General features: G+C 61.9%; 415 protein-coding genes, 12 tRNA genes, 3 rRNA genes, 4 pseudogenes and 2 riboswitches (2 of these 436 cut by a window edge). Of the genes and pseudogenes, 188 read left to right on the top strand and 246 right to left on the bottom strand.

Features of this window, described 5'->3' with window-relative positions:
• The 4 genes from J3A71_RS24440 to J3A71_RS24455 all read left to right on the top strand — a co-directional run.
• A protein-coding gene (locus J3A71_RS24440) for a nuclear transport factor 2 family protein (protein WP_024717618.1) crosses the window boundary here: on the top strand, positions 1 to 134 show its final stretch. 667 nt of this gene lie to the left of the window's left edge; only the last 134 of its 801 coding nucleotides appear in the window; its start codon lies off the left edge, out of view; its stop codon occupies positions 132 to 134.
• Between the two features lie 64 nt (positions 135 to 198).
• Positions 199 to 1,605, top strand: a complete 1,407-nt coding sequence (locus J3A71_RS24445; RefSeq protein ID WP_209953406.1) for an FAD-binding oxidoreductase — start codon at positions 199 to 201, stop codon at positions 1,603 to 1,605.
• Between the two features lie 33 nt (positions 1,606 to 1,638).
• The gene (locus J3A71_RS24450; RefSeq protein ID WP_016484999.1) at positions 1,639 to 1,980 is read left to right on the top strand and encodes a cupin domain-containing protein; all 342 of its coding nucleotides are present in this window, start codon (positions 1,639 to 1,641) and stop codon (positions 1,978 to 1,980) included.
• Between the two features lie 52 nt (positions 1,981 to 2,032).
• Positions 2,033 to 3,112 carry a polyamine ABC transporter substrate-binding protein gene (locus J3A71_RS24455; RefSeq protein WP_031311967.1) on the top strand — a complete coding sequence of 360 codons (1,080 nt, stop codon included), beginning with the start codon at positions 2,033 to 2,035 and terminating at the stop codon, positions 3,110 to 3,112.
• A gap of 116 nt (positions 3,113 to 3,228) precedes the next feature.
• Here J3A71_RS24455 and J3A71_RS24460 read toward each other — a convergent pair whose 3' ends face one another.
• A complete protein-coding gene (locus tag J3A71_RS24460) occupies positions 3,229 to 4,812 on the bottom strand; it encodes a peptide chain release factor 3 (RefSeq protein WP_016484997.1) in 1,584 nt (527 codons plus the stop codon).
• A gap of 557 nt (positions 4,813 to 5,369) precedes the next feature.
• Here J3A71_RS24460 and J3A71_RS24465 point away from each other — a divergent pair.
• From J3A71_RS24465 to J3A71_RS24480, 4 genes are read left to right on the top strand one after another with little or no spacing between them, the layout of a single operon-like run.
• Positions 5,370 to 6,089 carry an ABC transporter permease gene (locus tag J3A71_RS24465; protein WP_016484996.1) on the top strand — a complete coding sequence of 240 codons (720 nt, stop codon included), beginning with the start codon at positions 5,370 to 5,372 and terminating at the stop codon, positions 6,087 to 6,089.
• A gap of 7 nt (positions 6,090 to 6,096) precedes the next feature.
• Entirely contained in the window at positions 6,097 to 7,011 is a 915-nt protein-coding gene (locus J3A71_RS24470; RefSeq protein ID WP_209953408.1) for a glycine betaine ABC transporter substrate-binding protein, read from the top strand.
• Entirely contained in the window at positions 7,008 to 7,661 is a 654-nt protein-coding gene (locus tag J3A71_RS24475) for an ABC transporter permease (protein ID WP_016484994.1), read from the top strand. The genes J3A71_RS24470 and J3A71_RS24475 overlap by 4 nt, the downstream gene beginning before the upstream one ends.
• Positions 7,658 to 8,815 carry an ABC transporter ATP-binding protein gene (locus J3A71_RS24480; protein ID WP_016484993.1) on the top strand — a complete coding sequence of 386 codons (1,158 nt, stop codon included), beginning with the start codon at positions 7,658 to 7,660 and terminating at the stop codon, positions 8,813 to 8,815. The genes J3A71_RS24475 and J3A71_RS24480 overlap by 4 nt, the downstream gene beginning before the upstream one ends.
• Before the next feature lie 37 nt (positions 8,816 to 8,852).
• On the opposite strand, the gene J3A71_RS24485 is transcribed toward J3A71_RS24480, so the two are convergent.
• The 3 genes from J3A71_RS24485 to J3A71_RS24495 all read right to left on the bottom strand — a co-directional run bounded on the left by J3A71_RS24485 (position 8,853) and on the right by J3A71_RS24495 (position 12,870).
• On the bottom strand, positions 8,853 to 11,282 hold the full coding sequence (locus J3A71_RS24485; RefSeq protein ID WP_209953410.1) for a TonB-dependent receptor: 2,430 nt from the start codon (positions 11,280 to 11,282) through the stop codon (positions 8,853 to 8,855).
• A gap of 107 nt (positions 11,283 to 11,389) precedes the next feature.
• Positions 11,390 to 12,352: a FecR family protein gene (locus J3A71_RS24490; protein WP_209953412.1), complete on the bottom strand. Its 963-nt coding sequence runs from the start codon at positions 12,350 to 12,352 to the stop codon at positions 11,390 to 11,392.
• Between the two features lie 20 nt (positions 12,353 to 12,372).
• Entirely contained in the window at positions 12,373 to 12,870 is a 498-nt protein-coding gene (locus tag J3A71_RS24495) for a sigma-70 family RNA polymerase sigma factor (protein WP_016484990.1), read from the bottom strand.
• Between the two features lie 494 nt (positions 12,871 to 13,364).
• On the opposite strand from J3A71_RS24495, the gene J3A71_RS24500 reads away from it, so the two are divergent.
• Positions 13,365 to 14,528, top strand: coding sequence for a type III PLP-dependent enzyme (locus tag J3A71_RS24500; protein WP_012270610.1), 1,164 nt, complete (start codon positions 13,365 to 13,367; stop codon positions 14,526 to 14,528).
• A 51-nt stretch (positions 14,529 to 14,579) separates the two neighbouring features.
• Here the strand turns inward: J3A71_RS24500 and J3A71_RS24505 are convergent, their stop codons facing one another.
• The 3 genes from J3A71_RS24505 to J3A71_RS24515 form a co-directional block, all read right to left on the bottom strand.
• Positions 14,580 to 14,996 (bottom strand): hypothetical protein, encoded by a 417-nt coding sequence (locus J3A71_RS24505; protein WP_054833427.1) that lies wholly within the window; start codon positions 14,994 to 14,996, stop codon positions 14,580 to 14,582.
• 169 nt (positions 14,997 to 15,165) lie between these two features.
• On the bottom strand, positions 15,166 to 15,933 hold the full coding sequence (locus J3A71_RS24510) for a tetratricopeptide repeat protein (RefSeq protein ID WP_016484988.1): 768 nt from the start codon (positions 15,931 to 15,933) through the stop codon (positions 15,166 to 15,168).
• Between the two features lie 3 nt (positions 15,934 to 15,936).
• Positions 15,937 to 16,617, bottom strand: a complete 681-nt coding sequence (locus tag J3A71_RS24515) for a Fe2+-dependent dioxygenase (protein ID WP_019472663.1) — start codon at positions 16,615 to 16,617, stop codon at positions 15,937 to 15,939.
• 221 nt (positions 16,618 to 16,838) lie between these two features.
• Between J3A71_RS24515 and J3A71_RS24520 the strand changes: the two genes are divergently transcribed.
• Together J3A71_RS24520 and J3A71_RS24525 are read left to right on the top strand one after the other, a co-directional pair.
• On the top strand, positions 16,839 to 19,130 hold the full coding sequence (locus J3A71_RS24520) for a TonB-dependent siderophore receptor (protein ID WP_016484986.1): 2,292 nt from the start codon (positions 16,839 to 16,841) through the stop codon (positions 19,128 to 19,130).
• A gap of 97 nt (positions 19,131 to 19,227) precedes the next feature.
• Positions 19,228 to 21,783 carry a sulfite reductase flavoprotein subunit alpha gene (locus tag J3A71_RS24525; RefSeq protein ID WP_209953414.1) on the top strand — a complete coding sequence of 852 codons (2,556 nt, stop codon included), beginning with the start codon at positions 19,228 to 19,230 and terminating at the stop codon, positions 21,781 to 21,783.
• 128 nt (positions 21,784 to 21,911) lie between these two features.
• On the opposite strand, the gene J3A71_RS24530 is transcribed toward J3A71_RS24525, so the two are convergent.
• From J3A71_RS24530 to trmJ, 21 genes are all read right to left on the bottom strand, one after another.
• Positions 21,912 to 22,703, bottom strand: coding sequence for an amidohydrolase (locus tag J3A71_RS24530; protein ID WP_016484984.1), 792 nt, complete (start codon positions 22,701 to 22,703; stop codon positions 21,912 to 21,914).
• Positions 22,691 to 23,839: a pyridoxal phosphate-dependent aminotransferase gene (locus J3A71_RS24535; protein WP_095115815.1), complete on the bottom strand. Its 1,149-nt coding sequence runs from the start codon at positions 23,837 to 23,839 to the stop codon at positions 22,691 to 22,693. Before J3A71_RS24535 ends, J3A71_RS24530 begins: the two co-directional genes overlap by 13 nt.
• 210 nt (positions 23,840 to 24,049) lie before the next feature.
• Positions 24,050 to 25,513, bottom strand: a complete 1,464-nt coding sequence (gene der, locus J3A71_RS24540) for a ribosome biogenesis GTPase Der (protein WP_016484982.1) — start codon at positions 25,511 to 25,513, stop codon at positions 24,050 to 24,052.
• A gap of 116 nt (positions 25,514 to 25,629) precedes the next feature.
• On the bottom strand, positions 25,630 to 26,772 hold the full coding sequence (gene bamB, locus J3A71_RS24545) for an outer membrane protein assembly factor BamB (protein ID WP_003248513.1): 1,143 nt from the start codon (positions 26,770 to 26,772) through the stop codon (positions 25,630 to 25,632).
• Positions 26,773 to 27,414, bottom strand: coding sequence for a tetratricopeptide repeat protein (locus J3A71_RS24550; protein ID WP_016484981.1), 642 nt, complete (start codon positions 27,412 to 27,414; stop codon positions 26,773 to 26,775).
• A 39-nt stretch (positions 27,415 to 27,453) separates the two neighbouring features.
• Positions 27,454 to 28,743: a histidine--tRNA ligase gene (gene hisS / locus J3A71_RS24555; RefSeq protein WP_209953416.1), complete on the bottom strand. Its 1,290-nt coding sequence runs from the start codon at positions 28,741 to 28,743 to the stop codon at positions 27,454 to 27,456.
• 25 nt (positions 28,744 to 28,768) lie between these two features.
• Positions 28,769 to 29,878 (bottom strand): flavodoxin-dependent (E)-4-hydroxy-3-methylbut-2-enyl-diphosphate synthase, encoded by a 1,110-nt coding sequence (ispG, locus tag J3A71_RS24560; protein WP_016484979.1) that lies wholly within the window; start codon positions 29,876 to 29,878, stop codon positions 28,769 to 28,771.
• A gap of 3 nt (positions 29,879 to 29,881) precedes the next feature.
• Positions 29,882 to 30,898 carry a RodZ domain-containing protein gene (locus tag J3A71_RS24565; protein WP_016484978.1) on the bottom strand — a complete coding sequence of 339 codons (1,017 nt, stop codon included), beginning with the start codon at positions 30,896 to 30,898 and terminating at the stop codon, positions 29,882 to 29,884.
• Positions 30,895 to 31,656, bottom strand: coding sequence for a type IV pilus biogenesis/stability protein PilW (gene pilW, locus J3A71_RS24570; RefSeq protein ID WP_102689335.1), 762 nt, complete (start codon positions 31,654 to 31,656; stop codon positions 30,895 to 30,897). Before pilW ends, J3A71_RS24565 begins: the two co-directional genes overlap by 4 nt.
• A 14-nt stretch (positions 31,657 to 31,670) precedes the next feature.
• Positions 31,671 to 32,816 carry a 23S rRNA (adenine(2503)-C(2))-methyltransferase RlmN gene (gene rlmN / locus J3A71_RS24575; RefSeq protein ID WP_016484976.1) on the bottom strand — a complete coding sequence of 382 codons (1,146 nt, stop codon included), beginning with the start codon at positions 32,814 to 32,816 and terminating at the stop codon, positions 31,671 to 31,673.
• A gap of 28 nt (positions 32,817 to 32,844) precedes the next feature.
• The gene (gene ndk / locus J3A71_RS24580; RefSeq protein WP_209953418.1) at positions 32,845 to 33,270 is read right to left on the bottom strand and encodes a nucleoside-diphosphate kinase; all 426 of its coding nucleotides are present in this window, start codon (positions 33,268 to 33,270) and stop codon (positions 32,845 to 32,847) included.
• A gap of 88 nt (positions 33,271 to 33,358) precedes the next feature.
• Positions 33,359 to 33,559: a Fe-S cluster assembly protein IscX gene (iscX, locus tag J3A71_RS24585; RefSeq protein ID WP_016484975.1), complete on the bottom strand. Its 201-nt coding sequence runs from the start codon at positions 33,557 to 33,559 to the stop codon at positions 33,359 to 33,361.
• A 10-nt stretch (positions 33,560 to 33,569) separates the two neighbouring features.
• Entirely contained in the window at positions 33,570 to 33,911 is a 342-nt protein-coding gene (gene fdx / locus J3A71_RS24590; protein WP_016484974.1) for an ISC system 2Fe-2S type ferredoxin, read from the bottom strand.
• Between the two features lie 3 nt (positions 33,912 to 33,914).
• Entirely contained in the window at positions 33,915 to 35,777 is a 1,863-nt protein-coding gene (gene hscA / locus J3A71_RS24595) for a Fe-S protein assembly chaperone HscA (protein ID WP_016484973.1), read from the bottom strand.
• A gap of 42 nt (positions 35,778 to 35,819) precedes the next feature.
• On the bottom strand, positions 35,820 to 36,341 hold the full coding sequence (gene hscB, locus J3A71_RS24600; protein ID WP_016484972.1) for a co-chaperone HscB: 522 nt from the start codon (positions 36,339 to 36,341) through the stop codon (positions 35,820 to 35,822).
• Positions 36,342 to 36,349: 8 nt separating this feature from the next.
• Positions 36,350 to 36,673, bottom strand: a complete 324-nt coding sequence (iscA, locus tag J3A71_RS24605; RefSeq protein ID WP_003248536.1) for an iron-sulfur cluster assembly protein IscA — start codon at positions 36,671 to 36,673, stop codon at positions 36,350 to 36,352.
• 28 nt (positions 36,674 to 36,701) lie between these two features.
• The gene (gene iscU / locus J3A71_RS24610) at positions 36,702 to 37,088 is read right to left on the bottom strand and encodes a Fe-S cluster assembly scaffold IscU (RefSeq protein ID WP_003248539.1); all 387 of its coding nucleotides are present in this window, start codon (positions 37,086 to 37,088) and stop codon (positions 36,702 to 36,704) included.
• A gap of 46 nt (positions 37,089 to 37,134) precedes the next feature.
• Positions 37,135 to 38,349: an IscS subfamily cysteine desulfurase gene (locus J3A71_RS24615; protein WP_016484971.1), complete on the bottom strand. Its 1,215-nt coding sequence runs from the start codon at positions 38,347 to 38,349 to the stop codon at positions 37,135 to 37,137.
• A 46-nt stretch (positions 38,350 to 38,395) separates the two neighbouring features.
• Positions 38,396 to 38,887: a Fe-S cluster assembly transcriptional regulator IscR gene (gene iscR / locus J3A71_RS24620; RefSeq protein WP_008092572.1), complete on the bottom strand. Its 492-nt coding sequence runs from the start codon at positions 38,885 to 38,887 to the stop codon at positions 38,396 to 38,398.
• 178 nt (positions 38,888 to 39,065) lie between these two features.
• The gene (cysE, locus tag J3A71_RS24625; RefSeq protein ID WP_016484970.1) at positions 39,066 to 39,851 is read right to left on the bottom strand and encodes a serine O-acetyltransferase; all 786 of its coding nucleotides are present in this window, start codon (positions 39,849 to 39,851) and stop codon (positions 39,066 to 39,068) included.
• A gap of 3 nt (positions 39,852 to 39,854) precedes the next feature.
• The gene (gene trmJ, locus J3A71_RS24630; RefSeq protein WP_023049495.1) at positions 39,855 to 40,610 is read right to left on the bottom strand and encodes a tRNA (cytosine(32)/uridine(32)-2'-O)-methyltransferase TrmJ; all 756 of its coding nucleotides are present in this window, start codon (positions 40,608 to 40,610) and stop codon (positions 39,855 to 39,857) included.
• A 151-nt stretch (positions 40,611 to 40,761) separates the two neighbouring features.
• Here trmJ and suhB point away from each other — a divergent pair, with 151 nt between their 5' ends.
• Positions 40,762 to 41,580, top strand: a complete 819-nt coding sequence (gene suhB / locus J3A71_RS24635) for an inositol-phosphate phosphatase (RefSeq protein ID WP_019472646.1) — start codon at positions 40,762 to 40,764, stop codon at positions 41,578 to 41,580.
• Between the two features lie 168 nt (positions 41,581 to 41,748).
• Here the strand turns inward: suhB and J3A71_RS24640 are convergent, their stop codons facing one another.
• From J3A71_RS24640 to queA, 6 genes are all read right to left on the bottom strand, one after another.
• The gene (locus tag J3A71_RS24640; protein ID WP_016501403.1) at positions 41,749 to 42,291 is read right to left on the bottom strand and encodes a glycine zipper 2TM domain-containing protein; all 543 of its coding nucleotides are present in this window, start codon (positions 42,289 to 42,291) and stop codon (positions 41,749 to 41,751) included.
• A 120-nt stretch (positions 42,292 to 42,411) separates the two neighbouring features.
• Entirely contained in the window at positions 42,412 to 43,320 is a 909-nt protein-coding gene (gene secF / locus J3A71_RS24645) for a protein translocase subunit SecF (RefSeq protein ID WP_016484966.1), read from the bottom strand.
• A gap of 10 nt (positions 43,321 to 43,330) precedes the next feature.
• Entirely contained in the window at positions 43,331 to 45,193 is a 1,863-nt protein-coding gene (gene secD, locus J3A71_RS24650; RefSeq protein ID WP_016484965.1) for a protein translocase subunit SecD, read from the bottom strand.
• Between the two features lie 63 nt (positions 45,194 to 45,256).
• Positions 45,257 to 45,592 carry a preprotein translocase subunit YajC gene (yajC, locus tag J3A71_RS24655; protein WP_016484964.1) on the bottom strand — a complete coding sequence of 112 codons (336 nt, stop codon included), beginning with the start codon at positions 45,590 to 45,592 and terminating at the stop codon, positions 45,257 to 45,259.
• A 42-nt stretch (positions 45,593 to 45,634) separates the two neighbouring features.
• Positions 45,635 to 46,750: a tRNA guanosine(34) transglycosylase Tgt gene (tgt, locus tag J3A71_RS24660; RefSeq protein ID WP_016501406.1), complete on the bottom strand. Its 1,116-nt coding sequence runs from the start codon at positions 46,748 to 46,750 to the stop codon at positions 45,635 to 45,637.
• Between the two features lie 14 nt (positions 46,751 to 46,764).
• Entirely contained in the window at positions 46,765 to 47,814 is a 1,050-nt protein-coding gene (queA, locus tag J3A71_RS24665) for a tRNA preQ1(34) S-adenosylmethionine ribosyltransferase-isomerase QueA (RefSeq protein ID WP_209953420.1), read from the bottom strand.
• A gap of 107 nt (positions 47,815 to 47,921) precedes the next feature.
• Between queA and J3A71_RS24670 the strand changes: the two genes are divergently transcribed.
• The 4 genes from J3A71_RS24670 to J3A71_RS24685 all read left to right on the top strand — a co-directional run bounded on the left by J3A71_RS24670 (position 47,922) and on the right by J3A71_RS24685 (position 50,746).
• Positions 47,922 to 48,006, top strand: a tRNA-Leu gene (locus tag J3A71_RS24670).
• Between the two features lie 308 nt (positions 48,007 to 48,314).
• Entirely contained in the window at positions 48,315 to 48,962 is a 648-nt protein-coding gene (locus J3A71_RS24675; RefSeq protein ID WP_031312492.1) for a trypsin-like peptidase domain-containing protein, read from the top strand.
• Positions 48,963 to 49,077: 115 nt separating this feature from the next.
• Positions 49,078 to 49,557, top strand: coding sequence for a GNAT family N-acetyltransferase (locus tag J3A71_RS24680; RefSeq protein WP_209953423.1), 480 nt, complete (start codon positions 49,078 to 49,080; stop codon positions 49,555 to 49,557).
• A 295-nt stretch (positions 49,558 to 49,852) separates the two neighbouring features.
• Positions 49,853 to 50,746, top strand: a complete 894-nt coding sequence (locus J3A71_RS24685) for a bestrophin family ion channel (RefSeq protein ID WP_016484959.1) — start codon at positions 49,853 to 49,855, stop codon at positions 50,744 to 50,746.
• 16 nt (positions 50,747 to 50,762) lie between these two features.
• Here the strand turns inward: J3A71_RS24685 and phnE are convergent, their stop codons facing one another.
• The 4 genes from phnE to J3A71_RS24705 are packed head-to-tail and all read right to left on the bottom strand — an operon-like array spanning position 50,763 to position 54,008.
• Complete coding sequence (gene phnE / locus J3A71_RS24690) at positions 50,763 to 51,530, bottom strand: phosphonate ABC transporter, permease protein PhnE (protein WP_060517648.1); 768 nt, start codon at positions 51,528 to 51,530, stop codon at positions 50,763 to 50,765.
• Positions 51,527 to 52,354: an ABC transporter permease gene (locus J3A71_RS24695; protein WP_209953425.1), complete on the bottom strand. Its 828-nt coding sequence runs from the start codon at positions 52,352 to 52,354 to the stop codon at positions 51,527 to 51,529. The genes phnE and J3A71_RS24695 overlap by 4 nt, the downstream gene beginning before the upstream one ends.
• Positions 52,348 to 53,157, bottom strand: coding sequence for an ATP-binding cassette domain-containing protein (locus J3A71_RS24700; RefSeq protein WP_060517652.1), 810 nt, complete (start codon positions 53,155 to 53,157; stop codon positions 52,348 to 52,350). The genes J3A71_RS24695 and J3A71_RS24700 overlap by 7 nt, the downstream gene beginning before the upstream one ends.
• Positions 53,154 to 54,008: a putative selenate ABC transporter substrate-binding protein gene (locus J3A71_RS24705; RefSeq protein ID WP_209953428.1), complete on the bottom strand. Its 855-nt coding sequence runs from the start codon at positions 54,006 to 54,008 to the stop codon at positions 53,154 to 53,156. The genes J3A71_RS24700 and J3A71_RS24705 overlap by 4 nt, the downstream gene beginning before the upstream one ends.
• A gap of 126 nt (positions 54,009 to 54,134) precedes the next feature.
• On the opposite strand from J3A71_RS24705, the gene selD reads away from it, so the two are divergent.
• A complete protein-coding gene (gene selD / locus J3A71_RS24710; protein ID WP_016484954.1) occupies positions 54,135 to 55,169 on the top strand; it encodes a selenide, water dikinase SelD in 1,035 nt (344 codons plus the stop codon).
• Entirely contained in the window at positions 55,169 to 56,281 is a 1,113-nt protein-coding gene (gene mnmH, locus J3A71_RS24715; RefSeq protein ID WP_102667971.1) for a tRNA 2-selenouridine(34) synthase MnmH, read from the top strand. Before selD ends, mnmH begins: the two co-directional genes overlap by 1 nt.
• Before the next feature lie 41 nt (positions 56,282 to 56,322).
• On the opposite strand, the gene J3A71_RS24720 is transcribed toward mnmH, so the two are convergent.
• From J3A71_RS24720 to hmpA, 15 genes are all read right to left on the bottom strand, one after another.
• Positions 56,323 to 56,709: a lysozyme inhibitor LprI family protein gene (locus tag J3A71_RS24720; protein WP_016484952.1), complete on the bottom strand. Its 387-nt coding sequence runs from the start codon at positions 56,707 to 56,709 to the stop codon at positions 56,323 to 56,325.
• A 20-nt stretch (positions 56,710 to 56,729) separates the two neighbouring features.
• Positions 56,730 to 57,269 carry a hypothetical protein gene (locus tag J3A71_RS24725; RefSeq protein ID WP_095115825.1) on the bottom strand — a complete coding sequence of 180 codons (540 nt, stop codon included), beginning with the start codon at positions 57,267 to 57,269 and terminating at the stop codon, positions 56,730 to 56,732.
• A gap of 105 nt (positions 57,270 to 57,374) precedes the next feature.
• A complete protein-coding gene (locus J3A71_RS24730; protein WP_016484950.1) occupies positions 57,375 to 57,938 on the bottom strand; it encodes a GNAT family N-acetyltransferase in 564 nt (187 codons plus the stop codon).
• Positions 57,939 to 58,160: 222 nt separating this feature from the next.
• Entirely contained in the window at positions 58,161 to 58,412 is a 252-nt protein-coding gene (locus J3A71_RS24735; RefSeq protein WP_016484949.1) for a DUF3077 domain-containing protein, read from the bottom strand.
• Positions 58,409 to 58,630, bottom strand: coding sequence for a hypothetical protein (locus tag J3A71_RS24740; RefSeq protein WP_172455932.1), 222 nt, complete (start codon positions 58,628 to 58,630; stop codon positions 58,409 to 58,411). Before J3A71_RS24740 ends, J3A71_RS24735 begins: the two co-directional genes overlap by 4 nt.
• A gap of 480 nt (positions 58,631 to 59,110) precedes the next feature.
• The gene (locus tag J3A71_RS24745) at positions 59,111 to 59,494 is read right to left on the bottom strand and encodes a YkgJ family cysteine cluster protein (protein WP_016501425.1); all 384 of its coding nucleotides are present in this window, start codon (positions 59,492 to 59,494) and stop codon (positions 59,111 to 59,113) included.
• A gap of 126 nt (positions 59,495 to 59,620) precedes the next feature.
• Positions 59,621 to 60,748, bottom strand: coding sequence for a hypothetical protein (locus tag J3A71_RS24750; protein WP_060517657.1), 1,128 nt, complete (start codon positions 60,746 to 60,748; stop codon positions 59,621 to 59,623).
• A gap of 115 nt (positions 60,749 to 60,863) precedes the next feature.
• A complete protein-coding gene (gene alaC, locus J3A71_RS24755) occupies positions 60,864 to 62,072 on the bottom strand; it encodes an alanine transaminase (RefSeq protein ID WP_019473730.1) in 1,209 nt (402 codons plus the stop codon).
• 334 nt (positions 62,073 to 62,406) lie between these two features.
• Positions 62,407 to 63,294 carry a heme o synthase gene (gene cyoE, locus J3A71_RS24760; RefSeq protein WP_016484944.1) on the bottom strand — a complete coding sequence of 296 codons (888 nt, stop codon included), beginning with the start codon at positions 63,292 to 63,294 and terminating at the stop codon, positions 62,407 to 62,409.
• 11 nt (positions 63,295 to 63,305) lie between these two features.
• The gene (gene cyoD, locus J3A71_RS24765; protein ID WP_016484943.1) at positions 63,306 to 63,638 is read right to left on the bottom strand and encodes a cytochrome o ubiquinol oxidase subunit IV; all 333 of its coding nucleotides are present in this window, start codon (positions 63,636 to 63,638) and stop codon (positions 63,306 to 63,308) included.
• On the bottom strand, positions 63,638 to 64,264 hold the full coding sequence (gene cyoC, locus J3A71_RS24770; protein WP_016484942.1) for a cytochrome o ubiquinol oxidase subunit III: 627 nt from the start codon (positions 64,262 to 64,264) through the stop codon (positions 63,638 to 63,640). The genes cyoD and cyoC overlap by 1 nt, the downstream gene beginning before the upstream one ends.
• Before the next feature lie 3 nt (positions 64,265 to 64,267).
• On the bottom strand, positions 64,268 to 66,286 hold the full coding sequence (gene cyoB, locus J3A71_RS24775; RefSeq protein ID WP_016484941.1) for a cytochrome o ubiquinol oxidase subunit I: 2,019 nt from the start codon (positions 66,284 to 66,286) through the stop codon (positions 64,268 to 64,270).
• Positions 66,287 to 66,289: 3 nt separating this feature from the next.
• The gene (gene cyoA, locus J3A71_RS24780) at positions 66,290 to 67,231 is read right to left on the bottom strand and encodes a ubiquinol oxidase subunit II (protein WP_016484940.1); all 942 of its coding nucleotides are present in this window, start codon (positions 67,229 to 67,231) and stop codon (positions 66,290 to 66,292) included.
• A gap of 560 nt (positions 67,232 to 67,791) precedes the next feature.
• Positions 67,792 to 68,298: a disulfide bond formation protein B gene (locus J3A71_RS24785; protein ID WP_016484939.1), complete on the bottom strand. Its 507-nt coding sequence runs from the start codon at positions 68,296 to 68,298 to the stop codon at positions 67,792 to 67,794.
• Between the two features lie 389 nt (positions 68,299 to 68,687).
• A complete protein-coding gene (gene hmpA, locus J3A71_RS24790; RefSeq protein WP_023047741.1) occupies positions 68,688 to 69,866 on the bottom strand; it encodes an NO-inducible flavohemoprotein in 1,179 nt (392 codons plus the stop codon).
• Positions 69,867 to 70,020: 154 nt separating this feature from the next.
• Between hmpA and norR the strand changes: the two are divergent.
• The 15 genes and pseudogenes from norR to J3A71_RS24865 all read left to right on the top strand — a co-directional run bounded on the left by norR (position 70,021) and on the right by J3A71_RS24865 (position 110,947).
• Positions 70,021 to 71,578, top strand: a pseudogene (gene norR / locus J3A71_RS24795) (nitric oxide reductase transcriptional regulator NorR).
• A 189-nt stretch (positions 71,579 to 71,767) separates the two neighbouring features.
• Positions 71,768 to 93,529, top strand: a complete 21,762-nt coding sequence (locus tag J3A71_RS24800; protein WP_209953435.1) for a BapA/Bap/LapF family large adhesin — start codon at positions 71,768 to 71,770, stop codon at positions 93,527 to 93,529.
• A gap of 63 nt (positions 93,530 to 93,592) precedes the next feature.
• Positions 93,593 to 95,029 (top strand): TolC family outer membrane protein, encoded by a 1,437-nt coding sequence (locus J3A71_RS24805; RefSeq protein ID WP_095115837.1) that lies wholly within the window; start codon positions 93,593 to 93,595, stop codon positions 95,027 to 95,029.
• A complete protein-coding gene (locus J3A71_RS24810; protein ID WP_016484934.1) occupies positions 95,026 to 97,194 on the top strand; it encodes a type I secretion system permease/ATPase in 2,169 nt (722 codons plus the stop codon). The genes J3A71_RS24805 and J3A71_RS24810 overlap by 4 nt, the downstream gene beginning before the upstream one ends.
• Positions 97,191 to 98,375, top strand: coding sequence for an HlyD family type I secretion periplasmic adaptor subunit (locus J3A71_RS24815; RefSeq protein ID WP_023048372.1), 1,185 nt, complete (start codon positions 97,191 to 97,193; stop codon positions 98,373 to 98,375). Before J3A71_RS24810 ends, J3A71_RS24815 begins: the two co-directional genes overlap by 4 nt.
• Positions 98,376 to 98,579: 204 nt before the next feature.
• Entirely contained in the window at positions 98,580 to 99,479 is a 900-nt protein-coding gene (locus J3A71_RS24820) for a chemotaxis protein (RefSeq protein ID WP_016484932.1), read from the top strand.
• An 88-nt stretch (positions 99,480 to 99,567) separates the two neighbouring features.
• Positions 99,568 to 99,879, top strand: coding sequence for a hypothetical protein (locus tag J3A71_RS24825; RefSeq protein WP_016484931.1), 312 nt, complete (start codon positions 99,568 to 99,570; stop codon positions 99,877 to 99,879).
• A complete protein-coding gene (locus J3A71_RS24830) occupies positions 99,876 to 100,610 on the top strand; it encodes a YkgJ family cysteine cluster protein (protein WP_209953438.1) in 735 nt (244 codons plus the stop codon). The genes J3A71_RS24825 and J3A71_RS24830 overlap by 4 nt, the downstream gene beginning before the upstream one ends.
• Positions 100,611 to 100,865: 255 nt before the next feature.
• Complete coding sequence (locus J3A71_RS24835) at positions 100,866 to 102,029, top strand: efflux RND transporter periplasmic adaptor subunit (protein ID WP_102667993.1); 1,164 nt, start codon at positions 100,866 to 100,868, stop codon at positions 102,027 to 102,029.
• Positions 102,026 to 105,118, top strand: a complete 3,093-nt coding sequence (locus tag J3A71_RS24840; RefSeq protein WP_209953440.1) for a multidrug efflux RND transporter permease subunit — start codon at positions 102,026 to 102,028, stop codon at positions 105,116 to 105,118. Before J3A71_RS24835 ends, J3A71_RS24840 begins: the two co-directional genes overlap by 4 nt.
• Before the next feature lie 9 nt (positions 105,119 to 105,127).
• Positions 105,128 to 105,802: a heavy metal response regulator transcription factor gene (locus J3A71_RS24845; RefSeq protein WP_023047985.1), complete on the top strand. Its 675-nt coding sequence runs from the start codon at positions 105,128 to 105,130 to the stop codon at positions 105,800 to 105,802.
• The gene (locus tag J3A71_RS24850) at positions 105,777 to 107,180 is read left to right on the top strand and encodes a heavy metal sensor histidine kinase (RefSeq protein WP_016484927.1); all 1,404 of its coding nucleotides are present in this window, start codon (positions 105,777 to 105,779) and stop codon (positions 107,178 to 107,180) included. The genes J3A71_RS24845 and J3A71_RS24850 overlap by 26 nt, the downstream gene beginning before the upstream one ends.
• A gap of 287 nt (positions 107,181 to 107,467) precedes the next feature.
• On the top strand, positions 107,468 to 107,692 hold the full coding sequence (locus tag J3A71_RS24855; protein ID WP_016484926.1) for a hypothetical protein: 225 nt from the start codon (positions 107,468 to 107,470) through the stop codon (positions 107,690 to 107,692).
• Between the two features lie 206 nt (positions 107,693 to 107,898).
• Positions 107,899 to 109,233: an OprD family porin gene (locus J3A71_RS24860; RefSeq protein WP_102667826.1), complete on the top strand. Its 1,335-nt coding sequence runs from the start codon at positions 107,899 to 107,901 to the stop codon at positions 109,231 to 109,233.
• Between the two features lie 223 nt (positions 109,234 to 109,456).
• Positions 109,457 to 110,947, top strand: coding sequence for a sensor domain-containing diguanylate cyclase (locus tag J3A71_RS24865; RefSeq protein WP_016484924.1), 1,491 nt, complete (start codon positions 109,457 to 109,459; stop codon positions 110,945 to 110,947).
• Here the strand turns inward: J3A71_RS24865 and J3A71_RS24870 are convergent.
• Positions 110,944 to 111,420: a PA2169 family four-helix-bundle protein gene (locus tag J3A71_RS24870; RefSeq protein ID WP_016484923.1), complete on the bottom strand. Its 477-nt coding sequence runs from the start codon at positions 111,418 to 111,420 to the stop codon at positions 110,944 to 110,946. The two genes, J3A71_RS24865 and J3A71_RS24870, sit on opposite strands and share 4 nt — an antisense overlap.
• A 201-nt stretch (positions 111,421 to 111,621) precedes the next feature.
• On the opposite strand from J3A71_RS24870, the gene J3A71_RS24875 reads away from it, so the two are divergent.
• Positions 111,622 to 111,843, top strand: coding sequence for a DUF3820 family protein (locus J3A71_RS24875; protein WP_016484922.1), 222 nt, complete (start codon positions 111,622 to 111,624; stop codon positions 111,841 to 111,843).
• A 119-nt stretch (positions 111,844 to 111,962) separates the two neighbouring features.
• Here the strand turns inward: J3A71_RS24875 and J3A71_RS24880 are convergent, their stop codons facing one another.
• Genes J3A71_RS24880 through ptsP form a run of 3 tightly spaced genes read right to left on the bottom strand, consistent with a single transcriptional unit; the run spans position 111,963 to position 117,502 of the window.
• Positions 111,963 to 113,705 carry a PTS fructose-like transporter subunit IIB gene (locus tag J3A71_RS24880; protein WP_102667827.1) on the bottom strand — a complete coding sequence of 581 codons (1,743 nt, stop codon included), beginning with the start codon at positions 113,703 to 113,705 and terminating at the stop codon, positions 111,963 to 111,965.
• Complete coding sequence (pfkB, locus tag J3A71_RS24885; RefSeq protein ID WP_102667828.1) at positions 113,702 to 114,649, bottom strand: 1-phosphofructokinase; 948 nt, start codon at positions 114,647 to 114,649, stop codon at positions 113,702 to 113,704. Before pfkB ends, J3A71_RS24880 begins: the two co-directional genes overlap by 4 nt.
• Entirely contained in the window at positions 114,650 to 117,502 is a 2,853-nt protein-coding gene (gene ptsP, locus J3A71_RS24890; RefSeq protein WP_102667829.1) for a phosphoenolpyruvate--protein phosphotransferase, read from the bottom strand.
• 283 nt (positions 117,503 to 117,785) lie between these two features.
• Between ptsP and cra the strand changes: the two genes are divergently transcribed.
• Both cra and J3A71_RS24900 read left to right on the top strand, forming a co-directional pair.
• The gene (gene cra / locus J3A71_RS24895; RefSeq protein WP_024717667.1) at positions 117,786 to 118,781 is read left to right on the top strand and encodes a catabolite repressor/activator; all 996 of its coding nucleotides are present in this window, start codon (positions 117,786 to 117,788) and stop codon (positions 118,779 to 118,781) included.
• Between the two features lie 2 nt (positions 118,782 to 118,783).
• On the top strand, positions 118,784 to 119,572 hold the full coding sequence (locus J3A71_RS24900) for a TatD family hydrolase (protein WP_060517671.1): 789 nt from the start codon (positions 118,784 to 118,786) through the stop codon (positions 119,570 to 119,572).
• A gap of 79 nt (positions 119,573 to 119,651) precedes the next feature.
• Here the strand turns inward: J3A71_RS24900 and ampE are convergent, their stop codons facing one another.
• The 3 genes from ampE to J3A71_RS24915 all read right to left on the bottom strand — a co-directional run bounded on the left by ampE (position 119,652) and on the right by J3A71_RS24915 (position 123,296).
• A complete protein-coding gene (gene ampE, locus J3A71_RS24905; protein ID WP_024717666.1) occupies positions 119,652 to 120,482 on the bottom strand; it encodes a regulatory signaling modulator protein AmpE in 831 nt (276 codons plus the stop codon).
• Complete coding sequence (ampD, locus tag J3A71_RS24910; RefSeq protein ID WP_102667830.1) at positions 120,479 to 121,051, bottom strand: 1,6-anhydro-N-acetylmuramyl-L-alanine amidase AmpD; 573 nt, start codon at positions 121,049 to 121,051, stop codon at positions 120,479 to 120,481. Before ampD ends, ampE begins: the two co-directional genes overlap by 4 nt.
• An 88-nt stretch (positions 121,052 to 121,139) precedes the next feature.
• Positions 121,140 to 123,296: a DUF1631 domain-containing protein gene (locus tag J3A71_RS24915; RefSeq protein ID WP_102667831.1), complete on the bottom strand. Its 2,157-nt coding sequence runs from the start codon at positions 123,294 to 123,296 to the stop codon at positions 121,140 to 121,142.
• Between the two features lie 240 nt (positions 123,297 to 123,536).
• Between J3A71_RS24915 and nadC the strand changes: the two genes are divergently transcribed.
• Positions 123,537 to 124,385 (top strand): carboxylating nicotinate-nucleotide diphosphorylase, encoded by an 849-nt coding sequence (gene nadC / locus J3A71_RS24920; protein ID WP_016484912.1) that lies wholly within the window; start codon positions 123,537 to 123,539, stop codon positions 124,383 to 124,385.
• Between the two features lie 59 nt (positions 124,386 to 124,444).
• Here the strand turns inward: nadC and trxB are convergent, their stop codons facing one another.
• On the bottom strand, positions 124,445 to 125,407 hold the full coding sequence (gene trxB, locus J3A71_RS24925; RefSeq protein ID WP_016484911.1) for a thioredoxin-disulfide reductase: 963 nt from the start codon (positions 125,405 to 125,407) through the stop codon (positions 124,445 to 124,447).
• Between the two features lie 331 nt (positions 125,408 to 125,738).
• Between trxB and cysZ the strand changes: the two genes are divergently transcribed.
• From cysZ to J3A71_RS24950, 6 genes and pseudogenes are all read left to right on the top strand, one after another.
• The gene (gene cysZ, locus J3A71_RS24930; RefSeq protein WP_209953442.1) at positions 125,739 to 126,503 is read left to right on the top strand and encodes a sulfate transporter CysZ; all 765 of its coding nucleotides are present in this window, start codon (positions 125,739 to 125,741) and stop codon (positions 126,501 to 126,503) included.
• A 54-nt stretch (positions 126,504 to 126,557) separates the two neighbouring features.
• A complete protein-coding gene (locus J3A71_RS24935; protein ID WP_209953444.1) occupies positions 126,558 to 127,847 on the top strand; it encodes a site-specific integrase in 1,290 nt (429 codons plus the stop codon).
• Between the two features lie 16 nt (positions 127,848 to 127,863).
• Positions 127,864 to 128,085, top strand: a pseudogene (locus J3A71_RS31540) (integrase); the annotation flags it as partial.
• A gap of 682 nt (positions 128,086 to 128,767) precedes the next feature.
• Positions 128,768 to 129,409, top strand: coding sequence for an ATP-dependent Clp protease proteolytic subunit (locus J3A71_RS24940; RefSeq protein ID WP_209953446.1), 642 nt, complete (start codon positions 128,768 to 128,770; stop codon positions 129,407 to 129,409).
• A 253-nt stretch (positions 129,410 to 129,662) separates the two neighbouring features.
• Positions 129,663 to 130,448 carry a phage regulatory protein/antirepressor Ant gene (locus J3A71_RS24945; RefSeq protein ID WP_209953448.1) on the top strand — a complete coding sequence of 262 codons (786 nt, stop codon included), beginning with the start codon at positions 129,663 to 129,665 and terminating at the stop codon, positions 130,446 to 130,448.
• 314 nt (positions 130,449 to 130,762) lie between these two features.
• Positions 130,763 to 131,560, top strand: a complete 798-nt coding sequence (locus J3A71_RS24950) for a hypothetical protein (RefSeq protein ID WP_209953450.1) — start codon at positions 130,763 to 130,765, stop codon at positions 131,558 to 131,560.
• A 1,324-nt stretch (positions 131,561 to 132,884) separates the two neighbouring features.
• Here the strand turns inward: J3A71_RS24950 and J3A71_RS24955 are convergent.
• A complete protein-coding gene (locus tag J3A71_RS24955; protein ID WP_209953452.1) occupies positions 132,885 to 133,268 on the bottom strand; it encodes a hypothetical protein in 384 nt (127 codons plus the stop codon).
• A 416-nt stretch (positions 133,269 to 133,684) separates the two neighbouring features.
• On the opposite strand from J3A71_RS24955, the gene J3A71_RS24960 reads away from it, so the two are divergent.
• Positions 133,685 to 133,912, top strand: a complete 228-nt coding sequence (locus J3A71_RS24960; protein ID WP_245353441.1) for a helix-turn-helix transcriptional regulator — start codon at positions 133,685 to 133,687, stop codon at positions 133,910 to 133,912.
• A 728-nt stretch (positions 133,913 to 134,640) separates the two neighbouring features.
• Here the strand turns inward: J3A71_RS24960 and J3A71_RS24965 are convergent.
• A complete protein-coding gene (locus J3A71_RS24965) occupies positions 134,641 to 137,139 on the bottom strand; it encodes a toll/interleukin-1 receptor domain-containing protein (protein WP_209953456.1) in 2,499 nt (832 codons plus the stop codon).
• A 281-nt stretch (positions 137,140 to 137,420) separates the two neighbouring features.
• Between J3A71_RS24965 and J3A71_RS24970 the strand changes: the two genes are divergently transcribed.
• On the top strand, positions 137,421 to 138,131 hold the full coding sequence (locus J3A71_RS24970; protein WP_209953458.1) for a recombinase family protein: 711 nt from the start codon (positions 137,421 to 137,423) through the stop codon (positions 138,129 to 138,131).
• An 82-nt stretch (positions 138,132 to 138,213) separates the two neighbouring features.
• Positions 138,214 to 138,420, top strand: coding sequence for a hypothetical protein (locus tag J3A71_RS24975; RefSeq protein ID WP_209953460.1), 207 nt, complete (start codon positions 138,214 to 138,216; stop codon positions 138,418 to 138,420).
• Between the two features lie 183 nt (positions 138,421 to 138,603).
• Here J3A71_RS24975 and J3A71_RS31720 read toward each other — a convergent pair whose 3' ends face one another.
• From J3A71_RS31720 to J3A71_RS24985, 3 genes are all read right to left on the bottom strand, one after another.
• Positions 138,604 to 138,729 carry a hypothetical protein gene (locus J3A71_RS31720; RefSeq protein WP_279923174.1) on the bottom strand — a complete coding sequence of 42 codons (126 nt, stop codon included), beginning with the start codon at positions 138,727 to 138,729 and terminating at the stop codon, positions 138,604 to 138,606.
• Positions 138,730 to 139,097: 368 nt separating this feature from the next.
• A complete protein-coding gene (locus tag J3A71_RS24980; RefSeq protein WP_209953462.1) occupies positions 139,098 to 139,646 on the bottom strand; it encodes an ImmA/IrrE family metallo-endopeptidase in 549 nt (182 codons plus the stop codon).
• 11 nt (positions 139,647 to 139,657) lie between these two features.
• Positions 139,658 to 140,023 (bottom strand): helix-turn-helix domain-containing protein, encoded by a 366-nt coding sequence (locus J3A71_RS24985; RefSeq protein ID WP_209953464.1) that lies wholly within the window; start codon positions 140,021 to 140,023, stop codon positions 139,658 to 139,660.
• 1,054 nt (positions 140,024 to 141,077) lie between these two features.
• On the opposite strand from J3A71_RS24985, the pseudogene J3A71_RS24990 reads away from it, so the two are divergent.
• Positions 141,078 to 141,272, top strand: a pseudogene (locus J3A71_RS24990) (EI24 domain-containing protein); the annotation flags it as partial.
• A 177-nt stretch (positions 141,273 to 141,449) separates the two neighbouring features.
• On the opposite strand, the gene J3A71_RS24995 reads toward J3A71_RS24990, so the two are convergent.
• Entirely contained in the window at positions 141,450 to 142,766 is a 1,317-nt protein-coding gene (locus J3A71_RS24995) for a PAS domain-containing methyl-accepting chemotaxis protein (protein ID WP_016484909.1), read from the bottom strand.
• 178 nt (positions 142,767 to 142,944) lie between these two features.
• Here J3A71_RS24995 and J3A71_RS25000 point away from each other — a divergent pair, with 178 nt between their 5' ends.
• Entirely contained in the window at positions 142,945 to 144,135 is a 1,191-nt protein-coding gene (locus J3A71_RS25000) for a glycosyltransferase family 1 protein (protein ID WP_016484908.1), read from the top strand.
• 64 nt (positions 144,136 to 144,199) lie between these two features.
• Here J3A71_RS25000 and J3A71_RS25005 read toward each other — a convergent pair whose 3' ends face one another.
• Together J3A71_RS25005 and J3A71_RS25010 are read right to left on the bottom strand one after the other, a co-directional pair.
• The gene (locus tag J3A71_RS25005; protein ID WP_016484907.1) at positions 144,200 to 144,682 is read right to left on the bottom strand and encodes a glutathione peroxidase; all 483 of its coding nucleotides are present in this window, start codon (positions 144,680 to 144,682) and stop codon (positions 144,200 to 144,202) included.
• Between the two features lie 144 nt (positions 144,683 to 144,826).
• On the bottom strand, positions 144,827 to 145,312 hold the full coding sequence (locus J3A71_RS25010; protein ID WP_016484906.1) for a peptidylprolyl isomerase: 486 nt from the start codon (positions 145,310 to 145,312) through the stop codon (positions 144,827 to 144,829).
• Here J3A71_RS25010 and J3A71_RS25015 point away from each other — a divergent pair.
• Complete coding sequence (locus J3A71_RS25015; protein WP_102667832.1) at positions 145,311 to 145,613, top strand: DUF3565 domain-containing protein; 303 nt, start codon at positions 145,311 to 145,313, stop codon at positions 145,611 to 145,613. The genes J3A71_RS25010 and J3A71_RS25015 overlap by 2 nt on opposite strands.
• A gap of 31 nt (positions 145,614 to 145,644) precedes the next feature.
• Positions 145,645 to 147,732 carry a phosphate acetyltransferase gene (pta, locus tag J3A71_RS25020; RefSeq protein WP_016484905.1) on the top strand — a complete coding sequence of 696 codons (2,088 nt, stop codon included), beginning with the start codon at positions 145,645 to 145,647 and terminating at the stop codon, positions 147,730 to 147,732.
• Positions 147,733 to 147,849: 117 nt separating this feature from the next.
• Here the strand turns inward: pta and J3A71_RS25025 are convergent, their stop codons facing one another.
• The 8 genes from J3A71_RS25025 to J3A71_RS25060 all read right to left on the bottom strand — a co-directional run bounded on the left by J3A71_RS25025 (position 147,850) and on the right by J3A71_RS25060 (position 160,357).
• Entirely contained in the window at positions 147,850 to 148,572 is a 723-nt protein-coding gene (locus J3A71_RS25025) for an OmpA family protein (protein WP_016501466.1), read from the bottom strand.
• 109 nt (positions 148,573 to 148,681) lie between these two features.
• Entirely contained in the window at positions 148,682 to 149,326 is a 645-nt protein-coding gene (locus J3A71_RS25030; protein ID WP_024717664.1) for an MBL fold metallo-hydrolase, read from the bottom strand.
• 144 nt (positions 149,327 to 149,470) lie between these two features.
• Positions 149,471 to 150,163: a HAMP domain-containing sensor histidine kinase gene (locus J3A71_RS25035; protein WP_016484902.1), complete on the bottom strand. Its 693-nt coding sequence runs from the start codon at positions 150,161 to 150,163 to the stop codon at positions 149,471 to 149,473.
• On the bottom strand, positions 150,160 to 151,767 hold the full coding sequence (locus J3A71_RS25040; RefSeq protein WP_016484901.1) for a tetratricopeptide repeat-containing response regulator: 1,608 nt from the start codon (positions 151,765 to 151,767) through the stop codon (positions 150,160 to 150,162). The genes J3A71_RS25035 and J3A71_RS25040 overlap by 4 nt, the downstream gene beginning before the upstream one ends.
• A 159-nt stretch (positions 151,768 to 151,926) precedes the next feature.
• Positions 151,927 to 154,644 (bottom strand): LuxR C-terminal-related transcriptional regulator, encoded by a 2,718-nt coding sequence (locus J3A71_RS25045; protein ID WP_016484900.1) that lies wholly within the window; start codon positions 154,642 to 154,644, stop codon positions 151,927 to 151,929.
• 421 nt (positions 154,645 to 155,065) lie between these two features.
• Positions 155,066 to 156,430 carry a DUF1329 domain-containing protein gene (locus J3A71_RS25050; RefSeq protein WP_016484899.1) on the bottom strand — a complete coding sequence of 455 codons (1,365 nt, stop codon included), beginning with the start codon at positions 156,428 to 156,430 and terminating at the stop codon, positions 155,066 to 155,068.
• A gap of 25 nt (positions 156,431 to 156,455) precedes the next feature.
• Positions 156,456 to 158,342, bottom strand: coding sequence for a DUF1302 domain-containing protein (locus tag J3A71_RS25055; RefSeq protein ID WP_016484898.1), 1,887 nt, complete (start codon positions 158,340 to 158,342; stop codon positions 156,456 to 156,458).
• 332 nt (positions 158,343 to 158,674) lie between these two features.
• Positions 158,675 to 160,357, bottom strand: coding sequence for a fatty acid--CoA ligase (locus tag J3A71_RS25060; protein ID WP_102668032.1), 1,683 nt, complete (start codon positions 160,355 to 160,357; stop codon positions 158,675 to 158,677).
• Between the two features lie 161 nt (positions 160,358 to 160,518).
• Here J3A71_RS25060 and J3A71_RS25065 point away from each other — a divergent pair, with 161 nt between their 5' ends.
• The 3 genes from J3A71_RS25065 (at position 160,519) to J3A71_RS25075 (ending at position 163,387) form a co-directional block, all read left to right on the top strand.
• Entirely contained in the window at positions 160,519 to 161,484 is a 966-nt protein-coding gene (locus J3A71_RS25065) for a 2-hydroxyacid dehydrogenase (protein ID WP_102668031.1), read from the top strand.
• Positions 161,485 to 161,536: 52 nt separating this feature from the next.
• On the top strand, positions 161,537 to 162,535 hold the full coding sequence (locus tag J3A71_RS25070; RefSeq protein WP_102668030.1) for a class I SAM-dependent methyltransferase: 999 nt from the start codon (positions 161,537 to 161,539) through the stop codon (positions 162,533 to 162,535).
• A gap of 39 nt (positions 162,536 to 162,574) precedes the next feature.
• A riboswitch (yybP-ykoY riboswitch) is annotated at positions 162,575 to 162,714 on the top strand.
• 88 nt (positions 162,715 to 162,802) lie between these two features.
• Complete coding sequence (locus tag J3A71_RS25075; RefSeq protein ID WP_016484894.1) at positions 162,803 to 163,387, top strand: TMEM165/GDT1 family protein; 585 nt, start codon at positions 162,803 to 162,805, stop codon at positions 163,385 to 163,387.
• 36 nt (positions 163,388 to 163,423) lie between these two features.
• On the opposite strand, the gene J3A71_RS25080 is transcribed toward J3A71_RS25075, so the two are convergent.
• The 5 genes from J3A71_RS25080 to J3A71_RS25100 all read right to left on the bottom strand — a co-directional run bounded on the left by J3A71_RS25080 (position 163,424) and on the right by J3A71_RS25100 (position 167,215).
• Complete coding sequence (locus tag J3A71_RS25080; protein ID WP_016484893.1) at positions 163,424 to 164,239, bottom strand: M48 family metallopeptidase; 816 nt, start codon at positions 164,237 to 164,239, stop codon at positions 163,424 to 163,426.
• Positions 164,240 to 164,441: 202 nt separating this feature from the next.
• Positions 164,442 to 166,031, bottom strand: coding sequence for a M60 family metallopeptidase (locus J3A71_RS25085; protein ID WP_102668029.1), 1,590 nt, complete (start codon positions 166,029 to 166,031; stop codon positions 164,442 to 164,444).
• 105 nt (positions 166,032 to 166,136) lie between these two features.
• Positions 166,137 to 166,757, bottom strand: a complete 621-nt coding sequence (locus J3A71_RS25090) for an SOS response-associated peptidase (RefSeq protein WP_016484891.1) — start codon at positions 166,755 to 166,757, stop codon at positions 166,137 to 166,139.
• Between the two features lie 15 nt (positions 166,758 to 166,772).
• On the bottom strand, positions 166,773 to 167,033 hold the full coding sequence (locus J3A71_RS25095; RefSeq protein WP_016484890.1) for a DUF2007 domain-containing protein: 261 nt from the start codon (positions 167,031 to 167,033) through the stop codon (positions 166,773 to 166,775).
• On the bottom strand, positions 167,033 to 167,215 hold the full coding sequence (locus tag J3A71_RS25100) for a CPXCG motif-containing cysteine-rich protein (protein ID WP_023047680.1): 183 nt from the start codon (positions 167,213 to 167,215) through the stop codon (positions 167,033 to 167,035). Before J3A71_RS25100 ends, J3A71_RS25095 begins: the two co-directional genes overlap by 1 nt.
• A 121-nt stretch (positions 167,216 to 167,336) precedes the next feature.
• On the opposite strand from J3A71_RS25100, the gene J3A71_RS25105 reads away from it, so the two are divergent.
• Entirely contained in the window at positions 167,337 to 168,506 is a 1,170-nt protein-coding gene (locus tag J3A71_RS25105) for a 1-acyl-sn-glycerol-3-phosphate acyltransferase (protein WP_080640993.1), read from the top strand.
• Positions 168,507 to 168,627: 121 nt separating this feature from the next.
• Here J3A71_RS25105 and J3A71_RS25110 read toward each other — a convergent pair whose 3' ends face one another.
• Complete coding sequence (locus J3A71_RS25110; protein ID WP_016484887.1) at positions 168,628 to 168,888, bottom strand: hypothetical protein; 261 nt, start codon at positions 168,886 to 168,888, stop codon at positions 168,628 to 168,630.
• Between the two features lie 159 nt (positions 168,889 to 169,047).
• Here J3A71_RS25110 and J3A71_RS25115 point away from each other — a divergent pair, with 159 nt between their 5' ends.
• Entirely contained in the window at positions 169,048 to 169,254 is a 207-nt protein-coding gene (locus J3A71_RS25115) for a hypothetical protein (protein ID WP_016501484.1), read from the top strand.
• A 105-nt stretch (positions 169,255 to 169,359) separates the two neighbouring features.
• Here J3A71_RS25115 and J3A71_RS25120 read toward each other — a convergent pair whose 3' ends face one another.
• Complete coding sequence (locus J3A71_RS25120; RefSeq protein ID WP_016484885.1) at positions 169,360 to 169,944, bottom strand: YajG family lipoprotein; 585 nt, start codon at positions 169,942 to 169,944, stop codon at positions 169,360 to 169,362.
• 145 nt (positions 169,945 to 170,089) lie between these two features.
• Here J3A71_RS25120 and J3A71_RS25125 point away from each other — a divergent pair, with 145 nt between their 5' ends.
• On the top strand, positions 170,090 to 170,323 hold the full coding sequence (locus J3A71_RS25125; protein ID WP_060517690.1) for a hypothetical protein: 234 nt from the start codon (positions 170,090 to 170,092) through the stop codon (positions 170,321 to 170,323).
• A gap of 600 nt (positions 170,324 to 170,923) precedes the next feature.
• Positions 170,924 to 172,432 carry a malate dehydrogenase (quinone) gene (gene mqo / locus J3A71_RS25130; RefSeq protein ID WP_016484883.1) on the top strand — a complete coding sequence of 503 codons (1,509 nt, stop codon included), beginning with the start codon at positions 170,924 to 170,926 and terminating at the stop codon, positions 172,430 to 172,432.
• 56 nt (positions 172,433 to 172,488) lie between these two features.
• Here mqo and J3A71_RS25135 read toward each other — a convergent pair whose 3' ends face one another.
• The 3 genes from J3A71_RS25135 to J3A71_RS25145 form a co-directional block, all read right to left on the bottom strand.
• Complete coding sequence (locus tag J3A71_RS25135; protein WP_060517691.1) at positions 172,489 to 172,779, bottom strand: PA4642 family protein; 291 nt, start codon at positions 172,777 to 172,779, stop codon at positions 172,489 to 172,491.
• Positions 172,780 to 172,847: 68 nt separating this feature from the next.
• Complete coding sequence (locus tag J3A71_RS25140) at positions 172,848 to 173,318, bottom strand: hypothetical protein (protein WP_016484881.1); 471 nt, start codon at positions 173,316 to 173,318, stop codon at positions 172,848 to 172,850.
• A 50-nt stretch (positions 173,319 to 173,368) separates the two neighbouring features.
• On the bottom strand, positions 173,369 to 173,926 hold the full coding sequence (locus J3A71_RS25145; protein ID WP_012270498.1) for a hypoxanthine-guanine phosphoribosyltransferase: 558 nt from the start codon (positions 173,924 to 173,926) through the stop codon (positions 173,369 to 173,371).
• A 160-nt stretch (positions 173,927 to 174,086) separates the two neighbouring features.
• Here J3A71_RS25145 and upp point away from each other — a divergent pair, with 160 nt between their 5' ends.
• Both upp and J3A71_RS25155 read left to right on the top strand, forming a co-directional pair.
• Positions 174,087 to 174,725, top strand: a complete 639-nt coding sequence (gene upp / locus J3A71_RS25150; RefSeq protein WP_016484880.1) for a uracil phosphoribosyltransferase — start codon at positions 174,087 to 174,089, stop codon at positions 174,723 to 174,725.
• A gap of 2 nt (positions 174,726 to 174,727) precedes the next feature.
• Positions 174,728 to 176,002, top strand: a complete 1,275-nt coding sequence (locus J3A71_RS25155; protein WP_016484879.1) for a uracil-xanthine permease family protein — start codon at positions 174,728 to 174,730, stop codon at positions 176,000 to 176,002.
• Between the two features lie 132 nt (positions 176,003 to 176,134).
• Here the strand turns inward: J3A71_RS25155 and hemH are convergent, their stop codons facing one another.
• On the bottom strand, positions 176,135 to 177,151 hold the full coding sequence (gene hemH, locus J3A71_RS25160; RefSeq protein ID WP_102668037.1) for a ferrochelatase: 1,017 nt from the start codon (positions 177,149 to 177,151) through the stop codon (positions 176,135 to 176,137).
• A gap of 13 nt (positions 177,152 to 177,164) precedes the next feature.
• The gene (locus tag J3A71_RS25165; protein ID WP_016484877.1) at positions 177,165 to 178,070 is read right to left on the bottom strand and encodes a TIGR01777 family oxidoreductase; all 906 of its coding nucleotides are present in this window, start codon (positions 178,068 to 178,070) and stop codon (positions 177,165 to 177,167) included.
• 187 nt (positions 178,071 to 178,257) lie between these two features.
• On the opposite strand from J3A71_RS25165, the gene J3A71_RS25170 reads away from it, so the two are divergent.
• The 5 genes from J3A71_RS25170 (at position 178,258) to J3A71_RS25190 (ending at position 183,330) form a co-directional block, all read left to right on the top strand.
• Positions 178,258 to 179,244 (top strand): NAD(P)/FAD-dependent oxidoreductase, encoded by a 987-nt coding sequence (locus J3A71_RS25170; protein ID WP_016484876.1) that lies wholly within the window; start codon positions 178,258 to 178,260, stop codon positions 179,242 to 179,244.
• Between the two features lie 100 nt (positions 179,245 to 179,344).
• Complete coding sequence (locus tag J3A71_RS25175; protein WP_102668019.1) at positions 179,345 to 180,313, top strand: DUF523 and DUF1722 domain-containing protein; 969 nt, start codon at positions 179,345 to 179,347, stop codon at positions 180,311 to 180,313.
• Positions 180,303 to 181,202 (top strand): MerR family transcriptional regulator, encoded by a 900-nt coding sequence (locus J3A71_RS25180; RefSeq protein WP_102668018.1) that lies wholly within the window; start codon positions 180,303 to 180,305, stop codon positions 181,200 to 181,202. The genes J3A71_RS25175 and J3A71_RS25180 overlap by 11 nt, the downstream gene beginning before the upstream one ends.
• Complete coding sequence (gene phrB, locus J3A71_RS25185) at positions 181,193 to 182,620, top strand: deoxyribodipyrimidine photo-lyase (protein ID WP_060517697.1); 1,428 nt, start codon at positions 181,193 to 181,195, stop codon at positions 182,618 to 182,620. Before J3A71_RS25180 ends, phrB begins: the two co-directional genes overlap by 10 nt.
• An 11-nt stretch (positions 182,621 to 182,631) precedes the next feature.
• Entirely contained in the window at positions 182,632 to 183,330 is a 699-nt protein-coding gene (locus J3A71_RS25190) for an SDR family NAD(P)-dependent oxidoreductase (RefSeq protein ID WP_023047683.1), read from the top strand.
• Positions 183,331 to 183,438: 108 nt separating this feature from the next.
• Here the strand turns inward: J3A71_RS25190 and J3A71_RS25195 are convergent, their stop codons facing one another.
• From J3A71_RS25195 to hemA, 6 genes are all read right to left on the bottom strand, one after another.
• Entirely contained in the window at positions 183,439 to 183,957 is a 519-nt protein-coding gene (locus tag J3A71_RS25195; RefSeq protein WP_024717663.1) for an acyloxyacyl hydrolase, read from the bottom strand.
• 104 nt (positions 183,958 to 184,061) lie between these two features.
• Positions 184,062 to 184,859: a glutamate racemase gene (murI, locus tag J3A71_RS25200; protein WP_016484870.1), complete on the bottom strand. Its 798-nt coding sequence runs from the start codon at positions 184,857 to 184,859 to the stop codon at positions 184,062 to 184,064.
• Positions 184,852 to 185,607 (bottom strand): molybdopterin-synthase adenylyltransferase MoeB, encoded by a 756-nt coding sequence (locus J3A71_RS25205; RefSeq protein WP_016484869.1) that lies wholly within the window; start codon positions 185,605 to 185,607, stop codon positions 184,852 to 184,854. The genes murI and J3A71_RS25205 overlap by 8 nt, the downstream gene beginning before the upstream one ends.
• The gene (gene prmC / locus J3A71_RS25210) at positions 185,601 to 186,431 is read right to left on the bottom strand and encodes a peptide chain release factor N(5)-glutamine methyltransferase (protein ID WP_016484868.1); all 831 of its coding nucleotides are present in this window, start codon (positions 186,429 to 186,431) and stop codon (positions 185,601 to 185,603) included. The genes J3A71_RS25205 and prmC overlap by 7 nt, the downstream gene beginning before the upstream one ends.
• Positions 186,431 to 187,513: a peptide chain release factor 1 gene (gene prfA, locus J3A71_RS25215; RefSeq protein WP_016484867.1), complete on the bottom strand. Its 1,083-nt coding sequence runs from the start codon at positions 187,511 to 187,513 to the stop codon at positions 186,431 to 186,433. The genes prmC and prfA overlap by 1 nt, the downstream gene beginning before the upstream one ends.
• A complete protein-coding gene (gene hemA, locus J3A71_RS25220) occupies positions 187,510 to 188,787 on the bottom strand; it encodes a glutamyl-tRNA reductase (RefSeq protein WP_209953466.1) in 1,278 nt (425 codons plus the stop codon). Before hemA ends, prfA begins: the two co-directional genes overlap by 4 nt.
• A gap of 1,002 nt (positions 188,788 to 189,789) precedes the next feature.
• Between hemA and J3A71_RS25225 the strand changes: the two genes are divergently transcribed.
• The 9 genes from J3A71_RS25225 (at position 189,790) to J3A71_RS25265 (ending at position 197,761) form a co-directional block, all read left to right on the top strand.
• Complete coding sequence (locus J3A71_RS25225; RefSeq protein ID WP_016484864.1) at positions 189,790 to 191,511, top strand: tetratricopeptide repeat protein; 1,722 nt, start codon at positions 189,790 to 189,792, stop codon at positions 191,509 to 191,511.
• Between the two features lie 4 nt (positions 191,512 to 191,515).
• A complete protein-coding gene (gene lolB / locus J3A71_RS25230) occupies positions 191,516 to 192,133 on the top strand; it encodes a lipoprotein insertase outer membrane protein LolB (RefSeq protein ID WP_209953467.1) in 618 nt (205 codons plus the stop codon).
• A 4-nt stretch (positions 192,134 to 192,137) separates the two neighbouring features.
• Positions 192,138 to 192,998 (top strand): 4-(cytidine 5'-diphospho)-2-C-methyl-D-erythritol kinase, encoded by an 861-nt coding sequence (gene ispE / locus J3A71_RS25235; RefSeq protein WP_016484862.1) that lies wholly within the window; start codon positions 192,138 to 192,140, stop codon positions 192,996 to 192,998.
• Positions 192,999 to 193,018: 20 nt separating this feature from the next.
• Positions 193,019 to 193,093: transfer RNA gene (locus J3A71_RS25240), tRNA-Gln, on the top strand.
• A 48-nt stretch (positions 193,094 to 193,141) separates the two neighbouring features.
• Complete coding sequence (locus J3A71_RS25245) at positions 193,142 to 194,083, top strand: ribose-phosphate pyrophosphokinase (RefSeq protein ID WP_003247410.1); 942 nt, start codon at positions 193,142 to 193,144, stop codon at positions 194,081 to 194,083.
• Positions 194,084 to 194,201: 118 nt separating this feature from the next.
• Positions 194,202 to 194,795 carry a 50S ribosomal protein L25/general stress protein Ctc gene (locus J3A71_RS25250; RefSeq protein ID WP_016484861.1) on the top strand — a complete coding sequence of 198 codons (594 nt, stop codon included), beginning with the start codon at positions 194,202 to 194,204 and terminating at the stop codon, positions 194,793 to 194,795.
• Positions 194,796 to 194,874: 79 nt separating this feature from the next.
• Complete coding sequence (gene pth / locus J3A71_RS25255; RefSeq protein WP_009686183.1) at positions 194,875 to 195,459, top strand: aminoacyl-tRNA hydrolase; 585 nt, start codon at positions 194,875 to 194,877, stop codon at positions 195,457 to 195,459.
• A gap of 23 nt (positions 195,460 to 195,482) precedes the next feature.
• Entirely contained in the window at positions 195,483 to 196,583 is a 1,101-nt protein-coding gene (ychF, locus tag J3A71_RS25260) for a redox-regulated ATPase YchF (RefSeq protein ID WP_016484859.1), read from the top strand.
• A gap of 173 nt (positions 196,584 to 196,756) precedes the next feature.
• On the top strand, positions 196,757 to 197,761 hold the full coding sequence (locus J3A71_RS25265; RefSeq protein WP_102667907.1) for a SulP family inorganic anion transporter: 1,005 nt from the start codon (positions 196,757 to 196,759) through the stop codon (positions 197,759 to 197,761).
• Between the two features lie 144 nt (positions 197,762 to 197,905).
• On the opposite strand, the gene ppk2 is transcribed toward J3A71_RS25265, so the two are convergent.
• Complete coding sequence (ppk2, locus tag J3A71_RS25270) at positions 197,906 to 198,724, bottom strand: polyphosphate kinase 2 (RefSeq protein ID WP_102667906.1); 819 nt, start codon at positions 198,722 to 198,724, stop codon at positions 197,906 to 197,908.
• A gap of 105 nt (positions 198,725 to 198,829) precedes the next feature.
• Positions 198,830 to 199,450 (bottom strand): isochorismate family cysteine hydrolase YcaC, encoded by a 621-nt coding sequence (gene ycaC / locus J3A71_RS25275; protein ID WP_016484856.1) that lies wholly within the window; start codon positions 199,448 to 199,450, stop codon positions 198,830 to 198,832.
• A gap of 268 nt (positions 199,451 to 199,718) precedes the next feature.
• Between ycaC and J3A71_RS25280 the strand changes: the two genes are divergently transcribed.
• The 4 genes from J3A71_RS25280 to J3A71_RS25295 all read left to right on the top strand — a co-directional run bounded on the left by J3A71_RS25280 (position 199,719) and on the right by J3A71_RS25295 (position 204,580).
• Positions 199,719 to 200,108 carry a nuclear transport factor 2 family protein gene (locus J3A71_RS25280; RefSeq protein ID WP_016484855.1) on the top strand — a complete coding sequence of 130 codons (390 nt, stop codon included), beginning with the start codon at positions 199,719 to 199,721 and terminating at the stop codon, positions 200,106 to 200,108.
• A gap of 93 nt (positions 200,109 to 200,201) precedes the next feature.
• Entirely contained in the window at positions 200,202 to 201,701 is a 1,500-nt protein-coding gene (locus J3A71_RS25285; protein ID WP_016484854.1) for a cytosine permease, read from the top strand.
• 13 nt (positions 201,702 to 201,714) lie between these two features.
• Positions 201,715 to 203,145, top strand: a complete 1,431-nt coding sequence (locus J3A71_RS25290; RefSeq protein WP_070087060.1) for an aldehyde dehydrogenase family protein — start codon at positions 201,715 to 201,717, stop codon at positions 203,143 to 203,145.
• A gap of 217 nt (positions 203,146 to 203,362) precedes the next feature.
• Positions 203,363 to 204,580, top strand: a complete 1,218-nt coding sequence (locus J3A71_RS25295; protein WP_209953469.1) for a DUF3422 domain-containing protein — start codon at positions 203,363 to 203,365, stop codon at positions 204,578 to 204,580.
• 132 nt (positions 204,581 to 204,712) lie between these two features.
• Here the strand turns inward: J3A71_RS25295 and J3A71_RS25300 are convergent, their stop codons facing one another.
• The 3 genes from J3A71_RS25300 to J3A71_RS25310 all read right to left on the bottom strand — a co-directional run bounded on the left by J3A71_RS25300 (position 204,713) and on the right by J3A71_RS25310 (position 208,995).
• Positions 204,713 to 207,124 (bottom strand): DUF3772 domain-containing protein, encoded by a 2,412-nt coding sequence (locus tag J3A71_RS25300; protein ID WP_016484851.1) that lies wholly within the window; start codon positions 207,122 to 207,124, stop codon positions 204,713 to 204,715.
• Between the two features lie 56 nt (positions 207,125 to 207,180).
• Positions 207,181 to 208,233 (bottom strand): bifunctional DNA-binding transcriptional regulator/O6-methylguanine-DNA methyltransferase Ada, encoded by a 1,053-nt coding sequence (gene ada, locus J3A71_RS25305; protein WP_207291375.1) that lies wholly within the window; start codon positions 208,231 to 208,233, stop codon positions 207,181 to 207,183.
• 135 nt (positions 208,234 to 208,368) lie between these two features.
• Complete coding sequence (locus J3A71_RS25310; RefSeq protein WP_102667904.1) at positions 208,369 to 208,995, bottom strand: DNA-3-methyladenine glycosylase; 627 nt, start codon at positions 208,993 to 208,995, stop codon at positions 208,369 to 208,371.
• Positions 208,996 to 209,166: 171 nt separating this feature from the next.
• Between J3A71_RS25310 and J3A71_RS25315 the strand changes: the two genes are divergently transcribed.
• Entirely contained in the window at positions 209,167 to 209,682 is a 516-nt protein-coding gene (locus J3A71_RS25315) for a sigma-70 family RNA polymerase sigma factor (RefSeq protein ID WP_016484848.1), read from the top strand.
• Positions 209,675 to 210,625, top strand: coding sequence for a FecR domain-containing protein (locus J3A71_RS25320; RefSeq protein ID WP_102667903.1), 951 nt, complete (start codon positions 209,675 to 209,677; stop codon positions 210,623 to 210,625). Before J3A71_RS25315 ends, J3A71_RS25320 begins: the two co-directional genes overlap by 8 nt.
• A gap of 29 nt (positions 210,626 to 210,654) precedes the next feature.
• Here the strand turns inward: J3A71_RS25320 and J3A71_RS25325 are convergent, their stop codons facing one another.
• The 3 genes from J3A71_RS25325 to J3A71_RS25335 form a co-directional block, all read right to left on the bottom strand.
• Positions 210,655 to 211,815, bottom strand: a complete 1,161-nt coding sequence (locus tag J3A71_RS25325) for an MFS transporter (RefSeq protein WP_016484846.1) — start codon at positions 211,813 to 211,815, stop codon at positions 210,655 to 210,657.
• Between the two features lie 83 nt (positions 211,816 to 211,898).
• The gene (locus J3A71_RS25330) at positions 211,899 to 212,036 is read right to left on the bottom strand and encodes a hypothetical protein (RefSeq protein WP_016484845.1); all 138 of its coding nucleotides are present in this window, start codon (positions 212,034 to 212,036) and stop codon (positions 211,899 to 211,901) included.
• 190 nt (positions 212,037 to 212,226) lie between these two features.
• Entirely contained in the window at positions 212,227 to 213,441 is a 1,215-nt protein-coding gene (locus J3A71_RS25335) for an MFS transporter (RefSeq protein ID WP_016484844.1), read from the bottom strand.
• A 191-nt stretch (positions 213,442 to 213,632) separates the two neighbouring features.
• Between J3A71_RS25335 and J3A71_RS25340 the strand changes: the two genes are divergently transcribed.
• Positions 213,633 to 214,556 carry a FecR domain-containing protein gene (locus J3A71_RS25340; RefSeq protein ID WP_016484843.1) on the top strand — a complete coding sequence of 308 codons (924 nt, stop codon included), beginning with the start codon at positions 213,633 to 213,635 and terminating at the stop codon, positions 214,554 to 214,556.
• 95 nt (positions 214,557 to 214,651) lie between these two features.
• Positions 214,652 to 214,728: transfer RNA gene (locus J3A71_RS25345), tRNA-Met, on the top strand.
• Between the two features lie 107 nt (positions 214,729 to 214,835).
• On the opposite strand, the gene J3A71_RS25350 is transcribed toward J3A71_RS25345, so the two are convergent.
• On the bottom strand, positions 214,836 to 215,450 hold the full coding sequence (locus tag J3A71_RS25350; protein ID WP_060517715.1) for a LysE family transporter: 615 nt from the start codon (positions 215,448 to 215,450) through the stop codon (positions 214,836 to 214,838).
• Positions 215,451 to 215,696: 246 nt separating this feature from the next.
• On the opposite strand from J3A71_RS25350, the gene J3A71_RS25355 reads away from it, so the two are divergent.
• On the top strand, positions 215,697 to 216,614 hold the full coding sequence (locus J3A71_RS25355; RefSeq protein ID WP_016484841.1) for a LysR substrate-binding domain-containing protein: 918 nt from the start codon (positions 215,697 to 215,699) through the stop codon (positions 216,612 to 216,614).
• On the opposite strand, the gene J3A71_RS25360 is transcribed toward J3A71_RS25355, so the two are convergent.
• From J3A71_RS25360 to J3A71_RS25370, 3 genes are all read right to left on the bottom strand, one after another.
• A complete protein-coding gene (locus J3A71_RS25360) occupies positions 216,554 to 217,129 on the bottom strand; it encodes a D-Ala-D-Ala carboxypeptidase family metallohydrolase (RefSeq protein WP_102668033.1) in 576 nt (191 codons plus the stop codon). The two genes, J3A71_RS25355 and J3A71_RS25360, sit on opposite strands and share 61 nt — an antisense overlap.
• Positions 217,130 to 217,194: 65 nt before the next feature.
• Positions 217,195 to 217,650 (bottom strand): ribosomal protein S18-alanine N-acetyltransferase, encoded by a 456-nt coding sequence (rimI, locus tag J3A71_RS25365; protein WP_016484839.1) that lies wholly within the window; start codon positions 217,648 to 217,650, stop codon positions 217,195 to 217,197.
• Positions 217,647 to 218,432 carry a hypothetical protein gene (locus tag J3A71_RS25370; RefSeq protein ID WP_060517717.1) on the bottom strand — a complete coding sequence of 262 codons (786 nt, stop codon included), beginning with the start codon at positions 218,430 to 218,432 and terminating at the stop codon, positions 217,647 to 217,649. The genes rimI and J3A71_RS25370 overlap by 4 nt, the downstream gene beginning before the upstream one ends.
• Positions 218,433 to 218,670: 238 nt before the next feature.
• Between J3A71_RS25370 and mksB the strand changes: the two genes are divergently transcribed.
• The 5 genes from mksB to J3A71_RS25395 all read left to right on the top strand — a co-directional run bounded on the left by mksB (position 218,671) and on the right by J3A71_RS25395 (position 224,082).
• Entirely contained in the window at positions 218,671 to 219,960 is a 1,290-nt protein-coding gene (gene mksB / locus J3A71_RS25375) for an Mks condensin complex protein MksB (RefSeq protein WP_016484837.1), read from the top strand.
• Complete coding sequence (gene mksE / locus J3A71_RS25380; protein ID WP_016484836.1) at positions 219,950 to 220,657, top strand: Mks condensin complex protein MksE; 708 nt, start codon at positions 219,950 to 219,952, stop codon at positions 220,655 to 220,657. The genes mksB and mksE overlap by 11 nt, the downstream gene beginning before the upstream one ends.
• Positions 220,654 to 223,485, top strand: coding sequence for an Mks condensin complex protein MksF (gene mksF, locus J3A71_RS25385; protein WP_095115877.1), 2,832 nt, complete (start codon positions 220,654 to 220,656; stop codon positions 223,483 to 223,485). The genes mksE and mksF overlap by 4 nt, the downstream gene beginning before the upstream one ends.
• A 71-nt stretch (positions 223,486 to 223,556) precedes the next feature.
• Positions 223,557 to 223,784: a hypothetical protein gene (locus J3A71_RS25390; RefSeq protein ID WP_209953471.1), complete on the top strand. Its 228-nt coding sequence runs from the start codon at positions 223,557 to 223,559 to the stop codon at positions 223,782 to 223,784.
• A gap of 103 nt (positions 223,785 to 223,887) precedes the next feature.
• The gene (locus tag J3A71_RS25395) at positions 223,888 to 224,082 is read left to right on the top strand and encodes a hypothetical protein (protein ID WP_209953473.1); all 195 of its coding nucleotides are present in this window, start codon (positions 223,888 to 223,890) and stop codon (positions 224,080 to 224,082) included.
• 151 nt (positions 224,083 to 224,233) lie between these two features.
• On the opposite strand, the gene J3A71_RS25400 is transcribed toward J3A71_RS25395, so the two are convergent.
• The 5 genes from J3A71_RS25400 to rplU form a co-directional block, all read right to left on the bottom strand.
• Positions 224,234 to 224,695 carry a CreA family protein gene (locus J3A71_RS25400; protein ID WP_016484834.1) on the bottom strand — a complete coding sequence of 154 codons (462 nt, stop codon included), beginning with the start codon at positions 224,693 to 224,695 and terminating at the stop codon, positions 224,234 to 224,236.
• Positions 224,692 to 225,810, bottom strand: a complete 1,119-nt coding sequence (gene proB, locus J3A71_RS25405; RefSeq protein WP_016484833.1) for a glutamate 5-kinase — start codon at positions 225,808 to 225,810, stop codon at positions 224,692 to 224,694. Before proB ends, J3A71_RS25400 begins: the two co-directional genes overlap by 4 nt.
• Positions 225,811 to 225,895: 85 nt before the next feature.
• The gene (gene cgtA, locus J3A71_RS25410) at positions 225,896 to 227,122 is read right to left on the bottom strand and encodes an Obg family GTPase CgtA (protein WP_016484832.1); all 1,227 of its coding nucleotides are present in this window, start codon (positions 227,120 to 227,122) and stop codon (positions 225,896 to 225,898) included.
• Between the two features lie 188 nt (positions 227,123 to 227,310).
• Positions 227,311 to 227,568: a 50S ribosomal protein L27 gene (gene rpmA, locus J3A71_RS25415; protein WP_003247464.1), complete on the bottom strand. Its 258-nt coding sequence runs from the start codon at positions 227,566 to 227,568 to the stop codon at positions 227,311 to 227,313.
• A gap of 38 nt (positions 227,569 to 227,606) precedes the next feature.
• Positions 227,607 to 227,921 (bottom strand): 50S ribosomal protein L21, encoded by a 315-nt coding sequence (rplU, locus tag J3A71_RS25420; RefSeq protein WP_003247466.1) that lies wholly within the window; start codon positions 227,919 to 227,921, stop codon positions 227,607 to 227,609.
• A gap of 244 nt (positions 227,922 to 228,165) precedes the next feature.
• Here rplU and J3A71_RS25425 point away from each other — a divergent pair, with 244 nt between their 5' ends.
• From J3A71_RS25425 to J3A71_RS25435, 3 genes are all read left to right on the top strand, one after another.
• Positions 228,166 to 229,134, top strand: a complete 969-nt coding sequence (locus J3A71_RS25425) for a polyprenyl synthetase family protein (RefSeq protein ID WP_023048269.1) — start codon at positions 228,166 to 228,168, stop codon at positions 229,132 to 229,134.
• A 162-nt stretch (positions 229,135 to 229,296) separates the two neighbouring features.
• Entirely contained in the window at positions 229,297 to 229,638 is a 342-nt protein-coding gene (locus J3A71_RS25430; protein ID WP_043198767.1) for a zinc ribbon domain-containing protein YjdM, read from the top strand.
• A gap of 84 nt (positions 229,639 to 229,722) precedes the next feature.
• Entirely contained in the window at positions 229,723 to 229,968 is a 246-nt protein-coding gene (locus J3A71_RS25435; protein ID WP_016484829.1) for a hypothetical protein, read from the top strand.
• 136 nt (positions 229,969 to 230,104) lie between these two features.
• On the opposite strand, the gene J3A71_RS25440 is transcribed toward J3A71_RS25435, so the two are convergent.
• The 5 genes from J3A71_RS25440 to J3A71_RS25460 all read right to left on the bottom strand — a co-directional run bounded on the left by J3A71_RS25440 (position 230,105) and on the right by J3A71_RS25460 (position 234,866).
• A complete protein-coding gene (locus J3A71_RS25440) occupies positions 230,105 to 230,722 on the bottom strand; it encodes an FKBP-type peptidyl-prolyl cis-trans isomerase (RefSeq protein WP_016484828.1) in 618 nt (205 codons plus the stop codon).
• A gap of 85 nt (positions 230,723 to 230,807) precedes the next feature.
• A complete protein-coding gene (locus J3A71_RS25445) occupies positions 230,808 to 231,113 on the bottom strand; it encodes a DUF6482 family protein (RefSeq protein WP_016484827.1) in 306 nt (101 codons plus the stop codon).
• 128 nt (positions 231,114 to 231,241) lie between these two features.
• Complete coding sequence (locus tag J3A71_RS25450; protein ID WP_003247486.1) at positions 231,242 to 231,730, bottom strand: TIGR00645 family protein; 489 nt, start codon at positions 231,728 to 231,730, stop codon at positions 231,242 to 231,244.
• A gap of 197 nt (positions 231,731 to 231,927) precedes the next feature.
• Positions 231,928 to 232,266 carry a hypothetical protein gene (locus tag J3A71_RS25455; protein ID WP_016484826.1) on the bottom strand — a complete coding sequence of 113 codons (339 nt, stop codon included), beginning with the start codon at positions 232,264 to 232,266 and terminating at the stop codon, positions 231,928 to 231,930.
• Positions 232,267 to 232,427: 161 nt separating this feature from the next.
• The gene (locus J3A71_RS25460) at positions 232,428 to 234,866 is read right to left on the bottom strand and encodes an ATP-binding protein (RefSeq protein WP_016484825.1); all 2,439 of its coding nucleotides are present in this window, start codon (positions 234,864 to 234,866) and stop codon (positions 232,428 to 232,430) included.
• A gap of 250 nt (positions 234,867 to 235,116) precedes the next feature.
• On the opposite strand from J3A71_RS25460, the gene J3A71_RS25465 reads away from it, so the two are divergent.
• From J3A71_RS25465 to J3A71_RS25480, 4 genes are all read left to right on the top strand, one after another.
• Complete coding sequence (locus J3A71_RS25465; protein ID WP_016484824.1) at positions 235,117 to 235,605, top strand: DUF3015 domain-containing protein; 489 nt, start codon at positions 235,117 to 235,119, stop codon at positions 235,603 to 235,605.
• Positions 235,606 to 235,675: 70 nt separating this feature from the next.
• The gene (locus J3A71_RS25470; protein ID WP_016484823.1) at positions 235,676 to 237,529 is read left to right on the top strand and encodes a DUF4105 domain-containing protein; all 1,854 of its coding nucleotides are present in this window, start codon (positions 235,676 to 235,678) and stop codon (positions 237,527 to 237,529) included.
• Positions 237,530 to 237,620: 91 nt separating this feature from the next.
• A complete protein-coding gene (locus J3A71_RS25475) occupies positions 237,621 to 237,977 on the top strand; it encodes a hypothetical protein (protein WP_016484822.1) in 357 nt (118 codons plus the stop codon).
• A 68-nt stretch (positions 237,978 to 238,045) separates the two neighbouring features.
• On the top strand, positions 238,046 to 238,543 hold the full coding sequence (locus tag J3A71_RS25480) for a GreA/GreB family elongation factor (RefSeq protein ID WP_016484821.1): 498 nt from the start codon (positions 238,046 to 238,048) through the stop codon (positions 238,541 to 238,543).
• 33 nt (positions 238,544 to 238,576) lie between these two features.
• Here J3A71_RS25480 and gdhA read toward each other — a convergent pair whose 3' ends face one another.
• The 3 genes from gdhA to J3A71_RS25495 form a co-directional block, all read right to left on the bottom strand.
• Positions 238,577 to 239,917, bottom strand: coding sequence for an NADP-specific glutamate dehydrogenase (gdhA, locus tag J3A71_RS25485; RefSeq protein ID WP_016484820.1), 1,341 nt, complete (start codon positions 239,915 to 239,917; stop codon positions 238,577 to 238,579).
• 221 nt (positions 239,918 to 240,138) lie between these two features.
• Positions 240,139 to 241,806, bottom strand: coding sequence for an energy-dependent translational throttle protein EttA (ettA, locus tag J3A71_RS25490; RefSeq protein WP_016484819.1), 1,668 nt, complete (start codon positions 241,804 to 241,806; stop codon positions 240,139 to 240,141).
• Between the two features lie 302 nt (positions 241,807 to 242,108).
• On the bottom strand, positions 242,109 to 242,513 hold the full coding sequence (locus J3A71_RS25495) for a hypothetical protein (protein WP_102667946.1): 405 nt from the start codon (positions 242,511 to 242,513) through the stop codon (positions 242,109 to 242,111).
• A gap of 216 nt (positions 242,514 to 242,729) precedes the next feature.
• On the opposite strand from J3A71_RS25495, the gene J3A71_RS25500 reads away from it, so the two are divergent.
• The 5 genes from J3A71_RS25500 to J3A71_RS25520 all read left to right on the top strand — a co-directional run bounded on the left by J3A71_RS25500 (position 242,730) and on the right by J3A71_RS25520 (position 250,575).
• Positions 242,730 to 246,560: a bifunctional diguanylate cyclase/phosphodiesterase gene (locus J3A71_RS25500; RefSeq protein WP_102667945.1), complete on the top strand. Its 3,831-nt coding sequence runs from the start codon at positions 242,730 to 242,732 to the stop codon at positions 246,558 to 246,560.
• 284 nt (positions 246,561 to 246,844) lie between these two features.
• Positions 246,845 to 248,098 carry a serine hydroxymethyltransferase gene (glyA, locus tag J3A71_RS25505; protein ID WP_012270418.1) on the top strand — a complete coding sequence of 418 codons (1,254 nt, stop codon included), beginning with the start codon at positions 246,845 to 246,847 and terminating at the stop codon, positions 248,096 to 248,098.
• A 136-nt stretch (positions 248,099 to 248,234) separates the two neighbouring features.
• The gene (locus tag J3A71_RS25510; protein WP_016484816.1) at positions 248,235 to 248,828 is read left to right on the top strand and encodes a hypothetical protein; all 594 of its coding nucleotides are present in this window, start codon (positions 248,235 to 248,237) and stop codon (positions 248,826 to 248,828) included.
• A 120-nt stretch (positions 248,829 to 248,948) separates the two neighbouring features.
• Positions 248,949 to 249,515, top strand: a complete 567-nt coding sequence (locus tag J3A71_RS25515; RefSeq protein ID WP_023047460.1) for a hypothetical protein — start codon at positions 248,949 to 248,951, stop codon at positions 249,513 to 249,515.
• Between the two features lie 103 nt (positions 249,516 to 249,618).
• Positions 249,619 to 250,575, top strand: coding sequence for a bile acid:sodium symporter (locus J3A71_RS25520; protein WP_102667943.1), 957 nt, complete (start codon positions 249,619 to 249,621; stop codon positions 250,573 to 250,575).
• Positions 250,576 to 250,580: 5 nt separating this feature from the next.
• Here the strand turns inward: J3A71_RS25520 and betT are convergent, their stop codons facing one another.
• Both betT and J3A71_RS25530 read right to left on the bottom strand, forming a co-directional pair.
• Positions 250,581 to 252,554: a choline BCCT transporter BetT gene (gene betT, locus J3A71_RS25525; RefSeq protein ID WP_060519445.1), complete on the bottom strand. Its 1,974-nt coding sequence runs from the start codon at positions 252,552 to 252,554 to the stop codon at positions 250,581 to 250,583.
• Between the two features lie 164 nt (positions 252,555 to 252,718).
• On the bottom strand, positions 252,719 to 253,603 hold the full coding sequence (locus J3A71_RS25530; protein ID WP_016484812.1) for a homocysteine S-methyltransferase family protein: 885 nt from the start codon (positions 253,601 to 253,603) through the stop codon (positions 252,719 to 252,721).
• Positions 253,604 to 253,721: 118 nt separating this feature from the next.
• Here J3A71_RS25530 and J3A71_RS25535 point away from each other — a divergent pair, with 118 nt between their 5' ends.
• Positions 253,722 to 254,543 carry an ABC transporter substrate-binding protein gene (locus J3A71_RS25535; RefSeq protein WP_023047457.1) on the top strand — a complete coding sequence of 274 codons (822 nt, stop codon included), beginning with the start codon at positions 253,722 to 253,724 and terminating at the stop codon, positions 254,541 to 254,543.
• On the top strand, positions 254,540 to 255,346 hold the full coding sequence (locus J3A71_RS25540) for an amino acid ABC transporter permease (RefSeq protein WP_209953475.1): 807 nt from the start codon (positions 254,540 to 254,542) through the stop codon (positions 255,344 to 255,346). The genes J3A71_RS25535 and J3A71_RS25540 overlap by 4 nt, the downstream gene beginning before the upstream one ends.
• A gap of 66 nt (positions 255,347 to 255,412) precedes the next feature.
• On the opposite strand, the gene J3A71_RS25545 is transcribed toward J3A71_RS25540, so the two are convergent.
• Positions 255,413 to 256,342, bottom strand: coding sequence for a malate dehydrogenase (locus tag J3A71_RS25545; RefSeq protein ID WP_102667940.1), 930 nt, complete (start codon positions 256,340 to 256,342; stop codon positions 255,413 to 255,415).
• 235 nt (positions 256,343 to 256,577) lie between these two features.
• Here J3A71_RS25545 and J3A71_RS25550 point away from each other — a divergent pair, with 235 nt between their 5' ends.
• Positions 256,578 to 257,171 carry a hypothetical protein gene (locus J3A71_RS25550; RefSeq protein ID WP_102667939.1) on the top strand — a complete coding sequence of 198 codons (594 nt, stop codon included), beginning with the start codon at positions 256,578 to 256,580 and terminating at the stop codon, positions 257,169 to 257,171.
• A gap of 542 nt (positions 257,172 to 257,713) precedes the next feature.
• On the opposite strand, the gene J3A71_RS25555 is transcribed toward J3A71_RS25550, so the two are convergent.
• From J3A71_RS25555 to J3A71_RS25570, 4 genes are all read right to left on the bottom strand, one after another.
• Positions 257,714 to 257,941 (bottom strand): hypothetical protein, encoded by a 228-nt coding sequence (locus J3A71_RS25555; protein WP_024717660.1) that lies wholly within the window; start codon positions 257,939 to 257,941, stop codon positions 257,714 to 257,716.
• Between the two features lie 527 nt (positions 257,942 to 258,468).
• A complete protein-coding gene (locus tag J3A71_RS25560) occupies positions 258,469 to 258,939 on the bottom strand; it encodes a helix-turn-helix transcriptional regulator (protein ID WP_102667938.1) in 471 nt (156 codons plus the stop codon).
• A gap of 427 nt (positions 258,940 to 259,366) precedes the next feature.
• Positions 259,367 to 259,612, bottom strand: coding sequence for a hypothetical protein (locus J3A71_RS25565; protein WP_146018924.1), 246 nt, complete (start codon positions 259,610 to 259,612; stop codon positions 259,367 to 259,369).
• A gap of 147 nt (positions 259,613 to 259,759) precedes the next feature.
• Positions 259,760 to 260,518, bottom strand: coding sequence for an AbiV family abortive infection protein (locus J3A71_RS25570; RefSeq protein WP_245353440.1), 759 nt, complete (start codon positions 260,516 to 260,518; stop codon positions 259,760 to 259,762).
• A gap of 978 nt (positions 260,519 to 261,496) precedes the next feature.
• Here J3A71_RS25570 and J3A71_RS25575 point away from each other — a divergent pair.
• The 9 genes from J3A71_RS25575 (at position 261,497) to J3A71_RS25615 (ending at position 266,312) form a co-directional block, all read left to right on the top strand.
• Positions 261,497 to 262,285, top strand: a complete 789-nt coding sequence (locus tag J3A71_RS25575; protein ID WP_102667863.1) for a hypothetical protein — start codon at positions 261,497 to 261,499, stop codon at positions 262,283 to 262,285.
• Positions 262,286 to 262,653: 368 nt separating this feature from the next.
• Entirely contained in the window at positions 262,654 to 262,887 is a 234-nt protein-coding gene (locus tag J3A71_RS25580; protein WP_102667862.1) for a hypothetical protein, read from the top strand.
• A gap of 17 nt (positions 262,888 to 262,904) precedes the next feature.
• Positions 262,905 to 263,144, top strand: a complete 240-nt coding sequence (locus tag J3A71_RS25585) for a hypothetical protein (RefSeq protein ID WP_102667861.1) — start codon at positions 262,905 to 262,907, stop codon at positions 263,142 to 263,144.
• A gap of 13 nt (positions 263,145 to 263,157) precedes the next feature.
• Positions 263,158 to 263,448 carry a hypothetical protein gene (locus J3A71_RS25590; protein WP_102667860.1) on the top strand — a complete coding sequence of 97 codons (291 nt, stop codon included), beginning with the start codon at positions 263,158 to 263,160 and terminating at the stop codon, positions 263,446 to 263,448.
• A gap of 79 nt (positions 263,449 to 263,527) precedes the next feature.
• A complete protein-coding gene (locus J3A71_RS25595) occupies positions 263,528 to 264,232 on the top strand; it encodes a hypothetical protein (RefSeq protein WP_102667859.1) in 705 nt (234 codons plus the stop codon).
• A 90-nt stretch (positions 264,233 to 264,322) separates the two neighbouring features.
• Positions 264,323 to 264,724, top strand: coding sequence for a hypothetical protein (locus J3A71_RS25600; protein WP_102667858.1), 402 nt, complete (start codon positions 264,323 to 264,325; stop codon positions 264,722 to 264,724).
• Positions 264,725 to 264,733: 9 nt separating this feature from the next.
• On the top strand, positions 264,734 to 265,453 hold the full coding sequence (locus tag J3A71_RS25605; protein WP_209953478.1) for an HNH endonuclease signature motif containing protein: 720 nt from the start codon (positions 264,734 to 264,736) through the stop codon (positions 265,451 to 265,453).
• A 118-nt stretch (positions 265,454 to 265,571) separates the two neighbouring features.
• Positions 265,572 to 266,060 (top strand): GNAT family N-acetyltransferase, encoded by a 489-nt coding sequence (locus tag J3A71_RS25610; RefSeq protein WP_209953480.1) that lies wholly within the window; start codon positions 265,572 to 265,574, stop codon positions 266,058 to 266,060.
• Positions 266,061 to 266,081: 21 nt separating this feature from the next.
• On the top strand, positions 266,082 to 266,312 hold the full coding sequence (locus J3A71_RS25615; protein WP_209953482.1) for a hypothetical protein: 231 nt from the start codon (positions 266,082 to 266,084) through the stop codon (positions 266,310 to 266,312).
• A 408-nt stretch (positions 266,313 to 266,720) separates the two neighbouring features.
• Here the strand turns inward: J3A71_RS25615 and J3A71_RS25620 are convergent.
• Positions 266,721 to 266,796: transfer RNA gene (locus tag J3A71_RS25620), tRNA-Thr, on the bottom strand.
• Positions 266,797 to 266,867: 71 nt separating this feature from the next.
• Complete coding sequence (locus J3A71_RS25625) at positions 266,868 to 267,278, bottom strand: pilin (RefSeq protein WP_102667855.1); 411 nt, start codon at positions 267,276 to 267,278, stop codon at positions 266,868 to 266,870.
• Between the two features lie 216 nt (positions 267,279 to 267,494).
• On the opposite strand from J3A71_RS25625, the gene J3A71_RS25630 reads away from it, so the two are divergent.
• The 4 genes from J3A71_RS25630 to yacG are packed head-to-tail and all read left to right on the top strand — an operon-like array spanning position 267,495 to position 270,392.
• On the top strand, positions 267,495 to 268,703 hold the full coding sequence (locus J3A71_RS25630) for a type II secretion system F family protein (protein ID WP_102667854.1): 1,209 nt from the start codon (positions 267,495 to 267,497) through the stop codon (positions 268,701 to 268,703).
• A 2-nt stretch (positions 268,704 to 268,705) separates the two neighbouring features.
• Positions 268,706 to 269,572, top strand: coding sequence for an A24 family peptidase (locus J3A71_RS25635; protein ID WP_102667853.1), 867 nt, complete (start codon positions 268,706 to 268,708; stop codon positions 269,570 to 269,572).
• Complete coding sequence (coaE, locus tag J3A71_RS25640) at positions 269,572 to 270,195, top strand: dephospho-CoA kinase (RefSeq protein WP_016484798.1); 624 nt, start codon at positions 269,572 to 269,574, stop codon at positions 270,193 to 270,195. The genes J3A71_RS25635 and coaE overlap by 1 nt, the downstream gene beginning before the upstream one ends.
• Complete coding sequence (yacG, locus tag J3A71_RS25645) at positions 270,192 to 270,392, top strand: DNA gyrase inhibitor YacG (protein ID WP_016484797.1); 201 nt, start codon at positions 270,192 to 270,194, stop codon at positions 270,390 to 270,392. The genes coaE and yacG overlap by 4 nt, the downstream gene beginning before the upstream one ends.
• A gap of 211 nt (positions 270,393 to 270,603) precedes the next feature.
• Here the strand turns inward: yacG and J3A71_RS25650 are convergent, their stop codons facing one another.
• A complete protein-coding gene (locus tag J3A71_RS25650) occupies positions 270,604 to 271,311 on the bottom strand; it encodes an energy-coupling factor ABC transporter permease (RefSeq protein ID WP_102667852.1) in 708 nt (235 codons plus the stop codon).
• Between the two features lie 86 nt (positions 271,312 to 271,397).
• Between J3A71_RS25650 and J3A71_RS25655 the strand changes: the two genes are divergently transcribed.
• The 4 genes from J3A71_RS25655 (at position 271,398) to J3A71_RS25670 (ending at position 274,200) form a co-directional block, all read left to right on the top strand.
• Entirely contained in the window at positions 271,398 to 271,829 is a 432-nt protein-coding gene (locus J3A71_RS25655) for a hypothetical protein (RefSeq protein ID WP_016484795.1), read from the top strand.
• A 55-nt stretch (positions 271,830 to 271,884) separates the two neighbouring features.
• Complete coding sequence (locus tag J3A71_RS25660) at positions 271,885 to 272,514, top strand: DUF1780 domain-containing protein (protein WP_013970766.1); 630 nt, start codon at positions 271,885 to 271,887, stop codon at positions 272,512 to 272,514.
• Positions 272,515 to 272,646: 132 nt separating this feature from the next.
• A complete protein-coding gene (locus J3A71_RS25665; RefSeq protein WP_013970765.1) occupies positions 272,647 to 272,820 on the top strand; it encodes a DUF3094 family protein in 174 nt (57 codons plus the stop codon).
• Positions 272,821 to 272,904: 84 nt separating this feature from the next.
• A complete protein-coding gene (locus tag J3A71_RS25670; protein ID WP_016484794.1) occupies positions 272,905 to 274,200 on the top strand; it encodes an NAD(P)/FAD-dependent oxidoreductase in 1,296 nt (431 codons plus the stop codon).
• Between the two features lie 206 nt (positions 274,201 to 274,406).
• Here J3A71_RS25670 and J3A71_RS25675 read toward each other — a convergent pair.
• From J3A71_RS25675 to rluD, 9 genes are all read right to left on the bottom strand, one after another.
• Positions 274,407 to 274,482 (bottom strand) — tRNA-Lys (locus J3A71_RS25675).
• A gap of 5 nt (positions 274,483 to 274,487) precedes the next feature.
• Positions 274,488 to 274,564, bottom strand: a tRNA-Pro gene (locus J3A71_RS25680).
• Between the two features lie 46 nt (positions 274,565 to 274,610).
• A tRNA-Lys gene (locus J3A71_RS25685) sits at positions 274,611 to 274,686 on the bottom strand.
• Between the two features lie 6 nt (positions 274,687 to 274,692).
• A tRNA-Pro gene (locus J3A71_RS25690) sits at positions 274,693 to 274,769 on the bottom strand.
• Positions 274,770 to 274,773: 4 nt separating this feature from the next.
• A tRNA-Asn gene (locus tag J3A71_RS25695) sits at positions 274,774 to 274,849 on the bottom strand.
• A 448-nt stretch (positions 274,850 to 275,297) separates the two neighbouring features.
• Positions 275,298 to 276,557, bottom strand: coding sequence for a group II intron reverse transcriptase/maturase (ltrA, locus tag J3A71_RS25700; RefSeq protein ID WP_020190400.1), 1,260 nt, complete (start codon positions 276,555 to 276,557; stop codon positions 275,298 to 275,300).
• A gap of 588 nt (positions 276,558 to 277,145) precedes the next feature.
• Complete coding sequence (clpB, locus tag J3A71_RS25705; protein ID WP_016484793.1) at positions 277,146 to 279,710, bottom strand: ATP-dependent chaperone ClpB; 2,565 nt, start codon at positions 279,708 to 279,710, stop codon at positions 277,146 to 277,148.
• 248 nt (positions 279,711 to 279,958) lie between these two features.
• Positions 279,959 to 280,699, bottom strand: a complete 741-nt coding sequence (pgeF, locus tag J3A71_RS25710) for a peptidoglycan editing factor PgeF (RefSeq protein ID WP_016484792.1) — start codon at positions 280,697 to 280,699, stop codon at positions 279,959 to 279,961.
• Positions 280,696 to 281,658 carry a 23S rRNA pseudouridine(1911/1915/1917) synthase RluD gene (gene rluD, locus J3A71_RS25715; RefSeq protein ID WP_024718082.1) on the bottom strand — a complete coding sequence of 321 codons (963 nt, stop codon included), beginning with the start codon at positions 281,656 to 281,658 and terminating at the stop codon, positions 280,696 to 280,698. Before rluD ends, pgeF begins: the two co-directional genes overlap by 4 nt.
• Positions 281,659 to 281,805: 147 nt before the next feature.
• Here rluD and J3A71_RS25720 point away from each other — a divergent pair, with 147 nt between their 5' ends.
• Entirely contained in the window at positions 281,806 to 282,825 is a 1,020-nt protein-coding gene (locus J3A71_RS25720) for an outer membrane protein assembly factor BamD (protein WP_016484790.1), read from the top strand.
• 94 nt (positions 282,826 to 282,919) lie between these two features.
• A complete protein-coding gene (locus J3A71_RS25725; protein ID WP_016484789.1) occupies positions 282,920 to 283,150 on the top strand; it encodes a PP0621 family protein in 231 nt (76 codons plus the stop codon).
• 197 nt (positions 283,151 to 283,347) lie between these two features.
• Here J3A71_RS25725 and thiO read toward each other — a convergent pair whose 3' ends face one another.
• From thiO to J3A71_RS25750, 5 genes are read right to left on the bottom strand one after another with little or no spacing between them, the layout of a single operon-like run.
• Positions 283,348 to 284,445, bottom strand: a complete 1,098-nt coding sequence (gene thiO / locus J3A71_RS25730) for a glycine oxidase ThiO (RefSeq protein WP_102667850.1) — start codon at positions 284,443 to 284,445, stop codon at positions 283,348 to 283,350.
• A 54-nt stretch (positions 284,446 to 284,499) separates the two neighbouring features.
• On the bottom strand, positions 284,500 to 284,889 hold the full coding sequence (locus J3A71_RS25735; protein ID WP_102667849.1) for a type IV pilin protein: 390 nt from the start codon (positions 284,887 to 284,889) through the stop codon (positions 284,500 to 284,502).
• A 1-nt stretch (position 284,890) separates the two neighbouring features.
• Complete coding sequence (locus J3A71_RS25740) at positions 284,891 to 285,355, bottom strand: hypothetical protein (protein ID WP_070086706.1); 465 nt, start codon at positions 285,353 to 285,355, stop codon at positions 284,891 to 284,893.
• Complete coding sequence (locus J3A71_RS25745) at positions 285,352 to 285,990, bottom strand: prepilin-type N-terminal cleavage/methylation domain-containing protein (RefSeq protein ID WP_102667848.1); 639 nt, start codon at positions 285,988 to 285,990, stop codon at positions 285,352 to 285,354. The genes J3A71_RS25740 and J3A71_RS25745 overlap by 4 nt, the downstream gene beginning before the upstream one ends.
• Positions 285,987 to 286,169: a prepilin-type N-terminal cleavage/methylation domain-containing protein gene (locus tag J3A71_RS25750; protein ID WP_016484784.1), complete on the bottom strand. Its 183-nt coding sequence runs from the start codon at positions 286,167 to 286,169 to the stop codon at positions 285,987 to 285,989. Before J3A71_RS25750 ends, J3A71_RS25745 begins: the two co-directional genes overlap by 4 nt.
• Before the next feature lie 108 nt (positions 286,170 to 286,277).
• Between J3A71_RS25750 and J3A71_RS25755 the strand changes: the two genes are divergently transcribed.
• Complete coding sequence (locus J3A71_RS25755) at positions 286,278 to 286,769, top strand: GspH/FimT family pseudopilin (protein WP_016484783.1); 492 nt, start codon at positions 286,278 to 286,280, stop codon at positions 286,767 to 286,769.
• Positions 286,770 to 286,894: 125 nt separating this feature from the next.
• Here J3A71_RS25755 and ispH read toward each other — a convergent pair whose 3' ends face one another.
• From ispH to murJ, 6 genes are all read right to left on the bottom strand, one after another.
• Entirely contained in the window at positions 286,895 to 287,842 is a 948-nt protein-coding gene (gene ispH / locus J3A71_RS25760) for a 4-hydroxy-3-methylbut-2-enyl diphosphate reductase (RefSeq protein WP_016484782.1), read from the bottom strand.
• A 14-nt stretch (positions 287,843 to 287,856) separates the two neighbouring features.
• A complete protein-coding gene (gene fkpB / locus J3A71_RS25765) occupies positions 287,857 to 288,294 on the bottom strand; it encodes an FKBP-type peptidyl-prolyl cis-trans isomerase (protein WP_016484781.1) in 438 nt (145 codons plus the stop codon).
• Complete coding sequence (gene lspA / locus J3A71_RS25770) at positions 288,287 to 288,802, bottom strand: signal peptidase II (RefSeq protein WP_016484780.1); 516 nt, start codon at positions 288,800 to 288,802, stop codon at positions 288,287 to 288,289. The genes fkpB and lspA overlap by 8 nt, the downstream gene beginning before the upstream one ends.
• On the bottom strand, positions 288,795 to 291,626 hold the full coding sequence (gene ileS, locus J3A71_RS25775; RefSeq protein ID WP_102667847.1) for an isoleucine--tRNA ligase: 2,832 nt from the start codon (positions 291,624 to 291,626) through the stop codon (positions 288,795 to 288,797). Before ileS ends, lspA begins: the two co-directional genes overlap by 8 nt.
• Entirely contained in the window at positions 291,623 to 292,573 is a 951-nt protein-coding gene (gene ribF, locus J3A71_RS25780; protein ID WP_102667846.1) for a bifunctional riboflavin kinase/FAD synthetase, read from the bottom strand. Before ribF ends, ileS begins: the two co-directional genes overlap by 4 nt.
• Before the next feature lie 118 nt (positions 292,574 to 292,691).
• The gene (gene murJ, locus J3A71_RS25785; RefSeq protein ID WP_016484777.1) at positions 292,692 to 294,230 is read right to left on the bottom strand and encodes a murein biosynthesis integral membrane protein MurJ; all 1,539 of its coding nucleotides are present in this window, start codon (positions 294,228 to 294,230) and stop codon (positions 292,692 to 292,694) included.
• Positions 294,231 to 294,480: 250 nt separating this feature from the next.
• Between murJ and rpsT the strand changes: the two genes are divergently transcribed.
• Positions 294,481 to 294,759: a 30S ribosomal protein S20 gene (gene rpsT, locus J3A71_RS25790; RefSeq protein ID WP_016484776.1), complete on the top strand. Its 279-nt coding sequence runs from the start codon at positions 294,481 to 294,483 to the stop codon at positions 294,757 to 294,759.
• Between the two features lie 247 nt (positions 294,760 to 295,006).
• On the opposite strand, the gene J3A71_RS25795 is transcribed toward rpsT, so the two are convergent.
• From J3A71_RS25795 to J3A71_RS25840, 10 genes are all read right to left on the bottom strand, one after another.
• Positions 295,007 to 297,307: an MlaD family protein gene (locus J3A71_RS25795; RefSeq protein WP_024718079.1), complete on the bottom strand. Its 2,301-nt coding sequence runs from the start codon at positions 297,305 to 297,307 to the stop codon at positions 295,007 to 295,009.
• Positions 297,300 to 297,923, bottom strand: coding sequence for a paraquat-inducible protein A (locus tag J3A71_RS25800; protein ID WP_016484774.1), 624 nt, complete (start codon positions 297,921 to 297,923; stop codon positions 297,300 to 297,302). Before J3A71_RS25800 ends, J3A71_RS25795 begins: the two co-directional genes overlap by 8 nt.
• Positions 297,910 to 298,569: a paraquat-inducible protein A gene (locus tag J3A71_RS25805; RefSeq protein WP_023048220.1), complete on the bottom strand. Its 660-nt coding sequence runs from the start codon at positions 298,567 to 298,569 to the stop codon at positions 297,910 to 297,912. The genes J3A71_RS25800 and J3A71_RS25805 overlap by 14 nt, the downstream gene beginning before the upstream one ends.
• 253 nt (positions 298,570 to 298,822) lie before the next feature.
• Positions 298,823 to 298,938: ribosomal RNA gene (rrf, locus tag J3A71_RS25810) — 5S ribosomal RNA — on the bottom strand.
• Between the two features lie 134 nt (positions 298,939 to 299,072).
• Positions 299,073 to 301,965 (bottom strand): 23S ribosomal RNA (locus J3A71_RS25815).
• Between the two features lie 235 nt (positions 301,966 to 302,200).
• A tRNA-Ala gene (locus tag J3A71_RS25820) sits at positions 302,201 to 302,276 on the bottom strand.
• 6 nt (positions 302,277 to 302,282) lie between these two features.
• A tRNA-Ile gene (locus J3A71_RS25825) sits at positions 302,283 to 302,359 on the bottom strand.
• 77 nt (positions 302,360 to 302,436) lie between these two features.
• Positions 302,437 to 303,973: ribosomal RNA gene (locus tag J3A71_RS25830) — 16S ribosomal RNA — on the bottom strand.
• Together the 16S, 23S and 5S rRNA genes with 2 tRNA genes alongside form the textbook arrangement of a ribosomal RNA operon.
• Positions 303,974 to 304,533: 560 nt before the next feature.
• Positions 304,534 to 306,027, bottom strand: coding sequence for a CoA-acylating methylmalonate-semialdehyde dehydrogenase (locus J3A71_RS25835; protein WP_016484772.1), 1,494 nt, complete (start codon positions 306,025 to 306,027; stop codon positions 304,534 to 304,536).
• A 73-nt stretch (positions 306,028 to 306,100) separates the two neighbouring features.
• The gene (locus J3A71_RS25840; protein ID WP_016484771.1) at positions 306,101 to 307,447 is read right to left on the bottom strand and encodes an aspartate aminotransferase family protein; all 1,347 of its coding nucleotides are present in this window, start codon (positions 307,445 to 307,447) and stop codon (positions 306,101 to 306,103) included.
• A 115-nt stretch (positions 307,448 to 307,562) separates the two neighbouring features.
• On the opposite strand from J3A71_RS25840, the gene J3A71_RS25845 reads away from it, so the two are divergent.
• From J3A71_RS25845 to J3A71_RS25865, 5 genes are all read left to right on the top strand, one after another.
• A complete protein-coding gene (locus J3A71_RS25845; protein WP_024717596.1) occupies positions 307,563 to 308,483 on the top strand; it encodes a LysR family transcriptional regulator in 921 nt (306 codons plus the stop codon).
• 90 nt (positions 308,484 to 308,573) lie between these two features.
• Entirely contained in the window at positions 308,574 to 309,236 is a 663-nt protein-coding gene (locus J3A71_RS25850; protein WP_016484769.1) for a TetR/AcrR family transcriptional regulator, read from the top strand.
• Positions 309,237 to 309,245: 9 nt separating this feature from the next.
• Complete coding sequence (locus J3A71_RS25855) at positions 309,246 to 309,830, top strand: YigZ family protein (protein ID WP_102667920.1); 585 nt, start codon at positions 309,246 to 309,248, stop codon at positions 309,828 to 309,830.
• A 370-nt stretch (positions 309,831 to 310,200) separates the two neighbouring features.
• Positions 310,201 to 310,887 (top strand): SDR family oxidoreductase, encoded by a 687-nt coding sequence (locus tag J3A71_RS25860; RefSeq protein ID WP_095117015.1) that lies wholly within the window; start codon positions 310,201 to 310,203, stop codon positions 310,885 to 310,887.
• Positions 310,888 to 310,973: 86 nt separating this feature from the next.
• Entirely contained in the window at positions 310,974 to 311,921 is a 948-nt protein-coding gene (locus tag J3A71_RS25865; protein ID WP_016484766.1) for an adenosine deaminase, read from the top strand.
• Between the two features lie 19 nt (positions 311,922 to 311,940).
• Here J3A71_RS25865 and J3A71_RS25870 read toward each other — a convergent pair whose 3' ends face one another.
• A complete protein-coding gene (locus J3A71_RS25870) occupies positions 311,941 to 312,654 on the bottom strand; it encodes a helix-turn-helix transcriptional regulator (protein WP_016484765.1) in 714 nt (237 codons plus the stop codon).
• Positions 312,655 to 313,143: 489 nt separating this feature from the next.
• On the opposite strand from J3A71_RS25870, the gene J3A71_RS31545 reads away from it, so the two are divergent.
• Positions 313,144 to 313,341 (top strand): hypothetical protein, encoded by a 198-nt coding sequence (locus J3A71_RS31545; protein WP_080640992.1) that lies wholly within the window; start codon positions 313,144 to 313,146, stop codon positions 313,339 to 313,341.
• Here J3A71_RS31545 and J3A71_RS25875 read toward each other — a convergent pair.
• Positions 313,292 to 314,473, bottom strand: a complete 1,182-nt coding sequence (locus J3A71_RS25875) for a multidrug effflux MFS transporter (RefSeq protein WP_095117013.1) — start codon at positions 314,471 to 314,473, stop codon at positions 313,292 to 313,294. The genes J3A71_RS31545 and J3A71_RS25875 overlap by 50 nt on opposite strands.
• A gap of 244 nt (positions 314,474 to 314,717) precedes the next feature.
• Positions 314,718 to 314,915: a cation transporter gene (locus J3A71_RS25880; RefSeq protein ID WP_016484763.1), complete on the bottom strand. Its 198-nt coding sequence runs from the start codon at positions 314,913 to 314,915 to the stop codon at positions 314,718 to 314,720.
• 145 nt (positions 314,916 to 315,060) lie between these two features.
• Between J3A71_RS25880 and J3A71_RS25885 the strand changes: the two genes are divergently transcribed.
• The 4 genes from J3A71_RS25885 (at position 315,061) to J3A71_RS25900 (ending at position 320,416) form a co-directional block, all read left to right on the top strand.
• Entirely contained in the window at positions 315,061 to 315,447 is a 387-nt protein-coding gene (locus J3A71_RS25885; protein ID WP_016484762.1) for a hypothetical protein, read from the top strand.
• Between the two features lie 52 nt (positions 315,448 to 315,499).
• Positions 315,500 to 317,899 carry a heavy metal translocating P-type ATPase gene (locus J3A71_RS25890; RefSeq protein WP_102667919.1) on the top strand — a complete coding sequence of 800 codons (2,400 nt, stop codon included), beginning with the start codon at positions 315,500 to 315,502 and terminating at the stop codon, positions 317,897 to 317,899.
• Complete coding sequence (gene cueR, locus J3A71_RS25895; RefSeq protein WP_016484760.1) at positions 317,896 to 318,306, top strand: Cu(I)-responsive transcriptional regulator; 411 nt, start codon at positions 317,896 to 317,898, stop codon at positions 318,304 to 318,306. The genes J3A71_RS25890 and cueR overlap by 4 nt, the downstream gene beginning before the upstream one ends.
• A 166-nt stretch (positions 318,307 to 318,472) precedes the next feature.
• A complete protein-coding gene (locus J3A71_RS25900) occupies positions 318,473 to 320,416 on the top strand; it encodes a methyl-accepting chemotaxis protein (RefSeq protein WP_209952689.1) in 1,944 nt (647 codons plus the stop codon).
• Positions 320,417 to 320,546: 130 nt separating this feature from the next.
• Here J3A71_RS25900 and J3A71_RS25905 read toward each other — a convergent pair whose 3' ends face one another.
• Both J3A71_RS25905 and J3A71_RS25910 read right to left on the bottom strand, forming a co-directional pair.
• Entirely contained in the window at positions 320,547 to 321,326 is a 780-nt protein-coding gene (locus J3A71_RS25905; RefSeq protein WP_016484758.1) for a helix-turn-helix transcriptional regulator, read from the bottom strand.
• Positions 321,327 to 321,444: 118 nt separating this feature from the next.
• A complete protein-coding gene (locus tag J3A71_RS25910) occupies positions 321,445 to 322,722 on the bottom strand; it encodes an acetyl-CoA C-acetyltransferase (RefSeq protein WP_060519246.1) in 1,278 nt (425 codons plus the stop codon).
• 118 nt (positions 322,723 to 322,840) lie between these two features.
• On the opposite strand from J3A71_RS25910, the gene J3A71_RS25915 reads away from it, so the two are divergent.
• The 8 genes from J3A71_RS25915 to J3A71_RS25950 all read left to right on the top strand — a co-directional run bounded on the left by J3A71_RS25915 (position 322,841) and on the right by J3A71_RS25950 (position 329,092).
• Positions 322,841 to 324,193 (top strand): 3-oxoacyl-ACP reductase, encoded by a 1,353-nt coding sequence (locus J3A71_RS25915; protein WP_102667917.1) that lies wholly within the window; start codon positions 322,841 to 322,843, stop codon positions 324,191 to 324,193.
• Positions 324,194 to 324,195: 2 nt separating this feature from the next.
• Entirely contained in the window at positions 324,196 to 325,047 is an 852-nt protein-coding gene (locus J3A71_RS25920) for a MaoC/PaaZ C-terminal domain-containing protein (protein WP_095117007.1), read from the top strand.
• Between the two features lie 64 nt (positions 325,048 to 325,111).
• Positions 325,112 to 325,417 carry a MazG-like family protein gene (locus tag J3A71_RS25925; protein ID WP_016484754.1) on the top strand — a complete coding sequence of 102 codons (306 nt, stop codon included), beginning with the start codon at positions 325,112 to 325,114 and terminating at the stop codon, positions 325,415 to 325,417.
• Positions 325,414 to 326,163, top strand: coding sequence for a methyltransferase (locus J3A71_RS25930; RefSeq protein ID WP_016484753.1), 750 nt, complete (start codon positions 325,414 to 325,416; stop codon positions 326,161 to 326,163). Before J3A71_RS25925 ends, J3A71_RS25930 begins: the two co-directional genes overlap by 4 nt.
• Positions 326,164 to 326,183: 20 nt before the next feature.
• Complete coding sequence (locus tag J3A71_RS25935) at positions 326,184 to 326,819, top strand: DUF4136 domain-containing protein (protein WP_070086865.1); 636 nt, start codon at positions 326,184 to 326,186, stop codon at positions 326,817 to 326,819.
• Between the two features lie 19 nt (positions 326,820 to 326,838).
• On the top strand, positions 326,839 to 327,408 hold the full coding sequence (locus J3A71_RS25940) for a DUF4136 domain-containing protein (protein WP_023048318.1): 570 nt from the start codon (positions 326,839 to 326,841) through the stop codon (positions 327,406 to 327,408).
• Positions 327,409 to 327,725: 317 nt separating this feature from the next.
• Positions 327,726 to 328,196 (top strand): A24 family peptidase, encoded by a 471-nt coding sequence (locus tag J3A71_RS25945; protein WP_016484750.1) that lies wholly within the window; start codon positions 327,726 to 327,728, stop codon positions 328,194 to 328,196.
• A gap of 119 nt (positions 328,197 to 328,315) precedes the next feature.
• Positions 328,316 to 329,092: a response regulator transcription factor gene (locus tag J3A71_RS25950; protein ID WP_031312056.1), complete on the top strand. Its 777-nt coding sequence runs from the start codon at positions 328,316 to 328,318 to the stop codon at positions 329,090 to 329,092.
• Positions 329,093 to 329,233: 141 nt separating this feature from the next.
• On the opposite strand, the gene J3A71_RS25955 is transcribed toward J3A71_RS25950, so the two are convergent.
• Both J3A71_RS25955 and pbpC read right to left on the bottom strand, forming a co-directional pair.
• Entirely contained in the window at positions 329,234 to 330,898 is a 1,665-nt protein-coding gene (locus J3A71_RS25955) for a POTRA domain-containing protein (protein WP_102667987.1), read from the bottom strand.
• A gap of 92 nt (positions 330,899 to 330,990) precedes the next feature.
• A complete protein-coding gene (gene pbpC / locus J3A71_RS25960; protein ID WP_209952687.1) occupies positions 330,991 to 333,333 on the bottom strand; it encodes a peptidoglycan glycosyltransferase PbpC in 2,343 nt (780 codons plus the stop codon).
• A 77-nt stretch (positions 333,334 to 333,410) separates the two neighbouring features.
• Here pbpC and J3A71_RS25965 point away from each other — a divergent pair, with 77 nt between their 5' ends.
• Entirely contained in the window at positions 333,411 to 333,704 is a 294-nt protein-coding gene (locus J3A71_RS25965; RefSeq protein ID WP_016484746.1) for a hypothetical protein, read from the top strand.
• Positions 333,705 to 333,868: 164 nt separating this feature from the next.
• Here J3A71_RS25965 and J3A71_RS25970 read toward each other — a convergent pair whose 3' ends face one another.
• Positions 333,869 to 338,770, bottom strand: coding sequence for an alpha-2-macroglobulin (locus J3A71_RS25970; protein ID WP_209952684.1), 4,902 nt, complete (start codon positions 338,768 to 338,770; stop codon positions 333,869 to 333,871).
• Positions 338,771 to 339,048: 278 nt separating this feature from the next.
• On the opposite strand from J3A71_RS25970, the gene J3A71_RS25975 reads away from it, so the two are divergent.
• Complete coding sequence (locus J3A71_RS25975; protein WP_102667984.1) at positions 339,049 to 340,386, top strand: MATE family efflux transporter; 1,338 nt, start codon at positions 339,049 to 339,051, stop codon at positions 340,384 to 340,386.
• Positions 340,387 to 340,508: 122 nt separating this feature from the next.
• Here J3A71_RS25975 and J3A71_RS25980 read toward each other — a convergent pair whose 3' ends face one another.
• The 3 genes from J3A71_RS25980 to J3A71_RS25990 form a co-directional block, all read right to left on the bottom strand.
• Positions 340,509 to 340,964, bottom strand: coding sequence for a transposase (locus J3A71_RS25980; RefSeq protein WP_102667921.1), 456 nt, complete (start codon positions 340,962 to 340,964; stop codon positions 340,509 to 340,511).
• Positions 340,965 to 341,130: 166 nt separating this feature from the next.
• Complete coding sequence (gene speA / locus J3A71_RS25985; RefSeq protein WP_016484742.1) at positions 341,131 to 343,044, bottom strand: arginine decarboxylase; 1,914 nt, start codon at positions 343,042 to 343,044, stop codon at positions 341,131 to 341,133.
• A gap of 151 nt (positions 343,045 to 343,195) precedes the next feature.
• Complete coding sequence (locus J3A71_RS25990) at positions 343,196 to 343,567, bottom strand: translation initiation factor Sui1 (protein ID WP_012270332.1); 372 nt, start codon at positions 343,565 to 343,567, stop codon at positions 343,196 to 343,198.
• A 252-nt stretch (positions 343,568 to 343,819) separates the two neighbouring features.
• On the opposite strand from J3A71_RS25990, the gene J3A71_RS25995 reads away from it, so the two are divergent.
• Entirely contained in the window at positions 343,820 to 344,431 is a 612-nt protein-coding gene (locus tag J3A71_RS25995; RefSeq protein WP_102667922.1) for a transferase, read from the top strand.
• Here J3A71_RS25995 and J3A71_RS26000 read toward each other — a convergent pair.
• Both J3A71_RS26000 and J3A71_RS26005 read right to left on the bottom strand, forming a co-directional pair.
• A complete protein-coding gene (locus tag J3A71_RS26000; protein WP_016484740.1) occupies positions 344,422 to 344,958 on the bottom strand; it encodes an NUDIX hydrolase in 537 nt (178 codons plus the stop codon). The genes J3A71_RS25995 and J3A71_RS26000 overlap by 10 nt on opposite strands.
• 2 nt (positions 344,959 to 344,960) lie before the next feature.
• Positions 344,961 to 346,028: a DUF2333 family protein gene (locus tag J3A71_RS26005; protein ID WP_016484739.1), complete on the bottom strand. Its 1,068-nt coding sequence runs from the start codon at positions 346,026 to 346,028 to the stop codon at positions 344,961 to 344,963.
• A 248-nt stretch (positions 346,029 to 346,276) separates the two neighbouring features.
• Between J3A71_RS26005 and J3A71_RS26010 the strand changes: the two genes are divergently transcribed.
• The 6 genes from J3A71_RS26010 (at position 346,277) to accC (ending at position 354,433) form a co-directional block, all read left to right on the top strand.
• Positions 346,277 to 347,635, top strand: coding sequence for a diguanylate cyclase (locus tag J3A71_RS26010; protein ID WP_016484738.1), 1,359 nt, complete (start codon positions 346,277 to 346,279; stop codon positions 347,633 to 347,635).
• 154 nt (positions 347,636 to 347,789) lie between these two features.
• Positions 347,790 to 349,751: a methyl-accepting chemotaxis protein gene (locus J3A71_RS26015; protein ID WP_102667923.1), complete on the top strand. Its 1,962-nt coding sequence runs from the start codon at positions 347,790 to 347,792 to the stop codon at positions 349,749 to 349,751.
• A 341-nt stretch (positions 349,752 to 350,092) separates the two neighbouring features.
• Positions 350,093 to 351,865 carry a protein-disulfide reductase DsbD gene (locus J3A71_RS26020; RefSeq protein ID WP_102667924.1) on the top strand — a complete coding sequence of 591 codons (1,773 nt, stop codon included), beginning with the start codon at positions 350,093 to 350,095 and terminating at the stop codon, positions 351,863 to 351,865.
• Between the two features lie 179 nt (positions 351,866 to 352,044).
• Entirely contained in the window at positions 352,045 to 352,500 is a 456-nt protein-coding gene (gene aroQ, locus J3A71_RS26025; RefSeq protein WP_003255330.1) for a type II 3-dehydroquinate dehydratase, read from the top strand.
• A gap of 98 nt (positions 352,501 to 352,598) precedes the next feature.
• Positions 352,599 to 353,060: an acetyl-CoA carboxylase biotin carboxyl carrier protein gene (gene accB / locus J3A71_RS26030; RefSeq protein WP_016484735.1), complete on the top strand. Its 462-nt coding sequence runs from the start codon at positions 352,599 to 352,601 to the stop codon at positions 353,058 to 353,060.
• 17 nt (positions 353,061 to 353,077) lie between these two features.
• Positions 353,078 to 354,433, top strand: a complete 1,356-nt coding sequence (accC, locus tag J3A71_RS26035; RefSeq protein WP_016484734.1) for an acetyl-CoA carboxylase biotin carboxylase subunit — start codon at positions 353,078 to 353,080, stop codon at positions 354,431 to 354,433.
• A gap of 64 nt (positions 354,434 to 354,497) precedes the next feature.
• Here the strand turns inward: accC and J3A71_RS26040 are convergent, their stop codons facing one another.
• Positions 354,498 to 356,351, bottom strand: a complete 1,854-nt coding sequence (locus J3A71_RS26040) for a sigma-54-dependent Fis family transcriptional regulator (protein ID WP_016484733.1) — start codon at positions 356,349 to 356,351, stop codon at positions 354,498 to 354,500.
• A 284-nt stretch (positions 356,352 to 356,635) separates the two neighbouring features.
• On the opposite strand from J3A71_RS26040, the gene J3A71_RS26045 reads away from it, so the two are divergent.
• The 6 genes from J3A71_RS26045 to J3A71_RS26070 all read left to right on the top strand — a co-directional run bounded on the left by J3A71_RS26045 (position 356,636) and on the right by J3A71_RS26070 (position 363,716).
• Positions 356,636 to 357,691 carry an NAD(+)/NADH kinase gene (locus J3A71_RS26045; protein WP_016484732.1) on the top strand — a complete coding sequence of 352 codons (1,056 nt, stop codon included), beginning with the start codon at positions 356,636 to 356,638 and terminating at the stop codon, positions 357,689 to 357,691.
• Positions 357,692 to 357,713: 22 nt separating this feature from the next.
• Positions 357,714 to 358,691, top strand: a complete 978-nt coding sequence (locus tag J3A71_RS26050; protein WP_024717601.1) for a thiamine pyrophosphate-dependent dehydrogenase E1 component subunit alpha — start codon at positions 357,714 to 357,716, stop codon at positions 358,689 to 358,691.
• 33 nt (positions 358,692 to 358,724) lie between these two features.
• Positions 358,725 to 359,747 carry an alpha-ketoacid dehydrogenase subunit beta gene (locus J3A71_RS26055; protein WP_013970705.1) on the top strand — a complete coding sequence of 341 codons (1,023 nt, stop codon included), beginning with the start codon at positions 358,725 to 358,727 and terminating at the stop codon, positions 359,745 to 359,747.
• On the top strand, positions 359,744 to 360,850 hold the full coding sequence (locus J3A71_RS26060; RefSeq protein ID WP_102667925.1) for an acetoin dehydrogenase dihydrolipoyllysine-residue acetyltransferase subunit: 1,107 nt from the start codon (positions 359,744 to 359,746) through the stop codon (positions 360,848 to 360,850). The genes J3A71_RS26055 and J3A71_RS26060 overlap by 4 nt, the downstream gene beginning before the upstream one ends.
• A gap of 457 nt (positions 360,851 to 361,307) precedes the next feature.
• Positions 361,308 to 363,041: a C13 family peptidase gene (locus J3A71_RS26065; RefSeq protein ID WP_016484728.1), complete on the top strand. Its 1,734-nt coding sequence runs from the start codon at positions 361,308 to 361,310 to the stop codon at positions 363,039 to 363,041.
• Positions 363,042 to 363,068: 27 nt separating this feature from the next.
• Positions 363,069 to 363,716: an oxidoreductase gene (locus tag J3A71_RS26070; RefSeq protein ID WP_016484727.1), complete on the top strand. Its 648-nt coding sequence runs from the start codon at positions 363,069 to 363,071 to the stop codon at positions 363,714 to 363,716.
• An 82-nt stretch (positions 363,717 to 363,798) separates the two neighbouring features.
• Here the strand turns inward: J3A71_RS26070 and J3A71_RS26075 are convergent, their stop codons facing one another.
• From J3A71_RS26075 to J3A71_RS26090, 4 genes are all read right to left on the bottom strand, one after another.
• Positions 363,799 to 364,086 (bottom strand): YceK/YidQ family lipoprotein, encoded by a 288-nt coding sequence (locus J3A71_RS26075; protein WP_016484726.1) that lies wholly within the window; start codon positions 364,084 to 364,086, stop codon positions 363,799 to 363,801.
• A complete protein-coding gene (gene ubiX / locus J3A71_RS26080; RefSeq protein ID WP_102667948.1) occupies positions 364,083 to 364,712 on the bottom strand; it encodes a flavin prenyltransferase UbiX in 630 nt (209 codons plus the stop codon). The genes J3A71_RS26075 and ubiX overlap by 4 nt, the downstream gene beginning before the upstream one ends.
• Entirely contained in the window at positions 364,709 to 366,058 is a 1,350-nt protein-coding gene (gene mpl, locus J3A71_RS26085; protein ID WP_023047369.1) for a UDP-N-acetylmuramate:L-alanyl-gamma-D-glutamyl-meso-diaminopimelate ligase, read from the bottom strand. Before mpl ends, ubiX begins: the two co-directional genes overlap by 4 nt.
• 66 nt (positions 366,059 to 366,124) lie before the next feature.
• Positions 366,125 to 368,155, bottom strand: a complete 2,031-nt coding sequence (locus tag J3A71_RS26090; RefSeq protein WP_016484723.1) for a sigma-54-dependent Fis family transcriptional regulator — start codon at positions 368,153 to 368,155, stop codon at positions 366,125 to 366,127.
• A 255-nt stretch (positions 368,156 to 368,410) separates the two neighbouring features.
• On the opposite strand from J3A71_RS26090, the gene J3A71_RS26095 reads away from it, so the two are divergent.
• The 9 genes from J3A71_RS26095 to J3A71_RS26135 all read left to right on the top strand — a co-directional run bounded on the left by J3A71_RS26095 (position 368,411) and on the right by J3A71_RS26135 (position 377,697).
• Positions 368,411 to 369,931 (top strand): aldehyde dehydrogenase family protein, encoded by a 1,521-nt coding sequence (locus J3A71_RS26095; RefSeq protein WP_016484722.1) that lies wholly within the window; start codon positions 368,411 to 368,413, stop codon positions 369,929 to 369,931.
• Positions 369,932 to 370,157: 226 nt separating this feature from the next.
• Positions 370,158 to 371,606: an ethanolamine permease gene (gene eat / locus J3A71_RS26100; protein WP_102667951.1), complete on the top strand. Its 1,449-nt coding sequence runs from the start codon at positions 370,158 to 370,160 to the stop codon at positions 371,604 to 371,606.
• Positions 371,607 to 371,651: 45 nt separating this feature from the next.
• Positions 371,652 to 373,046: an ethanolamine ammonia-lyase subunit EutB gene (locus tag J3A71_RS26105; protein WP_102667952.1), complete on the top strand. Its 1,395-nt coding sequence runs from the start codon at positions 371,652 to 371,654 to the stop codon at positions 373,044 to 373,046.
• Between the two features lie 8 nt (positions 373,047 to 373,054).
• A complete protein-coding gene (gene eutC, locus J3A71_RS26110) occupies positions 373,055 to 373,873 on the top strand; it encodes an ethanolamine ammonia-lyase subunit EutC (RefSeq protein ID WP_060519250.1) in 819 nt (272 codons plus the stop codon).
• Positions 373,874 to 373,981: 108 nt separating this feature from the next.
• The gene (locus J3A71_RS26115) at positions 373,982 to 374,440 is read left to right on the top strand and encodes a GNAT family N-acetyltransferase (protein WP_016484718.1); all 459 of its coding nucleotides are present in this window, start codon (positions 373,982 to 373,984) and stop codon (positions 374,438 to 374,440) included.
• A 269-nt stretch (positions 374,441 to 374,709) separates the two neighbouring features.
• Entirely contained in the window at positions 374,710 to 375,357 is a 648-nt protein-coding gene (locus J3A71_RS26120; RefSeq protein ID WP_016484717.1) for a DedA family protein, read from the top strand.
• A 20-nt stretch (positions 375,358 to 375,377) separates the two neighbouring features.
• Positions 375,378 to 376,193 (top strand): M90 family metallopeptidase, encoded by an 816-nt coding sequence (locus tag J3A71_RS26125; protein ID WP_023048657.1) that lies wholly within the window; start codon positions 375,378 to 375,380, stop codon positions 376,191 to 376,193.
• A 93-nt stretch (positions 376,194 to 376,286) separates the two neighbouring features.
• Positions 376,287 to 376,814: an inorganic diphosphatase gene (gene ppa / locus J3A71_RS26130; protein WP_016484715.1), complete on the top strand. Its 528-nt coding sequence runs from the start codon at positions 376,287 to 376,289 to the stop codon at positions 376,812 to 376,814.
• A 181-nt stretch (positions 376,815 to 376,995) separates the two neighbouring features.
• The gene (locus tag J3A71_RS26135) at positions 376,996 to 377,697 is read left to right on the top strand and encodes an XRE family transcriptional regulator (protein ID WP_016484714.1); all 702 of its coding nucleotides are present in this window, start codon (positions 376,996 to 376,998) and stop codon (positions 377,695 to 377,697) included.
• A gap of 260 nt (positions 377,698 to 377,957) precedes the next feature.
• Here J3A71_RS26135 and J3A71_RS26140 read toward each other — a convergent pair whose 3' ends face one another.
• Positions 377,958 to 379,169: a glycosyltransferase family 4 protein gene (locus J3A71_RS26140; protein ID WP_016484713.1), complete on the bottom strand. Its 1,212-nt coding sequence runs from the start codon at positions 379,167 to 379,169 to the stop codon at positions 377,958 to 377,960.
• Between the two features lie 263 nt (positions 379,170 to 379,432).
• The gene (locus J3A71_RS26145) at positions 379,433 to 381,610 is read right to left on the bottom strand and encodes a TonB-dependent siderophore receptor (protein WP_102667883.1); all 2,178 of its coding nucleotides are present in this window, start codon (positions 381,608 to 381,610) and stop codon (positions 379,433 to 379,435) included.
• A gap of 181 nt (positions 381,611 to 381,791) precedes the next feature.
• Between J3A71_RS26145 and J3A71_RS26150 the strand changes: the two genes are divergently transcribed.
• From J3A71_RS26150 to J3A71_RS26160, 3 genes are all read left to right on the top strand, one after another.
• Entirely contained in the window at positions 381,792 to 382,484 is a 693-nt protein-coding gene (locus tag J3A71_RS26150) for a response regulator transcription factor (protein WP_102667882.1), read from the top strand.
• Positions 382,484 to 383,830, top strand: a complete 1,347-nt coding sequence (locus J3A71_RS26155; protein ID WP_095116987.1) for a sensor histidine kinase — start codon at positions 382,484 to 382,486, stop codon at positions 383,828 to 383,830. The genes J3A71_RS26150 and J3A71_RS26155 overlap by 1 nt, the downstream gene beginning before the upstream one ends.
• 82 nt (positions 383,831 to 383,912) lie before the next feature.
• Positions 383,913 to 384,803 (top strand): alpha/beta hydrolase, encoded by an 891-nt coding sequence (locus J3A71_RS26160; RefSeq protein ID WP_102667881.1) that lies wholly within the window; start codon positions 383,913 to 383,915, stop codon positions 384,801 to 384,803.
• Positions 384,804 to 384,810: 7 nt separating this feature from the next.
• Here the strand turns inward: J3A71_RS26160 and J3A71_RS26165 are convergent, their stop codons facing one another.
• On the bottom strand, positions 384,811 to 385,797 hold the full coding sequence (locus J3A71_RS26165; RefSeq protein WP_102667880.1) for a zeta toxin family protein: 987 nt from the start codon (positions 385,795 to 385,797) through the stop codon (positions 384,811 to 384,813).
• 139 nt (positions 385,798 to 385,936) lie between these two features.
• Positions 385,937 to 386,078, top strand: a riboswitch (FMN riboswitch).
• Between the two features lie 80 nt (positions 386,079 to 386,158).
• Here J3A71_RS26165 and ribB point away from each other — a divergent pair.
• The 5 genes and pseudogenes from ribB to J3A71_RS26190 all read left to right on the top strand — a co-directional run bounded on the left by ribB (position 386,159) and on the right by J3A71_RS26190 (position 392,224).
• A complete protein-coding gene (gene ribB / locus J3A71_RS26170) occupies positions 386,159 to 386,809 on the top strand; it encodes a 3,4-dihydroxy-2-butanone-4-phosphate synthase (protein ID WP_016484707.1) in 651 nt (216 codons plus the stop codon).
• 193 nt (positions 386,810 to 387,002) lie between these two features.
• Entirely contained in the window at positions 387,003 to 387,245 is a 243-nt protein-coding gene (locus tag J3A71_RS26175; protein ID WP_003255380.1) for an exodeoxyribonuclease VII small subunit, read from the top strand.
• On the top strand, positions 387,242 to 388,129 hold the full coding sequence (ispA, locus tag J3A71_RS26180) for a (2E,6E)-farnesyl diphosphate synthase (RefSeq protein WP_016484706.1): 888 nt from the start codon (positions 387,242 to 387,244) through the stop codon (positions 388,127 to 388,129). Before J3A71_RS26175 ends, ispA begins: the two co-directional genes overlap by 4 nt.
• A gap of 205 nt (positions 388,130 to 388,334) precedes the next feature.
• Complete coding sequence (gene dxs, locus J3A71_RS26185; RefSeq protein WP_016484705.1) at positions 388,335 to 390,230, top strand: 1-deoxy-D-xylulose-5-phosphate synthase; 1,896 nt, start codon at positions 388,335 to 388,337, stop codon at positions 390,228 to 390,230.
• A gap of 124 nt (positions 390,231 to 390,354) precedes the next feature.
• Positions 390,355 to 392,224, top strand: a pseudogene (locus tag J3A71_RS26190) (TonB-dependent receptor).
• Here the strand turns inward: J3A71_RS26190 and J3A71_RS26195 are convergent.
• From J3A71_RS26195 to nrdR, 12 genes are all read right to left on the bottom strand, one after another.
• A complete protein-coding gene (locus tag J3A71_RS26195; RefSeq protein WP_060519265.1) occupies positions 392,202 to 393,014 on the bottom strand; it encodes a cobalamin-binding protein in 813 nt (270 codons plus the stop codon). The pseudogene J3A71_RS26190 and the gene J3A71_RS26195 overlap by 23 nt on opposite strands.
• Positions 393,014 to 393,433, bottom strand: coding sequence for a hypothetical protein (locus tag J3A71_RS26200; RefSeq protein ID WP_016484702.1), 420 nt, complete (start codon positions 393,431 to 393,433; stop codon positions 393,014 to 393,016). Before J3A71_RS26200 ends, J3A71_RS26195 begins: the two co-directional genes overlap by 1 nt.
• Positions 393,430 to 394,047 carry a GTP cyclohydrolase II gene (ribA, locus tag J3A71_RS26205; RefSeq protein WP_016484701.1) on the bottom strand — a complete coding sequence of 206 codons (618 nt, stop codon included), beginning with the start codon at positions 394,045 to 394,047 and terminating at the stop codon, positions 393,430 to 393,432. The genes J3A71_RS26200 and ribA overlap by 4 nt, the downstream gene beginning before the upstream one ends.
• A 233-nt stretch (positions 394,048 to 394,280) precedes the next feature.
• Positions 394,281 to 395,024, bottom strand: coding sequence for a transporter substrate-binding domain-containing protein (locus tag J3A71_RS26210; RefSeq protein ID WP_209952681.1), 744 nt, complete (start codon positions 395,022 to 395,024; stop codon positions 394,281 to 394,283).
• Positions 395,025 to 395,039: 15 nt separating this feature from the next.
• The gene (locus J3A71_RS26215; RefSeq protein ID WP_003255391.1) at positions 395,040 to 395,543 is read right to left on the bottom strand and encodes a phosphatidylglycerophosphatase A; all 504 of its coding nucleotides are present in this window, start codon (positions 395,541 to 395,543) and stop codon (positions 395,040 to 395,042) included.
• On the bottom strand, positions 395,540 to 396,508 hold the full coding sequence (gene thiL / locus J3A71_RS26220) for a thiamine-phosphate kinase (RefSeq protein ID WP_096425521.1): 969 nt from the start codon (positions 396,506 to 396,508) through the stop codon (positions 395,540 to 395,542). The genes J3A71_RS26215 and thiL overlap by 4 nt, the downstream gene beginning before the upstream one ends.
• Positions 396,509 to 396,526: 18 nt before the next feature.
• Complete coding sequence (gene nusB, locus J3A71_RS26225; RefSeq protein ID WP_016484698.1) at positions 396,527 to 397,027, bottom strand: transcription antitermination factor NusB; 501 nt, start codon at positions 397,025 to 397,027, stop codon at positions 396,527 to 396,529.
• On the bottom strand, positions 397,024 to 397,500 hold the full coding sequence (gene ribE / locus J3A71_RS26230) for a 6,7-dimethyl-8-ribityllumazine synthase (protein ID WP_003255395.1): 477 nt from the start codon (positions 397,498 to 397,500) through the stop codon (positions 397,024 to 397,026). The genes nusB and ribE overlap by 4 nt, the downstream gene beginning before the upstream one ends.
• Positions 397,501 to 397,591: 91 nt before the next feature.
• The gene (gene ribBA / locus J3A71_RS26235; protein ID WP_016484697.1) at positions 397,592 to 398,683 is read right to left on the bottom strand and encodes a bifunctional 3,4-dihydroxy-2-butanone-4-phosphate synthase/GTP cyclohydrolase II; all 1,092 of its coding nucleotides are present in this window, start codon (positions 398,681 to 398,683) and stop codon (positions 397,592 to 397,594) included.
• Positions 398,684 to 398,701: 18 nt separating this feature from the next.
• Positions 398,702 to 399,367, bottom strand: coding sequence for a riboflavin synthase (locus tag J3A71_RS26240; RefSeq protein WP_016484696.1), 666 nt, complete (start codon positions 399,365 to 399,367; stop codon positions 398,702 to 398,704).
• A gap of 42 nt (positions 399,368 to 399,409) precedes the next feature.
• On the bottom strand, positions 399,410 to 400,540 hold the full coding sequence (gene ribD / locus J3A71_RS26245) for a bifunctional diaminohydroxyphosphoribosylaminopyrimidine deaminase/5-amino-6-(5-phosphoribosylamino)uracil reductase RibD (RefSeq protein WP_096425520.1): 1,131 nt from the start codon (positions 400,538 to 400,540) through the stop codon (positions 399,410 to 399,412).
• 2 nt (positions 400,541 to 400,542) lie between these two features.
• Complete coding sequence (nrdR, locus tag J3A71_RS26250) at positions 400,543 to 401,007, bottom strand: transcriptional regulator NrdR (protein ID WP_003255402.1); 465 nt, start codon at positions 401,005 to 401,007, stop codon at positions 400,543 to 400,545.
• 106 nt (positions 401,008 to 401,113) lie between these two features.
• On the opposite strand from nrdR, the gene J3A71_RS26255 reads away from it, so the two are divergent.
• From J3A71_RS26255 to trxA, 3 genes are read left to right on the top strand one after another with little or no spacing between them, the layout of a single operon-like run.
• A complete protein-coding gene (locus J3A71_RS26255) occupies positions 401,114 to 401,566 on the top strand; it encodes a YbaY family lipoprotein (RefSeq protein WP_016484694.1) in 453 nt (150 codons plus the stop codon).
• The gene (locus tag J3A71_RS26260; protein WP_096425518.1) at positions 401,567 to 402,226 is read left to right on the top strand and encodes a 50S ribosomal protein L11 methyltransferase; all 660 of its coding nucleotides are present in this window, start codon (positions 401,567 to 401,569) and stop codon (positions 402,224 to 402,226) included.
• Between the two features lie 31 nt (positions 402,227 to 402,257).
• A complete protein-coding gene (gene trxA, locus J3A71_RS26265) occupies positions 402,258 to 403,130 on the top strand; it encodes a thioredoxin (protein WP_209952679.1) in 873 nt (290 codons plus the stop codon).
• A gap of 136 nt (positions 403,131 to 403,266) precedes the next feature.
• Here trxA and J3A71_RS26270 read toward each other — a convergent pair whose 3' ends face one another.
• Positions 403,267 to 403,611 carry a hypothetical protein gene (locus tag J3A71_RS26270; protein ID WP_016484691.1) on the bottom strand — a complete coding sequence of 115 codons (345 nt, stop codon included), beginning with the start codon at positions 403,609 to 403,611 and terminating at the stop codon, positions 403,267 to 403,269.
• 130 nt (positions 403,612 to 403,741) lie between these two features.
• On the opposite strand from J3A71_RS26270, the gene J3A71_RS26275 reads away from it, so the two are divergent.
• The 5 genes from J3A71_RS26275 (at position 403,742) to J3A71_RS26295 (ending at position 407,725) form a co-directional block, all read left to right on the top strand.
• Entirely contained in the window at positions 403,742 to 404,317 is a 576-nt protein-coding gene (locus J3A71_RS26275) for a DUF2796 domain-containing protein (protein ID WP_209952676.1), read from the top strand.
• Positions 404,318 to 405,028 carry an ABC transporter ATP-binding protein gene (locus tag J3A71_RS26280; protein ID WP_016484689.1) on the top strand — a complete coding sequence of 237 codons (711 nt, stop codon included), beginning with the start codon at positions 404,318 to 404,320 and terminating at the stop codon, positions 405,026 to 405,028.
• Positions 405,028 to 406,293 carry an ABC transporter permease gene (locus J3A71_RS26285; RefSeq protein ID WP_209952673.1) on the top strand — a complete coding sequence of 422 codons (1,266 nt, stop codon included), beginning with the start codon at positions 405,028 to 405,030 and terminating at the stop codon, positions 406,291 to 406,293. Before J3A71_RS26280 ends, J3A71_RS26285 begins: the two co-directional genes overlap by 1 nt.
• Positions 406,294 to 406,419: 126 nt before the next feature.
• Positions 406,420 to 406,932, top strand: a complete 513-nt coding sequence (locus J3A71_RS26290) for a DUF3299 domain-containing protein (protein ID WP_095116981.1) — start codon at positions 406,420 to 406,422, stop codon at positions 406,930 to 406,932.
• A 109-nt stretch (positions 406,933 to 407,041) separates the two neighbouring features.
• Positions 407,042 to 407,725, top strand: a complete 684-nt coding sequence (locus J3A71_RS26295; protein WP_014589498.1) for an OmpW family outer membrane protein — start codon at positions 407,042 to 407,044, stop codon at positions 407,723 to 407,725.
• Here J3A71_RS26295 and J3A71_RS26300 read toward each other — a convergent pair.
• The gene (locus J3A71_RS26300; protein WP_102668041.1) at positions 407,713 to 408,918 is read right to left on the bottom strand and encodes an MFS transporter; all 1,206 of its coding nucleotides are present in this window, start codon (positions 408,916 to 408,918) and stop codon (positions 407,713 to 407,715) included. The two genes, J3A71_RS26295 and J3A71_RS26300, sit on opposite strands and share 13 nt — an antisense overlap.
• 102 nt (positions 408,919 to 409,020) lie before the next feature.
• Here J3A71_RS26300 and J3A71_RS26305 point away from each other — a divergent pair, with 102 nt between their 5' ends.
• Positions 409,021 to 409,464, top strand: a complete 444-nt coding sequence (locus tag J3A71_RS26305; RefSeq protein ID WP_070086749.1) for a helix-turn-helix domain-containing protein — start codon at positions 409,021 to 409,023, stop codon at positions 409,462 to 409,464.
• 131 nt (positions 409,465 to 409,595) lie between these two features.
• Here J3A71_RS26305 and J3A71_RS26310 read toward each other — a convergent pair whose 3' ends face one another.
• Positions 409,596 to 410,528, bottom strand: a complete 933-nt coding sequence (locus tag J3A71_RS26310) for an NAD-dependent epimerase/dehydratase family protein (RefSeq protein ID WP_102668040.1) — start codon at positions 410,526 to 410,528, stop codon at positions 409,596 to 409,598.
• A complete protein-coding gene (locus tag J3A71_RS26315) occupies positions 410,521 to 411,405 on the bottom strand; it encodes a sugar nucleotide-binding protein (protein ID WP_024717608.1) in 885 nt (294 codons plus the stop codon). Before J3A71_RS26315 ends, J3A71_RS26310 begins: the two co-directional genes overlap by 8 nt.
• A 238-nt stretch (positions 411,406 to 411,643) precedes the next feature.
• Here J3A71_RS26315 and J3A71_RS26320 point away from each other — a divergent pair, with 238 nt between their 5' ends.
• Together J3A71_RS26320 and J3A71_RS26325 are read left to right on the top strand one after the other, a co-directional pair.
• The gene (locus tag J3A71_RS26320) at positions 411,644 to 412,705 is read left to right on the top strand and encodes a hypothetical protein (protein WP_095116979.1); all 1,062 of its coding nucleotides are present in this window, start codon (positions 411,644 to 411,646) and stop codon (positions 412,703 to 412,705) included.
• Positions 412,706 to 412,721: 16 nt separating this feature from the next.
• Entirely contained in the window at positions 412,722 to 413,516 is a 795-nt protein-coding gene (locus tag J3A71_RS26325) for a TSUP family transporter (RefSeq protein ID WP_024717609.1), read from the top strand.
• A gap of 75 nt (positions 413,517 to 413,591) precedes the next feature.
• On the opposite strand, the gene J3A71_RS26330 is transcribed toward J3A71_RS26325, so the two are convergent.
• Complete coding sequence (locus J3A71_RS26330) at positions 413,592 to 414,401, bottom strand: helix-turn-helix transcriptional regulator (RefSeq protein ID WP_209952671.1); 810 nt, start codon at positions 414,399 to 414,401, stop codon at positions 413,592 to 413,594.
• A gap of 178 nt (positions 414,402 to 414,579) precedes the next feature.
• Between J3A71_RS26330 and J3A71_RS26335 the strand changes: the two genes are divergently transcribed.
• Both J3A71_RS26335 and J3A71_RS26340 read left to right on the top strand, forming a co-directional pair.
• On the top strand, positions 414,580 to 416,022 hold the full coding sequence (locus J3A71_RS26335; RefSeq protein ID WP_060519285.1) for an alanine/glycine:cation symporter family protein: 1,443 nt from the start codon (positions 414,580 to 414,582) through the stop codon (positions 416,020 to 416,022).
• A 63-nt stretch (positions 416,023 to 416,085) separates the two neighbouring features.
• On the top strand, positions 416,086 to 417,084 hold the full coding sequence (locus J3A71_RS26340; RefSeq protein WP_016484678.1) for an asparaginase: 999 nt from the start codon (positions 416,086 to 416,088) through the stop codon (positions 417,082 to 417,084).
• Positions 417,085 to 417,190: 106 nt separating this feature from the next.
• Here the strand turns inward: J3A71_RS26340 and J3A71_RS26345 are convergent.
• The 10 genes from J3A71_RS26345 to J3A71_RS26390 all read right to left on the bottom strand — a co-directional run bounded on the left by J3A71_RS26345 (position 417,191) and on the right by J3A71_RS26390 (position 429,153).
• Positions 417,191 to 417,286 (bottom strand) — tRNA-Sec (locus J3A71_RS26345).
• 6 nt (positions 417,287 to 417,292) lie between these two features.
• Positions 417,293 to 419,215, bottom strand: coding sequence for a selenocysteine-specific translation elongation factor (gene selB, locus J3A71_RS26350; protein ID WP_102667668.1), 1,923 nt, complete (start codon positions 419,213 to 419,215; stop codon positions 417,293 to 417,295).
• A complete protein-coding gene (selA, locus tag J3A71_RS26355) occupies positions 419,212 to 420,639 on the bottom strand; it encodes an L-seryl-tRNA(Sec) selenium transferase (RefSeq protein WP_060519289.1) in 1,428 nt (475 codons plus the stop codon). Before selA ends, selB begins: the two co-directional genes overlap by 4 nt.
• 154 nt (positions 420,640 to 420,793) lie before the next feature.
• The gene (fdhE, locus tag J3A71_RS26360; RefSeq protein ID WP_023048323.1) at positions 420,794 to 421,720 is read right to left on the bottom strand and encodes a formate dehydrogenase accessory protein FdhE; all 927 of its coding nucleotides are present in this window, start codon (positions 421,718 to 421,720) and stop codon (positions 420,794 to 420,796) included.
• Positions 421,721 to 421,724: 4 nt separating this feature from the next.
• Complete coding sequence (locus J3A71_RS26365) at positions 421,725 to 422,381, bottom strand: formate dehydrogenase subunit gamma (protein ID WP_096425507.1); 657 nt, start codon at positions 422,379 to 422,381, stop codon at positions 421,725 to 421,727.
• On the bottom strand, positions 422,378 to 423,328 hold the full coding sequence (fdxH, locus tag J3A71_RS26370; RefSeq protein WP_096425506.1) for a formate dehydrogenase subunit beta: 951 nt from the start codon (positions 423,326 to 423,328) through the stop codon (positions 422,378 to 422,380). The genes J3A71_RS26365 and fdxH overlap by 4 nt, the downstream gene beginning before the upstream one ends.
• Positions 423,328 to 426,396, bottom strand: coding sequence for a formate dehydrogenase-N subunit alpha (fdnG, locus tag J3A71_RS26375; RefSeq protein ID WP_139138803.1), 3,069 nt, complete (start codon positions 426,394 to 426,396; stop codon positions 423,328 to 423,330). The genes fdxH and fdnG overlap by 1 nt, the downstream gene beginning before the upstream one ends.
• A gap of 128 nt (positions 426,397 to 426,524) precedes the next feature.
• Complete coding sequence (locus J3A71_RS26380; protein WP_016484670.1) at positions 426,525 to 427,286, bottom strand: SDR family NAD(P)-dependent oxidoreductase; 762 nt, start codon at positions 427,284 to 427,286, stop codon at positions 426,525 to 426,527.
• Between the two features lie 24 nt (positions 427,287 to 427,310).
• Positions 427,311 to 428,096: a TSUP family transporter gene (locus J3A71_RS26385; RefSeq protein WP_016484669.1), complete on the bottom strand. Its 786-nt coding sequence runs from the start codon at positions 428,094 to 428,096 to the stop codon at positions 427,311 to 427,313.
• Positions 428,097 to 428,127: 31 nt separating this feature from the next.
• Positions 428,128 to 429,153, bottom strand: coding sequence for a TauD/TfdA family dioxygenase (locus tag J3A71_RS26390; protein WP_060519291.1), 1,026 nt, complete (start codon positions 429,151 to 429,153; stop codon positions 428,128 to 428,130).
• 410 nt (positions 429,154 to 429,563) lie between these two features.
• On the opposite strand from J3A71_RS26390, the gene J3A71_RS26395 reads away from it, so the two are divergent.
• Positions 429,564 to 430,958 carry a PLP-dependent aminotransferase family protein gene (locus J3A71_RS26395; protein ID WP_023048325.1) on the top strand — a complete coding sequence of 465 codons (1,395 nt, stop codon included), beginning with the start codon at positions 429,564 to 429,566 and terminating at the stop codon, positions 430,956 to 430,958.
• A gap of 201 nt (positions 430,959 to 431,159) precedes the next feature.
• Here the strand turns inward: J3A71_RS26395 and J3A71_RS26400 are convergent, their stop codons facing one another.
• Together J3A71_RS26400 and J3A71_RS26405 are read right to left on the bottom strand one after the other, a co-directional pair.
• Positions 431,160 to 431,708 carry a single-stranded DNA-binding protein gene (locus J3A71_RS26400; protein WP_016484656.1) on the bottom strand — a complete coding sequence of 183 codons (549 nt, stop codon included), beginning with the start codon at positions 431,706 to 431,708 and terminating at the stop codon, positions 431,160 to 431,162.
• A gap of 9 nt (positions 431,709 to 431,717) precedes the next feature.
• The gene (locus J3A71_RS26405) at positions 431,718 to 433,112 is read right to left on the bottom strand and encodes an MFS transporter (RefSeq protein ID WP_016484655.1); all 1,395 of its coding nucleotides are present in this window, start codon (positions 433,110 to 433,112) and stop codon (positions 431,718 to 431,720) included.
• 129 nt (positions 433,113 to 433,241) lie between these two features.
• On the opposite strand from J3A71_RS26405, the gene uvrA reads away from it, so the two are divergent.
• Positions 433,242 to 436,076 carry an excinuclease ABC subunit UvrA gene (gene uvrA, locus J3A71_RS26410; protein ID WP_172901722.1) on the top strand — a complete coding sequence of 945 codons (2,835 nt, stop codon included), beginning with the start codon at positions 433,242 to 433,244 and terminating at the stop codon, positions 436,074 to 436,076.
• 73 nt (positions 436,077 to 436,149) lie between these two features.
• Here uvrA and bfr read toward each other — a convergent pair whose 3' ends face one another.
• The 36 genes from bfr to rpoB form a co-directional block, all read right to left on the bottom strand.
• On the bottom strand, positions 436,150 to 436,614 hold the full coding sequence (gene bfr / locus J3A71_RS26415) for a bacterioferritin (protein ID WP_003255449.1): 465 nt from the start codon (positions 436,612 to 436,614) through the stop codon (positions 436,150 to 436,152).
• 163 nt (positions 436,615 to 436,777) lie between these two features.
• The gene (locus J3A71_RS26420; protein WP_096425505.1) at positions 436,778 to 438,217 is read right to left on the bottom strand and encodes a catalase; all 1,440 of its coding nucleotides are present in this window, start codon (positions 438,215 to 438,217) and stop codon (positions 436,778 to 436,780) included.
• 171 nt (positions 438,218 to 438,388) lie between these two features.
• Positions 438,389 to 438,775: a 50S ribosomal protein L17 gene (rplQ, locus tag J3A71_RS26425; protein WP_003255451.1), complete on the bottom strand. Its 387-nt coding sequence runs from the start codon at positions 438,773 to 438,775 to the stop codon at positions 438,389 to 438,391.
• Positions 438,776 to 438,817: 42 nt separating this feature from the next.
• The gene (rpoA, locus tag J3A71_RS26430) at positions 438,818 to 439,819 is read right to left on the bottom strand and encodes a DNA-directed RNA polymerase subunit alpha (protein ID WP_003255452.1); all 1,002 of its coding nucleotides are present in this window, start codon (positions 439,817 to 439,819) and stop codon (positions 438,818 to 438,820) included.
• A 22-nt stretch (positions 439,820 to 439,841) separates the two neighbouring features.
• Complete coding sequence (gene rpsD / locus J3A71_RS26435) at positions 439,842 to 440,462, bottom strand: 30S ribosomal protein S4 (RefSeq protein ID WP_012270238.1); 621 nt, start codon at positions 440,460 to 440,462, stop codon at positions 439,842 to 439,844.
• Between the two features lie 15 nt (positions 440,463 to 440,477).
• Positions 440,478 to 440,867: a 30S ribosomal protein S11 gene (gene rpsK, locus J3A71_RS26440; RefSeq protein ID WP_003255454.1), complete on the bottom strand. Its 390-nt coding sequence runs from the start codon at positions 440,865 to 440,867 to the stop codon at positions 440,478 to 440,480.
• Positions 440,868 to 440,885: 18 nt separating this feature from the next.
• Positions 440,886 to 441,242 carry a 30S ribosomal protein S13 gene (gene rpsM / locus J3A71_RS26445; protein WP_003255457.1) on the bottom strand — a complete coding sequence of 119 codons (357 nt, stop codon included), beginning with the start codon at positions 441,240 to 441,242 and terminating at the stop codon, positions 440,886 to 440,888.
• A 131-nt stretch (positions 441,243 to 441,373) separates the two neighbouring features.
• Positions 441,374 to 441,490, bottom strand: a complete 117-nt coding sequence (gene rpmJ, locus J3A71_RS26450) for a 50S ribosomal protein L36 (RefSeq protein WP_002555468.1) — start codon at positions 441,488 to 441,490, stop codon at positions 441,374 to 441,376.
• 28 nt (positions 441,491 to 441,518) lie between these two features.
• The gene (gene secY / locus J3A71_RS26455) at positions 441,519 to 442,850 is read right to left on the bottom strand and encodes a preprotein translocase subunit SecY (RefSeq protein ID WP_003257108.1); all 1,332 of its coding nucleotides are present in this window, start codon (positions 442,848 to 442,850) and stop codon (positions 441,519 to 441,521) included.
• The gene (rplO, locus tag J3A71_RS26460; protein WP_003255461.1) at positions 442,851 to 443,285 is read right to left on the bottom strand and encodes a 50S ribosomal protein L15; all 435 of its coding nucleotides are present in this window, start codon (positions 443,283 to 443,285) and stop codon (positions 442,851 to 442,853) included.
• Between the two features lie 3 nt (positions 443,286 to 443,288).
• The gene (gene rpmD / locus J3A71_RS26465; RefSeq protein ID WP_016393393.1) at positions 443,289 to 443,465 is read right to left on the bottom strand and encodes a 50S ribosomal protein L30; all 177 of its coding nucleotides are present in this window, start codon (positions 443,463 to 443,465) and stop codon (positions 443,289 to 443,291) included.
• A gap of 2 nt (positions 443,466 to 443,467) precedes the next feature.
• Positions 443,468 to 443,968, bottom strand: a complete 501-nt coding sequence (gene rpsE, locus J3A71_RS26470) for a 30S ribosomal protein S5 (RefSeq protein WP_003255465.1) — start codon at positions 443,966 to 443,968, stop codon at positions 443,468 to 443,470.
• A 3-nt stretch (positions 443,969 to 443,971) separates the two neighbouring features.
• A complete protein-coding gene (gene rplR / locus J3A71_RS26475; RefSeq protein ID WP_003255467.1) occupies positions 443,972 to 444,322 on the bottom strand; it encodes a 50S ribosomal protein L18 in 351 nt (116 codons plus the stop codon).
• A 10-nt stretch (positions 444,323 to 444,332) separates the two neighbouring features.
• Positions 444,333 to 444,866, bottom strand: a complete 534-nt coding sequence (gene rplF, locus J3A71_RS26480) for a 50S ribosomal protein L6 (RefSeq protein WP_003255469.1) — start codon at positions 444,864 to 444,866, stop codon at positions 444,333 to 444,335.
• A gap of 12 nt (positions 444,867 to 444,878) precedes the next feature.
• Positions 444,879 to 445,271, bottom strand: a complete 393-nt coding sequence (rpsH, locus tag J3A71_RS26485; protein WP_003255471.1) for a 30S ribosomal protein S8 — start codon at positions 445,269 to 445,271, stop codon at positions 444,879 to 444,881.
• Between the two features lie 209 nt (positions 445,272 to 445,480).
• Positions 445,481 to 445,786: a 30S ribosomal protein S14 gene (rpsN, locus tag J3A71_RS26490; protein ID WP_009681970.1), complete on the bottom strand. Its 306-nt coding sequence runs from the start codon at positions 445,784 to 445,786 to the stop codon at positions 445,481 to 445,483.
• A gap of 13 nt (positions 445,787 to 445,799) precedes the next feature.
• Positions 445,800 to 446,339, bottom strand: a complete 540-nt coding sequence (gene rplE, locus J3A71_RS26495) for a 50S ribosomal protein L5 (protein ID WP_003255474.1) — start codon at positions 446,337 to 446,339, stop codon at positions 445,800 to 445,802.
• Positions 446,340 to 446,359: 20 nt separating this feature from the next.
• Positions 446,360 to 446,674: a 50S ribosomal protein L24 gene (rplX, locus tag J3A71_RS26500; protein WP_003255476.1), complete on the bottom strand. Its 315-nt coding sequence runs from the start codon at positions 446,672 to 446,674 to the stop codon at positions 446,360 to 446,362.
• Between the two features lie 11 nt (positions 446,675 to 446,685).
• On the bottom strand, positions 446,686 to 447,054 hold the full coding sequence (rplN, locus tag J3A71_RS26505) for a 50S ribosomal protein L14 (RefSeq protein WP_002555479.1): 369 nt from the start codon (positions 447,052 to 447,054) through the stop codon (positions 446,686 to 446,688).
• A gap of 23 nt (positions 447,055 to 447,077) precedes the next feature.
• The gene (gene rpsQ / locus J3A71_RS26510) at positions 447,078 to 447,344 is read right to left on the bottom strand and encodes a 30S ribosomal protein S17 (protein WP_023534981.1); all 267 of its coding nucleotides are present in this window, start codon (positions 447,342 to 447,344) and stop codon (positions 447,078 to 447,080) included.
• A 2-nt stretch (positions 447,345 to 447,346) separates the two neighbouring features.
• Positions 447,347 to 447,538 (bottom strand): 50S ribosomal protein L29, encoded by a 192-nt coding sequence (gene rpmC / locus J3A71_RS26515; RefSeq protein ID WP_002555481.1) that lies wholly within the window; start codon positions 447,536 to 447,538, stop codon positions 447,347 to 447,349.
• Complete coding sequence (rplP, locus tag J3A71_RS26520; RefSeq protein WP_003255479.1) at positions 447,538 to 447,951, bottom strand: 50S ribosomal protein L16; 414 nt, start codon at positions 447,949 to 447,951, stop codon at positions 447,538 to 447,540. Before rplP ends, rpmC begins: the two co-directional genes overlap by 1 nt.
• Positions 447,952 to 447,963: 12 nt before the next feature.
• The gene (rpsC, locus tag J3A71_RS26525; protein ID WP_003255481.1) at positions 447,964 to 448,650 is read right to left on the bottom strand and encodes a 30S ribosomal protein S3; all 687 of its coding nucleotides are present in this window, start codon (positions 448,648 to 448,650) and stop codon (positions 447,964 to 447,966) included.
• 13 nt (positions 448,651 to 448,663) lie between these two features.
• Positions 448,664 to 448,996 (bottom strand): 50S ribosomal protein L22, encoded by a 333-nt coding sequence (rplV, locus tag J3A71_RS26530; RefSeq protein ID WP_003103908.1) that lies wholly within the window; start codon positions 448,994 to 448,996, stop codon positions 448,664 to 448,666.
• A gap of 11 nt (positions 448,997 to 449,007) precedes the next feature.
• Positions 449,008 to 449,283 (bottom strand): 30S ribosomal protein S19, encoded by a 276-nt coding sequence (gene rpsS, locus J3A71_RS26535; protein WP_003255482.1) that lies wholly within the window; start codon positions 449,281 to 449,283, stop codon positions 449,008 to 449,010.
• 16 nt (positions 449,284 to 449,299) lie between these two features.
• On the bottom strand, positions 449,300 to 450,124 hold the full coding sequence (gene rplB, locus J3A71_RS26540) for a 50S ribosomal protein L2 (RefSeq protein WP_008089816.1): 825 nt from the start codon (positions 450,122 to 450,124) through the stop codon (positions 449,300 to 449,302).
• A 14-nt stretch (positions 450,125 to 450,138) separates the two neighbouring features.
• Positions 450,139 to 450,438, bottom strand: coding sequence for a 50S ribosomal protein L23 (gene rplW / locus J3A71_RS26545; protein ID WP_003255484.1), 300 nt, complete (start codon positions 450,436 to 450,438; stop codon positions 450,139 to 450,141).
• A complete protein-coding gene (gene rplD / locus J3A71_RS26550; RefSeq protein ID WP_003255485.1) occupies positions 450,435 to 451,037 on the bottom strand; it encodes a 50S ribosomal protein L4 in 603 nt (200 codons plus the stop codon). Before rplD ends, rplW begins: the two co-directional genes overlap by 4 nt.
• A gap of 12 nt (positions 451,038 to 451,049) precedes the next feature.
• Positions 451,050 to 451,685, bottom strand: a complete 636-nt coding sequence (gene rplC, locus J3A71_RS26555; RefSeq protein WP_003257089.1) for a 50S ribosomal protein L3 — start codon at positions 451,683 to 451,685, stop codon at positions 451,050 to 451,052.
• A gap of 80 nt (positions 451,686 to 451,765) precedes the next feature.
• The gene (gene rpsJ / locus J3A71_RS26560; RefSeq protein WP_003186070.1) at positions 451,766 to 452,077 is read right to left on the bottom strand and encodes a 30S ribosomal protein S10; all 312 of its coding nucleotides are present in this window, start codon (positions 452,075 to 452,077) and stop codon (positions 451,766 to 451,768) included.
• A gap of 142 nt (positions 452,078 to 452,219) precedes the next feature.
• Positions 452,220 to 453,413, bottom strand: a complete 1,194-nt coding sequence (gene tuf, locus J3A71_RS26565) for an elongation factor Tu (protein ID WP_016484647.1) — start codon at positions 453,411 to 453,413, stop codon at positions 452,220 to 452,222.
• A gap of 27 nt (positions 453,414 to 453,440) precedes the next feature.
• Complete coding sequence (fusA, locus tag J3A71_RS26570) at positions 453,441 to 455,585, bottom strand: elongation factor G (RefSeq protein WP_016484652.1); 2,145 nt, start codon at positions 455,583 to 455,585, stop codon at positions 453,441 to 453,443.
• Between the two features lie 30 nt (positions 455,586 to 455,615).
• Positions 455,616 to 456,086, bottom strand: coding sequence for a 30S ribosomal protein S7 (rpsG, locus tag J3A71_RS26575; protein WP_003246741.1), 471 nt, complete (start codon positions 456,084 to 456,086; stop codon positions 455,616 to 455,618).
• Positions 456,087 to 456,192: 106 nt separating this feature from the next.
• Positions 456,193 to 456,564 (bottom strand): 30S ribosomal protein S12, encoded by a 372-nt coding sequence (gene rpsL, locus J3A71_RS26580; RefSeq protein WP_003255492.1) that lies wholly within the window; start codon positions 456,562 to 456,564, stop codon positions 456,193 to 456,195.
• 211 nt (positions 456,565 to 456,775) lie between these two features.
• Entirely contained in the window at positions 456,776 to 460,975 is a 4,200-nt protein-coding gene (rpoC, locus tag J3A71_RS26585) for a DNA-directed RNA polymerase subunit beta' (RefSeq protein ID WP_016484651.1), read from the bottom strand.
• A gap of 64 nt (positions 460,976 to 461,039) precedes the next feature.
• A protein-coding gene (gene rpoB, locus J3A71_RS26590; RefSeq protein WP_016484650.1) for a DNA-directed RNA polymerase subunit beta crosses the window boundary here: on the bottom strand, positions 461,040 to 461,373 show its final stretch. 3,740 nt of this gene lie beyond the right edge of the window; 334 of the gene's 4,074 nt are visible here — the last part of the coding sequence; its start codon lies off the right edge, out of view; the stop codon is at positions 461,040 to 461,042.

Consider the following 461,373-nt stretch of genomic DNA (forward strand, 5'->3'; position numbering starts at 1 on the left):
AAGCGACGATCGATGAGCTGGCCTTCAGCGCCGGCTTCAACTCGCTGTCGGCGTTCTACAAGTGCTTCCGTGAACACACCGGGTTCACACCCAAGGCTTACCTGAAGCAATTTTCCCTGCGTGCACGCACGTAAGACAGCGGCCGGCCCACATCACTAGGATCACCCACAGACCTTGACGGATGTGGAGTCGAACCCGATGCAACCCCTGCGCACGATAAGCCTGTGGATGGACCAGCTCGACGAGCCACTGTGCGCCCGCCCGGCCCTGCGCGAAGACCTGCACGCGGATGTGTGCATTATCGGCGCCGGCTACACAGGCCTGTGGACCGCCTACTACCTCAAGCGCCAGGCGCCACAGCTGAACATCGTGGTCATCGACGCCAACATTGCCGGTTTCGGCGCCTCTGGGCGCAATGGCGGCTGGCTGATGGGCAACCTGTTGGGCGAAGACCGCCTGCTGGCCACCCTGTCGCCCCAACAGCGCCGCGCCAGCATCGACCTGCTGCACGGCATACCCGATGAAGTACACGCAGTGCTGCAGCGCGAAGGCATCGACTGCGACTACCGCAAAGGGGGTGTGCTGTACTGCGCGGCACGCTACCCGGAGCAGGAGCGCAGCCTGCGCGCCTACCTCGACGACCTGTATCGCCAAGGCATGACCGAGGATGACTACCGCTGGCTACGCCCCGAGCAGTTGGGCAGCCAGCTGCGGGTCAGCAATGCGTTTGGCGCCATCTACAGCCCGCACACCGCAACCATCCAGCCGGCCAAGCTGGTGCGCGGCCTGGCGCGCGCGGTCGAAGCGCTGGGTGTGCCGATCTACGAAAACACCCCTGCAATCGATTGGCAGCCCGGCGAAGTGCGCACCCCGCTGGCGCGCATTCGCTGCCAGTGGATGGTGCCCGCTGTTGAAGGCTATGCGGCCAGCCTGCCGCCGCTGGGCAAGCACCAGTTGCCTGTGCAGAGCTTGCTGGTGGCCACCGAACCGCTGCCGGAGGCCACCTGGGAGCAGATCGGCCTGAGCCAGGGCCAAGCCTTCAGCGAGAGCAGCAGGCAGGTCACCTACGGCCAGCGTACTGCCGATAACCGCCTGGTATTCGGCGCACGCGGTGGTTACCGTTTCGGTGGCCGCCTGCGCGAAAACTTCAACCTCCAAGCGCACGAAATCGAACTGCGCCGCTACCTGTTCAGCGAGCTGTTCCCCCAGCTCAAGCATGTGCGCATCACTCACTCCTGGGGCGGCAACCTGGGCATGGCGCGGCGCTTCCGCCCGCACATGCTCTGCGACCGCCAGCGCGGCATTGCCCTGGCCGGTGGCTACGGTGGCGAAGGCGTCGGTGCCACCAACCTGGGCGGGCGCACCCTGGCCGCGCTGATCCTTAACCAGCACAACGAACTGACGGCACAACCTTGGGTACTGGACAACCGCCCGGTTTCGAGCCTGGCCAGCTGGCCGCCCGAGCCCTGCCGCTGGCTGGGCTACAACGCGATCATCCAAAGCTTCGTCCACGAGGACCGCACCCTCGCCAATCCCGCCAGCGCGCCGTGGAGGCGGCGCCTGGCCAGCTCGCTTGCGGACTTCATGGAAGGCTTCATGCACTGACTTCCCTTATCAACTGCACAGGATCCACCGGTCATGAGCATCACCCAGTTCAAGAACACCGACAGCGCTGTGCTCGACAGCTCCAACCCGGTCGCGGTGCCACTTGGCGACCCCGTGGCTGTAACGTCTGTCACCTGCGTGGAACGCAGTGATGGCGTCGAGACCGGCATCTGGGAGTGCACCCCCGGGCGCTGGCGGCGGCAGATCGTGCAACAGGAGTTCTGCCATTTCATCAAGGGCCGCTGCACCTTCACCCCTGACGGTGGCGAACCCCTGGTCATAGAAGCCGGAGACGCATTGATGCTACCGGCCAACAGCACAGGCACCTGGGACATCCAGGAGACCGTGCGCAAGACCTACGTACTTATCTTCTGATCCGCTGATCGCCTGCCTTCGATAACAACAGACAAAGCAAGGTAAACCCGACATGCGCACGCTCCTTCTCGCTCCTCTGATGCTGGCCGCCAGTGTGGCCAACGCCGCCGAAACGGTGAAAATCTACAACTGGTCCAGCTACGTCGCCCCCGACACGCTGAAGAACTTCCAGCAAGCCAGTGGCATCGTGCCCACCTACGATGTGTACGACAGCAACGAAACCCTCGACGGCAAGCTGATGACCGGCAACTCCGGCTACGATGTGGTGTTCCCCTCCAACCACTTCATGGCACGGCAGATCCAGGGCAAGGCCCTGAAGAAGCTGGACAAGTCGCAGCTGCCCAACTGGCAAAACCTCAACCCGGTGCTGCTCAAGGCACTGGAGGTAAACGACCCCGGCAACCAGTACGGCTTCCCGTACCTGTGGGGCAGTACCGGCATTGGCTACAACATCGACAAGGTCAAGGCGGTGCTCGGCGACAACGCGCCGGTGGATTCGTGGGACCTGATCTTCAAGCCCGAGTACATGAGCAAGCTGAAAAGCTGTGGCGTCGCCGTGCTGGACAACGGCCCCGAACTGCTGCCGATTGCCCTGCACTACCTGGGCCTGCCGCACCACAGCCAGAACCCGGCGGACTACGAAAAGGCCAAGGCCCTGCTGATGCAGGTGCGGCCGTACATCAGCTACTTCCATTCGTCCAAGTACACCGGCGACCTGGCCAATGGCGATATCTGTGTGGTGGTGGGTTTCTCAGGGGATGTGCTGCAAGCGAAAAACCGTGCCGAAGAAGCGAACAACGGGGTGAAGGTGGGCTACTCGATACCCAAGGAAGGCGCGCCCATGTGGTTTGACATGGTGGCCATGCCGGCCGATGCGCCGGACGAAAAAGCCGGGTATGCCTACATGAACTATCTGCTGCAACCAGAGGTGATGGCCAACATCAGCAACCATGTGCAGTACGCCAACGGTAACCTGAAGGCGGACGGGCTGGTGGAGCCGGCAATGAAGGGCAATACGATGATTTACCCGAGCGAAGACATGATGGGTAAATTGTATGCGCTGGAAGCGATGCCAGCGAAGATCGACCGCATTCGCACCCGGATCTGGACCAGTATCAAAGCCGGAAACTGAGCGCGGCCGTAGTGCGGTCCCTGTGGGAGCGGGTTCACCCGCGAATGCGTCGGTAAATTCAACATCGCATTCGCGGGTGAACCCGCTCCCACAGGGTCAGCAGCCAGCTCTGGAAATCAGTGGTGTTCGCGAGTAGCGCGGAATTTCACATCCGGCCAGCGCTCTTCCATCAGCGCCAGGTTGACCCGGGTTGGCGCCAGGTAGGTCAGGTGCCCGCCACCGTCGATAGCCAGGTTTTCCATGGCCTTGGTCTGGAATTCCTCGAGCTTCTTCTTGTCGTCACAGCTGATCCAGCGCGCCGACCACACGGTGATCGGCTCGTAGGCGCATTCGACTTTGTACTCTTCCTTCAGGCGGCTGGCGACCACATCGAACTGCAGCACACCCACCGCACCGAGGATGATGTCGTTGCTGCGCTCGGGGAAGAACACCTGGGTCGCGCCTTCTTCGGCCAGCTGCTGCAGGCCCTGGCGAAGCTGCTTGGACTTGAGCGGGTCCTTCAGGCGCACGCGGCGGAACAGTTCCGGGGCAAAGTGCGGAATCCCCGTGAAGCCCAGCGCCTCACCTTCGGTGAAGGTGTCGCCAATCTGGATGGTACCGTGGTTGTGCAGGCCGATGATGTCGCCGGCAAAGGCCTCATCCAGCTGCTCGCGCTCTGAGGAGAAGAAGGTCAGCGCATCACCGATGCGCAGGTCCTTGCCGGTACGCACGTGGCGCATCTTCATGCCCTTTTCGTACTTGCCCGAACAGATGCGCATGAAGGCGATACGGTCACGGTGTTTCGGGTCCATGTTCGCCTGGATCTTGAACACGAAACCTGTGAACTTTTCTTCCACCGGCTCCACGGTACGCTCGTGGGCGACCCGGGCCAGCGGGCGTGGCGCCCAGTCGACTACGGCATCGAGCACATGGTCGACACCGAAGTTGCCCAGCGCCGTACCAAAGAACACGGGCGTCAATTGGCCGTTGATGAATTCGTCCTGGTCGAACTCATGGCATGCACCCTGTACCAGCTCAAGCTGCTCGAGGAAGCGATCATATTCGTCACCCAGGTGCGCGCGGGCTTCATCGGAGTCGAGCTTCTCGATGATCTTCACCTCGGTACGCTCATGGCCGTGGCCCGGGGTGTAGACAATGATGTAGTCACCGCGCAGGTGGTACACGCCCTTGAAGTCGCGGTAGCAACCAATCGGCCAGGTGATCGGCGCAGCCTTGATCTTCAGAACGGCTTCGATCTCGTCGAGCAGTTCGATCGGGTCGCGGATGTCACGGTCGAGTTTGTTGATAAAGCTGACAATGGGCGTATCACGCAGGCGGCAGACGTCCATCAGGGCGATGGTACGCGGCTCTACACCTTTACCGCCGTCGAGCACCATCAGCGCCGAGTCCACCGCGGTCAGGGTGCGGTAGGTGTCTTCCGAGAAGTCTTCGTGGCCGGGGGTGTCGAGCAGGTTGATCATGTGCTCGCGGTACGGGAACTGCATCACCGAGGTGGTAATCGAGATGCCGCGCTGCTTCTCCATTTCCATCCAGTCGGAAGTGGCGTGGCGGTCGGACTTGCGCGACTTCACGGTACCGGCGACGGCAATGGCCTTACCCATCAGCAGCAGCTTCTCGGTGATGGTGGTCTTACCGGCGTCGGGGTGGGAAATGATTGCGAAAGTGCGGCGCTTCGCGACTTCGGCGGCCTGGTTGGTCATGGGAAATCGCCTGACTGGGGGATTCAAAAAGGGGCGATATCATACCTGAAGTTGGGCTGGGACCAAAATCTGCTGAATCAGCGGCAGTTGCGCCGGCGTCTCGCGGGTGAACCCGCTCCCACAATGACCTGCGCTGTTTTCAAGCCTTGCGCAGACCTGTGGGAGCGGGCTTGCCGGCGACAGGGCCAGCCCAATGGCAAAAAAAACATCTGGCAATCGCTTTATCGCGACAAATGGCCAAAGCGCAGTTATTTCAACGCCTGCAGCGCATTAAGCTGCTGTTTTTTCTCGCCAAAATTCCTGACACCCAGTGATTAACGCTGGCCAAATGCCGCCTCAAATGGGAACCTTTACGCCCACGGAGACGTCCATTCCCCTGCAACCCGCTTCGGTTGGGGACTGGTTTCATCAGCATTTTCGGGCCCGACGGGGTTCGGCTCATGGCCTGATCGCAGCCTTCGGCGTGCGTCACGCTGCTACTCGCGAACACACCAACCGCCGCCAGGACTGGCCGGCAAAAAAGAAGTGTGCTCGCCGACAACACAAGGAGTCCGCCTGTGGCTAAACGCTACGGTAAAGGGCTGTTGGGATGCGCCACCGTGCTCGTCATCCTGGCCCTGCTGGTCCACTGGATCGGCATCGACACGATCGCGCGTTACCGCGACGATCTTGGGTTCTACCTGCAAGCGCACCTGGTTCTGGTGCTGGCTTCGATGGCGGCGGCGCTGGCCGTGGGCATCCCGGCTGGCATTGCCCTCAGTCGACCGCACCGGGTCGACAAAGCCGAACGCTTCATGCAGTTTTTCAACGTTGGCAACACCATCCCTCCCCTGGCCGTTCTGGCCATCGCGCTCAGTATCCTGGGCATAGGCGCCGGGCCTGCGATCTTCGCGCTGTTCCTCGCCTCCCTCCTGCCCATCGTGCGCAACACCTACGAGGGCCTGAAAAACGTCCCCGCCTCGCTCAAGGAAGCCGCCACCGGCATCGGCATGACCCCGCGCCAGCAACTCTGGCAGGTGGAGCTACCGAATGCCGTGCCGATCATCGTCGGGGGTGTACGTGTGGCCCTGGCATTGAACGTGGGCACCGCGCCACTGGCATTCCTGATCGGCGCCAACAGCCTGGGCAGCCTGATCTTCCCCGGCATCGCCCTGAACAACCAGCCACAGCTGCTGCTGGGTGCCGCCTGCACCGCACTGCTGGCGCTGGTACTGGACGCGGCGGTGAGTTTCTCCAGCAAGCGCTGGCTGGAACGTGGCCTGGCCCAACAAGGATAGGGAACCTATGAACAAGAGAATGGCCTTGCTGCTGGGCGCGGCCCTGCTGTTCGCAGGATTTGCCCAGGCAGCGGAAAAACCGCTGGTGCGCATCGGCGCGCGGGTGTTCACCGAGCAGACTGTGCTCGCCGAAATCACTGCGCAATACCTGCGCGCCAATGGCTTTGACGTGCGCGTCACCACCGGCCTTGGCAGTAACATCGCGCGCCAGGCCCAGGAAACCGGTCAGCTTGATCTGATGTGGGAATACACCGGTGTTTCGCTGGTGTCTTACAACCACATCGACGAGCGCATGCCCAGTGCCGAAGCCACCTTCGCCAGGGTCAAAGAGCTGGATGCAAAGAAGGACCTGATCTGGCTGACCCCGTCGAAGTTCAGCAACACCTACGCACTGGGCCTGCCCAAGCAAGTGGCCGACGCCTACCCGCAGGTCAACACCATCAGCGACCTCAACCAGGTACTGCGTGACGAAAGCCCGCGCAACCACCTGGTGGCGCTGGACACCGAGTTCGCCAACCGTCCCGACGGCCTGGTTGGCCTGCGCGAGATGTACGGCTTGCCGCTGGACCGGCGCAACATCCGCCAGATGGACGGTGGCCTGGTGTACACCGCCATGCGCAACAACCAGGTGTTCGCCGGTTTGGTGTACACCACCGATGGCCGCCTGAGTGCGTTCAACCTCAAGCTGCTGGAAGACGACAAGCACTACTTCCCCGACTACACCGCCGCGCCTGTGGTGCGCAAAGCCGTGCTCGACGCCAACCCGCAACTGGCCGCCCTGCTCAAGCCACTGGCCGAGCAACTGGACGACGAAACCATGCGCCAGCTCAACGCCAAGGTTGACGTCCAGCACCAGAACCCGAGCACCGTGGCCGCCACCTTCCTGCGCGAGCACCCACTGAACAGCGAGGGCCAGCCATGAACCTGATCGATACCTTCAGCCACTTGGACTGGGCCCAGGTGCTGCAACTGACCTGGCAGCACATCATGCTGGTGGGCGTTGCAGTGAGCCTGGCCATCCTCGTCGGCGTACCGTTGGGCATCTTGATGACCCGCTTCCCGGCTGTTGCCGGGCCGCTGCAAGCCAGCGCCACGGTGCTGCTTACCATCCCGTCGATTGCCCTGTTCGGCCTGCTGCTGCCGTTCTACTCCAAGTTCGGCCAAGGCCTGGGTCCACTACCCGCGATCACTGCAGTGTTCCTGTACTCGCTGCTGCCGATCATGCGAAATACCTACCTGGCCCTGACCAATGTCGAGCCCGGTATCCGGGAAGCCGCACGCGGCATTGGCATGACCTTCGGCCAACGCCTGCGCATGGTCGAGCTGCCTATCGCGGTACCGGTAATCCTCGCCGGTGTACGCACTGCCGTAGTCATGAACATCGGCGTCATGACCATTGCCGCCACCATCGGCGCCGGCGGCCTGGGCGTACTCATTCTTACCTCCATCAGCCGCAGCGACATGTCGATGCTGCTGGTCGGCGCCGTACTGGTCAGCCTGCTGGCGATCATCGCCGACCTGCTGCTGCAAACCCTGCAACGTGCCCTGACTCCAGAAGGACTGCGCTCATGATCGAACTGAAGAACCTCAGCAAAACCTTCAACGTCAACGGCAAGGACGTCAAAGCCGTCGACTCGGTGAACCTCACCGTCAATGAAGGCGAAATCTGCGTGTTCCTCGGCCCCTCGGGCTGCGGCAAGAGCACCACGCTGAAAATGATCAACCGCCTGATCACCCCTACCTCCGGCCAGGTGTTCATCAACGGCGAAGACACTACCGGGCTGGACGAGGTCACCCTGCGCCGCCGCATTGGTTACGTGATCCAGCAGATTGGCCTGTTCCCCAACATGACCATCGAGGAGAACATCACCGTGGTCCCGCGCCTGCTCGGCTGGGACAAGCAAAAGTGCCACGAGCGGGCGCGTGAGCTGATGCACATGATCAAGCTCGAACCCAAGCAGTACCTGCAGCGCTACCCGCGCGAGCTGTCCGGCGGCCAGCAGCAGCGGATCGGCGTGATCCGTGCCTTGGCGGCCGAAGCACCGGTATTGCTGATGGACGAGCCGTTCGGCGCGGTCGACCCGATCAACCGCGAAATGATCCAGAACGAGTTCTTCGAGATGCAGCGGGCGCTGAACAAGACCGTGATCATGGTCAGCCACGACATTGACGAGGCCATCAAGCTGGGCGACAAGATTGCCATCTTCCGCGCCGGCAAACTGTTGCAGCTGGACCACCCCGACACCCTGCTGGCGCACCCGGCGGACGACTTCGTGAGCAACTTCGTTGGCCAGGACAGCACCCTCAAACGCCTGCTGCTGGTACGCGCCGAGGATGCAGCGGACAACGCGCCGTCGGTGAGCCCGGAAACCCCCGTGAGCGATGCGCTCGAGCTGCTGGATGAGCACGACCGCCGCTATGTCGTGGTGACCGATGCACAGAACAAGGCACTGGGCTATGTGCGCCGACGTGACATGCACCGCCAGCAAGGGACGTGTGGCGACTTCCTGCGTTCGTTCAATGCCACGGCGTCGCACGATGAACATTTGCGCATCCTGCTGTCGCGCATGTACGAGTTCAACCGGGCGTGGTTGCCGGTGCTGGATGCCGAGCAGGTGTTTTTGGGCGAGGTGACGCAGGAGTCGATTGCGGCGTACCTGAGTTCGGGCAGATCGCGCGGGGCCAAGACCAGCATCGTCTCGCCAGCCGAAGCGGTGGTTTCGTAGAAAGCCGGGGGGCGCTTCGCGCCCCAGCAATCTCCAGTCAGAACCCTACGCTGGCCTGCACATAAAAGGTCCGCGGCTCACCTACATAGAGGCCGGCGTTGTTGTCGCTGGAGCGGGTGAAATACTGCTTGTCGAACAGGTTCTTCACCCCCGCCGCCAGCTTCAGGTTGGACATCTCTGGCCCGAACTCATACCCGCCACGGGCATGCCAGGTCACGTAACCCGGGATATCACCATACTGCCCATCCGCACTCGGCTCGGTGATGTAGTCGCCGTTGAAGCTGCCATCGGCATTGATCCCGGTCCCCGGTGCGCGCTGCCTGGATTGGGCATAGGCGTCCAGGTTCCAGGTCCAGCGGTTAACCGCGTAACGCACGCCGGCGGTGGCCACCTGACGTGAATAGAACGGTAGGTCACGGCCCTTGAAGCCCGGGATTTCACCTTCATACGTGGCCCGGGTAAAGGTGTAACCACCATTCACCGAAAGCCCTTCCAGGCGCGGGTCCAGCCCAGCCAGGTCATAACGCACCGAAGCCTCGATACCCTGGTGCTTGGTCGCCCCGAGGTTGGTCCAGCCTACGTCGTTGCTGATGTACTGCAGTTCGTCATCAAAGTCGATGTAGAACGCGGTCAGTTCACCCGCGAAACCGCCATTGTCATAACGCGTGCCGATTTCGTAGGTCTTGGCCTTTTCCGGCTCCAGGCCATTGGCCGTGCTGTTGCCAGTACCGCCTTGGCCCAGCTGGAAGTACTGCAAACTCCCGAACGAGGTTTCGTAGTTGGCGAACACTTTCCACGCGTCGGAGATGTGGTACATCACGCTCAGGGCCGGCAGTGGCTCGTTACTGGTGATGCTGCGCTTCTTCTCCGCCACCGGGCGGTTGTTGGCATCCAGCACCGGGCGGTCGCGCCAGTCGGTATTGATGTGCTCGAAGCGGATGCCCGGCGTGATGGTCCAGTTGCCCACATCGATCTTGTCGTCGATGTAGTACGCGCTGGCCTCCGTGCCGCCGCTGCGGTCCTGGAACACATGGCCGTCAGAGGTCGGGGTCACGGTCGGCACGTTGTCGATCAGCGCCAGGCGGGTCGACTGTTCGCGCATCGCTTCCTTCAGGTAGCGATAGCCCACGCTGACTTCCTGAGTGGTGGGGCCGGCAAAGAAGATGCGCGACACCCGTGGCTCGATGGCGAAGGTGTGGTAGTTGCGCGGGTAAGAGGACAGGGTCTTCATGTCACGCGAGGCGATGGCGCTGCCGCGGAAGCTGTCGGTGTAATACGTCAGTACTTCGAACTGGGTGGCATCGTCGAGCTGGCGTTGCCACTTGAACGACACATCCTTGCGCCTGCCGGCGAAGTAGTCGTAGTCGCGCAGCGACTGATAAGGGTTGCTGTCGTACTGCGCCTGGGTCAGGCCGCCGGGCATGTCGGCACGGCCATCGTAATAATGGAAGTTGAGCCAGAACTCATCGACATCGGTGGGCGCCCAGTGGGTCTTGAGGATGACGTCGTCGATGTCGTTGCCATTATTGCTTTCACGGTAACCGTTGCCGTTCACCCCGGTGTACAGCAGCGCCACGCCCATGCCGTTGTCCGCCGTGCCGCCGACGAAGGCCGACTCGGTGTGCTTCCAGCCGCCGTGCTGGGAGGTTTCAAGGGTGGTGGACAGTTCCGCCGAGGCCTTTTCCGGAATCGCCCGGGTGACGAAATTGATCACCCCACCCACGTTCTGCGGGCCATAGCGCACCGAACCGGCACCACGCACCACATCGATGCTGTCCAGGTTGCCTGAGGAAATCGGCGCCATCGACAGCTGTGGCTGGCCATACGGCGCGAAGGCGGCCGGGATGCCGTCGTTCAATACGGTGGAGCGTGGCGACAGGCGCGAGGTGAGGCCGCGTACGCCCACGTTCAGCGACAGGTCGCTGCCGCCGGTACCGTTGGAGTCCTGCACCTGTACACCCGGGATGCCACGCAGTACGTCGCGCACGCTCATCGCGCCCTGCTCAACCATTGCCTCGCGGCGCACCACGGTGCGGGCGCCGGGGTGGTTCTGCACCACGCTTTGCTGGGCATCGCCCAACCAGTCACCGACCACCTTGATGTCGGTGGGCGCCAGCTCCAGGCTGCCGCTGCCCAGGTCGAGGGCCGTCGGCAGCGGCTTTACCACCACGGTGTCCTGGGACATCTCGAAGGTCAGCCCGCTGCCTTGCAGCAACTGTTGCAACGCCTGCACCGGCGCCAGGTTGCCGGACACCGCCGGGGCCTGTTTGCCCGCCACCAGCTCGGGGCTGAAGAACAGCTGCAGGTTGGTTTGCTGGCCGAGCTGGTTCAGTGCCGAACCCAGCGGTTGGGCCTGGATCTGGAGGGTTTTGCCCGCCTCTGCGGCCTGGCTGTTGACAGTCACGGCGCTGACCGCCAAGGCCAGCGACAGGGCGCGCAAGCGTACTAAAGGCTTGTTGTTGTTCACGTCGTCGAAACTTCCTGAATGCGGAATAAACGCCAACTGCATGCAAATGGAAATGCTTGGCAGTTGCAGCTGGCGAGGAAGACGAACGAGCGAAAAAAAACCTGAATCTATTTCGCGATTATTTCGCGGGAGCCATCTTCATGGGCCTTGATGGCCACCGGCAGGATGCTCGGCAAGGCCCGCAACAGTGCGTCGGTGTCGTCGGTGCTGAAGGTACTCGAAAGGCGCATCTGGGCGACTTTACCGGGGGCAACGCGCAACGGCTGGCTACGGTAGCGCGATGCTTCGGCCACCACTTCGGCGAGGGTGGCGTTGTCGAACACCAGCTTGCCCTGGCGCCACGCTGTGACGGCAGCCGTATTGACTGCGTAGGGGGCGGTCACCGCGCCTTGTGCATCTATGTGCGAACCCTGGCCAGCCGCAAGCTGCGCCAGGGCGGCGCCCTTGCCCTGCACACGCACCGAACCCTGCTCTACCGCGACACGGGTACTGGCCGGGTCCAGACGCACATCAAAGCGGGTACCGGTCACGGTCACACGGCCTTGAGCTGTGTCCACCACAAACGGCCTGGCACTGTCGTGGGCGACGCTGAACATCACCTCGCCGGCATTCAGGCGGATATGCCGCTGGCCAGCGCTGAACTCGACCTGCAACTGTGTACTGCCATTGAGCTCCAGTTGCGAGCCATCCGGCAATTCGACCTGGCGGCGCTCATTGAAGGCAGTCTGCACGCTGGCTTGGTGATTCAGTTGTTGATAGTGCCAGCCGCCCCAGCCCAGCCCCAGTGCCAACACCGCCACACTGGCGGCCAGGGCCTGACGCATGAAACGCCGACGTGGCAACTGCTGCACCGGGCCCGGTTGGCACAACGCTTCAAGGCGTTGGCGTGGAATGAAGTTGGCGGCCTGCCACACACGGCTGAGGTGCTGGTACTCCTGACGGTGGCGCTCGTCGCTGGCCAACCAGGCGCGCAACTGTTTTTGCAGCCCGGCATCCCGAGGCGCATCCTGCACGCGGGCAAACCATGCGGCCGCCTGCTCGCGGACGGTATCAGTACCGTGCTGTTTCATCGAAAAGGTCTCCTGACGCTTCATGCCGACACATCCAGGTGCTCACGCAAATGCCGGAGCGTGCGGATCATATACTTTTCGACCATGTTCTTGCTCAACCCCATGCGCTCGGCGATCTCGGCCTGGGTCAGGCCCTCGAGCTTCTGCCAGATGAACACCTGGCGGCAGTTCAGCGGTAACTCGGCCAGCGCCCGCTCGACGCTGTCGGCCAGTTCCAGCGCATGCACATAGGCCTCCGGGTCATCGCTGCCGGTGGTGCCATTGTCGATGGCTTCCAGCGCCAGCGCCTGGCGGCGGTCTTCGCGGCGCAAGCCATCTACGGCCAGGTTGCGTGCGGTCTGGTGCAGGTAGGCGCGCGGCTGCTCGACCTGCTCGCGCGGGTTTTCCAATACCCGGACAAAGGCATCGTGGGCGAGGTCCTCGGCCTGCTGACGACTGCGCAGTTTGCGCGTCCAGGTGCCGATCAGCTCATGATAATGATCGAGGAAGCCTTTGTGTCCGGACACGGTCTGGGTCATCAGGGAGGCGGATAAGGGTGCGAATAGTAATGTTTCGCATCAAAACCAGCAAATCCGCCAGTCGGTAACAAAAAATTTATGGAGGATTTCCTGTACGTGGGTACCAGGAAAATGTGGCCATAAATATGAACACCTGAGGCCCATTGGCAGGTGAACCCGCGCCTGCAGGCATTCCACAATCCCTATGGAAGCGGCTTCACCCGCCAAAGCGCCAATACGGTGTATTCCACAATATTTAACGCTTGAAACATCGCAGGGAACATCAGCCGGTCACACGAGTCGGTTATTCACATGGCTGGTCGTCGAGCCAGGTCGATCACGCCCGGATTGCCTGTTGATTCTGCATTCTTCACGCCCTAAAGTGCGCGCCGAACGTCCATGCTGGAAACGATCCATCCGGCTCAAGTACTGAGTAGGCGAACCAAAGTGGGGATACGGAGGACGTTCAGTTTGCAGCCACTTAAATTTTCAGTTTGCCCATGGAGTCCCTGAGCATGTCGATCCAGGTCGAAGATTATTTCGCGCGTGACACGTTCCAGAAAATGAAGGCGTTCGCCGACAAGCAGGAAACCCCGTTCGTACTCATCGATACCCAGATGATCAGCCAGGCCTATGACGACCTGCGTGCGGGCTTCGAGTTCGCCAAGGTCTACTACGCCGTCAAGGCCAACCCTGCCGTCGAAATCATCGACCTGCTCAAAGAGAAAGGTTCGAGCTTCGACATCGCCTCGATCTACGAGCTGGACAAGGTGATGGACCGCGGCGTCAGCGCTGACCGCATCAGCTACGGCAACACCATCAAGAAGTCCAAGGACATCCGCTACTTCTACGAGAAGGGCGTGCGCCTGTACGCCACCGACTCGGAAGCCGACCTGCGCAATATTGCCAAGGCCGCACCGGGTTCGAAAGTGTACGTGCGTATCCTGACTGAAGGCTCCACCACTGCCGACTGGCCACTGTCCCGTAAATTCGGCTGCCAGACCGACATGGCCATGGACCTGCTGATCCTCGCGCGTGACCTGGGCCTGGTGCCTTACGGCATCTCCTTCCACGTGGGCTCGCAGCAGCGCGACATCAGCGTGTGGGACGCCGCCATCGCCAAGGTCAAAGTGATCTTCGAGCGCCTGAAGGAAGAAGACGGCATCGAGCTGAAGCTGATCAACATGGGTGGCGGCTTCCCGGCCAACTACATCACCCGTACCAACAGCCTGGAAACCTACGCCGAAGAAATCATCCGCTTCCTCAAGGAAGACTTTGGTGACGAGCTGCCGGAAATCATCCTGGAGCCAGGCCGTTCGCTGATTGCCAACGCCGGTATCCTGGTCAGCGAAGTGGTGCTGGTGGCGCGCAAATCGCGCACTGCCGTCGAGCGCTGGATCTACACCGACGTGGGCAAGTTTTCTGGCCTGATCGAAACCATGGACGAAGCCATCAAGTTCCCGATCTGGACCGAAAAGAAAGGCGAAGCCGAAGAAGTCGTCATCGCCGGCCCGACCTGCGACAGTGCCGACATCATGTACGAAAACTACAAATACGGCCTGCCGCTGAACCTGGCCATCGGTGACCGCCTGTACTGGCTGTCGACCGGTGCCTACACCACCAGCTACAGCGCGGTGGAATTCAACGGCTTCCCGCCGCTGAAGGCTTACTACCTGTAATGCACAACGGGGCCGCAAGGCCCCGTTCTATCTGCAGCGATACCCCGTACATCACAGAGGCTTGTAATCGGCCAACGTAAAGTGCACCTCATCGCTCGTGACACTATGAGTGCTCAGATAGGCAATGAGGCTGAGCCCCGGGCCGTGGGTTTTGATCTTCACGGTATACCCCAGGCGATCTCGCAAAATGAATGCGGGACGAGCGTTCTCCCCTTCCCCATGCACACCAATCTCCTCGATCTTCCAGAACACATCGTCGGACACTGATCGGTAGAAACCAAGAAATCGATTGAGACTGGAATCCATTTGCCGCCCGAAGTAGTGCGAGCCCTCTGTAACGCAGGTAACCCGATAATGCCGACGGTTATCCCGTCGCTCGATGAAATCGAAGCGCAGCGTCACCGGCGTCGTATTTACTGTATCGAAGGATTCAGGCAGGCACAGCCAGCCAGAATCGGCCATGTCCATGAACGCACTCTCGATGATCATTACGGGCTTGATCGACGTGCCCCAATTAAGACAGTCCAGCTGGGCTGTAAAAGAAGTGTCCAAGTTTATTGCTGTCATACCATTCATCCCCCCGCCCGCACTACGTTTTGATTGAGGGCGAGGAGATTATCGAAGCGCAGGCATGTCTCTAAGCTGTGGACGTTTCCTCGGCAACTCGTTGCTGCAGTTCTTCGGCATAGGCTTGCACATAGGCTGCCATCGGTGCCCCGCCAGTCTGCAGTGTGGCCAGTGCGCTCTTGAGGAAGTTCACATTGCCCTCCTTTCGTGCACGCGCCAGCCAAGGCTCGGCCTCAGCAGCCTGCCCTCGCTCGAGCAGCACCGTCGCGAGGCTGAACATCCCACGAAAGTCTCCCGCCTGCGCCGAGCGCCGATACCAGCGCACGGCCCGCGCGGGGCCCGCCGCCGTGGCAATGCCGAGCTCAAGATAGCGCCCGTACAGGTTCATCGACTTGGCATGGCCCATCTGCGCGGCCTTCTCGTAACAGAGCAGGGCCTGGGCCTGGTTGGCCGGCACCCCACGCCCCGTGGCCAACAGGTTGCCTAAGTTGTAAAGGCCCCAGTCCAGACCGACATCGGCCGCGCGTGCATAGTGAATGGCTGCCTGGGCCACATCCTGATCGCCACCCCAACCATGTTCCAGGCACCGGCCAAGCATGTTGTGCGCCATGGCACTGCCGCCCTGGGCGGCGATACCGAACCAGCGCCGCGCCACGGCCTCATCCGCCTCGATGCCACGCCCGTCGAGCAGGATCTGCCCGAGCAGCAACTGCGCCTCGACCACGCCCTGCCCGGCGGCCGCCAGGATCGCCTGGGCGGCTTGGCCGGGGCTGTGTTCGAGCATGGCCTTGAGGCCGGCGACATCCACCGCTTCTTCACGCCGCAATTGGTAAGACACGGCTCAGACCTCGGCCCAGCGGCGTAGCAGGTTGTGATAGGTGCCGGTCAGTTGTAGCAACGAAGGGTGCTCCGGTACATCGGCAGTCAGTTGCTGTATGGCATTGTCCATCTCGAACAACAGCGCCCGCTGGCTGTCCTCGCGCACCAGGCTTTGAGTCCAGAAGAACGCAGCATAACGCTGGCCCCGGGTCACCGGGTTGACCTTGTGCAGGCTGGTGCCGGGGTACAGCACCAGGTCACCGGCAGCCAGTTTGACCTGCTGCACGCCATAGGTGTCCTGGATCACCAGCTCACCACCGTCGTAGCTGTCCGGGTCGCTGAGGAACAGCGTGGAAGACAGGTCGGTGCGTACCCGCTCCGGGCTGCCCTTGGGCTGACGCAGGGCGTTATCGATATGAAAGCCGAAATTGCCACCCTCGCGGTAGCAGTTGATCAACGGCGGAAACACCTTGTGCGGCAGGGCCGCCGACATGAAGCGCGGGGTTTTCCACAGGCGGTCGATCAGCGCAGTGCCGATTTCCTTGGCCAACGGGTGCCCTTCCGGCAACTGCAGGTTGTGTTTGGCCTTGGCCGACTGGTAACCGGCAGTCACCTTGCCATCGGCCCAGTCGGCCTGCTCCAGCGCCTCGCGGATACGGGCCAGTTCGTCAGCGTCAAACAGGCCTGGGATGTGAAGCAGCATGGCGGCAGCACCGTTAGGAAATGTAAAGGCGCCAATGATATTGATTCCCTTTTGCGCTACACAAGCCCTTTCGCCGCTTAAGACGTTTCAGCTTGATGAAACCGTAAAGGCTAATTGTAAAGATTGTAAATTCCTCACGAATGGTAACGAATCTCAATTGTGAGTCACAATTGCTTACATTAAGATCCGCCGCCTCAACACCTTGGGGAAGGTCCTTAGCAATGCGCCAGTACGTACCATCTGCAGTGAGTTCGCCACGCCTGATCGTATCCGCCATCGGCGTCGCGCTTAGCGCCTCGTCGGTGTATGCCGCCGACCCGGCCGCCAGCAGTGCCATCACCCTCGATGCCACCAGCGTCAACGGCAAGGCTGAACAAGCCAGCACCGATTACAAGGTCGAAAAAGCCGCTTCGCAGAAGTACACCGCGCCGCTGGTGGACACCCCGCGCTCGGTTACCGTGATCCCGCAGCAAGTGATCAAGGACACCAATGCCCTGACCCTGCAGGACGCCCTGCGTACCGTGCCAGGCATCACGTTTGGCGCCGGTGAAGGTGGCAACCCGCAAGGCGATCGCCCGTTCATCCGTGGCTTCGACGCTCAGGGCGATACGTACCTGGACGGCGTGCGTGACACTGGCGCGCAAACCCGCGAAATCTTCGCCATCGAGTCGGTGGAAGTGGCCAAGGGCCCGAACTCGGCCATCGGTGGCCGTGGCGCCGCCGGCGGTACCATCAACCTGGTCAGCAAGCGCGCGCACCTGGGCAACTCGCTGGACGGTGCCTGGACCTGGGGCAGCGACCAGACCCAGCGCTACACCTTCGATGGCAACTACCAGTTCAGCGATACCGTTGCCGGCCGCCTGAACCTGATGACCCACGAAAGCAACGTTGCCGGCCGCGACAAGGTCAATTACGACCGCTGGGGTATCGCCCCGTCGCTGGCCTTCGGCCTGGGCACGCCGACCCGCGTCAACCTCGACTACTACCACCTGGAAAGCGATGACCTGCCGGATTCGGGCATTCCGTACACCATCCCGACCAACGGCAGCGCCGGGCGCACCTCGGCCCACCCGAGCAAGCCGAATGACGGCGGCGACAGCGACAATTTCTACGGCCTGACCGGTCGCGACTTCCGCAAGAGCCGTGTAGACATCGCCACCTTCGCGGTCGAGCATGACCTGACCGACTCGCTGACCATCAAGAACACCCTGCGTCACGGCAACAGCATGCAGGACTACATCCTGACCCAGCCTGACGACAGCAAGGGCAACGTCAACAACGGCAGCGTCTGGCGCCGTGCCAATACCCGCGTGGGCAACACCGCCACGACCACCAACCAGACCGACCTGTTCGGCGAGTTCTACGTCGGTGGCATGAAAAACAGCTTCTCGACCGGTATCGAACTGAGCCGCGAAGAGAGCGACCGTTCGTCCTACACCGTCGACACCGACACGGTCCCTGGCGGCGCTGCCAATACCAACTGCACCCCCGGCATGATCGGTGCCACCAGCGGCTACAACTGCACCTCGCTGAGCAACCCGAACCCGGATGACCCGTGGAACGGTGCCATTTCGCGCAACTACGCCGGCACCACCACCAACAGCAAGACCCGTGCACTGTACGTATTCGACACCCTGGAGCTGACCCCCGAGTGGCTGGTCAACATGGGCCTGCGCTACGACCACTTCGACACCGACTACAAGACCTACAACGCTGCTGGCACCACCACCGCCAAAGGCAAGGATGTCAGCGAGTTCGTGACCGGCCAACTGGGCCTGGTGTGGAAACCGGCGGAAAACGGCAGTATCTACGTTTCCTACGCCACTTCTGCAACGCCACCAGGCTCGATGCTCGGCGAAGGTACAGAAGGCAACCCGCTGGGTGGCACCCCTGACCGTACCGGCAACCTGTTGGCCAGTGACATGGAGCCAGAGGAAACCACCAACTACGAAATCGGTACCAAATGGGACCTGCTCGACCAGCGCCTGTCGCTGACCGCCGCGCTGTTCCGCACCGAGAAGGAAAACGCCCGCGTCCAGGTGGACACCACCACCTACGAAAACGTCGGCGAAACCCGCGTACAAGGCATCGAACTGTCGGCCAGCGGCAAGATCACCGACAAGTGGCAGGTATTCGCCGGCTACACCTACATGCAGGCTCGCCAGATCGACGGCGGCCCACTGGGCAAGGCCAACGATGGCAACCAGTTGCCGAACACCCCGAACAACAGCGCCAGCCTGTGGACGACCTACTCGATCACGCCAAAGCTGACCGTGGGTGGCGGTGCGTTCTACGTGGATGACGTGTACGGCAGCGTGGCCAACACCACCATGGTTGACAGCTACGTACGCTACGACGCCATGGCCGCCTACAAGCTGACCAAGAACGTCGACTTGCAGTTGAACGTGCAGAACCTGACCAACGAGGTGTACTACGACAAGGCCTTCTCTACCCACTTCGCCAACCAGGCGGCCGGGCGGACTGCACTGCTGACCACCAGCGTGCACTTCTAAAGCAACAACCAAGGGCCCCGTTCATTGAGCGGGGCTTTTGCGTATCAAGGCATAATGCACGCCGCGCAGTCTGCGGTAGCAACACAAGGTGATCGATGTGGTGAAGAAGACGCTGTTCCAATTGCACTGGTTCTTTGGCATCACCGCTGGCCTGGTGCTGGCCCTGATGGGCATCACCGGAGCCCTGTACTCGTTCCAGGAAGAACTGCTGCGTGCGTTCAATGCCGATGTACTCAAAGTAGAAGTGCGCCCCGAAGGCGTGCTGCCTCCGGCCGAGCTGGTGCAACGGGTCGAAGCCCAGCAGCATGACAAGGTGTCGATGCTGTGGGTGGATGTGCGTGAAGGCAACGCCGCACGTATCTTCTTCACGCCAGCACCGGGCGAGCGCCGAGGCGAGCTGCGCTATGCCGACCCGTATACGGGCGAACTCAAAGGTGAAGTGGCCGGGCAAGGCTTCTTCAACCTCATGCTCAACCTGCACCGCTTCCTGGCCATGGGCGACACCGGCCGGCAGATCACCGGTGCCTGTACCCTGATGCTGGTGTTCTTCTGCCTGTCCGGCCTTTACCTGCGCTGGCCGCGCAAGGCGCTGGACTGGCGCACCTGGCTGACCTTCGACTGGGCCAAGAAAGGCCGTGCCTTCAACTGGGACCTGCACGCCGTGGCAGGCACCTGGTGCCTGCTGTTCTATCTTCTGTTCGCCCTTACCGGCCTGTTCTGGTCCTATGAGTGGTACCGCGAAGGCCTGAACAAGCTGCTGGCCGACGCCCCGGCAGCCGGCCAGCAACAAAAACGCGGTGAAGGCCGTGGCCGCCACGGCCCGCAGAAAGTCGACAAGAACGCCCCGCCGCTGGTGGTCGACTATGACGCCATCTGGGCCAACCTCAAGGACGCCGCAGGCCCAGGCCTTGCCACGTACAACCTGCGCCTGCCACCGGTTGGCGGCCAGCCGGCCAACCTGTTCTACCTGCTGGACAGCGCCGACCACCCACGCGCCTTCAACACCCTGATGCTGGACCCGGCCACCGGCCAGGTAAAAAAACACGACCGCTACGCCGACAAATCCTTCAAGGCTCAACTGCTGCAGAGCGTCTACGCCCTGCACGTCGGCGAATACTTCGGCCTGCCAGGGCGCATCATCGTCACCCTCGCCAGCCTGACCATGCCGCTGTTCTTCGTCACGGGCTGGCTGCTGTACCTCGACCGCCGCCGCAAGAAGCGCCAGGTACGCGCAGCCCGTGGCAACGTTGCCAGCAGCAATGGCAGCGACGACAGCTGGTTGATCGGCTTCGCCAGCCAAAGCGGCTTTGCCGAGCAACTGGCCTGGCAAAGTGCCGGCCAGTTGCAGGCAGCTGGCTTGCCAGTGCAGGTACGTGCACTGGCCGAACTGCGTGAAGACGACTTGCGCCAGGCCCGCCGCGCGCTGTTCGTGGTCAGTACTTTTGGCGACGGCGAAGCACCCGACAGCGCCCGCGCGTTCGAGCGCAAGGTGCTCGGCCAGCCTTGGGCGCTGAACAACCTCAACTACGCCCTGCTCGCCCTCGGCGACCGTCAGTACCCGCACTTCTGCGGCTTCGCCCGCCGCCTGCAGGCCTGGCTGGGAGAGCGCGGAGCCAGCAGTGCATTCAGCCCAGTGGAGGTGGACAACGCCGACCAGGCCGCCCTGCAGCAATGGCAGCAGGAACTGGCACAACTGACGGGCGCCCAGCCGGTGGCCGCCTGGCAGCCGCCAAGCTTTGGCAACTGGTCACTGGTGCGTCGCGAACTGCTCAACCCGGGCAGCCAAGGCCAGCCGGTGTACTTGCTCGGCCTGCTGGCTGAAGAGCCTGCAAGTTGGGACGCTGGCGACCTGGTGGAGATACTGCCACTCAATGGGCAACCAAGGATCGACGCGTTCCTCAAAGGCATGGCGCTGGACGCCAGTGCACGGGTACACGTGAACGGTCTGGACGAAACCCTTGCCCAAGCCCTCGCTGGCCGCCAGTTGCCGGCGCGCCGTGATCACCTGATCGGCTTGCAGCCGCAAGCGCTGGTCGACGCTCTGGTGCCAATCGGCAGCCGCGAATACTCCATCGCCTCCATCGCCAGTGATGGCGTGCTGGAGCTGATCGTACGCCAGGAGCGCCATAGCGATGGCAACCTGGGCCTGGGCTCTGGCTGGCTCACCGAATACCTGCCACTAAACGGTACGCTGAGCCTGCGCCTGCGGCGCAACAGCGGCTTCCACCTGCCGGAGGCAGCTGCACCGATGATCCTGATCGGTAACGGCACGGGCCTGGCCGGCCTGCGCAGCCTGATCCGGGCCCGGGTGAACGCTGGCGAACAGCGCAACTGGCTGCTGTTTGGCGAGCGTAATCAGGCGCATGACCTGCTGTGTGGTGACGAGCTGCAAGGGTGGCTGCAAAGCGGCGACCTGGCACGCCTGGACCTTGCGTTTTCGCGGGATCAGGCCGAGAAAGTGTATGTGCAGGATGTGTTGCTGCAGCAGGCCGAGGAATTCAAGCGCTGGGTGGCGGATGGCGCCTGTGTGTATGTCTGCGGCAGCCTGCAAGGGATGGCTGCGGGGGTAGATGCGGCGCTCAACGGCATGCTTGGGGAGGCCGCTGTGCAGCAGTTGATCGAGGATGGGCGGTATCGGCGAGATGTTTACTGATCATTCATTGATGTAGCCGGTACTGGCCTATCGCCGGCTAGCCAGCTCCCACAGGTACAGCACCGGGCCCGAGGGCAGTGGGTTACCTGTGGGAGCTGGCTTGCCGGCGATAGGGCCGGTACAGGCTGTCAGTGTAAATCGAAGGTATCGGCATCCAGGTTGGCCGGGAATTTGGCCCGGTACGCCGCCAGTTCCGCAGCGCTCAACACGGCGGTAAATACCCCGTCTGCCTCACCGGCACTGAGCAGGCTCTCGCCCTGGAAGTCCAGCACCTGGCTGTCGCCCGAATAAGCAAAGCCCTTGCCGTCCGTGCCCACCCGGTTCACGGCCGCCACATAGCACAGGTTCTCGATGCCCCGCGCCGGCAGCAGACGATTCCAGTGCTGGCGGCGCGCCGCCGGCCAGTTGGCGGTATACAGCAGCAGGTCCGTGTCCTGAGCGTCACGGCTCCACACCGGGAAGCGCAGGTCGTAGCAAATCAGCGGGCGGATCCGCCAGCCCTTGAGCTCGAACTGCACCTGGCGTTCACCGGGGGTGTAGTGCTTGTGCTCACCGGCCATGCGGAACAGGTGGCGCTTGTCGTAGTGCAGAATTTCGCCGTCCGGCCGGGCCCACAGCAGGCGATTGCGGTGGCTGCCATCGGCGGCCTGGATGATCACGCTGCCGGTAATCACCGCGTTGTACTTCTTCGCCTGGGCCTTCAGCCACTTATAGGTCGGCCCATTTTCCGGCTCGGCCAGGCTTTCGGACTGCATCGAGAAACCCGTGGTGAACATCTCCGGCAAGATCACCAGATCCACCTCCCCGACCTGTTCCAGCAGCACCTCGAAGTGCGCATAGTTGGCCTCGCGGTCGTGCCAGGCCAGGGTCGTTTGCACCAGGGCGACTTTCAGGTTGGGCAGTGTGCTCAGATCGCGCATAGTCGTTCCGCTGCCTGACGCAGCGTCTCCTCACGTTTGGCAAAGCACAGGCGTACCAGGCGTTGCTCGGGGATGGGTTGCTGGTAGAACACCGATACCGGGATGGTCGCCACACCGTGCTCGCGGGTGAGCCACAGCGACATGTCGACATCGTTCAGGTCCGGGCGGATCTGCGAGTAATCCACCAGCTGGAAATAAGTGCCCGCCGTGCGGGTAAAGTTGAAGCGTGAGCCCTCCAGCAAGCCGCAGAACAGATCGCGCTTGGCCTGATAGAAAGCCGGCAGTTCATCGATATGCTCAGGGTGCTCGGCCATGAAGTCGGCCAGGGCGCACTGCAGCGGCGTCACGCCACAGAAGTTGACGTACTGGTGCACCTTGCGCAGCTCTGCACTCAACGCCGGGGGCGCAATCACATAGCCGGTCTTCCAGCCGGTCACGTGATAGGTCTTACCGAACGAGCTGACCACAAAGGCACGTTGATACAACTGCTCGTGGGCCAGTACGCTGGCGTGGTGGACGCCGTCGTACACCAGATGCTCGTAGACCTCATCGCTGACCAGGTAGATATCGCGGTCGGCAATCAGCATTGCCAACTGTTCAAGGTCTTCGCGGGTGATCAGGGCGCCACTGGGGTTGTGCGGCGAATTGAGGATGACCATGCGGGTGCGCGGGCTCAGGGCCTCGCTGAACTTCTGCCAGTCGATACGGAAGTCGCCGTCGCTCAGTTGCACATGCACGCAGCGACCACCGGCCAGTTCCACCGAAGGTTCGTAGCTGTCGTAGCACGGGTCGAAGACAATGACCTCGTCACCGGCATGGACCACCGCCTGGATGGCACAGAATATCGCCTCGGTGGCACCAGGGGTGATGGTCACTTCCTGGTCGGCATCCACCTGTGCGCCATACAGCCGCGCCACCTTGGCCGCCACCTGCTGGCGCAAGGCCGGCAGGCCGGTCATTGGCGAATACTGGTTGTGCCCGGCAGCCACATGCCGGCCCACTGCATCGAGCAGGGCCTGCGGGCCGTTGAAATCAGGGAAACCCTGGGACAGGTTGAGCGCGCCAGTCTGCACGGCGAGCTGGGACATGGTGGTGAAGATGGTCGTGCCGACATTCGGCAGTTTGCTGCGGATCATGGAGCCCTCTTTCCTGGGGTGTATCCGGCACGGGGTGGAGTCCGAGCATAGCGGATCAAGCAGTCAGGAAAAAGGTTGAAACAATAGGGGGATTGCTCTGGATCAAAGGGCCTCTTCGGGGTGAACCCGCTCCCACAGGTGCTGCACAATATTCAAAATCTGTGGAGGACCTGTGGGAGCGGGCAAGCCTGCGAAGAAGCTGACGCGGAATCAGCGCTTGTCGCGGCGCTTCTTCTCGGCCTTCTTGTGATGCGACATCAAGCGGCGCTTCTTGTTGACCTGGCGGTCGGTGAGGGTGTTCTTCTTGCCCTCGAACGGGTTCTCACCGCCCTTGTACTCGATGCGGATCGGTGTGCCGACCAGTTTCAGCACGCGGCGGTAAGTGTTTTCCAGGTAACGGGAGTAGGACTTGGGGATGCTCTCGGTCTGGTTACCGTGGATCACGATCAGCGGCGGGTTGGCACCACCCAGGTGGGCATAGCGAAGCTTGATGCGGCGGCCGTTGACCAGCGGCGGCTGGTGCTCGCTGACCGCGTCTTCAAGGATCTGTGTCAGGCGGCTGGTTGGCCAGCGGGTCACAGCCGAGGTGAACGCGGCCTGCACCGACTTGTACAGGTTGCCCACGCCGGTGCCGTGCAAGGCGGAGATGAAGTGGATGTCGGCGAAGTCGACGAAGAACAGCCGGCGCTCCAGCTCGGTCTTCACGTAGGCACGCTCACCCGGCTCCATGCCATCCCACTTGTTCAGCGCAATGACGATGGCGCGGCCGGCTTCGAGGGCGAAGCCCAGCAGGTTCAGGTCATGATCAACCACCCCTTCACGGGCGTCCATGACGAAGATGACGACGTTGGCGTCCTTGATCGCCTGCAGCGTCTTGACCACCGAGAACTTCTCGACTTCCTCGTGGATCTTGCCGCGCTTGCGCACCCCGGCGGTGTCGATGAAGGTGTACTTGTCACCATCACGCTCGAACGGGATGTAGATACTGTCTCGGGTAGTACCCGGCTCATCGTAGACCACCACACGTTCTTCGCCGAGCATGCGGTTGACCAGGGTCGACTTGCCGACGTTCGGGCGGCCGATGATGGCGATCTTGATGCCATCCTTCTCGCTTGGGCCAGGAATGCGCACGGCCTCCTCGCCTTCTGCGACGTCCTGGTCGAGGGCTTCTTCCTCGGCATCACGCGGCAGGTGGCCGAGCACAGCTTCCATCAGGGCGCTGATACCACGACCTTGGGAGCCCGCCACCGGAATGGCGTTGCCCATACCCATCGGCGAGAACTCGGCGCGAGCCACGTCGGGGTCGATGTTGTCGATCTTGTTGGCGACCAGAATCGCCGACTTGTTGCGCTTGCGCAGGTGCTCGGCAATCATCTGGTCGGCGGCGGTCATACCGGCGCGGGCATCGACCAGGAACAGCACGTAGTCGGCTTCTTCAATGGCCATGAGCGACTGCTCGGCCATTTTTTCATCCATGCCCACTTCGTCACCGGTAATACCGCCGGTGTCGATCAGGATGAAGGAACGACCCTGCCAGCTGGCATCACCATACTGGCGGTCACGGGTCAGGCCTGACAGGTCACCCACGATTGCATCGCGGGTTTTGGTCAGGCGGTTGAACATGGTGGATTTGCCGACGTTCGGGCGGCCCACCAGGGCAATTACGGGAACCATCGGCTCTCCACTCTCGAATTCTTGAAAATGCAAAGGCCGCTGCAAGGCAGCGGCCGGAGTTTGGGCGGCGTGTCCTACGCCGCAGCTTGAAACCCGCCAAGGTTTCAAGCATAGCTTCAGCGGATGGTCAGTGCCTCGAGCTTGCCGCTGTTGCCGAAGACATAGATGGTGTCGCCGACCACAAGTGGGCGGGCGCGCAGGCCATCGCTGTCGATACGCTCACGACCAACGAAGCGGCCATCCACCTGGCTCAGCAGGTGCAGATAACCTTCAAAGTCACCCACAGCCACGTAGCTGCTGAACACTTCAGGAGCGGTCAACTGGCGGCGAGCCATGCTGTCGTTGCTCCACAGGGCGCTGGAAGAGCGCTCATCCACGCCTTCCACGGTACCCGAGGCTTCGCTGACGTAGACGTTACCGAAGCCCTGTGCGACACCTACATAGCTGGAAGCATCGCGCTGCCACAGCTCGCGGCCGCTTTCCAGGTCCAGGCCAGCTACACGGCCCTGGTAGGTGCTGACGTACAGGGTACCACCAGACAGCAGCAAGCCGCCGTCGATATCAACCACACGGTCCAGCTCGGAACGGCCCTTGGGGATGGCCACGCGGCTTTCCCACACCGGCACGCCGTTGTTGATGTCCACCGCGACCACCTTGCCGGTGGACAGGCCGGCGACGGCCAGGCGATTGGTGGCAATCGGTGCACCGGTGCCACGCAGGGTCAGCACGGCCGGGGAGTTCTCATAGATCCAGCGGCGGTCACCCGTGGCGGCATCCAGGCCGATCAGGCGGTCGTCCTGGGTCTGCACCACGACCACGTCACCGTTGTTGGCAGGCGGGGCCAGCACTTCGCTGGTCACGCGCGAGCGCCAACGCTCTTCACCGGTGCTGGAGTCCAGGGCGATGACTTCACCCTTGAGGGTGCCGAGCATGACCAGGCCATAGCCCACGCCAACCGCGCCGGAAACCTGCAGCTCCAAGTCCTTCTTCCACACCACATCACCGGTGATGCGGTCGAGGGCGAAGACTTCGCCGTTGACGTCGGAAGCATAGATACGGTCGTTCTCGATGGCCGGTACCAGGGTGTTGTAGGTCTCACCCTGGCCGTCACCGATCGAACGGCTCCACTGCTTCTTCAGCACCACTTCCTCGGTGAACTTGGTCAGCTCGGCCGGGGGCAGTTCCTTCTTGCTGTTGCTGCTGCAACCGGCGGCCAGTACGGCCAGGGTCAGCACTGCTGCATGTTTCCAACCGATCACTTACGCGTCCCCTTTAGCCAGGTCATCCAGCTTCAATTGCAGGCCACCGACCGCCGCCTCATCCGACAGCGCAGCCTTGGCTTTCTCGTAAGCGCTGTGCGCGTCGTCGGCGCGACCCAGCTGCACCAGCAGGTCACCCTTCAATTCTTCACGGCTGGCCAGGAAAGCCTTGTCGGCGTCGCCGTCCAGCAGCTTGAGGGCATCCTCGGCTTTGTTCTGGGCTGCCAGCACGCGAGCCAGGCGCTGGCGCGAAATCTCGCCCAGGGTCACATCGGCCGGCTTGTCCAGCACGCCTTTGAGCTCGGCAGCGGCGTCGTCGAGCTTGCCGCTCTCGACCGCGACCTTGGCTACGAACAGGCTACCGTACTGGGCGTAAGCGGTGCCGCCAAACTCGCTCTTGAGCTTGCTGGCCAGTTCCGCGACCTTGGTGGCGTCTGGCTGGCCAGTCGGCGTCAGGCTGGTTTCAATCAACGCCTGATACAGCTGCGAGGCACCTTGGGACTGGTTGTTCTGGTACTTGTGCCAGGTATTCCAGCCCAACACCACCACGCCTGCCAGCAACGCGCCAGTCAGCAGCGGCTTGCCGTTGCGGTTCCACCAGTCCTTGACCCCTGCCAGGTCATCATCATCGGTACTCGACACCCCAATACTCCTTTTCGCCTATTCGCTTGTTGAACCGCGTTACGCTTGCGCGATCGCGGTTTCCAGGTGCTCTGCCAGAGCATCCCAGGCAATGTTCTGTTGTTCACCCTGGCCACGCAGGGGCTTGAAGCCGATTTCTTGCCTGGCCAGTTCCTCGTCACCGAGGATCAGGGCGAACAGCGCCCCGCTCTTGTCGGCTTTCTTGAACTGGCTCTTGAAGCTGCCACCGCCTGCGTTCACCGCCAGGCGCAGGCCCGGCAAGCGGTCGCGCAGGGTTTCGGACAGGCGCAGGCCTGCCAGCTCGGCCTGCTCACCGAAGGCGCACAGGTAGACGTCGATCTGGCGGCTGATGGATTCCGGGACCTTGCCCAGGGTTTCCAGCAGCAGGATCAGGCGCTCGATACCCATGGCGAAACCGACGCCGGTGGTCGGCTTGCCGCCCATCTGCTCGACCAGGCCGTCATAGCGGCCGCCGGCACACACGGTACCCTGGGCGCCCAGCTTGTCGGTGACCCACTCGAATACGGTCTTGCTGTAGTAGTCCAGGCCGCGCACCAGCTTGGTATTGATCACGAACGGAATGCCGGCGGCGTCCAGGCGGGCCTTGAGGCCTTCAAAGTGCACGCGCGACGCTTCGTCCAGGTAATCTTCCAGCTTCGGCGCACCCACCAGCACCGCCTGGGTGTTCTGGTCCTTGCTGTCGAGGATACGCAGCGGGTTGCTCTTCAGGCGGCGCTGGCTGCCTTCATCCAGTTGCTCCAGGCGCGCCGAGAGGAACTCGACCAGCGCGTCACGGTAGCGCGCGCGGGCTTCGCTGGTACCCAGGCTGTTAAGCTCCAGCTTGACCGCGTCCTGGATGCCCAGCAGGCCCCAAAGGCGCCAGGTCAGCATGATCAGCTCGGCGTCGATGTCCGGACCGTCCAGGTTGAACACTTCCACGCCAATCTGGTGGAACTGGCGGTAGCGGCCCTTCTGCGGGCGCTCATGGCGGAACATCTGGCCGATGTACCACAGTTTCTGCACCTGGCCGTTGCCGGTGATGCCATGTTCCAGCACGGCACGGACGCAAGCGGCGGTGCCTTCGGGACGCAGGGTCAGCGAATCGCCGTTACGGTCTTCGAAGGTGTACATCTCTTTTTCGACGATGTCGGTCACTTCACCGATCGAGCGCTTGAACAGCTCGGTGAACTCGACGATCGGCGTGCGGATCTGGCTGTACCCGTAGGTGTCCAGCAGACCGGCCACGGTGCCTTCGAAGTAGCGCCACAGTGGCGACTGTTCTGGCAGGATGTCGTTCATGCCACGGATGGCTTGCAGCGATTTGCTCACGAAAAGTCCTTACGAATTCTGTGTGTCAGCCACGGGCGATCAGCGCCGCGTCGGCTTCGACCTTTTCGGCCGCTTTCTGACGGATGAGCCTTTCCAGCTCATCGACCAGGTTGTCATTGGTCAGTTTCTGCGCCGGCTTGCCGTCGATGTAGATCAGGTTCGGCGTGCCGCCGGTCAACCCTACATGGGCTTCCTTGGCTTCACCGGGGCCGTTGACCACACAACCGATCACCGCCACGTCCAGCGGCACCAGCAGGTCTTCCAGGCGCCCTTCCAGCTCGTTCATGGTCTTGACCACATCGAAGTTCTGCCGCGAGCAGCTCGGGCAGGCGATGAAGTTGATGCCACGCGAACGTAGGTGCAGCGACTTGAGGATGTCGTAGCCGACTTTCACTTCTTCGACCGGGTCGGCCGCCAGCGAGATACGGATGGTATCGCCGATGCCCTCGGCCAGCAGCATACCGAGGCCGACGGCGGATTTCACCGTCCCCGAACGCAGGCCACCGGCTTCGGTGATGCCCAGGTGCAGTGGCTGCACGATCTGCTTGGCCAACAGGCGGTAGGCTTCGACGGCCATGAACACGTCGGAGGCCTTGACGCTGACCTTGAAGTCCTGGAAGTTCAGGCGGTCCAGATGTTCGACATGGCGCAGGGCCGACTCGACCAGCGCCGCCGGGGTGGGTTCGCCGTACTTCTTCTGCAGGTCCTTTTCCAGAGAACCGGCGTTGACACCGATACGGATGGGGATACCACGGTCGCGGGCAGCGTCGACCACGGCGCGTACACGGTCTTCGCGGCCGATATTGCCCGGGTTGATCCGCAGGCAATCGACGCCCAGTTCGGCCACGCGCAGGGCGATCTTGTAGTCGAAGTGGATGTCGGCAACCAGCGGTACGCTGACCTGTTGCTTGATCTTGCCAAACGCCTCGGCCGCGTCCATGTCCGGCACCGAAACCCGCACGATATCCACGCCGGCATCGACCAGGCGCTGGATTTGCGCCACGGTGGCGGCGACATCGTTGGTATCGGTGTTGGTCATGCTCTGCACCGCGATAGGTGCATCACCACCCACCGGCACATTGCCGACCCAGATTTTGCGGGATTCGCGACGTTTGATCGGAGATTCGCCGTGCATGACTTACTGTCCCAACTTCAGGCGAGCAGTCTCGCCACTGGTGAACGGGGCAACATCGACGGCCTGGCCGTTGTAGCTGACCTGGGCGCCCCGGGCAAAGCCCAGGCGTACCGCGAACGGCGGTTTGCCGGTCAGCTCGAGGTTGTCCCCCTTGCGCTTGACGGCGCTGAACAGCACCTTGCCGTTGCCATCGGACACCTGGGTCCAGCAATCGGCGGTGAACTGGATGGCGACCTTGGCGCTGCCTGCCGGTACTGCGGCGGGCTCGGCAGCGGCCACGGCAGCTGCAGGTGCTACAGGCGCAGCGGCGGCCGGTGCAGCTGGTGCTACCGGCGCAGGCGCTACGTTGGCTGCAGATTGCGCAGGCGCCTGCCGGGCGGGTGCGGCAGCAGCCAATTGCGCCGGGCTTGCCGGCGCCTGCTCGGCGGCAGCAGCAGGCTGCTCGGCAGTGCCCTGCTCCAGTGCCAGCGGCGCGCTCTCGGGCTGCTGGCCTGCGGTAACCGCCTGATCTTCAGGTTCGTCGAGCGGGTGAATCTGGGTGGTGCCGTCGGCACTTTCGACTTCGACGTGCTCCAGGGCGATCTTGGCCAGGTCCTTGCCACGCAGGCTGCCCTGGTCCTGCCACCAGACGAAGCCACCGCCGACCACGACCACCAACAACAGCAGGCTGACGCCGCGCAGAATATTGTGCGACAGGCGTACTGGCTCTTCGATACGCCCCAGCGAGTGCACATCGCTGCCTTTGGCGTGGGTACCGGTGTAGCGGTCGAAGGCCTCTACCAGGGTGGCCTGGTCAAGGTCCATCAATTTGGCATAGGCGCGGATATAACCACGGGCGAATGTATGACCGGGCAGCTTGTCGAAGGCGCCGGTTTCCACATGGTTCAACGAACTGACAGTGAGGTTGAGCTTGCGGGCCACCTCGGCTTGAGACCAGTCCCGTTTCTCACGGGCCAGGCGCAAAAGCTCACCGGGGTTCTGGCCAGGCGCTACTGCTACTTCGGGATGCGCGGCGTTCATCGTTGCTCCGACAGGTATTGCTGATATTCCGGCGTACCGGGATAAAGTCGTTGTAATTGCTGGCCCAGCTCGGCCAGTGTGCCCTGCTCGTCGAACACCCTGGCAAGGCGGCTACCCAGCAGCAGGCTACGGGCATCGTGGTCGCTCAACTGGCTGAAACGATCGTAGTAGTCCCGGGCCGGCACATAATGCCTGTTTTCGTAGGACAACTCAGCCATTTCCAGCAACGCTTTTGGTTGCCGCTGGTTGAGTTGCAACGCTTTGAGCAGATACGCGTGCGCCTGGTCGCGGCGTTCGAGCTTCAGGGCAGTCAGGCCCAGGTTCTCGTACACGCGTGAGCGCTCAGGATACAGGGTATCGCTACTGGCGAGGCGAAACATCTGCTGGGCCTCGGCAAATCGCCCCTGAGCATAAAGGAAACTGCCGTAATTGTTGCGAATTCGCGTATCGCCAGTGCGGGCCAGCAAGGCCTTGTGAAAGTGCGCTTCGGCCAACACCGGCTCGCCTTCGGCCTGGAACACCATCGCCAGGGCGGCGTGCGCGTCGGCATCACGGCTGTCGAGGGCCAGGGCCTTGCCCAGCGGCGCCTTGGCCTGCCCGGTCAAACCCTGTTGCAAATAACCCAGACCTAGCTGCACATAAGCCCGCCCCGCTTCCACCCTGCCCTGGCGGCTGGCCAAGGGGTCGCCCGCGCCGCCCGACACGCAGCCGGCCAGCAGCGAAAGCGCAAGGATCGACAGCGCAGCGCGCAGGCTCATGGGCAAGGTCCCGGTCAGTGGCTGGCGGCGCTGTCTTGCAGCTCGACGTCCGCGGAAAGCTGGCGTACGGCGATGTAGCGCTCACTGCGACGGGTACGGTCGTTGACCTGGCCGACCAGCTGGCCACAGGCGGCATCGATGTCCTCACCACGGGTGGTGCGGGTGGTGACGTTGAAACCACCGTGGTGCAGCAGGTCCTGGAAGCGACGAATGGCGTTGTTGCTCGGCCGCTCGTAGCCCGAATGCGGGAACGGGTTGAACGGGATCAGGTTGATCTTGCACGGCACATCGCGCAGCAACTCGATCATTTGCGCGGCATGCTCAGGCTGGTCGTTGACGTCCTTGAGCAGGGTGTACTCGACGGTGAGCACGCGCTTGCCACCCAAGGTGGACATGTAGCCCATGCACGATTCCAGCAGCACTTTCAGCGGGTACTTCTTGTTGATCGGTACCAGCTTGTTGCGCAGCTCGTCATTCGGCGCGTGCAGCGACAGGGCCAGCGACACGTCGATGTGCTTGGCCAGTTCGTCGATCATCGGCACCACGCCCGAGGTGGACAGGGTGACGCGACGCTTGGAAATGCCATAGCCCAGGTCATCCATCATGATTTTCATGGCGGCAATGACGTTGTCGAAGTTCAGCAAGGGCTCGCCCATGCCCATCATGACCACGTTGGTGATCGCGCGGTCGACTTTGGCAGGGACGGTCCCGAAGGATTTGTTGGCAAGCCACACCTGGCCGATGACTTCAGCGGCAGTGAGGTTGCTGTTGAAGCCCTGTTTGCCGGTGGAGCAGAAGCTGCAGTCCAGGGCACAGCCGGCTTGCGACGATACGCACAGGGTGCCGCGATCGTCGGTAGGAATATAGACGGTCTCGACGCAGCTGCCGGAGGCAACGCGGATCACCCATTTGCGGGTGCCGTCGGCGGAAATGTCTTCACTGACCACTTCCGGTGGGCGAATCTCGGCAACGGCCTCGAGCTTTTCGCGCAAGGCCTTGCCTACGTTGGTCATGGCCGCAAAGTCGGACACGCCAAAATGGTGAATCCATTTCATCACCTGGCCGGCACGGAAGCGCTTTTCCCCGATCGAGTCGAAGAATTGTTCCATTTCCGGCTGGGTCAGACCCAACAGGTTGATTTTGCCAGTAGATGTCGTCATGGATTCACCCTCACCCGTAAGCTTTCGCTTAGCGAATGGTTACCTCGGTAGCAGCGAAGAAGTAAGCGATTTCGCGAGCAGCAGCAGCTTCGGAGTCCGAACCGTGAACGGCGTTGGCGTCGATCGACTCGGCGAAGTCAGCACGGATGGTGCCGGCAGCAGCTTCTTTAGGGTTGGTAGCGCCCATCAGCTCACGGTTCAGAGCGATGGCGTTTTCGCCTTCCAGAACCTGTACAACGACCGGGCCGGAAGTCATGAAGGCAACCAGGTCACCGAAGAAGCCGCGCTCGCTGTGCTCAGCGTAGAAGCCTTCGGCTTCGGCTTTGGACAGCTGTTTGATTTTCGAGGCAACGATTTTCAGGCCGGCTTCTTCGAAGCGAGTGGTGATCTTGCCGATGACGTTCTTGGCAACTGCGTCAGGCTTGATGATCGAGAAAGTACGTTGAACAGCCATGGAAAACTCCAGAATATGAGTGTTACGAAAAATTAAACCCGCGAATTATACGCGGGTTTCAGGGGATTGCCTAACCTGCAAGTGACGCTTAGTCAGCTTCGTCGATCCAGGCGCCCTGGATTGCCTCGAGCACTTTCTCACCGCCGCGTGACGGATCGTCGCTGAAGTCTGGCAATGCCAGCACCCAACGGTGCAGGTCCACGAAATTCACATAACGAGGATCGACCTCAGGCTTGCTTTCTGCAAGCTGGATTGCGATCTCAAGTACATCAACCCATTTCAGACTCATGTACAGGCCCTCAGTGCGGTGCTTCGGCAGCGTGGTTGAGCGAATACTTGGGTATCTCGATGGTCAGGTCTGCATCACCTACGACCACCTGGCAACCCAGGCGCGACTGCGCTTCCAGGCCCCATGCCTTGTCCAGCATGTCCTCTTCAAGCTCGTCGGCCTCTTTGAGGGAATCGAAGCCCTTGCGCACGATGCAGTGGCAAGTGGTGCAGGCCTTGACGCCGCCGCAGGCGCTTTCCATCTCGATGTGATGGTCGTGGGCCAGTTCCAGGATATTGGTCCCCGGCTCGACCTCCACGGTCAGCCCTTCAGGGCAGAACTTCTCATGCGGCAGGAATGTCACCAGCGGCATCGGTTACTCCTCGATCTCATTCAGATTGCGCCCGGCCAGTGCGGCTTTGACCGTCGAATCAAGGCGACGGGCGGCAAATGCGTCGGTCACCTGCGACAGACGCTTGGTCTGTTGCTCGATGGCTGCGCCATCGGTGCCGCTCAGCAAATCACGTAGTTCTTGCATCTGGAATGCAATGGCATCGCGCTCGTCACTGCTGAGCAAGCGGTCACCGTCGGCGTCCAGGGCGCCCTGTACTGCTTCGAGCAGGCGCTCGGCGTCCACCTGGTGCTCGCGCAACTGACGGGCCTGCTTATCGGTACCTGCGTGTTCGAAGGAGTCCTTGAGCATGCGGGCGATTTCGCCGTCGGTCAGGCCGTAAGACGGCTTGACCTGGATGCTTGCTTCCACGCCCGAACCCAGTTCGCGGGCCGCAACGCTGAGCAGACCATCGGCATCCACCTGGAAGGTCACGCGAATTTTGGCAGCGCCGGCAACCATCGCCGGGATACCGCGCAGCTCGAACCGTGCCAGCGAGCGGCAGTCGCTGATCAGCTCGCGCTCACCTTGCAGGACGTGGATCATCATGGCCGACTGGCCATCTTTATACGTCGTGAACTCCTGTGCACGGGCCACCGGAATGGTGGTGTTGCGCGGGATCACCTTTTCCATCAGTCCACCCATGGTCTCAAGACCGAGCGACAGCGGAATGACATCAAGCAGCAACAGTTCGCCACCTTCGCGGCGGTTGCCGGCCAGGGTATCGGCCTGGATGGCGGCACCAATGGCCACAACCTGATCAGGGTCGATCGAAGTCATCGGGGCGCGACCAAACAGCGCGCCCACGGCTTCACGCACCCGCGGCACACGGGTCGAACCACCGACCATGACCACGGCACTGACTTCTTCGAGCTCGACGCCACTGTCGCGCACAGCGCGACGGCAAGCCTTGAGGCTGCGGGCAACCAATGGCTCTATCATGGCTTCGAAGGCCGTGCGGCTCAGTTCGCCCTGCCAGCTGCCATGGCTGACGCTGACCACGTCGGCGTCGGTCAGGGCTTCCTTGGCAGCGCAGGCGGTTTGCAGCAACTCACGCTGAGTGGCTGGGTCCAGGTCGGACGACAGGCCAGCCTGCTCGATGATCCAGCCGGCAATGGCGTGGTCGAAATCGTCACCGCCCAGGGCGGTATCGCCACCGGTAGCCAGCACTTCGAATACGCCAGCGGTCAGGCGCAGGATGGAAATATCGAAGGTACCACCACCCAGGTCATAGATGGCCACCACGCCTTCGGCGTTCTGGTCCAGACCATAGGCCACGGCGGCTGCGGTTGGTTCGTTGAGCAGGCGCAGCACGTTCAGGCCAGCCAGGCGCGCAGCGTCCTTGGTGGCCTGGCGCTGGGCATCGTCGAAATAGGCCGGCACGGTAATCACCGCACCAACCAGCTCGCCACCCAGGGTCGCTTCGGCGCGCTCGCGCAGCACTTTAAGGATATCAGCGGACACTTCCACCGGGCTTTTCGGCCCCTGCACGGTGTCGATGAACGGCATGTGCGACTCGCCGCCGACAAAGCGGTATGGCAGCTGCTCGCCCAATTGCTTGACGTCGGCCAGACCGCGCCCCATCAGGCGCTTGACCGACAGCACGGTGTTCAGCGGGTCACTGGAAGCGGCATCACGCGCGGCCTGCCCCACTTCGTTGCGCCCTTCGAGGTAGCGCACCGCGGACGGCAGAATCACGTTACCCTGCGCGTCGGGCAGGGGCTCGCTACGGCCGCTGCGTAACGCGGCGACCAGAGAGTTGGTGGTACCCAGGTCGATCCCCACCGCCAGGCGGCGCTGGTGCGGCTGAGGGCTTTGACCGGGTTCGGCAATCTGCAGTAGGGCCATGCTTATCTGAATACCTTAGGTGCCATCACGGGCAGCACCGGGTTAATCGTCGAGGCGCTCTTCCAGCTGGCGCACTTCTTGGGCGAGCTTGTCGAGGAACTGCATGCGGCGCATCAGGCGCTCGGCCTTGTCGCGCTCGCCTGGGGCATCCCAGCAGGCGGCAAAGTCCTCGTTCAGCGTGTCCTGGGCGGCCTTCAGGCGCTTCTTGAACACGCCGACACCGTCAAGGTCGGCTTCGTCCTGCAACTCTTCGAGCTCTTCACGCCACTGCATTTGCTGCAACAGGAATTCTGGGTCATGGACCGTGACTTCCTGAGGCACTTCGTGGCCGCTGATGGCCAGCAAATAGCGGGCCCGACGCGGCGCACTGCGCAGGGTCTGGTAGGCGTCGTTGAGGGCTGCGGACTTTTCCAGCGCTACGCGCTGCTCACGCTCGGAGGCGTCGGCAAAGCGATCAGGATGGACTTCGCGGGCCAGCTCGCGATAGCGAGTGGCCAGCTTGTCCAGATCCAGGCGGAAGCTTGGCTGGAGGTCAAACAATGCGTAATGACAAGGAGTACCCACAGCCAGCCTCAAACGTTGAAGCTTTCGCCGCAGCCACACTCACCGCGCACGTTGGGGTTGTTGAACTTGAAGCCTTCGTTCAACCCTTCCTTGACGAAATCCAGCTCGGTGCCATCGAGGTAGACCAGGCTCTTGGGATCGATGATCACCTTTACGCCGTGGTTCTCGAACACCTGGTCTTCATCCGCCAGTTCGTCGACGAACTCCAGCACGTAGGCCAGACCCGAGCAACCGGTGGTGCGCACGCCCAGGCGAATGCCCTCACCTTTGCCGCGCCCGTCAAGGGAACGGCGAATGTGGTTGGCGGCGGCTTCTGTCATGCTGATAGCCATCAGGACTCCTTACCTCGCAACAGGCGACTTAGATCAAGCCTTTCTTCTGCTTGTAATCGCGTACAGCTGCCTTGATGGCATCTTCGGCGAGTACCGAGCAGTGGATCTTGACCGGCGGCAACGCCAGTTCTTCAGCCAGCTGGGTGTTCTTGATGGTTTCGGCTTCGTCCAGGGTCTTGCCCTTCATCCACTCGGTGGCGAGGGAGCTGGAAGCGATGGCCGAACCGCAGCCGTAGGTCTTGAACTTGGCGTCTTCAATAACGCCCTGCTCGTTGACCTTGATCTGCAGGCGCATAACGTCGCCGCAAGCCGGGGCGCCGACCATGCCGGTGCCAACGTCCGGGTCTTCGGCATTCATCTTGCCGACGTTGCGCGGGTTTTCGTAGTGGTCGATGACCTTTTCACTGTATGCCATGGTGCAATTCCTTCCTCATCAGGGAGCCGCTCTTGCCGGCGACTGCTTAGTGGGCGGCCCACTCGATCTTGGAGATGTCAACGCCGTCTTTGTACATGTCCCACAGCGGCGACAGCTCACGCAGTTTGTTGACGGCCTCGCAGACTTTCTGCGCGGCATAGTCGACTTCTTCTTCGGTGGTGAAACGGCCGAAGGAGAAGCGGATCGAGCTGTGCGCCAGCTCGTCGTTGCGGCCCAGAGCGCGCAGTACGTAGGACGGTTCGAGCGATGCGGAGGTGCAGGCCGAACCGGACGATACGGCGATGTCCTTCAGCGACATCAGCAGCGATTCGCCTTCGACGTAGTTGAAGCTCAGGTTCAGGTTGTGCGGCACGCGGGCGGTCTTGCTGCCATTGACGTACAGCTCTTCAAGGTCCGAAACCTGCTTGAAGAAGCGGTCGCTCAGGGCCTTGATGCGCACGTTTTCGGCGGCCATTTCCTGCTTGGCGATGGCGAAAGCTTCGCCCATGCCGACAATCTGGTGGGTTGGCAGGGTGCCCGAACGCATGCCGCGCTCATGGCCACCGCCGTGAATGATGGCTTCAAGGCGTACACGCGGCTTGCGGCTGACATACAGCGCGCCGATGCCTTTCGGGCCGTAGGCCTTGTGCGCCGAGAACGACATCAGGTCGACTTTCAGCTTTTGCAGGTCGATTTCGACCTTGCCGGCCGACTGGGCAGCGTCGACGTGGAACAGGACGCCGCGTGCGCGGGTCAGTTCACCGATGGCGGCGATGTCGTTGATCGAGCCGACTTCGTTGTTCACGTGCATCAGCGAGACCAGGATGGTGTCGTCGCGCAGCACCGCTTCTACCATGGCCGGGGTGACGATGCCGTCTTCGCCCGGTTCCAGGTAGGTCACTTCGAAACCTTCACGCTCCAGCTGGCGAGCAGTATCCAGGACCGCCTTGTGCTCGATCTTGGAGGTGATGATGTGCTTGCCCTTGGTCTGATAGAAGTGCGCGACACCCTTGAGTGCGAGGTTGTCGGACTCGGTGGCACCGCTGGTCCAGACGATTTCGCGCGGATCGGCGTTGATCAGTTCGGCAACCTGACGACGGCCGTTCTCGACCGCTTCCTCGGCTTTCCAGCCGAAGACGTGGGAGCGCGAAGCCGGGTTACCGAAGTTCCCGTCGACCAGCAGGCAGTCGGCCATTTTCTGGGCCACACGTGGGTCGACCGGGGTGGTCGCAGAGTAATCGAGGTAGATCGGCAACTTCATTTGTCTCTCCTATCAGGCGGTGGCGTCGCTCGTCGTCCCAGGGGGATCAATCGACGGCTGACGTCTCAATCTTGTCCAGCTGGGCGGTTCGGCCTGCGACACGACGCAGGTCCTGGCGCTGGGCAACTTCCTGCACCTCACGGCGCATGACGAGGTCGGCCAGGCTGATGCCGCTGAGGAATTCATGGATCTGCTGGCTGAGGTCGCACCACAGGTGGTGAGTCAGGCAGGTATCACCGGCATGGCAGTCCCCAAGGCCCTGGCACCGGGTAGCATCGACCGATTCATTGACCGCATCGATGACCTGGGCCACCTGGATGGTTTCCATGCCCCGCGACAGCTGGTAGCCACCGCCTGGACCGCGCACACTGGAAACCAGGCTGCTACGGCGCAGCTTGGCGAACAGCTGTTCCAGATAAGAGAGGGATATGCCCTGGCGCTCGGAAATGTCGGCCAAAGACACCGGCCCATGCTGCGCGTGCAACGCCAGGTCAAGCATGGCAGTCACGGCGTATCGGCCTTTGGTAGTCAGTCGCATGGCTATTGGGTACCACGGGAGTTTCGGGATGTGTCGAGTATGCGATTCCCGAGCATTTAAGTCAACTATTAGACCTACTGCTTTAGTCGGGTTTGCATCAGGGAGGCGGGCGCGATTGTAGCAGACGAGGGGCGTGAGCACACGCCCCGTATGTCACCATGGGTTCAGTGCGGCGTAATCAATGCGACTGAGTGTCGCGCTGGACCACCTGGGCAACCTCGGTGAAATCATCTTCCGGCAGCGCGGGCAGCTCCTTGGCGCAGTAATCGCTACCCATCTTGGTCAGGGCGCCACACATGCCCTCCAGCCGCTCGTCGACCGCCTGTAGATGATCGAGCATCTGGCCGATGGCACGCGCCACCGGGTCGGGCATGTCACCACTGACACCGTAGGCATCGAAGCCTATCTTCTCGGCCATGGCCTTGCGCTTGGCCTCGACTTCGGTGTCCTCGCTCTTGACGATGATGCGCCCCGGGATACCCACCGCCGTAGCGCCGGGCGGTACCGCCTTGGTCACCACCGCGTTGGAGCCGATCTTGGCCCCGGCGCCGACGGTGAACGGGCCCAGCACCTTGGCCCCCGCCCCCACCACCACGCCGTTCTCCAGGGTAGGATGGCGCTTGCCTTTATTCCAGCTGGTACCGCCCAGGGTCACGCCCTGGTAAAGGGTGACGTCATCGCCGATCTCGGCGGTTTCGCCGATGACGATACCCATGCCGTGGTCAATGAAGAAACGCCGGCCGATTGTGGCACCGGGGTGGATCTCGATACCGGTCAGCCAGCGCCCGAAGTTGGACACCAGCCGGGCCAGCCACTTGAAATCACGCTTCCACAGGGCATTGCCCAGGCGGTGCAGCCAGATGGCATGCATACCCGGGTAGCAGGTGAGCACCTCGAAGGCATTGCGCGCAGCCGGGTCACGGTGGAATACGCTTTGAATATCTTCACGCAGGCGTTCGAACATCTGTCAGTCCTTCCGTTTATGCGGCTCGCCCCGGACCACTTTCTGGGTCTCGGTGAGGATGCCGCGCAAAATGCTCATTTCCGAACGCTCGACCGCCACCCGCCCATAAAGCCGGCGCAAGCGCGGCATCAGGTGCTTGGGCTTTTCGGGGTCGAGGAAGCCGATGCCCACCAGGGTTTTCTCCAGGTGGTCGTAGAACAGCTCCATTTCGTCCATCGTCGCCAGCTCGCTGGCGTCAACCTTCTCGACTTTGCCCGGCGCTTCGCCGGCGGCCAGCCAGGCCATGCGCACCTCGTAAGAGAGCACCTGGACAGCGGCCGCAAGGTTCAGCGAGCTGAAGTCGGGGTTGGAGGGAATGTGCACGTGGAAGTGACATCGCTGCAGTTCTTCGTTGGTCAGGCCGGCGTGTTCACGCCCGAACACCAGGGCGATCTCTTCACCACCCTTGGCATGCTCCACCGCCTTGGCCCCGCACTCGCGCGGGCCAATCAACGGCCACGGGATGCTGCGCTCACGGGCGCTGGTCCCCATCACCAGGTTACAGCCGACCAGCGCCTGTTCAAGGCTGTCGACCACCTGGGCGTTATCCAGCACGTCGTCGGCACCCGAGGCGCGGGCACTGGCATCCAGGGCGGGGAATTCTTTCGGCTGTACCAGCACCAGGCGCGACAAGCCCATGTTTTTCATGGCACGCGCAGCGCCGCCGATGTTGCCGGGGTGGCTGGTATTGACCAGAACAACACGAATATTTTGCAGCAAGGTGTTGTGCTCACAGATGCAGGAATCAGGGCATCCGATCTTACAGAACCGACAGACGTAACGCCATGAAAGCAAATGTGACACTTCTGCCGACAAAGTTTTCTGCTAGAATGATCGGCTTTCTTCTTTAACATCTCCAGGTGACCCGCCCATGCAGCCTATGCTGAATATCGCCCTGCGCGCCGCTCGCAGCGCCAGTGAACTGATTTTCCGCTCCATCGAACGCCTGGATAGCATCAAGGTGGACGAGAAAGAGGCTAAGGACTACGTTTCCGAGGTTGATCGTGCCGCCGAGCAGAAGATCGTCGACGCGCTGCGCAAGGCCTACCCGAACCACTCCATCCAGGGTGAAGAGACGGGCATGCACGCGGGCACCGGCGAAGAAGGTAAAGACTACCTGTGGATCATCGACCCACTGGACGGCACCACCAACTTCCTTCGCGGCATTCCCCACTTTGCCGTCAGCATCGCCTGCAAATACCGTGGCCGCCTTGAGCACGCCGTGGTGCTCGACCCCGTACGCCAGGAAGAATTCACCGCCAGCCGCGGCCGTGGCGCCCAGCTCAATGGCCGCCGCCTGCGTGTAAGCTCGCGCACCAGCCTGGAAGGCGCCCTGCTGGGTACGGGCTTCCCGTTCCGTGATGGCCAGATGGCCGACATGGACAACTACCTGGGCATGTTCCGCGCCCTGACTGGCCAGACCGCCGGCATCCGCCGCGCCGGCTCCGCCAGCCTGGACCTGGCCTATGTGGCCGCTGGCCGTTTCGACGCCTTCTGGGAGTCGGGCCTGGCCGAGTGGGACATGGCAGCCGGCGTGCTGCTGATCCAGGAAGCCGGTGGCCTGGTGAGCGACTTCAACGGTGGCCACGACTTCCTCGACAAAGGCCACATCGTTGCAGGCAACATCAAGTGCTTCAAGGCCGTACTGACCGCTATCCAGCCACACCTGCCGGAAAGCATGAAGCGCTAAGCGCGGATTGCCAGAAAGCCAAAAGCACCCCTCGGGTGCTTTTTTTATACCTGACAGCTTCGCATTGCCTGAGCCGGCCTCTTCGCGGGTAAACCCGCTCCCACAGGGATCGCATTACCTGTGTGGGAGCGGGTTTACCCGCGAAGAGGCCGGCTCAGGCGACATCGATCACTGGGCAGCTTCGCTCAGGATCAACTTGCCATTCTTGTCCAGAGGAATGGTCGCCCCTGGCTCGCGGTCCATCTTCACCTTGCCTACCTGATCACCGATGGAGTAGGTCACGTTGTAACCCACCACCTTCTCGCTGATGTCGTTGACCGTGTTGCAGCGTGTTTGTGTGGTGGTATAGGTGTCACGCTGCTGCATGCCTTCTTGAACCTTGTTACCGGCATAACCACCACCGACCGCACCGGCCACGGTAGCGATCTTCTTGCCGGTACCACCGCCAATCTGGTTACCCAGCAAGCCACCTGCCAGCGCACCGACCACGGTACCGGCAATCTGGTGCTGGTCCTTGACCGGCGCCTGACGCGTCACGGCCACGTCCTTGCACACTTCACGCGGGGTTTTCACCTGCTGCTTGATCGGCTGCACGTCCGTCACCTGGGCGACTTCGGGGCCTTTGTTCACCAAGCTGTAGGTCGCCACAGCACCTCCGGCAGTTACACCGACAGCACCCAGCACCGCACCCACCAGCATTGATTTGTTCACGTGAACCTCCTGATCGTACCAGCGGGTCTCAACCCGCGCTTCTCCCAGCCTTGGAGCAAAAAAAAAGGCGCGAGTTCAACACTCGCGCCTTTTGGTCGCCGTACGGCGCAGGGAAAGGCCTTACGGACGCTCGTCCACACCTTCAGCCTTGACTGGAGGGATCAGGTCTTCGCTGTTCAGGTTCAGCCAGATCAGTACCACGTTGGCGATGTAGATCGACGAGTAGGTACCGGCCATGACACCGATGAACAGGGCCAGCGAGAAGCCGAACAGGTTGTCGCCACCGAAGAACAGCAGCGCGGCAATGGCCAGCAAGGTCGAAACCGAAGTGGCGATGGTGCGCAGCAGTGTCTGGGTGGTCGAAACGTTGATGTTCTCGATCAGCGAGGCCTTGCGCATGACGCGGAAGTTCTCACGCACCCGGTCGAACACGACGATGGTATCGTTCAGCGAGTAGCCGATGATCGCCAGCACCGCCGCCAGCACCGTCAGGTCGAAGGTAATCTGGAAGAACGACAGGATACCCAGGGTAACCACCACGTCGTGGATCAGCGAAACGATCGCACCCACGGCGAACTTCCACTGGAAGCGGAAGGCCAGGTAGATAAGGATGCCGCCCAAGGCCATGAGCATGCCCATGCCGCCCTGGTCGCGCAGCTCTTCACCCACCTGCGGGCCTACGAACTCGACACGCTTGAGGGTAGCCGGGTTGTCGCCGCCGGCCTTCTGCAAGGCAGCGGCCACCTTGTTACCCAGCTGCGGGTCGTCGCCCGGCATACGCACCAGCAGGTCGGTGGTAGCGCCAAAGCTCTGCACCACGGCCTCGTGGAAGCCGGAATCGACCAGCTCGGCACGCACCGCCTTGAGGTCGGCCGGGCGCTCGTAAGTCAGCTCGATCAGCGTACCACCGGTGAAGTCCAGGCCAAAGTTGAGACCCTTCTGCCACCAGCTGAACAGCGCCAGTACGGTGAGGAGCACGGTAATGGCGAACGCAACATTGCGCACGCCCATGAAGTTGATGGTTTTCATCGCAGCTCCCTCAAACCCACAGCTTCTTGATGTCACGCCCGCCGCAGGTCAGGTTGACCATTGCACGGGTCACCATGACGGCGGTGAACATCGAGGTGAAAATCCCGAGGGACATGGTAACCGCAAAGCCTTTGACCGGGCCGGTACCCATGGCGAACAGGATGCCGCCGACCAGCAGGCTGGTCAGGTTGGCGTCGATGATCGCGGTGTAGGCGCGGTTGAAGCCTTCGTGGATGGCGCGCTGTACCGACATGCCGGCTTTCAGCTCTTCGCGGATACGCGAGAAGATCAGCACGTTGGCGTCCACCGCCATACCCATGGTCAACACGATACCGGCAATACCCGGCAGCGTCAGGGTAGCGCCCAGCAGCGACATCAGCGCCAGCAGCAATACCATGTTGCCCGCCAGGGCGATGGTGGCAATGACGCCAAAGCCGCGGTAGATGGCGATGATGAACAGCGAGACGAACAGCATGCCCCACAGCGAAGCATCGATACCCTTGGTGATGTTGTCGGCACCCAGGCTTGGGCCAATGGTACGTTCTTCGGCGAAGTACATCGGCGCGGCCAGACCACCGGCACGCAGCAGCAGGGCCAGCTCGGACGATTCGCCCTGGCCATTCAGGCCAGTAATGCGGAACTGGCTGCCCAGCGGCGACTGGATGGTCGCCAGGCTGATGATCTTCTTCTCTTCCACGAAGCTTTGTACGGCAACGTCTTTCTCGACGCCGTCGACGGTCTGCTTCACATAGCGGGTCACCGGCTTCTGCTCGATGAAGATCACCGCCATGCTGCGGCCAACGTTGCTACGGGTAGCACGGCTCATCAGCTCGCCACCGTGGCCATCCAGGCGGATGTTCACTTGTGGGCGGCCGTGCTCGTCAAAGCTGGCCTGGGCGTCGGTTACCTGGTCACCGGTGATGATCAGGCCGCGCTCGACCGGGGCAGAACGACCGCCTTCACGGAATTCGAACACTTCGGTCGTGGCCTTGGACGCACCCGGTTCGGCACCAAAGCGGAACTCCAGGTTGGCAGTTTTACCGAGAATACGCTTGGCTTCGGCAGTGTCCTGCACGCCTGGCAGCTCGACCACGATACGGTTGGCGCCCTGGCGCTGTACCAGGGGTTCAGCCACGCCCAGCTCGTTGACACGGTTGCGGACGGTGGTGAGGTTCTGCTTGATCGAGTATTCGCGGATCTCGGCAACTTTTGCCTGAGTCAGCGCCAGACGCAGCACGGCGAGGTCGTTGCGCTCGGTGGTGGTCAGGTCGAAATCATTGAAATTCTTGCGGATCAGGGCACGTGCCTGTTCGCGGGTTGCATCGTCAGCAAAGCCCAGCATGATGCCGCCATCCTGCTGGGGCAGGCTGCGGTAGCGGACGCGCTCTTTACGCAGCAAGGTCTTGACCTCGCCTTCGTAGACTTTCATGCGGGCCGTCATGGCCTTGTCCATGTCCACTTCCAGCAGGAAGTGCACACCACCGGACAGGTCCAGGCCCAGTTTCATCGGGCTCGCACCCAGGTTGCGCAGCCATTGCGGGGTAGTCTGGGCCAGGTTCAGGGCCACGACATAATCATCGCCCAGTGCCTTGCGCACGACATCCTTGGCTGGCAGCTGGTCTTCCTGGTTGGTCAGGCGAATCAGCCCGCTGCCCTTCTCACCCAGGCTCGCGCCCTTGACGGCGATCTTGGCATCGAGCAGCGCCTTGCTGACGCGATCGAGGTCGGCCTGGTTTACCTGCAGCGCCGAACTGGCACCGCTGATCTGCACCGCCGGGTCATCCGGGTAGAGGTTAGGAGCGGAATAAATGAAACCGACCACCAGTACCAGCACGATCAGTGCATATTTCCACAGAGGGTATTTGTTCAGCATCACGCCGCCCGTTCAAGACGCGGGGCGCGTTGCGCGCCCCGACTGGAAAATAAAACCGGTAACTCAGATAGCCTTGAGCGTACCTTTTGGCAGGGTGGCCGCGATGGCGCCCTTCTGGAACTTCAGCTCGACAGTGTCGGAGACTTCCAGCACCACGAAATCATCGGAAACCTTGACGATCTTGCCGGCGATGCCGCCGTTGGTGACAACTTCGTCACCTTTCTGCAAGTTGCCGAGCAGGTTCTTCTGCTCTTTGGCGCGCTTGGCCTGAGGGCGCCAGATCATCAGGTAGAAGATGACCAGGAAACCGACCAGGAAAATCCACTCGAAGCCGGTACCGGCTGGGCCAGCGGCAGGTGCTGCAGCGTCCGCGTATGCGGCGGGGATGAAGAAGCTCATTGGGCACTCCTAATGTAATTTTCTAATAATGGATGCAGACAGTCAGTCCAAAGGCGGTACAGGAAGCCCGCGCTTGGCGTAGAAGGCGTCGACAAAGGCGGCCAATTTACCCTGTTGAATAGCCTCGCGTAAACCGGCCATCAAGCGCTGGTAATGGCGCAAGTTGTGGATGGTATTCAGCATGCTGCTCAGCATTTCGCCGCACTTGTCCAGGTGATGGAGATAGGCACGGGAGAAGTTGGTGCAGGTATAGCAGTCACAGGTCGGATCCAGCGGCGATTCATCATGGCGATGGAACGCATTGCGGATCTTGATCACCCCTGTATCGACAAACAGATGGCCGTTACGTGCGTTACGCGTAGGCATCACGCAGTCGAACATGTCGACGCCGCGGCGCACACCCTCAACGAGATCTTCCGGTTTGCCTACCCCCATAAGGTAACGAGGTTTGTCAGCAGGCATCATGCCTGGCAGGTAATCCAGCACCTTGATCATTTCGTGCTTGGGTTCGCCCACCGACAGGCCGCCGATGGCCAGGCCGTCGAAGCCGATGTTTTCCAGGCCTTCCAGCGAGCGCATGCGCAAGTCCTGGTACATGCCACCCTGGACGATGCCAAACAGCGCCGCCGTGTTGTCGGCGTGGGCGTTCTTCGAACGCTGGGCCCAGCGCAGCGACAGTTCCATGGAAGTGCGGGCCACGTCGTGCTCGGCCGGGTACGGGGTGCACTCGTCGAAGATCATCACCACGTCCGAGCCCAGGTCACGTTGCACCTGCATCGACTCTTCAGGGCCCATGAACACCTTCGAGCCATCGACCGGCGAGGCAAAGGTCACGCCCTCTTCCTTGATCTTGCGCATGGCGCCCAGGCTGAACACCTGGAAGCCACCGGAGTCGGTGAGGATCGGGCCTTTCCACTGCATGAAGTCGTGCAGGCCGTTGTGCTTCTTGATCACCTCGGTGCCTGGGCGCAGCCACAGGTGGAAGGTGTTGCCCAGGATCATCTCGGCGCCAATGGCCTCGATATCGCGTGGCAGCATGCCCTTGACCGTGCCATAGGTGCCCACCGGCATGAACGCCGGGGTTTCCACCGTGCCACGTGGGAAGGTGATGCGACCACGACGGGCCTTGCCGTCGGTAGCCAGCAGTTCGAAGGACATTCGACAGGTGCGACTCATGCTTGATCCTCGGGGCCGCGTGGCGCCGGATTGCGGGTGATGAACATGGCATCACCGTAACTGAAGAAGCGGTACCCGTGCTCGACCGCCGCCGCATAGGCGGCCATGGTCTCGGGGTAGCCGGCGAAGGCCGAGACCAGCATCAGCAGCGTGGACTCCGGCAGGTGGAAGTTGGTGACCAGGGCATCGACCACATGGAACGGTCGGCCCGGGTAGATGAAGATGTCGGTGTCGCCGCTGAAGGCCTTGAGCACGCCATCGCGCGCCGCGCTCTCCAGCGAACGCACGCTGGTGGTGCCGACCGCGACCACCCGGCCGCCACGTGCGCGGCAGGCCTCGATGGCATCGACCACATCCTGGCCCACTTCGAGCCATTCTTTGTGCATGTGGTGGTCTTCGATCTTGTCGACCCGCACCGGCTGGAACGTGCCCGCGCCCACGTGCAGGGTAACGAAAGCCCGCTCCACACCTTTGGCAGCAATCTTTTCCAACAGCGCTTCGTCAAAGTGCAGGCCCGCAGTGGGCGCGGCAACCGCACCGGCGCGCTGGGCGTACACGGTCTGGTAGCGCTCACGGTCGGCACCCTCGTCGGGGCGGTCGATATAGGGCGGCAGCGGCATGTGGCCGACGCGGTCGAGCAGTGGCAGCACCTCTTCGGTGAAGCGCAGCTCGAACAGCGTGTCATGGCGCGCGACCATTTCGGCCTCGCCACCGCCATCAATGAGGATGACTGCGCCTTCTTTCGGCGCCTTGCTGGCACGCACATGGGCCAGCACCCGGTGGCTGTCGAGCACGCGCTCGACCAGCACTTCCAGCTTGCCGCCAGAGGCTTTCTGGCCAAACAGGCGCGCCGGGATCACCCGGGTGTTGTTGAACACCATCAGGTCGCCGGGGCGCAGGTATTCGAGCAGGTCGGGGAAATGCCGGTGCGCCAGCGCGCCGGTTGGCCCATCGAGTACCAGCAGACGGCTGCCATGGCGCTCGGCCAACGGGTGGCGGGCGATCAGGGAATCAGGGAGTTCGAAGGAAAAATCGGCGACGCGCATGATGATGTTCGGTTCGGCAGGGCCGGGAAGTTTAGCCCAATGTGTGAAAATTGACCATGAAAGCCGATTGACCGACTAGCGGCAGCTCTCTATACTGCGCGCCACACGCCCTGATGGCGGAATTGGTAGACGCGGCGGATTCAAAATCCGTTTTCGAAAGGAGTGGGAGTTCGAGTCTCCCTCGGGGCACCAAGATCCGGAAAAAACCGACCTTACTGGTCGGTTTTTTTATGCCCGAATTTTGATCTGATGCAGAGCGTGCGGCTTGCACGGTCACGTCAGGAGCGGCACGAAATAATTGACGGCACCCTAATGACTCCGGGGCCTGTAGCCATGTCTGCATTCTATTGGCCGCAGTCGGGATTAATACTTAAGCTGTCATTCGTCGGATATATGCCGAAAGCATTGCTGGCGTAATGGCACTTAGCCATAGTTGCGCTCCCATTTCTCCACGCCCTGTGTGACCCATGAAAACAATCGCGCCCTGCATGGCGGCAATGATGCTGCTCAGTGGGTGCAATGGAGTGCCAACGTCGTACGTTTCAGACCCCGTCTACAGCCAGGCTTTCGTGGTCACCTCGGGTGCGCCGCTGCCGATGTTGCTGATGGCCAGTGCCATCCAGTGGAACGAGGATTACGCAGTAACCGCCAAACACACCCCCTTCCTGCGCAACGTGGTCCACGAGGGCCTCGGCGATGTGGTGTTCTTCAAGCACAAGGCCAGCAGCGTGCCGCGCTGGCGCCAGTACGTGCCTGGGGAAGCGGTGACGGCGGTAGGTTTCAACAGCTTTATGATGCCGATGCAGGGTAAGGGCCATGCCTTGCCGTCATTGGTACGCCTTGAAGGCACGCCTGGCAGTGTCTTCTACTCGGTGCATGACGGCCCGATCACCAAGGGCATGTCGGGCGGGCCCGTGTTTGCGGATGACGGCACGGTAGTGGGCATCAACGTCGCCATCATACCCACCCGTGAGATCGACGCCGGCAAGCGTCCCGACCTGGCCGGCAAGGACCGTATCAGCGTGTTCATGTCGTTCAGCGAAATCGACAAGGAATGGCGGCGCTATCAGTACCTGCTGGCGCACAAGGCCAAGCCCCAGGCACCGGCTTCGGTCAAAGGCTACGTGGCGGTGGCCGCCAAGCCTTGAGTTGACTGGCGGCCCGCATCTGCGCCTGCAAAGGGGCTTATGATGCAAGGCTGATGGCCTTTTCGCGGGTTCACCCGCGAAAAGGCCCGATCCGCCAGCGCAAGAGGGACCTGCCATGCACCTGACCCACCGCCCCATCCACCCTGACGACATCCCCGTCATCTGCAACTTCCCGCAGGGCCCGGACGAACTGTTCTACATGTTCCCCAAAGCCACCTTTCCCTTCACCCCTGCCCAGCTGAGCGACGCCATAGCCCAACGCAGCGGCTCCACGGTGGTGGAAGGCAACGGTACTGTCCTGGCCTTTGCCAACTTCTACAAAGCCGAACACGGCGGCGCGTGTGCCCTTGGCAATGTGGTCGTGGCCCCTGCCGCCCGCGGCCATGGCGTAGCGCGTTACCTGGTAACCACCATGATCGACTTCGCCCGCCAGCACTACGCTGCTCGGGAGGTGTGGGTGTCATGCTTCAATCACAACACCGCGGGCCTGCTGCTTTATCCACAGCTGGGCTTCACACCGTTCGGCATCGAGGAGCGGCAGGCGTGGGACGGCACGCGGGTAGCGTTGGTGCAGATGAAGCAAATACTGACTTAACCGAGCTGGATCAGCGGGCCATTGCATGTGGCTGAACGAGAAGGTCCACCCCCAAGGCACGAATGCCCCTCAAGACAGTGTCAAAACGACGTATCCTTATGGATACACCCATTCAAGGATTGAAGCGACCTACCCTGTCGTTTTTCCGCTGAATCAGGAATTCAGGCAAATCCTCTAATTTGGTCAGACTTTTCTCTTCACGTCAGCTTCTAAATCCCTTGCAACATTCGGCACGCGAACCTTCGACCCCCCTCGACGTCCCATCCTCCATCACCCACGCCTTGAGGTTACCCGCGTGAAAGACATCATCACCCGCAAGTACCGCCTGGTCGTGAAGACCATCGGCTACATCGGCTGGTCGCTGTTCTGGCTGCTGATCTGGGATGTGCTGGTCACCATCGACTTCATGCTGTTTCTCAACAGCAAGTTCACTCTACCGCTTATCCCGCTGACCCTACTGGGCTCGGCGCTGGTGGTGCTGGTGAGTTTTCGCAACAGCAGCGCCTACAACCGCTGGTGGGAGGCACGCACGTTGTGGGGGGCGCTGGTGAACGGTTCGCGCAGCTTCGCCCGGCAGACGCTGACCCTGATCGACGACCCGGATGATGGCCTGAACCCGGTCAAGGCTACCCTGCTGCGCCGCCATATCGCCTACGTGAACTGCCTGGCGGCGCACTTGAAGGGGGAACGCTGCCCCGAGGAGCTGATGGCATTCATCCCGCCCGCAGAGTTCGAACGCCGCAACCGTTCAAACAACTTCGCCAATGACATTCTCGGCGGCTCGGCGGCCTTGCTGGCGCGAGAATACAAAGCCGGGCGGCTGGACAGCATTCGCCTGGCCCGGCTGGAGTCGACCCTGGTGGACCTGTCCAACGCCCAGGGTGGCATGGAGCGCATTGCCAACACACCGTTGCCCTACCCTTACGTGTATTTCCCGCGGCTGTTCATTACTTTGTTCTGCCTGATCGTGCCGGTGGGGCTGGTGGAGTCGCTGGGCTGGTTCACACCGCTGGCATCGACGGTGGTGGGGTTCATGCTGCTGGCTATCGAGCGGATCGGCACGGATTTGCAGAGCCCGTTCCGTTTCAGTGAGCACCAGATCCAGATGGATACCATTTGCGAGACGATCGAACGTAATCTGGAGTCGATGCAGCGGGAAGCGCAGTGTGCCGAGGCAGTGGATGCGTGAGGGATTTTGCTAGGTGTCAGGCCCGTACATAACGCTGGCGCACCACGTCGCTCAACACATCCACCAGCAACACCAGCACCAGCATCCCGATGATCACCGTGCTGGCCTGGGCCTCCTGGAACAGGCTCAAGGTGGTGTACAGCATCTGCCCCAAGCCACCCGCCCCGACAAACCCCAGCACACTGGCCATACGGATGTTGTTTTCCCAGCGATACAAGCTGTAGGCCAGCAACTGCGGCCACAGGTTAGGCAAGGTGCCAAAACAGAACGCCGCCACCTGGCTGCCGCCCTGCAGGCGGATAGCCGCTGCCGGCTCCGGTGGTGCGTTCTCCAGCGCCTCGGCAAACAAGCGCCCCAGGACGCCAGCGGTATGCAGCGCCAGGGCCAGGGTGCCCGCATTGGGACCGAGGCCTGCCGCCAGCACTGTCAACGCCGCCCACACCAGTTCCGGGATGGCCCGCAGGGCGTTCAGCAACAGCCGCGCCGCGCCTTGTAACGGCCAGCCGAAACGCCCCGCCGCCGGCAGCGCCAGCAGCATCCCAAGCACCATTGCCAACAAAGTCCCCAGGCCTGACATGGCCAGTGTCTCCAGTGCCCCACGCCAGACCGCCTCAAGGTGCCCGGCAGACACATCTGGCTGCAGGAAACGCCCGGCATATTCGCCCATCTGTCCCAACCCGCCGTTGCCGACCAAGGCGCGCAAGTCCAGTTCCAGGAAGGCGAACGAGGCCACTACCGCCACCGCGATGGCGCCAAGCAGCAGCAGGTTGATGGCGCGGTTCATGCCAGCCTCCAGCGCAGCAAGCGGCTGAGCAGGTCGGCCAGCATCACCAGCAGCAAGAACGTCAGCAGCATGCTCGCCACTTGCGCACCATCGAACATACGCATCGACAGGTCGATCTGTTGGCCCAGCCCGCCCGCCCCGACAAAGCCCATCACCACCGACGCCCGTACCGCACACTCCCAGCGGTACACGGTGTAAGACACCACTTCCGATGCAGCATTGGGCAGGATGCCGTAGAGAAACGCCGCCAGCCGGCCACTGCCCGCCTGCAACAAGGCATGCGCAGGGCGCTGGTCGACCGACTCGAAGATTTCGGCGTAGACCTTGCCAAGCATGCCGCTGTAGGTAATGGCGATCGCCAGTACGCCCGCCGTCGGCCCCAGCCCCACGGCGCGCACAAACAGCAGCGCCCAGACGATCTCTGGCACGCTACGCAGGAAAATCAGAAGCCCGCGCACCGGCAGGCGCAGCAGCCGCGACCAGAAGCCGGCCCGCCCGCCGCGTGAAGCGGCACGCAAAGACAACGCACGGCTGGCCAGCAAACCCGCCGGAATAGCCAACACCAACGCCAGCGCCATACCGGCAGTCGCCACGGCCAGGGTCTGCAAAGTGGCCTCATACAGTAGCGCAAGAAAATCGGTATCATGTGCCGGAGGCCAGAAGGCGCCAGTGAAACTGGCTATCTGCTGCCGGTTCTCGGCCTGCAGCAGTACCCACGGGTTCAACTCGCTCAAGCGGATGCCAGGCCACAGCACGGCCACTGCCAGCAAGGCCAGCAGCAACCGCGGCAGCAGGGCCGGGTCGCGGGTATCGGCCTTCAGCACCGCGGTATCTGCACGGTCAGGGTCGGCCCCTGGGTTGGCGGCGAAACGAGTTGTTCGTTGGCGTATAGCGCTTCCAGCAATTGCTCGGTAACGGCCTGTGCCGGGCAGTCGAACACCACCTGCCCTTCGCGGATACCGATTACCCGCGGAAAATGTGCCAGCGCCAGCTCAACGGCATGCAGGCTCGCCACCAGCGTCACGCCGTTGGCCTGGGCATGGCGGTTGAGCAAGGCCAGGCTGTGGTCGGCCAGTACCGGGTCCATGGCCGATACCGGTTCATCGGTCAGCAGCACCTGCGGTCGCTGGTACAGCGCCCGGGCAATGCCCACGCGCTGCAACTGGCCACCGGACAATTGCCCACACTGCACGAAGAGTTTGTCGGCTAGCCCCAGCTCCGCCAAAACCTGGCGCACGCCCGGCACATCGCCGGGGTATAGCAGGTTGAGCAAACCGCGCATCACCCCCCACTGCCCCAGGCGGCCGGCCAGTACCGCTGTCACCACCCGCTGGCGTGGTGGCAAGGGCGGCGCCTGATGCACCAGGCCAACCCGCGCCCGCAGGCGCTGGCGTGCCCGGGCCGACAACGCCCAAGGCTGCTCGCCGAGCAGTTCCAGGCGCCCGCCGCTGGGCTGGATGGCCGTGGCCATCAGGTGCAGCAAGCTGGACTTGCCCGCCCCCGACGGCCCGATGATGGCAACCCGCTCGCCCTGCTCAATGCGCAGGCTCACCGCGTCAAGCGCGCGGACCTGGCCATGGCGCAGGCTGGCACCGTGCAGATGGATGGCTACATTCGAAGCGGTCACTTGAGCAGGCCGGCCTCACGTGCAGCTTGCTCGGTGCCCAGGTAGTTCTCAGGCTTGGTTTCGATGAAGCGGCTGGCGGCCTGCAGGTCCAGAATCGCCTTGTGCTCCGGGTTGGCCGGGTCGAGTTCAAGGAAGGTTTTCTTGATCTTGTCCTTCAACGCAGGGTCCATGTTGCCGCGCACGGTCCAGTTGTAGTCGAAGTAAGTCGGGGTGGTGGCGAACACCTTCACCTTGCTGGTATCCACCTTGCCGGCATCCACCAGCTTTTGCCACACACTGGCGTTGAGCACGCCACCATCTACCTTGCCAGCCTGTACCCAAGCCACGGTGGCGTCATGGGCCCCCGAGTAGGCCACGCGGCTGAAGTACGCTTCAGGCTTGATGTTGTCCTGCTTGAGCATGAAGTAGCGTGGCATCAGGCTGCCCGACGTGGACGAAATGGAACCGAAGGCAAACGACTTGCCCTTGAGGTCGGCCAGGCTCTTCACGTCGGGGTTGGCAGTAATGAACTTGGAGGTGAACTGCGCGTCCTGCTCACGCTGCACCAGCGGCGTGGCGGACGGGTCCTTCAGGTGAACCTGCACAAAGGTGAAGCCACCCAGCCAGGCCAGGTCCAGGCGGTCGGCGGCCAGCGACTCGACCACCGCCGGGTAATCGGCCACCGGTACGAACTTCACTTCCATGCCCAGCTGCTTGGCCAGGTATTCACCCAATGGCTTGAACTTGCGCTGCAGTTCGGTAGGCGCTTCGTCGGGAATGGCGCTGACCCGCAGGGTTTCAGCGGCCTGAGCGGCAACGGCACAGCAAGACAGCACGAGACCGGCGGCGAGCGCCAGGGGGCGTTTGAGCATGGGTATTCTCCGGTTCAATAGCGGGGAAATGCCGACAAATCCGCCGACAACGTGAATTATAAGAGGCAAGGACCCAAAGGCCAGCTTTGCTACAATCGCGCGACAATTTGACCTGCTGAGGTACACATGAGCGAGCCGATTCGCCTGACCCAGTACAGCCATGGTGCCGGCTGTGGCTGCAAGATCTCCCCCAAGGTGCTGGACGTGATTCTCGCCGAAAGCGGCACCCAGGCCCTGGACCCGAAACTGTGGGTCGGCAACGCGTCGCGCGACGATGCCGCAGTGTACGCGCTCGACGATGAGCGCGGCGTGGTCTCGACAACCGACTTTTTCATGCCCATCGTCGATGACCCCTACGACTTCGGCCGCATCGCCGCCACCAACGCCATCAGCGACATCTACGCCATGGGCGGCGACCCGCTGATGGCCATCGCCATCCTCGGCTGGCCAGTCAACGTACTGCCACCGGAAGTGGCACGGGAAGTGATACGTGGCGGCCGTGCCGTGTGCGCCGAAGCCGGCATCCCGCTGGCTGGCGGCCACTCCATCGACGCGCCTGAGCCAATCTTCGGCCTGGCCGTCACCGGTGTGGTCAGCAAGCGCCACCTCAAGCGCAATGACACCGCCACTGCAGGCTGCCAGCTGTACCTGACCAAGCCACTGGGCATCGGCATCCTCACCACTGCCGAGAAAAAGGCCAAGCTGCGCGAACAAGACCAGGGCCTGGCCCGCGACTGGATGTGCACCCTCAACACCCCCGGCAGCCGCTTCGGCAAGCTCGACGGGGTCATGGCCATGACCGACGTGACCGGCTTCGGCCTGCTCGGCCACCTGGTCGAGCTGGCCGAAGGCAGCGGCCTTACCGCGCACCTGGACTACGCCGCTGTACCACGCCTGCCCAGTGTCGACCACTACCTGGCGGAGGGCTGCATCCCCGGTGGAACCCTGCGCAACTACGACAGCTACGGGCACAAGATCGGCACCCTCACTGATGACCAGAAGCACCTGCTGTGCGACCCGCAGACCAGCGGTGGCCTCCTGGTGGCCGTTACCCCGGAGGGTGAAGCCGGGTTCCTCACCGTGGCGGCCGAACTGGGCCTGCAACTGTCGCCAATCGGCAAGCTGGTCGAGCGACAGAGCCACGCGGTCGAGGTGATCTGATGCGCCCCGACTGCACCGACTTCCGTCAGCTGTTCCTCGACGATGTGCCGATGATGGACATGCGCGCCCCCGTGGAATTCGCCAAAGGCGCCTTCCCGGGCGTGGTCAACCTGCCATTGATGAACGACCAGGAGCGGCAGAAGGTCGGCACCTGCTTCAAACAGCAGGGCCAGGCCGCCGCCATCGCCCTTGGCCACCAGTTGGTCAGCGGCACCACCAAACAGGCACGGATGGACGCTTGGGTGGCGTTCACCCAGGCCAACCCGCAAGGTTACCTGTACTGCTTCCGGGGCGGCCTGCGTTCGCAGATCGTGCAAGGCTGGCTACGCGATGAGGCGGGTATCCAGTACCCGCGTGTCAAAGGGGGCTACAAGGCCATGCGCACCTTCCTGCTGGAAACCACTCAGCAGGCTGTAGCGCAATGCGATTTCGTGCTGGTAGGTGGCCTGACCGGTACCGGCAAGACCGATGTGCTGCACCAGCTGGACAACGTGCTCGACCTGGAAGGCCATGCCAACCATCGCGGTTCCAGCTTCGGCAAACGCGCCACTGCACAACCGGCACAGATCGATTTCGAAAACCAGCTGGCCATCGATGTGCTTAAAAAGCGCGCCCGCGGCTGCGAGCAGTTCGTGCTGGAAGATGAAGGCCGCATTGTCGGCAGCTGCACGGTGCCACTGGAGTTGTACCAGGGTATGCAGCAGTACCCGCTGGTATGGCTGGAAGACAGCTTCGCCAACCGCGTGGAGCGCATCTTGCGCGACTATGTGGTCAACCTGAGTGCCGAGTTTATCGCCGTGCATGGCGAAGAGGATGGCCGTCGGTTGTTTGCCGAGCGCATGCTGCAAAGCATGGCCAACATCTACAAGCGCTTGGGTGGGGAGCGCTATCAGCGGCTTTCGGAGATCCTGCGCCTCGCCCTTGAAGAGCAACAGCGCAGCGGCGCAGTGGACCTGCACCGGGGCTGGATCGAAGGCTTGCTGAACGAGTATTACGACCCGATGTATGCCTACCAGCGTGCGGCCAAGGCAGAGCGTATCGAGTTTGCCGGGGATGCGGTGGAAGTGCGCGAATACCTCAAAGCTCGGGTGCTGCGCGAACCGCACAAGTAAAAGCGGGGCCGCTTCGCGCCCCATCGCCGGCACAGGCATCGTCATTGCCCCGGGCTGAGCACCCGTTCCAGCTCTGCCGCCCGGTCGCGGGTCATGTCCATCATGCATGACCCTCCCTCCAGCTGCGCCATGGTCCCGCCACTGGCCTGCACATGGAACTGGCAATTGCCATCGCGGTAGGCCAGCCATTTACGCTGCACATCCCGCAGGCTTTTCTGCTGCCCGGCATCCAGCTTGCCCATCAACTGCTTGTACACCCGGTTCAGGCGCTGGTCCTGCACGTGCGTCTCGGCCTGGATGCACTGGCTCATGGCCACGGTGCTGGAGGCCTTGTCCATGCACTGGCCGTAGGCCGGCGTGTAATCGTCCGCCACGGCCAGCGGCAAAATGCCGGCCAGTGCCAGGCCTGTCAGGCAATGCTTGATCATGCAAACCCTCCTTGCGGGTATCAAAACGACTGCGGCTGTTCCGGCGGCATCAGTACCTTGCCTGGCTGGAAGCGCAACGATGGCATCTGCGTTGCCGAATAGAGCGCCACGCCCAGCGCCGCAATCAACGCCACATCCAGCCAGTTCCAGCCCGGCATGTCGTCGGCGCTACGTGCCTTCCAGCAATGCCAGGCCTGCCCCAGGCAAAACACCCCAATGGCCGCCAGCCATAGATAAAAGCCAGCACCGAAACCGGTCAGGTCGTGGAACTCATAGCTCTGGTTGTCCGGAAGGCGGGTGATGCCGAAACTGCTGGCCGCCAGGTACGCCGCCACCAACCCGGCCAGCAATGCCAGGCGGCGGAACCGTCGATGGGCAAGAATGGCCAGGGCCAGCAGCGGGTTGGCAAACCATTGGTACAAGCCGAACGGCATACCCCATGGCCCGTACAGCAACATTTGCAGGGCCGGCATGTGGCGATCGCCACTCATCAGCGCGCCATCGAAAAACAGGGCGAGCAGATACAGCAGCAGGCTGATGCTAAGGTAGAAAACGGGCAAGGGGCACACCTGGAGGAAACGGGACAGCCTACGACCTTAACCCAGGCCCTGCCCCGCTTCCAGACCCTGGATGGTTGCCGCACGGAGACACCATGCGGCGCAAGACTATGCAACGGGTGGCTCAAGCAACAAGCCATAGATACCCGAGTCAGACAATTCGCCGGCCACACACCAGCGTGCCCGCAGGGTGCCCTCCAGCACGAAGCCCTGGCGCTCGAGTGTGCGCGCCGAGCCTTGGTTGCGGGGGTCGATTTCGCCTTCCAGGCGGCGCAGGTGCAGGGTGTGAGCGAGGTAATCGATGAAGCAGGTCAATGCTTCGTCCATGTAGCCCCTGCCCTGCACGGCACTGGCCAGGCAGTAGCCGATTTCGCCGCGGCGGGACACATCGTCGATGTTGAACAGCTGCACCATGCCGATGAGTTCGCCATTGTCACGGCGGTACATGCCAAGCTTCAGCTGGTCGCCATTGGCGTAGGCTTCGCGGTCGGCGGCCAGGGCGCTTTCGGCTTCGGCCAGGTCTTGCCAGGGGGCATGGTGCCAATAACGCATGACCTCGGGGTCAGCCATGATCGCTAGCCACTGCGCGGCATCGGCATGGCGCATGGGGCGCAATTGCAGACGCGGGCTGTCGAGGCAGAGGTCACTGGGGAAACTGCGGGGTGGGGTCACGCCGGATCTCCTGTCCATTGCTGGGGAGATGACAGTTTAACGTCAAGTGGCGTGACTGGGGCAGGTCTATGGAGTGTGTTTGAGGAGGCTTGGCTTGGGATTTTTAGTGGCGCGCCAATCGAGCGCCGCCCGCGCGGCGCTCGGTCTCAAAGGCGACGGACAACTCAAGGGATACACTTGCCAGCCGCAACTGGCCCGCCGGACAGGCACACCAAGCCTTACTCAATTTCCCCTGTTCAAGCCCATTTCCATGTCATTGATCAGCGCCTTGGCCATGGCACTGAGAATCCGCGCCGCGCTGCCGGCGACCTTGTCGCCCTCCATCTCGGCCTCCTCGTTCAGGTGCTTGATGCAGCCGATCAGCACCGACAATTCATCGAATGCCAGATCAAGCGGTACACCTGGCTCTACCCGGTACAGCTCAAGGAATTTTTCCACGCCTGCGGTGCTGCGGGATGTGAGGTGGTTGGTCATGCCTTTGCCTCCAGCGCTTTCATATGGGCTAGCAGGGCATGCAGCTGGCTGGTCTGGGCCGACATGGCTTCGAGCAATGAAGCACGCAAAACCGGAGCTTCGGCGTCGAGATACTGGATGATGATGCTGGAAAGGGTGTCCATGACCTGTGTGGCCTGGGACTTGGCGGCTTGGTAGGTCAGGTCTGTAACGGGTGGATCAGGGACAAGTTTTTTCATGATTGACTCCAATAGGTTCAAAGGAGCAACCACCTGAAATCCTTCTCACAGATTTGGGCGGCAGCCGTGCGCGAGGTGAGAAGCCCGTGTTGGAGTCACCACGGTCAGACCGAAGCCTGCACGCGCACAGCTGCCATGAACTGACAGGAAGACTACCAACGACGAGTTCTCACACTCGCTCGCCTTTTGGGCGAGCAATGAAGTTACCGCTGGAGCATTTCCCCGTATGTCAGACGGCATCCGACTGAGGTCGTAGGATAAATCCCAATCCTTGGCAACCTGAAGCATTTGGTTTCAGGTTCAGAATTTTCTTACAGCTGATGGCTAGCGCGATCCCTGTGGGAGCGGCCTTGTGCCGCGAAAGGGCCGCACAGCGGCCCCTAGGTATCAGCGGCGCTGCGGGAATTGCCGGGGCTGCTGTGCAGCCCTTTCGCGGCACAAGGCCGCTCCCACATTGACCGCGTCAGGCTGATCAATACTTCAGGCCACCTCAGCCCCATCATCCGGCCAATGCGGCTCGTTGGCGCCTGGCGGCGTCAGTGGTGGCAGCCCATACGCCGCCCGCGCATCGTCGCAGCTGGGGTTGTGCACCCCACCCTCCCACGATGCTTCGAACTCGCGGCAAGGGCTGGAGCGGTTGGCGTAAATGGTACAAGCAACTTCCTTACCGATCTCGCCTTCAAGGCTGACGCAACGGCAGGGCTTGGCATCGGTGCCGATCATGGCAACGCGGGTGGGGTTGATCTGTACCACCAGATCGTCCGGCACAACGCCCCCGGCAGACTGGCATTCGCCCCAGAAGAAGGACACACGGAAGTACCCGCAGCAGGCGCCGCAGTCAAGGCAAGGGTTATATTCAGACATGATGCCACGGAGGGAAGGTTGTTGTTATCGGGGCTGGCCCGCCGCGCCATTTTCAATCGAACCGGGGGCGGCTGGATAGAGGGCACATGCAAAAAATTTTGCCACTGATCCGGCCGCCTGCTTCATTCAGCGCAATGCCTTGTAGGTGGAGGCATCCCAACGCTGCAGCGCCAGGCCTTCGGTCGGGTCATAGGCATCACCACACACCTTGCTGAAGTGCGTGCGGGCTTCGCCGCAATGCACCAACCGGTCGTGCTTCTCCCCCTCGGTCAGCACCGTATACGATTTGCTGCGCATGGCTTGGTACTGCGTTTCGGCTGCGGCCATGGCCTGGTGATATTCCATCACCTGGCGGTCATCCAGGGCCAGTCGCTTGCCCAGTTGAACACCCCAGCGGGTCAGGCAGACTTCGGCGAAATGGCGAACGATAAGCCCGGGTTCCTTGAGCACCTTGCCATCGCCGGCACCATCTACCGATGCATTACCCACCAGCGTGGCATGACGCCCCGGCATTGGATAAATGCAGATTTGCGTGCCACTGGCGACGGTAGGAATTACGCAGGCAAACCCTTTGGACCGCTCATCCCGCGAATAGAAGCCGACGTATTCACGCACGTTCTGCGCTAGCGCGATGCGCTCGGCCTGCACATTACCAACACCCGGCACCGGGTCGATGGCGAAGATATTCACCGGCACCTCCCGCAGTACCGGGTCATTTGCCATGGCGTTGGCCAGCATGTGGCAGCTGATACCACCCCGGCTCCAGCCCACCAGGTTCACCTGGGTTGGAATGCGCGGCTTGCGGAACATGCTGATGATGCGCTCTTGCAACGCCTGCGGGGTTGGCTGGCGATCACCGTAGTCGTAGGTGCGCCAGAACCACGAGGCCGTGGAGGAAACGTCCGGTACAGGTACACCAGCGTCCTTCAGCCGCTGGTATTCTTCCTCGCTCAGCTTGGTGCGCTGCCAACTGCTTTCGCCTTTGATCACCTGCAGCACATGGTTGACGTTTTCTTCCCAGCCGCGGCCGAACAATTGGCCGGTCCAGTTGAAGTAGCCACCGGGTTCTACGAACAGGTTGTCATCCTGAAGGTTGCCGCTGCCTGGGCCGTCTACGGCGATCCAGTGGGCAAATTCGCGGCCCTCGTCATTTGCGGCCAGGGTCGAGACCAGCTCGCCGTTCCAGAAGTTGGGGTTTGCGTCGTCGAAACGGTGAGAACCGGTACCGCAGAAATAGGCGGTGAACACACTCATTGGGGAGTCTCTGTGGTGAGAAATGAGTGCTGAAGATAGGTAGGCAGATCGGGGAAATGCAGGCGGAAAGCTCGCCCTGGGGTAGATATGGGGCTGCCAGGCAGCCCCAACTGGCTTATTTGCGAGCCAGCCCATCAGCCCGGAACATCTGCCGGATCCCGCGGATGGCCTGGCGTATGCGGTCCTGGTTCTCGATCAGGGCAAAGCGCACATGGTCATCACCATATTCGCCAAAACCGATGCCCGGCGACACGCACACCTTGGCCTCGGCCAGGAGTTTTTTGGCAAACTCCAGCGACCCCATATGTGCATATTGCTCAGGGATCTTCGCCCACACGTACATCGACGCCTTGGGGTTCTCAACCATCCAGCCCAGTTCGTGCAGCCCTTTCACCAGCAGGTTGCGGCGCTGGCGATACTGTTCGGCAATGTCGCGCACGCACTGCTGATCGCCTTCCAGCGCGGCAATGGCAGCCACCTGCAACGGGGTGAAGGTGCCGTAGTCGTGGTAGCTCTTGATGCGCGCCAGGGCGCTGACCAGTTCGGGGTTGCCGACCATGAAACCGATCCGCCAGCCCGCCATGTTGTAGCTCTTGGACAGGGTAAAGAACTCTACGGCAATGTCCTTGGCACCAGGCACCTGCATGATCGACGGGGCCTTCCAGCCGTCGTAGACGATGTCGGCGTAGGCCAGGTCATGCACCACCAGCACGTCGTACTGCTTGGCCAGGGCCACCACGCGCTCGAAGAAGTCCAGTTCCACGCACTGAGCAGTGGGGTTGGACGGGAAGCCGAGGATCATCATCTTCGGCTTGGGGATCGACTCACGGATCGCCCGCTCGAGTTCGTTGAAGAAGTCCACACCCGGTACCAGCGGCACTGAACGCACCTGGGCACCGGCGATGACCGCACCGTAGATGTGGATGGGGTAGCTGGGGTTGGGCACCAGCACCGTGTCGCCCTGGTCGAGCGTGGCCAGCATCAGGTGGGCCAGGCCTTCTTTGGAGCCGATGGTGACGATGGCTTCGCTTTCCGGGTCGATGTCGACCTCGTAGCGTTCCTTGTACCAGTTGGAAATGGCCCGGCGCAGACGCGGGATACCGCGAGAGGTGGAATAGCCGTGGGTGTCTTCCCGCTGGGCAACCTGCACCAGCTTCTCGACGATGTGCGGCGGTGTAGCGCCGTCGGGGTTGCCCATGCTCAGGTCGATGATGTCTTCGCCACGGCGGCGGGCAGCCATCTTGAGCTCGGCAGTGATGTTGAAAACGTAAGGGGGGAGACGATCAATGCGCGCAAAGCGGCGCGGCGAACCTGGGTTAGCCATGGCTTCCTCTGAGGACGTAAGCGCCCGGAACCGTCCGAGCGACGTTGGCCGATGTGGCGGCCTGACTCAGAAGATAATGCCGAAACATAAAATATGTAAAGGACATTTTCCTGTTTTGTCATATATTTTCAGACGTATTATTTGAAAAGCCAGATTTCATGTTTCCTGTGCTGGCCTCTTCGCGGGCTCGCCCGCTCCCACAGGGTTACTCACAGCCCTGGGACCTGCGCCCGACCTGTGGGAGCGGGCAAGCCCGCGAAAGGGCCGGCACAGGAAGACAGGCATAAAAAAACCCCGGCACATGGCCGGGGTTTTCGTGAAACAGGCAGCAGTTTCAGCGTGCGTAGGTCATCAGCACGTCCGCAGCGGTTTGGCTGTCCACGCCCATCATCACGCTCAGGGCAGTGACGGTGAGGATCGAGAAGCCGAACACCTTGCGGGCCCACTTGCTGTCGTCCTCTGCCTTGTAGCCACCCCAGGCCATGTACAGCCAGTACAGGCCCATGGCAGCTGCCACGGCCAGGTAGCCGAGGCCGGCGTAACCGCCGAGGGTAAGCATCAAGGTGGCGAGCACGAAGGCCAGCACGTACAGCACGATCTGCTTCTTCGCCGCGAGGATGCCACGTGCCACCGGCAGGACCGGGATGTTGGCAGCGCTGTAATCCTTGAAGCGGAAGATGGCGATGGCAAAGCTGTGCGGCATCTGCCACAGGCTGAACATCACCAGCAGGGTTACCGCAGCCAGGTCGAAGCTGTTGCTTACGGCGCAGTAGCCGATCACCGGAGGCATGGCACCCGACAGGCTGCCGACCAAGGTGCCGTGCACCGATTTACGCTTCAGCCACAGGCTGTAGAAACCGACGTAGACGATGAAGCCTACAGCTGCGCAGAACGCCGACAGCGGGTTGGCCTGGACATACAGCAGGCTGAAACCCGCCACCCCGAGCAGGGTGGCGTAGATCAGCGCGAGGGGCAGCGACATGCCGCCCTGCACCATGACGCGGTTCTTGGTGCGCTCCATCTTGTGGTCGATGTCACGGTCGATGCAGTTGTTGAACACGCATCCGGACGCAACCACCAGCGAAGTACCGATCACCACCGCCAGGAACAAGGCGAAGTCCACATGGCCCTTCGAGGCAAGGAAGAAACCGCCTGCCACGGAAAGCACGTTACCGAAAATGATCCCCGGTTTGGTGATTTGGATAAAGTGCTTAACGGACATGCAGTCTTACCTCACTTGGCCATCATTTCGATGTGGATGTTGAACATGATCCACAGCGACAGGCCGACCAGCAGTGCAATTACCAGTACGGTGAACAGGAACGTCGACACGTTGTTGCGTTGCTCTTTCGAGCGGTCCATGTGCAGGAAGTACACCAGGTGTACAACTACCTGGATCACGGCCATGGCAACAATGATCAGAACGGTCAGGTTCTTCGGCAGGCTGGCGGTCATGGCCAGTGCGAACGGGATCGCAGTCAGGATGATCGACAGGACAAAGCCGATCATGTACGACTTGACGCTGCCGTGGTTACCTTCGTGATGAGTGTCGTGTGCGCTAGCCATTACAGAACCCCCAGCAGGTAGACGACGGTGAACACGCAGATCCAGACCACGTCCAGGAAGTGCCAGAACAGGCTCAGGCAGCTCATGCGGGTCTTGGCGGTCGGCGTGATGCCATGCTTGTTGATCTGGTACATCATGATTGCCATCCAGATCAGGCCGGCAGTCACGTGCAGACCGTGGGTACCTACCAGGGCGAAGAACGCCGACAGGAAGCCACTGCGCTGCGGGCCGAAGCCCTCGCTGATCAGGTGATGGAACTCATAGATTTCCATCGCGATGAAGCCTGCACCGAACAGGAAGGTCACAGCCAACCAGCCCAGTACACCGGCTTTCTTGCCATCGAACATCTTCAGCATGGCGAAGCCGAAGGTGATCGAGGACAGCAGCAGGAACAGCGTTTCAACAGCTACGAAATCGAGCTGGAAGATGTCATGACCCGACGGGCCGCCGGCAAAACTGCCGGACAGCACCGCGTAGGTGGCGAAGAGCGACGCAAACAGGATGCAGTCGGTCATCAGGTACAGCCAGAAACCCAGTACGGTCATCTGGCCCGAGTCGTGGTGGTGGTCGTCATGCCCATGGTCGTGACCATGAGCAGCGCCGCCGTGCATTACTTGACTGGACATTGATTACACCCGCTCAAACGATTCGACACGTGCGCCGGCAGGCAGAGCACCTGCTTTGGCCAGCGCTTTCATACGCTCGCCTTCGATGCGCGCCACTTCTTCGGCCGGAACCATGTAGCCCTGGTCGTCACGTGCAGCGTGGCGAACGAAGACTGCGATGGTTGCCAACAGGCTCGCGCCCACCAGCCACCAGATGTGCCAGATGAAGGCGAAGCCGAACACGGTCAGGAACATACCCATGAACAGACCGGTGGAGGTGTTGCTCGGCATGTGGATCGCTTCGTACTTGGCCGGGACCTTGTACGCAACACCGGCTTCCTTGGCTTCGTGCCAGGCGTCCAGACCAACTTTCTCAGGCATGTGAGCGAAGTTGTAGAACGGCGGTGGCGACGAAGTGGACCACTCGATGGTACGGCCGCCCCATGGGTCGCCAGTGACGTCCATGTTGTCTTTGCGGTCGCGAACCGACACGAAGATCTGGATCAGCTGGCAAGCGATACCGAACAGGATCAGCACGGCGCCGACAACGGCTACGTACAGGTAGGGTTCCCACAGTGGGTTGTCGGAGTGGTTCAGACGACGGGTCATGCCCATGAAGCCCAGGGCGTACAGCGGCATGAACGCAACGTAGAAGCCCGACAGCCAGAACCAGAAGGCAGCTTTGCCCCACTTCTCGTTCAGGGTGAAACCGAAGGCTTTCGGGAACCAGAAGGCGAAACCGGCGATGTAGCCGAATACCGCGCCACCGATGATCACGTTGTGGAAGTGCGCAATTACGAACAGGCTGTTGTGCAGAACGAAGTCAGCACCCGGAACGGCCAGCAGTACGCCGGTCATGCCACCGATGGAGAAGGTGACCATGAAGCCCAGGGTCCAGAGCATCGGTGCGGTGAAGCGCACACGGCCTTGGTACATGGTGAACAGCCAGTTGAACAGCTTCACACCGGTCGGGATGGAGATCAGCATCGTCGCCAGGCCGAAGAAGGTGTTGACGCTGGCGCCGGCACCCATGGTGAAGAAGTGGTGCAGCCATACCGCAAAGCCAAGGATGGCGATCGCGCCCGATGCGTAAATCATCGAGTGATGGCCGAACAGGCGTTTGCCAGAGAACGTCGAGGTAACTTCCGAGAACACGCCGAAGGCCGGCAGGATCAGGATGTAAACCTCAGGGTGACCCCACGCCCAGAACAGGTTGACGTACATCATCGGGTTCCCACCAAGCTCGTTGGTGAAAATGTGGAAGTCCAGATAACGGTCAACAGTCAGCAGAGCGAGTGCAGCAGTCAGAATCGGGAACGAAGCAACGATCAGTACGTTGGCCCAGGTGCAGGTCCAGGTGAAGATCGGCATGTCCATCAGCTTCATGCCAGGTGCGCGCATCTTCATCACGGTGACGAGGAAGTTCACGCCGGTAAGCGTCGTACCCAGTCCGGATAGCTGTAGCGCCCAGATGTAGTAGTCGACACCCACCCCAGGGCTGTATTGAATGCCTGCGAGCGGCGGATAGGCAACCCAGCCGGTCTTGGCGAATTCACCAACGCCCAGCGAGATGTTGACCAGCAGCACGCCTGCCAGCAGCAGGTAGAAGCTCAGGGAGTTCAGGAACGGGAAGGCAACGTCACGTGCACCGATCTGCAGAGGAACCGCCAGGTTCATCAGGCCGGTGAAGAACGGCATCGCCATGAAGATGATCATGATCACACCGTGAGCGGTGAAGATCTGGTCATAGTGTTCAGGCGGCAGGTAGCCTTCGGAGCCACCGGTAGCGGCAGCCAGCTGGGTACGCATCATGATGGCGTCGGCAAAGCCGCGCAGCAGCATGACCATCGCGACGATGATGTACATCACGCCGATCTTTTTGTGGTCGACAGTAGTCAGCCACTCGCTCCACAAGTAGGTCCACTTGCGGAAATAGGTGATAAGACCGACGACAGCGATACCGCCGAGCGCGATCATGGCAAGCGTCACCATGACTATCGGCTCGTGATAGGGTATCGCCTCCAGGCTTAATTTACCGAACATCTCTTACTCCTCTGCACCGGCAGCTGGTTGCATACTCGATTCCACACCCTTGGTTGTGGCCAGATCTTTGCTGCCTGCTTCTTCGTGGCTACGACCGCGGTTCATGCCTTCGTACTTGTCGACGATCAGCTGGAACTGCTCTGGCGAAGCCTCGCTATACAGCGCGACCGGGTTGTTTTCGCTTGGTTTGGCCAAGGCGTCGTATTCAGCCTTGTCCAGCTTCTTCGGCGACTGCTTGACTTCAGCGACCCACTTGTCGAAGTCTTCCTGAGAGGTGGCAGTAGCCTTGAATTTCATGCCGGTGAAGCCAGCACCGCTGTAGTTGGCGCTGATACCGTCAAACACACCGTTTTCGTTGGCGATCAGGTGCAGCTTGGTGGTCATGCCGGCCATGGCGTAGATCTGGCCGCCCAGGCCCGGGATGAAGAACGAGTTCATCACGGCGTCGGAAGTGACGCGGAAGTTGACCGGGGTGTTAGCCGGGAAGACGATCTTGTTGACCGTGGCAATGCCCTGTTCCGGGTAGATGAACAGCCACTTCCAGTCCAGTGCGACAACGTCGATCTGGATCGGCTTCACGTCCGAGTCCAGCGGACGGTACGGGTCCAGCTTGTGGGTGGAGTGGTAAGTGACGTAACCCAGGGCGATGATGATCAGGATCGGGATGATCCACACCGCGGCCTCGATCTTGGTCGAGTGCGACCAGTCAGGGGTGTAGGTGGCTGCCTTGTTGGAAGCACGGTACTTCCAGGCGAACGCCAAGGTCATGATGATGACAGGGATAACCACCAGCAGCATCAGGCCGGTAGCGATCAGGATCAGGTTCTTTTGCTCAATGCCGACCTGTCCCTTCGGGTCGAGCAGGGTCCAGTTGCACCCACTGAGTAAAAGCATGCCTAAAAAGGGCAATATGCCAAACAGTCTGGGGTAACGCTTTTTACTCATCTCACGACCTCTAGATCAGCTTGCTTCAATGCAATTTGTGTTTTGGTAGCCAACACTTCGTCCTGCCAAGTGAGGCATTTTGCGCCCGTACTCGCTCCTGCCTGGGGTCCGACTGCAGGACCTTGGCTTCAAGCGTTGTTAGCGGTGCTTATGGTTTCGTAGGCAACAGGCCTGTACTTCAGACCAAGTCCATTTGGTGCGGGAAAACGCGGAGGGGGGTCCGCCCGGTATCGCCGTTGGGCGAAACTTGACGAAGTCAGCAAAAAGGAGCGCTGGGGCTTCCTTCAATCCTGCGACTCGCAAGCAGTGCCGAACGGAAATTGGGGGCGATTGTAGTGAGGTCGCCAACCCTTGACTATGACTTATTGAGCAACAGTCTTTTACAGAATGTGCAACAATGCTGCTCGATAATTCAACTTCGCGACAGTTTGTCGCACCCCGCTTGCCAGGCCTCAAAGCCGCATTCTACAAGGCTTTGTGATTGATCTGGATCAAGCGGTGAGCGACTTTTCCCTCTTCACATGCGCTGTAAAAGACCCTATGCGATTCGGGACTTTTGTCTAAGCCTGGCGTCGGTTGCGGTAGATCCCGAGCGGCACCAGGATGGCGGTGAGCACGAACGCCACAAGCGCCCATTGCGCCAGCGACAAACCGAGGAGTGGCGGGTACGGGGTGCTGCAGAAGCCGTCGACCTGGAATGCCAGCGGCCACAGCTTGGCCAGCGGCAGGTCATCCACGATCGGCTGGAGGGTGTCGATGCCGCAACTGACCATGGGGTTGGCGAGTATATACACATGGTTGCCGGCCGCAATGATTCCGCCAATCGCGCTGAGCACAACCAGTGCTTCGAAGAAGGTCAGGCTGCGGCGCCCGGGCATCGCTGCGGCGATGAAGGCAAACACGGCAATGAACAGCAGCGCGTAACGCTGCAGGATACACAACGGGCACGGTGCCTCGCCCAGTACCACTTGCATGTAGAGGGCGCCGCCAATCAGCGAAAGGCAGATCAGGCCCAACAGCACCAGAAAGCGCCGTTCCCGATTCAGGCGCGATGTTTGTTCGTTCATTGCCGGTTCCTTCGATGGATAGTGGCAGCGTGGTCCGCCTGCCTGGGCGCAAGTCTACACGCTGGGCAGGGCCTTTGAGCGTGCCGAGGAAGCGGCGTGACAGCACTGCGCAGGGCTATCCGGTGTGGCTGAGACCGGCCGCAACAACGTCGGTTCAACGCCGGGCGGCAAAAAAACGGCTGCACGGGTACCGCGCAGGGGCAAGCCCCTCGACACCCGGGAGTGAAGGATACCGTGATTAAAGGAGGATTAAAGATGAAAGCTGAGCAGGCGCTTTTCATCTCTCCTTATATATAGGCAGGAAGGAGTACTGTGGCTGGGATACATATTTGTGCCTGTACCGGCCCCTTCGCGGGCAAGCCCGCGAAGGGGCCGGTACAGGCGTTGCATCAATCCAGGGCAGCCGCCGGCCCGAAGAACTCGTAGCGGCTCTGCTGCTCCGGCACACCCAGGCCCTTCAACTGGCGCTTCACCGCCGCCATGAACGCCTTTGGCCCAAGGAAGTAGGCATCCACATCCCGCTCCTGCGGCAGCCACTCGGCCAGCAGGTCCTCACTCAGCAGGCCGACGGCATCGGCCTCGGCGCCCTCCGCAGGCTCCGCATAGCAGTAGAAGCGCTTAAGCTGCGGATAACGCGCCGCCAGGCCATCGACCCAGTCACGGAAGGCATGCACCGCACCGTTACGCGCACAGTGGATGAAGTGCACCTCACGCCGGGTTTGCAGCGCGGCCTGCAACATCGCCAGGGTCGGTGTAATGCCTACGCCGCCACTGATCAGCACCAGCGGCTTGTCGCTGGCTGCCAGGGTAAAGTCACCCGCAGGCGGGAACAGTTGCAGGGTCTCGCCCACCACCAGCTGATCGTGCAGGTAATTGGAAACCTTGCCGCCCGCCTCGCGCTTGACGCTGATGCGGTACTCCTTGCCATCGCACAGCGCCGACAGGGAGTAGTTGCGGCGCTGTTCGGCTCCGTCAATGTCCAGTTTCAGGCCGATGTACTGGCCTGGCTCGGCCTTGAGCACGGGCTTGCCATCCACCGGTACAAAGTAGAACGAGACGATCTCGCTGCTTTCCTGCTCGCGGCGTACCAGGCGGAATGCGCGGGTACCGCGCCAGCCGCCCTCGGCCTCTTCCTTCTGTTTATAAAGGTTTTCCTCTGCACCCATCAGGATGTCGGCCAGCTGACCATAGGCCGCGGCCCAGGCATCGATCACTGCCGGGGTGGCAATTTCCTTGCCCAACACTTCTTCGATGGCGCGCAGCAGGCAACTGCCGACGATCGGGTAGTGCTCCGGCAGAATCTGCAGGGCAACATGCTTGTTGATGATCTGCCCAACCAGGCCGCCCAACTGCTCCAGCTGGTCGATGTGGCGGGCATACATCAGCACGCCGTTGGCCAAGGCGCGTGGTTGGTCACCACTGGCCTGGTGGGCCTGGTTGAACAGTGGGCGTACCTCTGGGTACTCGTTGAGCATCATCTTGTAGAAGTGGGTGGTCAGTGCTTCGCCGCCGCTTTCCAGCAGGGGGACAGTGGCCTTGATGATTGCACGTTGTTCGGCATTGAGCATTGCAGCAACTCCTGAGCCTGTGGCTTCAAATGACTGCCCTTGCCGTTTCAGCATTCGTGCCAACTTTCACAGCCAGCAAAATCAAGGGTTTGATGCAGACCATGTCAAAATGACTCGGCTCGATGTATAGTCATATCGACCTACAGGAGTCAATATGACTACAAAGCCGTTGCTAACCGCCCTGCTGCCCCTCGTCAGTGATCTGTCCCGCGATTTGCCCGATCAGGAGCGCTACCGCCGCCTGCTGCAGGCCATGCGCAGCCTGCTGCCGTGCGACGCCGCTGCGCTGCTGCGCCTGGACGGTGAATGGCTGGTACCCCTGGCTGTGGACGGCCTGAGCCCCGACACCCTGGGCCGCCGATTCCGGGTCAGTGAGCATCCGCGGTTCCAGATTTTGCTCAGCCGACCGGAACCCACCCGGTTTGCCAGCGACTCCGAACTGCCCGACCCCTACGATGGCCTGGTCAACGCCGCAGATGCCGACCTTGAAGTGCACGACTGCATGGGCTGCCCATTGATGGTCGATGAACGCCCGTGGGGCCTGGTCACCCTCGACGCCCTCACCCCCGGGCAATTCCAGAGCCTGGAGCTGGATGCCCTGCAGGCCTTCGCCAGTTTGGCGGCCGCCACCGTTACCGTGGCCGAGCGCATCGAGCACCTGGCCCTGCGTGCTGAAGACGAACACCTGCGCGCCGAGATCTACCGCCAGGCCAGCGGCCAGGACAAAGAGCTGATTGGCCAGAGCGCCGCACACAAGCGCCTGGTAGAAGAAATCCGCCTGGTCGGCGGCAGCGACCTCACCGTGCTGATCACCGGCGAAACCGGGGTTGGCAAGGAACTGGTGGCCCAGGCCCTGCACCAGGCCAGCAGCCGCGCCGACAAGCCGCTGGTCAGCCTCAACTGTGCCGCCCTGCCCGACACCCTGGTCGAGAGCGAACTGTTCGGCCATGTACGCGGTGCCTTCACCGGTGCGCACGGCGAACGCCGTGGCAAGTTCGAACTGGCCAACGGTGGCACGCTGTTCCTCGACGAAGTGGGCGAACTGCCACTCACCGTGCAGGCCAAGCTGCTGCGGGTGCTGCAAAGCGGCCAGCTGCAACGCCTGGGCTCGGACCGCGAGCACCGGGTGGACGTGCGCCTGATCGCCGCTACCAACCGCGACCTGGCTGCCGAAGTGCGCAATGGCAACTTCCGCGCCGACTTCTACCACCGCCTCAGCGTATACCCGCTACACGTGCCGCCCTTGCGCGAACGTGGTCGAGATGTACTGCTGTTGGCTGGCTATTTCCTTGAACAGAACCGATCGCGACTTGGCCTGAACAGCTTGCGCCTGAGCCACGACGCCCAAACCGCGCTGGTCGCCTACGACTGGCCAGGCAATGTGCGCGAACTGGAACACCTGATTGGCCGTTCGGCACTCAAGGCGCTCGGCCAGCACCCTGACCGGCCACGTATCCTCACCCTCGAAGCCATCGACCTGGACCTGCGCGTTACCCCCCCCGACAACGGGCCCACAACCCTCCTCTGCAGCCCCGCTGCAGGTGGCAGCATTGCCTGAAGGCGGCTTGCGCGAAGCGGTCGATATCTACCAGCGCCAGGCGATAGAAGCCTGCCTGCAACGGCATCATGACAACTGGGCGGCGGCCGCCCGTGAGCTGGGCCTGGACCGCGCAAACCTGAGCCGATTGGCCCGCCGGCTGGGGCTTCGCTGAGGTTCACCTACAAAAGGATTAACCCAGAAAGCCATCTGGTTGCTTCCTGCCCGGCTGCTATATCTCCCTAACCACCCGTTTTTCGACTGCCTGGTCGAGACTGCGCCTAACAACCCTGAAAGGGTGTGTTACGCCGGTTGTGGCCCGAACAGTCGGGCCGGGGGATCCGGATACCAGCAGGGAGCATCCATGGACAACATCGTCGTCGCCGATAAGCAATCCGAAGTCGCCACGCAGAGCGCCTGGGGCAATATCAATCTCAAAGGGCCAGGCGTCGTGCAGATGCCGGTATCTCCCGACAAGGTGGCTACCGTTACCCAGCGCGGGCAGGACCTGATCGTCACCCTCAAGTCGGGTGAAAAGGTCACCATCGGCAACTTCTTCGCCGTGGACCAGGCCGGGGTCGGCAGCGACATGGTCTTCGTCGGCGAAGACGGCACCCTGTGGCATGCCCAGTACGATGCGGCAGCGTTCACCGGCTTTACCTTCGAAGACGTGGCCTCGCTGGACGAACTGGTAGCGGGTATCGGCACCGCCGGCAGTGCCATGCCGACCTGGGCGATTGCCGGGCTCAGCCTGCTCGGCGTGGGCGGCGCAGCGGCAGCGGCAAACAACGGCGGCGGTGGCAGCAGCGGCGGTTCCGACCCCGACACCGCCGCACCGGTCACGCCTATCGACCTGCTGGTGTCGCCGGATGGCCTGCGCCTGAGCGGCCGCGGTGAAGCGGGCACCACGGTTAACATCCGCGATGCCGCTGGCAACCTGATCGGCAGCGGCACCGTGGGTGCCGACGGCAGCTTCAACGTGACGTTGAACCCGCCGCAGGTCAACAGCGAGAACCTTGAAGTCACCCTGACCGATGGCGCCGGAAATGTCTCGGCGCCAGGCACCGTCACCGCCCCGGACGCAACCGCGCCACTGGCACCGACCGACCTCGCGATCAATGAACAGGGCGCCAACCTTACCGGTCGCGGCGAACCCGGCGCCACCGTGCAGGTGCGCGATGCCGCCGGCAACCTCATCGGCAGCGGCCTGGTGAACGCCGACGGTACCTTCAGCCTCACCCTTTCGCCCGCCCAGGCCAATGGCGAGGTACTGGACATCCGCCAGGTCGATGCCGCTGGCAACAGTTCGATACCACTGGAATTCACAGCCCCGGACATCACCGCCCCAGGTGCCCCGACCGAGCTGGCCGTCAGCGCGGATGGCACCGTCCTGACCGGCCGTGCCGAACCGGGCAGCACTGTCCGGATCGTGGCTGCCGATGGCACCGAACTGGGCACTGCTGTAGTCGGCCCAACCGGCGTGTTCAGCATCAACCTCAACCCACCGCAGGTTGACGGCGAAGTCCTGCAAGCCACCGCGACCGATGCCGCTGGCAATACATCCGTAGCCAGCGCGGTCACTGCGCCGGATATCGACGGGGGCGACACCACGCCGCCTGAGGCCCCGACCAACTTGGTCATCGGCCTGGCCGGCAGCCAGCTGAGCGGCCGTGGCGAAGCCGGCACCACCGTGCAGGTGCGTGATGCCGCAGGCAACATCATCGCGACGGGTACCGTTGGTGCGGATGGCACCTTCGTCATCGCCCTGGCCCCTGCCGTGAACGACGGCAGTGCCCTGCAAGTGACCCTGACCGACGCTGCTGGCAACGTGTCCCAGCCGGGCTCGGTCACCTCAGCCGACCTGCTGCCGCCGGCTCAACCAACTGACCTGGCCTTGGCCGACGGCGTGACCTTCACCGGTCGCGGCGAACCGGGCGCTACCGTGCAGGTGCGTGATGCCGGTGGCAACCTCATCGGCACGGGTGTAGTCGGTGCCGATGGTCTGTTCAGCATTACCCTTGCGCCCGCCCAAGCCAACGGCGAAGCACTGGATGTCCGTTTGGTGGACGCGGCTGGCAACACCTCTGCACCGCTTCAGTTCGATGCCCCGGATATCACGCCACCTGGCGCAGTAAGCAATATCGTGGTCGGCCCTGATGGCCTGGCCCTGAGTGGCCGTGGCGAGCCGGGCGCCACTGTCGAAGTGCGCGATGCCAACGGCAGCGTGATCGGTACCGGTGTGGTCGGTGCCAACGGCACCTTCCTGATCAACCTCGACCCGGCTGTGCAGCCAGGTGAGCAACTGAGCCTGGTGCAGACCGACCCAAGCGGCAACGCTTCCGTGGCAGTTGAGTACGACGTACCGCTGACCACCGCGCCGGACAGCCCGAGCAATCTGGCCGTCGATGCCGACGGCACCACCCTCACTGGTTCCGCCCCTGCGGGGACGCGCGTGGAGGTGCGTGACGCCAACGGCACCCTGATCGGCAGCGCCATCGCCAATGCCGACGGCACCTTCAGCATCGAGCTGAGCCCGGCCCAAGCCAACGGCGAACTGCTGGATGTGGTCGCCATTGATGACAGTGGCGTTTCCTCGTTGCCCGCACAGATCACCGCGCCGGACATCACCGCGCCGGCCGCACCGACCGAATTGGCCGTCAGCGCTGACGGCAGCGTCATCACCGGCCGTGCCGAACCGGGCAGCACTGTGCGTATCGTTGCCGCCGATGGCACCGAACTGGGCACTGCTGTAGTCGGCCCAACCGGCGTGTTCAGCATCAACCTCAACCCCCCACAGGTTGACGGCGAAGTCCTGCAAGCCACCGCGACCGATGCCGCTGGCAATACATCCGTAGCCAGCGCGGTCACTGCGCCGGATATCGACGGGGGCGACACCACGCCGCCTGAGGCCCCGACCAATCTGGTCATCGGCCTGGCCGGCAGCCAGCTGAGCGGCCGTGGCGAAGCCGGCACCACCGTGCAAGTGCGTGATGCCGCAGGCAACATCATCGCGACGGGTACCGTTGGTGCGGATGGCACCTTCGTCATCGCCCTGGCCCCTGCCGTGAACGACGGCAGTGCCCTGCAAGTGACCCTGACCGACGCTGCTGGCAACGTGTCCCAGCCGGGCTCGGTCACCTCAGCCGACCTGCTGCCGCCGGCTCAACCAACTGACTTGGCCCTGGCCGACGGCGTGACCTTCACCGGTCGCGGCGAACCGGGCGCTACCGTGCAGGTGCGTGATGCCGGTGGCAACCTCATCGGCACGGGTGTAGTCGGCGCCGATGGCCTGTTCAGCTTGACCCTGAACCCTGCTCAGGCCAATGGCGAAGCCTTGGATGTGCGCCTGGTGGATGCCGCCGGCAACACCTCGGCGCCGCTGCAGTTCGATGCCCCGGACATTACCCCACCCGCTGCCGTGAGCAATATCGTGGTCGGCCCTGATGGCCTGGCCCTGAGCGGCCGCGGCGAACCGGGCGCCACCGTCGAGGTGCGCGATGCCAACGGCACCGTGATCGGTACCGGTGTGGTCGGTGCCAACGGCACCTTCCTGATCAACCTCGACCCGGCTGTGCAGCCAGGTGAGCAACTGAGCCTGGTGCAGACCGACCCAAGCGGCAACGCTTCCGTGGCAGTTGAGTACGACGTACCGCTGACCACCGCGCCGGACAGCCCGAGCAATCTGGCCGTCGATGCCGACGGCACCACCCTCACTGGTTCCGCCCCGGCGGGGACGCGCGTGGAGGTGCGTGACGCCAACGGCACCCTGATCGGCAGCGCCATCGCCAATGCCGATGGCACCTTCAGCATCGAGCTGAGCCCGGCCCAGGCCAACGGCGAACTGCTGGATGTGGTCGCCATCGATGACAGTGGCGTTTCCTCGTTGCCCGCACAGATCACCGCGCCGGACATCACCGCGCCGGCCGCACCGACCGAACTGGCCGTAAGCGCGGATGGTAGCGTCATCACCGGCCGCGCTGAACCGGGCAGCACTGTGCGTATCGTTGCTGCCGATGGCACCGAACTGGGCACGGCTGTAGTCGGCCCAACCGGCGTGTTCAGCATCAACCTCAACCCCCCACAGGTTGACGGCGAAGTCCTGCAAGCCACCGCGACCGATGCCGCTGGCAATACATCCGTAGCCAGCGCGGTCACTGCGCCGGATATCGACGGGGGCGACACCACGCCGCCTGAGGCCCCGACCAACTTGGTCATCGGCCTGGCCGGCAGCCAGCTGAGCGGCCGTGGCGAAGCCGGCACCACCGTGCAGGTGCGTGATGCCGCAGGCAACATCATCGCGACGGGTACCGTTGGTGCGGATGGCACCTTCGTCATCGCCCTGGCCCCTGCCGTGAACGACGGCAGTGCCCTGCAAGTGACCCTGACCGACGCTGCTGGCAACGTGTCCCAGCCGGGCTCGGTCACTTCAGCCGACCTGCTGCCGCCGGCTCAACCAACTGACCTGGCCCTGGCCGACGGCGTGACCTTCAGCGGTCGCGGCGAACCGGGCGCTACCGTGCAGGTGCGTGATGCCGGTGGCAACCTCATCGGCACGGGTGTAGTCGGTGCCGATGGTCTGTTCAGCATTACCCTTGCGCCCGCCCAAGCCAACGGCGAAGCACTGGATGTCCGTTTGGTGGACGCGGCTGGCAACACCTCTGCACCGCTTCAGTTCGATGCCCCGGATATCACGCCACCTGGCGCAGTAAGCAATATCGTGGTCGGCCCTGATGGCCTGGCCCTGAGCGGCCGCGGCGAACCGGGCGCCACCGTCGAGGTGCGCGATGCCAACGGCACCGTGATCGGTACCGCTGTGGTCGGTGCCAACGGCACCTTCCTGATCAACCTCGACCCGGCTGTGCAGCCAGGTGAGCAACTGAGCCTGGTGCAGACCGACCCAAGCGGCAACGCTTCCGCTGCCCTCGAATACGACGTACCGCTGACCACGGCCCCGACTAGCCCAAGCAACCTGGCCGTCGATGCCGACGGCACCACCCTCACCGGTTCCGCCCCGGCGGGGACGCGCGTGGAGGTGCGTGACGCCAACGGCACCCTGATCGGCAGCGCCATCGCCAATGCCGATGGCACCTTCAGCATCGAGCTGAGCCCGGCCCAGGCCAACGGCGAACTGCTGGATGTGGTCGCCATCGATGACAGTGGCATTTCCTCGTTGCCCGCACAGATCACCGCGCCGGACATCACCGCGCCGGCCGCACCGACCGAACTGGCCGTCAGCGCTGACGGCAGCGTCATCACCGGCCGTGCCGAACCCGGCAGCACTGTGCGTATCGTTGCTGCCGATGGCACCGAACTGGGCACGGCTGTAGTCGGCCCAACCGGCGTGCTCAGCATCAACCTCAACCCCCCACAGGTTGACGGCGAAGTCCTGCAAGCCACCGCGACCGATGCCGCTGGCAATACATCCGTAGCCAGCGCGGTCACTGCGCCGGATATCGACGGGGGCGACACCACGCCGCCTGAAGCCCCGACCAACTTGGTCATCGGCCTGGCCGGCAGCCAGCTGAGCGGCCGTGGCGAAGCCGGCACCACCGTGCAGGTGCGTGACGCAGCGGGTAATCTGCTGGCTACAGGAACCGTCGGCCCGGATGGCACCTTTGTGATGTCCTTGAGCCCTGCCGTGAAAGACGGCAGCGCTCTGCAAGTGACCCTGACCGATGCCGCTGGCAATGTCTCGCCACCCGCTTCGGTCACCTCGCCAGACCTGCAGGCCCCTGCCCAGCCTACCGAGCTGGCCCTGGCTGACGGCGTGACCCTCACCGGTCGCGGCGAACCGGGCGCTACCGTGCAGGTGCGTGATGCCGCAGGCACTCTCATCGGCACTGGCACTGTGGGCGCCGATGGCCTGTTCAGCTTGACCCTGAACCCTGCACAGGCCAACGGCGAAGCCTTGGATGTGCGCCTGGCGGATGCCGCCGGCAACACCTCTGCACCGCTTCAGTTCGATGCCCCGGATATCACGCCACCTGGCGCAGTAAGCAATATCGTGGTCGGCCCTGATGGCCTGGCCCTGAGCGGCCGCGGCGAACCGGGCGCCACCGTCGAGGTGCGCGATGCCAACGGCACCGTGATCGGTACCGCTGTGGTCGGTGCCAACGGCACCTTCCTGATCAACCTCGACCCGGCTGTGCAGCCAGGTGAGCAACTGAGCCTGGTGCAGACCGACCCAAGCGGCAACGCTTCCGCTGCCCTCGAATACGACGTACCGCTGACCACGGCGCCGACTAGCCCAAGCAACCTGGTCATTGATGCCGACGGCACCACCCTCACCGGCTCCGCCCCTGCGGGGACTCGCGTGGAGGTGCATGACGCCAACGGCACGCTGATCGGTAGCGCCATCGCCAATGCCGATGGCACCTTCAGCATCGAGCTGAGCCCGGCCCAGGCCAACGGCGAACTGCTGGATGTGGTCGCCATCGATGACAGTGGCGTTTCCTCGTTGCCCGCACAGATCACCGCGCCGGACATCACCGCGCCGGCCGCACCGACCGAATTGGCCGTCAGCGCTGACGGCAGCGTCATCACCGGCCGTGCCGAACCCGGCAGCACTGTGCGTATCGTTGCCGCCGATGGCACCGAACTGGGTACGGCCGTGGTCGGCCCGACCGGCGTGTTCAGCATCAACCTTGCTCCGCCACAGGTAGACGGTGAAGTCCTGCAAACCACTGCGACTGATGCTGCTGGCAACACGTCCGTGGCCAGCTCCGTCACTGCACCGGATATCGACGGTGTGGATACCACACCGCCTGAAGCCCCGACCAATCTGGTAATCGGCCTGGCCGGCAGCCAACTGAGCGGCCGTGGCGAAGCGGGCACCACGGTGCAAGTGCGTGATGCCGCAGGCAACATCATCGGCACGGGTGTAGTCGGCACCGATGGCCTGTTCAGCCTGACCCTGAACCCTGCGCAAGCCAACGGCGAAACACTGGACGTACGCCTGGTGGACGCGGCCGGCAACAGTTCGATACCACTGGAATTCACAGCCCCGGACATCACCCCGCCCAATGCCGTAACCGACATCCTGGTCGGTGCGGGTGGCGCGGCCCTGAGCGGTCGTGGCGAACCGGGCGCCACGGTCGAAGTGCGCGATGCCAACGGCAGCGTGATCGGCACTGGCGTAGTCGCTGCCAACGGTACCTTCCTGATCGACCTCAGCCCAGCTGCGCAGCCTGGCGAACAGCTGAACCTGGTGCAGACTGACACAAGCGGTAACGCTTCCGTGGCAGTGGAGTACGACGTACCGCTGACCACCGCGCCGGACAGCCCGAGCAATCTGGCCGTCGATGCCGACGGCACCACCCTCACCGGCTCGGCCCCTGCAGGGACGCGCGTGGAGGTTCATGACGCCAATGGCACCCTGATCGGCAGCGCCATCGCCAATGCCGACGGCACCTTCAGCATCGAGCTGAGCCCGGCCCAGGCCAACGGCGAACTGCTGGATGTGGTCGCCATTGATGACAGTGGCGTTTCCTCACTACCTGCGCAGATCACCGCGCCGGACATCACCGCGCCGGCCGCACCGACCGAACTGGCCGTCAGCGCTGACGGCAGCGTCATCACCGGCCGTGCCGAACCGGGCAGCACTGTGCGTATCGTTGCCGCCGACGGCACCGAACTGGGTACGGCCGTGGTCGGCCCGACCGGCGTGTTCAGCATCAACCTCGCGCCGCCACAAGTCGATGGTGAAGTGCTGCAAGCCACCGCAACAGATGCCGCCGGCAACACATCGCCCACCAGCGTGGTGACCGCGCCGGACATCGACGGTGTCGATACCACGCCACCGGTAGCCCCGACCGACCTGGTAATCGGCCTGGCCGGTAGCCAGCTGAGCGGGCGCGGCGAGCCTGGTACCACTGTGCAGGTACGCGATGCGGCAGGTACTGTGCTGGCCACCGGCACTGTCGGCGCCGATGGCAGCTTTGCAGTTACCCTGACCCCTGCCGTGAACGACGGCAGCGCCCTGCAAGTGACCCTGACCGATGCCGCTGGCAATGTCTCGCCACCCGCTTCGGTCACCTCGCCAGACCTGCAGGCCCCTGCCCAGCCTACCGAGCTGGCCTTGGCTGACGGCGTGACCTTCACCGGTCGCGGTGAACCAGGCGCTACCGTGCAGGTGCGTGATGCCGGTGGCAACCTCATCGGCACGGGTGTAGTCGGCGCCGATGGTCTGTTCAGCTTGACCCTGAACCCCGCACAGGCCAACGGCGAAGCACTGGACGTACGTCTGGTGGATACCGCCGGCAACAGCTCTGCACCGCTGCAGTTCGATGCACCGGACATCACTCCGCCGACGGAGGTCAGCAACATCGTGGTCGGCAACGGCGGCCTGGCCCTGAGTGGTCGTGGCGAAGCCGGCGCCACTGTCGAAGTGCGTGATGCCAACGGCACCGTAATCGGCACCAGTGTGGTAGCCGCCAACGGCACCTTCCTGATCAACCTCGACCCGGCTGTGCAGCCAGGTGAGCAACTGAGCCTGGTGCAGACCGACCCAAGCGGCAACGCCTCCGAAGCGCTGCAGTTCGAAGTGCCGGTCACCACTGCCCCGGCAAGCCCCAGCGACCTGGTGTTCGCCGAAGACGGCAGCAGCATCAGCGGTACGGCACCTGCCGGCACCCGTGTGGAAGTGCATGATGCCAACGGCACGCTGATTGGCAGTGTCGTGGCGAGCCCCGATGGCAGCTTCACCGTGGTCCTCGACCCGGCCCAGGCCAATGGGGAACTGCTGGACGTGGTGGCCATCGACGATGCTGGCGTAGCGTCCCTGCCAACGCAGGTCACCGCACCGGACATCACCGCACCTGCCGCCCCGAGCGACCTGGCCGTCAACGCTGACGGCACAGTAGTCACCGGCCGTGCCGAACCGGGCAGCACCGTGCGTGTGCTGGCCGCCGATGGCACCACCGTGCTGGGTAGCGCGGTGGTGGGCGCCACCGGCAGCTTCAGCATCACCCTGGACCCGGCACAGGTCGACGGCGAAGTGCTGCAAGTCACCGCCACCGATGCGGCAGGCAACACCTCGACCGCTGGCTCGGTCACCGCGCCAGACATCGACGGGGGCGATACCACGCCACCTGACGCACCGACCAACCTGGTGATCGGCCTCGCCGGCAGCCAGTTGAGCGGGCGTGGCGAGGCCGGCACCACCGTACAGGTACGCGATGCGGCAGGCACTGTGCTGGCAACCGGCACTGTCGGCCCGGATGGCACCTTCGCGGTAACCTTGTCCCCTGCCGTGAACGACGGCAGCACGTTGCAAGTCACCCTCACCGATGCCGCTGGCAACGTCTCGCAACCGGGCTCGGTCGCCTCTCCAGACCTGCAAGCCCCGACACAACCGACCGAACTGGCCCTGGCCGATGGCGTCACCTTCACCGGCCGCGGCGAACCTGGCGCCACGGTGCAGGTGCGCAATAGCGCCGGCAACGTGATTGGTACCGGCCTGGTCAACGCAGACGGCACCTTCAGCGTCACCTTGTTCCCGGCCCAGGCCAATGGCGAGGCGCTGGACGTGCGCTTGGTGGATACCGCTGGCAACAGCTCTGCACCGCTGCAGTTCGATGCACCGGACATCACCCCGCCTGCGGCGGTCAGCAATGTCGTGGTCGGTACCGGTGGCCTGGTGCTCAGCGGTCGCGGCGAGGCCGGTGCCACTGTTGAAGTGCGTGATGCCGGCGGTACCGTCATCGGCACTGCCACGGTCGGCGCCAACGGCACCTTTGTCGTCAATCTCGACCCGGCAGCCCAACCGGGCGCCGCACTGAGCCTGGTACAGACCGACCCGAGCGGCAACGCGTCCGAAGCCTTGCAGTTCGAGGTGCCCGTTACCCCTGCCCCCGCCAGCCCAAGCGACCTGGTAGTGGCCGCGAATGGCACCAGCATCACGGGTGCTGCACCGGCCGGCAGCCGCGTGGAAGTCCACGATGCCAACGGCACGCTGGTGGGCAGTGTGGTAGTGGGCGCTGAAGGCACCTTCACCGTCATCCTCAACCCGGCCCAGGCCAACGGCGAGCTGCTGGATGTGGTCGCCATCGATGGCACGGGTGCATCGTCCCTGCCGGTGCAGATCAGTGCGCCGGATATCACCGCCCCGGCCGCCCCGAGCGAACTTGCGATCAACGCCAACGGTACCGTCGTCACTGGCCGCGCGGAAGCGGGCAGCACCGTGCGCGTGCTGGCCGCCGATGGCACTACCGTGCTGGGTACGGCGGTGGTAGGCGCCACCGGCAGCTTCAGCATCACCCTCAGCCCGGCACAAGTGGACGGTGAAGTGCTGCAAGTCACCGCCACCGACACCGCCGGCAATGCGTCCAGTGCCGGTAGCGTCACGGCCCCAGACATCGACGGTGTCGATACCACGCCACCCCAGGCGCCGACCAACCTGGTCGTCGGCCTGGCCGGTGGCCAACTGAGCGGCCGTGGCGAAGCGGGCGCCAGCGTGCAAGTACGCGATGCCCAAGGTAACGTGCTGGCCAGCGGTACGGTCAACCCGGATGGCACCTTCCAGGTCAGCCTGGCCCCGCCGGTGAACGATGGCAGTACCCTCCAAGTGGTGCTGACCGATGCCGCCGGCAATGCCTCCACTCCGGGCACGGTGGCCACCCCAGACCTCCAGGCCCCCGCCCAGCCGACCGGTCTGGAGCTTGCCGGCGGCGTTACCTTGACCGGTAGCGGTGAGCCTGGCGCTACCGTGCAGGTGCGCGACGCCTCGGGCAACGTGATCGGCAGCGGCGTGGTCAACCCGAACGGCAGCTTCAGCGTTACCCTGTCCCCTGCCCAAGCCAATGGCGAGGTCCTCGACATCCGAGTGGTGGACGCCGCGGGTAATGTCTCCACCCCATTGCAGTTCGATGCGCCGGACACCACGCCCCCTGCCGTAGTCGGCAACATCGTGGTCGGTACCGGCGGCCTGACCTTGAGCGGTCGCGGCGAAGCCGGTGCTACCGTTGAAGTACGCGATGTCAATGGCACCGTGATCGGCACTGGCACGGTGACCGCCAACGGCACCTTCCTGCTCGACCTGGACCCGGCCGCGCTGCCGGGCGAGCGCCTGAGCCTGGTGCAGACCGACGCCAGCGGCAACGCGTCCGGGGCCTTGACCTTCGATGTACCGCTGGTGCCCACGCCGGCCAGCCCGAGCGACCTGGTAGTCGCTGCGGATGGCACCAGCGTCAGCGGCTCCGCGCCGGTCGGCAGCCGCGTGGAAGTGCAGGATGCCAATGGCGCGGTGGTGGGCAGCATCGTGGTCGGCGCCGAGGGCACCTTCACCGTTGTGCTCAACCCGGCCCAGGCCAACGGCCAATTGCTGGACGTGGTCGCCATCGACAACAACGGGGCTTCGTCACTGCCGGTACAAGTGACCGCGCCGGACATCACCGCACCTGCCGCCCCCAGCGAACTCGCTGTCAGCGCCAATGGCAGCGTGGTGACCGGGCGCGCCGAAGCTGGCAGCACCGTGCGCGTGCTGGCAGCCGACGGCACTACCGTGCTAGGCAGCGTCGTGGTGGGGGCCGGCGGTACGTTCAGCATCGGCCTTACCCCGCCTCAAGTGGCCGGCGAGCAATTGCAGGTAACCGCCACCGATACCGCAGGCAATGCCTCCGCAGCCGGCACCGTCACTGCACCGATCGTTGATAACGGTGGTGATACCACACCGCCAGCGCCTGCCACCCAACTGGTCATCAGCGTCGATGGCCGCACGGTCTCCGGCCGGGGTGAAGCAGGCACCACTGTGGAGGTGCGCAACGACCAGGGCCAGGTGCTGGTGAGCGGCACCGTGCAACCGGATGGCAGCTTCAACGTGCAACTGCCAACCCCGGTGGTGGATGGCTCGTCCCTGCAAGTGACCCTGACCGATGCCGCCGGCAACGTCTCGACACCTAACCCGCTGACAGCGCCGGACCAGGTGGCACCGCTGCAACCAACCGACCTGGTGCTGAGCAATGGTGACAGCCTGGTCGGCACTGCAGAAGGGGGCGCCCGGGTGGAGGTGAAAGATGCCTTGGGCAACCTGATCGGCAGCGCCATTGCCGGGCCCGATGGCAGCTTCAGCCTGACCCTCGACCCGCCTCAGGCCAATGGCGAAACCCTGTCCATCACTGTGACCGATGCGGCCGGCAACACCTCGGTGCCGCTGAGCTACACGGCGCCAGACATCACCGCACCGGCGATCGTCACCGACGTGGTGGCAGGCGATGGCAGCCTGGCCGTGTCTGGCCGTGGTGAGCCCGGTGCCACGGTGCAAGTGCGTGACACCCAAGGTGTCGTGCTCGGTTCCGGCATCGTGGCGCCCAATGGCACCTTCGTGGTTGACCTGGAGGCACCGCTGGCCGCAGGTGAGAACATCGTCCTGGTGCAGACCGATGCCGCCGGCAATACCTCGGCAGGGGTCAGTGTGACCGTTGCCGATACCCCGCTGCCCGAGAGCCCGAGCGGCGTGCTGGTGGCCGGCGACGGCTCCAGCGTTTCCGGTACCGCACCGGCCGGTACGCAGGTGCAGGTGCGTGACGCACAGGGCAATGTCCTGGGCAGCGTCCAGGCTGGCCAGGATGGCAGCTTCACCATCGGCCTGAGCCCGGCCCAGGCCAATGGCGAGACCCTGGATGTGGTGGCGGTTGATGGCGCTGGCAACAGCTCGCTGCCGACCCAGATCACCGCCCCTGACATCACCCCGCCCAATGAAGCCAGCGAACTGCAACTGAGTGCCGATGGCGGCCTGCTCACCGGCCGCGGCGAACCGGGCACCACCGTGCAGGTCATCAGTGCCGACGGCACTGTGCTGGGCAACGCCCAGGTCGGTAACGATGGTGTGATCAGCGTGGTCCTGAACCCACCGCAGACAGACGGCCAGGAACTGGACGTGGTACTGCGCGACCCCGCTGGCAATACCTCGACCGCCACCATCGTGGCGCCCGATACCGATGGCCCGCTGCAACCCTCGGGGCTGGCCATCGATACCGCTGGCATTCACCTCACCGGCCAAGGCCAGAACGGTTCCATCGTCACCGTGCGTGACGCCGATGGCAACGTGCTGGGCACCGCCACCGTAGGCGCCGACGGCCGCTTCGATGTCACCCTCAATGCACCGCAGCGCAATGGTGAAAGCCTCACAGTCGAAGCCACTGACAACCTGGGCAACAGCGCAGGGCCCGTAGACTTCACTGCACCCGACTCCACCCCTCCGCAAGTGGTCACCACCCCGGCCATCGATGGCACCGGCACCACGGTCACCGGCAACGGCGAACCCGGTGCCACCGTCACCGTGCGCGGGCCGGACGGCAGCGTGCTGGGCAGCACCGTGGTCGGCACTGGCGGCGCATTCGAAATCACGCTCGACACGCCTCAGACCAACGGCCAGGCACTGACCGTGGAGCAACGCGACCCGGCTGGCAACCTGTCAGCGGCGGTCGACTTGCCAGCACCGGATACCCAGGCACCCGATATACCCACCGGCCTGATTCTGGCTGGCGACGGCAGCAGCCTGAGCGGCAGCGGCGAGCCTGGTGCGCAGGTGACCGTGACCGGCGCGGGTGGCGCAGTACTGGGTACCGCAACGGTCCAGCCCGATGGCACCTTCCAGGTGACAATCGACCCGCCACAGCTCAACGGCCAGACCCTGTCCGTCACCCAGACGGACAACGCCGGCAACGACTCACCAGCCGGCACCGTCACCGCACCTGACTTCGAGGCACCGCTGCCGGCGCAAGGCCTGGGCCTCGACCCTACGGGCACGCTGCTCAGCGGCCAGGGCGAAGCCGGGAGCACCGTCGAGGTTCGCAACGCCGCCGGTGACCTGCTGGGCACCATACCGGTGGCGGCAGACGGCACCTTCGAAGTTCTACTCACCCCCGCCCAGACCAATGGCGAGGTGCTGTCGGTGGTGCTGATCGATGGGGGCGGCAATGCCTCGCCGTCGGCTACTTTTACCGCCGACGACAGCACTGCACCGGCCGCACCGAACGGCCTCACCATCACCCCGGGCGGCAACGCCATCCAGGGTACGGGTGAAGCTGGCTCTACGGTGGAAGTGCGGCTGGCAGACGGCACCGTGGTCGGTACCGTAGTCGTGCCGGCAGGCGGCAACTTCACGGTACCGCTGTCGCCTGCGCAACTGGACGGCCAGGCCCTGAACGTGACCTTGACCGACGCGGCGGGTAATGAGTCCCTGCCCGGCCAGATCACTGCGCCGGACATCACGCCACCGGCTGCGCCCACAGGTGTGCTTGTCAGCGACGACGGCACCACGGTCACCGGTAACGCACCTGGCGCGGACTCGGTCACCGTAAGCGATGGGGCTGGCAATGTGATCACTGTCCCGGTCAACCCGGACGGCAGTTTCAGCGTGCCACTGGATACAGCGCAGAACAACGGCCAGACCGTGACCGTGGTAGTGACCGACGCTGCCGGTAACGACTCGGCACCGGTCTCTGTCACCGCTCCGGACACCACTGATCCACTGCCGGCCACCGGCATTAGCGTGAGCCCGGACGGCGGCACGGTCGGCGGCACCGCCGAACCCGGCAGCACGGTAGAAATCCGCAACCCGGATGACACCGTGCGCGGCACAATCACCGTAGGGCCGGACGGTACCTTCGTGGTGCCGGTCGACCCGCCACTGACAACCGGCGAAACTGTCGCTGTGGTGGTGATCGACCCTGCCGGCAATGAGTCACCCCAGGTGCCAGTAGCAGGCCCGACTGGCACGGAAGTGGCCACACCGTCGGCCCTTGCCATCAGCGCCGACGGCTTCCTGCTGACCGGCCAAGGTACAGTCGGCTCGCTGATTACCGTGACCTCCGGGAGCACTACCCTGGGCACCGCCACGGTCGGCAGCGACGGCACCTTCCGGGTGTTCTTCCAGAACGCCCAGCTCAATGCCCAGACCTTGCAAGTCAGTGCCAAGGCTACTGTCGACGGCCAGCCTTCGGTGCCGGCCATCGTGGTGGCCAATGACACCACGGCACCGAACGCGCCGGCCCAGGTAACCCTCAACGCCACCGGCAGCACACTGACCGGCCAGGGCGAAGTGGGCGCAACCGTGCGCGTGACAGACGCTCAAGGCACGCTGCTGGGGACTGCCACCGTCGGCAGCAATGGCCTGTTCAGCGTCAGTTTCTCGCCGGCCGTGGCCAATGGGCAGAACCTGATCGTGACCCAGGCCGATGCTGCGGGTAACGTTTCGCTCGCGGCCACGCTGCAAGCACCTGACCTGCAAGCACCGCTGGCGGCCAGCAACCTCAGCCTCAACAGCGCGGCCACCGTGCTCAGCGGCCAGGGTGAAGCCGGCGCCAGCGTCACCGTCCGCGACGCCAGTGGCGCCATCCTGGCCACCGGCACCGTCAACCAGAGCGGCCAGTTCCAGATCACCCTGCCCAGCGCGCAAACCACCGGCAGCCCGCTGCAAGTCACCCTCAGCGATGCTGCCGGCAACGTCTCCGGCCCGGCCAGCCTGGCCACGCCCGACCGCACGCCACCCGCCGCCATCACCAATCCGCTATTGAGCCAGGACGGCCGCCAGCTGTCCGGCAGCGGTGAAGTGGGCGCTATCGTGCAGGTGCGCAACGCCGCCGGCACCGTGCTGGGCACCGCCACAGTGGGCGCCGACGGCCGCTTCACGGTGACCTTCGACACCCCGCAAGCCAATGGCCAGGCCATCGGCGTCACGCAGGTGGATGCCGCCGGCAACACGTCGCCAGCCATCAACGTGTCGACCCCGGACCTGACCCCACCCGCGCCGCTGACCAATGTGGTGCTGAACAACAACGGCCTGACCCTGACCGGCCTGGGCGAAGCCGGCGCAACAGTCACCGTGCGCGGCCCGGACGGCACCATCATCGGCAGCGGCCTGGTGGCGGCCAATGGCAGCTTTACCCTGACCCTGAACAGCGCCCAGCTCAACGCCCAGCACCTGAACGTTACGCAGACCGATGCGGGCAACAACACCTCAACCGCCGTGGCGGTCACTGCGCCGGACTTCACCCCGCCTGCGGCACCGACCACACTCGCCCTGTCCGGTACCGGGCTGCAACTGACCGGGAACGCCGAAGCCGGCAGCACCGTGACCGTACGCGATGCCAGCGGCAACGTGTTGGGCACGGCGGTGGCCGGCAGCAACGGCACCTTCCAGGTCACCCTGAACAGCGCCCAGACCAATGGCCAGACGCTGCAGGTGACCGCCACCGACGCCGCCGGCAACGTGTCGCCGGCCGCGCCTTACAGCGCAGCCGACACCACGCCGCCAGCGGCCGTGACCAATCTGGCGGTCTCCGCCAATGGCGCGACCCTGACAGGCAATGGCGAAGCAGGCGCAACAGTCACTGTGCGGGCACCCGACAATACCGTGCTGGGCACCGCCACGGTCGGGGCCGACGGCCACTTCAGCGTGGCCCTGTCGCCGGCCGCGATCACCGGTGAAAGCCTGAGCGTGATTCAGGCGGATGCCGCACAGAACGTCTCCCCTGCGCAAAACGTCACCGCGCCGGGTGTTCTGGCACCGGCAACCCCGGACAACCTGGTCCTGGCCGCTGACGGCCTGTCGGTGACCGGCACCGCAGCGACGGGCAGCACAGTCAAGGTGTATGGCCCCAATGGCGTATTGCTGGGCAGCAGCCCGGTCGCCAACGACGGTACCTTCACTGTCAACCTGGGCAGTGCACAGGCCAATGGTGAAGTGCTGCAGGTCAGCGCAACGGGCACCGATGGCAGCGTATCGCTGCCTGCCACCTTGCAGGCACCGGACACCACGGCACCGCAACCACTGACCAACCTGGTGCTGTCCAACGACGGCCTTGTCCTCAGTGGCCGCGGCGAGGCAGGTGCCACCGTTACCGTGCTAGGCGAAGGCGGTATCGAGCTGGGTACTGCCGTGGTCGATGCCAGTGGCAACTTCAGCGTCAACCTGAGCGCGCCGCAGATCAATGGCGAACAGCTCAACGCGAGCCAGTCCGATGTGGCCGGCAACGAGTCCAACAGCGTCAGCTTGATCGCCCCTGACCGCGTCGCCCCGGATGCTGCCGGCAACCTGGCCTTCGCAGGGGGCGGCAGCTTGCTGAACGGTACCGGCGAAGCAGGTGCCGGCGTGCGCGTGCTCGCCGCCGACGGTTCGGTGCTGGGCAGTGCAACGGTGCGCGCGGACGGCACCTTCCAGGTCAACCTTGCATCGCCTAAGGCAAACGGCCAGCAAGTGCAAGTGGTACTGACCGATGCGGCTGGCAACCAGTCCGCCGCCAGCGCCATTACCGCACCCGATACCACGCCGCCAACGGCACCAGCCGAACTGGCCGTTTCCGGGGATGGCGTCACCCTCACCGGCCGCGGCGAAGTTGGCGCGCTGGTGACCGTGACCAACCCGGCCGGCGACGAAATCGGCAGCGCCACCGTCGATGCCAGCGGCCACTTCACCATCACCCTGAACCCGGCACTGGGCAACGCCGAGCTGCTTAGCTTTACCCAGGCCGACGCAGCCGGCAACGTGTCGGCAGTGGCAACCCTGCAAACCCCGGACTTCACCCCACCCGCCCCGCTCACCCAAGTGGTGATCAACGCAGACGGCAGCGTTGTCAGCGGCCTGGGCGAAGCCGGCGCGACCGTCATCGTAAGCAATGCCGCCGGCACGGTGCTGGGTACTGGCACGGTGCTCGCCGATGGCAGCTTCCGTGTCGAACTTACGCCTGCGCAAATCAACAACCAGTTGCTGTCGGTACTGCAGGCCGACCCACCCGGCAACGTCAGCCTGCCGGTCAGCGTACTGGCGCCGGACCACACGCCGCCTGCTGCGGCAACCGAGCTACGGCTCAATGCGGCGGGTGACGAACTGGGCGGTGTCGGCGAAGCAGGCGCCACGGTGCGGGTCTACGTTGGCACCACGCAGGTCGGTACCGGTACGGTGGGAGCCAGCGGCACCTTCGTGGTCGAGCTGGATACCGCAAAACTCAATGGCCAAGTGCTGCAAGTGACCCTGACCGATGGTGCCGGTAACATCTCGCCAATCAGTTCGGTCACGGCGGTGGACACCACGCCACCGGCCACCGTGATCGCCACCATCAACGACAGCGGCACCCAGGTGATCGGTACCGCCGAAGCCGGCACCCGCGTCACCGTGGTCAACAACAACGGCGACCTGCTGGGCCAGGTGACGGTCGATCCGGACGGCACCTTTGTCCTCAACCTGAACAACCCGCAGATCAACGGTGAAGTCCTCACCGTCATCGCCCAGGACGCCACGGGCAACCCGTCGGCGCCCCTGCAGGTGAACGCGCCAGACCTTACGCCGCCAGTGCAACCCGATAACCTGTTGCTCAACCCGGCAGGTACGTCGATGACCGGTACGGCAGAAGCCGGCACCACCATCACGGTGCGTGACCCGAACAACAACGTCGTAGGCACCGTGGAAGTGGGTGCAAACGGCCAGTTCACCGTGCCGATCAACCCGCCGCAGAACAACGGCCAGTTGCTCACAGTGGTGTCCACGGACGATGCCGGCAACGCCTCGGTGGTTGTGCCCTATCAGACCAACGACACCTCACCGCCTGGGGTGGTCACCGACATGGCCATCAACAACACGTTCAACGTGCTGACCGGCAAGGGCGAGCCGAATGCCACCGTCACCATCAGCCGCGGCGGATTGGTTATCGGCACGGGTACGGTAGATGCCGCGGGTAACTTCCAGATAACCCTGGTGCCGGCGGCGGGCTCGCTCGCCACCTTGGCAGTGACGCAATCCGACGGCATCAATACCTCTGCGGTCGCCACGTACATCACACCACTGATCGCGCCACCAGTGCCCCCCACCAACGTGACGCTGGGCAGCGACGGGCTGACCTTGGCCGGTAATGCGCCAAGTGGCGTGGGCATTCGGGTCTACGATGCCGCAGGCAACCTGATCGGCACAGGCGGCGCTACCCTGAACGGCACCTTTACCCTGACGCTGAACACAGCGCAGCTCAACGGCCAGCATATTTCGGTGACAGCTGTAGCACTGGTAGGCGGTGAATCGCAGCCAACCTTCCTGCAAGCCGCCGACATCACACCACCGGCCAACCCGCTGGTGACCGGGCTGTCTCTGAACGGCCTGGTGCTGACCGGTACCGGTGAAGCCGGCGCCACGGTGACCGTGCGCGACGCCAGCAACAACGTGCTCGGCACGGCGGTGGTGAATGGCGGTGGCGTGTTCACCGTCAACCTGAACGCCGCACAGCTCAACGGCCAGGTACTGGGCGTGAGCCAGGCCGACGCTGCGGGTAATGTGTCCGGCAGTACCAGCTACACCGCCACGGACGTGCAACCACCTGCAACACCGACCAACGTCACCATCAACGGCGCGGGTACCGTGCTCACCGGTAACGGTGAAGCGGGCGCCACCGTGACGGTGCAAGGCCCGAACGGCCAGGTCGGTACCGGTGTGGTGCAAGCCGACGGCACCTTCACCATCACCCTGACCTCGCCACAGAACGACGGGCAACTGCTGGTGGTGCGCCAGGCCGATGCTGCCGGCAACCTGTCCGGTAGCACCAGCCTGACCGCGCCCGACACCACCCCGCCAGCCGCCCCGCTGGCCACCATCAACGCCAACGGCACCTCGGTCAGCGGTTCTGGCCAGATCGGCAGCACGGTCACCGTGCGCAACAGCGCCGGCACCGTGCTGGGGACAGCAACGGTGGGCAGCAACGGCCTGTTCGTGGTCAGCCTGACTGCGGCGCAGATCGACAACCAGGCGCTCAGCGTCACCCTCACCGACAGCGCCGGCAACGTCTCCACCGGCACTACGCTGACCGCACCAGACCTGACCCCACCTGCGGCTGCCGGCAACCTGCTGATCAGTGCCGACGGCGGTACCCTGACCGGTACTGGCGAAGTGGGCGCCACCGTGACCGTGCGCAGCGCCAACGGTACCGTGCTGCAAACCGCGACGGTGCAGCCGGGCGGCACCTTTACCGTGACCCTGAGCCCGCCTCAGGACAACGGCCAGATCCTCTCGGTGACCCTCAGCGACCCGCGCGGCAACGTGTCGGGCAACGTCAACGTCACCGCGCCGGATGTGGATGCCAACGCGCCGGTCATCGCCAGCGACAACCTGGCCACGGCCACGGTCAACCTGGCAGCGGTCAGTGCCACCAAGACCTACACCGACAGCTTCACCACGCTGCTGTCGGGCTTCTCCAAGACCTACACCTGGACGGTGGCGGCAGGCACCACGGCCGACCCGACCCTGACACTGACCACCAACAGCGTGCTGGCACTGCTCAACAACACCAGCTTCACCCTGCAGGTAAAAGACGCCAGCGGCGCCTGGGTGACCCTCGCCACCGGCAACACGCAGGGCCTGCTCGACCTGATCGTGCTGCCGATTGGCTTGCAGGTGGACATCGGCGTGCTGCAAGCCGGTGACTACCGGTTGACCGTGGGCAGTGGCGGCATCGGCCTGGTCACCAACGTGAGCACCGCGCTGGACATCACCTCCACCAGCCTGACCCAGTTCACCGGCACCGGCACTGCCACCACCGGCAACGTCATCACCGACGTGGGCACCGATGGCGCGGTGGATGCCCGCGGCCCGGACAGTGCCGCCGTGCTGCAAGTGCTGAAAAACGGCAGTTATGTCTCGGCCGGTACATCGACCACGGTTCAGGGCCAGTACGGCACCCTGGTGATCAGTGCGGATGGCAGCTACACCTACACCCCGAACGGCAGCCCGAACAGTGTCGGCAAGGTGGATGTGTTCAGCTACCAGCTGGTGCACCCGAACGGCCTGTCCGACACCGCCAACCTGTACGTACGTATCGACAGCCCGCAAGCCACGGAGGTCTGGAGCAACACCAACTACGCTGCACCGGCCACGGTGGTCGACGCGGTCAACGATGTCGGTACCAGCCATGTCACCCTGGCCAACCGTGTTGACACCAGCAGCAGTGCGCTGGGCTCGCTGAGCCTGCCGGTGATCGGTACCCGCCAGGCCACCTACACCACCACGGTTGCCGCCGATACCACGGCCAACCTGCAGGTGGTGGTCAACTCCGCCAACCTGTTGAGCCTGCTCAACGGCACCACCATCGAACTGCTCAAGCTCAACCCGGCCACCGGCCAGTACGTACTGGTGCAGTCGGTACCGGGGGGGTCGCTGATCAGCCTGCTCGGTGGCGGCGCGGGCTATACCTTCCAGAACCAGGGGGCCGGCACCTACCACGTACGTGTCACCGCCGGCGGCATCGGCCTGCTCAGCTCCATCACCACCAGCCTCAACGCCACCACCACGCACCTGACCGAGTTCGTGGTCAGCGGCGCGACGGCAGCCACCGGCAACCTGCTGAGTGACGACAACGTCGGTTCGGCACTGACCGTGCTGAGCGTGCTGACAGCGGCCAACACCTACACCATCCCGGGCTACAACGGGGTGAGTGTGGCCGGCACCTACGGCACGCTGCTGGTGCATGCCGACGGCAGCTACACCTACACCCTCAACCCAGGGCTTACCTCGGCGGTGGTCGGCCAGCACGACACCTTCACCTACGAGCTGACCCACCCGAACGGCACCACCGACACCGCCACGCTGACCGTCAACCTGGACAATGCTGCCGGCCTCACCACCTTCACTTCGCTGCAGGCCGACACCGGTGACGAGGCGGTAGCGCTGGCCAGCCTGGCAGCCGCCACCGATGTCATCGCCGGCACCGACGGCAACGACCACCTCGATGGCAGCCAGGGTGGCCACATCACCCTGCAGGGTGGTGCGGGTAACGACACGCTGGTGGTGGTCGACCAGAACTTCGCCAGCGTCGAGGGCGGCACAGGTACCGACACCCTGCTGTGGGGCGGCGGCGATGCCAGCATCGACCTGGGCAACCTGGCCGGGCGCGTGCACGACATCGAAGTCATCGACCTCAACGACACCAGTTCGGTGGCGCTGACGCTCAACCTGGCGGACGTGGTGGCAATCACCGAAACCGGCACCGACACACTCATCATCAAAGGGGACAACAAAGACTCGGTTCACATGACGGACAACTGGACGCTGGTCGGGAACCAAACTGCCGACGGTATCGACTATAACCAATACACGGCCCAGGAGGATCCAAGCCATCACCTGTGGGTACAGAACGGTATCCATGTGGTCTGAGGCCGCTGCAAACCCGCCGGGCAAATGCCCGGCGGCAAGGACGACCAGCAGTAAGGGAACTATGTGAAGCGAAGCAGTCCGCTGTCACCGCTGTTGCTGGGAGCCTTCGGGCTCCTGGCCCTGAACTTCCACCCGGTTGCCCTGGCAGCCGATGACATAGACCCCCAACTGCGCCAGATCGGGCCATCGCTGCTACGCGATGCGCCCGAAGCAGTGCCCGCACGCCCCGCCACCGGCATGGCCCCGGTCGCCAGTGGCGAGCGGCTGGGGCTGACCGACGCGGTGCTGCAGGCCGCTCAATGGCACCCCAGCATCGCCGAGGCCATCGGCAACCTCTATAAGCAGGGCGAAGGCATCAACGTCGCCCGCGCCGGGTATTACCCGCAGATTTCCGGCGGTATCCGCACCGGTTATGACACCGGTTATGGCGGCGACCGCAACAGCCAGGCGCTGAACCTGTCGCTCAAGCAGATGCTCTACGACTTCGGCAAGGTCGACAGCGCCGTCAGCGCGGCACAAGCTGCTGCCGCCCGCGCCCAGGCCAATATCCTGCTGGTGGTCGACGACCTGGCCCGCGACACGGCTTATGCCTGGATCGAAACCCGCCGCTACGAGCAACTGATGACCATCGCCCGCGACCAGATTCGCGGGGTCGGTGACATTGCCGGCATGGCCCGCCAACGCAGCGACATGGGCGCCAGCACCCGTTCCGACGTGGTGCAGGCCGAGTCCCGTGTGGAAAGCGCCCGCGCCACGCTGGAGGAATACCAGTCGCAGTACGAGCGCTGGCGCTCGACCCTGGCGGCACTGATGGGGCGCATCACTCCACCGGCGCTGGCCGAGGATTCGCCAGCAGCGCTGAACCAGGCCTGCAAGCGGCCCTCGCAAGGCGATGACCGCCTGCCTGCCGTGCTCATGGCCCTGGCCCAGCGCGCCCAGGGCCAGGCCGAGCTGGCCCAGGCCAAGGCCGAGGCCTACCCGACACTGTCGTTGCAACCACAGGTCAACCACTACCTGGACAACGACTACAACCGCGACAACTCACGGATGGACCGCACCCAGGCAGGCATCTACCTGAACGTCGAGGTACCTATCTATCAAGGGGGTGCCATCAGCGCCCGCAGCCGCGCTGCCGGCCACGCCCTGACCGCCGCCGACTCCGCCGAAGACGCGGCCCGCCTGCAAGCCCGTCGTGGCCTGGCCGAGGCCATGGCACAAACCTCCGGGCTAGACCGCCGGCTGACTTCGCTGGAAGCCCGCCAGGTCAGCATTCAGGAAGCACGCATGCTTTACGGGCGCCAGTACCTGGACCTGGGCACGCGGCCCCTGCTCGACCTGCTCAACGCCGAGCAGGAGATCTACCAGTCACGCTTCGAACTCGCCGGCACCCGCTCCGACCTGCTGCGCCTGGATGTCGACTGCCTGTACAACACCGGCGCCCTGCGCACGGCCTTTGGCCTTGAGGGGCGCAACCTGCAAGGGGTGGAGATCCAGCCATGACCGATTCGATCAATGTGACCCTGCCTGAACAGCCCACTGCCCCCGCGGCCGAAGCGCCTCATCGACCGGACCTTGGACCGTGGCTGGAAGTAATGCTGCAGGTGGCGCACCACTACCGCCTGGACGTGTCGCCCCAGCGTATTCGCCTGGCCGCCGTCGAGGACGCCCGCCCGCTGGATGAAATCCTTCGCCACATGGCGCGCCAGGCCGGCCTGGCCCTGCGCTTCGTGCGCTTCGACGCCAAGGGCTTGCGACAGTGGCGTACACCGCTGGTACTGGAACTGGATGATGGCCAGTTGGCGGTGGTCGAGTCGGTCACCGAAGAGGACGACCTGGCGGTGGTGTTTGCCGGTGACCAGGGCCTGACCTCTCGCCTGCCCCGCGACAGCCTCAAGGGCCGCATCAACCGCGTTGCGCTGCTGCGCCCGGCACGGCCGCTGCGCGATGTGCGCACCGATGACTACACCGCACCCTACGACCGCCACTGGTTTGCCCGCATCGTGCTGCGCGACCTGCGCCCGTATGGGCAGGTGATGGTCGCCTCGCTGGTAGCCAACGTCTTGGCCCTCGCGGGGGTTTTGTTCTCGATGCAGGTGTACGACCGGGTGATCCCGGCCGAGTCGCTGCCCACCCTGTACGTGCTGTTCGGGGGGGTAGTGCTGGCGCTGGTGTTCGACTTCAGCATGCGCCTGCTGCGGCTGAAGGTGACCGACCTGCTGGGCAAACGCGCCGACCTGCGGGTGAGCGACCTGGTCTACGGGCATGCCTTGCGCCTGCGCAACTCGGTGCGCCCTAAGTCCACCGGGTCGTTCATCTCGCAACTGCGCGAGCTGGAATCGATCCGCGACCTGATCACTTCCAGCACCGCCACGGCGCTGGCCGACCTGCCGTTCTTCCTGTTGTTCCTGTTCGTGTTCTGGCTGATCGGCGGCGTGCTGGTGTTCATCCCGCTGGTCGCATTGCTGGCCATGGTGGTGCCTGGGGTACTGGCCCAACGGCGCCTGGCGCGGCTGGCCAATGCCTCCATGCGCGAGTCGGCGCTGCGCAACGCCATGCTGGTAGAAAGCATCCAGGGCCTGGACGAAATCAAGGCACTGCAGGCCGAAGCACGCTTCGAACGGCAGTGGAACCAGTACAACGCCGCCTGCGCCCATACCAACCTGCGCCTGCGCACCCTCACCAACGGCCTGGTGACCTGGACCCAGAACGTGCAGGGCGCGGTGTTTGCTGTGGTCATCGTGGTCGGCGCACCGATGGTCATCGCCGGCGACCTTACGACCGGTAGCCTGGTGGCGGCGTCGATGCTGTCGTCACGGATGATGGCGCCGCTGGCGCAACTGACCCATGTGCTGACCCGCTGGCAGCAGGCCAAGGTGGCCCTGCAAGGGCTGGACAAGCTGATGCAGTCACCGGTCGACCACCCCGAAGGCGAAGCCCGCGTACACCTGCCGGCGATTCGTGGCGAGTACCGCCTGCGCCAGGCCAACTTCCGCTACAGCGAGGAGTCCCCGCCAGTGCTGAACATCGGCCAGCTGGATATCCAGCCGGGCGAGCGCATTGCCGTGCTCGGGCGCAACGGCGCCGGCAAGTCGACCCTGCTGCAAGCGCTGGGAGGGGCCATGGACCTGGTGCAAGGCGAGGTCAGCCTGGACGGCATCGCCATGGGCCACCTCGACCCTGCCGACCTGCGCCGTGACGTGGGCCTGCTGCCACAGTACGCGCGCTTGTTCCACGGCACCCTGCGGGAAAACCTCACCCTCGGTGCCGGCCAGGCCAGCGACCAGGAACTGGTGGCCGCACTGGCTGCCACGGGCGCGCTGGACTTCGTCCGCCGCCTGCCCAAGGGCATGGACCACCTGATCCTGGAAGGCGGCCTGGGCTTGTCGGGCGGCCAGCGCCAGGCCCTGGTGCTGTCGCGCCTGCTGGTGCGCCAGCCGCAAGTGTTGCTGCTGGACGAGCCGACTGCGTCGCTGGACGACATGACCGAGCGCAAGCTGCTGGATAACCTCGAACGCTTCTGCCAGGGCCGCACCCTGGTGATCGCCACCCACCGCCTGAGCGTGCTGCAACGGGTCGACCGCATCCTGGTGCTGGACGGCGGGCGCATCGTCATCGATGACACCCGCGATGCTGCGCTGGCCAAACTGCAAGGAGCCCAGGCATGAGCAACCATGAACTCCCGGCCTCCTACCTGGATGGGCAGGACGACCAGGCGGTGTTCCGCGCCGGCCGCATCATCACCATCTGTGCCTTGATGCTGGCCGCATTTCTGGCCTGGGCCGCCTGGTTCGAGGTGACCGAAGTGTCCACCGGCACCGGCAAGGTGATCCCCAGTTCGCGGGAGCAGGTGATCCAGTCGTTCGAGGGCGGCATCGTCGCGCAGATGAGCGTGGCCGAAGGCGACCTGGTCGAGCGCGGACAGGTGCTGGCCCAGCTCGACCCGACCAAGACCGCCTCCAGTGTCGGCGAGAGCGAAGCCAAGTACCGCGCTGCCAAGGCCAGCCAGGCCCGCTTGCAGGCAGAGGTCACTGGCAGGCCGCTGACTTTCCCGGACAGCCTGCGCGACTCGCCCGACCTGATCGACGCGGAAACCGCGCTGTACCAGACCCGCCGCCGCGGCCTGGAGCAGACCCTGGCGGGTATCCAGGACTCGCTGCAACTGGTGCGCAGCGAGCTGAAGATCACCGAGAACCTGGCAAAGATGGGCGCCTCCAGCCGGGTCGAAGTGATCCGCCTGAACCGCCAGCGTTCAGAGCTGGAGCTCAAGGCCAACGAAGCCCGCTCCGACTACCTGGTGCGTGCCCGGGAAGAACTGGCCAAAGCCAGCGCCGAGGCCGACAGCCTGTCAGAAGTGGTCCGCGGGCGCAGCGACTCGCTTACCCGCCTGACCTTGCGCTCACCGGTGCGTGGCATCGTCAAGGACATTGAGGTCAACACCCTGGGCGGCGTGGTGCAGCCCGGTGGCCAGGTCATGAAGATCGTGCCGATGGACGAACGCCTGCTGATCGAAACCCGCATCGCCCCGCGCGATATCGCGTTCATCCACCCCGACCAGGCGGCCAAGGTCAAGATCAGTGCCTATGACTATTCGGTGTATGGCGGACTGGATGGCAAGGTGGTGGGGATTTCGCCGGATACCCTGCAGGATGAGGTGAAACCGGAAATCTACTACTACAGGGTGTTCATCCGCACCGAGCAGGACAGCCTGCAGAACAAGGCCGGCAAGCACTTCGCGATCGTGCCGGGGATGATTGCCACGGTGGATATCCGCACCGGCGAGAAGACCATCCTCGATTACCTGATCAAGCCGCTGAACCGGGCCAAGGAGGCACTGCGCGAACGCTGATCCAGGCGTTTACACACATCACCTGTGGGAGCGGGCATGCCCGCGAACACCGGCGGAGCCGGTGCCATGTACCGCGTCGCACGCTTCGCGGGCATGCCCGCTCCCACAGGGTCCCAAGCATCCCCAGGTTCTGTGCAAAATGCCTAAAGCCCGACCAACACGGGCCGATAACCGGTTATCCCCTGTTCCCCACCGAAGGTCACCATGGCCACGCAAAATGCCCGCGCGGACTCGTTGTCCCTGCTGCTGTTCACCCTGCGCAGCGGCAAGTTGATGGCAATCAACCTGCTCAAGGTCAGCGAAATCATCCCCTGCCCGCCGCTGACCAAGCTGCCGGAGTCGCACCCCAACGTGAAGGGTGTGGCGACCCTGCGTGGCCATTCGCTGTCGGTCATCGACCTGTCACGCGCCATCGGCGAGCGGCCCCTGGAAGACCCGCAAGGCGGCTGCCTGATCGTCACTGAAATCAGCCGCTCGCGCCAAGGCCTGCATGTGCAGGCGGTCAGCCGCATCGTGCATTGCCTGAGCACCGACATCAAACCGCCACCCTTTGCTTCGGGCAACCGCTCGTTCATCACCGGCGTGACCCGGGTCGACAACACCCTGGTGCAGGTGCTGGACATCGAAAAAGTCATCCACTCCATCGCCCCACCGCCGGCCGAACCCGCACACGGCACCTTGAGCGAAGAAGACGCCAGCCTGCTGGCCGCCGCCAACATCCTGGTGGTGGACGACAGCCTGGTGGCCCTGCAGCAGTCGGTGCACACCCTGCGCAACCTGGGCATCGAATGCCACACCGCGCGCAGCGCCAAAGATGCCATCAACGTGTTGCTGGAGCTGCAAGGCACCGCGCAGGAGATCAACATCATCGTCTCCGACATCGAAATGAGCGAGATGGATGGCTACGCCTTCACCCGCACCCTGCGCGAAACCCCTGATTTCCAGCACCTGTACGTGCTGCTGCACACCTCGCTGGACAGTGCCATGAGCAGCGAGAAGGCAACCCAGGCCGGGGCCAACGCCATCCTCACCAAGTTCTCCTCGCCAGAGCTGACCGATTGTCTGGTGGTGGCCGCGCGTACCGTGGTGTTTGCCGAGCACTGATATATTAAGCGACAAACTCCCCGGCTTGCCGCCGGGGGTGAGTCGGGCATAATTCGCGCCCCTCGCAAGCAAATTGCCGGAATCGCGTATGAAGTTTTTCAGCTCTATCCTGATCACCTGCGCCCTCCTCAGCGGTATCGCCCAGGCCTCCAGCAGCCAGGCCTGGAACGAGCAGCGCCAACAGATGCTCAAGGCCTGCCTGGCCGCCAGCCAGTTCAAGGATGCCCACGCCCGCGGCAAGCCCGCCGAGTTCGATGACCAGGTCGGCATGAGCGCCCTGCTGGTCGAAGGCGTCTACCCGCAGAAGCACATGCAGCAACGCACCGGCACCGAGCTGTGCCTGTACGACCGCCAGCACCAGCGTGCCTTCATCAGCGAGTGGAGCCCGGAAGCCAAGTGACCGACAACTTGCGATTCGGTTGTACCGGCTGCGGCAAGTGCTGCACCGGGCACCACGTGCCCCTGACGCTGGCTGAGGCACGCCGCTGGGCAGATGATGCCGGCCAGGTGATAGTGCTGATCGAAGCCTTCGTGGCCGATGGCCCCGGCATGCCGCCTGAGCAGCGCGAACATGTGCTGCGCCGCTCGTATCCGGTGGCCTGCGGCGACGGTGAGGCACGCGTGTCGGTGACCTTTGCCGCGTTCAACCCCGGGCGCTGCCGCAACCTGGACGACGACGACCTGTGCACCATCTATGAACAGCGCCCGCTGGTCTGTCGCATCTACCCGGTGGAAATCAACCCGCACATTCCGCTGCGCCCGGACAGCAAGGACTGCCCGCCGGAAGCCTGGCAGCACGGGCCGGAACTGATTCACGGCACGCAACTGGTCGATGCGGAACTGCAAGCGCTGGTGCAAGCGTCACGGCAAGCCGACCGCGATGACATTGCTGCCAAGGTGGCGGTGTGCCAGGCGCTGGGCATGACCACCAGTGCGCTCAAGGGCAATGGCTTTACCGCCTACCTGCCAGACATGGGCGCGTTTGCCACGGCGCTGGCGCAGGAGCCCATACCTGACGCTGCACAGTGGACCTTGCATGTGCAGGATGAACCGCTGGTCGCGAGCTTGCAGGCGCTTGGTTTGCGCACTACCCACGAAACCCCGGTGTACTACGCCTTCATAGGCTTTTAGCCTGAGCGACTTCAGCAAGCATTCCACGGTAACTGTGGGAGCGGGCGTGCCCGCGAACGCCGGCGCAGCCGGTGCCATCCACCGCGTCGTCTTCTTCGCGGGGACGCCCGCTCCCACAGTGCTCCCCTGTCGCATGCCACCCGGTGAAACTGACAGCGCTGTCAGCCAGCCGTCACGCTGCCGACCCGGTGCGGGGGCTATAAGATTGAGTACAGACAACCGTTTCCCTCCCACCTGGCCAAGGTGCCCGCACCGATGCGACGTCCGTCCCGCTCTGCCTTCCTCGCCGCACTGGCGCTCCTGGCCCTGGTGGTAGCAGGCACCTGGTTCAGCCAGCGCCAACCCGCACCGGCCGCCCGCGCGCAAACCGCCGTACCAGTGCGCGTGGTCAGCGTCGCCCAGCAGGACGTGCCACGCTATGCCAGCGCCATCGGCTCGGTATTGTCGCTGCACAGCGTCGAGATCCGGCCCCAGGTCGAGGGGATACTCACCCAAGTGCTGGTCAAGGAAGGCCAATGGGTCAAGGAAGGTGACCTGCTCGCTACCCTCGACGACCGCAGCATCCGCGCCAGCCTCGATCAGGCCCGCGCACAACTCGGCCAAAGCCAGGCCCAGATCCAGGTGGCCGGCGTCGACCTCAAGCGTTACCGCCTGCTCAGCAGCGATGACGGCGTGTCCAAGCAAACCCTCGACCAGCAACAGGCGTTGGTCAACCAGCTGCAAGCCACGGTCAAGGGCAACCAGGCGGCCATCGCCAACGCCGAGGTGCAACTCTCCTACACACAGATACGTTCACCGGTAACCGGGCGCGTGGGCATCCGCAATATCGACCCGGGCAACCTGGTGCGCACCAGCGACACCCAAGGGCTGTTCAGCGTGACCCAGATCGATCCGATCGCTGTGGAGTTCTCGCTGCCGCAACAGATGCTGCCAACCCTGCAAGGCCTGCTCAAGGCGCAAACGCCGGCGCTGGTCGAGGCCTACATGGATGCCGATGGTGAGCGCAACCTGCTCGGCGCAGGCCACCTTGCCCTGATCGACAACCAGATTTCGGCCAACACCGGCACGGTGCGCGTCAAGGCCGAGTTCGACAACAAGGACGGCCTGCTATGGCCGGGGCAACTGGTCACCGTGCGCCTGCGCACGGCGATGGACCAAGACGCCCTGGTGGTGCCGCCCCCCGTGGTGCAACGCAGCATCGATGGGCACTTCGTCTACCGCGTCGACGGCGACAAAGTCACCAACGTGCCGGTCAAGGTACTGTATCAGGACAGCACGCTGAACATCGTCGCCGGGGTCAAGGCCGGCGACCAGCTGGTACTCGATGGCCAATCGCGCCTCAAACCCGGCTCCAGGGTCGAGATCACCCCTGACGCCCCGCCGCCTGCCGAGATGGCCGAGCGCAGGAGCCAGCCATGAACACCCGCAATGGCGTCTCGGCGTGGTGCATCGACCACCCTATCGCCACCCTGCTGCTGACCTTCGCCTTGGTCCTGCTCGGCGCCATCGCCTTCCCGCGCCTGCCGGTGGCACCCTTGCCAGAAGCGGACTTCCCGACCATTCAGGTCACCGCCCAGTTGCCCGGTGCCAGCCCGGAAACCATGGCCTCGTCGGTGGCCACGCCGCTGGAGGTGCAGTTCAGCGCCATCCCCGGCATGACCCAGATGACCAGCAGCAGCGCGCTGGGCTCGACCACGCTGATCCTGCAGTTCACCCTGGACAAGAACATCGACACCGCCGCCCAGGAAGTGCAGGCAGCGATCAACACGGCCACCGCCCGCCTGCCCCAGGACCTGCCCAGCCCGCCCACCTGGCGCAAGGTCAACCCGGCCGACAGCCCGGTGGTAATCCTCACCGTCAGCTCCGCACAGATGCCCGGCAACGAGCTCAGCGACTACGCCGAAACCCTCTTGGCGCGCCAGCTCAGCCAGATCGACGGGGTCGGCCTGATCAACATCACCGGCCAGCTGCGCCCGGCCATACGGGTGCAGGCACAACCCGAGAAACTCGCGGCCATCGGCCTGACCCTGGCCGACGTGCGCCTGGCTATCCAGCAGACCAGCCTGAACCTGGCCAAAGGCGCGCTGTACGGCGAGCACAGCGTGTCGACCATCGCCGCCAACGACCAGCTGTTCCACCCCGAAGACTATGCGCAGCTGATCGTCAGCTACCGCAATGGCGCCCCGGTGCACCTGAAGGACGTGGCCAAGGTAATCAATGGTGCCGAGAACGCCTATGTAAGTGCCTGGTCAGGCAACCAACCGGGGCTGAATCTGGTGATCTTCCGCCAGCCTGGCGCCAATATCGTCGACACCGTGGACCGGGTGCTCGACGCCTTGCCGCGCTTGCAAGAGATGCTGCCGGCCTCGGTTGAAGTGTCGGTGCTGCAGGACCGCACCCAGACCATCCGCAGTTCGCTGCACGAGGTCGAGCTGACCCTGATGATCGCCGTGGCGCTGGTGATTGGGGTGATGGCGCTGTTCCTGCGTCAGTGGTCGGCCACCTTCATCGTCTCCAGCGTGCTCGGCGTCTCGCTGATCGCCACGTGCGCGCTGATGTACGTGTTCGGCTTCAGCCTCAACAACCTGACCTTGGTGGCCATCGTCATTGCCGTCGGCTTCGTGGTCGATGATGCCATCGTTGTGGTGGAGAACATTCATCGCCATCTGGAAGCCGGCGACGATAGCCGCACCGCTGCGCTCAAAGGCGCCGGCGAGATCGGCTTTACCGTGGTGTCGATCAGTTTCTCGCTGATCGCCGCGTTCATTCCGCTGCTGTTCATGGGCGGTGTGGTGGGCCGGCTGTTCAAGGAGTTCGCCCTGACCGCCACGGCCACCATTTTGATCTCGGTGGTGGTATCGCTGACCCTGGCCCCCACCCTTTCGGCGCTGTTCATGCGCCGCCCACCCGGCGACCACCAGGGCGGTTTCGGCCAGCGCCTGCTGGGTTGGTACGAAAAAGGCCTGGACCGCGCGCTGGCCCACCGGCGGATCACCCTGGGGGTGTTCGGCATTACCCTGGCGCTGGCCGTGGCCGGCTACGTGGGCATCCCCAAAGGCTTCTTCCCGCTGCAGGACACCGGCTTCATTCTCGGCACCACCGAGGCAGCTGCGGACGTGTCCTACCCGTCGATGATCGACAAGCACCTGGCGCTGGCGAAAATCATCGGTGACGACCCGGCAGTGCGCGCCTATTCGCACTCGGTGGGGGTGACTGGCAGCAACCAGACCATCGCCAACGGCCGTTTCTGGATCTCGCTCAAGCCCCGCGGCGAGCGCGATGTCTCGGCCAGCGAATGGATCGACCGGATTCGCCCGAAACTCGCCCAGGTGCCGGGCATCGTCCTGTACATGCGCGCCGGCCAGGACATCAACCTCAGCTCCGGCCCGTCACGCACCCAGTACCAATACGTGCTCAAGAGCAACGACGGCGTCGCGCTCAACCTGTGGACCCAGCGCCTTACCGACCGCCTGCGGGAAAACCCGGCGCTGCGTGACCTGTCCAACGACCTGCAACTGGGCGCCAGCGTCACCCGCATCGATATCGACCGCCAGGCCGCGGCGCGTTTCGGCCTGACCACCACCGACGTCGACCAGGCCCTGTACGATGCCTTCGGCCAGCGCCAGATCAGCGAATTTCAGACCGAGACCAACCAGTACAAGGTCATCCTCGAACTGGACGCGCAACAGCGCGGCAAGGCTGAAAGCCTCAACTTCTTCTACTTGCGCTCACCGCTGACCAACGAGATGGTGCCGCTGTCGGCCCTGGCGCATGTTGCCGCGCCAAGCACCGGGCCGCTGTCGATCAGCCACGACGGCCTGTTCCCGGCCGCCAACCTGTCGTTCAACCTGGCGCCCGGCGTGGCCTTGGGCGATGCGGTGCAGATCCTGGAGCGTGCGCAGCGCGAGCTGGGCATGCCCGACTCGATCACCGGCAACTTCCAGGGCGCCGCCCAGGCGTTCCAGAGCTCGCTGTCGAGCCAGCCCTACCTGATCCTCGCCGCGCTGGTGGCGGTTTACATCATCCTCGGTGTGCTCTACGAGAGCTTCGTCCACCCGCTGACCATCATCTCCACCCTGCCCTCCGCAGGCCTGGGCGCGATCATCCTGCTGTGGGCCAGCGGCCAAGACTTCAGCATCATGGGGCTGATCGGCGTGGTACTGCTGATCGGCATCGTCAAGAAGAACGGCATCCTGCTCATCGACTTTGCCCTCGAAGCCCAGCGCCACCACGGCATGACATCCGAACAGGCGATACGCCAGGCATGCCTGGTGCGCTTCCGTCCGATCATCATGACTACCCTGGCCGCGCTACTGGGCGCGGTGCCGCTGATGTTCGGCTTTGGCACCGGCGCCGAGCTGCGCCAGCCACTGGGCATCGCCGTGGTGGGTGGCCTGCTGGTGAGCCAGGCCCTGACGCTGTTTACCACCCCGGTCATATACTTGGCCCTGGAGCGCCTGTTCCATCGCCGCCAGGCTGCCCGCGCGGCAGCGCCAAGTGCCAGTTAGGACAAGACCATGCGTGTGCTGATCATCGAAGACGAAGAAAAAACCGCCGACTACCTGCATCGCGGCCTGAGCGAACAGGGCTTTACCGTTGACCTGGCACGGGACGGTATCGATGGCCTGCACCTGGCCCTGGAGGGCGACTACGCGGTGATCGTGCTGGATGTGATGCTGCCTGGCCTGGACGGCTATGGCGTGCTGCGCGCCTTGCGCGCACGCAAGCAGACGCCGGTGATCATGCTGACCGCCCGTGAACGGGTCGAAGACCGCATTCATGGCTTGCGTGAGGGCGCCGACGACTATCTGGGCAAGCCGTTCTCGTTCCTTGAACTGGTCGCCCGCCTGCAGGCCCTGACCCGGCGCAGCAGCAACCATGAACCGTTGCAGGTGCAGGTGGCAGACCTGTGGATCGACCTGATGGCCCGCAAGGCCACACGCGCCGGGCAGCGCCTGGACCTGACGGCCAAAGAGTTCTCGCTGCTCAGCGTGCTGGCCCGGCGGCAGGGTGAAATCCTGTCGAAAACGGCGATTGCCGAACTGGTCTGGGACATCAACTTCGACAGCGACGCCAACGTCGTGGAAGTGGCAATCAAACGCCTGCGCGCCAAGCTCGACGGGCCCTTCGACAACAAGCTGCTGCACACCATCCGAGGCATGGGCTATGTCCTGGAAAACCGCGCGGGGTAATTCCATCGCCCTGCGCCTGTCGGCGCTGTTCATCCTGGTGGCGCTGGGCGTGTTCCTGCTGATCGGCTCGGCGCTGTACCGCCAGGTCGACCGCAGCCTGGACCTGCTGCCGCAGGCGGAACTGGATGCGCGCTTCAGCGTGCTCGAATCTACCCTCAACCGCTTCGGCACACAGGAACACTGGGCCAAGATCAACAACAAGCTCAACCTGCTCAGCGAAGAAGACAAGCGCATCCGCTTCTGGGTAGTCAGCAGCAACCCGGCCTACGAATACGGCCACCCCAGCGAGCTGGTCCGTGCCTTTGCCGAAGGCCCGCAGGGTATGCGCGACCTGCGCCTGCCCGACCGGCCCTACCCTTACAAGGTGCTGGTCAGCGAGCTACCGGGCCTGGGCGAGCGGCCACCGCTGCGCTTTTTGATTGGCATCGACACCGAAACGTTCTGGCAGGCCCAGCACAGCCTGCTGCTGGCGATTGTCGGGCTGGCGGTGCTTGGCGTGCTGCTGGCTTCAATGCTGGGGTACTGGGTCGCGCGCATTGGCCTGCGCCCGCTGCTGGCGTTGTCCAACGAGGCCCAGGCCCTGGCCCCGCCACGCCTGGATGGGCGTTTGCAAACCCACGCCCTGGCCCCGGAACTGGCACAGTTCGCCGGCGCCTTCAACGCCGCCCTCGACCGGGTCAGCCAGGCCTACTCACGGCTGGAAGCCTTCAACGCCGACGTCGCCCACGAACTGCGCTCGCCGCTGACCAACCTGATCGGCCAGACCCAGGTAGCGCTTACCCGTGGCCGCAGTGCCGAGCATTACTTCGAAGTGCTGCAATCAAACCTGGAAGAGCTGGAGCGCCTGCGCAGCATCATCAACGACATGCTGTTTCTGGCCAGCGCCGACCAAGGCAGCAAGGCCACCGCCCTCACCCAGGCCTCGCTGGCCGAAGAAGTGGCAACCACCCTCGACTACCTGGACTACATCCTCGAAGACGCCCAGGTCAGCGTGAGCGTGATCGGCGACGCCCAGGCGCCCATCGAAAAGGCCCAGTTACGCCGGGCGCTGATCAACCTGCTGAACAACGCCGTGCAGCACACCGCGCCGCACCAGGTGATCCAGGTGCAGATCGATGCCGGGCCCGAGCAGGTCAGCATTGCCGTGAGCAACCCGGGGCCGGCGATTGACGATGAACACCTGCCGTTGCTGTTCGAACGCTTCTACCGCGTGGATGCGGCGCGCAGCAACAGCGGTGGGGGCAACCATGGGCTGGGGTTGGCGATCGTCAAGGCGATTGCGCTGATGCATGGGGGGGAAGTGTTTGTGCGCAGTGGGGCCGGGCTCAATACCTTTGGTATCCAGTTGCCGACCTTGAGGCCTGCGCGCTCTGTGTAGGAGCGGCCTTGTGCCGCGAAAGGGTCGCGAAGCGGCCCCAGACGTTTTGGCAGGGCCAAGATTGCCGGGGCTGCTGCGCAGCCCATTCGCGGCGCAAGGCCGCTCCTACAAGGACCGCGCAGGCTCTCTAGCGCGGGAGTTTGCGGCCAAAGTACTATTGCTTTTTCTTGGATCGTTACCTTTTGCGCAACAGTGCTTATCGCACTTCGCTCTGTTTCAAGTGCACTGAAAGGACTAACTTTACCCCCGTCCTCATTAGCACTTGCACCGCAAGAAGGTAGTTTCAAATGTCCAACAGTATGGGTATTGCCAGCGTCTTCGTTCTGTCTTCCCTGTTGTTGTCGCCCCTGGCCATGGCCGAAGAATCCAGCGCTTTCGTCACCCGCAATGCAGAGCTCGCCGCCGTCCATCAAGAGGCCCGCGACGCTGTAGCAGCAAACAAGGCAGAAGCCACCAAATCCCCAGAACAGACCGCTTCCAAAGTTTCTGTCGATGCCAATGCCGACAGCTGATCAAGCGCTGTTGCTGCTCCCGATTTCCCTTGGCTACACCATGGGCACCACCGGTGCCGATATGTTAGCCTTTTAAAGCCGCTGCCGATCAGCGGCTTTTTTTATGTGCTTTAAACCTCAGCCCGGCTGTAACGTCTACCTAAAAAAAAAGACGCACATTCAAAAATAAAAACTGCCCCACCGTCAGACCAAAGGAGCTAGTACCGGTGCCTTCCGCGTTTCGCTTTACCCCGCTGTTCATTGCGTTGACTGCAACGATCCCTGTCGCCGCCCAGGCAGATGAAGACAAGGCTGATGGCTTCATTGAAGGGTCGTCCTTCAACCTGCACTTTCGTAATGCCTACTTCAACCGCGACAACCACAACGCTGGCGTGCGTGACACCCGCGAGTGGGGCCAGGGCGCGGTTGCGCGCTTCGAGTCGGGCTACACCCCAGGCGTAATCGGCTTCGGCCTGGATGCCCACGCCATGCTGGGCCTCAAGTTGGACGGCGGTGGCGGCCATGCCGGCACGAGCATCCTGCCCGAGCACATCAAGGACGACGGTGAGCTGGGCGCTGCCCCGCATTCGTTCTCCACTGCCGGTGCTGCGATCAAGCTCAAGGCGTTCGACACCGAGCTGAAAGCCGGTGACCTGTTCCTCACCAACCCGGTGATCGCGGGCGGCGAAACCCGCATGCTGCCGCAGACCTTCCGTGGTGTGAGCTTGACCAACACCAGCATCGACGGCCTGCTGCTCGAAGGCGGCCAGGTGAGCTTTACCCACCCGTACAACCAGAGCGGCCACCGCCGCATCGACACCTACTACGGTTCGCTGGACGAGCACGACAAGAGCAAGCACCTGAACTGGGCCGGCGCGTCATGGAGCGGTACCGAGAACATCACCAGCAACCTTTACGCCGCCGAGCTGAAGGACATCTGGAACCAGTACTACGCGGACTTCGACTACACCTACGTGGTCAACGACCTGGTCAGCCTGAACCCGGGCGTGCACTTCTACCACACGCAGGACACCGGCCAGGCCCTGCTGGGCAAGATCGACAACAACACCTACAGCGTGCACTTCACCGTCAATGCGGGCTTCCACAGCGTCACCGCCGCCTACCAACGGGTCAATGGCAACACGCCATTCGACTACATCAACCTGGGCGACAGCGTGTATCTGGACAACTCGCGCATGTACTCGGACTTCAACGCGCCAAACGAGCGCTCGTGGAAGCTGCAGTACGACTATGATTTCGCCGGTGTCGGCGTGCCTGGCCTGACCACCTCGCTGTCGTACTCGCGCGGCGAGGCCGATCTGACCAAAGCCACCCAGGACACCAGCCACTACGACTACTACCGTGAAGATGGCAAGAACGCCATGCACTGGGAACGTGACCTGGACGTGAAGTACGTGTTCCAGGAGGGTGACCTGAAGGACCTGTCGGTACTGGTGCGCTATGCCACTCACCGTGGCAGCCAGGGGTATGCGTCGATCGACAGCAACAGCGACAACGATGAAGTGCGGGTGATCGTCGACTACCCACTGAACGTGTTCTGATCCAGGACCGCTAGCGAGGGCTGCGCCCTCGATCGCCGGCAAGCCAGCTCCCACAGGTACTGCATAACCGCTAAGCCTGTTGCTGTACCTGTGGGAGCTGGCTTGCCGGCAAAGGGCTGCGCAGCAGCCCCAGACGTGATTCCGTCGGACAAATCTTGTCCGACAATCACTGCTTCCCTAGAATATCGCCGCCGCGAATGGCCCTGCCCACGCAGTAGCGAGCATGCCCACCCGATTACCGCGTTTCGCATTTCTCAGGTCGCACCCCGAGCTGGCCCTCAACCTGGGCAGTTGCCTTGCCGTGCTCGCCATCGTGGCCATCGTCAGCTTCCTGCTGGCGCGTGAACGTGACAGCGTCGAGCTGTCAGCCATTCGCTCGTCAAGCAACATTGTCCAGCTGATCGAAAGCGACATCCTGCGCAACGCCGAACTCTACGACCAGTCACTGCAGGGCCTGATCTGGGCCGTCGGGCGCAAAGAGCTGCCGGAAATACCCGGCCCGCTGCGCCAACGCCTGCTGTTCAATGAAGCCTTCGTCGACCGCAAACGCGGCGACGTGCTGTGGCTGGACAAGCAAGGCAATGTGGTAGGCGACTCCACCAGCAGTGTGCCGCGCAAGGCCAACTTTGGCGAAACCGGGGTGTTCAAGGCACACCAGGCCAACGCCAATCTGGGCTTGCTGGTAGGCCCGCCATTCAAGGCCAAGCTCGGCGACCTGGACTGGTGTATCAGCTTCAGCCGGCGTATCTCCGGCCCTGATGGCGAGTTTGCCGGACTGGCAGCAGGCGCATTGCGCCTGTCGTATTTCAGTGAGCTGTTCCAGCGCCTGGACATCGGCGCCGACAGCAGCATCAACCTGTTCAATACCGATGGGCAGCTCCTCGCCCGTCAGCCCTCACGCCCGCAAGACCCGCTGATCGGTTCAAACTATGCCGAGCGGCCCAACTTCAAGCGCATTCTCAGCGAACAGAGCGGTAATTTCACTGCCCGCTCTGGCAGCAACGGCAATCCGCAGATCTACACCTTCGCCCGGGTCGCGCAGCTGCCACTGATCGTGCTGGTGGTGCACTCGGCCGACGAGGTGTTCCAGTCCTGGCGCCGCACTGCGGTTCTGGTCAGCGTCGCAACCGGCGTGCTGTGCGTGGGCATCCTCTGGCTTACCCTGCTCCTGGGCCGCGAACTGCGCCGCCGCCAAGAGGCCGAACAAGGTCTGGCAACGTTGGCCGCCACTGATAGCCTGACCGGCCTGGCCAACCGTCGCCGTCTGGACCAGGTGCTGCGCCAGGAGTGGGCGCGTGCGCAACGCAATGGCAAGCCGCTGGCGGTACTGATGGTGGATGTGGACCATTTCAAGGCGTTCAACCAGCGCCATGGGCATGCCGGTGGCGACCACGCGTTGCGGGAGGTAGCCAAGACCATCGAGGCGAGCATCCGCCGGCCGGCAGATCTGGCTGCTCGTTATGGTGGGGAGGAGTTTCAGGTGGTGCTGCCGGAAACCGATCTGGCCGGCGCGCGGCTGCTGGCCGAGCGCATTCGTACAAGTGTAGAAGCGCTGGCACCTTTTGCCGATGACGCACACGCGGTAACAGTGAGCATCGGCATCGGCCTGTCCGGCACCCAGCACGAACTGAGCAGTGTGCTGGGCGCTGCAGACGAAGCCCTCTACCGGGCCAAGGCCAAGGGCCGCAACCGGGTAGAGGGGCCCGACGCTTAAGAGCGGGCGCGGGCGGCGTTGCGCAGGGCTTTGACCTGGTCATGGTTGCGCTGCACGCCTTGCAGCTGTTTTTCCACCAGGCCATAGGTCATGTCACTGGCGCTGCGGCCCAGCTTTACCAGCTTCTCGCGGGCTTCCTTGTAGGCTTTGAGGGCGTGGTCTTCACCGCGTTCGACCTCGTTCAGCACCGCTTCTTCGTCCTTGCCGGTGACCAGCGACTTCAGGTTTACCCAGCCGCGATGCAAGTCACCGCTGATGCTGGTGGATGTTTCCGGGTCGCCGCCCAGCCGGCGCACTTCGCTTTGCAGTTCGCCGGCAGCGTTGGCGCATTCACCGGCACGCTGAACGAAGAACGCTTTGAGCTCGGGATTCTTCACATCATCGGCCGAGGCTTTGAATCCTTTCTCGCCATCCTTGCTGTATTCGATCAGGTCGTTGAGTACGTCAATCACGTCTTTGTTGGGGTTGCTCATGGTCGAACTCCTTGGCAGGTGATAGTCATCTACAGAGTTGCAGCGTTCGTGCCATGCTTTCGAGTAAAATAAATCCTTTGTTTTTCAATTACTTATCTAATATTCAAGAATGGCTGATACCGGCGTTCTGCATGATCGCCGCTTGGGGCTTCGTGCAGATTGCAGTATGGTCGGCACTTTTCCACTCAAGGCGCGCCGAAGATGAAGCCGGAAATGCTCGAATTGCTGGTGACCCGCAGCATGCCGTTCGGCAAGTACCAAGGGCGCATCATTGCCGACCTGCCGGGGGACTACCTGGCGTGGTTTGCGCGCAAGGGTTTCCCCACGGGTGAGCTGGGCGGGTTGCTGGCGTTGATGCATGAAATCGACCACAACGGGCTGGGGGATCTGCTGGTACCGTTGCGCAACAAGCATGGGCGTTGACCTGCTCCGGCCTCTTCGCGGGCATGCCCGCTCCCACAGGTCTGCATGATCTCGAAATGTGCAGGAACCTGTGGGAGCGGGCGTGCCCGCGAAGAGGCCAGTAAAGGCTACAGAAGTCGCTAGCCTTTGACGGGCGGCGCCACGGCCAACTCTACCCGCTCGCTCTTCTTGATCACTGCATACACCACCGCCGTCACCAGGCTACCCGCGACGATAGCCAACAAATACAGCAAGGCATGGTTGATGGCATTGGGGATCAGCAGCACGAACAAGCCGCCATGCGGCGCCATCAGCTTGCAACCGAAGTACATCGACAATGCCCCGGTCAGCGCACCGCCGGCCACGCTGGCGGGGATCACCCGCAGCGGGTCTTTGGCAGCAAACGGAATAGCCCCTTCGGAAATGAAACAAAGCCCCAGGGCCAATGCGGCCTTGCCCGCCTCGCGCTCACTCTGGGCGAACTTGCGCCGGGCCAGGAAGGTGGCGATACCCAGGCCGATCGGCGGCACCATGCCAGCGGCCATGGTCGCCGCCATCGGCGCGTAGCTCGACGATGCCAGCAGCCCCACCGAGAAGGCGTAGGCGGCCTTGTTGATCGGCCCGCCCAGGTCGACACACATCATGCCGCCCAGCAACAGCCCCAGCAGAATGGCATTGGTGGTGCCCATGCTGTCGAGGAAGTGCGTGAGGCCTTCGAGCATGGCTGCCACCGGCTGGCCGACCACGTAGATCATCACCAGGCCGGTGACCAGGCTGGCCAGCAGCGGAATGATCAAGATCGGCTTGAGCGCTTCCAGGCTGCTGGGCAAGCGTGCCCAGCGGGCAATGGCCTTGGCGCTGTAACCGGCAATGAAGCCGGCGACAATGCCACCGATGAAGCCGGCCCCCAAGGTACTGGCCAGCAGGCCACCGATCATGCCCGGCGCAAGCCCCGGGCGGTCGGCGATGGACCAGGCGATATAGCCGGCCAGCAGCGGCACCATAAGCTTGAACGCCGCCTCACCGCCTATCTGCATCAACGCAGCCGGCAAGGTGCCCGGCTGTTTGTAGGCCTCAATACCGAACACGAACGACAGCGCAATCAGCAGGCCGCCAGCCACCACCATGGGCAGCATGAACGACACGCCGGTGAGCAGGTGCTTGTACACACCGGTCTTTTCACCCTTCGCCGTGGTAGCAACCGCTGCGGCATCGGCGCTGTTTTCCACCTTGGCTTCGGCCAGGGCCTTGTCCAGGGTGGCACGTGCCTGCTTGAGTGCAATGCCGGTGCCGCATCGGTAGATGCGCTTGCCGGCAAACCGCGCGGTCGGCACTTCAATGTCAGCAGCTAGCAGCACCACATCCGCTTCAGCAATGGCCTGGGCAGACAACGGGTTACGCGCACCGACCGAGCCTTGGGTCTCGACCGTGAGCTGATAACCCATTAGTTGCGCGGCTTGCTGCAAGGCCTCCGCCGCCATGAACGTGTGCGCGACGCCCGTCGGGCAGGCGGTGACCGCGACAATGCGTGCGCCCGTGCTGCCAACCTCGGGCGGCGCACCTGCTGCGGCCAACAGCGGTTGGGCGTTGGCTGCCGCTTCATCGAGGAAGCCCTCGCGGTCGGCCAGTGCCTGGGCGGGCGTGCTCTGGTAAACCCGCTTGCTGACGAAGCGGGCCAGGTCCACCGGGCCGGTGCTGACCACCAGCACCCAGTCGGCCTCGGCGATCTGCGCGGCACTCAGTTGCCGTTCGGGGTGCCCGGCATCCTGCACTTCTACACGGGTGCTCCAGCCGCGCCGCTGGGCAGCGGCAGACAGCAAGCGCGCGCTCAGCACGCTCGACACCTGGCCGTTGGGGCAGGCGGTGACAATGGCAATGTTCATCGGCAACCCTCTTGTTGTTCTGTCAGTTGCACGGCAGCTTCCAGACACGTCAGTTGCTCACGGTCATGGATGCCGAAGCCAACCTGGGTGACGGCCTGGGCGGCAATCGCGGTGGCGCGGATCAAGGTCTGCGCAGGCGCCTCGCCCTGCAGCAGGCCATGGACCATGCCAGCCACCAACGAATCCCCCGCCCCCACTGTACTGGCAACCCGCACGGTGGGCGGGCAGGCATGCAGGGCCAGGTCGCGGGCGAACCAGCTGACGCCCTGCTCGCCGGCAGACACCACCACGTGTTCCACGCCGCTGGCCAGCAACTGCTCGGCGGCGACGCGTTGCTGCGCCGGGTTATCCACGGCCTGGCCAAGCACTTCGCCAAGTTCTTCGGTATTGGGTTTGACCAGCCAGGGCGCGCTTTGCAGGCCGGCGCGCAGGGCTTCGCCGCTGCTGTCCAGCGCCACCTTGAGGCCAAGGGCCTTCAACTGGTCAAGCAACTGGCGGAACCAGTCGGCGCTGATCCCTCGCGGCAGGCTGCCCGCCACCACCACGGCATCGTGCCCCGGGGCGACCTGCTCCAGGCGCTGCATCAAGGCAATGCATGCCGCTTCGTCGACCTCGGGGCCTTGGCCGTTGATGTCAGTCACGCGGCCATCGGCTTCTACCAGCTTGATGTTGCTGCGGGTTTCGCCGGGTACGCGAACAAAGCAGTCGGTAAAGCCACGCCATTCAATCAACGACTCAAACGGCTGCAGGTTATCGCGCCCGAGGAAACCGCCAACGGTCACGCGGTGCCCCAGGTCGGCCAGTACCTGGGCAACGTTCAGCCCTTTGCCCGCCGCGTGGCTCTGTTGTGCATGGCTGCGGTTGACCTGCCCCGAGCGCAGGGTATCAAGGCCGATGGTGATATCCAGCGCCGGGTTCAGGGTGAGGGTAAGGATCTTGGCCATTCAGTAACGCTCCACCAGCGCGCGAACCGCTGCGGCGCTGTCTTGTTGCAGGGCCTCTCGCGCCAGGGCGCGGGCCGTCTGATGATCGGCCTGGCGAACCAGGGCCTTGACTTCGGCAATGCTGCGCGCAGACACGCTGAGTTCGTCCACGTCCAGCCCGAGCAGCACAGGCACCGCCTGCGGATCTGCCGCCAGCTCACCGCATACGCCCACCCACTTGCCGTGGGCATGGGCGGCGCGCACGGTCATGTCGATCAGGCTCAATACTGCCGGGTGCAGGCCGTCGGCCTGGGCCGAAAGGCTGGGGTGGCCACGGTCGATGGCCAGGGTGTATTGGGTCAGGTCGTTGGTGCCGATACTGAAGAAGTCCACTTCGCGCGCCAGTTGCCCAGCCAACAGGGCCGCCGAAGGCACCTCGACCATGATGCCCAGCTGCAGGTCGGCCACGGGAATTTCTGCCCGCAGGCGCTCGACCATGGCCCGCGCCTCGCGCCACTCATGCACCTGGCCCACCATGGGGAACATGATGCGCAGCGGGCGCTGGTCGGCAGCCCTGAGCAAGGCGCGCAGCTGGTCCTCCATCACTTGCGGCCGTTGCAAGGTCAGGCGTACGCCACGCACGCCGAGGAACGGGTTTTCCTCGGCGGTAATCGGCCAGTACGGCAGCGGCTTGTCGCCGCCGACATCGAGGGTGCGCACCACCAGCGGTCGCCCGTCCAGGCCATCGAGCACGCGACGGTACTCAGCCTCCTGGGTGGCAACGTCCGGGGCCTGGGGGTGGGCCATGAAAATCAGTTCGGTGCGCAGCAAGCCGACACCTTCGGCGCCCTGCTCCACCACCTTGGCGATACCGCTGCTCTCACCGATGTTGGCGAACACCTCCACGGCGTGGCCATCGCGGGTGACGGCCGGTTCAAAACGGTTGGCCCAGGCGGCCTGCAAACGCTGTTCGCGCGCATCTCGCTCGGCCAGGGCGCGCTGCAATTCATCCTCCGGCGGTGCCACGCTGACCACGCCGCGCTGGCCATCAAGCAGTAACGGTGTGCCTGCTTCCAGCAGCAAGATCGCCGCCCCCGCACCCACCACAGCCGGGATGCCCAAGGCACGGGCGACAATGGCGCTGTGTGCAGTGGCGCCACCCTGAGCAGTGACGATACCGGCGACCCGGCCTGGGTCCAGCCGGGCAACATCGGACGGGCCGACTTCGGTCATCACCAGTACGTAGGGTTGTTCGGGCTCAGCCTGGGCCTGGACACCGCACAACTGCGCCAGCACGCGGCGGCCAACATCGCGCAAGTCAGCGGCGCGCTCGGCCAGCAGGGCATCGTGCAACGCCTCTTGCTGGCGCGCCGCGGCCTCGATCACAGCCATCCACGCTGCCGCAGCGCTCTCCCCCTGGGCAAGGCGCTGCTCGACATCATCGGTCAAGGCCGGGTCGGCGAGCATTTCCTGATGCGTGACGAATATCTCGCCAATGGCCTTGTCGCTGCGCTGTACCAGCGCCTGAAGCTCGCTGGCCACCGTTGCCAAAGCCTGGTGCAACTTTTGCCGTTCCTGGGCGCAGGATTCGCCGCGCAGTGGGTAGTCGAACTCGCGCTCGACACACACATGGGCAGGTCCACTGGCAATGCCGGGCGCAGCGCCCACGCCCTGAACACGGCTACCGGCGGCGGGGGCTTGCAGCACCTGGGCCGCAACACTGGCAATGGGCTCCATGCTCTGCGGCAGCGGCTCTACCTCTTCACCCAGGCCCTGTTCAATGGCAGCCAACAGCACCGGCAAGGCGTCGGCGGCAATACCCGGCTCGGCCACCAGTTCCAGGAGCTGGCCACGACGGGCGCCAAGGCTGAGCAGCTTGCTCAGGCTCTTCACCGACACCGCCGGCTGCGCGCTGTCGACCAGGCGTACACGGATTTCCCCGTCGAAGCCTTTGGCCAGTTGCGCCAGCACCTTGGCCGGGCGGGCATGCAAGCCATGTGGGTTGGCCAGCACGATGCGCGCGCTGGGCCAATCCGCCGGCGCCTCGCCCCCCAGCACTGCCAGCACAGCTCGGCTGCTGGTGGCCTGATAGAGCATCTGCCCGCGGCCTTCGATCAGCACTTCGCACAGGCGCTCAAGCAGGGCCTGGTGAGCGGCGCCAAGGCTGGCCAGGCAGAACAGGCCATTGAGCGGCTGGTCGCGATAACGCAGGGGCTGCTGTGGAGTAACGAAGGCCAGGCCCGGCTGGCGCACCTGGCGCTCGCTGTGCAGCCACCACAGGCCCTCGCCCAGCGGCAGCGGCTCGGCCTGCTGCAGCACCGCGGCAAAACCACTGTCGACGCAGTCGGCACGCTGCAACAGGCGGGCGCCGCGCCAGGCCAGTTCGTCAAAGTCTTCAGCCGGCAGGTTCAGGCCGACCAGTTGTGCATCCAGTGCGAGCTCCTGTGGCGCGCCTTGCAGCAGCTTGAGCAGCGCTTCGGCGGAACTGGCCCGGCGCAGCGCTTCGGCCAGGTCGGTTTCGCCCAAGGCGCGGGTCAGCAGCTGCAGCAAGCGCAGGTGTTCGTCGGAACGGGCGGCGATACCGATGGCCAGGTAGACCATTTGCCCATCGCCCCAGTCTACGCCCTCGGGAAACTGCAGCAGGCGCACGCCGGTGGCATAAACCAGGTCACGGGTTTGCGGCGTGCCATGGGGAATGGCGATGCCCTGGCCAAGGAAGGTGGAGCCTTGCCCCTCGCGGTCCTGCAGCCCTTGCAAGTACCCCTGTGCGACCAGGCCATCAGCGACCAGCCGGTCCGCCAGCAGGCGCAACGCCTCGGCCTTGTCGGCGGCCGTCTGGCCCATGGCTATCTGCTCCTTGGCGAGTTCGAGCATGACCTTCTCCTTTTGCAGTTCCCGGTCGGGTACTGGAGTATTGTTGTGAAATTCACATGAAGGGCCAGTTCAACAGCCTGCACAGATGGCAGCCGAGGCAGAAAATTCGGCAGCTGAAACGTTTAACCTGACCAGGCGGCCACGTTACTCGATAATCTGCCCGGTAAAAAGCCCCATCCTGTCGGACAATTGCGACAATGGTCGTCTGCGCATGGCGCCAGTACCGGGTCAGAATACCCGGTCCGGCCTCACAGCCAGCCCCGGAAATAACAAGGAAAATTCGGTGAAACTCAGCGATATCGCCCGCCTGGCCGGTGTGTCCGTGACCACTGCCAGCTACGTCATCAACGGCAAGGCTGAACAGCAACGCATCAGTAACAGCACTGTAGAACGGGTACGCGCGGTGGTTGAAGCCCACGGCTTTACCCCCAACCCGCAGGCTGCGGGCCTGCGCAGCCGGCACACGCGCACCCTGGGCTTCATTCTCCCGGATCTAGAGAACCCCAGCTACGCCCGCATCGCCAAGCAGCTGGAACAAGGTGCCCGCGCCCGTGGCTATCAGCTGCTTATCGCCAGCAGCGATGACCAGCCCGACAGCGAGCGCCAGTTGCAGCAACTGTTCCGCGCGCGCCGTTGTGATGCCCTGTTCGTCGCCAGCTGCCTGCCGCCGGAAGACGACAGCTACCGCGAAATGCAGGACAAAGGCCTGCCGGTGATAGCCATCGACCGCCGCCTGGACCCTGCGCACTTCTGCTCGGTTATCAGCGATGACCGCGATGCCAGCCGCCAACTGGCCGCCAGCCTGCTCAGTGCAGCCCCGCGCAGCATTGCCCTGATTGGCGCACGCCCCGAGCTGTCGGTCAGCCAGGCACGTGCCGGCGGGTTTGACGAAGCCCTGCAAGGCTATGCCGGTGATGTGCGTCGCTACCAGGGCGAGGCATTCAGCCGTGAGTGCGGCCAGCGCCTGATGCAACAGCTTATCAATGACCTGGGCGGCCTGCCGGATGCCCTGGTGACCACCTCGTACGTGCTGCTGCAAGGGGTGTTCGACACATTGCAGGCGCGCCCTGCCGACTCGCGCCAGCTGCAGTTGGGCACCTTTGGCGACAACCAGTTGCTCGACTTCCTGCCGCTACCGGTCAATGCCATGGCGCAGCAGCATGGCCTGATTGCCGCCACTGCGCTGGAACTGGCGCTGGCCGCAATCGAGGAAAAACGCTACGAACCTGGCGTGCATGCTGTCGGCCGCACCTTCAAGCAGCGCATCACGGCAGCCTGAGCATGCGCCTGATCGACACCCACACCCACCTGGACTTCCCCGAGTTCGACGCCGATCGCCCGCGCCTGTTGGCCAACGCGGCGGCGCGCGGGGTGGAACGGATGGTGGTGCTGGGGGTTTACCAGGCAAATTTCCAACGGGTGTGGGACCTGGCCTGCGCCGATCAGCGCCTGTTCGCGGCACTGGGCCTGCACCCGGTGTACCTCGACCAGCATCGCCCGGAGCATTTGACGCAATTGCGCGAATGGCTGGAACGCCTGCACGGCGACCCACGGCTCTGCGCCGTGGGTGAGTTTGGCCTGGACTACTACCTCGAAGACCTGGACAAAACGCGCCAACAGGACCTGTTCGAAGCGCAACTGCACATGGCCTGCGACTTCGAGCTGCCCGCGCTGTTGCACGTACGCCGCAGCCATGCCCAGGTGATCGCCACGCTCAAGCGCTACAGGCCGGCGCGGGCGGGAGTGATTCATGCGTTTGCCGGCAGTTACGAAGAGGCGCGTGAATATATCAAGCTGGGCTTTCGGCTTGGGCTTGGCGGTGCCGGCACCTGGCCACAGGCGCTGCGGCTGCGCAAGACGCTGGCGCGGCTGCCACTGGAGAGTGTAGTGCTGGAGACCGATGCGCCGGATATGGCGCCGGTGATGTATGCGGGGCAACGGAACAGCCCGGAGCATCTGCCGGACATTGCCGGGGCGCTGGCCCAGGTGATGGGAGTGGATGTAGAGGCGCTGGCGCAGGCCAGTAGCCGCAATGCTTGCGAATTGTTTGGCTGGTGCTGGCCTTTGTAGTTGCTGCGCCTGGCAGATCGAGCGCCGCCCGGGCGGCGCTCGATCTGCCAGGCGACGCCAATAGCAAGGCGACCCTAGGTCAGACCAGCACGGTCCACAGCGCAAACCCGGCATACCACAGCACTGCACAGCGCAGCAGCAGCTCCCAAAGGCTGTCCAGCCGCCCCAGGCCACGCTGACTGTCTTCTTCCTCGGGAATGTCATCGGCAATACGCCCCACCCGCGCCACCAGGTGTGCAGCGCTGATGTGCCAGTTGAGCACCTCGTGCAGCATCACCCGGGTCACTGCGAGGAAGTTGCCCACCAGCGCAAAGCTCATTGCCATCAAGCGCACCGGTAGCCAGTCCATGATGTGCCGCAGCTGTTCGGCACGCGCCTTCAGCGCAGGCTGCTGGCTGTGCTCGCCGCACAGCGCCACCAGTCGATAAGCCAGCGCCGCACCAGGGCCTAGCACGAAATACCAGAAGATCACCGCAAAAAACCCTTGGTACACCTGCCACAGCAAGTTGCCCTGCACACGCACCAACAGGCTGTGCGGCTCATCCGCCACCACGCCCAGGTCGCGCTCTGCAACATGCAGCGTCGCTTGGTCGTCACCCCGCCGCCAGGCATCACGGAACGGGCCCAGTGACGCCTTGGCATCGCCACGGCCCAGGCTGTAGACCAGCACCAGCAAATGCACCGGCAAGGCCAAAAGCCCATAGGCCACCGGTTCCAGCACATGCAGCAGCAACACCAGCAGCGCTACCGGTGCCAGCACCACGACGGCCAGCGTCCACCAGGGGTGTACCTTGCCGCTGCGCTCCAGGCGAAGCAGCTCGCCAAGGAAGAACCCGTCACGCTGCACTTGATGCCGCAGGGCCGAAAATTTCTCGACCCACAGCGCCAGCAACAACACCAGAAAACTCATGCCTTGTCCTCGTTGTGCAACAACGCTTCGCGGTAGCGCGGCCAATCGAAAGACGGGCCGGGGTCGGTCTTGCGTTGTGGGGCAATGTCGCTGTGGCCCTGAATACGGCCCAGGTCGATGGCCGGCCAGGCGCTACGAATGTGCCGGGTAAGCTGCTCCAGCACGGCGTACTGAGCATCGGTATAGGGCAGGTCGTCGGTGCCTTCCAGCTCTATGCCGATGGAAAAATCGTTACAGCCTTCACGCCCGTCGAAGCACGACACACCCGCGTGCCAGGCACGCTCGAGCAACGAAACGAACTGGGTCACCGCGCCGTCACGCTCGACGAACAGGTGCGCCGAAACGGTGAGGTGGCTGATGCTGGCGAAATAAGGGTGTTCGTTGGGGTCCAGGCGGTTCTGGAAGAACTGCTGCACCTTGCCGGTACCAAAACAGGCCGGCGGCAGGCTGATGCTGTGGATCACCAGCAGGGAAACCGATTCGCCTTCGGGGCGGGCATTGAAGTTCGGCGAGGGGCAGTGGGTGATTCCGATTCCGTGGAACCAGCCAGTGGCACGGTCCAATTGCATGGGGCAAATCCTGAAAGCGCCTTGAACAGACCCACAGTATGCCCTGCCGCCAACACCGTTTGCATGTGAATGATTGTAATGTTGCCGCCTACCTCACCGGTGGCTGCCGCAGCCCATCGAGCACCGCTTCCAGCGCCCGCTCGAACAACAACCCGTCATCCAGCAGCCGCACGTCCCCTCGCTGTAGCGCCTGGGCCAGGCCGGCACCGTTCCACTCTCTCACCTTCATGCCGGTGCGGTTGGCAAACACCAGCCTGTCGCTGCTGCCGATACGCGCCACCAGTTTGCAGCGCAACGGTTCGTCGTCATCAAGTACTTCGACCCAGTTACCGATGCGCAAGCGCTGCACCTGCCGCAACGCGGCTGCCTGGCCTTCGGCAACGTGCAGCGGCGCGCAGGACGGTTCTTCGGCAATCGCCAGCACAATATCTTCGTCCACCCGCACTTCGGCCAAGGGTTGCTCATGGCCAACCGGTAACTCAGCGCCTGTGCAGGCACGCAAGTGCAATTGCTCCAGTTGCAGGAAGAACTCGCGGGTTGCCGCCGAGTTCAGGGCCACACTGGCCAACCCATCGCGCAGCGCCTTGAGCAGCCCAGGTACCTGCTGCAACAGCGCTTGCGGTTCATGCCCAGGGGTGATGCTGGCCAATAGCGTGTCCAGCGTGTGCAGGGCATCCCGCCAAGCCTGGGAGGCCTCACCTTGCTTGAGCCAGGCCAGCAGCAGCACCTGGCTCCAGGCCTGTACCAGCATTTGCACCACCACCAAAGGCAGTACCCGGCCCCGCAGGCGCTGGTTGAGCACCCGCTGCACCTGCTGCCGGGCCTGCAGGGCACGGGCGCGTCCTTCTTCGGCGTCGCGAGTGCGCTGCTCAAGCAACTCGTTGCGCCGCCGCTCCTCCTGGTTGAACGCAAGAAACTCGTCGAGCAGGTCGGTGAAAATGCCGACATCTTCGGCAAAATCATTGATCAAGCGCTGGACCACGCGCTCTACCCGTAAGTGCAGGCTGTCGCGCAGACCTTCGCCGCTGCACTCCCAGCCAATAGCTGCGCCAGCGATTTCGTTAAGCAGCCGGCGTGCAGGGTGGCTGGCCCGACTGAACAGCCCCTTGTCCAGCAGTGCCACCTTTAACAATGGGATATGCAACCGCGCGATCAACGCACGCAGGCTGGCCGGCAGGTTGTCATCGCCCTGAATACAGGCGAACAGCAGGCCAACCAGGTTGATCGTGTCTTCGTCGGCCACGGCTATGCGCCGCCGGGTGCCGCTGCGCACGCTGACCCTCAGCAGCAATTGTTCAAGCTGTTGGCCGAGTTCAAAATCCTCAGCCTCGCCGGCAGCGGGTACGTAGTGCTGCAAATGCGAAAGCAGGCGGACCAGGTCTGCGGTGCTGATGGACTGGGCGGCAGCCACCGCCTGCAATCGGGGTGCGAACTGCCCACGCGCCGGGGCCAGCAAGGTTTGCAAAGAGGCAAAGAACGCCTGCCCTGCCGCATCTGCGCTCGCTCCCTGGCCTTGGCTTGCCACCCGCTGGCTTGCCATCATGCGCTGATCCTCGGCGCGACGGCGCGGGGCCGGTTGCAACTCGGGCAGCACACCGGCGACGGCCAGCAATTGATTGGCTTCGGCATAGATGACGTCCAGATCGCGCAAGACATAACGCTCGAACAGCTTGAGCAGGACCAGTTTGACCCTCAGGCCAACCCCCAGGTTCCGGCCAGCCTCGAGGAAGTAGCCGCACAGCGCGGCAGGGCCCAGTGGGCTGCATTGCTCATGCACGGGGCGATCGAGCAGGGCCTGCAACCGCAGGCCCAGTTGCTGCAGGGCAATGCCATCACGCGACAGCACCCGCGCAACCATGCATTCGATGGCCGCAGCCCGCTCGAGTTGCATCTTGTTGCGCAGGTTGCCCGGTTCGGCGAGAGGCGCCAGCAGGTCGACATGGCCGATGCGGGAATAGGTGTCATAAAACGTATCAAGGAAGCCGCGTTCGATACTTTTTCGCTTCAGACGCAGATCGCGCATGGCCTCGAAATACAGGTTCTGGTCACAACGGTCCACGGCCTTGTCGGCCATTCCGAACAAGGTGTCATCGGCATTGTCGAACAGCGCCTGCAAGCCCTGACGCAGTTGCAACGCAGCCTTGTCGCGCACTTGCAGGAGCAATACCGGAAGGCAAGGAAGAGGCGTGCGCCCCCCTCGGTCGATGGCTGCCGCCAGGGGCACCACCTTGCCTTCGTTTTGCATCCTGGACTCCTTGCAGGTTGTCATGCCCGAAAGGGCTGAAAATCGTCAAAGCTATGACGCCAAATACTGGTCGCCATTATCGGTAAAAAATCTCACAGCTGCCAGCGCCGATTCATGGGCGGTCAACGCCCTCATTTGCAGTCATCGCCCAGCAAGACCGACCAAGGGTCATCGCCCAGGCAGCTGTACACATCTGGCCCCTGCCCTATAATCGCCGGCATCTTGCTTGTGGAGCCGACCATGCCGAACCTACGCCTTGCCGACCTGACCGCTGAAATCGAAGCCAACGTGCGCCGCGCACTGTTGGAGGACATCGGCAGTGGCGATATCACCGCGCAGCTGATCCCGGCCGAGCGCCTGGCCAAGGCGACCATCATCACCCGCGAGGACTGCGTGATTGCCGGCACTGCCTGGGTCGACGCCGTGTTTCGCCAGCTCGACCCGCGCGTTGCAGTGCACTGGCAGGTGGCCGACGGTGAACGGGCTACTGCCAATCAGCCGCTGTTCCACCTGGAAGGCCCGGCCCGCTCGCTGCTCAGTGGTGAACGCAGTGCGCTGAACTTCCTGCAGTTGCTGTCGGGCGTGGCCACCCGCGCGCGCGCGCTCGCCGACCTGGTGGCAGGCACGCAAGTGCGCCTGCTGGACACCCGCAAAACCCTGCCAGGCCTGCGCCTGGCGCAGAAGTACGCGGTGACCTGCGGCGGTTGCGACAACCACCGCATTGGCCTGTACGACGCCTTCCTGATCAAGGAAAACCACATTGCCGCCAGCGGTGGCGTAGCCCAGGCAGTGGCAGCGGCGCACCGCATTGCGCCGGGCAAGCCGGTGGAAATCGAGGTGGAAAGCCTGGATGAACTGCGCGAGGCGCTGGCCGCTGGCGCGGATATCATCATGCTCGACGAGCTGAACCTGGACGAAATGCGCGAAGCGGTGCGCATTACCGCTGGCAAAGCCAAGCTTGAGGCCAGTGGCGGGGTGAACGAGACGACCTTGCGGGTGATTGCCGAGACTGGGGTGGACTACATCTCGATTGGCGCCATGACCAAGGATGTGAAAGCCGTGGACCTGTCCATGCGGTTGAGCCTGTGAGCTGACCGCAGGCAATAAAAAACCGGCCTTTCGGCCGGTTTTTTTGGGGCGCTATCTGATCAGAACGAGGCGTTGGCCAGCCCGTCCAGGTAACGCTCCACGTCAAGGGCCGCCATGCAGCCAGCGCCGGCCGAGGTAATGGCCTGACGGTAAACGTGGTCAGCCACGTCACCCGCAGCGAACACACCTTCAACGTTGGTGGCGGTGGCGTTGCCTTCACGGCCGCCGTTGACTACCAGGTAGCCGTCCTTGAGGGTCAGCTGGCCTTCGAACAGCGACGTGTTCGGGGTGTGGCCAATGGCAATGAATACGCCGTCGACCTTGATTTCGTCGCTGCTGCCGTCGTTGTTCTTCAGGCGCGCACCGGTCACACCCATGTTGTCACCCAATACTTCGTCCAGGGTGGCGTTGAGCTTGAGCTCGATCTTGCCTTCGGCCACACGGGCGTTGAGTTTGTCGACCAGGATCTTCTCGGCGCGGAAGGTCTCGCGGCGGTGCACCAGGGTTACCTTGCTGGCGATGTTGGCCAGGTACAGCGCCTCTTCCACGGCAGTGTTGCCGCCGCCAACCACGGCGACTGGCTTGTTGCGGTAGAAGAAACCGTCGCAGGTGGCGCAGGCCGAAACGCCCTTGCCCATGAAGGCCTCTTCCGACGGCAGGCCCAGGTAGCGGGCGCTGGCACCAGTAGCGATGATCAGTGCGTCGCAGGTGTACTTGCCGCTGTCACCCTGCAGGGTGAACGGCTTGTTGGCCAAGTCGACGGCGTTGATGTGGTCGAAGACGATTTCGGTTTCGAAGCGCTCGGCGTGTTCCTGCATGCGCTGCATCAGGGCCGGGCCGGTCAGGCCGTGTGGGTCGCCCGGCCAGTTGTCGACTTCGGTAGTGGTAGTCAGCTGGCCGCCGGCCTGCATGCCGGTGATCAGCAGCGGCTTGAGGTTGGCGCGGGCCGCATAGACCGCAGCGCTGTATCCGGCAGGGCCGGAACCGAGAATGATGACGCGCGAATGACGTACTTCAGACATGTCGAACTCCTGTCGAGCCGGCCGCTCGGGCCGGCATCGGTGTACCGGCTGCGCCAGCTGGAAAATTAAAACGGACCCACGCAGCACTTGGGGAAGGCTACAACGCGCAGGCCCTGAAAGCGAAAAGTTGAGCGCACTGTAGCGAGGTCGCAAAGATTAAGGAAATATCCTTAGACAATCCACCTCATAGGCACCGTCTATTCACTGTTTTCATCGATAGCCCAGACCCCGGCGCTTTTGTTACAGCCCGTGTCCGGCTTGCCAGCCACCTTTCGTCGGCGATGCAAACTCGGTAAGGTCAGCGCGTTTTCCTTCTCTGCGGAGTCTCCCGATGCAAGCCCCTGTCCTCTCCGGCCCCCAATACCTGCGCGAAGGCCTGAAACTGGTGCTGAGCCCCAACCTGCGGCTGTTCGTGCTGCTGCCGCTGGCGATCAACCTGCTGCTGTTCGGTGGCATGGTCTACTTCGCCGGCCACCAGTTTGCCCTTTGGCTCGATGCCCTGATGCCGACGCTGCCAGACTGGTTGAGCTTCCTCAGCTACATCCTCTGGCCGCTGTTCGTTGCCTTGCTGGTGCTGATGGTGTTCTTCACCTTCACCCTGGTGGCCAACATCATTGCCGCGCCGTTCAATGGCTTTTTGTCGGAAAAGGTCGAGGTTGTGGTACGGGGCGAAGACACCTTCCCGGCGTTCAGCTGGGGCGAGCTGGTGGCCATGGTGCCACGCACCTTCAGCCGCGAAATGCGCAAGCTGGGCTACTTCCTGCCGCGGGCAGTCGGCCTGTTCATTCTGTCGCTGATCCCGGTGGTCAACGTCGTCGCCGCGCCACTGTGGCTGATGTTCGGGGTATGGATGATGGCCATCCAGTACATCGACTACCCGGCGGACAACAACAAGATGAGCTGGCAGGACATGCTCGCCTGGCTGCGCAGCAAGCGCTGGCAGTCGCTGGGCTTTGGCGGCATCACCTACCTGGCGTTGATGATTCCGGGGGTGAACGTGCTGATGATGCCGGCGGCGGTGGCCGGGGCTACGTTGTTCTGGGTGCGGGAAAAGGGAGACACCCGCGTCAGCAAACCGGCCAATCAGAACGCCTGATAACCACGTAAGCGATGCCCTTTCCCAGCCCACTGATACACAAGGCTGGTACACATGGCACTCATAGCTCAACCATTCAGGCACCCTGACTCAGGCATTTATTACCTACGCCGCAGGGTGCCTGATGACCTCAGGCACATCATCGGTAAGACCGAGATTCGCCGCTCACTGAATACTCGACACCACCAGCAAGCGAAGGCTGCATTTGCTCTTGCGTATGCAGAGTCGGAGAGGCTGTTTAATAATGCCCGCCAGGGCCTCTACGTTGAGTCTCCTAAGCCCGAGACGGTAAACCAGCCTATACCTACGGCTACACTACCTGCCCTCAAAGAAAGCTCCATAAGGCTATCGGAAGCGCTTAGCCGCTACGTCCAGTCCATCTCCATGTCTGATAGGTCTGAATATGTTTCGCGGCGTCATGCGGTGGACTACAGCCGTGCCGTCAACCGGTTCATCTCGGACATGGGTGATAAGCCAATCGCCTCGATCCAACCTTCAGATATACATAAGTTTGCTGCGAACTTGATCCACCCTGCTGATGGCAGCGTAAAGCCGCTAGCAACCTCGTCCACCCGCCTACTATTGGCCAGACTGTCGTCCGTGATGGCGTTTACTGTTGATTCAGGTCTACTGGAAACCAACCCTGTAACAACATCTCGCATTCACAAGCGACTCGGATCGGGCAAACCGAAACGACGCCTGGACGATAACCGGGGCTATAGCTGGAGCGAGCTAGTCACGCTTTTCAGCCATCCTGAGTTTCAGCGATTGCGAGCCACCGAAGGTCGACCCGGCAATGCGGTGTTCTGGATACCGTTGATTGCCGCGTATAGCGGTGGCCGACGCGAAGAGTTGGCCCAGCTCTATGTGGAGGATATCCACCAGCACGAAGGGGGGGCATGGTTCATTCGGATCATTGACGACCGCCCCGACAAGTCTGTTAAGACAGACAGCAGCCGCAGGGAGATCCCTGTTCATCCTGACCTGATCGCCCTTGGCTTGCTGAAGCTCGTGCAAGGTCGTACACCTGGAACACGGGTGTTCCCTCAGTTGGTAAAAGTCTCTGACGGCTTTGCCGGGATCGTGTCCAAGTCATGGCGTCCGATCACCCAGCGGTGCGGAGTGTATCAACCCGGCCGCAACCCACTGCACGCGTTCCGTCACAGCTTCAAAACGCTAGCCAGGGAGCACGGGATACCCAAAGAGGTCAGCGATTGGATCACCGGGCATGCTTCGGGGCACATTGGAGACAGCTACGGCATCAACCCGCTGTCACGGATGGCGTCGGAGATAAAGAAACTACCCAGCATTGCGAAAGCAGCCGGCCTACTCCCCGCCGATTAACATGGAAGCGAGCAGCAAAACGAAGCTTGGCATCACCGATCCCCGCAAGACCTTTCACAGCTTCCGGCACCACGATGATTGACGACCCTCGTGAGGCAAGGTGTACAACTTCCTGATCAAGCGGATAGCTGGGCACGAGGATGCAGCGGTGAGGTTCAGCACCTACGGTAGCCGTAGCCCTCTGAAGGCGATGCTTGATGCACCCCACCGCGTTGTCATGCAGCCCCAGCAATATTAACGCAGCCATCGACTGCCGGTCCTTCGCCGTGCCCCTATCTATATGGGAGAAGCCGCTAGGGGCCTCGTATACCTGATTAAAGGCTTGCAGTCCTGGCAGGCGCGTCGGCGCACATTTTACGCATTGGGGATTGACATGCTGGTAAAACCCTGTACTATGGCGCCCATCACCAGATTCAGCGGTGATGTCCAGGCCCTCAGCGGCCACCCTAAAAAACTTACCTCCCTGCAGATTCGTCGAGAAAGACGAGTGGTTAGCACGGAGGATTTGTCGCGTCCGGGATTCTGCTAATCCCAACCGCATCAGCCCTAGTTTAAACTTCGAGAGTACCTGCCATGCCATGATTGCAAGATAAATCTGTGCCCGTAAAACGCCTTTTAATCGCAACTAGAGAACAACTATATGACATAAGATAACCGCCCTTCTTACGTTCCCGAGCATAGGGTCAGTCCGCCCACTCGCCACACATACTATAAACCCGACGAGACTTAGAGTTTACGTTACGGCACCCTATTGCCCAGAATTCGCCAAAATCCAAGGGAGGAATTTAACAACGAGCAAACTACGACCAAATTTTAATTATGCACCACCCAACCCTTATCAATAGGCCGCCCCCAGTACTAGCTCTAAATTTCGAGCGACGGCCACCTATTGCCCGAAATCCGTAAAGGAAGACAATTATATGAAACATCAAGCCAACAACGAACCTGTAGAACTCGAAAGCATTTACCGCCCGAATAACATCCTTGCCAAACAGCGAGTTTCGATGCAATACATCGTCCCGCTCACCGGCCCTATCGGGGAAATTCATGAGTATAGCGAGTTCATCAGCATCCTTGCCCATGCGGGAGAGGAAGACCATATATATATCCAACTCTCATCACCTGGCGGAAGCCTGGAGACTTGCGACTATCTCTGCCGCCGAATGGACGAATGCGAAGCTCACATCACTGTAGAGATCGGTTTAACTTGCGCCTTCACCGCTTCTGCTATAGCCCTTCAAGCCGATGATTGGGTGATCTATGACAGCAGCAGCATGATCATTCACTCCACTTCCTATTCTATGGGGCACGGGAAGGAGTCTGATATCCGGTCGACGATGGAGTACATGGAGCGAGTAAATCGGGAATGGATTGAACGGACATACAGCGGCTTTCTCTGCGAAGACGAAATGTACGACGCCCTAGCTTACGGTACAGAAATTTATCTCTATGCAGATGATTTGCGAGAGCGCATGCCGCTATTCCAGGAGCACCGTGAACAATGTAGAGCCCGACAGATCGAAGAAATCATGCGCCACTGGGACCAGCAAAAAGTAGCATAGAGTCATTAGATCAGCTCAACCCCACCTACTACGAGCACGACGGAACCCAAGTCTCCGTGCCCTCTGCTGACAGAACAAACCTGAGCATCCCACTAGAGGAGACAACTATGACTTAGACGCCACATAAACAAGCACTGATCTCGCCCAGTACTGAATCAATGCGCGAGACACATCATAATTTTGCCCACTTTAATCGCTTCAAAGTCGTAGCGACGGGCAGCTACACACCAAATTCGAGATACAAAGTTACTATATGGAAATTCAAACCATGCATACAATCGGCAGCTCGTTCAGCTCTACCCATCTGGAAAGCCTTATTCACATCGTGCCCTCCCCCGTTACCATGAGCAGCTTGGAGATCGCGAAGCTGACGGGTAAACGTCATGACAATGTGATGCACGATATTCGCCAGCAGTTTGAGGAGCTTGGTCAAGATGCCCTGGAATTTCAGGGCCACTATCAAGACTCCTACAACCGTAGCAAACCATGCTTCAACCTACCCCGCCGGGAGGTAGACATTCTGCTCTCTGGCTACAGCACCAAGATGCGGGCCGCAGTAGTTGATCGCTGGCATGTACTGGAAGCGGAGAAGAAACTTGGCGTCATTGAGATTCCAAGCAATCTCGTAGGCGCTCTGAAACTCGTACTCACGCTGAAGGAAGAGCGGACCATACTGGCGCAGCAAGTCGATGCCCTGGAACAACAGCTTGCAGAAGATTCCGAGAAGGTTGACTTCTATGACACGGTTTACGAACGGGATGATCTAATGAATCCAACCATGGCTGCCAAGCTCTTCGGTACGGGCCGGAATCGTTACCTTCAGTACCTCCGTGACCACAAGATCCTGATGAGTCGCCCGCACCAACAGAACATGCCATACCAACGGTATCTGGATGCAGGCTACTTTGAGGTGAAGGAAGGCATGTACGAGAACCTTAAGACGGGTGTGCGTGAACTCAAGGCACTCCCGCTCCTGACTGGAAAAGGCTTGATCTGGCTTCAGCAGTTCATCACCAAGCATGGTCGCGACGGGCTGTAAGCTACTCGCCCGCACTTATAAGCTAGAGCACGCCTAGCATTAAGCAGAACGTGAAGCGCTAACGACATGGACGTATGTTGCCCAGGACGACTTTATGCACCGATCTGGACGAAGTACACCTTGAAGATGGCTGGCACAATCGAACCAGCCATCACCTAGCGCCAAATCTTAAAAACCCTCCAGATAGCTCACTCAAGCCAATGGGCCACTGAACAGAGCTGGTGTCGTGCTGTCTGCGACAAGGCCAATCGCCCCCTCCCCAGGCAGGAACATCGGAGGATTGCACCCAGACATATTAAAATCATGGAAGAACTATGAGCAAGATTGACGCAACCCCAAAAACTCCCGCTGAGCATCGAGTAATCGAGCTTCGCAAAGAAGGAATGTCTATCGCAAAGATAAAGGATGAGACGGACGTAGCTGAACGACGAATCAAGACCCTCATCGAAGATATCCCGAAGGGTAAGAAGCCCACGAAGCGCACCGTAGAAATCATTACACCACTCTCCAGGTGTATTGAAAGAGTATTCCCCCTCGCCAGTCGAGAGACTGGTATCCGAGACCATGAGCTTCGTAAAATTCTACACGAAGAATATGGCAGCACTTGGAATACATCGAAAGGCTGCTACGACAGCAAGTTCACCAGTGACAATATAAAACGTGTCAAAGCGAAAGTTAGGCAGCGGGCTATCAATGAAGATTGCAACGTCAAATTCTTAACAGACTGGCTTGATGACCGTGCTCCCCGCTCAAGCTTTGACTTTATGATCAGTGCCGCGTCAGACCTCCGACGTCGGGCCGAAGAGTATATAGCTGAATACATGACAATTCATGAAGCTAGACAAGGGGATGACAGCGATGATGCAGTACTGGCTCGTACTAAGCAACGTTACGCAACTCTACGATTTCTCTGGAAGCTGGCAGTACCTGATTACGGCAAGGAACCACTTGAGAAGCTATTGAATAGATCAATCAAGTTAGTTGATGAGCTTGAAGGTATCTCTGACATGGAGCACTCAGGGCACGGAAAGGCTGAGAAACCTGACTACTATCCTGAGCCATCTGGACGTAATCACTTCCTTGATTACATTGAGGCTCAGAAATGGATCTAATCGCACCATCCGGAGCGTATAGAATCGAGATCCACTTCTATTTGTCTGGAAATCGCAAACCGCGCCTACCATATTATATGGCACAGTAAATTCCAGACACGATGACATAGGGGAATTAATAGTTTTCACCGTGGCGCCTACGCCACAGGCAGATTAGACTTTGCCTGATGCACGAATAACAACTCTATGTAGCTTGGAAAGAGACGGGGCAAGAAAGGCCCCTCTCCTGCTCTTAATCTTAACCTTGCTGAGGCTGTAGATGTTGTACAACGTGACGGGACGTCACCACGTATCTGCAAGTCTGCAAAGTTACAGAACAGCTTTGGGGGGGGCTTTCTCGCCCCTGCCCCCTTCTTATAGCCCTGCAGTGAAGCGAGAATAGAATTCTATGCAGAGGGAAGGAACAAGGGCGAGCAGAGCCCCTTCCCGCTCTTGATGTTACTGTACAGCGTTACCCTGTGGCCTCAGCCACAATTGGTACACACTTCGAGGACTTTCCTTCACCATCTTAGGATTGATAGTCGATAGGCGCTTATCAATTCTAAAACGGGGGGGACGGAGGTGTGCAGCACCACCTCGCCCTTAGCTGAGTACCAACTCTATAAATTAAACCAGCAGTGGATTAGCGTGACGATGCGTCACAAGTTAATCTTCGAGAGAAGACCAGGATTCTCGTGGGGCTTTGCCTTCCTACCCCACTATAAAAGTATAGCCGTTAGGCGCAGCATCAACTCTATAGGACAGGGTGGAGTGCTGCACCAACACCTTGCTTGAGTAAGCTCCCCCTATCAGGCTCTCTCACACTTAGACCAGGGGTTTTACCAAAGACCCACAGTGCTTGCACTTCACTGCTTGCATCTTGATCAACTCAGCACAGAACGGACATTCTCTCTGGCCGCCTACACTCATTACTGGCTGGCCAGTAGCATGGTCCGACTCAACCACTACCTCTTGCCATCCTTTACGCAGGTAAGAGTTCGCGATGATGCTATTGATGCTGAAGGCGTACACGACAATTGCTATGGGCAACGCGATAATTATCCCTGGACCACCGGTTGCCAGCGAGAAGCCACCAACCAGTAATAGCCATAGGAAGAAGTGCCCCCAGAGACCCTTGCTGGCCAAGTACAATGGCCCGAAAAGCACGACTAAACCACTAGCCTCCCTACTAATGGACTCAGTGTGACCATTTGCTGGATTACGGAAGGTCCTTGCCATAGATATTCCTTGAAAACTTCGATAGTTAGAAATAGATAATGCATGCAACTTCAACCACTTGATAACACTTGGCCTGATACGGGCATCCCTGCCCTATTCAGCAGAGCTACTCGAAGCTCAACGGCCCCTCAATCCGTTTACATGTATTAGGCAAGAGAGGATTAAAGAACGCAATAAGAGTTTCGAAGTCTGAATCAATGAAGGTAGAGTGAACAACGCAATTCAGAAAACCACTTTGCAACGCTTGCTTGTCTACTGAATGTATCCACCCGTTTTTGATTACACCGGACAATGCGTAGTCAAATCGGTCACGCCTGATGGTGAAATAGCGGGGTAGCAAATCCGTATCGATCCTCACCACACGGTTGCTGTCCATCTTCATCAGCAGAAGCAACATGAGTCCGACGCTATCGTCCCCCAGCGGCACGTATGCTGCCAGTGCCTCAATTGCGTACGCTGGGACTTTTACCATTTCGTCCTGACGGTTCATCCATCACGCTCCCACTGCTACAAGAACGAGGTGAGAATGATCAGTCCTTTCTGTACGGGAAGAGCTGGCAAAGGCGTCAACCGCATCTTGCTGAAAACTAGGGATGGTGCTGGTCGCTGAGTATATGTTGATCATGGTTAAGCTCCTGTAAATCAGTAATAAAGTTTGTCTTACGGCCTTACTAGACTTACTGACTTACAGGGCGCACCGGCATACAACACGTACTACACGCTCCCCCCTACCTACAACATGGAAGACTCAACCTCTCACAGGAGAGTACGCCTGGTGGGCTCGGGCTGATTGGTAGCCTCGGGCGAGACCAATAATGCCATGCCATCGATGAAATTCACAGCATACTGTGAAGACGCCAGCACAGCCCGATCCGAGAGTGCTACCTCATGCAAAGGGGGTACGGTTTGGACGCAGGATTGGCATTCGGTAAGATTCTCCGCGAGCGGCGGAAGCAGGCAGGAATGACACAGGAGAAGCTGGCGCTGGAGGCAGATGTCCAAAGGAACTACGTCAGCCTCATTGAGAGGGGCGTACATCAGCCCACCATCAACATCATCTTCAAGCTGGCTGCTGCACTCGGGTGCAAACCGTCTGACCTCATGGCAGACGTCGAGACGCTCACCCTCGATTGACCCTTGCTTGCCAAGACAGTAGCCCGGCTTGCTTAACCAGAGGCCAGGTTACCCTCCTTTGCGCCACAGCCCCTACAGATCAAGCCTTCGATTACTAGACGCATAAATAATCTCGAACTAATTGCCCCAAGGCATCTTTTCTGGAAATGCTCTCCTCTGACTAGCGTCTAAGGCCCTAGTTACGTGGCATTGACGGTGACAGCGCTAAGCAAATGACGCTACACGGCCTTATCTCTCACAAATTGCTGGAGTTCTAGCCGCACACTGTAGGGTTCCCCGCCATTGGCGGAAAAGTAAGCTCCTTCATTGCAGGGGCTAGTGTAGGGCCAGCGAATTTGCTCACGCCGTTCCCGTTAGCGGCCCTGTGCCCGATGGTTCGATGTGAGCCCTGTCTTGCCCCGCCCCCGGTCGGCGATTCAATAGAGGTAGCCCTGGCAGCTTTTCGCGTGTCATTACGGGTGTGCTTCATGTACCACAATCGAACCGGGTGGTCTTTGCCCGCCATATTTTGGAGTTTCGGACGACGGCGATTTACCGGCACGGCAATGGCTCTTAACAGCGAGCCACATATAAAGTGGGTCGCAACATCTGGCTTCTCTCAAGCCGCGTAACTGGGAGCCTTCGCAGGGAACGATTCAAAGTACTAACGGAATAGTTATAACAGCTAAGCACTGAAAGCGTGGGCGCCGCTAGGAAGCGCCCACTAAAAGTCACCTACGTGCCATAGGTCACCGAATCAAAGCGAACCAAAAGCTATTTACATCTTTAGCAGCCAACTCTCCCTCTAGCGCCTTGAGTTGCGCCTCATACGAAATACGCTTTTGATCATCAAGCACGCTGTACTTTAGTTCCCCGGCTAACGCATCACGCCGCATCGACATATAGACCACCCGATGAGGGTCTTTAATATTTTCAAGAATGGCAAGGGCCCTTGCATAACGACTACGCTCGATTTCCAAGCGACACTCTAACCCCAGGCGTATATCAATTTTTGTATGGGCGTAAAGCTTGGCCATACGCTGTATGACTTGCTCAGCCTCCATAATTTTCGAATCGCGTATAAGGCAAGTAGCTAGCTGAGACAGAACATTAAAGGGAGGACGCTCGCCATCAAGCGACGCAATAGCTTCTTGTGCTGCCTTCAATGCATCAGCTACTAGACCAAACTTGAGCTCTACTGTAGACAATCTATGTTTGAAGAAGCCTTCTTTATCAACTGCTCTCAGCTTCTCCAACCCCTTCCTCGCAGACTCCTCATTCCCCTCACGAGTTGCTATTTGAACCGACAAATCAATTATAAATTGATTGTCAGATTTACTTAAAGCCTCTTCAACATGGTGTTTAGCCTTAGCAAATTCATCTGACAGATAATAGCAAGTAGCTAGCTCTCGATTAATGGTCACACCTTTCCGACCACTTTTCATCGCATTTTCAAAAGCGGCTATGGCAGAATCAAGCTTTCCTTGCTTGCGGAACAAAAAACCCTCTAAAAAAAATATATCCCGCACAGGAGCATAAGCTCGATGCTTAGCTATTTCTGCGATGGCAGCGTCCCATGCCTCATCCTGAATCAACGCCCTTATAAGCATGTCACGAGCCACTTCATTATTAGGGCGTTCTTGAAGCGCCAATGTAGCGCACCGAATCGACATTTTAAAATCACGGCGATGATAATAATCTTCTGTCAAGCTTATTAAATCGTTCACCATATGAAAGCCATCTGTATTGCTAGAGCCGCTTCGGACACATGCTCTGAAATACAAACGACACAAGTCAAGACGAGGCAGCTCCGCATCTTCAGCGTCCATTACCGATTTCAAACTGTCCCGAACTACGGAGTGATCTATTTTTATCTGAGGACGTAGTGCGGTCGATACGGAGTCCGTTAGTGGATCAGAGATGGCGTACATTCCTGACTCGGTCGGCACAACCAATGACTTATCAATCAATACAGAAACCTCTCCAGCCACGACGGAAGGTTCTACTCCAAGCGCTTCAGCGATTACGAGCAAAGGAATCGGGCTATAGGTAGCCAACACTGCAAGTACGTTGATCTGACTCTCACTGAGAACCTGCTCCGTTAAAAACTTAATAAATACAGCAGCCTTGAAATTGACTAGCCGTTCTTTATCAGCCAAGACAACATCAACACCATATCCTTTAATCAGCTCTACCGCATAATAAGCCGACGGAGGATAACCATTGACATAATCAGCAAGCTCACTTACTGCTTCAGGACTCAAAGTCAAGCCTGAATCACCAGAGATCTTAGCAATTAGCCTTTTGGTATGCTCTTTTGTCAGAGGCCGCAAGGCTAAACTGGGAATATGATTAGCTGGCTTACGATTAGAAATTATGAATAAGTAATTACCATTGTTTGCCGACGCTGCAACAACCGCCTCGACAAAACCATGCATAAACCCATCAGAATTAAATAGCCCTCCTACATCAACCAGCAAGGGCAACTCTTTATTTGAGATAGAAGTTTCGAAAGCCGATATTATGCGACGAACCAACTCCTCACCATCTTGAGCATTTATACTTTTAACAATATGCTCAAATCCCGCCTTAGTAGAATATGGCTCAAGCTGATCAGCTACTTTTATCGCAAGATCCTTTAAGTTATCCCCCTGAGAAACCATAATTGGCAGCACGCGATTGAAAGTTAGCGCCAACTTCGAGACTTTTTCAATAAAAGTTTTCTTGCCAATTTTTGGCAGCCCGTATATCGCCACGCTACGGGGTGGAGGAGAACCGATCGGCGTTAGGAGAGCCTCAAATTTTTCAATATCACTAGAGCGACCTTCAAAATAAGGATGCTGAGCCGCCCTTATTAAGGAATCTATATGATAGCGAATCTCCCTCGCGACTAACTTAGGCGAGGCAACGCGAGTTATTTTTGCACGATTAAGCCACTTTGGCAACTGAACGGGATCTATATTTGAATCGAGAATAAATACAATTGCCCTACTCAACTTACCCTCAAGCTTTTTATACCAGGCCTCTTCAAGTTCAAAATCCACCCAAGGCCGCCCCAAAGCAACTTCAGATGCAAAAAAAACGAACACTGAAGATTCATCCAAGTGCTCCTCAATGGATCTCTTGAAAGTCTCAGCACTGTCAAATGAATACTCATCAAACTTGCAAAATTGCCTACCAAGGTCATTCGCAACAGCTCGAACAAATTCCTTGTTAATCCATGCGTGGGACAGAAATGCTTTGATCACAGAGAAACCCTTCGGGGTAGATGGGTGGAAACTCTCTACGTTACTTCGAACCTCATGCAGTTGTCTACGCCGTCAGACTCCGCGTACAGTTTTACCTTCGTGCCTTTCCAGCACGTAGTCACACCCCCTTCAACATCATTGCTGTGTCTTTCCTTTAGGCAGAACAAGACGCCCCTACGACTATGAAGCTGACCACCGGTGAAAAACATCAAATTTAACACTTCTCTGATGTTCGTCTGCAATATGTTATGATCACCCCAACCAGAATATGAGGCGAGAAAATGATGCAAGTAGTGGCCTACGCAAGGATGAGTACAGACGATCAGTGCTTGTCGGTAGGCGGCCAGTTCGCAGCCATCAAGATCGCAGCAGATGCACACGGCTGGGAGATCGTCGCGCAGTTCACTGATGAAGGCGTTTCAGGTGCCATTGACCCTCAAGACCGTCCACAATGCCGCCTCGCTCTCGCAATGGCGAAAGGGCTGGACTGCCCAGTTGTCGTGCATCGGGTAGACCGGCTTACACGCGACCACGCCCACTTCGTCACCTTGCAGAAGAAGTACATTTTCATTGAGGCAGAGGACGTTCATAGCAGTGGGCTTCTGCGGAATATCAAATCCCTACTTGCTGAAGAAGAGCTACTGAAAATCCGTGCTCGCACAAAGGCTGGATTGGCCGAACTGAAGAAGCTCGCCGCCAGTGGTAATGCTGAAGCGCAAGAGAAGGTGGCGCGCCGGGATGCTGGCCGTGCCAAGGCGTGGGCAGTGGGCAACGGCGCCGCTATAAAGGCTAAGAAAGAGAATGCAGACAATCGCGCCGACGCTATCGCTCACCACATCAAGGCGTGCTTGTATGACGGGTGCATGTCGCTTGCAGCTATCGCCCAGTGCCTAAACTCGAAAGGCGTAACTACAGCCAAGGGGAGCAGCTTCCAGCCTATGACCGTGTCACGCCTGATGAATCGCCTTGGCTTATCTTTCAACGAACAGTGATTTCTCTGCTCCATGAGTCGGCACGGGTATGAGACCGTATTGCGAATGGCTAACTACAAAACCCTCTGCGGGAGACAACCAAATGGAAGATAAAGCCGCTACCATCGCGGATGCCCTTGAGTTGCTATGGATGAATCAGCAGGCGATACGCGCCTCCACCGAGGAGCTCGCATTATGGGTAAAGCAAAGAGGCTCCGAGAACAGCTATCAGAACACCATGATAGCCCTCCAAGCGCTGGATTCGAATGCAGAAGCTATCGCCCAGGCATTGCAACGACTTCGATCTTAGCGGATGAACCTCGCCCACCATATTTTGAAATCAGAGCCACTGGCAGCCTCTTGGTATGGGATTGCTCCTTAACCTCGGCACACGTTCTCTCGAACAGCACAATCTGCCCGTAATCCTTAGGGAGCAAATGCACGATAGGTAAGAAGGAGGGACAAGTAACGGCACTACCCTCTCCCTACAATATCATTTTTTCTTGGGCGGTGGCTTTACTGTTTCAACGGTAGTGGTTTTTGGCCGGCGCTTCGCTTCTTCAATTGTAATGAAGCGACCACTGCCCGAATCCCGACCACGCTTATTGGCTTTGCTCATATAGTTTTCTCCAAAGATGGTGAATCGACTAAAGCCCTACGTCTAGCCCATCCCCGGTTAGTCCGAGGATGGGGTATTGCAAAGGCTCGCTGTTAAGCGCGGACCAGGAAGCACCATGCTTCGTGACCGTACTCGTGGGCGTCCAGTACGCGATCCGAGTTCTTCACTCGACGGTAGCGGCAGCAAACCCAGCGGAACCCTTTAGGGGCCGGTTTTTTGGGCATAAGCCATGTTCACCTCCTCAGGGGAGGGGATTTTTTTCTTGCATTCTGCAGAGAAATGACTAACCTTCCGTTCGCAGATTGACGTCCGCAAGTGCGAGTTCCTCCCCCTAAACTCGCAGGGCTGATTGGAGTTGCAGCTCCGCATTAGCCCAAAATTTTCATGAGACCCTTGCTAGCAAGGATCTTGTTGTGTACCACGGCGGCATCCCGTGATACGCGAAATCTCTGCACTACCTCGTCGAGGCATTGGCAGGTGATCATTTTTTCGCTTGGCATGAGTAGCGCCCCAGCGAACCGGTTAGCTTGCCATTCGCTATCCTTGTAGGCAGCCAATTTCCCCTGTTCCGATCTATGAAACCGGATTGGCACGTTGCGATGCATGAGCCAGTGGCCTAGCTCGTGTGCCGCTGTAAAACGATCCCGCCCCCTGCCCTCCACTATCCCTTCATACACATCTGATCGAAAACGAATCACGTTTTCCGCTGGGATAGTGAGGCCATGATTGAGACCCATTTCATGTTTCTCTGCCACCTCCAGGGCGTACCCTGGAAACGCTTGTGGCATCACAAATTCCAAGACTTCCGCAATGGGGAAAGCGTCGCTCTGGATTCCCAGTTCGCGCCTTACCGCCATCGCCACCCCGAAAACATTGTCTTGGCTACGAGGTGGCACTTCACATGAAGGGCCGCTCATCGAGTCGTCTCCTACTTCTTAGGCTTCTGCAGCAACGCAAGAAGCTTGTCCAGTTCCGTCGACTTCATTTCCCCAAACTGCCTAGCGAACGCTAAAGCCGTCTCTTGATGCTTCTGAGAAAGATCCCTTACCTCCAGAGCGATTTGTCCTCTACTGATCTGCGCTGCATCCTCGATCTCCATAAACTCCGCCGAACCCTCGTGAATGCCGAGGTAGCCGGCTACTTTGCGGGTAAGCTCATCCGATACAGATTTTTTACCGGTCTCGACAGCCGACAAATAGGCAGAGCTAACCCCGAGACCTTCAGCCATATCCTTCAGCAGCAACCCACGATCTATCCTGGCTTTTCTGAGGAATTTTCCGAATTCTGTAAACATACCATGCTTCCCCTTAGACGGTTCTATGACCAATCTGGATGAGAGATTAACCTTGATTGGTTAATCATGCAACCAGCCAATGGGAAGATTTTATCACCTAACCAGCCAAGCTCTAAGCATTGTTACGCCAGAATGTGACGCCGCCTCATGCCTTCAGCGAAGGGCTGCGTCCGTGATTTCACCTGATAAACATTTTGGTACGAAGGCCTCGACGGCCTTCAACCGGCAAGACCTTCACCTTTAGAAATCGAAGGCTAGCTGCCTAGGAACACTTCGATAATGCTGGCAGACATGCTCCCAGCGTCCGAAGCGCCATCGTGGATAGGCATGAACGAAAACAGTTTTATATCGTGGAGCCGACGAGCGGCGATTGGTTCGTCTAAGCATAGAGGGTCAGGCCTCCTAAGGATTTGCAGGGCAATGCAGTCCTCTGGGCGTGACGGCGTACACTTAAAGTGTATTGACGTGACGGTCACGCTGTTGGCTTAATGGCCGTCTGCCCAGATTCATGCGTTCTTAGAAATGCGCGTATCGGGGAGGGCGAGTGGAGTACGTGAAGTTTGGCGACAGACCGTGCCCCACTCGCTGGCTTACCTCAACGACCCCCTACATATGGGGGTTTCGCGTTTCTTGGGATACAAGATAATGCGGTACATTGCGGCTTTGCAAGGCTAGCGCCTGTGGATAACTTGTGCGTACTTTGTGAGTGAATGGTGGGTATCCGCTGTAGGCCTTGTGCCAAGTGGTTTGCAGTATTTTTCTGCAACGTGGCGCCCAGCGCAGTTTTTTTCGGGCGCGAACCCTATCACAAAAAACGGTTCAGTCGTGACGCAATGACTCCTCCCGCTGCCCCCCTCTAGAAGCGCCCCGCCGCCTGACGACAATCCAAGGTTGGACGGCTCTTGATCGCCCTGAGCCAAGGGCAGGTTAAGTGATGTAAGCAGCGTTCTGCCACTTCTCAGGACATCCACCTAGCTGATACATTTCCCGCTCATATCCTTGGGAAAGGGCCTTGATTTACGCGGTTGCCAGACCTATTAGCCGGCTTTTGCTGTACATCGACTACCCGGCGGACAACAACAAGATGAGCTGGCAGGACATGCTGGCCTGGCTGCGCAGCAAGCGCTGGCAGTCGCTGGGCTTTGGCGGCATCACCTACCTGGCGTTGATGATTCCGGGGGTGAACGTGCTGATGATGCCGGCGGCGGTGGCCGGGGCTACGTTGTTCTGGGTGCGGGAGCGCAACTGATCCCGGAGCGCATGCGAGATTCTCTGCAGGAAATCGCTCGGTCCTTTGAGGTGCCCTGTGGGAGCGCCCGCGAATGGGGGCACGCGGTGCCTGGCACCGGCTTTGCCGGTGTTCGCGGGACAAGCCCGCTCCCACAAAGTGGACTGCTCACAGAAAAGAACCAAGCTGGCCTGGGGCTTACTGCCCCAACCGGCTGGAGAACTGCCCCACCACATCCACCACCCGTTTCGCCCCGTCCTGGATCTCGACAATCACGCTACCTGTCTCGTCAGCCAGCGCCAGCCCCTGCTCGGCCTGGCGCTTGCTGGTGTCGATGATCGCCACTGCCGCCTGGGCCAGCTGTTCGTTCTGCTGTACCACCCGGGCAATTTCCTCGGTGGCGGTACTGGTGCGCGACGCCAGCTGGCGCACTTCGTCGGCAACCACGGCAAAGCCCCGCCCTTGCTCGCCCGCGCGGGCCGCTTCAATGGCCGCGTTAAGGGCCAGCAGGTTGGTCTGCCCGGCAATGTCGCTGATGGTCTTGATGATCGAACCGATCACCCGCGACTGGGTGTCCAGCGCCTGGATGCCCTCGGCCGCCTCTTGCATCGAGGCCTCCAGGCCACGCATGACGCTGACGGTCTGGGTAACCACCTCGGTGGCTTTGCGGGCGCTGACATCGGTACCCAGCGAGGTGCTGTAGGCGACATCTGCTGCCTGGGCCACGGCCTGCTCCTGGTTGACCTGGTCGGTGATGACAGTGGCGAACTTGACCACCTTGTACAGGACGTCGTGGGCATCGAAGATCGGGTTGTAGGAAGCCTCCAGCCAGATCACCCGGCCATGAGCATCGATACGCTTGAAGCGTTCGGCGACATATTCACCACGGCGCAGCTTGTCCCAGAACGCCTGGTAGCCGGCCGAGTGGGCCTCCTCCGGCTCGCAGAACATGCGGTGATGCTTGCCGCGAATCTGCTCCAGGCGGTAACCGACAGTGGCCAGGAAACGCTCGTTGGCCGTGAGGATGGTGCCGTCGAGGTCAAACTCGATGACAGCGGTAGAACGCATCAGCGCCTTGATCAGGCTTTCATGCTCGCGGGATGCCTCGATAGTGCGGGTAAGGTCGCTGGAATGCAGGGTGAAATACTTGATGCGCCCCTCGCCGTTCTTGACCGGCTGCAGAATCGAGCGCAGCCAGGCTTCCTGGCCGTTGCCGCGCAGCAGGCGGAAGGCACCATTAAGGTGCTCGCCCCGGCTGATAGCGCTCTTCATGCGTTGATAGAAATCCAGCGACTTCACATGGGAAGGGACGATGTCCTCGATGTTGCGTCCAAGCAATTGTTCGGAACGGTAAAACATTTCGCTCTCGAAATTACCGTTGACCATCTCGATCCGTCCCTGGGGGTCGAGCTGAAGTACCAGCATCTCGCTGTCGAGACTGCTCTTGACCTGTTCCACTGACATCAGGTCTTCGCGCAGCTGCCGGATTTCTTGCTTGAGCTTGCTGTTGAACATCACCGCACTCCTGGAGCGCATCATCTAATCGAATGCATCTTCATCGGCTGCCGGTTGCACCTTCTTGAGCACCGGGCAACGAAATATTCATGAAGGCAAAAGCGTCAGTGGTCAGGCGTCATCTCTACGTCACATAACCGTCAAATTGGCGCAACCCGGCAGGCGGAAACTTTTTGTCATGAATACAGCCGCCCTGCGCATCACCCTGGTCAGCGAGACCTTCCCACCCGAAATCAACGGCGTGGCCAACACACTTGGCCGCCTTGGTGAAGGGCTGCGTCAACGCGGCCATGAGGTCGAGGTGGTACGCCCGCGCCAGGCCGGCGAAGCACCTGTGCACAACGACCCGCATCTGATGCTGTGTCGTGGCTGGGCACTGCCCGGCTACCCGGGTTTGCAGTGGGGCGAAGTGTCCATGCACACGTTGCTACGCCGCTGGCGGCGGCAGCGCCCGGACGTGCTGTACATCGCCACCGAGGGGCCGCTGGGGCTCAGCGCCCTGCGCGCCGCCAAACGCCTGGGAATCGCGGTCGTCAGCGGCTTCCACACCAACTTCCCGCAGTATTCCGGTCAGTACGGGCTGGGTTTGCTAGCGCGCCTGCTCACCCACTACCTGCGCTGGTTCCATCGCCGCACGGCAATCACCTTGGTGCCCAGCCTCAGCCAGCGCCTGGAGCTGGAACGCCGTGGTTTCGAGCGCCTGGAACTGCTGGCCCGGGGTGTCGATGCCTGCCTGTTCAACCCCGCCCGGCGCAACCAGGCGTTGCGCGAAAGCTGGGGGCTGGGCCCGGACGATATCGCCGTGTTGCATGTCGGACGGCTGGCAGTGGAAAAAAACCTCGGACTACTACGCCCATGCGTTGAAGCATTGCAGAAGACTTATCCACAGAAACGCCTGCGCCTGATCCTGGTGGGTGACGGGCCACAGCGCGCCGCCCTCCAACAGCAGATACCGGATGCCATGTTCTGCGGCGCCCAGCGCGGTGAGGTGCTGGCCGAGCACTACGCCAGCGGTGACCTGTTTCTGTTCCCGAGCCTGACAGAAACCTTCGGCAATGTGGTGCTCGAAGCCATGGCTTCGGGGTTGGCGGTGGTTGCTTATGACGAGGCAGCCGCAGCGCAGCACATACGCCACGGTCACAGCGGCGTGCTGGCGATGCCGGGGGACCAGGCGGGGTTTGTCGACGCGGCCTGCTGGCTGCTGGAGGAAGAGGAAACGTTGCGCCGGGTGCGCCTTAATGCTCGCCAGCATGCCAGCCGTCAGGGTTGGCCGGCGATTGTCGAAGAATTTGAGGGGTACCTGTGCAACGCTTGCAGGCAGCCAGGTGTTGCGGCTGGGCGTTCTGCGCCATTTTTGCAGCGCCTGTGACATCGAGCGCCGCGCGGGCAGCGCTCGATGTCACAGGCGCCAAACGTTTCGCGACAGGCACTCTTCAGGCCAACGCCTTCTCGATCGCCTGCACCACCGCCGGGTCATCCGGCGCCGTGCGCGGCGAAAAACGCGCCAGCACCCGCCCATCCTTGCCCACCAGAAACTTCTCGAAGTTCCAGGTGATATCACCGGGGAACTCGGCCCCCTCACCCGCCAACAGGCGGTACAACGAATGGCGTTGCGGCCCGTTGACCTCCAGCTTGCCGCCCAGCGGGAAGCTCACCCCGTAGTTGAGGCTACAGAATTCCTGGATTTCCTTTTCGCTGCCCGGCTCTTGGCCGGCAAACTGGTTGCACGGCAGGCCAAGCACGTTGAAGCCCTTGTCCTTGTAAACCTGGTAGAGGTTTTCCAGGGCCTTGTACTGCGGCGTGAGACCACATTTGGAGGCAACGTTGACCACCAGCACCACTTGGCCCTTGAACGGTGCGAGGGACAGCTCCCCGCCGTTCAGCGCCTCCAGTTTCAGGTCGTGAAATGCACTCATGACGAATCCCCTCTCAGGTTCCCGGTTGCCGCACAGGCGAATTGCGCCCACTAAAAAGGCGCCCGTTCAAACCGTCCACCTCCCGTAGGAAGGCAAATCGGCTTGCCCGAGCGCCTGGCGACTTTCTGAGCTTAGCGCAGAAAATCAGTGGTGATGGCCACCCTCACCGTGGATGTGGCGGTGAGCGATTTCTTCTTCGCTGGCGTCACGCACGTCGACTACCTTGACCTGGAAGGTCAGGCGCTGGCCGGCCAGCGGGTGGTTGCCGTCAACGGTGACGTCGTCGCCGTCGAGGTCGCGGATGGTCACGATCTGCATCTGGCCGTCCGGCGCCGAAGCGTGGAACTGCATGCCCACTTCCAGCTCGTCAACGCCTTCGAACAGGCTGCGGTTCAGGGTGCTGACCAGCTCGGCCAGGTATTCGCCGTAGGCGTCTTCCGGCTCGATGGTAACGTTCAGCTCGTCACCGGCCTGTTTGCCTTCCAGGGCTTTTTCCAGGCCCGGGATGATGTTGCCGGCACCGTGCAGGTAGACCAGCGGCGCGCCACCGGCGGAGCTGTCGATGGTCTCCCCGGCGTCGTTGGTCAGGGTATAGTCGATGGAGACAGCCTTGTTGGCGGCGATCAGCATGGGGCAAGACCTTTTGCAAAAGTATGTAGAGCGGACAAGTGTAACCAAGCCATCGTCCGATTGCGAACGCACTGCGGACGAGCAACGGCCCATCAGTCGGATGACCGGCTTCCATCAGGACGAAGAAGGCCACTGGGTGGTCGAGCTTTCGTGCGGTCACACACAGCACCTGCGCCACCAACCGCCGTGGCAGGCACGCCCCTGGGTGCTCGATCCGGCACAACGTACGCAGCGCATAGGCCAACCTTTTAGTTGTGGCTGGTGCGCACAAGGGACCGATAGCGCTACCCTTGGCCGTTAATTTCTTGCACCGCTTATTTCGAGAAGCACGCATGCAGACATTTTTCATTGCGCCGACCGACTTTGGTGTCGGCCTGACCTCCATTAGCCTGGGCCTGGTGCGCACCCTGGAGCGCGCCGGCCTGAAAGTCGGTTTTTTCAAGCCGATCGCCCAGCCCCACCCGGGCGACACCGGCCCCGAGCGCTCGACAGAACTGGTGGCGCGCACCCACGGCATCAAGCCACCCGTGCCTCTGAGCCTGGCCCAGGTCGAGCGCATGCTTGGCGACGGCCAGCTGGACGAATTGCTCGAAGAAATCATCCGCCTCTACCAGCAAGCCTGCGTTGGCAATGACGTGGTGGTGGTCGAGGGCATGGTGCCCACGCGCCACGCAAGCTACGCGGCGCGGGTCAACCTGCACCTGGCCAAGAGCCTGGATGCCGAGGTGATCCTGGTGTCGGCGCCGGAAAACGAAGTGCTCAGCGAACTGTCCGGCCGGGTTGAACTGCAGGCACAGCTGTTCGGCGGCCCACGCGACCCGAAGGTACTCGGAGTAATCCTCAACAAGGTGCGCACCGATGAAAGCATGGCGGACTTTGCCACCCGTCTGCGCGAGCACTCGCCCTTGCTACGCGGCAACGACTTCCGCCTGCTCGGCTGCATCCCCTACCAGCCAGAGCTGAACGCCCCGCGCACCCGCGACGTGGCCGATCTGCTCGGCGCCCAGGTGCTCAACCCCGGCGACTACGAGCAACGGCGCATGAGCAAGATCATCATCTGCGCACGCACCGTGGCCAACACGGTGCCGCTGCTGACGTCGGGTACCCTGGTGGTCACCCCGGGCGATCGCGACGACATCATCCTCGCCGTCAGCCTGGCCGCAATCAATGGCGTACCACTGGCCGGGCTGCTGCTAACCAGCGACAGCAAGCCCGACGCGCGTATCCTCGGCCTGTGCCGCGGCGCGCTGCAGGCAGGCTTGCCGATCCTGTCGGTCAGCACCGGCTCGTACGACACTGCCAACCAGCTCAATTCGCTGAACCGCGAAATCCCGGTCGACGACCGCGAGCGCGCCGAGTTCATCACCGACTTTGTCGCCAGCCACCTCGATGCAGCCTGGTTGCACCAACGCTGCGGTACGCCGCGCGAAATGCGCCTCTCGCCAGCGGTGTTCCGCTACCAGCTGATTCAGCGGGCGCAGCAGGCCAACAAGCGCATTGTCTTGCCAGAAGGTGCCGAGCCGCTGCTGGTGCAGGCCGCAGCTATCTGCCAGGCGCGCGGCATTGCCCGCTGCGTTCTGCTGGCCAAGCCCGAAGATGTCGAGGCCGTAGCCCGTGCGCAAGGCATTACCCTGCCGCCTGGCCTGGAAATTCTCGACCCCGAGCTGATTCGCGGGCGCTACGTGGAGCCGATGGTCGCCCTGCGCAAGAGCAAGAACCTCAACGCGCCAATGGCCGAGCAGCAACTGGAAGACCCTGTGGTGATCGGCACCATGATGCTGGCCCTGGACGAGGTGGACGGCCTGGTCTCGGGCCTGGTGCACTCCACCGCCAACACCATCCGCCCGGCCTTGCAGTTGATCAAGACCGAGCCGGGCTCCAGCCTGGTGTCATCCGTGTTCTTCATGCTGTTCCCCGAACAGGTGCTGGTGTACGGCGACTGCGTGATGAACCCTCACCCGAGCGCTTGCGAACTGGCCGAGATCGCCCGGCAGAGTGCTGAATCGGCGCAGGCCTTCGGCATCGCGCCGCGGGTGGCGATGATCAGTTATTCAAGCGATTCGGCCAGTGATGAAGAGGTTGGGAAAGTGCGCGAGGCGACACGCCTGGCACAGGGTGCAGCGCCGCAGCTGCTGATTGATGGGCCGCTGCAGTATGACGCGGCAGCCAACCCGGCGATTGCACGGGAGCTGGCGCCAGGTAGCCCGGTGGCAGGGCGTGCCACGGTGTTCGTGTTCCCCGACCTCAATACCGGCAACACTACGCACAAAGCAGTGCAACGCAGTGCCGACGGGGTCAGCCTGGGGCCAATGCTGCAGGGGTTGCGCAAACCGGTGAACGACTTGCCGCGCGGGGCTCAGGTTGACGATATCGTGCATACCATCGCCCTGACGGCGATTCAGGCCAGCGTAGCGCGCTAAAAGCTGGGGCTGCTTTGCAGCCATTCGCGGCACAAGGCCGCTCCTACAGGGATCGTGTAATGCCCGTGGGAGCGGCCTTGCGTCGCGATAGGGCCGCAAAGCGGCCCCGGGGGTCAATCAGGGATACTGCTGAACCTGGCCTTGCTGCTGGTCATATTGCTGACCCGGAATCGGCTTCAGGTTCACTTCCACCCGGCGGTTCTGCGCACGGCCATTGGCATCGGCGTTGCTGGCGATCGGCTGGTCCGGGCCCATGCCACGCACCGAGATACGCGAAGCATCCACACCCTGCGAGGTCAGGTAGGTGCTGACCGCCTGCGCACGGCGCTGGGACAGGTCCATGTTGTGCTGGCGGCTGCCAGTGCTGTCGGTGAAGCCGACCACTTCGATGGTGTTCTGGTTGAACTGCTTGAACGAGCCTGCCAGGTTGTTCAGCGGCGAGTAGAAGCTTGGGGCAATGTTGGCCGAGTCGGTAGCGAAGGTGATGTTGCCCGGCATGATCAGTTTGATCTGGTCGCCCTGGCGTTGAACTTCAACCCCAGTGTTGGCCATCTGGGCGCGCAGCTCGGCCTCTTGCTTGTCGGCATAGTAGCCATAACCTGCGGCTGCAGCACCTACCGCAGCGGCACCGATCAGCGCACCCTTGCCACGGTTGTTGTGGTCGATGGCAGCACCGGCGATGGCACCAGCCAGCGCGCCCAGGCCGCCGTATTTGGCAGTCTTGCTCATCCCCGTTGAGCCCTGCGCCTGACCTTGGTTGTCATAAGGGTTCTGGCCGGCGCAGCCGGTCATCAGGGCCGCGGCAGTTGCGACGATAATCAGACGACGCATGGTGAACATGGACAAGCTCCTACTGAAATTCATAAATGCGGCAGATCACAAGCGGATCTATGCCAGCCTTGGATTGCATCGGCAATGAAAAATTCCATGAAAGAGCCTTCATGTGCCTTCAGGCACGGACAAAGGGGTTTTCACGCATCTCATCGCCCAGTCGGGTATCGGGCCCGTGGCCGGTCACCACGATAGCCTCCTCGTCCAGCCGGTACAGCCGCTCCTTGATGGAACGCACGATAGCCCGCTGGTCACCCCCCCACAAATCAGTGCGGCCAATGCCACGGCGGAACAAGGTATCGCCGGCAATCAACAGCTTGGCGTCGGCGAACCAGAAGCTCATCGAGCCTGGGGTATGCCCTGGCGTATGCAAGGCCACGCCACAGCCGCAGGCCAGTTCTTCGTCATCGCCCAACCAGCGATCGGGAGCCGGCACCGGCGTGTAGGGAACGCCGAACATCTGGCATTGCATCTCCAGGTTGTCCCACAGTACCTGGTCGTCCTTGTGCAGGTGCAAGGTGGCGCCGGTCAGCTCCTTCAATTTGCCCGAGGCAAGAAAATGGTCGAAGTGCGCGTGGGTGTGGATGATGCTCACCAGCGTCAGGCCGTGGGCCTGCAGGCGCGCGAGGATCTTGTCCACATCCCCACCTGGGTCGACGACGATGGCGTTTTTGGTCAGCGGGTCGCCGATCAGTGTGCAGTTGCACTGCAGGGGGCCTACGGGGAAGGTTTCGCGGATGAGGGCAGGTGGGGTCTGGGTCATGATGAGCTCTAAAGCAAAGCCTGGGTCTTTGAAGAGCGTGACAGGAAAATGGGGTGGGCGCACGCGGTTCATGCCTTGCGAGGTGTGGCGCCTGTGAAATCGAGCGCCGCGCGGGCGGCGCTCGATGTATGCACGCCACATATCCTAAGGCAGGAACAACCTGAACAACCCGCCACCCAGCGCGCCGCCATTGGAAATCTCGATCCGCCCCCGCACCCCGCCACTTTCATGCAGCGCTGCAATGCGCGCCGCAAAATACAGCCCCAGGCCAGTACTGCCGCTGGTCGAGTCAATGCCCTGGATGTACTCCTCCTGGCGCTCGAGCATGTGCTTTGGGTAACCCGGGCCGTCATCGTTGACGCAAATGGCCAGCTGGTTGTCGGCCTCTTCAATGGTGATCAGCAAGGCGTGCCCGGCAAAGCGGGTGGCGTTGGTGATGACGTTGGCAATCACCGAGGCCACCAGTTCGCGGTCGAAAAAGCCCAGCGGGTTGTCGGTGTCGATGCGCCAGGTGGCGAGGATGTCGTTGTGTTTCAGTACTTCCTGGTGCGCCGCCAGCTGGGCTTCGATGAAGTCATCCAGCTCGTGATAGTCCGGGCATACCGGCAATTGGTTCACACCCAGTTTGTACAGCCCCAGCAACTGCACCAGCATGCCGTTGAGGTGACGAAACTCGTGCTCCATGATCCCCTGTTCGGCACCACCGCGCAGCTCTTCAGGCAAGCGTTCCACCCACTGGTTGTGGGACTGGATCAGCGCTGCCAAAGAGCTTTTGAGGTCGTGCACGGTGGAGGCGATCACCGTGGAAAAATCCAGCCCCTGATTGTCTTGATTCATGCGCCGAACACTCGGATGTGCAGTTTGCGGTAACGGTCATAGCGATTGTCGCTGGCAGGGATACCGGCCACGCTGGTCAAGGCGTCCTGGCATTCCTGCATGATCGCGGGCTGAGGGTTTTCACCGCCAATGCGCAGCAGCGCCTGGGCGGTGTTAAGGGCGATGCTGATGTTCTTCGGCTGCATACCCAGCGCCTTGCGGAACAGTTGCAACGCCTCGCCAAGCTGCCCTCCCTGGTAACTGCGCACACCCTGGCGATTGAGGGTGACCGCTTCGGTAATGGCGTTGAGCACGCTGGGGTCGTCCGTCAGCTTGCCGACTTTTTCCATGACCTTGGGGTCATCGCCATAACTTTCCACACAGTTCTTCAGCACACCGAGGGCGGCGGTTTCCTGCCCCATTGCCTGCAACTGCGCGGCAACGGTCAGGGCCGCATCGACCGAGAAGAACTGGTTCATCTTGTCCAGGCGCTGGATCGCCTGTTCGGTCAGCTTGCCGGCTGTTTCCGGGTCGCCCGCCTGCTGCAGGCTGGCCGCCTTCATCATCCGCGCACGCACCTGCAAGCCTTGGTCTTCGGGGTTTTCCTTGGCCACTTCGCTGAGCGTGGTGTTGATTTCGACCCGGGTACGGGCGTCCAGGCCAAAGCCTGCGTTCTTGCTCATCAGCGCCTGCACCAGGCCAAGGTTGTTTTCAGCATCCTTGTAGCGCGAGCTCTGCCCCTGATTCACGGCATGGCGGAACGCCTTCGACGCGCTCTCGAAGTCTTGGTTTTCCAGCGCCAGCTTGCCCAGCGTCGACTGCCGACGGACCGACAGTGGTGAGAGGCGTACGGCTTCTTCAAGCAGGTTTTGTGCGCGCCTGGTATCGCCCTGAGCCACCAGCACTTCGGCCATGCCGTCGTAAAGGCCGGGCATGATCGGGAACGCCTTGAGCGCCTGCTCGTACACGCCCTGGGCCTGGGCATTCTGGCCACGCTTGTGCATCAGGGCGCCCAACGCGGCATACACCCAAGGCTGCGGGCGGCTGGCCAGGATGGCCTTGAGGAACTTTTCCAGTTCCTCGAAGCGGTTGAGGTTGCGCAGGGCGTCGGCCCGATAACGCAGGCACAGCGGTGCCAGGCGCGGGTCCTTCTTGCACAGTTCGGCACAGGCAGCCAGCACTTCGGCCGGGCGGTTGCGGTCCAGTGCCTGCAGGATCGGCTTGAGCAGCGTCTTGCGCTGGAACAGTTTCTCGACGCGCTGGGCCAGGCCAACGCGGTTGAACGGCTTGGTCAGGTAGGCATCGGGCTCGTGCTCGATGGCGCTGAGGACAATGGCCTGGCTGCTCTCGGCCGTGACCATGATGAACACGCACTCATGGCTGATGTGCTTGTCGATGATCAGGTCTTCGAGCACCTGTTGGCCGTTCTTCTTGCCGTCGCCCAGGTGGAAGTCCTGCAAGATGAAGTCATAGCGCTTCTGTGCGCACATGCGCAGCGCCTGCTCGCCGCTGTCGGCGGTATCCACGTCGCGCACGCCCAACTCGCGCAACATGGAACGAGTCGACGTGCGAAAGTCGGTAAAGTCGTCGACGATCAGAAAGCTCTTTTGCCCGTACTGCAGCATCAACACGACCTGCCTTGGAATGATTGAAAAATCGCGCGAGGCGATGCCACCGATCGCTGTATCGGCAGCTGGTCGGGAAAGATGAGGGTAGAGCATTGCCGGCCACAATCCATGGCCTCAGGCCATCACTTTAGCGGGCAAAGACCTCAAGGGCCAGTATCACGCCAGCAGCCCCAGAGATTTGGCCTTGGCCACCGCCTGGGTGCGCCGCTCGACCCCCAGCTTGCTGTTGATATGGCTGGCGTGGGTCTTCACGGTGTGCAAGGAAATGAACAACCGCTCGCTGATCTGCTGGTTGGAACAGCCTTGGGCAATCAGTTCGAGCACTGCCATTTCGCGGCCACTCAGGGCTTCACCGGTACCGGTGTTAGCGCTCGGCAGTTGCGGCAGGCGCTTGAGCAGCTCGGCCTGAACCGGGCAGGCGGCACCTGCCTGCAATTGCTCATGAAGCCATTGCGGATGCTTTTGCAGCAGGGGTTGAAACGGTTGCAGCACTCCGCCCCGCGCAGATTCCAGCAGGCTGGGTAGCAACTGCGCGGCCTGCCCTTCCCGGCCTTCGTCCAGCAGCAGGGAAAGCCATTGGCACAGGGCGCTGACGGTGAGCATCATGCCGCCACTGGCCCGGCCGCACTCAACCAGGCTTGCCAGCCGTTGCACGGCATCGTCGCCACGTAACTGGATGCGCTCGAGCAGCGCCTGCTGCAACGCAATGTGCAACGGCAGCAGCGGGTGGAACTCCGGTGCTGCCGCCGGCTGCTCGCCGCCGTAGGTCTGGCCCAGTCGCAGCAGCCAGGACTCGGCCAGGTCGGTACGCCCCTGGGCCAGCCAGAGTTCGCATTTGACCAGGGTAATCATGGCCAGGTAGTAGACCGGGGGCACGTCCCAGATATGCATCAGGCGCTCGGCCTCGGCCAACTCGGCAAAGGCCTCGGCAAAGTGCCCTTCCCGGCCATCGAGGGTCGCTATGACGCAATGGCCGATAAGCACACTGATATCCCGACAGGCCCGCGCCTCGCCCAGCCCCGCGCGCAAACGCGCACGGCCCTGGGCCGGCTGCAGGCGCGAGACCAGCAGGTAACCTTCGTAAAGCGTCAGGCGCGCACGTACGGCATACAGCCGCTGCGCCGAGAGCCCTTGCAGGCGCTGAAGCCCTTGGCGCACTTCGTCCAGCGCCCGCAGTACCTCGCCGCGGGCGTGCAGCACACGTGCCCGGTCGTAATGGGCCAGCGCCTCGAACAACGGGTTGCCAACCCGCTGGGCCAGCTCCAGCGCTTCGCGGTTCCAGCCCCTGGCCCGCCAGAAGTCGCCATCGGCAATGGCCAGATTGGACAGCGTCGACAAGCACACCAGGCGTTGGCCATAGCGCTTGCTCGGCAGGCTCTGCAGCGCTTCGCCGCAATAAGCCAGGGTGCGTTCGCGGTCGCCTCGGCCACGGGCGATGACCCCACTCAGCGCCAGCCATTGGGCCAGCATCGATTTTTGCGCGGTCGCCGAAGGCGCGGGCAGAAAGCGGCTGAGGTAGCCGGCCAGTTCCTCGGCTGCGTCCAGCTGGCAAGCCAGACCCAACGCCCAGCTGTACAGCACGATCAAGCGCGGTGTGCTGATCAGAAGACTGTCGGGCAGGTCCATCTTCCAGCGCAGCAACATGCCGACGTTCTGTTCAGCCAGCAGTTGCTCCTCGGACAGGCTCTGCACCAGGTCGGCCGCGACATCGAGGTGGCCGGCACGCAACGCCTGCTCCACCGCTTCGTCCAGCAGGCCCTGGCTTTCAAACCAGCGACAGGCACGCAATTGCAGGCCGGCCAGTGGTTCATTGGCTTGCCGGCTGCGCAGCAGATCGGAGAACAGGTGATGGTAGCGGAACCAGTGGCCATGCTCGTCCAGCGGCACCAGGAATACCTGGTGTGCCTGCAGGAAGCGCAACACTGCGGCGCTGTCGTGGCGGCCACGCAAGGCATCGCACAACGGGGCGCAGAAACGCTCCTGACAGGCCGTGTCATACAAGAACGCCTGCACGTCGGCGGGCAGCATATCGATGACTTCTTCAAGCAGGTAGTCGCGGATCAGGCCTTCGCCGCCATGCAAGGCCTGGGGCAAAGCTTGCTCGTCCGCCGATTCGCTGGCGGCCAGTTGCCAGAAACGCAAACCGGCCACCCAACCGTCGCTGCGCTGGATCAGATTGTCCAGTGCCTGCCCGCGCAGGCCCGGTGGCTGCCGGCCGATCACCGCCAGCGACTCTTCGGCGGTGAGGCGCAAATCCTGTTCGTTCAGTTCGACAAGCTGGCGCGACAGCCGCAAACGCGCCAGGTGCCAGTCCGGGCGCTGGCGACTGGTAACCAGCAACACCAGGCCGGCAGGCAGGTGGTTGAGGAAGAACTGCAGGCAGCGGTCGAGCACGGGCCCCTGGGCCAGGTGATAGTCATCCAGCACCAGCAGCAAAGGGGTATCGGTTTGCAGGTAAAGCGCCAGCTCGTCGAGCAGGCCGTCGATCCACTCCTCGAAGGCGAACGGCTGGTGACGCTGGCGCATTTTCAGCAAGCCCATGGCCTGCCCGCCCAGTGCCGGGCAGTACTGCTGCAGGCCTTCGAGCAGGCGCTCGAGGAAGCGGCCAGGGTCGGCATCACGTTGGCTCAGGCCCAGCCACAGGCTGCGCCAGTGCTCAGGTAGCGCTTCGCAAAACTCGATGGCCAAGGAGCTTTTGCCGAAACCCGCCGGGGCATTGACCAGCAGCAACCGACCGCCCAGCCCGGCGTGCAAGCGCTGACACAGGCGCAGGCGCGGCACATGGCCGTCCGGCAGCGGTGGCCGGAAGAAACGCCCGTCCAGCAGGCCCAAGGCCTGGCTGGCGAATCCATGCGTACGGGACAAGTCTGTCATGGCCGGCTCGTTCTGGGTGGAAGACTACGGCGGTATGGATGCTTGCGAGACTAGCCGGTAACGCAGCGCATTTGAAGATGATGGGCACAATTGCCCCGGAAAAGACTGCGACAAAAAGCAACATGGCTGATGGACAGGAGGCTGGGGCGGGGGTTTGGGTGGGTATTCAGCAGATTGATTGCCCGCTCACACAGGGATTGCACAGCTTTCAAGGCCAGTGCAGTACCGGTAGGAGCAGCCTTGTGCTGCGAAGAGGCCATTGCAGCCGAAGATAGTCTTTAGCCTTACCGGCCTCTTCGCAGCACAAGGCTGCTGCTACAGGGCCTGTGTTTGACTGGAAATTATCGCCGGAGCAGGAAACAGAAACGCCCCGGGCAGGCCGGGGCGTTCTGGAGATCACATGCAGTGGGGAGTGTTCAGATCAACGAATACCCGACTGGCGCAACGCCGCAGGCTGGAAGTCCGCCTTGCTGGCACTGAAGCCAAAATCGTAGGCGCGCTTCTCTTCGTTTTTCATGCCCAGGGCCAGGTAACGACCCGACTGCAGGTCGTAGATGGTTTCCAGGGTGTACCAAGGCACCTCTTTGTTGTAATACGGCTGGGAATGGGCTTCGGACACGCGCCACAGCTGGCCACGGCCGTCGTACTGGTCGATCACTGCGGCCTGCCAGGTGTCTTCGTCGATGTAGAAGTCACGCTTGGCGTAGATGTGCCGCTGGCCCGGCTTCAGGGTTGCGACCACATGCCAGACGCGGCGCAGCTCGTAACGGGAAAGGTCCTGGTTGATGTGCCCGGCCTTGATGATGTCGGCGTACTTCAGCTTGGGGTCATCCAGCTTGAAGGCGTTGGAGGCGATGTACAGTTCCTTCTTGCCTTCCAGCTTCCAGTCGTAGCGGTCCGGCGCACCGTTGAACATGTCCAGGTTGTCCGAGGTACGCAGGCCGTCGGCGGCGGTACCCGGGCCGTCGTACGACACTTGCGGCGCCTGGCGCACGCGACGCTGGCCGGCGTTGTAGATCCACGCCTTGCGCGGCTCCTTCACCTGGTCGAGGGTTTCGTGCACCAGCAGCACGGTCCCGGCCAGGCGCGCTGGCGCGGTCACTTCCTGCTTGAAGTAGAACAGGATGTTGCCCGGGTTTTTTGGGTCGTAATCCTTCATCCTGTCGCGGAACACGAACTGGTCGGAGAAGTAAACCGGGCTGAAAGAGCCGTTCTGCTGCGGCGTGGCCTGGATCACCAAGCGGCTGACACTGCCCCCCCGGTAACGGGTGATGTGGTTCCAGATCACTTCCAGGCCGTTTTTCGGGATCGGAAACGGCACCGCCGTGTCGAAGTTGTTCAAACCGTTGCCGCCTTCCGTCAGCGTGGTCTGGGTGGCGTTTTTCTTGATGGCAGCGAACACGTCCGCAGGTACCGTGGAGCCGCGATGGGTTTTGAATACAGGGATCTTGAAGGTATCCGGGTAGCGCTTGAGCATGGCCATCTGGCCCGGCGAAAGCTTGTCCTTGTACTGCTCGGCGTTTTGCGCAGTGATGGTGAACAGCGGCTTTTCACTGCCATACGGGTCGGCCAGGAAACCCTTGCCGTCGACGCTGCCCGCACTCTTCGACAGCGGCTCCCAAGGGCCGATCGAGCCATCGGCATTGCCAGCCTTTTCAGCCCCCATCGGGGTCAGGGTACTGCCCAACTTGGCCGCTTCGTCGGCGGATACCGCAGCCATGACGCTGGTCGCCAGCAGGGACAGGCCCAGTACACCGGCTTGCAGCAGACTTCTGGTCTTGTTCATGTCGTGTCGTCCTGGATCTGTGTGCTTAGAAGTTCACGCCGAAGCTGAGCGCGACGAAGTCACGGTCATCCACGGTGCTGTACTTGCCATCGAAGAAGTTGGTGTACGACAGGCTCGCCGTGTAGGTGTTCTGGTACTCGGCGTCCAGGCCCAGGCTGACTGCCTTGCGCCCTTCCTCGAAGTTGGCACCAGGGCCAGGCGAATAGCCGGAAACGTCATGCGACCAGGCCACGCTGGGCTTGAGGTTGACCCCGGCGAAGACGTCGTTGTAGTCCCAGATGACCCGGGCGCGATACCCCCAGGAGGTGCTGGTGGTATAGCCGTCGTTCTCGCATTTGCGATTCAGGTTGGTGGTGGACGCCCCGGCCCCTGCGCCGGCGATGGTGCTGGTATTGAGTGCCTGGCAGGTGTCCGCGCCGCCGGTGGCAGGCAGCGGGCCGGGCCCGAAGACCGGGTCGCGGCCATAGCGGGTCTCGCGGGCGTTCTCCAGGCCACCCACGTGGGTGACCCCCACTTCGCCCACCACTGTCATGCGGCTGGCGCCCATGACCTGGTCAAAGAAGTGCGTCAGAGTGGTCTGGAACTGAGTGATTTCCTTGCGACGGTAGCCGTGCAGGTCTTGCCCGGGGGTACCGGTGAGCAGCGAAGCGTTGCTCAGTGCGCCACCAATCGGACGCACACCCGCGAACAGGATATCGGTGGTATTCAGCTGCACGGGGGCGTTGGGGCGATAGCTGACTTCACCGCTCCAGGCCGTACCCGTGGGCAGCGTAGTGGAGAAGCTCAGGCCGTACAGGCGAATGTCCTCGGGGTACTCGACGAAGTATTCGGAGTTACCGGCCACAATCAGCGGAGCCAGCGCCCGCAACTGTGCAGGCAGCGCGCTCAGGCCGGCGAACACCGACGGTGGGGCACCGGTGGCGCTGAAGATCGGCGCGCGGCTGTGGTAGTTCATGAAGTAGGCACCGAACTCGGTGTCCAGCGGGTCGAACATATAGCGCAGTGCCACGCCGAACTGGCCGCTGTCGCGGGCATCACGGTCGGCCCCGCGGCGCACCATTACCCCTTCCTCGTTGATGTTCACACCCCGCGTGGCGAGGAACTGCTGGGCCGCACCAGGCACCGTACGGCTGCTGTTGAGCACACGCAGGTTGTCGGTGCAGCCGTCGGCAATGATGTCCGGCTGGGAGAAGAACGTACCGCAGTTATCAACAACCGTCTGGTCCCACTCGATCTGGTAGAAGGCCTCTGCCGACAGGTTGTCGGTCAGGCTCTGCGAGATGTAGAACATGTTGACCGGGATCAGGCCTTCCTTGATCTCGGCCCCCGGGCGGCGGAACGCCGACACGTCGATGGGGTTGATCGAGTTGATGCCGCCGCCGATGAAGGTACTCTCACCCCAGCTCACCACCTGCTTGCCCAGGCGCACCGAGCCCGGCTGATCGCCGATGGAATAGTTGTGGTAGACAAAGGCGTCGAGCAACTGGGCCCCGGACGACTTGGCGCCCTCCTTGCGGCCAGAGTCGCTGATGTCCTTGAACTCGCGGCCTTCGTCCTTCAATTCGAAGTCGTACCAGTACTTGCCCCGCACGAACACGCCAGTATCGCCGTACTTGAGTTCAAGGTCGTGGATGCCCTTGAAGATCTTGGAGAAGGTTTCGCCCTTCTTGAAGTTCAGGTGGCCATCGTCAGAGGTCTGCGACAGGCCCTTGCCGCCGTTGTTCACCCCGATCAGGTTCTTGTTGGGGTTGGCCGTCGACCAGCTGGCGCCGATGGAGAGCGACGAGTCGAACTGCCCTTCGATTTCACCAATGTTGAAACTGACAGCGAAAGCAGGACTTGCGAGCGTGGAAGCAAGGCTGACGGCCAAGGGCAACTTGGCCCGGCGCCAGAACAGGTTTGCAGATTTCATCGACGCTACTCCATGTACTTTATTGTTATGGCAGTGAGTCCTTTCAAGAACGGCCCGAGCGACCGGTTTGCAGGTTTTCACCTGCGGCGACACGGCTTGCGCGTATCGCCCTCCCCCATTCCTGAAAATCCCCTGGCCCCGACTATAGCCAGCAAGGCACAGGCGCTTGATCCCTCTAAAGTGTGATTTGCGCTCCATGCCGCCAACTCGCTGCAGTGTTGTCCCGGTTGCGGGCTGGCAGAGCTCAAGGATGGCGCATTTCTGCCATTTGGCAAGGTGCCGAGGCCTCTAGCGTGCGGGTCGCGTTCTGACGCGCGCGACCCGCACGGCGTTTACAGCGTGGACAGGAACGCGCTATTGCTGGCCTGCCACTGGACGATGTCCTGGCGGATGCGTTTCTTGTCGAGCTTGCCGACACTGGTCTTGGGAATTTCAGTAACAACGGCGATCTGGCTAGGAATCGCCCACTTGTTGATGTGCCCTTGCTCGACAAATGGCTTGAGATGGTCCTTGAGCGCCTTGGCATCGATGGCCTGGCCGTCGCGCAGCACCAGCAAGGCGAACGGGCGCTCGCCCCACTGCGGGTCGGCCACCCCCACCACCGCCACTTCGCGCACGGCCGGGTGACGGCTGATCAGGTCTTCCAGGTCGAGCGAAGAAACCCACTCGCCACCGGTCTTGATCACATCCTTGATGCGATCACGAATGTCGATGTAGCCCATGCCGTCGAGGGTGGCGACATCGCCGGTGTGCAGCCAGCCCCCCTGCCACAGCTCCTTGCTCTTTTCCGGCTCCTTGAAGTAGCCCATGGTCAGCCACGGCGCGCGCAGCACCAGCTCGCCCTGGGTTTCGCCGTCTGCCGGCAGGAAGTTGCCGTCGCCATCGACAATGGCCGCCTCGACCAGCGGCACAGGCACACCGGCCTTGATGCGGTAGGTGACGCGCTCATCCTCGCTGCCGGCCTGCAGCTCGTCGTTCAGGTGCGCAGCGGAGATCAGCGGGCAGGTTTCGGACATGCCATACGCGGCGGTCAGCTGGATGCCACGCGCCAGGGCAGCCTGGTAGAGCGAACGGTTGAGCGAGCTGCCGCCAATGATGATCTTCCAGCCGCCGAAGTCCTGCCCTTGCGAGGTCGGGCAGTTGAGCAGCATCTGCAAAATGGTCGGCACGCAGTGGGAGAACGTGACCTTTTCTTCGCGCCACAGCTTGACCAGCATGTCTGGCTCGTAGCGCCCCGGGTATACCTGTTTCATGCCAAGCATGGTGGCAGCGTAGGGAATGCCCCAGGCATGTACATGGAACATCGGCGTGATGGGCATGTACACATCGTTGCTGCCCAGCAGGCGTACGCTGTCGATGCTGCCGGTGACCGAAGCTTCGGCCAGGGTGTGCAGTACCAGCTGCCGGTGGGTGAAGTACACACCCTTGGGGTTGCCGGTGGTGCCGGTGGTGTAGAAGGTGGTGGCCACCGAGTTTTCATCGAATTCCGGGAAATCGTAGCGGGGGCTGGCGGCTGCCAGCAGCTGCTCATACTCACCCACCAGGCCGGGCAGCTCGGCAGTCTTGTCCGGGCCATCGGTCAGCAGCAGGGTCTTGTCAACGGTGGTCAGTTGCCCGGCAATGGCCTGGTAGAGGCCGACAAAATCGCTGTTGACCAGCACCACGCGGTCTTCGGCGTGGTTCATGGTGTAGAGGATCTGCTCGGGCGACAGGCGCACGTTGATGGTGTGCACAATGGCGCCGATCATCGGGATGGCGAACATGCACTCCAGATAGCGGTGGCTGTCCCAGTCCATTACCGCCACAGTGTCACCGGCCTTTACCCCGGCCTCGGTCAGCACATTGGCCAGGCGCGCGATGCGTTCGTTGAGCTGTAGGTAGGTCAGGCGCAACTGGTCGCGGTAGACGATTTCGCGGGTTTTTTCATAACGGCTGCCGGACATCAAAAGGCGTTTGATCAGCAGCGGGTAGTCGTAGGCGCCCTCGGTGGGCTTGATGATGCGGGTCTGCAGCATGGGTATCCCTTTTCTGAAAAGCGGGCCGGAAAAGTCTGGGAACTACTGTAGTTCGCGAATGTGACGGCTAAATCAGCCGAAGGAATGATTTGGCTGCGCGGGGTATGAGTGGCATTGTCCGGGGGATGGATCATCCCTGCCCTGCCAACGGAGCCTTACTGATGCCCAGCCCGCGTCGCGCCGTGTTTCTCGATCACCAGTCCCTGGACCTTGGTGACCTCGACCTTTCCCCGCTACGAAGCCAGTTCGATGAACTCGAGCTGTTCGATGCAACCCGCCCTGACCAGGTAAGCCAGCGTCTGCAGGGCGCCGTGGCGGTGGTCAGCAACAAGGTCATGCTCGACGCCGCGACCCTGGCCGCCAACCCACAGCTCAAGCTGATTCTGGTCGCTGCCACCGGCACCAACAATGTCGACCTGGCAGCAGCGCGAGCCCAAGGCATCACGGTATGCAACTGCCAGGGCTATGGCACACCGTCCGTCGCGCAGCATACCCTCGCCCTGCTGCTGGCCCTGGCCACTCGCCTGTGCGACTACAACCAGGCGGTAGCCGACGGCCAGTGGGCCAAGGCCAGCCAGTTCTGCCTGCTGGACTTCCCCATCGTCGAGCTGGAAGGCAAAACCCTCGGCCTGCTCGGCCACGGCGAACTGGGCGGCGCAGTGGCGCGGCTGGCCGAAGCGTTCGGCATGCGCGTGCTCAGCGGGCAAATACCTGGCCGCCCGGAGCGCGCCGACCGCCTGCCGCTGGACGAACTGCTGCCACAAATCGATGCCCTGACCCTGCACTGCCCGCTGAACGAGCACACCCGGCACATGCTTGGTGCCCGCGAACTGGCCCTGCTCAAGCCCGGTGCCCTGGTGGTCAACACCGCCCGTGGCGGCCTGATCGACGAGCAGGCACTGGCCGATGCCCTGCGCAGTGGCCACCTGGGCGGCGCGGCCACCGACGTGCTGAGCGTGGAGCCGCCGGTCAACGGCAACCCGTTGCTCGAACCCGGCATCCCGCGGCTGATCATCACCCCGCACAGCGCCTGGGGGGCAGTGGAGTCGCGCCAACGCATCGTCGGCCAGCTCAGTGAAAACGCCCAGGCCTTCTTCGCCGGTCAGCCGCGCCGCGTGGTCAGCTGAGCGGGGCGCCCGCCTCTGCTACACTGCGCCACTTTTTCAGGAGGCGTCGTCCATGGACCCGCGCAGTGAAGTATTGCTCCGCCAGGCAGAGCTGTTCCAGGGCCCGCTGCTGATCGCCGGCGCCCCCGCCGATGGCCTGCTCGGCCAATTGCCGCAGGCCCAGGCCTGGACATGGCATGCGGGCGATCACGCCATGCTCGACAGCCGCTTTGCCGGTCGCAGCCACTATGGTGTCGAGCCACCCGAGGTGGCCTTCGACAGCGCCGTGCTGTTCCTGCCCAAGTCCCGTGAACTGGCTGCCTACCTGCTCAATGCCCTGGCGTCGCGCCTGGCCGGCGGTGAGCTGTACCTGGTTGGCGAAAAACGCGGCGGCATCGAAGGCGCGGCCAAACAGCTGCAGGCCTTTGGCAGGCCGCGCAAGCTGGACAGCGCCCGGCACTGCCAGCTGTGGCAAGTCACGATCGAGCAGGCGCCCGTGGCCAAACCGCTGGAAAGCCTGGCCGAACGCTTCGAGCTGGCCCTGGAGGACGGCCCGTTGCAAGTGGTCAGCCTGCCTGGCGTATTCAGTCATGGGCGCCTTGATCGCGGTACGGCCCTGCTGCTCAAGCACCTCGACGGCCTGCCGAGCGGGCATGTACTGGACTTTGGCTGTGGCGCCGGGATATTGGGCGCAACGGTCAAGCGCCGCTATCCGCAAAGCCGGGTCACGCTGCTTGACGTGGATGCCTTCGCCGTCGCGGCCAGCCGCCTGACGCTGGCTGCCAACGGCCTGGAAGGCGACGTTATCAGCGGTGATGGTATCGACGCGGCCCCCACCGAACTGAGCCTGATTTTGAGTAACCCGCCGTTTCACACCGGGGTGCACACCAACTACCAGGCTTCGGAAAATCTGCTGAAAAAATCGGCCGTTCATCTGCGAAAAGGCGGTGAAATGCGCCTTGTTGCCAACAGCTTCCTGCGCTACCAGCCGCTGATCGAAGGGGCGCTGGGCAACTGCCAGGTGCGCGACGACGCTGACGGTTTCCGTATCTATCAGGCAACACACGGATAAAAACAGCGCTTGCCGAAAGCGTTTTGCCTAGGCAGAATCCGCACCGTCCTAGGGGAGTAGTCTCCCGCGAGCACCCTGCTCGCCCGGTACGCGTCAACATACTTGGTCAACAGACCATGGCGCGTGCGACCCACCATGCCAGCACGCATGGAGAGATCCGCAAAGACGGATCCAGGGTTTGACAAGACCTATGACACGCACACCTTACCCGGGGCGGGGAGGCTGTACGTGTCATAGCCGTGTCGACCCGCCCCCGTAGGAATCCTGATGCTGGAATCTCTGTTGGTCCCCACCGCTATCGTTGCCCTCGCCGAAATCGGCGACAAGACGCAACTGCTCGCGCTCATTCTCGCTGCCCGCTTCCGCAAGCCGTGGCCGATCATCGCCGGCATCATCGCCGCCACCCTGGCCAACCATGCTGCGGCCGGTGCCGTGGGCGCCTGGTTCGGCAGCTTCTTCAGCGACTCGGCATTGCACTGGATCCTCGCCGCGAGCTTCACCGCCACTGCACTGTGGACCCTGGTGCCGGACAAGATGGATGACGACGAGAACCCGGCGCGCCGCTTCGGGCCGTTCCTGACTACGCTGATCGCGTTTTTCCTGGCCGAAATCGGTGACAAGACCCAAGTCGCCACCGTCATGCTGGCGGCGCAGTACCCGCACCTGATCATGGTCATTATCGGCACCACGCTGGGCATGCTGATTGCCAACGTGCCGGTGGTTCTTGCGGGTAACTTTGCAGCAGACAAACTGCCGTTGACCCTGATCCGTCGCCTGGCGGCCACAGCGTTCTTCGTGCTGGCAATTGTGGCCGTGTACTCGGCGATGAAAGCCAGTGGCTGGGTTGGCTAAATGCTGAAGGGGCTGCAAAGCAGCCCCCTTGCGGTCTTACTGCTTTGCCGCCTGATACAGCGGCATCACCTTCGGAATCGCCGCCTGCAGCGAAGCAATACGGCTCGCGGATGCCGGGTGAGTACTCATGAACTCGGGCGGTGCACCTTCGGAAGCCTTGCTCATCTTGTTCCACAAGGTGATCGCGGCATTCGGGTCGTAACCGGCACGCGCCGACAGCTCCAGGCCGATCAGGTCGGCCTCGTTCTCGTTGGCCCGGCTGTTGGGCAGGGTCATGGCGTAGTTCACCACCGTGTCGGCCATGGCCATGCTGCCTTGGCCGAGGCCGAAAATGGCGCCGGCACCCTGGCGGGCCATTTCCACGCCATACGCCTTGGACATGGCCTCGCGGCTGTGCTCACGCAAGGCGTGGGCAATCTCGTGCCCCACCACTGCGGCAATTTCCGCATCGGTGAGCTTGAGCTGATCGATCAGCCCGGTGTAGACGATGATCTTGCCGCCCGGGCCGCAGTTGGCGTTGAGCTCGTCGCTTTTGATGACGTTTACCTCCCAGTTCCATTGCGCGGCATCCGGGCGGAACTTGGGCGCCTGGGCGATCAGGCGGCTGGCGATCGCCTGCACACGCTTGGCATCGGCGCTGGACTTGTCGAGCACACCCTTGCTCGATGCCTCACCCAGGGTCTGCTGGTAAGACTGGGCGTACATCTGGTTGACCTCATCGGTCGAGAGCATGCTGAACATGTACTGCTGGCGCTCGACGCCAACGGCACCGCCGCTGGTGGTGTTCACTGCCTGGCAGCCGGCCAGCAGGATGCCAGCACTGAGCAGGCTGACGACAAAAGACTTACGCATGAAAACACTCCCTTTTTACATGCGCCGTATCCTAGGCCGAGTCGCCAGTGCCCGCTATAGCCGTAGGGAAGATTCTTCACATCCGGGTACACCTGCGCCCACACCCGATCGCGCGTAGGCAGCTTGTCTTGTAATGCATCACACCGGCGTTTCGCTGGCGTGATGACTGCCACTAGCCCCAGTTATCGACTATCACCGAAAGTCAATGATCGGCACCGGTTTCATGTTCCGTACAGCAAGAGAATTCCGCAGCCGTGCCCTGCAGGTTCACTGGCACATGGTTCGACTCGCCCAACGCCTCTCCTGTTTGCGGGTCATAGGATTTGACCACTGCGTTGCCATCGACCAACCTTCGAGTGACCACAGAAAAATCGCCTGAAGCGTTGGCGTAGGTAATCCCGCCTTCTGGGTCATACCAACCCATATCAGGATCATTGGTGGTTTTCAGGCGGCTCCCAGGGCGGGCAACCCCCCTTATTTCGATACCATCTGAATGCGGTTCAACTGCGTCGATCTGCGTTTCGGCCTTCACGTGGAGGGTGGACGGGTCCGGCTCTGGCATAGGCAGCCTCAAATCTCGGATCGCATCAAGTGTGCGCGAGGTTGGATGCCAACCCCATCGAGTGAAGAATGTTGTGAGATCGTGCTGCGCAGCCCATGCGCTGGTGACCATGAAGTAATGACGGTATTGAGCGTCACCCTGGCCAGGTTCATGGTTGCCATGACTACGGCTTTCCCGATGGAGCCGATGAAAGAACGCGTCGCCGTAAGCTGTCCTCAATTGCTCCCACATGATGAGGCGGACAAACTCGTCATTGTCTTCAAACTTCTTATTCGGATCGGAACTATTTAAAAAGACATGCGCTTCACGGTCGTAAGGCACCACCCTTGAATATTTTTTTTGCGCGCGCTGCACTGCAAGGGAAAATATATTGACGGAATTCTCAGTCAACGCATTTGCGCTCCATGAAATTTGGTGCTGCATATGACCCAACTCATGCCAGATTCCCCAGTCGCCGCGCACACCGTCGGGAGTCAGTAGCGACCTGCCGTATTGCGGTAGACTTATTCGATAGTGAGTGGCATTAGGGTTGCCACTTTCCTTCTCCGAGACCAATATGCGCAGCGGACTGGGTGGTTCTTGTTCCGCACCATAACCAATTGCACCGATTTCATTTTCAACTCTTAGAATTTCTTTGTATTCGTCTAATACAGCCGAGGGATCGTGACTCTTATAGGCATAAGCCGTCTCCCACCACGCAGTGATAACAACTTTATCACTCATGAGCTGCACTGGCGCTCGCCCATGCTCCTTGGCAGCCTCAAGCATCTGGCCCCACTGATCTACGGACGTTTCGCCTTGTATAAATACAGGTACTCGATGTGAGTTAGCAATGCATTCAAAATTAATCGTTACCTCCTCGACGGTCGGGCCCACCCCATCAGGTATTACCCGCACCCATAATAACCCGCCTTCCGGATCAGTGACGATTCCAGGGTATTCTGGCATTTCATGGGTACGAGGGCATTCAGTCTCGGAGCCTTGTGTATTGAAGCCGGGAGTTCCGACGAGGAGTTGCATCTTCACGTTTGCCCTAGGCGGCAGCGAGAATTGATACCGGACATAACCTCTGGGCTCGAGGAAGATGCCCGTGGGCTGAAAATCAGCATAACCGAACCAACGGCCAAAGACTCTTGTATCTGAATCCGTCGAAGGTAAAACCCTGAATGCCGTGAGCGCAGACGAAACAGCAAGTTTTTCCTGGCCTGACAATGCATTATTTTTCATCATCAATCCCCTCAACAGCTGCACCAAGTAGGTACGATCAACCTTATGGCGGGCCCTGGAGGTGGTCAACTAGCAGAAATACTAGGCGTTATAGGCAGTCCACTACAGTCATAACGGCGTCAAACACTCCGGCGCATCCAGTTTCGGGTCATTGACGAAATTGGCCAAGGCCCGCTCTCGCAATATTGCCGAGGGGCTGGCCAGCAACTCGTGCAAGCGGGTGATCGGCGTATCCGGGTCAAGCCACGCCGCCTGCGCGGCCTCGTCCAGTATCAGCGGCCGACGCTGGTTCATGGCTGCCTGGGTCACCACAGCACAGCTCAGCCACACTTGGTCCTGCACCGGATAGGCCTCCCACACCGCTGCAAAATACAGCGACGAGCCCTCCCCCGGGGTCAACCAGTACGGGCGTTTACGCACGCTGCCACGCCACTCGTAAAAGCCGTTGGCCGGCATCAGGCAGCGACGCTGGCGAAAGGCATCGCGAAACATCGGCTGCTCGGCCAGGGTTTCGGCGCGGGCGTGGGCAGGTGTGCGGGACAGGTCAGTGAGCCAGGCCGGGGTAAGCCCCCAGCGCGCCTTGGCCACTTGCTGCTGGCCCTCGAGCTGGCGCTGGATCAGCACCGAAGCCCCGGGTGAAATGTTCCATTGGGCCGGCTGGCCTTGGGGGAAGCCAGGCAGGCTGGCAAGCGCCTGGGGCCAGCGAAACAGGGCATAACGTCCACACATGGGCGAATTCAGAACCTAGCAGATCAAGGTACCGGGGAAGCTCTCCGGTTCGTCGCCAACCAGTGGCTGGGCATCATTGTACGCATCGATCAGCTGCCGTGCGTACTCGGCCTGCTCATCCGCCACCGCAAGCCCCAACAGACCTTGCAGGGGCAGTTCGCCTACGCCCCCCATCAAGTCACGGCCCACCAGCTGCACGTTGATGCCCTCACTGGCCAGCATACCGAGCAGCATTTCGGCCTCGAGCAGGTTTTCAGGTTCGTAGATCCGTCGCATCAGTCATTCTCACCGAAGACATCCAGCATCCATTCCTCGCCATGCACCTGCAGCAAGAAGCGGACAGGCTTGCAGCACACCTGACAGTCCTCGAAGTACTCCTGATCGCCACCGGACAGGTCCACCGTGGTTTCGATTTCTTCGCCACAATAAGGGCAATCGTAGTTGGCAGTTTCCAGCATCGCGGCCTCCGGGGTGACTTATGCGTATAATTGCCGGTCTGTTTACAGGGCCTGTGTGTGTCCGAGCCGTTTTTCGGAGCCCGCCCCTACCTATTACCCTAGCCGTTTCCAACAAGAGAGCATGATGGGCGAATTCGATGCCATCCGACCGTACGACGACGCTGAGGTCCCTGCCGTCCTGGCACGCCTGCTCAGCGACCCGGCATTCCTCGATATCCTCACCCACTTCCGCTTCCCGCGTGCGGCCGGTGCTCTCGGCTGGTTGCTCAAGCCGCTGATTGCCCGCCGCCTGCGCAAGGAGTTTGCCGGCGTCACCTGCGTTTCGACCTTGCAGGACAAAGTCGAGTACTACGTCGACCAGACCATCGACCGCGCCACCGACGGCGTTACTTATTCGGGCGTGGAACAGCTCAAGGCAGGCACCGCCTACCTGTTCCTGGCCAACCACCGTGACATCGTCATGGACCCGGCCTTTGTCAACTACGCGGTGTACCACGCAGGCTTGCCCACCCCGCGCATTGCCATTGGTGACAACCTGCTGCAAAAGCCCTTTGTCAGCGACATGATGCGCCTGAACAAAAGCTTCATCGTGCACCGCTCGATCAGCGGGCGCCGCGAGAAGCTGGCGGCTTACCAGTTGCTCTCGGCCTACATCAACCACTCGATCCGCAACGACGCCACATCGATCTGGATCGCCCAGGCCGAAGGCCGCGCCAAGGACGGTGACGACCGTACCGATTCGGCGATCCTCAAGATGTTCCACATGAGCCGTAAGGACGAGCCGTTCGGTGCGGTGATCCAGAGCCTCAACCTGACGCCGGTGTCGATCAGCTACGAATATGATCCGTGTGACCAGGCCAAGGCCCGCGAGCTGTACATCCGCGCCACTACCGGTACCTACACGAAGGCACCAGGCGAGGATGACAACAGCATCGCCAAGGGCATTACCGGCTACAAGGGCCGCGTGCACATCAACTTCACCGCGCCGGTGACCGCGTACCACGAGGATACCAAGCAGCTGGCAGCGGAAATCGACCGGCAGATCCTTGGCGGTTACCGCCTGTTCCCGGTGCACTACCTGGCCTATGCGATGTGGGAAGGCAAGGACGAAGCGTTGCAGGTGCCGAGTGCCGAGAAGGTGTTCCCGGCGGACGAGCTGGCCAAGGCCAAGGAAGAATGGCAGCGTCGGCTGGATGCCTGCCCCGAAGAGCAGCGGCCTTACCTGGTGCTGCAGTATGCGACGCCAGTGCGTAACCAGTACCAGGTCAGGCAGCAGGCACCTGTAGCCTGATCGATCCCGGGGGCTGCGTTGCAGCCCAATCGCGACACAAGGCCGCTCCCACAAGGAGTACGCAATTCCCTGTGGGAGCGGCCTTGTGTCGCGATGGGCCGCAACGCGGCCCCAATGGTTCTCAGACCCAGGTACTGAACCAGGACAACAGCAACGCCATCGCCAGGCACGAAAAACCAAGAATGTAGAAGTAGCGTGGCACCCGCAGGTCGAACGCGTCCACCACCCCCTCCTCCACAGCCATGTATTCGCGGGTCTCGGCCTCGCGTCGCCGGGCACTGTGCAGCAGCAACCCGCCTGGGCAGGTCAGCAGCAGCGCCAGCAGGTTGATCAACTTGGTGGGATGGGCGGCCAGAAACCCCCAGAGCACTTGCAAGGACATCACGCAACCTCGGTGTGAGAAGCGGCAAAGGCCCGCATTCTACCCAACTCGCTGCCCCGCGCCCGGTATGGGCGACAAACTGTCATTAAATTTCATCTGTCATCCGCTCGTCATCTGAACAGGCCACCCTGTCGGCCTTTCATGACCCGGAGCTTGTTCATGTTGCACGCCGAAAACCAGGACCGCCTCTACCTCGTTGCCCAGAGCGATGAACAACAGGCTTTGATCGATGGTTTTGCCATCAATGTGCAGGACCGCCAGTGGCTGGTCTACTGTGCATTGGGCGGGCATGTGCATGAAGATTTGCCGGAGGTGGATGCCGGGACGGGCTTCAGCTTGCTGGATTTCTACGTAGAAGCAGCGTAAGCCTGAACCGGCCTCTTCGCGGGTTTACCCGCGAAGAGGCCAGCACAGGCAACAAAAAACCCGCTACCTGACACAGGGAGCGGGTTTTTTCATGCAGCCAAACGCTTACTGGCCCAGTACCTGCCCGATGGTCGGGTCTTTGAACAGGCGGGTCAGGGCATCGCTCAGCACATCGCCCACCAGCTGGGTGTTGGTGTCCTGGTTCGGCGCCATGCCGAAACGCTGGTCCAGCGAAGCGCCGTAACGGCCGCTGTAGCTACGGCCGCCATTGCGCACGTCGGCACGGAACGTGGCGCCGATGGTGGCCTCGGTCACGTACAGGTTGTCTTTGGGCGACTGATATTTCAGCTCGGCCAGGGTCACGGTCAGCTGGGGTGCACCAGAGGCGTTCGGCGTAGGGGTGAAGCCGAGCAGACGCACAGCAGCTTCGGCCTGGGCCTGCAGCTTGGGCACCACGTCATTACCGCTGACGCTGATGGTGCTGGTCTCGGGGTACATGCCACCACGGGTACCCAAGGATTGCGAAGGCCGGCCGTCAACCACCCGGACCACGACCGGCTGGCCGTGGCCCACCGGGGCGAGCTGAGCCTTGAGCGTGGGTTGCGGGTTAAGTTGTTGCGGGCTGTGGGCACAACCGACCAGGCTGAGGCTGGCCACGGCGATCAAACCGAACAACAGACGTTGCAACATGCGCGTTTCTCCAGAAAATGCGGCAAAGGCCCACAGTATACCTAGCCAGGCACAGACCAGTCATCGGCCCGACCCGCTTGTCACAATCGTTTCATGGCCACGCCCTTATCCTTGCGCCAAGCCCTCACGCAAAGGACTCGCCGCCATGGCCTCGCTCTGGACTCTGCTCTTCCAACGCCCGCGCCACACCGCCTACGCCCGCCTCGATGCCCAAGGCAAATGCCTGGCCTTCAAGCAATGCAGCCAGGTACCGAGCGGCAGCGGCTGGGTTCAGGTCAGTGAAATCCAGCTGGCCTGGCTGGGTCGCGAACTGCCCGCCGACGCCAGGGTTTGCGCGCGCGCAAGCCGCCGCTGGCACCAGCGCATCCTCGCGGCCTGACAAACGCTGCAATAAAAACCACGAATGGCGACATTTCTGCCCGCGACATCGCTATAATCTCCCCCCGATTATAAGGACGTCTCCTGATCGGGCCCCGCACTCGCCGATTGACCCCGGCAACTTCACCGCTTCGCCCACAGAGAGCCTTCCACTCAGGTCTTGCATCGGCTGTCGTGCCTGCTTTTCCGGCCCTTCACACTGCATGAACCTGCGGGTTGCCATCGCGCAGTCCCCTTTTGAGGTTCACGTCTCCAAAAGAGCGTGAAAAAACGGTTTTCACAACTTCACAAGAGTGTGGCGAGCAAATGAACAGTCTGGCATGTGCAAAAGCGGCAGATGTGTCCCGAACAGCCCTGAACAGGCGGCAACTGCGCTCATCCCGTATGAGTGTCTGAACCGTTCCATAACGCACGCACGACACCTTGACCATAAGTCGAATTGCCGCACCCGTGGCAAACGGCGTTCAATAGCTGAACCCGAAGACTGATTGGCGGTGTCCGCGGAAGTTGCAAGAACTGCGAAAAGTCGGACATGGCGACCCTGGCTACCCCAGGTCCTATGCTGTCAATTAGGTAGCTGTAGATTGTGGAGACGCGTTAAATGGCGCAGAACGAATCGGTTGATGTAGTACTGGTAGGCGCGGGCATCATGAGTGCCACCCTGGCCGTACTGCTGAAGGAGCTTGACCCGACCCTGAAGCTTGAGGTCGTCGAGGCGATGGACTCCGGAGCCGCGGAAAGCTCCAACCCCTGGAACAACGCAGGTACCGGCCACGCTGGTCTGTGCGAGCTTAACTACACGCCCCAGGCCGCCGATGGCAGCATCGACATCAAGAAGGCCGTGCACATCAACGCCCAGTTCGAGGTTTCGCGCCAGTTCTGGGCTTACCTGAGCAAGAAGGGCAACTTCGGCTCGGCGCGTGCATTCATCAACCCTGTCCCGCACCTGAGCTACGTCGAGGGTGACAAGGGTGTTTCCTTCCTCAAGAAGCGCTTCGAGCTGCTCAAGCAGCACCATGCCTTCGCCGAGATGGAATACACCGAAGACAAGGCGGTGATGAACGACTGGATGCCGCTGATGATGCCTGGCCGCCCAGCCGACCAGCACATTGCAGCTACCCGTGTAGCCAAAGGCACCGACGTCAACTTCGGCGCCCTGACCAACAAGCTGCTCAAGCTGCTGGGCGACTCGCCGGACGCGCAGGTGAAGTACAGCAAGAAGGTCGTCGGCCTGCGCCGTAACGGCAGCGGCTGGACCGTGAGCATCAAGGACGTCAACAGCGGCGGCAGCCGCGAAGTCGACGCTCGCTTTGTCTTCCTCGGTGCCGGTGGCGCGGCCCTGCCGCTGCTGCAGGCGTCCGGCATCCCGGAAAGCAAAGGCTTTGGCGGCTTCCCGGTCAGCGGCCAGTGGCTGCGTTGCGACAACCCGGAAATCGTCAAACAGCACCAGGCCAAGGTCTACAGCCAGGCCGCCGTGGGCGCCCCGCCGATGTCGGTACCGCACTTGGATACTCGCGTTGTGGACGGCAAGACTTCGTTGCTGTTCGGCCCGTACGCCGGTTTCACCACCAAGTTCCTCAAGCACGGTTCGCTGATGGACCTGCCGCTGTCGGTGCGCATGGGTAACATCGGCCCGATGCTGGCCGTGGCCCGTGACAACATGGACCTGACCAAGTACCTGGTCAGCGAAGTGATGCAGTCGATGGAGCAGCGCCTGGAAGCCCTGCGTCGCTTCTATCCGCAGGCCAAGGCCGAAGACTGGCGCCTGGAAGTGGCTGGTCAGCGCGTGCAGATCATCAAGAAGGACCCGAAAAAAGGCGGTGTGCTGCAGTTCGGTACCGAGCTGGTCTCGGCCCAGGACGGCAGCCTGGCCGCACTGCTCGGTGCCTCGCCAGGCGCTTCGGTGACCGTGTCGATCATGCTGGAACTGATCGAACGCTGCTTCCCCGAGCAGGCCAAGGGTGCCTGGGCTGCCAAGCTCAAGGAAATCTTCCCGGCGCGCGAGAAAACGTTGGCAACCGATGCTGCCCTGTACCACAAGATCAGTGCCGAAAACGACGTGGCGCTGGACCTGGTGGAAAGCAGCCCGGCGGCCAAGCATTACGCCTGAACCGACCGGTAACGAAAAAACGCCCCTCGGGGCGTTTTTTTGTGCCTGGATCTCTATCAACCGCGGGCGCGGTCGATGATCTCGATGTACTCAGGCGCATTGCGCTGGTCGGCGATCTGCTCAACGAAGGTTTTACCGTGCTCGTCCTGGCCATCCAGGTCCAGGCCAGCTTCGACAAAGAAGCCGACAAAGCGCTCGAAATCGTCTACGCGCAGCCCACGGTAGGCCTTGACCAGCTTGTGCAGCGACGGCGAGGTCACACCATCGGCCGGTTCGAACTGAAGGAACGACTTGATGTAGTCGTCGCTGATTTCGTCGCCGATTACCTGTTTCTTGTCTTTACGCATTGCCGACTCCAACTGGACCATCACGGGATTTCGAAGGCCGGCAGTTTACCCCTCGCAGGCCGCGTGCCTCAACGCGTACGTACGGTACCAGTGTGCAGGTCGGCCCAGATGTGACCATTGCCGTAGGTGAGAAACTGCACATACAAGGTTTCGTTGCGTAGCAGGTCCATGATCACCCGGTAGTCACTGACCGGGTAATTCAGGCTCAAGGTGCGGCTTTTTTCGTCATACACAGGCTTCTTCAGGCTCTTGGCCGCTTCGCCATCGAAGGTCAGCAGCACCTGGGCGATGGTCGCACCTTTGCTCAATGGCTTTCCCTTCAGGCGCACCTGCAACGAAGAGGTGATCGGGATAGGCTGCTGGTCGGACTGGCGCTGGGCCCCCACCACCACCGAGTAATCGGTCACTTGCAGCAGTTGCTGGCCGGTCGGCGCTTCCTGGCGCAGTGACTGGTCGTCAGGCGGCAGGAACTGGCTGTGCAGCGGTGCGGCGGCCAGTGGCAGGCTGACCGCCAACAGGAGGGGAAGAATCGCACGCATGTGAGGCTCCTTGAATGAAGGAGCACTCTAGCATGCAGGGCGGCGCTTGATTACAGCCCCTTGACGGCGAAAATGCCGTTGGCATTGCGCCAGTAGCCTTTGTAATCCATACCGTAACCGAAGATGTAGCGGTCGACACACGGCAGGCCCACGTAGTTGGCCTTGAGGTCCGGGCTGGCCTTGCGGTCGTGGTCCTTGTCGATCAGCACCGCGGTGTACACCGAGCGTGCGCCGGCATGCTTGCAGAACTCGATGATGGCGCTGAGGGTGTGGCCTTCGTCGAGGATGTCGTCGACGATCAGCACATCACGGTCGATGAACGACACTTCCGGCTTGGCCTTCCAGAACAGCTCACCGCCGCTGGTCTGGTTGCGGTAGCGGGTGGCGTGCAGGTACGAAGCTTCGAGCGGGAACTGCAAGTGGGTCAGCAGTTTGCCGGAGAAGATAAGGCCACCGTTCATCACGCAGAACACCACCGGGTTCTTGTCGTGCAGGTCCTTGCAGATCTGCTCGCCGACGTTGGCGATAGCCGCTTCGACTTCGGCTTCGGTGTACAGGCAGTCAGCTTCACGCATGACTTGACGGATGTGCTCGAGATCGGCGGACATGGCGCTCTCCGGGGGTGCATTTTGGAAAAGCGGGCAAAGGTACGCATCCGCTCGTCCCAGATCAAGCATTTATGGACTAACGTCCAAAATGACCAGACGACAGCACAGGTTGAATAGATTAATCTAGCGCGGTTTTTTTGCCCGCCTTTCGGAGCCCCCTATGCCCACTCGTGAGATCCGCCACCCGCTGATCCGCCACAAGCTCGGCCTGATGCGCCGTGCCGATATCAGCACCAAGAATTTTCGCGAACTCGCCCAGGAAGTCGGCGCGCTCCTGACCTATGAAGCCACCCAGGACCTGCCACTCGAAACCTACGAGATCGACGGCTGGTGTGGCAAGGTGCAAGTTGAAAAAATTGCCGGCAAGAAGATCACGGTAGTCCCCATCCTGCGCGCCGGCATCGGCATGCTCGACGGCGTGCTCAGCCTGATCCCGGGTGCCAAGGTCAGTGCCGTCGGCGTTGCCCGCAACGAAGAAACCCTCGAAGCCCATACCTACCTGGAAAAACTCGCGCCGGACATCAACCAGCGCCTGGCCCTGATCATCGACCCGATGCTGGCCACCGGCGGTTCGATGGTCGCCACCATCGACCTGCTGAAAAAGGCCGGCTGCAAAGAGATCCGGGCCATGGTCCTGGTCGCCGCGCCAGAAGGCATCGACGTGGTGGAAAAAGCCCACCCGGACGTGAAGATCTACACCGCCTCGATCGATCAGCGCCTGAACGAACACGGCTACATCGTGCCGGGCCTGGGCGATGCCGGTGACAAGATCTTCGGCACCAAGCAAAAGGACGCCTGACCATGCAGGACGGCTTCAACGACCCGCTCTGGCGCCAGGTCGTTTCGGGCGCGCAGATGCTCTTCGTGGCATTTGGCGCGTTGGTGCTGATGCCACTGATCACCGGCCTCGACCCGAACGTCGCGTTGTTCACCGCCGGCATCGGCACGCTGCTGTTCCAGCTGGTTACCGGCCGCCAGGTACCGGTTTTCCTGGCCTCCAGCTTTGCCTTCATCACCCCGATCATCCTCGCCAAGGGCCAGTTCGGCCTGGCCGAGACCATGGGCGGCGTGATGGCTGCAGGTTTCGTGTACACCTTCATGGGCCTGATGGTAAAAATCAAAGGCACCGGTTTTATCGACCGCATGCTGCCGCCTGTGGTGATCGGCCCGGTGATCATCTCCATCGGCCTGGCCATGGCACCGATTGCCGCCAACATGGCAATGGGCAAGGGTGGGGACGGCGTTGCGTTGATGCCCTACAAGACCGCCATGCTGATCTCCATGCCAGCCCTGCTGACAACCTTGATCGTCGCCGTGTTCGGCAAAGGTATTTTCCGCCTGGTCCCGATCATCTCCGGCGTGCTGGTGGGCTTTGCCCTGTCGTTCGCCTTTGGCGTGGTCGACACGGCCCGGATAGCCGCCGCACCGTGGCTGGAAATCCCCAATTTCACCGCACCGGCGTTCAACTGGCAGGCCATCCTGTTCATCGTCCCGGTTGCCCTGGCGCCGGCCATCGAGCACATCGGCGGGGTGATCGCGGTCGGTAGCGTGACCGGCCGTGACTACCTGAAAAAGCCTGGCCTGCACCGTACCTTGCTAGGTGACGGCCTGGCCACCACGGCGGCCGGCCTGTTCGGCGGCCCGCCAAACACCACCTACGCCGAAGTGACTGGCGCGGTGATGCTGACCAAGAACTACAACCCGAAGATCATGACCTGGGCGGCGGTCTTCGCCATTACCCTGGCGTTCATCGGCAAGTTCGGCGCGCTGCTGCAAAGCATCCCGGTGCCAGTGATGGGCGGTATTCTGTGCCTGCTGTTTGGTTCGATCGCGGCGGTGGGCATGAACACCATGATCCGCCACAAGATCGACCTGGCCGAAGCGCGCAACCTGGTGATCGTGTCGGTAACCTTGGTGTTTGGTATCGGCGGCGTACTGATCGGCAGCGGTGACGGCCCGGACGACTGGGGCCTGAAGGGCATCGCCCTGTGCGCCATCGTGGCGATTGCCTTGAACCTGATCCTGCCGGGTAATGATGGATGGAAGCACAAGCAGCTGGATGATCACTTGCCTTGATCCGGCTTTAACCCGAACCGCCCCTATCGCCAGCAGGCCCGCCCCCACAGGTACACCACAGGCTTCAGCTACTGTGTTGCTCCTGTGGGAGCGGGCTTGCCGGCGACAGGGCCGGTACAGGCAGCCGCAATGTCAGGCCTTTTCGCACATCTGCGCCAGCACCCTCACCCACTCCGGGTGATCATTCAGGCATGGCACCAGCACCAGCTCCCGCCCGCCAGCCTCGACGAACTGTTCGCTGCCCCGCATACCGATTTCTTCCAGCGTCTCGATGCAATCGGCCACGAACGCCGGGCACATCACCAGCAACTTTTTCACACCGGCCTTGGCCAGCTCATCCAGCCGCGTCTCGGTGTACGGTTCGATCCACTTGTCCCGACCCAGCCGTGACTGGAACGATACCGACCATTTGCCATCCGGTATGCCCATGCTCTGCGCAAAGGCTTTGGCCGTAGCCAGGCATTGCCCGCGGTAACACACCGCACGCACCTCGGCGGATGCACCGTGACAGCAATCGGCGGTACGCAGGTCGTGCTTGCTGCCCTTCGGAAACAGCTTCTTCAAGTGCCGCTCGGGCAAGCCATGGAAGCTCAGCAACAGGTGGTCGTAATCCTGTTCCAGGTAAGGCCGGGCGCTGGCAGCCAGCGCCTCGATGTATTCAGGGTGCTCGTAGAACGGCTGCAGCACGCGCATCTGCAGCGGCAGCTGGCGTTCGTTGACCACCTGTTTGGTCAGCTCGACCACAGTGGTCACGGTACTGTCGGCAAACTGTGGATAAAGCGGTGCCAAGGTCACCTTGCGCACGCCTTGAGCTGCCAGGCGTTCCAGCACTTCGGGCAAGGCTGGCTGGCCATAGCGCATGGCAATCTCCACCGGGCCATGGGGCCAGTGCTCGACCATTGCGGACTGCAAACGGCGGGTCAGCACCACCAGCGGCGAGCCTTCCTCCCACCAGATCGAGCCGTAGGCATGCGCCGACTGCTCCGGGCGTTTGAGCAGTATCAGCGACACCAGCAAGCGCCGCACCGGCCAGGGCAGGTCGACAACATACGGGTCCATCAGAAACTGGTTGAGGTAGCGGCGCACATCGGCAACCGAGGTGGATGCCGGAGAACCCAGGTTGACCAGCAGCAGGGCGTGATCGGTCATGCAGCGTCCTATGTCAGAGGCGGCTGGACAGGTCGTCCAGGGCCGATTGCAGATCGTTGAAACGGAAGGTGAAGCCAGCCGCCAGCAAGCGTACCGGGCGTGCCCGCTGGCCGCCCAGCAGCAAGGTCGACATCTCCCCCAGGCCAGCCTTGAGCAACAATGACGGCACCGGCAGCAGCGCCGGCCGATGCAGGGCCCGGCCCAGGCGCCTGGCGAACTCACGGTTACGCACCGGCTCCGGGGCGCAGGCATTATAAGGACCGCTGGCATCCTTTTGCTGCAAGAGAAAATCAATCAGGGCGACCTGATCGTCTATATGGACCCACGGCATCCATTGCCGCCCATCACCCAATGGCCCGCCCAGCCCCAGCTTGAAGGGCACGCGCAGGCGCGACAAAAAGCCGCCATCGCTGGCCAGCACCAGCCCGGTGCGCACCAGCACCACGCGGATCCCCTGTGCCAGGGAGCGCTGGGCCGTTTCTTCCCAGGCAATGCACAACTGGCTGGCGAAATCTTCGCGTACCGGTGGCGAAGCCTCGGTCAGCTCGCGTTCGCCACCGTCACCGTACCAGCCCACCGCAGACCCGGAGATCAGCACGTCCGGGCGTTGCTCACGGGTGCCCAACCAAGTCAGCAATTGCTCGGTCAGGGTGACCCGGCTAGCCCACAGCAGGTTGCGCCGGGCAGCCGTCCAGGGCCGATCGGCAATCGGCGCACCGGCCAGGTTGACCACCGCATCAAGGTGATCGTCCGCCTCCAGTTGCTCCAGCCGGGCGATGCCACGCACGCCACTGCCACATATTTTCGCCACCTGTTCAGGTCGCCGGCTCCAAACCGTAAGCCGGTGCCCCTGGCCAAGCCAGTACTGGCAAAGATGCTTGCCAATCAACCCGGTGCCGCCTGTCAGCAATATATGCATGGCTGTGTCCTCGCAGAATGCGGCGGTGGTCTATTTTTAACATCAAGGCACTTTTTTGACCCGACGCTCTCGGATAAACATAGGCCAACCTGACCGCCAAAGCGGTATAACCTTATACAGAATTTCTGGATTGTACAGGTTTGCCTGACAGCGTAGTCTGCTAACAGCAAGGTTTGAAGAGGCCATCATGACAGTACCTATTGCCATCATCGGGGCCGGTATCGCCGGCTTGTCAGCCGCCCAGGCCCTACAAAAGGCCGGGCAATCCGTGCATCTGTTCGACAAAGGCCACGGCAGTGGCGGGCGCATGGCCAGCAAGCGCAGCGAGGCCGGCGCGCTGGACCTCGGCGCCCAGTACTTCACTGCCCGGGACCGGCGCTTCGTCGAGCAGGTGCAACAGTGGGTTGCCGCGGGCTGGGCCGAGCAGTGGAAGCCACAGCTGTACAACTACCGTGATGGCGAGCTCACTCCCTCCCCTGACGAACAGACCCGCTGGGTAGGCGTGCCACGCATGAGCGCCATTACCCGTGGCCTGCTCAAGGATGTGACGGTGAACTTCGGCTGCCGTATCGCCGAGGTGTTCCGTGGCAAGCAATACTGGCACCTGCAAGACACCGAAGGCTGCAGCCATGGCCCTTACAGCCGGGTGGTGATTGCCGTGCCGGCACCGCAGGCCACGCCACTTCTGGCCTCCACCCCAAAACTTGCCGCGGTGGCTGCGGGCGTGCAAATGGAACCTGTGTGGGCGGTCGCCCTGGCCTTCCAGACACCTTTGGACACCCCGATGCAAGGCTGCTTCGTGCAGGACAACCCGCTTGACTGGCTGGCCCGTAACCGCAGCAAGCCCGGCCGCGATGAGCAACTCGATACCTGGGTGCTGCACGCCACGTCTGACTGGAGCCGGCAGCACATCGACCTGCCCAAGGAAGAAGTGATCGAACAGCTGTGGGGCGAGTTTGCCGAGCTGGTCGGCTGCGTGGTGCCGGCGCCTAACTTCGCCCTGGCCCACCGCTGGCTCTATGCGCGCCCCAGCAGCAATCACGAGTGGGGCGCACTGGCCGATGCTGACCAAGGCCTGTATGCCTGCGGCGACTGGTGCCTGTCCGGGCGAGTCGAAGGCGCGTGGCTCAGCGGCCAGGAAGCGGCGCGCAGACTGCTCGAACACCTGGAATGATTTAGCGCCATACACAAATTCTAGTTTGCATAACTTCCGGGCTGTGCTGGAATAAACCTGTACAAGATTTTAGACTCGTACAGGTTTACGGGAGACAGCCATGCACGACACTTCAGCCCACAGCAAGCCGCGTATCGCCATCAGCGCCTGCCTGACCGGGCACAGCGTGCGTTACAACGGCGGCCATAAGGCCTCAGACCTGTGCCGTACGCAACTGGGCGCCCATTTCGACTGGCTGCCGGTGTGCCCGGAAGTTGCCATCGGCCTGGGCATACCGCGCGACCCGATCCGCCTCGTCGGCAATCCCGAACGACCGGAAGTGGTCGGTACCCGTAACCCAGGCATGGACCTGACCGGCCCGCTACGCAACTATGGCGAGCAGATGGCCGCCGAGCTCGACAGCATCTGCGGCTATATTTTCATGCAGAAATCGCCCTCTTGCGGCCTGGAGCGGGTCAAGGTGTATCAGGACAATGGCCACCCGGCCATCCAGGGGGGGCGCGGCGTGTATGCCCAAGCGTTCTGCGCAAGACGCCCGGACCTGCCTGTGGAAGAAGAAGGTCGCCTGCATGACCCGGTGCTGCGCGAGAACTTCATCAGCCGCGTGTACGCCTACGCCGACTGGCAGCGCCTGCTGGCCGAGGGCCTTAGCCGTGGAAGCCTGGTGCGCTTTCATTCGCGTTACAAATACCTGGTGATGGCCAACAACCCCCAGGCCTACCGCACCTTGGGCCGCCTGCTCGGCAGCATGAGCAAGGATGACGACCCACAAACCATCGGCCCACGCTACTTCAGCCAGCTGATGCAGGCCCTGAGACGCTGTGCCAGCCGCGGCACCCATTGCAATGTGCTGCAGCACATCAGCGGCTATTTCAAGGACAACCTCACGCAGCAAGACAAAGCCGAGCTGCAGACAATCATCAGCCAGTACCAGCAAGGCGTGGTGCCGCTGGTGGTACCGCTGACCCTGCTCAAGCACCATTTGCGCAAGCATCCAGACCCGTACCTGCTGCAACAGGCCTACCTGCAGCCGCACCCGGAAAGTCTGGGCTTGCGCAATGCAGTCTGAAACCTTGCTGCCCATCGGCGAACTTGCCCGTCGCACTGGGGTGAATCCGGTCACCCTGCGCGCCTGGGAGCGCCGGTATGGCCTGCTCAAGCCGCAGCGCACCGCCAAGGGGCATCGCCTGTATCCGCTGGATCAGGTGGAACGGGTCGAGGCAATCCTTGGCTGGCTGCAGCGTGGAGCATCGGTCGGCCAGGTACGCGAGCTGCTGGACAAACCCTCCGGCACACCGCCCAAAGGTGACTGGCAGGCCCGACAATTCCAGCTGGTCGAGGCCATTGCCAACCTGTCCCAGCGCGCCCTTGACCAGCAGCTCAACCAGGCCATGGCCCTGTACCCGGCCGTTACCCTGTGCGAACAACTGCTGCTGCCGCTGCTCGACCTCCTCGACCTGCGCTGGCGTAGTTACTTCAATGCGCAGCTGGAACAGGTGTTTTTCCACAGCTGGCTACGCAGCAAGCTTGGTGCCCGCGTCTACCATGACAACCAGCTGCTGCAGGGCCCTGCGGTGTTGCTGGTGGAAGACAGTGAACGTGTCTTCAGCCCCGGTTTATGGCTTTGCGCCTGGCTGTTCACCAGCAACGGGTTCCCGGTCGAGGTGCTGGAGCACCCCGTTGCCGGCCCGCACCTTCAACGCGCCGTCAGCACGCTCAGCCCCCGCGCCGTACTTCTGCACCTGGGGCCCCGCATCGATGGCAAGGCACTGCAACGCACCCTGCACAACCTGCCCATGCCAATCCTGGCCGGCGGCCCGACGCTGTTGCTGCATGAAGCGCAGCTGCGTGCCCTCAAGTTGCCCAACCTCGCCCTGTTCGACACCCCGCAAGTGGCATTGAGCTTGCTTCAAGCCCATGACCGCCTGCCTGTAGAGATGAATGCCCCATGCACCTGACCTGGCTGCGCAGTGACCTGCGCATCGATGACAACACCGCGCTCAGCGCCGCCACCGAGCGCGGACCCACCATCGCCCTGTGGCTGATCAGCCCCGGGCAATGGCAGGCCCATGATGACGCCGCCTGCAAAGTCGATTTCTGGCTGCGCAGCCTGCGCGACCTGCGCCAATCGCTGGAAGGCCTGAATATCCCCCTGCTGATCCGCAAGATAGACACCTGGGAGCAGGCACCACAAGCCGTGCTGGAGGTATGCCGCCAACATCAGGTGGCAAGCGTTCACTGGAACGAAGAGTACGGCATCAACGAGCAGCGCCGCGATGATGCCACCCGCGCCCTGCTAGAAAAGTCGGGCATTCAGGCACACAGCCACCTCGACCAGCTGTTCTTCCGCCCGGGCACCATCCTCACCCGCAGTGGCGATTATTTTCAGGTTTTCAGCCAGTTCAAGAAAACCTGCCTGGAGCACCTGCATCGCAGCCTGCCCGCGTTGGCCCACCGGGTTAAGCGGCAGGCACCGCTGCACATCCCTGCCGACCCTGTTCCGCAACACGTGGACGGTTTTGAAACACCCGCCCGCGCTCTGCGTGAACACTGGCCAGCGGGTGAAGCGCAGGCGCAGGGGCGGCTGTCCCGCTTTCTCGACGAAGCCATTGATGACTACCAGCAACTGCGTGACCTACCTGCCAAACCTGGTACCAGCCAGCTTTCGCCTTACCTGGCCGCCGGCGTGATATCGCCTCGCCAGTGCCTGCACGGTGCACTGGCCAGCAACCGGGGCGAATTCGACAGTGGCAGTACGGGCGTGCAGACCTGGATCAACGAGCTGCTCTGGCGCGAGTTCTACAAGCACATCCTGTGCGGTTACCCTCAGGTCTCGCGACACCGTGCCTTCCGCGCCCAGACCGAAGCCCTGCCCTGGCGTGATGCACCGGCCGACCTTGAAGCCTGGGAACAGGGCCGTACGGGTTTCCCGATCATCGACGCCGCCATGCGCCAGTTGCTCCACACCGGATGGATGCATAATCGGCTGCGCATGATCGTGGCCATGTTCCTCAGCAAGAACCTGCTGATCGACTGGCGCAAGGGCGAGCGGCACTTCATGCGCCACTTGATAGACGGTGACCTGGCGGCCAACAATGGCGGTTGGCAGTGGAGCGCGTCCACCGGAACGGACGCAGTGCCCTACTTCCGTATCTTCAACCCGATTTCACAGTCTCAGCGTTTCGACCCTCAGGGGCATTTCATTCGGCACTGGCTGCCGGACCTACGTGACATAGATGAGAAAAATATCCATGAACCGATGAAATCCAGGGATCTATTTGCTACTAATTTGTATCACAGTCCTATGGTCGATCTCAGCAGCAGTCGCCAGCGTGCAATAGAAGCTTTCAAGGGCCTTCCCCGCCGGCAGGATTAGAGGACAACGTCTTGACTAACTCACGCAGTTTTTGGGTTACGGGCGCCAGCAATGGACTAGGTCTGGCTTTGGTGGAACGCTTGCTCGAACAGGGCCACCGCGTTGCCGCCAGTACGAAGGAAAGCGATGAACTGGAAAGATTGGCAGCACAACATGGTCGGCGTTTCTTGCGCCTGCCCTGGCAGTTGCATGCCGAGCCAAATGCAGCGGATGCCTGCCAGCAGATAGGCCATGCCTGGTGCTCGCTGGATGGTCTGATCATCAATGCCGGTACCAGCGATTATCTGCCAGACGACGTAGCGGACAGCGACCTGTTCGAGGCGATCGTCACAAGCAACCAGCTGGCGGCTGAGCAGTGCCTTGGCCATGCCTTGCCCCTGCTGGCCAAGGGGGATTCACCGCAGGTGTTGGCAGTGTTCAACCGCTATTCGGCATTGCAATTGTATGCCCCGACGCAGGTAACTGCAGGCTGGAACAACCTGCCGCAGTGGATGCGTGAGCAGCGCCAGGCCTTGAAAGCTCAAGGGGTAGGCCTGACCATAGTAGGGCCACAGTCGCTCAAGGTAGCGGTGACGTCGGCGCAGGCGATACCGGAGCAATGGACGCCACAGAGCGTTGCTGAAGCGTTGTTGCGTCGGTGGCCGCAAGCTGAACCGGAACTGGTTCTGGAGGCGCTGGAACTCAGCAGCCTATGGCCGTTGACGCGCTAAGCCCCTGAAATCGGCGTTAGCCCCGCCCCCACAGAACGCACACCCTTTGAGGATCGTGCATTCCCTGTGGGAGCGGGTTCACCCGCGAAAAGGCCTGTGCAGGTGAACTCAGAGCGCCATGCGGTAGTGCAAGCTATAGCTCTCCACACCATCGTTAGGCTCTTTGATGCCCGCATTGGAATAATGGATCGCCCGCACCCCGATCTCATGCCCCCCTGCAAAGCGCAAACCAAAGCCGATGCGGTCCTCGAACTGGAATGCCGAGCCCAGCTCGTTGCTTTCCAGCTCGGTGCTGGAGAACGCGGCTACACCGATCCCCGCTTCGATGTAGGGCTTCACCGACTCCCCGGCAAATTCGTAAACGAACACTGGCGCGAACGACAAGCTATGGTTGCTCGCCGTCTCGTCGCCGTCCCAATACGTATAGGCCCCATCCCAATATCCGGTCAGCCGACCAACACTGGTCTGCCACCAGCTTGCGTCCCAGTTCGATTGCAGCCCTAGCCGGTAGACCATGGTCGAGTCACCGGTCTGCCCCACCGAAACCGAAATGTCGGCAGCCTGTGCCGACATTGCTTGACCCAAAGTAAAGGCGGCAGCCGCCGCCAAGCCGAGCAGTTTCCTCATGAGAAACATCCTTCTTCCTGATGCTGTTATTAGTGTCCGCCTCAATCAGGCAAGCGGTAGAAAGCAGAAGTGGAACGATAGTTCAGCTGTTTTTCACGTTTTTTTCACAACGCAAAGCTTTGCACATCGTCGGACTTATGCCACAGCACAGGCAGGATTTTTCGGAGGAATTCTGGGTCAGCGCTGGTCCAGAAGCGGGTGTCGCCGGCCGGGCCTTCGGCTAACAGGTCATTGGCACCCAGCAGCCTTTGCAGTTGACGCGCCACAGCGGCGCCGGTGTCGATGATCGCCACGTCCGCTGGCACCAGGTCGGCCAGTAACGGGCGCAAGAAGGGGTAATGCGTGCAACCGAGGATCAGCGTATCGCAGCCGGCGGCCAGCAACGGCTGCACATAGCCAAGCAGCATCTGGCGAAGCGCCGGGCTGGCCAGGTCACCGGTCTCGATCAGCTCGACCAGCCCAGGGCATGGCTGAGTAATCACCTGGACGTCATTGGCGAAGCGGTCCAGCAGCGCTGCAAACTTGGCACTTTGCAAGGTACCGGTAGTTGCCAGTACACCGACCACGCCCGAGCGGGTGGCGGCAGCAGCAGGCTTCACGGCCGGCTCCATGCCCACCAGCGGCCAAGTCGGGTACAGCTCGCGCAAGTCAGCCACCGCCGCCACCGTGGCGGTGTTACAGGCCAGGACCATGGCTTTGGCGCCTTGTGCCTGGAAGAACCCGGCAATATGCCGGCAGCGCTCGCGTATATAGTCCGGCGACTTCTCACCGTAAGGCACATGGCCGCAGTCGGCCACATACAGCAGCGTCTCGTTGGGCAGCAGGCGCTGGATTTCGGCGAGTACCGACAAACCGCCGACCCCCGAGTCCATCACGCCGACCGGCGCCGAACGCTCAGCCATCGCGCTTGCCGCAAACTGCGCAAGCCGGGTCGCGCTTGACGCGCAGCTCACGGATACGGGTGCCGAGAGCATCGATCAACAGCAGACGACCCACCAGCGGTTCGCCGAAGCCGGCCAGCAGCTTCATTGCCTCCAGCGCTTGCAGGCTGCCCACCAAACCCACCAGCGGGCCGATCACGCCAGCTTCGCTGCAGGTCAGTTCATCGTCACTGCCATGCCCGTACAGACAGTGGTAGCAGGGGCTGTAGTCGCGCCGAGGGTCAAACACCGACAACTGCCCTTCAAGGCGGATCGCCGCGCCGCTCACCAGTGGTTTGCCAGCAGCCATACAGGCCGCGTTGACCGCTTCACGAGTAGCGAAATTGTCGGAGCAGTCCAGCACCAGGTCGACTGCCGCCACAGCGGCAGCCAGCGAATCTTCGTCCAGGGCTTGGCGATGGGCAACCAGACCGATCTCCGGGTTTATTGCCTGCAAGCGCTGCAAGGCCGAATCGACCTTGCTCATGCCGACGCTGGCACTGTCGTGAATCACCTGGCGTTGCAGGTTGGTCAGGTCGACGGTGTCGAAGTCGGCCAGGTGCAGCTCACCCACCCCGGCGGCAGCCAGGTACAGTGCCACCGGGGAGCCCAGGCCGCCAAGGCCGACAATCAGTGCCTTGCTCTGCTTGAGCCGTAACTGGCCGTCGATGTCGATCTGGGCCAGCAATACCTGCCGGCTGTAACGCAGAAGTTCCTGATCACTCAGCATGGCAGGCGCCCCAGGGTAATGCGTTCATGGCCGCCCAGGTCCGTTCGGCTGGCGACCTCGATAAAGCCTTGCTCAGCCAGCAAAGCGCGTACCGCCGCTGCCTGGTCGTAGCCATGTTCCAGCAGCAACCAGCCACCGGGCAACAGGTGCGCGGGGGCCTGGGCAACGATCACGCGCAGGTCGTCCAGGCCATCGGCACCGGCCACCAGTGCACTGCTGGGCTCGAAGCGCACGTCACCGGCCACCAGGTGTGGGTCTGCGGCGGCAATATAGGGGGGGTTGCTGACAATCAGGTCGAAACGCTCGCCGGCCAGGCTGTCGAACCAGTGGCTTACCCGCACCTGCGCGTTGCTCAGACCCAAACGTTGGCGGTTGCGCTCGGCCAGGGCAGCGGCTTCTTCCACCCGGTCAACTGCAGTCAGCTGCCAGGCCGGGCGATCGCTGGCCAGGGCCAGGGCAATCGCACCGGTACCGGTGCCCAGGTCAAGGACCTTGGCCGGCGAGGCGGGTTGCAGCTCAAGGGCAGTCTCGACCAACAGCTCGGTATCCGGCCGCGGGATCAGGGTATGCGGCGCCACTTCCAGGTCGATCGTCCAGAAGCCCTGCTGCCCGAGGATGTAAGCGACCGGCTCGCCGCCACGGCGGCGCTGAAGGTAACCGGCGTAAGTCTGGGCATCTTCGCTGCTGACGATTCGCTCGGGCCAGGTGTGCAGGTAGCTGCGCGACTTGCCGATGGCAGCAGCCAGCAGCAATTCGGCATCCAGCCGCTCGGTGGGCGACTCGGGCAGCTGCGCGTTGCGCAGCAAGCTGGCGATGATGGTCATCAGTCCCCCAGGGCAGCCAGTTGATCGGCCTGGTATTCGGCCAGCAGCGGTTCGATCACTGCGTCCACGCCACCGCTGAGGATGTCGTCCAGCGAGTACAAGGTCAGGTTGATACGGTGATCGGTTACCCGACCCTGTGGATAATTGTAGGTGCGGATGCGCTCGGAACGGTCACCGGACCCCACCAGCAGTTTGCGCTCGCTGGCAATGGCATTCTGTGCTGCGCTGGTCTGCATGTCGTTGAGCTTGGCCGACAGCCAGGACATGGCACGGGCGCGGTTCTTGTGCTGCGAACGCTCTTCCTGGCACTCGACCACGATACCGGTGGGCAAGTGGGTAATACGGATCGCCGAGTCGGTCTTGTTCACGTGCTGACCACCCGCGCCCGATGCACGGTAGGTGTCCACGCGCAGATCGGCCGGGTTGATTTCGATGGCTGCTTGTTCGTCCGGCTCGGGCAGCACCGCCACTGTGCAGGCGGAGGTGTGCACGCGGCCTTGGGATTCGGTTTCCGGCACGCGCTGAACACGGTGTGCGCCAGACTCGAACTTGAGCTTGCCGTACACGTGCTCACCCTCGACACGGGCGATGATTTCCTTGTAGCCGCCGTGCTCGCCTTCGTTCTCGGACAAGATCTCCAGGCGCCAGCCGCGTTTTTCGGCGTAGCGCGAATACATGCGGAACAGGTCGCCAGAGAAGATGGCCGCCTCGTCGCCACCCGTACCGGCGCGAATTTCGAGGAACACGTTGCGGCCGTCGTTGGGGTCTTTGGGCAGCAGCATGCGTTGCAGCTTCGCCTCCAGCGTCAGCAGCTGTTCCTTGGCTTCACGCACTTCTTCCACGGCCATTTCACGCAGGTCCGGGTCGCTGTCCTTGAGCAATGCCTGGGCGCCCTCAAGGTCACCCTGGACTTTGCACCACTCTTTATAAGCAGCGTAGACCGGCTCGACCTCGGCATATTCACGGGAATACGCGCGAAAGCGCGTCTGGTCGGAAATGACCTCAGCATCACCGAGCAGTGCGGTGAGCTCTTCGAAGCGGTCCTGGAGGATATCCAGTTTGTTCAGCAGCGACGCTTTCATTGCGGGGATTTGTCCGTGGAGCCCTCGTTGAGGGCAAAGAGTTCCTGGGCCATGGCCAGCGCATCAAGGCGGCCCTCGGCCGAGAGCTTTTTCAACTGCACGCTGGGCGCATGCAGGAGTTTGTTGGTCAGCCCCCGGGCCAGTTGGGCCAGTACGTCCTCGGGGTTGCCGCCGTTGGCCAGCAGGCGCTGGGCCTTTTGCAATTCGTCGTCACGCAGGCGCTCGCTCTGCTGGCGGTAGGCCTTGAGCACGTCCACCGCCGCCAGTTCACGCAGGCGCAGCATGAAATCCTCGGCGCCCACCGAGACCAGTTCTTCAGCCGCCTGGGCTGCGCCCTGGCGGCTCTTGAGGTTTTCCGCCACCACGTCATGCAGGTCATCGACAGTGTACAGGTACACGTCGTCCAGCTCGCCGACTTCAGGTTCGATGTCGCGCGGCACGGCAATGTCGACCATGAAGATCGGCTTGTGCCGGCGCTGTTTCAGCGCACTCTCGACCGCGCCCTTGCCCAGGATGGGCAACTGGCTGGCGGTGGAACTGATGACGATGTCGCTGTTGGCCAGTTCCTGGGGGATGTCGGCCAGCAGTACGGCGTGTGCGCCAAACTGCTCGGCCAGGGTACTGGCCCGCTCCAGGGTACGGTTGGCCACGACGATACGCCGCACTCCTTGCTCATGCAGGTGGCGGGCGACCAGGGTGATGGTTTGGCCGGCACCGATCAACAAGGCCTGGCTGCGGCCCAGGTCGCTGAAAATCTGTTTGGCCAGGCTGACTGCGGCAAACGCCACCGATACCGGGTTTTCACCAATGGCGGTGTCGGTGCGCACCTGCTTGGCGGCGCTGAAGGTGGCCTGGAACAGGCGCCCGAGCAACGGGCCGACGGTGCCGGCCTCCCGCGCCACGGCGTAGGCTGACTTCATCTGGCCGAGGATCTGCGGCTCGCCGAGCACCAGCGAGTCCAGGCCCGAAGCCACGCGCATCATGTGCTTAACGGCATCATGCTCTTCATGCACGTAGGCACTGGCGCGCAACTCGTCCAGGCTGAGGCGGTGATAGTCGGCCAGCCATTGCAGCACGGCGTCGGCAGACAAGTGGTCCTGCTCTATATAGAGCTCGCTGCGGTTGCAGGTCGACAGGATCGCCGCTTCGCGGCTGGAAGTCAGCCGGCAGAGCTGCTGCAGGGCGTCTACCAGCTGCTCTGGGGTAAACGCCACGCGCTCGCGTACGTCTACCGAGGCAGTCTTATGGTTGATACCAAGTGCAAGAAAGGCCATGCAAGGTCGCTGGTTGTGACGGGAAGCCGATAATTGTCCTCTTTCACAGGTATTAGAACAACCACCGTTCGCTATTGCGCTGATAGCGCTGCGGCTATCGCCGCTCGCGGGCAAGGATGAGCGTTGATTTCAGCTTTCACTCCCGCTTTTGATCTGGCTTTTGATCTGCTGTTGATCTGGCTTTTGATCTGCTTTTGATTTTCGCGACTTCAGGAGGCCGAACGCAGGCCTTGCGAAGGGAGGTGACGGGCATGGATGCCCGTCAAGCGCTGGGCCCCAGGATGGGGCCTGCAGCGCGGCCCTCCCGGGAGCAAGGCCGGAGTGAGGGAACCCCGGAGCGAAGCGCAGGGGCCGGATGATGGGAGCGCAGCGTTTTTTGGTTACTTTTTGTCGCGTTTGACAAAAAGTGACTCGCCGTAAGGGCGAAAAGGTGAGTCAGCGTCGCCATCGCAAATGGACTGTTCGCTGAACCAAAACAGCCAGATCCGCTTTTCGCTTCTTGCGATGTGGGCCTTAGCACAGTGTAGACATTCGTTCGCGCAGGTGGCGCCAAGTCACCTTTCCGCCCTTCCGGCGGGTTACTTTGGTCTTGGCCAAAGTAACCAAAGCCGTCCGCTCCCATCATCCGGCCCCTGCGCTTCGCTCCGGGGTCCCCTCGCTCCGGGCTTGCTCCCGGGAGGACCGCGCTGCAGGCCCCATCCTGGGGCCCAGCGCTTGACGGGCATCCATGCCCGTCACCTCCCTGCGCAAGCCCTGCGCTCGGCCTCCTGAGGTCGCAATCTGCGTCGCTTGAACTATCGCGCGCTTAGAAGCAGAAGCAGAAGCAGAAACAAGAGCGTGAGCGCGAGCGAGCGCTGGGCATCGTGGCAATGCCCGGGCGAACCCTGCGCGCGCTGCGCGGTCTGCATGTGCTGAGCGTAGCTTCATACCTTCGCAGGTGGGTTTGCCCCCGCGCTTGTGTCATCATGCTCCGACCGCCGGTGAGTCCTCCTAAAGCCTTCTATGAACAAACCATACGCATTGCTGCTTGCCTTCGCCCTGCTTCAGGGCTGCCAGAACCTGGCCCCGCAAAAGGCCGAGCCTCCCATCGCCGAAGCCGGCAAGGGCGAGGCGGAAAAGCCCGTGGTGTATGGCTCGTTCAAGCAGGACACGCTGTACAGCCTGCTGGTCGCGGAACTGGCTGGCCAGCGCAACCGCTTCGATATCGCCTTGGCCAACTACACCGACCAGGCAGCAAAAACCCAGGACCCCGGGGTTTCCGAGCGTGCCTACCGCATTGCCGAATACCTCGGCGCCGACGAGCCGGCGCTGGATAACGCGCTGGTCTGGGCCCGCAATGACCCGCAGAACCTCGACGCCCAGCGCGCCGCCGCCATCCAGCTAGCCCGCGCCGGCCGTTATGACGACGCCATGGCCTACATGGAAAAAGTGCTGCAGGGCCAAGGCGACACTCACTTCGACTTCCTCGCCTTGTCAGCCGCCGAAACCGACCAGAGCACCCGCGACGGCTTGCTGCAAAGCTTCGAGCGCCTGCTGGTGAAATACCCCGACAACGGCCAGCTGATATTCGGCAAGGCACTGCTGCTGAACCAGGACGGCAAGGCTGAAGAGGCGCTGGAGCTACTCGAATCGCACCCGACGCAAAACGGCGAAATTGCCCCGATCCTGCTGCGCGCCCGCCTGCTTCAGGCCCTGGACCGTGGCCCCGAGGCCCTGCCGCTGCTGCGCGGCGCGATCCGCGACAACCCGGATGACAAGCGCCTGCGCCTGACCTATGCCCGCACCCTGGTCGAACAGGACCGCATCGGCGATGCCAAGGGCGAGTTCCTCAGCCTGGTCCAGCAATACCCCGACGATGACGAGCTGCGTTACTCACTGGCCCTGGTGTGCCTGGAAAACAAAGACTGGGATGAAGCCGAAGGCTACCTGCAGGAGCTGGTCGAGCGCGACAGCAACGTCGACGCCGCACACCTGAACCTGGGCCGCATCCGCGAAGAACGCCACGACCCCGCTGGCGCCCTGCGCGAGTACGCCCTGGTCGGCCCTGGCCCCGATTACCTGCCGGCGCAGCTGCGCCAGGCCGACATCCTGATTGCCAACGGCCGCGGCACCGAGGCTTCACGCCTGCTCGCCGAGGCCCGCGAAGCCCAGCCGGACTACGCCATCCAGCTGTTCCTGATCGAATCGGAAAGTTACAGCAACAACAACAAGGACGCCCAGGCCAGCCAGGTGCTGCAGCAAGCCATCCAGCGCTACCCGGACGACCTCAACCTGCTGTACACGCGCGCCATGCTGGCCGAAAAGCGCGACGACCTTGGCCAACTGGAAAAGGACCTGCGCGCCATCATCGCCCGCGAGCCGGAAAATGCCATGGCCTTGAACGCCCTGGGCTACACCCTGGCCGACCGTACCACCCGCTACACCGAAGCCAAGGCGCTGATTGACAAGGCCCACCAGCTGACCCCGGACGACCCGGCGGTACTCGACAGCCTGGGCTGGGTCAATTACCGTCTGGGCAACCTCGACGAGGCTGAAACCTACCTGCGCCAAGCCTTTGCCAACTTCCCCGACCACGAAGTGGCCGCCCACCTGGGCGAAGTGCTTTGGGCTAATGGCAAGCGCCGCGAAGCCCGCCAGGTATGGGCCAAGGGCTTCGAAGCCCAGGCCGACAGCCCCATCCTGCGCAAAACCCTTTTGCGCCTGACCGGATCCGAGACCCTTTAACGCCATGTTCCTGCGCCATTGCATCACCTTCACCCTGATCGCCCTGCTGGCTGGCTGTGCCGGCTTCGGTAGCCGCGAGGCCCTGCAAGGGCACGGCGACCCGCAGCAGTGGCACGCCCATAAAGCGCAGTTGAGCAGCCTTGATGGCTGGCAGATCAACGGCAAAGTCGGCATCCGCGCGCCGCGCGATTCGGGTAGCGGCACGCTCTTCTGGCTGCAGCGCCAGGACTATTACGACATTCGCCTGGCTGGCCCACTCGGCCGTGGTGCCGCACGACTGACCGGCCGCCCCGGTGGCGTTGTGCTCGAAGTGGCCAACCAGGGCCGCTTCGAGGCCACCAGCCCGGAAGCCCTGCTGGAAGAGCAGCTTGGCTGGCAGCTGCCAGTATCGCACCTGGTGTGGTGGGTCCGCGGCCTGCCCGCCCCCGACAGCAAGAGCAAGCTGACTCTGGACGGCGACAGCCGCCTGGCCAGCCTTGACCAGGATGGCTGGCAGGTGCAGTACCTGAGCTACACCGAACAGAATGGCTATTGGTTGCCCGAGCGCCTGAAACTGCACGGCAAGAATCTGGACGTGACCCTGGTGGTCAAGGACTGGCAGCCACGCCAGCTGGGGCACTGATTTCATGCACACGCTCACCCTGCCCGCCCCGGCCAAGCTCAACCTGTGGCTGCACATCATCGGGCGTCGCGCTGATGGCTATCACGAGCTGGAAACCGTATTCCAGTTTCTCGACCATGGCGACGAACTGAGTTTCGCCGTACGTGACGATGGCGTGATCCGCCTGCACACCGAGATCGAGGCAGTACCGCACGACAGCAACCTGATCGTGCGTGCTGCGCGCAAGCTGCAGGAACAGTCCGGCAGCCCATTGGGTGCCGATATCTGGCTGACCAAAGTGCTGCCCATGGGGGGCGGCATCGGCGGCGGCAGCTCGGACGCCGCAACCACCCTGCTGGCCCTCGCCCACCTGTGGCAACTGGACTGGGACGAAGACCGCCTGGCCGCACTGGGCCTGAGCCTGGGTGCCGACGTACCGGTATTCGTGCGCGGCCATGCGGCGTTCGCCCAGGGTGTGGGCGAACAGTTGACCCCGGTCGACCCTGAAGAGCCTTGGTATGTCGTGCTGGTGCCGCAAGTGTCTGTCAGCACAGTAGAAATTTTTTCACATCCGCAGTTGACACGTGATTCCCTCCCCCTTAATATGCGCCCCGTTCCCGAGGGAAACAGTCGAAATGACTGCCAACCGGTGGTAGAGCAGAGTTACCCAGAAGTTCGCAATGCGTTGAATTCACTGGGTAAATTCACTGAGGCTCGACTAACCGGCACTGGAAGTTGTGTGTTTGGGGCCTTCCCAAGCAAAGCCGAAGCTGATAAAGTTCTGGCCCTTCTTTCAGCGACCCAAACAGGGTTTGTGGCGAAAGGAAGCAATATTTCGATGTTGCATCGCAAGCTGCAAAGTCTGGTCAAGAAGTCGAGCGCATAAGCGTTCGCAGCAACAGATACAGGGGCGTCGCCAAGCGGTAAGGCAGCAGGTTTTGATCCTGCCATGCGTTGGTTCGAATCCAGCCGCCCCTGCCATTTTCCTTATACTCATCCAGGTATACCCTCAGCCTTCAGGTACTGCGCGTGTCCAAGATGATGGTCTTTACGGGGAACGCTAACCCCGATCTGGCTCGGCGTGTCGTACGTCAGCTGCATATCCCTCTCGGTGACGTCTCTGTCGGTAAGTTCTCCGACGGCGAAATCAGCACTGAGATCAATGAAAATGTTCGCGGTAAAGACGTTTTCATTATTCAGCCGACTTGTGCCCCGACCAACGATAACCTGATGGAACTGGTAGTGATGGCCGACGCCTTCCGCCGCTCCTCAGCATCCCGAATCACCGCCGTGATTCCTTACTTCGGATATGCCCGCCAGGACCGCCGTCCGCGTTCGGCACGTGTAGCCATCAGCGCCAAAGTTGTCGCTGACATGCTCACTGTCGTGGGTATCGACCGTGTTCTCACCGTCGACCTGCACGCTGACCAGATCCAAGGCTTCTTCGATATCCCCGTCGACAACATCTACGGCTCGCCCGTACTGGTAGACGATATCGAAGACCAGCGTTTCGAGAACCTGATGATCGTCTCCCCGGACATTGGTGGTGTCGTGCGTGCACGTGCAGTCGCCAAGTCCCTGGGTGTCGACCTGGGTATCATCGACAAACGCCGCGAAAAGGCTAACCACTCCGAGGTTATGCACATCATCGGCGACGTCGAAGGGCGCACCTGCATCCTGGTAGACGACATGGTCGACACCGCCGGCACCCTGTGCCACGCGGCCAAAGCCCTGAAAGAACACGGCGCTGCCAAGGTTTACGCCTACTGCACGCACCCTGTCCTGTCGGGCCGCGCGATCGAGAACATCGAGAAGTCGGTACTGGACGAGCTGGTGGTGACCAACACCGTTCCGCTGTCCGCCGCTGCTCAAGCCTGTGACCGTATCCGCCAGCTGGATATCGCACCGGTTGTCGCTGAAGCGGTACGCCGCATCAGCAATGAAGAATCGATCAGCGCGATGTTCCGCTAAGCGGAACGCGTGTTGATGTGAAGCGCCCCGCCCCAACATGTGTTGGGGCGGGGCTTTTTTGCCATCCCCGTTGGCGCTGGTCGCAAACGCTCTCGGGGGGCTATTTTGGAGAAACAAAATGACTGATTTTATCCTGAACGCCCAAGCGCGTACTGACCTGGGGAAAGGTGCGAGCCGCCGCCTGCGTCATGCGCTGAGCATCCCTGCCGTTGTCTACGGTGGTGACAAAGAAGCTCAATCCCTGACCATCCTGGCCAAGGAAATCACCAAGCTGTTCGAAGACGAAGCTGCCTTCAGCCACGTGATCGAGCTGAACGTTGACGGCGTCAAGCAAAACGTCATCGTCAAGGCCATGCAGCGTCACCCGGCCAAGCAGTTCATCATGCACGCTGACTTCATCCGCGTCGTTGCTGGCCAGAAGCTGACCGCTGTTGTTCCAGTGCACTTCATCAACGAAGAAGCACCGGTCAAGAAAGGCGGCGAGATCTCGCACGTTGAATCGCAGATCGAAGTTTCCTGCGAAGCCAAAGACCTGCCTGAGTTCATCGAAGTTGACCTGGCCAACGCTGAAATCGGCACCATCATCCACCTGTCGGACCTGAAAGCTCCGAAAGGCGTAGAGTTCGTAGCTCTGGCCCACGGTGATGACAAAGCTGTTGCCAACGTTCACGCTCCACGCGTTGCTCCAGAAGCAGAAGGCGCTGCCGAGTAATCCACTCGCACGCCGGCGTTGATCGGGTTACAGTGCCGCGCGCACTGTGACCCACCAACTCCAAGGAAGAGCCCCTGACGTGACCGCCATCCAGTTGATCGTTGGCCTGGGTAACCCCGGCCCCGAATACGAACAGACCCGGCATAACGCAGGGGCTCTTTTCGTTGAACGCATTGCCAGCGCCCAGCGTGTATCGCTGACTGCTGACAAAAAATATTTCGGCCTGACGGCTAAGTTCAGCCATCAGGGCAACGACGTTCGTTTGTTGATCCCCACCACCTACATGAACCGCAGCGGCCAGGCCGTGGCGGCCTTGGCCAATTTCTTCCGCATCAAGCCGGAAGCAATCCTGGTGGCGCACGACGAACTCGACCTGCCTCCGGGCGTTGCCAAGCTCAAGCGCGGCGGCGGCCATGGTGGGCATAACGGCCTGCGCGACATCATCGCGCAGCTCGGCAACCAGAACGACTTCCACCGCCTGCGGCTTGGCATTGGCCACCCGGGTGACGCCAAACTGGTATCCAACTTCGTCCTGGGCCGCGCGCCGCGCGCCGAGCAGGAGAAGCTCGACGCCAGCATCGATTTTGCCCTCGGCGTGCTGCCGGACGTGCTTGCCGGCGACTTTGCCAAGGCGATGCGCGAGCTGCACAGCCAGAAGGCCTGATTCCTTTAGAGAGGGGAATACCCATGGGTTTCAATTGCGGCATCGTCGGCCTGCCCAACGTCGGCAAGTCCACCCTGTTCAACGCCCTGACCAAGTCTGGCATCGCGGCGGAGAACTTCCCTTTCTGCACCATCGAGCCAAACAGCGGCATCGTGCCGATGCCCGATGCTCGTCTGGCTGCGCTGGCTGAAATCGTCAAGCCAAACCGCATCCTGCCGACCACCATGGAATTCGTCGATATCGCCGGCCTGGTTGCCGGGGCCTCGAAAGGCGAAGGCCTGGGCAACAAGTTCCTCGCCAACATCCGCGAGACCGACGCCATTGCCCACGTGGTGCGCTGCTTCGAAGACGAAAACGTGATCCACGTTTCCAACAGCGTCGACCCCAAGCGTGACATCGAGATCATCGACCTCGAACTGATCTTCGCCGACCTCGACAGCTGCGAAAAGCAACTGCAGAAAGTAGCCCGCAACGCCAAGGGCGGCGACAAGGAAGCCTTGGCGCAAAAGGCCATTCTGGAAAAGCTGATCCCGCACTTCACCGAAGGCAAGCCTGCGCGCAGCCTGATGAAGAACATGGCTGACGACGAAAAAGCCGTCATCCGTGGCTTCCACCTGCTGACCAGCAAGCCGGTGATGTACATCGCCAACGTCGCCGAAGACGGCTTCGACAACAACCCGCACCTGGACGTGGTCAAGGCCATTGCCGAGGAAGAGGGCGCGGTCGTTGTACCGGTGTGCAACAAGATCGAAGCAGAAATCGCCGAGCTGGACGACGGCGAAGAGAAGGACATGTTCCTCGAGGCCCTGGGCCTGGAAGAGCCTGGCCTGAACCGCGTGATACGCGCCGGTTACGAGCTGCTGAACCTGCAGACCTACTTCACTGCCGGCGTGCAGGAAGTACGTGCCTGGACCGTACGCGTCGGCGCCACTGCACCACAGGCTGCTGGTGTTATCCACACCGACTTCGAAAAAGGTTTCATCCGCGCTGAGGTGGTGGCCTATGACGACTTCATCCAGTTCAAGGGTGAAGGCGGTGCGAAGGAAGCCGGCAAGTGGCGCCTGGAAGGCAAGGATTACATCGTCAAGGATGGCGACGTGATGCACTTCCGCTTCAACGTCTGATTCAGCAGACGTTCACAGCGTCTCTAGAGACGACCCAGCCCTGAAACAGGCGAAATGTCTGTTCAGGACGGGTCACTCAACACGAAGAAGCCGCGCACCTGCGCGGCTTCTTCGTTTCTACGGGCATAGCATCTAAGCTTTAACTCAGCACTCTCCTCCCCTGAGCCCGCACCATGCCCGAACCAACGCGCTTCGACTGGCAACGCTGGCTACCCGGCCTGGTGACCCTGCTCCACTATCAACGCGCCTGGTTAGCCAAGGACATCGCCGCCGGCCTGGTGCTGACCACCATGCTGGTACCGGTGGGCATTGCCTACGCCGAAGCGTCCGGCGTACCCGGAATCTACGGCCTGTACGCCACCATCATCCCGTTGCTGGTCTACGCCCTGTTCGGCCCCAGCCGAATCCTGGTGCTGGGCCCGGATTCGGCGCTGGCCGCGCCGATCCTGGCGGTGGTGGTGCAGCACGCCGCCAGCGACCCACAGCGGGCAATCGCCATCGCCAGCATGATGGCGCTGATCGCCGGGGCGTTCTGCGTGATTGCCGGGCTGCTGCGCCTGGGCTTCATCACCGAGTTGCTGTCCAAGCCGATCCGCTATGGCTACATGAACCGCATGCAACAGTGGGAGTTCTGGCTGTCGTTCACCTGCTTCGTCGGTGTGGCGGTGTTTGGGGCCATTCCCGGTATCTGCATTGCGGTGGCAATCGCGGTGATCGAGTTTCTGTGGGACGGCTGGCGGCCACACCATGCAGTGCTGGGCCGGGTGGATGGCACCCGGGGCTACCACGATGTGCAGCGTTATCCACAGGCTCGACGTATTCCGGGGCTGGTGCTGCTGCGTTGGGATGCGCCGCTGTTCTTTGCCAATGCCGAGCAGTTCCAAAGTACCGTGATGGCGGCCGTGGACGAGTCGCCGACGCCGGTGCAGCGGCTGATAATAGCGGTGGAACCAGTGACCAGTATCGACATCACCTCGGCAGACATGCTGGCCGAACTGGACCGGGCACTGGAGGCTCGAGGGGTGGAATTGCAGTTTGCCGAGATGAAGGACCCGGTGAAGGACAAGATGCGGCGGTTCGAGTTGTTTCAGCATATAGGGGAGACGGCCTTTCACCCCACGGTGGGTGCCGCTGTGGATGCTTATCTGGAAGAAAGTGGGGTTGATTGGCAGCCCTAGGTTCCTTGTACTGGCTGCTTCGCGGATTCCCCCCCTCCGAAAAACTCACGCCGACTCCGAAGGCGGTCCCACCACCGTCGCCTGCAGCAGGCTGCCGTCCTGTGGCATGAGCGCTAACCCTCGCAGCGCCCCACAGGGAGGGGTTCAAAAGCGTTCTTCGACGACCTTGAACGGGTAGGCCACGGCCTTGTACTTGCCGACCTTGCCGCGTTTGGGCAGCTTCACCACCCGGTCACGGGTGATGTCCTTGTACGGAATACGGCTGAGCAAATGGCTGATGATGTTCAGGCGGGCACGACGTTTGTCGTCCGAGTGCGCCATGAACCACGGCGCCCAGGCTGTATCCGAGGCCTGGAACATGTCGTCCCGTGCTTGGGTGTAGTCATCCCAACGGGTATACGATTTAAGGTCCATGGGCGAAAGCTTCCACAGCTTGCGACCATCGTTGATGCGATCCTCCAGGCGGCGGGTCTGCTCCTCGGCGCTGACCTCGAGCCAGTACTTGATGAGGATGATGCCCGACTCGACCATGACCTTTTCGAACACGGGCACCCCGGCGAGAAACTTGTCGACAAGGTTGCCGGAGCAAAAGCCCATGACCCGCTCAACCCCCGCACGGTTGTACCAGCTGCGATCGAAGATCACCACCTCGCCCGCGGCGGGCAAATGCCCCACGTAGCGCTGCAGGAACATCTGGGTTTTTTCCCGATCGGTCGGTGCCGGCAGCGCCACCACGCGAAACACCCGCGGGCTGACCCGCTCGGTAATGGCCGTGATGGTGCCGCCCTTGCCGGCGCCATCACGGCCTTCGAAGACAATGCATACCTTCAGCCCCTTGGCCACCACCCACTCCTGCAGCTTTACCAGCTCTACATGCAGATGCTTGAGCGCTTTTTCGTAGGCCTTGCCGCCCAGTTTTTCTGGCTGTTGCTGGGTGGATTTCTTCCTGGACGGCTTCGACATGACACTCTCCTGAGGGCGAATGAAGAGTCAGTATGGTCGATTCATACCGGTTTGCCGCTTCGCTTGCAGGTTGAGGCGGAGCTGCGGTGCAGCCCCGAGGAGGCGCTACTTGGCCAGCTTGTTGTAACTGGTCATCAGGTTGCGGTAGTCCGGTATATGGTTGGAGAACAGGGTACCCAAGCCCTCGACGTCGTTGCGCCAGTCGCGGTGCAGCTCGCAGGCCACGCCGAACCAGGTCATCAGCTGCGCCCCGGCAGCCTCCATGCGCCGCCACGCCGAGTCACGGGTCAGTTCGTTGAAGGTGCCAGAGGCGTCGGTGACGACGAACACCTCAAAGCCCTCCTCCAGCGCCGACAGGGCCGGGAAGGCCACGCACACTTCAGTGACCACACCGGCAATCAGCAGCTGCTTCTTGCCGGTGGCTTTTACGGCTTTGACAAAGTCTTCGTTGTCCCAGGCATTGATGTTGCCAGGGCGCGCAATGTAGGGGGCGTCGGGGAACTGCTCTTTCAGTTCCGGCACCAGCGGGCCATTGGGGCCGGTCTCGAAGCTGGTGGTAAGGATGGTCGGCAGCTTGAAGTACTTGGCCAGGTCGGCCAGGGCCAGTACGTTGTTCTTGAAGCGGTCGGGGTCGATGTCCCTTACCAGCGAGAGCAGGCCGGCCTGGTGGTCGACCAGCAGTACGGCGGCGTTGTTCTTGTCCAGACGCTTGTATTGGAAGGTCACGGTGAACTCCTTGCTTCAGCGGGTTGGGAGTATCAGCGTAGGCAAGGATGAACGGTGGGACAGACCGTCAGTCGGTTCGCCTGTTGTTGCCTGTACTGGCCTCATCGCCGGCAAGCCAGCTCCCACAGAGTGGCGCCCGGACAGAACCTGCGCCCCGCCATCACTTCACAAATTCCTGAACTGATTATTTGCCTTCAGCGATTTGTCCCCTCGCCAACCGCCACCAGAATCGCTTCACCATAATCACAAAAACCGTGAGGCCACTCCCGTGGACCAGACACTTCAGGTGCGCCAAGCCGCCGCCGACCTCGTTGCCGCGTTCGCCAGCAACGACACCGCCCGCTATTTCGCCTGTTTCAGCGAAGACGCGACGTTCCTTTTCCACACCTTGCCGCAACCGCTGCTGTCGCGCCGTGCCTACGAAGACCTCTGGGCCCAGTGGCAGGCCGAAGGGTTTGCAGTGCTCGCCTGCGAATCGGCCAATGCCCACGTGAGCCTGCAAGGCGATGTGGCGATCTTCATGCACGATGTGGCCACGCATATCCGCATCGCCGGTGAAGAACACCGCATGAGCGAGCGCGAGACTATCGTCTTCCGCCGCCAGGGTGACCAGTGGCTGGCCTGCCACGAGCACCTGTCGGTCGTCTCGCCGGCCTGATCACTTTTTTACGCGGCCCTGCCGCCCTGCCATCGCACCCACAAGAAGGCCCGCGCACTGCGCCGGCTACAACAACCGCGCTGGAGCATCACCATGAGCCACTCGACCGGTATCGAGACCAACGGCGTCGAACAGATCCCTGATGATCAACGCGACGCCTCCCCGCTGGACCTCTTCCGCCTGATCTTCGGCGGCGCCAATACCTTCGCCACCGCAGTGCTGGGCAGCTTCCCCGTGCTGTTCGGCCTGTCGTTCCAGGCGGGCGTTTGGGCCATTCTGCTCGGCGTTGGCGTGGGCGCCCTGATTCTTGCGCCGATGGGTTTGTTCGGCGCACTCAACGGTACCAACAACGCCGTGTCGTCGGGCGCGCACTTTGGTGTGCACGGGCGTATCGTCGGCTCGTTCCTGTCGCTGCTCACGGCCGTGGCGTTCTTCTCGCTGTCGGTGTGGAGCTCGGGCGACGCCCTGGTCGGCGGTGCCAAGCGCCTGGCCGGCCTGCCGGAAACCGACCTCACCCTGGGCCTGGCCTACGGCCTGTTCGCGGTGCTGGTGCTGGTGGTGTGCATCTTTGGCTTCCGCTTCATGCTGTGGGTGAACAAGATTGCCGTGTGGGCTTCAAGCCTGCTGTTCCTGCTGGGCATCGTGGCCTTTGCCGGGCCGTTCGATGCCGGCTACGCAGGCAGCGTCAACCTTGGCCAGGCAGGCTTCTGGGCGGCGTTCGTCGGTGCGGCGATCCTGGCCATGAGCAACCCCGTGTCGTTCGGCGCTTTCCTGGGCGACTGGTCGCGCTATATCCCGCGTGAAACACCCAAGGCGCGCATCATGCTGGCGGTGATAGCAGCCCAGGGCGCAACGCTGATTCCTTTCCTGTTCGGCCTTTGCACCGCCACCTTGGTAGCGACCCAGGCACCGGACTACATCGCCGCCAATAATTATGTGGGTGGCCTGTTGGCAGTGGCGCCAAGCTGGTTCTTCCTGCCGGTGTGCCTGATTGCGGTGATCGGCGGCATGTCCACCGGCACCACTGCGCTGTATGGCACCGGCCTGGACATGTCCAGCGTGTTCCCGCGCCTGCTAAGCCGCGCCGGCGCCACGCTGCTGATCGGTGTGCTGGCAATCGGCTTCATCTTTGTCGGCCGTTTCACTTTCAACCTGGTGCAAAGCGTGTCGACCTTCGCGGTACTCATCATCACCTGCACAAGCCCATGGATGGTGATCATGATCCTCGGCCTGATCACTCGCCGCGGCTTCTACCACGCCGATGACCTGCAGGTATTCACCCGCGGCCAGCGTGGTGGCCACTACTGGTTCCAGCACGGCTGGAACTGGCGCGGCATGGGGGCGTGGCTCCCCAGCGCGGCGGTCGGCCTGTGCTTCGTCAACCTGCCCGGGCAATTCGTCGGCCCGCTGGGCGACCTGGCCGGCGGCATCGACCTGAGCCTGCCGGTCACCCTGGGGCTGGCTGGCGTGCTGTACCTGCTGCTGCTCAACCTGTTCCCTGAACCTGCGGGCGTGTATGGCCCCCAGGGCCCGCGCTGGGTGCGGTGCAAAAGCACCGCGCACACGCCTGTGACCACTGCCGAAATGGCCTGACTGGAAACCGACCATGACCAACTCCCACTACATCGCCGGCCGCTGGGTCGAAGGCCAAGGCAACGACTGCATCAGCGTCAATGACCCTGCGCTGGGGCAACCGTTCGCCGAGTTCATGGCTGCCAGCGTGGCCCAGGTCGACCAGGCCGTAGCCGCTGCCCGCAGCGCCCTGCCCGCCTGGAAAAGCACCAGCGCCAGCGAACGTGCAGCTTTCCTGCGCGGCTTTGCCGAGCAGCTCGGGCAGCGCCGTGAAGCGCTGATCGCCTTGCAGATGCGCAACAACGGCAAGCCCCGTCACGAGGCGGAAATCGACCTGGATGACGCCATCGCCACCTTCTGCTACTACGCCGAGCTCGCAGAGCAGTTGCCTGCGAAGCATCGCGACGTCCCGCTGGCCGCCCCAGGCTTCACTGCGCGCACCCGCCTGGAGCCGGTGGGTGTGGTCGGCCTGATCGTACCGTGGAACTTCCCGCTGGTGACCAGCGCCTGGAAGCTCGCGCCGGCCTTGGCTGCCGGGTGCACCGTGGTGCTCAAGCCATCGGAGGTCACCCCGCTGATCGAGCAGGCCTACGGCCAGATTGCCGACGCTCTGGGCCTGCCGGCGGGGGTGCTGAACATCGTCAACGGCAAGGCCGAGACCGGTGCCGCGCTGAGCAATCACAATGGCCTGGACAAACTGTCGTTCACCGGCAGCAACAGCGTCGGCAGCCAGGTGATGCGCAGTGCGTCGGCACAGTGCCGGCCGGTGACGCTGGAGCTGGGCGGCAAGTCGGCGATCGTGGTGTTTGACGATTGCGATGTCGACCAGGCGGTAGAGTGGATTGTCGCCGGCATCAGCTGGAACGCGGGGCAGATGTGTTCGGCCACCTCGCGGCTGCTGGTGCAGGACGGTATTGCCGATGCACTGCTGCCACGCTTGCAGGCGGCACTGGAAAACCTGCGGGTTGGCAACCCGCTGACCGAGGAGGTCGACATGGGCCCGCTGACCAGCCAGGCCCAGTGGCTGAAGGTGGCCAGCTACTTTGCCACGGCGCGCGAAGAAGGCTTGCAGTGCCTGGCCGGTGGCAAGGCGTTGGACCGCGACGGCTGGTTCGTCAGCCCTACGCTGTATACCGATGTGCCGAAACACAGCCGCCTGTGGACCGAAGAAATCTTTGGCCCGGTGCTGTGCGCACGCCGGTTTGCCAGTGAAGAGCAGGCGATTACCGAGGCCAATGACAGCCGCTTCGGGCTGGTGGCGACCGTGTGCTCTGCCGATTTGGACCGCGCCGAGCGTGTGGCCGATGCCCTGGAGGTTGGCCACGTGTGGATCAACTCGGTGCAGGCGGTGTTCGTCGAAACCTCGTGGGGCGGTACCAAGGGTAGCGGCATCGGCCGTGAGCTGGGGCCTTGGGGGTTGTCGGCCTACCAATCGGTCAAGCATGTGACGCGTTGCCTCGGCTGATATCGCAAGGGGCCGCGTTGCCGCCCATTCGCGGGTAAACCCGTTCCCACAAGTACGGTGCTGTCCTTGAAAATTGCACTGAACCTGTGGGAGCGGGTTCACCCGCGAAGAGGCCGGTACAGGTAGAACAAAACTCCGCCCCGCGTGACTTTCTCCGCCCGCTGCAAAGTCCCACTTCCTGGTACCCCAACAATCACAACACCAGGCCGGACCACCCATGCACCCTCAACGCACCGCCTTGCACAACGAACTGCACGCCCGCCCGTCGCTGTACTTCGACGGCCCGGCGCATGTCTTCCACCTGGCCTTGCTCGGCGGTGATGCTGCCTGTGCAGCGCTGCTGCAACGCTGCTGCCCGGAGTCCCTGGACACCGCTGCCGCGCAAGGCATCACCTGCCTGGATGGCCACCCGTTCAAGTGGGAACGCCACACCGAGTTCTTCACCCTGACACTGGTGGTGCCGTGCGCTGCCACCGACACCGAATGGCGGCCCCTGCCTCCCGTGCTGGCCGAAGCCATCGCCCCGCAGGTGGCGCAGGTGATCAACGCCGTGCAGGTGCTGGTGCGTGACGAACAGGGGCTTGACCTGCCTCGCTATGGTTTCAAAGATCCGTGCGGCTCGTGCGTTGGCGGGGGCGATGCGGTGGTGTGGAGCGATTTCCGCCTGACCGAAGATGGTACCAACCGTTTCCTGTTCATCAACCGCCGCCTCAATGCCTACCGCCAGGGCCGCATGATCCGCCGTCTGCTGGAAATCGAGACGTACCGCATGATGGCCTCGCTGACCCTGGCCACGGCCAAGGCTCTGAGCCAAGAACTGGATACTTTCGACAAGACGTTGGTCAGCCTCTCGGAGCGCAGTGCCGGGGGGGACGGCCATGACTCCAAAGGGTTACTGGACGCCATTGCCCACTTGTCACGCCAGGTGGTCAGCCACACGGTAAAAACCCGCCACCGCTTCGGCGCCACCCAGGCCTATGCGCAACTGGTGTTCGAACGCCTGGGCGAGCTGCGGGAAAGCCATGTAGGCGACTGCCAGCGCCTGGGGGTGTTCATCGAGCGTCGGTTCAAGCCGACTGTGCGCTATTGCGCGGCGACCGAGCAGCGGCTGGAGCAATTGGCGAAAAACGTGGCAAACCTGGGCGACCTGTTGCAGGCGCGTGTTCAGGTAGAAATGGAAGAACAGAACGCCGAGATCCTGCGCAGCCTCAATGCCCGGGCCGATGCCCAGGTGAAGATCCAGCGGGCGGTAGAGGGGCTGTCGATCATTGCCATCACCTACTACCTGCTGAATTTGTTCAAGCTGCTGTATGGCGGGCTGAATGTGCTGGGGTTGGGGCTGACGGCGCGGGATGGACTGCTGGCCATGGCGCCTCCGGTGCTGCTGGTATTGTTGGTGATTCTGCTGAGGATCAAGCAGGCCAAGCAGCATTGAATTCGGGGGCGCTATGCGCCACTTTCGCGGCACAAGGCCGCTCCTACAAGGGATCGCGTGCCCTGATAGCGTTCGCATTCCCTGTAGGAGCGGCCTTGTGCCGCGAAAGGGCTGCGCAGCAGCCCCCGCTCTTTACACCGACTCGTCAGCGGGGCGCGTACCCTCCTGCACCAGCACCATGCTCTGCGGCGAAGACAGCGGAATGCCTTCATCACGCAGCCGCCCAAGAATGGTGAACAGCAAGTCGCTACGGGTGCCTGACACCTGCCGCGGCCCCGCCACGTAACCACTGACGCCAATCACCATGCCACTGGCAGTCAGGTCCTTGAACGACACCGAAGTGGCGGGCGCATCCAGAATCGCCTCATGCTCGTGGTACGCCGTCAACAACAGCTCGCGTACCCGGTTGGCGTCGGTCTCCAATGGCAGGGTCAAGGTAATGCCGACCACGCCCAGCGCATTGCCCATGGTCACGTTGCGCACGTTCTGCGAAATGAACTGGGAATTAGGCACGATCACCGTCGAGCGGTCGGACATCTGAATTTCGGTGGCGCGCACATTGATGCGGCGGATATCCCCCTCGACGCCCGCCAGGCTGACCCAGTCGCCCACCTTGACGGGGCGCTCGGTGAGCAGGATCAGGCCGGAGATGAAGTTCTGCACGATTTGCTGCAAGCCAAAACCGATACCCACCGACAGGGCACTGACCACCCAAGTCAGGCTGGTGAGGTTGATGCGCAGGGTCGACATTACCAGCATGGCCAGGAACAGGAAGCCCAGGTAGCCCACCAGGGTCACCAGCGAGGCACGCATGCCGGCGTCCATGTCGGTTTCCGGCAGCAGGCGGTCACTCAGCCAGCGCTTGACCACGCGAATGGCGAACAGGCCACCGAAGAAGATCGCCAGGGCCAGCAGGATATCCTGCGGCACGATGTTGAGGTTGCCAAGCAGCTTGCCGCCGGTGCCGTCCCAGTCGCCCAGGCTCATCAGCAGCTCGCTGGGGCTGGTGCCCGACGGCATCAGCACCAGCAACAGCGCCAGGAACAGGATGACGGTACGGCCGATGCCGGCCAGGACAGTGCTGGCCTGTGCCTGGTGGCGAGGCGCCAGGCCCAGGGTCGAGGCCAGCGCCAGACCACCTGGCTGACGTGGCGACAGCAAGGTTTCGCACAGGTCACCGAAGAAGGTGGTCAGCAAGTAGGCACAGGTGACCACCAGGCTGACCCACAGCAATTTGGCGGTGAGGAAATAGGCGAGTGTCAGATAGCCGGTGAGCAGGGCCAGCAAGATCAGCGTCAGCCAGATCACCATCACGAACGGGATCAGCCCGGTCAGGCCAGTGGGGCGCTCCAGATCATGCTTGCGCAGGGTTCGGCGATAACCTAGCAATGCGCCGGCAAAGATAAGCGCCACCACCAGCGCGGTGAGGCCATTGACCGCCACAGTCAGTGCCAGGCTGGCGCCGATGACGCTGTTGATGCGCTCCATGGTCATCATGACCATCAGCGCCAACGCCAGTACCTTCGGGAACCAACCGAGCGCACTGGCCACTTCGTCATGGATCGGCGGCAGGCGCCAGGACGGGCGCTGCAGCATCAGCATGGCGCGGCCCAGGCCGGTGATGAAGGCGCTGAACACCACCAGGGTAAGGATGTGGTTGACCAGGCTTGCGATATCGGAGCCTAGCTGTGCGCTGCTCTCCAGGCCCCAGCGCAGCAGCGATACAGAGCCGGCAATGGTACCCAGGGTTGCCAGGCTGACGCCAAGCGCCAAGGCGCTGCGGCGCAAGCGGCCCTCGGGCAACCAGCCGACCATGGCACTGGCCAGCAGACGCTCGAGCACACGGCGCACCAAGGTCCAGACCAGAATCGCCGCCACCAGGCTGGTAATGAACAGCCAGCGGTTTTCGGCGCTGAGGGCACTGCCAATGGCATCGGCCGCCTCGCCGCGCAGGTCACGCACACGCGCCACGTCGTCCTGGGTAGGGCGGATGATGCTTTGCCAGAACGCCGGGCTTAGTGGCGAAGCCGCACGGCTGGTGATTTGCGAATTGAACTGGCTACGGCGCAGGTTGACGATTTGCGTGGAAAGGTCGCGAGCCGACTGATTCAGCTTGGTGGCCTGATCCTGCTGGGCTACCAGCGCCTTTTTTTCGGCCTCCAGCGCTTTGCGCTGCTGCGTGAGGGTGGCGGCCTCGTCCGGCTGGGCCGGGCCGATGACCTTCAGCTTGTCCTCGAGTTTTTCCAGGTCGGCGGTGCGCTGGGTACTCAATGCATCAGCCTGGCGCTGAACCTGCATCGCCGCCAGGCGCAATTGCGACAGCAGGTCGTCGTTGGCCTCGCTGGTGACGCCCTGGCGGATCAGGTCCAGCCGGTCGCTCAGCTGTTCGATGCTGGCGTTTTCATCCAGCGCTGGCGCATCGGCAGCCACCAGATTGGACAATGGCGTGGCCGGGGCCGACCAGGCCGGGCTGGCAATGGCCAGCATCAGGGCCAACAGGACCATCAGGCCTGGGCAAAAACGGGCAAGGCTGACACGCCTCATCGAAGTATCCTCTTTACAACTCGATTTGGCGGGGGATTCTACGCGGCTTCAGGCTATCAGGAGAGTGCCGTCTCTCGCGTGAGCAGTTGCTGTTTGCGCTCGACACCCCAACGGTAGCCACTGATATCGCCGTCCCGACGCACCACCCGATGGCAAGGGATGGCCACGGCGATGTGGTTGGCCGCACAGGCCATGGCCACCGCGCGCACCGCTTTGGGCGCACCGATTCGTTCGGCAATGTCGGTGTAGCTGACCCGGCTGCCGGCCGGCACCTCGCGCAGGGCCTGCCACACCCGCTCCTGAAACGCCGTACCTTGCACATCCAGTGGCAACGCCAGGCCCAGTGCCGGGGCTTCGACAAAGCCCACCACTTCGGCGACCAACTGTTCGTAGGCACTGTCGCCGCCGATCAGGCGGGCCTTGGGGAACTGGTCCTGCAGGTCGTGCAACAGGGACTCGGGGTCGTCGCCCAGCAAAATCGCGCAAATGCCCTTCTCGCTCTGGGCCACCAGGATCGCCCCCAGCGAACACTGGCCGAGGGCGAAGTGGATGGTGGCCCCTGCGCCACCGGCACGGTACTGGCGGGGGAGCATGCCCAGGCGCTGATCGGCGCTTTCGTAGAAGCGGCTGTTGGAGTTGAAGCCGGCATCGTAGATGGCGTCGGTGACTGAACGCTGGCCATCTTCCAGGTGCTCACGCAGGCGCCGGGCACGGAAGGCAGTGGCATAGGCCTTGGGGGTAACGCCGGTTTCGGCCTTGAACAAGCGGTGCAGGTGGAAGGCGCTTACGGCCAGTTGCGCACTGAGCTGGTCGAGGCTGGGCGCAGGGTCGATGGTTTCGATCAGGCGGCAGGCGCGGGTGATCAGTTGGCTATGGCGGGCGGCGCTGGCCTTGCTGATACAACGTTTGCAGGCACGATAGCCCGCGGCTTCGGCAGCCGGCGGGGTGTCGTAGAATTCGACATTGGTGCGCTTGGCCATGCGAGATTTGCAGCCGGGGTGGCAGTACACGCCCGTGGTACGTACGGCGTAGACGAAGTGGCCTGTGGCGGTGGAGTCGCGGGACGCCACGGCTTGCCAGCGTTGGTCGGGGGTGATGTAGAGATTCATGGGTTAGCATCCAGATAAGTTGTCGCCTGTACGGGCCTCTTCGCGGGCACGCCCGCTCCCACAGATCCTCTGCAGGGTTCGAGCCTGTGGGAGCGGGCATGCCCGCGAAGGGGCCCGTACAGGCGATGCAAAACTTCAGGCCCGCCACAGGTACCAGGCCGCCACGGTCCGAAACGGCCGCCAGGCGCCGCCCAGGGAGCGCATCTGCGCCGGTGTCGGCGCTTTGTCCAGGCCCTTTAGCCGTCGGTATCCCTCGCGAACGCCAAAATCGTCCACCGGCAGAATGTCCGAACGCTCCAGGCTATAAATCAGCAGCATCTCCACCGTCCATCGCCCTACCCCACGCAAGGCTACCAGGCGTTCGATCAGTGCTTCGTCGGCCATGGTCAATGCCTCTTCACGCGTCGGTACCAGGCCTTCCAGCCGCGCCTGGGCAATGCCCTGAATCGTCGCCAGCTTGCTCGCCGAAAAGCCGCAGGCACGCAGGATTTGCGGGCTGACCGTCAGCAATTGCTCTGCCGTCGGGAACGCACTCTCCGGGAACAACGCCAGCAACCGGCCAAGGATTGCTTCGGCAGCACGGGCATGCAGTTGCTGGTAGGCAATGGCCCGCACCAACGCCTCGTAAGGCTCCCGCCCCGGCGTGGCCTGGTGCAGGCAAGGCCCGGTCGCAGCAATGTGCCGCGACCAGTCCGGGTCGAGTGCTGCCAGGTATTCAGTGGCCTTGCGGTAGGCCTCGGGTGAAAGGTCGGCCAGTATCATGGCGCCTCCAACAGGTTGAATGCAGGGCCAGCTTAGCCCAACCATTCATCGGTTAAACGCCGGTTCTTGCGCGGCGAATTCCTGGCATACCATTGCCCTGTGCCGTTATCCCCGCATAGAATTGAGAACTATTCACAATCGCACAGTTCACAGGACCGGGCCCTCGTTACGATGCAGATCAACGACACGTTCAAGCCGACCGAGGTCGCTCTGCTCTATCAGGCCCACCATAGCTGGCTTCGCGGCTGGTTGCGCAACCGGGTGGGGTGCAGCGAGCATGCGGCCGACCTGGCCCAGGACACCTTCGTGCGGCTATTGCGGGCCCGCCAGGTTTCGCCGCTTAAAGAGCCACGCGCCTATCTCAGCAGCATCGCCCGTGGCCTGATGATCGACCAGTTCCGCCGTCGCGCACTGGAACACGCCTACCAGCAAAGTCTGGCCCACCTGCCCGAAGCCGAGGCACCCAGCGAAGAGCACCGGCTGGTCATTCTCGATGCCCTGGACCGCCTCGACCGTGCCCTGAACCAGCTCAAGCCGCGTGTTCGCCAGGCGTTTCTGCTGGCTCAACTGGACGGCTTGAGCATCGTGCAGATCGCCCAGCAGCTGGAAGTGTCGCGGGCCACCGTCGAGCGGGACCTGGCCAAAGCCTTGGGTGTCTGCTACCGGTTGCGTTACGCCGATGCATGAGCACGCCCCGGCACAGGCACAGGTCGACCAAGCCATCGACTGGCTGGTGAAGCTGCGCTTCGACCGCCCCACCCCCCGTACTGAGCAGCAATTCCAGCACTGGCTGGCCAGCCACCCGCACAACCCGCTGGCCTGGCAACGGGTCAGCCAACTGGGCGACGAACTGGCCGGGCTGCCCAAGGACCTGAGCCGGCGCACCCTGGACGGCAGCCAGCGCCAGCGCAGCAGCCGACGAGACCACCTCAAGCTACTGGCGCTGCTGGCCGTGAGCGGCAGCCTGGGCTGGGCCATGCGCGAACCTATGGGCCTGCCGCAACTGCTGGCCGACAGCAGCACCGCCACAGGTGAGCGGCGCCAGTGGCAAGCCAGCGATGGCAGCCACATACAGCTCAACACAGCCAGCGCTATCGACCTGCATTACAGCGCCGGGCAACGCCAGCTGGAACTGGTACGTGGCGAGGTCAGCCTGGACAGCAACCCCAACGACACTCGCCCGTTCCACATCGACACCCGCGTCGGGCCGCTGACCACCCTCAACGGCCAGGTGCTGCTGCGCGAAAACAGCCAGGGCCTGCTGCTGGCGGTGCGCCGCGGTGCAGTCACGCTGTTCCCCACATCGCCCTCGCCGCGGCAGGTGCATTCGGGCGAAACCGTGCAGGTGGGGGCCAATGGCAGTATTCACGCGGTGACGCTGCACAGCGACCCGTGGGGCTGGACCGACGGGGTGCTCAGTGTGCAGCAAATGCCACTGGCCGAGTTTGCCGCAGAGCTCGCCCGCTACCGCCCCGGCCTGTTGCGTTGCGCCCCTGAGGTGGCGAATTTGAAGGTGTCAGGTACCTATCAGTTGGGCGACACCCGTCAGATTTTGCAGCTGCTCACCCACAGCCTGCCGGTGCGTATCGACTACCGCACGCGTTATTGGGTAAGCATCGGCGCGGCGTGAACGTCTGTCTGACCGGCTACCTCCTGCAGTTATCGGTCCGCCACTGGCCGCATCCGCCCATGGCGCCGGTATGACTGCCTGGCAAAGCAAACGAACAGCCCGGCCATCAGCGCCAGCGCCATGGGCAGGCCATGCGGGGCCACATCCATCGCAGCGCCACTGACCAGCGGTCCGATCAGGCTACCCACCCCCCACAGCAAACCCACGCTGGCATTGGCAGTGACCAGGTCCTGGCCCTTGAAACGTTGCCCGATCAGCACCAGCGCCAGGGTATAGATGCCCCCCGCAACCGCTCCAAGCACCACCAGCAGCGGCCACAGCAGCCAGGTCATGTTCAGCAGCCACGGCAGGCCGATGCCAATCGACATCGCCACCAGCCCGCACGCCAGGTGCAGCCCGGTGCGCTCCACCCTGTCGGCCAACCAGCCCAGCGGCAGCTGGAACAACATGTCGCCGGCAAACACCACGGTCACCATCAGCGCCGCCACGCCCACGGCAAAGCCATGGCTGGAGGCGTACACCGGCAACAGCGACAGCACCACCGCATCGAAGAACGAGAAGAACAGCACCGCCACACACAACGCCGGTGCCACGCGGAAGAACCCCGCCAGGCCGAAGCTCTTGTCGCCCTCTTCATGCTCGACATGGTCATTGGGTACGGTCAGCACGATGCACAGCAACGCCAGGCCATAGCAGGCGGTGACCACACCGGTGATCCACGGGCTGTTGGCGCCCAGTACCGCGAGCATGGCCGGGCCGAGTACCTGGAAGCCGGTAAAGCTGGTGGCATAAAGGGCCATGATCTTGCCGCGATTGTGATCAGGGCACAGTTCGTTGACCCACGACTCGCCGAGGATGATGGCGATGCCCATCCCCAGCCCCAGGCCCAGGCGCAGCAGCGCCAGCAGCCACAGCGAGGCGAAAGCCGATTCGAGCAAGGCGATGCTGACGGTGCACAGGCTGAAACTCAGCAGGTAGATGGTGCGCCGGGTGAGGTGGCGGCAGCAGGCGTCGACCAGGAACGCCGAGAGCATCATGCCCGCAGCGGGAATGGCCGAGATGATACCGATTTCCAGGGTACTGGCCCCGGCCTCATGCAGGCGCAACGACACCAGTGGCAGGCTGGCCCCCAGGCTGAAGCCCACGACAGAAACGGCGAACAACAGGCCCGCCAGCAAACGCATGTTCATGTACCACTCCTTGCAAACCGAAAAGACGTGCAGACACAGGCGCGCACGCCGGGGCGGCGAGCGACGCAAAAGCGCAGATCAGTTCAGGCGAGGTGTGGCGAGAAGGTGAAGGCAAACAGCACGCTGCGGCGACGCTTGAGCACCGTGTCGCTCGGCCAGGCACGACGCAGGGCCTGGAGGGCAGGCTGGCGGGCATGTGGGAGGGACGGGTTACGGCGCATTGCTTTGGCTACTACGCAGGTGGTGGGTAAAAAGAGGCGGCACTCTAGCTACCTCAAGGGGGGGTAGTCAATCGGCCAGGGGCCTCTACGAGGCCCATTCGCAGCACAAGGCTGCTCCTACAACGAGCGCGTGCTGCCTGTAGGAGCAGCCTTGTGCTGCGAATGGGCTGCAAAGCAGCCCCCAGCAATTTCAGCGTTTACCTGTAGACGGCAAGAACACCGCCAGCAACCCGAACAACGGCAGGAACGAGCACAGCCCGTACACATACTCGATACCGCGCAGGTCCGCCACATACCCCAGCAGCGCCGCCCCAATGCCGCCAAAGCCGAACATCAGCCCGAAGAAAATGCCGGCGATCATGCCCACGCTACCCGGCACCAGTTCCTGCGCATACACCACGATCGCGGAAAACGCCGAGGCCAGGATAAAGCCGATCACCACGCTCAGCACGGTGGTCCAGAACAGGTCCGCATACGGCAGCGCCAAGGTGAACGGCGTCACCCCCAGGATCGAGAACCAGATCACGGCCTTGCGCCCGATGCGGTCCCCGATCGGGCCGCCAAAGAACGTGCCCGCCGCCACTGCCCCCAGGAACAGGAACAGGTGCAACTGCGAGCTGGCCACCGACACATCGAACTTCTCGATCAGGTAGAAGGTGAAATAGCTGGTGAAGCTGGCCATGTAGAAGTACTTGGAGAACACCAGCAGGCCCAGCACGATCAGCGCCGCGATCACCCGGTTGCGGGAAATGCCATGGGTGGCCTGCACCGCCTTGCGCGCCTTGGCCTGGTTGAGGTGTTCCTTGTACCAGCTGCGCAGCATCAGGGTTACACCGAGGAAGAACAAACCGGCCAGGCCGAACCAGGCCACGTGGGTCTGGCCGAACGGAATGACGATGGCCGCCGCCAGCAGTGGGCCCAGAGCAGAACCGGTGTTGCCACCAACCTGGAAAGTCGATTGGGCCAGGCCGAAGCGCCCGCCAGAGGCCAGGCGCGCAATACGCGAGGTTTCCGGGTGGAACGTCGACGAGCCGATCCCCACCAGCGCCGAGGCCAGCAGAATCATCGGGAAGCTGCCGACGAAGGCTAGCATCACGATGCCCACCAACGTGCACAAGGTGCCCAGCGGCAACAGGTTCGGCGTTGGCCGGCGGTCGGTAAAAAAGCCGACCCAGGGTTGCAGCAGCGAAGCGGTGATCTGGAACGTCAGGGTAATCAGACCGATCTGGGCGAAGCTCAGGTCGTAATTGGCCTTGAGCATCGGGTAGATCGCCGGCAGCACCGACTGGATCAGGTCGTTGATCAAGTGCGCCAGGGCGCAGAAGCCGATGATGCGCATTACCAGCGGCGTCGCTTGGCTCGCCGCTGCGCTGGTGGACGCCGGGGAGGCGCTACTGGTGGCCATGTGCCTGAATCTCCGTCCGCAGTTTGGGATCCGATTATCGGGAAACAAATAGATACATAGCTACCTTTTTTATCCCTCTGTCGCAACGTACTTGAAAATGGTTCTCAATATAATTAGCATCCTCGACTTATATCCCTGTCATCGTTGGGCGAAACGGCCCCTATCGTGAGCAGACCGACCCCATGAGCCCGATGCCCGCCAAGCAGCTGCAGCCCGACCCACAGCAGGAAGCGCTGGAGTGGTTCTCGCTGTTGCGCCAGCCCGGTTGCGACGACACCCAGCGCCAGGCATTTGCAGCCTGGTGCCAGCTACCAGACAACGCCCATGCCTATGCCGAGCTGGAGACTTTCTGGCAACAGCTGCAACCACCCCCCGCCCGCCCCCGCCCACGGCACGTAAATGAACGCCGCAGCCACCAGGGCAAATGGTTGGCGCTTGTGTTTCTGCTCGGGTTGGGCGCTGCGGCCTACCTCTACTGGCCGCTGATGCAGCGCCTGGCCAGCGAGCTGCACACCGATGTGGGCGAGCGGCGCAGCACACGCCTGGCTGATGGCACGACCCTGAACCTGGACAGCGCCAGCGCAATGAACGTCGACCTGCGCGGCCGCACCCGTCAGCTGCACCTGGTGCAGGGCCAGGTGTTCCTGGAAGTCGTGCTCGACGGGCGGGCCATGGAAGTGGAAGTGGGCAACGCCCGCATCCAGGTGTTCGGTACCCGCCTGCAGGTAGCCCGCCATGCCGGTCATGATGAACTTGTCGTACTCAGTGGCAAGGCCATGGTTATCCAAGGGGGTGAACAGCGCATGGTATCGGCCGGTGAGCAGGTCACCTTCGATGACACCCGCATTGGCCCGGTGCACAAAGCTGACCTGAAAACCGCCGACAGCTGGCGCACCGGCCGCCTGACAGCCACCGACATGCCTTTGGGGCAGGTGCTAAAGCGCCTTGCCGCCTACCAGGGGCAGCGGGTATGGATACTGGATGAACAAATGGCCCATCGGCGCGTGAGCGGCAATTTCAACCTCGACCGGCCTGGCGAAAGCTTGCAAACTCTGGCGGCGGCCCAGCATCTGCAGCTTCAAGGCGTGCTCGGGCACTGGCTTGTGGTGCGCTGAAACCACGCCCGGCGGCTAAGTTTTTGAAAGCGTGCAAATTTTTTTTGAAATGAGTGTTGACAGAGGGCCCGTTCAAGAGAATAATGCGCGCCATCGGCTACATAGCTCAGTTGGTTAGAGCATAGCATTCATAATGCTGGGGTCCGGGGTTCAAGTCCCTGTGTAGCCACCAAACAAGACGAAGGGCTTACCGCAAGGTAAGCCCTTTTTCTTTGCCTGCGAAAAAGCTGACACGCTTTCAGTTGGAGCAAGCAGTTACCCTCAACATGCAATCGCCCTTCAACGAATCCCCGTCACCGCCACCGCCAGCCCAAGGCCGATCAACGCCAGGCCGATGACTCGGTCCACCAGCGCTTGCCGGTCGATCATCGCCTTGCGCAAAACGGCACTTGAGAAAAACACCGCCACCAGACTGAACCACAACCAGTGGGCAAAGGACATGAATGCGCCGTAGGCGAAATCAAGTGCCAGGGGGCTGCCTGGTTGCACCACCTGGGTGAAAGCACTGATAACGAACAGCATGGTCTTGGGGTTCAGGGCATTGGTCAGAAAGCCAGTGCGCAGGGCTTGCAGCACGCTGGCGGTCGATTGACTGCCACCCTCGAGGTTGATGCGCTGAGTGTTGGTGAGCGACTTGTAGCCCAGGTAGATCAGGTACCCCGCCCCCAGCACTTTCATGGCCAGGAACAGCGCGGGGCTCTCGCTGATGATCACGGCAATGCCCAGCACCGTGTACAACACGTGCACCTGGACACCCAACGCGATACCCATCGCAGCGGCCAGCCCGGCCTTGCGGCCTTGTGCATAACTGCTACGGGTGACCATGGCGAAATCGGCGCCAGGGCTGATGACGGCGAGCAAGGTGAACAGGGCGACGGCGATGATTTCGGTCATGCTGATGGCTCTCGATAGGCGATGAAAATGCACAGGCCTGGGGATTATCGAGGGCTTATGAACCAGGAAAAATCGATTTATAGTGAGGCATATCTGATAGTTTTTTTCACAGAAAAATAACGCCTGTGCCGGCCTCTTCGCGGGCACGCCCGCTCCCACAGGGACCCCACCACACCTGAGAAAAGCACATTACCTGTGGGAGCGGGCATGCCCGCGAAGAGGCCGGCACAGGCCAAAAGGGATGCCATGAAACTGCCGCCGCTCAACGCCTTGCGCTACTTCGACATCGCCGCCCAGACCGAGAGCTTCGTGCGCGCCGCCGAGCACTTGCACGTCACCCACGGCGCGGTCAGCCGGCAAATACGCCTGCTTGAAGAAAGCCTTGGCGTGGAGCTGTTCGAGCGCCGTAACCGGGCCATCTTCCTCACCCCCGCCGGCCGTGCCCTGCAAGGCACCACCCAGGCGATTTTCGAACAGCTCGAAGGTGCCGTGCAGCGCTTGCAACAACAGGCCCGCGACAATGTGCTGGTGTTGTCCTGCGAGCCGACCATCGCCATGCGCTGGTTGATCCCGCGCCTGCCCCGCTTCCATGCCGACCACCCCGACCTGCAGCTGCACCTGGTGGCCGCCGGCGGCCCACTGGACTTCGCCCGCAGCGGTGTCGACCTGGCCATCCGCCGCGATGATTTCCACTGGGACAACCAGCTGTATAACCAGAAAATCTGTGATGAATGGATCGGCCCGGTGTGCCACCCCACCGCCTCCACTCAGCTCGACGGCCAACGCCTGCTGCACAGCGCCACCCGCCCTGGCGCCTGGCGCACCTGGCTGCGACACAGCGGCCAACAGGCGCGGCGTAACGAACGCAGCGACTACGAGCACTTCTACCTGTCTATCCAGGCCGCCAGCGCTGGCCTGGGCCTGGCCATGGCCTCAGCCCTGATGGTGCGCGACGAACTCGACAGCGGGCAGTTGCAGGCACCGTTCGGTTTTGTGCGTGATGGCTCGGCCTACCACCTGCTCAGCCCACAGCCTCTGAACGACAGCGGCAAGCGCCAACGCTTCACAGAGTGGGTAATGGGCGAATGCCAGCGTTGCCTGGCTCACTTGGGCTTGAGGCAGAACGACGACCCCGCGCTACCATCGCCGCCCCAGGTGCGATAGCCCGCGGTATCCAGATGGATCCGCCCGGACGGGTAGCGCCCCAGGCCCATGCTCCAGGCCTGGCCATGCTGCTGCCAGAAACGGCAGAGCGGATTGGGGTCGGTCCAGGCCGGCAGCAGGATATCGACGGCGAAGGCGCGGGTATGGGCACTGTTGGCAGCACCGCCTGCGCACGTATTCAGACGAGGGTCGCGGTAGGCCGAAACCACCTCGAACTGGCGCAGGATGCCTTGGTCGTTCAGCATCTTGATCAGCGAAAGGGTGGAGCGCACAGCCGGCCAGTTGCCGGTAGGCGGTACGGCAAAAGGAGACGCTTTACACAGCTTCCAGTCCGAGGCCGAACGCAGCAGTTGATGGATAGGCACAACACCGTAAAGACGGGCATCCACCAGCATTTCACGGAAGGGACGGGTTTGATGGTCGCCGGCCCACTGGGCGAACATCCACAGGTCGCGTTCGTCGGCGTGGGCAGCACCCGCTATCAGCAGGCCTGCCGCCAGAAGCAGTTTTTTCATTCTTCATCCATCCCTGCATAGAGAACAAACAAAGCTACGCGGTGGATGGCACCGACTACGCGAGGTCAATCCTCAAGCAGGGTGCAAGCCATCACCAGGGCGTCTTCACGGCCGCCGGCAATCGGATAATAGTCGCGGCGGCGGCCGATTTCGTTGAAACCGTAGCGCTCGTACAAACGATAGGCCGACTGGTTGCTGGCGCGCACCTCAAGGAAACACTCGCGGCCATTGAGCTGGTAGGCCCTGGCCATCAGGTGCTCCAGCAAGCGCAGGCCCAGCCCGCGCCCCTGGTTTTCCGGTTTGACGGTGATGTTGAGCAGGTGCGCCTCGTCGATGATCACGTTGATCACCCCATGGCCAACCTGCTGCTGGCCATCGAACATCAGCCAGACTTCGTAGGACTTGAGCGCATCCTGAAAGATCCCGCGGGTCCAGGGGTGACTGAACGCGGCATATTCGATCTTAAGTACGGCTTCCAGATCCGCCTCGGTCATCGGGCGGAAACTGATCGATTCACTCATTCAACGCTCTTCCAGCGCGCCATCAGCTGGCGCATGGCTTTCCAGACCTCCGCCTTGCGCTGCGGCTCGTCCATCAACAGTTCAAGGCCCGGCAGCGCCCAGGCGTCGCCCAGGCCGTCCAGCTTGAGGGTTTGGTAATAGGCCGCAGCATCGGCGTTGCCGGCAAAGCGCAGTGCCGGCATGCCAATCAGCCACAGGCAGGTACTCGGTGCATCTTCCAGGCGCGCCTGGACAAAGCCCTGAACGAAATCGCGCGCGGCTTCGGGGCCCTGGTCCATGTTGCCGCGGACCAGCAACGGCCAGCGCACCGGCTCGCCGATGATCTGCGGGGCGTCTGGCAGGCCGGCGGCGCGCAGCATGTCCTTGAGCAGCAGGTAGGACGGGTCACGGCTCTGGAAAGGCTGGCCGGTGGCCAGTTCCACCAGCAGCAGGCAGCTGCCAGCGCGCAACAACTGCAACGAGAAGCGCGGTGGCGGCACAGGGGCCGGGCGTGGTGGTACGGGCTGCTCTTCGGCCTCCACGGGCTTGGCGGCAGGCTTGGGCACGCTGCCTGGGCGCGGGATCTCGATTTTCGGCCGCTCACCGGAACGGGCCTGAGGAATCGCGGGCGCTTCGGTTGCAGCCGGTGCCGGCATGACCTCGAAATCGATGTCCTCGACCTGCGCCACCGGCATTAGCAGCTCGGGGCGCGACGGTGCGGCGAACGGCAGTTCGGCGCGCGGCAGCCAATGCACCACTTGCATGGCGGAAAGGTAGGCGCGGCGACGGGGTTCGGTCAGCAAGGGGCGGGTATCCGAGGGGCTCAAGGCAGTTGGGCATTCTAACGTGTACACCGTGGTTTTTGCAGCGCCTATCAGACCGAGCGCCGCGCGGGCGGCGCTCGATCTCCACACCACCACAAAAACAACGCCATACACACACAAACAAAAAGGTTATCCCCCATTACAGACCAAGGGGTGAAAACCTCCCCCCCGTATGCAGTACAATCGCCCCCTTTTTCTTGGCAACGAGTCGAAGCCAATGATCGAACCCAAGCGCGTCCTGCGCGCCCTAGCCGAACACTGGGCCCTGATCGAGCCGCTGTGCGAGCGTTTCGACCAGGGCACCCTGAGCCTGGTAGAGCTGCGCCAGCATGTGGCCCGCCAGCAGCTCGAAAGCACGCCGCAGGACATCACCCAGCTACTCGACGTGTGGATCCGCCTGGATATCCTGGTCCCGGTGGCCAAAAGCCCGAACCGCTTCGAGCTCAACGCGCAGATCCACGACTTCCTTGCGTACCTGCGCCGCGAACACCGGCTGGGCCTGTGCCTGGAGATCGAAGCCTACCTGCGCCACCTTGAACGCCTGGCCGGCCATATCCAGGACGCCTTCGACAACCGCGACAGCGACGACCTGGCGCGCCAGCTGCGCCTGCTCGACATGCGCGTGCGCGATGTGCTGAAAAAGCTCGATAACGACGAACAGGCCCTGGTAGCCGTGGCCGAGCGGGCCAAGACCAGCAACCGGCAGATCCCGCTGCGCCAGCGTTACGCCGAAGTACTGGCCACCTGGGACGAATACGTCGAGCCGATGATCCAGCTGGTGAACGCTGACGGCGCCTTCGAACAAGGCGTGCGCAAGGTCGAGACCGTGCTGCTGAAGCTGCTGGGCGAACAGGCGCGCCTGGGCCACCTGGTCGACGACGACATGCTGCTGCGCACCCACGCACGCATCCTGGAAATGCAGACCAGCGCCCAGCTGACCCTGCGCCACGCCCGTGAACTGCTGCTGCCGCTGCGCGAAGAAGCCCGCCGTCACAACGCCGTGACCCGTGGCGCCGCGCTGGCCCTGTCGGTGATCCGGCGCAAGGGCATCGACGCCGTGCCGCAGGCGGCCATGCCGATGTTCACCCGCCCGCAGAGCACTTTCCTCGGCAGTGCCAGCCAGGTCGAAGCCTATGTGTACGCCCTGGCGCGCTTCGAGCCCAAGCCGGCGCGCTTCCCCAAGGCCCACAAGACCCAGTCCGGCGACTTGCCCCGTGCACCGCGCACGGTCAAGGAAATGGCCGAACGCTGCGAACAGGCCCTGCCGCTGCCCGACCTGATGGTCTGGCTGCTGGAACAGGAACCCGAAGGCGCCACCGACGAACTGCTGTACTGGTTCTCGCGCCTGTCGCGGGAAAAGCGCTTCAAGCGCGAACGCCTGGAACGCCGCGAGTACACCACCCAGGAACACTTGGTCAGCCTGCGCTCGTTCGCCCTGACCTCCAGCCGCGAAGACGCCACCAGCGCGCCTACCGAACCCAACGCGAGCCCAGCCCATGCATCTTGATCTTTCCGAACTGTCCCAGCTCGCGCCGATCTTCCGCGAGCTGTTCAAAGGCTTCCACGTCAGCCGCCGCGACCCCGAGCTGTACGCCCAGCTGTCGAACTTCCAGGACCAGTACCGCACCCTGTTCAAGGCCCTGGGCTTCGAGCTGGTGTGCGACACCCGCGGCTTTTATTACTTCGTGCCGGACATGACCGCCGCGCAGGTCAACAAGACCGCGCAGCGCCTGTCGCTGTTCACCTTCATCCTGGTTGAGCACCTGGCCGACCAGGGCCGTGACCCGATGGCGGTGCTCGACGGCGGCAGCATCGGTCGCGACGAACTGCCCTCGCTGCTGGACAAGTACCGCGACCTGTTCCTGCAGGCCGAAGTGCAGACCGTAGACGAGCTGGAAGAAAAAATCCTGCGCCGCATGACCCAGCTCGGCTTCGCCCATGAAGAAGGCGGCATCTACCGCTTCCTGCCGCCGATGCACCGCTTCCTCGATGTGTGCCTTTCGGTCCAGCAGGACCGCGACCTGGCCGCCACCCTGCACAGCGTCCTGCCGCTGCCGACCCCGGTGCTGGTCGAGGAAGAAAGCCCCGAAGAACTCAACCGCACCGACGACCCGCTCGACCTCACGCCTTTCGAGGGCGAGGAAAGCGAAGAGGACGCCCTGGCCCGGGCCATCCGCGAAGAGCAACAGGAGATTGACGCATGAGCCAGGAACGCTACGGCATCCGCCGCTTCGCACTGCTCAACACCGCTGGCTACAGCCTTGGGCTGTTCCCGCTGGAGCACCCGCTGTCGGTATACGGTGCCAACAACCTGGGTAAGTCGGCGTCGATCAACGCCCTGCAGTTCCCGATCCTGGCGCGTATGTCGGACATGAGCTTCGGCAAGTACAGCCTCGAGCAGTCACGCCGCTTCTACTTCGCCAGCGATACCTCGTACATTCTCTGCGAGCTGAGCCTGCCCCACGGCCCGCACGTGATCGGCGTGGTTGGCCGCGGCCCGGGCGGCGGCTTCGGTCACCAGTTCTTTGCCTACAAAGGTGAACTGGACCTGGCCCACTACCAGAAAAACGACACCTGCCTGCGCCAGAAAGAGCTGTTCACCAACCTGGAACGGCTGGGCATCAAGGCCTACGAGCTGAAGCCGGACGAACTGCGCCGCCTGCTGGTTGGCGGCCACACCTCGGTGCCGCTGGACCTGACCATGATCCCGCTGCGCTCCACCAGCGAGCAAAGCCTGAAAACCTTCCGCGCGCTGTTCATCAACCTGCTGCACATGCGCGAAATCACCGCAGCCAAGCTCAAGCAGCTGTTCCTTGACGCCTTCGAGCACAGCCTGCGTTCGGGCAGCGTCGACTATATCGCCGCGTGTGAGGAAGCCTTCCGCGACGTGCGCCGCATGGAACAGGACTACAACGCCCTGGTGGCTGCCGGCCCTCTGGTCGAGGCCCTGGCCGGTGGTGTGGCCCAGCGCGACATACTGCGCGGCAAGCTGCACCGCATTTCGCCGGTGCTCGATACCCTGCTGGGCACCTGGCAGGAATACGCCATGGCGCGCAAGGAAGAGCTGGTTATCCAGTCCGAGCACTACCGCGGCGAGCAGGACCGCCTGCAGAACGACCAGCGCGGTGGCACTCAGGAGCTGATGCGCCTGGAGCGCGAAATCACCGGTATCCAGCGCTGGCTGGGCGAGCTGTCGGTGCTCAAGCACCGCTTTGCCTTGGTCGATGACGTCAAGGTGCTGGAACAGCAACTGCTGGCGGCCAAGGATGCCCACGACGAACTGGCCGGCGCCCTGGCACAGTCGCGCCAGTTCTCCGCCGAAGACCTGGATGAGCGTGTACGCGACCTGGAAAAACGCCTGAAGCAGGTCAAGCAGCAGCTGGACCACGCTGACAACAACAGCTACGCCCGCCTGCGCGAGGAGTTCTCGCAACAGGACGTCGACCGCCTGATGCGCCTGTTCAACGGTGCGCTGTTCAGCCTGCCGCTGGGCGACCGTGGCATCGAACTGGACGACAGCGACCTGTGGGTAAAATCGCTGGAAGCGGTACTGGACGGCTTCAAGGGCGAACGCTTCGAAGCGCCGGGGCTGTCCATCGACCTCACCCACATCGATCCACCCGCGCTGCAGGCCCTGGCCGACCGCGCCGCCCTGCGCGACCAGAAAGAGCGCCTGGAAAAAGAGCTGAAACAGCTCAAGACCCAGCAGGCGGTCACCGCCGACCGCTCCGCCTCCAAGGCGCAAACCGAAACCCTGTACCAGCAAGTGCTGGACGCGCAGAAGGCGCTGGAAGATTTCCGCCGCAGCGAAACCCTGGCCGCCGAAGAGCCCGAGAAGCTGGAGCAGCTGTCGCAACTGGAAGCCGCCCAGGACGAACTCAAGCGCTCCAGTGATGCCTTCACCGAGCGCGTCCAGCAGCTGTCGGCCAAGCTGCAGCTGGTCGGCCGACAGATCGGCGACCTCGAGTCCAAGCAGCGCACCCTGGAAGACGCCCTGCGTCGTCGCCAGCTGCTGCCGGCCGACCTGCCCTACGGCACCCCCTTCATGGAGGCCATCGACGACTCGATGGACAACCTGCTGCCGCTGCTCAACGACTACCAGGACAGCTGGCAGAGCCTGCAGCGGGTAGATAACCAGATCGAGGCGCTTTACGCCCAGGTGCGCCTCAAAGGCGTGGCCAAGTTCGACAGTGAAGACGACATGGAGCGCCGCCTGCAACTGCTGGTGAACGCCTATGCGCACCGCACCGAAGAAGCCCTGACCTTGGCCAAGGCACGCCGCGCGGCGGTCACCGACATCGCCCGGACCCTGCGCAACATCCGCAGCGACTATGACAGCCTCGAGCATCAGCTGGCCCTGTTCAACCGCGAGATCAACAAGCGTCAGGTCTCCAACCTGGAAAGCTTCCGCGTGGTGCTGGCGCCGAACAAGGAAGCGCTCAAGCACATCGACCAGATCATCCACAGCGCCGGCCAGTACGAAGAAGGCGAAACCCTGTCGGTGTTCGACCTGACCCAAAGCGCCGATCAGGACAACAAGAACGAAGAGGCCAAGGAGTACCTGGCACGCCTGGTGGCGGCCAACCACAACCAGCTGGGCCTGAAAGACCTGTTCGAGCTGGCGTTCGAAATCACCAAGGTCAACGGCCAGCCGATCATCCACGCCGACATCGACGGCGCTGCCTCCAACGGCACCACCATGACCATCAAGGCGCTGACCAACATGTACTTGTTGCTGCACCTGATGGACCGCGACCTGGCCGGGCGCATCCGCCTGCCCTACTACCTGGACGAAGCAGCAGACATCGACGAACGCAACCAGGCGGCACTGCTGGAGACCAGCTTGCAGCTGGGCTTCGTACCGATTCTGGCGAGTGTGAAGCCACAGGTATCGGCGCACGTGGCGATCGACCTGGAGGGCGGCAGCGGGCCGAACGGCATCTACATCGACGAGGCGGACTGGAAGTTCATCAGCCGGCTGGATGAGGTGAAGGCGGTTGTGCGTGAGGATCAGGCCGAGGAACTGGCCTGACATCGGGATAATGGGGCCGCTTTGCGGCCCATTCGCGGGGCAAGCCCGCTCCCACAGGTACTGCACAGAGCTTGAACCTTGTGCAGTACCTGTGGGAGCGGGCTTGCCCCGCGAATCGAGGCCGCAGGCCTCCCGGCAATCTACCAGGCTATCAATGCGCCCAAGGCAGGATCGGAATTGCGGTCACCGCGTTCTGCGGCCTGCCTTCAATCACTTACGAGGCGGACTGGAAGTTCATCAGCCGACTGGATGAGGTGAAGGCGGTTGTGCGTGAGGATCAGGCCGAGGAACTGGCCTGACATCGGGATAATGGGGCCGCTTTGCGGCCCATTCGCGGGGCAAGCCCGCTCCCACAGGTACTGCACAGAGCTTGAACCTTGTGCAGTACCTGTGGGAGCGGGCTTGCCCCGCGAATCGAGGCCGCAGGCCTCCCACAATCTACCAGGCTATCAATGCGCCCAAGGCAGGATCGGAATTGCGGTCACCGCGTTCTGCGGGCTGCCTTCGATCACTTACGAGGCGGACTGGAAGTTCATCAGCCGGCTGGATGAGGTGAAGGCGGTTGTGCGTGAGGATCAGGCCGAGGAACTGGCCTGACCTCGGGGTATTGGGGCCGCTTTGCGACCCATTCGCGGGGCAAGCCCGCTCCCACAGGTACTGCACAGAGCTTGAACCTTGTGCAGTACCTGTGGGAGCGGGCTTGCCCCGCGAATGGAGGCCGCAGGCCTCCCGGCAATCTACCAGGCTATCAATGCGCCCAAGGCAGGATCGGAATCGCGGTCACCGCGTTCTGCGGGCTGCCTTCGATCATGCGGTCGCTGTACACCAGGTACACCAGCGTGTTGCGCTTCTTGTCGAGAAAGCGCACCACCTGCATGGTCTTGAACACCAGCGAGGTGCGTTCCTTGAACACTTCCTCGCCATCTTTCAACTCCCCCTTGAAGTTGATCGGCCCGACCTGACGGCAGGCAATCGACGCCTCCGCACGGTCCTCCGCCAGCCCCAAGCCACCCTTCATGCCGCCAGTCTTGGCCCGGGACAGGTAGCAAGTCACGCCCTCGACCTTGGGGTCGTCAAACGCTTCGACCACGATGCGGTCGTTCGGCCCCAGGAACTTGAAGACAGTGGACACCTGGCCGACTTCTTCGGCCCCTGCCAGCATTGGCAGCACCAGTGCCGCCACGCCAATCACCCGCTTGAACATGCTCATACCAGCACCAGATTGTCGCGGTGCACCAACTCGGGCTCCGCACTATAGCCAAGGATGGACTCGATGGTATCGGACGACTGACCAATGATCTTCTGCGCCTCCAGGGCGCTGTAGTTGGCCAGCCCGCGTGCCACTTCAACACCGTCCGGGCCAACACACACCACCATCTCGCCACGGCGGAAGCTGCCCTGCACGGTCTTCACGCCAACCGGCAGCAGGCTCTTGTTGGCCTGGCGCAGTGCCTGCACGGCACCGGCATCCAGCACCAGGGTGCCACGGGTCTGCAGGTGGCCGGCCAGCCACTGTTTGCGCGCGGCCAGCATGCCACGCTCGGGCGACAGCAAGGTACCCAGGCGCTCGCCTGCCTTGAGGCGGTCCAGCACGCGTTCGATGCGGCCACCGATGATGATGGTGTGGGCACCGGAACGGGCGGCCAGGCGCGCGGCGCGCAGCTTGGTCTGCATGCCGCCACGGCCCAGGGCACCACCGGTACCACCGGCCACGGCATCCAGCGTCGGGTCGTCGGCACGGGCTTCGTAGATCAGCTGGGCTTCGGGGTTGTTGCGCGGGTCGGCGTCAAACATGCCATCGCGGTCGGTGAGGATCACCAGCAGGTCGGCCTCGACCAGGTTGGCCACCAGCGCCGCGAGGGTGTCGTTGTCGCCGAAGCGGATTTCGTCGGTGACCACGGTGTCGTTCTCGTTGATCACCGGCACCACGCCCAGGTCGACCAGGGTGCGCAAGGTGCTGCGGGCGTTCAGGTAACGCTTGCGGTCGGACAGGTCGTCATGGGTCAGCAGGATTTGCGCGGTGTGCTTGCCATGCTCGCCGAAGCTCGACTCCCAGGCCTGCACCAAACGCATCTGGCCAAGCGCGGCAGCCGCCTGCAGCTCGTTCATCGCGCTCGGTCGCGTGGTCCAGCCCAGCTGGCTCATGCCGGCAGCCACGGCCCCGGATGAGACCAGTACCAACTCCACACCTGCCTCACGCAGCGCGACCATCTGCTCGACCCAAACGGCCATGGCGCCGCGGTCGAGGCCTTTGCCATCGGCGGTCAGTAGAGCACTGCCAATCTTCACGACCCAGCGCTTGGCGCCCGTCACCTTGCTTCGCATCTTCTTCCAACCTATGTCGAATCTGTAGATACCGTGGATACAAAAACGCCGCTCCAGAGAGCGGCGTTTAGTGTACTGCAACCGGTCAGTCGCGCACGTAAATGATTTCCGGACCGTCTTCGTCGTCCTCGAAATCATCATCCCAACCGTCATCGTCGCCGATGTCGTGCACGCTCTTGACGCCAGTACGGCGCAAGGTACGCGCGTCGTCCAGGGCCTGCAGCTGGGCGCGGGCTTCGTCTTCGATGCGCTGGTCGAGGTCGGCCAGTTCTTCGGCGTAAGCCGGGTCGTTGGCCAGGCGGTCGGCGCGGTCTTCGAGGTAGCGCATCAGGTCGTGGCTGAGCTTGTCGGTACCCTGCTTGGAGATAGCCGAGATCACGTAGACCGGGCCTTCCCACTCCAGGCGGTCGATCACCTCCTGAACACGCGCATCGCGCTCGTCGTCCATGACCATGTCCGACTTGTTCAGTACCAGCCAACGCTCACGCTCGGCCAGCGACGGGCTGAAGCGGGTCAGCTCGTTGACGATCACTTCGGCAGCATCGGCCGGGCTGCTTTCGTCCAGCGGCGCAATGTCCACCAGGTGCAACAGCACACGGGTACGCGCCAGGTGCTTGAGGAAGCGGATACCCAGGCCGGCACCTTCGGACGCGCCTTCGATCAGGCCGGGGATGTCGGCAATGACAAAGCTCTTCCAGCGGTCGACGCTGACCACGCCCAGGTTTGGCACCAGGGTGGTGAACGGGTAGTCGGCCACTTTCGGCTTGGCGGCCGATACCGAGCGGATGAAGGTACTCTTGCCGGCGTTCGGCAGGCCCAGCAGACCAACGTCGGCCAGCACTTTCATTTCCATCTTCAGGTCGCGCTGGTCACCCGGCTTGCCTGGCGTGGTCTGGCGGGGTGCACGGTTGGTGCTGGACTTGAAACGGGTGTTGCCCAAGCCGTGCCAGCCGCCCTGGGCGACCATCAGCTTCTGGCCAGGGGTGACCAGGTCACCGATCACTTCCTGGGTGGAAGCATCAATCACGGTAGTACCGACCGGCACGCGCAGGAACAGGTCTTCACCCTTCTTGCCGGTGCAGTCGGTGCTGCCGCCATTGGAGCCGCGCTGGGCTTCGTGGTGACGGGTGTAGCGATAGTCCACCAGGGTGTTCAGGTTTTCGTCGGCGACCATGTACACCGAGCCGCCGTCACCGCCGTCACCGCCGTTAGGGCCACCGTTCTCGATGAATTTTTCGCGACGGAAGCTCATGCAACCGTTGCCGCCGTCACCGGCCTTGACCCGAATGGATACTTCGTCAACAAACTTCATTAAAACCGCCTCTCGTCGGTAGACGAGTTGAATGACTCAAAAACATGAGGCTCTTGCAAAAATGAGCGCGGCGGCCCCGTACGACCGTAGAAACCAACGCCGGCAACCCAGACAAACAGCTTTGCAAGAGGCTCACCACAAACGAAAAAGCCCCGTCGCATGACGGGGCTTCTGGAGCGACGTCGCGATTAAGCGGCGACGATGCTCACGTAACGGCGCATGAACTCGCCTTTCTTCTCGAACTTGATCACGCCTTCGATCTTGGCGAACAAGGTGTGGTCCTTGCCCATGCCAACGCCGTAGCCAGCGTGGAATTCGGTGCCGCGCTGACGGACGATGATGTTGCCTGGCTTGATAACCTGGCCGCCATACATCTTCACGCCAAGGCGTTTAGATTCTGAGTCGCGACCGTTACGAGTACTACCACCAGCCTTCTTGTGAGCCATGGTTCAATTCTCCAAATAAATTCAGGGGATCTAGGGGATTAAGCCTGGATGCCGGTGATTTTGATCTCGGTGAACCACTGGCGGTGGCCCATACGCTTCATGTGGTGCTTACGACGACGGAACTTGATGATGCGAACCTTGTCGTGGCGGCCTTGCGAAACGACTTCGGCCACTACTTTAGCGCCAGCAACAACTGGAGCACCGATGGTGACTTCTTCACCGTTGGCGACCAGCAGAACGCGATCGAAAGTCACGGATTCGCCAGTGGCGACTTCCAGTTTTTCGATCTTGAGGAATTCACCTTCAGCGACTTTGTACTGCTTGCCGCCGGTAACGATTACTGCGTAAGACATGGTATTTCTCCGATAATCCTGCTCACCCAGCGCTTTATATGATGAGTATTGGCTGGCATGGCTGCACAAGGCTGGAACGGCCCGGCGCAATTGCGTAAGGCAGGTGCTGCCCAGGAAGTTAGGGTGCGCGATTGTACGCAACCCTGGTTTTGCTTGCAAGTGCCGCCCCCGGCCCGCTGGCACCGCGCCTTGACACACCGGTACCCGCGACCTAGCATGCCGCGCAACCTCACTGGAGCAGCCGATGCAACCCCAAACCTTCTACCGTGCGGTGGCTGATGATTTCAGCGCCGTCGACGAGATCATCAAGAAGCAGCTGACCTCGCGCGTGCCGCTGGTATCGAAGATCGGCGACTATATCACGTCCGCCGGTGGCAAGCGCCTGCGTCCCCTGCTGGTACTGCTGTGTGGCAAGGCCCTGGGCCGCGAAGGCGACGACCTGCGTCTGCTGGCCGCCACCATCGAATTCCTGCACACCGCCACCCTGCTGCACGACGACGTGGTCGACATGTCGGGCATGCGCCGTGGCCGCTCCACCGCCAACGCCCTGTGGGGCAACGCGCCGAGCGTGCTGGTGGGCGACTTCCTTTATTCGCGCTCGTTCGAAATGATGGTCGAACTGGGCTCGATGCCGGTCATGCAGATCCTGTCCAAGGCCACCCGCGTGATCGCCGAAGGTGAAGTGCTGCAGTTGTCGCGGGTACGCGATGCCAGCACCACCGAGGAAATCTACATGGAGGTCATCCGCGGCAAGACCGCGATGCTGTTCGAAGCCTCGACCCACAGCGCCGCCGCGCTGGCCGAAGCCACCGACGAGCAGCGCGAAGCCCTGCGCACCTTCGGTGACCACCTGGGCGTGGCCTTCCAGCTGGTCGACGACCTGCTGGACTACAAGGGCGACTCGCAAACCCTGGGCAAGAACGTCGGTGACGACCTGGCCGAGGGCAAGCCTACCCTGCCGCTGATCTACACCATGCGCGAAGGCACTGCCGAGCAGGCTGCGCTGGTACGCCAGGCCATCCAGAAAGGTGGCCTTGAGGATCTGGAGCAGATTCGCGTGGCGGTCGAAGCGTCGGGCGCACTGCAGTACACCGCCGAACTGGCTCGCGACTATGTGAAGCGCGCCATTGCCTGCCTCGAAGTGCTGCCAGCCAGTGAATACCGGGATGCCCTGGTTGAGCTGAGCGAGTTTGCGGTCGCGCGCACTCACTGACAGGCCGAGTCGTCTTCATTCGCGGGCAAGCCCGCTCCTACAGGATTCGCCTGTAAGAGCGGGCTTGCCCGCGATGCTTTTGTCCGGACATAATCACTTCTGGGAAAATACCTTTTACAATGTGGGTTTTTAACCGCCCGTCTGTTTGTTTGAGGAACCGAAGTGAGCACTCTGCCAGCCTGCCCAAAATGCAATTCCGAGTACACCTATGAGGATGGCACTCAGCTGATCTGCCCTGAATGCGCCCACGAGTGGTCTGCCAGTGGCGACGCCGAAGCGGCCAGCGACGAGGCGGTGAAGAAGGACTCGGTCGGCAATATCCTGCAGGACGGCGACACCGTCACCGTGATCAAGGACCTCAAGGTCAAGGGTTCGTCCCTGGTGGTGAAGGTCGGCACCAAGGTCAAGAACATCCGCCTGTGCGACGGCGACCACGATATCGACTGCAAGATCGACGGCATCGGCGCCATGAAGCTGAAGTCCGAGTTCGTTCGCAAAGTCTGATTACACAAAAAAAGGCCAATAGGCGCTTGCTATTCTGATAATAAGAATTATTCTCATTGGAACTGGTATCCAAGGAGAATAGCCATGACTTATCTGATTGACGCCTGGCTTGACCGCCCTCACCCCTACCTGCGCATTCTTCACCGCGAAACCGGCGAAGTGTGCGCGGTGCTTGAAGAAGAAGCACTCGACGAACTGCGTGACCAGGGCGACCTGGACATGAGCGGGCTGAATTCGAGTGAACCTGGGGTGCTCAAGGAGCTGGTGCGCAACCTGTTTCTGTTCTGCTATGCGCGGGCATTGCGCCCGATGGGAACAGACTGGAACTGACAGATCTGGCGAGGGCTTCGCCCTCGTTCGCGGCACAAGGCCGCTCCTACAGGGGTACGCATTTTCCCATGGACATGCATACCCCTGTAGGAGCGGCCTTGTGCCGCGAATGGGCCGCAACGCGGCCCCAGCGGTGTTACAGAACGTCGAGCAGCTCGACGTCGAACACCAGCACGCTGTGCGGCGGGATGCTGCCAACGCCTTGGGCGCCGTAGGCCAGCTCGCTTGGCACGTACAGGCGCCATTTGCTGCCAGCGTTCATCAGCTGCAGGGCTTCGGTCCAGCCAGCAATCACGCCACCCACCGGGAATTCCGCCGGCTGGCCACGCTCGTAGGAGCTGTCGAACACGGTACCGTCGATCAGGGTGCCGTGGTAGTGCGTACGCACGTTGTCTTCGCGGGTCGGCTTGGCGCCTTCGCCTGCGGTCAGGACTTCAAACTGCAGGCCAGAGGCCAACGTGGTGATACCATCACGCTTGGCGTTTTCAGCCAGGAATTCCTTGCCAGCGCCAGCTGCGGCTTCAGCCTTGGCAGCCGCTTCGGCTTGCATGATGTCGCGGATCACTTTGAAGCTGGCCGACAGGTCGGCTTCGCTGACACGGCTGTCGGCGCCATTGAAGGCGTCGGTCAGGCCGGCCAGGATGGCTTCCAGGCTTACACCTGGTGGCGGGTTGTCGCGCAGCTGGCCGCCCAGCTGACGGCCGATACCGTAGCTGACGCGCGTTTCGTCGGTAGACAGATTGAGTTCGGACATTGTCGTGCTCCACTGCAGGGCGCAGTGCAGCCGCGCCCTTGATGAAAAGGGCGAGCAGCCTAGCACACTGGGCAGCTGCGAGCAGCTACCACGCCGAACGCTGGGAAATCGGCACCTTGAGGTCTTCTTCCGGGTGTGAACCCATGCCGCACATTTCGTCCTGCACCGACCAGTGCACCAGGTTCATCGAGACCAGGGGAATGGTTTGCAGCAGCTTGCGGGCATCTTCCACCGAGTGCACGCGCAAGCGCTCGCCACGGGTGTCAGACAGGGGATGGGCGTGCCCTTTGAGCCGGGCTTCAATGAGATAATCGCCGCCTTCGATGGCGATCAGGTTCACTTCGTCGACATGGCCAGCCCTGGCCTCGAGATTAAGCTGATGCAGGTTCATGTAAGCACCTCGCGATGAGAACCAGGCATGAGCGCTCATTTTTTGTACAGGCGGGCTGAAAGCACAAGCCAGAAACGACACCGCCCGTCCGTTTTGCAACAGACGGGCGGTGCATGCAGCAACCGGACTCAGTGCTTGGTCAGCTTGTCCAGGTAGCCCATGCAGAATGCCGAAACCACAAAGGTCATGTGGATGATCACGTACCACATCAGGTAGTCGGTGGAAATGTTCTGCGCATCCATGAACACCCGCAGCAGGTGAATGGAAGAAATCGCCACGATCGACGCAGCAACCTTCATCTTCAGTGACGAAGAATCCATCTTGCCCAGCCAGTTGAGCTTTTCCTTGCTCTCGTCGATGTCCAGTTGGGAGACGAAGTTTTCGTAGCCGGAAATCATCACCATCACCAGCAGGCCACCCACCAGCGACATATCGATCAGCGACAGGATCACCAGGATCAGGTCAGCTTCGCTCAGGGCGAATACGTTGGGCAGGACGTGGACCACTTCCTGGAAGAATTTCAGCGCCAAGGCCAGCAGGCCGAGTGACAGGCCGAAGTAGATCGGTGCGAGCAGCCAACGCGAGGCATACATCGCGTTTTCGAGAATACGTTCCATGGAGGGTTTTGGACTCGTCAGGTGACTAAAAAAACGACAGCGAGTATAGCCAGCCACCTGTTACAGCAAAAGCCCGGTGAATGCGGGCTGCTTTGCCGCCCATTCGCAGCACAAGGCTGCTCCTACAAGCGACCGCGATCTCCTGTAGGAGCAGCCTTGTGCTGCGAATGGGGCGCAAAGCGGCCCCCCGGCATCAATCAGGTCTCAGGATGAAACTGATAATCCCCCAGATTTCGGCACCGCTCGCCATTGATCCGCCGCAACTGGGCCTGCAGGTGCAAACACCAGATCTGCGGGTCTTCGGATACCTGGTAGCCATGCAAGGTCAGGCTGTCGACAATGGCGTTGAGCACCGATTCGGCCACCAACGGCCCATGAAACGGCCCTTGAGCCTTGATCGCGGAAGGTTGCTCACCGGCCATGCCGGCGGCGAACAGTAACGTCCACATGCCGTTGTCACCGGCCAGTGGGCGGATGCTGCATTCGATGCGGGTCACCAGGCCCAGGCACTGGCGTGTGAGGCTGAGGTTGCGCATGGCCGCGTCCCCTCCAATAAGCCTTGTTCAGCCTGACCACCAGGCTGTTTCCATCCTGAACGCTGATACTGTCCTTAAGTTCCAGCATAGAATAACCGTATCGAAAGATGGAAAACCGGCGCTGAACGGTAGCACATCGCCGCCAGCGCCGATTTATTGACTCAGGCCGGCTTGGCCTGTGCAATTACCTCTTCGAGGCGTTCCTTTTCTGCCTTCTCGATGTCTTCCTCGCTGATCATTTCGGCAATTTCCCGCAGGCGTTCCACCACGCGGGCATTGACGCTGCCCTCGGCAAACTGGCCTTGCTCATCGAGCACCCCGGCCTCCTCGCCCACCAGCAGGCTCAGCGCCTCATCAGCCTGGCTGACTGCGTAGACGTGGAACATGCCATTCTCCACGGCCTGCAGCACGCGCTCGTCAAGCATCAGCGTGGCCACGTTGGCACGCGGAATGATCACCCCCTGCTCGCCGGTCAGGCCACGCGCCTCGCACAGGCGGAAGAAACCTTCGATCTTCTCGTTGACCCCACCCACCGCCTGCACTTCACCAAACTGGTTGATAGAACCGGTGATGGCGAAGCACTGCTTGAGCGGCGTGCGCGACAAGGCTGAAATCAGCGTGCAGGCTTCGCCCAGCGAGGCGCTGTCACCGTCTACATAACCGTAGGACTGCTCCAGGGCAATGCTCGCGGAAATCGCCAGCGGGAACTCCTGGGCATACCGGCTGCCCAGGTAACCGGTGAGGATCATCACACCCTTGGAGTGGATCGGCTGGCCAAGGTTGACCTCACGTTCGATGTCGACGATGCCGCTGCCGCCCGGGTACACAGTGGCAGAAATACGCGCCGGCATACCGAACGCCGAGTCGCCCACTTCCAGCACGGTCAGGCCGTTGCACTTGCCAATGGCCGCACCCTCGGTGTCGATCAGGATGATGCCGGCCAGCATGTCGTCCAGCACCCGTTGCGAAACGCGCCCGGTGCGGGTGGCCTTGGCTTTGAGCGCACGTTCGATGTGCCCGGCGTCGGTCATTTCGTCACTGGCCAGCTGACGGATGAAATCGGCTTCGCTGACCAGCTGGAACAAGTCGCCGATGCGCGCCGACAGGCGTGACTGGTTCTCTGCCAGGCGGGCGCTGTAGGTGGCCAGGCGTGCGACCGCGTCACTGGTCAGCGGCGCCATGCCCTCCTCGTTGGTGCGGGTGCGCAACAGCTGGGCGAACTGCTCCAGGTTTTCGTCGACCATGGGCATGTCTTCGTCGAAGTCCACCAGCACGCGGAACATCTCCTGGAAGTCCGGGTCGTGGTCCTGCAGTGCGTAGTACAGCTGGCGGGAGCCGATAATCACCAGCTTCACGTTGAGCGGAATCATCTGCGGCTGAAGGCTGACGGTGGCAACACGGCCCAGCTCGCCGATCGGGGATTCCATCTTCAGCTTGCGCGACTGCAGGGCACGCTTGAGCGCATCCCACACGAACGGCTCGCCCAGCATCTTCTCCGCTTCAAGAATCAGGAAGCCGCCGTTGGCCCGGTGCAACGCGCCTGGGCGCAGCTGCCGGTACGAAGTGTACAGCGCGCCCTGGTCGGTGCTGTATTCGATACGGCCGAACAGGTTGTCGTAAGTCGGGTGCGGCTCGAACACGACCGGCGCGCCGCCGGCGGCATGGTGGCCGACCACCAGGCTTGGGGCGTACTGCTCTTCAAGCAGTTTGCGTGCGGCGGCGTCGGTCTTGCTGTCGTCGACCAGTTGCTCGACCACGGTGCGCAGCAGGTTCAGCTGCACCGACTGCAGGTAGGCGCACACCGCTGCGTTCTCGGCGTACTTTTCTGACAGCGGCGCCAGCAAAGGCTGCAACGCGAGGGTGATGGTTTCTTCGTTGAGCTGGCGCAGCTGGTTGTTCGACTCACGCTTCCATTGCGGCAGGCTGGCCAGCTCTTCGTTCAGCTGTTCCTCCAGCAAGGCAATGTCTTCGTGAAACTGCTCGCGCACCGCTTCGGGCAACTGGGCGAACTCGGCTTCGTCCAGCGCCTTGCCATCGGCCATCGGCGTAAAGGCGACGTTGCTGGCATCGCGGTACAACGCAACGTCCTTTTCCAGCGAGGCCCGCTCGATCACATCCAGGGCGCGGTCATAGCGCTGGTTGAAGGCACGGTCGATGGCACCTTTTTTCTGCTGATATGACGGGTGCTCGAACACGGCCGGGAAGGTCGACAGCAGGTTGTCGATCAAACCGCCCATATCGCTGATGAACTCGGCGGCGCTTCCAGACGGCAACTCCAGCGCGCGTGGTTCCCGAGTGTCGTCGAAGTGGTTGACGTAAACCCAGTCGGCCGGGGTCTGCTGGCGCTTGCCCTCAGCCTTGAGGTAGCGCTTGACGAACGAGAAGCGCCCGGTGCCGGGCTCGCCCATCACATACACGTTGTAACCGGGGCGCGGCATGGCCACGCCGAACTGCAGGGCCTCGACAGCACGTTCCTGGCCCAGGACTCCGCGAAACGGCTCCAGATCGTCGGTGTGGGTAAAAGCAAACTGCTCGGGGGAGAAACGCCGGGTCAGGGCTTCAGGCGCGAGACGCAGGCGCGCAGCGACAGGATCGGGCATTGGGTTTCCTTACTTCGGCGGGCAGATGAGCAGCATTCTGGCGCTGCGCGCGCGCGCCTTGCAAGGCTCCACAGGACTTTATGTCGCAGCCGGTGCAGGTCATGTAGCAGCAAATTTTTCGCAATCAACAACGCAACCTTTAGATCGTGCCTAAACTCCAAGCTGCGCGGGTGGGTGAAAAGCTTTCCCGACCTGGCAACCGAGTTGCCAGAAACCCTGACCCTTGGTTAAGACAAAGAGAACAAATGCTATGAAACGGATTCTTCTGGGTACTCTGTTCACCGTGGTCTCGCTGAACGCCATGGCAGAAGCGCCAGGCGGCCCGAACTGCGGCTGGGGCAACATGCTGTTCGAAGGCCAGCGTGGCACGCCGGCACACTTCCTTGCTTCTACTACCAACGGCACCTCCGGTAACGCCACCTTCGGCATGACCTCCGGTACCAACGGCTGCTCTACCAAGGCTTCGCTGACCTACGGCGGCAAGTCCTGGTTTGCCATGAACGGCATGATGAACGAGCTGTCCGAAGACATGGCCATGGGCCAGGGCGAAGCGCTGACCACCTATGCCGTAGTGCTCGGCGTGGCCCCGGAAGACCGCGTCTACTTCAACTCGGTTACCCACCAGCACTTCAACCAGATCTTCAGCAGCGCCGATGTCACTGCCGAAACTGTCCACAGCAACACCCTGGCGGTTCTGAAGAGCGACCCACGCCTGGCCAAATACGCTACCGAGGCCTAAGCACTGCTGTTCCCGCCCCCACGGGGGCGGGTTTCGCCTTTTCGGCATCGTGAAGAAGTAGTTGCCCGATATGCTCAAACGCCTCGCTTCCCTGGCGCTGTGTGCCTGCGCCCCTGTTCATGCCGCGCCCGTGCTGGATCAAGGCCGTCTCCAGCAACTGGCCAATACCCCTTACTGGCTCGCCATTGGTCACTACGAAACCGCCAAGCTCGGCGGCTGGCGTAGCTATGTGGACGACGATGCGTTCTTCCTCGCCGCAGACGGTGCGCACCACCCGGATCAAGAACTCAAGGCTACGGTCGATGCGCTGTATGCCCCGGCCAGCCTAGGCGACAAGCACGCGCAGTGCGTGTTCCCCGCGCGCACCCGCTGGCTGCGCGAACAGCTCGACCTGCCAGGGTTGCCGCAGCCGGACTGCCAGGAATTCAAGACCTGGTACCAGTCGATCGACCCGCACAGCGCCGCGCTGATCTTCCCGGCGGCCTACCTGAACAGCCCGTCGTCGATGTTCGGCCACACCCTGCTGCGCATCGACCAGTCCAGCACCCGCAACGACGACACCACGCTGCTGAGCTACGCAATCAACTTCGGCGCCTACATCGAAGGCAGCGACAACAGCATCCTGTACGCCTGGAAGGGCCTGATGGGCGGCTACCCGGGGCTGTTCGCCCTGATGCCCTACCAGGAAAAACTGTCCGAATACCGCAGCCTCGAAAACCGCGACCTGTGGGAATACCAGCTGGACCTCACCCCCGAAGAAACCGGGCGCATGGTCGAGCATGTGTGGGAGTTGAAGCAGATCCAGTTCGACTATTTCTTCTTCGACGAAAACTGCTCGTATCGGTTACTGGAGCTGCTGCAAGTGGCTCGGCCGAGCCTGGACCTGACCTCGCAGTTCCCGCTGACCGCCATCCCCACCGATACGGTGAAGGCCGTGAAGCAGTCCGGCCTGGTCGCCAGCGAGGTTTACCGCCCCTCTCGCGAACGTGAGTTGCTCGCCCGGGCGGAGCCGCTTGATCACAATGAAAAGCATCAGGTGCTGGCCGTGAGTGCCAATACCGCACAGTTGCAGAGCCCCGAATTCAAGGCCCTGCCCCGTGAACGCCAGGCGTTGGTGCAGGACGCCGCATATCGCCTGGAGCGCTACCGGGCCAACGGCCAGGAGCGCGACCCCGGCCAAGCGAAGCGCAGCTTCGAACTGCTGCGCGCGATCAACAGCAACCCGCCGCCGCCCTTGCAGATCGAGCGCCCCGGCCTGCCCGAGGATGGCCATGACTCTCGCACCTGGCAGCTGGGCGTAGGCACCCGTGAAGACCGCGCTTACGCCGAGTACGGCCTGCGCATGGCCTACCACGACCTGAACGACAATGCCTATGGCTTCCCGCTGGGTGCGCAAATCGAGATCCTGCAGCTGAAGGTACGCCAGTACGAGGGTAATGACTGGCAGGTGCAGCGCCTGGACCTGGCCACCATTCGCTCGCTGACGCCCCGCAACGAACTGCTCAAACCCTGGTCGTGGCAAGTGGCCGGCGGCCTGGAGCGGGTGCCAGGCAAACATGATGACGAGGTCTTGGTCAGCCACGTGAACGGCGGCGCCGGCGGCACCTGGCAATTGGCCGACGGGTTGCTGGGTTTTGCTCTGGGTACGGTGCGGGTCGAGCATCACAACGACTTCGCCCAGTTCATCGCCCCGGCGGCAGGGTTCAATGGCGGCCTGCTGTGGCGCAACGGCTTGGGCAACATGACGCTGGAGGCCAAGGGTGATTACTTCACCAATGGCGAGGTGCGGCGCAAAGTGAGCCTGAACCAGCAGTGGGAAATCAGCCAGAACCTGGGGTTGAGGTTGAGTGCTTCGAGAGAGTTCAGCCACCTCGCTACTGCGCAGAACGAAGTCATGCTCGAATTGAAGTGGTACCACTACTGAGTGATCCAATCGACTCTTTGACACTGTTTTGACAGCTCCTCGACAAATGGCCACCTAGACTTTCCACCATCAACTGGAGGGTTTTGTGGTCATGTCGCGGTACTGGTTCGGCGTGTGCATTGCGTTGTTGCTGTCAGGTTGCGAAACCACCCACGAGCAGATGCTCACCCATGGTTATCCCCCTGCCTATGCCGATGGCTTTCAGGACGGTTGCAGCAGCGGCCGCCAGGCGGCCGGGCTGATGGTGGGCGGCTTCAGCAAAAACGTGCCGCGCTACCTGCACGAGCGCCAGTACGAAACCGGTTGGGACGACGGTTTCCGCCAGTGCCATGCCATGCAGAACAGTGAAGAACAGCGCGCGTACCACGAACGCTTCTGGGACCAGCGCGACCGCGAGTGGGAGCAGGAAAAGGACCGAGGCGCTGCCAAGGCTTATCGCCACAACTGAGTCGCAAACGGACATCCCTTGAAACCGACGGCCTGCCATGATGGTCTCCTGCACACAGGAGGCCCCGCATGAGCCGAGCATTCGTCAACGAAGACCAAGCTGCCGCCCAGGCCGACCAGCCGGTGGAGCGACGCGTCAGCGAACAACCCAACTACGTCACCGCCAACGGCCTGCACCTGCTGCAAACGCGCGTGGCCGGGCTGAATGCCTTGCGCAGCGAACTGCAGGCGCAGGGCGAGCGTGGCGACAAGCAGCGGCTGGCCGATACCGAGCGGGACCTGCGTTACTTCAGTGCACGGGTGCAGAGTGCCCAGGTGGTGCCGGCAGCCACTTCACGCAGCAAGGTGCAGATTGGTAGCCGCGTACGGTTTGTCGATGCGCAGGACCAGGAGCAGGTGGTGCAGCTGGTAGGCGAGGATGAAGCGGATGCTGGGCGGGGGCTGATCAACTGGGGTTCGCCGCTGGGACGGGCGTTGCTGGGCGCGCGGCCTGGGGATGAGGTGGTTTGGCGGCGGCCGGCGGGGGATCAGGTGATTGAAGTGGTCGAGATCGAAGGTGAGCCCTGAAGGGGCCGCTATGCGGCCCCAAAAAACTTCAGGTCAGACTACGCCTTGGGCCAGCATCGCATCAGCCACTTTCACAAAGCCTGCGATATTCGCACCTTTGACGTAGTTGATACGGCCATCCGCCTCTTCACCGTAGTGCACGCAAGCATGGTGAATCGACTGCATGATGTTGTGCAGCTTGCTGTCCACTTCACCGGCAGTCCACAGCAGGCGCATGGCGTTCTGCGACATCTCCAGGCCCGACACGGCCACGCCGCCGGCGTTGGAGGCTTTGCCCGGGGCATAGAGGATGCCGGCGTCCAGGAAGATATCCACAGCTTCGAGGGTGGTCGGCATGTTGGCACCTTCGGCCACACAGATGCAGCCATTGCGCAGCAGGGTGCGGGCGTCTTCGGCGCCCAGCTCGTTCTGCGTGGCGCACGGCAACGCGATGTCGCACTGCAGGCTCCACGGGGTCTGGCCCTTGCGGAACTCAAGGCCGAACTGCCCGGCCAGCTCGCTGATGCGGCCACGCTTGACGTTCTTCAGTTCCATCAACGCGTCCCACTGGGCATCGGTCAGGCCGGCTTCGGCGTACAGCGTGCCTTCGGAGTCGGACAGCGAGATCACCTTGCCGCCCAGGTCCATCACTTTGCGCGCCGCATACTGGGCCACGTTGCCCGAACCGGAAACTGCCACGCGGCGGCCGTCGATACGCTTGCCTTGGCGCTTGAGCATTTCTTCGGCGAAATACACGCAGCCGTAGCCGGTGGCTTCCGGGCGGATGAGGCTGCCGCCGTACGTCATGCCTTTACCGGTCAACACCGAGGTGAACTGGTTGGCCAAGCGTTTGTACTGGCCAAACATGAAGCCGATTTCGCGGGCACCCACGCCAATGTCACCGGCCGGCACGTCGCAGTCAGCGCCAATGTGGCGGTACAGCTCGCTCATGAACGCCTGGCAGAAGCGCATCACTTCGGCGTCGCTCTTGCCTTTAGGGTCGAAGTCCGAGCCACCCTTGCCGCCGCCCATGGGCAGCGAGGTGAGGGAGTTCTTGAACACTTGCTCGAAGGCCAGGAACTTCAGCACGCTGAGATTCACCGACGGGTGGAAGCGCAGGCCGCCCTTGTAAGGACCGATGGCGCTGCTCATCTGGATGCGGTAGCCGCGGTTGACCTGCACCTTGCCCTGGTCATCGACCCAGGAAACGCGGAACAGCACCGCGCGCTCAGGCTCTACCATACGCTCGAGAATGCCCGATTGCAGGTAGTGAGGGTTGGCTTCAAGGAATGGCCACAGGGTGCGCAGCACCTCTTCCACCGCCTGGTGGAATTCCGGTTGGCCAGGGTCACGCTGCTGCAGGCGTGCAAGGAAATTGTCGACAGATTCGATCATGGTAGACATCTCACCAAGAGGATTAGACTTATTGGTTTTTTTTCGAATGTACCAAGAAGCAATCGCACTGGAATAGGGCGAAATGTCGTTTTTTTGAAATTATTTGGTGCGTTTTATATAAGTGTATACAAAGAGCGAGCCCCATAAGCTGTTTACCCGCGTATGGCAGGCACAAAAATGGGGCCCCGAAGGGCCCCATTCTTGTGCATCAGAACTCCGGCTTACTGGGCCAGTTTCTTGTGCCGTACACGGTGCGGCTGGGCAGCAGCATCACCCAGGCGCTTCTTGCGGTCGGCTTCGTACTCGGTGTAGTTGCCTTCGAAGAACACCACGTTCGAGTCGTCTTCGTACGCCAGGATGTGAGTAGCCACACGGTCCAGGAACCAACGGTCGTGGGAAATCACGATCGCGGCGCCCGGGAAGTCCAGCAGGGCTTCTTCCAGCGAACGCAGGGTTTCGACGTCGAGGTCGTTGGACGGTTCGTCGAGCAACAGGACGTTACCGCCCTCCTTCAGGGTCAGGGCCAGGTGCAGGCGACCGCGCTCACCACCGGACAGGTCCTTGACGAACTTCTGCTGGTCGCCACCCTTGAAGTTGAAGCGGCCAACGTAGGTGCGCGACGGGATCTCGTAGTTGCCGATGCGGATCTGGTCGGAACCGTCGGAAATCTGCTGGAACACGGTCTTGGCGCCGTCCAGGTCTTCGCGGCTCTGGTCCACGCAGGCCAGTTGCACGGTTTCACCGATCTCGATGCTGCCCGAGTCCGGCTGCTCCTTGCCCATCAGCATGCGGAACAGGGTCGACTTACCAGCACCGTTACCGCCGATCACGCCGACGATGGCGCCTTTTGGCATGGAGAACGACAGGTTGTCGATCAGCACGCGGTCGCCGTAGCCTTTGGATACGTTCTTGAACTCGATGACCTTGTCGCCCAGGCGCGGGCCAGCCGGGATGTAGATCTCGTTGGTTTCGCTGCGTTTCTGGAATTCCTGCGACTGCATTTCTTCAAAGCGCTGCAGACGGGCCTTGGATTTGGACTGGCGAGCCTTGGCGCCTTTGCGCACCCACTCCAGTTCCTCTTTCATGGCCTTCTCGTGGGCGCTCTGCTGCTTGGATTCCTGCGCCAAGCGGTCCGACTTGGCTTCCAGCCAGCCCGAGTAGTTGCCTTCGTACGGAATGCCGGCGCCGCGGTCCAGTTCCAGGATCCAGCCAGCAACGTTGTCGAGGAAGTAACGGTCGTGGGTAATGGCTACCACGGTGCCCGGGAAGTCGTGCAGGAAGCGCTCAAGCCACGCCACCGAATCGGCATCCAGGTGGTTGGTCGGTTCGTCGAGCAGCAGCATGTCGGGGGCCGACAGCAGCAGGCGGCACAGGGCCACACGGCGCTTTTCACCACCGGACAGGTGTTCGATTTTTGCGTCCCAGGCCGGCAGGCGCAGGGCGTCGGCGGCCACGTCCAGCTGGCGCTCCAGGTTGTGGCCGTCAGCGGCCTGCAGGATGGCTTCCAGCTTGGCCTGCTCGGCGGCCAGCTTGTCGAAGTCGGCATCCGGGTCGGCGTAAGCGGCGTAGACCTCGTCCAGACGGGCCTGGGCGTCCTTGATCACGCTGACCGCTTCCTCGACCACTTCGCGCACGGTCTTGGTCGGGTCCAGTTGTGGCTCCTGCGGCAGGTAGCCAACGTTGATGTCGGGCATCGGACGGGCTTCGCCGTCGAATTCCTTGTCGACGCCCGCCATGATCCGCAGCAGGGTCGATTTACCGGCGCCGTTCAAGCCGAGCACGCCAATCTTGGCGCCTGGGAAGAACGACAGGGAAATGTTCTTGAGAATTTCCCGCTTCGGCGGCACGACCTTGCTCAGCCGATGCATGGTGTAGACGTATTGAGCCAAAACCAAGCCCTCTAATTCAGATAGGTAAAGACATCGACGATCGCCCAGGCAGCATGGCCAGGGGGATGCGTGTTCGGGTGTCATTGGACAAAGACGACCATTCTACGCCAACGCGCGGCGTTGCATAGGAGGGGCCGTGGGTGGGGTGGGATCGGTGTTGTCCCTGGGGGGCATTTGTTGGCTTTGCCGGCCTCTTCGCGGCTAAAGCCGCTCCCACAGGTACTGCATTGCCCTTGAAGGCAGTGATATCCCTGTGGGAGCGGCTTTAGCCGCGAAGAGGCCGGCACAGCAGCCGAGATGGCTCAGACGTGGCGCTGTTTGGCCTTGCCCCGCGGCAACCGGCAACGGTCGCCCTGCTCGGCCAGGCGCGCGGCCCAGGCGGACTTCACGCTGAAGCCGCCGCTGCGGGCAGGTTGCTGCTCGGCCACATGAGCCGGCCTGGCAGCCGCAGGCGCAGTGCCGACCACCTTGGCAGCAGCCTTGGCCGTAGCCACTGCCGGCGCTGGCGCTGCTGCCGCTTTGGCGGTCTTGCGCAGTTCAGCCAGCGATGGCGCTTTGCTCCTGGCGCTGGCGCCAGCGTCAGGTTTGACCAGCGAGCGCTGGCAAGACTTGCAGGATACGTCCTCGGTCACGGCAGTGCTGACAAGGGTCTGACTGCTGCGCCCGCAGGCGGAATCGAGGCCATTGGAGGAAAAGTGAGTAACCAAAACCGAACATCTCCGATGCGTTGTCATGTGAAGCGGCGGCTATTCTCGCACAGGTTGCAGGGGCTTGCCGAACCACCGGGCAGGCACCATCGGTCAACATGGCTGGCACTTTGCCATAATCCTAGGCATGCTAGCCGGTTTCGGGTGTCCGGCTTATAGTGCGCCACCGTGCATGATCCTTCCCTGCCATCGCCAGCCCAATCGCAGGATCAACGCTTGACCAACCTTACTCATCCGTCGACATTGCGTACCGCGCCACAGGCGCCCGCCGCTACCCTGCGCGGGTCAGTCAAGGGTGCGCTGGCGATGCTTGCCCTGATCCTGCTGGGCCTGCTGCTGTGGCAGCTTTTCGCCCAGTTCAACCACACCCAGGCCGACCTGCGCAAACAAAGCCTGGATGCCACTGCAGAACTGGCCGACCACCTGAGCCTGAACATGGCGTTCAAGGCGCAGCAGGCGGTGAATGTGCTGCAGCCTTACGTAAATGCGCCGCAGCCTGCCGCCCTGCCGAGCCTTCTGCATACCCTGCGCGAGCGCCTGCCTGCGCTGCAGAGCGTGGCCTGGCTGGACAATGCAGGGCAACTGCGCGCCGACAGCCTGCCCGGCAGCCCCGACCGCCAGTTGCTTGGCGAGTTGCTCACGCTGAACCAGGGCCGCCCGTACTTCTTCACCAATTCAGCCGACAACCGCACCCTCTATCTGCTGCTGCGCCAGCCCCCCGAGCAGGACCGTGGCTACTGGCTGCTGCGCCTGTCGCCAGACTACTACAGCACCCTCACCACCCACCTTGATGGCGCCGGCCACCCCCTGTGGCTGCTGGAAAACAGCCGCAGCGGCGAGGTACTGCAGCGCCACGCGCCAACCGACACCGGCAGCGAGCCGCTGCAGAGCGTGATGCTGGCCTTTATAGACAACAGCACCTGGCAACTGCGCGGCCTGTTCGACGCGCAACTGACCCAGCAGAAACTGCTGCCTGCACTGATCGGCAAGTGCCTGCTGGTGCTGTTCTGCGCCCTGCTGCCGGTGCTGGCCCTGATCAACATGCGCCGCCGCCAGCGCGCGCTGCAGGAGGACCGCCGGCGTTACCAGGAAATTTTCGAAGGCACCGGCGTGGCCTTGTGTGTGCTCGATCTGTCCAGCCTGCCTGGCCAGCTCGACCGCTACCACCTGCGCAACCGCGCCGCGCTCAAGCACAGCCTGGCGCTGGACCCAAACCTGCGTCGCTCGCTGCTGCTGGAACTGAAAATCACCGAGGTCAACCAGGTCGCGCGCCAGCTGCTGAACATCGACTGCCACGCAGGAGCCTGGCAGCGGCTGATCGACGGCACTGGCGATGGCCGCGACAGCATCGGCATGCAACTGATCGACGCGCTGATCGAACAACGCCCGCTGCTGGAGCTGGAAGTACGCCTGCCGGCGCCGCTGGGCGGCGAGTTGCATCTGTGGCTGATGGCACGCCTGCCGCAGCAGCGCCGCGACTACCAGGCAGTCATTCTCAGCATCAGCGACATCACCAGCCGCAAGCAGGTGGAACTGTCGCTGCTGGAGCGTGAAAGCTTCTGGTCGGATGTGGTGCGCACCGTCCCCGACCAGTTGTACGTGCAGGACGTGCTCAGCCAGCGGATGATCTTCAGCAATCGCCACCTTGGCCAGACCCTGGGTTACGACCGTACCGCGCTTGCGCAGATGGGCGACCGCTTCTGGGAGTTGCTGCTGCACCCCGAAGATGCCGCGCACTATCAGGCCTTGCGCCAGCAACAGCGTGACAGCGGCCATGACCAACCGCTGCACTGCCAGTTACGCTTCCGCCACCATGATGGCGGCTGGCGCTGCTATGACATCCGCGAGCAGGTGCTGACCCGTGATGCCGAAGGCCTGGTAACGCGCATCATCGGCGTGGGCAAGGACGTGACCGTGCAGATCGAGGCCAGCCAGTCGCTGCGCGACAGCGAACAGCGCTACCGGATGCTCGCCGAAAGCATCAGCGACGTGATCTTCTCCACCGACAGCCTGCTCAGGCTCAACTATGTCAGCCCTTCGGTGCAGAGCGTGCTGGGCTACCGGGCTGACTGGATTTTCGCCAACGGCTGGCAGTCGATCGTCGCCAACCCGGCCCAGCTCACCGGCATCTACAGCCTGATGGAACGCGTGAGCAAGGCCATGGGCGACCCGGTTCAACTGGCCCAGCTGCGCAGCCAGCTGCCGACCCAGCTGTTCGTGTTCGACTGCCTGCGCGGCGATGGTCGCAAGATCCCCATCGAACTGCGCCTGGTGCTGGTGTGGGACGATGACCAGCGCTTCGAAGGCGTGCTTGGGGTGGGCCGTGACATCAGCCAGCAACGGCGTGCCGAAAAAGACCTGCGCATGGCCGCAACGGTATTCGAGCATTCCACTTCGGCCATCCTCATCACCGACCCGGCCGGCTATATCGTGCAGGCCAACGAGGCGTTCAGCCGCGTCAGTGGTTATGCCGTCAGTGAAGTGCTCGACCAGTTACCGGGCATGCTCACCGTCGACGAACAGCAGGAAGGGCACCTGCGCTATGTGGTCAAGCAACTGCACCAGCGCGGCAGCTGGGAGGGCGAGGTGTGGCTCAAGCGCCGTGACGGCGACCACTACCCGGCATGGGTCGGCATTACTGCAGTACTGGACGACGAGGGCGACCTGGCCAGCTACGTGTGCTTCTTCACCGACATCAGCGAGCGCAAGGCCAGCGAACAGCGCATTCACCGCCTGGCCTACTACGACGCCCTCACCCACCTGCCCAACCGCACGCTGTTCCAGGACCGCCTGTACAACGCCCTGCAGCAGGCGGAGCGGCAGAAGGCCTGGGTGGTACTGATGTTCCTCGACCTGGACCGTTTCAAACCGATCAACGACTCCCTCGGCCATGCCGCGGGCGATCGCATGCTCAAGGACATGGCCCTGCGCCTGCTGGCCTGCGTGGATGACGACGACACTGTGGCGCGCATGGGCGGCGACGAATTTACCCTGTTGCTGCAACCGCGCCCCAGCCGCGAGCTGGCACTGAACCGCGCCATCCACGTGGCCGAGAACATCCTCGGCAGCCTGGTGCGGCCATTCGTGCTGGAAAACCGCGAGTTCTTCGTCACTGCCAGTATCGGCATCGCCCTCAGCCCGCAGGATGGCAGCGAGCTGAGCCAGCTGATGAAAAACGCCGACACCGCCATGTACCACGCCAAGGAACGCGGCAAGAACAACTTCCAGTTCTACCAGGCCGAGATGAACGCCAGCGCCCTGGAGCGGCTGGAGCTGGAAAGCGACCTGCGCCACGCCATGGAGCAGAACGAATTCATCCTCTACTACCAGCCGCAGTTCAGTGGCGACGGCAAACGCCTGACCGGCGCCGAAGCACTGCTGCGCTGGCGCCACCCAACCCGTGGCCTGGTACCGCCGGGCGACTTTATCCCGGTGATCGAGGAACTGGGCCTGGTCGTGGACGTGGGCGACTGGGTCCTGCGCGAGGCCAGCCGCCAACTCAAGGCCTGGCACAAGGCCAAGGTGCGGGTGCCGAAAGTGTCGGTGAACATTTCGGCGCGGCAGTTCTCCGACGGCCAGCTGGGCACGCGGATTGCCAACATTCTTGAAGAAAGCGGCCTGCCGCCGGCCTGCCTGGAGCTGGAGCTGACCGAAAGCATTCTGATGCGCGAGGTGAGCGAGGCGCTGCAGATTCTTGCCAGCCTGAAAAACCTGGGCCTGAGCATTGCGGTGGACGACTTCGGCACCGGCTACTCATCGCTCAACTACCTCAAGCAGTTCCCCATCGACGTGCTCAAGATCGACCGCACCTTCGTCGACGGCCTGCCCGAGGGCGAGCAGGACGCGCAGATTGCACGGGCGATCATCGCCATGGCCCACAGCCTTAACCTGGCGGTAATCGCCGAGGGCGTGGAAACCCACGAGCAGCTAGAGTTCCTGCGCGAACATGGCTGCGACGAAGTGCAGGGCTACCTGTTCGGCCGGCCGATGCCGGCACACCAGTTCGAGGCGCAGTTCTCCAACGAAACGCTGTTCATGTTCCATTGATGCGGTACCTGCACTGGCCTCATCGCCGGCAAGCCAGCGCCCACAAGTGATGCATCAGCCTCAAGGCCAGCGCAAATCCTGTGGGGGCCGGCTTGCCGGCGATGGGGCCGTATGCGCCCCAAAAAACGGACCTGAAAGTCAACTCGGACGCCCGCCCAGCCCAGACACGGCGCGGGATGCAACATGAGCCCCATTGGTCCGCGACTTGATGCCACTTCATATGCCAGCCGCGAATCAATCGGTTAGAATGCCCCCCCAAACTACCCCGATCCTTGAGGACCGCCATGTTCAGCCGTGATTTGACCATTGCCAAGTACGACGCCGAGCTCTTCGAAGCCATGCAGCAAGAAGCCCTGCGCCAGGAAGAGCATATCGAGCTGATCGCTTCGGAAAACTACACCAGCCCGGCAGTCATGGAAGCTCAGGGCTCGGTCCTGACCAACAAGTACGCCGAAGGCTACCCAGGCAAGCGTTACTACGGTGGTTGCGAGTACGTCGACATCGTCGAGCAACTGGCCATCGACCGTGCCAAGGAACTGTTCGGCGCCGATTACGCCAACGTCCAGCCGCACGCTGGTTCCCAGGCCAACGCAGCTGTCTACCTGGCCCTGCTGTCGGCCGGTGACACCATTCTGGGCATGAGCCTGGCCCACGGTGGCCACCTGACCCACGGTGCTTCGGTAAGCTCGTCGGGCAAGCTGTACAACGCCATCCAGTACGGCATCGACGGCAACGGGCTGATCGACTACGACGAAGTCGAGCGCCTGGCGGTCGAGCACAAGCCGAAAATGATCGTTGCCGGCTTCTCGGCCTACTCGCAGGTTCTGGACTTCGCCCGCTTCCGCGCCATCGCCGACAAGGTCGGTGCCTACCTGTTCGTCGACATGGCCCACGTTGCCGGCCTGGTTGCCGCTGGCGTGTACCCGAACCCTGTTCCGTTCGCCGACGTGGTCACCACCACCACCCACAAGACCCTGCGCGGTCCACGTGGCGGCCTGATCCTGGCCCGTGCCAACGCCGACATCGAGAAGAAGCTGAACTCGGCTGTATTCCCGGGCGCCCAAGGCGGCCCGCTGGAGCACGTGATCGCCGCCAAGGCCATCTGCTTCAAGGAAGCCCTGCAGCCTGAGTTCAAGGCTTACCAGCAACAGGTCGTGAAAAACGCCCAGGCCATGGCCAGCGTGTTCATCGAGCGTGGTTTCGACGTGGTGTCCGGTGGCACCCAGAACCACCTGTTCCTGCTGTCGCTGATCAAGCAGGAAATCTCCGGCAAGGACGCTGACGCCGCCTTGGGCAAAGCCTTCATCACCGTCAACAAGAACTCGGTACCGAACGACCCACGTTCGCCGTTCGTCACCTCGGGCCTGCGTTTCGGCACCCCAGCCGTCACCACCCGTGGTTTCAAGGAAGCCGAGTGCAAGGAACTGGCTGGCTGGATCTGCGACATCCTGGCTGACCTGAACAACGAAGCGGTGATCGACGCCGTACGTGAGAAGGTCAAGGCCATCTGCAAGAAGCTGCCGGTATACGGCAACTGATTGGCATTAGCCTGATGTGAAAAGCCCGGCCTCTGTGCCGGGCTTTTTCATGTCTATCGGAAACAGGGCCAAATGGGCATCCCGCTGAGGCTGCCCTAGCCTGCGGTCTCCTTACTACGCCCACCTGGAGCCCGCAATGGCCGATCATCAAGCGCTGTCCTTCACCGCTACCTTGTTAGTCAACGGTCACCCCCTGACCATCCTGAGCGAAGCCACCGAAGGCACCATCAGGGTTGCCCACCCCGACACTAACCTGGGGTTGATGGACGTGACCCATGCACTGGGCGTGCTAAGCACACCCGATGACGCTTGGGACGATGCCCGAGAAGCAGGGCATGTCGATTTTCACGTCACAGGCGACGTGGCGCCCGTGCTGTTCTACTTCCGTCACACCCCTGAAGGCTACCGCCTGTACATCAGGGGCGGCGAGCATGACGGCCAAGGCGTGTTCAAAAGCAAATATGGCGTTGCCATGGTCAGCCCTATTGAGGGCAGCGACCCGACCCCGTGGCAGATGCGCAATCCCCACACCCAGCACCCCCTCGACCTTGCAGGCATGGCTGTCGACTTTTCCATCATCAACCTGGCGTGCGCTGCGTCCGGGCAAAGCTTGGCCACCCATTTGATTGCCAATGGCGAAGGGGGCTATCTGATCACCCTGCGTTCCAAGCCTGCCACCAGCTTACGGCTGAACATTACCGAGCGCGGAGTGGACTGGGCGCGACGCTGAGTCGCTTGCCCCACATGCGCAAACAGTGCCGGGGCTTTCGCATCAGGGAACGATCACCCGCTGCGGCGGTGTGGGAGGCGACTCTTAAGATCGCCTCTTTCCACAGCAAGGGTCATCACCATGTATAGCCACCGGCAACAATCATTCATCGCCCAGCTCAGTGCCCCAGGTGCGCACCTGAACTTCCTGGATGTGCTGCTGGGGCAGCCAGCCAGAATCCTGCTCGCAGGTAGCGGTGGTGGTGTTTTCAGTGGCAGGTTCAGCGAGCGGGATGACTCGCACCTGTTAGGCCACCTGCCCGTTGAAAACGCGCCGCCCCCTCCGACGCTGTACTTTCGCCACTCCGAAGAAGGTTACTACTTGTATGTAAGAACGCCTGGCAACCATTTCGGCAAAGGCATCAGCCGAGGCAGGCATGGGGAAATCGGTGCCTACCCAACCCAAACTCTCGCCCCCGCCTGCTTCGAGCTACTCGGCCCCAACGGCGCGCTGATACTCTCGGACATTCCTGTGAACGCCTTCCACTGCGTGTTACGTGAGCGTGCCTCCGGTATGTGCCTGCATCGCCACAAGCGTTTCGACGCTGCGCACACCTATGTATTTGCCAAGCGCGATGAGAGGATGCGCCTGACCCTCAACATTCTGGAGCGTAACGCCGCATGGTTGAGCGATCCGGATGAGATATAGGTAGCTGGGGGGGGCCAAGGCCGCAAGAGCAATGATTCAGGCGAGCACCCAATGCCGCCAACGATTACCCTGTGCTCTTTAGCTTTTGAGCACAGGCCTCCTCTTGACCAGAGAACAACTCGAAACCCATCAGACCCTGATCTACTTCGCCGCAGTGTTTGCCGCCATCGCCTTCGGCTTGCTGGCCAGCGACAGCGCCCGCCACCTGGAGGCACTGGTCACCCCCGCCATCGCCGTGCTGATGTACGCAATGTTCCTGCAGATCCCTTTTCTCGACCTGCGCCAGGGCCTGGGCAACCGCCGGTTCATCGCTGCCCTGCTGGTCGCCAACTTCATCCTCGTGCCGCTACTGGTCTGGGGCATCACCCGCGGGCTGGTCGAACACCCGGCGTTGCTCATCGGCGCCCTGCTGGTACTGCTCACACCCTGCATCGACTACGTGGTGGTGTTCACCCACATCGGCAAAGGCGACTCGCGCCTGACTTTGGCCGCCACCCCCGTGCTGCTGCTGGTGCAACTGGTGCTGCTGCCGGTGTATCTGGCATTGATACTGGGCGACAGCAGCCAGGTGGCCATCTCCATCACCCCGTTCGTGGAAGCCTTCGTGCTACTGATCGTGATGCCAATGGCCCTTGCGGTGCTGACCAGCGCCGGTGCCCGCCACTCGCGTAAAGTCGCAACCTGGAATGACGCCTGGGCGTGGTTACCCGTACCGGCGATGGCCTTGGTACTGATGGTTGTGATCGCTTCGCAAATTGCCGTGGTGCTACGTGATTTCGACCGCTTGCTGCCGGTGATCCCGGTGTACATCGGTTTCATGCTGCTGGCGCCAGCCCTCGGGTTCGTTTCGGCCCGTCTGCTGCGCCTGCCAGCCACCGAGGCGCGTTCGGTGATGTTCAGCGCATCGACCCGCAATTCGCTGGTGGTGTTGCCGCTGGCACTGGCCTTGCCCGAGCATTTGCGCACCCTGGCAGCAGCTGCCGTGATCACGCAGACGCTGGTGGAGCTGGTGTGCGAGCTGGGTTACGTGCGGGCCATACCTCGCCTGACCCGCACGTAAGGGGCTCAACTGACCACGTGCAGGTAGTGCAGGTGGCGCTCGTACTGGTCCAGGATGTCGCCAATCACATCTTCGCGGCTCCAGCCCATCACGTCGTAGTCCTGCCCGCCCTCACGCAGATACACCTCGGCGCGGAAATACTTGCGAGCATCGTTGTTATCGTCAGATTCGCGAAGGACGAAGCTAGGGGTATTGTACGCACGCGGCCGAACTTCATATTTGAAGCGACCCTCGCCCGCGTGGGAAAGCTCGAGCGTGACCCGGCCATCGTCGCGTTCCTCAACCGTAACCTCGTAACCTTGCTTGCGCAGCTCCTGGGCCACTTCGTCGCAGGCGGGCTTGACCACATCATTGATAAAGCGGGTAACGTGGGCCCTGCGCGGCATCATGGCGATGTTGCGCAGGCGCCGTTGCCAGCCACCGTGATTCTGCCGGTGCTGGCGCTGGCCAGGCAGCGACTGGGTGCGCAGGCCGCGACGGGTGGCATCCAGGCCCAAGGCCTTGAACAGGCCCCAGATCGCCACCAGCAGGATGACCGCGAATGGCAAGGCACTGGCGATGGTGGCTGCCTGCAGCGCTTTCAGGCCGTTGGCCAGCAACAAGGCAATGGCAACTGCGCCCATGGTCACCGACCAGAACACCCGCTGCCACAGCGGCGAGTGGCCTTTGCCCGAGGAGGCAAGCATGTCTACCACCAGCGCCCCGGAGTCCGCGGAGGTGACAAAGAACACCACCACCATCAGCACCGCCACTAACGATACCGTTGTCGACCACGGGAAGTGTTCGAGAAACGCGAATAACGCAAGCGAACTGTCCTGATCGACAACCGCCGCCAGCTCCCTCACACCCCCGTGCAGGATCATGTGAATGGCGGTGTCGCCGAACACAGTCATCCACAGCAGGGTAAAACCCGCAGGTACGAACAACACGCCGCAGACGAATTCGCGAATGGTGCGACCACGGGAAATACGCGCGATAAACAGCCCTACGAAAGGCGACCAGGACAGCCACCAGCCCCAATACAGCAGGGTCCAGCCACCGATCCAGTCGGTGGGTTCGTAGGCGAACAGGTTGAATGTCTTGTTGACGATATCGGACAGGTACGCGCCGGTGTTCTGAACATAGGCCTGCAGCAGGAACACGGTCGGGCCAACGACCAGCACGAACAGCATCAATATCACTGCCAGGCCAAGGTTGAGCTCGGAGAGAATGCGAATGCCTTTATCCAGCCCGCTGGCCACCGACAGCGTGGCAAGGGCACAGGTGGCGGCGATGAGAACGACTTGCACAGTGGTGCTGACGGGCAAACCGAACAGCTGGTGCAGGCCGCTGTTGATCTGCAGCACGCCGTAGCCAAGCGAAGTGGCCACGCCAAATACCGTCCCCAGAATGGCAAAGATATCCACAGCGTGCCCGATCGGGCCGTAGATGCGCTCGCCAATCAAAGGATACAGCGCCGAACGCAGCGTCAATGGCAGCCCGTTGCGGAAACTGAAGTAAGCCAGGATCAGCGCGACGATGGCGTAGATGGCCCAGGCATGCAGGCCCCAGTGGAAGAACGTGATGTTCATGGCTTCACGTGCTGCCGCGATGGTATTTGGCTCACCGACCGGGGGGTTGATGAAATGCATCACAGGCTCGGCTACGCCGAAGAACATCAGGCCGATACCCATGCCTGCCGAGAACAGCATGGCGAACCAGCTCTTGTTGGGGTAGTCCGGCTCGCTGTGGTCCGGGCCCAGCTTGATATCGCCGTAGCGGCTGACCGCCAGGAACACCACGCTGATCAGTACCAATGCCACGGTAAGGATGTAGAACCAGCTGGCGTTGGTGATGATCCATTGCTGCACGTCTTCGAACACACGCTGAGCGTGCTCCTGGAAAACCGTGGCGTACAGCACCAACAGCAGCACCAGAATGGCACTGGTAAAGAAAACGGGAGGGTTGATGGTGCTCCTGCGTTTTTGCTCTGCATTCATAGGCAGTATGACTCCTGGTGTTCAGCGCTGCGCATCAGGTGAGAGCGGTCAAGACTCGACCACCCTCGCCGCGTGGTGAATGAGAGATGCCCAAACCTTAGCGTCAGTTCAGGCATTTCCCAAAAATTACCGCTGCGCTTTCCTGCCAGACCCGCGCTGAAACATCAGCCCAGGTTACGTTTGAGCTCGGCAATGTGCTCCGGGCCGATACCACAGCAGCCGCCTACCAGACTGGCGCCGCGCTCACGCCAGTCGGTGGCCCAGGCCAGGTAACCAGGTGGATCGAGGTCTTCGCGCAGCTCATCCAGGCCATCGTTGGCGGTGGCTTCCTTGGGCTGTGGCGGGAAGGCGTTGGCATAGGCACCGATTGCGATGTCGGCGTTGTGCTGCTGGGTGAGCTCGCGGGCGACATCGATTGCAGCACCAATCACTTCCGGCTGGCTGCAGTTGAACAGCACCGCCGCAGCACCCAGGCCGATCACGGCCTCGATGGCATCGGCTACCGGCTCGCCGGAGCGCAGCCGAGGCACAGCGTCCACCTCTTCATCCTGCAAGGTGAACGACACCCAGAACGGCCGGCCGTCTTCAGGCAAGTGCTGATGAATGGCCCGCACTTCGGCAATCGAGCTTTGGGTTTCTGCCAGCCACAAGTCCACATGAGGGGCCAGGCCTTGGAGCAGGGGGAGCAATACCTCGGCCACGCGCTCAGGCTGGAACAGGTCCGGGCGGTAAGAACCGAAAAGCGGTGGCAAGGAACCTGCCACCCTTACCGGGTGCGCGCCGGTATCGGCCGCATGCCGCGCGAGCTGGCCGGCGATATTGGCCAGTTGCTGCCCTTCCTTGGCAAAGCGCTCCTCGCCGATGTGAAAGGGCACTACCGCGTAACTGTTGCTGGTGATGACTTGTGCACCGGCGGCGATAAACGCTGCGTGCACGCCAACCACCGCCTCCGGCGCCTCGCTCAGCGCCAGTGCCGACCACTCGGGCTGGCGGAACGGCGCCCCACTGCGCTGCAGTTCACGGCCCATGCCGCCGTCGAGAATGACCATCGCTCGCTCTTTCATATAACTTCTCTGCAGGTTCTTATGAATAAAATTCATTAGTTCATGAACGTTTATAACTATTAAATACCCTATCACTCCTTTGCCCAACATATCAGGTATGTACATGCGATTTTCTACCGTGCTCGGTGCGGGCCTCGTGCTGCTCGCCACTGCTTCCCAGGCCTTTGCTGGCGCCACGCTGGAGCGGGTTGAATCGCGCAAGGAACTGGTCAACGTGCTGATGGAAAGCTACCCGCCGTTCTCCTTCCTCAATGACCAGAACCAGCTGGACGGTTTCGATGTGGACGTGGCCAAGGCCGTGGCTGACAAGCTGGGCGTCAAGCTGCGCCTGGAAACCCCGTCCTGGGACGTGATCGCCGCTGGCCGCTGGAGCGGCCGCTACGACATCTGCATCTGCTCGATGACCCCGAGCAAGGCCCGCGCCGAAGTGTTCGACTTCCCGGTGGAGTACTACGCCTCACCGGCGGTGATCGTGGTCAATGCCAAGGATGAGCGCATCCATGGCGCCAAGGACCTGGAGGGCCGCAAAGTGGGCCTGACCAGTGCATCGAGCTATGAGAGCTACCTGAACAAAAATCTGGTCATTGAAGGCGACGAAGACAAGAAGCTCGAATACCCCTTCGACTTTGTGCAGATAGCGCCCTACGACACCGACAACGTCGCCTTCCAGGACCTGGGCCTGGGGGCTGGGGTGCGCCTGGATGCCATCCTCACCAACCTGGTGACCGCGCAGCCGCGCCTGAGCCAGGACAAGCGCTTCAAGCTGGCCGGCGCACCGCTGTATGAGGAGCCGAACTCGGTAGCCATCGAAAAAGGCGACCCTGAGTGGGACGCCAAGGTGCGCCAGGTATTTGCCGAGCTGAAGGCTGATGGCACCCTGGCCAAGCTGTCGCAAAAATGGATTGGCGCCGATATCAGCAAATGAGCAGCTTCCCCCCCTCCCCCAAGCCCGTGGTCAAGCCGGCGGGCACCGGCCTGTTCAGCTTCCGTACCCGGTTACTGCTGACCTGGCTGGCGCTGTTCGGCCTGTTTGTGGCGTTTTTCCTCAGCTTTGACCTGAAGTTCTCGATCATTCTGGAGAAGTTTCCGAACCTCGCCGGCTTCAAGCTGGGGCCTAACGGCTTTCTCCAGGGCGCGGCGCTCACCTTGTTCCTGTGCCTGTGCTCAATGGTGGTCTCGGTGCTGCTGGGCTTTGCCGCCGCGCTGGCGCGGTTGTCGAACAGCGCCGTGCTGGTGGGTGTTGCCAGCTTCTACACCTCGTTCTTCCGCGGCACACCGCTGCTGATCCAGATCTTGCTGATCTACCTGGGCCTCCCGCAACTGGGCCTGGTCCCGGGCGCCATCAGTGCCGGCATCATCGCGTTGTCGCTGAATTATGGGGCCTACCTGAGCGAGATTTTCCGTGCCGGGATCCTCGGCGTCGCGCGCGGGCAACGTGAAGCGGCGCTGGCCCTGGGCATGCGCACGCGGCAGATCTTCTGCCACGTCATCCTGCCCCAGGCCATGCGGGTGATCATTCCGCCCACGGCCAACCAGTTCATCTCGATGCTCAAGGACTCCTCGCTGATTTCGGTGATGGGCGTGTGGGAGGTCATGTTCCTTGCGCAATCCTACGGGCGGTCGAGCTATCGTTACCTGGAGATGCTGACCACGGCGGCGGTGATCTACTGGGTGCTGTCGATCCTGCTGGAGCTGGTGCAGGCACGGCTGGAGCGGCATTTCGGCTAGGCTTACCAGCGGTAGCGCCAGCGTTTGCCGCGCAGGGGCTGCCAGGCAGCCCCTCACGGCCATCGCTCAAAGCGTCTTCATCTCGGCAATATCCCGCGCCACCTGATCCGCAGAATGGTCGAACATCGCCTGTTCCTGCGCATCCAGTGGCAACTCGATCACCCGCGCCAGCCCTTGGTCTGACAATACACAGGGCACACCCATGGCAATATCCGTGCGCCCGTACTCGCCCTCCAGAATCGCCACAGCCGGCAAGATACGGTTTCGCCCATTGGCGATGGCATCCACCATCTGCGCAATGGCCACGCCCGGCGCATCGCAGGCACTGCCCAGTTTCTTCAGGCCCAGAATCTCGCCGCCGCCCTTGCGCGTGCGCTCCACGATCCGCTCTATCTGGTCATCGGACAGGAAGTGCGACAGCGGCACCGAGCCGATCTGGCAGTAGCGCATCAGCGGCACCATGCTGTCGCCATGCCCGCCGAGCACCAGCGCCGTGATATCCCGAGCGGAAAACCCGGTCTGCTCGGCAATGAAGCACTTCATGCGCGCGGTATCCAGCACCCCTGCCTGGCCAAATACCTTGGCGCGCCCAAGGCCGCTGAGGCTCCAGGCGCGATAAGTCAGCACATCGACCGGGTTGGACACCACCAGCACCGTGGCTGTCGGCGCACGGTGTTGGATGTCGGCCATGATGCTATCGAGAATGGGCAGGTTGATACTCAGCACATCCTGGCGCGACTGCCCGGGCTTGCGCGGCACGCCTGCGGTAATCACCACCAGCTCGGAACCGTCGAGCATTTCGGCTTGGGCACCACCGTAGACCCGGGTATCGGAACCAGACTCCACAGCGGCCTGCCACACATCCAGCGCCTTGCCCTGCGCCAGCTCGCCCTGTACATCCATCAACACCAGTTCACGGCACAACTCATCCCGGGCGATGATCTGCGCCGCCGCCTCGCCGACCAGGCCGGCACCCACGATTGTTAGCTTGTTCACCTGACACCTCCCAGCGGCGCGCGCCACCAGGAACACGCCTGCGTATACAGGGAAGTATTGACCGCTGAAGCGAAAAGACCACCCAAGGTGATGCCTGGCTTAATCCATGAAGCAGCGCCCCACACGATGCGCGAGTAGAGCCCGGCTCCCGCCGCTGCGCGGAACCAGTTCCGGATGGGTGTGCCATTCAGGTCAGCTTAGCCTGTCCGTCTTGCTCACCAACCGGAAACGCACCATGACCGATCACAAGAAACTTTCTTTCACCGCAACCCTGCAAATTGCCGGCTGCCCCCTGAATACCTTGGACAGCATGTGCACAGGGCCAATTATTCTCAGCAGTCCCATCAACAATTTGAAGCCTGTCATGGATGGCGGCCGTGCCATTGGCATGTTCAATTGCTCAGACGAAGACTGGCACCTAGGTAGGGACAGCGGGCTGATTACCTTTGACAGGGGTGCCAGTGCGCAATCGCTGGTGCTGTATTTCCGCCATTTTGATGGCGGCTATCGGCTTTACCTACGCAGCGGCGAGCATCTGGGCGAAGGCGTATTCACCAATGCCAATGGCGTGGTAGATGTCCAGCCCATAAAAGCCAGCGATCCTTCCCTATGGAAAATTGTCGATGCCCAAACCGGTCAACCTTTCGACCTGACGCAGTGCGAAGGCCCTGATTGTGATATCAAGCTTACAAGCGCCGACGGGCACCCAGTCGAATCTCATTACCTCTACCCGGTCGGCGCCTTCCTGGCTTGTTACCCGGCTGCACATCAAGGTGACCTGAGGTTGATCATTCAGGAGCGGGAAGTCGACTGGCTCAATGCAGACTGATCTATACCTGCGCACCAAACACCGGGCGTACGAGCAACTGCCCTGCTCAACAGCTAGCCGGCGGCGCACTGCGCAGGAAGCGCCAAACAGCAAAGCCCCACCCTGACCAGCCGGGGCCTGACCACTCTGCTCCATGGCGGGCCTCCGATTGGACGGAGACGAAGCGGGATTGGCTGACATTGAAGTCGCTAATGACCGCACAAAAAAAGCGCCTGCGATGAAGACTGGGGGCTGATGCGCCTTTCGATTTCGACCGGCCAAGGTCGCGTCGCTGATTCGGCGACTGAGGGTCTTTATTGCTGGGTGGCTGTTTTCGCAAGTTTTCGAGGGTACGAATGAACTGCGTATTTCGTAGAAAATTGCTCGCCACAAGCAACGCACACACTCCAGGCCATATGCGGTCCGTGTAGGAGCTGGCTTGCCTGCGATGGGCTGCGCAGCAGCCCCATACCCCGGCCTGGCAGGAATAACCCACCATCGGCCTCAACAGAAGGAGCCAGCTGCAACCCCCACATCTGGCCCCCACTCATCAACGACCTCCTCTAACCCTCCAACTCATGGCCGTTCCCCTCCATCACCTTCCCACACTGCTCACTGGCCAACCGGCTGATGATCCGAATCGCCTGATGGATACCGGCCGTGTTGCGAAAGCTCAATTGCGGGTTGTGTTCGCATTCCAGCATTTCATCGTGCTGGACCAGGGCCTCGCCTAGTAGCTCGAGGGTCCAGGCGTAGCTTTGGATGGTGGAGAGGCGTTCTTGGTCAGTCATGGCCGCACCTCCGAATGACCGGGGACGGAGTAGGATTGGCTGGGGGGGAAGTAGCTGATGGCCGTCGAAGAACGACGGAGGAGAACGAATGCGAGGGTCCTGCTTGGACTTGAGGTAAGCATGCATGAGGCTCCAAGTTTTAGTTGGAGCTGCCACGATCCTTCCTACGGGATTGGGTGGCAGCTGTGTGCGGGGTAGGAATACCGGGGAAACTTGGAAACCCGGCCAGGCCGAGGCCTGCCCACACACAGCCGCCATGACACAGCACGGCAGACACAAAAAAGCGCCAGCTGTGGTGCAGGGGCGCCTAGTGCATGCGCCAAGTTTACCAACGGGTTCCTACGCCCGGTCACGGGATTTACCGTGACGCAGAGATTTAGCCTCACATTGCTTGGCGGGGCAAGTATGGAAGTTGTAGGAAAAGTCTCTGAATAATGTACGAACGGCGCCGAAGCAGCTGTCTTCGCGTCGGTGACAAATCCTTATAGGAAAATGAGATGAGACTTTATTTGCATCCCACATCAATCTCACTTTTCGTGACTGCTTTTCCGTGCCCGTGGCGATGGCGGCCTCGACACTGCCTTCTTCGCTTTGACTGCTGCAGGGCTTTTCCCTCGTTTCGGTCCGGCCACCACGCAGGAACTGGCCAGCGGCGCGGCAACAGCGATTGGCCCACCCGCCTTCAACTGGCCAACATTGTTGCCAACGACCGTTGCAGTAGGCTTATCTTTAGCCGTCATCACCATACCCATCCGCACGCCAAAGAGGCGCAGCACGGCATCCAAAGTGCTGAGCTTCGGATTCGACTTCCCGCTTTCCAATTCATACAGGCTTTTCGTGGAAATCTTGCACATGGCCGCGAAGGTCTCTTGGTCAAGCCCGGTGACTTCGAGCCGCAGACGGCGGATGGATGCCCCAATGGGATCGAGCCCCGCCGCGTTGCGCTTGACGATATCCTCTACGAGTTGGGCGCGCTCTTCAGGCTGTAGTTTTTTCATCGCAGTCCCCACTCCACGAGTCGCTTATCCAGATTATTCACCGCGTACTCAAGAAGTTCGTTCGTCCTGTCCACGACCTCAGCTTGCGCGAAAGCCTAGTTCCGACTTGGCTGAAGGCCTGCCAACGACTCCTTGATGCGCAGATGCCCAATAGGGGCCGGCGTGAAGCGTTCTAGAAGATACAGAAACCGGCATTACTTTGCTGATTATCAGCTTCAGAACGGGTAAAACCGGCACCACACTGCCGATTATGGATTCACAGCGCGCGGAAAAGTGCTTATAGGACCATGTTTAGTTGCGTTGGGTCAGGTGGTGGATGGCACGGGCTTCGCCCGTGTTCGCGGTACAAGCCCGCTCTCACAGTGATTGTGCAGGCCTTTGGAGTCTGGACAATACAATTGCTACACAGTATGAGTCGTGCAAGCTTTTAGATCTTGAGCAAGGCAGTTGCTCGAGGGAAGCCGACAATCAGCTGTTCAAGATCAGCATGGGCTCGTAACCAGGCTTTCCATACTGATCTGGTATTGGTATTGGGTGGATCAAGCTCAGCCTGAGCGATCGATTGCGCTGAAGCCCGCTCAGGCTTCGCTGTCGAGGCCGGAATACCAAAGGCAAAACGCGCCAGACAGAAACCACAAAGCCCGCGCCAGGCGGGCTTTGTGGTGCGTTTCATAGACAGTCATAGACTGCTGGAAACGGTTTACTGGTGCGGAGACAGGAATCGAATGATGGTTGAATAACCAAGCAAACCATGAGCCTTACCCCAAGCAATAGCATAGCGTATCCCTAAACGTATCCCTAAAAATGAAACCACCTCGTTTTAGCTTACTTTGCCGGGGGGACCGAGTCTTCCCAGGATGAAAGCCGCCATTTTGTTAGGGCCTTCATCAATAAGTCCTTCATCTTGCATGGCGCTGTACCAGGTCACGAGCGCCGTTTTCACGCCATTGATGTCCTTGCCCCAAACCGGCCCTAGGTGCTGGCCCCAAAGCTCAAGCTCGCGCTCTGTGACGGGAGCTCCCCGACTGAGCAATTCAGCAGTCAGCACAAGGGGCGTAGCTAGGTCCGAGTCGATCACAGCATCGGGGATCGACCAGTTCGCTTTGTCTCCGAGACAATCGGTGTAGAACCCCAACTGCTTCACCTGGTCGAGGACGAACGGGTGATCTGATGACTCATCGTGAAGACTGCGAAAATCCTCCAGCGACCTCGCCCCCTCCTTGACCAAGTCAGGAAAAATCCAATGTGCATTTTTACTGGTGTGTGACCGATAGCGTTTCCACTCCGCTTTAAGCGCCTTGTCATCTAAATCCAGTGCCATCGTTCTAAGGATGGGGACCTTCCCTGCCTCCTCGATGGAGAGCGCAGCAAGCGAGGCCGCAGAGGCGTAGCTTTTTGCCTCCAGCAGGAGGCGCGCATCTTTAGCGAGCCTATGGGCATTGGCCCTGGCTGCGCTCATCCCAGCAGCGAGCTGTGAGTAATCCAAGGATCCTTTGTACCCGTCCAATTTCCTTGATGCCATTTTGGGGCAGCCTTCCTCATCAGCGTCCGGGGTTAAGATTTCGACCGTTGCAGCCATTGCAAGGATCCTACTGCCTGTTCAAAGAAACGCACAATTCACCTCGGTTCACCTCGTCCACCAGTTCACTAAGCTGGCGGCGCTCCCGCTAACAAAGAAGCGCGGGTTTCCTGCCCCGTATGCCGCCCAAACCCCCAGGGTCCCCGACTGCATTACAGAATGCGGGGGATGGGGAGTGTCTCTACCGCTGAAGGCGTGAACAAACGGGGGCATGGGGTTGCTAGTTAGCCAACTCAATTTAGCGGTGTAACAGGTGTAGCTCGTGTAACTTGATTATATAAGTAATTGTTTTTAAAGACTTAATTGCTAGTTACACGCTGGCTTAGACGCATGCTTCTAGCAGTGTAACGGTTGGATCGGTGTAACCGCGGAACCACTGGCATTCGCGTCACCGAGTTGGCCTTGGTGGAGGTTCCAAAGGTCCTGTATCCCAGTGGAGCCATCAAGTTCTAGGGGCTCTAGGTGCAGACATCACCAAGGATTGCCGACCTTGTAATGTCTTCTAGGCCCATCATTTATGCCTTGCCGTCTTGGACGGCTGGATCGCAGTGCGCCTGCGCCGCCGCAGGGGCCTTCTCGCCAACTAACGGCGTCGAGGTTCAAGGCAAGTCACGCATAAGGGCAGGCCTTTGAACTGGCGTTCAAGCAACGCGAGTAATACGCCGGGGCTAAGATTCACTCCCAAATACCTTCTGCAAGGTCTACCGGCAGGCCGGTATCAAGCAGGGATCATCGCACAGTGACAGGCGTGCTCTGGGAGCAATGGACTGGCTGTAACAGGCTATGTTGAGACGGTACAGCCCTGCTTAGCCATGGCAGTCTTGATCACAGCAAGATCTATTTGACTGTTGATCAAGCGACAATTTGACATGCTTTGAGGTTGGAGTGGCATAGTGATATCTGTGATGCTTCTCGGATGCATTGTTGCCTAGGAGTCGGGTGCTGTCGGCCCGCATAATCGAGCAGGGAATACACTAGATGCGCCTCACAGCAGGAAGGCTAATTGAGTACCTCAAGGACACTAGCGAAAATGCCAATGAACATGCGGCGACTCCACCTCAACTGATGTACATGGTCGATCAGATGGACCAGATCTTCCATGAGGAGTTGTTCAGTCACCCGTTCGACGTTCATCCTTTCGCAGCAATGCTGCTACTGAATTCTTACACGATGCTTGCGGGCGCAGTCCGGGAGGCGCTGTCAGGGCACATCGTCTGCACCTATCCTATTGCCCGAACGGCTCTTGAATCGGCATGTTACGGATTCCTGATCCGCTCAGACAACGACATGGCATCAATCTGGATGAACCGCCATAAGGATAAGGACTCCCTCAAGCGCTGTCGCCAGATGTTCACTGTTAGTAACGCTGTCGCAGCGCTGAAGCCTGTCAGTAGCGAGATGGCAGATTACGTCCAGGGTAACTACGACGCATCAATCGACTTCGGTGCTCATCCTAACCAGCGCTCAATCCTTGCTCATGCGAGTGCGATGGCTACGCGAGTAGATTCTACTGAAGGCTTCGATATGACGGTCGTCTATGGGGTGAATAGCTGGCACGTCAACCAGGCGCTATTGGCCTGTGTTGAGGTCAGCCAAGCTATCGCCTTTCTTATCGCGGCAACGGCTGATCATCACCCTCTGCTCAATGAACGCATAGACGTGCTCAAAGACTGGTTCGAGGAAAAAAACCGGATGGCAGAGCAGCTCGCCGGGCGACCAATCGATTACTCTGGTCCGATGTACTCCTCTGTTATCCCACCGTCGTAACACCGTCCGGAAAGGTACCCGACGCTCGCTGTCGTGATGGGATGCTGCCTTTGATGAGTAACCAGCGGAGGCTTCGGCCCATAAACGCAGCAGTAGAGTTTGAAATCAAGGTCGATGGTGAGCAGGTAAAGGTTGGGTGGTGAGAGACGGTCGTTCCTACCGAGCGCATGGAGACTTTCGCGGTGAAAGGATTGACGTCCGCAGCACTACCCAATTGAGAGCTGAAAAGTAAGTGGCGTGACAAGGCTAATCATAAGGCTAATGAGTAGGAAAATTTGCGGTTCCCCCCAAGCCCAGCATCTGCTGGGCCGAGGCCGTAGAGGGATGCGATTTCCGCATTGGCCATAGCCGTTACTGAGGATATTTGAATGATTGATGAGAACAAACAAAGCGCCATTGCCTATGTGCGCTCTGACATTGCCATGCTGTCCGAGCAAACCGACGACAACGAACGCCGCGCATATCATCATCGTGCAAACGCGGGCTTGCACGCGATCCGCGCTGGCGGTCTGATCACTCTTGAAGAGCTTCAGGCGATTGGAGAAGAAATCGGCGTAGCGAATGAAAAAGCTTCCCGCCAGGTACTGGCCGCACAACGCTAGGGGAAAGAGATATGGCAATGATTGATGCAGACGATCTTAAGGCCTCTAGCGATGCTGCTCAGAAGGCTTTTCATGATTGGATCGAGGCAGGTAAAGTCCAAGCCAAGGCGCGCGAACTTCTCGACGTAACCGGAGAAGCACGGGCAAAGGCCGCAGCTGAGAGATGCGAGAAGATCTACGATCTCGCAGCCCGAGGCTTGGCGACACGTGTAAACGCAGTTCTCGCTAAGGTCGAGCTTGGATACCGGCCAAAATAAGGAGTGACACTGTATGAGTCAGGGAAATCATCACGAAGCCATTGCCCGGGCCGCCTCCCAGCGACGAGCCGACGAACTGCGGCGGGTGCCTGAGGCGCTGCGGCCGCTGCTGCAATCGATCCCTGAGCGCCCACGCCTGCTGCTGATCACTATCCTCAGTGACCTGGTAATTGATACCCCGGTGCCCTTCGAGCGTCGTCGGGGCATGGCCTTGGGCATGATTTACATGGCCGGCAAGCGCGACGAACTGACCCCGCCGGAGGTTAGCACTTTGGTGGGGTACGTGTTGGACCTGCCAGCATGAGCGCGCTGACCTGGCCATTCACCGAGTAACCGGAAAAGCTAATTTGTTAATCGATCGAGCCATCAAACAAAACCCACATATGACCGTCTCGGTCCTGCTGTTCTGCTGTGGGGGCATTGCTCTCTGGTTGGAGGTTACGCCTCTCGCGGGCTCTCTATTCGGTGCTGGCGGGGCGCTCTTGGGCTCCTGGATCACCGAGCTCAATAAGCGTCGTACTGATTTGGAAGCCCAGGCGAAAAGAGAAACTGATGCTGTAGCCGCACTCGCACCGGAGTTACAGCGCACAATCGAGCGGGCCCAGTACATTCTGGATAGAGCGGTCGCGAATTTTATTTGTGAATCGTCTATGAATGGCGCGAAGACTAATGACCTGCAGACAGATTTCTGGCCCTATTTACCGGTGCTCTATCCCGGTTCGCCCCTGATGCGTGACTTGTCGGGCGAGAAAGCTATAGCCCTTACCCGCTACTACGACTCGTTGAATGAACTTACCAATTATGTTGATGACTGGTGGGGGCGAGAGGGGCAGCTAGCCGTAAATATTTTCAACGGACTCATGCACGCTGTTGAGAAGAGTATTCGGCTGGGCCTGGTCTGTGTTGGCGAGTTTGACCTAGAGACGCGCTTCCCGCCGCCTTATGAATCATGGGGCACACTGACATCGCGCATCGAAAAATCGCTGGAGAGTGCAACCAAAAGTCGTCAACACCATTTGGAACGATTCGAGAGTCGATCACAAGAACCGCTCACTTCCAAAGAGGGCACACCGTTCCGCAGTTATTAGAAATGTCCCTGCCTACTAGTCCTCCATCGGGCGGGCTCAGCTTTTAGGATAGCGACGGTTTCACTCCCATCTTCGAGTAGGAAGTTGCACATGGATTTGTTACGTATTGCCCGTTCCTTCCGCGAGGCGTTTGATGCACAAAAGCGTGATGGCACGTTACCGCCTCATATGAGGAAGTTTCCTGCGTGTTGCTGTGGGGTCATTTCAGAGCTGTTGGGTCACTACTTAAACAGCGCGGGGCTCCGGGCTGAATATGTATGTGGAAGCGGACATGCTTGGGTGGAGTGCGAAGGCGTTGTGGTCGATATTACCAGCGATCAGTTCGATGGCAGACCAGCAGTTTTCGTTGGTCTGAAAGATGACTGGTACCGGTCACTAGGTGAGTCATCGCGACGCTTGGCAACTCGACTAGAAAACTATCATTACGGCGCCGAAAGCCAACTGCTTCGCGAAGTGTTGCTCAGAGCAAACCTACAGGATCTGGGCACGTAGGAGAAGACCATGGCAAACGTACTCACCACTAGCCATATTCAGAGCGCTTATAGTATCGCTAGCCAAGTCATGGATCAGAGCCTTTCATTGAAGCAGGGCGTTGCCCAGCTCGTTACCGAGGGCATAGGAGCAACCTATGCTCAGGATCTTATTAACATATACCGATACATGCGACTGGGGCGCTGCTATCACCGCACTATCAACGTCGAGGCGACTAATTATTTTTTACGCCAGCTATTTGAGGATGGGGGGGCGGAGTATCTTTTACCCGCAATCAACGCTACGCATCAGCACATCGACTATTACGAAAAACACCAGAAATTAACGCTTCACCGCAAGCGCAGAGTGGTAGCAGACCTTGAACACCTGCTAGGTGGATCGGTAATCGCGCACCAGGAAACATTTGAGAAAGAGGTGCATGCTGCACAAGCCGACAGTTCTAACGCGCGTAAAGCTCGGTTGGCGGCTAGGCCCCATGTTAAACCTGAGAGAGTTGTTCTAACGTCAACGATGTTCGTCCGTAACCCTGATGTCGTTGCCGAAACGCTTCATCGTGCAGGCGGTGTTTGTGAGGAGTGTGATCAGCCCGCGCCGTTTACAAGAAAATCGAACGGTATGCCTTATTTGGAAGTCCACCACAAAATCCGTCTGGCCGATGGTGGCCTTGATACTCTGGAAAATGCTGTCGCCTTATGCCCCAATTGTCATAGAGCATCCCATTACGGGTGATCGGCTCTACTAGGAAATTTCCCCAGTACTCCAAGCCCACCCTGCGGGGCCGAGGACGTAAAGAGGCCTGGGTTTTTTTCCATCCGCGAAGTTGCCAAGTAAAATGGAGATTCACTGAATGCCAGTTATTGTAGATCCTCATGTTGGTTTCTTGAGCTTCCAAGAGGCATTGCGCGCCGGCGCAATCCGACCCGCCTCATGTGCAAGTCATCCAGATCTTTATGTGTTCCATGATACGCCACAGCCTGGCGTTCAACGCCTGACCTATGCGCTTATCTCCGGCTCGTTGGCTAAGGCATACGCTGTTTACGTTATGGCTGAGCCACTTAACGGGAAAACCTGTTTTGGGGTTGGCTACGCGACTGATGCAGATTACCGGGGCCAAGGTTTAGCCACTGAGCTGGTTAAGGTGAGCATGGCCGAGCTGCAGAAAGGCCTAGCACCGAAGCTCCGTTCCCCAGGGTTCTATGTCGAAGCGATCGTCGGCGCCGATAACATCGCCTCTCAGAAAATAGCTGCTCGCACGCTCAGTGACACGCCCAAACCGACAACGGACAAGGAGTCAGGCCATCCGGCGCTGCAATACGTGAAGCTGCTGGGCTGTTGAGCCGTTCAAGGAGAATCAGGAATGAAAGTAAAAGTACCTGGGAAAATAATTATTACGGTGGAGGCTGATTCGCCAAAGGCCCTAGAAAAGCTTTTAGACCAAGCTTTATTCGAGCTAAAGCTGGAGAGCATGGACAATGACGGGTATCAACAGGCTCTCTCCAAATCCTCAAAAGGGGAGCAGGCCGGCTCGATGGGAAATTACCGATTTGACTTCACTGCATCTGAAATCGAGTGGGACGATCCTTTTTAGAAAAAGACTGGATATGCAGTGCATCCATTTCGGCGAGAAACGATTTGAAGGCAGCACCATGTTGACGGCCAACGATTTATTAAACAAGGGACGGATGTTGTTGGCTATTGCCAGCGACGGCGGACCTCACTGTGTTCGGGGCTTGTCCCTGCGCACATGTGCCACCCCCTAAAATACGCCAAATCCCCGCCAACGGGTGGCGGAAGGAGAGACGAAATTTTGCGTCTGTTAACTTGAGATAATACCTAATGCCAACACCTGATTGGAGATACGAAAAATCATCAAGCGCCGTGAAGGCGCTTTGTCGCGTGCTTTTGACCGAGCTTGGTGAAAATCAGCGCGCAGATATTCAAATTGCGCTACACGACTCCCTAAAACTTTTGTGTGATGCGATTACAGCGGAGTGTCTGGTGCCGGAGACAGGAATCGAACCTGCGACCTTCGCGTTACGAGTGCGCTGCTCTACCGACTGAGCTACACCGGCGTGTAGCGCAACGTACCACTGCTCACACCCGCAACGCAAACCCCTGTTTCCGCTAGTTTATTGCCCTGCCCTCAAGCCCCCTTGCACCCCTTGGGCGCCAGGTCTTCCTCGATGTCGGTGGTGCACGCCCAGCCGCTGGCGGAACGCGTCAGGGTCAGTGCCTTGCCCAGCACGTTTACCGGCGCATCCACCAGCGTGCAGGCAATGCTGCCGCTGCCATCTGCGGCCTTGCCGCTAGCGGTAATCGCACAATGCGCCGTTGCCGGCTGGCCACCCAGTTCGGCCACGGCCGCTACGTCTTTCCCGTCATTCAACCGCAGGTCCATCGCCGTCTTCAGCGCGCTGATTTCCAGCAGCCCGGCCGCGGCCTTGGAGCGTGCCTGGTGGTTGGTGTACATCGGTAAGGCGATGGTCGCCAGAATGCCGATGATCGCGACAACGATCATCAGTTCGATCAGGGTGATACCGCGTTGCCCTTTCATGAACATCTTTCCTTTTTGATTCGCTTACACATTGAGGTGGGTTGCGCCCCAACCGGCAGCGGCGCAGTAGGCCTGAACAGACACCTTTTGTCACCCCTGCCCGCTTGGGCGTCATCTTCGCTGAACTACTCTAGTGAGCATCATGGACGCGCGCCCTGGCATGGACGCGGCAAGCTGTTTCCAGGCTTGTCGCTGGGGCAGAAAAAGGACCTTTGCATGGCTTCGACTTCACTGCTTTACCGCTGGCATGGCACCGACGCCAACGGCACACCGGTCAGCGGCCAAACACCTGGGCGCAGCCCGGCTTATGTGCGTGCCGGGCTGATTCGCCAGGGCATCACGGTTGCCAGTTTGCGACCGGCCAGCGGGCTGACATTCAGTTTGCCGAAGCGGCGGGCGAAGGCGGACCCGGCGGGTTTCAGCCGGCAATTGGCGACCTTGCTCAAGGCCGGGGTGCCGCTGCTGCAGGCATTCGAAGTGATGGGGCGCAGTGGTTGCGATGCGGCACAGGCGGCGTTGCTGGATAGATTGAAACAGGATGTGGCCTCGGGCCTTGGGCTGGCAGATGCGTTGCAGCGCCACCCGGCGTGGTTCGATGCGCTGTACTGCAACCTGGTGCGTGTGGGTGAGCAGTCGGGCACGCTTGACCGGCAGCTGGAACAACTGGCGGGTATGCTGGAACAGCGCCGGGCGTTGCACAAGAAGGTGCGCAAGGCGATGGTCTATCCGCTGCTGCTGTTGCTGACCGGGCTGGGGGTGTCGGCGATCTTGTTGCTGGAGGTTATCCCGAAATTTGCAAGCATGTTCTCGGGCATGGGCGCGGCGTTGCCAGCATTTACCCAGTGGGTGATCGACTTGTCCACAGGGCTGAGCCGGTTTGCGCCGCTGTTGCTGGTGATGGGGGTGGTGCTGGGTTTGGCCGTGCGCCAGCTGTACCGCCAGCATGCGCCAGCGCGCCTGTGGATATCTCGGCGGGTGCTGGGCTTGCCGGTGTTCGGCAAGTTGCTGAGGGAGGCGGCGCTGGCGCGGTTTGCGCGTAGCCTGGCAACGTCGTACGGCGCCGGGGTGCCGTTGCTGGATGCGCTGGGCACGGTAGCCAGGGTGACCGGGGGCGAGCTGCACGAGCAAGCGGTGTTGCGGCTACGCCAGGGCATGGCCAATGGGCAAGGGCTGAACCAGGCGATGGCAGGCGAGACGCTGTTTCCACCGTTGCTGGTGCAGCTGACGGCCATCGGTGAGTCCAGTGGCACGCTGGACCAGATGCTGGAAAAAGCCGCCAGCCATTACGAGGAACAGGTCAGCCAGGCGCTGGACCAGTTGACCAGCCTGCTGGAGCCGGCCATCGTGCTGATCCTGGGCCTTTTGGTGGGTGGCCTGGTGGTGGCGATGTACCTGCCAATCTTCCAGTTGGGTAGCCTGATCTGAACATGACTCTATGGACTTTGCTGGCTGAGCAGCCGGCGTACTTCCTCACCCTGGCCACGGTGCTCGGCCTGCTGGTGGGCAGCTTTCTCAACGTGCTGGTGTATCGCCTGCCGATCATGCTGGGGCGACAATGGCAGCGTGAGGCGCAAGAGGTATTGGGGCTGCCGCTTGCGCGACACGAACGCTTCGACCTGTGCCTGCCGGCATCCCGCTGCCCGCATTGCGCGCATCAGATTCGCGCGTGGGAGAACATTCCGGTGCTCAGCTACCTGGCGTTGCGCGGGCGTTGCTCAGCCTGCAAGGCCCGTATCAGCCCGCGCTACCCGCTGGTCGAGATAGCCAGCGCGCTGCTGTCGCTGGTGGTGGCTTGGCGTTTTGGTGCTTCGGCCGAGGCGTTGCTGGCACTGCCGCTCACTTGGTGCCTGCTGGCCCTGAGCCTGATCGATGCGGACCACCAATTGCTGCCGGATGTGCTGGTGCTGCCGATGCTGTGGCTTGGGCTGATCGTGAACGCCTTCGGCCTGTATGTGCCACTGGCTGACGCGTTGTGGGGCGCGGTGGCCGGGTATCTCAGCCTGTGGACGGTGTACTGGGTGTTCAAGCTGGTCACCGGCAAGGAAGGCATGGGCTATGGCGACTTCAAGCTGATGGCGCTGATCGGGGCCTGGGGCGGCTGGCAGGTGCTGCCGTTGACGCTGCTGCTGTCGTCGGTGGTGGGGGCGCTGGTAGGCGTTTGCCTGCTGCGTTTGCGCCGGCATGCGCTGGGTACGGCGATCCCCTTTGGCCCTTATCTGGCGATTGCGGGGTGGATTGCTGTGCTCTGGGGTGATGAAATATACGCCTCTTACATGCAACTGCTTGGATACTGATGGCCACTGCAGCCTTTACCCCCTGGATTCTCGGCCTGACCGGCGGCATTGGTAGCGGCAAGAGCGCCGCTGCCGAGCGTTTTGTCGAACTTGGCGTGCACCTGGTCGATGCCGACCAGGCGGCGCGCTGGGTTGTCGAACCTGGCCGCCCGGCCCTGGCCAGCATCGTCGAGCGCTTCGGCCCGGGTGTGTTGCAGGCTGACGGGCAGCTTGATCGCGCCGCCCTGCGCCAGCTGATCTTCGCCGACCCGGCGCAGCGCAAATGGCTGGAGCAACTGCTGCACCCACTGATCGGGCAGGAGATTTTCAGCTACCTGGCCAAGGCGCAGTCGCCGTATGCGGTGTATGTGTCGCCGTTGCTGATCGAATCGGGGCAGTACCACAAGACCCAGCGCGTGCTGGTGATCGATGCGCCGCAGGAACTGCAAATAGCCCGTACCTTGGCGCGGGACAACACCAGTGCCGAACAGGTGCAGGCGATTCTGCAGGCCCAACTGGCCCGTGAGGAACGCCTGCGCCATGCCGATGATGTGGTGGTCAACGACGGCGACCTGGCCGCGCTGCATGAGCAGATTGACCGCTTGCACCACTTTTACCTGACTTTGAAAGGAGGCCAGCCATGAGCCAGCCATTGACCGTCGATTGCCCGACCTGTGGCGCACCTGTGGAATGGAACGAGAAAAGTGCGTTCCGGCCGTTTTGTTCGGACCGTTGCAAGCTGATCGACCTGGGGGCCTGGGCGGCCGAAGAGCACAAGATTCCGGGGGCAGAAGAGTCCGAGGATGAGCTGTATTCGGGTGACCTGGAGCCGCGGCACTGAGCTGATCCACACATACAACGTGGGCCCACAACCCGCGCGGTACCTGTGGGAGCGGGCAAGCCCGCGAAGCAGGCGGCGCAGGGGATGGCACGGGCTTCGCCCGTGTTCGCGGGCATGCCCGCTCCCACAGTGAGAGTGCAACCTCTGAGTGCTGCGCAGTACCTGTGGGAGCGGGTTTACCCGCGAAAAGGCCGGCACAGCCACCACACATTCACGACTCATCTTCCTTCCAGGGCGCCTGCAGGTACCGTGTGCGGTTGAAGGTTTCCAGCCACTCCGGGCAAAACACCACCAGCGCACTGATCACCATGCCGTTGATGAACGCCTCGGGGAACATCATCAGCCACAGATAGCCGACAAAGTCGCTGAGCCACTCCGGCAGGGCAAAACGCCCGTCCAGCCACAACAAGCCTAGCGCCGCGGGCACGCAAACCAGCACGGTCAGTGCTGCCGGGAAGAACCCCGAACAGAAGATATACACGAACAGGTTTCGCGGCTGTGCACGCTCGACCAGTATCGCGCACACCTCGGTAATCAGCACCGGCAAGCCAACCAGCAACAAGCCATTCACCCCCAGCGCCGCCAGGTCCTGGCGCCCCAGCGCCAGCAAGCCGAGCTGGGCCATGAACCCGCCCAGCACCGCCAGCGGCCAGTCCAGCAACAGGGTGACCGCCGTCATGCCAATGAAGTGGTACGACACCCCGGTATCGAAATCGCGCCTCACCAACCACAGCGCAAACAGGCAGAACACCGTGCCAAACAGCAAATGCTGGCGGCGCCGGTCGGTGAACAGTTCAACCCAGCGAACCCGGCTTACCGCCCAGATCAGCAATGGCACATAACCCAGCCAGCCAAGGCTTAACGTGGTACCGGACAACACCTGCGCGCTGATCACCTGAACAATACCCATTGCAGCCATGTGGATAAAACCGAGTCTACACCCATTCTCCCTTTCCTTCGGCTGCGGTAGGCTGGCGGCCTCGTTCGATGCAGGAAGCATTGGTCATGCCGGAAGGACTCAACCCTGCCCTGCTGCTGGCAGCGGCACTCAACGCCATCATCGGCGTACTTCATCTCGTCATCATCGCCGTAGGCCCGCCTTGGTACCGTTTGTTCGGGGCTGGCGAGCGTATGGCGGTGGCAGCCGAAAAGGGTCGCTGGTACCCGGGGCTGATCACCGCCGCCATCGCCTGCGTGTTACTGGCCTGGTCGGCTTATGCGCTGTCGGCGGCCGGGGCAATCGGCAGGCTGCCGTTGCTGCTGCCAATCCTCTGCCTGATCACCCTGGTGTACCTGCTACGCGGCGTGCTGGGACCGAGATTGCTGGCGGGCACCGGGCGTTCGCAGCGTTTTATCGTAGTCAGTTCGCTGATCTGCCTGGGCTTCGGCCTGGTGCACCTGGTCGGGCTCGTGCAGCAGTGGCCAGTATTGAGCTGATTCCCACGCTTAAACAGCATCTTACCGTCATCGATTAGCGGCTAAGCTTGTCTGCATGGATGACTCAGACTACCTGCGCCTGCTTACCATCCAGGCCGAACAAGCTAACGCCTTTCTCTCCAACGCCCGCAAGTGGGAGCGGGAGCGTTGGGTGTGCCAGCGACTGTTGCAGGGGTTGAATATCCCCTACCGCAGCGAAGACTTCACCCCGGCCGGGCAAGAGCCGCCCGATGTGCTGTTCCGCGACGCGGCCTTCGAGGTGTTTTTTGTGCTCGACGAGGGGCGTCGGCTGAACGATGAGTGGCGCGAAGAGCTGCAGCGCCGGCGCAGTGCGTTTTCCCTGGCACAGCTGGTGCGCCGTGAAGCGCGCCCGCGGCGCATCAGTGCCACCGAGCTGCTGGGGCGCCTGGCGCCGACCTTGCGCAAGAAGGCGCACAACTACCGGGAACGCGGGCTGGAGCTGAACGAGCTGGACATCATCGCCTTCGCCAGCCTCAAGCGCGAAGTGCTCGACCTGAACACCCACTTCCCGCCGCCCACCGAATACCTGCGCCAGGGCTGGCGCTCGCTGTCGCTGGTGGGGCCGACCTTTGCCCGGGTGCTGTTCGCCCACCCCGATGCGCCAGACTTCCTGCGCGGCAACCTGGGCCGTAGCATTGTCTTCGACGTGGGCATCAGTCTTTGATCCAGTGCAGCGAGTGTTTGCGATGGCGTACACTCGGCGCCAGGGATAGAAAGCATTATCATTTGTTTCAAGCGCCTGCACGAACGCTGTAGCGTTTGCGCAGTCACAGACGTCTACCTGACGAGGCCCACCATGACCAGCCGCCTGAACCCGGAAGATCAGCGTCGTGTCGATGAGTATCTGCGAGCCCCCCAGCATCAAGTCGAGCGCAGGCCTTTCCGGCCGTGGCTGCTCCTTGTGCTGGTGGTAGCCGTGACCATCGGGTTGGGTCTCATCAGCCGCCTGCTGAGTGGACTGGTGCTATGAGCTGCCTCGCGCTCGCCCTCCCCTCGTGCAGTTTGCGGCCGGCCCCCCGGGCCACGAATTCCGTAAACCTTATGAGATATCCCCATGACTCATCGCATCGTGATTGTCGGCGGTGGCGCCGGCGGCCTGGAACTGGCGACCCGCCTGGGTAAAAGCCTGGGCAAGCGCAAGCAAGCCGAGATCACCCTGGTCGACACCAACCTCACGCACATCTGGAAGCCACTGCTGCACGAAGTGGCCGCCGGCTCGCTGAACTCCTCGGAAGACGAACTCAACTACGTGGCGCAGGCCAAGTGGAACCACTTCAACTTCCAGCTGGGGCGCATGAGCGGCCTGGACCGCGAGGGCAAGCAGATTCAACTGGCCGCCACCCTCGATGATGAGGGCCGCGAGCTGCTGCCTGCGCGCACCCTGGGCTATGACACCCTTGTCATTGCCGTGGGTTCCAATACCAACGACTTCGGCACCTTGGGCGCGGCGCAGCATTGCCTGTTCCTCGACACGCGCAAGCAGGCCGAGCGTTTCCACCAGCAATTGCTCAACCACTACCTGCGCGCCCACGCCGGCGACGTGGCCAGCGAGCAGATCAGCGTAGCCATCGTCGGCGCCGGTGCCACCGGCGTGGAGCTGGCGGCCGAACTGCACCATGCCGCCCACGAACTGGCGGCCTATGGCCTGGACCGCATCCAGCCAAAGGACATGCACATCACCCTCATCGAGGCAGGCCCGCGCGTGCTGCCGGCGCTGCCAGAGCGCATCAGCGTGCCGGTGCACAAGACCCTGGAAAAGCTCGGGGTGAAGGTGTTGACCAACGCTGCCGTCAGTGAAGTGACCGAGGACGGCCTGAAGACCAAGGACGGCGAAGTGATCCAGGCCAGCCTGAAAGTGTGGGCGGCCGGTATCCGTGCGCCTGGCTTCCTCAAAGACATTGATGGCCTGGAAACCAACCGTATCAACCAGCTGGTGGTGCGTCCTACCCTGCAGACTACCCGCGACGACAACATCTTCGCCTTCGGCGACTGCGCCGCCTGCCCGCAACCGGGCAGCGACCGCAACGTGCCGCCCCGGGCCCAGGCCGCGCACCAACAGGCGTCGATGCTCGCGCAGAGCCTGAAGGCGCGGCTGGAGAACAAGGCGCTGCCGACTTACGAGTACAAAGACTACGGCTCGCTGGTGTCGCTGTCGCGCTTCTCGGCGGTGGGCAACCTGATGGGTAACCTGATGGGCAGCGTAAAGCTGGAAGGCTGGCTGGCGCGGATGTTCTACGTGTCGCTGTACCGCATGCACCAGATGGCGTTGTACGGGTTCTTCCGCACGGCGTTGATGATGCTGGGTAGCAAGATTGGCCGGGGTACCGAGCCGCGCCTGAAGCTACACTGACAGGCACCCGCTCCTGCAGGCAATGCGCTGACCTGTAGGAGCAGCCTGGTGCTGCGAAGAGGCCATTACCCGCAGAGAAAATCTTTTGCCGTACCGGCCCTTTCGCAGCACAAGGCTGCTCCCACAAGGGCCCGTGTTGCGGTAAGAGGTGGGTTAAATCTGAGGCAAAAGAAAAAGGGCATCTCTTTCGAGATGCCCTTTATTCATGGTGGGTCGTGTAGGATTCGAACCTACGACCAATTGGTTAAAAGCCAACTGCTCTACCAACTGAGCTAACGACCCAAAAATGGTCGGGGTGAGGGGATTCGAACTCCTGACATCCTGCTCCCAAAGCAGGCGCGCTACCGGACTGCGCTACACCCCGGGTCTTTCAAAAAAAAGGGCATCTCTTTGAGATGCCCTTCTTTACATGGTGGGTCGTGTAGGATTCGAACCTACGACCAATTGGTTAAAAGCCAACTGCTCTACCAACTGAGCTAACGACCCGGAAAATGGTCGGGGTGAGGGGATTCGAACTCCTGACATCCTGCTCCCAAAGCAGGCGCGCTACCGGACTGCGCTACACCCCGAGATTGGCTCCGCGACCTGGACTCGAACCAGGGACCCAATGATTAACAGTCATTTGCTCTACCGACTGAGCTATCGCGGAACTAAATTTCGGTACAACTACCGATTACTACTCCGAAGACTGTGTTCGCTTCGGACTCTTTAGCTTCTTAGCTTTCGCTTTGTCGCTGCTGAGGCCGGCTATTCTACATTCTTCGTTTTGCTTGTCAACCACTTTTTTTCATTCAACTTACTGATTTGTAAGTTGTTTTGCGGTCACCGATGTTGCTGGTGATTCGCTTAGTGCCTGACAACGCGGCGTATATTAGGGTCACCCGAATCTTGATGCAAGCAAAAATTTCAAAAATTTCAGCAAGTTAACCTGAATTCCCCGAAAGCCCCGGTTTTACTGGGCTGCACCGACCTCTTCGCGGGTAAACCCGCTCCCACAGGGGCCCCACAGCGGGTGTGAGAAAGATCGAGTAGGGTGAGGGATTTTTTTTCCCTCAGCCCTCTCACACCACCGTACGTGCGGTTCCGCATACGGCGGTTCAACTAATACGCTGGAGTCCCTGCACAGTGCTGCGCAGCGAGACCAGCCCCATTTTGGCGAAGTACAACGTCGGTACTGCCTGATTCATGTGTTTGGATGCCGAGTTCCACCAAGGCCCTCGCCCGTTTACACTCGACTTCCACGCCCGCTCAGGCCTAAGCCCAAGCAAGATGAGTCGTCGTTCGCGGGTCTTCGGGGTTTTCCACTGTCGCCAGAGCAGGCAACGTAGTTTTCGACGCAGCCACCAATCGAGTTCCTCCAGCATCCGCATGTTCGCGGTAAGCCGAAAGTAGTTTGCCCAACCCCGCAACACGGGATTTAGCATCTCTATAGTGTGAGACAAGGACCGTCCTCGCCCCTTGCGCAGCAACTCACGAACTCGATCCATCAGTCTTCGCAGGCTTTCGGGGGCAGGTCGCACCCGTGTCTCTTGGCGATAGATCGTAATCGCGTAGCCCAGAAACTTTCGCTTCCAAGGCCGTGCTACTGCGCTTTTCTGCTCGTTGATACGTAGCTTCAGATGACCCTCCAGGAAGGCTCTGATGTTCGCCATCGCCCGTTGCCCTGCGCCTTCACTGCCGATGTAGATATTGCAGTCGTCAGCATATCGGCAGAACTTCAACTGCCGCCTTTCCAGCTCTCGATCAAGATCGGTCAGCAGGATATTCGACAGTAATGGGGACAGCGGCCCACCCTGAGGCGTACCCTCGCTGCGGGGTTGAATCACGCCATTAGCCATCATCCCCGCCTCTAAGAAGCGCCGGATCAGCTTGAGTACGCGACCATCCCTCACTCGATAGGCGAGTCGAGCCATCAACACGTCGTGGTTGACCCGGTCGAAGAATTTCTCCAGGTCGATGTCCACTACCCAGTGCTTTCCTTCGGCCACATACTCTTTCGCCTTGACGACCGCATCGAGCGCACTTCTCTGCGGACGAAAGCCGTAGCTGCCATCGGAGAAGGTTGGCTCGAAGATCGGTTGCAGTACTTGATGGAGCGCCTGCTGGATAAGCCGATCCACCACCGTGGGTACGCCGAGTGTTCTAACCCCGCCATTAGGCTTGGGAATGTCCACTCGGCGCACCGCCCGTGGCAGGTACCGATCCTCCAGCAGTGCCGCCTTCACACTTGGCCAGTGCACCAACAGCCAGTCCTTCAGTTCCTCAACCGTCAAGCGATCAACGCCTGGCGCGCCTCGGTTCTTCAGGACGCGCTTGTACGCTCGTCGCATGTTGCTGGGTTCGACCACCTGCTCCATGAGCCGGTAGTCCTCCGATTTCGTTCGCCCAGCCGTCGCCGCAACCCCCTCAGCACCTTGCGGGCTTCTTTCCGGATTCCGTCCGGCCATGGCAGGCAGGCCTCCCGTGTCGGGAGCTTCTGCGTCATCGTGGGTTGTCGAGATCAGCTGTTCTACTCTCGGTATTAATCGTTCAGGCCTTCAGTCTCGCGACCTACTATGCCCTCTGCTGACTTCTGCACAGTCATTCCAGCACCTCGCGGTGCCGGTAGCCCTGACGGGCAACCGTGCAGATCTCCCCGGGTATTGCGCACCCACTTTCACGCTTATGCCTGTCGGATCTACGTCATGGCGTTCTGTGCAAGTATTGGGTTTCGCAGATTTCGGACTGCTTACCCCGCCATGCCGCCTCGTATCCGCTTCCTGTTCGTCAGGCCAGCGATTTGCCTCGGGCTTCCTTCAGACTCGCAGTCGCCCGCGAAACCCTTGCCTCTAGCTAGCACTTCCCCTTGCCGGGTGTGCGGGGGACTTCCACCCCTGAGTGAGCGCGCCCTGCCGGGCGCACCAAAAAAAAAAGCCCCGCAGAAGCGGGGCTCATGGTGCAACGCATTAGCCAAAGACGATTTCGTCGCCTTCCACCGTGGCGGTAATCGACGTACCCGGCACAAACTGGCCTGCCAGGATCAGCTGCGCCAGCGGGTTTTCGATCCAGCGCTGGATAGCCCGCTTCAGCGGCCGTGCGCCGTACACCGGGTCGTAACCCACGGCAATCAGCTTGTCCAACGCCTCCGGGCTCAGGCTCAGCGACAGTTCGCGCTCCAGCAGACGGCTGCGCAGGCGGCCCAGCTGGATCTCGGTAATGCCGGCAATCTGCTCGCGGCCCAGTGGCTCGAACACCACCACTTCGTCGATACGGTTGATGAACTCCGGACGGAAGTGCGCGCCCACTGCATCCATCACCGCCGCACGCTGTGCCTCGCGGTCGCCTACCAGTTCCTGGATCTGCGCCGAGCCCAGGTTGGAGGTCATCACGATCACCGTGTTGCGGAAGTCCACGGTGCGTCCGTGGCTGTCGGTCAGGCGGCCGTCTTCCAGCACCTGCAGCAGCACGTTGAACACATCCGGGTGGGCTTTCTCCACCTCATCCAGCAGCACCACCGAGTATGGCTTGCGCCGTACGGCCTCGGTCAGGTAACCGCCCTCTTCATACCCTACATACCCTGGTGGTGCACCGATCAGGCGAGCCACGGAGTGTTTCTCCATGAACTCGGACATGTCGATGCGTACCATCGCCTCTTCGGTGTCGAACAGGAACTCGGCCAGCGCCTTGCACAGCTCGGTCTTGCCCACACCGGTGGGGCCAAGGAACAGGAACGAACCGCTTGGCCGGCTCGGGTCAGACAGCCCCGCACGCGAGCGACGTACTGCGTTGGCTACGGCGGTCACCGCTTCGTCCTGGCCAATCACACGCTGGTGCAGCAATGCTTCCATTTTCAGCAGCTTATCGCGCTCACCTTCGAGCATCTTCGACACGGGAATACCGGTCCACTTCGACACCACCTCGGCAATTTCTTCCTCGGTCACCTTGTTGCGCAGCAACTGGTTCTCGGTCTTGCCGTGCTGGTCGACCATCTGCAGGCTGCGCTCCAGGTCGGGGATCACCCCGTACTGCAGCTCGGCCATGCGGCTCAGGTCGCCTTTACGACGGGCGGCTTCCAGCTCTTGGCGGGCCTGCTCGATCTTTTGCTGGATCTGCGCCGAGCCCTGCACTTCCGCCTTCTCCGATGCCCAGATTTCTTCCAGGTCGGAATATTCACGCTCCAGCCGCTCGATTTCTTCGGTCAGCTTCTCAAGGCGTTTTTTCGCGGCTTCGTCTTCTTCCTTCTTCAGCGCCTGCGATTCCACCTTCAGCTGGATCAGGCGGCGATCAAGGCGATCGAGCACTTCCGGCTTGGAGTCGATCTCCATGCGGATACGGCTGGCCGCTTCGTCGATCAGGTCAATAGCCTTGTCCGGCAGCTGGCGGTCGGTGATGTAGCGGTGGCTGAGCTTGGCCGCAGCGATAATGGCACCGTCGGTGATGGCCACTTTGTGGTGCACTTCATAGCGCTCTTTCAGACCACGCAGGATAGCGATGGTATCTTCCTCGCTCGGCTCCTCCACCAGCACCTTCTGGAAGCGGCGCTCCAGGGCGGCGTCCTTCTCGATGAACTGGCGGTACTCGTTCAGCGTGGTGGCACCGACGCAGTGCAATTCGCCACGGGCCAAGGCAGGCTTGAGCATGTTGCCGGCGTCCATGGCGCCCTCGCCTTTGCCGGCGCCGACCATGGTGTGCAGTTCGTCGATGAACAGGATGATCTGGCCTTCCTGCTTGGACAGCTCGTTCAGCAGGGATTTCAGGCGCTCTTCGAACTCGCCACGGTATTTGGCACCGGCAATCAGCGCCCCCATGTCCAGCGCCAGCAGGCGCTTGCCCTTGAGGCCGTCAGGCACTTCACCATTGATGATGCGCTGGGCCAGGCCTTCGGCGATGGCGGTTTTACCCACACCAGGCTCACCGATCAGCACCGGGTTGTTCTTGGTACGGCGTTGCAGCACCTGCACGGTACGGCGGATTTCATCGTCACGGCCGATTACCGGGTCCAGCTTGCCTTCTTCGGCGCGCTTGGTCAGGTCGACGGTGTACTTGTCCAGCGCCTGGCGCGACTCTTCGGCGTTGGCGTCATTGACTGCGGCACCACCGCGCAGGTTGTTGATGGCATTTTCCAGAGCCTTTTTGCTCACGCCCTGGCTCAGCAGCAGCTTGCCGAGCTTGCTGTTCTCGTCCATGGCGGCCAGCAGCACCAGTTCGCTGGAAATGAACTGGTCGCCTTTCTGCTGGGCCAGGCGGTCGGCCTGGTTGAGCAGGCGCGCCAGGTCCTGCGACATGTTCACGTCGCCGGTCGGGTTCTGGATTTTTGGTAGCTGGTCGAGTTCTTTCACCAGCGCCTGGCGCAGGCTGTTGATGTCGAAGCCAACCTGCATCAGCAGCGGCTTGATCGAACCGCCCTGCTGTTCGAGCAGTGCCTGCATCAGGTGCACGGGCTCGATGGCTGGGTGGTCCATGCCAACGGCCAGGGATTGAGCATCGGATATTGCGAGTTGCAGCTTGCTGGTCAAACGGTCTATTCGCATGGTGTACCTTCCTTTAAAGGGCAGGTCGGAGCGATGGACAGCGCCTGTTTATGAAGAAACCTGCCTGAGATGACCTTATAGATAAGGCTGATTCTGGAAGATTCAAGCGTAGCGGGGTTGACCGAAGTCAACCTGTTGAATTAACGGTGGCCATTCGCGGGCATGCCCGCTCCCACAGGTACACCAACAGTTTCAAAAGGTGTGGATTCCTGTGGGAGCGGGCGAGCCCGCGAAGAGGCCAGTACAGGCTAGCGGGGTTGCAGCCACACCAGTGATGCGAAGCGCCCACCCTGCGGGGTACGGCGATAGGAGAAGAACCGCGCATCACTGACCGTGCACAGGCCGCCGCCATACACGGCAGTTACGCCACGGGCAGCCAGACGAATGCGCGCCAGCTCGTAGATATCCGCCATCAGCTTGCCTGGCCGTTCGCCCTCGACGAATGCCCGAGCAGCTTGCGGGTGCACGGCGGTAAAGGCATCACGCACTTCCAGCCCCACTTCGAAAGCCTGTGGGCCAATGGCTGGCCCCAGCCACACCAGCACTTCTTCAGGCGGCAGTGCCAGGCGGTCCAGGGTGGCTTCCAGCACGCCGCCCGCCAACCCGCGCCAGCCAGCATGCGCCGCCGCCACGCGAGTACCGGCCCGGTCGCAGAACAGCGCGGGCAGGCAATCGGCGGTCATCACGGTACAGGCAATACCAGGCTGGTCGGTCCAGCTGGCGTCGGCTTCGGCCACCACGGCAGGGTCGGCATCCGCCACCACCAGCCCATGCACCTGCTTCAGCCAGGCAGGGCGGATGGCGAACGCGTCGCTCAGGCGGCGGCGGTTCTCGGCAACGGCAGCAGGGTCATCCCCAACGTGGTCGCCAAGGTTGAAAGTTTCGTAGGGCGGCAGGCTGATGCCGCCCTGACGGGTGGTGACACAGGCGCGAACCGAGGCCGGGGCGGGCCAGTCGGGAAACAACAGCGACTGCGTCAGGCCACTCATCCGATAAAGCTCTCGCGGTCCTGGTTGAGCAGCGACAGCAACCACACGAAATCATCGGGCAGTGGCGATTCCCACTTCATGATTTCACCGGTAATCGGGTGGGCCAAGGCCAGGAAACGCGCGTGCAGCGCCTGGCGCGGGAAGGTCTTGACCGCCTCGACCATGGTTGGGCTGGCAGCCGGCGGAATGCGGAAGCGCCCACCGTACGTCTGGTCGCCGACCAGCGGGAAACCAACATGGGCCATGTGCACACGAATCTGGTGAGTACGGCCGGTTTCCAGCTTGACCCGCACGTGGGTGTGCGAGCGGAAGCGCTTGAGCACGCGGTAGTGGCTGACCGCCGGCTTGCCGCCGTCGGTGACTGCCATGCGTTGGCGCATGCCGCCGTGGCGGCCGATCGGGGCATCGATCTTGCCACCGGAAGTGACCACGCCGATCACGATGCATTCATAAATGCGGCTGACCTTGCGCGCCTGCATCTGCTCGACCAGCCTGGTCTGCGCCTGCAAGGTCTTGGCCACCACCATCAAGCCGGTGGTGTCTTTATCCAGCCGGTGAACGATGCCGGCGCGCGGTACGTTGACGATGTCTGGCACGTGGTGGAGCAGCGCATTGAGCAACGTACCACTGGCATGACCGGCAGCCGGATGCACGACCAGCCCGGCAGGCTTGTTGATTACCATGATATGGTCGTCTTCGTAGACGATATCCAGTTCGATATCTTCTGGGATCCACTCGCCCTGGGCCTCTTGTTCGGCCTGCAGTGCTAGCAGCGAGCCACCATAGACGGTGTCTCGAGGGCGCACAACGGCGCCATCGACCGTCAGGCGGCCCTCTTTGATCCACGAAGTAAGCCGCGAACGCGAGTACTCAGCGAACAATTGGGCGGCGACCTGGTCGAGGCGTTGGCCGCCCAGTTCGGACGGTACCTCTGCGCTAAGTTGAATGATCTCGGACATGCTCGATTCGGCGGGCGCACAGCCTTTGGTTTCGGCTGCGAGCTTGTGGTTAAATACGGCTTCTTTTGTCCCGGGGTTGGCCGGGGCGCTCATCATAACAGGACGGCACCGCCCAAGACAGCGGCCGTCAAAGGGACGCAAGCCGCCATGCAAGTGAAACACCTGCTGCTGATCGCCATCCTCGGGCTTACCGCGGCCTGTTCCTCTAATAAAGAGGTCATTGACGAGAACCTCAGCGAAGCCGAGCTGTACCAGCAGGCGCAAGCTGATCTGGACAACTCCAGCTACACCAGCGCCGTAAACAAGCTCAAGGCCCTGGAATCGCGCTACCCGTTCGGCCGCTATGCCGATCAGGCGCAGCTCGAGCTGATCTACGCCAACTACAAGAACTCCGAGCCCGAGGCTGCCAAGTCGGCCGCCGAGCGCTTCATTCGTCTGCACCCGCAGCACCCGAACGTCGACTACGCCTACTACCTGAAAGGCCTGACCTCGTTCGACCAGGACCGTGGCCTGCTGGCCCGTTTCCTGCCGCTGGACATGACCAAGCGTGACCCGGGTGCCGCCCGCGACTCGTACAACGAGTTCGCCCAGCTGACCAGCCGCTTCCCCAACAGCCGCTACTCGCCCGACGCCAAGCAGCGCATGATCTACCTGCGCAACCTGCTGGCTTCGTATGAAATCCACGTGGCCGACTACTACCTGAGCCGCCAGGCTTATGTGGCCGCCGCCAACCGTGGTCGCTACGTGGTAGAAAACTTCCAGGAAACCCCATCGGTCGGCGACGGCTTGGCAGTAATGGTCGAGTCGTACCAGAAGATGCACCTGGACGAACTGGCCGCCAGCAGCCTGGAAACCCTCAAGCTCAACTACCCTGACCACCCGAGCCTGGCCGATGGCGAGTTCCAGCCCAAGCAGACCGAGTCTGACGGGCGCGGCTGGCTGTCCAAGGCCACCCTGGGCCTGATCGAAACCGATACGCCGCTGCCGCCGGGCGAAACCCGCGCGAACCAGGACGTGGTCAAGCAGTTCCAGGACGCGCGTGACGAGATGCCGCAAGAGCTGCTGCCGAAAGACGAAAACGGCGACCCGATCGTGCCGGAAGGCCCGAAACAAGCAGAAAAAGACCGCTCCTGGTTCAGCTACATGACCTTTGGTCTGTTCGACTGATACACAGCGGTACATGAAAGGGAGGCCTTGGGCCTCCCTTTTTTATTGGCCGCATCCTAGACTGTCAGCTTCTTCAACCGACAAGCTGGACACCATGGTTCGCCTACTTTTCTGGATCGCCCTGATCGCCGCCGCGTTCTGGCTGTGGCGCAAGTTCAAAGTCAGCCAACAGTCGCACCCCGAGGCGAAACTGGATGCGCCACTGCAGATGGTGCGCTGCGCCCATTGCGGCGTACACCTGCCCAACGACCGGGCGCTGCAGCAGGGCAAAGAGTGGTATTGCAGCCAGGCGCACCTGCAACAGGGGCCTGGCCGACAGGGCTGAACACAACACCTGTAGAAGATTGCCCAGCCCCTTGGGCTGCGCTGTCACGCAGAAAACAGTGATCACTGTGGGGGCGGGCTTGCCCCGCGAATGGGGCCACGCGGTGCCTGACACCGGCCTCGCCGGTGTTTGCGGGAAAACCCCGCTCCCACAGGGTTTTCATGGTCTTCAAGGGCTGTGCTTGACCGCAGAAGCCCTCAGCCCAACCGCGTTGCCGGTGCATACGGCGCCGGGTCGATGATTGGCTCGGCACCGGTCAGCAAGTCGCTAAACAACTGGCACGACGCTGGCGCCAGCACCAACCCGTTGCGATAGTGCCCGCAGTTCAGCCACAACCCCTCGTGCCCTGGCACCGGCCCAATGTAGGGAATGCCCTCTGGCGAGCCTGGCCGCAGCCCGGCCCAGTGCCCCACCACCGTGGCCCCTTCGAGCCCAGGCAGCAACTCCACCGCCGATGCCTTCAGGCTTTCCAGCGCATCTTCGGTCGGGGTCTTGTCATACCCGGCATGCTCCAGCGTGCTACCCACCAGAATGTGCCCATCCCGCCGCGGGATCGCATAGCGCCCCTTGGCCAGCACCATGCTCGGCAAAAAGTCCTCAGCGCATTTAAACAGGATCATCTGGCCCTTCACCGGCTCTACCGGCAGCTCAAGGCCCAGGGTACGCAACAGGTCGCCACTCCAGGCCCCGGCACTGAGCACCACCTCATCCGCCGCCAGCACACCTTCAGCGGTCTGCACCCCGGTCACGCGCCCGCCCTGCTGAACGAAGCCGGTGATCTGGCAATTTTCGCGCAAGGTGACGTTGGGCAGCGCCAGCAGCGCCGCCTTCAGCGATTTCACCAGGCGCGGGTTGCGCACGTTGGCCACGCCAGCCATGTAGATCGCGCGCTTGAAACCCGGGCCCAGCACCGGCACTGCGCCGTAGGCCACCGTGATATCCACGGCACTCAGCGGCCGCTGCTCACGCTCGGCCCAGGCCAGCGCTTCGGCTTCGTCATCCAGGTCGAGCCAGTACAGTCCCGTGGTGTGCACTTCGGGATCGACACCGGTGCTGGCGAACAAACGCTCGCCCAGCTGCGGATAATAGTCCTGCGACCAGTGCGCCAGGGCGGTCACAGCCGGGCTGTAGCGCCAAGGGTACAGCGGCGAAACGATGCCACCACCGGCCCACGACGACTCACGCCCGACCTCACCCTGGTCACATACCACCACCTGCCCGACCTTGGCCGCCAGGTTGAACGCCGTCAGCAGGCCGATCACCCCGCCGCCGACCACCACTACTTGCTTGCTCATCTGTCGATCCAACACCTGAAGTAAAACCGCGATGCACCGGGCATCATTCAACCTTCAGCTTCCCCAGCAGTGCTCGCTGCCGCCAACGGCACCCGGATTGCGCTGCGCGCCGGCCTGGTCGAGCTGGAAGTCGCCACAGCGATCCTGCGCCATCAGCCCACTGGGCAGCCGCCGTGCGCGCAGCGTGAAGGTGTCGCTGTCGCGCTGGGCCTGCAGGCTGTAATAGCGGGTACCGTCGGGCAAGGCCGGGTCACCCTCGGCATATTGGCCGGTGCGCACGCGGTGGCGCTCCAGGCGCAGGGCGGCATCATGCAGCAGGCCAACCACTTCGCTGCGTGCGGCTCGCCGAAGCTGGTCGCTGTAACTGGGGTAGGCAATGGCTGCCAGAATGCCGGTCACGGCCAGCACAATCAACAACTCGATCAGGCTCAAGCCTTGCTGCATGTCAGTCTCCTCTCAGTCTTTGCCGCCAGCTGATACGCCGGGTGGTGTCGCCAGCCATGGCATAGACGGCTTCCAGCACATGCCGTGACTGGGTTTGCTTGCTGACTCCAGTTATGCGGAACAGGGTAACCAGCTGCTCGTCTGGCAGGTGCGCAGCGCGAGTGCTCGTGCCCAGGTTCTGTATATGGAAGTAACCATTGTGGGTGCCCTGCCACTGCCCTGCCAGATCGTGCGGTCGGGCTGGTGGCAGGCACGCGCCACAAGGGTCAGGAGGTGCCCGCTCAAGTTCGTGTTTCCCTGCCTGCAGCGCAGCCTCGGCTTCTTCGAACGCTCGCAGACCATCGCTCAGGTATCCCGTCATTCGCGTTTCCACCAGGGCGTCGCGCAGGGCAGATGCTGCAAGCAGACCCAGCAGCATGCTCAGGACCAGGGCCAACAGAAGAACCACACCACGCTGGCGGCTCATGAAGCGGGTACCGGGTTGCGGAGTGCCACGCTCAGCGAGTGATGCTGCTCAAGCTGCAAGCTGGGTTCATACAATGTGAGTAGAAGATCGACCCGCTCACCAGGTACATACCCCACTCGCAGCTCCCGTACATGATCGACCAGTGGCTGATTAATGTGACCCCGCTTGAAGAAAAGCGTGGTGCCACTGTGCACATAGTGATGGCGACTGACGGGCACAGCCATCAGCTTTTCATCGCCTTGTACTCGATGCTTATGAACCCTCACTTCGTCGATACAGTTCGTCACCACGGTCCACTCCGGGTCGCCCGCATACCCTGGCAGCTCGGCGACAACCAGGCTCAAGCTTGACCTATCGGCCTGCAGTGGCCGGGCAAAGGCAGGCTGCGCAGCCACGTCCAGGAAGTCGCCAGGTTTGAGGCGCATACAGCCGAACATTCCGGCCATGCGCACGTCCTGCGCCATGCGCAACAATGCCTGCCGCGCCTCATCATTCATGCGCACCGCGGTACTTTGCAGGCGCCAGGCCTGGTGAGCTGATGTAAAGACCTGGCTAACCGCCGCCAGTAATACCAAGCCGATACCTAGCCCCAGCATCAACTCAAGCAAACCAAAACCACTTTGGGCGCGCCTCATCGACGCCCCCGTTCACGCTCACTGTGCGTCGCCATTACCGCCTGCCCATCACGGCGCGCGCTGTCCGCAGCCTGCAATGCCTGCAACTGTATCGCTGCCGCTGCGAACATGCCCACGGCCACCACCACGACTGCCAACAACACTTCCAGCAGCGTCATGCCCCGATGCTTTGTGTGCATCCCTGCACTCCTGCGAATTTTCCTGCAACAGCCCTTAACCTGGCCGACTAGACCGCTTGGCCAGCCAACGTGAAGCTATAGCCAAGCACTTTCACGGAGGAATGCACGGTGAAGCAACGAGGCGTAACACTGATACAAATGTTGTCGGCCTTGGCAGTGACCGTTTTGCTGACACAGCTCGGTATGCCGGCCTACGCCAGGATGAGCGACGACCTACACCGGGCAGCCGCTGCCCGCGATTTGGCACAGGCACTGCGCAGCGCACGCAGCCACGCCATGCTGCAAAGCCAGCCGGTGCTGGTGCAGGCGCTGGACGGTAATTGGGGGAACGGTTGGCAGGTAATGCTGGAGCATAACCAGCAGCTGTTGCGCGAGCAGCGCCTTTCGAGGCCGCTCAAGATTACGAGCAATCGCGGGGAGCGGTTCAAGTTCAGTGCGTTGGGGGTTCCAATGACGCTGAACAACAGCTGGTTGGGAACAACGCTGGAAGTGTGTGAACGCTCATCTGCCAGCAGCCGATACCAAGTGGTGCTGGCATCGAGCGGCAGAGTCAGATTGCTTGCAGAGGACCGAAACAATACTCGCTGTGCAAGCACATAGCCTTGAGCCGAGCTTGCCGGCCCTATCGCCGGCAAGCCAGATCCCACTGGATACCACTGCCTTCAAGGCTTGTGCAGTACCTGTGGGAGCTGGCTTGCCAGCGATGAGGCCAGTACAGGCTTCAGTCAGATCAGCGAGCGAACCCGCAGCTCTTTTGGCATCGAGAAGGTGATGTTCTCTTCACGCCCGTCCAGCTCTTCAGCGCCGGTAGCGCCCCAGGCCTTGAGCTGCTCGATCACGCCACGCACCAGCACTTCGGGGGCCGAAGCGCCAGCGGTTATGCCAATGCGTGCTGCCTGTTCAAACCAGCCCTGCTGCAGGTCCTCGGCACCGTCGATCAGGTAAGCCGGGGTGCCCATGCGCTCGGCCAGCTCACGCAGGCGGTTGGAGTTGGAGCTGTTCGGGCTGCCGACCACCAGCACCACGTCGCACTCACCGGCCAACTGCTTGACGGCGTCCTGGCGGTTCTGGGTGGCGTAGCAGATATCGTCCTTGCGCGGGCCACCGATGTTCGGGAAGCGCGCACGCAGGGCGTCGATGACGCGGCTGGTGTCGTCCATCGACAACGTGGTCTGGGTCACGAAGGCCAGGTGATCAGGGTCGCGCACCTGCAATCTGGCAACATCTTCCTCGTCCTCGACAAGGTAGATGGCGCCACCATTGCTGGCGTCGTACTGGCCCATGGTGCCTTCGACTTCCGGGTGCCCTTCATGGCCGATGAGAATGCACTCTCGGCCGTCACGGCTGTACTTCGCCACCTCGATGTGCACCTTGGTGACCAGCGGGCAGGTGGCATCGAACACTTTCAGGCCACGGCCAGCGGCTTCCTGGCGCACGGCCTGGGACACACCATGGGCGCTGAAGATGACGATGACATCGTCCGGCACCTGGTCCAGCTCTTCGACGAAGATGGCACCGCGATTGCGCAGGTCTTCCACCACGAACTTGTTGTGCACCACTTCGTGACGCACGTAGATCGGCGGGCCGAAGACTTCCAGCGCACGGTTGACGATCTCGATCGCCCGGTCGACCCCCGCGCAGAAGCCGCGAGGGTTGGCGAGTTTGATTTGCATGCTCGGCTCCAGGCTTACAGGGCCTTCACCTCGAGGATCTCCACCTCGAAGGTCAGGGTCTTGCCAGCCAGTGGGTGATTGAAGTCGATGGTCACCTGGTCGTCATCGAACGCTTTGACCACGCCCGGCAGCTCGGCGTTGGCGGCATCGTTGAAGATGATCAGCAGCCCTTCGGACAGCTCCATGCCCTCGAAGTTGGACCGCGGCATGACTTGCACGTTTTGCGGGTTGGGCTGGCCGAAGGCGTTCTCCGGGGCCACTACCAGAGTACGCTTGTCACCGGCCTTGAAGCCAAACAGCGCGCTCTCGAAGCCCGGCAACAAGTTGCCATCGCCCACCTTGAAGGTGGCCGGGGCTTTGTCGAACGTGCTGTCGACGGTGTCGCCGTTTTCCAGGTGCAGCGCGAAGTGCAGGGTGACTTCGGTGTTCTGGCCGATACGGGTGTCAGTCATGGACCGGATCCTCGGACTTCTTGCTCTTGAACATATCCAGCGCCAGCATCACCGCACCAACGGTGATGGCGCTGTCGGCCACGTTGAAGGCCGGGAAGTAATGGCGGTTCTGCCAGTGCACCAGGATGAAGTCGACCACATGGCCCAGCACGATGCGATCGTACAGGTTGCCAATGGCACCACCCAGCACCAGCGCCAGCGCCACGGCCAGCCAGGTCTCGTTGCGCCCCAGGCGCTTGAGCCACACCACCAGTACGGCACTGACCACCACCGCGATCAGGGCGAACAACCAGCGCTGCCAGCCAGCGCCATCAGCAAGGAAGCTGAAAGCGGCGCCGGTGTTATAGGCCAGGGTCCAGCTGAAGTAGTCAGGAATCACCACAATTTGCTGGTACATGGTCAGGGCGTTGTTGAAATACAGCTTGGTGGCCTGGTCGAGGACCAGCACCAGCAAGCTCAGCCAAAGCCATGCAAGGCGCCCGAAGCGCCCCACTGCCGGGTTAGGCATAGTGACGCACCTCGCCCGAGCCGGTCAGGTTGTCGACGCAACGGCCGCAGATTTCCGGGTGCTCCGGGTGGCTGCCGACGTCGGCGCGGAAGTGCCAGCAACGGCCGCACTTGGCGTGGCCGGACTTGACCACTTTCAGCTTGAGGCCTTCGACTTCGGTGGCCACGGCGTCTGCCGGTGCCTGCACGAACGGCACCACGCTGGCGGCCGAGGTGATCAGCACGAAGCGCAGCTCGTCGCCCAGCTTGCCCAGGTCGGCGCTCAGGCCTTCGTCGGCGTACAGGGTGACTTCGGCCTGCAGGTTGCCGCCAATGACCTTGGCGGTGCGCTGGTTTTCCAGCTCCTTGTTGACCGATGCCTTCACCGCCATCACGCGGTCCCAGTAGGCGCGGTCCAGCTCGGTGCCTTCCGGCAGCTCGCTCAGGCCCTGATACCAGCCGTTGAGCATCACCGACTCGTTGCGCTCGCCCGGCAGGTATTGCCAGATTTCGTCGGCGGTAAACGCCAGGATTGGCGCAATCCAGCGCACCAGCGCTTCGCTGATGTGGTACAGCGCAGTCTGGCAGGAACGGCGGGCAACACTGTTGGCGCCGGTGGTGTACTGGCGGTCCTTGATGATGTCGAGGTAGAAGCCGCCCAGCTCCTGTACGCAGAAGTTGTGCACCTTGGAGTAGACGTTCCAGAAACGGTACTCGCTGTAGTGCTCTTCCAGCTCGCGCTGCAGCAGCAGGGTGCGGTCCACGGCCCAGCGGTCCAGTGCCAGCATGTCTTCAGGGGCCAGCAGGTCGCGGGCCGGGTCGAAACCGGACAGGTTGGACAGCAGGAAGCGTGCGGTATTGCGGATACGGCGGTAGGCGTCGGCGCTGCGCTGCAGGATCTGCTCGGAAACCGCCATTTCACCGGAATAGTCGGTGGCCGAAACCCACAGGCGCAGGATGTCGGCACCCAGGGTGTTGTTGACCTTCTCCGGCTCGATGGTGTTGCCCAGCGACTTGGACATCTTGCGGCCGTTTTCGTCCACAGTGAAACCGTGGGTCAGCAGCTCGCGATACGGCGCGTGGTTGTCGATGGCGCAACCGGTGAGCAGCGACGAGTGGAACCAGCCACGGTGCTGGTCGGAGCCTTCCAGGTACAGGTCGGCAACGGGGCCGGTGGCGTGGCCGATGTCGTGCGAGCCACGCAGCACGTGCCAGTGGGTGGTGCCGGAGTCGAACCACACGTCCAGGGTATCGGTGATCTTGTCATACTGAGCCGCTTCTTCACCCAGCAGTTCGACGGCATCCAGCTTGAACCAGGCCTCGATACCTTCTTGCTCGACGCGTTTGGCCACCGCTTCCATCAGCTCGACGGTACGTGGGTGCAGCTCGCCGGTCTGCTTGTGCAGGAAGAACGGGATCGGCACACCCCAGTTACGTTGACGCGAGATGCACCAGTCCGGACGGTTGGCGATCATCGAATGCAGGCGCGCCTGGCCCCAGGCCGGCACGAACTTGGTCTCTTCGATGGCCTTGAGGGCGCGCTCACGCAGCGGCTCGCCGGTGCTCGGCTGCTTGTCCATGCCCACGAACCACTGCGCGGTGGCGCGGTAGATCAGCGGGGTCTTGTGGCGCCAGCAGTGCATGTAGCTGTGGCTGATGGTTTCGGTGTGCATCAGCGCACCGACTTCGCTCAGCTTCTCGACGATGGCCGGGTTGGCCTTCCAGATGAACTGGCCGCCGAAGAATGGCAGCGACTCGACATACACGCCATTGCTCTGCACCGGAGTGAGGATGTCATCGTTGACCATGCCGTAGCGCTTGCAGGTGACGAAGTCGTCTTCGCCGTAGGCCGGCGAGGAGTGCACAACGCCGGTACCGGCGCCCAGCTCGACGTAGTCGGCCAGGTAGACTGGCGACAGGCGGTCGTAGAACGGGTGCCGGAAGTTGATCAGCTCCAGTGCCGAACCTTGGGCTGTGGCGATGACCGAGCCTTCCAGGTTGTAGCGCTTGAGGCACGACTCGACCAGCTCTTCAGCCAGCACCAGCAGACGCTCACCGGTGTCGACCAGGGCGTACTTGAACTCCGGGTGGATGTTCAGCGCCTGGTTGGCCGGGATGGTCCAGGGGGTGGTGGTCCAGATCACGATGGCGGCTGGCTTGGTCAGCGCATCCAGCCCAAAGGCGGCAGCCAGCTTGGCCTCGTCGGCAACCGGGAAGGCCACGTCGATGGTCTGGGATTTCTTGTCGGCGTACTCGACTTCGGCCTCCGCCAGCGCCGAACCGCAGTCGAAGCACCAGTTCACAGGCTTGAGGCCCTTGAACACGAAGCCCTGCTTGACCATCTCGGCCAGGGCGCGGATTTCACCGGCCTCGTTGGCGAAGTTCATGGTCTTGTAGGGGTTGTCCCAGTCACCCAGCACACCCAGGCGAATGAACTCGGTCTTCTGCCCTTCGATCTGCTCGGCGGCGTACTCGCGGCACAGCTCACGGGTGCGATCGGCAGACAGGTGCTTGCCGTGGGTCACCTCGACCTTGTGTTCGATCGGCAGGCCATGGCAGTCCCAGCCCGGGACATACGGTGCATCGTAGCCGGCCAGGGTCTTGGAGCGGACGATCATGTCCTTGAGGATTTTGTTCAGCGCATGACCGATGTGAATTTTGCCGTTGGCATAGGGCGGGCCGTCGTGCAGGACGAACTTGGGACGATCCTTGCCAATTTCGCGCAGCTTCTGGTACAGGCCAATGCTGTCCCAGCGCTGCAGGATCTGCGGTTCGCGCTGAGGCAGGCCGGCCTTCATGGGGAAGGCGGTGTCCGGAAGGTTAAGCGTGGCTTTGTAGTCGGTCATTTCAGGCTCTTCGTTAGCGGTTGAGCGTGCCAATGTGCACGTGCGGCGGCGATATCCGCATCGATCGCCGACTTCAGCGCCTCCAGGGAGGCGAATCGCTGCTCTTCACGCAGCTTGTGGTGGAACTCCACCGTCAGACGCCGGCCATACAGGTCGCCGGCAAAATCCAGAAGATGAATTTCCAGGTGCGGGCGCCCATCACCGGCAACGGTGGGACGCACGCCAATATTGCCCACACCCGGCCAGGCCTTGCCGTCGATTTCGATGCTGGCCAGGTAGACCCCGGACAGCGGCACGTGGCGGCGCTTGAGCTGGATGTTGGCGGTAGGTGTACCGAGCTGGCGGGCCAGCTTCTGGCCATGCAGCACGCGGCCGGTGACGCTGTACGGGCGGCCCAGCAGGTGCTCGGCCAGCTCGAAATTGCCTTCGGACAAGGCCTTGCGCACTTCGGTACTGCTGACGCGCAGACCGTCCTGGATCACCGTATTGGCGGCCTCGACGGTGAAGCCGTACTGCTTGCCGGCTTCGATCAGGAAGGCGAAGTCGCCGGCGCGGTCGCAGCCAAAGCGGAAGTCATCACCCACTTCGAGGTGGCGCACGCCCAGGCCGTCGACCAGGATGGCCTTGACGAAAGCGTCGGCGCTGAGCTGGCTCAGGCGCTGGTTGAACGCCAGGCACAGCACCCGGTCGATGCCCTCGGCGGCCAGCAGTTCGACCTTGTCACGCAGACGGGCCAGGCGCGCCGGCGCGGTATCGGGGGCAAAGTACTCGCGTGGTTGAGGTTCGAAAATCACCACGCAGGTCGGCAGGCCCAAGGCCTGGCCGCGCTCGCGCAGGCGCGCCAGGATTGCCTGGTGGCCGCGGTGAACCCCGTCGAAGTTGCCAATGGTGGCGACACAGCCCCGGTGCTCGGGGCGCAGGTTGTGAAGACCTCGAACCAGCTGCATAACGCGCTTCTTGCTCATAAAGTGGCCGATTATAACCACACCCGGGCGCCGGTGACAGGCAGCAACGCCCAAGGGCGGCGTGGAATGCGAAAAACCGACGCCTGACCCACCTGAAGCCTCAGTGCAAGGCCTTGCGGGCGAAATGCCGGGGCCGGAAGCCGCACAGGTACAGGCAGCCGAAATACGTCACGACACCAGCCAGGATCAGTGCGCCAAGCCGCATGAAGCGCTCAAGCATGATGCCCTGCTCCCAGGCCGGCATATAGTGCATGCCCGCCAACAGGACCGCCGACATCAACGCCACTGCCAGAACAAGCTTGAGCAGAAACACTGCCCAGCCTGGCTGAGGCTCGAACAACTGCTGACTGCGCAGCTTCCAGAACAGCAAGCCGGCATTCAGGCACGCACCGAGACTGATCGCCAGCGCCAGGCCGGCATGCGCAAGCGGGCCGACCAGGGCGAGGTTGAACAGCTGGGTACAGAACAGGGTGAAAATCGCGATCTTCACCGGTGTGCGGATATTCTGCTGCGCATAGAAGCCGGGTGCCAGTACCTTGACCAGAATGATCGCCAGCAAGCCTACGGAATAGGCCATTAGCGCCCGCTGGGTCATGGCCGCATCAAACGCGCTGAACTTGCCATATTGAAAGAGCGCAACGGTCAGCGGCTCGGCAAGAATGGCCAACGCCAGGGTGCACGGCAGCACCAGCAGGAAGCACAGGCGCAGGCCCCAGTCGAGGATCCGCGAGTATTCCTCGCGGTCCTTGTTGGCGTAGGTCTTGGCCAGGGTCGGCAGCAGGATGGTGCCCAGGGCCACGCCCAGCACGCCCGACGGCAGCTCCATGAGGCGGTCGGCGTAATACATCCACGACACCGAGCCGGCCACCAGGAAAGAGGCAAAGATGGTGTTGATGATCAGCGAGATCTGGCTCACCGATACCCCAAGAATCGCCGGCAGCATTTGCTTCAGCACCCGCCACACTCCCGCGTCCTTGAGATTCAGACGCGGCAGCACGAGCATGCCGATTTTCTTCAATGCCGGCAGCTGGTACAACAACTGCGCCAGGCCACCCGCCAGCACACCCCAGGCCAGGGCCATGATTGGCGGGTTGAAGTACGGCGTCAGCAGCACGGCAAAGGCGATCATCGCCACGTTCAGCAGGGTCGGGGTGAAGGCCGGTACCGAAAAACGGTTCCAGGTATTGAGGATTGCGCCGGCCAGGGAAGAAAGCGAAATCAGCAATATATAAGGAAAGGTCACCCGCAACAGGGCGGTGGTCAGCTCGTACTTTTCCGCGTTGTCGACAAAACCGGGGGCTGTTGCCCATACCACCCATGGCGCCGCCAGGATACCGATGGCAGTCACCAGGGCGAGGACCAGGGTCAGCAGGCCGCTGACGTAGGCGATGAAGGTACGCGTCGCTTCCTCGCCCTGCTGGGTCTTGTACTCGGCCAGGATCGGCACAAAGGCTTGGGAAAACGCACCCTCGGCGAAAATGCGCCGCAGCAGGTTGGGCAATTTGAACGCGATAAAGAAGGCGTCAGTGGCAACACCGGCACCAAAGATGCGAGCCAGGATGGTGTCACGCACGAAGCCCAGCACCCGGGAAACCATGGTGATCGAGCTTACTGCAGCCAGGGATTTGAGCAGGTTCATCGAAAAGATTCACGCCAAGGGCAGAGGACGCTGCCAGACAGCGTCCGAATGTGCGATACTCCCGCGCCTTCGCAGGGGAGCCAAAAATTCCCGAGTGTACAGGTCGCGCAGCAGAAAGGAATCTTTCCCTCTTGTTGGCGCACCGCTCGGCGGAACCTTGCAGGTGGCCTTGACAATCGATCTACTGATCGGCATGATTCGCGGCCTATTTTGTTTGCTATTTACCTAAAGTCTTTCGAGGAGCTCGACGGTGGCCAACACACCTTCCGCCAAGAAACGTGCAAAACAGGCTGAGAAGCGTCGCAGCCACAACGCCAGCCTGCGTTCCATGGTCCGCACCTACATCAAGAATGTAGTTAAAGCCATTGACGCAAAAGACGCCGACAAAGCGCAAGCCGCTTACGTTCTGGCTGTACCTGTAATCGACCGTATGGCCGACAAAGGTATCATCCACAAGAACAAAGCTGCTCGTCACAAAGGCCGTCTGAATGGCCACATCAAGGCGCTGAAAGAAGCTGCAGCTGCCTAAGCGACGCGCTATTCGAAAAACCGACCCTAGGGTCGGTTTTTTGTTGCCTGCGATTTATGCTTGCGGGCACGGCTCCATGTGGAGCTCGGTCTCTGCAGGAGCGGCCTTGCGTCGCGAAAGGGCTGCGGAGCAGCCCCGGCAATCTCAGCTTCTGCGCTGAGACCGAGGGGCCGCTACGCGCCCCTTTCGCGACACAAGGCCGCTCCCACAAAAAAGCAGGGCCGCAGTTGGCGACCCTGCTTTTACATTACTTGGCTATCTGAATCTTCGGCGCCCACTGCAGCCATTCATCCTCGGCCTTGTCGAACAAGGCAAAGGTCTGCTGCGGCCGGGCCGGGTTGCCCATCTGCTCGCCATCCGGCGTCGCAAAAGCGATACCGCCATCGATCAGGGTTTCCACCGACTCGGTACGCACCGTAGCCCCCTTGAACAGCCCCCAGTCGAAACCGAAGCCACTGCTGTTCCAGAAGCGGCTACCACTGCGTACCAATGCCGCATAGCGTGGCTCGATGAGGATATGGATCAGCACGCGGTCAGCGCTCTGCCCCAACTCGAAGCCTGTCACCTTGCCGACCGCCACCTCACGGTAAGTCACTGGCACACCCGGCTTGATCGATCCACGGCGCGGGGCGCTGAGGGTCAAGGGCAAGCCGACCTCCGGCCCCGTCACTTGCGGGGCATCGGCCAAAGCGATGAAATCGCGCTGAGGGCCACGGTCCTTGGTTGCTGGCTGTACCTCCAGGTACTGCCCGCCGATCAGGGTGTCGAGGTTCTCGGTGCGCACCAGGCCCAATGCCGGCTTGACCACCCAGAACTGCGTACCGGCACGGGCAATACGGTCCGCCGCTTCGGTGATACGTGCCCGCAGCAGCACTGCCTGCAAGTCATTGGTCAGGTCAACGCTTTCGATACTGCCCACATCCAGGCCACGGAAGCGGATCGGCGTACCCGGCTTCAGGCCATCTGCACGGTCTACACGGACGGTGATCAAAGTACCCGCGCGGTTTACCGCCTCCTGGCTGTCATGCAGGCGGAAGCGTGGAATGCGGCGTTTCAGCGCCACATCCGGGCGCGGCGTGTCGAACGCAATACCGCCGGCCATCAGCGTTTGCAGCGACTCACTCTTGATCTTGATGCCCGAGAGGCCGCCCGTCAGGGTGATGCCACTGACGTTCCAGAAGCGCGACGAACCGTTAACCAGTTTTTCGTATTCCTTTTCAATATGCACACCGATCAGGATGCGGTTGCTGTTACGCGCAAACTGATAGCTCTGCACGCTACCCACCTTGACCTGGCGGTACATCACCGGGCTGCCGATCTCCAGCGACCCCAAGGTATCGGCAAACAACACCATGTGCAGCCCCGGCGCCTTGAGGTCGAGCGGCGGCGCCTTGGCGCGGGCCTCGAACTCACGCTCGGGCCGCTCACCCTTCTCCCCCGGGCGTATGGCGATGTAGTTGCCTTTGACCAGCGCTTCCAGGCCAGTGATACCTGCAAGGGAAATGGACGGTTTGACCACCCAGAACTGTGTGCCCTCGACCAGGTAGTCTTCGGTCAGCGGGTCCAGCGTCAGCTCGGCCGATGCGCTGGACAGGTTGTCTTCCATTTTCAGGGCTTTCAGCGAGCCCACCTGGATGCCCTTGTACATGACCGGCGTGCGGCCTGCCTGCAGGCCCTCGTAATCGCTCAGCTTCACCTTGACCCGGATACCTGCCTGGGCTGCATCGAAGTCTTCGTACAGACGGAACGGCAGGCTCGGATCGGTGGGCGGGCTGTCCTTGCGGTACTCCGGCGTAGCAAATGCGATACCACCGGCCACGATGCTCGACAGCGATTCGCTGCGCACCTTCACACCCGACAGCGACGCATCAATACTGACGCCGCTGGCGTTCCAGAAACGCGTGTGCTTGCGCACCAGGCTGGCGTAGGCAGGCTCGATGAACACCTTGACCTCGACGGTGCTCTGGTCCTCGGACAGGCGATAGCTCTTCACCCGACCCACCTGGATCTGCTTGTAGAATATCGGGCTGTCACGGTTGAGCGAGCCGAGCCTTTCGGCTTTGAGGGTCAAATGCAGGCCTGGCTCCGAATCCGAGAGCGGCGGCGCCACCTTCAACGCGGTAAAGCGCTTGGTACGCTCCCCCTCGCCCGGGCTGACGGCGATGTAGTTACCCGACACCAGGGTTTCAAGGCCGGTGATACCCGCCAGACTCACACTCGGTTTCACCAGCCAGAAGCGTGTGCCCTTGGTGAGGTGAGGCTCGGCGGCCTTGTTCATCTCGATGGTGGCGATCACCCCCTGGTTGTCGCCCTCGGCATCGAGTACCAGGCTCTTCACTTTGCCTACCGGCATGCCCTTGTAGATGACTTCGGTCTTGTTGGCGACGATACCTTCACCCGACTCGAAGCGGACTTCAATTTCCACGCCGGCCGCGCTGTAGGCCTGCCATGCGAGCCAGCCCCCGATCATCAGGGCGATCAAGGGCAGGATCCAGATGGCCGACCAGTTTGAGGCTGGGCGGGTTTTAGCCGTTGGCAGGTCACTCATGGTCGTCATCCGACTCCGTGTTATCCCAAATCAGTCGGGGATCGAAAGTTAAAGCGGCAAGCATTGTCAGGATCACCACAGTTGCGAAGGCGACAGCGCCCAGGTTGGCTTCGACACTGGCGATTCGGCCGAAATTCACCACTGCCACCAGAATGGCGATGACGAAGATATCGAGCATGGACCAGCGCCCAATGAATTCAATGAAGCGATACATCATTATCCGTTGCCGAGCCGAAAGCGGCTGGTGACGCTGAACGGAGTACAACAGCAAGCCAATGCCCACCAGCTTGAACGTGGGCACCAGGATACTGGCAATGAACACCACGGCGGCAATGGGCACCATACCGTGCTTGAGCAGGGTGATGACGCCGGACATGATCGTGTCCGGGCTGCCCTGCCCGAGTGTACTCACGGTCATGATAGGGAGCAGGTTGGCCGGGATGTACAGGATCGACGCAGCAACCAGCAGCGCCCAGGTGCGCACGATACTGTTAGGGCGGCGAGCATGCACAATGGCGCCGCAGCGCGTGCAGTGCTGCGAAGTGCTATCTGGCACTTGCTTGTTCAGTTCATGACATTCATTGCAGACAAGAATGCCTGCATCAATCGCCCGCATGCAGGTCCTCCCCCGATAGCGCACTCCAGATCTGGTGCGCAGACATCACCACTTCAAGCCACACCTGGACCAATAACAGACTGATGAAACAGAACAACCCCAGGCCCACGGTCAGTTCGGCCAGGTCCACCAGCTTGACGATGGCCACCAGCACCCCCATGAAATAGACCTCGAGCATGCCCCAGTCACGCAAGTGGTGATAGATGCGATAGAACAGCAGGCCGAAGTTACGACCCATGTTCAAGCGAATACTCAGTAATACCGCCAGCTGGCAGAGCAGTTTTGCCAGGGGGATGGCCATGCTGCAGAGGAACACGACCACCGCTACACCACGCATCTGCGAATTGTACAGGCCGAGTACGCCGCTCCAGACAGTATCGTCCGAGGTCTGGCCAAGCAGGTGCAGCTGCATGATCGGTAGAAAATTGGCAGGTACGAACAGTAACAACGCGGTCAGTACCAGAGCCAGGCTGCGGTTGACTACATTATGCCGATGGGCATAGAGCTCGTAGCCGCAACGTGGGCATTGGGCTTTTTCATCGGGCTTGAGCACAGGCTTACGGAGCAGCAGGTCGCATTCGTGGCAGGCGACAAGCTCGTCCAGCGGCAATTGGGCCAAGGCTTCGTGTTCGTCAGGGTTGGGCATATGGCGCTTCTGGAAAGGTGCGTGGGCCTATTCTAGTGTTCTGGCTCAAATTGTGGGAGGCGACTTACCACAGACCCCTGTAGGAGCAGCCTTGTGCTGCGAAGAGGCCATTGCAGCCGAAGATAATCTTTAGCCTTACCGGCCTCTTCGCAGCACAAGGCTGCTCCTACAGGGGTTCGGGCAGGGCTGAATTTTTTGCCCACAAAAACAAAACCCCTACCTGCATGCGCAGATAGGGGTTTTGCGAAATGAATCTTGACGATGACCTACTCTCACATGGGGAAACCCCACACTACCATCGGCGATGCATCGTTTCACTGCTGAGTTCGGGATGGGATCAGGTGGTTCCAATGCTCTATGGTCGTCAAGAAATTCTGTAGCCAGAATGTCCAGATGGACAGCCCAGCGAATTCGGATATGCGATATTTGTGGTTTGTTGCGAACTTTCGGTTCGTATCATCTTCACCACCGCAATCTGCGTCAGCAAATTGCTTGGGTGTTATATGGTCAAGCCTCACGGGCAATTAGTATTGGTTAGCTCAACGCCTCACAGCGCTTACACACCCAACCTATCAACGTCGTAGTCTTCGACGGCCCTTTAGGGGATTCAAGATCCCAGTGAGATCTCATCTTGAGGCAAGTTTCCCGCTTAGATGCTTTCAGCGGTTATCTCTTCCGAACATAGCTACCCGGCAATGCCACTGGCGTGACAACCGGAACACCAGAGGTTCGTCCACTCCGGTCCTCTCGTACTAGGAGCAGCCCCTCTCAAATCTCAAACGTCCACGGCAGATAGGGACCGAACTGTCTCACGACGTTCTAAACCCAGCTCGCGTACCACTTTAAATGGCGAACAGCCATACCCTTGGGACCGGCTTCAGCCCCAGGATGTGATGAGCCGACATCGAGGTGCCAAACACCGCCGTCGATATGAACTCTTGGGCGGTATCAGCCTGTTATCCCCGGAGTACCTTTTATCCGTTGAGCGATGGCCCTTCCATACAGAACCACCGGATCACTAAGACCTACTTTCGTACCTGCTCGACGTGTTTGTCTCGCAGTCAAGCGCGCTTTTGCCTTTATACTCTACGACCGATTTCCGACCGGTCTGAGCGCACCTTCGTACTCCTCCGTTACTCTTTGGGAGGAGACCGCCCCAGTCAAACTACCCACCATACACTGTCCTCGATCCGGATAACGGACCTGAGTTAGAACCTCAAAGTTGCCAGGGTGGTATTTCAAGGATGGCTCCATGAGAACTGGCGTCCCCACTTCAAAGCCTCCCACCTATCCTACACAAGCAAATTCAAAGTCCAGTGCAAAGCTATAGTAAAGGTTCACGGGGTCTTTCCGTCTAGCCGCGGATACACTGCATCTTCACAGCGATTTCAATTTCACTGAGTCTCGGGTGGAGACAGCGCCGCCATCGTTACGCCATTCGTGCAGGTCGGAACTTACCCGACAAGGAATTTCGCTACCTTAGGACCGTTATAGTTACGGCCGCCGTTTACCGGGGCTTCGATCAAGAGCTTCGCTTGCGCTAACCCCATCAATTAACCTTCCGGCACCGGGCAGGCGTCACACCCTATACGTCCACTTTCGTGTTTGCAGAGTGCTGTGTTTTTAATAAACAGTCGCAGCGGCCTGGTATCTTCGACCGGCATGGGCTTACGGAGCAAGTCCTTAACCCTCGCCGGCGCACCTTCTCCCGAAGTTACGGTGCCATTTTGCCTAGTTCCTTCACCCGAGTTCTCTCAAGCGCCTTGGTATTCTCTACCTAACCACCTGTGTCGGTTTGGGGTACGGTTCCCAGTTATCTGAAGCTTAGGAGCTTTTCTTGGAAGCATGGTATCAACCACTTCGTCGCCTAAAGGCAACTCGTCATCAGCTCTCGGCCTTGAAATCCCGGATTTGCCTAAGATTTCAGCCTACCACCTTAAACCTGGACAACCAACGCCAGGCTGGCCTAACCTTCTCCGTCCCTCCATCGCAATAACTGGAAGTACAGGAATATTAACCTGTTTTCCATCGACTACGCTTTTCAGCCTCGCCTTAGGGACCGACTAACCCTGCGTCGATTAACGTTGCGCAGGAAACCTTGGTCTTTCGGCGTGCGAGTTTTTCACTCGCATTGTCGTTACTCATGTCAGCATTCGCACTTCTGATACCTCCAGCAAGCTTCTCAACTCACCTTCACAGGCTTACAGAACGCTCCTCTACCGCATCACCAAAAGGTGATACCCGTAGCTTCGGTGCATGGTTTGAGCCCCGTTACATCTTCCGCGCAGGCCGACTCGACTAGTGAGCTATTACGCTTTCTTTAAAGGGTGGCTGCTTCTAAGCCAACCTCCTAGCTGTCTAAGCCTTCCCACATCGTTTCCCACTTAACCATGACTTTGGGACCTTAGCTGACGGTCTGGGTTGTTTCCCTTTTCACGACGGACGTTAGCACCCGCCGTGTGTCTCCCATGCTCGGCACTTGTAGGTATTCGGAGTTTGCATCGGTTTGGTAAGTCGGGATGACCCCCTAGCCGAAACAGTGCTCTACCCCCTACAGTGATACATGAGGCGCTACCTAAATAGCTTTCGAGGAGAACCAGCTATCTCCGAGCTTGATTAGCCTTTCACTCCGATCCACAGGTCATCCGCTAACTTTTCAACGGTAGTCGGTTCGGTCCTCCAGTCAGTGTTACCTAACCTTCAACCTGCCCATGGATAGATCGCCCGGTTTCGGGTCTATACCCAGCGACTAAACGCCCTATTAAGACTCGCTTTCGCTACGCCTCCCCTATTCGGTTAAGCTCGCCACTGAATATAAGTCGCTGACCCATTATACAAAAGGTACGCAGTCACCTAACAAAGTAGGCTCCCACTGCTTGTACGCATACGGTTTCAGGATCTATTTCACTCCCCTCTCCGGGGTTCTTTTCGCCTTTCCCTCACGGTACTAGTTCACTATCGGTCAGTCAGTAGTATTTAGCCTTGGAGGATGGTCCCCCCATATTCAGACAAAGTTTCTCGTGCTCCGTCCTACTCGATTTCATTGATAAGAGATTTTCGTGTACGGGGCTATCACCCACTATGGCCGCACTTTCCAGAGCGTTCCACTAATCTCAAACCAACTTAAGGGCTGGTCCCCGTTCGCTCGCCACTACTAAGGGAATCTCGGTTGATTTCTTTTCCTCAGGGTACTTAGATGTTTCAGTTCCCCTGGTTCGCCTCTTGCACCTATGTATTCAGTACAAGATAACCAGCTTGTGCTGGCTGGGTTCCCCCATTCAGAGATCTCTGGATCACAGTCTGTTTGCCGACTCCCCAAAGCTTTTCGCAGGCTACCACGTCTTTCATCGCCTCTGACTGCCAAGGCATCCACCGTATGCGCTTCTTCACTTGACCATATAACCCCAAGCAATCTGGTTATACTGTGAAGACGACATTCGCCGAAAATTCGCACGTCGCTCTTTCGAGCAGAACTCACAAATTTTACCTTAGCCTGATCCACCAGCAGTGAAACTGGTGTTCAGTCTATTTCTATCACATATCCGAATTTTTAAAGAACGATCTGACAAAAGTCAGAAATCAACATTCATCTACGAATGTTCATTTCTAAGTTCTGATCAAGTAAAGCGAGTGGTGGAGCCAAGCGGGATCGAACCGCTGACCTCCTGCGTGCAAGGCAGGCGCTCTCCCAGCTGAGCTATGGCCCCGCATATTGGTAGGTCTGGGCAGATTTGAACTGCCGACCTCACCCTTATCAGGGGTGCGCTCTAACCAACTGAGCTACAGACCTATATAGGGTCTTGATCGTCTTCGACAATGAATCAAGCAATTCGTGTGGGAGCTCATCAGCAGGCTGATGTCGTCGATTAAGGAGGTGATCCAGCCGCAGGTTCCCCTACGGCTACCTTGTTACGACTTCACCCCAGTCATGAATCACACCGTGGTAACCGTCCTCCCGAAGGTTAGACTAGCTACTTCTGGTGCAACCCACTCCCATGGTGTGACGGGCGGTGTGTACAAGGCCCGGGAACGTATTCACCGCGACATTCTGATTCGCGATTACTAGCGATTCCGACTTCACGCAGTCGAGTTGCAGACTGCGATCCGGACTACGATCGGTTTTGTGAGATTAGCTCCACCTCGCGGCTTGGCAACCCTCTGTACCGACCATTGTAGCACGTGTGTAGCCCAGGCCGTAAGGGCCATGATGACTTGACGTCATCCCCACCTTCCTCCGGTTTGTCACCGGCAGTCTCCTTAGAGTGCCCACCATAACGTGCTGGTAACTAAGGACAAGGGTTGCGCTCGTTACGGGACTTAACCCAACATCTCACGACACGAGCTGACGACAGCCATGCAGCACCTGTGTCAGAGTTCCCGAAGGCACCAATCCATCTCTGGAAAGTTCTCTGCATGTCAAGGCCTGGTAAGGTTCTTCGCGTTGCTTCGAATTAAACCACATGCTCCACCGCTTGTGCGGGCCCCCGTCAATTCATTTGAGTTTTAACCTTGCGGCCGTACTCCCCAGGCGGTCAACTTAATGCGTTAGCTGCGCCACTAAAATCTCAAGGATTCCAACGGCTAGTTGACATCGTTTACGGCGTGGACTACCAGGGTATCTAATCCTGTTTGCTCCCCACGCTTTCGCACCTCAGTGTCAGTATCAGTCCAGGTGGTCGCCTTCGCCACTGGTGTTCCTTCCTATATCTACGCATTTCACCGCTACACAGGAAATTCCACCACCCTCTACCGTACTCTAGCTTGCCAGTTTTGGATGCAGTTCCCAGGTTGAGCCCGGGGCTTTCACATCCAACTTAACAAACCACCTACGCGCGCTTTACGCCCAGTAATTCCGATTAACGCTTGCACCCTCTGTATTACCGCGGCTGCTGGCACAGAGTTAGCCGGTGCTTATTCTGTCGGTAACGTCAAAACACTAACGTATTAGGTTAATGCCCTTCCTCCCAACTTAAAGTGCTTTACAATCCGAAGACCTTCTTCACACACGCGGCATGGCTGGATCAGGCTTTCGCCCATTGTCCAATATTCCCCACTGCTGCCTCCCGTAGGAGTCTGGACCGTGTCTCAGTTCCAGTGTGACTGATCATCCTCTCAGACCAGTTACGGATCGTCGCCTTGGTGAGCCATTACCTCACCAACTAGCTAATCCGACCTAGGCTCATCTGATAGCGCAAGGCCCGAAGGTCCCCTGCTTTCTCCCGTAGGACGTATGCGGTATTAGCGTTCCTTTCGAAACGTTGTCCCCCACTACCAGGCAGATTCCTAGGCATTACTCACCCGTCCGCCGCTGAATCGAAGAGCAAGCTCTTCTCATCCGCTCGACTTGCATGTGTTAGGCCTGCCGCCAGCGTTCAATCTGAGCCATGATCAAACTCTTCAGTTCAATACTGCTTGGGTTTTTAAGAAACCCTAAACTTGGCTCAGCAATCTCAAATGACTATGTGATTTCTCGCATGGTCACTTGTGATGCTGATAATCTTTTTGACTATCAGTCCGTACTCACAAGCACCCACACGAATTGCTTGATTCGATTTGTTAAAGAGCGTTTGGTTAAGAGCTTTTCGTCTCAACCGAGGCGCGTATTCTACGCTTTCCTCAGAGCCTGTCAAGCGTTTATTTTGAAGTTTTTTGCGAGAAACTCGTTTAGCTTCAAACACTTGGCTCGCTGCGATCTCTCGTAGCGGGAGGCGAATCATACAGCGTTTAGAAGCGCTGTCAACCACCATCTCAATCGCTTGCGATCATTCGATCGTAGCCCTTTCAACGCCACCTTAACTACCTAACTCATTGAATCTCAAGGAGTTTGTCGTTCCGATGTCGCTGGAAGTGGGGCGCATTATAAGGGGATTCAGAAGGGCGTCAACCTTTAATTTCAATAAACCCTGATATTGCTGAAAAACAAAGCAGGGAGGCCTTTCGGCCTCCCCGCGTTATTGACCTACCTTAAAGGCTAGGGAATGCAAACTGCGACGCTTCATGGCTGGAACGCTGCGGCCAGCGCTGGGTAATCGCTTTGCGACGGGTATAGAAGCGCACCCCATCCGGCCCATAAGCATGCAGATCACCGAACAGCGAACGCTTCCAGCCGCCAAAGCTGTGATAGGCCACCGGGACCGGCAGCGGCACGTTTACACCGACCATGCCCACTTCGATCTCGTCGCAGAACAGGCGCGCCGCTTCACCGTCACGGGTAAAGATGCAGGTACCGTTGCCATACTCGTGATCATTGATCAGCTGCATGGCCTGCTCCAGGCTGTTCACACGCACTACACACAGCACCGGGCCAAAGATCTCTTCTTTATAGATGCGCATCTGCGGGGTCACCTTGTCGAACAGGGTGCCACCCACGAAGTAGCCATCTTCATTGCCGGCCACACGCAAACCACGGCCATCTACCACCAGCTTGGCACCAGCAGCAACACCGTCATCGATATAACCCACTACCTTGTCACGGGCAGCAGCAGTCACCAGAGGGCCCATGTCCAGGCCACACGAAGTGCCGGCACCAATCTTCAGTGCCTTGATCTGCGGCTCCAGTTTGGCAATCAGGGCATCGGCCACCTGATCGCCCACGCAGACCGCCACCGAAATAGCCATGCAACGCTCGCCGCACGAACCGTAGGCGGCACCCATCAGTGCGCTGACGGCGTTGTCCAGGTCGGCATCCGGCATCAGTACTGCGTGGTTCTTCGCGCCACCCAAGGCTTGTACGCGCTTGCCGCGCTTGGTGCCTTCGGCATAGATGTATTCGGCGATCGGCGTTGAACCGACGAAGCTCAGTGCTTTTACTTCAGGCGCTTCGATCAGCGCATCCACCGCTTCCTTGTCGCCGTGCACCACGTTCAGGATGCCCTTCGGCAGGCCGGCTTCCAGCAGCAGCTGGGCGATGTACAGGGTCGAGCTCGGGTCACGCTCGGAAGGCTTGAGGATGAAAGCGTTGCCGCAGGCGATAGCCAGGGGGTACATCCACAGCGGCACCATGGCCGGGAAGTTGAACGGGGTGATGCCAGCGACCACGCCCAACGGCTGGAAGTCGGACCAGGCATCGATGTTCGGGCCGACGTTGCGGCTGTACTCGCCCTTCAACACTTCTGGTGCTGCGCAGGCGAACTCAACGTTCTCGATACCGCGCTTCAGTTCGCCGGCTGCGTCTTCCAGGGTCTTGCCATGCTCTTCGCTGATCATCTGCGAAATCTTGGCTTCGTTCTGCTCCAGCAATTGCTTGAAGCGGAACATCACCTGGGCGCGCTTGGCCGGCGGGGTGTTGCGCCAGGCCGGGAAGGCCGCTTTGGCGGAGTCGATCGCTTCTTGCACGGTCGCGCGGCTGGCCAATTCAACCTTGCGCACAGCCTGGCCGGTGGACGGGTTGAAGACATCGGCGGTGCGCTCACCCTTGGAAACCAGCTCGCCATGGATCAGGTGCTGAACAATGCTCATGCAAAACTCCAGATAAAGAAGGTAAATGCAGGCGCGGGACACGTGCACGCGCCTGGCATCAAAATCGGAAAGATCAGTCGATCAGGTTCAGGTTTTCGCCAACGGCGTCGAACAGGCGATCCAGTTGCTGCGGCGTGGTGTTGAATGTTGGGCCGAACTGCAAGGTGTCGCCACCGAAGCGTACATAGAAGCCTGCCTTCCACAACTTCATCGCCACTTCGTAAGGGCGGACAATGGCATCACCGTCACGGGCGGCGATCTGAATGGCGCCGGCCAAGCCGTAGTTACGGATATCAACGACGTTTTTGGTGCCTTTCACGCCGTGCAGCAGCTTCTCGAAGTGCGGCGCCAGCTCGGCGGCGGACTGCACCAGGTTTTCCTTCTGCAACAGGTCCAGCGCGGCGATACCGGCGGCGCAGGCTACCGGGTGAGCCGAATAGGTGTAGCCGTGCGGGAATTCCACGGCGTATTCAGGGGTCGGCTGGTTCATGAAAGTCTGATAGATCTCGCTGCTGGCAATCACCGCGCCCATCGGGATGGCGCCGTTGGTTACCTGCTTGGCGATGCACATCAGGTCCGGGGTCACGCCGAACGCTTCGGCGCCGGTCATCGCCCCCATGCGGCCGAAGCCGGTGATCACTTCGTCGAAGATCAGCAGGATGTTGTGCTGGGTGCAGATTTCACGCAGGCGCTTCAGGTACCCCTTCGGCGGCGGCAGTACACCGGCCGAGCCGGCCAGCGGCTCAACGATCACCGCAGCGATGTTGGAGGCATCGTGCAGCTCGATCAGCTTGAGCATTTCGTCCGCCAGGGCAATACCGCCCTCTTCTGGCAGCCCCTTGGAGAAGGCGTTCACCGGCAGTACGGTGTGAGGCAGGTGGTCGACATCAAGCAACTGGCCGAACATCTTGCGGTTACCGTTGACGCCACCCAGGCTGGTACCAGCGATGTTCACGCCGTGATAGCCACGGGCACGGCCAATGATCTTGGTCTTGGTCGCCTGGCCTTTCAGGCGCCAGTAGGCACGGACCATCTTCAGCGCGGTATCGGCGCACTCGGAACCGGAGTTGGTATAAAAGACGTGATTCAGTTCACCAGGGGTCAGCTGGGTGATCTTCTCGGCCAGCTGGAACGACAGCGGGTGGCCAAACTGAAACGCCGGAGAGTAATCCAGAGTACTCAGCTGGCGGGTCACCGCGTCGGTGATTTCCTTGCGGGTGTGCCCGGCGCCGCAAGTCCACAGACCCGACAGGGCATCAAAGATCTTGCGCCCTTGGTCATCGACCAAATAGTTGCCTTCGGCCGCCACGATCAACCGTGGGTCACGGTGGAAGTTGCGGTTGGCGGTGTAGGGCATCCAGTGGGCATCCAGCTTGAGCTGGCTGGCGATACCGACGGTAGCGGTTTCGGGCATGTTCATCGGCGGTTCCTCGAAAGACGATTAGGCAACGATGGATGTTGTTGCAGCTAAATTGGCACGGCGATAAAGTCTGAAAAAGCCAACATTTCTAATCTTCAGACAGGCCGTGACTAAACTGATGAGCCGACGCCCCGATCCACTCGCCCAAGTCAGCGATTTCGACATCCGCTTGCTGAAGATCTACCGCAGCGTGGTCGAATGCGGCGGCTTCTCGGCCGCCGAAAACGTGCTGGGCATTGGCCGCTCGGCCATCAGCCAGCAAATGAACGACCTTGAGCAACGCCTGGGGTTGCGCCTGTGCCAGCGCGGCCGCGCCGGTTTCTCGCTGACCGAGGAAGGCCGCGAGGTCTACCATTCGGCACTGCAACTGCTAAGCGCCCTGGAAAGCTTTCGCACCGAGGTAAACGGCCTGCACCAGCACTTGCGTGGCGAATTGAACATTGGCCTTACCGATAACCTGGTCACCCTGCCGCACATGCGCATCACCCATGCCCTGGCCGAACTCAAGGACCGTGGGCCCGAGGTGCGTATCCAGATCCGCATGATCGCCCCCAGCCAGGTCGAACATGGCGTGCTCGACGGCAGCCTGCATGTCGGTGTGGTACCCCAAACCAGCCCGCTGTCGGGCCTTGAGTACCAACCGTTGTACAGCGAACGCTCGCTGTTGTATTGCGCCGTTGGGCACCCGCTGTTCTATGCCGATGACCAGCAGGTCGACGACGACCGCCTCAACAGCCAGGAAGCCATTACCCCCACCTTCCGCCTGCCAGCCGACATCCAGGCCCATTACCAGGCGTTGAACTGCACGGCCAGTGCTTCGGACCGCGAAGGCATGGCGTTTCTGATCCTCACCGGGCGCTACATCGGCTACCTGCCCGACCACTACGCCACGTTCTGGGTGCAGCAAGGCCGCTTGCGTGCCCTCAAACCCCAACAGCGCTTCTATGACCTGAGCCTGAGCTGGGTAACCCGCAAGGGCCGGCGGCCGAACCTGGTCCTGGAAAGCTTCCTGGAGAGCCTGGCTGCGACACGTTGATGCCAGTCTCTGCCGCAAACGCTTGTCACTTCGGCGCAGGCAGGTAATCTTGTCCGACAGCCGCAGCCACTGACCCGTACGGAATCGTCCATGACCCTAGAAGTCCCTGCGCACCGCCTCTCCGCCTCGGGCAAGCCCGCGGGCCGAATTCGCCAGAAAAACGAACAGGCCATTATCCAGGCAGCCGAAGACGAGTTCGCTCGCCATGGGTTCAAGGGCACCAGCATGAACACCATCGCCCTCAAGGCGGAACTGCCCAAGGCCAACCTGCACTACTACTTCACCAACAAGCTGGGCCTGTACATTGCCGTGCTCAGCAACATCATCGAATTGTGGGACAGCACCTTCAACGCCTTGAGCGTCGATGACGACCCGGGGGAAGCCCTGAGCCAGTACATCCGCACCAAGATGGAGTTCTCCCGGCGCAACCCACAGGCTTCGCGGATTTTCGCCATGGAAGTGATCAGCGGCGGCACCTGCCTGACCGAATACTTCAGTGCCGACTACCGCGAGTGGTTCCGTGGCCGGGCTGCCGTGTTCCAGGCGTGGATCGATGCGGGCAAGATGGACCCGGTCGATCCGGTGCACCTGATCTTCCTGCTATGGGGCAGTACCCAGCACTACGCCGACTTCGCCACCCAGATCTGCCAGGTCACCGGCCGCAGCCGCCTGACCAAGCAGGACATGGAAGAGGCGAGCAACAACCTTATCCACATCATTCTGAAGGGCTGCGGCATCAAGCCGGCTGTGTAACCGTCATTTATGCCTTCTACCCTGCTCGACCTCTGCGAATACCGCGAGGAAATACGCAAAAGCCGCTTCATCACCCTTGCCGGGCCGATCAGCAGTGCTGCCGATGCGATGAGTTTCATCGAACGCCACAGCGACTTGGCTGCCACTCACAACTGCTGGGCCTGGAAGCTCGGCGCGCAGTATCGCAGCAGCGATGACGGCGAACCCGGCGGGACCGCAGGCAGGCCGATCCTGGCCGCTATCGAAGCGCAGGACTGCGACCAGGTCGTGGTGCTGGTGATCCGCTGGTACGGCGGCATCCAGCTGGGCACTGGTGGCCTGGCCAGGGCCTATGGCGGCGGCGCCAACAAGTGCCTGCAACAGGCGCCCAAGCGGCTGCTGGTGCAGCGCAGCGAATTCACCTGCAGCTGCAGTTTCAGCGAACTTGCGTTGGTAAAACTTCGGCTGGCGGAGGTCGACGGCCTGGTAATGGATGAACAGTTCACTGCCAATGGCGTCGACCTGCTGATTGCGCTCGGTGACGCCCACCTGGCGCCGCTGCAGCAGCAACTGGCTGACCTGAGCCGCGGGCGCATCCTGCTCGAAGCACGCTGAACATTGCCCACAACAACTGTGGGCCCGCCTGTGGATAAGCTTGGGGCAATCGCTTGCAGGCTAAAGTTTTCATAGCCTGCAGAGCTTTGATCATATTTTGATCACCGTTTGATGACAGCCGCAAAGTGCTGAAAGCCCAAGAGTTATCCCCAATACGCAACCCGACGGACGGGCCTGCACCGCCCTGAGCTTGCACACAATAACTGTGGACCAGCTTGTGGATAACCCGTGCGCCAACAGGCGCAACGCCCGGCCAGGCAAGGCCCGGGTGCAGCTGATCACTTTTTATACAGCCATTGGCAAGGCAGTGACTGCCGCTGTGCATTATCCTCAATACCTTTCCTTACCACCGACCATGGAGCGCGTTCACATGGCTAACGCAAAAACCGCACTTATCATTGGCGCTTCGCGCGGGCTTGGCCTTGGCCTGGTGCAGCGCCTGAACGAAGACGGCTGGAACATCACCGCCACCGTGCGCAACCCGCAGCAACCCCGCGCCCTGGCAGACGTGCCTGGCGTGCGCATCGAACAGCTGGAAATGAACGACACCGCCCAGCTCGATGGCTTGCAACAACGCCTGCATGGCCAAGTGTTCGATCTGGTGTTCGTTAACGCGGGCGTCATGGGGCCCCTGCCGCAAAACCTGGAAACGGTACAGCGCAGCGACATCGGCGACTTGTTCATGACCAATGCCGTGGCCCCGATCCGCGTGGCCCGTCGCCTGGTGGGCCAGTTACGCGAAGGCAGCGGCGTGCTGGCCTTCATGAGTTCGATCCTGGGCAGCGTGACCATCCCCGACGGTGGTGAAATCTGCCTGTACAAGGCCAGCAAGGCAGCGCTGAACTCAATGATCAACAGCTTCGTGGTCGAGCAACAGCGCCCCGACCTGTGCGTACTGGCCATGCATCCGGGCTGGGTGAAAACCGACATGGGTGGCGAAAACGCCGAAATTGACGTGTTCACCAGCACCCGCGGCATGCTCGACCAGATCAATGCACAAAGCGGCACCGGCGGCCTGCGCTTCATCAACTACAAGGGCGAACCCTTGGTCTGGTGATTCACCGGGTCGCAGCCTGGCCGGGCGCAATGCCCGGCCAGGCCCTGTAGAATGGCGGCAACCGTACCTGATTGAGATGATCCACTATGTATGACTGGTTGAACGCCCTGCCCAAGGCCGAACTGCACCTGCACCTGGAGGGCTCGCTGGAGCCTGAGTTGCTGTTCGCCCTGGCCGAGCGCAACAAGATTGCCCTGCCCTGGGCCGATGTGGAGACCTTGCGCGGTGCCTATGCCTTCAACAACCTGCAGGAGTTCCTCGACCTGTATTACCAGGGCGCAGATGTGCTGCGTACCGAGCAGGACTTTTACGACCTGACCTGGGCCTACCTGCAACGCTGCAAAGCCCAGAACGTGATCCACACCGAACCGTTCTTCGACCCGCAAACACACACCGACCGCGGCATCCCCTTCGAGGTGGTGCTCAATGGCATCAACCAGGCGCTGAAGGATGGCCGCAAGCAGCTGGGCATCAGCAGTGGCCTGATCCTCAGTTTCCTGCGCCACCTCAGTGAAGAGGAAGCGCAAAAAACCCTCGACCAGGCCCTGCCGTTCCGCGAAGCGTTCATTGCCGTTGGCCTGGACAGCTCGGAAATGGGCCACCCGCCGAGCAAATTCCAGCGCGTTTTCGACCGTGCCCGCAACGAAGGCTTTGTTGCCGTCGCCCATGCCGGCGAAGAAGGCCCGCCCGAGTACATCTGGGAAGCGCTGGACCTGCTGCAAATCAAGCGTATCGACCACGGCGTACGCGCCATCGAAGACGAGCGCCTGATGCAACGCATCATCGATGAGCAGATCCCGCTCACAGTGTGCCCGCTGTCCAACACCAAGCTTTGCGTGTTCGACCATATGAGCCAGCACAACATCCTGGACATGCTGGAGCGCGGCGTGAAGGTCACGGTGAACTCGGACGACCCGGCCTACTTCGGCGGCTACGTGACGGAAAACTTCCACGCCCTGCACACCCATCTGGGCATGACTGAAGACCAGGCCCGTCGCCTGGCGCAGAACAGCCTGGATGCCCGGCTGGTCTGATTGCACGACGGCGTTGCGCTTACCCAACCTGCAACGTTGCCACGCGGGCTATGCGATTGATCTGCTGGATGCCCAGCGCCGAGATATGCAATGCCCGCGTGTCCTCGGCCTCACGCATCCAGCCCGATTGCAGGAATAGCCTGAACAGTGCCTGGCCCAGCACACCGCCCAAGTGCGGGGCCTGGTCGTCCCACTCGGTGCAACGGCAAATCACGCAACCACGTTGCTGGTGGGGGGCCAAGGCATCGATGTAGACCCCGACCGAGGCCAACTGTAAACGCCCCTCGTCACTGACCATCAACTGTCGACCGCTACCTTCCAGCCAGCCGGCCACCACCAGTCGATGGTACAGCTCGCTGGCCAGTTCCCCGCCAAGGTGATCGCCACAACGGCGCGCCCGGCGCATCGACATGGGCAGCGGTGAGACCGGCGCCTTGGCACGCGCCCCTCTGGCGCTCTCCAACTGAACGCTGGCCAGGGCCTCCACGGCTGCCCCCACCTGCGGTGTCGCCAGGCGAAAATATCGCTTGCGGCCCCGCGCTTCATGCCTGAGCAAACCGGCCGACGACAGTAACGAAAGGTGCGCGCACGCCGATGACGAGGTCAGGCCGGTCATTATGGCGAGCTCATTGGCCAGCCGCGGCGTACCATCGATCAGTGCCCACAACATGGCACTACGCTTGGGGTCGGCCATCAGGCTGGCAATCTGGCTGATACTGCTGGCTGCGTTCATATCCCTGTAACTCCCTGCAAGTTCACTGTGTGGATGCGATGGCCAACTCTGGCAGGGCAGCGCCTCTCGCTGTCACTGGCCCGGGTCGCCAGTATAGGCCGCAGAAAACGCCGTTCAGGCGACCAGGTACCGACGCACCTACGGCGTAAAGCCACTGGGTATGCCTACCCATGGCAACCAGTGAAACGGCCTTGCAAAACTGCCCGAAGCCCGGTCAGTCAACGCTCTCACATACGCTCGCAGTGGGGCTGAAATATCTTGATAAAAACAGACGCCCTGCAATTTCAGATACGGCCTACAGCGATGTTCCACAAATAGCGCGAAACGAAGCGAAGGTTCTGCAGATTTGCGGGCATTACGCCCAAAGCAGGAAACGTGGTGTGGAAAATGCGCCTGTCGACCGTCAGTCAGGACACGGATACAGCTCGTGGCAGGCTAGAGGGGCAGCGCTACACTTGAGCGGCTCCCCCCTTCTGGAGGTATGCCGCGATGAAAATTGTCGTCAGCGCATCGAGCCGAAACCCTGCCTGCCCCTGGCAGGTCCAGCTCGATCAACACGTGGTCAGTTTCCGCAGCGAGGCTGAGGCGCGGGCCTTTGTCGCCACGCTGGAAACCCGCCTGCAGGCACCTCACCCGCTTATGCGGGACGCCTGGCCTGCAAGCGCCGGGTCAGCAGCGAGACACTGACCGCCAGTGCACCGCACACGCTGATCACCATCGCCATCGGTACCGCACTGCCATCATGCAGCACACCGACCAGTGCCGCCGCGCCTGCGGCGACGCTGAACTGCAAGCAGCCCATCAGTGCCGAGGCGCTGCCAGCCCGCGCACCCTGCCCGCTCATCGCGCATGCAGAGGCGTTAGGGATGATGCAGCCCAGGCTGGCGATGCAGATGAATAGCGGTACCAGCAGCGGCCACAACTGTGTCGGCTGCAAGGCAGCCACACCCAACAGCGCCAAGCCTGCCGCCAGGTACACCCACACCCCGCGCGCCAACAGAAACGCCGGCCCACGCTTGGCCAACAAACGTGCATTCACCTGCGCCACCAGGATAAAGCCGGCAGCGTTGGTGCCGAACAGCCAGCCGTAGTGCTCGGCCGGCACGTCATACAGCTTGATGAACACGAAAGGCGAACCAGCGATGTAGGCAAACATGCCGGCAATGGCGATGCCGCCGGTCAACGCATGGCCAAGGAACAACCGGTCAGCCAGCAACCGCAGGTATTGGCGCAAAGCGCCAGACAGCGGCTGACGCGGCATGTGCGCAGGCAGGCTTTCCGGCAGGCCCAGGCTGACCGCCAGCAGGCAGCCGGCACTGAACAGGCTCAAGGCCAGGAAAATCGACTGCCAGCCCGCGAGGTTCACCAGCACCCCGCCCAGCATCGGTGCCAGGATCGGCGCCAGCCCCATGACCAGCATCAGTTGCGAAAACACCTTGGCCGAGGCCACCGGGTCGCACTTGTCGCTGACGATGGCCCGCGACAGCACCATGCCGGCACAACCACCCAAAGCCTGGACGAAGCGTGCCAGCACCAGGGTGTCGAGGTTGGGGGCATAGGCACAGGCCAGCGACGCCAGGGTGAATAGGGTTACCCCGAACATCAGCGGTATACGCCGGCCAAAGCGGTCGGCTACCGGGCCATAGGCCAACTGGCCGATAGACAGGCCGAGGAAGTAGGCGGCCAAAGTGGCCTGGATGTGTTTTTCATCGGTGGCGAACGCCTGCGCCATGGCCGGGAAGGCGGGCAGGTAAAAGTCGATCGCCAAGGGCCCGAACGCACTGAGTGCACCCAGGATGAGCACCATTCGCAGGTTCATCAGGAATCCATAGCAGGCTAAGCAAGTGCACAATTCTACCTGCTGTGGGGCCTACCAGGCTGAAAACATTTGCAACAAACCTGCGCGTTGCGAGGACAACTGCCTCGCTCGGAACCTGAAAACTGCCGTAGTCCCTGTGGGACCGGGCGTGCCTGCGAATCAGGCAACGCGGTGGATGGCACCGGCTACGCCGGTGTTCGCGGGCACGCCCGCTCCCACAGGTGAGTCTCCCACTGGCAAGTCTTCAGGCGAGTTCGGCCTGATAACCTTCATCACGAATGGCGGTAAGGATCTGCTCCTGCCCCAGTTCACTCTGCACTCGTACCTGCTTGGCTGCCAGGTCGATCTCGACCTTGGCCGCTGCATCCTGCTCCTGCACCGCGCGGGTCACGGCTTTCACGCAATGGCCGCAGGTCATGCCTTGTACATTGAACACTTGCATGGGGGTTGCCTCCTTCAGGTTTTCAACGAGTCTCAAGCTTGCCATCGGGGCAAGGTCAAGCCCTGCCAGCAACACCTGGGCTGGAAATCCGTGCCCGCGTCGGCCAAGCTTCGCGTTTGACGATCAGGCAAGCAGGAGATTCTTCATGTTCAGGGCAGCATTGGGCGTGGTCGGGCTATTGAGCACTCTGGCTGTGGTGCCACCGGCCAGCGCCGAGGGCAACTCGGACTACAGCGTACTGATCATCTCCCGGGAACGCCTGGAAGTGGCCACCAACTGCGAAATCGGCGTCTACCTCAACGATCAGCTTTCCGGGCGCGTGTTCCAGGAGCAGTCCACCTCCTTCAACCTGCCGCCCGGCCCGGTGGATGTGCGCCTGCGCCTGCTACCAGGGCAGGTGCCAGGCTGTGCACAGGGTATCGAAGATCAACGCAGCACACGTTTGAACTTGCAGTCGGGCCAGATCAACAAATACCGCATCGCCATGGGGCAATATGGGTTGGAGTTGAAGCGAGCCGGCCTGGGCTATTGACCTTACCTGCATGGCAAGGTTGATGCTGGAGGCCTGTCCAAGGAGGAGAGCCATGCCCGCATCCACCACGTATGACCTGCCGATCGCCGGCATGACCTGCGCCAGCTGTGCCGGCCGGGTCGAGCGCGCCCTGCGCAAGGTCACCGGCGCTGAACAGGTCAGCGTCAACCTCGCCACCGAACAGGCCCGGGTCCAGGCCCCGGCCAACAGCCTGCCCGCCCTGGTCGACGCCGTGCGCGAAGCCGGCTACAGCGTGCCCAGCCGTACTGTCGAATTGCAAATTGGCGGCATGACCTGCGCCAGCTGCGTCGGCCGCGTGGAGCGCGCCCTGGGCAAGCTGCCCGGGGTCGAGCAGGTCAGCGTCAACCTCGCCAGCGAACGCGCGCACCTCAAGGTGCTCGCGGCCCTCGACGATAACCTGCTGATCGACGCGGTGCAAAAGGCCGGCTATAGCGCCAGCCTGCCGCAAACGGTCAAAGACGAACAAAACGCGGCCCAGCGCAAATTGCGCAATGAGCGCCTGGCGGTCGGCGCAGCCTTGCTGTTGGCCCTGCCACTGGTACTGCCAATGCTGGTGCAGCCGTTCGGCCTGCACTGGATGTTGCCCGCGTGGGCGCAGTTCCTGCTGGCCACACCCGTGCAGTTCATACTCGGCGCACGCTTCTACGTAGCGGCCTGGAAGGCCGTGCGCGCCGGTGCCGGCAACATGGACCTGCTAGTGGCCCTGGGCACCAGCGCAGGCTACGGCTTGAGCCTGTACCAGTGGGCGCAGGCGCCTGCCGGCATGGTCCCACACCTGTACTTTGAGGCCTCGGCCGTGGTGATTGCCCTGGTGCTGCTGGGCAAGTACCTGGAGAGCCGTGCCAAACGCCAGACCGCGAGTGCCATCCGCGCTCTTGAAGCGCTGCGACCGGAACGCGCCGTGCGTATCGTCGACGGCCAGGAGCAAGATGTGGCCATCGCCCAGCTGCGCCTGGGCGACCTGGTACTGGTCAAGCCCGGCGAGCGGTTCCCGGTCGATGGTGTGGTCGAGGACGGCAGCAGCCATGCCGATGAAGCCCTGATCAGCGGCGAGAGCCTGCCGGTGCCCAAGCAACCCGGCGACAGTGTCACCGGTGGTGCCATCAATGGCGAAGGCCGGTTGCGGGTGCGCACCCAGGCGCTGGGCACCGAAACCGTGCTGGCCCGTATCATCCGCCTGGTCGAAGACGCCCAGGCCGCCAAGGCGCCGATCCAGAAGCTGGTCGACCGGGTCAGCCAAGTGTTCGTCCCGGCTGTGCTGGTGCTGGCACTGATCACCCTGATCGGCTGGTGGCTGGCCGGCGCACCGCTGGAAACCGCGCTGATCAACGCCGTAGCGGTGCTGGTCATCGCCTGCCCCTGCGCCCTTGGCCTGGCCACGCCTGCAGCAATCATGGCCGGCACCGGGGTTGCCGCCCGCCATGGCATCCTGATCAAGGACGCCGAAGCCCTGGAGCGTGCCCATGCGGTCAACTGCGTGGTCTTCGACAAGACCGGCACGCTTACCTCCGGCAGCCCACGGGTGGTCCACAGCCAGGCGCAAGTAGGCAGCAGTGCCAACCTGCACCGTCTGGCCGGTGCCCTGCAGCGCGGCAGCGAGCACCCACTGGCCAAGGCGGTGCTGGATGCCTGCGCCGATCAGGGGTTGGAGGTGCCAATTGTTACCGGCAGCCAGTCGCTGACCGGTCGCGGCATCGCCGGGCGTGTAGAGGACCGCGAGCTCGCCCTGGGCAACCGCCGCCTGCTCGACGAAAGCGCTCTGCAGCCCGGTGACCTGGCCGCCAAGGCCCAGGCCTGGGAAGCAGAAGGGCGCACCCTGTCGTGGTTGATTGAACGCGGCACTCAACCTCGTGTGCTGGGCCTGTTCGCCTTTGGTGACAGCCTCAAGCCCGGCGCCGCGCAGGCTATCGACACCCTGCGCGCACAGCACATCAGCAGCCACCTGCTGACCGGCGACAACCGCGGCAGCGCCAACGTGGTGGCTGACGCCCTGGGCATCGATGATGTCCATGCCGAAGTGCTGCCCGCAGACAAGGCCGCCACCGTGGCTGCGCTCAAGCAAAATGGCGTGGTCGCCATGGTCGGCGATGGCATCAACGACGCCCCGGCCCTGGCCGCCGCCGATATCGGCATTGCCATGGGTGGCGGTACCGACGTGGCCATGCAGGCCGCCGGCATCACCCTGATGCGAGGTGACCCGCGCCTGGTGCCTGCAGCCCTGGAAATCAGCCGCAAGACCTACGCCAAGATCCGCCAGAACCTGTTCTGGGCGTTCATCTATAACCTGGTCGGCATCCCGCTGGCGGCGCTGGGTTACCTCAACCCGGTACTGGCCGGCGCCGCCATGGCCTTGTCCAGCGTCAGCGTGGTCAGCAACGCGCTGTGGCTCAAGGCATGGAAACCCACCAGTACCACCGAGGAGGCGCCATGAACATCGGCCAGGCCGCCCGCCGCAGCGGGCTTAGCACCAAGATGATCCGTTATTACGAATCCATCGGCCTGCTCAAGCCTGCCACGCGCAGCGACAGCGGCTACCGCCTGTACCAGGCAGAAGACTTGCACAGCCTGGCCTTCATCAAGCGGTCACGCGACTTGGGCTTTTCCCTGGAAGAGGTCGGCAAGCTGCTGACCCTGTGGCAGGACCGCCAACGTGCCAGCGCCGATGTGAAAGCGCTGGCCATGCAGCACATTAATGAGCTGAACCGGCGCATCGAAGAGCTGGTGAGCCTGCGCGATACCCTCGGCGAGCTGGTTTCGCATTGCCAGGGGGACGACCGCCCGGACTGCCCTATCCTCAAAGACTTGGCCAATGGAGCTGCTGAAAGCTGCTGTCGCTGATCGTTCACCCGCGTTTGGTATGCCAAAAGTGTCCAAACACGACCGAATAGTCACCAACTGCGACTTTATCCAATAAATACGGGGGTTTTGCTTCATAAAACCGGGATGCTGCCGATGTATTGGCTACCTGCCTCGTGGGTCGACAATAAAAATTCCGGGAGCGTCGATGAGCATCAAACAGAAATTGACCTGGGCATTCGCGGTCATCGCCGGCTTGCCCATTGTCCTCGTGGCCACGCTGGTGGTCCTCAACCTGCGTGGCGAAGCCCGCGACGGATTCCTCGACGGTAGCAGCCGGGAAATCCGCCAGGTCAGCAACGCGATGAACATCTTCTTCCAAGGCATCAACCAGAACGTCGAGTACATGGCTTCCCAGCCAATGGTCGCCGCCACCGGCAGCGAGCTGAACAAGTACATGAGCGCCGCCCCGTCCTACGAACTGGGCGAGCAAGCCAGCAAGCTCCTTGATTTCATGACCCGTCTGGCCAACGCACACCCCTCCTATGCCTACCTCTCTTACGGGGTGAACGATGGCGGCTACACCGGCTGGCCTGCCGGGCAAAAGTTCGTCAATTACGACCCACGCACCCGCCCCTGGTACCAATTGGCCATGGCCAACCCGGGCAAGACCGTGCGTACCGGTGCCTACTACTGGGCCGCCGACGACGCGGTGCTGGTCAGCACCGTGCGGGCCGTGGCGAACCAGCTGGGCAACCCCGGCGGCGTGGTCAACATCGACGTATCGCTCAAGGGCCTGACCGAGATCGTCAAACAGATCAAGCTGGGTGAAAGCGGCTACCTGATGCTGGTTGAAAGCAACGGCAACGTCATGGTCGACCCTCGCGACGCCGCTCACAATTTCAAGCAGCTGGCCAGCTTCGGCGACGGTTATGCCGCACTGGCCAAGGCCGGCAAAGGCCTGGTGGAGGTAGAGCTCAATGGCGTGCGCTACATGGCTAACGTCTACCCCGACGAACAACTGGGCTGGACCTTCATCGGCCTGATCGAACAAAGCGAAGTGATGCAGAACACCACCCGGCTGACCTGGCTGATCGGCGTCATCGCCTTGGTGCTGGCCGTGCTGTTCGCCGTGGTCGGTGCGGCTTTCGCCAAACTGATCGTGCGCCCGATCAACAGCGTCACCAATGGCCTGGAAGACATTGGCCAAGGTGAAGGCGACCTGACCCGCAACCTGGAAATCCGTGGCCGCGACGAAACCGCGCAACTGGCCAGCTGGTTCAACCAGTTCCTCGGCGCCATTCGCAGCCTGATCCAGCACATCGGCGCTGCTGCCGGCAAGATCCTCAGCACCTCCAGCAGCTCCACCCGTGTTTCCAGCGACATGGCCGAAGCCGCAGGCCGCCAGCGCGAAGCCGTGGACATGGTGTCAACCGCCTTTCACGAAATGGTCGCCACCGCCAACGAAGTGGCGCGCTCCTGCAGCCAGGCGGCGCAGTCGGCCGACAGCGGTCAGCAGCAAGCCCGCGAAGGCCAACAGCAGATCGATGCCGCGGTGCAAAGCGTCGACCGCCTGAGCCAGGAAATCGAACAATCTGCGCAGTCGATCCAGCAACTGGAGCGTGACAGCAACGCCATCCAGTCGATCCTCGGTACCATCCGCTCGATTGCCGAACAGACCAACCTGCTGGCCCTCAATGCTGCCATCGAAGCCGCCCGTGCCGGTGAACAGGGCCGTGGGTTTGCCGTGGTGGCCGACGAAGTGCGGGCCCTGGCCAAGCGCACTGCCGACTCCACTGCCGAAATCGACGGCCTGTTGGGCAACCTGGCCAGCCGCACGGCCGAAGTGGCCGAGCAGATGCATGCCAGCCTGGAAGTGTCGCAGCAGTCGGTGAGCCGTATCGGCCTGGCCCGCGACAGCTTCGGGCAAATCCGTGAGTCGGTGGATGTGATTCGTGACATGAACACGCAGATCGCCACGGCGGCCGAGGAACAACACCAGGTGGCCGAAGACATCAACCGGCACATCAGCCAGATCCACGGGGATGCGCAACTGGTGGCCGAACTGGCCCAGGCGGCGCGACAGGACTCCGAGAGCCTGGCTGGGCTGTCCAATGAACTGGACTCGCTGGTGCGCAGGTTCCGCACCTGATTGATGCATTGCCTGTACCGGCCCTATCGCCGGCAAGCCAGCGCCCACTGGACCCCGCTGCCCTCAGGGGCTTTGCAATCCCAGTGGCAGCTGGCTTGCCGGCGAGAGGGCCGGTACAGGCAGACCATGCCTAGAGTTTCAACTCGCCAGGGGTAGCCCCAAACAGCTGCTTGAACGCCGCAATGTAAGCCGAGGTGGAGTCATACCCACACCCCAACGCCGCCTCGGTCACATTCTCCCCCGCCTCCAGCAACGCCAGCGACGACAACAGCCGCATGCGCTGCCGCCAGTTGCGAAAGCTCAACCCCGTCTCCCGCTGGAAAAGCCGCATCAGCGTCTTCTCCGAACACGCCAGCTCCCGCGCCCATTGCTGCAAGGTCTGCGATTGGTCCGGTGCGGCGATCAAGCCATTGCACAGCGCCAGCAAGCCCGGGTGGCGTGGCAACGGCAGCGAAAACCCGACTTCCGGCAAGGTACGCAGCTGGTCCAGCAGCACTGCCACCAGACGCGCCTCGGCGCTATCGCCCTCCGGGTAGTCAGCCGGGAACAGGCAGAACTGCTTGATCAGCTCGCGCGCCAGTGGTGTCACCTCCAGCACCCGGCATTGCTCCGGTGCCCATGGGCAGGCATCGCGGCGCACATACAGGCTGCGCATCTCCGCCTGCATCGAGGTGACCACCTCGTGCTCGGCATCGGCAGGGATCCACACCCCCCACTGGGGCGGCGCAAAGTAGCTGCCGTCGCGCGTGTACACGCCGAGTACGCCGCTGATGGCGTAGGAAAACTGTACCCAGTCGTGCTGGTGGCGGGTGGTCCAGGAGCCGGCGCCGAGGCTTTCGGCACGGGCGTAAAGAGGCCTGGGCAAGTGGTCCAGCGCCGGGAGAGCGCGGGGGCGTCCGATGATCGGCATGGCGGTTTCTTATCGTTCTGAGCAGACAAGCCTAACAGCTCGGGGATATGACTGTGGCACCTGCGCTGCCTTCTTCGCGGGCTTGCCCGCGAAGCGGTCAATGCAATTTCTCTGGTACTCACCGCTCTACGATAACAGTCACCCCCTGCCCACCTGCCGCACAAATCGAAATCAGCCCGCGCCCCTTCCCCGCCGTCGCCAGCACCTTGGCCAGGTTGGCCAATATCCGCCCACCGGTCGCGGCGAACGGGTGCCCAGCCGCCAGCGAGCTGCCCTTGACGTTGAGCTTGCTGCGGTCAATCGCCCCAAGCGGCGCATCCAGCCCCAACCGCTCGCGGCAGTAGTCGGCATCCTCCCAGGCCTTGAGCGTGCACAGCACCTGGGCGGCAAAGGCTTCATGGATCTCGTAGTAATCGAAGTCCTGCAGGGTCAGGCCATTACGCGCCAGCAAGCGTGGCACGGCATACACCGGCGCCATCAACAGCCCTTCTCGACCCGTGACAAAATCCACTGCCGCAGTTTCACCATCGACCAGGTAAGCCAACACCTCAAGCCCTTGCTGCGCAGCCCATTGCTCCGTGCCCAGCAACACCACCGAGGCGCCGTCGGTCAGCGGCGTGGAATTACCCGCCGTCAGCGTGCCTTGGCCACTGCGATCGAAGGCGGGCTTGAGCCTGGCCAACTGTTCAAGGGTCAAGTCGGGACGCAAGTTGTTGTCCCGTGTCAGCGACAGAAACGGCGTCAGCAAGTCATCCTGCCAACCCTCGGCATATGCGGCGGCCAGCTGCTGGTGGCTGAGCAATGCAAGCTCGTCCTGCTCTGCACGGCCAATGCGCCAGGCCTGCGCCATGCGCTCGCAATGCTCGCCCATGGATAACCCTGTGCGCGGTTCGCCATTGCGTGGTAACTCGGGTTTCAAATGGTGAGGCCGCAGCTTGAGGAAAGGCTTGAGTCGCTCGCCCAGGCTTTTGCCACGATTGGCCTGCAGCAGGATGTGGCGCAGGCCTTCGTTGACGGCAATCGGTGCATCGGAGGTGCTGTCTACGCCGCCGGCAATACCGCAGTCGATCTGCCCCAGGGCAATCTTGTTGGCCACCAGCAGCGCAGCCTCAAGCCCGGTGCCGCAGGCTTGCTGGATGTCATAGGCCGGGGTCTGCGGCGACAGGCGCGAACCCAGCACACATTCCCGGGTCAGGTTCATGTCACGGGAATGCTTGAGCACCGCGCCAGCCACCACCTCCCCCAGCCGCAGCCCATGCAGGCGATAACGCTCGATCAGCCCTTCGAGGGCGACGGTGAGCATTGCCTGGTTGCTGGCGGTGGCATAGATGCCATTGGAGCGGGCAAAGGGAATTCGATTGCCGCCCAGGATCGCGACCCGGCGAGGTGAACGCATGTACATGTTCCTCCTGTAACAATTTGATCCGTACAGCCTAGGTGTTTTTACCGCATTCGAACGACCTTGCCACAAAGTTGGTCCACACTTTCATGCTTGCCTTTGCGGAGACCCAGTCATGAGCGATCGCTACCTCGGTTTTGCCAACTCCAACCTCGGCCGCCGCCTCGTGGATGCCCTTGGCCTGCCACGCCCGGCGCCGCTGGAGCGCTGGCAGGCCGGCCGCCTGCGCCCGGTTGAAGGGGCCCTGGTACTGGGTGGCGGGCCGTTGGCAGGCCAGGTCGAAGCCATTGCCCCGCGCCTGACCGACGCGCTTTACAGCTTTAACGCCGAGCACCTGCAGGCCGAACCCTGGGTAGCCGGCCTGGGGCCGAAAATCAAAGCCGTGGTGTTCGATGCCAGTCATCTGTCCGACAGCGATGCGCTGAAGCAGTTGCGCGAGTTTTTCCAGCCACTGCTACGCAGCCTGGCCCCATCCGCCCATATCGTGGTGCTGGGGCGCGCTCCGGAAAGCCTCGCCAACCCGTTGGCCAGCGTGGCCCAACGGGCCCTCGAAGGCTTCAGCCGCTCGCTGGCCAAGGAACTGCTCAACGGTGCGACCGCCCAGCTGCTGTATGTCGGGCCCGGTGCCGAAGACCAGCTGGAAGGCGCCTTGCGCTTCTTCCTCTCGCCCAAGAGTGCCTTTGTTTCAGGCCAGGTACTGCGCCTGGAAGCCTGCACACGCCAGGTAGGCGACTGGACCCGCCCGCTGGGTGGCCGTCGCGCCCTGGTCACGGGTGCAGCGCGCGGCATCGGCGCGGCCATTGCCGAAACCCTGGCGCGGGACGGCGCCGATGTGCTGCTGCTCGATGTGCCGCAGGCCAGCCAGGACCTCGACGCCCTCGCTGCACGCCTCGGTGGCAAGGCGTTGCCACTGGACATCTGCGCCAGCGATGCGGCAACGCAACTGCTCGCGGCCCTGCCGGACGGCATCGACATCGTGGTGCACAACGCCGGCATCACCCGCGACAAGACCTTGGCCAACATGACCCCGGAATACTGGGACGCGGTCATGGCCGTCAATCTCAAGGCACCGCAAATACTGACCCAGGCGCTGTACGACAACGGCGCACTGGGGGAAAACGCGCGCATCACCCTGCTGGCCTCGGTCAGTGGCATCGCTGGCAACCGTGGGCAGGCCAACTATGCCGCAAGCAAGGCCGGGCTGATTGGCCTGGCCCAAGCCTGGGCGCCACTGCTAGCCGCGCACGGCGGCAGCATCAACGCGGTCGCCCCCGGTTTCATCGAAACCCACATGACTGCGGCCATGCCCATGGGCCTGCGCGAGGCCGGGCGGCGCTTGAGCTCGCTGGGCCAGGGCGGGCGGGCGCAGGACGTCGCCGAGGCCATTGCCTGGCTTAGCCAGCCAGGCTCCGGGGCGGTCAACGGCCAAGTGCTGCGCGTATGCGGCCAAGCCTTGATGGGGGCGTGAACATGAGCACAAGCTGGCACGACCTGCAAAGCCCGGCTACCCGCGCCAGCCTGTACCTGCGTGCAGCCAGCAAGCGCGGCATCAGCGGTGACCGCTTGCCGGACGATGGCCTGCGCTGTTTCATTCCGGTTCAGCCGGGCAACCTGGCAGCTTATCGACGGCTTTGCCACTTTACCGACGATGGCCGCTTGCCGGGCACGTATCCCCATATCATGGCATTCACGCTCCAGCTGCAGTTGATGACCGCCCCAGGCTTCCCTTTCCCGCTGCTCGGCCTGGTGCATCTGCACAACCGCATAGAGGTGCTGCGCCCGCTTGGTGGTATCGAAGGGCTGCGCTTTGCCGTGTATGCACACAACCTGCAGGCACATGCCAAGGGCGGCACCTTCGACCTGGTTACCGAGGCAAATGACGGCATTGGCCTGCTCTGGCGCGAGACCAGCCGCATGCTGGTGCGCGGCTTGAAGCTGGAGGGCGAAGCAGGCGAGCCTGCCGACGTTGAACCTGAGCCATTGCCCGAGGCCACCCGCTGGTACGCCGACAGTGACATAGGCCGGCGTTATGCCAAGGTGTGCGGGGACTACAACCCTATCCACCTCAGTGCCGCCAGTGCGCGACTGTTCGGCTTTCCTACGGCCATTGCCCATGGCATGTGGAGCAAGGCCATGGCCCTGGCGGCACTGCGCGGGCACCTGCCGCACAGCGGCTATGCCTTTGAAGTGGATTTTCGCAAACCGGTGAGGCTGCCTTCGGAGGTGGTGCTCAGTGCCAGTGAGGCAGGGCCTGTGGGGGCGTTGCGGCTGGATGGGCATGCCGGGGTGCTGCATATGGTCGGGCGCTGGGCTCCCCTGTAGAAGCGGTCTGCGCTTGCTTTGCATCGGGCCTGGGCCGAAGCTATGCAGCATTAGGAGACCCCCGATGAACCTGCAAGAACTCACCCAACGCCTGCACAAGATCCGCGACGAGAATGACTGGCGCGGCTTCCACAGCCCAAAGAACCTGGCCATGGCGGCCAGCGTCGAAATGGCCGAGCTGGTGGAAATCTTCCAGTGGCTGAGCGAAGACCAATCGCGCCAGCTGCCTGCCGACAAACTCGCCCACGCCGGCCAGGAAGTCGGTGATGTTGTGCTCTACCTGTTGCTGCTGTGCAGCGAGCTGGGCCTGGACATGGACCAGGTGGTGCGGGCCAAGCTGGCCGACAGCGAGAGGCGCTTCGCCCGATGAATGACCGTCACTTCGATGAGCTGGCCACCCGCTTTGCCGAGAAGATCTACGGCGGCGCCAAGGGCGCGATTCGTCTGGCCGTGCTGCAGGCCGACCTGGCCGAGGCGCTGCCCGATCGCCCGCTGCGCATCCTCGATATCGGCGCAGGGCTGGGCCACATGGCCTTGTGGCTTGCCCAGCGCGGCCACCACCTGACCCTGGCCGAACCCGCCGCCCCTATGCTCGACAGCGCCCGGGCGCGCTTTGCCGAGGCCGGCCAAAGCGCCACGTTCATCCAGGCCCCTTGGCAAGACCTGCTCGGCCAACTGACCGAGCCCTACGACCTGGTGCTGTGCCATGCTGTGCTCGAATGGCTGGCAGAGCCCGAAAGCATCCTGCCCGTGCTGCACCAGCTCACGGCCCCTTCGGGGTGGCTGTCACTGGCCTTCTACAACCGCGACGCGCTGGTTTATCGCAACCTGCTCAAGGGCCATTTCCGCAAATTGCGCAGCAACCGGCTGGAAGGTGAAAAGCAGAGCCTGACCCCGCAAAAACCCCTTGATCCACGCGAGCTCAAGGCGCAACTTGATTCTATGTGGCAGGTTGAAAGTGAGAGCGGCGTGCGGGTGTTCCACGATTACATGCCCAAAGACTTCCAGGGCAAGGCCGAGCTGCTCGACCTGCTGGAAATGGAACTGGCTTACCGCCGCCACCCCGGCTTCGCCGGGCTTGGCCGTTACCTGCACTGGGTCTGCCGCCCCCGTTGACCCGCCCGCCGGGAGGATACATGCCGTACCGTCTGCTGTGCCTGGCCCTGCTGCCGCTTGCCTTGGCTGCCTGCCAGGGCAGCAACCCCTATGTGGCCAGCAGCCGCCCGTTGCCCCCCGCCCCCGCCCAGGCGGCGACCACCTTCGACGCCAGCGCCTACCCGGCGCCCGCCCGGGATTACGGGCACTACCGCAGCTGGAGCTGGCGCAACGGCCAGCTGCCCAGCGGCTCGGCCAATGCCGACCCGGCGCAACTGGCCGATGCCGTCAGTGGCGCACTCGACCAGCATGGCCTGCGCCCTGCCCGAGGGGCCTCCGGCGATTTGCTGGTCAGCGCCAACATGCGCCTGGAAAAACGCTTGCGCCAGGTGCGTGACTACGACACCTACGACCCCTACTACGGCCCCTACCCCTACGGTGGTGTCGGCTATGGCGGCTATCGCCATGGCTACGGCGGCTATGCCAGCGTGCCCATCGTGCGCACCTATGAGGTCGAGGTGATGGTGGTGCGCATCGACCTGTACGACGCCCGCAGCGGCCAGCCGGTGTGGAGCGCCAGTGCCGAAAGCAGCAGCGACAAGGACTCGCCCCGTGAACGCGAAAGCGCCTTGCGCGATTCTGTGCACAAGGCGCTCAGCGGCTATCCTCCCAGTTAATCGCTAACGGAGAACCATCATGTTGCGCCGTCTCCTTCTACTGTCATTCGCGTTATTGCTTGCCGCCTGCTCCAGCAATAATGTCCAGCAGGACTTCGATGCCAGCCGCGATTTTGCCGCCTACCGCAGCTGGGCATGGCAGGAGCCGGGCCTGCAGTACCGCCCGGACGACCCACGCATAAAAAGCGACCTCACCGAACAGCGCATCCGCCAGGCGGTGGCTGGCCAGCTCGACCAGCGCGGCCTGCGCCCGGTACAAGGGGGAGCACGGCCTGACCTGACCGTACGCACATACCTGATCGTGGAGCAGCGCCAGCAACAGATCACCACCAACTACGGCGGTGGCTGGGGGGGCTACTGGGGCGGCTACTGGGGCGGCCCGATGTACAACGAAACCCGCAGTGTCGACTACAAGGTCGCCACCATTCAGGTCGACATGTTCGACGGGCGTGACGGCAAGCTGGTGTGGCGGGGCAGTGCCGAGCAAATCATGAACAACTACCCGCCAAGCCCGGAAGAACGCAACAGCGCCATTCAAAACACTGTGAGCAAGGTGCTGGCCAACTACCCGCCGGGTAGCAAGAAGTAACATTCAAACGCGGCTTTAGCATGCACCGCAACGCCTGTGGGAGCGGGCATGCCCGCGAAGCAGACACCGCGGTGCATGGCACGGGCTTCGCCCGTTTTCGCGGGCGCGCCCGCTCCCACTGTGACCGCGCCAGCTTTTGAATGTCGAACAAGGCAGTAGCACCCACCGGAACGGTGTCATGAGCGACAAAATCCATTTTGACCCCGCCTTTTTTGCCTTTCCAACGCCACTCGTGCGCAGGTTCTTGTCTATCTTCACATAAGGAAACCTGACTGACCGGGTAGATGTGTTCAACATTTGGGAAAGGCGACCTGCCAATGCAAAGCATTGTTCTCCTGCTGTGGCTTGCCTTGTGCTCCGAACAGGATGTGCGTCAACGCCAGATATCCAACCTGCTGACCCTGGGCGTGGCTGCCGGCGCCCTGGTCTGGCTGTTCGCCACCGGCCACAGCTGGATCGGTGCCGAGCCCAGCGATGCCGGCTGGGCGCTGGCCATCGTCATGCTGCTGACCTTGCCCGGCTACATGCTCGGCCGGTTCGGTGCCGACGACGTCAAGCTGATGGGCGCCCTGGCGCTGGCCACCAGCCCGCAATACGTGCTCGGTACCTTCATCGGTGCCGGTGTCAGCGTGCTGGTCTGGCTGCTCACCCGTCGGCGCCTGTGGACGCTGCTCAACCCTAAGGTGAAAAAGCGATTACAGGCCCTGACCGAAGAAATGGGCGACAAACAGGCATTTGTACCCTATGTGTTAGCAGGTTTTCTTCTAACGGCTGTGTGGATCCAATAATCCCTCCCGTGGTCCCATGCCTTGTACATAACTTGTACATAAACGCAAAGTGCGACTATTTTTAAACTGCCAGCGTGTCTGGCACGGGAGCAGGGCCGTATAAGAACAGGGAGTTGATTGTGTCCAGACCAGTGAGTGAAGTGAAGGTATTGGTGGTTGATGACCAACCGGTCATTGTCGAACAGCTGAGTGAATTCCTCGAAACCAAGGGCTATGTCTGCGTAGCAGCCCACTCAACCGACGAAGCCATCGAGCACTATGTGTCAGACCCGGCTATAGGCCTGCTCATCTGTGACCTGCACATGCCGGATCGCGATGGCATCGAGCTGGTGCGCGCCTTGAAGGAGCTCAACGGCAGCCAGCGCATGTTCGAGGCCATCATGTTGACGGGTCGTGCCGATAAACAGGACGTGATCCGGGCGCTACGCGAAGGCTTTGCCGACTACTACCAGAAACCGATGGACCTTGATGAACTGCTGGAAGGCGTACGCCGGCAGGAAGAGGCCTTGCTGGAGCGCCAGCGCAACCTCCGTGACCTTGGGGGATTGAACCAGCGTTTGCAGGAGCTGGCCGAGTCGGTAGACGAGCTGTATCAGGACCTGGAAAAAGCCCGTGGTCAAGGGACGCACCGGCGTGCCACTGATGCTGAAGAAAGCGAAAGTGAGCTGCCAGCAGCGTTCGAGAAACTGTCACCACGCCAGCTGGAGGTGGCGCGCCTGGTAAGCAAGGGCAAGACCAATTACCAGATCGCCTGCGAACTGGGCATTACCGAAAACACCGTCAAGCTGTATGTGTCGCAGGTCTTGCGCCTGACCCACATGCACAACCGTACCCAGCTGGCATTGGCGCTGACGCCCAGCTCATCGCCGGTACATCTGAGGTTTACTACCCATTGAGGGGTTTGCTTGGAGATTGCCGGGGCTGCTTTGCAGCCCATCGCGACACAAGGCCGCTCCCACAGGCACCGCGCAACCCTCAGGATAGCGGTGGACCTGTGGGAGCGGCCTTGTGTCGCGAAAGGGGCGCAAAGCGCCCCCCTACATTTGAAAAGCCAAACTCAGGGTCAGCCGGGGGCCGCGGTCCAGGCTGTCCAACGCCACATCCGCCAAAGGCTTCGCCACCTCCAGCGCAACGTTGAAGTAGCGTCCATCCCCCAACCGTGCGCCAAGTGCCGCCGAAGCCAAGTGCGCATCCTCCACCGCGCCCCGGTTATGCCAGGCCTGCGCCATATCCACTGCCGCATAGGGCTGAACCAACCCCAGCCCGTGATCTCGCAGGCTGTAGTTCAGCTCGTAAGATACGCCCCAACCCTTGTCGCCCTCTGCCTGGTCACGCGGGTAGCCACGGCCGAAATGCTGCCCACCAAAGCCAGCCCGTTCGCTGTCGGGCAGCCGGTCGTCACTCCAGTACAACGCCCCCGACACTACGCCCTGCCAACGCGGCGACAGCGGGTCACTTTGCAGCCCCGACAACCTGAGCCGCAGAAAGTCCATGTCGTAGCCGGCGTCGCTGCGCGCGCCCAGGTAATCCAGCCCCTGATAGACCCCGGCACTGACAATACGCAGGCGCCTGCCTTCCACTGTGCGCCAGTCACCCTCAAAGGAAACCGCGCGCACACCGGTGTCGTAGTCCCGTACCGAAGGCTGCCCACCCAGTGCGTCTTCGACGTGCTCACTGACCGCATACAAGTGCCCCTGCACAGCCATCCATTCATCCGCCCTGACAATCACTGGCTGGCGCAGGCCCACCGCATAGCGTTCACTGTCGCGCTTGCGGGTAATGTCACGGCCATCGTCCAGGCGAATACGCGTGCCCGGATCACTGCGGTAGCGCGAAGCCGACAGCAGCAGTTGGCTACCGGCAGCGTCAAGGTACTGGCTGTAGTCCAGCCGCTGGTAATGGACCTGGTCATCCCCCGGCGGCAGCAACAGGCTGGCCTTGAACTGTTCGGCCAAGCGGGTCTGGGCATTGCTGCTTGCCGTCAGCAGCGCCTGCGGATCGTCGCGACTGGTGTCGGTCACGATAACGGCGGCGTTGAACGCCTTGCGCCGCGCCTGCACGTTCAGGCGGGCTGCACCGTCAGCGGTTTGCGCCACGGCCAGCTCAGCCTCTATGGAGACACCTGGCAGGCGTTCGGCGAGCCCCAGGTAGCGCTCCAGCGTTTCCTGGGTCAGCGGGCGCTCGGCTTTCAGCCGCGCCAGCAGCTGCTGCAAATAGTCACTGGCCGGGCCGATATCGCCGGCCACGTGATAGTCCCGAATGTAACCTTCGACCAACACGACATTGACCCGGCCATCGGCCAAGTCCTGAGGGGGCAGGTAGGCGTAGGAAAGCAGGTACCCCTCCTGCCGATAGCGCTCGGTCAGGCGCTCGGTGTACTGCTGCAACTCACCAAGCGTGATGAGGTGCCCGATCAGCGGCTGGTAGTGCTCGCGCAAGTCGCTCAGGGGGAACACCGTACCGCCTTCGAAACGCACCTTGTGCAGCATCACGCGCGTATCCGCAGGCGCCCAGGCCAGGCTATCGGCACTGGGCCCAGGCAATCGCAGGTTGGGGCTGACGGGCCAGTAGGTGTCCACCGGCAGATCAGTGTCGGGCAGGCGCCGTTCGTACTCATGGCTGTCGAGAAAACCGGGCAACGACCCGGCTTGGGCCGCAAGCGCCCAAGGCAGCAACAACAAGGGCACGGCCAGAGGACGCATAGGGCGCTCCACGTTCCCACGGGTTGCGGGGCACCAGCCGGTCACACCCGTCATTTGCAAGCGTAGGTGCTGGCCCGGCTGCCGTCGAACGCCTACTCGCTGACCTGGAACGCCACCCTCGCCGTCTCGCCGCTTTCATCCAGCGCACTGAGCTCGGCCTGCCCGGCCTGCGGCAAGCGCACCAGCAGGCTGTCCTGCCCCTGGGTCTCGCCCAGTGGCTGACCATTGAGGAACCACCAGCGTCGGCCGCCACCGCCCAAGGCCGACACATGCAGTTGCAACGGCTCGCTGCTGGTAGCCGGTTGGCGCAGGTTGTCACCCGGGCGCACGCCGACGATCGACAGCGGCGGCGCGCTGGCCGGCACCTGCGGTGGGCAGGTCGGGTCGATGGCCGGCAGCCGCGCCGCGCGCCGCTCGACGCGGGGCAACCAAGGTTCCAGCGGGGCCGGCCACAAAGCGATGTCGCGAGCCTTGGCGCCTGGGCAGCCGCCATCGACGCGCAACCCCTGCTCGTTGACCCACACGCTTTCACGCAAGCCCAGGCCAAGCGGCTGGTCGGCGGCTTGCAGCGTCGGGGGCGTGGTGCCGTCCAGGGTCCAGGCAAAACGCTGACGCCGGCAGTTGGGGTCCTGTTTGCTCATCGGCTGGCCCAGCGGCCAGCAGATCGCCGCCACACCGACATTCGCCGGCACCCGCTCCACCGGTGTGCTGATGCCGCGCTGGCTGTCGCGGTTGCTCAGCAGGTCATGCACCTGCAGCATCAGCGGCGCCGCCGACGCCAGGCCGAACTGGCCGGGTACCGGCGTGCCATCGGGGCGGCCGATCCACACGCCGATCAGATAGCGCGGGCCCACGCCAATCGACCAGGCATCGCGAAAGCCATAGCTGGTGCCCGTTTTCCAGGCCAGTTGCGGGCGCTGTACCAGCTCGGCATGCGGGTCGCGGTCGGGGCGCGCCTGGCCACTGAGGATGCGCCGGATGATCCACGCCGCCCCGGGGGACAGCAGCCGGCGTTCCACCAGTGGCTCCTGTGGCTGCAAGCGCACCCGTGCACTGTTGCCACCCCGCGCCAGCGCCGCGTAGCCACCCACCAGGTCCTCCAGGCGGCTGCCCGCACCGCCCAGGATCAGCGACAGGTTAGGCTCGGCCAAGGGCGGCAATGCCAGTGGCATGCCCGCCATGCGCAGCTGCGCGGCAAAGCGTTTCGGGCCATAGGCCTCCAGCAATTGCACTGCCGGCAGGTTGAGGGACAGGGCCAGCGCCGAGCTGGCCGACACGGGCCCGCTAAAGCCCATCGAGAAGTTGCCGGGGCGATAGTCGCCATAACGGCGTGGCACATCCTGCAACAACGATTCGGAATGGATCAGGCCATCGTCCAGCGCCATACCGTAAAGAAACGGTTTGAGCGTGGAACCGGGCGAGCGTAGCGAGCGCACCATGTCGACGTGCCCGAAACGGCGCTCGTCGGCCAGCTCGATCGAACCCAGGTAGGCACGCACCGCCATGGTCTGCGCCTCGACCACCAGGATGGCGGCAGAGGTGCGCTCCGGCAGCCGCGCGCGCCAGCCCAGCAGCAAGTCTTCCAGGCGCCGCTGTAACGCTGCATCGAGCGTGGTGCGGATCAGCGGCGGGCTGTCGGCGCTGTTCAGGCGCCGGGCGAGCAAGGGTGCCAGGGCTGGCTCCTGGCGTGGCGCCAGCACCAGCGGCTCTTCGGCTGCCTCGCGGATTTGCTGCGCAGGCCACACCTGGTATTCGGCCAGGCGCTGCAGCACCTTGTCCCGGGCACGCTGGGCACGCTCGGGGTGGCGATCCGGGCGCAGCCGGCTGGGTGCCTGGGGCAGCACCGCCAGCAGCGCCGCCTCGGCCGGGGTCAAGTGCATGGGTGACTTGCCCAGGTACGCCCAGCTGGCTGCGGCCACACCCTGCAAGGTGCCGCCGAAAGGCGCGCGGTCCAGGTAAATCTGCAGGATCTCGCGCTTGGACAGGTGCCACTCCAGTTGCAGCGTACGCCACAGCTGGCGCAGTTTGCCGGCCAGGGTACGGTCATGCGGATCAAGCAGCCGTGCCACCTGCATCGACAGCGTACTGCCACCCGACACCACACGCCCACCCCGCAGGTTCAGCCAGGCCGCACGTGCCAAGGCCAACGGGTTGACCCCAGGGTGACGGTAGAACCAGCGGTCTTCGTAAGTCAGCAAGGCCTGCCGGTACAACGGCGATACCTGGTCGGGGCTGACCGGGTAGCGCCACACCCCCTCGGCATCGGCAAACCGCCACAAGGGCGTGCCGTCTTCGGCCAGCACTACCCGGGCCAGATCGTCGCCCGGCAACGGCAGCGGCCAAAGGCGGTCAGCCAGCCACAACAGGCCGCACAACACCAACAGGCCAAACAGCGTGGCGCGCAACAGCCTGCCCGCACGCGCTAAGCTTGGCATCGGGAACCGACCTGGCCAGGTAATGGCCAAAGGCTTGGGAACGGCAACCTCGCCAATTCGTTCATCAGGAAGCAACTATGCATGTAGAAGGTTTTTTCGAGTGGCTGGGCCAGGCACTGGGGTCGTTGATCCGCGTCATCGTCGACGCATTGAGCGGGCTGTTCAACCTGCTGGCCAATGCCGGTGGCAATTTCATTGACGGTCTGGCGCGCACGCTGGGCATGGATACCTCGCTGGTCAGCATCCTGGCCCTGATCATCGGCCTGATGCTGCTGTACTCGGCAATCCGCGCGTTCATGCGCGCCTCGATCATCCTCGGGATTATCTGGCTGGTGCTGGGGCTGTGGGTGATGAGCTGGGTGATTCACTGAATGACTCAGCTGATCTGCGCGGTGTTTGTGGGAGCGGCCTTGCGTCGCGAAAGGGCTGCACAGCAGCCCCAGGCTTTCAGCTTCGCCGCTTGAATTGCCGGGGCCGCTTTGCGGCCCTTCCGCGACGCAAGGCCGCTCCCACATGGTCCGTGTAGAGCGGGTCTCTAGCGGGCTTTTACGGTCATTTCACCCTGCCCATCCCCCACGGCCTGCAGGTTCGGCCGGTACATCGACTCGACCTGCGGCGGCGGCACACGGTAAGTGCCCGGGGTTACTGCCCGCGCCAGGTACAGCAGGTGGGTGGTGCCGTAGCGATCGAGCTTGAGCGCTGCAACATAACGGTCATCACGGTACTCCTGATGCACCACGCTGGCGTTCTGCATCGACTCGCGCCATTCCTTCACAGCGCTGCTGGCATTGTCCAGGCTGGCGGCGCTTTGCGCCAGGTTCTGGTTTTCCAGCTCCAGGCCGGCCGGCAGCAGGTCGACCACCAGTGCATCTGGCACTCGGTCTTCGGCCTTGAGCGCCAGGTGTACCAACACCAGGTCGCCACTGCGCAGGTTGTGCAGGTCCAGCGCCTGGCCGTTCATGCCCAGGTACTCACGACGAATCTGCATACCATTGCCGCCGGCCGCAGGTGCCTGGCGTGGGTAACCGGACAAGGTCAGTTGCTGGTACAGCGTCCCGCTGCCTTCGTTCTGTATGCTCAGTGGCGAGGCCAGCAACGGGCCTTCCAGCTTCATGCCGGCCTCGGCGTTGTTGAGCGCGCGGACCTCGCCCGCACTGTCCAGGCGTGCCTGCCACTTGCCTTCCGGCTTGCCCAGCAGGCCACGGCCGGCCAGGAACAGTGCATTGCGCTCCTGGGTCGACAGCCAGCGGTTGGCCGCCAGTTCATCCGACAAGGCGAACAGGCGCTGGTCGACCTGGCTGCTGGCCAGGTTGCTCTCCTGCAGCAATGCCAATATCAGCGCCTGGTCACGCAGGGCGCTGCCGTAATCGGCCATCCAGCCTTTGCCACGGCTGATGCCCAGGCCCGCCTGCAAAGCTTGCTCGGCGCGCGGTTTGTCGCCCATCTTGTCCAGCGCCACCGCCAGTTGCACCAGCGGCAAGCCCGAGCGGGCATCGGCACGGCGCTCGAACAGGCCACGCAGCGCACCCAACGGCGCTTGCTGGCTGCGCGACAGCACCAGCGCCGCGTAGGCCTGCACGGCAAAGCGGGTATGGTCGGCGTTTTCGCTGTAGTCGACTTCGATCAGGTTGCGCTCCTGCAGGTAGCGCAACAGGCGCTCGCTGGCTTTCTTCAGCGCTTCGGCCGGCACGCCATAACCCTGGTCACGTGCACGCAAGAGGAAGTCGGTAACGTAGGCGGTCAGCCAGTACTCCTCTTCGCTGTCCGAACTCCACAGGCCAAAGCTGCCGTTGTAGCGCTGCATGCCCAGCAGGTGCTCGATACCCATTTCAATCTTGCGCTTGCGCACATCCGCCGGCTCGCCCTTGATACCCAGGCGCTTGAGGCTGTCGGCGTCCGCGTACAGCGACGGATACAAGCCGCTGGTGGTTTGCTCCAGGCAACCGTAAGGGTACGCCTCCAGCGCACGGATCTGCTCGGCCAGGTTCAACGGCGGCCGGCTCGACAAGGCCAGGCTGGCCTCCAGGCCAGCGGGTTCGAACGCAGCCAGGTCTGCTTCGGGCAGTGTCCATGGCTGATCCTTCAATGCCACGCGGTAGTGCTTGAGCATTGCCGGGTAGGCCGGGCGCACGCCCAGCGTCCACTCACGTTCGAACGCGGTGGTCGGCTCGTTCGGCAGTTGCAGGCCAGTGACCCGCACATGCACCTTGCCCTGCCCCAGACCACCCTGGGCCTGCACCGGAATCATCAGGGTCGAACGCTGCCCCTCGGCCAGGGCGACGGTCTGCACGGCATTGGTGGCCAGGCTCAGTTGCCCTTCGGTGGTGATTTCAACGTTCAGTTGCTGGGCACGGCCCGACAGGTTGGCCAGGTCCAGTGCCAGGCTGGTGCGGTCGCCACCGGCCAGGAAGCGAGGGGCCGAAAGCTCGGCAATCAGCGGCGCAGCGACCACGGTCTTGCCTTCGGCCATGCCGAAGTGCTCTTCGGTCCAAGCCTGGGCCATCAAGCGCAGCTCGCCGTTGAAGTCAGGGATATCGACCGTGGCCTGGCCCTCACCCTTGTCGTCCAGCGTCACCGGCAGGCTCTGCTGGGCGACGATGGTGACCGTGGTGTTAGGCCGCTTGCCGCCCTTGGCCATCGCCGCATCACCACCAAACGCCAGGCTGGCAAGGCGGCCCTGCCCGGCTTCGATCAGCTGGCCGTAGATGTCCAGTTGGTCGACACCGTACGCCTTGCGCCCGAACAGGCTGGCAAACGGGTCGGGGGTTTTGAAATCGGTGATGTTGAGGATGCCCACATCCACCGCCGACAACAGCACATGCACCTGCTTGGGTACGCTGCCATCAGCATTCGCGGCCTTGACCTTCACGGTCAGCGGCTGTTTCGGACGCATTTTCTCCGGTGCCTGCAGGCTCACCGCCAGCTTGCGCTCGGCGCGGTCCAGTGGCAGGTGCAGCACGCCTACTGAACGTTTGGGGGTGGCGTTGGCCTTGCGCTCACCCGGGCGGATCACCAGCGCGCTGATGTACAGGTCGTGGCGTGCCCAGGCTTTGTCCAGTTGCACATCAAAAGCCTTGCCCTCGGCGGGCACTTCGATTTCCTGCCACCACAACGGGCCATCGCTGGACTCGATCATCAGGTAGCCGCTGCCAGCGGCGGGTGGGGTGACGGTGACCTTGGCCGTGGCACCGTCGGCGTATGACGGCTTATCCAGGGCCAGCTTGACCTGATCCGGGCGCACGGCGCCGCCTTCAGCGTTGTCCTGGGCGCGATAGCCGGCCCAGAACCGCTCGCTGGACACAAGGCCGGTCTGCGGGTCTTCCACTTCGACGCGGTACGGCCCCCATTCAACCTGGAAGCTCAGCTTGGCCGTGGAGCCCGCCTTGACGCTGACTGTCTCTTCGTTCTGGGTCAGGAACTTCTCGTTGTAGGCGTAGCTCCAGCCGTCGCTCTGCGAGTAGTTCCAGTAGTAGTCACGGCGCTCGCGGATCAGCCGCACCTTGAGGTCGTTGGCCGCCAGTTTGTTGCCATCGTGGTCGGCCACCAGGAACTCGAATTCCACCGGCCCGTCGCTATTGGTTTCCTCGCCATCGAACAGGCCACGCAGGCCCGGCAGGCGCTCGGCTGGCCAGACAGGTTGCTCCAGACGCCGGGTGATTGGCCGGCCACCCGACTCCTGCAGGCTGGCCTGCACGGTCAGTTGCAGCGGCGAGCGGGCTTCGGCCCAGCGGCTTTCGATGTCGATCACCGCCTTGCCGGCCTGATCGAGCGTCACTTCGTCCAGCTCAAGGTCCTGGTTCAGCTCGGTTTCGGTGACCGAGCCAAACTGGTAGCCAGGCAGCGCCGGCACCGCCTCGCGAAGGGGGCGCACATAGGCCTGGCCACTCAGGCGATTACCGGCAGCCGGGGCGCCATAGAGGTAACGGCCATTGACCTGGATGCGCGCATCCTCCTCGGGCGACAGCGGCGTGCTGCTGCCCTTCAGTTCCAGCGCCAGGCGCTCGGGCAGGAAGTCTTCGACAAGAAACTCATACACCTGCTTGCGCCCGCCCCCCAGGTCCAGCAGCAGTTGCCAACGCCCAGTGGGTGCCTCGGTGGCCAGTTGCAACTGGTATTGGTACAAGCCATTGCTGTCGGCTTCCCAGACAAACTTGCGGCTTACCTGCTCATCCGGGCGACGCACTTCCACGCTCACCGGCTGGGCTTTGACAGGCTTGCCGTCCTGGTCACGCAGCAGGCCGTTGAGCAGTACTGTTTCGCCTGGGCGGTACAGGTCACGCGGGCCGAAGATGAAAAACTGCAGCGGGTTGGCCTGGGGCCCAGTGATGTCGAACTCGGCCAGGTCCAGGGCGGCGGTGTTCAGGCGCAACAGCGTGGTGTGCACACCTTGGGTGGCGATCAGGGTATCGGCTTTGGGCGTGATCGGCAGCTGAGCGTGGCCTTTGCCGTCAGTGCTTGCCTGGGCCAGCAACTTGCCCTTCTCGTCATGGATTTCGAGGTTGACGCCGTTCAGCGCCTTGCCGCCTTCCAGCGCCTGGGCGAACACGTCAATGCGGTCGCGGTACCGGTGCGCCGATACGCCGATGTCGCTGAGGGTAAACAGGGTCGCTGGCTGCGAGTAGTCATAGGTGCCCGAGGCACGCATCACCGCCAGGTACACGCCCGGGTCCTGCAGCGGCTTGATGCCGGCGATGGGCAGCAGCACGGTTTCGCGGGTGTTACGGGCGGGGTTGAGGTCGAAGCGGCCGCTATAGACCAGCTCGGCCATGTCCAGGGTTTCCTTGGACTGGTAGTAGTACAGGCTGCTGTTGCGCCCCCAACTGGCGAGGAAGGTCGAGAGCATTTGCGGCTTGACGCGGAAGAACTCGACATCGACTTTGTCGACGTTCAGGGCAATCACCGGCAGCCCTTCGGCCAGGCGCGTGGGCAGCAGCGAACCGCGGCTGGCAAAGCCGATGGTCGGCTGCATGTCGCGGGTTTCCAGGCGGGTGACCGACTCGCTGTCCAGTTGCTTGCCGTTGACCGCGAGCAAGCCCTTGTCGACGGTCAGCACCAGCTTGCGCTGCGGCTCCAGGTGGCGCAGGCGCAGCTCCATCTGGTTGTCGGAGAGTTCCCAGGCGCCGTCGAGCTTACCCTTGACGGTGTCGACCAGGTGCACCTTGGTGGCGAAGTCCTGCTTGGCATCCAGCGGTGCGGAGAAGCTGATCGACAGCGTTGCCGCGCCATCGAGCTGCACTTCAGAAACATCCAGCACCGCAAGCTCGCGGCCCTCGTAGCGCTTGGCGAGCACAGCAGGGTCTTCGCGCTTGGGCGCTTGGGTTTCGACGGGCGCTGTAGCTACGGGTTTCTCGACCGGCGCCGGTTTGTCCGGCGTCGAAGAGTCACAGGCACTGAGCAAAGCCAGCGCGCAGGCCAGCAACAATCCTTTGTTGAACATGGAGTAGGAACTCTTAGGCAGCGTGTACGTGAGGGCAGCAACTATAGCTCAACGTCAGGTGCAGCACCCGGGCGTTGCGCGGCAAGTGAGACCATGGTCGCGCTAAATGGTTGCCGGTCGTTACACTGTGGCATTCGTTAAAGGGGGCCGCTGTGCGCCCCTTCGCGGGCCTGCCCGCTCCCACAGGTTTGGCGCCGGCCGCAAGAGCAACACTTTCCTGTGGGAGCGGGCAAGCCTGCGGAGGGGCGCACAACGGCCCTAGGTCTCATGGAATGCAAATGCCCCAACTCGCTGCCGACTGGCGCCACCGCCCCACCCATCACAAGGTCTGGGCGCTGGCTGCGCCGATGATCCTTTCCAACATCTCTGTGCCGCTGGTGGCGCTGGTCGACAGCACGGTCATCGGCCACCTGCCCCACGCCCACCAGCTGGGTGCCGTGGCGGTGGGCGCCACGCTGTTCACCTTCATGGTCGGCCTGATGGGCTTCCTGCGCATGGGCTCCACCGGCTTCGCCGCTCAGGCCGCTGGCCGTGGTGACGGTGCAGCGTTGCGCCAGGTGCTGGTGCAAGGGTTGCTGCTGGCGGTCGGTTTTGCCGTTGTGATCGGCCTGCTGGCCCTGCCGTTCAGCCAGCTTGCACTTCATGCGATGCAACCCAGCGCAGCCTTGCAGCAATCCACCGAAAACTTCTTCCACACGCGCCTGCTTGGGCTGCCTGCAGCGTTGGCCAGTTACGCGCTGGTTGGCTGGTTTCTGGGGACCCAGAACGCCCGGGCACCGCTGGCCATCCTGCTGACGACCAACCTGCTGAACATTGTCTTGAACCTGTGGTTCGTCCTGGGGCTGGATTGGGGTGTACTGGGTTCGGCGCGGGCATCGGTGATCGCCGAGTGGAGTGCAGCCCTGCTGGGCCTGGCCCTGACCCGCCCGGCCCTGCGGGCCTACCCGGGGCAAGTCATATGGGCGGCGCTCAAACGCTGGCAGGCCTGGCGCCCGCTGCTGGCGGTAAACCGCGATATTTTCCTGCGTAGCTTGGCGTTACAACTGGTGTTTCTGCTGATTACCGTGCAGGGTGCGCGCCTGGGTGAAGCCACGGTAGCGGCTAACGCCCTGCTGCTCAACGGCCTGTTGCTGACGGCCTACGCACTCGACGGCTTGGCGCATGCTGTGGAAGCGCTGTGCGGCCATGCCATTGGCGCCCGCGACCGCGACACCCTGCGCCGTTCGCTGGTGGTGGCCTGCGGCTGGTCGCTGATCACCAGTCTGGGGTTTGCCGGGTTGTTCCTGCTGGGTGGGCACCTGTTCATCGACTTGCAGACCGACATCGACAGTGTAAGGGCGGCGGCTTATCCGTACCTGCCGTACCTGGCGTTGCTGCCGCTGATTGCGGTGTGGAGTTACCTGCTGGACGGCCTGTTCATCGGCGCGACCCGGGCGCGGGAGATGCGCAATGCGATGTTGGTGTCGGTGCTGATTGCACTGCCGGTGGCGGTGGCCATGAGCGGGTTCGGCAACCATGGGTTGTGGTTGGCGTTTCTCGGGTTCATGGGGTTGCGGGCGGTGACGTTGGGCTGGGTGGGGTGGCGGTTGCAGCAGAAGGGTGAGTGGATTCGGTGATGTTGGGGCCGCTTTGCGGCCCATCGCGACACAAGGCCGCTCCCACAAAAGGCCTGCATACGCCGGTCAATGTGGGAGCGGCCTTGTGTCGCGAAATGAGGGCGAAGCCCTCACCTGCGGTTTCACAGCCACACACAATCCCAATGCGGATACTCGCCCGCTCGCCGGACCAGGCCAGCCCGAATGGGATTGGCGATGATGTAGCGGGCAACCGCCCGGACATCATCCTCACGTCTCAGAGCCCGGTCATGAAAGCTGGTCTGCCAGATATGTCGCCTGTCAGCGCCCACCTTGTACAAAGCGCAACTGCTTCTGGACTTGAACCCACACATCAGCGTCCCCAGGTTCGTCGGGCCAAGCTCGATAAGCCAGTGAAGATGATCAGGCATCAAGACCCAGGCCAGAGATCGACAAGCCTTGCTCTCTTCACTGAACCGCAATTGCTGGACCACGGTCCTGGCGAATCGAAAATTATTGAACAACGGCGTTCGGTTACGAGTGGTTGTGGTGAGCAGATAAAGGCGCCCGGATTCAGACACTCGACCGCCACGTAAACGATGGGAGCCTGGACGTTGCATGTCGTCCTCCTTTGAACATTGCATTCAAAGGTAGCGGCATTGGTGCGATGGACCAGGGCCGGATATTTACCGGTTGTGACGCTGGTGAGGGCTTCGCCCTCATATCGCGACGCAAGGCCGCTCCCACAAAAGGCAGCACAGGCTTTTGCAGGAGCGGCCCCAGCAATTACGACGACAGGTACGAAGACCGGGTCAGCCCAAGGCGCAAGGCATCCAGGTACTGCGTGCGCTCACGCGCAGTGATTTTGGCGCTGGCCACCTTGTCGCGGTAGTGAGTCATCAACTCCTCCGGCGACAGGTGCACGTAGCGCAGCATGTCTTCGATGGTGTCGTGGGTCTCGATACCGGCGTGGTACACGCTGCCGTCAGCGTTCTGGTAGATGTTCACCGAGTCGGTGTCACCGAACAGGTTGTGCATGTCGCCCAGGATTTCCTGGTAGGCACCGACCAGGAACACGCCCAGCAGGTAGTCCTCGCCCTCCTTCAACGCATGCACCGGCATGCTGGTCTCGATGCTCTGCTCGTCGACGTACTGGTTGATCTTGCCGTCCGAGTCGCAGGTCAGGTCCTGCAGTACGGCGCGGCGCAGCGGCTCTTCGTCCAGGCGGTGCAGCGGGATGATCGGCAGCACCTGGCCAATGGCCCAGGTGTCCGGCAGGCTCTGGAACACCGAGAAGTTGCAGATGTACTTGTCGGCCAGCTTGTCGTTCAGCTCGTCGAGCACCTGGCGGTGCGAGCGCTGGCGGGCTTTGAGCGAATTATGCAGGCGGCGGCACACGGCAAAGTAGCACTGCTCGGCCAAGGCTTTCTCGCTCAGGCTGATCTTGCCATCGGCGTACTGTGCCGCCACGTCACCCATGTAGTGGGTGGCGCGCCAGTAAGTCTCGGTCACCATCTCGATGTCAGTCGGGCCAAGCAGGTCGGCCAGCCACTGCACGGTCTCGGGCAGGGCTTCTTTGTTCTCGATGGTGGGTACGTCGTCGTTGTGTTTCTCGACGTCGGTGACCTGGATCACCAGCATGGCATGGTGCGCGGTCAGCGAGCGGCCACTCTCGGAGAAGATGTGCGGGTGCGGCAGGCCCTGCGCGTCGCAGAACTCCTTGAGCATGCCCACCACCACGCCAGCATAGTCGTCCATGTCGTAGTTGATGGAGCTGGCATTGCGCGAGTGGGTACCGTCATAGTCCACGCCCAGGCCACCGCCAACGTCGATGTGGTCGACCGGCAGGCCCAGCGCACGCAGCTCGCCGTAGTAACGGATGGCTTCCTTGAAACCGTGCTGGTAGTCGGCCAGGTTGGCGATCTGCGAGCCCATGTGGAAGTGCAGCAGGCGGATGCCCTGGTCCAGGCCGGCATCGCGGAAGCGCTGCACAACCGAGATCAACTGGGCAGCCGACAACCCGAACTTGGACTTCTCGCCACCGGTGTCGGCCCATTTGCTGGAGGCCAGCGACGACAGGCGCACGCGCAGGCCGACCTGGGGTTTCACCTTGAGCTCGGCGGCCTCGTCGATCACCAGGGCCACTTCCGACTCTTTCTCGATGACGATGAACACGTTGTGGCCAAGCTTCTGGCCCATCAACGCCAGGCGGATGAACTCACGGTCCTTGTAGCCGTTGCAGACGATGGTACCGCCCTTCGGTGCCAGCGCCAGCACTGCCAGCAGCTCGGGTTTGGAGCCGGCTTCCAGGCCGATGGAGACGTTTTGCGTGGCGATGATGTTTTCCACCACCGCTTCCTGCTGGTTGACCTTGATCGGGTACAGCGCGGTGTACTGGCTCTGGTACTCCAGGCGCGCGATATTGGCATCGAACGCACCGGTCAGCTGGCGTACGCGGTCCTGCAGAATGTCGGGGAAGCGCACCAGCAAGGGGAGCGACAGGCCGCTTTGGCGCAATTCGTCAACCTGCTCGTACAGGTCGATCGGCGCGCTGTCGGGGCCGTTGGGGCGCACTTCGACGCGCCCCGCTTCATTGATGGCGAAATAACCAGCGCCCCAATGGCGGATGCCATAAACACTGCGGCTGTCGGCCACGGTCCACTGGCTACCATCGTCTTTGCGTGTGCGTCGTACGGACATTCAAGTCCCCTATAGATAAGTCGAAGACACTGCCCCGCAGGCAGCGGAGCGAGTGTAAAAGCTGAAAATGACGATTCATCCGTGCTCAGGCATAGACCCTGACCACGGGAACGAGTTTAGAAAGCGCTGGGCAAAAAATCGCGCGATGGCCTCAGCCGCCGGACTTTTTCGCCTTGAAACCCTGTTTGGTCAGCTCGCCGATCAACAGCTCGACATGGTCGCCCTGGATCTCGATAACCCCGTCCTTCAGGGCGCCGCCGGTACCGCAGCGGCGCTTGAGCGTGGTCGCCAGCTCTTTGAGCTGGTCGGGCGGCAGCGGCACGCCGGTGACAGTGGTCACGGTTTTGCCGCCACGGCCTTTGCTCTCACGGCGCACACGGGCAATGCCGTCACCTTCGGGGATGATTTGCTGCTTGCAGATGCATGCATCCACCGGCTGGCCACAGTCGGGGCAGTGCCGACCGGCATCGGTGGAGTAAACGAGACCGCCAAGGGCGGAAAAGGAAGAAGCTTTCTTGGCCACTTTTGTTCCTCTGTGCTGAGGACAAAAACTGGTCGTGCCCTGGGGTTGAGGCCGACCGCGAAGCCCCACTCTGGCAGGGGCGGCGCTACTGCCGCAAGACTTGCGACAGCCCGAAAAGGGCGCGCAGTGTAACGATAAATCCGGCTGTTGCTAAGTACTGGAATGCGCCATTTTGCGAATGTTTTGCGACTTCAGCGCCTGTCGTCGCCCGCGCGGGTGCAAACTGGGGCGCCTTCCTCAGGAGACAGGCCCGTGACGATACCTCAAATCGGCGCATTCATTGCCAAGTGGCCCAAGCTGGGCGTAGCGCACGCGACACCATGGCAGGTAACCCTGACATGTGAAAGCAACGTCCTGTCACTGATTGAGCAGCTCGAAAGGGGCTATCGGCGCGAAGGCGATTGCGCCATTCACGAAACGGCCATCGTCGAACCCGGTGCAGTACTGAAAGGGCCGATTATCATTGGTCCGCAGGCTTTCGTGGCTGCGGGCGCCTACCTGCGCGGCGGGGTATACATCGCTAGCAACTGCATTGTCGGACCAGGCTGTGAGGTGAAAAGCAGCTTCATGCTCAGCTCAAGCAAGTTGGCACACTTCAACTTCGTCGGCGACTCGCTGATCGGCGAAAACGTCAATATCGAAGCCGGGGCAATCATCGCCAACTACCGCAATGAACTGGACGGGGCAATGATCAGGATTCGCCATGGCCAGGCGGTCATCGACACTGGCGCAAACAAGTTCGGTGCGTTGATAGGCGATGGCTGCAAAATTGGCGCGAATGCAGTCATCGCGCCGGGTGCGTTGCTTCTGCCGGGTACCCGCGTGCCGCGCCTTGGGCTAGTCGACCAGTTTGCCTACGACTGACTGGCCTTGTAGCGCTGCAATGCCACTAAAGAGTCCGGACAGTAGGATTGGGTCTGGCTTTCTGACTCTGCCTGCTCCAACCCGATGAAGCGCGCCTCGATTACTTCTTCTGGCTGCAAACGCAAAGGCGCATCCGACACCGCCGAATACACAGCACACCACAGGCGGTTGTCGGGCTGGTCAAAGTAGAACCGCTCGTGAAAACGCAACTCGACACCTTCGATTCCCAGCTCTTCGGCCAGCTCACGGGCCGCCGAGTCGGCATAAGCCTCCCCGGCCGACACCATGCCGCCGGCCGCCACATCCCAGTAACCGGGGTATAGCGCCTTGCTCAGGGTACGCCGATGCACGCACAGCTCACCGGCACTGTTGAACAGCAGGATGAACGTGCAACGCCCGATCAGCCGTCGCTCACGCAGTTCGGCGCGGGGCAAGGCCCCCAGCACCTGGTCGGCTTCGTCCACCCAGGCAACCAGCTCGCGGTCGGAGGCCGCCCGGTGGGCGGCCTCGCTTGGGCTGATGGCCATTCTCAACCCTGCGACAGCAACTGACGCAGGTCGATGACCGCAGCGTTGGCCCGGGAAATGTAGTTGGCCATGACCAGCGAGTGGTTGGCCCACATGCCAAAGCCACTGCCATTGAGCACCATCGGGCTCCATAGCGGCTCTTGCGAGGCTTCCAGTTCACGGATGATCTGACGCACGCTGACCGTGGCATTCTTCTTCGCCAGCACGTCGGCGAAGTCCACCTCAATGGCGCGCAGCAGGTGCGACAGCGCCCAGGCTTGGCCGCGGGCTTCGTAGAACACGTTGTCGATCTGCAGCCATGGGGTTTCCACCACCTCCTCGTCCACCTGCGGTGCCTGGCCGGCAACGACCGACTCGGTCTTCAACGTGGTGTTGAGCTTGACCCGGCCAACGCTGGCCGACAGGCGCTGCGACAGCGAGCCAAGGCGAGTGGCCACGTCACCCAGCCAGTTGTTCAGGTTGTCGGCGCGGGTGTAGAAGATCGCACCCTTGTCGCCAGAAGCCAGACGCGTCTGGTAACGGGACAGCGACTTGATGCCCTCTTCGAACTCCGACTCGCTCGATGGCAGGATCCAGCTCTTGTTGTCGAAGTTGAAGCGCGGCTCGGCCTTGGCCAGGTCGGCATCTTCGGTGGACTGCGACTGCGAGCGGGCAAAGTCCTTGCGCAGGGCGCGGGACAAGTCGCGTACCTGGACCAGCACGCCATATTCCCAGCTCGGCATGTTGTCCATCCACAGCCCTGGCGGGAAGCGGTCGTTAGAGATGTAGCCACCAGGCTTGTTCAGCAAGGTACCGGCCACGGTCTTGAGGGTTTCGATGGTGGTGTAGCCCACCACCATCTGCTGGCCACCGCGCTCAGCGGCAGACTGGGCATTCTGCTGCACCGGGAACAGGTCCGGCTCCTGGCTCCAGTACCAGCCCAGGCCGATGCACACCAGCAGGTACAACCCGATCAGGGTCCCCAGGGCACGGCTCCAAAGGCCGCCCAGGTAGCTACGGGCGGCAGCGCCGCGGCCGTCGACACGCTCACGGGGCTCGGCTTTGGCCTCGCGGTTTTTCCAGTCCAGCATGGCTTTGTCCTTAATCAGTCACGACGGTTCTAGGGCTTGGACCACAGGCCTGCGCCAGGGTGCCACGGCAAGCCCGCATGGCAGCACTATAAAGCAGACACCACCGTACGCATAAGCGACCTGTCAGTCAGCAACTGAATATTCGTTCTGGCCGCTTTGTTGATACAGGGCAGTCACGTCTTTGAAAAGAGCTGCTAGCATAGAGCCATCATCGCCCCTGCACACCCCAACCTATAAGTAGCCAGGACATGAGCCAAGCAGTCGAGCCGAGCCCGCTGTGCCCCGCCCAGCAGCTGACGCGTAGCGGCCTGCGCAAGGATGACCCACTCGATCAGGTGCTCAAGCCGCCCCTGCGCAAACCGGTGTACATCCTGCTGCAGGACCACGAGCGTGCCCAGCGCCTGGCTCAACAACTGGAATTTTTTGGTCTGCTAGTGCAAGCGCTGCCCAGCGCTGCGGCGTTTCTCGCCTCGATCAGCGAATACCCGCCCTCGGCCGTGATCATGGATGTCGACTTCACCGGTGCCGGCCAAGGCCTGCTGCTGGCCACCCAGCTGCAGAAGGGCGTGGCGCAACCTGTTCCGCTGCTGTTCTTCAGCCACCATGAAGCCGACACCCCGACCCGCCTGGCGGCCGTGCGCGCCGGTGGCCAGGACTTTCTCACCGGCAGCCTGGAGGCTTCCAGCCTGCTGGAAAAGGTCGAGTTGCTGACCAACGCCGCCCCGCACGACCCCCTGCGTGTGCTGATCATCGACGATTCGCGCACCCAGGCCCTGCATACCGAGCGCGTGCTGGCCAGCGCCGGCATGGTCACCCGTAGCCTGACCGACCCGATCCGCACCATGGCAGAGCTTGCCGACTTCCAGCCCGACCTGATCATCCTCGACCTGTACATGCCAGCCTGCACCGGCCCGGAACTGGCCAAGGTGATCCGCCACAGCGACCGCTATGTGAGCGTGCCGATCATCTACCTGTCTGCCGAGGACGACCTGGACAAGCAGCTGGATGCCATGAGCGAGGGCGGTGATGATTTCTTGACCAAGCCGTTTCGCTCACGCCACCTGATCACCACCGTGCGCAACCGTGCCGCCCGCGCCCGGCACCTGAAGGCGCGCATGGTGCGCGACAGCCTGACCGGGCTGTACAACCACACCCACATCCTGCAACTGCTGGAAGACTGCAGCTTCCGCGCCCGCCGTGAGCAGCAGCCGTTGAGCTTTGCCATGCTCGACATCGACCACTTCAAGAAGATCAACGATCGCCACGGCCACCCCATGGGCGACCGGGTAATCAAGAGCCTGGCGCTGTTCCTCAAGCAACGCTTGCGCAAGACCGATTTCATTGGCCGCTATGGCGGTGAAGAGTTCGCCATTGTCATGCCCAATACCGCGCTGGACGCGGCGCACAAGGTGCTGGACGAGATTCGCCGGCGCTTTGCAGAGATCATCTACCCGGCGCAGCCGCGGGATTTGCAGTGCACCTTCAGTGCCGGGGTGGTGCAGCTGGATGAGGTGCTGGACGCGCTGACCATGGCCAGTGCAGCGGACGAAGCGCTTTACCGGGCCAAGCATGCGGGGCGTAATTGCGTAGTGCGAGTGGAGCCTTGAAACAGATTTACCCGCGAAGAGGCCGGAGCAGGTGAAACAAATGAAGGCACTGTGCCACTTTTTTCTGGCACCAAGCCCCTGTCGTCATCACCCCGTCACAAAATCGCAATAACTTCAGGCGCCTACCTCTCCCCTTCGCAGGAAGTTCGCGGCGATGCGCCTGAAGTGGCTGACCAATTTCAACACCCTGTTGCTGGTAACGGTGTGTCTCGCCCTGGGCGCCACCCTGTGGTGGTCGCAGCGTGCCCTGGAGCGCCCCTACCAGATGATGGAGCGCTACCTGGGCCTGTCTCAGCAGTTCCAGAACCAGGCAGCACGTAATATCCAGTTCTACCTTGGCAGCGGCGATGCCCTGCGCCATGCCGCCGCCATGGAGGCCAACCAGCAGCTTCAGGCCACCCTGACCGAGTGGCCCACTGAGCTGGCTGGCAAACTGCGCCCCAGCCTCGACAGCCTGCAGGCCTTCACCGCCAACGAGCTGCTGGCCGCCGGTAAACTGGCTGGTGACCCGCAAGCCCTGCTGTTGCAGGCCGAGCGGGAGCTGGGGGCCAACCTCGAACAACTGGCCGGCTACGCCCGCGACAGCGGCAGCGCCGATGCCAACCGCTACCTGTTGCCAGTGCTCGACGCCACCGTGCACCTCGGTCGCCTGTCGCTGGCAAGGGACAAGCTGGTCAGCAGCGGCCGCCCGGAGCTGGCCGACGAAGTAGAGCGTGAACTGCAACTGATCCGCACCCAGGCGCAAGCCATCGACGGCGTGCCGTTGTTGGGCGTGACCCGCGCAGCCGAATCCGTTGCCGACGACTTCGCCGCCATGATGGGCCTGGAAACCCAGGCAAGCGCCCAGCAGGAAGACATTGCGGTGGGCCTGAAGCGTGAACTGCAAAGCCTGCTAAGCCGCTACCCGGCCGAACTGCAACGCACCCGCGAACAGATCGAACGCCGCGCCGCCCTGGCCGCCAGCACCAGTCAGCGCCTGGAGGCGGTGCAGCAAGCCATTGCCGCGCTGGAACCCGAAGTACGCGGCGAGCATGCAAAGATCGCCGCCGAGGTGCGCATCATCCAGGGCCTGATGATCGGCCTGATACTGCTCATCGCCTTGCTGATCGACACCTTGCAGCGGCGCCTGACCCGCACCCTCACCAGCCTTGCCCCAGCCTTGTCATGTTGGGCCGAGGGCGACTTTGCCCAAGCCATCTCCCTGGGCAAGACCAACCGCGAACTGCACGATATCCAGGAGTCGCTCAACCGCCTGCGCCAGTACCTGGTGGAGCTGGTCGGTACCATCCGCCACAACGCCGAGCAGGTGGCTGGCAGCAGCCACGCCCTGGCCGGCATGAGCGCTGCCCTGCACGACGGCGCCGAGCGCCAGGCGGGCGATACCGGGCAGATCCGCGACGCCTTGGGTGAACTGGAGGCGACCATCCAGCAAGTGGCGGGGGATGCCAGCGCCGCCGCCGATGCCAGCCGCGATGCCGGGCGGGCGGTGGAGCAGGGCCAGGCGGTCATTGGCCAGAGCCTGTCGGGCTTGCGCGAGCTGGTTGATGAAGTGCAAGGCAACGCCCGCATGATCGAGCAATTGGCGGAAGAGTCGGCGACCATCGGCGGGGTGCTGACAGTGATCCGCTCGATTGCCGAACAGACCAATTTGCTGGCGCTGAACGCTGCGATCGAAGCGGCACGTGCGGGGGAAATGGGCCGTGGCTTTGCTGTGGTAGCCGATGAGGTGCGTTCGCTGGCGCAGCGCACCACGGGGGCGACCGGCGAGATTCAGGCACTGATCGACCGCCTGCAGCAAGCGGCGAAAGGTTCGGTGGCAGGGATGCGCGCGCAGCTTGAGCATGCCGAGGCTACGGCCAGCCAGGCTCAGGCGGCGGATGGCGCGCTGGACGAGATTGTCTGTGCCATCCGCACCATTTCCGACACAGCGGTGCGCATTGCCGATGTCACGGCGCAGCAGAGTGGTGCGGTGAGTGACATTCGTGACCACAGCGAGCGGATTCACGAGCTGGGCGAAGACAACCTGCAGCGCATTGGTGAAGGGCGCGTGCAAGGCGAGCAGTTGCTCAGCCTGGGCGGTGAGCTGAACCGGGCGGTGCGGGCTTTTAGGGTTTGAGTTGGGCCTTTCAGCGCCTGTGAGATCGAGCGCCGCCCGCGCGGCGCATCGCGAGCTGCGCTCGCTCCTACGTTTGTTTCGGGCCAGTTATGCCTGCGACAGGCGCGCGCGACCGCCTTGTTTGTACGACTCGATATCGTGCCATGCGCCAAGGGGGTCGCGCGCAAATCCCACAGAAATGATTGGCCCGAAACAAACGTAGGAGCGAGCGCAGCTCGCGATGCGCCGCGCGGGCGGCGCTCGATCTGCCAGGCGCCAAACATGTCACGGCAAGCGCTGCTGGCCCCAACCCGCACCAACTCCGCTATCATGCCCAGCACGTTCCACCTCGCGAGTCCGCCATGCGCCGCCTGTTTTTCCTGCTGTTCCTGCTGCTGGCCAGCCCTGCCTTCGCCACGGGCCTGCTCGACAACCGCCCCAGCGCTACCCTCGGCGCCGCTTCGCTGGCCAACAACGCCGACTTCCTGCCGGTTCACGACGCCTTCAAGCTCAGCCTGGTCCAGGCCGACGCGCACACCCTCAAGCTGCGCTTCGTCGCCACCGAGGGCTACTACCTCTACCGCCACCGCTTCCAGTTCCACACCGAGCCGGCAGACATCACCCTGGGCGCGCCGAACATCCCCAAGGGCGAGGCCAAGCACGATGAGTTCTTCGGCGACGTCGAGGTGTACCACGGCGTGCTCGACATCGAACTGCCGCGCACCGACCCGCGTGCCTTCACCCTGCTGGTGGGCTACCAAGGCTGTGCCGACAAAGGCCTGTGCTACCCACCGGAAACCGCACGCCTGAGTATTGATGGCGAAGGCGGTGCCAACGCCCCCGCAACGGCCGAACACGGCTGGAACTGGAAATCGCTGCTGTTGTTCTTTCTCGCCGGGGTCGGCCTGACCTTTACCCCGTGTGTACTGCCGATGCTGCCGATCCTGTCGGGCGTAGTGCTGCGCGGCCAGGTGGGTGGGCTGCGCGGGCTGGCGCTATCGCTGGCGTACGTGCTGCCGATGGCGGCCAGTTTCGCAGCGCTCGGCGCGCTCATGGGCCTGTTCGGCGCGGGCCTGAACCTGCAGGCGCGCCTGCAGTCGGCCTGGGTGCTGGTGCCCTTCGCCCTGTTCTTCGTGGTATTTGCCTTGGCCATGTTCGGCCTGTTCGAGCTGAAGCTGCCCCAGGCCCTGAGCAACCGCCTGAACAACGTCGCCAATCACACCCGGGGTGGCTCGCTGCTGGGTGCGGCAGTGCTGGGCGTGCTCTCCAGCCTGCTGGTTTCGCCTTGCGTATCAGCCCCCCTGGCTGGCGCCCTGCTGTATATCAGTGCCAGCGGCGATGCCCTGGGTGGCGCACTCAAGCTGTTTGCCCTGGGCCTGGGCATGGGTGCACCCTTGTTGCTGGTGGCCACCGGTGGCGCGGCCTGGCTGCCAAAAAGCGGCCCGTGGATGAACACGGTGAAAAACGCCATCGGGGTGCTGCTGCTGGGGCTGTCCATTGGCTTGCTCAGCCGCGTGCTGCCGGGCCCTGTGACCTTGCTGCTGGTGGGGTTCCTCGCAGCCGGCGTGGCACTTTTCCTGGGCGCCCTGGAGTTCGTCGTCAAGACCGCACGCCAGCGCCTGGCCCAACTGCTAGGCCTGGCTTTGCTGGTATACGCCCTGGCCTGCTGGTACGGCGCCCTCAGTGGCCAAGGCGACCCGCTTCGCCCGCTGCCCGTTGCAGCACTTGCGGCCACCGGCAGCAGCCAGGCGGCAAAGACGGATGCCTGGCAGACCATCACCACCCCCACCGCACTGGACGCCGCACTGGCCCAGGCCAAAGCGGCCGGCCAGCCGGTGCTGCTGGACTGGTATGCCGACTGGTGCATCAGCTGCAAGGTGATCGAGCATGAAGTGCTCAACGCGCCGCAGGTGCAGGCGCAGCTGGCCGGCTTCAAGCTGTTGCGTTTCGACATCACCGAGAGCAATGCCGAGCAACGCAAACTGCTCGATCGCTACCAGCTGTTCGGCCCACCTGCCCTGCTGTTCTTTGCCGCGAACGGCAGCGAAATTACCGCTCATCGGGTGATTGGCGAGATAAACGCCGGTGAATTCGCGCAAATTCTGGCCCGCGTGCGCGGCAAAGTAGGTCTATAACTTCCCGCGTGCCGGGAAAAATCCTGAAATAGATGACCAGATTTAATTATTTGGTCACATACTTCGCGCGAATCTCGGACATCGTGCTGGCTATTGCCGGGAACTGGACACTTGCCGTCGCTTTACGGCACACTCGCCGCGCTGTGTCGAATTGCCCTACAAATCCAAGGAATCCGCAGATGGCAACGCTACTGGTGCTCCACGGCCCCAACCTCAACCTGCTCGGTACCCGCGAGCCAGGCCATTACGGCGCCGTGACCCTGGCCCAGATCAACCAGGACCTGGAGCAACGTGCCCGCGCGGCAGGCCACCATCTGCAGTACCTGCAGAGCAATGCCGAATACGAACTGATCGACCGCATTCACGCCGCACGCAACGAGGGTGTGGACTTCATCCTGATCAATCCGGCTGCTTTCACCCACACAAGCGTCGCATTACGTGACGCATTGCTTGCAGTGAGCATCCCATTCATCGAAGTGCACCTGTCCAACGTGCACAAACGCGAACCGTTCCGTCACCACTCCTACTTTTCCGATGTTGCCGTAGGGGTGATCTGCGGTCTGGGCGCCAGCGGTTATCGCCTGGCCCTGGAGTCCGCGCTGGAACAACTGGCTGCCAACGCACAGCCCAAATGATGAAAACCCTGGCCTCAGTGGGCCAGGGTTCGATAGAAACGTATCGATACGTTTTTTAAATTTCGCCCCCTGACCGAACCTTTGGGAGTTGATGATTAATGGATATCCGTAAAGTCAAGAAACTGATCGAGCTGCTGGAAGAGTCTGGCATCGACGAACTGGAGATCAAGGAAGGCGAAGAGTCGGTCCGTATCAGCCGTCACAGCAAGACCCCAGCTGCCCAACAGTTCTACGCACCAGCACCGATGGCCGCTGCACCTGCTGCTGCCCCGGTTGCCGCTGCTGCTCCAGTCGCCGAAGCCGCTGCCGCAGCCCCGGCCCTGAAAGGCACCGTGATCCGCTCGCCAATGGTAGGTACCTTCTACCGCAAGCCTTCGCCGACCTCGCCGAACTTTGCTGAAGTTGGCCAGACCGTGAAGAAAGGCGACACCCTGTGCATCGTCGAAGCCATGAAGATGATGAACCACATCGAAGCCGATGTTGGCGGTGTCATCGACGCCATCCTGGTAGAAGACGGCCAGCCGGTTGAGTTCGACCAGCCGCTGTTCACCGTCGTTTGAATCGCGGAGAGCCAACGATGTCTGGGAAGCTCGAAAAAGTCCTGATCGCCAACCGTGGGGAAATTGCCCTGCGGATCCTGCGTGCCTGCAAAGAGCTGGGCATCAAAACCGTCGCTGTGCACTCCACCGCCGACCGTGAACTGATGCACCTGGGCCTGGCAGACGAGTCGGTCTGCATCGGTCCTGCATCGTCCAAGGATTCCTACCTGCATATCCCGGCAATCATCGCTGCCGCCGAAGTCACCGGCGCCACCGCGATTCACCCGGGCTACGGTTTCCTGGCAGAAAACGCCGACTTCGCCGAACAGGTTGAAAAATCCGGTTTCGCCTTCATCGGCCCGAAAGCCGATACCATTCGCCTGATGGGCGACAAGGTTTCGGCCAAGGACGCGATGATCAAGTCGGGCGTGCCGACCGTACCGGGCTCTGATGGCCCGCTGCCAGAAGACGAAGAAGTCGCCCTGGCGATTGCCCGTGACGTCGGCTACCCGGTGATCATCAAGGCCGCCGGTGGCGGTGGTGGTCGCGGCATGCGCGTGGTGCACAAGGAAGAGGACCTGATTTCCTCGGCCAAGCTCACCCGTACCGAAGCCGGTGCTGCCTTCGGCAACCCGATGGTCTACCTGGAGAAGTTCCTGACCAACCCACGCCACGTGGAAGTACAGGTTCTGTCCGACGGCCAAGGCAACGCCATCCACCTGGGCGACCGTGACTGCTCGCTGCAGCGCCGTCACCAGAAGGTTCTGGAAGAAGCACCAGCCCCGGGCATCGACGAGAAAGCCCGTCAGGAAGTGTTCAAACGTTGCGTCGATGCGTGCATCGAGATCGGCTACCGTGGTGCCGGTACTTTCGAGTTCCTGTACGAGAACGGCAGCTTCTACTTCATCGAGATGAACACCCGTGTGCAGGTTGAGCACCCGGTGTCGGAGATGGTTACCGGTATCGACATCGTCAAGGAGATGCTGAGCATCGCCGCTGGCAACAAGCTGTCGTTCCGCCAGGAAGACGTTGTGATCCGTGGCCACTCGCTGGAGTGCCGGATCAACGCCGAAGACCCGAAGAAGTTCATCCCGAGCCCAGGCAAGGTAAAACACTTCCACGCCCCGGGCGGCAATGGCGTACGCGTCGATTCGCACCTGTACAGCGGCTATTCGGTTCCGCCGAACTATGACTCGCTGATCGGCAAGCTGATCACCTACGGCAAGGACCGCGAAGAAGCCATGGCGCGCATGCGCAATGCCCTGGACGAGATCGTCGTCGACGGCATCAAGACCAACATCCCGCTGCACCGTGACCTGGTACGTGATGAAGGTTTCTGCAAAGGCGGCGTGAACATTCACTACCTCGAGCACAAACTGGCTAACCAGGACTGATCGAGCAGTGCGATGTCGCAAAACCCCGGACTGGTTCCGGGGTTTTTTATTGCCTGCCGGGGCCCTACCCCTTCATCCGCGGCATCTCGATGCAGTGCTCATGCACACGCCGATACAAGGTAGCCCGCGATATCCCCAACGCCCGCGCCGCATCGGCCGGTTTCCAGCGATGGCGGATCAGCGCGTCCAGCAGCAACTGCCGGGCCGGGCACGATACACCGCTGTCACTCGAAACGACTGCCTCGCCCCGCACCGCTTGTGGCAAATCCAGCAAGCGAACCTGCCCGACTTCACTCACCGCGCAGGCATAGCGCAAGACCTGCCGCAGCTGGCGCAGGTTGCCCGGCCAGCGATAAACCAGCAACGCCTGTAGCGCATCATCGGCCAGCACCACGTCGACCCCACAGGCTTCGGCTTCTTCGGCCAGCAACTGGTGGATCAGCCCCAGACGGTCCTCGCGCTCACGCAAGGGCGGCAGCTCGAAGCGGGCATTGGCCAGGCGGTAGTACAGGTCTTCACGAAAACGCCCGTCCGCCACCATCGTTGCCAGGTCACGGTGGGTGGCGCAGATCACCTGAATGTCCACGCGTTCGCGCCGTGCAGCACCCAGCGGCGCCACTTCGCCTTCGGCCAGCACGCGCAGCAGGCGGGTTTGCAGGTTCAGCGGCATGTCGCCGATTTCGTCAAGGAACAGGGTGCCGCCATCAGCCTGCTGCAACAGCCCCTGCATGCCTTTGCTGGAAGCCCCGGTGAAGGCCCCGGCCACGTAGCCAAACAGCTCGCTCTCAATCAGGTTTTCCGGGATGGCGGCGCAGTTCAGCGTGACAAACGGGCCGTCGCGGCGCTGGCTCTGCTGGTGCAACTGACGGGCGAAAACTTCTTTGCCGACCCCCGTCTCGCCTTGTACCAGCACCGCCAGGTTGCAGTCCTTGACCCGCGTGGCCAGCCGCAAGTGCTGCTCGATGCGGGGGTCCTGAGCCTGACGCAAGGGCTGCACGCGCGGGCGCTGCTGCGGGGCGCTGACACGGCCATACAGCCCGCCCAGGCCCGGCAGGCGCTGGGCGGACGAGGTGTTGACGCGCCGTAGCTGCCCCATGTCGAACAGTTCGCCAATGTGCTCAGGCAAGCGCCCCAAGTGCTGTACCAGCCGCTTGCGCGCCAGGCTGTTGATGGCTTGCAAGCGGCCGTCGGCATCCCAGGCCAGCAGGTAGTCGGGCTGGCTTTCCACATAACCCGGTGTGCCATGGGCACGCATCACCCAGTGGCCCTGTGCACTGTGCATGAAGAAGGCGTTTTCGATTTCACGGGCAGTCTGCTCGACCAACTGGCGGATCAAGTGTTGGCTGCGGCGATCATCCGGTGACTGCAGGGCCGAAACATCCACCACGCCCAGCAACTCGCCCTGCGGGTCGAACACCGGCGCTGCGGTGCAGGTCAGGCCGATGAAGGCTGCGCGGAAGTGATCGCGCTTGTGCACCGTGACCGGCGCCTTGCTGGTCAGCACCGCCGCCACACCGCAGGTGCCCTCCTCACCTTCCGACCAGCAAGTGCCCAGGTACAGCCCGGCCTTGCGGCAGTCATTGCGGATGGCCGATTCGACCCGGTAATCAATGGTGCGCCCCTGGGCATCGGTCAGCAGCACGCAGTAGTCGGCGCCGCGCACCCGCTCGTGCAGGCGTGCCACGGCATCGCCAGCGATGCGCAGAAACAGTTCGGCGCGTTCGCGGCATTCGTTGAGCAGGCTTTGGGACAGGATGCGCGGCCCCTGTTGGGACCCGGGGTCGAGGCGGTACAGCTCCATGGAACGGCGCCATGAATCGAGGATCAGCGCTGGCACCGGTGCCTGGGGCAGGCGGTCGGCATTCTTCAGCACCCGGCTGACGCAGTCGACATGGGCTCGGGAGTTCGCGGCAAGCATTCAGGCCCTCCGGTTCTCGTTGCTGTTTTTATCGTTGTCCGGCCATTAAGCGCTTCCACGCATGCCCCGACAAGCACTGTGTGATTACCGGCTGGCTTGAGACGCTGCGTCTCAGCGTCTCGTCAACCAACGCCCCCCCGTTGGCACCCAGCGTCTCGTGGACGCCACCAGGGGCACGTGCTGCCGTGCAAGCAAACCGCTCTGGCACGGGCACTTCAGCCAAGCCATGAAAAGCTGGCACCGGGCTTGCTCCTGCCCTTGCAAACAAAAATACGAGGTGCGCCATGCCGCTACCCGCCCCGATCGTCGGGATCATTGCCAACCCTGCCTCTGGCCGCGACCTGCGCCGCCTGACCGCCAATGCCGGGCTCTATTCGAGCACCGACAAGGCCTCGGCGATCCAGCGGCTGCTGGCTGCCTTCGGTGCTACCGGCGTCGGCCAGGTGCTGCTGCCCAGCGACATGACGGGCATCGCCGCCGCCGTGCTCAAGGCCAGCCAGGGTCCGGTCGCCCGTGACCAGCATTGGCCAGCCATCGAAATACTCGACCTGCCGTTGACCCAGACCGTTGCCGACACGCATCTGGCTACCCGCCGCATGGTCGAGCGTGGCGTGGCGATGATCGCCGTGCTCGGCGGCGACGGCACCCACAAGGCGGTCGCTGCCCAGGCGGGTGACGTACCGCTGCTGACCTTGTCCACCGGCACCAACAATGCTTTCCCCGAACTGCGTGAAGCCACCAGCGCCGGTCTGGCCGGCGGCTTGCTCGCCTGCGGGCGGGTACCGACCGATGTCGGCCTGCGCCGCAACAAGCGCCTGCTGGTCAAAGTGCCCGAACAACAGCTTGCCGAGTGGGCACTGGTGGAGGTGGCAGTCTCGCCCCAGCGCTTCATCGGCGCCCGTGCGCTCAGCCGCAGCGAAGACCTGTGCGAGGTTTTTGCCTGCTTCGCCGAGCCCCATGCCATTGGCCTGTCAGCCCTGTGCGGGCTGTGGTGCCCGGTATCGCGCCAGGCCCCCCATGGCGTCTGGGTGCGCTTGAACCCCGGTGCCGAACAGGCGCTGCTCGCGCCCCTGGCGCCCGGCCTGCTGCAAGGTTGCGGCATCACCGCCAGCGGCACGCTTATGCCCGGCGTCGCCCATCGCCTGAGCCTTTCCAGCGGCACCTTGGCCCTGGACGGCGAGCGCGAAATCGAATTCGCCGAACACGATACACCCACCATCACGCTCGACCACCAAGGGCCGCTGAGCGTGGACGTCGAGGCGGTCCTGGCGCATGCCGCACGCCATCACCTGCTGACCGTGCCGCGTGGCCATCGGCTGCACCCTGCAACCCCGCGTTGAGACAACCCTGGAGAACAACAAGATGTCCAATCAACTCAGTACCGAACAACTGCTGCATGCCTATGAAGTGATGCGCACCATTCGCGCCTTCGAGGAACGCCTGCACGTGGAGTTTGCCACGGGCGAGATCCCCGGCTTCGTCCACCTGTATGCCGGCGAAGAAGCCTCCGCCGCCGGGGTCATGGCCCACCTGCGCGACAGCGACTGCATTGCCTCGACCCACCGCGGCCATGGCCATTGCATCGCCAAGGGCGTGGATGTGTACGGCATGATGGCCGAAATCTATGGCAAGAAAACCGGCGTGTGCGGCGGCAAGGGCGGCTCGATGCACATTGCCGACCTGGAAAAGGGCATGCTCGGTGCCAACGGCATCGTCGGCGCCGGTGCACCGCTGGTGGCCGGGGCGGCATTGGCGGCCAAACTCAAGGGCCGTGATGACGTGTCGGTGGCCTTCTTCGGCGATGGCGCTTCCAACGAGGGTGCGGTGTTCGAAGCCATGAACATGGCGTCGATCATGAACCTGCCGTGCATCTTCGTGGCCGAGAACAACGGCTACGCCGAGGCCACCGCCGCCAATTGGTCCGTCGCCTGCGACCACATTGCCGACCGCGCCGCCGGCTTCGGCATGCCGGGCGTCACCATCGACGGCTTCGACTTCTTTGCCGTGTACGAGGCCGCCGGGGCCGCCATAGAGCGCGCCCGTGCGGGGCAAGGGCCGTCACTGATCGAGGTCAAGCTCAGCCGCTACTACGGCCACTTCGAAGGCGATGCGCAAACCTACCGCGCCCCGGATGAAGTGAAGAACCTGCGCGAATCCCGCGACTGCCTGATGCAGTTCCGTAACAAGACCACCCGCGCTGGCCTGCTCACTGCCGGGCAACTGGACGCCATCGACGGGCGCATCGAGGACCTGATCGAAGACGCCGTGCGCCGCGCCAAGTCCGATCCCAAGCCACAGCCCGCCGACCTGCTCACCGACGTCTACGTCAGCTACCCCTGAGCCGCGGATTACAAGAACAACAGGAGAACCACCATGGCAAGAAAGATCAGCTACCAGCAGGCCATCAACGAAGCCCTGGCACAGGAAATGCGCCGCGACAACACCGTGTTCATCATTGGCGAAGACGTTGCCGGCGGTGCCGGTGCACCCGGCGAAGATGACGCCTGGGGTGGCGTGCTGGGCGTGACCAAGGGCTTGTACCACCAGTTCCCCGGCCGCGTGCTGGACGCACCGCTGTCGGAAATCGGCTACGTCGGCGCTGCCGTCGGTGCCGCCACCCAAGGCCTGCGCCCGGTGTGCGAACTGATGTTCGTGGACTTTGCCGGCTGCTGCCTGGACCAGATCCTCAACCAGGCCGCCAAATTCCGCTATATGTTCGGCGGCAAGGCGGTCACCCCGCTGGTGATGCGCACCATGTACGGCGCTGGCCTGCGTGCGGCCGCCCAGCACTCGCAGATGCTCACCTCGCTGTGGACGCACATCCCCGGCCTGAAAGTGGTGTGCCCGTCCTCGCCTTACGATGCCAAGGGCCTGTTGATCCAGGCTATCCGCGACAACGACCCGGTGATCTTCTGCGAGCACAAGTTGTTGTACAGCATGCAGGGCGAGGTGCCGGAAGAGGTGTACACCGTGCCGTTCGGCGAGGCCAACTTCCTGCGCGATGGTGACGACGTGACCCTGGTCACCTATGGCCGCATGGTCCACGTGGCACTTGAAGCAGCCAACAACCTGGCCCGCCAGGGCATCGACTGCGAAGTGCTGGACCTGCGCACCACCAGCCCGCTGGACGAGGACAGCATTCTTGAAAGCGTGGAAAAAACCGGCCGCCTGGTGGTGATCGACGAAGCTAACCCGCGCTGCTCGATGGCCACCGACATCAGCGCGCTGGTGGCGCAAAAGGCCTTCGGCGCACTCAAGGGCCCGATCGAAATGGTCACCGCACCGCACACCCCGGTGCCGTTCTCCGATGCCTTGGAAGACCTGTACATCCCTGACGCGGCGAAGATCGAAGCAGCCGTGCGCAAGGTGATAGAAGCCGCAAGGAGTGCCGCATGAGCCAGATCCATACCCTGACCATGCCCAAGTGGGGCCTGTCGATGACCGAAGGCCGGGTGGACACCTGGCTCAAGCAGGAAGGTGACGCAATCAACAAGGGCGACGAGGTGCTGGACGTCGAGACTGACAAAATCAGCAGCAGCGTCGAAGCCCCGTTCAGTGGCGTACTGCGCCGCCAGGTGGCCAGGCCGGATGAAACCCTGCCGGTCGGCGCGCTGCTGGCAGTGGTGGTGGAAGGCGAAGCCGAAGAAGCGGAAATCGATGCGGTGGTGCAGCGCTTTCAGGCCGGGTTCGTCGCCGAAGGGGGGGCCGATCAGGCACAGGGGCCGGCCCCACAAAAGGCTGAAATAGGCGGCCGCCTGGTGCGCTGGTTCGAGCTGGGAGAAGGCGGCACGCCGCTGGTGCTGGTGCACGGTTTTGGTGGCGACCTCAACAACTGGCTGTTCAACCATCCGGCGCTGGCCGCCGAACGCCGCGTGATCGCCCTGGACCTGCCAGGGCACGGCGAGTCCGCCAAAGCACTGCAACGTGGCGACCTGGATGAGCTGAGCGAAACCGTGCTGGCGCTGCTCGACCACCTGGACATCGCCAAGGCCCACCTGGCCGGGCACTCCATGGGCGGCGCGGTAAGCCTCAACGTGGCGCGCCTGGCGCCGCAGCGGGTGGCAAGCCTGAGCCTGGTGGCCAGCGCCGGCCTGGGCGAAGCGATTAACGGGCAGTACCTGCAAGGCTTTGTCGCCGCCGCCAACCGCAACGCCCTTAAACCGCAGATGGTGCAATTGTTTGCCGACCCGGCGCTGGTGACCCGGCAAATGCTGGAGGACATGCTCAAGTTCAAGCGCCTGGAAGGTGTTGATACCGCATTGGCCCAGCTGGCATCGGCCATCGCCGACGGCAACCGGCAGCGCCACGACCTGCGTGGGGTGCTGGGGCAGCATCCGGCGCTGGTGGTGTGGGGCGGGAAGGACGCGATCATCCCGGCCAGCCATGCCGAAGGCCTGGAGGCCGAGGTGCTGGTGCTAGCCGACGCCGGTCACATGGTGCAGATGGAGGCGGCTGAAGAAGTGAACCGCAGGATGGTGGATTTTTTGCGGGGGCATTGAAGGGTATGACTTGAGTTGTTCATCGCCTGTGAGATCGAGCGCCGCCCGCGCGGCGCTTCGCGGGGCAAGCCCGCTCCCACATTTGTTTCGGGCCAGTCACTCCTGCACCCTAGGCGCGCGCCCCCTGGATGTATGACATGAGATTAATGAAGAGCAGCTGCTTACCCTTCGATATCGAATGGAACAAACAAGGGGCCGCGCGGAAAAGGTTCAGGTAGTACTGGCCCGAAACAGATGTGGGAGCGGGCTTGCCCCGCGAAGCGCCGCGCGGGCGGCGCTCAATCTCACAGGCGATGAACAACTCAAGGCATGCACTTGTCTGCCCACCCTCGATCCCCCGACATTCACCCCACAGCCATCTCGCCGCGCCGGTCCGTTGCCTCATCTACTTGTGCCCTATCTGTCTCGGCCCCTTATTCTGCGTCATACTCGGCAAACCTATTGCCCGGTCCTCGCCATGCGTCCACTGCTCCCCATTACCTTGGTCCTGCTGCTCGCCGCCTGTGGCGATGGCGAATCGCTGCTTGCGCCGGACGCACGCCTGCCTGACGGGGGGCGTTACCGGGGGCAAGTGGTCGACGGCCTGTTGCAGGGCGAGGGCCGTATCGACTACCCCAACGGCAGTTGGTACGCCGGCGGCTTCAAGGACGGGCAATGGCATGGCCAGGGCGAGTGGCATGGCCAGAACGGCGAGGTTTACCGTGGCCAGTTTGCCGAGGGGCTGTTCGAGGGGCTGGGCGACCTGACCACCCCGGGCAGCCACTACAGTGGCACCTTCAAGCACGGCCGCCGCGACGGCGAAGGCACGCTCAAGCAAGCCGACCAGACCTACCGCGGCCAGTTCAAGGACGACCTGTACGAAGGCGCGGGCGAGCTGGAGCTGGCCGACGGCAGCCGCTATCAAGGCCTGTTCGCCAAGGGCAAGCCCAACGGCGCCGGCGTACGCAGCGATGCCAGCGGCAACCAGTTCAGCGGGCGCTTCGTCAACGGCCAGCTGCAAGGCAGCGGTACTTACGACAGCGTCGACGGCGAGCAGTACATCGGTGAGTTCAAGGACAACCGCCTGGAAGGCCGTGGCCGCTATGAAAGCGCCGATGGCGATGTGTGGATCGGCGAGTTCAAGGATGGCTCGCTGGTGGGCGAAGGCGAACTGCTGGGCAGCGACGGCAGCCACTACAAGGGCGAGTTCATCGACTGGCGCCTGTCGGGCCAGGGCAGCCTGCAGCTGGCCGACGGCAGCACGTATGTCGGCGGCTTCCTGAACGATGCCTACCATGGCCATGGGCGGCTGACCCTTGCCAGTGGCCAGGTCGAAAGTGGCACCTGGGCCAACGGCGTTCGCGTACGCGACCAGAAAGGCAAGCTGCTGCCCGACCCTCTCGACCTGGCCCTGCTCAACCAGGGCCGGCTGCTGGAAGAGGCGCTTGCGCGCGTACCGCGCTCGGCACCGCCCATTCAGCTTTACAGCCTGGTAGTGGCCGGCGATGGCCAGCAAAGCGTGTTTCTGCGAGAAGCCGACTATGTCAGCAACATGCTCAAAGTGCGCTTTGGCGCCCGTGGCCAAGTGACCTTGGTCAATCACCGCGACCACATGGCCACCCGACCTATGGCCACCCGCGAGACCCTCACCCGTGCCGCCATCACGCTGGCCGAACGCAGCGGCCCCGAAGACCTGGTGTTCATCTACCTCACCAGCCACGGCAGCCAGGACCACCAATTGGTGCTCGACCAGCCGCGCCTGCAACTGGCCGACCTTACTGCCGACGAGCTGGCCACCGCCCTGGCGCCACTGAAAAACCGCGACAAGGTAATCGTCATCTCGGCGTGCTATTCAGGCGGCTACATTGCCCCGCTCAAGGATGAGCGCACGGTGATAATGACCGCCGCTCGGGCCGACCGCGTGTCCTTCGGGTGCTCGGAAGAAGCCGATTTCACCTACTTTGGTGACGCCCTGTTCGCAGAAGCACTGAACCAGACCGACGACCTGAAACAGGCGTTTGAACTGGCACGCGCCAGCGTTGCCGAAAGAGAACAAAGGGAAGGCTTCGAGGCTTCGGAGCCCCAGCTGTGGGCACCGCCAGCAGTACTTGAACACTGGCAGCACTTGCGCCGGCAACAGGCCGAAGAAGCATTGCGTAACGCCGCACAGGCCAACGTGGGAGGACAGGCAAAAATGCCTGGCAGCCACTAGACTTGTGTGTAACAAGGGAGAGACATCATGTATTTGACGCCTCAGCATGTCCTGCTTGCCGGTGCCACCGGCCTGACCGGTGAGCACCTGCTTGACCGCCTGCTCAACGAGCCCACCATCACCCGCGTACTGGCGCCTACCCGCCGGCCGCTGGCCGGGCATCCGCACCTGGAAAACCCGGTCGGCGACCCGGCGGTATTTCTTCCACAGCTGGCCGGGCGTGTTGATATCGCCTACTGCTGCCTGGGCACCACGCTGAAGCAGGCCGGCTCCGAATCGGCTTTCCGCGCAGTGGACCTGGACATGGTAGTGGCGTTCAGCAAGCGTGCCCGGGAGATGGGCGCAAGGCATTTGCTGGTGGTCAGTGCGCTGGGCGCCGACCCGAAATCGTCTATTTTCTACAACCGGGTGAAGGGCGAGATGGAAGAAGCGCTCAAAGCCCAGGACTGGCCGCAGCTGACCATCGTGCGGCCGTCTTTGCTATTGGGCGAGCGGATTGAGCCACGGCTCGCGGAACAACTGGCTTCGCCGTTTTCCCGGTTGATCCCCGGCAAGTACAGAGGGATCGAGGCTTGTACCCTGGCCCGAGCCTTGTGGCGGCTGGCGCTGGAGGAAGAGGACGGGGTGCGGATTGTGGAGTCGGATGAGCTTCGCAAATTGGGCAAAACCCCCTGAAAGCTGCACTGGACCGTTGCAGGAGCGGCCTTGTGTCGCGATAGGGCCGCAAGGCCGCTCCCACAAGGGTGGACGGCGCTGGCTAGAGCCCGCCGGTTGCCTGAAAGCCTACCCCGGCCGCAGTCAGCAATGACAACGGCAACAACAGCGTATCGAGCAGCATGCTGCCGGGCAGGTCCAGGCCTGGATAGGCCGGTGCATCAGCCCCGTAGTGGTCCCGCGGGCAGCACCCGCCATTGATGACGTACAAATCCAGCCGGGTACCTGCATACACCACCGGTGCCCCTGGCTTGGCGGCATCCAGAGTGCGCGCAGTGGCGCAGCCGCCCAGCATCACCAGCGCCGCCACACCTAGCAACGCACGCTTCAATCATCCACCCCGAAATGATGCTCGCCCCAACGCGGCAACATGTCCTGGGGAATGGCCAGCAGGTTGAGGATGCGCGCCACGACAAAGTCGACCAGGTCATCGATGGTTTGCGGCTGGTGATAGAAGCCCGGCGCCGCCGGCAGGATCACCGCCCCCATTTGCGACAGCTTGAGCATGTTTTCCAGGTGGATGGTGGAAAACGGTGCTTCGCGGGGTACCAGAATCAGCTGGCGACGCTCTTTGAGGGTAACGTCTGCCGCACGTTCGATCAGATTGTTGCAGGCACCTGTGGCGATCGAGGACAGGGTACCCGTAGAGCAAGGTGCCACCACCATCGCCGCCGGGGCGCCGGAGCCTGAGGCCACCGGCGACATCCAGTCTTCCTTGCCGTACACACGGATCTGCCCGTCGGCGGCGCCGGTATATTCGGTAAGAAATGCCTGCATCGCCTGAGGCTTGGCCGGTAGCACCACGTCGGTCTCGGTGGCCATCACCAGCTGCGCGGCCTTGGAGATCAGAAAGTGCACCTCGCGGTCCTCGCGCACCAGGCAATCGAGCAGCCGCAGGCCATACTGGGCGCCCGAGGCGCCCGTCATGGCCAGGGTGATGCGTTCCGGCCCGCTCACTTCAGGGCCTCGGCCAGCTTGCCGTGCAGGCCACCGAAGCCGCCGTTGCTCATGATCACCACGTGGGTGCCGGGGCGTGCCTGGCCTTTGACCCGCTCGATGATCGCGTCGAGGCTGTCGGCCACCACGCTCGGTACCTTGCACTTCGCAGCGGTGGCCGCCAAGTCCCAGCCGAGGTTGGCCGGGGCGTACCAGATCACCTGGTCGGCGTCGTTGACGCTTTCCGGCAATCCGTCACGGTGGGCGCCGAGCTTCATCGAGTTGGAGCGTGGCTCGATCACGGCAATCACAGGCGACTCGCCAACACGCTTGCGCAGGCCGTCGAGGGTGGTGGCGATGGCGGTCGGGTGGTGGGCGAAGTCATCGTAGATGGTCACGCCCTGCACTTCGGCAACCTTTTCCATGCGCCGCTTGACGCTCTTGAAGGCGCTCAGGCCCTCGATGCCCATGGCCGGGACCACGCCGACATGGCGGGCCGCCGCCAAGGTGGCCAGGGCGTTGGCAACGTTGTGCTGGCCAGTCAGCGCCCAATCCACCACGCCCTGCACCTCACCCTCGAACAGTACCTCGAAACGCGAGCCGTCGGCGCTGAGCAGGCGCGCCTGCCACTGGCCGCCTTCGCCCGTAGTCTGCACCGGGGTCCAGCAACCCATGCCGATCACCCGCTCCAGCGCTTGCTCGGTGGTGGGGTGAATGACCAGGCCTTCGCCCGGGATGGTGCGCACCAGGTGGTGGAACTGCCGCTCGATCGAGGCCAGGTCCGGGAAAATGTCCGCATGATCGAACTCAAGGTTGTTGAGGATCGCGGTACGTGGGTGGTAGTGGACAAATTTCGAGCGTTTGTCGAAGAAGGCGCTGTCGTACTCGTCCGCTTCGACCACGAAGAACGGCGTATCGCCCAGGCGCGCCGACACCGAGAAGTTTTGCGGCACACCGCCAATCAGGAAGCCCGGGCTCATGCCGGCATGTTCCAGCACCCAGGCCAGCATGCTGCTGGTGGTGGTCTTGCCGTGGGTGCCGGCAACGGCCAGTACCCAGCGGCCCTGCAGCACGTGGTCTGCCAGCCATTGCGGGCCGGAAACATAGGGCAGGCCTTTGTTCAGCACGTACTCCACCGCCGGGTTGCCACGGGACATGGCATTGCCGATGACCACCAGGTCTGGCGCCGGGTCCAGCTGGGCGGGGTCATAGCCTTGGGTCAACTCGATGCCCTGGGCTTCGAGCTGGGTGCTCATCGGGGGATAGACATTGGCGTCGGAGCCGGTGACGCGATGGCCAAGTTCCTTGGCCAGCACCGCCAGCGAGCCCATGAAAGTGCCGCAAATACCGAGAATGTGAATATGCATGGTTGACCTCGCAAAACATCGAGGCAGGGTAGCCCAGGGCGCGACAATTCGCACTCGCTGTTTCGCTTAGTCAACCCGGGTGATGCCGTGTTTGCGCAGTTTTCGATACAAGGTATTGCGGCTGATGCCCAGGTGCTCGGCGACGCGGGTCAGGTGCCAGTGTTTTGCCTCTAGTACTGACAGGAGAGCTTCGCACTCAGCGGTCTCAAGGCGCACCGGCGTGCTCTTGTGGGAGAGACTGTTTTGCTCATGATCTCCAAGGCTATTGCTGAACCCGTTTGGGAGCGGGCTTGCCCCGCGAACACCGGCAAGGCCGGTGCCATCCACCGCGTTGCCTGCTTCGCGGGGCAAGCCCGCTCCCACAGAGGCCGCATTACTGCGGAAGGTCGCGGGCAGGTCGCAGAGCTCAATGAAGGTGCTATCGCAAAGCGCTACCAATGTACGCAGTACATTGCGCATCTGCCGCACGTTCCCCGGCCAGGTGAAGTCCAGCAGCGCCTGGCGCGCACTGGGCTCCAGCTCGACCCGATGCCCCTGCGCCTCCTGACGCAGCAGGAAGTCCAGCAACTGCGCCTTGTCACTGCGATCGCGCACCGCCGGCAACGCCACCTCCAGGCCATTCAGGCGGTAATACAGGTCCTCGCGGAAACTGCCCTGTGCCACCCGCTCCAGCAGGTCGCGGTGGGTAGCGCTGACAATGCGCACGTCAACCGCTTGCGGTTCACCCCCGATCGGCACCACCTGGCGCTCCTCCAGCACCCGCAGCAGGCGGGTTTGCAGGGCCAGCGGCATGTCGCCGATCTCGTCCAGCAGCAAGGTCCCGCCGTCAGCCTGCAGCAGCTTGCCGCGCATGCCTTCTTTGCGTGCACCGGTAAAGCTGCCACCTCGGTACCCAAACAGCTCGCTCTCGATCAGGCTCTCCGGGATCGATGCGCAGTTGATGGCGACAAACGGCTTGCCGCGCCGCTCACTGGCCTGGTGCACGGCCTGGGCAAACGCCTCCTTGCCACAACCGGTCTCGCCACGCAGCAACAACGGCACATCACGCTCAAACACCCGTACGCAGCGGCGAAAGTCGTTTTGTAATGCCGGGTCGAGCAGGCAGATGGCCGGCTCCACTTCGCGCACGGGCTGGCGATAAGCGGTGGGCACTGACCATACCGGCGTACGTGCCTGGCCGCGCAGGCTGGCGAACACCTGGCGGCCGTCCCGGGTGTGTAGCGGCCATACCGTACTGCCAGCGGGCATGGCGCGGTTGAACAACTCGTCGTGGCTGCAGGCAAAGAAGCGCTGCATGGGTTTGCCCAGCACGCCACCACGCACGGTCCCCAAGAGGTTCAGCGCACTCTGGTTGGCCGCACAGATGCGCCCGTCACCGTCGAACGCCAGCAAACCTTCGCTGAACAGGCCAACCGATTCGGCCTGCAGGTGGAAACGCAGTAACCACTGCTGCTCGAAATGGCGCAGGAAATAGCAGCTTTCAATCATCTTCGCCGAGAGGTTGACCAATGCCATGGTGTGAAACTGACTCTGGCGGGAAACATCAGGCCGGGCCGACGACACATCAAGCACCGCCAGCAGTTCGCCATGGGGGTCGAACACCGGGCTGGCCGAGCAGGTCAGCCCGGTATGGCGGCCCCGAAAGTGCTCATTCTGGTGGATGGTCAGGGCCTGGCGCTCGACCAGGCAGGTGCCGATGCCGTTGGTGCCCTCGCGCGCTTCGCTCCAGTCGGCGCCCAGCCACAGCCCGGCACGCTCGAAGCTGCGCCGCTCGGCGGGCGCGCTGACGCAATTGAGGATTACCCCGCGGGCGTCGGTCAGCAATACCGCGTGGCCAGCCCCGGAAAGCTGCTGGTGAAGGCTGTTCATCTCATGGTCGGCAATTTGCAGCACCTGGTGCAGGCGCTCGCGGCTTTCCAGCAGGCGCCCGTGCTCAAGCACCAGCGGGGCCTCGATCACAGCAGGGTCAAGGTGGTAGTCCTCGAGGCAGCGCAGCCATGAGCGGGCGATGGACGGGTCACTGCCCCCCTCCCCGGCCCCACCGTGGGCAACGGTATGGACTTGCTGGGCATGGCGACTGAAAGGATTGCTCTGCATTGTTGTAGTTCTCCGCAGATAGAGAGTCTGATCAGCATCCTCCACCCGGGATGGCTTTGCAATGCACCCTGCGGCAACGTGTCGCAAATGGCACAAAGTGTCACCCCAGTGCGTACCGGCGCTGGTACAGCGCCCGTCAACCTGGCCCAGGCAACTGACCCAAGTCATTGATTTGCCTGGCGTGCCAAACGCTGGCCCAACCTTTGCTCTACGCTTCTCAACTCCCCAACAAACATAACAGCCAGGAGACACACCATGCGTTACGCACATCCCGGTACCGACGGCGCGAAGGTTTCCTTCAAGAGCCGCTACGGCAACTACATCGGTGGCGAGTTCGTAGCTCCGGTCAAGGGACAGTATTTCGAGAACACGTCCCCGGTGAATGGCAAACTGATCGCCGAATTCCCCCGCTCCACTGCCGAAGACATCGACAAGGCGCTCGACGCCGCCCACGCCGCTGCCGATGCCTGGGGTCGCACGTCGGTGCAGGACCGTTCCAACGTGCTGCTGAAGATTGCCGACCGCATCGAGCAGAACCTTGAGCTGCTGGCCATTACCGAAACCTGGGACAACGGCAAGCCCATCCGCGAAACCCTCAACGCCGACATTCCGCTGGCCGTCGACCACTTCCGCTACTTCGCAGGCTGCATCCGCGCCCAGGAAGGCGGCGCCGCCGAGATCAACGAAGGCACCGTGGCCTATCACATCCACGAGCCGCTGGGCGTCGTCGGGCAGATCATCCCGTGGAACTTCCCGATCCTGATGGCGGCCTGGAAGCTGGCGCCTGCGCTGGCCGCCGGTAACTGCGTGGTGCTCAAACCTGCCGAGCAGACCCCACTGGGCATCACCGTGCTGCTGGAAGTGATCGGCGACCTGTTGCCACCTGGCGTGCTCAACGTGGTGCAAGGCTATGGCCGCGAAGCGGGTGAAGCGCTGGCGACCAGCAAGCGCATCGCCAAGATCGCCTTCACCGGTTCTACCCCGGTTGGCTCGCACATCATGAAATGCGCGGCCGAAAACATCATTCCGTCCACCGTCGAGCTGGGCGGCAAGTCGCCGAACGTGTACTTCGAAGACATCATGCAGGCGGAGCCGAGCTTCATCGAAAAGGCTGCCGAAGGCATGGTGCTGGCATTCTTCAACCAGGGCGAGGTCTGCACCTGCCCGTCGCGTGCCCTGGTGCAAGAATCGATCTACCCGCAGTTCATGGAAGTGGTGATGAAAAAGGTGCTGCAGATCAAGCGCGGCGACCCGCTGGACACCGACACCATGGTCGGCGCCCAGGCCTCGCAGCAGCAGTTCGAGAAGATTCTTTCGTATCTGCAGATCGCCCAGGACGAAGGCGCCGAGCTGCTGACCGGTGGCAAGGTCGAGAAGCTGGAAGGCTCGCTGGCCACCGGTTATTACATCCAGCCGACCCTGCTCAAGGGCAACAACAAGATGCGCGTGTTCCAGGAAGAAATCTTCGGACCGGTGGTCAGCGTCACCACCTTCAAGGACGAAGCCGAAGCACTGGCGATTGCCAACGACACGGAGTTCGGCCTGGGTGCCGGCGTGTGGACCCGCGACATCAACCGTGCCTACCGCATGGGCCGCGGAATCAAGGCCGGCCGCGTGTGGACCAACTGCTACCACCTGTACCCGGCGCATGCGGCGTTTGGCGGGTACAAGAAGTCCGGCGTTGGCCGTGAGACCCACAAGATGATGCTCGACCACTATCAGCAGACCAAGAACCTGCTGGTGAGCTACGACATCAACCCGCTGGGCTTCTTCTAAACCGCGTCGCGGCCTTCGCAGGCTCGCCCGCTCCCACAGGTTCACCGTTGCTTCCAGAACCGATGCAATACCTGTGGGAGCGGGCAAGCCCGCGAAGAGGCCGGGCCAGATCTACACAAAACCCAGAGCGGCAACCGTGCACCAACCGCTCTGGCTCGCTTCCTGCAGTACACATCACCATCGGCCCGAACCCTTCCGGCCACCAAGAAAAAGAACAGGTGAATCTATGCCAAGCGATCATTCCGCCGGCTCGCCGGCAGGCTCTTCCGTCGACTTCGAAAAAGTTGGGTCGGACTATTTCCAGCAACGTGAACTGAAAAAAGGCGCCGCCGGCTGGGTACTGCTGGTCGGCCTGGGCGTGGCCTATGTCATCTCCGGCGACTATGCCGGCTGGAACTTCGGCCTGGCCCAGGGTGGCTGGGGCGGCATGTTCCTCGCCACCTTGCTGATGGCCACCATGTACCTGTGCATGTGCTTTTCGCTGGCCGAACTGTCGTCGATGATCCCCACCGCAGGCGGCGGCTACGGCTTTGCCCGCAGCGCCTTCGGCCCGTGGGGCGGCTTCCTGACCGGCACGGCAATCCTCATCGAATACGCCATTGCGCCCGCAGCCATCGCCGTGTTCATCGGCGCCTATTGCCAGTCACTGTTCGGCATTGGCGGCTGGATGATCTACCTGGCGTTCTACATCGTGTTCATCGGCATCCACATCTTTGGTGTGGGTGAGGCGTTGAAGCTGATGTTCATCATCACCGCCATCGCCGCCATCGCCCTGGCGGTGTTCCTGGTGAGCATGGTGCCCCATTTTGATGCAGCCAACCTGTTCGACATCGCCAAAACGGACGCAGTAGGTGCCAGCAGCTTCCTGCCGTTCGGCTATGTCGGCGTGTGGGCGGCCATCCCTTACGCCATCTGGTTCTTCCTTGCCGTCGAAGGCGTGCCGCTGGCCGCCGAAGAAACCAAGAACCCCAAGCGTGACCTGCCGCGCGGCCTGATCGGCGCCATGCTGGTACTGCTGGCCTTCGCCCTGCTGATCCTGGTGGTCGGCCCTGGCGGTGCAGGCTCCGAAGCGCTGAAAGCATCGGGCAACCCGCTGGTCGAAGCGCTGTCCAAGGCTTACGGCGGCAGCACCTGGATGGGTGGCTTCGTCAACCTGGTGGGCCTGGCCGGGCTGATCGCCAGCTTCTTCTCGATCATCTACGCCTATTCCCGGCAGATCTTTGCCCTGTCCCGCGCTGGCTACCTGCCGCGCAAACTGTCGGAAACCAACAAAAGCAAGGCCCCGGTACTGGCCCTGATCATCCCCGGCATCATCGGCTTTGCCCTGTCGCTGACCGGCCAGGGCGACTTGCTGATCCTGGTGGCGGTATTCGGCGCTACGCTGTCCTATGTGCTGATGATGGCCGCGCACATCACCCTGCGCATCCGCCGGCCGAAGATGGAGCGCCCGTACCGCACCCCAGGTGGCATCTTCACGTCAGGCGTGGCACTGGTGCTGGCCTGCATCGCCGTGGTTGCCGGTTTCCTGGTTGACCCGCGTGTGGTGATTGGCGCCGCAGTGATCTATGCGGTATTGATTGCCTACTTTGCTTTCTACAGCCGCCACCATCTGGTCGCTGGCACGCCGGAAGAGGAATTCGCCGCCATCCAGCAGGCCGAAGAGGGCTTGCACTGATTGCCGCCACCCGCCGCGGGGCAGCCCGCGGCTCTGGAGATTTGTATGGCAAGTTTCGTACACACGGCAGGCCACCTGGTCTACCGCTTCGACAGCCTCAAGGACGTGATGGCCAAGGCCAGCCCGGCACGCTCGGGGGACTACCTGGCAGGCGTGGCGGCCAGCAACGACGGCGAGCGTGTTGCTGCGCAGATGGCGCTGGCCAATATCCCGCTGACTCACTTTCTCAATGAAGCCCTGATTCCTTACGAAGCGGATGAAGTCACCCGCCTGATCATCGACACCCACGATGCCCAGGCCTTTGCCCCGGTCAGCCACCTGACCGTGGGCGGCCTGCGCGACTGGCTGCTGAGCGAAGAGGCCGATGAAGACAGCCTGCGCGCACTGGCGCCAGGGCTGACGCCGGAAATGGCGGCGGCGGTGTCGAAGATCATGCGCGTGCAGGACTTGGTGCTGGTGGCGCAGAAGATCCGCGTAGTCACCCGGTTCCGCGGCACCATGGGCTTGCGCGGGCGCTTGTCTACCCGGCTGCAGCCCAACCACCCGACCGACGAGCCGGCCGGTATCGCCGCCAGCATTCTCGACGGGCTGCTGTACGGTAACGGCGACGCGATGATCGGCATCAACCCGGCCACCGACAGCATTGCCTCGATCTGTGCCCTGCTGGAAATGCTCGACGCCATCATCCAGCGCTACGACATCCCCACCCAGGCCTGCGTGCTCACCCATGTCACCACCTCGATCGAGGCGATCAACCGCGGCGTGCCGCTGGACCTGGTGTTCCAGTCCATTGCCGGCACCGAGGCGGCCAACGCCGGGTTTGGCATCAACCTGAACGTGTTGCAGGAGGGGTACGAAGCGGGCCTGTCGCTGAAACGCGGCACCCTTGGGCAAAACCTGATGTATTTCGAAACTGGCCAGGGCAGCGCACTGTCGGCCAACGCCCACCATGGCGTCGACCAGCAAACCTGCGAGACCCGTGCCTATGCCGTGGCCCGCCACTTCAAGCCGTTTCTGGTCAACACCGTGGTCGGTTTCATCGGCCCGGAGTACCTGTACAACGGCAAGCAGATCATCCGCGCCGGCCTTGAAGACCACTTCTGCGGCAAGCTGCTGGGTGTGCCGATGGGCTGCGACATCTGCTACACCAACCACGCCGAAGCCGACCAGGACGACATGGACACCCTGCTGACCCTGCTGGGGGTGGCCGGGATCAACTTCATCATGGGCATCCCTGGCTCCGACGACATCATGCTCAACTACCAGACCACCTCGTTCCACGACGCGCTGTACGCACGCCAGACCTTGGGCCTGAAGCCCGGGCCGGAGTTCGAGGCATGGCTGGCCCGCACCGGCATCTTCACCCAGGCCGATGGCCGGGTGCGTTTCGGTGACAACCTGCCCCTGGCTTTCCGCCAGGCCTTGGCACAGCTTGCATAGGGATGACCATGGACCATCGCACGCCTACCCCCGACAACCCTTGGCTGGCCCTGCGCAACCTGACCCCGGCGCGCATCGCCCTGGGCCGCGCCGGCACCAGCCTGCCGACCGGGGCGCAGCTGGACTTCCAGTTCGCCCATGCCCAAGCCCGCGATGCCGTGCACCTGGCGTTCGATCATGCCGGCCTGGCTACCCAGCTGAGTGAGCGCGGACGCGAAAGCCTGGTGCTGCACAGCGCCGCCAGTGACCGCCATCAGTACCTGCAACGCCCGGACCTGGGCCGGCGACTGAACGATGCGTCGATTGCCACCCTGCGCCAGCACACCCAGGCCAACCCCGGCGGCGTCGATCTGGCCATTGTGGTCGCCGATGGCCTGTCAGCGCTGGCCGTGCACCGTCACACCCTGCCGTTTCTGAACCGTTTCGAGGAACAGGCCGCCGCCGACGGCTGGACCAGCGCCCCGGTTGTGCTGGTCCAGCAGGGGCGCGTGGCAGTGGCCGACGAGGTCGGTGAACTGCTGGGCGCACGGATGACGGTGATGCTGATCGGCGAGCGCCCGGGGCTGAGCTCACCCGACAGCCTTGGCCTGTATTTCACCTACGCGCCGAAGGTGGGCCTGACCGATGCCTACCGCAACTGCATTTCCAACATCCGCCTGGAGGGGTTGAGCTATGGCATGGCGGCGCACCGCCTGCTGTACTTGATGCGTGAAGCCTGCCGGCGGCAGCTTTCAGGAGTGAATCTGAAGGACGAAGCCGAGGTCCATAGCCTGGAGAATGAAGGCAGCGCCAGCCAGAAAGGCAACTTCCTGCTGGGTAAAGGGTAAAAAACCTGTCACGAAAGGCGGATTGCACTTGTGACATGCATTGGGCAGGATGCCCTTGAAAGCTGCTGGCATTCCGCTGTTTCCCCAAATGGACTCTGAGGGCCGCACATGCGCATCATCAAGGCAACTCTGGAACACCTCGACCTGCTCACCCCATTGTTCGTCAAATACCGGGAGTTCTATGGGCAGTTGCCCTACCCCGACAGCTCGCGCAGCTTTTTGGAAAAGCGCCTGAAGCGGGATGAATCGGTGATCTACCTGGCACTTCCCGATGATGACGACAGCAAGCTGATGGGTTTTTGCCAGCTCTACCCCAGCTACTCGTCGCTGTCGTTGAAACGGGTATGGATTCTGAACGACATCTACGTGGCCGAAGACTCGCGGCGCATGCTGGTGGCCGACCACCTGATGCGTGAAGCGAAGAAAATGGCCAAGGAAACCAACGCCGTGCGCATGCGGGTGTCGACCAGTGCGGACAATGAGGTAGCGCACAAGACCTACGAATCCATCGGGTTTCGTGAAGATACCGAGTTCAAAAGCTACATCCTGCCAATCAGCCAGGATTGACCCGCATGCCGGTACCGGCCTCATCGCCGGCAAGCCAGCGCCCACAGGTTGGCCACTACCTCAGGGCAGTCGTTGACCTGTGGGGGCTGGCTTGCCGGCGATGAGGCCGGTACAGTCGATACAACTGTCCAGGCCTTGCACCGTAACCCCCCGCTACAATCTCTCCGGGCATGCCCCTCACTTCGCCGTATAATGCCCCTCCTGTCATGTGTGAAAATTTACCCATCCTCAGGTAACCCTGCCTACACCCAAGAACACAGGTGCTGTACATGGATTTCAACCCGTTGGACCTTATCCTGCATCTCGATGCTTACCTCGATCTGCTGGTCACCAATTACGGTCCCTGGATCTACGCCATTCTATTCACCGTGATCTTCTGCGAAACCGGGCTGGTGGTCATGCCATTCCTGCCGGGCGACTCGCTGCTGTTCATCGCCGGCGCCGTAGCGGCGGGTGGCGGCATGGACCCTGTGCTGCTGGCTGGCCTGTTGATGGCTGCCGCAATCCTGGGCGACAGCACCAACTACGTCATCGGCCGAACAGCCGGGGAGCGGTTGTTCAACAACCCCAACTCGAAAATCTTCCGCCGCGACTACCTGCAGCGCACCCATGAGTTCTATGAACGCCATGGCGGCAAGACTGTGACCCTGGCGCGTTTCCTGCCTATCCTGCGTACCTTCGCACCGTTCGTCGCCGGCATCGCCCACATGCATTACCCGCGTTTCCTTGGCTTCAGCGTTGCCGGGTCGCTGCTGTGGGTCGGCGGCCTGGTCACCCTGGGCTACTTCTTCGGCAACGTGCCATTCATCAAGCAGCACCTGTCGCTGATGGTGGTGGGCATCATCATCCTGTCGCTGGTGCCGATGCTCCTCGGCCTGTTGCGCAGCCGCCTGGGCCGTGCGGCCAAGGCGCACTGAGCTTTCAGAGAACAGCAGGCATGTGGTCGTTCAGCGCCTGGCGGCGCAAGCGCGCGCTGGCGCGCTACCCCATCGAGCCCGAACAGTGGCAGGCCGTGCGCGAGCGCCTGCCCATACTGGACGGCATCAGCGACGAGGAAGACCACTGGCTGCGTGAAGCCTGCATCCTGTTCCTGCTCGACAAGCACCTCACCTGCTTGCCAGGTGTCGAACCCGACGACGAGCAGCGCCTGTTGCTGGCCGCCCAGGCACAGTTGCCGCTGCTGCACCTGGGTGAGCTGAACTGGTACCAGGGCTTCCACGAAATCATCCTGTACCCCGACGATTTCAAGAGCCCCCAGCGCCACCGCGATGCCAGTGGCGTGGAGCATGTGTGGGACGGCGAGCACAGCGGCGAAGCCTGGCAACAGGGGCCGATCATTCTGGCCTGGAACGGCGTGCTGGCCGGTGGTGGCTGGGAGGCCTACAACCTGGTCATCCATGAGCTGGCGCACAAGCTCGACATGCTCAATGGCGATGCCAACGGCCTGCCCCCGCTACACAGCGGCATGCCGGTGGATGAATGGGCAACGGCCATGCAGCAGGCCTACGACGACCTCAACCGCCAGCTGGACAACAACCCCGACGCCGAAACCGCCATCGACCCGTATGCCGCGGAAAACCCGGCGGAATTCTTTGCCGTCACCAGCGAATACTTCTTTAGTGCCCCCGACCTGCTGCATCAGGCTTATCCACTGGTCTACCGCCAGTTGTCGCAGTTCTACCGGCAAGACCCGCTGGCGCGGCTGCACCGGCTGCAGGCCGAACACCCCGCATACGGCGAAAGCCACGCCTGACGGGGCCGCACATCAGGCCAGGCGTGGCATGCCCCGGCAGAATGTGCCTATAATCGCCGCCACTTTTTTGGTCAAACACGGGGGCACTGCCCAATGAGCTACAGCAAGATTCCGGCGGGCAAAGACCTGCCGAACGACATCTACGTCGCCATCGAAATCCCGGCCAACCACGCGCCGATCAAATACGAGATCGACAAGGACAGCGACACCCTGTTCGTCGACCGTTTCATGGCCACCCCGATGTTCTACCCAGCCAACTACGGTTTCATCCCGAACACCCTGGCTGACGACGGTGATCCGCTGGACGTGCTGGTGGTTACCCCTTACCCGGTAGCGCCAGGCTCGGTTATCCGCGCTCGTCCGGTTGGCGTGCTGAACATGACCGACGACGGCGGCGGTGACGCCAAGGTCATCGCTGTGCCTCACGACAAGCTGTCGCAGCTGTACGTCGACGTGAAGGAATACACTGACCTGCCAGCCCTGCTGATTCAGCAGATCGAGCACTTCTTTGCCAACTACAAAGATCTCGAGAAGGGCAAGTGGGTCAAGATCGAAGGCTGGGATGGCGCTGACGCCGCCCGTGCCGCGATTACCAAATCGGTTGCTGCCTACAAGGGCTGATACCGATTGTAAAAAAACCCGCTTCGGCGGGTTTTTTTATGCCTGAATCGGCGACAAGCCTTCATCGGTAAAATGTCCTACGCAGTCCTACACCAACGCCCTACAACGAGGCACTTTTCTTACAAGCCTCGTCAACAACTGGTTCATTTCCTTGCGGGGGCCCCGTCATTACACTCGCCCCATGAACACTTCCGGCGACCGCCTTAAAGCCCTTCTCCACGAATGTGGCCTGTCCGCTTCCGCTTTCGCCGCCCAGCGCAGCGTCACACCGCAGCACGTCAACAACTGGTTCAAACGCGGCGTGCCCCTGGCCCGCCTGGACGAACTGGCCGATCTGTTCTGTGTGCATCGGCGTTGGCTGCGCACGGGCGAAGGGCCAAAACACCCAAACCCGGTCCAGCGCAACTGCCCGCCACGCCAGGCGCCGGCCAACCCGCCCAGCCCACTGTCGGCACACCGTGCCCGGCAGGTAAAAGTGCCCTTTTTCGAACTGCAAAATGGCCTGCTTTCGCCGGTGCCCAGCAAACACCTGCGCCTACCCGCAAAAGCGCTGAAAAGATTGGGAGTGCACGCCGATAACGCCATCTGCCTGGCCATGACGGCAAACAACATGGTTCCGCAGGTGCCGCTGGGGGCCACTTTGGCAGTCGACCTGGGCATGACGCGGGTCATTGAGGGCGAAACCTACGCGCTGCTGCATAACGGCGCGCTGAGGGTAAACAACCTCAGCCTCAGCCCACAGGGCACCCTGTACCTGCGCAGCCATGACCGGCGCAATTACGCCGTCGAACGCTACACCCCTGCCCAGCGCCAGGCGCAGGGCCTGGAGATTATCGGGTGGGTATTCCACTGGTCGCATTTCCGCCAGCAGCGGCCTGGCTGAAACAACCTGTGCCATTTTTTGCTGGGCATCTTGCGCGTGCCCTTGTATGCTACGCCGCACATTAAGCCCCGACCGGCGCAAGCCGCGGTCCAGAGGGCTCGGCGATATCCCACACGGGCATCTGCCATCTCTTTCAGGCCCTTGATGGCCACACAGTTAAGGCGATTGCGGCTTACCATAAATTAGTCGGAAGCGTCCCCGAGAAGCCGGCCACAAGCCGGCTTTTTAATGCCCGAACGAATAGCCCATCATTGGCCATGTCAGGCGCGCGGCCTTGCAGAGGGCGTCAAACTGCTCTTCAGGAATGCCTCGCGCACCTGGTGCATCTGCAAGTGTGTTTTCCCGGTCGCATACTCCAGCCCCGCAAGCCCCATTTCCAACGCCAGTTCGGGATGCCGGGCAGCATGACGAATACAGGCTGCGAGGCTGGACGGGTTCCCGGTTTCAAACGTCAGCGCGTTTTGCTTGCTCGTGATGTCCAGTACCCCGGCTGTGTCAGAACCGATGACGGGAACGCCCTGGCTGAACGCGTCAAAAATGATACGGGGCTGTTCCTGCTTCAAGGTCGGCACCAAAAGCCAGTCATGCTGGGCAATGATGCTGAAAAAGTCTCTGCCATAATCAACGGCGCTCTGGAACCGCACCTCGACGCTGCCACGGTTTTCAGCTGCAACGCGTAAACAGTGCGCTTTCAAATCACCCTCACCCATGATGGTGACGGTGAGATCAACGTGCTCGACTTGCAGTTGCTTAATGGCTTCAAGGACTACCAGAACACCTTTATCAAGAACAAGCCGTGAGGGGTAAAGCACGTTGAGTGTACGGTTGCGCCTGCCTTCGAACCGTTTTCTGACTGCCTCGGGGCTTGCCATGAATTTTTTGTCGAGCCAGCTGGCAGGGTTGATCAACGTGCGGCTGTTATCACGCCCAAGGAAATATTCCTTGTAAAAAGACTGGGTAAATATTCTGGCATTTGCCAGCTTTACGCAGCGCTTCAGCAAAAGGGTGTGCACATGGTGTTCGATGATTGCTCTGAGGGTTCGCGGCTGTCCTTGGGCCAGCATCCAGAAAGAAGATTCTATGACAACCACCCACTGAAAGCGGAAGAACGGCTTGAGCGGCAACACGTAGAAAGATAAAGGGAACGCCCAGCCCGCCCCGTCAGAATGAACAATTTGGGCCTTCTTGCAGGCGTTGATGACAGTTAGGAAGTTCGGAATAAAGTTCTTTAATACCGACCTGAACCCCTGATCCTTGCGCAACTCATAAAGCCATTTTATATCCAGATGAGCGATGCTCTGCAGCCCGTCAACATCACGGCCTCTCTCAACAGGGCAGCACATTCCGAAATTCTCTATGTAGCTCAAATGAAGTTCTATATCTTTGACCCACAACGGGTCCGTAAATAAATCACCTTGCTCATTTACTACAACAGGAATGCGGGTAAACAGAATATAAGGGTCTTCAATCATATTCCCCTCACAGGGATACCAGGACGCCAACGATTGAATTGTCTACATGGGGCTTACTCCTCAATACCAGCCGTCCATCTCAACAACGTTCCAGCGTCCTTGCAGACCTTCTGCTTACGCAGCAAGCGCTCCGCTTGGGGTTCACTCTAGTGCGCCTTCACAAATTGCACACGTGGTGTAGCAACAATTTCTCATCATTTGCTGGGCCCATCGCGGCACAAGGCCGCTCCAACAGGGACCGCAGACGTGCTGAAACACGCCGATCAGAAATCGTATCGCGCCCCAACCATCATGCTGCGCGAGGGCCCATAGAAGTTGAACGTCGACGTCGATCCCACCCGCGACAGGTAGTCCCGATCAAACAGGTTGTTGACGTTGAAAGTGGCCGTCAGCTTCGAGGTAACCGGGTACGACAGCATCGCGTCCACCGTGGCATAGCCGGGTGCATCGATACGCACGCCACCATTCTCGGCGTAGAAACTGCTCATTGCCGATACACCGCCGCCAATGGCCAGGCCGGTTAGCGGGCCTTGGCTGATGGTGTACTTGCTCCACAGCGAAGCCTGGTTGCGCGGCATGATGAAGAACGTGGTTTCGGCATCACCCTTGAGGGTTTCGGTTTCCATCCAGGTGTAGCCGGCCAGCAACTCCCAGTTTGGCGTCAGCTTGCCGCTCACTTCCACTTCCGCGCCTTTGACGCGGGTCTTGCCGGAGGCAATCGAGAAATTGGTGTCTACACCATCCTCGTCATATTCGGTGGTGGCGCGGTTCTTGTCAGTCAGCCGGAATACCGAGAAACGGGTATTCAGGTCGCCGCCAAAATAGCTGCTCTTGAGGCCGAGCTCGTACTGCTCGCCTTCACGTGGCTTCAACACCCGGCCGTTGCTGTCGGTGTCTGATTGCGGCTTGAACACCTGCGAGTAACTGGCGTACAGCGCATGGTTCTCGGTCAGGTCGTAGACCAGGCCGCCATACGGGGTGAAGTGGCCGTCCACGCGCTTGCTGTCGTTGGTGCTGGCACCGCTGCTCAGGGTAGTGGTGTAGAAATCACCGCGGTACCAGCTGAAGCGGCCACCGGCAATCAGCGCCAGGCGCTCGATCGGGCGGAAGGTAACCTTGGAATACAGGCCGTATTCCTCTTCCTGCATGCCGGTCTCGGTGCTGTAGTTGGGCGACGGTTTGGCGAACTGCTTGGGCGAGTAGGTGTTGACGTTGATGGCGCCCAGGTTGGTGGTGCCGTTGAGGTACTCGGTGTCGTAGTTCTTGTAGTCGGTGCCGACCACAAACTCGCTGACCTGGCCGAGGGTTTCGAACGGCTGGCTGTAGCTGGCGTCCAGCGAGTAGGTGTCCTGGGTAAAGTCGCGGGCGCTGGCGCGCTCGGAGTTGGCACCAGTGTTGGCATTGGTCGCGGTGAAGGCATAAAGGTAGTTGGTGTCACGGTGCGAGCCGCGCGCCGCGACACGGCCATAGCCGCCGTTGTCGAAGCGGTGGGTCAGCTCGGCCACCAGGTCGGTGGTCTTGCCATCGAAGTAGTTCCAGTCAGCCCCCAGGAAACGGGAATGGCTGAAGTCGGGCACCTCGCCGGACAACGTTGCTGGGTAGCCATTGTGCGGCGTGATGTTTTTCACTTCGTGCATCAGGCCAAACGATAGCGTGGTGGCGTCGTCAAGGTCGACATCCAGCGCACCGTAGTAGCTGTTGCTGGTGTTGGCGTTGTAGTCGACCTCACCATTGGTGTCGTCACGGGACGCGATGAAACGCCCGCGCACGCGGCCAGCGTCATCCAGCGGCCCACTCAGGTCGATTTCTTCGTGGTTGGTGTCCCACGTGCCATAGCTGCCTTCGACGTGGCCCTGGAATTCGGCGGTCGGGCGCTTGCGCACCATGTTGACGATGCCACCCAGTTCACTGGTGCTGCTGAACAGCCCGGCCGGGCCGCGCATGATTTCGACACGGTCGAACGCCGCCAGCGATGGCACGGTACCAAAGATGCTGGCCATTGGTGCCGGCAGGCCGTCAATGTTGAACTCGCTGTACTCGTAGCCGCGGGCGTATATCGACGACCGGCCACTGTCGTTGGTCAAGGTACGCAGGCCGGCGGTGTACTTGGCCAGGTCATCCAGGTGCACGAACTGGCGGTCTTTGACGTAGTCCTGGGTGTACACGGTGATCGACTGGGGGATGTCCTTCAGCGCTGCTGGCGTCTTGGTGCCCACGGTCGCTGCATCGACGCTGTAGCCACCGGTCGCTTCGGAGGGCAGCATGTCATAAAGGCGGTTGCCTTCAATGGTGAGTGCCGGCAGGTCGAGCGAGCTATCCTCGGCTGCTGCCTGGGTCGCTACCGTTTCCGCCAGTGCCGACAGCGAAAACGGCGCCAGCAAACCCAGTACAAGCCAGCCCCGAGCCCATGGCGAGCCCCCCACACTTTTGAAACCGTTCATGACACACCCTTCGCCCAAATGATATTAATTCGCAAACGAAACAAGTTGCTTTTTGCGAACGATACCGGAGGGTAAACGGGGGCGCAGCAGGATTAACCTTCTTAACACACCCAGGCGTTGCCCTCTCCTGCTGGCAATGGGATGATTCGTAACTGATACAGGTTCTCATTCAAGGCTCGCCGTGCCCACCTCACTTCTCCTCGCCGAAGACGACGCAAGCCTGCGTCAGGACCTGGAATGCCATTTCCTCAAACGCGGTTTTCGGGTGCACGCCTGCACCACGGGCACGCAGGCCCTGGACGTAATCCGGCAATCTTCGTTCGACCTGGTGTTGCTGGACATCATGCTGCCGGGTATCGATGGCCTCAGCCTGCTCGGTGAGCTGCGCCGACAACAGGCGGTGCCGGTCATGCTGATGTCGGCGCTGGGGGCCGAGCAGGACCGCATCAGTGGCTTTACCCGTGGTGCCGACGACTACCTGCCCAAGCCCTTCAGCCTGGCGGAGCTGGACGCACGGGTGGATGCCTTGCTGCGGCGCGTGGCATTCGATCGCGGCATGGTGCTGCGTACCGATGTCGGCGAAATGCTGCTGGACCACGACCGCCAGGACGTTATCCACAACGGCAACGCCGCTGGCCTCACCGCTTCCGAATTCCGCTTGCTGGTCACGCTGCGGGCGCACCCCAATGAAGCCTTGAGCAAACCGTTCCTGTACCAGACCGTGCTGCATCGGGCCTATACCCGCCTGGACCGGGGCCTGGATGTACATGTGTGCAACCTGCGCCGCAAACTGGCCGATATCAGTGCCCAGCACCTGCAGATCCAGGCCGTGCGCGGGCAGGGGTACATCCTGGTCGACACGGAACAGCCCTGATGCGGCGCCACCCGTTGCTGTGGAAACTGGCCGTACTGCAGGTCAGCTTCTGCCTGCTGCTGACCTGGCTGATCTGGACCTGGGGCCTGTCCGTGGAACGCAGCACCTATTTTCTGTCCCGGGCCGACCAGGATTACCTGGCGCGCTATGCGCAACAAGCTGAGGACGCCTGGAACCAAGGCGGCGCAATCGGCGCCGAGGCCTGGCGCAGGCAACTGGAGCAGGCCGAGGATACGTGGGTGGCGGTGATCGGGCCGCACCTGCAAAGCCTCGGCACCACGCCGCTGAGCGCCAAGGAAGCCAGCCACCTGACCTTCATGCGCAAACTGGACTGGCCAATGAGCCGGCGCCTGCAGGATGAACTGCCCTACGTCAGCATTGAATTCCCGCAACACCCCGAGCACGGCCGCCTGGTGCTGCAACTGCCCGAACGTATGTTGCCCACCGGCCTGACGCCATGGACCCATGCGATCACCCACGGCGTTGCCCCAGCACTGCTCGCCCTGCTGCTGGGGCTGGCGTTGTATCGGCATCTGGTAGTACCGCTGAACCGCCTGCGCGACCGCGCCGACGCCCTGCGTGCCGACGACCTTGACCACCCCGCCTTGCCCCTGCTGGAACGCCGCGACGAGCTGGGTGAACTGGCACAGGCCTTTGAGCATATGGCCGGGCGCCTGCGCCAGAGCCTTGAGCAACAGCGCCTGCTGTTGCGCACACTGTCTCACGAATTGCGCACGCCCCTGGCGCGGTTGCGCATCGCCCACGACAGCGACTTGCCGCCGCCGCAGTTGCGCGAGCGCCTGGACCGCGAAGTCAACGACATGCAGAAACTGCTGGAGGACACGCTGGACCTGGCCTGGATGGATACCGAACAACCCAGCTTGCCAACCGAGCCGGTATTGATAGCTTCGGTATGGGAAGCACTGTGCCAGGACGTCTGCTTCGAAAGTGGCTGGGACCGTGCGCGCCTGTCGTGTTCGCTCGGTACCGAGTGTGTGGTGCACGCCCATCTGGACAGCCTGGCTCAAGCCCTTGAAAACCTGATGCGCAATGCCATTCGCCACTCGCCAGCCCAAGGCCGGGTATGCCTGGATGGCTGGCGTGAGGGTGATTGCTGGCACTTGCGCCTGAGCGACCAGGGCCCCGGCGTACCTGACGCCGACCTTGAACGTATCTTCAAGCCCTACCAGCGCCTGGCCGACAGCGGCGCCGGGTTCGGCCTTGGCCTGGCCATCGCTCGCCGCGCCATCGAACTGCAGGGTGGCCGCTTGTGGGCCCGCAATGGCCACCCTGGCCTGTGCCTTCACATGACGTTGCCGAGGGCACGGGACTGTTTAGAAAGTTAATGCGCTTTACGCTCAATCAGGACTGATTATCATCTTGGCGTTCCAGCCTTGCGGTCCTCGCAACGCCCTGACGAGAAGCCTGATGAGCAAGATGATCCTGACGCTGGGTTTGGCACTGGCCCTTGCAACCCCCGTGGCCCTGGCGCAGCCCGAGCGAAACCAGAAGATGGACACCTCGCTGCTGCAACGTCAGGACCTGGCCTACCGCTTCAGCCAGCTCGACCTTGACTCGGCCGATGGCCAGCGTCATTACCGTTTGTGGATCGGCACGCCGAACCGCCCGGCACCTGTCGCAGGCTACCCGGTGCTGTGGATGCTCGACGGCAATGCCGCCCTGGGCGCCTTGGACAGCGACCTGCTGAATAAGCTCGCCAAGGGCCAGGCGCCGCTGTTGGTGGCGGTGGGGTACCAATCCGAGCAGCGCATCGAGCGGGCCAGCCGCACCTACGACTACACCCCGGCGATTGCTGGGCTGACAGAACAGCGCGATCCGCTGACCGGCCAGCCCAGCGGTGGCGTGGATGTGTTTTTCGATCTGTTGACCCGCCACATGCGGCCGATGGTGGCCAAGGTGGCACCTATCAACCTGCAGCGCCAGACGCTATGGGGGCATTCATATGGGGGGCTGGCAGTGTTGCATGCGCTGTTCACTCGGCCTGAAGCCTTCAGTGATTACGCGGCGGCCAGCCCTTCATTGTGGTGGCATGACGGCGCGATCGTTCGCGAGGCGCAGGGGCTACAGCAGCGATTGGGTAACAAGCGACGACAGTTGCTGCTGATGCGCGGCGGTGAAGAGCCGTCGAGCCCTCGGGGGCCGATGAAAGGCGATGTGGAACGGCCGGCGCGGGAGCTGGCGGCATCCCTGGCCGAAGTGCCAGGGATGGAGGTGCACTTTGAACGGTTCAATGGACTGGGGCATGGCGCCATGCTGCCAGCCTCACTGCGCCTGGTCTTGGAGCAGATGACGCATTAGGCCCCGCTCAAGGGTAGATGTACTTGAGCACATACATACTCAACTGGTGGAACACGTCTGCGGGCACGCGCGGCATTTCCGTCTGTGCCCGATCGAGCGTCTTGCAACACAAGCGGACCATCTGCTGTCGCGTGTCCTCCTCAAGCATGCCGGTATGCACAACCTGGGAATATTGCGGATAGGAACATGGCGCGTTGGCCGCAGGGGTTCGGCGAATTTCGAATGACGGGTTCAACTGCGCAGCGGTAAAGAACGGCTTCCCCTTGAAATCTGGCTGAGGCGTCAGGTTATCAACGGCTTCGCAGCGGCTGGAGCATAGCACCTGGCTGTCCATGCCCGTCTCGATTCCGCGTTGATACAACGTGATTTCAGAGTCTTGCACTTTTATGCAGGCATTTTCGAAGGCGTCCAGGATAGCCCGGGCATTGGCTTGCGAACCCTCAATCACCGACAGTGGCATGAACCGTTCGGGCTCGTTTGCGCCGATGCTTTTGATGCCCCGGTCGAGGGTCGCCCAATGGCTGAACTCCTTTTGGCACGCAATCAGGTGCACTTCGAATCGATAACCAGCCTGTACGGCTTGCGCGGGGAAATCGGCGAAACGAAGATCATCGAGCGCGCATTCCATGATGATGTTGTATCGATTATCAAAGGCATGGTTGAAAACCTTTTCACACAAGGCCCAGATGAATGGCTCGGTGTGTTCGTAGACATGCAGCACGCCCTTTTCCTGCATGGCCGCGTAATGCGGATGCAGTTCGCGAAACGAGGGCAAGTACAGTCGCACAAAGTCATCATAGCGCCCGCTTGGCAGCAGGTGGTTGTCCAGCAGGTAAGTCTTGCCGGAGCCTTGGGCCCCGGCCACGATCAAGATGCTGGGGTTGGGGTTGCTGTCCAGGCCCGAGGCGTAGCGTTTTTTATCGAACCAGAGCGGCTCAAGCGAAGCAAATACCTTGTCAAGATCGGCGGCAGTGTAGGGGTAGAGTGTGGTCATGGGTGCTCCTGGGTGAGGTAAGACAGAGCCTGCACTCTATGGGCTGGAAACTGGCACGATGTGGTAAATGGCTACATGCATGCGCCAAAAGTCGAGGTGCACCGGGTTGCCAGCCAGGCGTCACAGTGCTGTATGCTTGGCGGGTCTTCAGGGCGGGGTGCAAGTCCCCACCGGCGGTAAATCGAAAGATGAGCCCGCGAGCGCCCCGGCCATGCCGGGGGTCAGCAGATCTGGTGCAACTCCAGAGCCGACGGTCATAGTCCGGATGAAAGAAGGCGTCAGGCAGGGGCCATCCGGGCGCCCCTGCGCGCGCATTTTGTTCGCCCCGAGACGTTCATCGATCACTCACGAGGAGCGTTTCATGTCCACCCAGCACCACTCGAAGTTCCCCAATGTTTCCGCCGCCATCGCCGCCTTCCAGGCCGGGCGCCCTGTATTGTTGCTCGACGATGACGACCGCGAGGACGAAGCGGACATCATTGCCGCTGCCGAAAACATTACGCTGCAGACCATGGCCATGATGATTCGCGACTGCAGCGGCATCGTCTGCCTGTGCCTGGACGAAGCCACCGTCGACGCACTGCAACTGGCGCCAATGGTGCAGAACAACCAGGCCCGCCACGGCACCGGCTTCACCGTTACCATCGAGGCGGCAGAAGGCATCACCACCGGGGTTTCTGCCCAGGACCGCATCACCACCATTGGCGCGGCACTGCGCTCCAGCGCCGAACAGCGCCATATCGTCAGCCCGGGGCATGTGTTCCCGCTGCGCGCCCGCAATGGCGGGGTGCTGACCCGCCGTGGGCACACCGAAGGCTCGGTGGACCTGGCGCGCCTGGCCGGCCTGCGCCCGGCGGCGGTGCTGTGCGAGCTGATGAACCCCGATGGCAGCATGGCGCGTGGCGAGCAGGTGGCGGTTTATGCGCGGCAGTACAACTTGCCGGTGCTGACCATCGAGGAGCTGGCGCGGTACCGCGAGGCGATGCTGGAACGGGAAGCAGAGCCGGCCTGATAGGCCGCCTTGAGGCTATTCGCGGGTTTGCCCGCTCCCACAGGGTCCGCGCCGGGTTTAGAACCGGTGTAATACCTGTGGAGGTTTACCCGCGAAGAGGCCGGCAAATCCAACCGCATTGCCCGGGAAGTTTGCTCCCCCCGCCCCGCTCTGCTAGTGTCGCGCCGTTCTGAATGCCACCGAGAAAGTCGCCATGGCCCGCAAAAAAGCCTCCCTCGATTTCGAGCAATCCCTCGCAGACCTGCAAGCACTGGTCGAGCGCCTGGAGAACGGCGAGTTGTCGCTGGAAGAGTCGCTGGCCGCCTTCGAGCAAGGCATCGCCCTGACCCGTGATTGCCAGGGTGCACTGGCCCAGGCCGAACAGAAGGTGCAGATCCTGCTGGAACGCGACGGCGAACTGGCCGCGCAGCCCTTCGACGCGGAGCCGGAAGCATGATCGGCACCTACCAGGCCAGCTGCCAGGCGCGGGTCGACGCGGCCCTCGAACGGCTGTTCGTTGCCCCGTCCAAAGAGCTGGAACGCCTTTACGCCGCCATGCGCTACAGCGTGATGAACGGCGGCAAGCGCGTACGCCCGCTGCTGGCCTACGCGGCCTGCGAAGCCTTGGGCGCCCCGGCCGAACAGGCCAACGGCGCGGCCTGCGCGGTCGAACTGATCCACGCCTACTCGCTGGTGCATGACGACCTGCCAGCCATGGACGATGACGACCTGCGTCGCGGCCAACCCACTACCCACAAAGCGTTCGACGAAGCCTGCGCCATCCTGGCGGGCGACGGTTTGCAGAGCCTGGCGTTCAGTGCCCTGCTCGACCCGGGCCTCAGCCCGCAGGCCGACAGCGTACGCCTGACCATGGTCCAGGCCCTGGCCAAGGCCGCCGGCCCGGCAGGCATGGTCGGCGGCCAGGCCATCGACCTCGGTTCGGTAGGCCTGAAGCTGGACCAGCAGGCACTGGAGTTCATGCACCGGCACAAGACCGGCGCACTGATCGAGGCCAGCGTACGCCTCGGCGCCCTGGCCAGTGCCCGTGCCGAACAGGCGCAGCTGGATGCCTTGCAGGTGTATGCACAGGCCATTGGCCTGGCATTCCAGGTGCAGGACGACATCCTCGATGTGGAAAGCGACACCGCCACCCTGGGCAAACGCCAGGGTGCCGACATAGCACGTGACAAACCGACCTACCCGGCCCTGCTGGGCCTGGAAGCGGCCAAGGCCTACGCAACCGAACTGCGCGACCAGGCGCTGGTCGCACTACAAGGGTTCGGGGAAACGGCCGAGCCGCTGCGGGCCTTGGCCCGCTACATCGTCGAACGCCGTAACTGATTGATTGGGGCCGCTGCGCGCCCCATCGCCGGCAAGCCAGCTCCCACAGGTACCTCAGCGGCCTGTGATATGTGAAGATCCTGTGGGAGCTGGCTTGCCGGCGATGGGCTGCACAGCAGCCCCGTGCGACACCCGTCTGAATGGGCAGTATTTCCTACAATGGGGTAAACTGCCGCGTCTTCACACACCTATAACGACTCGCCTGATGCCCACGACGTTTCAAGAGATCCCCCGCGAACGCCCGGTCACGCCGTTGCTCGACCGCGCTGACACGCCTGTCGGCCTGCGCCGGTTGGCCGAAGCCGACCTGGAGACCCTGGCCGACGAACTGCGCCAGGAACTGCTCTACACCGTGGGTCAGACCGGTGGGCATTTTGGTGCCGGTCTGGGCGTGATCGAGCTGACCATCGCCCTGCACTACGTGTTCGACACCCCGGACGACCGGCTGGTGTGGGACGTGGGCCACCAGGCCTACCCGCACAAAATCCTCACCGGGCGCCGTAACCGCATGCTCAGCCTGCGCCAGAAGGACGGCATCGCCGCCTTCCCGCGCCGCAGCGAAAGCGAGTACGACACCTTTGGCGTCGGCCACTCCAGCACCTCGATCAGCGCCGCATTGGGCATGGCCATTGCCGCCCGTCTGCAGAACAGCGCACGCAAGTCGATCGCGGTGATCGGCGACGGTGCGCTGACTGCCGGCATGGCCTTCGAGGCGTTGAACCACGCCCAGGAAGTCAACGCCGACATGCTGGTGATCCTCAACGACAACGACATGTCGATTTCGCGCAATGTCGGCGGCCTGTCCAACTACCTGGCCAAGATTCTCTCCAGCCGCACCTACGCGAGCATGCGCGAAGGCAGCAAGAAAGTGCTGTCGCGCCTGCCGGGCGCCTGGGAAATCGCCCGCCGCACCGAGGAATACGCCAAAGGCATGCTGGTGCCGGGTACGCTGTTCGAAGAGCTGGGCTGGAACTACATCGGCCCGATCGACGGCCATGACCTGCCGACCATGATCGCCACCCTGCGCAACATGCGTGACCTGAAGGGCCCGCAGTTCCTGCATGTGGTGACCAAAAAGGGCAAGGGCTTCGCCCCGGCCGAGGTCGATCCGATCGGCTACCACGCCATCACCAAGCTGGAGCCGGCCGACAAGCCTGCCGCGCCGAAGACCGTCAGCGGCCCGAAATACTCCGCCGTGTTCGGCCAGTGGCTGTGCGACATGGCCGCTGCCGACAACCGCCTTGTGGGTATTACCCCGGCGATGAAGGAAGGCTCGGACCTGGTCGACTTCAGCGAGCGTTACCCGGAGCGCTACTTCGACGTGGCGATCGCCGAGCAACATGCCGTGACCTTGGCAGCCGGCATGGCCTGCGAAGGGAGCAAGCCGGTGGTGGCGATCTACTCCACCTTCCTGCAGCGTGCCTACGACCAGCTGATCCACGATGTAGCGGTGCAGAACCTCGACGTGCTGTTCGCCATCGACCGCGCCGGCCTGGTTGGCGAAGACGGCCCGACCCACGCAGGCAGCTACGACCTGTCTTACCTGCGCTGCATCCCGGGCATGCTGGTGATGACCCCGAGCGACGAGAACGAGCTGCGCAAGATGCTCAGCACCGGACACCTGTACAACGGCCCGGCAGCCGTGCGCTATCCGCGCGGTACCGGCCCGAATGCGCCGATCAGTGGCGATCTGGACCCACTGGAAATCGGCAAAGGCGTGGTTCGCCGCCAAGGCGAGAAAGTCGCCCTGCTGGTGTTCGGCGTGCAGCTGACCGAGGCCATGCAGGTGGCCGAGCAGATCAACGCCACGGTGGTCGACATGCGCTTCGTCAAGCCGCTGGACGAAGCCTTGGTGCTTGAACTGGCTGGCAGCCACGGGCTGCTGGTAACCATTGAAGAGAACGCCATCATGGGTGGCGCGGGTGCAGCGGTGGGCGAGTTCCTTGCCAGCCAGGCAGTGCTCAAGCCGCTGCTGCACCTGGGCTTGCCCGACATCTACGTCGAGCATGCCAAGCCTGCGCAGATGCTGGCTGAGTGCGGGCTGGATGCGGCCGGGATCGAAGCTTCGGTAAAAGCCCGCATGGCCAGGCTCGGCCTGTAATCCCTGGGGCCGCTTTGCGGCCCATTCGCGGGGCAAGCCCGCTCCCACAGGTCCATCACGCTTTTCGAGAACATTGACAATCCTGTGGGAGCGGGCTTGTCCCGCGAATACTTTGGGGCTGCCCATGAAAACATCCGCCTGTGCCGCACTACTCTGTGCCCCCACACTCCTGCTAGCCGCCGAGCGCGACGACGCCCTCAAGCTCCCCGACGTGCTGATCAGCGCCAGCCGCCAGGTCGAGTCGCGCACCGCCACCAGCGCTGCCAACACCGTCTTCACCCGTACTGACATCGATCGCCTGCAACCCGCCAGCGTCACCGACCTGCTCAGCCGCGTGCCCGGCGTGCAAGTGGCGCCAACCGGTGGCCGGGGCAGCCTGCCTGGCATCTTCATCCGCGGCACCAAGGCGGCACAAAGCCTGGTGCTGGTCGATGGGGTGCGCATTGCCAACGCTACCTCTGGCGACAGCGGCCTGCAGTTTCTGAACGTCGACCAGATCGAGCGGGTGGAAGTGCTGCGCGGCTCGCGCTCGGCGGTGTACGGCAGCGACGCCATTGGCGGGGTAATCCAGATCTTCACCCGTCGCAGCAATGGCCCCGGCCTGCAGCCGCGCCTGCGCATGGCCGCCGGCAGCAACCAGACATTCCAGCGCAGCCTGGGGCTTTCTGGCGGCAGCGACGCGACCCGCTTCAACCTTGGCGCCAGCCTGGATGAAACGGCCGGCATCGACTCGACCGGGCCGTCCTTCGCCAGCGATGGCGACCACGACGCCTACCGCAACAAGGCATTCAACCTGAGCCTGAGCCACACCTTTGGCGAACGCTTCGAGGCCGGCCTGAACCTGCTCGACAGCCGTGGCCGCAGCGAGTACGACAACCCGTTCGGCGGCTTCGACCCGGTCACCTTCGAAAGCTTCGGCCAACAGCCGTACACCGATTTCAGCGTCAGCAGCCTGGGCAGCTACTTCGATGCCCAACTCACCGACGCCTGGCATTCGCGGCTGGAACTGGCCCACAGCGAGAACCGCGACGACAAGCGCGACAAGCTCAGCGCCGAACGCTTCGTGTTCAACACCTACCGTGATCAAGTCACCTGGCAGAACGACCTGGCCCTGGGCGAGCGGAACAGCCTGCTGCTGGGTGGCGACTGGTACGAAGACCGCGTGCACGCCAGCACCGACTTCACCGAAGACAGCCGCTGGAACCGCGCCGTTTTCGTCCAGCACCGCTACCAGGGCGAGCACTTTTCCACCGAAGTGGGTGTGCGCCATGACCGTAACCAGCAGTTCGGCGGCCAGACCACCTGGAGCGGCAGCCTGAGCGTACCGTTGAACGCACAGAATGATGTGCTGCTGTCCTACAGCGAGGGCTTTAGGGCGCCAACCTTCAACGACCTCTATTACCCCCAGTTCAGCAACCCGGACCTGGACCCCGAGCACTCCAGAAGCTACGAGCTGCAATGGCGCAGCCAACTGACGACGCACAGCCGCCTGGAAGCCTCGCTATACCGCACCGATCTGCGCGATGCGATCGTGTTTGGCCAGGACTCGGTACCCCGCAACGTGGCCTCGGCACAGATCAACGGTTTCGAAATGGCATTGGCGCAACAGTGGGGCGCCTGGCAGCCAGCTGGGCCTGGCACTGATCGACCCGCGTGACCGTGAGAGCGGCCACACTCTCGCCCGCCGTGCACGCCGCACGTTAAGCCTGGATCTGGACCGTGAGCTCGGGCGTTTCACCGCGGGGGCAAGCTGGCAAGCGGTCAGCGGCAGCTACGACGATGAGGCCAACCGCAACCGCATCGGCGGCTATGGTGTGCTCGGTCTGCGCGGTAGCTGGGCCGCCACTGATGAACTGAAACTGGAAGCGAAGCTGGATAACCTGCTGGACCGGTCTTACAGCCGCGCCCTGTACAGTTATGAGGGGGCCTATCACCCCTACCGTGAAGAAGGCCGTACGCTGCTGTTCAGCGTTACCTGGACGCCGGCGCTTTAGCCGCGAGCACTGCGCACAAACGGGCGGTGGCTTCGATCATCTGCCCACTGGGCCGCTCAATGCCTTTGTCGGGTATCACCAGCAAACTGCCATCGGCAACCGCACGCAGTTGCGGCCAGGCCTTCCAGCTTGCCAGTTGCGCTTGATCACCCGCCAGGATGACCTGTGGATTTCGCAGCAGCACAGACTCCACATTCACCTGCGGCGCTGGTTGGCTGAGGTCGGCGAACACATTGCGCGCCCCGCACACGGCCAGGGCATCGCTCACCACCTGCCGGCCACCCAGGGTGTACAACGGCTGGTCCCACACCTGATAGAACACCTGCAAGGGCTCGTCACGCCGGTACTGCTGGCGCAGCTGCCGCAGCCGTTCCCGCAGGGCCTGGGCATATTGATGGCCTTGCCCGGCACGGCCGATACGCTCGGCGATGGCTTCGATCTGCGCGATCAACTGGTCGATGTCACGGGGCTCTGCACTGAAGGTGGCAATGCCCAGGCGCTTGAGCTGGTCGCGCTGGGCAGGTGGCACGCTGCCCGGCCAGAGCAGCAGCAAGTCAGGGCGCAGGCTGAGCAGGCGCTCCATGTCCAGTTGACCTTGGCGCCCTACCGAGGGCAGGTCGCGCAGGGCTGCCGGCCGTTCGCCACCGTCGAGCACGCCGACCAGCAGGTCGTCGGCCTGCAGTTCAAGCATGATTTCAGTCATCGAAGGCGCCAGGCTGACCACCCGCAAGGGGTCAGCGGCCAGCGCGGTACAGGCGAACAGCGCCAGCAGGCCAGGGAGAAAGCGCATCAGCCCAGTTGGCGCGGAATGCGATAGAGGTACAGCACCACCACGGTGGACAACGCCAGCAGGATCTGCGGCACCGCCTCCAGGCCGACCAGTACAGACAGTGCGGCGACCCAGGCCGGCAAGCAGGCGTACAGCATGGCCATGCGCCGCACCCGCGCCAGTTCGATCCAGGCAGCGGGCTCTTCGCCCGTGCCGAGCACCTTGGAGGTGGCGATCAGTGCGCGCTTGTAAGCGCCGAAGCGCGGCAGGCTGAGGAACATGGTCGCCGCGCCGGCGATGAACAGTGGCATGGCCAGCACCGGGATCAGCGCGTCACCACCACCAAAGGCCCAGGCCATGACCGGCAGCGGCACCAGGCCCACAGCCAGGTACTGCCACCAGGCCAGTGCCAGGCGCCGCTTGACCTCGGCGCGGGTCACGCCTGGGGCACCTCGCCCTGGTGTTCATTGCCCAGCATGTGGCCGAGTTTACCGGCCTTGGTCGCCAAGTAGTAACGGTTGTGCGGGTTGTGGCCGGTGTGCAGCGGCACACGTTCGGCAACCACGATATTCATGTCGGTCAGGGCTTTGACCTTGCGCGGGTTATTGGTCATCAGGCGCAGGGCTTTCACGCCCAAGTGCTCCAGCATCGGCAAGCAGATGGCGTAGTCGCGCTGGTCGGCGGCAAAGCCCAGGCGTTCATTGGCTTCGACGGTATCGGCGCCACCATCCTGCAGCTCGTAGGCGCGAATCTTGTTCAACAGGCCGATGCCACGGCCTTCCTGACGCAGGTACAGCAATACCCCACGGCCTTCACGGGCGATCGCCTGCAGCGCGGCTTCCAGCTGCGAACCGCAGTCACAGCGCTGGCTGAACAGGGCGTCGCCGGTCAGGCACTCGGAGTGCAGGCGCCCCAGCACCGGCTGGCCATCCGCAATGTCACCCAGGCTGAGCACTACGTGCTCGCGGCCAGTGGCTTCGTCGAGGAAGCCGTGCATGGTGAAGGTCGCGAATGGCGTCGGGAGTTTAGAGGCGGCAACAAAGACGACGGGCACGTTGTGCTCCTGGAATAAGTTGGAAATTTCTCGTGGGCCGATTGTATCAGCCGGTTGCAGGCTGTGGGCGGGCTGAATACCGCGGGTTAAGATCGAAAAGTTCGATGCTTAGGTTCACCAGGCCCGGCCTTATCGCCGGCAAGCCGGCTCCCACAGGTACTTCACAGGATCCGAAGCCGCAGTGATCCTGTGGGCGCTGGCTTGCCGGCGATGGAGTGCGAAGCGCCCCTGCTTCAATGGGGTTTGCTGTCTGCAGTGAACGGGTACGGCTGTTTCCAGTGCTCGAAAATCGGCTTCAGCTCGCCGCTGCGCACCAGTTCGTCCATGCGCTTGTCGAACAGGTCACTCAGGGCCTTGGCCTGGCCATTGTGCGCAAACGCCAGGTACAGCGGTAATTCGGCCACATGGTTAAGGCGGAAGCGCTCGGGGTGGGATGACTGGCTGAGGACGTAATTGACTTCGGTCAGCGCATCAATGTAGAAGTCCACCCGGTCATGCTCGAGCATCGGCAGAATGCCTTCGCGGCGCTGAATTTCACGGAATTCATGCACATCTGGCAGGTAGCTGCCGTAATCGTAGCCACGCACCCAGGCCAGGCGATACTTGCCCACCTCCTGCGCAGTGGGCACAGGTTTGCTGGCAAGCCCCAAGGCGTAGATGTGGTCGACGTCGAAGTGCCAGCGTGGGTACAGGTTGTCGTCGTTCTCTTGCTTGTACGAGCCCACCCAGGCATCGGCTTCGCCGCGTTTGACCAGCCCGACTGCACGGCTGTAGGGCGCGCTCTGGGTCACCACCTGGACCCCTGCCGGCTCGAACACCTTGCGCAGTACGTCCCAGGCCACCCCGGTACCGTCAGCGTTGGTGTAATCGAGCCATTCTTCACTGACCAGGTGGATCTGCTTGGGCACGCCTTCAGCAGCTGCCACCCATGGGGCAACGCTCAGCAGCACTGCCAACAGCAACGTCCTTATGGCCATTCACGCGCTCCCTGTTCAGGCAACCGCCCACACCAGAACCTGCATGCCCAGCCAGGCAAACACGCCGGCCAGGATATCGTCGAGCATGATGCCGACACCCCCGTGCACATGGCGGTCGATCCAGCGGATCGGCCATGGCTTGAGGATGTCGAAGAAGCGGAACATCAGGAACCCAGCCAGCAACCACTGCCAGCCCTCCGGCACCAGCCAGAGGGTGATCCACATGCCGACAATCTCATCCCAGACAATGCCTTCATGGTCGTGTACGCGCAAGTCATTGGCGACTTTGCCGCACAACCAGAAGCCAAACAGCATGCTTACGCCCAGCAACAGCCAGTAGCCCCAGTCAGGCAGCATCTGCCACAACGGGATGAACGGTATGGCCACCAGCGAACCCCAGGTACCCGGGGCCTTGGGCAAGGTACCCGAACCGAAGCCAAAAGCGATGAAGTGCCACGGGTTGCGCCAGACCGAAGGCGGAACAAACTCCGCAGGCACCTGATTGGGGTGATCGGTCACGGTGTCTCCCTAAAGTGTTGATAGCCCCGCTGAACGGGGGTGATGTCCCGGCCCTGCACGTCGCGCAAGGTGACGCCCTGCCCTTCGAGCACACGACCAATGGTATGCACCTCGACCACGCCAAGATCAGCCAAGGGCGCCAGCGCCTCAGGCGGCAGCGTAAAGGCCAGCACGTAATCATCGCCACCGGCGAGGGCTGCCTGCACTGCTGCTTCGCGGCCGAGGAAAGCCTCTACAGCAGGAGACACTGGCACCTGGGCCAGGTTCACCTCCAGCGCAACGCCGGACGCCTTGGCGATGTGCCCGCAATCAGCGAGCAGGCCGTCAGAGATGTCCAGCGCCGCCGTGGCCCGACCACGCAGCAGCGTTCCGAGGGTGAGCTGCGGCATTGGCGACCAGTAATGGGCCAGCAGCGGCTCGGCCTGTTCAGCAGGCGCCTCGCGCTCGCCCAGCACCAGCGGCAGCGCGCCGGCCGCCTTGCCCAGCACTCCGCCAACGCACAGCAGGTCGCCTGGCCGTGCACCGCTACGGCGCAACGCCTGGCCTGTCGGTACACGGCCAAACACGGTAACGGTTATGCTCAGCGGGCCTCGGGTAGTGTCACCCCCGATCAGGCTCATGCGGCAACGGTGGGCCATGCGGCTGAGGCCGTCAGCATAGGCTGCCAGCCAGTCAGGGCCAACATCAGGCAAGGTCAGGGCGAGGGTGAAGCCGATCGCAGCTGCACCCATGGCGGCCAGGTCACTGGCGGCCACGGCCAACGAACGCTGGCCAAGCAGCAGCGGATCGCAAACAGCGGGAAAATGCACCCCGGCGACCAGGGTGTCGGTCGACACCGCCAGTTGCTCACCGGGGGGAAGGGCCAGCAGGGCGCAATCGTCGCCGATACCCAGGGCCACGCCTTCGCCGCCCTGCGCACAAGGCGCGGCGGCGAAGTAATGGTTGATCAGCTCGAACTCACCCATGGCTCGGCAGCGCCAGAATCAGCGCTTGTTCGCCTTGACTTCGGCTTCACGCAGCGACGGAGCCAGCTTGTCCAGCACGCCGTTGACGAACTTGTGGCCGTCGGTGGCACCAAAGACCTTGGCCAGCTCGACACCTTCGTTGATCACTACGCGGTACGGTACGTCGACGCGCTTGATGAACTCCCAGGTGGACAGACGCAGCACGGCCAGCTCGACCGGGTCGAGCTCTTCCAGCGTCATGGTCATGCAAGGCGCCAGGGCCTTGTCGATTTCGCCCTTGCTTGCCGGAACCCCATGCAGGATTTCACGGAAATAGGCACCGTCGACATCGGTGAAATCGTTATCCACCCGGAACTGCGCTTCGATCTCGTTCAGCGAATGCTGCGCCATGTGCCACTGGTACAGTGCCTGGGTCGCGAGCTTGCGGGCTTCGCGGCGCTTGGCGCTCTTCGAGGGCTTGCCGGCATCCGCAGGTTTTGGATCGCGCGGGTTGAAACGATCGCTTTCGTCGCTAATCACTTGGCCTCCAACTGCGCCAGCAGGCTGACCATTTCCAGTGCGGACAGGGCAGCTTCAGCACCTTTGTTGCCGGCCTTGGTGCCGGAACGCTCGATGGCTTGCTCGATGGAGTCGACGGTCAGTACGCCGAAGGCCACTGGAACACCGAACTCCATGGACACCTGGGCCAGGCCCTTGGTGCATTCGCCCGCCACGTATTCAAAGTGCGGGGTACCGCCACGGATCACGGCGCCCAGGGCGATGATCGCGTCGTAGGCGCCTTGCTGGGCGACCTTCTGTGCTACCAGCGGGATTTCAAATGCGCCCGGGGCACGGATGATGGTGATGTCGCTTTCGCTGACACCGTGGCGTACCAGGGCATCAACGGCACCGCTTACCAGGCTTTCAACGACGAAGCTGTTGAAGCGGCCAACCACCAAAGCATAGCGACCTTTGGGGGCGATGAAGGTACCTTCGATGGTCTTCAGGGTCATTCCGATATTCTCATCTTCAAGAGCGAGGCCGCATACAAGCGGCCTCGACAGGGGTCTGGACTCGAGCAGAGGGCGTCAATGCCGCCTCAAGTCACTCGGAGGGCACGTATTCTACAACTTCCAGATCGAATCCGGATATCGCGTTGAACTTCATCGGCGAACTCATCAGGCGCATCTTGCGCACACCGAGGTCGCGCAGGATCTGCGAACCGGCACCCACGGTGCTGTAGGTAGTCGGTGCCTTGGCGGGTGCATCGCCCGCGCTTTCGCGGATGTGGGCCAGCAACACGTCGCCGTCCAGCGGGTGACCCAGCAGCAGCACCACGCCACTGCCAGCCTCGGCCACGGCAGCCATGGCAGCACGCAGGCTCCAGCGGCCTGGCTGCTTGACCAGCAACAGGTCGCGCAGCGGGTCCATGTTGTGCACACGCACCAGGGTAGGCTCTTCGGCGCAGATCTTGCCCAGGGTCAGGGCCATGTGCACGTCGCCTTCGACCGCGTCGCGGTAGGTGACCAGGTTGAACTCGCCCAGCTCGCTCTCCACCGGCTGCTCGGAAACACGCTGCACGGTGCGCTCGTGGATCATGCGGTAGTGGATCAGGTCGGCGATGGTGCCGATCTTCAAGCCGTGCTCGGCGGCGAACACTTCCAGCTCGGCGCGACGCGACATGGTGCCGTCGTCGTTCATCACTTCGCAGATCACGCCGCTTGGCTCGAAACCGGCCATGCGTGCGAGGTCGCAGGCGGCTTCGGTGTGGCCGGCACGGGCCAGGGTACCGCCGGGCTGGGCCATCAGCGGGAAGATGTGGCCAGGGCTGACGATGTCTTCGGCCTTGGCGTCCTTGGCAGCGGCGGCCTGCACGGTGCGTGCTCGGTCGGCGGCGGAAATGCCGGTGGTGACGCCTTCGGCGGCTTCGATCGATACGGTGAACTTGGTGCCGAAGCCCGAGCCGTTGCGCGGCGCCATCAGCGGCAGCTTCAGCGTTTCGCAACGCTCGCGGGTCATCGGCATGCAGATCAGGCCACGGGCGTGCTTGGCCATGAAGTTGATATGTTCGGGCAGGCAGCATTCGGCCGCCATGATGATATCGCCTTCGTTCTCGCGGTCTTCGTCATCCATGAGGATGACCATTTTGCCCTGGCGGATGTCTTCGACCAGTTCTTCGATGCTGTTGAGCGCCACGCGGCACCCCCTTCTCAATCAGGATTTCAAGAAGCCGTTGGCGGCCAGGAAGCTTTCGGTAATGCCACTGCCCTTGCTCGGTTCGGCAGCCTTGTCACCCAGCAGCAAGCGCTCCAGGTAACGGGCCAGCAGGTCGACCTCAAGGTTTACCCGACGCCCTGCGCGGTAGTCGGCCATGATGGTTTCGGACAGGGTGTGCGGGACAATGGTCAGCTCGAACTCGGCGCCATTGACCTCATTGACCGTCAGGCTGGTGCCGTCGACGGTGATCGAACCCTTGTGGGCGATGTACTTGGCCAGCTCCTTGGGTGCACGCACACGGAACTGGATGGCGCGGGCGTTATCGCTGCGCGAGATGATTTCGCCGACGCCGTCGACATGGCCGCTGACCAGGTGCCCGCCCAGACGGGTGGTGGGGGTCAGGGCCTTTTCCAGGTTGACCTTGCTGCCGCTCTTGAGGTCGATGAATGCGGTGCGTTTGAGGGTTTCGACGCTGACATCGGCCCAGAAGCCATTGCCCGGCAGTTCGACGGCGGTCAGGCACACACCGTTGACGGCGATGCTGTCGCCGAGCTTGACGTCGCCCAGGTCAAGCTTGCCGGTGTCGACGTGGACGCGCACATCCCCCCCCTTGGGGGTGAGGCTGCGGATGGTGCCGATGGATTCGATGATGCCGGTGAACATGGGGTCTTCCTCAAAAACGGTTTGCACGGGGCAAGCCCGGCATTATACGCCGGGCGCCGGCAGGGGGATGGCCGTGACCCGCCAGTCATCGCCCACTGCGCGCATTTCGGTAATTTTCAATCGCGGCGCTTCGCTCATCTTGTCCAGCGGCCACTCCAGCAATGGGCGGGCGTCGGAGCCGAGGAAGGTGCCAGCGACGAACAGCTGATACTCGTCGATCAGGCCTTGGCGGGCAAAGGCGCCGACCAGGCCGGCACCGGCTTCCAGGAGGATTTCGTTGACGCCGCGGGCGGCCAGGGCCTGCAACAGCGCCGCAAGGTCGACCTGGCCATTGTCGCCCGGCAAGCTGAGCAGTTCGTGGCCGGCAGCGGCATAGCGCGGGTCATCTGCGACAGCGGTCACCACCAGTGCCGGGCCGGCCAGGAAGAACGGCGCAGCCAGTGGCAGGCGCAGGCGGCCATCGACCAGCACTCGCAGCGGGGTGCGGCTGAGTGCCAAGGCGGTGGTTTCGGCGTCCAGGCCCAGCTCGGCGCCACGTACGGTCATGCGCGCATTGTCGGCCAGCACACTGGCAGCGCTGGTCAGCACCACGCTGGCACGGGCACGCAGGCGCTGCACCGCCGAACGGGCAGCGGGGCCGGTGATCCACTGGCTTTCGCCGCTGGCCATCGCGGTGCGGCCATCCAGGCTCATGGCCAGCTTGGCGCGCACGAACGGCAGGCCGTGTTCCATACGCTTGAGAAAGCCTGGGTTGAGCGCGCGGGCCTCGGCTTCGAGCACGCCACTGGCCACTTCGATGCCAGCCTCGGCCAGGCGCCGCAGGCCCTGCCCCGCCACTTGCGGGTTAGGGTCCTGCATGGCTGCCACCACCCGCGCCACGCCAGCCTTCACCAGTGCTTCGGCGCACGGCGGCGTGCGGCCATGGTGGCTGCACGGCTCGAGGGTAACGTATGCACAGGCGCCACGGGCACGCTCACCGGCCTGGCGCAGGGCATGCACCTCGGCATGTGGCTCGCCAGCACGCACATGCCAGCCTTCGCCCACCACTTCGCCATCGCGCACGATCACGCAACCTACGCGCGGGTTGGGGTGGGTGGTGTACACGCCCTTACGCGCCAGCTGCAGCGCGCGGGCCATGTAGTGGGCGTCAAGGATGGCGGCTTGGCTGGGCATGTTCACTCTTTAGCCGGCTCACGGGCCAGGCGGTCGATTTCTTCGCGGAACTCGTCGAGGTCCTGGAAGCGTCGGTACACCGAGGCAAAGCGGATATAGGCCACCTCGTCGAGCTTGCGCAGCTCGGCCATGACCATTTCTCCCACCACCAGCGATTTGACTTCGCGCTCGCCAGTGGCACGCAAGCGGCTTTTGATGTGCGCCAGCGCCGCTTCCAGGCGCTCGACGCTGACCGGGCGCTTTTCCAGCGCCCGCTGCATGCCGGCGCGCAGCTTTTCTTCGTCGAAAGGCTGGCGCGTGCCGTCCTGCTTGATCAGCCGGGGCAGCACCAGTTCGGCGGTTTCGAAGGTGGTGAAGCGCTCGCCACAGGCCACGCATTCGCGGCGGCGGCGCACCTGCTCGCCCTCGGCAACGAGGCGAGAGTCAATGACCTTGGTGTCGTTGGCACCGCAAAAGGGACAGTGCATGGTGGCAGGCAACAAAAAAAGGGAGGGCCATGGTAGCGCATTGCACTGGCAAGACAAGCCAAAGGGGTTAACATCCATGGGAAATCTGCCCGTGAAGGACGACCCCATGCACTACCGAGCGCTCGTTGTGCTGTGCTGCGCCGCCCTGCTCGCTGCCTGCGGCAGCGACAGGCCGAAAACCGATACGCCCCCGGCGCCCACGCCAACCCGCTCGGCCAAACCGGCCGAAGTACTGGGCCCGCTGCCGGCCTACCAGCGCGAACTGAGCGGCACCTTGCTGGAAATCCCGGCAGGTGCCGACGTGGAACTGGCCTTGCTGGTCATCGACGAACGCGACCGCCCGCAACGCCTGCTGGCCAGCAGCAACCTGACCGGCACCGGCCAGGCCCTGCCCTACCACCTGCGCTTCAACCCCGAAGCGTTCCCGGCCGGCGCGCGGGTCGAGCTGCGTGGCCGCGCCAGCAGCTCCGGCCAGTTGATCATGCACCTGCCACCGGTGCGTATCAGCCAGGCCCAAACCCAAGCCACCGGCCCGCTGCGTTTCGAGAAGGCGCCGTAAGTGGTACCCGTGGCCCTGCAACAGGCCCTCAGCGGCCTGATCGGCGAAGCGCGCCTGATCGTCAGCGAGCTGCCCGGCTGTGACCTGAAGCTGTGGTTGATCGACGACCAGAACATGGACCGCGCCTTCAGCAGCGAAGAAACCCGGCGCATCCTTGAAGAGCCGCCCTACTGGAGTTTTTGCTGGGCCAGTGGCCTGGCCATGGCCCGCTACCTGGCCGAGCGCCCGGAGTGGGTGGCCGGCAAGCGCGTGCTGGACTTTGGCGCCGGCTCAGGTATCGCCGGTATTGCCGCCGCGCGCGCCGGTGCATTGGAAGTGGTGGCCTGCGACCTCGACCCGCTGGCCCTCGATGCCTGCCGCGCCAATGCCGCGCTGAATGGGGTCGAGCTTAATTACAGCAGTGACTTTTTTGCCGAGGACGACCGCTTCGACCTGATCCTGGTCGCCGATGTGCTGTACGACCGCGCCAACCTGCCGCTGCTGGACGCCTTCCTCGGCCGCGGCCGCCAAGCGCTGGTGGCCGACTCGCGCGTACGCAACTTCTGCCACCCGCTGTACCAACAGCTGGGCGTGCTCGAAGCGCTGACCCTGCCGGACCTGGCCGAGCCACACGAATTCCGCAGGGTCAGCCTGTACCACGCCAGCCGCGACGCCTTATAGTGGTGCCATTCACGAGTTTGCGAGAGTCGCGATGACCCAAGACACGCCTTACATTTTCGACGCTACCGATGCCACCTTCCAGCAACTGGTAATCGAGAACTCCTTCCACAAGCCGGTGCTGGTGGACTTCTGGGCCGAGTGGTGCGCGCCCTGCAAGGCACTGATGCCGTTGCTGGCCAAGATCGCCGAGGGTTACCAGGGCGAGCTGCTGCTGGCCAAGATCAACTGCGACGTGGAGCAACAGGTGGTTGCCCAGTTCGGCATTCGCAGCCTGCCGACCGTCGTGCTGTTCAAGGACGGCCAGCCGGTGGACGGTTTTGCCGGGGCTCAGCCGGAATCGGCGATTCGCGCCATGCTCGAGCCGCACGTGCAGATGCCCGCTGCACCCGTCGCTTCGCCGCTGGAGCAGGCCAAGGCGCTGTTTGCCGAAAGCCGCTTTGCCGAAGCCGAAGCGTTGCTGCAGGCACTGGTGGGTGAGGACAACAGCAACGCCGAGGCGCTGATCCTGTACGCCCGCTGCCTGGCCGAACGTGGCGAGCTGGGCGAGGCCCAGGTGGTGCTGGATGCGGTCAAGACCGACGAGCACAAGGCTGCACTGGCCGGGGCCAAGGCCCAGCTGACCTTCCTGCGCCAGGCCGCCAGCCTGCCAGAAGTGGCAGACCTGAAAAGCCGCCTGGCGCAGAATCCGCAGGATGACGAGGCGGCCTATCAGCTGAGCATTCAGCAGCTGGCGCGCCAGCAGTACGAAGCGGCGCTGGATGGGCTGCTGAAGCTGTTCCAGCGTAACCGTGGCTACGAGAACGGGCTGCCGCAGAAGGCGTTGCTGCAGGTGTTCGAGCTGCTGGGGGGGGATCATCCGCTGGTTGGCGTTTATCGCCGCAAGCTATCGGCGGCGATGTTCTGACCTGGTGGCATTTGCGAGGGCTTCGCCCTCGTTCGCGGGCATGCCCGCTCCAACAGGTGTGCACAGCTCCCAAGCGCGGTGAAATCCTGTGGGGGGCGGGCGCGCCCGCGAAGAGGCCAGAACAGGCAATACCAATTCACCCAACCCAGTGATAGACCGGCGCATCCACGCCACTTTCCACCTTCACCTCACTGCTGTGCCGCAAGCGCACCAGCAGCCGTTTGCCTGCCGCCGTGCTTCCCGCCAGCCCTTCCAGCCGGTCCAGCAACTCCGGCCCGCTCATCTGCCCGGCAAGGCGCAACACATCACGCGCGGCGGTCCATTGCCCGTCATCCTGGCGCGGTGCCGCCACTGTAGGCGTCGCAGCACCTTGAACCACTGCAGGCACCTCGATTTGCTTACCCAGTTGCGCCCACTCTTCAGGCGCCAGCTCGATGGTCAGGTCCACCGGCCAGTCACCAATCTGTCCACGAATTCTCATGATGCGTTCCTTGAGCCCAAGTCAATGCAGCCATGCTACCGCAACATGAAACCTTAGCCACGCAGGCTGGCGGCGCGCAGAAAAGTTGTTATAACATAACTCAATCTTCCAGCCCGCTCCGGAGTCGTCCATGCGTCGCCTGCTGCTCGCCCTGCCCTTCGCCTTGCTGCCACTGGCCGTGGCCCATGCCCACGATGACCATGATCATGATCACGCCCATGGTACGCTCGGCGCCCACGAGCATGGCGTGGCCAAGCTCAACGTCGTGCTCGATGGCAACACCCTTGAGCTGGAGCTGGACAGCCCGGCGATGAACCTGGTGGGCTTCGAGCATGCCGCAAGCAGTGATGCCGACAAGGCCAAGGTAGCTGCCGTGCACCAGCAACTCGAACAACCCCTCAAGCTGTTCGGCCTTTCTGCAGCAGCACACTGCAAGGAAGAACAGCAGGAACTGGAAAGCCCGTTGTTCGGTGACGCCGCGAAAGCTGACGACGATGACGATGAACACGCGCATGGCCACCCGCACAGCGACATCGGCGTCCATTACCAACTGACCTGCGCCAACCCCGAAAAACTCACACAGTTCGACCTGACGCCCCTGTTCAAGGCCTTCCCGGCCACCCAGAAAATCAACGTGCAACTGATCGGCCCCAACGGCCAGAAAGGCGTGGAAACCACGCCTGCCAAGGCAGTGGTCGCCTTCTGAATGAACCAGCCGCTGATCGAACTGCATGACCTGGTGTTCGCCTGGCCAGGTCAGCCGCCGCTGCTGGCTATTCCGGCATTCCACCTGGACGCGGGTGAAGCCCTGTTTCTCAAGGGCCCCAGCGGCAGTGGCAAAACCACTTTGCTGGGCCTGTTGGGCGGGGTGAACGTGCCGGCGCAGGGCAGCATCCAGTTGCTCGGGCAGGACCTCGGCAAGCTGGGCCAGGGTGCCCGTGACCGCTTTCGGGTCGATCACACGGGCTACATTTTCCAGCAGTTCAACTTGCTGCCATTCCTCTCGGTACGTGAGAACGTCGAGCTGCCCTGCCGCTTCTCGCGCAGCCGCAAGGCACGCGCCGAGCAGCGCCACGGCAGTGTCGACCAGGCCGCAAGCACGCTGCTCGCCCACTTGGGCCTGGACGACCCGGCCCTGCTCGCCCGCCGCGCCGACAGCCTGTCGATCGGCCAGCAGCAGCGCGTCGCCGCTGCCCGCGCCCTGATCGGTCAGCCGGAGCTGGTGATTGCCGACGAACCGACCTCGGCGCTGGATGCTGACACACGCGAAGCGTTCATCCGCCTGCTGTTCGATGAGTGTCGCGCTGCCGGCACCAGCTTGCTGTTCGTCAGCCACGACCAGAGCCTGGCGCCCCTGTTCGACCGTCACCTTTCCCTGGCCGACCTCAACCGCGCCGCCAAGCCCCGGGAGGCCTGATGTACCTGCTCCGCCTTGCCCTGGCCAGCCTGGCCAACCGCCGCTTCACCGCCTTTCTCACCGCCTTTGCCATCGCCCTTTCGGTGTGCCTGCTGTTGGCCGTGGAGCGCGTTCGCACCGAAGCTCGCGCCAGCTTCGCCAGCACCATCAGCGGCACCGACCTGATCGTCGGCGCCCGTTCCGGTTCGGTGAACCTGCTGCTGTATTCGGTGTTTCGCATTGGCAACGCGACCAACAACATCCGTTGGGAAAGCTTCCAGCACTATGCGCAGGACCCGCGAGTGAAATGGGCGATCCCGATCTCGCTGGGCGATTCGCACCGCGGCTACCGAGTGATGGGCACCACGACGGATTACTTCAGCCATTACCAGTACGGCCGCCGCCAGCATCTGGAACTGAGCCAGGGGCGTGAGTTCGCCAGCGACCCGTTCGAGGTGGTGCTCGGCGCTGAAGTGGCCGAGGCGTTGCACTACAAGCTGGGTGACAAGCTGGTGCTGGCCCACGGCGTGGCCGCCATCAGCCTGGTCAAGCATGATGACAAGCCATTCACCGTGGTCGGTGTGCTCAAGCGCACCGGCACACCGGTCGACCGCACCCTGCATATCAGCCTGGGCGGTATGCAGGCCATCCATATCGACTGGCACAACGGCGTACCCGCCCGTGGCGCTGGGCGCATCAGCGCCGAGCAGGCACGCACGATGGACCTGCAACCCGCAGCCATTACCGCGTTCATGCTGGGCCTTAACAACAAGATCGCGACTTTCAGCCTGCAGCGCGAGATCAACGAGTACCGCAGCGAGCCGTTGCTGGCAATCCTCCCGGGCGTGGCCCTACAGGAGCTATGGAGCCTGATGGGCACGGCGGAACAAGCGTTGTTCGTGGTCTCGCTGTTCGTGGTGCTGACCGGCTTGATTGGCATGCTCACGGCAATTCTCACCAGCCTCAACGAGCGCCGCCGGGAGATGGCGATCTTGCGGTCGGTCGGGGCCAGGCCGTGGCATATCGCGGGGCTGCTGGTACTGGAAGCGCTGTCACTGGCAGCGGTCGGGATCGTGGCCGGGCTTGGCTTGCTGTATGCGGGGATTGCCCTGACGCAGGGGTACGTGCAGGCCAACTATGGTTTGTATTTGCCACTGGCTCTGCCGAGCGCACATGAATGGACCTTGCTGGCTATCATCCTGGGGGCTGCGTTGCTGATGGGCAGCGTGCCGGCGTGGCGGGCTTATCGGCAGTCGCTGGCCGATGGCCTGTCCATACACCTCTGAGTGCGCGTAATGATCAGACACCTCACCGCCTGCTTCGCGGGCACGCCCGCTCCCACAGGGTTCTCCACTAGCCTCAGGCCTTGTAGAGGACCTGTGGGAGCAGGCATGCCCGCGAAGAGGCCGGCCATGCGCATGCTGCTGGCCCTGCTGTTGCTGGTGGCGATGCCTCTTTGGGCCGCCGAACCCAAGGAGCTGGACTGGCCCGCCCTGATCCCCGAAGGCGCCCCAGTCATCCCGCCACAACTGGCGCCGCTGCACGACATGTCACAGCTCAGCAACGCCCTGGCTGCCGAATCTGCCCCGCCCGCGCGTCAGCAGGCCCCCGACGCCCCGGTGGTGAAAAGCCTCGACGGCCAACAGGTCAAGCTGCCTGGCTACATCGTGCCACTGGAGGTCAGCGAAGAAGGCCGCACCACCGAATTCCTGCTGGTCCCTTATTACGGTGCGTGCATCCATGTGCCGCCGCCACCGTCGAATCAGATCGTGCACATTTTCAGCGAGATGGGCGTGCGTGTCGAAGACCTCTACCAGCCCTACTGGATCGAGGGAAAGCTGCAGGTTAGAGCCTCCAGCAGCGAACTGGCCGACGCCGGCTATCAGATGGAAGCCGAGAAAATCTATGTTTATGAGCTGAGATGAGAACTGTTTCGAATTCGTGAAGACGCTTCTTTGAGCTGGGTCAAACTTTCTGTTTAACCACCTCCGTACCATTGGACTACTCGATTAATAACGTCCTTTGGGAGCTTCCATGAACAAGTCCTTGCTCGGCGCCTCGCTTGTGGCCCTTGCGCTCGCCGCCCCTGCCGCCCACGCCTATCAGGCGGGGGACATGATCTTGCGCGCAGGCGCAATCACCACTGCCCCGAACGAGAGCAGCGGCGACCTGAAGTTCGACGGCAACAAAGTGTCGGGCACTAAAGCGACCCTGGACAGCGACACCCAGCTGGGCCTGACCTTTGCCTACATGCTCACCGACCACATCGGCCTGGAACTGCTGGCAGCCACCCCGTTCAAGCACACCGTCGGCGTAAAAGGCCTGGGCGGCGGGCTGGACGGCAAACTGGCCGACATCAAGCAACTGCCACCGACCCTGTCGCTGCAGTACTACCCGATGGAGCCGAATTCGCGTTTCCAGCCATACGCCGGCGTGGGTATCAACTACACCCTGTTCTTTGACGAAGACCTGAGCAGCGCGCGCAAGCAACAAGGCTTCAGCAACCTCAAGCTGCAGGATTCGGTAGGTATCGCCGGCCAACTGGGTATGGATTACATGCTGACCGACAACCTGCTGGTCAACGCCTCGGTCTGGTATGTCGACATCGACACCAAGGCCAGCGTCAACGGCCCGACCGCGCTGGGTTACAGCAAGACCAAGGTCGACGTCGACGTCGACCCGTGGGTGTACATGGTCGGCCTTGGCTACAAGTTCTGACCTGAACACTGCAGGGCGGCTTCGGCCGCCCTCGCGCGTTGCAACCAGAGCCAGTAGCCCAGCGCTGCCGCACTGAAGGCCATGCCAAGCCCACACACCGCAGCCCACCCCCAATGGGCATGCACCCAACTCGCAAGCACCGCCCCCAGCCCGCTGCCAAGCGAATAGCAGCACATGTAGGCACCGATCAAGCGGCTGGCCATCGCGCCGCGCCCTACCAGTAACAGGCTCTGGTTGGTGACATGCACCGCCTGCACGGCAAAGTCCAGCATCAGCACGCCTAGCACAAAGGCTATCAGGGACTGCCCGACAAAAGCGGTGGGCAACCACGACAGCGTCAGCAGCGCCAGCGCCAACCCGGTGGTGCGCTCTCCCAGCCCCCTGTCGGCCAAGCGACCGGCGCGCGCTGCCGCCAGAGTACCTGCAACACCTGCCAGGCCGAACAGGCCAATTTCGGTATGGCTCATAGCCAATGGCGCAGCACTGAGGGGCATGACCATGGCGCTCCACAGCACGCTGAACGCGGCAAAGATCAATACCCCAAACACCCCGCGCTGGCGCAGCAGCGTGTCTTCCCGATACAAACGGAACTGGGACACGAGCATCGCCCGGTAGCCAGGCCGGTGCATCAACGGCTGCCTGCTGGGCAGGCTGCGCCACAGCACCACGGCCAGTAACATCAGCAGCCCTGCGGCAACCAGATAAACACTTCGCCAACCGGCCAGGTCGGCTAGCCCGCCCGCCACCAGCCGCGCCAACAGAATCCCCAGCACAATGCCACTGGTGACGGTGCCCACGGCCTGCCCTTGCTCGCCAGGCGAGGCGAGGCTGGCCGCATGCGCCACCATTACCTGGACCATGACGGCCATCAGCCCGGTAATGGCCAAGGCCAGCAGTAACATCGCCCAGTTCGGCGCCATGCCCACGCCGACCAGCGCCAGCGCCGAGAACAACAACTGCCCGAGCAACAGGCGCTTGCGATCGACCAAGTCCCCCAGAGGCACGATCAGCAGTAGCCCGAGGGCGTAGCCTGCCTGGGTGGCGCCGACCGCCCAGCCAATCTGCTGCTGCGCCACCCCCAGGTCGGCAGCCATCGACTCGAGCAGAGGCTGGGCGAAGTAAATCGTCGCCACCGCCATGGCGCTGGTGGTGGCAAGCAACAGGAATATCCAGCGTGTCAGCGAAGGTGTCATAAGGCCGGCCTCGTCCATCTGGTTTCGATTTGAAACCACATACTGGCTATTTAGCAAATGTGGTTTTAATCTGCAACCAGATAATCAACACAGGTTTGACCCATGCTCGATGAAAACAATGCGCAGTGCCCCGTAGCCCGGGCGCTGGAGGTGCTGGGTGATCGCTGGGCACTGATGATCCTGCGCGATGCCTTTGACGGGCTGCGGCGGTTCAGTGAATTTCAGAAGAACCTGGGGCTGGCCAAGAACATCCTCGCCTCGCGGCTCAAGCTGCTGGTGGAGAGCGGATTACTGGCGCTGCAGCCGGCATCGGATGGCTCTGCCTACAAGGAATATGTGCTGACCGAGAAAGGGCTGTCGGTGTTTCCGGTGGTGGTTGGCTTGAGGCAGTGGGGGGAGCGATACCTGTTTGAAGCGGGGGAAGCGCGTTCTGAATTGTTCGAGGCTGCCAAAGGGCAGGCCATCGAGACATTGCAGGTGCGCGCTTTGGATGGGCGGGTACTGGGGGCCGAGGATTGCCTGCGCAGGGTTGTGCGGCATGGGTGATTTTTGGGGCTGCTGCGCAGCCCATCGCGACACAAGGCCGCTCCCACACTGAGCGCAAGTCAATTGGCTGCACGCTGTCCCTGTGGGAGCGGCCTTGCGTCGCGAAAGGGGCGCAAAGCGCCCCCAGGGGCTCAGTGTTTACCGAGAAGCTTGGCCAGGCCCTCGACCATCGACGTCGCCTGCGGAAACTCGAACCGCGCCAGCAACCGCTGGTTATCCGCCCGCGAATGGCGAATGTCACCGGCACGCGCCGCCACATGCGTAATCGCCGGCAAGCTGCCCACCACCTTCTCAAGCGCCACCAGCAACTGGTTCAGCGAGGTAGCCTGGTTGAGGCCGATGTTCACCGCCCCCTCCTCGACCTGCGGCTGCTCCAGCGCCTGCACCATCACCTGCACCAGGTCGCCCACGTAGAGGAAGTCGCGGGTCTGCTCGCCATCGCCGAAGAGGGTGATCGGCAAGCCCTGCACTGCGCGCTCGCAGAAGATGCTGATTACCCCGGAATACGGTGAGGACGGGTCCTGGCGTGGCCCGAAAATGTTGAAGAAGCGGAACACCACCGGCTCCAGCCCATGCTGACGGCGGTAGAAGTCCAGGTACTGCTCACTGGCCAGCTTGTCCACGGCATAGGGGGTCAGCGGCGCCTTGGGCGTGTCTTCGGCAATCGACTCGCCTTCGCCATTGTTGCCGTACACCGCCGCACTGGAGGCGAACAACACCCGGCGCAGACCCTGCACGCGCATGGCTTCGCACACGTTCAGGGTGCCAATGAAGTTGCTCTGGTGGGTACGCACCGGGTCTTCGACCGAGGCCTGTACCGAGGCCACCGCCGCCAGGTGCACCACGGCACTGCAGCCTGCCGCGGCCTGCATGACCAGCCCGGCGTCGGCGACATCGCCTTCGATCAGTTCCAGACGCGGGTGGCCAACCTGCAGGTTGCTGCGCCGGCCGGTGGAGAAGTCGTCGAGAATGCGTACGGCGTAGCCTTTGTCCAACAACGCATCGCACAGGTGGGAGCCAATGAAGCCGGCACCGCCGGTGATCAGGATGGGGGCGTCAGCCATGGCGGTAGAACCGGTCCAGTAGAGGCGGCAGGCCGGCGCGCCAGGCGCGCGGCTTGATGCCGAAGGTATGAAGGATTTTCTTGCAGGCCAGTACAGCGTTCTGCGGCTCTTCGCTGGCATCCGGCCGTGCGGCATGGGCCTGCGGTGTGGGCGCCTGCACCGCCAGCTGGCGGTGTTGGCCTGCTTCGGTAAGAATCGCCTGGCCCAGCGCCAGCGGCGTGGTCGCCTCGTTGCCGGCGTAATGGTAAGTGCCCCACAGCGGCGCACTGCAATCGAGTTGCTTGAGCACCGACAGAATCACCCGTGCGGCATCGTCGACCGGTGTCGGGTTGCCACGCCGGTCATCGGCCAGCAGCAGCTCCTGCGGTTGCTCGGCACGGGTCAGGAAGCGGCCCAGCGAGCCGTCGATGCTCTCGTCGAGCAACCAGCCGAAGCGCAGCAGTACGTGCTGCGGACAGGTCGCGCGCACACTCTGCTCGATGCGCCACAAGGCCTGGCCACGCAGGCCCAGCGGCACGGGCTCGTCCTTTTCGCTGTAGGCCGTTGCCCGCGAACCATCGAATACCCGGTAGCTGGAAGGTTGCACCAGGGTGATCTGGTGGTGCTGGCACAGCTCTGCCAGCCGCTCCACTGCCCGCTCCTGTTGAGCCAGGCGTTGCTCGCTGACCGACTCGGCCTGGAACCAGTCGAAGTAATAGGCCAGGTTGACCAAGGCGTCGGGGCGGTGATCGTCGAGCAACTGAGTGAGGTTGGCCGGCGTCCAGCCATTCTCGGGAGGGCGCGGCGCCAGGAAAGCAATGTCCTCCTCGGCCCCAAGACGAATCAGCGCTTGCCCGAGGGCATTGCCACCACCCAACAGCATTAGGCGCATACGCATAGAGTCAGCAGATCCGAGAGGTTGATGAAGGAAAGGGGTCATTTTGCGGTTTCCGGGCGGGGAAGTCCAACCCTGAGGCTGACAGCACTACCCACCCAAGACGATTCCTACCACACCCATAGACATTCCCTACAGCTCGCAAGGGCTCCACCTTACATCATCGGTAAAAGGTCTCTGGCTAAATAGTCTCCGCCCTAACAAGAAGAGTCACCTTTACCTACATACAAGGAGAATAAAAATGGAAGGGGTAAACGCTAAGGCCGGAACCGAGATCCTTCATCTCACATTTAGTAAAATGCAAGCCAGCATACTTGATCACGGCTCACGACAAACTGCCGCTGTCGGCGGCCCAGATGTCGCGGGAGCTGCTGCCCTATCTGCCTGTCAGGCAAAAATCTTGAAGAATTCACTGGATGACGCACAGCTTGCTTTGCTAGAAATATTTGCCTCCGGAAAAGCAGCAGCACTTGAATTCGCTGCAATGAAAGTTCCTAACGTGGGCCCTGTACCGAGCGAGCTGGCAGACATTGATATTTTGAAGATCGATCCGGTTACCGTCTATATGGCCTCACGAAACCAGATTCTTTTGAGCCTTGTCGACTACCGCTCATTCGCTTTTGATATCGACAATGGCGGTATGCAAGTACGGCTTGTTGGAAATTTCAAAGGTGGCGGAGTGCGATTGCTACCGAATGAACTCAACCTGCATCAAGCCGAACTGAGCTCCCATGCAGGCGTTCAACTGGGCCCACACACTGAACCTCCTTACAACTGCTCAGTTCAGTTCGAGGGTGAGCATCCCCCTGCTCCAAGCGCATTGATCCTGAGTGCAAGATGGAATCCATTACAGGAACCGACCAAACTCATACCCGTGCGCAATGCGATCTCAAATCTCAACGGCCTTGAGGCACTGGCGCTATCTTCCAAGTCATTCTGCTTTACCCGCAGCGACTGCTTCGTGAAGGATGAGAGTCAGGCGACGATCGCAAATTCGATTCTTCAGTTCGATGTTAGAGGCGATTTCACCCTCCGATATAGCAGCTATAGGCACTCACTGCATGATGAAGCTAACCATTCGACACGACAGGCTTATCAAACATTGCGAGACTTGCTGGACAAAGAGCAACCCTACGATTTCCTGCCAAGCCCCGACTCTGCACTATTGATCAATAATTGCCAGGCACTTCACGCCCGCGACGTCATCAAGGACAACCGCAGACTGCTGGTTCGACTATTTGGGTACTCACCTGATGCCCGGCCTGTGATTTTACAACAAGACCCATTGATCGTACGCGGCTAAGGCGGGGAAAAGAAAAGTGGAGATTGAAGTTTCAATACTCTTGGCGCTGGCCTCTGTCGCCTTGCTCGCCGGTTTTTTTGATGCGATAGCAGGAGGCGGAGGATTACTCACGTTACCAGCTTTTTTCATTGCAGGTGTCGACCCATTGGCTGCAATGGCTACCAATAAATTTCAGGCCTCTTCAGCAAGTGTTTCAGCAGTGTGGGCGTTCGCCCGAAAGAGAATGATCCAGTGGCGGACTGGCTGGCCGATGGCCGCTTTGTCGTTCGCGGGGGGCGTTACAGGCGCGTTGTCGATCAGCATGCTCGATAAAGCGCTCCTCGAGTCAATTGTCCCCATCTTGCTAATTACAGTAGCCGGCTATTTTACGTTCAGCCCCAAGCTTGGTACCAAGGATCGTCGGCAGAGGATGTCGTATCTGGGCTTCACGCTGGCAGTTGCGCCAGTCATTGGTTTCTACGACGGGATCTTTGGACCAGGCACGGGTTCGTTTTTCATGGTCGCTTTCACCTTACTCTTGGGTCAGCATCTTATGCAGGCGATCTGCAACAGCAAATTGCTCAATGCATCCTGCAACCTAGGCGCCCTTTCAGTCTTTGCCTTTAGCGGCGCAATCATCTGGCCTTTAGCCCTGGCAATGGCGCTTTGTGCCATTGTTGGCGCCCAACTCGGCGCACGTTGCGCTATCTACTTCGGACCACGGCTAATCAAGCCACTGCTGATCACTGTTTGCTGCTTGATGTCCTTGAAGCTTTTACTCGATGAGGGGCGTCCGGCTGGGGAGTGGTTGCGGCAACTTAGTCTTTTCTGAACAGTCATTGAGCCGGGAGCACCGCCCCTTTCCAACAGGGAGGCCCCGGCAACAAGACCCGTACAGGCACTCAATCTATTCAATCTCAAACAAGCTGTTGCGCAACGGCCCCACACTCAACCGCTCACGCACATCATCATCTATTCGCGGATCATCCGGGCGGTACAGTTTCACCTGCCGATATGCATTGATGCGATTGATCTCCTCGCCCAGGTACTCCCACACCCCCCGGGTGCAGGCCGGGTTGCGCCGGTCGCCGCTGGAAACCCCGGCCTTGAGGCCGTTCAGGCGGGTGATGCGGCTTTTGAAGCTGGGGATGAGAATGGTCTGGCTCATTTCGTTGAAGGTGAGCGACTCGTAGTCGATGAGGAACACCCGGTCCTGCAGCTGGAACGCCGCGCCCAGGTAGCGGCAGCGCACCTCGGCATGCTGGTCCGTGGCACTGGAACGTTCCTGGCGCTCCTGGCGCTCGAACAGGAAACGGCCGCGCTCCTCCCACAGGTGCACCAGCGAGACCAGGATCGTGCCCGGCACCGACATGCAGTTGGAATACTCGAAGTAATAACCGCAATAGCGCGACAGGTTGCCCGCATGGTCATGCAGCGGGCGGAACAGTTCGCTGATCGGGTCGCTGGGCTGCTCGGCAGGGGTCGACACCCGCGCACCGATCAGCCGGGCGAACTGCTCGGCCGGCAGGTTCAACTCGTAATCCTCGACCCCGAAGAAATCGCCAATGCGCTTGAGGTTGAAAGCCGTCGGACGGCTCTGCCCGCTCAGGTACTTGTTGAACTGAGCGCGGTTGATCGAGAGCTGCCGGCAAACTTCGGAGATAGAGCGGTAGTGGCTGCAGGCCAGTTTGAGGTTGGTGGCGAAATGCTCACTCATGTGCGGAACCCAGGTGACGCGAATGGCGCCATTGTAGCATCAACTAGCATCAACTCAGAGCAACCCGCGAAATTGTAACCACTCTTGTCATGGCCAACCATTCCCCCCAACGCAAAGCGGTGCGCCTGCCGTCCGCTGGTCTTTCCACACGAAGAATAAGAATCGAGGTCATTTTCCAATGCTCGAAGTACTCAACGATTTCCTTTCGGGGAAACTCCTCATCGTGCTGATCGTAGGGCTGGGTAGCTACTTCACTATCCGTTCGCGTTTCGTGCAGTTCCGCCATTTCGGCCACATGTTCACCGTTTTCAAGGAATCGCTGCGTGGCCAGGCAGGCCAGCTGAGCTCCTTCCAGGCTCTGATGCTCAGCCTGGCCGGCCGCGTAGGTGCCGGTAACATTGCCGGTGTCGGTATTGCCGTGACCCTGGGTGGCCCGGGCGCCGTGTTCTGGATGTGGGTCACCGCACTGGTGGGCATGTCCAGCAGCTTCTTCGAGTGCACCCTGGCACAGGTCTACAAGCGTGCAGACGGCGACGGCCTGTACCGTGGCGGCCCGGCGTACTACATCCAGCACGGCCTGAAGCGCAAAAGCATGGCCATCGTGTTCTCGATCCTGCTGCTGGTCACCTACGGCTTCGCCTTCATCGGCCTGCAGTCGTACACCGTGACCCATTCGCTGCAGAACGCCTTCAACTTTGCCCCAAGCCAGACCGGCATCGTCCTGGCAGTGCTGCTGGCCATCACCTTCATCGGCGGCATCAAGCGCATCGCCGCCGTGTCGGACCTGCTGGTCCCGATCAAGACCCTGGCCTACATCGGCGTGACCCTGTACGTGATCGGCACCCAGATCGAACACGTGCCGGCCATGCTCGAAACCATCTTCAAGAGCGCCTTCGGCCTCGACCCGGCGTTCGGCGGCCTGCTCGGCAGCGCCATCGTCATGGGCGTGAAGCGTGGCGTGTTTGCCAACGAAGCGGGCCTGGGCAGCGCACCGAACGTGGCCGCCGTGGCCGCCGTCAAACACCCGGGCGCCCAGGGCGTGGTCCAGGCCTTCAGTGTGTTCCTCGATACCTTCGTGATCTGCACCTGCACCGCGCTGCTGATCCTGCTGTCGGGCTTCTACACCCCAGGCTTCGAGGGTGACGGCATTGTCCTGACCCAGAACTCGCTGGCTGCCGTGGTCGGTGACTGGGGCCGTGTGTTCGTCAGCGTGGCGCTGTCGCTGTTCGTGTTCACCTGCATTCTCTACAACTACTATCTGGGCGAAAACAGCCTGCAGTTCCTCACCCGCAACCGTGTGGTGCTGATGGTGTTCCGTGGCCTGGTGCTGGCACTGGTGGTGTGGGGCTCGATGCAGGACCTGTCGACCGTGTTCGCCTTCGCCGACATCACCATGACCTGCCTGGCTTTCGTCAACCTGGTGGCCCTGGCCCTGCTGTTCAAGGTCGGCCTGCGCGTCATGCGTGACTACGACGACCAGCGCAAAGCCGGCATCGGCCAGCCTGTGTTCGATTCGTCCAAGTTCGCCGACCTGGACCTGGACCGCAATGCCTGGCCTGCCAATCCGCAGGTGGAAACAGCCGCTGACAAAGCAGCCGTCCAGGCTCAGCCGCAGCGCTGATATCCTCCCCTGCCCAGCCGCCCCTTCCGCGGGCGGCTTTTCTTTCTCCGCTCACCGCTACGGATGTTTTCCATGCGTGCAGTCAAGAATCTTCTCGTTCTCTACACCGGTGGCACCATCGGCATGCTCGAAACCCCGGAAGGCCTGGCGCCGGCCGGTGGCTTCGAAGCGCGGATGCGCGAACACTTCGCCCACATGGCCGATGCGCCCCGGCTGCAATGGACCTTGCAGGAACTGAACCCGCTGCTCGACAGCGCCAACATGCACCAGCACAACTGGCTGGCGATGCGCGATGCCATCGTCGAAGCCGTGGAGGTGGCAGGCCATGATGGCGTGCTGGTGCTGCACGGTACCGACAGCATGGCTTACAGCGCTGCGGCGTTATCGTTCTTGCTGCTGGGTTTGCCAGTGCCGGTGCTGCTGACCGGCTCGATGCTGCCGGCAGGTGCCACAGACAGCGATGCCTGGGCCAACCTGTGCGGCGCGTTGCACCAGTTCGAATCCGGCCTGGAGGATGGCGTGCAGCTGTACTTCCATGGCCAGTTGCTGCATGGCTGCCGGGCATCAAAGTTGCGCAGCGAGGCGTTCGATGCCTTTGCTGCGCTGCCGCGCCATCGTGACGGCGAGCGGGCCCATGTTATCCCTGCCGAACTTGGCTACAAGCATCCGCGTCAGCCGGTCAACCTGGCGATCGTGCCGGTGTTCCCCGGGCTGCAGGCCGCGCACCTGCAAGCCTTGATCGACAGTGGTGTGCAGGGCTTGCTGCTGGAGTGCTACGGCAGCGGTACCGGGCCGTCAGATGACCAGGCGCTGCTGAGTGTGCTGAGCGCAGCACGCCAGCACGGCGTGATGCTGGCGGCTATCAGCCAGTGCCCTGAGGGTTCGGTGGTATTCGATACCTATGCGGCGGGTAACCGCTTGCGTGGGGCCGGGCTGGTCAGTGGCGGTGGCATGACCCGTGAAGCGGCGCTGGGCAAGATGGTTGCGCTGCTGGGGGCGGGGTTGGATGTGGATACTGCAGAACAGTGGTTTGCCCTGGATCTGTGTGGGGAGCGGGCTTAGGCTTCACCCTTCAGGGCCTCTTCGCGGGTGAACCCGCTCCCACAGGTACCGTGCAAGTCCCAAGAGCTGTGAAGCGCCCCGTAGAGCCCCGACAGGCGAATGAAAATGGCGGAAGGCAGCGGGAGTCGAACCTGCCCGGGAACGGCTGCCGTCCCCAACCGGGTTTGAAGCCCGGCCGCGCCACCGGGCGCGATTGCCTTCCTTGAACTCAGTGCCTGGCCTGTTGCTGGGCCAGGGCGCTGTCGGCGCGGATGTGACGCTGGTCGGCCACCCTCCGGGTCAGGCCGATGCGGTCGAAATATTCCAGAATCTGCACACTGCGCTTGCGACCGATGCCCAACATATCGCGAAACGCGGCCACCTGCACTATCGGCGTTTCGTTGGCCTGCCCCAGCAACAGCTCTGCCATGCGCTGTAATGTTGCCTCAGGGTAGAACAGGTCACGCACCACCTGATGCACCACACCGAGCCGAGCCAGCTTGCGCAGCAGCAGGCGCACTTCGGCTTCGGCGCAGTTCTCCTCATTTGCCAGGGTCCTGACCCAGGGCGGATCGTACTGCCCCGCCAGCAACTTCGGCTGCAAACGCGCCCACAAAGCACTGTCGGCTTCGCTCAATTGCACCTTGTGATCGGGCAAGTGCATCCAGGGCCCGCTGCTGGCGATGGCGCCGTCATCGAGCAGTTCATCCAGCAGGCTGACGAATGCCGGCCGCTCAAGGGGCAAGGCCGCAAAGCGGCGCAGGCGGTCTCGGTCCGGCCCGAGCTGGTCAGGCTCCTGCTCATGGAACCGCGCCAACTGCTCCACCACCTGTTGCTTCAGCGCCAGCCACTGGCGGTTGGCAAACAGCAGTTGCCCCTGCCGCGTGGCCACCACCCATACATCCTCCGGCAGCTGCCATGTTGCACGCGGGCGATTGAACTGCCGCTCGAGCCGCTGGGGGTCAATACCACCGGGCGCGGTAGCGAGCAGTGCTGGCAAGGCCTGCTCCAGATCCTCGGTATCTCGTAGTACCTGCAACTGGCGCAGGCGCTCATCGCTGCGGCGCTGCCGGCTTGGCGCGAACGGGTCCAGTACTTTGCCGCCCCCCAAAGTGCGCTGGGCACGCTGGTCACGCAGCACCAGGCGATCGCCGTGCACGGCCTGCAACGGCGCATTGAGCAGCAGCTGGGCGAACATGCGCTGGCCCGCCACCAGGGACTCGCCTTCGAGCAAGGCCACGCGGGCGGTTACATCCTGGGTGCCGAGGTGCACGTGTACAGCGCTGAAATGCTCAAACGTGCGGGGCTCGCCCGGCAGCAGGTTCAGCTCGATATCCACCCGCACGCTGGGCGCATGCAGCCACTCAGGCACCAGCCAGTCACCCCGATGCACGTGGTCCAGCGCCAGGCGTTCGGCCGTGATATTCAACGCCACCCGTTGGCCCGCCTCAGCCACCAGCGCGGCCTGGTTCTGCGCATGCAGGCCTCGTACCCGCACCGGTTTGCCGGCCTTGCCCAGCAACAAGGTGTCACCGGCACTGACGCGCCCCGCCAGCGCCGTGCCGGTTACCACCACGCCGGCACCGGTAACCGCGAAAGCACGGTCCACAGCAAGACGAAAACCGCCGCTATCGCTGCGCTGCCGCACCGTGGCTTCGGCCTCCAGCAAGGCCTGACGCAGCGCAGCTACGCCTTCCCCACTGATGCTCGACAATGGAAACTGCTGCGCCCCGGCATAGGGCCCGCGCGCCAGCAGCTCTTCGACTTGCAGCTTAACTTCGGCCACGCGCAAGGGCTCGACGCGGTCGCATTTGCTGATCGCCACCAAAGCCTGGGGAATGCCCAACAGCTCGATGATCGCCAGATGCTCGCGGGTCTGCGGCATGACCCCGTCGTCGGCAGCCACCACCAGCAACACCAGGTCGATACCCTGGGCACCAGCCAGCATGTTGTGGATAAAACGCTCGTGACCCGGCACATCGATGAAGCCGGTCAGCGGTGCACCTTCAACCAGCGCCGCGTAGCGATAGCCCAGGTCAATGGTCATGCCGCGTGCACGCTCCTCCTGACGCTGGTCGCCGGCCTGCCCGGTCAGCGCCTGCAGCAGTGCGGTCTTGCCATGGTCGATATGGCCGGCGGTGCCGACGATCACTGCACCGGCCCCAGTTGCAGGGTGGGTAACTGCGCCAGCCACTCGGCTTCGTCATCCAGTTGGCGCAGGTCCAGCCACAGAGCGTCGTCATCGATACGGCCGAGCACCGGTACCGGCAGGCCGCGCAGCGCCCGCTCCAGCACATGCAGGCTGCGCCCTCGCAACTTCTTCGATACCTGCGGGCGCAGGCACAGGGCTGCACTGGGCAGGCGCGCCACCGGCTGGCTGCCACTGCCGATCATGCCCAGCGCCGGCTCCACGCTGACAGCCCATTGCTCACCGAGGCGAGCCTTGAGCTCAGGGGCCAGGCGTTCGGCCTGGGCCTGTATGTCGGCCTGGCTACGGGTCAACAGACGCAGGCTGGGCAGGCGCTCGGCCAGGCGGTCAGGGTTGCGGTACAGCGCCAGCACCGCTTCGAGTGCAGCGAGGGTGATCTTGTCGACGCGCAGCGCACGCTTGAGTGGGTTTTTCTTGATCCTGGCAATCAAGTCCTTGCGACCGACGATAATCCCGGCTTGCGGCCCGCCCAGCAGTTTGTCGCCGCTGAAGGTGACGATGTCGGCACCGTCGGCCAACGCCTGGCGCACCGTGGGCTCGGCGGGCAAGCCCCAGCGGGTGAGGTCCAACAGGCTGCCACTGCCCAAGTCTTCGAGCAGCGGCAGTTCATGCTGGTGGGCGATGCGCGCCAGCTCGGCCGTGGGTACATGGGTGGTGAAGCCCTGGATGCTGTAGTTGCTGCAATGCACGCGCATCAGCAAGCCGGTGCGCGGGCCGATGGCAGCCTCGTAGTCGCGGGCGTGGGTGCGGTTGGTGGTGCCGATCTCGTGCAACTTTACGCCAGCACGGGCCATGATGTCGGGGATGCGGAATGCGCCGCCAATCTCGATCAGTTCTCCCCGCGAAATGATGCCTTCTTTGCGTGCACCCAAGCTATTGAGCGCCAGCAACACAGCGGCAGCATTGTTGTTGACCACGGTGACGGCTTCGGCACCGGTCAGCTCGCGGATCAGGCCTTCGATCAAGTCATCGCGGTCGCCACGTTTGCCGGTGGCCAGGTCGAACTCCAGGTTGAGCGGATAGCGGGCGGCGGTTTGCATGGCCTCAATGGCTTCTTCCGGTAGCAAGGCGCGGCCCAGGTTGGTGTGCAGCACGGTGCCGGTGAGGTTGAACACGCGGCGGACCTGGCTTCGTTGCTGGGTGGCCAGGCGCTCGCCGGTGCGACCCAAGAGGATTTCGGGGGCCAGTTCGGCGGGGGTGAGTTGGCCTTGCCGGGCGGGTTCGCGCAGGTCGTCTAGCAGTTGGCGCAGCGTATTCAGCACGCCCTCGCGGCCGTGCCGATCGATCAACGGGAGGCAGGCCGGGTGGCGCAGGAGGGTGTCGATGGAAGGCAGGCGTGGGGTGTTATCGGCGAGGCTTGAAGACATCAGGTACTACCTTGAGCTGGTCCGTTGTCTGTTCTGGCCTCTTCGCGGGGCAAGCCCGCTCCCACAGGTATTGCACCGATGTCAAAGCAGGTACTGTACCTGTGGGAGCGGGTTTACCCGCGAAGAAGGCGACTCGGTGTTTCAGTGTAGACACTCACCCACCACCCGGGGCGAGCATCAGGTTGGGCGCCAGGCGATGAAAGCCCTCCTCGTCCAGGCGCATATCCAGCGCCAGGCTGGCCAGGTCATCGGCCAGCGGTTCGGCCGCCGCGTCGTTCTCCAGGTAGTTCTGCTTCAGGTAGCTGTTGCACCCCGGGCAGCATTCGGCGCGCAGCGGCGCCTTGCCCGGCGCGTGGCGGTCATCCTCCAGGCTGGTGTAGCGCAAGTCCTTGCTCGACTCGCAGTACACGCATTTGACCCGCACCACATGCCACTCACAGGCGCACAGCGAACAGGCCAGATAACGCAAACCATTGTGCTTGCCACGGTTGCGCACCACCCCGGCCATAGCCGGCGAACCGCACGCCGGGCACTGGGCCAGGCTACCGGCGGGCTTGAGTTCAGGCGCCGGCAGCGCCAGCAACCAACTGGACCAGGCTGCCTGCAGCGCAGCCCCCAGGAACGGCACCAGTGCTGCAGGCACCGCATCGTACTGGCCAGCCAGCAAGGCAATGCCCCAGCCTTTGCGCTGGTGGTCATCACTGCCGCGCAGCGCCTGCAACGCCTCCCCCATCGGGCCGGTTGTTGCGCCGCTGAAGTGCTCTAGCAGGGCTTGCAACCAGACAAGCCACGGCCCTTCACGCACCAGGCTGTCGGCCGCCAGCGGCGGCAAACCATGGCTTATGCACAGGCGCTGGCGCTCCTCGGCCACCGGCATGCCGGCGGGGGGGTTATCCACAAGCTGCTGCTGGATGCGGCATAACCGTGCAATCAACTGCAGGTAGTCACCAAGGGCATTGCCTTCGGCCAGTTGCTCAAGGCGTGCAGCACGCAGCTCGAACAGATTGGCGGGGGGCAGGTGCAAAAAAGGCGGCGCTACTGCCGACGCTTCAATCTGCCCGGGTTCGAGTATCGTGCTCAAGCGCTTATCCTTCTTTTCGTCCGTGATTGCCCGGTGTCTTGTCACCGGTGACTTCGCGGTACCACAACGCATGGTGCTTGCGCGCCCAGGCACGGCTGACCCAGCCGTGCAGCATGGCGCCGATCGAGCCCTTGATCCAGATGCCGGCGTAAATGTGCACGATGATGCTGAGAATCAGCACGAAGCCCGCCAGCGCGTGAGCCAGCGACGCCAGGCGAATCGCGCCGATGTCGAAGAAATGGCTGAAATACGCCCGCCAGATCACCACGCCGCTAACCAACAACACCAGCATGCACAACAACAGGGTCCAGAACAGCAGCTTCTGCCCTGCGTTGTACTTGCCGATGGGGGGTACGCCGTCCTCGCGGTTGACCATCACCCGATCAATGCGGCGCAACCACTGGCGGTCGTTGGCGGTGATGAAGTTGGCGCGCCAGAAGCGCACCACCAACCCGAGGAAAAACACGAACATCGCCACGCCCATGAACGGGTGCAGGATGCGTGTCCACGGCCCGCCGCCGAACAGATGGCTTAACCAGAACAGCGCCGGGTGAAACAGCGCCAGCCCGGAAAGCCCGGCCATGAAGAACAGAATGGCGACGATCCAGTGGTTGGTCCGCTCGTTGGCGGTGTAGCGCAGGATGGGTTTGTTGTCGTTCATGGCCGCTGCTCCCCTTGCCCACCGGGCTGCTTCGGATCGTAGACATGCACCGCGGGGTCCACTTGGTGCACGCTGTCATCGGGCGGCGTCGGGTGTTCGTCTTCCTCTACCCGCTGCGGGCCAACCCGCACGTAGTGGAAGAACCCCGCCAGCACCGCTGCGCCCATGGCCAGCAGCGCCAGCGGCTTGGTGAAGCCTTTCCACAGCCCCACCAGCGGGCTGATCACCGGCTGGTCCGGCAGGCCGGCGTACAGCCTCGGCGTGTCGGCATGATGCAGCACGTACATCACGTGGGTGCCACCGACGCCGTCCGGGTCGTACAACCCCGCCTTGTCGTAGCCCCGTGACTTCAGGTCGACGATGCGCTCGGCAGCGTGCACCTTCATCTCGTCCTTGCTGCCGAACACGATCGCACCGGTCGGGCAGGTTTTCACACAGGCCGGCTCCAGGCCCACGCTGACGCGGTCGGAACACAGGGTGCACTTGTACGCCTTGTGGTCCTTTTGCGAGATGCGCGGGATGTTGAACGGGCAGCCGGTGATGCAGTAACCGCAACCAATGCAGTGGTCCTGGTTGAAGTCGACGATACCGTTGGTGTGCTTGATGATCGCCCCCGGGCTGGGGCAGGCCTTCAGGCAACCGGGGTCGGCGCAGTGCATGCAACCATCCTTGCGGATGAGCCACTCCAGGTTGCCGTCGTCGCGCTCGTGCTCGGTGAAGCGCATCAGGGTCCAGGTCTCGGCGGTGAGGTCCTGGGGGTTGTCGTAGGTACCGTGGTTGTGGCCGACCTCGTCACGCAGTTCGTTCCACTCCGAGCACGCCACCTGGCAGGCCTTGCAGCCGATGCACTTGGTGGTGTCGATCAGCTTGGCGACTTCCTGCTGCTGACGTACCGAAGACGGTACGGTGGTGGTGGCCGAGCGGGCGATGATGTCTTGGCTGGCCATCAGAGTTTCTCCACTTTGACGAGGAACGACTTGGACTCCGGCGTCTGCGTGTTGCCGTCACCAAGGAATGGCACCAGGGTATTGGTCAGGTAGCCATGCCGCGTTGCGCCGGTGAAGCCCCAATGCAACGGGATGCCGATCTGGTGCACGGTCTGGTTGTTGACCTGCAGCGGGCGAATCCGCTTGGTCACTACCGCCACCGCATCGATATGCCCGCGCTTGCTCGACACCCGCACCCGGTCGCCGGCCTTGATGCCTTTCTCATTGGCCAGCACCTCGCCTATCTCGACGAACTGCTCGGGCTGGGCAATGGCGTTGAGCCGGCAATGCTTGCTCCAGAAGTGGAAGTGCTCGGTCAGCCGGTACGTGGTCGCCGCATAGGGGAACTCGTCGTGCGTGCCGAGGGTGTCCCACACCGAGTCGAAAATGCGCCCGGCCGGGTTGCTGACCACCTTCTTGTTCTGCGGGTGCAGCGGGTTGATGCCAATCGGTGTTTCGAATGGCTCGTAGTGCTCGGGGAACGGGCCTTCGGCCATTTTGTCGATGGCGAAGAACCGCGCCACGCCTTCGGGGTTCATGATGAACGGGTTCATCCCCGCTTCCGGTGGCGAGTCGACCTTGAAGTCCGGCACGTCGGTGCCGGTCCAGGCCTTGCCGTTCCACCACACCAGGCGCTTTTTCTCCGGGTCCCACGGCTTGCCTTGCGGGTCGCTGGAGGCACGGTTGTAGAGGATGCGGCGGTTGGCCGGCCAGGCCCAAGCCCAGTTCTGCACCTGATGCATACCGTAGGGGTCGCTGTTGTCGCGACGGGCCATCTGGTTGCCCTGCTCGGTCCAGCTGCCGGCGAAGATCCAGCAGCCAGACGCGGTGCTGCCATCGTCCTTCAGTTGCCCGAAGCCCGACAGCTGCTGGCCAGCTTTGAGCATGGCGCCGGTGGCGTCGGTAACGTCGGTGACTGCCCAGCCGTTCATCTCCTTGGCCAGCTCCTCCGGGGAGGGCTCTTCAGGGATCTTGTACGGCCAGCTGATGTTCATCAGCGGGTCGGGGTAGGCGCCGCCCTCGGTCTGGTAGCGTTGACGCAGGCGCAGGAACAGCTCGCTCATGATCTGCACGTCGGTGCGGGTCTCGCCAGGGCCGTCGGCGCCCTTCCAGTGCCACTGCAGCCAACGGCTGCTGTTGACCAGCGAGCCGTCTTCCTCGGCGAAGCAGGTGGTGGGCAGGCGGATCACTTCGGTCTGGATACTGGCCGTGTCGACGTCGTTGAACGGCCCGGCATTGCGCCAGAACTCCGAGGTCTCGGTAGCCAGCGGGTCCATGATCACCAGCCACTTGAGCTTGCCCAACGCCGCAGTCACGCGGTTCTTGTCCGGCAGCGCAGCAATCGGGTTGAAGCCCTGGCATACGTAGCCGTTAACCTTGCCTTGGCTCATCATCTCGAACATGCGCAGCACGTCATAGGCAGGCACGTCGAGCTTGGGCAGCCAGTCGTAACCCCAGTTGTTGTCTGCCGTGGCGTTGGCGCCGTACCAGGCCTTCATCAGGCTGACGTGGAACTTGCCATAGTTCTGCCAGTACGACAGCTGCCCAGGGCGCAATGGCTTGGAAGCGCGCTTGTCGATGTAGCTGGCGTAGTCCTGCTCGGCATCGCCAGCCAGGGTCAGGTAACCCGGCAGCGAGTTGGACAGCAGGCCGAGGTCGGTCAGCCCCTGGATGTTGGAGTGCCCGCGCAAGGCGTTGACCCCGCCACCCGGCATGCCGACGTTACCCAACAGAAGCTGGACCATGGCCGCGCTGCGAATGATCTGCGCACCGATCGAGTGTTGCGTCCAGCCCAGCGCATAGAGAATCGTCATGGTCTTGCCCGGTACCGAGCATGTGGCGATCTCTTCCCAGACCTTCATCATGGCATCCTGCGGCATGCCACAGATCATGCTGGCCAGTTCCGGGGTGTAGCGGCTGTAATGCTGCTTCATCAGCTGGAACACACAGCGAGGGTGCTGCAGGGTCGGGTCGACTTTGGCAAAACCGTCCTCACCCAGCTCGTAACCCCAGCCGGACTTGTCGGCATACACACGCTTGGTCTCGTCGTAGCCGCTGAACAGCCCATCCTCGAAGCCATAGCTCTCTTTGACGATGAACGACACGTCGGTGTAGTTGCGCACGTACTCGTGCTGGATCTTGTCAGTACTCAGCAGGTAATTGATCAGCCCGCCCATGAAGGCGATGTCGGTACCGGTACGGATCGGCGCGTAGTAATCCGCGACCGAAGCGGTACGGGTAAAGCGTGGGTCGACCACGATCAGCCGCGCCTTGTTGTGCGCCTTGGCCTCGGTCACCCATTTGAAGCCGCACGGATGCGCTTCTGCTGCGTTGCCACCCATCACCAGGACCAGATTCGCGTTGGCGATATCGGACCAGTGGTTGGTCATGGCGCCACGGCCGTACGTCGGGGCAAGACTTGCCACCGTCGGGCCATGTCAGACACGTGCCTGGTTATCGAACCCCAGCATGCCTGTTGCGCGGACGACCTTGTGGGTCAGGTAGCCAGCCTCGCTAGAGGCGGCGGAGGCAGCAAGAAAACCGGTGGTAAGCCAGCGGTTTACAGTTTGCCCCTGGGCGTTCTTCTCGATGAAGTTGGCGTCGCGGTCCTGCTTCATCAGGCCGGCGACGCGGTCGAGCGCCTCATCCCAGCTCACCCGCACCCACTCCTTGCTGCCAGGCTTGCGCACCTCGGGGTACTGCAGGCGGCTTGGGCTGTGGATAAAGTCCAGCAGGCCGGCACCTTTCGGGCAGAGCGTGCCACGGTTGACGGGATGGTCGGCGTCACCTTCGATGTGGATGATGCTCTGTTTAACGTTTTTGCCCGCATCGCCCTGGCTGTACAGGATCAAGCCGCAGCCGACCGAGCAGTAAGGACAAGTGTTACGGGCTTCTTTGGTATGCGCCAGTTTGAAGTGGCGCACCTGCTCGGCGAAGGCCGGCGTCGGGGCCATGCCCAACGCTGCCAGGCTCGAGCCTCCAAGGCCGACTGCGGCGACCTTGAAGAATTGCCGACGGTTGAGGTCCATCGTGCACTCCTGATCAGGTTTCGGGCGCTCGGGGCATTGCCGGCACCTCGGGTCATCACGGTGGCGGCAAAGTGATGCCGCCAACCGTTAAGACTAGTCAAGAATGGCAAAAGTGCGATTGATCCCGGTCAGCACCGCGGCAGATTGCGCGCCACGTTCAAGGCCGCACTGCTCTGCGCCACCGGCATGATTTCGAGCGTATTGATGTTTACGTGTGGCGGCTGTTCGGCGATCCAGGCAACCATGGCGGCAATGTCCTCGGGCAGGATTGCCTGCACATCACGGTACAACGCATCCACCGCATTCAGGTCGCCGTTCAGGCGTACCACCGAGAAATCGGTCCCGGAACACAGCCCAGGCTCGATGTTGCTGACCCGCACGCGGGTGCCTGCCAGATCGGCGCGCAGGTTCAGGCTGAACTGACGCACGAATGCCTTGCTTGCGCCATAAACATTGCCACCCGGGTAGGGGTAAGTGCCGGCAATCGAACCCATGTTGATGATCATCCCACTGTCGGCTTCGACCATCTGTGGCAACACCGCATGGGTGACCATGGCCAGGCCGGTTATGTTTGTGTCGATCATGCGCTGCCAGTTCTCGGCGCTGCAGGCCTGAGCCCGCTCGATACCCAGCGCCAGGCCTGCGTTGTTGACCAGCACATTGATGCTCGACGCAGCTTCGTTGATCTGCGCCACTGCTGCGCTGATCGACTGCCCATCAGTCACATCCAGCGCCAGTGGAATGAAGTTGTCGCCAAGCTCATGCTCCAGTGCCTGCAGCTTGTCCATACGGCGGGCACCACCGATCACACGGTAGCCCTTGGCAACCAAGGTGCGGCATATGGCTCGGCCAAAGCCTGAGGAGGCGCCAGTCACGAATGCAGTTTTCATCAGGTTTGTCTCCCAGAGGTATTGTCAGACCAGGTACTTCACGCCCAGGCTGGTGAACAGGCACAGCATGGAAAACACCAACACCTTGCGTACCACGTCATTCCCTTTGCGCAGTGCTAATGCACTGCCCATGTGATTGCCGAGGATGTTGCATGCCACCAGCGGCAACGCCAGCAGATAGACAACCTTGCCGGCCATGATGAATGCGACCAGCGCACCGATATTGGAGGCGAAGTTGAAGGTCTTGGAGTTGGCCGAGCTGGAAACCAGGTCCATGCGCAGCAGGTAGTGAAACGCGATGATGAACATGCTGCCGGTACCTGGGCCGAAGAAGCCGTCGTAAAAGCCGATGGCCAGACAGGTCAACGGCACGACGGTGTAGAGCATCCGCGCCGACAGCACTCGCTCCTCTATCGGGCGGTCCTTGGGGGTGAGGAAAATCAGAATGCCGAAAGGGATCAATGCAAGGATGATCTTGCCCACGGTTTCCTGAGAGATCGAGACAATCAGGTGCGCTCCCAGGTAGGCGCCGAGCAGTGAGAAAGGTACGCCAACCAGTGCCACCTGCCAGACCATCTTGCTGTTGGCCAGGAAGTTGCGGATCGCGGCCAGCGTACCCAGCGTACTGACCAGTTTTTCCTGCCCCAGCGCTACCTGAGGCGGCATGCCCACCAGCAAAAACCCTGGCACCAGAAACAACCCGCCGCCCCCGGCAATGCTGTCCACAAAGCCCGCGACAAAGGCAATGGCGCCCAGCAGCAGGATCGCCAGCAGCCAGTGTTCCGCCCAGTAAGCGCCTAACAGTTCCATAGCAGTAATTCCGTCGAAAAATGAAGAGAAATCAGGAGAGCACTTCGTAAAGGTGATCGGCCCGGGCAAAGCGCACCCGGTTCAGGTCGTTGACCGCGAACACCCGTAGCAGCCAACGGTCAGCACCGTCGTTCTGCGGCTCGAAACCATCACGGGCATGCAGCACGCGCTGGTTCTTGAAGATCATGAAATCGCCTGGCAGCAGCAGGTGAGGCTCATCGAAACGCCGGGTTTCCAACAGACCGCGCAGGGTGGCCAGGGCCTGCTCGGCTCGCAGGTTCAGCCCGTGGGTGTTCTCGCTGTCGAAGCGGCACAGCCACTCGCCTGAATGGCCGCGCACCAGTACCGGCAACTCAGCGGTGCAACGGCGGTTACCGGTGAACGAATCAGGGCGGCGGATTTCGAACTGCGCTTCGCACAGTTCACGCACGGTGGCCAAGGGCAGCGACGCGATCACTGCGTCAAGGTTGACCAAGGTGGTACTGATACGCGGGTCACAGCGCATACCGAAGAACGACAGGTATTCCGGGCAGCAGGAAACACTACCCAGCGGCTCGGAGGACAATGGCAGGTCCGGATTGTCGACGTGATAGGAGAAGCGCAGCCGCGAGCCATGTGAACTCTTTTGGCTGGATGAAGTACGGGCAGGGATTACATGGCGAAACAGACGCCCGTCATTTTCACCCTCGTAGACAACCGGGTTGATGCCCATCAGATGCTGCATGGTCAGGCTGACAAGACAGGCAATCGGCGTGCTGCGCGGGCTGAGCACACCAGAGTAAGGGGTCGGAGGCACATCGCGATCGCGTGGGCAATTACGCACAATCATGCTGGTCAGTTGCGGATCCTCAACGAAACCCCGGATTTGCTGGCACAGTGCTTTGCCCAGGACCTCTTGCGCCTGCTCCTTGAGTTGCGGGTAAAGCTCTTTGCTGGTTTCGAAATCGAGCGGCGTATTGCTCAGCAAGGTTTGCCAGGCGCTGGAGACTACCCAGGGCAGGCGGATTTCCAGTGAGGTTTGAGGCTCGGCTGCTTGTTGCAGGTGTGCGCTTTCCATTTCAGGTGCTATTCCATTGGCCATTCGGTGTCTTGCTATGCCGGGCAGACGCGGCAGTTTTTGAAACCGTTCACACTTGAGCGATACGAGCGAGAGGTGCCGCTCCAGGCACCACCACATTGCATCGACTCAATCATTGTAATTACAAAAATAAACTCGATTCAATTACTTTGATTGGCCGATTGCCACCATCATTGAATCGACTCAATCAGCTTATTGATTTCAAAAGATTTCTTTTAGCAGCGCTTTTAACGCGTGATCACGCGCGTGCACACCGGGCCAAGGCGAGCCCGCAGTGATGCGCGCCGATTCGCACCAATAGAGTTAATTCACACATCGGAAACGCGATTACCCCGATAAGAGCTTTCGTGCTAGGCTTCCGCGTTCTTGCAGATTCTGGTGCCATTTCCATGTGGGTTCCTCACTACAGCGACCTGGCGCAGCCGGTCTACCTGATGATTGCCGATGCTCTTGAACAGGACATTGGCAATGGCCGTCTGGCGCCAGGCGACCGCCTGCCAACACTCAAGGATCTCGCCGAGTCATTACAGGTGACGCCTGGCACTATCGGACGCGCCTATGACGAGGCCGCCAAAAGGGGTTTGGTGGTTGGCGAGGTTGGTCGGGGGACTTTCGTCCTGCAGCAACGGCCGGCGCGTGCCCCTGCCCCCACCGCATCTTTGCGGCCAGCACCGCCCAAACATGAAAGCGGCCAGATTGACCTTTCGATCATCAAGCCCAACGACGCGCACATGGCCGACTGGCTGCGCAGAGCAATTACCGAGCTGGCCTCATCCCCCGACCTTGACCAAGTGCTCGACTACGTTACTGACGGTGGCCATGCGACGCACAAGCAGGCTGGCGCCAGCTGGATTCAGCGCTGGCTGCCCGACGCTCGCGCGCAACAGGTGGTGCTGACCTCCGGCGCTCAACATGGGCTGCTGGTGGCCATCAGCAGCTTGTCGAAAAGCGATGATGTGATCCTCTGCGAGTCGCTCTGCTACCCCGGCATCATCTCCCTTGCCCACAGCATGGGCCGCCGTTTGCGCGGGGTAGCCATGGACGAGCACGGCCTTATTCCGGAGGCCTTGCGGGCCGCCTGCCAGGAGCACCGGCCGTCGCTGCTGGTATGTGTGACCACTCACCAGAACCCGACCAATTCGGTAATGCCGCACGCGCGCCGCGAGGCTATCGCGCAGATTGCCCGCGAGTTCGACCTGTTCATCGTGGATGACGATATCTACGGTTTCCTCGAACCGGCGCCTGACTACAAACCCTTGGCCGCCTATGCACCTGAGCGCTCGGTGTACCTGACCAGCCTGTCCAAAAGCGTGCTGCCGGCCCTGCGTATCGGCTACCTCTACGCGCCGCCACAAACGCTTTCACGGTTGTCGTCCATGGTGCGCAGCAGCGTCTGGATGCCCTCCCCGCTGATGGCCCAGTTGGCCAGCAACCTGATCAACAGCGGTATGGCCGATCAGCTGGTGCGGGAGCAGCAGGAAGAAGCCGCCGCACGGCAGCTCATGGCACAGGAAATCCTGGGCAGGTACAAGATTCGCAGCCAGCCCAACAGTTTCCATATCTGGCTGGAACTCCCTGAACCATGGACCAGCGATGAATTCGCCAACCTGGCGCGCAACAATGGCGTCACCGTGGTCAGCGGCAGCCAGTTTCTGCCTGAGCGCACACCCGCCAGCTGTGGCGTGCGTATCGCCCTGATGACGCCAAGCCGTGCCGAACTCAGCTTTGCCTTGACCAAACTCGCCAGCTTGCTGGATTCATCCGAACCACGGCTTTTCTACTAGCAATGAGCGAGGGTGAAGGGTGCTCACGAATCCGCTGACACGCCGGCGGCATTGGCATCAGTGGCGCAACGCCGAGTCCTCAACATGCAGCTTGGCTACGCGGCGGGGCGCGGCGCTCCCTCAGTATCGGAGGGGGCGCGCATAAAAAAACCCAGGGAAATGCCCTGGGTTTTCGATGTAGCGGACGCGTTACCGGTCGTGTCAGAACGGAATATCGTCATCAAAGCTGTCAAAGTCCGCAGCCGGCTGAGGCGCGGGCTGTTGCGGCGCCGGGCGCTGAGGGGCCTGTTGCGGGCGCTGAGCCTGTTGGCGAGGCGGTGCCTGGTTGTATTGCTGGGGCTGGCCACCCTGGTTGTAGTTGCCGCCACCCTGGTTGTACGGGTCGCCGCCCTGCTGCTGACCCTGTGGACGGCCGCCAAGCAGCTGCATGGTGCCGTTGATGTCGACGATGATCTCGGTGGTGTAGCGCTTGATGCCGTCTTTTTCCCACTCGCGGGTCTGCAGCTTGCCTTCGATGTAGCACTGCGAACCTTTGCGCAGGTACTCGCCGGCGATTTCGGCAACCTTGCCGAACAGCGACACACGGTGCCATTCGGTACGCTCGACCTTCTGGCCCGACTGCTTGTCGGTCCACTGCTCGCTGGTGGCCAGGCTCAGGTTGGTCACGGCGTTACCGTTGGGCAGGTAGCGGACTTCGGGATCCTGGCCACAGGTGCCGACCAGAATGACTTTGTTAACCCCACGGGCCATAACGTTCTCCTAGGCTTCGCACGCCGAAGAGGCCGGGTTAACCAGGCGCTCAAGGGTCGTACGGTCCAAAATTTTCGTATCCAGTTTGATATAGATGGCGGCTTCGTCTTCCACCACAACGGCGTCGGTTACACCCGGCACGGCCATCAGGCGCTCGGTCAGGCCGGCTTCCCGGACTGCCTCTGGCGTCAGCGGCATGCGCAGGCTGGTCACATAGGGCGGCTCGTTCATGCGCAACGCGACGACCAGCCAGATGGCACACAGTACCGCGCAACCGAGGAACACCATGTTCAGCCCGCCGTGCTGGAATAACCAGCCACCGAGGATTCCTCCCAAGGCAGCGCCGAGGAACTGGCTGGTGGAATAAACCCCCATTGCCGTCCCCTTGCCACCGGCAGGCGACACCTTGCTGACCAGCGAAGGCAGCGAAGCCTCCAGCAGGTTGAATGCGGTAAAGAATACCACGGTGCCAATCACCAGTCCGCGCAAACCGTCAGCCCACTCCCAGAAGTATATCTCTGTCAGCAGCAGGACACTGACCGCGCCAGCCAACACGCGTTTCATCTTGCGCTTTTTTTCGCCGTAGATGATGAACGGGACCATTGCAAAAAATGAGATGAACAGCGCGGTCAGGTATACCCACCAGTGCTCCTCCTTGGGCAGCCCCCCGCGCTCGACGAAGGCCAGGGGCAATGCGACGAAGCTGGCCATGAGGATGGCGTGCAGCACGAAGATGCCCAGGTCCAGGCGCAGAAGGTCCGGATGGCGCAGGGTCGGGCCGATGGCCTGGCGTGCCACACCCGACTCACGGTGCTGCAAAATGCTGTGCGTGTTGGGCACGACAAAAGCGACCAGCAGGATGCCGACCAAGGCAAGCCCGGCCGTGGCCAGGAACAATCCTGACAAACCGAAGGCACTTGTCAGCAATGGGCCGACGACCATGGCGACAGCGAACGACAGGCCGATGCTCATGCCGATCATGGCCATGGCCTTGGTCCGGTGTTGCTCGCGGGTGAGGTCGGACAGCAGCGCCATGACTGCGGCAGAAATCGCCCCGGCGCCCTGCAGGATACGCCCGGCGATCACCCCCCAGATGGAGTCGGCCTGTGCCGCCAGCACGCTGCCCAGGGCAAAGATCACCAGCCCCAGGTAAATCACCGGCCGACGGCCGATGCGGTCGGAAATCATGCCGAACGGGATCTGCAGTACCGCCTGGGTCAAGCCATAGGCACCGATGGCCAGGCCGATCAGCGCTGGCGTGGCGCCGGCCAGGTCCATGCCGTAGGTGGCCAGTACCGGCAAGACCATGAACATGCCCAGCATACGAAAGGCAAAGACCAGGGCAAGGCCGCCAGCGGCGCGGGTTTCGCCGCCACTCATGCGCTCGTTGTGGGTGTCGTGCATGGATTAACCTCATGTGAACCGGCGGCGATTCTATCAGTCCGACAGCTTGACGGCATCTACGCGACGCTTTGCCGCGTACTGGCAGGGCGCCGTATACTTCTTTGTTTATGCCCGCCGAGCGAGGCCGCAGTGGACAAGATCCTGATTCGTGGGGCACGTACCCACAACCTGAAGAACATCGACCTGACCCTGCCCCGGGACAAGCTGATCGTGATCACCGGCCTGTCCGGTTCCGGCAAGTCGTCCCTGGCGTTCGACACCCTGTACGCCGAAGGCCAGCGCCGCTACGTGGAATCGTTGTCGGCCTATGCCCGGCAGTTCCTGTCGATGATGGAAAAGCCAGACGTCGACACCATCGAAGGCCTGTCGCCGGCCATTTCCATCGAGCAGAAGTCGACCTCGCACAACCCTCGCTCCACGGTTGGCACCATCACCGAAATCTACGACTACCTGCGCCTGCTATATGCCCGCGTCGGCACGCCACGTTGCCCAGATCACGATATTCCGCTGGAGGCGCAAACGATCAGCCAGATGGTCGACCTGGTGCTGGAGCGCCCGGAAGGCACCAAGCTGATGCTGCTGGCACCGGTCGTGCGCGAGCGCAAAGGTGAGCATCTGGCGGTGTTCGACGAACTGCGCGCCCAGGGCTTTGTGCGGGCCCGGGTAAACGGCAAGCTCTACGAACTTGATGAACTGCCCAAGCTGGACAAGCAGAAGAAGCACAGCATCGATGTGGTAGTGGACCGCTTCAAAGTCCGTGCCGACCTGCAGCAGCGCCTGGCCGAATCGTTCGAGACCGCACTCAAACTGGCCGACGGCATCGCCCTGGTGGCGCCAATGGACGACGAGCATGGTGAAGAGATGATTTTCTCCGCCCGCTTCGCCTGCCCGGTCTGCGGACATGCCATCAGTGAGCTGGAACCGAAACTGTTCTCCTTCAACAACCCGGCTGGCGCCTGCCCGACCTGTGATGGCCTGGGGGTCAAGCAGTTCTTCGACACCAAGCGCCTGGTCAATGCCGAACTCACCTTGGCCGAAGGCGCCATACGCGGCTGGGACCGGCGCAACGTGTACTACTTCCAGATGCTGGGTTCGCTGGCCGCGCACTACGGCTTCAGCCTGGAGGAACCGTTCGGCGAGCTGTCGGCCGAACACCAGAAGGTCATCCTGCAAGGCAGTGGCAAACAGACTGTCGACTTCAAGTACCTCAACGACCGTGGCGATATCGTCAAGCGCTCGCACCCGTTCGAAGGCATCGTGCCGAACCTGGAGCGCCGCTACCGCGAGACCGAGTCGGCCACCGTGCGCGAGGAACTGGCCAAATTCCTCGGCACCCAGCCCTGCCCGGATTGCCGGGGCACCCGCCTGCGCCGTGAGGCACGCCATGTCTGGGTAGGCGAAAAAACCCTGCCGGCAGTGACCAACCTGCCCATCGGTGAGGCCAGTAGCTACTTTGGCGAACTGACCCTGACCGGGCGCCGCGGTGAGATTGCTTCGAAGATTCTCAAGGAAATCTGCGAACGCCTGCAGTTCCTGGTCAACGTCGGCCTCGACTACCTGACCCTCGACCGCAGCGCCGATACCCTCTCCGGGGGCGAAGCGCAGCGTATCCGCCTGGCCAGCCAGATCGGCGCCGGCCTGGTCGGGGTGATGTACATCCTCGATGAACCGTCTATCGGCCTCCATCAGCGCGATAACGACCGCCTGTTGGCTACCCTAAACCATCTGCGAGACCTGGGTAATACAGTGATCGTGGTGGAGCATGACGAGGACGCCATTCGCCTGGCCGACTACGTGGTCGACATTGGCCCTGGGGCCGGTGTGCACGGTGGGCAGATCGTCGCCGAAGGCACGCCGCAGCAGGTCATGGACCACCCCGACTCATTGACCGGTAAATACCTGTCCGGCCGCAAGAAGATCGTCGTACCCGGCAAGCGCACGCCCCGCAACAAAAAACTGCAGCTCAAGCTCAAGGGCGCGCGCGGCAACAATCTGCAGAACGTCGATCTGGAAATCCCGATCGGCCTGCTGACCTGTGTGACCGGGGTATCCGGCTCGGGCAAGTCGACGCTGATCAACAACACCCTGTTCCCGCTGGCAGCCACTGCCCTCAATGGTGCAAGCACCCTGGAAGCGGCCCCGCATAGCAGCATGGACGGCTTGCAGCACCTGGACAAGGTGGTGGATATCGACCAGAGCCCGATCGGCCGCACCCCGCGCTCGAACCCGGCGACCTACACCGGCATCTTCACGCCGATCCGCGAGCTGTTCTCCGGCGTACCGGAGTCGCGCTCACGCGGCTACGGGCCGGGGCGCTTCTCGTTCAACGTCAAGGGCGGCCGCTGCGAGGCTTGCCAGGGCGACGGCCTGATCAAGGTAGAGATGCACTTCCTGCCGGACATCTACGTGCCATGCGACGTGTGCAAGAGCAAGCGCTACAACCGCGAAACCCTGGAGATCAAGTACAAGGGCAAGAACATCCACGAGGTGCTGGAAATGACCATCGAGGATGCCCGCGAGTTCTTCGACGCAGTACCCGCGCTGGCGCGCAAGCTGCAAACGTTGATGGATGTGGGCCTGTCGTACATCAAACTGGGCCAGTCGGCCACCACGCTGTCTGGCGGTGAAGCGCAGCGGGTGAAGTTGTCACGCGAGCTGTCCAAGCGCGATACCGGCAAGACCCTGTACATCCTCGACGAACCTACCACAGGCCTGCACTTTGCTGATATCCAGCAGTTGCTGGACGTACTGCATCGCCTGCGCGACCACGGCAACACTGTGGTGGTGATCGAGCACAACCTGGATGTGATCAAGACCGCCGACTGGCTGGTGGACCTGGGGCCTGAGGGTGGTTCCAAAGGAGGCCAGATCATTGCCTGCGGTACACCCGAAGAGCTGTGTGAGATGAAACAGTCGTATACCGGGCATTACCTGAAGCCGCTGCTGGCACGTGATCGGGCCTGAATGTTTCCGATGCAATGAAAAGCCCCTGGTACCGTCGGTGCCAGGGGCTTTTTTTGTTGAAACTGTGGATTAATTACATCTGCGATTGCAGGTAGTTCTCCAGACCAATGGCCTTGATCAGCCCTTGCTGCTTTTCCAGCCAGTAGGTGTGATCTTCCTCGGTGTCAGCCAACTGCGCTCGAAGAATGTCACGGCTGACGTAGTCCTTGTGCAGCTCGCACAGCTCAATGCCTTTGCACAGGGCGCCACGCACCTTGTATTCAAGTTTGAGGTCAGCCTCGATCATTTCCGGCACGGTGCTGCCGACTTCCAGGTCGTCCGCGCGCATGTCAGGGGTGCCTTCGAGCATGAGGATGCGACGCATCAGGGCATCGGCGTGCTGCGTCTCTTCTTCCATCTCGTGATTGATGCGCTCGTAGAGCTTGGAAAGGCCCCAGTCTTCGTACATGCGCGAATGGATGAAATACTGGTCGCGTGCCGCCAGTTCGCCCTTCAGCAGCGTGACGAGATAGTTGATTACGTCTGGGTGGCCTTGCATCGCCATGGTTCTCCATGTGAAAACGTCTATGCCACATAGTGTGAACCAGCTTTTGCCTGCGGTCACTGAAAAAGGCGCAATCCGACGCAAAAAAACGGTTAAACAGTAGTGATATTCATTGAAAAACCGCCCAAATGAGGGCGGTTCTGCTTATCACTTAGAGTCAGGCCAGGTTGATGCCCAACGCCTTGGCAATGCCTTCGCCATAGGCCGGGTCAGCCTTGAAGAAGTACTGCAACTGGCGCTGGATCACGTCTTCGCTGACACCTGCCATGGTCCCGGCGATATTGCTGATCAGCAACGCCTTCTGCCCTTCGCTCATCAGGCGGAACAGCGCGCCGGCATGGCTGAAGTAGTCGGTGTCCTCACGGTGATCGAAACGGTCTGCCGAACCGTTCAGAGCCAGGGGTGGCTCGGCATGGCGTGGTGACTGCTTCGGCGCCTCAGCGTAGCTGTTGGGCTCGTAGTTAGGGGCACTCCCATAGCTGCCCGTGGCCATGGAGCCATCGCGCTGGTAGCTGTTGACTGCGCAGCGTGGCGCATTCACAGGCAAGTGCTGGTGGTTGGTGCCCACACGGTAGCGGTGCGCGTCTGCGTAGGCGAATACACGGCCCTGCAGCATGCGGTCCGGCGACAGGCCAACCCCTGGCACCATGTTGCTCGGCCCGAACGCCGCCTGCTCGACTTCGGCGAAGTAGTTGAGCGGGTTACGGTTGAGCTCCAGCACGCCCACCTCTATCAACGGATAATCCTTCTGCGACCAGGTCTTGGTGACGTCGAAGGGGTTCTCGTCTCGGCTGGCAGCCTCGGCTTCGCTCATCACCTGAATGCATACGGTCCAACGCGGGTAGTCGCCACGTTCAATGGCTTCGAACAGGTCGCGCTGGGCGTAGTCCGGGTCAGTACCCGCCAGGCGTGCAGCATCTGCCGGCGCGAGGTTCTTGATGCCTTGCTGGGTCTTGAAATGCCATTTGACCCAGGTACGCTCGCCATTGGCGTTGATCAAACTGTACGTGTGGCTGCCGAAGCCGTGCATATGCCGATAGCCGTCCGGAATACCACGGTCCGAGAACAGGATGGTGACCTGGTGCAGCGCCTCGGGCGAGTGCGACCAAAAATCCCACATCATCTGGGCGTTCTTCAGGTTGGACTGCGGATGGCGCTTCTGGGTGTGGATAAAGTCGGGGAATTTCAGCGGATCGCGAATAAAGAACACTGGCGTGTTATTACCCACAATGTCCCAGTTGCCTTCTTCGGTGTAGAACTTGACGGCAAAGCCACGAGGGTCGCGTTCGGTGTCTGCAGAGCCACGTTCGCCACCGACAGTGGAGAAGCGCAGAAAGGTTTCTGTTTGCTTGCCGACCTGCTCAAACAGCTTGGCGCAGGTGTAGCGGGTGATGTCGCGATTGACGGTAAAGGTGCCGTAGGCGCCCGAGCCTTTGGCGTGCACACGGCGCTCAGGAATGTTCTCGCGGTTGAAATGGGCGAGCTTCTCGATCAGGTGGAAGTCGTCGAGCAACAACGGGCCACGCGGGCCGGCGGAACGGGAGTTCTGGTTGTCGGCTACGGGTGCACCGCTGGCGGTGGTAAGAATCTTGCTCATGGGCTCTCCTTATCGGTCTTCAAGCGCCGGCTAATCGGCTTGGAGAGAGTATCAACGAGCAAGGTTACAGGGACAAATTCATTACATGACTTGTATCAATAGAAATTAACAATACAAACAGACACAAAAAACCGGGCACTAGGCCCGGTTCTTTGTAGCAGACAGAACGTCTTACTCAGCAGCTTCTACAGCACCGCCGACCGGACGATCAACCAGCTCGACGTACGCCATAGGCGCGTTGTCGCCAGCGCGGAAACCGCACTTCAGGATGCGCAGGTAGCCGCCCTGACGGGTGGCGTAACGCTTGCCCAGGTCGTTGAACAGTTTGCCAACAGCGGACTTCGAACGGGTACGGTCGAAGGCCAGACGGCGGTTAGCAACGCTGTCTTCCTTGGCCAGGGTGATCAGCGGCTCGGCAACGCGGCGCAGTTCCTTGGCTTTCGGCAGGGTGGTTTTGATCAGCTCGTGCTCGATCAACGACACTGCCATGTTCTGGAACATAGCCTTGCGGTGAGAGCTGGTACGGCTCAGGTGACGTCCACTTTTACGATGACGCATGATTCATTCCTTACCAAACACAACGTTCGGTGATTACGACGATCAGGCGGTCGCCTTGTCGTCTTTCTTAAGACTTGCAGGCGGCCAGTTGTCGAGGCGCATGCCGAGAGACAGACCACGAGAGGCCAGGACGTCCTTGATTTCAGTCAGGGACTTCTTGCCCAGGTTAGGAGTCTTCAACAGCTCTACTTCGGTACGCTGAATCAGGTCGCCGATGTAGTAGATGTTCTCCGCCTTGAGGCAGTTGGCCGAACGTACAGTCAGTTCCAGGTCGTCAACCGGACGCAGCAGGATCGGATCGATCTCGTCTTCCTGCTCGACTACGACAGGCTCACTGTCACCTTTGAGGTCGACGAACGCGGCCAGCTGCTGTTGCAGGATGGTCGCAGCGCGGCGGATAGCCTCTTCAGGATCCAGGGTGCCGTTGGTTTCCAGATCAATGACCAGCTTGTCCAGGTTGGTACGCTGTTCAACACGGGCGTTTTCGACCACATAGGCGATACGACGCACCGGGCTGAACGAAGCGTCCAACTGCAGACGGCCAATGCTACGGCTTTCGTCTTCGTCGGTTTGACGGGAGTCGGCCGGCTCGTAACCGCGACCACGAGCTACAGTGAGCTTCATGTTCAGGGCGCCGTTCGACGCCAGGTTCGCGATTACGTGATCGGGGTTGACGATCTCGACATCGTGATCCAGCTGAATATCGGCAGCGGTAACCACCCCCGAACCCTTTTTCGACAAGGTCAGCGTAACTTCGTCACGACCGTGCAGTTTGATAGCCAGGCCTTTCAGGTTCAACAGGATTTCAATTACGTCTTCCTGTACACCTTCGATCGCGGAGTACTCGTGGAGTACGCCATCGATCTCGGCCTCGACTACTGCACAGCCAGGCATGGAGGACAACAGGATGCGGCGCAGCGCGTTGCCCAGGGTATGGCCGAAACCACGCTCGAGAGGCTCGAGCGTAATCTTGGCGCGGGTCGGACTGACTACCTGCACATCAATGTGGCGGGGAGTCAGGAACTCATTTACCGAAATCTGCATGGATGCACCTATTTTCTAGCCCTTACTTGGAGTAGAGCTCGACAATCAGGTTTTCGTTGATGTCGGCAGACAGGTCGCTGCGAGCAGGAACGTTCTTGAAAACGCCCGACTTTTTAGCAGCATCCACGTCAACCCACTCAACGCGGCCACGCTGGGCGCAGAGTTCAAGGGCTTGAACAATGCGCAGCTGGGCCAGCGACTTCTCGCGGACCGCGACCACGTCACCCGGACGAACTTGGTAGGATGGAATGTTTACAGTCTTACCGTTGACGCTGATCGCTTTGTGCGAAACCAGCTGACGGGATTCGGAACGAGTCGAACCGAAGCCCATACGGTAGACGACGTTATCCAGACGGCACTCGAGCAGTTGCAGCAGGTTCTCACCGGTTGCGCCTTTTTTCGAGGCAGCAGCTTGGTAGTAACCGCGGAACTGACGCTCCAGAACACCGTAGATACGACGAACTTTTTGTTTCTCGCGCAGCTGGGTACCGTAGTCGGACTGACGGCCACGGCGCTGGCCGTGGATACCTGGGGCTGCTTCGATGTTGCACTTCGATTCCAGAGCGCGAACGCCGCTCTTCAGGAACAGATCGGTGCCTTCACGACGAGACAGTTTGCATTTTGGACCAATGTAACGTGCCATTCTTCTGTCTCCTGATTACACGCGACGCTTCTTCGGCGGACGGCACCCGTTATGCGGGATTGGCGTCACGTCGGTGATGCTGGCGATCTTGTAGCCGCAGCTGTTCAGTGCACGAACGGCGGATTCACGACCCGGACCTGGACCCTTGACGTTTACGTCGAGGTTCTTCAGGCCGTATTCCAGCGCAGCTTGACCAGCACGTTCAGCAGCAATCTGGGCTGCGAACGGGGTGGATTTGCGCGAACCACGGAAACCCGAACCACCGGAGGTCGCCCAGGACAAAGCATTGCCCTGACGGTCGGTGATGGTCACGATGGTGTTGTTGAAAGAAGCGTGGATGTGGGCGATGCCATCAACCACTGTCTTTTTGACTTTCTTACGAGGACGAGCAGCAGGTTTTGCCATGTCTATATTCCTGGGCGGTTACTTGCGGATCGGCTTACGCGGGCCCTTACGGGTGCGTGCGTTGGTCTTGGTGCGCTGACCGCGAACCGGCAGACCTTTACGATGACGCAGGCCGCGGTAGCAACCCAGGTCCATCAAGCGCTTGATCTTCATGTTGATGTCACGACGCAGGTCACCTTCGGTGGTGAACTTCGCAACTTCGCCACGCAGGGTTTCGATTTGCTCGTCGCTCAGATCCTTGATCTTAGCGGCTGGGTTTACACCAGCGTCTGCACAGATCTTCTGTGCAGTTGTGCGACCGACACCATAGATGTAGGTCAGCGAGATAACAGTATGCTTGTTATCTGGAATGTTGACGCCTGCAATACGGGCCATTCAGTGGGACTCCAATTGACAGCTACCTACGCCCCGGAAGCCAAGAAATAGGGCGCGAGATAATATCGCTGTAGAAACGAATAATCAACCCAGCAGCACACTAGCTGCTGGGTTTGAAGCGCAGATCACACTCAGCCTTGGCGCTGTTTGTGACGCGGTTCCGCGCTGCAGATCACTCGAACGACGCCTTCGCGACGGATGATCTTGCAGTTGCGGCACAGCTTTTTCACCGATGCACGAACTTTCATTACCGACTCCTCGAACCTTAGGGGCGTATCAGCGCAGCAGACCGCTGCCACCGTAGCCTTTCAGGTTGGCTTTCTTCATCAGGGATTCGTACTGGTGCGAAACGAGGTGCGATTGTACTTGGGACATGAAGTCCATCACAACCACTACCACAATCAGCAACGAGGTCCCGCCAAGGTAGAACGGCACATTTGCTGCCACCACCAGGAACTGGGGCAGAAGGCAGACGGCCATCATGTAAAGAGCACCGAACATGGTCAAACGGGTCAGAACGCCATCAATGTAGCGCGCAGACTGCTCACCAGGACGGATACCCGGAATAAAGGCACCGGACTTCTTCAGGTTTTCCGCTACGTCTTTCGGGTTGAACATCAACGCTGTGTAGAAGAAGCAGAAGAAAATGATCCCTGCACTAAACAGCAAAATGTTCAACGGCTGACCAGGAGCGATCGACTGCGAGATGTCCTGCAGCCAGCCCATACCTTCGGACTGACCGAACCAGGCACCCAGCGAAGCCGGGAACAGCAAAATGCTGCTGGCGAAAATGGCCGGGATAACCCCCGCCATGTTCACCTTCAACGGCAAGTGGCTGGTCTGCGCAGCAAAGACCTTGCGGCCCTGCTGACGCTTGGCGTAGTGAACAGCGATACGACGCTGACCACGCTCAATGAACACCACAAAACCGATAATCGCTACTGCCAGCAAACCGATAGCGACCAGGGCGAAAATGTTGATATCGCCTGTGCGTGCAGACTCGAAAGACTGCCCGATTGCTCTCGGAAGACCGGCAACGATACCTGCGAAGATCAACATCGAGATACCGTTGCCCACACCGCGCTCGGTGATCTGCTCGCCCAGCCACATCATGAACATCGCGCCTGCCACGAACGTGGAGACGGCAACGACATGGAAGCCCAGGCCCACAGAAAACGCCACGCCCTGGTTGGCCAGGCCAATGGACATGCCAATGGCTTGAACCAGTGCCAGGATAACGGTGCCGTAGCGGGTGTACTGGCTGATCTTGCGACGGCCAGCTTCACCTTCCTTCTTCAACTGCTCCAGTTGCGGGCTGACCGCCGTCATCAGCTGCATGATGATCGATGCCGAAATGTACGGCATGATCCCCAGTGCAAAGATGCTCATGCGCTCAAGCGCGCCACCGGAAAACATGTTGAACAAGCTAAGAATGGTCCCCTCATTCTGCCGAAACAGATCCGCCAGACGGTCCGGATTGATGCCTGGAACCGGGATATGTGCACCTATCCGATAGACGATAATCGCCATGAACAGAAAGCGCAGACGAGCCCAGAGTTCCGACATCCCGCCCTTACCGAGCGAAGAGAGAGCACCTTGCTTAGCCATTTATTCCTCGAATTTGCCGCCAGCTGCTTCGATAGCCGCACGCGCACCCTTGGTGGCTGCGATGCCCTTGATGGTGACTGCGCGAGTAACTTCGCCAGACAGCATGATTTTCACACGCTGAATGTGCTGGTTGATCACGTTGGCATCCTTCAAGGATTGCACGGAGATCACGTCGCCTTCCACTTTGGCCAGCTCGGACAGACGCACTTCGGCGCGATCCATGGCTTTCAGGGAAACGAAGCCGAATTTCGGCAGACGACGGTGCAGCGGCTGTTGACCGCCTTCGAAGCCCGGAGCGATCGAACCACCCGAACGGGAGGTCTGACCTTTGTGGCCACGGCCGCCGGTTTTACCCAGACCGCTACCGATACCACGACCCGGACGATGCTTCTCGCGACGGGAACCCGGCGCTGGACTCAGATCATTGAGTTTCATCGATTAACCCTCGACGCGCAGCATGTAGTAAGCCTTGTTGATCATCCCGCGATTCTCGGGAGTATCCTGGACTTCTACAGTGTGACCGATGCGACGCAGACCCAGGCCCTTAACACACAGTTTGTGGTTAGGCAGACGGCCCGAGACGCTCTTGATCAGCGTTACTTTTACGGTTGCCATGATTAGAAGATCTCCTCGACGCTCTTGCCGCGCTTGGCAGCAATGGATTCAGGAGATTGCATGGCTTTCAGACCCTTGAAAGTGGCGTAAACCACGTTCACTGGGTTGGTCGAACCGTAGCACTTGGCCAGAACGTTCTGAACGCCAGCAACTTCCAGGACAGCACGCATTGCGCCACCGGCGATGATACCGGTACCTTCCGAGGCAGGCTGCATGTAAACCTTCGAGGCGCCGTGGGCAGCCTTGGTGGCGTACTGCAGGGTGGTGCCCTTCAGGTCAACCTGGATCATGTTGCGGCGAGCAGCTTCCATGGCTTTCTGAATCGCAGCAGGTACTTCGCGCGATTTGCCACGGCCGAATCCGACACGACCTTTACCATCACCTACCACGGTCAACGCGGTGAAGGTGAAGATACGGCCGCCTTTTACGGTCTTGGCAACGCGGTTAACCTGAACCAGCTTCTCGATGTAGCCTTCGTCGCGCTTTTGATCGTTATTTGCCATAACTTAGAACTCCAGCCCGCCTTCACGAGCAGCATCAGCCAGCGCTTTGACGCGGCCATGGTACTTGAAGCCGGAACGGTCAAAGGCAACTTGAGATACACCGGCGGCTTTCGCACGCTCAGCTACCAGCTTGCCAACCTTAGTGGCCGCGTCGATGTTGCCAGTGGCGCCATCACGCAGGTCTTTGTCCAAGGTCGAGGCGCTTGCCAGAACCTTGCTGCCGTCGGCCGAAATGACCTGGGCGTAGATGTGCTGCGAGGAGCGGAACACGCACAGGCGCACGACTTCGAGTTCGTGCATCTTGAGACGTGCTTTGCGAGCGCGACGCAGTCGAATAACTTTTTTGTCGGTCATTTACTAGGCCCTACTTCTTCTTGGCTTCTTTACGACGGACTACTTCGTCCGCGTAACGCACACCTTTGCCTTTGTAAGGCTCTGGCGGACGGAAGTCGCGGATTTCAGCGGCCACCTGACCTACCAGCTGCTTGTCGATACCCTTGATCAGGATGTCGGTCTGGCTAGGCGTTTCAGCGGTGATACCGGCTGGCAGTTCGTAGTCCACTGGGTGCGAGAAGCCCAGGGCCAGGTTCAGGACGGTGCCTTTAGCCTGTGCCTTGTAACCAACACCGACCAGCTGGAGCTTACGCTCGAAGCCTTGGCTTACGCCCTGGACCATGTTGTTCACCAGAGCGCGGGTGGTACCGGCCATGGCACGAGCTTGCTGGTCACCATTGCGAGCAACGAAACGCAGCTCACCAGACTCTTCGGTAACTTCAACAGACGAGTGAACGTTCAGTTCGAGAGTGCCCTTGGCACCCTTCACCGAAAGCTGCTGACCTGCGAATTTGACTTCGACACCGGACGGCAGCTTAACGGGGTTCTTAGCGACGCGAGACATGTCTATCCCCCCTTAGAACACTGTGCACAGAACTTCGCCGCCGACACCGGCAGCGCGCGCAGCGCGATCAGTCATCACACCTTTGTTGGTGGAGACAATAGACACGCCCAGACCGCCACGTACTTTCGGCAGATCGGTGACGGCCTTGTACTGGCGCAGGCCTGGACGGCTGGAGCGCTTCAGTTCCTCGATGACCGGACGGCCTTCGAAGTACTTCAGCTCGATCGACAGGGAAGGCTTGGCTTCACCAGTTACCTGGTAGCCAGCGATGTAACCTTCGTCCTTCAGAACTTTGGCAACCGCGACCTTCAGGGTAGAAGAAGGCATGCTTACGACGGACTTTTCAGCCATCTGGGCATTACGGATGCGAGTTAGCATGTCCGCTAACGGGTCCTGCATACTCATGGGCTAGATGCTCCTGATACAAGAATTATTAGCCTTGCGGCTATGACAACCACCTGAGCGGATTGGGTAAAAAACCCAGGCTCGGGTGAGCCGGTCATTCTAGACACAAGGCAGAAACGAAACAAGCCCCATATAGGGGCTTGTTTCTTGGCGAGATCACCGGCGGTCGGAAGATTGCTCCCCTTGCGCCGGCATCACACCGACAGCGATTACCAGGAGGCCTTGACCAGACCTGGTACGTCGCCGCGCATTGCAGCTTGACGCAGCATGTTACGGCCCAGGCCGAACTTACGGTATACACCGTGAGGACGACCGGTCAGGCGGCAACGGTTGCGCAGGCGCGAGGCGCTAGCGTCGCGTGGCTGCTTCTGCAGAGCGACAACGGCAGCGAAACGCTCTTCTGGAGAGGCGTTAACGTTGACGATGGTCGCTTTCAGCTCAGCACGCTTCTTAGCGAACTTGGCTACCGTCAACTGACGCTTCAGCTCACGGTTTTTCATGCTCTTCTTGGCCATTTTCCTACTCCAATCAGTTGCGGAACGGGAACTTGAAAGCACGCAGCAGAGCGCGGCCTTCGTCGTCCGAACGAGCAGTGGTGGTCAGGGTGATGTCCAAACCGCGCAGAGCATCGATCTTGTCGTAATCGATTTCCGGGAAGATGATCTGCTCTTTCACGCCCATGCTGTAGTTGCCACGGCCATCGAAGGACTTGGCATTCAGGCCGCGGAAGTCGCGAACCCGAGGCAGGGAGATCGCCAGCAGGCGGTCCAGGAATTCGTACATCTTGTCGCTACGCAGGGTCACCTTGACACCGATCGGCCATCCTTCGCGGACTTTGAAGCCAGCGATGGATTTACGAGCGAAAGTCACGACCGGCTTTTGACCGGTGATCTTTTCCAGGTCAGCTACTGCGTGCTCGATGACTTTCTTGTCGCCGATCGCTTCGCCCAGACCCATGTTCAGGGTGATTTTGGTAACGCGCGGAACTTCCATCACGTTCGACAGCTTAAGTTCTTCCTTAAGCTTAGGAGCGATTTCGTTCCGGTAAATCTCTTTCAGTCGTGCCATGGTCTTCTACCTAGCAGTGTTCAAGCATCAACCGCTTTTTGGGTCGACTTGAAGACACGAATTTTCTTACCGTCTTCTACTTTGAAACCAACGCGGTCAGCCTTGTTGGTTTCGCCGTTGAAGATGGCAACGTTGGAAGCGTGCAGAGGCGCTTCTTTCTCGACGATACCGCCCTGAACGCCCGCCATCGGGTTAGGCTTGGTATGACGCTTGACCAGGTTCACGCCACCGATGACCAGACGGTCATCAGCCAGAACCTTCAGCACCTTACCGCGCTTACCTTTGTCTTTGCCGGCGATCACGATGATCTCGTCGTCACGACGAATCTTTTGCATGTCGGATCTCCTTACAGCACTTCAGGGGCGAGCGAGACGATCTTCATGAACTTCTCAGTACGAAGTTCACGGGTCACTGGCCCGAAGATGCGAGTGCCGATCGGCTCTTGCTTGTTGTTCAGCAGAACAGCAGCGTTGCCGTCGAAACGAATGATGGAACCGTCAGCGCGACGAACACCGTGACGGGTGCGCACGACAACAGCGGTCATCACTTGGCCTTTTTTGACCTTACCGCGCGGAATTGCTTCCTTGACAGTAACCTTGATGATGTCACCGATGCCGGCGTAACGACGGTGCGAGCCGCCGAGCACCTTGATGCACATGACGCGACGAGCGCCGCTGTTATCGGCCACATCGAGCATGGATTGAGTCTGAATCATAAAATTTCTCCGACCCCTAGCCCTTAGACTTCAACAGCGCGTTCGAGGACTTCAACCAGTGCCCAGGACTTGGTCTTGGCCAGCGGACGGGTTTCGGTAATCGAAACCTTGTCGCCGATCTTGCACTGGTTGGTTTCGTCGTGCGCGTGCAGCTTAGTCGAACGCTTAACGTATTTACCGTAGATCGGGTGCTTTACGCGACGCTCGATCAGAACGGTGATGGTCTTGTCCATTTTGTCGCTGACGACACGGCCAGTCAGCGTACGGACGGTTTTTTCAGCTTCAGCCATGATCACTTACCTGCCTGCTGGTTGAGCACAGTTTTCACGCGAGCGATGTCACGCTTAACTTGCGAGAGCAGGTGCGACTGCCCCAACTGGCCAGTTGCTTTCTGCATACGCAGATTGAACTGGTCACGCAGCAAGCCGAGCAGTTGCTCGTTCAGCTGCTGTGCCGATTTTTCACGAAGTTCATTCGCTTTCATCACATCACCGTCCGCTTAACAAAGGAGGTGGCGAGAGGCAGCTTTGCAGCAGCCAGGGCGAAAGCTTCGCGCGCCAGCTCTTCAGAAACACCCTCGATCTCGTACAGGACTTTGCCTGGCTGGATCTGGGCAACCCAGTATTCCACGGAGCCCTTACCTTTACCCATACGAACCTCGAGAGGCTTCTTGGAGATCGGCTTGTCCGGGAACACACGGATCCAGATCTTGCCGCCACGTTTAACGTGACGGGTCAGCGCACGACGTGCGGACTCGATCTGGCGAGCGGTGAGGCGACCGCGAGCAACAGCTTTCAGGGCGAATTCGCCGAAGCTGACCTTGCTACCGCGCAGTGCCAGACCACGGTTGTGGCCGGTCATCTGCTTGCGGAATTTTGTACGCTTTGGTTGCAACATTTGGCGTACCCCTTACTTAGCAGCTTTTTTACGAGGCGCTGGTGCTTGTGGTTTCAGTTCTTCTTGGCGACCACCAATAACTTCGCCTTTGAAGATCCAAACCTTCACACCGATCACACCGTAAGTGGTGTGAGCTTCGTAGGTGTTGTAGTCGATATCGGCACGCAGGGTGTGCAGAGGCACACGACCTTCGCGATACCACTCGGTACGAGCAATCTCGGCACCGCCGAGACGACCGCTCACCTGGATCTTGATGCCCTTGGCACCAATACGCATGGCGTTCTGTACGGCGCGCTTCATGGCGCGACGGAACATTACACGGCGTTCCAGCTGCTGAGCTACGCTCTGCGCAACCAGCATAGCGTCGAGTTCCGGCTTGCGGATCTCTTCGATGTTGATGTGCACAGGCACACCCATCTGCTTGGTCAGGTCCTGACGCAGCTTCTCAACATCTTCACCTTTCTTACCGATAACGATACCGGGACGAGCGGTGTGGATGGTGATGCGTGCAGTTTGAGCCGGACGATGAATATCGATACGGCTTACGGACGCGCTTTTTAGTTTGTCTTGGAGGTACTCACGCGTTTTCAGATCCTTCAACAGGTAATCTGCGTAAGTAGCACCGTCTGCGTACCAGACGGAGGTGTGCTCCTTGACGATTCCCAGGCGAATGCCAGTGGGATGTACTTTCTGACCCATCTGATCGACTCCGTTACTTGTCCGCAACCTTGACAGTGATATGGCAAGACCGCTTGACGATGCGATCAGCACGGCCTTTGGCACGTGGCATGATACGCTTCAGCGAACGCCCTTCGTTGACGAAGACGGTGGAGACCTTCAGGTCATCAACGTCTGCGCCTTCGTTGTGTTCGGCGTTGGCTACGGCCGACTCGAGGACTTTCTTCATGATTTCAGCGGCTTTTTTGCTGCTGAAGGCCAACAGGTTGAGCGCTTCGCCCACCTTCTTCCCGCGGATCTGGTCGGCGACCAAGCGGGCTTTCTGGGCGGAGATGCGAGCGCCCGACAACTTAGCGGCTACTTCCATTTCCTTACCCCTTAACGCTTGGCTTTCTTGTCAGCCACGTGCCCGCGATAGGTGCGGGTACCGGCGAACTCGCCCAGTTTGTGGCCGACCATGTCTTCGTTCACGAGAACTGGAACATGCTGGCGACCGTTGTGAACCGCGATGGTCAGACCGACCATTTGTGGCAGGATCATCGAGCGACGCGACCAGGTTTTAACTGGCTTGCGATCGTTCTTCTCCACCGCCACTTCGACCTTCTTCAACAGGTGAAGATCGATAAAAGGACCTTTTTTCAGAGAACGTGGCACTGTCGTATCCCTCTAGTTACTTGCGACGACGGACGATCATGTTGTCGGTACGCTTATTACCACGGGTTTTAGCACCCTTGGTTGGGAAGCCCCATGGCGATACCGGATGACGACCACCGGAGGTACGACCTTCACCACCACCATGTGGGTGGTCAACCGGGTTCATGGCAACACCACGAACGGTTGGGCGAACGCCGCGCCAGCGTTTGGCACCCGCTTTACCCAGCGAACGCAGGCTGTGCTCGGAGTTCGAGACTTCGCCCAGGGTCGCACGGCACTCAGCCAGTACTTTACGCATTTCACCGGAACGCAGACGCAGAGTCACGTATACGCCGTCACGAGCGATCAGCTGAGCCGAAGCACCAGCGGAACGAGCGATCTGAGCACCTTTACCCGGCTTCAGTTCGACGCCGTGAATGGTGCTACCTACTGGGATGTTGCGCAGCTGCAGGGAGTTACCGGCCTTGATTGGGGCCAGGGCACCTGCGATCAGCTGGTCGCCAGCGCTCACGCCTTTAGGGGCGATGATGTAGCGACGCTCACCGTCTGCGTAGCACAGCAGGGCGATGTGAGCAGTACGGTTCGGGTCGTATTCGATACGCTCGACAGTGGCTGGAATGCCATCTTTGTCGTTGCGACGGAAGTCAACCAGACGGTAATGCTGCTTATGACCACCACCAACGTGACGAGTGGTAATGCGGCCATTGTTGTTACGACCACCAGACTTCGATTTCTTCTCGAGCAGCGGTGCGTGAGGAGCGCCTTTGTGCAGCTCCTTGTTGACCACCTTGACCACGAAACGGCGGCCAGGGGAAGTCGGTTTGCATTTAACGATTGCCATGATGCACCCCTTCCTTACTCAGCACTGCTGCTGAAATCGAGATCTTGGCCTGGCTGAAGGGAGACGATCGCCTTCTTCCAGTCATTACGCTTGCCCAGACCACGTGCGGTACGCTTGGTTTTACCCAGAACGTTAACAGTCGACACGTTTTCAACTTTTACGTTGAACAGGCCTTCGACAGCTTTCTTGATTTCCAGCTTGGTTGCATCGGTAGCAACCTTGAATACGAACTGGCCTTTTTTCTCAGCCAGAACGGTAGCCTTCTCGGAAACGTGCGGGCCAAGGAGGACTTTAAATACGCGTTCCTGGTTCATCCCAGCAGCTCCTCGAATTTCTTCACGGCCGAGACAGTGATCAACACTTTCTCGTATGCGATCAGACTGACCGGGTCGGAACCTTGTACGTCACGTACGTCGACGTGCGGCAGGTTGCGAGCAGCCAGGTACAGGTTCTGATCAACAGCGTCGGAAACGATCAGTACGTCGCTCAGACCCATGCCGTTCAGCTTGTTCAGCAGATCTTTGGTTTTCGGTGCTTCAACAGCGAAGTCCTGAACCACGACCAGACGGTCGCTACGCACCAGCTCAGCGAGGATGGAGCGCAGAGCTGCGCGATACATCTTCTTGTTGAGCTTTTGCGAGTGATCTTGAGGGCGAGCTGCGAAGGTTACACCACCGCCACGCCAGATCGGACCACGAGTGGTACCAGCACGAGCACGGCCAGTACCCTTCTGACGCCATGGGCGCTTACCGCCACCAGCCACGTCGGAACGGGTCTTTTGCTGCTTGGTGCCCTGACGGCCGCCGGCCATGTAGGCCACGACTGCTTGGTGTACCAGCGTCTCGTTGAATTCGCCACCGAAAGTCAGTTCGGAAACTTCGATCGCCTGAGCGTCATTTACATTGAGTTGCATGTCAGTTTCCCCTTAACCGCGAGCCTTGACAGCTGGACGTACAACCACGTCGCCGCCAGTAGCGCCAGGAACGGCACCCTTGACGAGCAGCAGGTTGCGTTCAGCGTCTACGCGAACTACTTCCAGGGACTGAACAGTCACGCGCTCGGCGCCCATGTGACCGGACATTTTCTTGCCCTTGAACACACGACCAGGAGTCTGGCACTGGCCGATGGAACCAGGCACACGGTGCGACACGGAGTTACCGTGGGTGTTGTCCTGACCACGGAAGTTCCAGCGCTTGATGGTACCGGCGAAGCCTTTACCTTTGGACTGACCAGTAACGTCTACCAGCTGGCCTGCAGTGAAGAGTTCAGCTTTGATCAGATCGCCAGCCTGGAAATCGCCTTCTTCAAGACGGAACTCCCAAACACCGCGACCAGCGGCAACGTTAGCTTTGGCGAAGTGGCCTGCCTGAGCGGCAGTCACACGCGAAGCACGACGCTCGCCGACAGTGACTTGCACTGCACGGTAGCCATCGGTTTCCTCAGTTTTGAACTGGGTGACGCGATTCGGCTCGATCTCAATGACCGTGACCGGAATGGAGACACCTTCTTCGGTGAAAATGCGGGTCATACCGCATTTGCGACCGATTACACCAATAGTCATGTTGTAAACCTCATGAGTGTACGGGGCTTTCACCCGCTATGGCCGCCCATTTCAGAGCGTTACACGACTAGACCGAAGTCTTAGCCGAGGCTGATCTGAACTTCCACACCTGCCGCCAGATCAAGCTTCATCAGCGCGTCAACGGTTTTATCCGTTGGCTGGACGATGTCCAGAACACGCTTATGAGTGCGAATCTCGTACTGGTCACGCGCGTCTTTGTTGACGTGCGGGGAGACCAGAACGGTGAAACGCTCTTTGCGGGTAGGCAGTGGAATCGGACCACGCACTTGTGCACCAGTACGTTTCGCGGTTTCCACGATTTCCTGGGTGGATTGGTCGATCAGGCGATGGTCGAAAGCCTTCAACCTGATACGGATTTGCTGATTTTGCATTGGATTTCAGACTCCAGGCTGTTCCCAACGGACGCACTACGCCCGCTAAAAGGAGGCGTGATTCTATAGACGCCCCAATTTAGTGTCAACCCAATAAAAAAAGCCCCCGCTGAGCGGAGGCCTTTTTCAATCGGTCGAGTGATTACTCGATGATTTTGGCTACGACGCCGGCGCCGACGGTACGACCGCCTTCACGGATAGCGAAGCGCAGACCGTCTTCCATTGCGATGGTCTTGATCAGGGTAACAGTCATCTGAATGTTGTCACCTGGCATTACCATTTCAACGCCTTCCGGCAGTTCGCAGTTACCGGTCACGTCAGTGGTACGGAAGTAGAACTGAGGACGGTAGCCTTTGAAGAACGGAGTGTGACGACCGCCTTCTTCCTTCGACAGGACGTAGACTTCTGCGGTGAACTTGGTGTGCGGCTTGACCGAACCTGGCTTGACCAGAACCTGGCCACGCTCAACGTCGTCACGCTTGGTACCACGCAGCAGAACGCCGCAGTTCTCGCCAGCACGACCTTCGTCCAGCAGCTTGCGGAACATCTCAACACCGGTGCAGGTGGTGGTGGTGGTGTCACGCAGACCAACGATTTCCAGCGGATCCTGAACGCGGACGATACCACGCTCGATACGACCGGTAACAACGGTACCACGACCCGAAATCGAGAATACGTCTTCGATTGGCATCAGGAACGGCTTGTCGATAGCACGCTCTGGCTCTGGGATGTAGCTGTCCAGAGTTTCAACCAGCTTCTTGACGGCGGAGGTGCCCATCTCGTTGTCGTCTTTGCCTTCCAGCGCCATACGAGCCGAACCGATGATGATCGGGGTGTCGTCGCCTGGGAAGTCATAGGTGGACAGCAGGTCGCGAACTTCCATCTCAACCAGTTCCAGCAGCTCAGCGTCGTCTACCAGGTCAGCCTTGTTCAGGAAGACCACGATGTACGGAACGCCAACCTGACGGGACAGCAGGATGTGCTCACGGGTTTGTGGCATCGGACCATCGGCGGCCGAGCAAACCAGGATCGCGCCGTCCATCTGGGCAGCACCGGTGATCATGTTCTTCACGTAGTCAGCGTGACCTGGGCAGTCAACGTGAGCGTAGTGACGAATGTTCGAGTTGTACTCGACGTGAGCGGTGTTGATGGTGATACCGCGCGCTTTTTCTTCCGGAGCCGAGTCGATCTTGTCGAACTCAACGACTGCCGAACCGAAAACTTCGGAGCAGACGCGAGTCAGAGCTGCGGTCAGAGTGGTCTTACCGTGGTCAACGTGGCCGATAGTGCCGACGTTAACGTGGGGAAGGGAACGATCAAATTTTTCTTTAGCCACGACAGTGAACCTCTTGCCTAAAGGGGATTAGCCTTGTTTTTTAACGAGTGCTTCGACGATGTTCGACGGAGCTTCGGCGTATTTGGAGAATTCCATGGAGTAGCTTGCGCGACCCTGAGACATGGAACGAACGTCGGTTGCGTAACCGAACATCTCTCCGAGCGGTACTTCAGCGCGGACGACACGGCCAGAGACCGATTCATCCATACCCTGGACCAGACCACGACGACGGTTCAGGTCACCCATCACGTCACCCAGGTAGTCTTCCGGGGTTACAACTTCAACCTTCATGATCGGCTCGAGAACCACGCCACCGCCCTTCTGGGCCAGTTGCTTGGTCGCCATCGAAGCGGCGATTTTGAACGCCATTTCGTTGGAGTCGACGTCGTGATACGAACCATCGAATACCGCGGCCTTCAGGCCGATCAGAGGATAGCCGGCAACAACGCCGTTCTTCATCTGCTCTTCGATACCCTTCTGGATCGGGGCGATGAATTCCTTAGGAATCACACCACCAACGACTTCGTTGGAGAACACCAGACCTTCGGTGATGTTGCCTTTTTCGTCCTGATCCGGCTCCGAGAAACGGATCCAGCAGTGACCGAACTGACCACGACCGCCCGACTGACGAACGAACTTGCCTTCGATCTCGACGTTGGACTTGGTGATCTTCTCGCGGTACGAAACCTGCGGCTTGCCGATGTTGGCTTCGACGTTGAACTCGCGCTTCATGCGGTCAACGAGGATGTCCAGGTGCAGCTCACCCATACCCGAGATGATGGTCTGGCCAGTCTCTTCGTCGGTCTTGACGCGGAACGACGGGTCTTCCTGGGCCAGCTTGCCCAGTGCAATACCCATCTTCTCCTGGTCAGCCTTGGTTTTCGGCTCTACGGAGAGCGAAATGACCGGCTCAGGGAAGTCCATACGCTCAAGGATGATTGGCTTGTCGGCGTTGCACAGGGTTTCGCCCGTGGTCACGTCCTTCATGCCGATCAGTGCAGCGATGTCGCCAGCGCGCACTTCCTTGATTTCTTCACGCTGGTTGGCGTGCATCTGCACCATACGACCAACGCGCTCTTTCTTGCCCTTGACCGAGTTGATGACGGAGTCACCGGAGGTCAGAACACCCGAGTAGACGCGAACGAAGGTCAGAGTACCCACGAACGGGTCAGTCGCGATCTTGAACGCCAGAGCCGAGAACGGCTCGTCGTCGTCAGCGTGACGCACGTCTTTACGAACAGCCGGATCTTCTTTGTCCAGTTCCTTGTCATCCGGGTTGATACCCTGGATCGCAGGAATCTCGGTCGGAGCTGGCAGGTAGTCGATGACGGCGTCGAGAACCAGGGGAACACCCTTGTTCTTGAACGACGAACCGCAGACAGCCGGTACGATTTCGCTGGCCAGGGTGCGCGCGCGCAGACCGGCTTTGATCTCTTCGACGGTCAGCTCTTCGCCTTCCAGGTACTTGTTCATCAGCTCTTCGCTGGACTCGGCAGCCGCTTCAACCATGTTGGAGCGCCACTCTTGAGCCAGCTCCAGCATATCGGCAGGAATTTCTTCCTCGCGATAAGTGGTGCCTTTGTCGTCGTCGTTCCAGTAGATAGCCTTCATCTTGATCAGGTCAACCTGACCCTGGAAGTTATCTTCCGAACCGATGGCCAGCTGAACAGGAACCGGGGTGTGACCCAGACGGTTCTTGATCTGACCTACGACGCGCAGGAAGTTTGCACCGGCACGGTCCATCTTGTTCACGTAGACAACACGTGGAACGCCGTACTTGTTGGCCTGACGCCATACGGTTTCGGACTGAGGCTCAACGCCGGAGGTACCGCAGAACACAACGACAGCGCCGTCGAGTACGCGCAGCGAACGCTCTACTTCAATAGTGAAGTCAACGTGGCCAGGGGTATCGATGACGTTTACACGGTAGTTGTCATACTGACCAACAGAGCCTTTCCAGAAGGTGGTAACGGCAGCGGAGGTAATGGTGATACCCCGCTCCTGCTCCTGCACCATCCAGTCGGTGGTCGCGGCGCCATCATGCACCTCGCCCATCTTGTGGCTCAGACCTGTGTAGAACAGGATCCGCTCGGTAGTGGTGGTCTTGCCCGCGTCAACGTGGGCACAGATACCAATGTTACGATAGCGGTTAATTGCTGTAGTACGAGCCATAAAGCCCTCGCAAAATGATTGATGCTTGAATTAGAAGCGGTAGTGCGAGAACGCTTTGTTGGCTTCAGCCATACGGTGAACGTCTTCACGCTTCTTGACTGCAGCACCTTTGCCTTCAGCAGCATCCAGCAGCTCGCCAGCCAGGCGCAGAGCCATCGACTTCTCGCCACGCTTGCGGGCGTAGTCTACGAGCCAGCGCATTGCCAGAGCATTACGACGGGATGGACGAACTTCAACCGGGACCTGGTAAGTGGCACCGCCGACACGGCGGGACTTTACTTCGACCAGCGGAGCGATGGCGTCGAGAGCTTTCTCGAAGATTTCCAGGGGGTCGCTGTTCTTGCGTGCTTTGACGGTATCCAGGGCACCGTAAACGATGCGCTCGGCTACAGCCTTCTTGCCGCTTTCCATCACGTGGTTCATGAACTTGGCGAGGATTTGGGATCCGTATTTAGGATCGTCCAGAATCTCACGTTTTGCTGCTACACGACGTCTTGGCATGATAAGCCCTCAAACGGTCTTCAGGTTAGCCCGGGACGTGGGTCTTCGACCCCTGCCCGACCTTACTCTTATCGACTCAAAAAAATGGATATGTGCAAACGGCCGATTACTTCGGACGCTTGGTACCGTACTTCGAACGACCCTGGTTACGGCCTTTGACGCCCGAAGTATCCAGAGAGCCGCGAACGGTGTGGTAACGAACACCTGGCAAGTCTTTTACACGGCCGCCACGGATCAGGACGACGCTGTGCTCTTGCAGGTTGTGGCCTTCACCGCCGATGTACGAGGAAACCTCGAAACCGTTGGTCAGACGCACACGGCATACTTTACGCAGTGCCGAGTTAGGTTTTTTCGGCGTGGTGGTGTACACACGGGTGCACACGCCACGACGTTGCGGGCAGTTCTGCAGCGCAGGAACGTCGGACTTCTCGACCGAACGCTTACGCGGCTGACGTACCAGCTGGTTGATAGTTGCCATCTACTAGCTCCACTGATTGTCTTGCGACTCTATTGTCTTGCAAGAAAGCCAAAAATTGGCGAGACGGAGCCTCACCAAATTTAAGGGTACAAAAGTCTACGGAGGATCTTGCACCCAGTCAAGACAAGGCCCCGGCCCTCCTCGCCCGATCATCGGCAACATTTCATGTCGCCGATGGTCGATCGAAGCTTGCCGGGGCCCTGCCCTGTACTTAGTTACCGCTGGAATTCAGCGCTTCGGTCAGTGCGGCTTCCACCTCACTGGCGCTTACACGCAGCGGTTTGTCGGCTTCACGGCGACGCTTGCGCTCGCTGTGGTAGGCCAGACCGGTACCGGCCGGGATCAGACGACCCACGACCACGTTCTCTTTCAGGCCGCGCAGGTAATCGCGCTTGCCGGTTACCGCCGCTTCGGTCAGTACGCGGGTGGTTTCCTGGAAGGAAGCCGCGGAGATGAACGATTCGGTCGACAGCGACGCCTTGGTGATACCCAACAACACGCGAGTGAACTTCGAGATGAACTTGTCTTCGCTGGCGAGACGCTCGTTCTCGACCAGTACGTGAGTCAGTTCCATCTGGTCGCCCTTGATGAAGCTGGAATCGCCCGACTCGGAGATCTCGACCTTGCGCAGCATCTGACGCAGGATGGTCTCGATGTGCTTGTCGTTGATCTTCACGCCTTGCAGACGGTAAACGTCCTGGATCTCGTTGACGATGTACTTCGCCAGCGCGCTCACACCCAGCAGACGCAGGATGTCGTGCGGATCGCTCGGGCCGTCGGAGATAACTTCGCCGCGGTTTACCTGTTCACCTTCGAAGACGTTCAGGTGGCGCCACTTCGGAATCAGCTCTTCGTACGGATCGCTGCCGTCGGTCGGCGTGATGACCAGGCGACGCTTGCCCTTGGTCTCTTTACCGAACGCGATGGTGCCGCTGACTTCAGCCAGAATCGAGGCTTCTTTCGGACGACGCGCTTCGAACAAGTCAGCTACGCGTGGCAGACCACCGGTGATGTCACGGGTCTTCGACGTTTCTTGCGGGATACGCGCGATAACGTCACCAACACCGATCTGGGCACCGTCAGCAACACCAACCAAGGCGTTGGCTGGCAGGAAGTACTGCGCCGGTACATCGGTACCTGGCAGGTACAGGTCCTTGCCATTGGCGTCGACCATCTTGATTGCCGGACGGATTTCCTTGCCTGCGGCAGGGCGATCCTTGACGTCCAGTACTTCAATGTTGGTCAGGCCGGTCAGTTCGTCGGTCTGGCGCTTGATGGTGATGTTTTCTTCCATGCCCACGAAGGTCACGGTACCTTTCAGCTCGGTAACGATCGGGTGGGTGTGCGGGTCCCACTTGGCGACGATGGCGCCAGCTTCGACCTTCTCACCTTCCTTGACCGAAATTACCGCACCGTAAGGCAGCTTGTAACGCTCACGCTCACGACCGAATTCGTCAGCAATGGCCAGCTCGCCAGAACGCGACACAGCAACCAGGTTGCCATCGGCACGCACGACCTGCTTCAGGTTGTGCAGACGTACCATACCGCCGTTCTTCACCTGGACGCTGTCGGCAGCCGAAGTACGGCTCGCAGCACCACCGATGTGGAACGTACGCATGGTCAGCTGGGTACCCGGCTCACCGATCGACTGAGCAGCGATAACGCCGACAGCTTCACCGATGTTCACCTGGTGACCACGCGCCAGGTCACGACCGTAGCACTTGGCGCAGATGCCGTAGCGGGTTTCGCAGTTGATCGGCGAACGCACGATAACTTCGTCGATGCTGTTCAGCTCGATGAACTCGACCCACTGCTCGTCTACCAGCGTACCGGCCGGAACGATGACGTCCTCGGTGCCTGGCTTGAACACGTCACGGGCAATGACACGGCCCAGTACACGCTCACCCAGCGGCTCTACAACGTCACCGCCTTCAATGTGCGGAGTCATCAGCAAGCCATGGTCGGTACCGCAATCGATCTCGGTTACAACCAGGTCTTGCGCAACGTCTACCAGACGACGGGTCAGGTAACCGGAGTTCGCAGTCTTCAACGCGGTATCCGCCAGACCTTTACGAGCACCGTGAGTCGAGATGAAGTACTGGAGTACGCTCAGACCTTCACGGAAGTTCGCAGTGATCGGCGTCTCGATGATCGAGCCGTCCGGCTTGGCCATCAGGCCACGCATACCGGCCAGCTGACGGATCTGGGCTGCGGAACCCCGCGCACCAGAGTCAGCCATCATGTACATCGAGTTGAAGGACTCTTGCTCGACTTCTTTGCCTTCGCGGTCGATGACCTTCTCTTTCGAGAGGTTGGCCATCATCGCCTTGGACACTTCGTCGTTCGCCTTCGACCACAAGTCGATGACCTTGTTGTACTTCTCGCCCTGGGTTACCAGGCCGGAGGCGTACTGGCTTTCGATTTCTTTCACTTCATCGGTAGCGCTGTTGATGATGCGCGCTTTCTCATCAGGGATGACAAAGTCGTTCACACCAATGGACACGCCAGAGATGGTGGAGTAAGCGAAACCGGTGTACATCAGCTGGTCAGCGAAGATAACGGTCTCTTTCAGACCAACCACGCGGTAGCACTGGTTGATCAGCTTGGAGATCGCCTTCTTCTTCATCGGCTGGTTGACCACGTCGTACGGCAGGCCTGCCGGTACAACCTGGAACAGCAGCGCACGGCCGACCGTGGTGTCGACAATACGGGTGTTCTTGGTAACGCTGCCGTCGCGATCTTTCACGGTTTCGTTGATACGAACCTTGATTTTCGCGTGCAGCGCAGCTTCGCCGGCGCGGAATACGCGGTCGACTTCCTGCAGGTCGGCAAATACGCGACCTTCGCCCTTGGCGTTGATGGCTTCACGGGTCATGTAATACAGACCCAGTACCACGTCCTGCGACGGTACGATGATTGGCTCACCGTTGGCTGGCGACAGGATGTTGTTGGTCGACATCATCAGCGCGCGCGCTTCGAGCTGGGCTTCCAGCGTCAGCGGCACGTGAACGGCCATCTGGTCACCGTCGAAGTCGGCGTTGTACGCGGCACAGACCAGTGGGTGCAGCTGGATAGCCTTACCTTCGATCAGAACCGGTTCAAAAGCCTGGATACCCAGACGGTGCAGGGTCGGTGCACGGTTGAGCAGTACGGGGTGTTCGCGAATCACTTCGGCGAGAACGTCCCACACCTCTGGCAGCTCGCGCTCGACCATCTTCTTGGCAGCCTTGATGGTGGTCGCCAGACCACGCATTTCCAGCTTGCCGAAAATGAACGGTTTGAACAGCTCGAGGGCCATCTTCTTCGGCAGACCGCACTGGTGCAGACGCAGGGTCGGGCCTACGGTAATTACCGAACGGCCAGAGTAGTCCACACGCTTACCGAGCAAGTTCTGACGGAAGCGACCTTGCTTACCTTTGATCATGTCAGCCAGCGACTTCAGCGGACGCTTGTTCGAGCCAGTGATGGCGCGACCGCGACGGCCGTTGTCCAGCAGGGCGTCGACCGCCTCCTGCAGCATGCGCTTTTCGTTGCGCACGATGATGTCTGGCGCCGACAGATCCAGCAGGCGCTTCAGACGGTTGTTACGGTTGATCACCCGACGATACAGGTCGTTCAGGTCGGAGGTCGCGAAGCGGCCGCCATCCAGCGGGACCAGCGGACGCAGGTCCGGTGGCAGTACTGGCAGGACGGTCAGGACCATCCACTCAGGCAGGTTGCCCGAGCCCTGGAAAGCTTCCATCAGCTTCAGGCGCTTGGACAGCTTCTTGATCTTGGTTTCCGAGTTGGTCTGCGGAATCTCTTCGCGCAGGCGACCGATCTCGTGCTCCAGGTCGATAGCGTGCAGCAGTTCGCGGACAGCTTCAGCACCCATGCGGGCATCGAAATCGTCACCGAACTCTTCCAGCGCTTCGAAGTACTGCTCGTCGTTCAGCAGCTGGCCCTTTTCCAGGGTGGTCATGCCTGGGTCGATAACGACATAGCTCTCGAAGTAGAGCACGCGTTCGATATCACGCAGGGTCATGTCCATCAGCAGGCCGATACGGGACGGCAGCGACTTCAGGAACCAGATGTGGGCGACCGGCGAGGCCAGTTCGATGTGCGCCATGCGCTCACGACGAACCTTGGCCAGGGCAACTTCAACGCCGCACTTCTCGCAGATCACGCCGCGGTGCTTGAGGCGCTTGTACTTGCCGCACAGGCACTCGTAGTCCTTGACTGGGCCAAAGATCTTGGCGCAGAACAGGCCGTCACGCTCAGGTTTGAACGTACGGTAGTTGATGGTTTCCGGCTTCTTAACTTCACCGAACGACCACGAACGGATCATTTCAGGCGACGCCAGACCGATACGGATGGCGTCGAACTCTTCGACTTGACCCTGGTTTTTCAGCAAATTCAGTAGGTCTTTCAAGGCCTTTCCTCCTGGCGGAGCAGGGAGCGGGCATTACCTGCCCCACCCCCCTTCGCGTCACGTGTTATTCGGTTTCCAGATCGATATCGATACCGAGCGAACGGATCTCTTTGATCAACACGTTGAAGGACTCGGGCATGCCCGGCTCCATACGGTGATCGCCATCCACGATGTTCTTGTACATCTTGGTACGGCCGTTCACGTCGTCCGACTTCACTGTGAGCATTTCTTGCAGGGTGTATGCCGCGCCATATGCTTCCAGCGCCCACACTTCCATCTCCCCGAAACGCTGACCACCGAACTGCGCCTTACCACCCAGCGGCTGCTGGGTAACCAGGCTGTAGGAACCAGTGGAACGCGCGTGCATCTTGTCGTCCACCAAGTGGTTCAGCTTGAGC

Origin of the sequence: Pseudomonas sp. PvP089, assembly GCF_017875165.1 — a bacterium.
Taxonomy (GTDB): domain Bacteria; phylum Pseudomonadota; class Gammaproteobacteria; order Pseudomonadales; family Pseudomonadaceae; genus Aquipseudomonas; species Aquipseudomonas fortuita.

Coding starts and splice junctions, on each gene's coding strand:
- J3A71_RS25835 (WP_016484772.1), bottom strand. CDS start 306,027: ATGAGCATTGTTCAGCACCTGATCCATGGCGAGCTGGTTTCCAAGGGT.
- J3A71_RS24680 (WP_209953423.1), top strand. CDS start 49,078: ATGCACCTGACCCACCGCCCCATCCACCCTGACGACATCCCCGTCATC.
- J3A71_RS26335 (WP_060519285.1), top strand. CDS start 414,580: ATGCTCGAAGTACTCAACGATTTCCTTTCGGGGAAACTCCTCATCGTG.
- J3A71_RS25295 (WP_209953469.1), top strand. CDS start 203,363: ATGCACCCTCAACGCACCGCCTTGCACAACGAACTGCACGCCCGCCCG.
- J3A71_RS25560 (WP_102667938.1), bottom strand. CDS start 258,939: ATGAAAAAACTACAGCCTGAAGAGCGCGCCCAACTCGTAGAGGATATC.
- J3A71_RS25425 (WP_023048269.1), top strand. CDS start 228,166: ATGCAACCCCAAACCTTCTACCGTGCGGTGGCTGATGATTTCAGCGCC.
- J3A71_RS26295 (WP_014589498.1), top strand. CDS start 407,042: ATGAACAAGTCCTTGCTCGGCGCCTCGCTTGTGGCCCTTGCGCTCGCC.
- J3A71_RS26290 (WP_095116981.1), top strand. CDS start 406,420: ATGCGCATGCTGCTGGCCCTGCTGTTGCTGGTGGCGATGCCTCTTTGG.
- secY (WP_003257108.1), bottom strand. CDS start 442,850: ATGGCTAAGCAAGGTGCTCTCTCTTCGCTCGGTAAGGGCGGGATGTCG.
- J3A71_RS25615 (WP_209953482.1), top strand. CDS start 266,082: ATGAAAGTAAAAGTACCTGGGAAAATAATTATTACGGTGGAGGCTGAT.
- secF (WP_016484966.1), bottom strand. CDS start 43,320: ATGAAAACCATCAACTTCATGGGCGTGCGCAATGTTGCGTTCGCCATT.
- J3A71_RS24800 (WP_209953435.1), top strand. CDS start 71,768: ATGGACAACATCGTCGTCGCCGATAAGCAATCCGAAGTCGCCACGCAG.
- J3A71_RS25725 (WP_016484789.1), top strand. CDS start 282,920: ATGGTTCGCCTACTTTTCTGGATCGCCCTGATCGCCGCCGCGTTCTGG.
- rlmN (WP_016484976.1), bottom strand. CDS start 32,816: ATGACGACATCTACTGGCAAAATCAACCTGTTGGGTCTGACCCAGCCG.
- rplU (WP_003247466.1), bottom strand. CDS start 227,921: ATGTCTTACGCAGTAATCGTTACCGGCGGCAAGCAGTACAAAGTCGCT.
- rpmD (WP_016393393.1), bottom strand. CDS start 443,465: ATGGCAACCGTAAAAGTAACGCTGATCAAGAGCGTCTCGGGCCGTCTG.
- J3A71_RS25120 (WP_016484885.1), bottom strand. CDS start 169,944: ATGTTGCAACGTCTGTTGTTCGGTTTGATCGCCGTGGCCAGCCTCAGC.
- J3A71_RS24450 (WP_016484999.1), top strand. CDS start 1,639: ATGAGCATCACCCAGTTCAAGAACACCGACAGCGCTGTGCTCGACAGC.
- rpmJ (WP_002555468.1), bottom strand. CDS start 441,490: ATGAAAGTTCGTGCATCGGTGAAAAAGCTGTGCCGCAACTGCAAGATC.
- thiL (WP_096425521.1), bottom strand. CDS start 396,508: ATGGGTGAGTTCGAGCTGATCAACCATTACTTCGCCGCCGCGCCTTGT.
- J3A71_RS25225 (WP_016484864.1), top strand. CDS start 189,790: ATGAACAAACCATACGCATTGCTGCTTGCCTTCGCCCTGCTTCAGGGC.
- J3A71_RS26050 (WP_024717601.1), top strand. CDS start 357,714: ATGTCCAATCAACTCAGTACCGAACAACTGCTGCATGCCTATGAAGTG.
- J3A71_RS25565 (WP_146018924.1), bottom strand. CDS start 259,612: ATGAAACGCACCACAAAGCCCGCCTGGCGCGGGCTTTGTGGTTTCTGT.
- J3A71_RS24955 (WP_209953452.1), bottom strand. CDS start 133,268: ATGAACCGTCAGGACGAAATGGTAAAAGTCCCAGCGTACGCAATTGAG.
- J3A71_RS25090 (WP_016484891.1), bottom strand. CDS start 166,757: ATGTGTGGACGTTATGCCCTGTTTCGCTGGCCCCAGGCGCTTGCCAGC.
- der (WP_016484982.1), bottom strand. CDS start 25,513: ATGGTTCCCGTAATTGCCCTGGTGGGCCGCCCGAACGTCGGCAAATCC.
- J3A71_RS26195 (WP_060519265.1), bottom strand. CDS start 393,014: ATGCGCTTTCTCCCTGGCCTGCTGGCGCTGTTCGCCTGTACCGCGCTG.
- J3A71_RS25460 (WP_016484825.1), bottom strand. CDS start 234,866: ATGCCCGATCCTGTCGCTGCGCGCCTGCGTCTCGCGCCTGAAGCCCTG.
- J3A71_RS25655 (WP_016484795.1), top strand. CDS start 271,398: ATGCCGGAAGGACTCAACCCTGCCCTGCTGCTGGCAGCGGCACTCAAC.
- ychF (WP_016484859.1), top strand. CDS start 195,483: ATGGGTTTCAATTGCGGCATCGTCGGCCTGCCCAACGTCGGCAAGTCC.
- J3A71_RS24845 (WP_023047985.1), top strand. CDS start 105,128: ATGCGTGTGCTGATCATCGAAGACGAAGAAAAAACCGCCGACTACCTG.
- J3A71_RS25510 (WP_016484816.1), top strand. CDS start 248,235: ATGGCCGATCATCAAGCGCTGTCCTTCACCGCTACCTTGTTAGTCAAC.
- J3A71_RS25955 (WP_102667987.1), bottom strand. CDS start 330,898: ATGCGTCCTCTGGCCGTGCCCTTGTTGTTGCTGCCTTGGGCGCTTGCG.
- rpsE (WP_003255465.1), bottom strand. CDS start 443,968: ATGGCAAATAACGATCAAAAGCGCGACGAAGGCTACATCGAGAAGCTG.
- ribD (WP_096425520.1), bottom strand. CDS start 400,540: ATGCCCAGCCAAGCCGCCATCCTTGACGCCCACTACATGGCCCGCGCG.
- J3A71_RS26000 (WP_016484740.1), bottom strand. CDS start 344,958: ATGGCCATCAGCCCAAGCGAGGCCGCCCACCGGGCGGCCTCCGACCGC.
- rplQ (WP_003255451.1), bottom strand. CDS start 438,775: ATGCGTCATCGTAAAAGTGGACGTCACCTGAGCCGTACCAGCTCTCAC.
- J3A71_RS25470 (WP_016484823.1), top strand. CDS start 235,676: ATGCTCAAACGCCTCGCTTCCCTGGCGCTGTGTGCCTGCGCCCCTGTT.
- J3A71_RS26400 (WP_016484656.1), bottom strand. CDS start 431,708: ATGGCCCGTGGGGTTAACAAAGTCATTCTGGTCGGCACCTGTGGCCAG.
- cyoB (WP_016484941.1), bottom strand. CDS start 66,286: ATGTTCGGTAAATTAAGCCTGGAGGCGATACCCTATCACGAGCCGATA.
- J3A71_RS24500 (WP_012270610.1), top strand. CDS start 13,365: ATGTCGATCCAGGTCGAAGATTATTTCGCGCGTGACACGTTCCAGAAA.
- J3A71_RS24970 (WP_209953458.1), top strand. CDS start 137,421: ATGATGCAAGTAGTGGCCTACGCAAGGATGAGTACAGACGATCAGTGC.
- J3A71_RS24815 (WP_023048372.1), top strand. CDS start 97,191: ATGAGCAACCATGAACTCCCGGCCTCCTACCTGGATGGGCAGGACGAC.
- J3A71_RS25850 (WP_016484769.1), top strand. CDS start 308,574: ATGACCCTAGAAGTCCCTGCGCACCGCCTCTCCGCCTCGGGCAAGCCC.
- J3A71_RS25080 (WP_016484893.1), bottom strand. CDS start 164,239: ATGCGTAAGTCTTTTGTCGTCAGCCTGCTCAGTGCTGGCATCCTGCTG.
- J3A71_RS26315 (WP_024717608.1), bottom strand. CDS start 411,405: ATGCGTATGCGCCTAATGCTGTTGGGTGGTGGCAATGCCCTCGGGCAA.
- J3A71_RS24705 (WP_209953428.1), bottom strand. CDS start 54,008: ATGCTCAAACGCCCCCTGGCGCTCGCCGCCGGTCTCGTGCTGTCTTGC.
- J3A71_RS24735 (WP_016484949.1), bottom strand. CDS start 58,412: ATGACCAACCACCTCACATCCCGCAGCACCGCAGGCGTGGAAAAATTC.
- rpsC (WP_003255481.1), bottom strand. CDS start 448,650: ATGGGTCAGAAAGTACATCCCACTGGCATTCGCCTGGGAATCGTCAAG.
- J3A71_RS24455 (WP_031311967.1), top strand. CDS start 2,033: ATGCGCACGCTCCTTCTCGCTCCTCTGATGCTGGCCGCCAGTGTGGCC.
- trxA (WP_209952679.1), top strand. CDS start 402,258: ATGACCCAAGACACGCCTTACATTTTCGACGCTACCGATGCCACCTTC.
- J3A71_RS25865 (WP_016484766.1), top strand. CDS start 310,974: ATGTATGACTGGTTGAACGCCCTGCCCAAGGCCGAACTGCACCTGCAC.
- J3A71_RS25105 (WP_080640993.1), top strand. CDS start 167,337: ATGATGGGCGAATTCGATGCCATCCGACCGTACGACGACGCTGAGGTC.
- speA (WP_016484742.1), bottom strand. CDS start 343,044: ATGTCCGTACGACGCACACGCAAAGACGATGGTAGCCAGTGGACCGTG.
- J3A71_RS26405 (WP_016484655.1), bottom strand. CDS start 433,112: ATGCACGACACCCACAACGAGCGCATGAGTGGCGGCGAAACCCGCGCC.
- iscU (WP_003248539.1), bottom strand. CDS start 37,088: ATGGCATACAGTGAAAAGGTCATCGACCACTACGAAAACCCGCGCAAC.
- J3A71_RS24490 (WP_209953412.1), bottom strand. CDS start 12,352: ATGAAACAGCACGGTACTGATACCGTCCGCGAGCAGGCGGCCGCATGG.
- J3A71_RS25165 (WP_016484877.1), bottom strand. CDS start 178,070: ATGCATATATTGCTGACAGGCGGCACCGGGTTGATTGGCAAGCATCTT.
- phrB (WP_060517697.1), top strand. CDS start 181,193: ATGCACCTGACCTGGCTGCGCAGTGACCTGCGCATCGATGACAACACC.
- J3A71_RS26285 (WP_209952673.1), top strand. CDS start 405,028: ATGTACCTGCTCCGCCTTGCCCTGGCCAGCCTGGCCAACCGCCGCTTC.
- J3A71_RS26300 (WP_102668041.1), bottom strand. CDS start 408,918: ATGACACCTTCGCTGACACGCTGGATATTCCTGTTGCTTGCCACCACC.
- J3A71_RS24975 (WP_209953460.1), top strand. CDS start 138,214: ATGGAAGATAAAGCCGCTACCATCGCGGATGCCCTTGAGTTGCTATGG.
- J3A71_RS24520 (WP_016484986.1), top strand. CDS start 16,839: ATGCGCCAGTACGTACCATCTGCAGTGAGTTCGCCACGCCTGATCGTA.
- J3A71_RS25540 (WP_209953475.1), top strand. CDS start 254,540: ATGAGCAGCTTCCCCCCCTCCCCCAAGCCCGTGGTCAAGCCGGCGGGC.
- J3A71_RS25340 (WP_016484843.1), top strand. CDS start 213,633: ATGCCCGCCAAGCAGCTGCAGCCCGACCCACAGCAGGAAGCGCTGGAG.
- J3A71_RS25010 (WP_016484906.1), bottom strand. CDS start 145,312: ATGCTGATCGCCGCCAACAAGGCTGTCTCCATCGACTATACCCTGACC.
- J3A71_RS25205 (WP_016484869.1), bottom strand. CDS start 185,607: ATGCTGAGTGATCAGGAACTTCTGCGTTACAGCCGGCAGGTATTGCTG.
- J3A71_RS26095 (WP_016484722.1), top strand. CDS start 368,411: ATGCGTTACGCACATCCCGGTACCGACGGCGCGAAGGTTTCCTTCAAG.
- J3A71_RS25935 (WP_070086865.1), top strand. CDS start 326,184: ATGCCGTACCGTCTGCTGTGCCTGGCCCTGCTGCCGCTTGCCTTGGCT.
- ppk2 (WP_102667906.1), bottom strand. CDS start 198,724: ATGTCGAAGCCGTCCAGGAAGAAATCCACCCAGCAACAGCCAGAAAAA.
- J3A71_RS25325 (WP_016484846.1), bottom strand. CDS start 211,815: ATGAACATGCGTTTGCTGGCGGGCCTGTTGTTCGCCGTTTCTGTCGTG.
- ispG (WP_016484979.1), bottom strand. CDS start 29,878: ATGCACGGCGAATCTCCGATCAAACGTCGCGAATCCCGCAAAATCTGG.
- J3A71_RS25890 (WP_102667919.1), top strand. CDS start 315,500: ATGCCCGCATCCACCACGTATGACCTGCCGATCGCCGGCATGACCTGC.
- J3A71_RS24495 (WP_016484990.1), bottom strand. CDS start 12,870: ATGACCCAGACCGTGTCCGGACACAAAGGCTTCCTCGATCATTATCAT.
- fdxH (WP_096425506.1), bottom strand. CDS start 423,328: ATGGCCAGCCAAGACATCATCGCCCGCTCGGCCACCACCACCGTACCG.
- ispH (WP_016484782.1), bottom strand. CDS start 287,842: ATGCAAATCAAACTCGCCAACCCTCGCGGCTTCTGCGCGGGGGTCGAC.
- murJ (WP_016484777.1), bottom strand. CDS start 294,230: ATGAACCTGCTCAAATCCCTGGCTGCAGTAAGCTCGATCACCATGGTT.
- J3A71_RS25265 (WP_102667907.1), top strand. CDS start 196,757: ATGCCCGAACCAACGCGCTTCGACTGGCAACGCTGGCTACCCGGCCTG.
- J3A71_RS25515 (WP_023047460.1), top strand. CDS start 248,949: ATGTATAGCCACCGGCAACAATCATTCATCGCCCAGCTCAGTGCCCCA.
- J3A71_RS26390 (WP_060519291.1), bottom strand. CDS start 429,153: ATGGAAAGCGCACACCTGCAACAAGCAGCCGAGCCTCAAACCTCACTG.
- J3A71_RS25800 (WP_016484774.1), bottom strand. CDS start 297,923: ATGCGGGCGATTGATGCAGGCATTCTTGTCTGCAATGAATGTCATGAA.
- mksE (WP_016484836.1), top strand. CDS start 219,950: ATGCATCTTGATCTTTCCGAACTGTCCCAGCTCGCGCCGATCTTCCGC.
- J3A71_RS24785 (WP_016484939.1), bottom strand. CDS start 68,298: ATGAACGAACAAACATCGCGCCTGAATCGGGAACGGCGCTTTCTGGTG.
- tgt (WP_016501406.1), bottom strand. CDS start 46,750: ATGTCCTTCGAACTGCTGGCTACCGACGGCAAGGCCCGTCGTGGTCGC.
- J3A71_RS25885 (WP_016484762.1), top strand. CDS start 315,061: ATGTTCAGGGCAGCATTGGGCGTGGTCGGGCTATTGAGCACTCTGGCT.
- J3A71_RS26020 (WP_102667924.1), top strand. CDS start 350,093: ATGCGCCGCCTGTTTTTCCTGCTGTTCCTGCTGCTGGCCAGCCCTGCC.
- eat (WP_102667951.1), top strand. CDS start 370,158: ATGCCAAGCGATCATTCCGCCGGCTCGCCGGCAGGCTCTTCCGTCGAC.
- thiO (WP_102667850.1), bottom strand. CDS start 284,445: ATGAGCAAGCAAGTAGTGGTGGTCGGCGGCGGGGTGATCGGCCTGCTG.
- J3A71_RS25600 (WP_102667858.1), top strand. CDS start 264,323: ATGGATTTGTTACGTATTGCCCGTTCCTTCCGCGAGGCGTTTGATGCA.
- trxB (WP_016484911.1), bottom strand. CDS start 125,407: ATGTCTGAAGTACGTCATTCGCGCGTCATCATTCTCGGTTCCGGCCCT.
- J3A71_RS26045 (WP_016484732.1), top strand. CDS start 356,636: ATGCCGCTACCCGCCCCGATCGTCGGGATCATTGCCAACCCTGCCTCT.
- iscR (WP_008092572.1), bottom strand. CDS start 38,887: ATGCGACTGACTACCAAAGGCCGATACGCCGTGACTGCCATGCTTGAC.
- rplB (WP_008089816.1), bottom strand. CDS start 450,124: ATGGCAATCGTTAAATGCAAACCGACTTCCCCTGGCCGCCGTTTCGTG.
- rpsH (WP_003255471.1), bottom strand. CDS start 445,271: ATGAGTATGCAGGACCCGTTAGCGGACATGCTAACTCGCATCCGTAAT.
- J3A71_RS25115 (WP_016501484.1), top strand. CDS start 169,048: ATGTTGCACGCCGAAAACCAGGACCGCCTCTACCTCGTTGCCCAGAGC.
- yajC (WP_016484964.1), bottom strand. CDS start 45,592: ATGAGCTTCTTCATCCCCGCCGCATACGCGGACGCTGCAGCACCTGCC.
- hscA (WP_016484973.1), bottom strand. CDS start 35,777: ATGGCCCTACTGCAGATTGCCGAACCCGGTCAAAGCCCTCAGCCGCAC.
- alaC (WP_019473730.1), bottom strand. CDS start 62,072: ATGGCTAACCCAGGTTCGCCGCGCCGCTTTGCGCGCATTGATCGTCTC.
- J3A71_RS25870 (WP_016484765.1), bottom strand. CDS start 312,654: ATGAACGCAGCCAGCAGTATCAGCCAGATTGCCAGCCTGATGGCCGAC.
- J3A71_RS25355 (WP_016484841.1), top strand. CDS start 215,697: ATGAAACTGCCGCCGCTCAACGCCTTGCGCTACTTCGACATCGCCGCC.
- J3A71_RS24900 (WP_060517671.1), top strand. CDS start 118,784: ATGCGCCTGATCGACACCCACACCCACCTGGACTTCCCCGAGTTCGAC.
- J3A71_RS25625 (WP_102667855.1), bottom strand. CDS start 267,278: ATGAAAGGGCAACGCGGTATCACCCTGATCGAACTGATGATCGTTGTC.
- selA (WP_060519289.1), bottom strand. CDS start 420,639: ATGTCTTCAAGCCTCGCCGATAACACCCCACGCCTGCCTTCCATCGAC.
- J3A71_RS25100 (WP_023047680.1), bottom strand. CDS start 167,215: ATGCTGGAAACTGCCAACTACGATTGCCCTTATTGTGGCGAAGAAATC.
- J3A71_RS25980 (WP_102667921.1), bottom strand. CDS start 340,964: ATGCAACGTCCAGGCTCCCATCGTTTACGTGGCGGTCGAGTGTCTGAA.
- J3A71_RS25480 (WP_016484821.1), top strand. CDS start 238,046: ATGAGCCGAGCATTCGTCAACGAAGACCAAGCTGCCGCCCAGGCCGAC.
- J3A71_RS26145 (WP_102667883.1), bottom strand. CDS start 381,610: ATGAACGGTTTCAAAAGTGTGGGGGGCTCGCCATGGGCTCGGGGCTGG.
- J3A71_RS25610 (WP_209953480.1), top strand. CDS start 265,572: ATGCCAGTTATTGTAGATCCTCATGTTGGTTTCTTGAGCTTCCAAGAG.
- ada (WP_207291375.1), bottom strand. CDS start 208,233: ATGAATCTCTACATCACCCCCGACCAACGCTGGCAAGCCGTGGCGTCC.
- ampD (WP_102667830.1), bottom strand. CDS start 121,051: ATGCAATTGGACCGTGCCACTGGCTGGTTCCACGGAATCGGAATCACC.
- J3A71_RS24850 (WP_016484927.1), top strand. CDS start 105,777: ATGTCCTGGAAAACCGCGCGGGGTAATTCCATCGCCCTGCGCCTGTCG.
- J3A71_RS25665 (WP_013970765.1), top strand. CDS start 272,647: ATGACCAGCCGCCTGAACCCGGAAGATCAGCGTCGTGTCGATGAGTAT.
- J3A71_RS26240 (WP_016484696.1), bottom strand. CDS start 399,367: ATGTTCACCGGCATCATCGAATCCATCGGCACCATCCGCAGCCTCACC.
- J3A71_RS26380 (WP_016484670.1), bottom strand. CDS start 427,286: ATGAAAACTGCATTCGTGACTGGCGCCTCCTCAGGCTTTGGCCGAGCC.
- J3A71_RS26330 (WP_209952671.1), bottom strand. CDS start 414,401: ATGAGTGAGCATTTCGCCACCAACCTCAAACTGGCCTGCAGCCACTAC.
- J3A71_RS25315 (WP_016484848.1), top strand. CDS start 209,167: ATGCAGATCAACGACACGTTCAAGCCGACCGAGGTCGCTCTGCTCTAT.
- rplN (WP_002555479.1), bottom strand. CDS start 447,054: ATGATTCAGACTCAATCCATGCTCGATGTGGCCGATAACAGCGGCGCT.
- J3A71_RS25535 (WP_023047457.1), top strand. CDS start 253,722: ATGCGATTTTCTACCGTGCTCGGTGCGGGCCTCGTGCTGCTCGCCACT.
- J3A71_RS25030 (WP_024717664.1), bottom strand. CDS start 149,326: ATGACCCAGACCCCACCTGCCCTCATCCGCGAAACCTTCCCCGTAGGC.
- J3A71_RS24615 (WP_016484971.1), bottom strand. CDS start 38,349: ATGAAGTTGCCGATCTACCTCGATTACTCTGCGACCACCCCGGTCGAC.
- J3A71_RS24460 (WP_016484997.1), bottom strand. CDS start 4,812: ATGACCAACCAGGCCGCCGAAGTCGCGAAGCGCCGCACTTTCGCAATC.
- J3A71_RS26060 (WP_102667925.1), top strand. CDS start 359,744: ATGAGCCAGATCCATACCCTGACCATGCCCAAGTGGGGCCTGTCGATG.
- J3A71_RS26055 (WP_013970705.1), top strand. CDS start 358,725: ATGGCAAGAAAGATCAGCTACCAGCAGGCCATCAACGAAGCCCTGGCA.
- J3A71_RS25930 (WP_016484753.1), top strand. CDS start 325,414: ATGAATGACCGTCACTTCGATGAGCTGGCCACCCGCTTTGCCGAGAAG.
- J3A71_RS26275 (WP_209952676.1), top strand. CDS start 403,742: ATGCGTCGCCTGCTGCTCGCCCTGCCCTTCGCCTTGCTGCCACTGGCC.
- mnmH (WP_102667971.1), top strand. CDS start 55,169: ATGCGCCCCGACTGCACCGACTTCCGTCAGCTGTTCCTCGACGATGTG.
- J3A71_RS24820 (WP_016484932.1), top strand. CDS start 98,580: ATGGCCACGCAAAATGCCCGCGCGGACTCGTTGTCCCTGCTGCTGTTC.
- ispE (WP_016484862.1), top strand. CDS start 192,138: ATGCACACGCTCACCCTGCCCGCCCCGGCCAAGCTCAACCTGTGGCTG.
- J3A71_RS25155 (WP_016484879.1), top strand. CDS start 174,728: ATGCAGGACGGCTTCAACGACCCGCTCTGGCGCCAGGTCGTTTCGGGC.
- J3A71_RS24950 (WP_209953450.1), top strand. CDS start 130,763: ATGAGCAAGATTGACGCAACCCCAAAAACTCCCGCTGAGCATCGAGTA.
- J3A71_RS25670 (WP_016484794.1), top strand. CDS start 272,905: ATGACTCATCGCATCGTGATTGTCGGCGGTGGCGCCGGCGGCCTGGAA.
- J3A71_RS26120 (WP_016484717.1), top strand. CDS start 374,710: ATGGATTTCAACCCGTTGGACCTTATCCTGCATCTCGATGCTTACCTC.
- J3A71_RS26365 (WP_096425507.1), bottom strand. CDS start 422,381: ATGAACGACAACAAACCCATCCTGCGCTACACCGCCAACGAGCGGACC.
- cysE (WP_016484970.1), bottom strand. CDS start 39,851: ATGTTCGAACGCCTGCGTGAAGATATTCAAAGCGTATTCCACCGTGAC.
- phnE (WP_060517648.1), bottom strand. CDS start 51,530: ATGAACCGCGCCATCAACCTGCTGCTGCTTGGCGCCATCGCGGTGGCG.
- pgeF (WP_016484792.1), bottom strand. CDS start 280,699: ATGAGTGGCCTGACGCAGTCGCTGTTGTTTCCCGACTGGCCCGCCCCG.
- J3A71_RS25175 (WP_102668019.1), top strand. CDS start 179,345: ATGCACGACACTTCAGCCCACAGCAAGCCGCGTATCGCCATCAGCGCC.
- J3A71_RS25360 (WP_102668033.1), bottom strand. CDS start 217,129: ATGAAAAAACTGCTTCTGGCGGCAGGCCTGCTGATAGCGGGTGCTGCC.
- J3A71_RS25905 (WP_016484758.1), bottom strand. CDS start 321,326: ATGCCGATCATCGGACGCCCCCGCGCTCTCCCGGCGCTGGACCACTTG.
- J3A71_RS25250 (WP_016484861.1), top strand. CDS start 194,202: ATGACTGATTTTATCCTGAACGCCCAAGCGCGTACTGACCTGGGGAAA.
- clpB (WP_016484793.1), bottom strand. CDS start 279,710: ATGCGAATAGACCGTTTGACCAGCAAGCTGCAACTCGCAATATCCGAT.
- J3A71_RS25015 (WP_102667832.1), top strand. CDS start 145,311: ATGGGGCAAGACCTTTTGCAAAAGTATGTAGAGCGGACAAGTGTAACC.
- J3A71_RS24840 (WP_209953440.1), top strand. CDS start 102,026: ATGAACACCCGCAATGGCGTCTCGGCGTGGTGCATCGACCACCCTATC.
- J3A71_RS24865 (WP_016484924.1), top strand. CDS start 109,457: ATGCCCACCCGATTACCGCGTTTCGCATTTCTCAGGTCGCACCCCGAG.
- J3A71_RS25580 (WP_102667862.1), top strand. CDS start 262,654: ATGATTGATGAGAACAAACAAAGCGCCATTGCCTATGTGCGCTCTGAC.
- rpmA (WP_003247464.1), bottom strand. CDS start 227,568: ATGGCTCACAAGAAGGCTGGTGGTAGTACTCGTAACGGTCGCGACTCA.
- J3A71_RS25350 (WP_060517715.1), bottom strand. CDS start 215,450: ATGACCGAAATCATCGCCGTCGCCCTGTTCACCTTGCTCGCCGTCATC.
- J3A71_RS25630 (WP_102667854.1), top strand. CDS start 267,495: ATGGCTTCGACTTCACTGCTTTACCGCTGGCATGGCACCGACGCCAAC.
- J3A71_RS24855 (WP_016484926.1), top strand. CDS start 107,468: ATGTCCAACAGTATGGGTATTGCCAGCGTCTTCGTTCTGTCTTCCCTG.
- mksB (WP_016484837.1), top strand. CDS start 218,671: ATGATCGAACCCAAGCGCGTCCTGCGCGCCCTAGCCGAACACTGGGCC.
- J3A71_RS24480 (WP_016484993.1), top strand. CDS start 7,658: ATGATCGAACTGAAGAACCTCAGCAAAACCTTCAACGTCAACGGCAAG.
- J3A71_RS25060 (WP_102668032.1), bottom strand. CDS start 160,357: ATGCTGCAGACCCGCATCATCAAGCCCACCGAGGGCGCCTACGACTAC.
- cyoE (WP_016484944.1), bottom strand. CDS start 63,294: ATGTCCGTTAAGCACTTTATCCAAATCACCAAACCGGGGATCATTTTC.
- upp (WP_016484880.1), top strand. CDS start 174,087: ATGCCCACTCGTGAGATCCGCCACCCGCTGATCCGCCACAAGCTCGGC.
- ampE (WP_024717666.1), bottom strand. CDS start 120,482: ATGAGTTTTCTGGTGTTGTTGCTGGCGCTGTGGGTCGAGAAATTTTCG.
- cyoC (WP_016484942.1), bottom strand. CDS start 64,264: ATGTCCAGTCAAGTAATGCACGGCGGCGCTGCTCATGGTCACGACCAT.
- aroQ (WP_003255330.1), top strand. CDS start 352,045: ATGGCAACGCTACTGGTGCTCCACGGCCCCAACCTCAACCTGCTCGGT.
- pta (WP_016484905.1), top strand. CDS start 145,645: ATGCAGACATTTTTCATTGCGCCGACCGACTTTGGTGTCGGCCTGACC.
- rplW (WP_003255484.1), bottom strand. CDS start 450,438: ATGAACCAGGAACGCGTATTTAAAGTCCTCCTTGGCCCGCACGTTTCC.
- J3A71_RS25570 (WP_245353440.1), bottom strand. CDS start 260,518: ATGGCTGCAACGGTCGAAATCTTAACCCCGGACGCTGATGAGGAAGGC.
- J3A71_RS24935 (WP_209953444.1), top strand. CDS start 126,558: ATGGCACTCATAGCTCAACCATTCAGGCACCCTGACTCAGGCATTTAT.
- J3A71_RS25310 (WP_102667904.1), bottom strand. CDS start 208,995: ATGATACTGGCCGACCTTTCACCCGAGGCCTACCGCAAGGCCACTGAA.
- proB (WP_016484833.1), bottom strand. CDS start 225,810: ATGCGAAGCAAGGTGACGGGCGCCAAGCGCTGGGTCGTGAAGATTGGC.
- J3A71_RS26155 (WP_095116987.1), top strand. CDS start 382,484: ATGCGGCGCCACCCGTTGCTGTGGAAACTGGCCGTACTGCAGGTCAGC.
- iscX (WP_016484975.1), bottom strand. CDS start 33,559: ATGAGTCTGAAATGGGTTGATGTACTTGAGATCGCAATCCAGCTTGCA.
- J3A71_RS26135 (WP_016484714.1), top strand. CDS start 376,996: ATGAACACTTCCGGCGACCGCCTTAAAGCCCTTCTCCACGAATGTGGC.
- J3A71_RS31545 (WP_080640992.1), top strand. CDS start 313,144: ATGAAAATTGTCGTCAGCGCATCGAGCCGAAACCCTGCCTGCCCCTGG.
- J3A71_RS25925 (WP_016484754.1), top strand. CDS start 325,112: ATGAACCTGCAAGAACTCACCCAACGCCTGCACAAGATCCGCGACGAG.
- J3A71_RS24915 (WP_102667831.1), bottom strand. CDS start 123,296: ATGCAAAACGAAGGCAAGGTGGTGCCCCTGGCGGCAGCCATCGACCGA.
- hemH (WP_102668037.1), bottom strand. CDS start 177,151: ATGACCGATCACGCCCTGCTGCTGGTCAACCTGGGTTCTCCGGCATCC.
- ribF (WP_102667846.1), bottom strand. CDS start 292,573: ATGCAGCTGGTTCGAGGTCTTCACAACCTGCGCCCCGAGCACCGGGGC.
- rplF (WP_003255469.1), bottom strand. CDS start 444,866: ATGTCTCGCGTCGCTAAGAACCCCGTTAAGCTGCCGTCCGGTGTCGAA.
- J3A71_RS26015 (WP_102667923.1), top strand. CDS start 347,790: ATGCGCCTGAAGTGGCTGACCAATTTCAACACCCTGTTGCTGGTAACG.
- ileS (WP_102667847.1), bottom strand. CDS start 291,626: ATGACCGACTACAAAGCCACGCTTAACCTTCCGGACACCGCCTTCCCC.
- J3A71_RS26420 (WP_096425505.1), bottom strand. CDS start 438,217: ATGAGCAAGATTCTTACCACCGCCAGCGGTGCACCCGTAGCCGACAAC.
- J3A71_RS25595 (WP_102667859.1), top strand. CDS start 263,528: ATGACCGTCTCGGTCCTGCTGTTCTGCTGTGGGGGCATTGCTCTCTGG.
- coaE (WP_016484798.1), top strand. CDS start 269,572: ATGGCCACTGCAGCCTTTACCCCCTGGATTCTCGGCCTGACCGGCGGC.
- J3A71_RS25875 (WP_095117013.1), bottom strand. CDS start 314,473: ATGAACCTGCGAATGGTGCTCATCCTGGGTGCACTCAGTGCGTTCGGG.
- J3A71_RS25745 (WP_102667848.1), bottom strand. CDS start 285,990: ATGAGGCGCGCCCAAAGTGGTTTTGGTTTGCTTGAGTTGATGCTGGGG.
- prfA (WP_016484867.1), bottom strand. CDS start 187,513: ATGAAAGCGTCGCTGCTGAACAAACTGGATATCCTCCAGGACCGCTTC.
- fkpB (WP_016484781.1), bottom strand. CDS start 288,294: ATGACTGACACCCGTATCGGCCAGAACACCGAAGTCACCCTGCACTTC.
- J3A71_RS26165 (WP_102667880.1), bottom strand. CDS start 385,797: ATGACCACACTCTACCCCTACACTGCCGCCGATCTTGACAAGGTATTT.
- J3A71_RS26320 (WP_095116979.1), top strand. CDS start 411,644: ATGGAAGGGGTAAACGCTAAGGCCGGAACCGAGATCCTTCATCTCACA.
- J3A71_RS25900 (WP_209952689.1), top strand. CDS start 318,473: ATGAGCATCAAACAGAAATTGACCTGGGCATTCGCGGTCATCGCCGGC.
- J3A71_RS26040 (WP_016484733.1), bottom strand. CDS start 356,351: ATGCTTGCCGCGAACTCCCGAGCCCATGTCGACTGCGTCAGCCGGGTG.
- J3A71_RS25095 (WP_016484890.1), bottom strand. CDS start 167,033: ATGCGACGGATCTACGAACCTGAAAACCTGCTCGAGGCCGAAATGCTG.
- J3A71_RS25085 (WP_102668029.1), bottom strand. CDS start 166,031: ATGATGAAAAATAATGCATTGTCAGGCCAGGAAAAACTTGCTGTTTCG.
- rluD (WP_024718082.1), bottom strand. CDS start 281,658: ATGTCCGAGATCATTCAACTTAGCGCAGAGGTACCGTCCGAACTGGGC.
- J3A71_RS25605 (WP_209953478.1), top strand. CDS start 264,734: ATGGCAAACGTACTCACCACTAGCCATATTCAGAGCGCTTATAGTATC.
- rpsK (WP_003255454.1), bottom strand. CDS start 440,867: ATGGCAAAACCTGCTGCTCGTCCTCGTAAGAAAGTCAAAAAGACAGTG.
- J3A71_RS25940 (WP_023048318.1), top strand. CDS start 326,839: ATGTTGCGCCGTCTCCTTCTACTGTCATTCGCGTTATTGCTTGCCGCC.
- rpsJ (WP_003186070.1), bottom strand. CDS start 452,077: ATGCAAAATCAGCAAATCCGTATCAGGTTGAAGGCTTTCGACCATCGC.
- J3A71_RS25795 (WP_024718079.1), bottom strand. CDS start 297,307: ATGAGTGACCTGCCAACGGCTAAAACCCGCCCAGCCTCAAACTGGTCG.
- pilW (WP_102689335.1), bottom strand. CDS start 31,656: ATGAGCCTGCGCGCTGCGCTGTCGATCCTTGCGCTTTCGCTGCTGGCC.
- murI (WP_016484870.1), bottom strand. CDS start 184,859: ATGGCTGAGCGTTCGGCGCCGGTCGGCGTGATGGACTCGGGGGTCGGC.
- ppa (WP_016484715.1), top strand. CDS start 376,287: ATGAGCTACAGCAAGATTCCGGCGGGCAAAGACCTGCCGAACGACATC.
- J3A71_RS24530 (WP_016484984.1), bottom strand. CDS start 22,703: ATGCGCGATCTGAGCACACTGCCCAACCTGAAAGTCGCCCTGGTGCAA.
- ribB (WP_016484707.1), top strand. CDS start 386,159: ATGTCCACCCAGCACCACTCGAAGTTCCCCAATGTTTCCGCCGCCATC.
- J3A71_RS25045 (WP_016484900.1), bottom strand. CDS start 154,644: ATGACAGACTTGTCCCGTACGCATGGATTCGCCAGCCAGGCCTTGGGC.
- rimI (WP_016484839.1), bottom strand. CDS start 217,650: ATGAGTGAATCGATCAGTTTCCGCCCGATGACCGAGGCGGATCTGGAA.
- J3A71_RS25555 (WP_024717660.1), bottom strand. CDS start 257,941: ATGACTGACCAAGAACGCCTCTCCACCATCCAAAGCTACGCCTGGACC.
- iscA (WP_003248536.1), bottom strand. CDS start 36,673: ATGGCTATCAGCATGACAGAAGCCGCCGCCAACCACATTCGCCGTTCC.
- cysZ (WP_209953442.1), top strand. CDS start 125,739: ATGCAAGCCCCTGTCCTCTCCGGCCCCCAATACCTGCGCGAAGGCCTG.
- J3A71_RS25720 (WP_016484790.1), top strand. CDS start 281,806: ATGCAAGTGAAACACCTGCTGCTGATCGCCATCCTCGGGCTTACCGCG.
- J3A71_RS25110 (WP_016484887.1), bottom strand. CDS start 168,888: ATGTCCTTGCAAGTGCTCTGGGGGTTTCTGGCCGCCCATCCCACCAAG.
- J3A71_RS25920 (WP_095117007.1), top strand. CDS start 324,196: ATGAGCACAAGCTGGCACGACCTGCAAAGCCCGGCTACCCGCGCCAGC.
- J3A71_RS25965 (WP_016484746.1), top strand. CDS start 333,411: ATGCATGTAGAAGGTTTTTTCGAGTGGCTGGGCCAGGCACTGGGGTCG.
- suhB (WP_019472646.1), top strand. CDS start 40,762: ATGCAGCCTATGCTGAATATCGCCCTGCGCGCCGCTCGCAGCGCCAGT.
- J3A71_RS25440 (WP_016484828.1), bottom strand. CDS start 230,722: ATGTCCGAACTCAATCTGTCTACCGACGAAACGCGCGTCAGCTACGGT.
- rpsM (WP_003255457.1), bottom strand. CDS start 441,242: ATGGCCCGTATTGCAGGCGTCAACATTCCAGATAACAAGCATACTGTT.
- mqo (WP_016484883.1), top strand. CDS start 170,924: ATGGCGCAGAACGAATCGGTTGATGTAGTACTGGTAGGCGCGGGCATC.
- queA (WP_209953420.1), bottom strand. CDS start 47,814: ATGCGCGTCGCCGATTTTTCCTTCGAACTCCCTGATTCCCTGATCGCC.
- J3A71_RS25035 (WP_016484902.1), bottom strand. CDS start 150,163: ATGAATCAAGACAATCAGGGGCTGGATTTTTCCACGGTGATCGCCTCC.
- rpmC (WP_002555481.1), bottom strand. CDS start 447,538: ATGAAAGCGAATGAACTTCGTGAAAAATCGGCACAGCAGCTGAACGAG.
- J3A71_RS26310 (WP_102668040.1), bottom strand. CDS start 410,528: ATGGCTGACGCCCCCATCCTGATCACCGGCGGTGCCGGCTTCATTGGC.
- J3A71_RS25750 (WP_016484784.1), bottom strand. CDS start 286,169: ATGCACACAAAGCATCGGGGCATGACGCTGCTGGAAGTGTTGTTGGCA.
- J3A71_RS25335 (WP_016484844.1), bottom strand. CDS start 213,441: ATGGCCACCAGTAGCGCCTCCCCGGCGTCCACCAGCGCAGCGGCGAGC.
- rpsD (WP_012270238.1), bottom strand. CDS start 440,462: ATGGCACGTTACATTGGTCCAAAATGCAAACTGTCTCGTCGTGAAGGC.
- J3A71_RS24565 (WP_016484978.1), bottom strand. CDS start 30,898: ATGAACGCCGCGCATCCCGAAGTAGCAGTAGCGCCTGGCCAGAACCCC.
- J3A71_RS25590 (WP_102667860.1), top strand. CDS start 263,158: ATGAGTCAGGGAAATCATCACGAAGCCATTGCCCGGGCCGCCTCCCAG.
- J3A71_RS26210 (WP_209952681.1), bottom strand. CDS start 395,024: ATGGCCATAAGGACGTTGCTGTTGGCAGTGCTGCTGAGCGTTGCCCCA.
- J3A71_RS25180 (WP_102668018.1), top strand. CDS start 180,303: ATGCAGTCTGAAACCTTGCTGCCCATCGGCGAACTTGCCCGTCGCACT.
- lolB (WP_209953467.1), top strand. CDS start 191,516: ATGTTCCTGCGCCATTGCATCACCTTCACCCTGATCGCCCTGCTGGCT.
- J3A71_RS25945 (WP_016484750.1), top strand. CDS start 327,726: ATGCAAAGCATTGTTCTCCTGCTGTGGCTTGCCTTGTGCTCCGAACAG.
- J3A71_RS24745 (WP_016501425.1), bottom strand. CDS start 59,494: ATGTCTGAATATAACCCTTGCCTTGACTGCGGCGCCTGCTGCGGGTAC.
- secD (WP_016484965.1), bottom strand. CDS start 45,193: ATGCTGAACAAATACCCTCTGTGGAAATATGCACTGATCGTGCTGGTA.
- J3A71_RS26385 (WP_016484669.1), bottom strand. CDS start 428,096: ATGGAACTGTTAGGCGCTTACTGGGCGGAACACTGGCTGCTGGCGATC.
- J3A71_RS24505 (WP_054833427.1), bottom strand. CDS start 14,996: ATGGACATGGCCGATTCTGGCTGGCTGTGCCTGCCTGAATCCTTCGAT.
- J3A71_RS25320 (WP_102667903.1), top strand. CDS start 209,675: ATGCATGAGCACGCCCCGGCACAGGCACAGGTCGACCAAGCCATCGAC.
- cgtA (WP_016484832.1), bottom strand. CDS start 227,122: ATGAAGTTTGTTGACGAAGTATCCATTCGGGTCAAGGCCGGTGACGGC.
- accB (WP_016484735.1), top strand. CDS start 352,599: ATGGATATCCGTAAAGTCAAGAAACTGATCGAGCTGCTGGAAGAGTCT.
- rplE (WP_003255474.1), bottom strand. CDS start 446,339: ATGGCACGACTGAAAGAGATTTACCGGAACGAAATCGCTCCTAAGCTT.
- J3A71_RS24675 (WP_031312492.1), top strand. CDS start 48,315: ATGCTGCTCAGTGGGTGCAATGGAGTGCCAACGTCGTACGTTTCAGAC.
- betT (WP_060519445.1), bottom strand. CDS start 252,554: ATGAATGCAGAGCAAAAACGCAGGAGCACCATCAACCCTCCCGTTTTC.
- J3A71_RS25065 (WP_102668031.1), top strand. CDS start 160,519: ATGCCCAGCCCGCGTCGCGCCGTGTTTCTCGATCACCAGTCCCTGGAC.
- J3A71_RS24750 (WP_060517657.1), bottom strand. CDS start 60,748: ATGAGTGTGTTCACCGCCTATTTCTGCGGTACCGGTTCTCACCGTTTC.
- J3A71_RS25735 (WP_102667849.1), bottom strand. CDS start 284,889: ATGCAGCAAGGCTTGAGCCTGATCGAGTTGTTGATTGTGCTGGCCGTG.
- mksF (WP_095115877.1), top strand. CDS start 220,654: ATGAGCCAGGAACGCTACGGCATCCGCCGCTTCGCACTGCTCAACACC.
- J3A71_RS26065 (WP_016484728.1), top strand. CDS start 361,308: ATGCGTCCACTGCTCCCCATTACCTTGGTCCTGCTGCTCGCCGCCTGT.
- rplD (WP_003255485.1), bottom strand. CDS start 451,037: ATGCAACTCAATGTAAATGACGCTCAGGCGATCGAAGTTTCCGAACTG.
- J3A71_RS26005 (WP_016484739.1), bottom strand. CDS start 346,028: ATGCTGGACTGGAAAAACCGCGAGGCCAAAGCCGAGCCCCGTGAGCGT.
- J3A71_RS24825 (WP_016484931.1), top strand. CDS start 99,568: ATGAAGTTTTTCAGCTCTATCCTGATCACCTGCGCCCTCCTCAGCGGT.
- J3A71_RS24880 (WP_102667827.1), bottom strand. CDS start 113,705: ATGAACATTGCCATTGTCACCGCCTGCCCCAACGGCCAGGTGTCGAGC.
- J3A71_RS25740 (WP_070086706.1), bottom strand. CDS start 285,355: ATGAGCCGCCAGCGTGGTGTGGTTCTTCTGTTGGCCCTGGTCCTGAGC.
- J3A71_RS25915 (WP_102667917.1), top strand. CDS start 322,841: ATGAGCGATCGCTACCTCGGTTTTGCCAACTCCAACCTCGGCCGCCGC.
- J3A71_RS25660 (WP_013970766.1), top strand. CDS start 271,885: ATGGATGACTCAGACTACCTGCGCCTGCTTACCATCCAGGCCGAACAA.
- J3A71_RS26270 (WP_016484691.1), bottom strand. CDS start 403,611: ATGAGAATTCGTGGACAGATTGGTGACTGGCCGGTGGACCTGACCATC.
- hmpA (WP_023047741.1), bottom strand. CDS start 69,866: ATGCTCAATGCCGAACAACGTGCAATCATCAAGGCCACTGTCCCCCTG.
- J3A71_RS25330 (WP_016484845.1), bottom strand. CDS start 212,036: ATGCGCCGTAACCCGTCCCTCCCACATGCCCGCCAGCCTGCCCTCCAG.
- J3A71_RS25585 (WP_102667861.1), top strand. CDS start 262,905: ATGATTGATGCAGACGATCTTAAGGCCTCTAGCGATGCTGCTCAGAAG.
- eutC (WP_060519250.1), top strand. CDS start 373,055: ATGGACCATCGCACGCCTACCCCCGACAACCCTTGGCTGGCCCTGCGC.
- nrdR (WP_003255402.1), bottom strand. CDS start 401,007: ATGCACTGTCCCTTTTGCGGTGCCAACGACACCAAGGTCATTGACTCT.
- yacG (WP_016484797.1), top strand. CDS start 270,192: ATGAGCCAGCCATTGACCGTCGATTGCCCGACCTGTGGCGCACCTGTG.
- J3A71_RS24740 (WP_172455932.1), bottom strand. CDS start 58,630: ATGAAAAAACTTGTCCCTGATCCACCCGTTACAGACCTGACCTACCAA.
- ispA (WP_016484706.1), top strand. CDS start 387,242: ATGATCGGCACCTACCAGGCCAGCTGCCAGGCGCGGGTCGACGCGGCC.
- cueR (WP_016484760.1), top strand. CDS start 317,896: ATGAACATCGGCCAGGCCGCCCGCCGCAGCGGGCTTAGCACCAAGATG.
- rpsQ (WP_023534981.1), bottom strand. CDS start 447,344: ATGGCTGAAGCTGAAAAAACCGTCCGTACGCTGACTGGCCGTGTCGTC.
- J3A71_RS25000 (WP_016484908.1), top strand. CDS start 142,945: ATGAATACAGCCGCCCTGCGCATCACCCTGGTCAGCGAGACCTTCCCA.
- pfkB (WP_102667828.1), bottom strand. CDS start 114,649: ATGGCCAAGATCCTTACCCTCACCCTGAACCCGGCGCTGGATATCACC.
- J3A71_RS25650 (WP_102667852.1), bottom strand. CDS start 271,311: ATGGCTGCAATGGGTATTGTTCAGGTGATCAGCGCGCAGGTGTTGTCC.
- gdhA (WP_016484820.1), bottom strand. CDS start 239,917: ATGATCGAATCTGTCGACAATTTCCTTGCACGCCTGCAGCAGCGTGAC.
- J3A71_RS24475 (WP_016484994.1), top strand. CDS start 7,008: ATGAACCTGATCGATACCTTCAGCCACTTGGACTGGGCCCAGGTGCTG.
- rplO (WP_003255461.1), bottom strand. CDS start 443,285: ATGAAACTCAATGATCTGAGTCCAGCGCCGGGTTCCCGTCGCGAGAAG.
- J3A71_RS24810 (WP_016484934.1), top strand. CDS start 95,026: ATGACCGATTCGATCAATGTGACCCTGCCTGAACAGCCCACTGCCCCC.
- J3A71_RS25145 (WP_012270498.1), bottom strand. CDS start 173,926: ATGTCCGCCGATCTCGAGCACATCCGTCAAGTCATGCGTGAAGCTGAC.
- lspA (WP_016484780.1), bottom strand. CDS start 288,802: ATGCCTAACCCGGCAGTGGGGCGCTTCGGGCGCCTTGCATGGCTTTGG.
- J3A71_RS24720 (WP_016484952.1), bottom strand. CDS start 56,709: ATGATCAAGCATTGCCTGACAGGCCTGGCACTGGCCGGCATTTTGCCG.
- mpl (WP_023047369.1), bottom strand. CDS start 366,058: ATGCATATTCACATTCTCGGTATTTGCGGCACTTTCATGGGCTCGCTG.
- J3A71_RS25070 (WP_102668030.1), top strand. CDS start 161,537: ATGGACCCGCGCAGTGAAGTATTGCTCCGCCAGGCAGAGCTGTTCCAG.
- J3A71_RS25005 (WP_016484907.1), bottom strand. CDS start 144,682: ATGAGTGCATTTCACGACCTGAAACTGGAGGCGCTGAACGGCGGGGAG.
- J3A71_RS26175 (WP_003255380.1), top strand. CDS start 387,003: ATGGCCCGCAAAAAAGCCTCCCTCGATTTCGAGCAATCCCTCGCAGAC.
- rpoA (WP_003255452.1), bottom strand. CDS start 439,819: ATGCAGATTTCGGTAAATGAGTTCCTGACTCCCCGCCACATTGATGTG.
- J3A71_RS24940 (WP_209953446.1), top strand. CDS start 128,768: ATGAAACATCAAGCCAACAACGAACCTGTAGAACTCGAAAGCATTTAC.
- rpsG (WP_003246741.1), bottom strand. CDS start 456,086: ATGCCAAGACGTCGTGTAGCAGCAAAACGTGAGATTCTGGACGATCCT.
- J3A71_RS25140 (WP_016484881.1), bottom strand. CDS start 173,318: ATGCGTGCGATTCTTCCCCTCCTGTTGGCGGTCAGCCTGCCACTGGCC.
- J3A71_RS25970 (WP_209952684.1), bottom strand. CDS start 338,770: ATGTTCAACAAAGGATTGTTGCTGGCCTGCGCGCTGGCTTTGCTCAGT.
- J3A71_RS25475 (WP_016484822.1), top strand. CDS start 237,621: ATGTCGCGGTACTGGTTCGGCGTGTGCATTGCGTTGTTGCTGTCAGGT.
- J3A71_RS26395 (WP_023048325.1), top strand. CDS start 429,564: ATGTGGGTTCCTCACTACAGCGACCTGGCGCAGCCGGTCTACCTGATG.
- J3A71_RS25550 (WP_102667939.1), top strand. CDS start 256,578: ATGACCGATCACAAGAAACTTTCTTTCACCGCAACCCTGCAAATTGCC.
- fdx (WP_016484974.1), bottom strand. CDS start 33,911: ATGCCGCTGGTGACATTCCTGCCGCATGAGAAGTTCTGCCCTGAAGGG.
- J3A71_RS26125 (WP_023048657.1), top strand. CDS start 375,378: ATGTGGTCGTTCAGCGCCTGGCGGCGCAAGCGCGCGCTGGCGCGCTAC.
- J3A71_RS31720 (WP_279923174.1), bottom strand. CDS start 138,729: ATGAGCAAAGCCAATAAGCGTGGTCGGGATTCGGGCAGTGGTCGCTTC.
- rplR (WP_003255467.1), bottom strand. CDS start 444,322: ATGACCGACAAAAAAGTTATTCGACTGCGTCGCGCTCGCAAAGCACGT.
- ltrA (WP_020190400.1), bottom strand. CDS start 276,557: ATGGAGCAGGTGGTCGAACCCAGCAACATGCGACGAGCGTACAAGCGC.
- fusA (WP_016484652.1), bottom strand. CDS start 455,585: ATGGCTCGTACTACAGCAATTAACCGCTATCGTAACATTGGTATCTGT.
- J3A71_RS24835 (WP_102667993.1), top strand. CDS start 100,866: ATGCGACGTCCGTCCCGCTCTGCCTTCCTCGCCGCACTGGCGCTCCTG.
- ndk (WP_209953418.1), bottom strand. CDS start 33,270: ATGGCTGTTCAACGTACTTTCTCGATCATCAAGCCTGACGCAGTTGCC.
- J3A71_RS25135 (WP_060517691.1), bottom strand. CDS start 172,779: ATGCGTAAAGACAAGAAACAGGTAATCGGCGACGAAATCAGCGACGAC.
- J3A71_RS25025 (WP_016501466.1), bottom strand. CDS start 148,572: ATGTTCACCATGCGTCGTCTGATTATCGTCGCAACTGCCGCGGCCCTG.
- J3A71_RS25055 (WP_016484898.1), bottom strand. CDS start 158,342: ATGAAATCTGCAAACCTGTTCTGGCGCCGGGCCAAGTTGCCCTTGGCC.
- prmC (WP_016484868.1), bottom strand. CDS start 186,431: ATGACCATCATCGCCAGCTTGCTGCGCAACGCGCAGCTGCCCGAGTCG.
- J3A71_RS25040 (WP_016484901.1), bottom strand. CDS start 151,767: ATGCTGCAGTACGGGCAAAAGAGCTTTCTGATCGTCGACGACTTTACC.
- pbpC (WP_209952687.1), bottom strand. CDS start 333,333: ATGCCAAGCTTAGCGCGTGCGGGCAGGCTGTTGCGCGCCACGCTGTTT.
- J3A71_RS24470 (WP_209953408.1), top strand. CDS start 6,097: ATGAACAAGAGAATGGCCTTGCTGCTGGGCGCGGCCCTGCTGTTCGCA.
- J3A71_RS26115 (WP_016484718.1), top strand. CDS start 373,982: ATGCGCATCATCAAGGCAACTCTGGAACACCTCGACCTGCTCACCCCA.
- J3A71_RS25445 (WP_016484827.1), bottom strand. CDS start 231,113: ATGAACCTGCATCAGCTTAATCTCGAGGCCAGGGCTGGCCATGTCGAC.
- dxs (WP_016484705.1), top strand. CDS start 388,335: ATGCCCACGACGTTTCAAGAGATCCCCCGCGAACGCCCGGTCACGCCG.
- J3A71_RS24535 (WP_095115815.1), bottom strand. CDS start 23,839: ATGATCCGCAGCAAACTGCCGAATGTCGGCACGACCATCTTCACCACC.
- rpsL (WP_003255492.1), bottom strand. CDS start 456,564: ATGGCAACTATCAACCAGCTGGTACGTCAGCCGCGTAAGCGTTCGGTC.
- accC (WP_016484734.1), top strand. CDS start 353,078: ATGTCTGGGAAGCTCGAAAAAGTCCTGATCGCCAACCGTGGGGAAATT.
- J3A71_RS24875 (WP_016484922.1), top strand. CDS start 111,622: ATGAAGCCGGAAATGCTCGAATTGCTGGTGACCCGCAGCATGCCGTTC.
- J3A71_RS25805 (WP_023048220.1), bottom strand. CDS start 298,569: ATGCCCAACCCTGACGAACACGAAGCCTTGGCCCAATTGCCGCTGGAC.
- J3A71_RS25195 (WP_024717663.1), bottom strand. CDS start 183,957: ATGAGGAAACTGCTCGGCTTGGCGGCGGCTGCCGCCTTTACTTTGGGT.
- bfr (WP_003255449.1), bottom strand. CDS start 436,614: ATGCAAGGCCACCCAGACGTAATCAACTATCTCGTCACGCTGCTGAAG.
- J3A71_RS26255 (WP_016484694.1), top strand. CDS start 401,114: ATGCACTACCGAGCGCTCGTTGTGCTGTGCTGCGCCGCCCTGCTCGCT.
- J3A71_RS24985 (WP_209953464.1), bottom strand. CDS start 140,023: ATGTTTACAGAATTCGGAAAATTCCTCAGAAAAGCCAGGATAGATCGT.
- J3A71_RS25170 (WP_016484876.1), top strand. CDS start 178,258: ATGACAGTACCTATTGCCATCATCGGGGCCGGTATCGCCGGCTTGTCA.
- J3A71_RS25450 (WP_003247486.1), bottom strand. CDS start 231,730: ATGGAACGTATTCTCGAAAACGCGATGTATGCCTCGCGTTGGCTGCTC.
- rpsN (WP_009681970.1), bottom strand. CDS start 445,786: ATGGCCAAGAAGAGCATGAAAAACCGTGAGCTGAAGCGTCAGTTGACG.
- J3A71_RS26140 (WP_016484713.1), bottom strand. CDS start 379,169: ATGATTGAAGACCCTTATATTCTGTTTACCCGCATTCCTGTTGTAGTA.
- J3A71_RS24980 (WP_209953462.1), bottom strand. CDS start 139,646: ATGAGCGGCCCTTCATGTGAAGTGCCACCTCGTAGCCAAGACAATGTT.
- J3A71_RS26280 (WP_016484689.1), top strand. CDS start 404,318: ATGAACCAGCCGCTGATCGAACTGCATGACCTGGTGTTCGCCTGGCCA.
- J3A71_RS26070 (WP_016484727.1), top strand. CDS start 363,069: ATGTATTTGACGCCTCAGCATGTCCTGCTTGCCGGTGCCACCGGCCTG.
- J3A71_RS25975 (WP_102667984.1), top strand. CDS start 339,049: ATGCCCCAACTCGCTGCCGACTGGCGCCACCGCCCCACCCATCACAAG.
- J3A71_RS26340 (WP_016484678.1), top strand. CDS start 416,086: ATGTTTTCCATGCGTGCAGTCAAGAATCTTCTCGTTCTCTACACCGGT.
- J3A71_RS25290 (WP_070087060.1), top strand. CDS start 201,715: ATGACCAACTCCCACTACATCGCCGGCCGCTGGGTCGAAGGCCAAGGC.
- rplP (WP_003255479.1), bottom strand. CDS start 447,951: ATGTTGCAACCAAAGCGTACAAAATTCCGCAAGCAGATGACCGGCCAC.
- J3A71_RS25855 (WP_102667920.1), top strand. CDS start 309,246: ATGCCTTCTACCCTGCTCGACCTCTGCGAATACCGCGAGGAAATACGC.
- J3A71_RS25635 (WP_102667853.1), top strand. CDS start 268,706: ATGACTCTATGGACTTTGCTGGCTGAGCAGCCGGCGTACTTCCTCACC.
- nadC (WP_016484912.1), top strand. CDS start 123,537: ATGCCGAACCTACGCCTTGCCGACCTGACCGCTGAAATCGAAGCCAAC.
- J3A71_RS26105 (WP_102667952.1), top strand. CDS start 371,652: ATGGCAAGTTTCGTACACACGGCAGGCCACCTGGTCTACCGCTTCGAC.
- hemA (WP_209953466.1), bottom strand. CDS start 188,787: ATGGCCTTTCTTGCACTTGGTATCAACCATAAGACTGCCTCGGTAGAC.
- J3A71_RS24515 (WP_019472663.1), bottom strand. CDS start 16,617: ATGCTGCTTCACATCCCAGGCCTGTTTGACGCTGACGAACTGGCCCGT.
- J3A71_RS25075 (WP_016484894.1), top strand. CDS start 162,803: ATGCTGGAATCTCTGTTGGTCCCCACCGCTATCGTTGCCCTCGCCGAA.
- ribE (WP_003255395.1), bottom strand. CDS start 397,500: ATGACCCTGAAGACCATCGAAGGTACCTTCATCGCCCCCAAAGGTCGC.
- J3A71_RS25530 (WP_016484812.1), bottom strand. CDS start 253,603: ATGGTCATTCTCGACGGCGGCATGGGCCGTGAACTGCAGCGCAGTGGG.
- J3A71_RS25860 (WP_095117015.1), top strand. CDS start 310,201: ATGGCTAACGCAAAAACCGCACTTATCATTGGCGCTTCGCGCGGGCTT.
- J3A71_RS26305 (WP_070086749.1), top strand. CDS start 409,021: ATGCTCGATGAAAACAATGCGCAGTGCCCCGTAGCCCGGGCGCTGGAG.
- J3A71_RS26010 (WP_016484738.1), top strand. CDS start 346,277: ATGAGCCAAGCAGTCGAGCCGAGCCCGCTGTGCCCCGCCCAGCAGCTG.
- rplV (WP_003103908.1), bottom strand. CDS start 448,996: ATGGAAGTAGCCGCTAAGTTGTCGGGCGCTCGCATCTCCGCCCAGAAA.
- J3A71_RS25435 (WP_016484829.1), top strand. CDS start 229,723: ATGACTTATCTGATTGACGCCTGGCTTGACCGCCCTCACCCCTACCTG.
- J3A71_RS24870 (WP_016484923.1), bottom strand. CDS start 111,420: ATGAGCAACCCCAACAAAGACGTGATTGACGTACTCAACGACCTGATC.
- J3A71_RS26090 (WP_016484723.1), bottom strand. CDS start 368,155: ATGCAGAGCAATCCTTTCAGTCGCCATGCCCAGCAAGTCCATACCGTT.
- cyoD (WP_016484943.1), bottom strand. CDS start 63,638: ATGGCTAGCGCACACGACACTCATCACGAAGGTAACCACGGCAGCGTC.
- selD (WP_016484954.1), top strand. CDS start 54,135: ATGAGCGAGCCGATTCGCCTGACCCAGTACAGCCATGGTGCCGGCTGT.
- J3A71_RS25050 (WP_016484899.1), bottom strand. CDS start 156,430: ATGAACAAGACCAGAAGTCTGCTGCAAGCCGGTGTACTGGGCCTGTCC.
- J3A71_RS24945 (WP_209953448.1), top strand. CDS start 129,663: ATGGAAATTCAAACCATGCATACAATCGGCAGCTCGTTCAGCTCTACC.
- J3A71_RS24995 (WP_016484909.1), bottom strand. CDS start 142,766: ATGTTCAACAGCAAGCTCAAGCAAGAAATCCGGCAGCTGCGCGAAGAC.
- rplX (WP_003255476.1), bottom strand. CDS start 446,674: ATGCAAAAGATTCGTCGTGACGACGAGATCATCGTGATCGCCGGCAAA.
- J3A71_RS25285 (WP_016484854.1), top strand. CDS start 200,202: ATGAGCCACTCGACCGGTATCGAGACCAACGGCGTCGAACAGATCCCT.
- J3A71_RS25400 (WP_016484834.1), bottom strand. CDS start 224,695: ATGAGCATGTTCAAGCGGGTGATTGGCGTGGCGGCACTGGTGCTGCCA.
- glyA (WP_012270418.1), top strand. CDS start 246,845: ATGTTCAGCCGTGATTTGACCATTGCCAAGTACGACGCCGAGCTCTTC.
- J3A71_RS25125 (WP_060517690.1), top strand. CDS start 170,090: ATGGCCTCGCTCTGGACTCTGCTCTTCCAACGCCCGCGCCACACCGCC.
- J3A71_RS26160 (WP_102667881.1), top strand. CDS start 383,913: ATGAGCAAGATGATCCTGACGCTGGGTTTGGCACTGGCCCTTGCAACC.
- rplC (WP_003257089.1), bottom strand. CDS start 451,685: ATGACTATTGGTGTAATCGGTCGCAAATGCGGTATGACCCGCATTTTC.
- cyoA (WP_016484940.1), bottom strand. CDS start 67,231: ATGAGTAAAAAGCGTTACCCCAGACTGTTTGGCATATTGCCCTTTTTA.
- J3A71_RS25455 (WP_016484826.1), bottom strand. CDS start 232,266: ATGCGCAACCTCAGCCTCACACGCCAGTGCCTGGGCCTGGTGACCCGC.
- J3A71_RS25300 (WP_016484851.1), bottom strand. CDS start 207,124: ATGAGGCGTGTCAGCCTTGCCCGTTTTTGCCCAGGCCTGATGGTCCTG.
- J3A71_RS25910 (WP_060519246.1), bottom strand. CDS start 322,722: ATGCGTTCACCTCGCCGGGTCGCGATCCTGGGCGGCAATCGAATTCCC.
- J3A71_RS25465 (WP_016484824.1), top strand. CDS start 235,117: ATGAAACGGATTCTTCTGGGTACTCTGTTCACCGTGGTCTCGCTGAAC.
- J3A71_RS24445 (WP_209953406.1), top strand. CDS start 199: ATGCAACCCCTGCGCACGATAAGCCTGTGGATGGACCAGCTCGACGAG.
- ptsP (WP_102667829.1), bottom strand. CDS start 117,502: ATGCTCGAACTCGCCAAGGAGCAGATAGCCATGGGCCAGACGGCCGCC.
- J3A71_RS25840 (WP_016484771.1), bottom strand. CDS start 307,447: ATGAACATGCCCGAAACCGCTACCGTCGGTATCGCCAGCCAGCTCAAG.
- J3A71_RS25575 (WP_102667863.1), top strand. CDS start 261,497: ATGCGCCTCACAGCAGGAAGGCTAATTGAGTACCTCAAGGACACTAGC.
- J3A71_RS25880 (WP_016484763.1), bottom strand. CDS start 314,915: ATGCAAGTGTTCAATGTACAAGGCATGACCTGCGGCCATTGCGTGAAA.